The 457879-nt window shown below is 60.7% G+C and carries 418 protein-coding genes, 10 tRNA genes, 3 rRNA genes, 14 pseudogenes and 1 riboswitch (2 of these 446 running past the window's edge); of the genes and pseudogenes, 245 read left to right on the forward strand and 200 right to left on the reverse strand.

Annotation, left to right across the window (positions count from 1 at the left end):
• The 5 genes from fadA to MOQ67_RS09125 form a co-directional block, all read left to right on the forward strand.
• On the forward strand, positions 1-100 hold the 3' end of the coding sequence (gene fadA, locus MOQ67_RS09105; RefSeq protein ID WP_026140242.1) for an acetyl-CoA C-acyltransferase FadA. The gene continues 1076 nt to the left of window position 1, outside the view; 100 of the gene's 1176 nt are visible here — the last part of the coding sequence; the start codon falls outside the window, past its left edge; the stop codon is at positions 98-100.
• 96 nt (positions 101-196) lie between these two features.
• Entirely contained in the window at positions 197-433 is a 237-nt protein-coding gene (locus tag MOQ67_RS09110) for a DUF1653 domain-containing protein (protein WP_010563748.1), read from the forward strand.
• 114 nt (positions 434-547) lie between these two features.
• Positions 548-3169 (forward strand): type I DNA topoisomerase, encoded by a 2622-nt coding sequence (gene topA / locus MOQ67_RS09115; protein WP_046384322.1) that lies wholly within the window; start codon positions 548-550, stop codon positions 3167-3169.
• A 190-nt stretch (positions 3170-3359) separates the two neighbouring features.
• On the forward strand, positions 3360-3881 hold the full coding sequence (locus MOQ67_RS09120; protein ID WP_017848776.1) for a DUF6586 family protein: 522 nt from the start codon (positions 3360-3362) through the stop codon (positions 3879-3881).
• 198 nt (positions 3882-4079) lie between these two features.
• Entirely contained in the window at positions 4080-4313 is a 234-nt protein-coding gene (locus tag MOQ67_RS09125; protein WP_017254451.1) for a hypothetical protein, read from the forward strand.
• A gap of 116 nt (positions 4314-4429) precedes the next feature.
• On the opposite strand, the gene sulA is transcribed toward MOQ67_RS09125, so the two are convergent.
• Together sulA and lexA are read right to left on the reverse strand one after the other, a co-directional pair.
• Complete coding sequence (sulA, locus tag MOQ67_RS09130) at positions 4430-4903, reverse strand: SOS-induced cell division inhibitor SulA (protein ID WP_017848777.1); 474 nt, start codon at positions 4901-4903, stop codon at positions 4430-4432.
• Between the two features lie 10 nt (positions 4904-4913).
• Positions 4914-5522 (reverse strand): transcriptional repressor LexA, encoded by a 609-nt coding sequence (lexA, locus tag MOQ67_RS09135; protein ID WP_003172575.1) that lies wholly within the window; start codon positions 5520-5522, stop codon positions 4914-4916.
• A 263-nt stretch (positions 5523-5785) separates the two neighbouring features.
• On the opposite strand from lexA, the gene MOQ67_RS09140 reads away from it, so the two are divergent.
• Both MOQ67_RS09140 and nagZ read left to right on the forward strand, forming a co-directional pair.
• Entirely contained in the window at positions 5786-6493 is a 708-nt protein-coding gene (locus MOQ67_RS09140; protein ID WP_017848778.1) for a TetR/AcrR family transcriptional regulator, read from the forward strand.
• Positions 6494-6636: 143 nt separating this feature from the next.
• On the forward strand, positions 6637-7647 hold the full coding sequence (gene nagZ, locus MOQ67_RS09145; RefSeq protein WP_046490428.1) for a beta-N-acetylhexosaminidase: 1011 nt from the start codon (positions 6637-6639) through the stop codon (positions 7645-7647).
• Between the two features lie 111 nt (positions 7648-7758).
• Here nagZ and MOQ67_RS09150 read toward each other — a convergent pair whose 3' ends face one another.
• Genes MOQ67_RS09150 through mfd form a run of 3 tightly spaced genes read right to left on the reverse strand, consistent with a single transcriptional unit; the run spans position 7759 to position 14489 of the window.
• Positions 7759-10452, reverse strand: a complete 2694-nt coding sequence (locus MOQ67_RS09150) for a DEAD/DEAH box helicase (RefSeq protein ID WP_198717733.1) — start codon at positions 10450-10452, stop codon at positions 7759-7761.
• A gap of 9 nt (positions 10453-10461) precedes the next feature.
• Positions 10462-11028 carry a CsiV family protein gene (locus MOQ67_RS09155; protein ID WP_017848781.1) on the reverse strand — a complete coding sequence of 189 codons (567 nt, stop codon included), beginning with the start codon at positions 11026-11028 and terminating at the stop codon, positions 10462-10464.
• An 11-nt stretch (positions 11029-11039) separates the two neighbouring features.
• Entirely contained in the window at positions 11040-14489 is a 3450-nt protein-coding gene (gene mfd, locus MOQ67_RS09160) for a transcription-repair coupling factor (protein WP_198717732.1), read from the reverse strand.
• A 340-nt stretch (positions 14490-14829) separates the two neighbouring features.
• On the opposite strand from mfd, the gene MOQ67_RS09165 reads away from it, so the two are divergent.
• The 3 genes from MOQ67_RS09165 to sthA all read left to right on the forward strand — a co-directional run bounded on the left by MOQ67_RS09165 (position 14830) and on the right by sthA (position 19174).
• Positions 14830-16293 (forward strand): glyceraldehyde-3-phosphate dehydrogenase, encoded by a 1464-nt coding sequence (locus MOQ67_RS09165; RefSeq protein ID WP_026140244.1) that lies wholly within the window; start codon positions 14830-14832, stop codon positions 16291-16293.
• A 287-nt stretch (positions 16294-16580) separates the two neighbouring features.
• The gene (locus MOQ67_RS09170) at positions 16581-17591 is read left to right on the forward strand and encodes an FAD:protein FMN transferase (protein WP_198717731.1); all 1011 of its coding nucleotides are present in this window, start codon (positions 16581-16583) and stop codon (positions 17589-17591) included.
• A gap of 188 nt (positions 17592-17779) precedes the next feature.
• Positions 17780-19174: a Si-specific NAD(P)(+) transhydrogenase gene (sthA, locus tag MOQ67_RS09175; protein ID WP_017848785.1), complete on the forward strand. Its 1395-nt coding sequence runs from the start codon at positions 17780-17782 to the stop codon at positions 19172-19174.
• 42 nt (positions 19175-19216) lie between these two features.
• Here sthA and MOQ67_RS09180 read toward each other — a convergent pair whose 3' ends face one another.
• Together MOQ67_RS09180 and MOQ67_RS09185 are read right to left on the reverse strand one after the other, a co-directional pair.
• Positions 19217-19939: a glycerophosphodiester phosphodiesterase gene (locus MOQ67_RS09180; RefSeq protein ID WP_017848786.1), complete on the reverse strand. Its 723-nt coding sequence runs from the start codon at positions 19937-19939 to the stop codon at positions 19217-19219.
• A gap of 44 nt (positions 19940-19983) precedes the next feature.
• Positions 19984-20568, reverse strand: coding sequence for a PilZ domain-containing protein (locus tag MOQ67_RS09185; RefSeq protein ID WP_017848787.1), 585 nt, complete (start codon positions 20566-20568; stop codon positions 19984-19986).
• Between the two features lie 94 nt (positions 20569-20662).
• Between MOQ67_RS09185 and MOQ67_RS09190 the strand changes: the two genes are divergently transcribed.
• From MOQ67_RS09190 to MOQ67_RS09200, 3 genes are read left to right on the forward strand one after another with little or no spacing between them, the layout of a single operon-like run.
• Positions 20663-21913, forward strand: coding sequence for a lipoprotein-releasing ABC transporter permease subunit (locus MOQ67_RS09190; protein WP_046490435.1), 1251 nt, complete (start codon positions 20663-20665; stop codon positions 21911-21913).
• A gap of 7 nt (positions 21914-21920) precedes the next feature.
• Positions 21921-22604, forward strand: a complete 684-nt coding sequence (lolD, locus tag MOQ67_RS09195; protein WP_017477213.1) for a lipoprotein-releasing ABC transporter ATP-binding protein LolD — start codon at positions 21921-21923, stop codon at positions 22602-22604.
• A gap of 60 nt (positions 22605-22664) precedes the next feature.
• Positions 22665-23909 (forward strand): lipoprotein-releasing ABC transporter permease subunit, encoded by a 1245-nt coding sequence (locus tag MOQ67_RS09200; RefSeq protein WP_017848789.1) that lies wholly within the window; start codon positions 22665-22667, stop codon positions 23907-23909.
• A 105-nt stretch (positions 23910-24014) separates the two neighbouring features.
• Here the strand turns inward: MOQ67_RS09200 and MOQ67_RS09205 are convergent, their stop codons facing one another.
• Both MOQ67_RS09205 and MOQ67_RS09210 read right to left on the reverse strand, forming a co-directional pair.
• Entirely contained in the window at positions 24015-25370 is a 1356-nt protein-coding gene (locus MOQ67_RS09205; protein ID WP_198717748.1) for a heavy metal sensor histidine kinase, read from the reverse strand.
• Complete coding sequence (locus MOQ67_RS09210; protein ID WP_017848791.1) at positions 25367-26047, reverse strand: heavy metal response regulator transcription factor; 681 nt, start codon at positions 26045-26047, stop codon at positions 25367-25369. Before MOQ67_RS09210 ends, MOQ67_RS09205 begins: the two co-directional genes overlap by 4 nt.
• 156 nt (positions 26048-26203) lie before the next feature.
• Between MOQ67_RS09210 and copI the strand changes: the two genes are divergently transcribed.
• A complete protein-coding gene (gene copI / locus MOQ67_RS09215) occupies positions 26204-26743 on the forward strand; it encodes a copper-resistant cuproprotein CopI (protein WP_057005004.1) in 540 nt (179 codons plus the stop codon).
• 95 nt (positions 26744-26838) lie between these two features.
• The gene (queF, locus tag MOQ67_RS09220; RefSeq protein ID WP_046490437.1) at positions 26839-27669 is read left to right on the forward strand and encodes an NADPH-dependent 7-cyano-7-deazaguanine reductase QueF; all 831 of its coding nucleotides are present in this window, start codon (positions 26839-26841) and stop codon (positions 27667-27669) included.
• Between the two features lie 136 nt (positions 27670-27805).
• Here the strand turns inward: queF and MOQ67_RS09225 are convergent, their stop codons facing one another.
• Together MOQ67_RS09225 and MOQ67_RS09230 are read right to left on the reverse strand one after the other, a co-directional pair.
• Positions 27806-28072, reverse strand: a complete 267-nt coding sequence (locus tag MOQ67_RS09225; RefSeq protein WP_017848895.1) for a DUF4404 family protein — start codon at positions 28070-28072, stop codon at positions 27806-27808.
• Between the two features lie 110 nt (positions 28073-28182).
• On the reverse strand, positions 28183-28791 hold the full coding sequence (locus tag MOQ67_RS09230; RefSeq protein WP_017848894.1) for a hypothetical protein: 609 nt from the start codon (positions 28789-28791) through the stop codon (positions 28183-28185).
• 238 nt (positions 28792-29029) lie between these two features.
• Between MOQ67_RS09230 and MOQ67_RS09235 the strand changes: the two genes are divergently transcribed.
• Positions 29030-29668 carry an MlaA family lipoprotein gene (locus MOQ67_RS09235; protein ID WP_370737570.1) on the forward strand — a complete coding sequence of 213 codons (639 nt, stop codon included), beginning with the start codon at positions 29030-29032 and terminating at the stop codon, positions 29666-29668.
• A 60-nt stretch (positions 29669-29728) separates the two neighbouring features.
• Here MOQ67_RS09235 and MOQ67_RS09240 read toward each other — a convergent pair whose 3' ends face one another.
• Positions 29729-30025 (reverse strand): PilZ domain-containing protein, encoded by a 297-nt coding sequence (locus MOQ67_RS09240; protein WP_046384310.1) that lies wholly within the window; start codon positions 30023-30025, stop codon positions 29729-29731.
• A gap of 277 nt (positions 30026-30302) precedes the next feature.
• Between MOQ67_RS09240 and rssB the strand changes: the two genes are divergently transcribed.
• Complete coding sequence (gene rssB, locus MOQ67_RS09245) at positions 30303-31484, forward strand: two-component system response regulator RssB (protein WP_017848892.1); 1182 nt, start codon at positions 30303-30305, stop codon at positions 31482-31484.
• A complete protein-coding gene (rssC, locus tag MOQ67_RS09250; protein ID WP_017848891.1) occupies positions 31484-31966 on the forward strand; it encodes an anti-sigma factor antagonist RssC in 483 nt (160 codons plus the stop codon). The genes rssB and rssC overlap by 1 nt, the downstream gene beginning before the upstream one ends.
• A gap of 125 nt (positions 31967-32091) precedes the next feature.
• Here rssC and tal read toward each other — a convergent pair whose 3' ends face one another.
• The 4 genes from tal to MOQ67_RS09270 all read right to left on the reverse strand — a co-directional run bounded on the left by tal (position 32092) and on the right by MOQ67_RS09270 (position 34813).
• Entirely contained in the window at positions 32092-33018 is a 927-nt protein-coding gene (gene tal / locus MOQ67_RS09255) for a transaldolase (RefSeq protein ID WP_017848890.1), read from the reverse strand.
• Positions 33019-33226: 208 nt separating this feature from the next.
• Positions 33227-34213: a tRNA dihydrouridine(20/20a) synthase DusA gene (gene dusA, locus MOQ67_RS09260; protein WP_448675917.1), complete on the reverse strand. Its 987-nt coding sequence runs from the start codon at positions 34211-34213 to the stop codon at positions 33227-33229.
• Positions 34214-34296: 83 nt separating this feature from the next.
• The gene (locus MOQ67_RS09265) at positions 34297-34581 is read right to left on the reverse strand and encodes a type II toxin-antitoxin system RelE/ParE family toxin (protein ID WP_017848888.1); all 285 of its coding nucleotides are present in this window, start codon (positions 34579-34581) and stop codon (positions 34297-34299) included.
• The gene (locus MOQ67_RS09270) at positions 34571-34813 is read right to left on the reverse strand and encodes a CopG family ribbon-helix-helix protein (RefSeq protein ID WP_017848887.1); all 243 of its coding nucleotides are present in this window, start codon (positions 34811-34813) and stop codon (positions 34571-34573) included. The genes MOQ67_RS09265 and MOQ67_RS09270 overlap by 11 nt, the downstream gene beginning before the upstream one ends.
• Before the next feature lie 637 nt (positions 34814-35450).
• Here MOQ67_RS09270 and MOQ67_RS09275 point away from each other — a divergent pair.
• From MOQ67_RS09275 to mqo, 4 genes are all read left to right on the forward strand, one after another.
• Positions 35451-36056: a hypothetical protein gene (locus MOQ67_RS09275; protein WP_128192163.1), complete on the forward strand. Its 606-nt coding sequence runs from the start codon at positions 35451-35453 to the stop codon at positions 36054-36056.
• A gap of 540 nt (positions 36057-36596) precedes the next feature.
• Positions 36597-36962, forward strand: a complete 366-nt coding sequence (locus tag MOQ67_RS09280) for a DUF6124 family protein (RefSeq protein ID WP_057003770.1) — start codon at positions 36597-36599, stop codon at positions 36960-36962.
• 139 nt (positions 36963-37101) lie between these two features.
• On the forward strand, positions 37102-37323 hold the full coding sequence (locus MOQ67_RS09285) for a lipoprotein (protein ID WP_046384304.1): 222 nt from the start codon (positions 37102-37104) through the stop codon (positions 37321-37323).
• A 506-nt stretch (positions 37324-37829) separates the two neighbouring features.
• On the forward strand, positions 37830-39476 hold the full coding sequence (gene mqo / locus MOQ67_RS09290; protein ID WP_198717683.1) for a malate dehydrogenase (quinone): 1647 nt from the start codon (positions 37830-37832) through the stop codon (positions 39474-39476).
• A gap of 84 nt (positions 39477-39560) precedes the next feature.
• Here the strand turns inward: mqo and MOQ67_RS09295 are convergent, their stop codons facing one another.
• Positions 39561-40232: an NADPH-dependent F420 reductase gene (locus MOQ67_RS09295; protein ID WP_017848881.1), complete on the reverse strand. Its 672-nt coding sequence runs from the start codon at positions 40230-40232 to the stop codon at positions 39561-39563.
• A 99-nt stretch (positions 40233-40331) separates the two neighbouring features.
• On the opposite strand from MOQ67_RS09295, the gene MOQ67_RS09300 reads away from it, so the two are divergent.
• Together MOQ67_RS09300 and MOQ67_RS09305 are read left to right on the forward strand one after the other, a co-directional pair.
• Entirely contained in the window at positions 40332-41228 is an 897-nt protein-coding gene (locus MOQ67_RS09300; RefSeq protein WP_104903678.1) for a LysR family transcriptional regulator, read from the forward strand.
• Between the two features lie 176 nt (positions 41229-41404).
• Complete coding sequence (locus MOQ67_RS09305; RefSeq protein ID WP_046490468.1) at positions 41405-41734, forward strand: YXWGXW repeat-containing protein; 330 nt, start codon at positions 41405-41407, stop codon at positions 41732-41734.
• A 7-nt stretch (positions 41735-41741) separates the two neighbouring features.
• Here MOQ67_RS09305 and MOQ67_RS09310 read toward each other — a convergent pair whose 3' ends face one another.
• From MOQ67_RS09310 to MOQ67_RS09325, 4 genes are all read right to left on the reverse strand, one after another.
• Positions 41742-42137 carry a PIN domain-containing protein gene (locus MOQ67_RS09310; RefSeq protein ID WP_057003768.1) on the reverse strand — a complete coding sequence of 132 codons (396 nt, stop codon included), beginning with the start codon at positions 42135-42137 and terminating at the stop codon, positions 41742-41744.
• Positions 42134-42391 (reverse strand): AbrB/MazE/SpoVT family DNA-binding domain-containing protein, encoded by a 258-nt coding sequence (locus MOQ67_RS09315; RefSeq protein WP_026140263.1) that lies wholly within the window; start codon positions 42389-42391, stop codon positions 42134-42136. The genes MOQ67_RS09310 and MOQ67_RS09315 overlap by 4 nt, the downstream gene beginning before the upstream one ends.
• Before the next feature lie 165 nt (positions 42392-42556).
• On the reverse strand, positions 42557-43930 hold the full coding sequence (gene ppnN / locus MOQ67_RS09320; RefSeq protein WP_046490470.1) for a nucleotide 5'-monophosphate nucleosidase PpnN: 1374 nt from the start codon (positions 43928-43930) through the stop codon (positions 42557-42559).
• Positions 43931-44079: 149 nt separating this feature from the next.
• A complete protein-coding gene (locus tag MOQ67_RS09325) occupies positions 44080-44904 on the reverse strand; it encodes an aspartyl/asparaginyl beta-hydroxylase domain-containing protein (protein WP_017848875.1) in 825 nt (274 codons plus the stop codon).
• Between the two features lie 320 nt (positions 44905-45224).
• Here MOQ67_RS09325 and fabV point away from each other — a divergent pair, with 320 nt between their 5' ends.
• Positions 45225-46418, forward strand: a complete 1194-nt coding sequence (gene fabV / locus MOQ67_RS09330; protein WP_046384297.1) for an enoyl-ACP reductase FabV — start codon at positions 45225-45227, stop codon at positions 46416-46418.
• Positions 46419-46593: 175 nt separating this feature from the next.
• Entirely contained in the window at positions 46594-47217 is a 624-nt protein-coding gene (locus MOQ67_RS09335; RefSeq protein WP_198717682.1) for an HAD family hydrolase, read from the forward strand.
• Here MOQ67_RS09335 and MOQ67_RS09340 read toward each other — a convergent pair.
• A complete protein-coding gene (locus tag MOQ67_RS09340) occupies positions 47214-48119 on the reverse strand; it encodes a LysR family transcriptional regulator (protein WP_198717681.1) in 906 nt (301 codons plus the stop codon). The two genes, MOQ67_RS09335 and MOQ67_RS09340, sit on opposite strands and share 4 nt — an antisense overlap.
• Positions 48120-48222: 103 nt before the next feature.
• On the opposite strand from MOQ67_RS09340, the gene MOQ67_RS09345 reads away from it, so the two are divergent.
• Entirely contained in the window at positions 48223-49392 is a 1170-nt protein-coding gene (locus MOQ67_RS09345; protein ID WP_193040508.1) for an aspartate aminotransferase family protein, read from the forward strand.
• 118 nt (positions 49393-49510) lie between these two features.
• Here MOQ67_RS09345 and punR read toward each other — a convergent pair whose 3' ends face one another.
• On the reverse strand, positions 49511-50425 hold the full coding sequence (punR, locus tag MOQ67_RS09350) for a DNA-binding transcriptional activator PunR (protein ID WP_102618387.1): 915 nt from the start codon (positions 50423-50425) through the stop codon (positions 49511-49513).
• 122 nt (positions 50426-50547) lie between these two features.
• Between punR and punC the strand changes: the two genes are divergently transcribed.
• A complete protein-coding gene (gene punC / locus MOQ67_RS09355; RefSeq protein ID WP_017848869.1) occupies positions 50548-51732 on the forward strand; it encodes a purine nucleoside transporter PunC in 1185 nt (394 codons plus the stop codon).
• 118 nt (positions 51733-51850) lie between these two features.
• Here punC and MOQ67_RS09360 read toward each other — a convergent pair whose 3' ends face one another.
• Entirely contained in the window at positions 51851-52684 is an 834-nt protein-coding gene (locus MOQ67_RS09360) for a nucleoside-binding protein (RefSeq protein WP_198717680.1), read from the reverse strand.
• Positions 52685-52842: 158 nt separating this feature from the next.
• Here MOQ67_RS09360 and MOQ67_RS09365 point away from each other — a divergent pair, with 158 nt between their 5' ends.
• Complete coding sequence (locus MOQ67_RS09365) at positions 52843-54345, forward strand: nucleobase:cation symporter-2 family protein (RefSeq protein ID WP_198717679.1); 1503 nt, start codon at positions 52843-52845, stop codon at positions 54343-54345.
• An 87-nt stretch (positions 54346-54432) separates the two neighbouring features.
• Here the strand turns inward: MOQ67_RS09365 and MOQ67_RS09370 are convergent, their stop codons facing one another.
• On the reverse strand, positions 54433-55365 hold the full coding sequence (locus tag MOQ67_RS09370) for a proline iminopeptidase-family hydrolase (protein ID WP_017848866.1): 933 nt from the start codon (positions 55363-55365) through the stop codon (positions 54433-54435).
• 94 nt (positions 55366-55459) lie between these two features.
• Entirely contained in the window at positions 55460-56224 is a 765-nt protein-coding gene (locus MOQ67_RS09375) for a LuxR family transcriptional regulator (RefSeq protein ID WP_198717678.1), read from the reverse strand.
• A 184-nt stretch (positions 56225-56408) separates the two neighbouring features.
• Between MOQ67_RS09375 and MOQ67_RS09380 the strand changes: the two genes are divergently transcribed.
• The 6 genes from MOQ67_RS09380 to MOQ67_RS09405 are packed head-to-tail and all read left to right on the forward strand — an operon-like array spanning position 56409 to position 62585.
• Positions 56409-57296: a proline iminopeptidase-family hydrolase gene (locus MOQ67_RS09380; protein WP_017848864.1), complete on the forward strand. Its 888-nt coding sequence runs from the start codon at positions 56409-56411 to the stop codon at positions 57294-57296.
• Positions 57297-57299: 3 nt separating this feature from the next.
• Positions 57300-58247: an ABC transporter permease gene (locus MOQ67_RS09385; protein ID WP_198717677.1), complete on the forward strand. Its 948-nt coding sequence runs from the start codon at positions 57300-57302 to the stop codon at positions 58245-58247.
• Positions 58244-59101, forward strand: coding sequence for an ABC transporter permease (locus MOQ67_RS09390; protein WP_198717676.1), 858 nt, complete (start codon positions 58244-58246; stop codon positions 59099-59101). Before MOQ67_RS09385 ends, MOQ67_RS09390 begins: the two co-directional genes overlap by 4 nt.
• Positions 59098-60054: an ABC transporter ATP-binding protein gene (locus MOQ67_RS09395; RefSeq protein WP_198717675.1), complete on the forward strand. Its 957-nt coding sequence runs from the start codon at positions 59098-59100 to the stop codon at positions 60052-60054. The genes MOQ67_RS09390 and MOQ67_RS09395 overlap by 4 nt, the downstream gene beginning before the upstream one ends.
• Positions 60051-61022 (forward strand): ABC transporter ATP-binding protein, encoded by a 972-nt coding sequence (locus MOQ67_RS09400; protein WP_079443133.1) that lies wholly within the window; start codon positions 60051-60053, stop codon positions 61020-61022. Before MOQ67_RS09395 ends, MOQ67_RS09400 begins: the two co-directional genes overlap by 4 nt.
• A 48-nt stretch (positions 61023-61070) precedes the next feature.
• On the forward strand, positions 61071-62585 hold the full coding sequence (locus tag MOQ67_RS09405; protein WP_198717674.1) for an ABC transporter substrate-binding protein: 1515 nt from the start codon (positions 61071-61073) through the stop codon (positions 62583-62585).
• A 118-nt stretch (positions 62586-62703) separates the two neighbouring features.
• Here MOQ67_RS09405 and MOQ67_RS09410 read toward each other — a convergent pair whose 3' ends face one another.
• The 4 genes from MOQ67_RS09410 to MOQ67_RS09425 form a co-directional block, all read right to left on the reverse strand.
• Positions 62704-63444, reverse strand: a complete 741-nt coding sequence (locus MOQ67_RS09410; RefSeq protein ID WP_017848858.1) for a YciK family oxidoreductase — start codon at positions 63442-63444, stop codon at positions 62704-62706.
• Positions 63445-63631: 187 nt separating this feature from the next.
• Positions 63632-64303, reverse strand: a complete 672-nt coding sequence (gene mupP / locus MOQ67_RS09415) for an N-acetylmuramic acid 6-phosphate phosphatase MupP (RefSeq protein ID WP_026140262.1) — start codon at positions 64301-64303, stop codon at positions 63632-63634.
• 4 nt (positions 64304-64307) lie between these two features.
• Positions 64308-65006: a bifunctional 2-polyprenyl-6-hydroxyphenol methylase/3-demethylubiquinol 3-O-methyltransferase UbiG gene (ubiG, locus tag MOQ67_RS09420; RefSeq protein ID WP_017848856.1), complete on the reverse strand. Its 699-nt coding sequence runs from the start codon at positions 65004-65006 to the stop codon at positions 64308-64310.
• Between the two features lie 62 nt (positions 65007-65068).
• On the reverse strand, positions 65069-66400 hold the full coding sequence (locus tag MOQ67_RS09425) for a TRZ/ATZ family hydrolase (RefSeq protein WP_046384283.1): 1332 nt from the start codon (positions 66398-66400) through the stop codon (positions 65069-65071).
• A gap of 109 nt (positions 66401-66509) precedes the next feature.
• Here MOQ67_RS09425 and mtnA point away from each other — a divergent pair, with 109 nt between their 5' ends.
• The 11 genes from mtnA (at position 66510) to MOQ67_RS09480 (ending at position 80007) form a co-directional block, all read left to right on the forward strand.
• Complete coding sequence (gene mtnA, locus MOQ67_RS09430; protein WP_057003757.1) at positions 66510-67586, forward strand: S-methyl-5-thioribose-1-phosphate isomerase; 1077 nt, start codon at positions 66510-66512, stop codon at positions 67584-67586.
• A gap of 423 nt (positions 67587-68009) precedes the next feature.
• Positions 68010-70664: a DNA gyrase subunit A gene (gene gyrA / locus MOQ67_RS09435; protein WP_448675918.1), complete on the forward strand. Its 2655-nt coding sequence runs from the start codon at positions 68010-68012 to the stop codon at positions 70662-70664.
• Positions 70665-70830: 166 nt separating this feature from the next.
• Positions 70831-71916 carry a 3-phosphoserine/phosphohydroxythreonine transaminase gene (gene serC, locus MOQ67_RS09440; RefSeq protein ID WP_198717673.1) on the forward strand — a complete coding sequence of 362 codons (1086 nt, stop codon included), beginning with the start codon at positions 70831-70833 and terminating at the stop codon, positions 71914-71916.
• A complete protein-coding gene (pheA, locus tag MOQ67_RS09445) occupies positions 71916-73010 on the forward strand; it encodes a prephenate dehydratase (protein WP_017848851.1) in 1095 nt (364 codons plus the stop codon). The genes serC and pheA overlap by 1 nt, the downstream gene beginning before the upstream one ends.
• Positions 73011-73019: 9 nt before the next feature.
• Complete coding sequence (hisC, locus tag MOQ67_RS09450; RefSeq protein WP_017848850.1) at positions 73020-74132, forward strand: histidinol-phosphate transaminase; 1113 nt, start codon at positions 73020-73022, stop codon at positions 74130-74132.
• Positions 74133-74160: 28 nt separating this feature from the next.
• Positions 74161-76371: a bifunctional prephenate dehydrogenase/3-phosphoshikimate 1-carboxyvinyltransferase gene (locus MOQ67_RS09455; RefSeq protein WP_232925478.1), complete on the forward strand. Its 2211-nt coding sequence runs from the start codon at positions 74161-74163 to the stop codon at positions 76369-76371.
• Complete coding sequence (gene cmk, locus MOQ67_RS09460; protein ID WP_017848848.1) at positions 76368-77057, forward strand: (d)CMP kinase; 690 nt, start codon at positions 76368-76370, stop codon at positions 77055-77057. Before MOQ67_RS09455 ends, cmk begins: the two co-directional genes overlap by 4 nt.
• A 119-nt stretch (positions 77058-77176) precedes the next feature.
• Positions 77177-78871: a 30S ribosomal protein S1 gene (rpsA, locus tag MOQ67_RS09465; RefSeq protein ID WP_003218806.1), complete on the forward strand. Its 1695-nt coding sequence runs from the start codon at positions 77177-77179 to the stop codon at positions 78869-78871.
• A gap of 162 nt (positions 78872-79033) precedes the next feature.
• Entirely contained in the window at positions 79034-79318 is a 285-nt protein-coding gene (locus tag MOQ67_RS09470) for a hypothetical protein (RefSeq protein WP_104903667.1), read from the forward strand.
• A gap of 131 nt (positions 79319-79449) precedes the next feature.
• Positions 79450-79743 carry an integration host factor subunit beta gene (gene ihfB / locus MOQ67_RS09475; protein WP_104903666.1) on the forward strand — a complete coding sequence of 98 codons (294 nt, stop codon included), beginning with the start codon at positions 79450-79452 and terminating at the stop codon, positions 79741-79743.
• A gap of 21 nt (positions 79744-79764) precedes the next feature.
• Positions 79765-80007 (forward strand): LapA family protein, encoded by a 243-nt coding sequence (locus MOQ67_RS09480; protein ID WP_104903665.1) that lies wholly within the window; start codon positions 79765-79767, stop codon positions 80005-80007.
• 64 nt (positions 80008-80071) lie between these two features.
• Here the strand turns inward: MOQ67_RS09480 and MOQ67_RS09485 are convergent, their stop codons facing one another.
• The 11 genes from MOQ67_RS09485 to MOQ67_RS09535 all read right to left on the reverse strand — a co-directional run bounded on the left by MOQ67_RS09485 (position 80072) and on the right by MOQ67_RS09535 (position 93186).
• Positions 80072-81088 (reverse strand): MraY family glycosyltransferase, encoded by a 1017-nt coding sequence (locus tag MOQ67_RS09485; protein WP_104903664.1) that lies wholly within the window; start codon positions 81086-81088, stop codon positions 80072-80074.
• Positions 81085-82044 carry a UDP-glucose 4-epimerase family protein gene (locus MOQ67_RS09490; protein ID WP_104903663.1) on the reverse strand — a complete coding sequence of 320 codons (960 nt, stop codon included), beginning with the start codon at positions 82042-82044 and terminating at the stop codon, positions 81085-81087. Before MOQ67_RS09490 ends, MOQ67_RS09485 begins: the two co-directional genes overlap by 4 nt.
• Positions 82045-82046: 2 nt before the next feature.
• Positions 82047-83225 carry a glycosyltransferase family 4 protein gene (locus MOQ67_RS09495; protein WP_104903662.1) on the reverse strand — a complete coding sequence of 393 codons (1179 nt, stop codon included), beginning with the start codon at positions 83223-83225 and terminating at the stop codon, positions 82047-82049.
• A gap of 7 nt (positions 83226-83232) precedes the next feature.
• Positions 83233-84879, reverse strand: a complete 1647-nt coding sequence (locus MOQ67_RS09500; RefSeq protein WP_232925547.1) for a heparinase II/III family protein — start codon at positions 84877-84879, stop codon at positions 83233-83235.
• Positions 84880-84928: 49 nt separating this feature from the next.
• Positions 84929-86767 carry an asparagine synthase (glutamine-hydrolyzing) gene (gene asnB, locus MOQ67_RS09505; protein ID WP_198717416.1) on the reverse strand — a complete coding sequence of 613 codons (1839 nt, stop codon included), beginning with the start codon at positions 86765-86767 and terminating at the stop codon, positions 84929-84931.
• A complete protein-coding gene (locus tag MOQ67_RS09510; RefSeq protein ID WP_198717417.1) occupies positions 86767-88386 on the reverse strand; it encodes an O-antigen ligase family protein in 1620 nt (539 codons plus the stop codon). Before MOQ67_RS09510 ends, asnB begins: the two co-directional genes overlap by 1 nt.
• 21 nt (positions 88387-88407) lie before the next feature.
• On the reverse strand, positions 88408-88869 hold the full coding sequence (locus tag MOQ67_RS09515) for a serine O-acetyltransferase (protein ID WP_158683860.1): 462 nt from the start codon (positions 88867-88869) through the stop codon (positions 88408-88410).
• A gap of 2 nt (positions 88870-88871) precedes the next feature.
• Positions 88872-90116: a hypothetical protein gene (locus MOQ67_RS09520; protein ID WP_448675919.1), complete on the reverse strand. Its 1245-nt coding sequence runs from the start codon at positions 90114-90116 to the stop codon at positions 88872-88874.
• A 132-nt stretch (positions 90117-90248) separates the two neighbouring features.
• Positions 90249-91514 carry a UDP-N-acetyl-D-mannosamine dehydrogenase gene (gene wecC / locus MOQ67_RS09525; protein WP_104903658.1) on the reverse strand — a complete coding sequence of 422 codons (1266 nt, stop codon included), beginning with the start codon at positions 91512-91514 and terminating at the stop codon, positions 90249-90251.
• Between the two features lie 3 nt (positions 91515-91517).
• Positions 91518-92651, reverse strand: coding sequence for a non-hydrolyzing UDP-N-acetylglucosamine 2-epimerase (gene wecB, locus MOQ67_RS09530; protein ID WP_198717436.1), 1134 nt, complete (start codon positions 92649-92651; stop codon positions 91518-91520).
• Positions 92652-93045: 394 nt separating this feature from the next.
• Entirely contained in the window at positions 93046-93186 is a 141-nt protein-coding gene (locus tag MOQ67_RS09535; protein WP_198717419.1) for a hypothetical protein, read from the reverse strand.
• Positions 93187-93695: 509 nt separating this feature from the next.
• Between MOQ67_RS09535 and MOQ67_RS09540 the strand changes: the two genes are divergently transcribed.
• Complete coding sequence (locus MOQ67_RS09540; RefSeq protein ID WP_104904564.1) at positions 93696-95690, forward strand: polysaccharide biosynthesis protein; 1995 nt, start codon at positions 93696-93698, stop codon at positions 95688-95690.
• Positions 95691-95800: 110 nt separating this feature from the next.
• Positions 95801-96133, forward strand: coding sequence for a ComEA family DNA-binding protein (locus tag MOQ67_RS09545; RefSeq protein WP_104903657.1), 333 nt, complete (start codon positions 95801-95803; stop codon positions 96131-96133).
• A gap of 107 nt (positions 96134-96240) precedes the next feature.
• On the opposite strand, the pseudogene MOQ67_RS09550 reads toward MOQ67_RS09545, so the two are convergent.
• A pseudogene (locus MOQ67_RS09550) lies at positions 96241-96434 on the reverse strand (TetR/AcrR family transcriptional regulator); the annotation flags it as partial.
• Between the two features lie 119 nt (positions 96435-96553).
• Here MOQ67_RS09550 and MOQ67_RS09555 point away from each other — a divergent pair.
• A complete protein-coding gene (locus MOQ67_RS09555) occupies positions 96554-97198 on the forward strand; it encodes a GntR family transcriptional regulator (protein WP_104903656.1) in 645 nt (214 codons plus the stop codon).
• Positions 97199-97213: 15 nt separating this feature from the next.
• On the forward strand, positions 97214-98062 hold the full coding sequence (locus MOQ67_RS09560) for an urea carboxylase-associated family protein (RefSeq protein ID WP_104903655.1): 849 nt from the start codon (positions 97214-97216) through the stop codon (positions 98060-98062).
• A 65-nt stretch (positions 98063-98127) separates the two neighbouring features.
• On the opposite strand, the gene MOQ67_RS09565 is transcribed toward MOQ67_RS09560, so the two are convergent.
• Together MOQ67_RS09565 and eat are read right to left on the reverse strand one after the other, a co-directional pair.
• The gene (locus MOQ67_RS09565) at positions 98128-98295 is read right to left on the reverse strand and encodes a DUF2897 family protein (protein WP_017848826.1); all 168 of its coding nucleotides are present in this window, start codon (positions 98293-98295) and stop codon (positions 98128-98130) included.
• Positions 98296-98405: 110 nt separating this feature from the next.
• Positions 98406-99770 (reverse strand): ethanolamine permease, encoded by a 1365-nt coding sequence (gene eat / locus MOQ67_RS09570; protein ID WP_198717420.1) that lies wholly within the window; start codon positions 99768-99770, stop codon positions 98406-98408.
• A 412-nt stretch (positions 99771-100182) separates the two neighbouring features.
• Here eat and kdpF (MOQ67_RS09575) point away from each other — a divergent pair, with 412 nt between their 5' ends.
• From kdpF (MOQ67_RS09575) to MOQ67_RS09600, 6 genes are all read left to right on the forward strand, one after another.
• Complete coding sequence (kdpF, locus tag MOQ67_RS09575) at positions 100183-100272, forward strand: K(+)-transporting ATPase subunit F (RefSeq protein ID WP_003218754.1); 90 nt, start codon at positions 100183-100185, stop codon at positions 100270-100272.
• A gap of 9 nt (positions 100273-100281) precedes the next feature.
• Positions 100282-101982 (forward strand): potassium-transporting ATPase subunit KdpA, encoded by a 1701-nt coding sequence (kdpA, locus tag MOQ67_RS09580; RefSeq protein WP_198717421.1) that lies wholly within the window; start codon positions 100282-100284, stop codon positions 101980-101982.
• Positions 101983-102001: 19 nt separating this feature from the next.
• Positions 102002-104059 (forward strand): potassium-transporting ATPase subunit KdpB, encoded by a 2058-nt coding sequence (gene kdpB, locus MOQ67_RS09585; protein ID WP_026140253.1) that lies wholly within the window; start codon positions 102002-102004, stop codon positions 104057-104059.
• A gap of 67 nt (positions 104060-104126) precedes the next feature.
• A complete protein-coding gene (kdpC, locus tag MOQ67_RS09590) occupies positions 104127-104672 on the forward strand; it encodes a potassium-transporting ATPase subunit KdpC (RefSeq protein ID WP_026140252.1) in 546 nt (181 codons plus the stop codon).
• Positions 104673-104778: 106 nt separating this feature from the next.
• Positions 104779-107430, forward strand: a complete 2652-nt coding sequence (locus MOQ67_RS09595) for a sensor histidine kinase (protein ID WP_017848821.1) — start codon at positions 104779-104781, stop codon at positions 107428-107430.
• 37 nt (positions 107431-107467) lie between these two features.
• Complete coding sequence (locus MOQ67_RS09600) at positions 107468-108157, forward strand: response regulator (protein ID WP_026140251.1); 690 nt, start codon at positions 107468-107470, stop codon at positions 108155-108157.
• Between the two features lie 146 nt (positions 108158-108303).
• Here MOQ67_RS09600 and MOQ67_RS09605 read toward each other — a convergent pair whose 3' ends face one another.
• Positions 108304-109341, reverse strand: a complete 1038-nt coding sequence (locus MOQ67_RS09605; RefSeq protein WP_017848819.1) for a patatin-like phospholipase family protein — start codon at positions 109339-109341, stop codon at positions 108304-108306.
• 217 nt (positions 109342-109558) lie between these two features.
• Between MOQ67_RS09605 and MOQ67_RS09610 the strand changes: the two genes are divergently transcribed.
• From MOQ67_RS09610 to MOQ67_RS09620, 3 genes are all read left to right on the forward strand, one after another.
• Positions 109559-109837, forward strand: a complete 279-nt coding sequence (locus tag MOQ67_RS09610; protein ID WP_017848818.1) for a hypothetical protein — start codon at positions 109559-109561, stop codon at positions 109835-109837.
• Between the two features lie 82 nt (positions 109838-109919).
• A complete protein-coding gene (locus MOQ67_RS09615) occupies positions 109920-110681 on the forward strand; it encodes a CHAD domain-containing protein (RefSeq protein WP_046483466.1) in 762 nt (253 codons plus the stop codon).
• A 90-nt stretch (positions 110682-110771) separates the two neighbouring features.
• Entirely contained in the window at positions 110772-111569 is a 798-nt protein-coding gene (locus MOQ67_RS09620) for an acyl-CoA thioesterase (protein ID WP_017848816.1), read from the forward strand.
• A 3-nt stretch (positions 111570-111572) separates the two neighbouring features.
• Here MOQ67_RS09620 and MOQ67_RS09625 read toward each other — a convergent pair whose 3' ends face one another.
• The 3 genes from MOQ67_RS09625 to MOQ67_RS09635 form a co-directional block, all read right to left on the reverse strand.
• Positions 111573-111935: an Mpo1-like protein gene (locus tag MOQ67_RS09625; RefSeq protein WP_017848815.1), complete on the reverse strand. Its 363-nt coding sequence runs from the start codon at positions 111933-111935 to the stop codon at positions 111573-111575.
• A 109-nt stretch (positions 111936-112044) separates the two neighbouring features.
• Positions 112045-113526, reverse strand: coding sequence for a methyl-accepting chemotaxis protein (locus tag MOQ67_RS09630; RefSeq protein ID WP_198717422.1), 1482 nt, complete (start codon positions 113524-113526; stop codon positions 112045-112047).
• 98 nt (positions 113527-113624) lie between these two features.
• The gene (locus MOQ67_RS09635; protein WP_017848813.1) at positions 113625-114431 is read right to left on the reverse strand and encodes a TatD family hydrolase; all 807 of its coding nucleotides are present in this window, start codon (positions 114429-114431) and stop codon (positions 113625-113627) included.
• Between the two features lie 236 nt (positions 114432-114667).
• On the opposite strand from MOQ67_RS09635, the gene MOQ67_RS09640 reads away from it, so the two are divergent.
• From MOQ67_RS09640 to MOQ67_RS09650, 3 genes are all read left to right on the forward strand, one after another.
• Entirely contained in the window at positions 114668-116095 is a 1428-nt protein-coding gene (locus MOQ67_RS09640) for an MltF family protein (RefSeq protein ID WP_198717423.1), read from the forward strand.
• A 103-nt stretch (positions 116096-116198) separates the two neighbouring features.
• The gene (locus tag MOQ67_RS09645; RefSeq protein WP_017848811.1) at positions 116199-116633 is read left to right on the forward strand and encodes a DoxX family protein; all 435 of its coding nucleotides are present in this window, start codon (positions 116199-116201) and stop codon (positions 116631-116633) included.
• 260 nt (positions 116634-116893) lie between these two features.
• Entirely contained in the window at positions 116894-117202 is a 309-nt protein-coding gene (locus MOQ67_RS09650) for a hypothetical protein (protein WP_017848810.1), read from the forward strand.
• Positions 117203-117206: 4 nt separating this feature from the next.
• Here MOQ67_RS09650 and MOQ67_RS09655 read toward each other — a convergent pair whose 3' ends face one another.
• The 3 genes from MOQ67_RS09655 to MOQ67_RS09665 are packed head-to-tail and all read right to left on the reverse strand — an operon-like array spanning position 117207 to position 120559.
• The gene (locus MOQ67_RS09655) at positions 117207-118895 is read right to left on the reverse strand and encodes a Gldg family protein (protein ID WP_198717424.1); all 1689 of its coding nucleotides are present in this window, start codon (positions 118893-118895) and stop codon (positions 117207-117209) included.
• 15 nt (positions 118896-118910) lie between these two features.
• Positions 118911-119636 carry an ABC transporter permease gene (locus MOQ67_RS09660; RefSeq protein WP_193040423.1) on the reverse strand — a complete coding sequence of 242 codons (726 nt, stop codon included), beginning with the start codon at positions 119634-119636 and terminating at the stop codon, positions 118911-118913.
• Entirely contained in the window at positions 119633-120559 is a 927-nt protein-coding gene (locus MOQ67_RS09665) for an ABC transporter ATP-binding protein (RefSeq protein WP_198717425.1), read from the reverse strand. Before MOQ67_RS09665 ends, MOQ67_RS09660 begins: the two co-directional genes overlap by 4 nt.
• Positions 120560-120816: 257 nt before the next feature.
• Between MOQ67_RS09665 and MOQ67_RS09670 the strand changes: the two genes are divergently transcribed.
• On the forward strand, positions 120817-121980 hold the full coding sequence (locus MOQ67_RS09670) for a hypothetical protein (RefSeq protein ID WP_198717426.1): 1164 nt from the start codon (positions 120817-120819) through the stop codon (positions 121978-121980).
• 126 nt (positions 121981-122106) lie between these two features.
• Positions 122107-122580, forward strand: coding sequence for a transcription elongation factor GreB (gene greB, locus MOQ67_RS09675; protein WP_026140354.1), 474 nt, complete (start codon positions 122107-122109; stop codon positions 122578-122580).
• Positions 122581-122623: 43 nt separating this feature from the next.
• Here the strand turns inward: greB and MOQ67_RS09680 are convergent, their stop codons facing one another.
• The gene (locus tag MOQ67_RS09680; RefSeq protein ID WP_046384245.1) at positions 122624-125134 is read right to left on the reverse strand and encodes an ABC transporter permease; all 2511 of its coding nucleotides are present in this window, start codon (positions 125132-125134) and stop codon (positions 122624-122626) included.
• The gene (locus MOQ67_RS09685) at positions 125134-125817 is read right to left on the reverse strand and encodes an ABC transporter ATP-binding protein (protein WP_017849531.1); all 684 of its coding nucleotides are present in this window, start codon (positions 125815-125817) and stop codon (positions 125134-125136) included. The genes MOQ67_RS09680 and MOQ67_RS09685 overlap by 1 nt, the downstream gene beginning before the upstream one ends.
• Before the next feature lie 10 nt (positions 125818-125827).
• Between MOQ67_RS09685 and MOQ67_RS09690 the strand changes: the two genes are divergently transcribed.
• From MOQ67_RS09690 to MOQ67_RS09700, 3 genes are all read left to right on the forward strand, one after another.
• Positions 125828-126433, forward strand: coding sequence for an arylesterase (locus MOQ67_RS09690; protein ID WP_026140353.1), 606 nt, complete (start codon positions 125828-125830; stop codon positions 126431-126433).
• A 58-nt stretch (positions 126434-126491) separates the two neighbouring features.
• Entirely contained in the window at positions 126492-126785 is a 294-nt protein-coding gene (locus MOQ67_RS09695; protein ID WP_017849529.1) for a hypothetical protein, read from the forward strand.
• Positions 126786-126871: 86 nt separating this feature from the next.
• Entirely contained in the window at positions 126872-127840 is a 969-nt protein-coding gene (locus MOQ67_RS09700; RefSeq protein WP_017849528.1) for a L,D-transpeptidase family protein, read from the forward strand.
• A gap of 134 nt (positions 127841-127974) precedes the next feature.
• Here the strand turns inward: MOQ67_RS09700 and oprI are convergent, their stop codons facing one another.
• On the reverse strand, positions 127975-128226 hold the full coding sequence (oprI, locus tag MOQ67_RS09705; RefSeq protein WP_003172710.1) for an outer membrane lipoprotei OprI: 252 nt from the start codon (positions 128224-128226) through the stop codon (positions 127975-127977).
• 612 nt (positions 128227-128838) lie between these two features.
• Between oprI and MOQ67_RS09710 the strand changes: the two genes are divergently transcribed.
• Positions 128839-129120, forward strand: a complete 282-nt coding sequence (locus tag MOQ67_RS09710) for a GNAT family N-acetyltransferase (protein ID WP_003189869.1) — start codon at positions 128839-128841, stop codon at positions 129118-129120.
• A gap of 82 nt (positions 129121-129202) precedes the next feature.
• On the opposite strand, the gene MOQ67_RS09715 is transcribed toward MOQ67_RS09710, so the two are convergent.
• Both MOQ67_RS09715 and MOQ67_RS09720 read right to left on the reverse strand, forming a co-directional pair.
• A complete protein-coding gene (locus MOQ67_RS09715) occupies positions 129203-130279 on the reverse strand; it encodes a 3-deoxy-7-phosphoheptulonate synthase (protein ID WP_017849526.1) in 1077 nt (358 codons plus the stop codon).
• A gap of 131 nt (positions 130280-130410) precedes the next feature.
• Positions 130411-130845, reverse strand: coding sequence for a PilZ domain-containing protein (locus MOQ67_RS09720; RefSeq protein WP_046486449.1), 435 nt, complete (start codon positions 130843-130845; stop codon positions 130411-130413).
• Here MOQ67_RS09720 and MOQ67_RS09725 point away from each other — a divergent pair.
• The 5 genes from MOQ67_RS09725 (at position 130844) to cysB (ending at position 134763) form a co-directional block, all read left to right on the forward strand.
• Positions 130844-131230, forward strand: a complete 387-nt coding sequence (locus tag MOQ67_RS09725; protein ID WP_017849524.1) for a hypothetical protein — start codon at positions 130844-130846, stop codon at positions 131228-131230. The genes MOQ67_RS09720 and MOQ67_RS09725 overlap by 2 nt on opposite strands.
• Entirely contained in the window at positions 131227-132180 is a 954-nt protein-coding gene (locus MOQ67_RS09730) for a putative 2-dehydropantoate 2-reductase (RefSeq protein ID WP_046384244.1), read from the forward strand. The genes MOQ67_RS09725 and MOQ67_RS09730 overlap by 4 nt, the downstream gene beginning before the upstream one ends.
• 15 nt (positions 132181-132195) lie before the next feature.
• Positions 132196-133113, forward strand: a complete 918-nt coding sequence (locus MOQ67_RS09735) for a 5'-nucleotidase (RefSeq protein ID WP_017849522.1) — start codon at positions 132196-132198, stop codon at positions 133111-133113.
• A gap of 70 nt (positions 133114-133183) precedes the next feature.
• A complete protein-coding gene (locus MOQ67_RS09740) occupies positions 133184-133684 on the forward strand; it encodes a universal stress protein (RefSeq protein WP_017849521.1) in 501 nt (166 codons plus the stop codon).
• 104 nt (positions 133685-133788) lie between these two features.
• Positions 133789-134763, forward strand: a complete 975-nt coding sequence (cysB, locus tag MOQ67_RS09745; protein WP_017849520.1) for an HTH-type transcriptional regulator CysB — start codon at positions 133789-133791, stop codon at positions 134761-134763.
• Positions 134764-134769: 6 nt separating this feature from the next.
• Here cysB and MOQ67_RS09750 read toward each other — a convergent pair whose 3' ends face one another.
• Together MOQ67_RS09750 and MOQ67_RS09755 are read right to left on the reverse strand one after the other, a co-directional pair.
• Positions 134770-135258, reverse strand: a complete 489-nt coding sequence (locus tag MOQ67_RS09750) for a GreA/GreB family elongation factor (RefSeq protein ID WP_046384241.1) — start codon at positions 135256-135258, stop codon at positions 134770-134772.
• 12 nt (positions 135259-135270) lie between these two features.
• Positions 135271-135639: a hypothetical protein gene (locus tag MOQ67_RS09755; protein ID WP_017849518.1), complete on the reverse strand. Its 369-nt coding sequence runs from the start codon at positions 135637-135639 to the stop codon at positions 135271-135273.
• Between the two features lie 132 nt (positions 135640-135771).
• On the opposite strand from MOQ67_RS09755, the gene earP reads away from it, so the two are divergent.
• Both earP and MOQ67_RS09765 read left to right on the forward strand, forming a co-directional pair.
• Positions 135772-136905 (forward strand): elongation factor P maturation arginine rhamnosyltransferase EarP, encoded by a 1134-nt coding sequence (gene earP, locus MOQ67_RS09760; protein ID WP_198717427.1) that lies wholly within the window; start codon positions 135772-135774, stop codon positions 136903-136905.
• A 49-nt stretch (positions 136906-136954) separates the two neighbouring features.
• Complete coding sequence (locus tag MOQ67_RS09765) at positions 136955-137527, forward strand: elongation factor P (RefSeq protein ID WP_017849516.1); 573 nt, start codon at positions 136955-136957, stop codon at positions 137525-137527.
• 152 nt (positions 137528-137679) lie between these two features.
• Here MOQ67_RS09765 and MOQ67_RS09770 read toward each other — a convergent pair whose 3' ends face one another.
• The 3 genes from MOQ67_RS09770 to MOQ67_RS09780 all read right to left on the reverse strand — a co-directional run bounded on the left by MOQ67_RS09770 (position 137680) and on the right by MOQ67_RS09780 (position 139761).
• Complete coding sequence (locus tag MOQ67_RS09770; RefSeq protein ID WP_010211852.1) at positions 137680-138099, reverse strand: organic hydroperoxide resistance protein; 420 nt, start codon at positions 138097-138099, stop codon at positions 137680-137682.
• 177 nt (positions 138100-138276) lie between these two features.
• Positions 138277-138729, reverse strand: coding sequence for a MarR family winged helix-turn-helix transcriptional regulator (locus tag MOQ67_RS09775; RefSeq protein ID WP_026140352.1), 453 nt, complete (start codon positions 138727-138729; stop codon positions 138277-138279).
• Positions 138730-138810: 81 nt separating this feature from the next.
• A complete protein-coding gene (locus tag MOQ67_RS09780) occupies positions 138811-139761 on the reverse strand; it encodes a LysR family transcriptional regulator (protein ID WP_017849514.1) in 951 nt (316 codons plus the stop codon).
• Positions 139762-139869: 108 nt separating this feature from the next.
• On the opposite strand from MOQ67_RS09780, the gene MOQ67_RS09785 reads away from it, so the two are divergent.
• Positions 139870-140619 carry a sulfite exporter TauE/SafE family protein gene (locus MOQ67_RS09785; RefSeq protein ID WP_046385336.1) on the forward strand — a complete coding sequence of 250 codons (750 nt, stop codon included), beginning with the start codon at positions 139870-139872 and terminating at the stop codon, positions 140617-140619.
• Here the strand turns inward: MOQ67_RS09785 and MOQ67_RS09790 are convergent.
• On the reverse strand, positions 140609-141490 hold the full coding sequence (locus MOQ67_RS09790) for a LysR family transcriptional regulator (RefSeq protein WP_032805034.1): 882 nt from the start codon (positions 141488-141490) through the stop codon (positions 140609-140611). The two genes, MOQ67_RS09785 and MOQ67_RS09790, sit on opposite strands and share 11 nt — an antisense overlap.
• Positions 141491-141560: 70 nt before the next feature.
• Here MOQ67_RS09790 and MOQ67_RS09795 point away from each other — a divergent pair, with 70 nt between their 5' ends.
• Together MOQ67_RS09795 and MOQ67_RS09800 are read left to right on the forward strand one after the other, a co-directional pair.
• Positions 141561-141767 (forward strand): DUF1127 domain-containing protein, encoded by a 207-nt coding sequence (locus MOQ67_RS09795; RefSeq protein ID WP_164887030.1) that lies wholly within the window; start codon positions 141561-141563, stop codon positions 141765-141767.
• 45 nt (positions 141768-141812) lie between these two features.
• Complete coding sequence (locus MOQ67_RS09800; RefSeq protein ID WP_198717428.1) at positions 141813-143036, forward strand: winged helix-turn-helix domain-containing protein; 1224 nt, start codon at positions 141813-141815, stop codon at positions 143034-143036.
• A 31-nt stretch (positions 143037-143067) separates the two neighbouring features.
• Here the strand turns inward: MOQ67_RS09800 and MOQ67_RS09805 are convergent, their stop codons facing one another.
• On the reverse strand, positions 143068-144414 hold the full coding sequence (locus MOQ67_RS09805; protein ID WP_017849509.1) for a class II 3-deoxy-7-phosphoheptulonate synthase: 1347 nt from the start codon (positions 144412-144414) through the stop codon (positions 143068-143070).
• Between the two features lie 125 nt (positions 144415-144539).
• On the opposite strand from MOQ67_RS09805, the gene MOQ67_RS09810 reads away from it, so the two are divergent.
• Positions 144540-145295: a spermidine synthase gene (locus tag MOQ67_RS09810; RefSeq protein WP_017849508.1), complete on the forward strand. Its 756-nt coding sequence runs from the start codon at positions 144540-144542 to the stop codon at positions 145293-145295.
• Positions 145296-145412: 117 nt separating this feature from the next.
• Here the strand turns inward: MOQ67_RS09810 and MOQ67_RS09815 are convergent, their stop codons facing one another.
• Positions 145413-146204: a crotonase/enoyl-CoA hydratase family protein gene (locus MOQ67_RS09815; RefSeq protein ID WP_448675920.1), complete on the reverse strand. Its 792-nt coding sequence runs from the start codon at positions 146202-146204 to the stop codon at positions 145413-145415.
• Positions 146205-146627: 423 nt separating this feature from the next.
• On the opposite strand from MOQ67_RS09815, the gene MOQ67_RS09820 reads away from it, so the two are divergent.
• Together MOQ67_RS09820 and MOQ67_RS09825 are read left to right on the forward strand one after the other, a co-directional pair.
• Positions 146628-148301, forward strand: a complete 1674-nt coding sequence (locus MOQ67_RS09820) for a DEAD/DEAH box helicase (RefSeq protein WP_017849506.1) — start codon at positions 146628-146630, stop codon at positions 148299-148301.
• 367 nt (positions 148302-148668) lie between these two features.
• Positions 148669-149664, forward strand: a complete 996-nt coding sequence (locus tag MOQ67_RS09825) for a hypothetical protein (protein WP_232925545.1) — start codon at positions 148669-148671, stop codon at positions 149662-149664.
• 189 nt (positions 149665-149853) lie between these two features.
• On the opposite strand, the gene MOQ67_RS09830 is transcribed toward MOQ67_RS09825, so the two are convergent.
• Positions 149854-150621, reverse strand: coding sequence for a DODA-type extradiol aromatic ring-opening family dioxygenase (locus tag MOQ67_RS09830; RefSeq protein WP_026140336.1), 768 nt, complete (start codon positions 150619-150621; stop codon positions 149854-149856).
• Between the two features lie 102 nt (positions 150622-150723).
• Here MOQ67_RS09830 and MOQ67_RS09835 point away from each other — a divergent pair, with 102 nt between their 5' ends.
• Positions 150724-151380: a thiopurine S-methyltransferase gene (locus MOQ67_RS09835; RefSeq protein WP_198717429.1), complete on the forward strand. Its 657-nt coding sequence runs from the start codon at positions 150724-150726 to the stop codon at positions 151378-151380.
• Positions 151381-151451: 71 nt separating this feature from the next.
• On the opposite strand, the gene htpX is transcribed toward MOQ67_RS09835, so the two are convergent.
• Together htpX and MOQ67_RS09845 are read right to left on the reverse strand one after the other, a co-directional pair.
• Positions 151452-152339 carry a protease HtpX gene (gene htpX / locus MOQ67_RS09840; RefSeq protein ID WP_017849408.1) on the reverse strand — a complete coding sequence of 296 codons (888 nt, stop codon included), beginning with the start codon at positions 152337-152339 and terminating at the stop codon, positions 151452-151454.
• A gap of 304 nt (positions 152340-152643) precedes the next feature.
• The gene (locus MOQ67_RS09845) at positions 152644-153855 is read right to left on the reverse strand and encodes a pyridoxal phosphate-dependent aminotransferase (protein ID WP_017849409.1); all 1212 of its coding nucleotides are present in this window, start codon (positions 153853-153855) and stop codon (positions 152644-152646) included.
• A 202-nt stretch (positions 153856-154057) separates the two neighbouring features.
• Between MOQ67_RS09845 and msrB the strand changes: the two genes are divergently transcribed.
• The 3 genes from msrB (at position 154058) to MOQ67_RS09860 (ending at position 155524) form a co-directional block, all read left to right on the forward strand.
• Entirely contained in the window at positions 154058-154450 is a 393-nt protein-coding gene (msrB, locus tag MOQ67_RS09850) for a peptide-methionine (R)-S-oxide reductase MsrB (protein WP_046384231.1), read from the forward strand.
• A 127-nt stretch (positions 154451-154577) separates the two neighbouring features.
• Positions 154578-155063 carry a glutathione peroxidase gene (locus MOQ67_RS09855; protein WP_017849411.1) on the forward strand — a complete coding sequence of 162 codons (486 nt, stop codon included), beginning with the start codon at positions 154578-154580 and terminating at the stop codon, positions 155061-155063.
• Positions 155060-155524, forward strand: coding sequence for a MarR family winged helix-turn-helix transcriptional regulator (locus MOQ67_RS09860; protein WP_046384229.1), 465 nt, complete (start codon positions 155060-155062; stop codon positions 155522-155524). Before MOQ67_RS09855 ends, MOQ67_RS09860 begins: the two co-directional genes overlap by 4 nt.
• Here MOQ67_RS09860 and MOQ67_RS09865 read toward each other — a convergent pair.
• Positions 155505-157814, reverse strand: coding sequence for a hybrid sensor histidine kinase/response regulator (locus tag MOQ67_RS09865; RefSeq protein WP_198717430.1), 2310 nt, complete (start codon positions 157812-157814; stop codon positions 155505-155507). The genes MOQ67_RS09860 and MOQ67_RS09865 overlap by 20 nt on opposite strands.
• 169 nt (positions 157815-157983) lie before the next feature.
• Between MOQ67_RS09865 and MOQ67_RS09870 the strand changes: the two genes are divergently transcribed.
• Together MOQ67_RS09870 and MOQ67_RS09875 are read left to right on the forward strand one after the other, a co-directional pair.
• The gene (locus MOQ67_RS09870; protein WP_026140337.1) at positions 157984-158874 is read left to right on the forward strand and encodes an ATP-binding protein; all 891 of its coding nucleotides are present in this window, start codon (positions 157984-157986) and stop codon (positions 158872-158874) included.
• Complete coding sequence (locus MOQ67_RS09875; RefSeq protein WP_193039855.1) at positions 158871-159353, forward strand: GAF domain-containing protein; 483 nt, start codon at positions 158871-158873, stop codon at positions 159351-159353. Before MOQ67_RS09870 ends, MOQ67_RS09875 begins: the two co-directional genes overlap by 4 nt.
• 42 nt (positions 159354-159395) lie before the next feature.
• Here MOQ67_RS09875 and MOQ67_RS09880 read toward each other — a convergent pair whose 3' ends face one another.
• From MOQ67_RS09880 to MOQ67_RS09915, 8 genes are all read right to left on the reverse strand, one after another.
• Positions 159396-163031 (reverse strand): transporter substrate-binding domain-containing protein, encoded by a 3636-nt coding sequence (locus tag MOQ67_RS09880; RefSeq protein ID WP_198717431.1) that lies wholly within the window; start codon positions 163029-163031, stop codon positions 159396-159398.
• 8 nt (positions 163032-163039) lie between these two features.
• Complete coding sequence (locus MOQ67_RS09885; protein WP_017849417.1) at positions 163040-163663, reverse strand: response regulator transcription factor; 624 nt, start codon at positions 163661-163663, stop codon at positions 163040-163042.
• A 255-nt stretch (positions 163664-163918) separates the two neighbouring features.
• A complete protein-coding gene (locus MOQ67_RS09890; RefSeq protein WP_017849418.1) occupies positions 163919-164305 on the reverse strand; it encodes a response regulator in 387 nt (128 codons plus the stop codon).
• A gap of 172 nt (positions 164306-164477) precedes the next feature.
• Positions 164478-165809: a deoxyguanosinetriphosphate triphosphohydrolase gene (locus MOQ67_RS09895; protein ID WP_017849419.1), complete on the reverse strand. Its 1332-nt coding sequence runs from the start codon at positions 165807-165809 to the stop codon at positions 164478-164480.
• Positions 165810-165880: 71 nt separating this feature from the next.
• Positions 165881-167044, reverse strand: coding sequence for an EAL domain-containing protein (locus tag MOQ67_RS09900; RefSeq protein WP_046486414.1), 1164 nt, complete (start codon positions 167042-167044; stop codon positions 165881-165883).
• A gap of 92 nt (positions 167045-167136) precedes the next feature.
• Positions 167137-167478 carry a hypothetical protein gene (locus tag MOQ67_RS09905; protein WP_017849421.1) on the reverse strand — a complete coding sequence of 114 codons (342 nt, stop codon included), beginning with the start codon at positions 167476-167478 and terminating at the stop codon, positions 167137-167139.
• The gene (locus MOQ67_RS09910) at positions 167475-167864 is read right to left on the reverse strand and encodes a phage holin family protein (protein WP_017849422.1); all 390 of its coding nucleotides are present in this window, start codon (positions 167862-167864) and stop codon (positions 167475-167477) included. Before MOQ67_RS09910 ends, MOQ67_RS09905 begins: the two co-directional genes overlap by 4 nt.
• A gap of 4 nt (positions 167865-167868) precedes the next feature.
• Entirely contained in the window at positions 167869-168183 is a 315-nt protein-coding gene (locus MOQ67_RS09915; RefSeq protein ID WP_017849423.1) for a DUF883 family protein, read from the reverse strand.
• Positions 168184-168529: 346 nt separating this feature from the next.
• On the opposite strand from MOQ67_RS09915, the gene MOQ67_RS09920 reads away from it, so the two are divergent.
• Positions 168530-169738, forward strand: a complete 1209-nt coding sequence (locus tag MOQ67_RS09920) for an ammonium transporter (protein WP_026140339.1) — start codon at positions 168530-168532, stop codon at positions 169736-169738.
• Here the strand turns inward: MOQ67_RS09920 and MOQ67_RS09925 are convergent.
• Positions 169725-171455 (reverse strand): cation:proton antiporter, encoded by a 1731-nt coding sequence (locus MOQ67_RS09925; RefSeq protein ID WP_198717432.1) that lies wholly within the window; start codon positions 171453-171455, stop codon positions 169725-169727. The genes MOQ67_RS09920 and MOQ67_RS09925 overlap by 14 nt on opposite strands.
• Before the next feature lie 152 nt (positions 171456-171607).
• Here MOQ67_RS09925 and MOQ67_RS09930 point away from each other — a divergent pair, with 152 nt between their 5' ends.
• The 3 genes from MOQ67_RS09930 (at position 171608) to MOQ67_RS09940 (ending at position 173216) form a co-directional block, all read left to right on the forward strand.
• Positions 171608-171844, forward strand: a complete 237-nt coding sequence (locus MOQ67_RS09930) for a glutaredoxin family protein (RefSeq protein WP_017849426.1) — start codon at positions 171608-171610, stop codon at positions 171842-171844.
• Between the two features lie 74 nt (positions 171845-171918).
• Positions 171919-172254, forward strand: coding sequence for a hypothetical protein (locus MOQ67_RS09935; protein ID WP_017529348.1), 336 nt, complete (start codon positions 171919-171921; stop codon positions 172252-172254).
• Positions 172255-172325: 71 nt separating this feature from the next.
• Positions 172326-173216, forward strand: a complete 891-nt coding sequence (locus tag MOQ67_RS09940) for a pseudouridine synthase (RefSeq protein WP_198717433.1) — start codon at positions 172326-172328, stop codon at positions 173214-173216.
• A 54-nt stretch (positions 173217-173270) separates the two neighbouring features.
• Here MOQ67_RS09940 and MOQ67_RS09945 read toward each other — a convergent pair whose 3' ends face one another.
• Together MOQ67_RS09945 and mobA are read right to left on the reverse strand one after the other, a co-directional pair.
• Positions 173271-173492, reverse strand: coding sequence for a YgdI/YgdR family lipoprotein (locus MOQ67_RS09945; RefSeq protein ID WP_017849428.1), 222 nt, complete (start codon positions 173490-173492; stop codon positions 173271-173273).
• Between the two features lie 79 nt (positions 173493-173571).
• Positions 173572-174174, reverse strand: a complete 603-nt coding sequence (gene mobA / locus MOQ67_RS09950; RefSeq protein ID WP_102617966.1) for a molybdenum cofactor guanylyltransferase MobA — start codon at positions 174172-174174, stop codon at positions 173572-173574.
• 76 nt (positions 174175-174250) lie between these two features.
• Here mobA and moaB point away from each other — a divergent pair, with 76 nt between their 5' ends.
• Together moaB and MOQ67_RS09960 are read left to right on the forward strand one after the other, a co-directional pair.
• A complete protein-coding gene (gene moaB, locus MOQ67_RS09955; protein WP_017849430.1) occupies positions 174251-174790 on the forward strand; it encodes a molybdenum cofactor biosynthesis protein B in 540 nt (179 codons plus the stop codon).
• Positions 174774-176000: a molybdopterin molybdotransferase MoeA gene (locus MOQ67_RS09960; RefSeq protein WP_193039853.1), complete on the forward strand. Its 1227-nt coding sequence runs from the start codon at positions 174774-174776 to the stop codon at positions 175998-176000. The genes moaB and MOQ67_RS09960 overlap by 17 nt, the downstream gene beginning before the upstream one ends.
• 67 nt (positions 176001-176067) lie before the next feature.
• Here the strand turns inward: MOQ67_RS09960 and MOQ67_RS09965 are convergent, their stop codons facing one another.
• Positions 176068-176397, reverse strand: coding sequence for an EscU/YscU/HrcU family type III secretion system export apparatus switch protein (locus MOQ67_RS09965; protein WP_079443165.1), 330 nt, complete (start codon positions 176395-176397; stop codon positions 176068-176070).
• Entirely contained in the window at positions 176394-177977 is a 1584-nt protein-coding gene (gene fliK / locus MOQ67_RS09970) for a flagellar hook-length control protein FliK (protein ID WP_198717434.1), read from the reverse strand. Before fliK ends, MOQ67_RS09965 begins: the two co-directional genes overlap by 4 nt.
• Positions 177978-178177: 200 nt before the next feature.
• Between fliK and ccmA the strand changes: the two genes are divergently transcribed.
• The 14 genes from ccmA to phnN all read left to right on the forward strand — a co-directional run bounded on the left by ccmA (position 178178) and on the right by phnN (position 188883).
• Positions 178178-178813: a cytochrome c biogenesis heme-transporting ATPase CcmA gene (ccmA, locus tag MOQ67_RS09975; protein ID WP_017849434.1), complete on the forward strand. Its 636-nt coding sequence runs from the start codon at positions 178178-178180 to the stop codon at positions 178811-178813.
• The gene (ccmB, locus tag MOQ67_RS09980; RefSeq protein ID WP_017849435.1) at positions 178810-179478 is read left to right on the forward strand and encodes a heme exporter protein CcmB; all 669 of its coding nucleotides are present in this window, start codon (positions 178810-178812) and stop codon (positions 179476-179478) included. Before ccmA ends, ccmB begins: the two co-directional genes overlap by 4 nt.
• Before the next feature lie 90 nt (positions 179479-179568).
• Complete coding sequence (locus MOQ67_RS09985; protein WP_126585907.1) at positions 179569-180324, forward strand: heme ABC transporter permease; 756 nt, start codon at positions 179569-179571, stop codon at positions 180322-180324.
• A complete protein-coding gene (gene ccmD / locus MOQ67_RS09990) occupies positions 180321-180497 on the forward strand; it encodes a heme exporter protein CcmD (RefSeq protein ID WP_017849437.1) in 177 nt (58 codons plus the stop codon). Before MOQ67_RS09985 ends, ccmD begins: the two co-directional genes overlap by 4 nt.
• A complete protein-coding gene (gene ccmE, locus MOQ67_RS09995; RefSeq protein WP_017849438.1) occupies positions 180494-180949 on the forward strand; it encodes a cytochrome c maturation protein CcmE in 456 nt (151 codons plus the stop codon). The genes ccmD and ccmE overlap by 4 nt, the downstream gene beginning before the upstream one ends.
• A 3-nt stretch (positions 180950-180952) precedes the next feature.
• Positions 180953-182941 carry a heme lyase CcmF/NrfE family subunit gene (locus MOQ67_RS10000; protein ID WP_017849439.1) on the forward strand — a complete coding sequence of 663 codons (1989 nt, stop codon included), beginning with the start codon at positions 180953-180955 and terminating at the stop codon, positions 182939-182941.
• A complete protein-coding gene (locus MOQ67_RS10005) occupies positions 182938-183474 on the forward strand; it encodes a DsbE family thiol:disulfide interchange protein (RefSeq protein ID WP_017849440.1) in 537 nt (178 codons plus the stop codon). Before MOQ67_RS10000 ends, MOQ67_RS10005 begins: the two co-directional genes overlap by 4 nt.
• The gene (locus tag MOQ67_RS10010) at positions 183471-183944 is read left to right on the forward strand and encodes a cytochrome c-type biogenesis protein (protein WP_017849441.1); all 474 of its coding nucleotides are present in this window, start codon (positions 183471-183473) and stop codon (positions 183942-183944) included. The genes MOQ67_RS10005 and MOQ67_RS10010 overlap by 4 nt, the downstream gene beginning before the upstream one ends.
• On the forward strand, positions 183937-185121 hold the full coding sequence (gene ccmI, locus MOQ67_RS10015) for a c-type cytochrome biogenesis protein CcmI (protein WP_057003715.1): 1185 nt from the start codon (positions 183937-183939) through the stop codon (positions 185119-185121). The genes MOQ67_RS10010 and ccmI overlap by 8 nt, the downstream gene beginning before the upstream one ends.
• A 15-nt stretch (positions 185122-185136) precedes the next feature.
• Positions 185137-185532 carry a hypothetical protein gene (locus MOQ67_RS10020; protein ID WP_017849443.1) on the forward strand — a complete coding sequence of 132 codons (396 nt, stop codon included), beginning with the start codon at positions 185137-185139 and terminating at the stop codon, positions 185530-185532.
• Positions 185533-186541: 1009 nt separating this feature from the next.
• On the forward strand, positions 186542-187354 hold the full coding sequence (locus MOQ67_RS10025; protein ID WP_046384217.1) for an iron-containing redox enzyme family protein: 813 nt from the start codon (positions 186542-186544) through the stop codon (positions 187352-187354).
• A gap of 32 nt (positions 187355-187386) precedes the next feature.
• Positions 187387-187554, forward strand: coding sequence for a rubredoxin (locus tag MOQ67_RS10030; RefSeq protein WP_017849446.1), 168 nt, complete (start codon positions 187387-187389; stop codon positions 187552-187554).
• Positions 187555-188151 carry a LysE family translocator gene (locus MOQ67_RS10035; protein WP_017849447.1) on the forward strand — a complete coding sequence of 199 codons (597 nt, stop codon included), beginning with the start codon at positions 187555-187557 and terminating at the stop codon, positions 188149-188151.
• 168 nt (positions 188152-188319) lie between these two features.
• Positions 188320-188883: a phosphonate metabolism protein/1,5-bisphosphokinase (PRPP-forming) PhnN gene (phnN, locus tag MOQ67_RS10040; protein WP_017849448.1), complete on the forward strand. Its 564-nt coding sequence runs from the start codon at positions 188320-188322 to the stop codon at positions 188881-188883.
• Here phnN and MOQ67_RS10045 read toward each other — a convergent pair.
• Positions 188872-189753 (reverse strand): LysR family transcriptional regulator, encoded by an 882-nt coding sequence (locus MOQ67_RS10045; RefSeq protein ID WP_046486399.1) that lies wholly within the window; start codon positions 189751-189753, stop codon positions 188872-188874. The genes phnN and MOQ67_RS10045 overlap by 12 nt on opposite strands.
• Before the next feature lie 183 nt (positions 189754-189936).
• Here MOQ67_RS10045 and MOQ67_RS10050 point away from each other — a divergent pair, with 183 nt between their 5' ends.
• Both MOQ67_RS10050 and MOQ67_RS10055 read left to right on the forward strand, forming a co-directional pair.
• Positions 189937-190917 carry an IS5-like element IS1384 family transposase gene (locus MOQ67_RS10050; RefSeq protein WP_010466230.1) on the forward strand — a complete coding sequence of 327 codons (981 nt, stop codon included), beginning with the start codon at positions 189937-189939 and terminating at the stop codon, positions 190915-190917.
• Between the two features lie 491 nt (positions 190918-191408).
• A complete protein-coding gene (locus tag MOQ67_RS10055; RefSeq protein ID WP_226940710.1) occupies positions 191409-192917 on the forward strand; it encodes a M10 family metallopeptidase C-terminal domain-containing protein in 1509 nt (502 codons plus the stop codon).
• A gap of 30 nt (positions 192918-192947) precedes the next feature.
• Here the strand turns inward: MOQ67_RS10055 and MOQ67_RS10060 are convergent, their stop codons facing one another.
• The 7 genes from MOQ67_RS10060 to gcl form a co-directional block, all read right to left on the reverse strand.
• A complete protein-coding gene (locus MOQ67_RS10060; protein WP_198717316.1) occupies positions 192948-194144 on the reverse strand; it encodes an MFS transporter in 1197 nt (398 codons plus the stop codon).
• 322 nt (positions 194145-194466) lie between these two features.
• Positions 194467-195471 (reverse strand): sulfate ABC transporter substrate-binding protein, encoded by a 1005-nt coding sequence (locus MOQ67_RS10065; protein ID WP_017849453.1) that lies wholly within the window; start codon positions 195469-195471, stop codon positions 194467-194469.
• A gap of 95 nt (positions 195472-195566) precedes the next feature.
• Positions 195567-196391 (reverse strand): ion transporter, encoded by an 825-nt coding sequence (locus MOQ67_RS10070; RefSeq protein ID WP_102618948.1) that lies wholly within the window; start codon positions 196389-196391, stop codon positions 195567-195569.
• A 140-nt stretch (positions 196392-196531) separates the two neighbouring features.
• The gene (locus MOQ67_RS10075; protein WP_198717317.1) at positions 196532-197890 is read right to left on the reverse strand and encodes a glycerate kinase type-2 family protein; all 1359 of its coding nucleotides are present in this window, start codon (positions 197888-197890) and stop codon (positions 196532-196534) included.
• Positions 197891-198022: 132 nt separating this feature from the next.
• Positions 198023-198913: a 2-hydroxy-3-oxopropionate reductase gene (locus MOQ67_RS10080; RefSeq protein ID WP_046486391.1), complete on the reverse strand. Its 891-nt coding sequence runs from the start codon at positions 198911-198913 to the stop codon at positions 198023-198025.
• Positions 198914-199016: 103 nt separating this feature from the next.
• On the reverse strand, positions 199017-199799 hold the full coding sequence (gene hyi / locus MOQ67_RS10085) for a hydroxypyruvate isomerase (RefSeq protein ID WP_017849457.1): 783 nt from the start codon (positions 199797-199799) through the stop codon (positions 199017-199019).
• 10 nt (positions 199800-199809) lie between these two features.
• Positions 199810-201585 carry a glyoxylate carboligase gene (gene gcl / locus MOQ67_RS10090; RefSeq protein WP_017849458.1) on the reverse strand — a complete coding sequence of 592 codons (1776 nt, stop codon included), beginning with the start codon at positions 201583-201585 and terminating at the stop codon, positions 199810-199812.
• A gap of 266 nt (positions 201586-201851) precedes the next feature.
• On the opposite strand from gcl, the gene MOQ67_RS10095 reads away from it, so the two are divergent.
• The gene (locus MOQ67_RS10095; RefSeq protein WP_057003710.1) at positions 201852-202292 is read left to right on the forward strand and encodes a GlcG/HbpS family heme-binding protein; all 441 of its coding nucleotides are present in this window, start codon (positions 201852-201854) and stop codon (positions 202290-202292) included.
• A 135-nt stretch (positions 202293-202427) separates the two neighbouring features.
• On the opposite strand, the gene MOQ67_RS10100 is transcribed toward MOQ67_RS10095, so the two are convergent.
• Positions 202428-203033 (reverse strand): TetR/AcrR family transcriptional regulator, encoded by a 606-nt coding sequence (locus MOQ67_RS10100; RefSeq protein WP_017849460.1) that lies wholly within the window; start codon positions 203031-203033, stop codon positions 202428-202430.
• 283 nt (positions 203034-203316) lie between these two features.
• Here MOQ67_RS10100 and MOQ67_RS10105 point away from each other — a divergent pair, with 283 nt between their 5' ends.
• Genes MOQ67_RS10105 through MOQ67_RS10120 form a run of 4 tightly spaced genes read left to right on the forward strand, consistent with a single transcriptional unit; the run spans position 203317 to position 206316 of the window.
• On the forward strand, positions 203317-204069 hold the full coding sequence (locus tag MOQ67_RS10105) for a transporter substrate-binding domain-containing protein (protein ID WP_198717318.1): 753 nt from the start codon (positions 203317-203319) through the stop codon (positions 204067-204069).
• A gap of 17 nt (positions 204070-204086) precedes the next feature.
• The gene (locus tag MOQ67_RS10110) at positions 204087-204803 is read left to right on the forward strand and encodes an ABC transporter permease (RefSeq protein WP_057003708.1); all 717 of its coding nucleotides are present in this window, start codon (positions 204087-204089) and stop codon (positions 204801-204803) included.
• A complete protein-coding gene (locus MOQ67_RS10115; RefSeq protein WP_017849463.1) occupies positions 204800-205522 on the forward strand; it encodes an ABC transporter permease in 723 nt (240 codons plus the stop codon). Before MOQ67_RS10110 ends, MOQ67_RS10115 begins: the two co-directional genes overlap by 4 nt.
• Positions 205523-205539: 17 nt before the next feature.
• Positions 205540-206316 (forward strand): amino acid ABC transporter ATP-binding protein, encoded by a 777-nt coding sequence (locus MOQ67_RS10120; RefSeq protein ID WP_232925423.1) that lies wholly within the window; start codon positions 205540-205542, stop codon positions 206314-206316.
• Positions 206317-206385: 69 nt separating this feature from the next.
• Here MOQ67_RS10120 and MOQ67_RS10125 read toward each other — a convergent pair whose 3' ends face one another.
• Positions 206386-207174 (reverse strand): MlaA family lipoprotein, encoded by a 789-nt coding sequence (locus tag MOQ67_RS10125; protein ID WP_046384201.1) that lies wholly within the window; start codon positions 207172-207174, stop codon positions 206386-206388.
• The gene (locus MOQ67_RS10130; protein ID WP_017846756.1) at positions 207167-208465 is read right to left on the reverse strand and encodes a serine protein kinase PrkA; all 1299 of its coding nucleotides are present in this window, start codon (positions 208463-208465) and stop codon (positions 207167-207169) included. Before MOQ67_RS10130 ends, MOQ67_RS10125 begins: the two co-directional genes overlap by 8 nt.
• A 236-nt stretch (positions 208466-208701) precedes the next feature.
• Between MOQ67_RS10130 and MOQ67_RS10135 the strand changes: the two genes are divergently transcribed.
• Entirely contained in the window at positions 208702-209070 is a 369-nt protein-coding gene (locus MOQ67_RS10135; RefSeq protein ID WP_017846757.1) for a hypothetical protein, read from the forward strand.
• Positions 209071-209164: 94 nt separating this feature from the next.
• Here MOQ67_RS10135 and MOQ67_RS10140 read toward each other — a convergent pair whose 3' ends face one another.
• Positions 209165-210718: a glycoside hydrolase family 17 protein gene (locus MOQ67_RS10140; RefSeq protein WP_198717319.1), complete on the reverse strand. Its 1554-nt coding sequence runs from the start codon at positions 210716-210718 to the stop codon at positions 209165-209167.
• Positions 210719-211049: 331 nt separating this feature from the next.
• Between MOQ67_RS10140 and MOQ67_RS10145 the strand changes: the two genes are divergently transcribed.
• The 3 genes from MOQ67_RS10145 (at position 211050) to MOQ67_RS10155 (ending at position 214127) form a co-directional block, all read left to right on the forward strand.
• A complete protein-coding gene (locus MOQ67_RS10145; protein WP_026139996.1) occupies positions 211050-211901 on the forward strand; it encodes a glycine betaine ABC transporter substrate-binding protein in 852 nt (283 codons plus the stop codon).
• Between the two features lie 259 nt (positions 211902-212160).
• On the forward strand, positions 212161-212472 hold the full coding sequence (locus MOQ67_RS10150; protein WP_017846760.1) for a DUF485 domain-containing protein: 312 nt from the start codon (positions 212161-212163) through the stop codon (positions 212470-212472).
• A complete protein-coding gene (locus tag MOQ67_RS10155; RefSeq protein ID WP_017846761.1) occupies positions 212469-214127 on the forward strand; it encodes a cation acetate symporter in 1659 nt (552 codons plus the stop codon). The genes MOQ67_RS10150 and MOQ67_RS10155 overlap by 4 nt, the downstream gene beginning before the upstream one ends.
• A 436-nt stretch (positions 214128-214563) precedes the next feature.
• Here the strand turns inward: MOQ67_RS10155 and gltA are convergent, their stop codons facing one another.
• Positions 214564-215853 (reverse strand): citrate synthase, encoded by a 1290-nt coding sequence (gltA, locus tag MOQ67_RS10160; protein WP_017846762.1) that lies wholly within the window; start codon positions 215851-215853, stop codon positions 214564-214566.
• A 363-nt stretch (positions 215854-216216) separates the two neighbouring features.
• Here gltA and sdhC point away from each other — a divergent pair, with 363 nt between their 5' ends.
• From sdhC to MOQ67_RS10215, 11 genes are all read left to right on the forward strand, one after another.
• Positions 216217-216591 carry a succinate dehydrogenase, cytochrome b556 subunit gene (sdhC, locus tag MOQ67_RS10165; protein WP_017846763.1) on the forward strand — a complete coding sequence of 125 codons (375 nt, stop codon included), beginning with the start codon at positions 216217-216219 and terminating at the stop codon, positions 216589-216591.
• Positions 216585-216953 (forward strand): succinate dehydrogenase, hydrophobic membrane anchor protein, encoded by a 369-nt coding sequence (sdhD, locus tag MOQ67_RS10170; protein WP_017846764.1) that lies wholly within the window; start codon positions 216585-216587, stop codon positions 216951-216953. The genes sdhC and sdhD overlap by 7 nt, the downstream gene beginning before the upstream one ends.
• Positions 216954-216956: 3 nt before the next feature.
• Positions 216957-218729 (forward strand): succinate dehydrogenase flavoprotein subunit, encoded by a 1773-nt coding sequence (sdhA, locus tag MOQ67_RS10175; protein ID WP_017846765.1) that lies wholly within the window; start codon positions 216957-216959, stop codon positions 218727-218729.
• Between the two features lie 11 nt (positions 218730-218740).
• Positions 218741-219445 carry a succinate dehydrogenase iron-sulfur subunit gene (locus MOQ67_RS10180; RefSeq protein WP_017846766.1) on the forward strand — a complete coding sequence of 235 codons (705 nt, stop codon included), beginning with the start codon at positions 218741-218743 and terminating at the stop codon, positions 219443-219445.
• A gap of 261 nt (positions 219446-219706) precedes the next feature.
• Complete coding sequence (locus tag MOQ67_RS10185; RefSeq protein ID WP_017846767.1) at positions 219707-222538, forward strand: 2-oxoglutarate dehydrogenase E1 component; 2832 nt, start codon at positions 219707-219709, stop codon at positions 222536-222538.
• A gap of 44 nt (positions 222539-222582) precedes the next feature.
• Positions 222583-223806, forward strand: coding sequence for a 2-oxoglutarate dehydrogenase complex dihydrolipoyllysine-residue succinyltransferase (odhB, locus tag MOQ67_RS10190; protein WP_017846768.1), 1224 nt, complete (start codon positions 222583-222585; stop codon positions 223804-223806).
• 101 nt (positions 223807-223907) lie between these two features.
• Positions 223908-225344: a dihydrolipoyl dehydrogenase gene (lpdA, locus tag MOQ67_RS10195; RefSeq protein WP_017846769.1), complete on the forward strand. Its 1437-nt coding sequence runs from the start codon at positions 223908-223910 to the stop codon at positions 225342-225344.
• A 203-nt stretch (positions 225345-225547) separates the two neighbouring features.
• Entirely contained in the window at positions 225548-226714 is a 1167-nt protein-coding gene (sucC, locus tag MOQ67_RS10200) for an ADP-forming succinate--CoA ligase subunit beta (protein WP_448675921.1), read from the forward strand.
• Positions 226714-227595 (forward strand): succinate--CoA ligase subunit alpha, encoded by an 882-nt coding sequence (sucD, locus tag MOQ67_RS10205; RefSeq protein WP_003172813.1) that lies wholly within the window; start codon positions 226714-226716, stop codon positions 227593-227595. The genes sucC and sucD overlap by 1 nt, the downstream gene beginning before the upstream one ends.
• Positions 227596-228024: 429 nt before the next feature.
• A complete protein-coding gene (gene brnQ, locus MOQ67_RS10210; RefSeq protein ID WP_198717321.1) occupies positions 228025-229338 on the forward strand; it encodes a branched-chain amino acid transport system II carrier protein in 1314 nt (437 codons plus the stop codon).
• 179 nt (positions 229339-229517) lie between these two features.
• The gene (locus MOQ67_RS10215) at positions 229518-230258 is read left to right on the forward strand and encodes a DUF599 domain-containing protein (protein ID WP_017846772.1); all 741 of its coding nucleotides are present in this window, start codon (positions 229518-229520) and stop codon (positions 230256-230258) included.
• Positions 230259-230371: 113 nt separating this feature from the next.
• Here MOQ67_RS10215 and MOQ67_RS10220 read toward each other — a convergent pair whose 3' ends face one another.
• Positions 230372-230623 carry a hypothetical protein gene (locus MOQ67_RS10220; protein WP_017846773.1) on the reverse strand — a complete coding sequence of 84 codons (252 nt, stop codon included), beginning with the start codon at positions 230621-230623 and terminating at the stop codon, positions 230372-230374.
• 158 nt (positions 230624-230781) lie between these two features.
• Between MOQ67_RS10220 and MOQ67_RS10225 the strand changes: the two genes are divergently transcribed.
• The 4 genes from MOQ67_RS10225 to MOQ67_RS10240 all read left to right on the forward strand — a co-directional run bounded on the left by MOQ67_RS10225 (position 230782) and on the right by MOQ67_RS10240 (position 234497).
• A complete protein-coding gene (locus tag MOQ67_RS10225) occupies positions 230782-231258 on the forward strand; it encodes a PaaI family thioesterase (RefSeq protein WP_017846774.1) in 477 nt (158 codons plus the stop codon).
• Entirely contained in the window at positions 231255-231707 is a 453-nt protein-coding gene (locus MOQ67_RS10230; RefSeq protein WP_017846775.1) for a PaaI family thioesterase, read from the forward strand. Before MOQ67_RS10225 ends, MOQ67_RS10230 begins: the two co-directional genes overlap by 4 nt.
• Before the next feature lie 89 nt (positions 231708-231796).
• A complete protein-coding gene (gene htpG, locus MOQ67_RS10235) occupies positions 231797-233701 on the forward strand; it encodes a molecular chaperone HtpG (RefSeq protein WP_017846776.1) in 1905 nt (634 codons plus the stop codon).
• 67 nt (positions 233702-233768) lie between these two features.
• Positions 233769-234497, forward strand: coding sequence for a dienelactone hydrolase family protein (locus MOQ67_RS10240; RefSeq protein ID WP_198717322.1), 729 nt, complete (start codon positions 233769-233771; stop codon positions 234495-234497).
• 98 nt (positions 234498-234595) lie between these two features.
• Here MOQ67_RS10240 and MOQ67_RS10245 read toward each other — a convergent pair whose 3' ends face one another.
• The 7 genes from MOQ67_RS10245 to MOQ67_RS10275 form a co-directional block, all read right to left on the reverse strand.
• Positions 234596-235462, reverse strand: a complete 867-nt coding sequence (locus MOQ67_RS10245) for a pirin family protein (RefSeq protein WP_128192192.1) — start codon at positions 235460-235462, stop codon at positions 234596-234598.
• A 64-nt stretch (positions 235463-235526) separates the two neighbouring features.
• Positions 235527-235943, reverse strand: coding sequence for an OsmC family protein (locus tag MOQ67_RS10250; RefSeq protein ID WP_104903621.1), 417 nt, complete (start codon positions 235941-235943; stop codon positions 235527-235529).
• A 222-nt stretch (positions 235944-236165) separates the two neighbouring features.
• Positions 236166-237386, reverse strand: a complete 1221-nt coding sequence (gene fabB / locus MOQ67_RS10255; RefSeq protein WP_017846780.1) for a beta-ketoacyl-ACP synthase I — start codon at positions 237384-237386, stop codon at positions 236166-236168.
• An 11-nt stretch (positions 237387-237397) separates the two neighbouring features.
• Entirely contained in the window at positions 237398-237913 is a 516-nt protein-coding gene (fabA, locus tag MOQ67_RS10260; RefSeq protein ID WP_003190035.1) for a 3-hydroxyacyl-[acyl-carrier-protein] dehydratase FabA, read from the reverse strand.
• A 249-nt stretch (positions 237914-238162) separates the two neighbouring features.
• Positions 238163-240064 (reverse strand): ATP-binding protein, encoded by a 1902-nt coding sequence (locus MOQ67_RS10265; protein ID WP_104903620.1) that lies wholly within the window; start codon positions 240062-240064, stop codon positions 238163-238165.
• Positions 240061-240990: an ABC transporter substrate-binding protein gene (locus MOQ67_RS10270; RefSeq protein ID WP_104903619.1), complete on the reverse strand. Its 930-nt coding sequence runs from the start codon at positions 240988-240990 to the stop codon at positions 240061-240063. Before MOQ67_RS10270 ends, MOQ67_RS10265 begins: the two co-directional genes overlap by 4 nt.
• A gap of 1 nt (position 240991) precedes the next feature.
• Positions 240992-243112, reverse strand: a complete 2121-nt coding sequence (locus tag MOQ67_RS10275) for a TonB-dependent receptor plug domain-containing protein (RefSeq protein WP_332874911.1) — start codon at positions 243110-243112, stop codon at positions 240992-240994.
• 195 nt (positions 243113-243307) lie between these two features.
• Between MOQ67_RS10275 and MOQ67_RS10280 the strand changes: the two genes are divergently transcribed.
• The 9 genes from MOQ67_RS10280 to MOQ67_RS10320 all read left to right on the forward strand — a co-directional run bounded on the left by MOQ67_RS10280 (position 243308) and on the right by MOQ67_RS10320 (position 251171).
• Positions 243308-244333 (forward strand): NAD(P)H-dependent glycerol-3-phosphate dehydrogenase, encoded by a 1026-nt coding sequence (locus MOQ67_RS10280; protein WP_017846784.1) that lies wholly within the window; start codon positions 243308-243310, stop codon positions 244331-244333.
• 10 nt (positions 244334-244343) lie between these two features.
• Entirely contained in the window at positions 244344-244691 is a 348-nt protein-coding gene (locus MOQ67_RS10285; protein WP_017846785.1) for a DUF4389 domain-containing protein, read from the forward strand.
• Positions 244688-245137, forward strand: a complete 450-nt coding sequence (sixA, locus tag MOQ67_RS10290; RefSeq protein WP_017846786.1) for a phosphohistidine phosphatase SixA — start codon at positions 244688-244690, stop codon at positions 245135-245137. The genes MOQ67_RS10285 and sixA overlap by 4 nt, the downstream gene beginning before the upstream one ends.
• 85 nt (positions 245138-245222) lie before the next feature.
• Positions 245223-246878: an AMP-binding protein gene (locus MOQ67_RS10295; protein ID WP_198717324.1), complete on the forward strand. Its 1656-nt coding sequence runs from the start codon at positions 245223-245225 to the stop codon at positions 246876-246878.
• A gap of 30 nt (positions 246879-246908) precedes the next feature.
• Complete coding sequence (locus MOQ67_RS10300; protein ID WP_017846788.1) at positions 246909-247352, forward strand: hotdog fold thioesterase; 444 nt, start codon at positions 246909-246911, stop codon at positions 247350-247352.
• Positions 247353-247449: 97 nt separating this feature from the next.
• On the forward strand, positions 247450-248253 hold the full coding sequence (locus MOQ67_RS10305) for an alpha/beta fold hydrolase (RefSeq protein ID WP_017846789.1): 804 nt from the start codon (positions 247450-247452) through the stop codon (positions 248251-248253).
• On the forward strand, positions 248250-249104 hold the full coding sequence (locus MOQ67_RS10310) for an alpha/beta hydrolase (protein WP_169884169.1): 855 nt from the start codon (positions 248250-248252) through the stop codon (positions 249102-249104). Before MOQ67_RS10305 ends, MOQ67_RS10310 begins: the two co-directional genes overlap by 4 nt.
• A 114-nt stretch (positions 249105-249218) precedes the next feature.
• Complete coding sequence (locus MOQ67_RS10315; protein ID WP_198717325.1) at positions 249219-250037, forward strand: DUF4892 domain-containing protein; 819 nt, start codon at positions 249219-249221, stop codon at positions 250035-250037.
• A 72-nt stretch (positions 250038-250109) separates the two neighbouring features.
• Positions 250110-251171, forward strand: coding sequence for an AI-2E family transporter (locus tag MOQ67_RS10320; RefSeq protein WP_017846792.1), 1062 nt, complete (start codon positions 250110-250112; stop codon positions 251169-251171).
• A 43-nt stretch (positions 251172-251214) separates the two neighbouring features.
• On the opposite strand, the gene MOQ67_RS10325 is transcribed toward MOQ67_RS10320, so the two are convergent.
• Positions 251215-252249, reverse strand: coding sequence for a sensor histidine kinase (locus MOQ67_RS10325; protein WP_046486360.1), 1035 nt, complete (start codon positions 252247-252249; stop codon positions 251215-251217).
• On the reverse strand, positions 252249-253010 hold the full coding sequence (locus tag MOQ67_RS10330; protein WP_032804413.1) for a response regulator: 762 nt from the start codon (positions 253008-253010) through the stop codon (positions 252249-252251). The genes MOQ67_RS10325 and MOQ67_RS10330 overlap by 1 nt, the downstream gene beginning before the upstream one ends.
• 259 nt (positions 253011-253269) lie before the next feature.
• Between MOQ67_RS10330 and pyrF the strand changes: the two genes are divergently transcribed.
• Complete coding sequence (gene pyrF, locus MOQ67_RS10335; protein WP_017846795.1) at positions 253270-253968, forward strand: orotidine-5'-phosphate decarboxylase; 699 nt, start codon at positions 253270-253272, stop codon at positions 253966-253968.
• Positions 253969-254031: 63 nt separating this feature from the next.
• On the opposite strand, the gene MOQ67_RS10340 is transcribed toward pyrF, so the two are convergent.
• Positions 254032-255039: an NADP-dependent oxidoreductase gene (locus tag MOQ67_RS10340; RefSeq protein WP_017846796.1), complete on the reverse strand. Its 1008-nt coding sequence runs from the start codon at positions 255037-255039 to the stop codon at positions 254032-254034.
• 227 nt (positions 255040-255266) lie between these two features.
• Here MOQ67_RS10340 and MOQ67_RS10345 point away from each other — a divergent pair, with 227 nt between their 5' ends.
• The 4 genes and pseudogenes from MOQ67_RS10345 (at position 255267) to MOQ67_RS10360 (ending at position 259726) form a co-directional block, all read left to right on the forward strand.
• Positions 255267-256028, forward strand: coding sequence for an SDR family oxidoreductase (locus tag MOQ67_RS10345; protein WP_046384180.1), 762 nt, complete (start codon positions 255267-255269; stop codon positions 256026-256028).
• Between the two features lie 202 nt (positions 256029-256230).
• Positions 256231-257643: an aminotransferase-like domain-containing protein gene (locus MOQ67_RS10350; RefSeq protein WP_198717326.1), complete on the forward strand. Its 1413-nt coding sequence runs from the start codon at positions 256231-256233 to the stop codon at positions 257641-257643.
• Between the two features lie 1060 nt (positions 257644-258703).
• Positions 258704-258865 (forward strand): annotated as a pseudogene (locus MOQ67_RS10355) (HAMP domain-containing protein); the annotation flags it as partial.
• Between the two features lie 18 nt (positions 258866-258883).
• Positions 258884-259726, forward strand: a complete 843-nt coding sequence (locus tag MOQ67_RS10360) for a methyl-accepting chemotaxis protein (protein WP_372436533.1) — start codon at positions 258884-258886, stop codon at positions 259724-259726.
• Positions 259727-259765: 39 nt separating this feature from the next.
• Here MOQ67_RS10360 and MOQ67_RS10365 read toward each other — a convergent pair whose 3' ends face one another.
• The gene (locus MOQ67_RS10365; RefSeq protein WP_102618149.1) at positions 259766-260578 is read right to left on the reverse strand and encodes an alpha/beta fold hydrolase; all 813 of its coding nucleotides are present in this window, start codon (positions 260576-260578) and stop codon (positions 259766-259768) included.
• 117 nt (positions 260579-260695) lie between these two features.
• Positions 260696-261466, reverse strand: coding sequence for a hypothetical protein (locus tag MOQ67_RS10370; protein ID WP_026139998.1), 771 nt, complete (start codon positions 261464-261466; stop codon positions 260696-260698).
• 357 nt (positions 261467-261823) lie between these two features.
• Between MOQ67_RS10370 and MOQ67_RS10375 the strand changes: the two genes are divergently transcribed.
• The 4 genes from MOQ67_RS10375 to MOQ67_RS10390 all read left to right on the forward strand — a co-directional run bounded on the left by MOQ67_RS10375 (position 261824) and on the right by MOQ67_RS10390 (position 262236).
• Positions 261824-261899 (forward strand) — tRNA-Glu (locus MOQ67_RS10375).
• A gap of 2 nt (positions 261900-261901) precedes the next feature.
• Positions 261902-261977, forward strand: a tRNA-Gly gene (locus MOQ67_RS10380).
• Between the two features lie 104 nt (positions 261978-262081).
• Positions 262082-262157: transfer RNA gene (locus tag MOQ67_RS10385), tRNA-Glu, on the forward strand.
• A 3-nt stretch (positions 262158-262160) separates the two neighbouring features.
• Positions 262161-262236: transfer RNA gene (locus tag MOQ67_RS10390), tRNA-Gly, on the forward strand.
• A gap of 122 nt (positions 262237-262358) precedes the next feature.
• Here the strand turns inward: MOQ67_RS10390 and MOQ67_RS10395 are convergent.
• The 4 genes from MOQ67_RS10395 to MOQ67_RS10410 form a co-directional block, all read right to left on the reverse strand.
• Positions 262359-262676 (reverse strand): TIGR03745 family integrating conjugative element membrane protein, encoded by a 318-nt coding sequence (locus tag MOQ67_RS10395; RefSeq protein ID WP_232925703.1) that lies wholly within the window; start codon positions 262674-262676, stop codon positions 262359-262361.
• A gap of 54 nt (positions 262677-262730) precedes the next feature.
• Positions 262731-262964, reverse strand: coding sequence for a TIGR03758 family integrating conjugative element protein (locus MOQ67_RS10400; protein WP_104903613.1), 234 nt, complete (start codon positions 262962-262964; stop codon positions 262731-262733).
• Entirely contained in the window at positions 262961-263311 is a 351-nt protein-coding gene (locus MOQ67_RS10405) for an integrative conjugative element protein, RAQPRD family (protein ID WP_104903612.1), read from the reverse strand. Before MOQ67_RS10405 ends, MOQ67_RS10400 begins: the two co-directional genes overlap by 4 nt.
• Before the next feature lie 186 nt (positions 263312-263497).
• Positions 263498-264100, reverse strand: coding sequence for a response regulator transcription factor (locus MOQ67_RS10410; RefSeq protein ID WP_046482598.1), 603 nt, complete (start codon positions 264098-264100; stop codon positions 263498-263500).
• Positions 264101-264213: 113 nt separating this feature from the next.
• On the opposite strand from MOQ67_RS10410, the gene MOQ67_RS10415 reads away from it, so the two are divergent.
• Positions 264214-265842 (forward strand): ATP-binding response regulator, encoded by a 1629-nt coding sequence (locus tag MOQ67_RS10415; RefSeq protein WP_017846807.1) that lies wholly within the window; start codon positions 264214-264216, stop codon positions 265840-265842.
• 66 nt (positions 265843-265908) lie between these two features.
• Here the strand turns inward: MOQ67_RS10415 and MOQ67_RS10420 are convergent, their stop codons facing one another.
• Complete coding sequence (locus MOQ67_RS10420) at positions 265909-266196, reverse strand: hypothetical protein (protein WP_046483038.1); 288 nt, start codon at positions 266194-266196, stop codon at positions 265909-265911.
• 356 nt (positions 266197-266552) lie between these two features.
• Positions 266553-266614, forward strand: a riboswitch (Fluoride riboswitch).
• A 138-nt stretch (positions 266615-266752) separates the two neighbouring features.
• Here MOQ67_RS10420 and crcB point away from each other — a divergent pair.
• The 3 genes from crcB to ppa are packed head-to-tail and all read left to right on the forward strand — an operon-like array spanning position 266753 to position 268033.
• Positions 266753-267136, forward strand: coding sequence for a fluoride efflux transporter CrcB (gene crcB, locus MOQ67_RS10425; protein WP_017846809.1), 384 nt, complete (start codon positions 266753-266755; stop codon positions 267134-267136).
• Between the two features lie 10 nt (positions 267137-267146).
• Complete coding sequence (locus tag MOQ67_RS10430) at positions 267147-267500, forward strand: DUF190 domain-containing protein (protein ID WP_017846810.1); 354 nt, start codon at positions 267147-267149, stop codon at positions 267498-267500.
• Positions 267501-267502: 2 nt separating this feature from the next.
• Positions 267503-268033 carry an inorganic diphosphatase gene (ppa, locus tag MOQ67_RS10435; RefSeq protein WP_017846811.1) on the forward strand — a complete coding sequence of 177 codons (531 nt, stop codon included), beginning with the start codon at positions 267503-267505 and terminating at the stop codon, positions 268031-268033.
• 281 nt (positions 268034-268314) lie between these two features.
• On the opposite strand, the gene MOQ67_RS10440 is transcribed toward ppa, so the two are convergent.
• Together MOQ67_RS10440 and MOQ67_RS10445 are read right to left on the reverse strand one after the other, a co-directional pair.
• Positions 268315-271047, reverse strand: coding sequence for a cation-transporting P-type ATPase (locus MOQ67_RS10440; protein WP_198718845.1), 2733 nt, complete (start codon positions 271045-271047; stop codon positions 268315-268317).
• Positions 271048-271933: 886 nt separating this feature from the next.
• The gene (locus MOQ67_RS10445) at positions 271934-273556 is read right to left on the reverse strand and encodes an acyl-CoA synthetase (protein ID WP_017846813.1); all 1623 of its coding nucleotides are present in this window, start codon (positions 273554-273556) and stop codon (positions 271934-271936) included.
• A gap of 261 nt (positions 273557-273817) precedes the next feature.
• Between MOQ67_RS10445 and MOQ67_RS10450 the strand changes: the two genes are divergently transcribed.
• Both MOQ67_RS10450 and MOQ67_RS10455 read left to right on the forward strand, forming a co-directional pair.
• The gene (locus MOQ67_RS10450; protein WP_104903610.1) at positions 273818-275317 is read left to right on the forward strand and encodes a PAS domain-containing sensor histidine kinase; all 1500 of its coding nucleotides are present in this window, start codon (positions 273818-273820) and stop codon (positions 275315-275317) included.
• Between the two features lie 16 nt (positions 275318-275333).
• Positions 275334-275969 (forward strand): response regulator transcription factor, encoded by a 636-nt coding sequence (locus MOQ67_RS10455; RefSeq protein ID WP_017846815.1) that lies wholly within the window; start codon positions 275334-275336, stop codon positions 275967-275969.
• Positions 275970-275975: 6 nt separating this feature from the next.
• Here the strand turns inward: MOQ67_RS10455 and MOQ67_RS10460 are convergent, their stop codons facing one another.
• Positions 275976-276590: a TetR/AcrR family transcriptional regulator gene (locus MOQ67_RS10460; protein ID WP_017846816.1), complete on the reverse strand. Its 615-nt coding sequence runs from the start codon at positions 276588-276590 to the stop codon at positions 275976-275978.
• Entirely contained in the window at positions 276583-277434 is an 852-nt protein-coding gene (locus MOQ67_RS10465; RefSeq protein WP_017846817.1) for a 3-hydroxybutyryl-CoA dehydrogenase, read from the reverse strand. Before MOQ67_RS10465 ends, MOQ67_RS10460 begins: the two co-directional genes overlap by 8 nt.
• Positions 277435-277595: 161 nt before the next feature.
• On the opposite strand from MOQ67_RS10465, the gene MOQ67_RS10470 reads away from it, so the two are divergent.
• The gene (locus tag MOQ67_RS10470; protein WP_126586555.1) at positions 277596-278642 is read left to right on the forward strand and encodes an AraC family transcriptional regulator; all 1047 of its coding nucleotides are present in this window, start codon (positions 277596-277598) and stop codon (positions 278640-278642) included.
• Position 278643: 1 nt separating this feature from the next.
• On the opposite strand, the gene MOQ67_RS10475 is transcribed toward MOQ67_RS10470, so the two are convergent.
• The gene (locus MOQ67_RS10475) at positions 278644-279663 is read right to left on the reverse strand and encodes an AraC family transcriptional regulator (RefSeq protein ID WP_104903609.1); all 1020 of its coding nucleotides are present in this window, start codon (positions 279661-279663) and stop codon (positions 278644-278646) included.
• A gap of 259 nt (positions 279664-279922) precedes the next feature.
• Here MOQ67_RS10475 and MOQ67_RS10480 point away from each other — a divergent pair, with 259 nt between their 5' ends.
• Both MOQ67_RS10480 and MOQ67_RS10485 read left to right on the forward strand, forming a co-directional pair.
• Positions 279923-281701, forward strand: a complete 1779-nt coding sequence (locus MOQ67_RS10480) for an acyl-CoA dehydrogenase (RefSeq protein WP_448675922.1) — start codon at positions 279923-279925, stop codon at positions 281699-281701.
• A gap of 43 nt (positions 281702-281744) precedes the next feature.
• Positions 281745-283250: an acetyl-CoA hydrolase/transferase family protein gene (locus tag MOQ67_RS10485; RefSeq protein ID WP_017846821.1), complete on the forward strand. Its 1506-nt coding sequence runs from the start codon at positions 281745-281747 to the stop codon at positions 283248-283250.
• A gap of 53 nt (positions 283251-283303) precedes the next feature.
• Here MOQ67_RS10485 and MOQ67_RS10490 read toward each other — a convergent pair whose 3' ends face one another.
• The 6 genes from MOQ67_RS10490 to MOQ67_RS10515 form a co-directional block, all read right to left on the reverse strand.
• Positions 283304-285043, reverse strand: a complete 1740-nt coding sequence (locus tag MOQ67_RS10490; protein ID WP_198718819.1) for a dipeptidase — start codon at positions 285041-285043, stop codon at positions 283304-283306.
• A gap of 184 nt (positions 285044-285227) precedes the next feature.
• Positions 285228-286445, reverse strand: coding sequence for a phospholipase D-like domain-containing protein (locus tag MOQ67_RS10495; RefSeq protein WP_046384170.1), 1218 nt, complete (start codon positions 286443-286445; stop codon positions 285228-285230).
• Between the two features lie 56 nt (positions 286446-286501).
• Positions 286502-287149 carry a MotA/TolQ/ExbB proton channel family protein gene (locus tag MOQ67_RS10500; protein ID WP_102618137.1) on the reverse strand — a complete coding sequence of 216 codons (648 nt, stop codon included), beginning with the start codon at positions 287147-287149 and terminating at the stop codon, positions 286502-286504.
• A gap of 17 nt (positions 287150-287166) precedes the next feature.
• Complete coding sequence (locus MOQ67_RS10505; protein ID WP_198718818.1) at positions 287167-289446, reverse strand: TonB-dependent receptor; 2280 nt, start codon at positions 289444-289446, stop codon at positions 287167-287169.
• 24 nt (positions 289447-289470) lie between these two features.
• Positions 289471-290196, reverse strand: coding sequence for an energy transducer TonB family protein (locus MOQ67_RS10510; RefSeq protein WP_448675923.1), 726 nt, complete (start codon positions 290194-290196; stop codon positions 289471-289473).
• A gap of 2 nt (positions 290197-290198) precedes the next feature.
• Entirely contained in the window at positions 290199-290606 is a 408-nt protein-coding gene (locus tag MOQ67_RS10515) for an ExbD/TolR family protein (RefSeq protein ID WP_005786670.1), read from the reverse strand.
• A 190-nt stretch (positions 290607-290796) separates the two neighbouring features.
• Between MOQ67_RS10515 and MOQ67_RS10520 the strand changes: the two genes are divergently transcribed.
• Positions 290797-291351 (forward strand): GNAT family N-acetyltransferase, encoded by a 555-nt coding sequence (locus MOQ67_RS10520; RefSeq protein ID WP_193041131.1) that lies wholly within the window; start codon positions 290797-290799, stop codon positions 291349-291351.
• Positions 291348-292922 carry an alkaline phosphatase D family protein gene (locus MOQ67_RS10525; protein ID WP_198718821.1) on the forward strand — a complete coding sequence of 525 codons (1575 nt, stop codon included), beginning with the start codon at positions 291348-291350 and terminating at the stop codon, positions 292920-292922. The genes MOQ67_RS10520 and MOQ67_RS10525 overlap by 4 nt, the downstream gene beginning before the upstream one ends.
• On the opposite strand, the gene MOQ67_RS10530 is transcribed toward MOQ67_RS10525, so the two are convergent.
• Positions 292919-293545, reverse strand: coding sequence for a hypothetical protein (locus MOQ67_RS10530; protein WP_017846825.1), 627 nt, complete (start codon positions 293543-293545; stop codon positions 292919-292921). The two genes, MOQ67_RS10525 and MOQ67_RS10530, sit on opposite strands and share 4 nt — an antisense overlap.
• 89 nt (positions 293546-293634) lie before the next feature.
• On the opposite strand from MOQ67_RS10530, the gene MOQ67_RS10535 reads away from it, so the two are divergent.
• Positions 293635-294567 (forward strand): LysR family transcriptional regulator, encoded by a 933-nt coding sequence (locus MOQ67_RS10535; RefSeq protein WP_198718820.1) that lies wholly within the window; start codon positions 293635-293637, stop codon positions 294565-294567.
• Between the two features lie 97 nt (positions 294568-294664).
• Here the strand turns inward: MOQ67_RS10535 and MOQ67_RS10540 are convergent.
• From MOQ67_RS10540 to MOQ67_RS10560, 5 genes and pseudogenes are all read right to left on the reverse strand, one after another.
• A pseudogene (locus MOQ67_RS10540) lies at positions 294665-294931 on the reverse strand (PA2817 family protein); the annotation flags it as partial.
• 87 nt (positions 294932-295018) lie between these two features.
• Positions 295019-295285, reverse strand: a pseudogene (locus tag MOQ67_RS10545) (PA2817 family protein); the annotation flags it as partial.
• Between the two features lie 87 nt (positions 295286-295372).
• Positions 295373-295639: pseudogene (locus tag MOQ67_RS10550) on the reverse strand (PA2817 family protein); the annotation flags it as partial.
• Positions 295640-295726: 87 nt separating this feature from the next.
• Positions 295727-296134 carry a PA2817 family protein gene (locus MOQ67_RS10555; protein ID WP_017846829.1) on the reverse strand — a complete coding sequence of 136 codons (408 nt, stop codon included), beginning with the start codon at positions 296132-296134 and terminating at the stop codon, positions 295727-295729.
• Between the two features lie 74 nt (positions 296135-296208).
• Positions 296209-298656, reverse strand: a complete 2448-nt coding sequence (locus tag MOQ67_RS10560) for an acyl-CoA dehydrogenase (RefSeq protein WP_177030704.1) — start codon at positions 298654-298656, stop codon at positions 296209-296211.
• 202 nt (positions 298657-298858) lie between these two features.
• Between MOQ67_RS10560 and MOQ67_RS10565 the strand changes: the two genes are divergently transcribed.
• From MOQ67_RS10565 to MOQ67_RS10580, 4 genes are all read left to right on the forward strand, one after another.
• The gene (locus MOQ67_RS10565; protein WP_017846831.1) at positions 298859-299518 is read left to right on the forward strand and encodes a transglutaminase-like domain-containing protein; all 660 of its coding nucleotides are present in this window, start codon (positions 298859-298861) and stop codon (positions 299516-299518) included.
• 56 nt (positions 299519-299574) lie between these two features.
• Entirely contained in the window at positions 299575-300192 is a 618-nt protein-coding gene (locus tag MOQ67_RS10570) for a glutathione S-transferase family protein (RefSeq protein ID WP_017846832.1), read from the forward strand.
• Between the two features lie 134 nt (positions 300193-300326).
• Entirely contained in the window at positions 300327-301259 is a 933-nt protein-coding gene (locus MOQ67_RS10575) for an ABC transporter ATP-binding protein (protein WP_017846833.1), read from the forward strand.
• Positions 301256-302035: an ABC transporter permease gene (locus MOQ67_RS10580; RefSeq protein ID WP_017846834.1), complete on the forward strand. Its 780-nt coding sequence runs from the start codon at positions 301256-301258 to the stop codon at positions 302033-302035. Before MOQ67_RS10575 ends, MOQ67_RS10580 begins: the two co-directional genes overlap by 4 nt.
• 133 nt (positions 302036-302168) lie before the next feature.
• Here MOQ67_RS10580 and MOQ67_RS10585 read toward each other — a convergent pair whose 3' ends face one another.
• Positions 302169-302714, reverse strand: a complete 546-nt coding sequence (locus MOQ67_RS10585) for a TetR/AcrR family transcriptional regulator (RefSeq protein ID WP_198718341.1) — start codon at positions 302712-302714, stop codon at positions 302169-302171.
• A 91-nt stretch (positions 302715-302805) separates the two neighbouring features.
• Between MOQ67_RS10585 and MOQ67_RS10590 the strand changes: the two genes are divergently transcribed.
• The 4 genes from MOQ67_RS10590 to MOQ67_RS10605 all read left to right on the forward strand — a co-directional run bounded on the left by MOQ67_RS10590 (position 302806) and on the right by MOQ67_RS10605 (position 309132).
• Positions 302806-303999 carry an MFS transporter gene (locus MOQ67_RS10590; RefSeq protein WP_198718342.1) on the forward strand — a complete coding sequence of 398 codons (1194 nt, stop codon included), beginning with the start codon at positions 302806-302808 and terminating at the stop codon, positions 303997-303999.
• 106 nt (positions 304000-304105) lie between these two features.
• Positions 304106-305254, forward strand: coding sequence for a TDT family transporter (locus MOQ67_RS10595; RefSeq protein WP_017846837.1), 1149 nt, complete (start codon positions 304106-304108; stop codon positions 305252-305254).
• Positions 305255-305312: 58 nt separating this feature from the next.
• Positions 305313-307187 (forward strand): MFS transporter, encoded by a 1875-nt coding sequence (locus tag MOQ67_RS10600; RefSeq protein WP_198718343.1) that lies wholly within the window; start codon positions 305313-305315, stop codon positions 307185-307187.
• Between the two features lie 175 nt (positions 307188-307362).
• Positions 307363-309132 carry a M91 family zinc metallopeptidase gene (locus MOQ67_RS10605; RefSeq protein ID WP_198718344.1) on the forward strand — a complete coding sequence of 590 codons (1770 nt, stop codon included), beginning with the start codon at positions 307363-307365 and terminating at the stop codon, positions 309130-309132.
• Between the two features lie 66 nt (positions 309133-309198).
• Here MOQ67_RS10605 and sugE read toward each other — a convergent pair whose 3' ends face one another.
• The 3 genes from sugE to rdgC all read right to left on the reverse strand — a co-directional run bounded on the left by sugE (position 309199) and on the right by rdgC (position 311660).
• Complete coding sequence (gene sugE, locus MOQ67_RS10610) at positions 309199-309513, reverse strand: quaternary ammonium compound efflux SMR transporter SugE (RefSeq protein WP_017846842.1); 315 nt, start codon at positions 309511-309513, stop codon at positions 309199-309201.
• A 106-nt stretch (positions 309514-309619) separates the two neighbouring features.
• On the reverse strand, positions 309620-310585 hold the full coding sequence (locus tag MOQ67_RS10615; RefSeq protein WP_017846843.1) for a bile acid:sodium symporter family protein: 966 nt from the start codon (positions 310583-310585) through the stop codon (positions 309620-309622).
• A 154-nt stretch (positions 310586-310739) separates the two neighbouring features.
• Positions 310740-311660: a recombination-associated protein RdgC gene (gene rdgC, locus MOQ67_RS10620; protein ID WP_017846844.1), complete on the reverse strand. Its 921-nt coding sequence runs from the start codon at positions 311658-311660 to the stop codon at positions 310740-310742.
• A 159-nt stretch (positions 311661-311819) separates the two neighbouring features.
• Here rdgC and MOQ67_RS10625 point away from each other — a divergent pair.
• The 8 genes and pseudogenes from MOQ67_RS10625 to MOQ67_RS10660 all read left to right on the forward strand — a co-directional run.
• Positions 311820-311895: transfer RNA gene (locus MOQ67_RS10625), tRNA-Val, on the forward strand.
• Positions 311896-311914: 19 nt separating this feature from the next.
• Positions 311915-311991 (forward strand) — tRNA-Asp (locus MOQ67_RS10630).
• 226 nt (positions 311992-312217) lie between these two features.
• Positions 312218-313147, forward strand: a complete 930-nt coding sequence (gene pcaQ / locus MOQ67_RS10635) for a pca operon transcription factor PcaQ (protein ID WP_017846845.1) — start codon at positions 312218-312220, stop codon at positions 313145-313147.
• Between the two features lie 129 nt (positions 313148-313276).
• Positions 313277-313996 (forward strand): protocatechuate 3,4-dioxygenase subunit beta, encoded by a 720-nt coding sequence (pcaH, locus tag MOQ67_RS10640; protein WP_046491097.1) that lies wholly within the window; start codon positions 313277-313279, stop codon positions 313994-313996.
• A 12-nt stretch (positions 313997-314008) separates the two neighbouring features.
• Entirely contained in the window at positions 314009-314611 is a 603-nt protein-coding gene (gene pcaG, locus MOQ67_RS10645; RefSeq protein ID WP_448675924.1) for a protocatechuate 3,4-dioxygenase subunit alpha, read from the forward strand.
• A gap of 243 nt (positions 314612-314854) precedes the next feature.
• Positions 314855-314930, forward strand: a tRNA-Val gene (locus MOQ67_RS10650).
• 19 nt (positions 314931-314949) lie between these two features.
• A tRNA-Asp gene (locus MOQ67_RS10655) sits at positions 314950-315026 on the forward strand.
• A 233-nt stretch (positions 315027-315259) separates the two neighbouring features.
• Positions 315260-315511: pseudogene (locus MOQ67_RS10660) on the forward strand (Arm DNA-binding domain-containing protein); the annotation flags it as partial.
• Between the two features lie 309 nt (positions 315512-315820).
• Here the strand turns inward: MOQ67_RS10660 and MOQ67_RS10665 are convergent.
• The 14 genes from MOQ67_RS10665 to MOQ67_RS10730 form a co-directional block, all read right to left on the reverse strand.
• The gene (locus tag MOQ67_RS10665; RefSeq protein ID WP_017846849.1) at positions 315821-316297 is read right to left on the reverse strand and encodes a MarR family winged helix-turn-helix transcriptional regulator; all 477 of its coding nucleotides are present in this window, start codon (positions 316295-316297) and stop codon (positions 315821-315823) included.
• A 283-nt stretch (positions 316298-316580) separates the two neighbouring features.
• Entirely contained in the window at positions 316581-316715 is a 135-nt protein-coding gene (locus MOQ67_RS10670) for a hypothetical protein (RefSeq protein WP_017846850.1), read from the reverse strand.
• A gap of 374 nt (positions 316716-317089) precedes the next feature.
• Complete coding sequence (feaR, locus tag MOQ67_RS10675; protein WP_448675925.1) at positions 317090-318040, reverse strand: transcriptional regulator FeaR; 951 nt, start codon at positions 318038-318040, stop codon at positions 317090-317092.
• A 167-nt stretch (positions 318041-318207) separates the two neighbouring features.
• On the reverse strand, positions 318208-319695 hold the full coding sequence (locus MOQ67_RS10680; RefSeq protein WP_017846852.1) for an aldehyde dehydrogenase family protein: 1488 nt from the start codon (positions 319693-319695) through the stop codon (positions 318208-318210).
• 23 nt (positions 319696-319718) lie between these two features.
• On the reverse strand, positions 319719-320612 hold the full coding sequence (locus MOQ67_RS10685) for a SphA family protein (protein WP_017846853.1): 894 nt from the start codon (positions 320610-320612) through the stop codon (positions 319719-319721).
• Between the two features lie 75 nt (positions 320613-320687).
• Positions 320688-322385: a GMC family oxidoreductase gene (locus MOQ67_RS10690; RefSeq protein ID WP_198718634.1), complete on the reverse strand. Its 1698-nt coding sequence runs from the start codon at positions 322383-322385 to the stop codon at positions 320688-320690.
• A gap of 138 nt (positions 322386-322523) precedes the next feature.
• Positions 322524-324083 (reverse strand): methyl-accepting chemotaxis protein, encoded by a 1560-nt coding sequence (locus tag MOQ67_RS10695; protein ID WP_079443216.1) that lies wholly within the window; start codon positions 324081-324083, stop codon positions 322524-322526.
• Positions 324084-324100: 17 nt separating this feature from the next.
• Complete coding sequence (locus MOQ67_RS10700) at positions 324101-324868, reverse strand: class II aldolase/adducin family protein (protein WP_017846856.1); 768 nt, start codon at positions 324866-324868, stop codon at positions 324101-324103.
• A 52-nt stretch (positions 324869-324920) separates the two neighbouring features.
• Complete coding sequence (locus MOQ67_RS10705) at positions 324921-325919, reverse strand: TauD/TfdA family dioxygenase (protein WP_198718635.1); 999 nt, start codon at positions 325917-325919, stop codon at positions 324921-324923.
• Positions 325916-326971 carry a ketopantoate reductase family protein gene (locus MOQ67_RS10710; RefSeq protein WP_079443218.1) on the reverse strand — a complete coding sequence of 352 codons (1056 nt, stop codon included), beginning with the start codon at positions 326969-326971 and terminating at the stop codon, positions 325916-325918. The genes MOQ67_RS10705 and MOQ67_RS10710 overlap by 4 nt, the downstream gene beginning before the upstream one ends.
• Positions 326972-327023: 52 nt before the next feature.
• Complete coding sequence (locus MOQ67_RS10715; RefSeq protein WP_017846859.1) at positions 327024-327785, reverse strand: ABC transporter ATP-binding protein; 762 nt, start codon at positions 327783-327785, stop codon at positions 327024-327026.
• A 5-nt stretch (positions 327786-327790) separates the two neighbouring features.
• Positions 327791-329593, reverse strand: a complete 1803-nt coding sequence (locus MOQ67_RS10720; protein ID WP_126586951.1) for a branched-chain amino acid ABC transporter ATP-binding protein/permease — start codon at positions 329591-329593, stop codon at positions 327791-327793.
• Complete coding sequence (locus MOQ67_RS10725; RefSeq protein ID WP_017846861.1) at positions 329590-330627, reverse strand: branched-chain amino acid ABC transporter permease; 1038 nt, start codon at positions 330625-330627, stop codon at positions 329590-329592. Before MOQ67_RS10725 ends, MOQ67_RS10720 begins: the two co-directional genes overlap by 4 nt.
• A gap of 126 nt (positions 330628-330753) precedes the next feature.
• Positions 330754-331902 carry an ABC transporter substrate-binding protein gene (locus MOQ67_RS10730; RefSeq protein WP_017846862.1) on the reverse strand — a complete coding sequence of 383 codons (1149 nt, stop codon included), beginning with the start codon at positions 331900-331902 and terminating at the stop codon, positions 330754-330756.
• A gap of 681 nt (positions 331903-332583) precedes the next feature.
• Here MOQ67_RS10730 and MOQ67_RS10735 point away from each other — a divergent pair.
• The 13 genes from MOQ67_RS10735 (at position 332584) to MOQ67_RS10795 (ending at position 344784) form a co-directional block, all read left to right on the forward strand.
• Positions 332584-333705 carry an amidase gene (locus tag MOQ67_RS10735; RefSeq protein WP_026140004.1) on the forward strand — a complete coding sequence of 374 codons (1122 nt, stop codon included), beginning with the start codon at positions 332584-332586 and terminating at the stop codon, positions 333703-333705.
• A gap of 14 nt (positions 333706-333719) precedes the next feature.
• A complete protein-coding gene (gene iacA, locus MOQ67_RS10740) occupies positions 333720-334892 on the forward strand; it encodes an indole-3-acetate monooxygenase (RefSeq protein ID WP_017846865.1) in 1173 nt (390 codons plus the stop codon).
• Positions 334893-334911: 19 nt separating this feature from the next.
• The gene (locus MOQ67_RS10745; RefSeq protein ID WP_017846866.1) at positions 334912-335274 is read left to right on the forward strand and encodes a hypothetical protein; all 363 of its coding nucleotides are present in this window, start codon (positions 334912-334914) and stop codon (positions 335272-335274) included.
• A 5-nt stretch (positions 335275-335279) separates the two neighbouring features.
• Complete coding sequence (locus tag MOQ67_RS10750) at positions 335280-335813, forward strand: nuclear transport factor 2 family protein (RefSeq protein WP_169885625.1); 534 nt, start codon at positions 335280-335282, stop codon at positions 335811-335813.
• A 56-nt stretch (positions 335814-335869) separates the two neighbouring features.
• A complete protein-coding gene (locus MOQ67_RS10755; RefSeq protein WP_226926277.1) occupies positions 335870-337135 on the forward strand; it encodes an aromatic ring-hydroxylating oxygenase subunit alpha in 1266 nt (421 codons plus the stop codon).
• A gap of 27 nt (positions 337136-337162) precedes the next feature.
• A complete protein-coding gene (locus MOQ67_RS10760; protein WP_017846869.1) occupies positions 337163-337639 on the forward strand; it encodes an aromatic-ring-hydroxylating dioxygenase subunit beta in 477 nt (158 codons plus the stop codon).
• Between the two features lie 10 nt (positions 337640-337649).
• Positions 337650-338390 carry an SDR family NAD(P)-dependent oxidoreductase gene (locus tag MOQ67_RS10765; protein ID WP_102618357.1) on the forward strand — a complete coding sequence of 247 codons (741 nt, stop codon included), beginning with the start codon at positions 337650-337652 and terminating at the stop codon, positions 338388-338390.
• 78 nt (positions 338391-338468) lie between these two features.
• Positions 338469-339428, forward strand: a complete 960-nt coding sequence (locus MOQ67_RS10770) for a PDR/VanB family oxidoreductase (RefSeq protein WP_017846871.1) — start codon at positions 338469-338471, stop codon at positions 339426-339428.
• A 12-nt stretch (positions 339429-339440) separates the two neighbouring features.
• Positions 339441-339941: a flavin reductase gene (locus MOQ67_RS10775; RefSeq protein WP_026140007.1), complete on the forward strand. Its 501-nt coding sequence runs from the start codon at positions 339441-339443 to the stop codon at positions 339939-339941.
• Between the two features lie 201 nt (positions 339942-340142).
• On the forward strand, positions 340143-341396 hold the full coding sequence (locus MOQ67_RS10780) for an OprD family outer membrane porin (protein ID WP_017846873.1): 1254 nt from the start codon (positions 340143-340145) through the stop codon (positions 341394-341396).
• Positions 341397-341548: 152 nt separating this feature from the next.
• Positions 341549-342850, forward strand: coding sequence for an MFS transporter (locus MOQ67_RS10785; protein WP_052743417.1), 1302 nt, complete (start codon positions 341549-341551; stop codon positions 342848-342850).
• 95 nt (positions 342851-342945) lie between these two features.
• Positions 342946-344145 carry an alpha-hydroxy acid oxidase gene (locus MOQ67_RS10790; protein ID WP_017846875.1) on the forward strand — a complete coding sequence of 400 codons (1200 nt, stop codon included), beginning with the start codon at positions 342946-342948 and terminating at the stop codon, positions 344143-344145.
• A gap of 15 nt (positions 344146-344160) precedes the next feature.
• A complete protein-coding gene (locus MOQ67_RS10795) occupies positions 344161-344784 on the forward strand; it encodes an NIPSNAP family protein (RefSeq protein ID WP_017846876.1) in 624 nt (207 codons plus the stop codon).
• A gap of 368 nt (positions 344785-345152) precedes the next feature.
• Here the strand turns inward: MOQ67_RS10795 and MOQ67_RS10800 are convergent, their stop codons facing one another.
• Positions 345153-346673, reverse strand: coding sequence for an MFS transporter (locus MOQ67_RS10800; RefSeq protein WP_198717886.1), 1521 nt, complete (start codon positions 346671-346673; stop codon positions 345153-345155).
• A gap of 106 nt (positions 346674-346779) precedes the next feature.
• Here MOQ67_RS10800 and MOQ67_RS10805 point away from each other — a divergent pair, with 106 nt between their 5' ends.
• Positions 346780-347703, forward strand: coding sequence for a LysR family transcriptional regulator (locus MOQ67_RS10805; protein WP_169885617.1), 924 nt, complete (start codon positions 346780-346782; stop codon positions 347701-347703).
• On the opposite strand, the pseudogene MOQ67_RS10810 reads toward MOQ67_RS10805, so the two are convergent.
• The 4 genes and pseudogenes from MOQ67_RS10810 to MOQ67_RS10825 all read right to left on the reverse strand — a co-directional run.
• Positions 347663-347911 (reverse strand): annotated as a pseudogene (locus MOQ67_RS10810) (winged helix-turn-helix domain-containing protein); the annotation flags it as partial. The gene MOQ67_RS10805 and the pseudogene MOQ67_RS10810 sit on opposite strands and share 41 nt — an antisense overlap.
• 69 nt (positions 347912-347980) lie before the next feature.
• Entirely contained in the window at positions 347981-348079 is a 99-nt protein-coding gene (gene kdpF, locus MOQ67_RS10815; RefSeq protein WP_028615778.1) for a K(+)-transporting ATPase subunit F, read from the reverse strand.
• Between the two features lie 522 nt (positions 348080-348601).
• Positions 348602-349732, reverse strand: coding sequence for a catalase family protein (locus MOQ67_RS10820; protein WP_371920074.1), 1131 nt, complete (start codon positions 349730-349732; stop codon positions 348602-348604).
• A gap of 29 nt (positions 349733-349761) precedes the next feature.
• Positions 349762-351573 carry a di-heme-cytochrome C peroxidase gene (locus tag MOQ67_RS10825; RefSeq protein ID WP_102618352.1) on the reverse strand — a complete coding sequence of 604 codons (1812 nt, stop codon included), beginning with the start codon at positions 351571-351573 and terminating at the stop codon, positions 349762-349764.
• A gap of 246 nt (positions 351574-351819) precedes the next feature.
• On the opposite strand from MOQ67_RS10825, the gene MOQ67_RS10830 reads away from it, so the two are divergent.
• The 4 genes from MOQ67_RS10830 to MOQ67_RS10845 all read left to right on the forward strand — a co-directional run bounded on the left by MOQ67_RS10830 (position 351820) and on the right by MOQ67_RS10845 (position 354138).
• Entirely contained in the window at positions 351820-352551 is a 732-nt protein-coding gene (locus tag MOQ67_RS10830) for an FKBP-type peptidyl-prolyl cis-trans isomerase (RefSeq protein WP_017846882.1), read from the forward strand.
• A 315-nt stretch (positions 352552-352866) separates the two neighbouring features.
• Positions 352867-353325, forward strand: coding sequence for a YkvA family protein (locus MOQ67_RS10835; protein WP_017846883.1), 459 nt, complete (start codon positions 352867-352869; stop codon positions 353323-353325).
• 106 nt (positions 353326-353431) lie between these two features.
• The gene (locus tag MOQ67_RS10840) at positions 353432-353770 is read left to right on the forward strand and encodes a helix-turn-helix domain-containing protein (protein WP_046385332.1); all 339 of its coding nucleotides are present in this window, start codon (positions 353432-353434) and stop codon (positions 353768-353770) included.
• On the forward strand, positions 353767-354138 hold the full coding sequence (locus MOQ67_RS10845) for a hypothetical protein (protein WP_017846885.1): 372 nt from the start codon (positions 353767-353769) through the stop codon (positions 354136-354138). The genes MOQ67_RS10840 and MOQ67_RS10845 overlap by 4 nt, the downstream gene beginning before the upstream one ends.
• Here the strand turns inward: MOQ67_RS10845 and MOQ67_RS10850 are convergent.
• Together MOQ67_RS10850 and MOQ67_RS10855 are read right to left on the reverse strand one after the other, a co-directional pair.
• Positions 354135-355904: a bifunctional diguanylate cyclase/phosphodiesterase gene (locus MOQ67_RS10850; protein WP_046491064.1), complete on the reverse strand. Its 1770-nt coding sequence runs from the start codon at positions 355902-355904 to the stop codon at positions 354135-354137. The genes MOQ67_RS10845 and MOQ67_RS10850 overlap by 4 nt on opposite strands.
• Positions 355905-356028: 124 nt before the next feature.
• Positions 356029-358110, reverse strand: a complete 2082-nt coding sequence (locus MOQ67_RS10855; protein WP_169886158.1) for a carboxy terminal-processing peptidase — start codon at positions 358108-358110, stop codon at positions 356029-356031.
• Positions 358111-358248: 138 nt separating this feature from the next.
• Between MOQ67_RS10855 and MOQ67_RS10860 the strand changes: the two genes are divergently transcribed.
• The gene (locus tag MOQ67_RS10860; RefSeq protein WP_026140008.1) at positions 358249-359211 is read left to right on the forward strand and encodes a zinc-binding dehydrogenase; all 963 of its coding nucleotides are present in this window, start codon (positions 358249-358251) and stop codon (positions 359209-359211) included.
• 67 nt (positions 359212-359278) lie between these two features.
• Here MOQ67_RS10860 and MOQ67_RS10865 read toward each other — a convergent pair whose 3' ends face one another.
• The 6 genes from MOQ67_RS10865 to MOQ67_RS10890 all read right to left on the reverse strand — a co-directional run bounded on the left by MOQ67_RS10865 (position 359279) and on the right by MOQ67_RS10890 (position 364566).
• On the reverse strand, positions 359279-359932 hold the full coding sequence (locus MOQ67_RS10865) for an HAD family hydrolase (protein WP_017846889.1): 654 nt from the start codon (positions 359930-359932) through the stop codon (positions 359279-359281).
• A 31-nt stretch (positions 359933-359963) separates the two neighbouring features.
• Positions 359964-360953: an ABC transporter ATP-binding protein gene (locus MOQ67_RS10870; RefSeq protein WP_198717887.1), complete on the reverse strand. Its 990-nt coding sequence runs from the start codon at positions 360951-360953 to the stop codon at positions 359964-359966.
• Complete coding sequence (locus MOQ67_RS10875; RefSeq protein WP_017846891.1) at positions 360950-361750, reverse strand: ABC transporter permease; 801 nt, start codon at positions 361748-361750, stop codon at positions 360950-360952. Before MOQ67_RS10875 ends, MOQ67_RS10870 begins: the two co-directional genes overlap by 4 nt.
• A complete protein-coding gene (locus MOQ67_RS10880) occupies positions 361737-362573 on the reverse strand; it encodes an ABC transporter permease (RefSeq protein WP_177410557.1) in 837 nt (278 codons plus the stop codon). The genes MOQ67_RS10875 and MOQ67_RS10880 overlap by 14 nt, the downstream gene beginning before the upstream one ends.
• Before the next feature lie 5 nt (positions 362574-362578).
• On the reverse strand, positions 362579-363385 hold the full coding sequence (locus MOQ67_RS10885) for an alkaline phosphatase family protein (protein WP_017846893.1): 807 nt from the start codon (positions 363383-363385) through the stop codon (positions 362579-362581).
• Between the two features lie 113 nt (positions 363386-363498).
• Positions 363499-364566, reverse strand: a complete 1068-nt coding sequence (locus MOQ67_RS10890; protein ID WP_102618347.1) for an ABC transporter substrate-binding protein — start codon at positions 364564-364566, stop codon at positions 363499-363501.
• A gap of 351 nt (positions 364567-364917) precedes the next feature.
• Here MOQ67_RS10890 and MOQ67_RS10895 point away from each other — a divergent pair, with 351 nt between their 5' ends.
• Entirely contained in the window at positions 364918-365643 is a 726-nt protein-coding gene (locus MOQ67_RS10895) for a UTRA domain-containing protein (RefSeq protein WP_017846895.1), read from the forward strand.
• On the opposite strand, the gene MOQ67_RS10900 is transcribed toward MOQ67_RS10895, so the two are convergent.
• From MOQ67_RS10900 to soxR, 10 genes are all read right to left on the reverse strand, one after another.
• On the reverse strand, positions 365624-366577 hold the full coding sequence (locus tag MOQ67_RS10900) for a metal ABC transporter solute-binding protein, Zn/Mn family (RefSeq protein WP_198717888.1): 954 nt from the start codon (positions 366575-366577) through the stop codon (positions 365624-365626). The genes MOQ67_RS10895 and MOQ67_RS10900 overlap by 20 nt on opposite strands.
• On the reverse strand, positions 366577-367476 hold the full coding sequence (locus MOQ67_RS10905) for a metal ABC transporter permease (RefSeq protein WP_017846897.1): 900 nt from the start codon (positions 367474-367476) through the stop codon (positions 366577-366579). Before MOQ67_RS10905 ends, MOQ67_RS10900 begins: the two co-directional genes overlap by 1 nt.
• Positions 367473-368219: a metal ABC transporter ATP-binding protein gene (locus MOQ67_RS10910; RefSeq protein WP_017846898.1), complete on the reverse strand. Its 747-nt coding sequence runs from the start codon at positions 368217-368219 to the stop codon at positions 367473-367475. Before MOQ67_RS10910 ends, MOQ67_RS10905 begins: the two co-directional genes overlap by 4 nt.
• Positions 368216-369136: a metal ABC transporter substrate-binding protein gene (locus MOQ67_RS10915; protein ID WP_017846899.1), complete on the reverse strand. Its 921-nt coding sequence runs from the start codon at positions 369134-369136 to the stop codon at positions 368216-368218. Before MOQ67_RS10915 ends, MOQ67_RS10910 begins: the two co-directional genes overlap by 4 nt.
• A gap of 19 nt (positions 369137-369155) precedes the next feature.
• Entirely contained in the window at positions 369156-369716 is a 561-nt protein-coding gene (locus MOQ67_RS10920; protein ID WP_026140009.1) for a DUF6162 family protein, read from the reverse strand.
• The gene (locus tag MOQ67_RS10925) at positions 369713-370042 is read right to left on the reverse strand and encodes a hypothetical protein (RefSeq protein WP_046491045.1); all 330 of its coding nucleotides are present in this window, start codon (positions 370040-370042) and stop codon (positions 369713-369715) included. The genes MOQ67_RS10920 and MOQ67_RS10925 overlap by 4 nt, the downstream gene beginning before the upstream one ends.
• Positions 370039-370575 (reverse strand): hypothetical protein, encoded by a 537-nt coding sequence (locus MOQ67_RS10930; protein ID WP_017846902.1) that lies wholly within the window; start codon positions 370573-370575, stop codon positions 370039-370041. The genes MOQ67_RS10925 and MOQ67_RS10930 overlap by 4 nt, the downstream gene beginning before the upstream one ends.
• Positions 370572-371774: a PepSY-associated TM helix domain-containing protein gene (locus MOQ67_RS10935; protein ID WP_046491043.1), complete on the reverse strand. Its 1203-nt coding sequence runs from the start codon at positions 371772-371774 to the stop codon at positions 370572-370574. Before MOQ67_RS10935 ends, MOQ67_RS10930 begins: the two co-directional genes overlap by 4 nt.
• A 263-nt stretch (positions 371775-372037) precedes the next feature.
• Positions 372038-372499: a VOC family protein gene (locus MOQ67_RS10940; protein ID WP_017846904.1), complete on the reverse strand. Its 462-nt coding sequence runs from the start codon at positions 372497-372499 to the stop codon at positions 372038-372040.
• Between the two features lie 226 nt (positions 372500-372725).
• Positions 372726-373166, reverse strand: a complete 441-nt coding sequence (gene soxR / locus MOQ67_RS10945) for a redox-sensitive transcriptional activator SoxR (protein WP_017846905.1) — start codon at positions 373164-373166, stop codon at positions 372726-372728.
• A gap of 100 nt (positions 373167-373266) precedes the next feature.
• On the opposite strand from soxR, the gene MOQ67_RS10950 reads away from it, so the two are divergent.
• Positions 373267-373632 carry an antibiotic biosynthesis monooxygenase gene (locus MOQ67_RS10950; RefSeq protein WP_017846906.1) on the forward strand — a complete coding sequence of 122 codons (366 nt, stop codon included), beginning with the start codon at positions 373267-373269 and terminating at the stop codon, positions 373630-373632.
• Here MOQ67_RS10950 and MOQ67_RS10955 read toward each other — a convergent pair.
• The 4 genes and pseudogenes from MOQ67_RS10955 to msuE all read right to left on the reverse strand — a co-directional run bounded on the left by MOQ67_RS10955 (position 373621) and on the right by msuE (position 376974).
• Positions 373621-374734 (reverse strand): annotated as a pseudogene (locus MOQ67_RS10955) (sigma-54 interaction domain-containing protein). The gene MOQ67_RS10950 and the pseudogene MOQ67_RS10955 overlap by 12 nt on opposite strands.
• Before the next feature lie 10 nt (positions 374735-374744).
• A pseudogene (locus MOQ67_RS10960) lies at positions 374745-375764 on the reverse strand (acyl-CoA dehydrogenase family protein); the annotation flags it as partial.
• Positions 375748-376401, reverse strand: a pseudogene (locus MOQ67_RS10965) (LLM class flavin-dependent oxidoreductase); the annotation flags it as partial. The pseudogenes MOQ67_RS10965 and MOQ67_RS10960, both read right to left, overlap by 17 nt.
• 9 nt (positions 376402-376410) lie before the next feature.
• The gene (gene msuE, locus MOQ67_RS10970) at positions 376411-376974 is read right to left on the reverse strand and encodes an FMN reductase (RefSeq protein ID WP_198718346.1); all 564 of its coding nucleotides are present in this window, start codon (positions 376972-376974) and stop codon (positions 376411-376413) included.
• Positions 376975-377372: 398 nt separating this feature from the next.
• Between msuE and MOQ67_RS10975 the strand changes: the two genes are divergently transcribed.
• From MOQ67_RS10975 to MOQ67_RS10985, 3 genes are all read left to right on the forward strand, one after another.
• Complete coding sequence (locus MOQ67_RS10975) at positions 377373-377642, forward strand: hypothetical protein (RefSeq protein ID WP_026140011.1); 270 nt, start codon at positions 377373-377375, stop codon at positions 377640-377642.
• Positions 377643-377873: 231 nt separating this feature from the next.
• Positions 377874-379034 carry a cysteine desulfurase family protein gene (locus tag MOQ67_RS10980; RefSeq protein ID WP_046491036.1) on the forward strand — a complete coding sequence of 387 codons (1161 nt, stop codon included), beginning with the start codon at positions 377874-377876 and terminating at the stop codon, positions 379032-379034.
• 49 nt (positions 379035-379083) lie between these two features.
• On the forward strand, positions 379084-380892 hold the full coding sequence (locus MOQ67_RS10985; RefSeq protein ID WP_126586938.1) for an aminopeptidase P family protein: 1809 nt from the start codon (positions 379084-379086) through the stop codon (positions 380890-380892).
• A gap of 131 nt (positions 380893-381023) precedes the next feature.
• Here the strand turns inward: MOQ67_RS10985 and MOQ67_RS10990 are convergent, their stop codons facing one another.
• Positions 381024-381305 (reverse strand): hypothetical protein, encoded by a 282-nt coding sequence (locus tag MOQ67_RS10990; RefSeq protein WP_198718702.1) that lies wholly within the window; start codon positions 381303-381305, stop codon positions 381024-381026.
• Between the two features lie 167 nt (positions 381306-381472).
• Entirely contained in the window at positions 381473-382360 is an 888-nt protein-coding gene (gene rhtA / locus MOQ67_RS10995; protein ID WP_017846915.1) for a threonine/homoserine exporter RhtA, read from the reverse strand.
• A 696-nt stretch (positions 382361-383056) separates the two neighbouring features.
• On the opposite strand from rhtA, the gene MOQ67_RS11000 reads away from it, so the two are divergent.
• The 7 genes from MOQ67_RS11000 (at position 383057) to mrdA (ending at position 390975) form a co-directional block, all read left to right on the forward strand.
• Positions 383057-384593 (forward strand): 16S ribosomal RNA (locus MOQ67_RS11000).
• 82 nt (positions 384594-384675) lie between these two features.
• Positions 384676-384752: transfer RNA gene (locus MOQ67_RS11005), tRNA-Ile, on the forward strand.
• Between the two features lie 27 nt (positions 384753-384779).
• Positions 384780-384855 (forward strand) — tRNA-Ala (locus tag MOQ67_RS11010).
• Between the two features lie 247 nt (positions 384856-385102).
• A 23S ribosomal RNA gene (locus MOQ67_RS11015) occupies positions 385103-387994 on the forward strand.
• A gap of 156 nt (positions 387995-388150) precedes the next feature.
• A 5S ribosomal RNA gene (gene rrf / locus MOQ67_RS11020) occupies positions 388151-388266 on the forward strand.
• The 16S, 23S and 5S rRNA genes sit together here with 2 tRNA genes alongside, the layout of an rRNA operon.
• Positions 388267-388475: 209 nt before the next feature.
• On the forward strand, positions 388476-388853 hold the full coding sequence (locus MOQ67_RS11025) for a cupin domain-containing protein (RefSeq protein ID WP_046384128.1): 378 nt from the start codon (positions 388476-388478) through the stop codon (positions 388851-388853).
• A 229-nt stretch (positions 388854-389082) separates the two neighbouring features.
• Positions 389083-390975, forward strand: coding sequence for a penicillin-binding protein 2 (gene mrdA, locus MOQ67_RS11030; RefSeq protein ID WP_017846917.1), 1893 nt, complete (start codon positions 389083-389085; stop codon positions 390973-390975).
• 1 nt (position 390976) lies between these two features.
• On the opposite strand, the gene MOQ67_RS11035 is transcribed toward mrdA, so the two are convergent.
• Positions 390977-391378: a GFA family protein gene (locus MOQ67_RS11035; protein WP_102618829.1), complete on the reverse strand. Its 402-nt coding sequence runs from the start codon at positions 391376-391378 to the stop codon at positions 390977-390979.
• A 99-nt stretch (positions 391379-391477) separates the two neighbouring features.
• On the opposite strand from MOQ67_RS11035, the gene MOQ67_RS11040 reads away from it, so the two are divergent.
• From MOQ67_RS11040 to MOQ67_RS11060, 5 genes are all read left to right on the forward strand, one after another.
• Entirely contained in the window at positions 391478-391951 is a 474-nt protein-coding gene (locus MOQ67_RS11040) for an SRPBCC family protein (RefSeq protein WP_017846919.1), read from the forward strand.
• 93 nt (positions 391952-392044) lie between these two features.
• The gene (locus tag MOQ67_RS11045) at positions 392045-394402 is read left to right on the forward strand and encodes a DNA polymerase II (RefSeq protein WP_017846920.1); all 2358 of its coding nucleotides are present in this window, start codon (positions 392045-392047) and stop codon (positions 394400-394402) included.
• A 79-nt stretch (positions 394403-394481) separates the two neighbouring features.
• Entirely contained in the window at positions 394482-395105 is a 624-nt protein-coding gene (locus MOQ67_RS11050) for a glutathione S-transferase family protein (RefSeq protein WP_079443260.1), read from the forward strand.
• On the forward strand, positions 395102-396337 hold the full coding sequence (locus tag MOQ67_RS11055) for a flavin monoamine oxidase family protein (RefSeq protein ID WP_198718279.1): 1236 nt from the start codon (positions 395102-395104) through the stop codon (positions 396335-396337). The genes MOQ67_RS11050 and MOQ67_RS11055 overlap by 4 nt, the downstream gene beginning before the upstream one ends.
• Before the next feature lie 130 nt (positions 396338-396467).
• Positions 396468-397052, forward strand: coding sequence for a DUF4174 domain-containing protein (locus MOQ67_RS11060; protein ID WP_046384121.1), 585 nt, complete (start codon positions 396468-396470; stop codon positions 397050-397052).
• Between the two features lie 3 nt (positions 397053-397055).
• Here MOQ67_RS11060 and MOQ67_RS11065 read toward each other — a convergent pair whose 3' ends face one another.
• A complete protein-coding gene (locus tag MOQ67_RS11065; protein WP_104903581.1) occupies positions 397056-398510 on the reverse strand; it encodes a mannose-1-phosphate guanylyltransferase/mannose-6-phosphate isomerase in 1455 nt (484 codons plus the stop codon).
• Between the two features lie 114 nt (positions 398511-398624).
• Positions 398625-399305 carry an isonitrile hydratase gene (inhA, locus tag MOQ67_RS11070; RefSeq protein ID WP_017846925.1) on the reverse strand — a complete coding sequence of 227 codons (681 nt, stop codon included), beginning with the start codon at positions 399303-399305 and terminating at the stop codon, positions 398625-398627.
• Between the two features lie 89 nt (positions 399306-399394).
• Between inhA and MOQ67_RS11075 the strand changes: the two genes are divergently transcribed.
• Positions 399395-400363 carry a GlxA family transcriptional regulator gene (locus tag MOQ67_RS11075; protein ID WP_017846926.1) on the forward strand — a complete coding sequence of 323 codons (969 nt, stop codon included), beginning with the start codon at positions 399395-399397 and terminating at the stop codon, positions 400361-400363.
• Here the strand turns inward: MOQ67_RS11075 and MOQ67_RS11080 are convergent.
• From MOQ67_RS11080 to MOQ67_RS11090, 3 genes are all read right to left on the reverse strand, one after another.
• Positions 400360-401259, reverse strand: a complete 900-nt coding sequence (locus MOQ67_RS11080; RefSeq protein WP_104903580.1) for an alpha/beta fold hydrolase — start codon at positions 401257-401259, stop codon at positions 400360-400362. The genes MOQ67_RS11075 and MOQ67_RS11080 overlap by 4 nt on opposite strands.
• A gap of 155 nt (positions 401260-401414) precedes the next feature.
• Positions 401415-403238: a glycoside hydrolase family 15 protein gene (locus MOQ67_RS11085; RefSeq protein ID WP_198718278.1), complete on the reverse strand. Its 1824-nt coding sequence runs from the start codon at positions 403236-403238 to the stop codon at positions 401415-401417.
• 176 nt (positions 403239-403414) lie between these two features.
• On the reverse strand, positions 403415-404305 hold the full coding sequence (locus tag MOQ67_RS11090) for a LysR family transcriptional regulator (protein WP_017846929.1): 891 nt from the start codon (positions 404303-404305) through the stop codon (positions 403415-403417).
• A gap of 167 nt (positions 404306-404472) precedes the next feature.
• Between MOQ67_RS11090 and MOQ67_RS11095 the strand changes: the two genes are divergently transcribed.
• The 5 genes from MOQ67_RS11095 to MOQ67_RS11115 all read left to right on the forward strand — a co-directional run bounded on the left by MOQ67_RS11095 (position 404473) and on the right by MOQ67_RS11115 (position 411464).
• Positions 404473-405555 carry a 4-oxalomesaconate tautomerase gene (locus tag MOQ67_RS11095; protein WP_046384115.1) on the forward strand — a complete coding sequence of 361 codons (1083 nt, stop codon included), beginning with the start codon at positions 404473-404475 and terminating at the stop codon, positions 405553-405555.
• A 44-nt stretch (positions 405556-405599) separates the two neighbouring features.
• Positions 405600-406931, forward strand: coding sequence for a dicarboxylate/amino acid:cation symporter (locus tag MOQ67_RS11100; protein WP_026140016.1), 1332 nt, complete (start codon positions 405600-405602; stop codon positions 406929-406931).
• 128 nt (positions 406932-407059) lie between these two features.
• Positions 407060-408364, forward strand: a complete 1305-nt coding sequence (locus MOQ67_RS11105; RefSeq protein ID WP_017846932.1) for a CitMHS family transporter — start codon at positions 407060-407062, stop codon at positions 408362-408364.
• Positions 408365-408455: 91 nt separating this feature from the next.
• Positions 408456-409709 carry an OprD family porin gene (locus tag MOQ67_RS11110; protein ID WP_017846933.1) on the forward strand — a complete coding sequence of 418 codons (1254 nt, stop codon included), beginning with the start codon at positions 408456-408458 and terminating at the stop codon, positions 409707-409709.
• An 81-nt stretch (positions 409710-409790) separates the two neighbouring features.
• Positions 409791-411464 (forward strand): methyl-accepting chemotaxis protein, encoded by a 1674-nt coding sequence (locus tag MOQ67_RS11115; protein ID WP_198718277.1) that lies wholly within the window; start codon positions 409791-409793, stop codon positions 411462-411464.
• A gap of 27 nt (positions 411465-411491) precedes the next feature.
• On the opposite strand, the gene tcuC is transcribed toward MOQ67_RS11115, so the two are convergent.
• From tcuC to MOQ67_RS11150, 7 genes are all read right to left on the reverse strand, one after another.
• Positions 411492-412787, reverse strand: coding sequence for an MFS transporter (gene tcuC / locus MOQ67_RS11120; protein ID WP_017846940.1), 1296 nt, complete (start codon positions 412785-412787; stop codon positions 411492-411494).
• A 50-nt stretch (positions 412788-412837) separates the two neighbouring features.
• Complete coding sequence (gene tcuB / locus MOQ67_RS11125; RefSeq protein ID WP_017846941.1) at positions 412838-413995, reverse strand: tricarballylate utilization 4Fe-4S protein TcuB; 1158 nt, start codon at positions 413993-413995, stop codon at positions 412838-412840.
• Complete coding sequence (gene tcuA / locus MOQ67_RS11130) at positions 413982-415433, reverse strand: FAD-dependent tricarballylate dehydrogenase TcuA (RefSeq protein WP_017846942.1); 1452 nt, start codon at positions 415431-415433, stop codon at positions 413982-413984. The genes tcuB and tcuA overlap by 14 nt, the downstream gene beginning before the upstream one ends.
• 171 nt (positions 415434-415604) lie before the next feature.
• The gene (locus MOQ67_RS11135; RefSeq protein ID WP_017846943.1) at positions 415605-416540 is read right to left on the reverse strand and encodes a LysR family transcriptional regulator; all 936 of its coding nucleotides are present in this window, start codon (positions 416538-416540) and stop codon (positions 415605-415607) included.
• Between the two features lie 175 nt (positions 416541-416715).
• A complete protein-coding gene (locus tag MOQ67_RS11140; protein ID WP_017846944.1) occupies positions 416716-417279 on the reverse strand; it encodes a cytochrome b in 564 nt (187 codons plus the stop codon).
• Between the two features lie 106 nt (positions 417280-417385).
• A complete protein-coding gene (locus tag MOQ67_RS11145; RefSeq protein WP_017846945.1) occupies positions 417386-418840 on the reverse strand; it encodes an aldehyde dehydrogenase family protein in 1455 nt (484 codons plus the stop codon).
• 41 nt (positions 418841-418881) lie between these two features.
• On the reverse strand, positions 418882-420258 hold the full coding sequence (locus MOQ67_RS11150) for an aspartate aminotransferase family protein (RefSeq protein WP_017846946.1): 1377 nt from the start codon (positions 420256-420258) through the stop codon (positions 418882-418884).
• Between the two features lie 212 nt (positions 420259-420470).
• On the opposite strand from MOQ67_RS11150, the gene MOQ67_RS11155 reads away from it, so the two are divergent.
• Positions 420471-421445, forward strand: a complete 975-nt coding sequence (locus MOQ67_RS11155) for a helix-turn-helix domain-containing protein (protein ID WP_102618914.1) — start codon at positions 420471-420473, stop codon at positions 421443-421445.
• Between the two features lie 257 nt (positions 421446-421702).
• Here MOQ67_RS11155 and MOQ67_RS11160 read toward each other — a convergent pair.
• Positions 421703-421979, reverse strand: a pseudogene (locus MOQ67_RS11160) (Rieske 2Fe-2S domain-containing protein); the annotation flags it as partial.
• Positions 421980-422242: 263 nt separating this feature from the next.
• Between MOQ67_RS11160 and MOQ67_RS11165 the strand changes: the two are divergent.
• The 6 genes and pseudogenes from MOQ67_RS11165 to MOQ67_RS11190 all read left to right on the forward strand — a co-directional run bounded on the left by MOQ67_RS11165 (position 422243) and on the right by MOQ67_RS11190 (position 428864).
• Positions 422243-423124, forward strand: a complete 882-nt coding sequence (locus MOQ67_RS11165) for a serine hydrolase domain-containing protein (protein ID WP_198731738.1) — start codon at positions 422243-422245, stop codon at positions 423122-423124.
• A gap of 120 nt (positions 423125-423244) precedes the next feature.
• Positions 423245-423862: pseudogene (locus MOQ67_RS11170) on the forward strand (hypothetical protein); the annotation flags it as partial.
• A gap of 266 nt (positions 423863-424128) precedes the next feature.
• On the forward strand, positions 424129-425118 hold the full coding sequence (locus MOQ67_RS11175) for a helix-turn-helix domain-containing protein (protein WP_371918442.1): 990 nt from the start codon (positions 424129-424131) through the stop codon (positions 425116-425118).
• A 78-nt stretch (positions 425119-425196) separates the two neighbouring features.
• Entirely contained in the window at positions 425197-426126 is a 930-nt protein-coding gene (locus MOQ67_RS11180; protein ID WP_017846951.1) for a SphA family protein, read from the forward strand.
• 10 nt (positions 426127-426136) lie between these two features.
• Positions 426137-427354: an MFS transporter gene (locus MOQ67_RS11185; RefSeq protein WP_017846952.1), complete on the forward strand. Its 1218-nt coding sequence runs from the start codon at positions 426137-426139 to the stop codon at positions 427352-427354.
• Between the two features lie 46 nt (positions 427355-427400).
• A complete protein-coding gene (locus MOQ67_RS11190; RefSeq protein ID WP_275959126.1) occupies positions 427401-428864 on the forward strand; it encodes an amidase in 1464 nt (487 codons plus the stop codon).
• Here MOQ67_RS11190 and MOQ67_RS11195 read toward each other — a convergent pair.
• Positions 428852-429307, reverse strand: coding sequence for a MarR family winged helix-turn-helix transcriptional regulator (locus tag MOQ67_RS11195; protein ID WP_198718406.1), 456 nt, complete (start codon positions 429305-429307; stop codon positions 428852-428854). The genes MOQ67_RS11190 and MOQ67_RS11195 overlap by 13 nt on opposite strands.
• 208 nt (positions 429308-429515) lie before the next feature.
• Here MOQ67_RS11195 and MOQ67_RS11200 point away from each other — a divergent pair, with 208 nt between their 5' ends.
• The 3 genes and pseudogenes from MOQ67_RS11200 (at position 429516) to MOQ67_RS11210 (ending at position 432456) form a co-directional block, all read left to right on the forward strand.
• Entirely contained in the window at positions 429516-430346 is an 831-nt protein-coding gene (locus tag MOQ67_RS11200; protein ID WP_017846955.1) for a p-hydroxycinnamoyl CoA hydratase/lyase, read from the forward strand.
• 113 nt (positions 430347-430459) lie between these two features.
• Positions 430460-430696: pseudogene (locus tag MOQ67_RS11205) on the forward strand (aldehyde dehydrogenase family protein); the annotation flags it as partial.
• A 110-nt stretch (positions 430697-430806) separates the two neighbouring features.
• Positions 430807-432456 carry a feruloyl-CoA synthase gene (locus tag MOQ67_RS11210; RefSeq protein WP_198718400.1) on the forward strand — a complete coding sequence of 550 codons (1650 nt, stop codon included), beginning with the start codon at positions 430807-430809 and terminating at the stop codon, positions 432454-432456.
• A 14-nt stretch (positions 432457-432470) separates the two neighbouring features.
• On the opposite strand, the gene MOQ67_RS11215 is transcribed toward MOQ67_RS11210, so the two are convergent.
• The 3 genes and pseudogenes from MOQ67_RS11215 to MOQ67_RS11225 form a co-directional block, all read right to left on the reverse strand.
• On the reverse strand, positions 432471-433976 hold the full coding sequence (locus MOQ67_RS11215) for an MFS transporter (RefSeq protein ID WP_198718401.1): 1506 nt from the start codon (positions 433974-433976) through the stop codon (positions 432471-432473).
• 66 nt (positions 433977-434042) lie between these two features.
• The gene (locus tag MOQ67_RS11220) at positions 434043-434798 is read right to left on the reverse strand and encodes a methyl-accepting chemotaxis protein (RefSeq protein ID WP_370737511.1); all 756 of its coding nucleotides are present in this window, start codon (positions 434796-434798) and stop codon (positions 434043-434045) included.
• A 102-nt stretch (positions 434799-434900) separates the two neighbouring features.
• Positions 434901-436094: pseudogene (locus tag MOQ67_RS11225) on the reverse strand (PDC sensor domain-containing protein); the annotation flags it as partial.
• Positions 436095-436438: 344 nt separating this feature from the next.
• Between MOQ67_RS11225 and MOQ67_RS11230 the strand changes: the two are divergent.
• The 4 genes from MOQ67_RS11230 to MOQ67_RS11245 all read left to right on the forward strand — a co-directional run bounded on the left by MOQ67_RS11230 (position 436439) and on the right by MOQ67_RS11245 (position 442166).
• The gene (locus MOQ67_RS11230) at positions 436439-437887 is read left to right on the forward strand and encodes an APC family permease (protein ID WP_017846960.1); all 1449 of its coding nucleotides are present in this window, start codon (positions 436439-436441) and stop codon (positions 437885-437887) included.
• An 84-nt stretch (positions 437888-437971) separates the two neighbouring features.
• Positions 437972-439393 (forward strand): aldehyde dehydrogenase family protein, encoded by a 1422-nt coding sequence (locus tag MOQ67_RS11235; RefSeq protein WP_198718402.1) that lies wholly within the window; start codon positions 437972-437974, stop codon positions 439391-439393.
• Between the two features lie 11 nt (positions 439394-439404).
• Positions 439405-440754, forward strand: coding sequence for an aminotransferase class III-fold pyridoxal phosphate-dependent enzyme (locus tag MOQ67_RS11240; protein ID WP_102618305.1), 1350 nt, complete (start codon positions 439405-439407; stop codon positions 440752-440754).
• 89 nt (positions 440755-440843) lie between these two features.
• Positions 440844-442166: a hypothetical protein gene (locus tag MOQ67_RS11245; protein WP_169883933.1), complete on the forward strand. Its 1323-nt coding sequence runs from the start codon at positions 440844-440846 to the stop codon at positions 442164-442166.
• A 27-nt stretch (positions 442167-442193) separates the two neighbouring features.
• On the opposite strand, the gene MOQ67_RS11250 is transcribed toward MOQ67_RS11245, so the two are convergent.
• On the reverse strand, positions 442194-442952 hold the full coding sequence (locus MOQ67_RS11250) for an IclR family transcriptional regulator (protein ID WP_448675926.1): 759 nt from the start codon (positions 442950-442952) through the stop codon (positions 442194-442196).
• A gap of 262 nt (positions 442953-443214) precedes the next feature.
• Here MOQ67_RS11250 and MOQ67_RS11255 point away from each other — a divergent pair, with 262 nt between their 5' ends.
• From MOQ67_RS11255 to MOQ67_RS11295, 9 genes are all read left to right on the forward strand, one after another.
• Entirely contained in the window at positions 443215-444756 is a 1542-nt protein-coding gene (locus tag MOQ67_RS11255; RefSeq protein ID WP_017846965.1) for an acetolactate synthase large subunit, read from the forward strand.
• Positions 444757-444767: 11 nt separating this feature from the next.
• Positions 444768-446258, forward strand: a complete 1491-nt coding sequence (locus MOQ67_RS11260; protein ID WP_198718403.1) for an aldehyde dehydrogenase family protein — start codon at positions 444768-444770, stop codon at positions 446256-446258.
• Positions 446259-446284: 26 nt separating this feature from the next.
• Positions 446285-447079, forward strand: coding sequence for an SDR family NAD(P)-dependent oxidoreductase (locus MOQ67_RS11265; protein ID WP_017846967.1), 795 nt, complete (start codon positions 446285-446287; stop codon positions 447077-447079).
• A 12-nt stretch (positions 447080-447091) separates the two neighbouring features.
• Entirely contained in the window at positions 447092-448132 is a 1041-nt protein-coding gene (locus MOQ67_RS11270) for a WD40/YVTN/BNR-like repeat-containing protein (RefSeq protein WP_046384088.1), read from the forward strand.
• Positions 448133-448143: 11 nt separating this feature from the next.
• A complete protein-coding gene (locus MOQ67_RS11275; protein ID WP_026140020.1) occupies positions 448144-448593 on the forward strand; it encodes a VOC family protein in 450 nt (149 codons plus the stop codon).
• Between the two features lie 15 nt (positions 448594-448608).
• Positions 448609-449211, forward strand: a complete 603-nt coding sequence (locus MOQ67_RS11280; protein ID WP_046384086.1) for an amino acid synthesis family protein — start codon at positions 448609-448611, stop codon at positions 449209-449211.
• Between the two features lie 63 nt (positions 449212-449274).
• A complete protein-coding gene (locus MOQ67_RS11285) occupies positions 449275-450882 on the forward strand; it encodes a bifunctional 3-(3-hydroxy-phenyl)propionate/3-hydroxycinnamic acid hydroxylase (protein WP_198718404.1) in 1608 nt (535 codons plus the stop codon).
• Positions 450879-451658, forward strand: a complete 780-nt coding sequence (locus tag MOQ67_RS11290) for a 2-keto-4-pentenoate hydratase (protein ID WP_198718405.1) — start codon at positions 450879-450881, stop codon at positions 451656-451658. The genes MOQ67_RS11285 and MOQ67_RS11290 overlap by 4 nt, the downstream gene beginning before the upstream one ends.
• 76 nt (positions 451659-451734) lie before the next feature.
• The gene (locus tag MOQ67_RS11295) at positions 451735-452676 is read left to right on the forward strand and encodes a helix-turn-helix domain-containing protein (RefSeq protein WP_017846973.1); all 942 of its coding nucleotides are present in this window, start codon (positions 451735-451737) and stop codon (positions 452674-452676) included.
• A gap of 7 nt (positions 452677-452683) precedes the next feature.
• Here the strand turns inward: MOQ67_RS11295 and MOQ67_RS11300 are convergent, their stop codons facing one another.
• The 5 genes from MOQ67_RS11300 to MOQ67_RS11320 form a co-directional block, all read right to left on the reverse strand.
• The gene (locus MOQ67_RS11300; RefSeq protein WP_026140021.1) at positions 452684-453604 is read right to left on the reverse strand and encodes an ABC transporter six-transmembrane domain-containing protein; all 921 of its coding nucleotides are present in this window, start codon (positions 453602-453604) and stop codon (positions 452684-452686) included.
• A complete protein-coding gene (locus MOQ67_RS11305; protein ID WP_017846975.1) occupies positions 453592-453954 on the reverse strand; it encodes a hypothetical protein in 363 nt (120 codons plus the stop codon). The genes MOQ67_RS11300 and MOQ67_RS11305 overlap by 13 nt, the downstream gene beginning before the upstream one ends.
• A gap of 293 nt (positions 453955-454247) precedes the next feature.
• Positions 454248-455351: an ATP-binding protein gene (locus tag MOQ67_RS11310; protein WP_017846976.1), complete on the reverse strand. Its 1104-nt coding sequence runs from the start codon at positions 455349-455351 to the stop codon at positions 454248-454250.
• The gene (locus MOQ67_RS11315; protein WP_102618303.1) at positions 455348-456076 is read right to left on the reverse strand and encodes a response regulator; all 729 of its coding nucleotides are present in this window, start codon (positions 456074-456076) and stop codon (positions 455348-455350) included. The genes MOQ67_RS11310 and MOQ67_RS11315 overlap by 4 nt, the downstream gene beginning before the upstream one ends.
• Positions 456077-456265: 189 nt before the next feature.
• The gene (locus tag MOQ67_RS11320; RefSeq protein ID WP_046483329.1) at positions 456266-457093 is read right to left on the reverse strand and encodes an AraC family transcriptional regulator; all 828 of its coding nucleotides are present in this window, start codon (positions 457091-457093) and stop codon (positions 456266-456268) included.
• A 185-nt stretch (positions 457094-457278) separates the two neighbouring features.
• On the opposite strand from MOQ67_RS11320, the gene MOQ67_RS11325 reads away from it, so the two are divergent.
• A protein-coding gene (locus MOQ67_RS11325) for a tyramine oxidase subunit B (RefSeq protein WP_026140023.1) crosses the window boundary here: on the forward strand, positions 457279-457879 show its 5' portion. It continues 539 nt past the right edge of the window; the window shows 601 of its 1140 coding nt (coding positions 1-601); its start codon is at positions 457279-457281; its stop codon lies off the right edge, out of view.

The following is a 457879-nucleotide window of genomic DNA, read 5'->3' on the forward strand; positions in this document are numbered from 1 at the left end:
TTTGCTCAATGTGATGAAGCAAAATGGCGGCAACCTCGGGGTTGCAACCATGTGCATTGGTCTCGGCCAAGGCATTTCCACCGTCTTCGAACGCCTTTAAGCGTTGGGTTGACGGAAGCCGGGGCCCAGTGCCCCGGTTTTTGTTTTTCGGTAGTTTTATTATTTTTTTTAACAAATTTTGTAAGGCGGCCAGAGCATGAAAGTCGAACCAGGGCTCTACCAACATTATAAAGGTCCGCAGTACCGCGTTTTTAATGTGGCGCGGCACTCCGAGACCGAAGAAGAAGTGGTGTTCTACCAAGCACTGTATGGCGATTACGGCTTTTGGGTGCGCCCGTTGAGCATGTTCCTCGAGTCCGTCGAAGTTGACGGCGAACAGGTCCCGCGCTTTGCTTTGGTGCAGGCCGAACCCAGTCTTTTTTCAGGGCAATAACGGCAGGCTGCGCAGAATGCTGCGCTTGACCTCACCCGGTTGCCACTATATATAGCGTTGCCGCGTCAGGCGCCAACTGCCTTTCACTTCTCGAATTCAGGAATTTTCCGATCCATGGGCAAATCGCTGGTCATTGTGGAATCCCCGGCTAAGGCCAAGACCATCAACAAGTACTTGGGCAACGAGTACGTGGTGAAGTCGAGTATCGGCCATATCCGAGACCTGCCCACCAGCGGTTCGGCTAGCGCCAGCAAGGAGCCTGCCGCCAAGCGCGGCAAGGCGGCTGCGGGCGAAGGTCCGGTGCTCACGCCTAAAGAGAAAGCGCGCAAGCAGCTGGTCTCGCGCATGGGTGTGGACCCGGAACATGGCTGGAAGGCCAAGTACGAAATCCTTCCGGGCAAGGAAAAGGTCATCGAAGAGCTGCGCCGGCTCGCCAAAGATGCCGACACCATCTATCTCGCAACGGACTTGGACCGCGAAGGGGAAGCCATTGCCTGGCACCTGCGGGAAGCCATCGGCGGTGATGACAGCCGCTACAAGCGTGTGGTGTTCAACGAAATCACCAAGAAAGCCATCCAGGAAGCCTTCTCCAAGCCGGGCGAACTGGATATCGACCGCGTCAACGCTCAGCAGGCACGCCGTTTCCTCGACCGCGTCGTGGGTTACATGGTCTCGCCACTGCTGTGGGCCAAGATTGCCCGTGGCCTGTCTGCTGGCCGTGTGCAATCGGTCGCGGTCAAGCTGGTGGTGGAGCGTGAGCGCGAGATTCGTGCGTTCAACCCTGAAGAATACTGGGAAGTCCACGCCGACCTCGGCACCGCCAAGGGCGCCAACGTGCGCTTTGAAGTGGCCCGTGAAAAAGGCGAGGCCTTCAAGCCGCTGAACGAAGCCCAGGCCATGGCCGCGCTGGAGAAGCTCAAGTCTTCCAGCTACAGCATCGTCAAGCGCGAAGACAAACCGACCAGCAGCAAGCCGTCGGCGCCGTTCATCACGTCCACCCTGCAACAGGCCGCGAGTAACCGCCTGGGCTTCGGCGTGAAGAAAACCATGATGATGGCCCAGCGTCTGTACGAAGCCGGCTACATCACCTATATGCGTACCGACTCCACCAACCTGTCGCAAGACGCTGTGGCGATGGCGCGCACGTATATTGAAAGCGAGTTCGGCAAGAAGTACCTGCCGGAGAAGCCGAACGTCTACAGCAGCAAAGAAGGCGCCCAGGAGGCTCACGAAGCGATTCGTCCTTCCGACGCCAACACCGAGCCGAGCAAGCTGAGCGGCATGGAACGTGACGCTGAGCGCCTCTATGAGCTGATCTGGCGCCAGTTCCTGGCCTGCCAGATGCTGCCGGCGCAATACCTGTCCACCACCGTCAGCGTGGGCGCAGGCGACTTCGAGCTGCGTGCCAAGGGCCGTATCCTCAAGTTCGACGGCTACACCCGCGTGATGCCGCAAATCGCCAAGCCAGGCGACGACGACGTACTGCCGGACATGGCCCAGGGCGACACGTTGAAGCTGATCAAGCTCGACCCGTCCCAGCACTTCACCAAGCCACCGGCGCGTTATTCGGAAGCCAGCCTGGTGAAAGAGATGGAGAAACGCGGTATCGGTCGTCCTTCGACCTATGCGGCGATCATCTCCACGATCCAGGACCGTGGCTACGTGGCGCTGCACAACCGGCGTTTCTATTCGGAAAAAATGGGCGACATCGTCACCGAGCGTCTGTCCGAGAGTTTCTCCAACCTGATGGACTACGGCTTCACCGCCGGCATGGAAGAGAACCTCGATGACGTGGCCCAGGGCGAGCGCGACTGGAAGAGCGTGCTCGACGAGTTCTACGGCGACTTCAAGAAAAAACTCGAAGTGGCCGAAAGCCCGGACAGCGGCATGCGTGCCAACCAGCCGGTGATGACCGACATCCCGTGCCTGACCTGCGGCCGGCCGATGCAGATTCGTACCGCGTCCACCGGCGTGTTCCTCGGTTGCTCGGGCTACAGCCTGCCGCCGAAAGAGCGCTGCAAGGCCACCGTCAACCTGGTGCCGGGCGATGAAATCGCCGCCGACGACGAGGGTGAATCCGAATCGCTGGTGCTGCGTGGCAAGCACCGCTGCCCGATCTGCAGCACGGCGATGGATGCCTACCTGTTGGACGAGAAGCACAAGTTGCATATCTGCGGTAACAACCCGGATTGCGACGGCTACGAGATCGAAGAGGGCAGCTACCGCATCAAAGGCTACGAAGGCCCGAGCCTGGAATGCGACAAGTGCGGCAGCGAGATGCAACTCAAGACCGGCCGTTTCGGCAAGTTCTTCGGTTGCACCAACCCGACGTGCAAGAACACCCGCAAACTGCTGAAAAGCGGTGACGCGGCGCCGCCGAAGATGGACCCGGTGAAGATGCCCGAACTCAAGTGCGAGAAGGTCAACGACACCTATATCCTGCGTGATGGCGCTTCGGGGCTGTTCCTGGCTGCCAGCCAGTTCCCGAAAAACCGCGAGACCCGTGCGCCGCTGGTGCTCGAGATCGTGCCGCACAAGGATGAGATCGATCCGAAGTACCACTTCCTGTGCGAAGCGCCGAAGAAGGACCCGGACGGTCGCCCGGCCGTGATCCGCTACAGCCGCAAGACCAAGGAACAGTACGTGCAGTCCGAAGTGGACGGTAAGCCGACCGGTTGGAAGGCGTTCTACGACGGCGGCAAGTGGAAGGTCGAGGACAAGCGCCAGGGCGCTTGATCGGTTAATCTGATAACGCTAAAAGCCGTCTGCATAGACGGCTTTTGCTTGCTGTAGGAGCGAGCTTGCTCGCGAAGGTCGCTAACGATTACACGAAAAACCTGATGCCCCACGGCACCCCCAGGTTTTTCGCGAGCAAGCTCGCTCCTACATACCAGCATTACGCCTATTCGTTGTGGAGATTGCCGTCATGGCCAACGAACTCTATACCCGTACCAACCAGAAAATTTACTTCGCGGGTTTATCCCTGGAAGCCCTTGGCCGTGCCGAGGAAGGGAAGGAGATGAACGCCATCGCGCTGGTCCAGGCGGGGCGTGAGGCGGCCCTGTTCCACCTGTACGGCGCCTTGCTCGGGCTGTGTCATGAAATCGCCGGGTTCTACCGTTTGCCCCAGGCCGGTTCGCCGCGTGCGGAAATGATCATGAATCGCGAAGTGCTGGACGCCATGGCGATCCCTGAACTCGCCGAATTGGTGGAAATGGCGCAAAGCCCCGACAGTTGGGTGGCACGCCTGCTCAAGGCGCATGCCGATATGTTCCAGCCGCCACGTGTTCCCCATGTGCCCAAGGGCGATGTGACCCAGCCGTTGATCGTGGCGCTGTCGCTGGAAGAGGATGAGCCGAAGCCGTTGAGCCGCGAAGAGCTTGAAGGCTGGCGCCAGGAGCTGAAAAACATGGCGCTGCGGTTTCGTGAAGGTTTGAACGAGTGCTGAGACACGCTCGTTGAGCCGGTGATCATTGCGAGCTGACAGCCAAGGCACCTGCGCAGATGGGTGCCAATCAAAATTGTGGCAGTGGGCTTGCTCTCACTAAGCACCATTCATCCAGCCGTAAAGAAACCTCGCCAGATCCACTGCGAGGCCCGGCAGATGACTGATATAATCCCGGCCTTTCGTGGAGAACAGACTTTTATGCCAACGTCCTTTCTGGAAATTGTTGAATTGCCTGACGGCCGAATCGAGCTGCGCCGGGCTGAGGACGAGGGTTCTCTGGTTATCTTGGACTTTTCCGAAGACGCCAAGGCGTTCCTGCAAGGCCAGCACGTGGAAGTGGCAAAAGCCATGTTGAGCGTTGGCGTACAGATGGCAGGCCGCCTGGCGGAAGGCGAACCGGAGAAAGAAGACGGTCCACGGGTTCTGCACTGAGTGTGGCGTGGGAGCTTGCTCCCGCTGGGGCGCTAAGCGGCCCTGAACATGCGATTGCTGCACCGTCCAATGGGAGCAAGCTCCCTTGCCACAGGGCTAGCCTGCGACACCTCGAATTACCCCAAACGAATATTCAAGCTCTGCGCATCGCCGGTACGCGCAGCGCTGATCAACTGTTGCTTGGCGTTGGCATTCAGCGGGTTCAACCAGCTCACCACTGTATGGCTGCGGCCCAGGCGCAGGGCTTCGCAGGTCAACTGCTGGGCACTTTGCGCGCCGCGTGGTTGCAGCAACAGGATGCGTTCGCGGTTGAGACCAGCGTCCCGCAGCCAGGCCTGGGTCAGGCTGGCGGGTGGGGCGATCAGCGTCAACCAGCGTGCATCCTGTTCCTCGCTCAGTTCGCGCAGGATCGGCGCCAGCAGGCTCAGGCAGCTCCCGGCCGCACCGCGCAACGACAGTTCACTGAACGCCTCAGGCTCGGCGCACCAGGGCGCCTCGACCGTTTCTTTGAGGATGGGCGCAAGGGGTTGGGCCATGAAGGCCTCGAACAGCGACAGTTGTGTGTGTTGTGGGGTGTGCACGAGCTGCATGATGCCTCCTTTAGCGGCGAATGACGCCGACGCTCAGGCCTTCGATCACCAGGTCCTGGTCTTTCAGGTTGACTTCGATCGGGGCGAACTCAGGGTTCTCGGCCAGGAGCCAGACCTTGCTGCCTTCGCGCTTGAAGCGTTTGACGGTGACTTCATCGCCGATGCGGGCGACGACGATCTGGCCGTTACGGGCTTCACGAGTGGTGTGGACGGCCAGCAGGTCACCGTCGAAAATGCCCACGTCCTTCATGCTCATGCCATGGACCCGCAACAGGTAGTCGGCGCGAGGGTGGAAGAAGGTCGGGTTGATGTTGCAGGATTCCTCGACGTGCTGTTGCGCCAGGATCGGCGCGCCGGCAGCGACGCGGCCGATGATCGGCAGGGTCGATTCGTCGGCCTTGGCTTCGAAACCGGGGATGCGAATGCCCCGCGAAGCGCCCGGGGTCATCTCGATCGCGCCTTTGCGAGCGAGGGCCTTGAGGTGTTCTTCGGCGGCGTTGGGGGATTTGAACCCCAGTTCCAGCGCAATTTCCGCGCGCGTCGGCGGGTAGCCGTTGTCGTCGAGGCAGCGCTTGATAAAAGCCAGAATCTCAGCTTGGCGTGGCGTCAGTTTTAGCATGTTGATCGCTCTGTCTTTTTATACAGTGACTGGGATTATATACAGTGGACTGCGCTTGGCAATCATCCTTTTTTGCGCGTCCGCTGGACGGTCATTCGTCAGCCCTCCTACAACGCAAAGACAGCGCTGCCTACAGAGTTGAAAGGATGTGATTAAATAGCGTTCAAATAGATGACTGCCCGGCCGGAAAGCGAACCCGCAGGCTTGACAAGACACAAGCTGAAACGTATGTTTCAAACAAGTGTTTGTCAGGCGGAGTAGCCATGGCCCAGTCGGAAACCGTTGAACGCATTCTCGATGCTGCCGAGCAATTGTTCGCGGAAAAAGGATTTGCTGAAACCTCATTGCGGCTGATCACCAGCAAGGCCGGGGTCAACCTCGCCGCCGTGAACTACCATTTCGGCTCGAAAAAAGCCCTGATCCAGGCGGTGTTCTCGCGTTTCCTGGGGCCGTTCTGCGCCAGTCTCGACCGTGAGCTCGAACGCCGCCAGGCCAAGGCCGACCATAAGCCAAGCCTGGAAGAACTGCTGGAAATCCTCGTTGAGCAAGCGCTGGTGGTGCAGCCACGTAGCGGCAACGACCTGTCGATCTTCATGCGCCTGTTGGGCCTGGCGTTCAGCCAGAGCCAGGGCCACCTGCGCCGCTACCTGGAAGACATGTACGGCAAGGTGTTCCGCCGCTATATGTTGCTGGTCAACGAAGCCGCCCCGCGCATCCCGCCGATCGAATTGTTCTGGCGCGTACACTTCATGCTCGGCGCGGCGGCATTCAGCATGTCCGGGATCAAGGCCTTGCGGGCGATTGCCGAGACTGACTTTGGCGTCAACACCTCCATCGAGCAGGTGATGCGCCTGATGGTGCCGTTCCTCGCTGCCGGCATGCGCGCCGAAACCGGCGTGACCGACCAGACCATGGCCGCCGCGCAATTGCGTCCGCGCAGCAAATCGACGCCAGTCCCCGCGAAGGTTTGACCGCCCCGGGTGTGCGCGGCCGCCAGCATCCGCTAAGCTAGCCGCCCATGCCGAATTCAGCTATTTACTCGCAACCCATTGTTCTTGCCGCGCCCGCCGCGCCGCGAGGGCAATGGGTTGTGTGCGTTATTTAAGGAAGGTTTATGACTGCTGCCCTGCAAGGTTCTTTGATGGTCGACGTTGCCGGCACCTGGCTGACGGCCGAGGATCGCCACCTGTTGCGCCAGCCTGAGGTGGGCGGCCTGATCATTTTTGCGCGCAATATCGAGCATCCGCGCCAGGTGCGGGAATTGAGCGCGGCGATTCGTGCCGTGCGCCCGGACCTGCTGCTGGCGGTCGACCAGGAGGGCGGTCGCGTGCAGCGCCTGCGCCAGGGTTTTGTGCGCCTGCCGGCCATGCGTGCGCTGGCGGATCACCCTAACGCCGAATACCTCGCCGAACAGTGTGGCTGGATCATGGCCACTGAAGTCCTGGCCGTCGGCCTGGACCTGAGCTTCGCCCCCGTGCTGGACCTGGACTACCAGCGTAGCGCCGTGGTCGGCAGCCGTTCCTTCGAGGGCAACCCCGAGCGCGCCGCGGTGCTTGCCGGGGCGTTTATCCGTGGCATGAACAGCGCCGGCATGGCCGCCACCGGCAAGCACTTCCCGGGGCACGGGTGGGCTGAGGCCGATTCCCACGTTGCGATTCCCAATGACGAACGCAGCCTGGAACAGATTCGCGCCAATGACCTGGTACCTTTCGCACGCCTGAGCCGGCAATTGGCTGCGGTGATGCCAGCCCACGTCATTTACCCGCAAGTCGACGCCCAGCCGGCCGGTTTCTCGCGCCGCTGGTTGCAGGACATCCTGCGCGGCGAATTGCAATTTGACGGGGTGATTTTCAGCGACGACCTGTCCATGGCTGGCGCCCACGTGGTCGGGGATGCGGCCAGCCGTATTGAGGCCGCACTGACGGCGGGTTGTGACATGGGCCTGGTGTGCAACGATCGGGCGGCTGCCGAACTGGCGCTGAGCGCGGCCCAGCGGATGAAGGTCACGCCATCGGCGCGGATCGCACGGATGCGTGGGCAGGCGGTTGCGTCGATGGAGTATAAGCAAGACTCGCGTTGGCTGGTGGCGCTCGGCGCGTTGCGGGATGCGCAGTTGATCGATTGAGACGGCGGCGCGCCTATCGCGGGTAAGCCCGCTCCTACACTTGATTGCGTACATTCTGTCGAAGCGCGGTCGAATGTGGCGGCGCGCTGGCCCGCGAGGGCGATCTAACCGTCAGCGTTTTTCTTGTTTGTTGGGCAGCGGCGCAAACAGCGCCTCGATCTCTTCGTTGCCCAACTGCCAATCCCCGGTGGTCCGCCCGTCCAGCACGCCCGCTGCAAGGTCGGACTTTTCCTTCTGCAGGTGCTGGATTTTCTCCTCCACCGTGCCCCGTGCAATCATCTTGTAGACGAACACCGGTTTCTCCTGGCCGATGCGATACGCACGGTCGGTGGCCTGGTTTTCCGTGGCCGGGTTCCACCACGGGTCATAGTGGATCACAGTGTCGGCTTCGGTCAGGTTGAGTCCTACGCCACCCGCCTTCAGGCTGATCAGAAAGATCTGCAGCTTGCCGCTCTGGAAGTCTTTCACCGGCGTGCGCCGATCGCGGGTCTGGCCGGTCAGCAGCGCGTAGGCGACACCGCGTTTTTTCAGCTCGAGTTCAATCAGGCTCAGCATCGAGGTGAACTGGGAGAACAACAGAATCCGGCGCCCTTCGGCAAACAGCTCTTCGAGCATCTCCATCAAGCTGTCGAGCTTGCCCGAGCTGCTGCCGCGCGTCGGCAGGGTGGCATCGTTGACCAGGCGCAAATCGCAGCACACCTGGCGCAGCTTGAGCAGCGCTTCAAGAATGATGATCTGGCTGCGCGCCACGCCTTTGCGGGTGATCTCATCGCGGACTTTTTTGTCCATGGCCAGGCGCATGGTTTCGTACACGTCGCGCTGGGCTTCATTGAGCTCGACCCAGTGGATGATCTCGGTTTTCGGCGGTAATTCCGTCGCCACCTGTTCCTTGGTGCGACGCAGCAGGAACGGTTTGATCCGACCGTTCAGGTGCTGCAATCGTACATCGCTGGCGCGTTTTTCAATCGGCACGCGGTAGTCGCGGTTGAAGCTTTTCACGTCGCCCAACCAGCCCGGCAACAGGAAGTGGAACAGCGACCACAGCTCGCCCAGGTGGTTTTCCAGCGGGGTGCCGCTCAGGCACAGGCGCTGCCGTGCGTTCAGCTCACGCGCCGCCTGGGCCGCCTTGCTCGAAGGGTTCTTGATGTACTGCGCTTCGTCGAGGATCAGCACATGCAAGGGCAGGGCGGCGAGTTGCTCGATGTCTTTGGGCAGCAACGCATACGTGGTCAGCAGCAGGTCGTAGTCCTGCAGGTTCGCGAAGTGCTTTTTGCGGGTGGCGCCATACAGCGCCAGGACCTTGAGTTGCGGCGTGAAGTGCGCGGCCTCGTCGAGCCAGTTGGGGATCAGGCTGGTGGGCATCACCACCATGCACGGGCGGTCCAGGCGCCCGGCGATCTTCTCGCTGAGAATATGCGCCAAGGTCTGTAAGGTTTTGCCCAGGCCCATGTCGTCCGCAAGAATGCCGCCCACCTCCAGCTGGTGCAGTGACTGCATCCAGCTCAAGCCCTCCAGCTGATAGGGGCGCAAGGTCGCGTTCAAGCCTTCGGGCGCGACGCAGGTGAAATCCTTGATGTCGCGCAGGCGCTGGGCGAAGGTGCGGATCTTCTCGCCGCCTTCCCATTGCAGCGGCAGGTCTTCCAGCGGGTTGAGGCGGATCGCGTCGGCCTTGGCCAGGCGCAGCGTGGTGGTGCCGGGTTCCTGCAGGTAGAACTCGCCGAGGGTGGCCAGGACGGGTTTCAGGCGGCCGTAGGGCAGCGCCACTTGCAGCGGGCCGTGGCCACCGTTGGGCAGGCCGGGGATGTTGACCAGGATCAGTTCGTCATCGCGGCGGCGTGCGAGTTTTTCCGGGTTGAGGATTTCGGTGTGCGAACGCATCAGGTTGAGCAGGATCGGCAGCAGGCTCAGGCGTTCGCCGTTGACGATGATCCCCAGTTCCAGGTCGAACCAGTCGCGCTCGGGGCCTTCGTCGACGGTGGCATACCAGTCGTCCACCGGGCTCAGGTCGAAGCCGAAGTCGTCGTCGATCTGCAACTCCCAGCCTTCGGCCCGCAGTGTCGGCGATGCGTTGAGGGTGAAGTTCAGCCAGGCGCTGTCATTGACCATCTCGAACAGTTCGCCGGCACTTTCCGGCAACGCTTTGCTCTGGCGCGTGGCGATCTTGAAACCGAGCAGGCGCAGTTGTTCGCGATAGCGCTGTTCCAACTCGGGGTGCCGCTTGATCCGCAGGCTCTGGGTTTCCTGGCGGACGATGATGTCGGCGTTCTTTTGCCCGCTGACGTAGTTGCCCAGATAGTTGAACGACAGCGCCGCACGGTGCTGGATATAGCGCTGCATCTTGCCGTTGCGCGGCTCGAACGCGCTGAACGCGACACTGGCCAGCCACAGGCGCGGCACGGGCAGCACGTCGTCCATCACCACTTGCGGCAGCACCACGCGGTTGTCCAGCACGGCCTGGAGTTTTTCCAGCAGTTCGGCGTCCTGGGCCGCCGCCGGGTAGGCCAGGGTTTCCTGGACCTTGAGCAGCACCGCCGCGATGTGTTTGCAGTTGGTGTGTACCGGGCAGGTGCAGCGGCTGTCCACCAGGATCAGCGTGCCCTTGGCCGATTCGCGCAACGAGATGGTCTGCCGGTAGACGTTGCTGCCCGAGCCTTCGCAACTGGCGATGATGGTGCTGTCGCCCGACTCGACGATGCGTACCCGGTTCTCCAAGGCATAGCGCCGCCCGCGCTCCAGGCTTTGTTCTTTGAAGCGATTGGCCCACGAAGGGGCCAGGGGCTTGGTGAGCGGCGACGTCAGGGGCATGGCGCTGGATCAGTCCTGAAAGTCGACGGGCGGTGCGCTGGGCTGTTTGGCGGTCAACGAAGTGATCTTGATCAGCAGCGCCAGGTGGCCGCCATCCAGGTAGTTGAGCTGGTTGTTCTTGGTCCGCACGTCTTTCTGCGCCAGATGCTCGCTGGCGATGACGCTGCCGTTGCCGTCGAACTGGTTGATCCAGAAGTCCGCGTCGATATCGGTAAAGCGCCCCAGTTGCAGGCTCAGCACACCCTCGAGGGGAAACTGACCGAACTGCTCCCGGCCGTCGGTGATCGCGATTTTTACCGGCTGCTCACCGAGGTTCTGTTCCCAGGCCTTGTGCGCGAGCACCGTGTAGTTGGCGTCTGCGCGGAGTTTGTCGACGATCGTGCCCAGGCGCGCCGGGCTGCTTCTGTCGCCCAGGCGCTCGGCGCCGGCATCCCAGTCTTCCGGCGCGGCGCGGCTGTTGATCACCGGCTCCGCGTTCTGGCGCACCAGGACCATTTCCACTTGGTACAGGCTGTCGGCAAACGCCGAAGGTGCGAGTACCACTAATAACAAGCTCAGAATGCGAAACACGCGCATTGGGGCGTCCTTCAAACAGATTTCGGGATGAGGCGCTCAAACAGCGCCTCCAAGGTATTGAAGCGTTCTTCGGCACGTTCCATCGGCACCATGAACTTGAACAGCGTAGCCCCTTCGAACTTGTACCGGTTGGGCTGGCCCTGGATCAGCTTGATCAGCACCAACGGGTCCACCGGCGTCTGCGCTTCGAACTCGATGCGCCCGCCCTGCGGCCCGGCGTCGACCTTCTTGATCCCCAGTTGCTCGGCCTGCAATTTGAGCAGGGTCAGGCGCACCAGGTTCTTGGTCGGTTCCGGCAACAGGCCGAAGCGATCGATCATCTCCACCTGCAGGTCCTTGAGGCCTTCTTCGTCGGTGGCCGAGGCGATGCGCTTGTACAGGATCAGTCGCGCGTGAACATCCGGCAGGTAGTCTTCGGGGATCAATGCCGGCAAGCGCAGGTTGATCTCCGGACCGCCGCCCAGGGGTTGGTCGAGGTTCGGTTGCTCGCCCTTGCGGATGGCTTTCACCGCGCGTTCGAGCATCTCCATATATAAGGTGAAGCCCACGGCCTGGATCTGCCCGCTCTGGCCGTCGCCGAGCAGTTCGCCGGCGCCACGGATTTCCAGGTCGTTGGTGGCCAGCACAAAGCCGGCGCCCAGGTCCTGGGTGTTGGCGATGGCTTCCAGGCGTTTTTCCGCGTCGCCGGTGATTTGCTGGCGCGGTGGCGTCAGCAGGTAGGCGTAGGCCTGGTGGTGACTGCGTCCGACGCGGCCGCGCAGTTGATGCAGTTGTGCCAGGCCGAACTTGTCGGCGCGCTCGATGATGATGGTGTTGGCGCTCGGCACGTCGATGCCGGTCTCGATGATGGTCGAGGCGATCAGCACGTTGAAGCGCTTGTGGTAGAAGTCGCTCATCACCTGTTCGAGGTCGCGCTCGCGCATTTGCCCGTGGCCGATGGCGATGCGTGCTTCCGGCACCAGTGCGGCGAGGTCGGCGGCGCATTTCTCGATGGTTTTCACATCGTTGTGCAGGTAATACACCTGCCCGCCACGCAGCAATTCGCGCAGCAGCGCTTCCTTGACCGTGCTGTTGTTCTGCTCCATCACGAAGGTGCGTACCGACAGACGCCGCGCCGGTGGAGTGGCGATGATCGACAGGTCGCGCATGCCCGACACCGCCATGTTCAGCGTGCGCGGAATCGGCGTGGCGGTGAGGGTCAGAATGTCGACTTCGCTGCGCAGGGCCTTGAGCTGTTCTTTCTGACGCACCCCGAAGCGGTGTTCTTCGTCGATGATCACCAGGCCCAGGTTCTTGATCTTCACATCGTCCGACAGCAGCTTGTGGGTGCCGATCACGATGTCGATCTTGCCCTCCGCCAGGTCGGCGATGGCGGCGTTCACTTCCTTGGCGGATTTGAAGCGGCTCATCACTTCCACGGTCACCGGCCAGTCGGCAAAGCGGTCGCGAAAGCTGTTGTAGTGCTGCTGGGCGAGCAGGGTGGTCGGCACCAGGATCGCCACTTGCTTGCCGCCATGCACCGCGATGAAGGCGGCGCGCATCGCCACTTCGGTCTTGCCGAAGCCCACGTCGCCGCACACCAGGCGGTCCATCGGCTTGGGCGCGAGCATGTCGGCGCGCACGGCTTCGATGGTGGTTTGCTGGTCCGGGGTTTCTTCGAAGGCGAAGCCGGCGCTGAACGTGGCGTAGTCGGCTTTCGGGTCGGCGAACGCATAACCCTCGCGGGCGGCGCGACGGGCATAGATGTCGAGCAGCTCGGCGGCGACATCGCGCACCTGTTCGGCGGCCTTGCGCTTGGCTTTCTGCCAGGTCTCGGAACCCAGGCGGTGCAACGGCGCCAGGGCGTCGTCGCTGCCGGTGTAGCGGGCGATCAGGTGCAGGTTGGCCACCGGCACATACAGCTTGGCGCCTTCGGCGTATTCCATGGTGAGGAATTCGGCGGCCTGGTTGTCGATTTCCAGCGTTTGCAGGCCCAGGTAGCGGCCGACGCCGTGGTCAATATGCACCACCGGCGCGCCTTCGCGCAGTTCGGTGAGGTTTTTGATCACCGCGTCGTTGTTGGCGTCGGCGCGTTTTTCGCGGCGACGGCGCTGCATCACCCGTTGCCCGAACAGCGGGCTTTCGGCGATCAGCGCCAGGGCCGGATCGTCCAGCAACAGGCCTTCATCCAGCGGCGCAATGGTGATCGCCAGGCGCTCTTTGCCGGCGACGAAGTCCGGCCAGCTGTCGACGGTTTTCGGGCGCAGCTTCAGGCGTTCCAGCAGCTCCAGCAGCACTTCGCGGCGCCCGGCCGATTCGGCGGTAAACAACACGCGCCCGGCGAAATCGCCGAGGAAGTTGGACAGCGCTTCGAGCGGCTGGCTGGCCTTGGCTTCAATCGCCAGGTTCGGCAGGTTTTGCGCGGGGAAGCGCGTGCGGCCGCTGCCTGCGTCCACATCCTCTTGGCTGGCGACCACGCGCGGCCAGTTTTTCAGGCGGGCGAAGCAGTCTTCCACCGGCAGGAACAGTTCGGCGGGCGGTAATAAAGGACGGGACGGATCGACGCGACGCTCTTCATAGCGGTTGCGCACGTCGCTCCAGAAGTTTTCCGCCGCCTGCTCGATGCCCGGCAGCGAGAACACCTGGGTGTCCTGGGGCAGGTAGTCGAACAGGGTGGAGGTTTCGTCGAAGAACAGCGGCAGGTAGTACTCGATACCGGCGGGGGTAATCCCGCTGCTCAAGTCCTGGAAGATCGGGCAGCGGCGGAAGTCGACGTCGAAGCGTTCGCGAAAGCGCGCCTTGAAACGCGTCACCGCGTCTTTCTGCAGCGGGAATTCCCGTGCCGGCAGCAGTTTGATCGACTCGACTTTGTCGATGGAGCGCTGGTTTTCCGGATCGAAGGTGCGCAGGGTCTCGATTTCGTCATCGAACAGGTCGATGCGGTACGGCAACTTGCTGCCCATCGGGAACAGGTCGATCAGCGCTCCGCGCACCGCGAATTCGCCGTGCTCGTACACCGTGTCGACGCAGCGGTAGCCGCTGGCTTCCAGGCGTGTACGCATTTGCTCCACGTCGAGCTTCTGGCCGATATCCAGCACCAGGCTGCTGCCCAGCAGGAACTTGGTCGGCGCCAGGCGGTGCAGCGCCGTGGTGATCGGCACCACCAGCACGCCGTGGACCAGTTCCGGCAGGCGGTACAGGCTGGCGATGCGCTGGGAAATGATGTCCTGGTGCGGCGAGAACAGGTCGTAGGGCAGGGTTTCCCAGTCGGGAAAATGCAGCACCGGCAAATCGGGGGCGAAGAAGCTCAGCTCCTGCTCCAGCCGTTCGGCGCTTTGGCTGTCGGCGGTAAGCAGCAGGGTAAAGCGCTTGGCTGCGCTGGCAGCCTCGGCGATGGCCAGGCTCAGGGCGGCACCGGGCAAATTGCCCCAGTGCTGTTTACCTGCCGCGGCAGGGAGTTGCGGTAGACGCAGAACGGGCACGGAAGGTTGAGCTCCAAGCGTTGCGACAAAGTCGGTAATTGTAACGGCCCGAGGTGCCGCCTGTCAGTTGCTGACTGAGCCTATTACGGTTTGCGGGAAATGTGGTGGCTAAGACAAACAATGGCGCGTTTTGACTCAATATGTAGTGCCAAAATGCATATAGTTTTCGGAGGGTTACGGACAAGTCGTGCTGCCCGCTCCACTAGTGGCCTTCTGGAACCCGCGTATTTACTGGGCTGCAGCGAGGTGGCTTTTTTGGGTAAGCGCGTTTTGTTGTAGGACGCGCATTGCTCCGGGGGCGGCCGGACGGCATAATGTAGCCCCTTTTTTCAGCCCCTACATGTGGAAGGTTCCCGTGACTCAGAAGCCCGACCAGTGTCTTGGTGAATGGATCGACCGTGAAGCACTCGCTGAAGCGATGATCCCGCTTATCGGTCAGCTGTACCGCAATAACAATGTGGTGAGCTCGATCTATGGCCGCAGTCTGATCAACCAGTCAGTCATCGCGATTCTCAAGGCGCATCGCTTTGCTCGCCATCGTTCGACCAACGACAGCGAACTCTCCGTCCACGAAACATTCCCTCTGCTCAAAGCCATGAGCGAGCTCAAGCTCGGCGCGGCTTCGGTAGACCTGGGCAAGTTGGCCGCCAAGTTCCGCGCTGAAGCCAACGGCCGTTCCGTCGAGCAGTTCGTGCGTGAAGAAATGGCCGACGTGGTCGGCAAGCAGAACGCCTCCGCCCGTAAAGGCACTGACGTTGTGCTCTACGGCTTCGGTCGCATCGGCCGCCTGCTGGCACGCATCCTGATCGGTAAAACCGGTGGCGGCGACGGCCTGCGCCTGCGCGCCATCGTGGTACGCAAGGGCGCCGAGAACGACCTGGCCAAGCGCGCGAGCCTCTTGCGTCGTGACTCGGTACACGGTCCGTTCAACGGCACCATCGTCATCGACGAAGAAAACAACACCATCACCGCCAACGGTAACCTGATCCAGGTGATCTACGCGAAGAACCCGACCGAGGTGGATTACACCCAGTACGGCATCAAGGACGCCCTGCTGGTGGATAACACCGGCGTATGGCGCGACGCCGAAGGCCTGGGCCAGCACCTGACCTGCCCGGGCGTTGCCCGCGTTGTCCTGACCGCGCCTGGCAAAGGCAAGCTGAAGAACATCGTTCACGGCATCAACCACATGGAAATCACCGCTGACGACAAGATCGTGTCCGCCGCTTCCTGCACCACCAACGCCATCGTGCCGGTGCTGAAGGCAGTCAATGACAAGTTCGGCATCATCAACGGCCACGTCGAAACCGTTCACTCGTACACCAACGACCAGAACCTGATCGACAACTTCCACAAGGGCAATCGCCGTGGTCGCAGCGCCGCGCTGAACATGGTGATCACCGAGACCGGTGCCGCCACCGCTGCCGCCAAGGCCCTGCCTGAGCTGGCCGGCAAGCTGACCGGTAACGCGATCCGCGTGCCGACGCCTAACGTGTCGATGGCCATTCTCAACCTGAACCTTGAGAAAGCCGCTACCCGCGACGAGATGAACGAGTACCTGCGCTACATGGCGCTGCACTCCGATCTGCATAAGCAAATCGACTTCGTCAACTCCCAGGAAGTGGTCTCCACCGACTTCGTTGGCTCGCGCCACGCCGGTGTGGTGGACGCGGAAGCGACCATTACCCAGGACAACCGTGTTGTGCTGTACGTGTGGTACGACAACGAGTTCGGCTACAGCTGCCAGGTCGTTCGCGTGATGGAAGACATGGCTGGGGTCAACCCGCCTGCATTCCCGCGCTAAGCGTCCAGGTTGAATGAAAAAGCCCCGACTGGTTCGGGGCTTTTTTCTGTCTGTGGGTTTTGGGTGTGTGGGAGGCATCGCGCGCAAGCCTGCGCCTACAGGGGAATGCATTTTTTCAGGCGATACGCCGTCAACTGTGGTCGGCCAAGGTGGGACGATCCGCCTCATTGGTGAGCGCCGGGAGTGCGAACATCAGCCATAAACAGATAACGGCATGCCGCATAATGGGCGGTCCTGCCAGGGTGTGTGCCTGCGGGTTAATTCACTTTTCGACGGCGATCAGGTTTATGGGCAATCTGCGACAGATAGCGATGGTGTGCGGTTTTGCGGCGCTGGCCGGCTGTGGCGGCGATACGCTGGAGCAGTTTGGGGGGCCGACCATGGGCAGCACCTATTCGATCCAGTATGTCAGAAGCTCGACGGCACCTACGCCGAAAGAGCTGCAGCGCCAGGTGGAAAAAATCCTGGGGGATGTCGACCGACAGCTGTCGACCTACCGCAGCGACTCGGATATCGAGCGTTTCAACAATCTGCCAGCCAACAGCTGCCAGCCGATGCCCGCGCCGGTGCTGCAACTGGTGCGTACCGGCGAGCAACTGTCCCAGGCCAGCGCGGGTGCGTTCGACCTGACGGTGGAACCGCTGCTGAACCTGTGGGGGTTCGGGCCCCAGGCCCGGCAACTCAAGGTGCCGGACGCCGCGACGCTGGCCGAGGTGCGTCAACGGGTCGGTCACCAGCATCTGCGCATCGACGGCGAACAGCTGTGCAAGGACGCCGCCGTCGAGGTCGACTTCAACAGCATTGCTGCCGGTTACGCGGTGGATCGTATCGCCGAGCTGTTGAGCGGCTTGGGTATCCATCACTACCTCGCCGAAGCCACCGGCGAACTCAAGGCTGTCGGCCACAAACCGGATGGTTCGCCCTGGCGCGTCGCGCTGGAAGAGCCTCGCGATGACCAGCAGGTCGCCGAAAAAATCATCCGTGTAGACGGCTTTGGTGTGTCCACATCGGGTGACTATCGTAATTATTTCCAGCAGGGTGGTCGGCGCTATTCCCACACCCTGGATGCGCGGACCGGCGCGCCGATTACCCATCAACTGGCATCGGTGACAGTGTTGCACCCGTCGGCGCTGATGGCCGATGGACTGTCGACGTTGCTGTTGATCCTTGGGCCGGAGCAAGGCTGGGATTACGCCGAACAGCACCAGATCGCCGCGTTTTTTGTGCAGCGCGAGGGGGACGTTTTCGTCACGCGCAGTAATCAGGCGTTCGAACAGATGACCGCTGTGAAACCGTAATCCACGTTGTGTAGTAAAGGCAAAACTGGCCTACGACGCGACCAAGGGTTAATGTGCGCGGCGTTGAGCCTTATATAGACTGTGCCCGGGTTCACACACTTGAGCCAAATTGTCCTTCATGACCGCTGGCCGCGGCATGATTTAGCCAGGCGTCAAACCGCGCGCCTGGCCTGTTCTGAGGAGTACGCATGGCTGTCTACAACTACGACGTGGTAGTACTGGGTTCCGGCCCGGCTGGAGAAGGTGCGGCGATGAACGCCGCGAAGGCAGGGCGCAAGGTGGCAATGGTCGATAGCCGTCGCCAGGTCGGCGGAAACTGCACCCACCTGGGTACCATCCCGTCCAAGGCCTTGCGTCACTCAGTGCGCCAGATCATGCAGTTCAATACCAATCCGATGTTCCGGGCCATTGGCGAGCCGCGTTGGTTTTCGTTCCCGGACGTGCTCAAAAGCGCGGAAAAAGTCATCGCCAAGCAGGTGGCGTCGCGGACCGGCTATTACGCCCGTAACCGTGTCGACCTGTTCTTCGGCACCGGCAGCTTCGCCGACGAGCAAACCGTCGAAGTGGTCTGCTCCAACGGCGTGGTCGAGAAGCTGGTGGCCAAGCACATCATCATCGCTACCGGGTCGCGCCCGTATCGCCCGGTGGATATCGATTTCCTCCACCCGCGTATCTACGATAGCGACACCATCCTCAGCCTGGGCCATACCCCGCGCAAACTGATCATCTATGGCGCCGGCGTGATCGGCTGCGAATACGCCTCGATCTTCAGCGGCCTGGGGGTGCTGGTAGAGCTGGTGGACAACCGTGAGCAGTTGCTGAGCTTCCTCGACTCGGAAATTTCCCAGGCGTTGAGTTATCACTTCAGCAACAACAACATCACCGTGCGCCACAACGAAGAGTACGAGCGCGTCGAAGGCCTGGACAACGGTGTGATCCTGCACCTCAAGTCCGGCAAGAAGATCAAGGCCGACGCCTTGCTGTGGTGCAACGGTCGTACCGGCAACACCGACAAGCTGGGCATGGAAAATGTCGGGGTCAAGGTCAACAACCGTGGCCAGATCGAAGTGGACGAGAACTATCGAACCTGCGTGTCGAATATCTACGGCGCCGGCGACGTGATCGGCTGGCCAAGCCTGGCCAGCGCCGCCCATGACCAGGGCCGTTCGGCCGCTGGCAGCATTGTCGACAATGGCAGCTGGCGCTATGTGAACGACGTGCCGACCGGGATCTACACGATTCCGGAGATCAGCTCGATCGGTAAGAACGAACACGAACTGACCAAGGCCAAGGTGCCTTACGAAGTGGGCAAGGCGTTCTTCAAGAGCATGGCGCGTGCGCAGATCGCCGGCGAGCCGCAAGGCATGCTGAAGATTCTGTTCCACCGTGAAACCCTGGAAGTCCTCGGCGTGCATTGCTTCGGCTACCAGGCTTCGGAGATCGTCCACATCGGCCAGGCCATCATGAACCAGCCGGGCGAGCAAAATACCCTCAAGTATTTCGTCAACACCACGTTCAACTACCCAACCATGGCGGAAGCCTATCGGGTCGCGGCCTACGACGGCCTCAACCGGCTTTTTTGAGCGGCTCCGGCCGGTGGCCTGAGCCGGCCGGGGAGACCGATTTCAGTAATTCTCGAGCGTGGCAGTGGCCAAACCGGGAAAGTCTGTAATCAGGCTATCTACGCCGAAGTCGGCGAGCCTGCGCATCAGCGCAGGTTCGTTGACTGTCCACACCGACACGTGCAATCCCTGGCGCTGGGCTTTTTCCAGACGCTCGGGGGTACACAACGTCCAGTTCAACGCCAGAAACTCACAGCCATAGTTTTGCGCGACCTTCAGCGGGTCGAGCCAGGCGTATTCGGCCACCAGCCCGCGCGACAGGTCCGGGGTGAGTTCCACCGCCGCTTTCAACACTTCCCGTGAGCTTGAGGTCACTGTGACCTTGTCCATGAGGCCGAAACGCACGGCCATTTCCCGGATCGCCAGCACGGTGGTCGCGGCGCGGGTGCGCGAGGCGCTTTTGACTTCCAGTTGCCAGTGATCGAAGTCGCACTTTTCGAACAGCTCTTCCAGGCGCGGGATCGGGCAGGGGTTGATCCAGCCGGGGCCGCCTTTGCGGGCGTCCATCTTCACCAGGTCTGCCGCCGAATACTCGACGACTTTGCCGCGCCGGTCGGCGGTGCGCTTGAGGGTCGGGTCGTGGATGACCATCAGTTCGCCGTCCATGGACAGGTGCAAATCCAATTCGCAACGGCGTACACCGTGCTTGAGGCACTGCTGGAAGCTGGTCAGGGTGTTTTCTGGTGCTTCGCCTTTGGCACCGCGGTGGCCGTAGATCAGGGTCACAGTTGCTCCTTTGCGCCAGGTCGTCTGGCGGGGTGAATACGAATTCAGGTGTCTTTGGCGTCGCTCTGTTCCCGCGCCAGGCGCCGTTGCTGCGCCTGTTTCTGCAGGATGTAGCGCGCCAGCAGTTGGCGTTGGGCGTCGGTCATCGATTCGAATTCCGTGCCAATGGCAAAAGCGCCGCCCTTGGCATCGCAATGGGTGACCCGCGCCCGTAACAGCAGGCCCAGCGCCTGGGGCATCAGCACCAGCTTGACCGCCAGGTGGGCGTCGAGTGCCAGGGGCGTCGGGTGCAGGAAGTCGATGCCGCCTTCGGAAATGATCACCGGCTGCGGTGCGCCGACTTCGTCCAGCAGCCCGCGCGCCATGATCTGGCTGAGCAGATCCAGGCGTTTGTTCTGGATTCGGAGGAGGGCGGCCAGGCTGCGATCTTTCTCGCTGAGCTGGCGCAACAGGTGTTGGGCTTCGAATTCGCTCAGGTGCAGTTCACTGAGTAGATTGAATAGCGGCGAATCATCCAGCAACACTTCCTTGCTCGCCGCTTCGGGGGCGGACAGGCTTTTGATTTGAAGTGCGATCATGTCGTCGATACGGTAGTATTCGCGGCGTTCTTCTTCATCTAATGTCGACATGGCGAACCCAAAGTAGCGGTAATGGTCTGAGTGTAAAGCTGCTTACCAGACCCCGCCACCGGGACGTCTTCTTTTCCTCCGAACAAGCCCCGACATGTTCAGACCTCTCTTCGTATTTATTGGCACGCGTTATACCCGTGCAAAGCGTCGCAATCATTTTGTGTCGTTCATTTCCTTGACCTCGATGATCGGTCTCGCCCTTGGCGTGGTCGTGATGATCGTGGTGTTGTCGGTTATGAACGGCTTCGATCATGAGATGCGTACCCGCGTGCTGGGCATGGTGCCCCACGCGACCATCGAGTCGGGTGAACCGATCAGCGACTGGCAAAGCCTGGCCGACAAGGTCAAGCAGAACCCCAAGGTCGTGGCCGTGGCGCCGTTCACCCAGATGCAAGGGTTGCTGACCCATGACGGCAAGGTGCAGAAAATCCTGCTCAATGCCATCGACCCGGTCCAGGAGCGCAAGGTCTCGATCATCGACAAGTTCATGCTGCAGGGCAAACTCGACGACCTGGCGCCCGGCAGCTTCGGCATCGTCATCGGCGACAAGGCCGCGGCCAAGCTCGGCGTGGGCATCGGCGACAAGCTGACCTTCGTTGCCCCGGAAGTCACCGTGACCCCGGCCGGCATGTTCCCGCGCATGAAGCGCTTTACTGTGGTCGGCACCTTCCACGTCGGCGCTGGCGAGATCGACGGCTACCTCGGCCTGACCAACCTCACCGACCTGGCGCGTCTGCATCGCTGGAAGCCGGACCAGGTGCAGGGCCTGCGCCTGAAGTTCAACGATTTGTTCGACGCCCCGCGTGGCGCCTGGGAAATCGCCCAGCACCTGGGTGAAAACCAGTACTACGCCCGCGACTGGACCCGTACCCACGGCAACCTGTACCAGGCCATCCGCATGGAAAAAGCCATGATCGGCCTGCTGTTGCTGCTGATCGTCGCCGTCGCGGCCTTCAACATCATCTCCACCCTGGTGATGGTGGTGAACGACAAGAAGGGCGACATCGCCATCCTGCGCACCCTGGGCGCCACGCCGGGGCAGATCATGGCGATCTTCATGGTGCAGGGCACGGTGATCGGCGTGGTCGGCACCTTGATCGGCACCGCGCTGGGCATTCTGGCTGCGCTCAACGTCAGCGCTGCCATCGCCGGCCTCGAAACCCTGATCGGCCACAAGTTTCTCAATGCCGACGTCTACTTTATCGATTACTTGCCGTCCCAGGTTCAGGCCCAGGACGTGCTGATGGTGGGCGGCGCTGCGTTGGTCCTGAGTTTCCTTGCCACCCTGTATCCAGCCTGGCGCGCGGCACGTACCCAGCCAGCACAGGCCTTACGTTATGAGTGAATCGGGCATGAGTGAAAAAGCAATCCTGAGCTGCCGCAACCTGGGCAAGTCCTACGAGGAAGGTCCGGAATCGGTGGTGGTGTTGTCCAACCTGCAACTTGAGCTGCACCCCGGCGAGCGCGTGGCGATCGTCGGCAGTTCCGGTTCCGGCAAAAGTACCTTGCTCAACCTGTTGGGCGGCCTCGATACGCCGTCCCAGGGCAGCGTGTGGCTGGCCGGCGAAGAACTCTCGGCCCTCGGCGAAAAGGCCCGCGGCCAACTGCGCAACCGTTCGTTGGGTTTCGTGTACCAGTTCCACCACCTGTTGCCGGAGTTCACCGCCCTGGAAAACGTGTGCATGCCGCTGCTGATCGGCAAGACCGCGATCCCAGAGGCGCGCCAGCGTGCCAAGGCTTTGCTGGAGCGCGTTGGCCTCGGCCATCGCCTGGAGCACAAACCGGCCGAATTGTCCGGCGGTGAGCGCCAGCGTGTGGCGATTGCCCGCGCCCTGGTGAACAACCCGGGCCTGGTGATGCTCGACGAGCCGACCGGCAACCTCGATTCCCACACCGCCCAGGGCATCAAGGACTTGATGCTCGAACTGAGCACCCAGATGCGTACCGCGTTCCTGGTGGTGACCCATGACATGAGCATGGCCCGGCAGATGGACCGCGTACTGCACCTGCAGGAAGGTCATCTGGTCGCCATCTGACCTGTTTCAAGCCCGGTGCATGATGCCGGGTTTTTTCATTTTTCCAGGCGGTGCAAGCGAATGTTCAGACCGTTATCGATTTTCATCGGCACGCGCTATACCCGCGCCAAGCGCCGCAACCGTTTTGTTTCGTTTATCTCGATGACCTCGATGATCGGCCTCGCCCTGGGCGTGCTGGCGATGATCGTGGTGTTGTCGGTGATGAATGGCTTTCAACGCGAAATGAGCTCGCGCATCCTCGGCATGGTGCCTCACGCCACCATCGTCGGCGTGAACCCGATCGACAACTGGCAGCCGGTGGCCGCGGCGGCGATGAAGAATCCCGAAGTGACTGCCGCAGTACCGTTCACGCAGATGGACGGTATGTTCTCCTACAAGGGCGCGATGCAGCCGATCGAGATCAGCGGCGTCGACCCGGCCCAGGAAGGCAAGGTGTCGATCGTGGCCCAGCATATCGTCCAGGGCAAACTGGAAGACTTGAAACCCGGCGAGTTCGGCGTGGTGGTCGGTGAAATCACCGCGCGGCGCTTTCGTCTGAACGTGGGCGACAAGCTGACCCTGATCGTCCCGGAAATCAGCAGTGCGCCGGGTGGCATCACCCCGCGCATGCAGCGATTGAACGTGGTCGGTATCTTCAAGGTCGGCGCCGAGCTGGACGGTTCGATGGCGTTGATCCATATGGCCGACGCGGCAGAAATTCAGCATTGGCAGCCGAACCAGGTGCAGAGCGTGCGCCTGGCGGTGAAGGACTTGTACGCGGCGCCCAAGGTCTCGGCGGACATCGCCGCCAGCCTCGGTGCGGCCTACAAGGCGGATGACTGGACCCACACCCAGGGCAGCCTGTTCAGCGCGATGAAGATGGAAAAAACCATGATCGGCCTGCTGTTGCTGATGATCGTCGCGGTGGCGGCGTTCAACATCATCGCCACGTTGATCATGGTGGTGAACGACAAGGGCGCGGACATCGCGATCCTGCGGACCATCGGCGCCACGCCACGGCAGATCATGGCGATCTTCATGGTGCAGGGCACGGTGATCGGTATCGTCGGCACCCTGATCGGCGGTGTGCTGGGCGTGATTGCGGCGCTGAACGTCAGTGAGCTGGTGGGTTGGCTGGAGCGCGTGACCGGGCAGCATATCTTCAGTTCGGACGTGTACTTCGTCAGCAACCTGCCCTCGCAATTGCAGGGTGGGGATGTGCTGCTGATCTGCTCGGCCGGGTTTGTGTTGAGCTTTTTGGCCACGGTTTACCCGGCGTATCGGGCGGCGAAGATCGAGCCGGCGCATGCCCTCAGGTATTCGTAGGATTTAAGACCGCTATCGGGAGCAAGCCCCTCCCACATTTTGATCTGTGAATACATTCAAAATGTGGGAGGGAGCTTGCTCCCGATAGCGCCGGCACAGCTTGCATCAACCCCCCCCTGGCAACTCGATCACAAACCGCGTCCACCCCGGCTCAGACTCGCAATAAATCCGCCCGCCATGCGCTCGCACAATCGACTGGGTAATCGCCAGCCCCAGCCCTGCGTGTTCACTGCTGCCTTCATGCCGCGCCGGGTCGGCCCGGTAGAAGCGGTCGAACAACCGCGGTAACACCTCCGCCGGAATGCCTTCGCCGCTGTTCTCCACTGTCAGTGTCACGCCTTGTGCGCCCTGCGCCAGATGCACCCGCACTTCGCCGCCCGCGGGCGTAAAGCGCAGCGCGTTATCCAGCAGGTTCGACAATGCCCGACGCAACATGCCGCGATCGCCGGTTGTGTGAGACATACCCTCGCGCACCAGGCTGACGTGCGCGTCTTCCGCCAGCAAGACGAAGAACTCCAGCAGTGCGTCCACTTCATCCGCGAGCTTCAACGGTTCGCGCGTGGGCGCCAACAGCCCGTGATCGGCCTTGGCCAGGTACAACATGTCGTTCACCAGTTGCGCCATCCACTGCAACTCTTCCAGGTTGCTGTGCAGCGCCTCGCGGTAATCCTCCAGCGGGCGCGGCTGGGTGAGGATGACTTGGGTGTGGGTCAACAGGTTCGACAGAGGCGTGCGCAGTTCGTGGGCGATATCGGCGGAGAACGCCGAGAGGCGCTGGAACGCGTCGTCCAGTCGGCCCAGCATGGCGTTGAAGGCCTGGGCCAGTTCCGCCAGTTCCACCGGCATGCCCTGCTCGGGCAAACGCTGGGTCAGGGAGTGGGCCGACACGCTGGCGGCCACTTCGCCCATGCGCCGCAACGGTCGCAGCCCGCTGCGCGCCGCCCAGGCGCCGAGCAGCGCGGTGGCCAGGGCCGAGAGGCTGACCGTGAGCCAGATCAAATGCTGCATGCGCTGCAGGAAGTGCTGATGGTGGGTGATGTCGAGCATCAGGCTCAGTTGCGGCGAGTCGGGTTGGCCCGGCCTTAGCGGCGCGTTGTACACGCGGTAGTCGGTGCCGGCGTTCTGCAGGCTGTGCAGGCCGGGCGACTCGGGCAGGGCAATGGCCGGCGCGCCGTCAAACCAGCGCTGGCCGGCGGCGGTGATGCGTACTGCGAGGTCGGGCTGGCGATTGAGCTCGGCGCGCAGTTGCGCTTCGCGCTGGGCGAATAGCTGCGGCGAGTCGACGCCCTGCAAGGTGCTGCGCAGCGCCACCAGTTTGCTTTCGAGCAGTTGCTGGTCCAGCTCGACAAAATGCGCCTCGCTGGCCCGGTTGAACAGCACGCCGGCGAGCAACGAGACCACCGCGGTGCAAGCTGCAAACAGCAGGGCCAGGCGACTGGTCAGGGACAGGCGCTTGATCAACTGCATCGCTCCTCCAGCACATAACCCATGCCGCGCACGGTGTGGATGAGTTTATTGGGGAAGTTGTCGTCGACTTTCAGGCGCAGGCGGCGGATCGCCACTTCGATGATGTTGGTGTCGCTGTCAAAGTTCATGTCCCACACCTGGGACGCGATCAGCGACTTGGGCAGTACTTCGCCCTGGCGCCGCAGCAGCAGTTCGAGCAGGGCGAACTCCTTGGCGGTGAGGTCGATGCGCTGGCCGTCGCGCTCGACGCGGCGGCGGATCAGGTCCAGGCGCAGGTCGGCCAGTTGCAGGGTGGTTTCCTGTGGTGCGCTGCTGCCACGGCGCAACAGGCTGCGCACCCGCGCAAGCAGTTCGGAGAAGGCGAACGGCTTGACCAGATAATCGTCGGCGCCCAGTTCCAGGCCGTGTACGCGGTCTTCCACAGCGTCGCGGGCGGTGAGAAACAGCACCGGGATGTCGAGGCCGGCGCTGCGCACGGCCTGTAGGATCTGCCAACCATTGCGACCGGGCAGCATCACATCGAGGATCAGCAGGTCGTAATCGCCGGTCAGCGCCAAGTGTTGGCCGCTGGTGCCGTCGGCCACCAGCTCGGTGGTAAAACCGGCTTCGGTCAGGCCTTGGCGCAGGTAATGGCCGGTTTTGGGTTGGTCTTCGACGATCAGCAGTTTCATGGGCAGCTCTTGGCGGCGGGTCACGTCAGGCTTTATACCGTGGTGGCCAGGGGAGGGGCGCAACCTGACAAAGTTGTAATCTAGCAGTCAGCTGGCTGGCAGCGCTGCAATCTTAGAGTGGTCCTCAGACTGATCCCACACCTTTGGAGAATTGAGATGGCATTGCGTACCCCCTTGTTGTTGGCGGGCTGCCTGTTGGCGTTGAGTGTCGGAGCAATGGCCGGCACGGCCCACACCTATGCGTTTGGCCAGCCGGCATCTGCCGATAAGGCCACGCGCACCGTGGAAGTGGTGCTGCAGGATATGTCCTTTTCGCCCAAGTCCCTGGACGTAAAGGCCGGTGAGACCGTGCGCTTTGTGCTGGTCAACAAAGGCCAGTTGCTCCATGAGTTCAACCTGGGCGATGCGGCCATGCATGCGGAGCATCAGAAGCAAATGATGCAGATGCAGGCCAGCGGCATGCTGAACGCCACCGGCATGGGCAAGATGGACCACGGCGCCATGGAGCACGGCGATATGGGCAATATGGGCAATATGGGCGGGATGAAGCACGATGACCCCAACAGTGTTCTGGTCGGACCGGGTAAAACCGCTGAGTTGACCTGGACCTTCAGCAAAGCCACCGGGTTGGAGTTTGCCTGCAATATTCCCGGGCACTACCAGGCGGGCATGGTCGGCAAGATCAACGTCGATTGAGCCGCTGCGGCAACTGACGGTGTCGATGCGGCGGTTGTTAGAGGCGGGGGCAAAGGCTGGTAGACTGGTGGGGTTAATTTAGCCAGGTTTCCGCCATGCATCCCGCAGCCGAACATTCGCCGCTGGGCAAGTCCAGTGAATACATCTCCACCTACACCCCTTCGTTGCTGTTCCCGATTCCGCGCGCCGCGAAATGGGCCGAGCTGGGCCTGAGCGCCGAGACCCTGCCGTACACGGGCGTGGATTTCTGGAACTGCTTCGAACTGTCCTGGCTGCTGCCGTCGGGCAAGCCGGTGGTGGCCATCGGTGAATTCAGCATTGCGGCCGACTCGCCGAATATCATCGAGTCCAAGTCCTTCAAGCTGTACCTCAACTCGCTGAACCAGACTGTGTTTGCCGATACGCAAAGTCTGGAGGCGACGTTGCGCACCGACCTCAGCGCTGCTGCCGGCAAGCCGGTGGGCGTGCGCGTGCGCAGCCTGGCCGAGGTTGAAGCCGAAGGCGTGGTGGCGTTGCCGGGAGTGTGCATCGATGACCTGGATATCAGCGTCAGCAACTACGAACATCCGCGTCCGGAACTGCTGCGTTGCGATGACTCGCGCATTGTCGAGGAGAGCGTGTACAGCCACCTGCTCAAATCCAACTGCCCGGTCACCAGCCAGCCCGACTGGGGCAGCGTGGCGGTGCAATACCGCGGCGCACAGCTGGATCACGCCAGCCTGTTGGAGTATCTGGTGAGCTTTCGCCAGCACTCGGACTTCCATGAGCAGTGCGTGGAGCGGATCTTCCTGGACTTGCAGCGCCTGCTGAAGCCGGAGAAGTTGACGGTATATGCGCGGTATGTGCGGCGGGGTGGGTTGGATATCAACCCGTATCGCAGTACTGAGGCGGTGCCGTTCCAGAACCTGCGCCTGGCGCGCCAGTAACCTTTACACAAACCAAAATGTGGGAGGGGGCTTGCCCCCGATAGCGGAGTGTCAGTCACAGTCTCTGTGCCTGACCCACCGCTATCGGGGGCAAGCCCCCTCCCACATTTGGTTCTGTGCTTGGTTTGGGCGCGGGTTAAATGCCGATGTTGCCCAGGGTGATCACGATATTGCGCAGCGTCCCGGCAATGCCTGGGTGGTCTAACTCGAAACCTTCTACCGCCCGGTTCACATCGTCTACGATGCTGGGCGGCTGGGTGGCCGGTTCCAGTTCAAGTTGTACTTCAAACTTGGCCAGCAAGGCTTCCAGCGCTTCACGTTTTTCGGGTGGCAGCGGTGGTTCCTGATTCAGTTGCTCGCGCAGGATATTGACCTGTTCTTGCAGTTTTTCGCGGGCAGGCATGGTGTTGTTCCTTTTATCGATAGGCACTGGCATAGACCACGGCACGCCGAGAAAGGTCTACGAGAGGAGCTGTAGATTAATCTACCGGCGCCGTCTGTGCATGATCTCAATCAGGGCTTTTCGCCTTTGAGCTGGCGCAGGCTGATGTCTGCCAGGCAGGTGCCGAGCTCGCCGAGGTGATCGATCACCGAATGCACCCCCAGCCCATACAACGCCACGGTGGCCTTGCCGCGTTTGTATTCGCGTTGTTGGTCGGTCAGTGCCTGCCATTGCTCGGGCGCCAGGCCGCACAGCGAACCGCAGGACGCCAGGCCGATGGTCCACAGCCCGGCATTCAGGCCCGATTGCAGCAGGCGCGGCTCGCCGCTGACCAGCACGCAGCCTTCCAGGCGTTCGATGTTCAATTCCATCAAGGCTTGCCAGCATGCATGAGGGGCGGGCCAGCGGATGGAAGAGGGCGATGCGGCCTTGAGCCAATCGGGCAGCGCAGCGGCCAGCGGGGTCGTCACCGAGGGCGGCAGTTCATCCAGCCAGGCGCAGGGCACGCCTTGTTCCTGGAGGCTGCGCAGGACCTTCAACGCACCTGGCGTGGCTTCGGCGTGCGGGGAGGGTGAATCGGTACGCGCCTGGGAACCGAAATCGACCAGGCAGCCACTCAGGCCGAACAACACGGCGGTCAAGGTGGGGGCAGTGGCGACGGCAATCTCGGCGTGAGGCATTTCGACATCCTTGAAATAGCTGTGACGCTATCGGAGTGGCGTGACAAGCCCATGACACTTTGTAGGGTTTTTGTACATTCTCTGTATGTCGTTTCTTAGCATCTGCCCAAAAAGGACACTTCCGTCATATACTGGCGCCTTATTCAGGGCATAGCGCCCATGACAGACTATTCAAGGAGCAAAAGCTATGCGCTGGAGCCACTACTTCGCTCAGTTTTCGGTGTGTGCCGTTATCCTGATGGCCCCTTTCGCCGCACAGGCCGCGTCGGAAGATGATCCATGGGAAAGCATCAACCGCCCGATCTTCACCTTCAACGACACCGTTGATACCTACGCCCTCAAACCATTGGCCCAAGGCTATCAGTTTGTGACCCCGCAATTCGTGCAGGACGGCGTGCACAACTTCTTCCGCAATATCGGCGATGTCGGCAACCTGGCCAACAACGTGTTGCAACTCAAGCCACACGCGGCCGGCGTGGACACTGCCCGCCTGTTGATGAACACCACCTTCGGCGTGCTGGGCTTTATCGACGTCGGCACCAAAATGGGGCTGCAACGCAGCGATGAAGACTTCGGCCAAACCCTCGGTTACTGGGGCGTCGGCAGCGGTCCTTACGTGATGCTGCCGCTGCTGGGCCCAAGCACCCTGCGCGACGCACCGTCCAAATACGTGGACAGCTACACCCAACCGTACCGCTACATGAACGACATCGGCTGGCGCAACAGCACCTTCGGCCTGAACATCGTCGACACCCGTGCCAGCCTGCTCGACAGCGAGAAGTTGATCACCGGCGACAAGTACACCTTCATCCGCAACGCCTACCTGCAGAACCGCGAGTTCAAGGTCAAGGACGGCAAGGTTGTCGACGACTTCTAGGTCGAGACCTCTTGAAACGAAAAAAAGCGACCATGTGGTCGCCTTTTTTGTGCGCGGGTATTAGCGCATTTTCAGGATCTTCAGCCCCAGATGCTGACCGTCGCCCTCGTTCCTCGCCCATACCACCTGGGTGTCCGCTTCCAGGCCCGCGAGGGCCGCGTGCTCCGACTCGATACGCACGGTCAGCAGATCGCCCACCGTGAACTGGCGAGGTGCCTGCACCTGCATGCCGGAGCTGGAGAGGTCCACGCAAACCCCGTCAATTTCTTGCCCGGCATGGATCAAAGAGACATTGGCATCCACTCGCATGCGGATGAAATCGCGCTTTTCAGCGTAGTCGCGCTCGTGTTCGCTCACAGCTTCCATCCTTACTTTGTGTTGTGGTGATGGCTGTTCTTATAACTCCCGGTGATTTGCGATGTAAAGACGTTCGGCGACCATCGGCATGAGCTTGAAACCCCTGTCGGATGGGAGTACCGTCTGCGCCTTAGAAGGGCACCTCTGCTTTACCTTTGTGCGTGGGCAAAAAGCCTATGCTTTGTAGGACAGAGAGGCTAGAAAGCGAATCCAGTAGCGTGAGCCCGGCCATTGCCGAGCCGCCTACGCCAACCTAATTCTGGCGCCGTTTGCCCACATGCCAAAAACCAGTGCCACGCTGCTGATAATCGATGACGACGAAGTAGTGCGCGCAAGCCTTGCGGCCTATTTGGAAGACAGTGGCTTCAGCGTCCTGCAGGCCAGCAATGGCCAACAGGGTCTCCAGGTATTCGAGCGCGACAAGCCCGACCTCGTGATCTGCGATCTGCGCATGCCCCAGATGGGCGGCCTCGAACTGATTCGCCAGGTGACCGAGCTTGCTCCGCAGACGCCGGTGATTGTCGTGTCCGGTGCCGGGGTGATGAACGATGCCGTCGAGGCCCTGCGCCTGGGCGCCGCCGACTACCTGATCAAGCCCCTGGAAGACCTGGCGGTGCTGGAGCACTCGGTGCGCCGTGCCCTGGACCGCGCACGCCTGCTGGTGGAAAACCAGCGCTACCGCGAAAAGCTCGAAACCGCCAACCGCGAACTCGAAGCCAGCCTGAACCTGCTCCAGGAAGACCAGAACGCCGGTCGCCAGGTGCAGATGAACATGCTGCCGGTCAGCCCGTGGACCATAGATGAGTTCAAGTTTGCGCACCAGATCATCCCGTCGCTGTACCTGTCGGGTGATTTTGTCGACTATTTCCGCGTAGATGAGCGACGGGTGGCGTTTTATCTGGCCGACGTGTCCGGCCACGGCGCGTCCTCGGCATTTGTCACCGTGTTGTTGAAGTTCATGACCACACGGCTGTTGTTCGAATCCAAGCGCAATGGCACCTTGCCGGAGTTCACCCCCTCCGAGGTGCTGGGCCACATCAACCGAGGCCTGATCAGCTGCAAGCTGGGCAAGCACGTGACGATGGTGGGCGGCGTGATTGATGAAGAAACCGGTCTTTTGACCTACAGCATCGGCGGTCACCTGCCGATGCCGGTTTTATACACTCCTGACAGTGTGCGCTACCTGGAAGGGCGTGGTCTGCCCGTCGGCTTGTTCAATGAAGCCACCTACGAAGACCACATCCTGGAGCTGCCGCCGACCTTCAGCCTGACGCTGATGTCCGATGGCATCCTCGACCTTCTTCCAGAGCCTACACTCAAAGAGAAAGAAGCCGCCTTGCCCCAACGGGTCAAGTCGGCGGGCGGCAGCCTGGATGGCCTGCGGCAGGTTTTTGGATTGGCCACGCTAGGGGAGATGCCGGATGATATCGCCCTATTGGTGTTGAGCAGGAATCTTTGATGAGTACCGGAAGAATCCAATTCGCCGAGCAAGACGGGACGTTTGTCCTGAAGTTTGTCGGTGAAGTGCGCCTGACCTTGTGTTCGGCGCTGGATGCAACGATTGAGCGGATCTTCACAGCGCTGAATTTCTCGGCGATCGTGATCGATCTGACCGAAACCCGCAGCATCGATAGCACCACGCTTGGGCTGTTGGCCAAGTTGTCCATTCTGTCTCGGCAGAAGGTCGGCCTGTTGCCCACTGTCGTCACCACCCACGAAGACATCACCCGTCTGCTGCAGTCCATGGGCTTTGATCAAGTGTTCAACATCGTTGACCGCCCGATCCCCTGTCCGGAATGCCTGACCGACCTGCCGTCCCAGGACCAATCCGAGGAAATCGTGCGGATCAAGGTGCTGGAAGCGCACAAAATCCTGATGGGCTTGAACGAGTCCAACCGCGAAGCCTTCCACGACCTCGTCAACGCCCTCGAACGCCACTGACACTCCCCGGGTGTGGGAGGGAGCTTGCTCCCGATTGCCCCAGACCTGTCAGTACATGCCTAACGGATTGACACAAAAAAAGGGCGGAACCCTCACAGGTCCCGCCCTTTTTGCTGCCGCCGCTGTTACAGCTTGGCAGCCAGCAACGCCTCCAGCTTCTCCTGGTCGCGGGCAAACTGACGAATCCCCTCGGCCAGCTTCTCGGTCGCCATCGCATCCTCGTTGGACTCCCAACGGAACTGCGCTTCAGTCAGATGCACCCGCGCTTCACCGGCATGGCCTGGCGACAACTTGCGCTCCAGCTTGCCGGTATCGGCCGCCAGTTTCTCCAGCAGGTCCGGGCTGATGGTCAGGCGATCACAGCCGGCCAGCTCTTCGATCTGGCTCAGGTTGCGGAAACTCGCCCCCATCACCACGGTCTTGTAGCCATTGGCCTTGTAGTAGTTGTAGATGCGCGTCACCGACTGCACGCCCGGATCGTCGGCGCCGGTGTAGTCGTTGCCGTTGGCTTTCTTGTACCAGTCGTAGATACGGCCCACGAACGGCGAAATCAGAAACACGCCCGCTTCGGCACAGGCCACGGCCTGGGCGAAGGAGAACAGCAGCGTCAGGTTGGTCTGGATGCCTTCTTTTTCCAGCTTCTCCGCCGCGCGGATACCTTCCCAGGTGGACGCGATCTTGATCAGCACGCGATCACGGCCAACCCCGGCTTTTTCGTACAGGTCGATCAGACGGTGCGCGCGCTTGAGTACGGCGTCAGTGTCGAACGACAGGCGCGCATCCACCTCGGTGGAGATACGGCCGGGCACCACTTTCAGGATCTCTTGACCCACCGCCACCGCAAAACGGTCGCTGGCCAGGCCGACATCACCGTTGCAGTCCTTCACGCACTCATCCAGCAACTTGGCATAGCCCGGGATCGACGCGGCCTTGAGCAGCAGCGAAGGGTTGGTAGTGGCATCTTGCGGCTTGAGATTGGCGAGGGCCGCAAAATCGCCGGTATCGGCGACGACGGTGGTGAACTGTTTGAGTTGTTCCAGCTTGGAAGTCATGAGCGTGCTCTGTCCTATGGGTCTGATGACATTACCCGAGCGCTGGCAGGCGCTCAAGGGCGCAAATGCGTTCGATCGTTTGCGAGGGCAACAACCTGAAAACAGCCGTTTGAATGACTGGCCTTGCTGGTAAATAGGAGGGCAAAATCGCCCGCAGGTTCAACCCAACAGCTCGATGAACACTGCGATCAACCTGTGGGCGCCGGTTTCAGCGGCCCTCCAACAACCCCGCCGCCTGATCCAGCAACGCCAGCGGGTCACTCGCTTTATGAATATCCACCGACAACAACTGCCGGAACTTGCGCGCCCCAGGGAAACCCGTGCCCAACCCCAGCACATGCCGCGTAATGTGATGCATCGAGCCACCGCTTGCCAAATGCTCCGCGATATAAGGCCGCAACTGCGCCAACGCCTCTGCCCGACTGATCACCGGCCGCGCGCTGCCAAACAACTGCTGATCCACCTCTGCCAGTAAATACGGATTGTGATAAGCCTCCCGGCCCAGCATCACCCCGTCAAACGTCTGCAAATGCTCTTGGCACTGCTCCAGCGTCTTGATCCCACCGTTGAGAATAATCTCCAACTCGGCAAAATCCTGCTTCAACTGCGCCGCCACGTCATAACGCAACGGCGGAATGTCGCGATTCTCCTTCGGCGACAACCCCTCCAGAATCGCAATCCGCGCATGCACGGTAAAACTGGTACACCCCGCGTCCTTCACCTGCCCGACGAAATCGCACAATTGCGCATAACTGTCCCGCCCATTGATCCCGATACGGTGCTTCACCGTCACCGGAATCGACACCGCATCGCGCATCGCCTTCACACAATCCGCCACCAACGCCGGATGGCCCATCAGACACGCGCCGATCATATTGTTCTGCACCCGATCGCTGGGGCAGCCGACGTTCAGGTTCACTTCATCGTAACCGGCAGCCTCGGCCATACGGGCACAAGCGGCCAGATCGGCGGGAACACTGCCGCCCAGTTGGAGGGCGAGAGGATGCTCGGCGTCGTTGTGGCGCAGGAAGCGCTCATGATCGCCGTGGAGGATCGCGCCGGTGGTGACCATCTCGGTGTAGAGCAGGGCGTGTTTGGAGAGCAGGCGCAGGAAGAACCGGCAGTGGCGGTCGGTCCAGTCCATCATGGGGGCGACGGAGAAGCGGCGGGAGAAGGGGGTGGTTTGTAGGGGCATGGGGGATCTGAGTTTGCGGGGCGAATGGGGCGTAGTTTATCAGGGATGGATCTTGGGTGTGCTGGAGGTGTGTTCCGCGGCATTCACCACTTCGAACGGGGACGTTGCCGTGTGTGGAATACGCCGAGGATCTGCAGACGATCACCGCGTATGCGATAGGGGATCAGATAAGACCAATTGGGTACTGCCCATTCGCGCGTGTTTGTGACTCGACCTTCACGGCCCATAGAGGGAAACTGCGCCAGTTTGTCGACGCTGGCGAAAATGGCATCGGAGAAGTCGTCAGCTGCTTTGGGGTTTTCGAGAGCTATATAGTTTGCTTCGTCTTCCAGATTTTTGAGTGCTTTTTCAAGCCACTCAACCCGCATTCCGGCTCCAGCGCCTGGCGCGCATGGCTGCTACCTGGTCATCGGTGGCAAATTTGCCCTGGTCGGCTTCTTTCACCGCCAGCTCGATTTGAGCGGTTAGCGTTTTTTCGTGCTCGATGTAGTCGCGGAGGACGTCCATCGCCAGGTAGGTCGCAGTCTGGCCGTTGGTTTTGGCCAGGTCGGCGAGAGAGTTGGACAGGTCTTCCGGCAGGTTTAGGGATATCCCGGTCATGACAGCCTCGAAGGTGGAAGGTTATGGAGCATCTTACACCGTGGAACGCTGGGTTGAATCAGCAGGTCGTCGTGAGGTGTGGCTGGGCTTTTACTCTGCCAGCTCGAAGCCGGGTGCCGGGTATCGTAGTCTGACTTCGATATCGGCAAAATAATTAGCAGGTGATGAGGCGGCTTTTTGCTGTCTGGTGATTAGTTTTTTTTCAGCGATGTTATAAATAAATCTGTCCTCTTTTCGCCATATGGATTTCGTAGGCCATAGGTGTGCCGTCTCCTGACTTTTGGCTGTATGTGAGACACCTGAATGTCAGTGACGGCTGAGGCTAGCGACTGACGGCAGAGGTGTCCAGTGACTCCTTCTGGCCGGTTTCTGCCTGTCATGACCGGTAGAAGTCGATCCATAGCGGACGCTCGCCACGAACGGCTGAGTCTTCAGGCACGTCCCCTCTAGCGTACAATTCAGCCGATCAGGTTGAGCTGTGTCACTGATAGACACCTCGCGTAGATACCGAAAAAATTGAAGCCCTTCGTAGTCCACCTACTGGGACCAATCTGCCAACAGCACCTTTGCCCATCACACGGCACTACGATTGCGTACACCAAACCTCATGGCTCACACAAAAACCGAGAACTCCCACGTGCCAAGCAACTTCTTCATGCGCGCCCGAATTTACAGTTTTCTGGTGCAAAAAAAACTGTCTCCCATCAAAAAACTTTTTTCACTGGCTGTATGGAGCACCCTATCAACCGTCACCCTTGCAGCTTTCGCAGTGAAAGTGTCGATCGATCAACTGGACGCGAACAACACAACGTCAGCCAAAGGGGTTTACAAAGACTATTTGAGTCTTGCCTTGGCGAACCCAGAGTACGCGGGTGCCTCCTACCCTTTGTACGCCCCCCGATACAGCCACTTCAAATACGGCTCCAATCAGCGAGAGGCATACGAGTTTTTCGTTTCACTGTTGCTGCACTCGGTTGACGAAATACTGAGCACACCGGAGAAGAAGCACTGGAGAAAAACATTGATAATGCAACTCTCGTATCACGCGTTGTATTTGAACACTCGAGAGTTTGGTTCGGAATCATATTTGTGTGAAACCCGAGACCTTGTCGTACTAGGCATCGAAGCGTATGCCGAGAGCCAATATGAATACAGCTCGGCTATGAATCCTATAAGGCTCGATAAAAAAATACGGTGCACAGAACAGGAGTGGAGGAAGGAGGAGAGCGAACAAAATGAGTGAGGGCAGCATTTTCGGTTATTCAAGGCCGATAAGCATCTGTTGGAGCTTACAGCCCAAGTTATTGCGACCAGCTTGGCGTTGAAGTTAGCTAGCATCGGACACTGTTTGCTTTATCAAAGAAGTAACGTTGGTACAAAAGTGGTACGCGGCTTTCAGGTCGGCTCTGTAGGGCAAGGAATACGTGGCCTACAGGATTAGCAGTTCCAATCCATAATCGGCGCGACAGATAAACGGCGGGAAAGTGGACCTGTCTGTAGGGACATTGGCAATCTGAGTCAACGAGGCGAATGGCGTAGTTTATCGGGGATGTTTCTTAGGTGTCGGGGAGGTGTATACCGTGCTCTTCACCACTTCGAGCGGGGGCGTTGTCATGTGTGGAATATGCCGGGAGTGTCGGTGAAATATCCCGCATTCTTCTCGACTTGCTCCTCAAACCTCCCGCCGCTAACCTCCTCAAGTCGCTGCCAATCCAGCGGCCGGAGGTGGAAGTCCGTATCGCTAAAGGCGTTTTAACTCCCGTCACTATTTGGAGCTTCGCCCATGCACAGCAACACGCCCAGTCGCTCTATTGATCGCGACCCTTCGCCCGTCGATACCAAGCTTCACGCCACAGCTCAACGTGCTATTGCTCGTGACTTGCCTCAATCCACCGACAATGCGCCTGACGAACACCCAACCCACAACCTATTCCTCGTCAGCCCCGACATAGACACCGAAACCCTCCTGGCCAACGCTTCCGAAAATCTCGCGTCCGCCAGCGAAATGGCCGCTACCGTGGCTTTCAACCTCGACGAGTCCCAGCGCTCCATTGTCTTGGGCATTCAGCAACTGATCGACCTGAGCGCTCTACTCGTTGATCGAGCCCATGACCAAGTCGCTCGTGTCATCAGCCCGGCTACAGCCTGACAATCGACCTCCGCCGCCTTAGCCCAAGGCGGCAACCTGAACCCATTCTGTCTTCCGGCGAAGTTTCATCATTCCCTGTGCCGTTGAGGCCTACGATCATCTCTATGGGAAACCCCCGAACCCACAGGGAACTGAAAAAATGATCTCGAACCTTGTCAAAGTCGTGATGATCGCCGGCGCGTTGCTGTTGAGCGCTTGTTCGTCGGATTCGTCGGGCGTGAGTCGCGACCCTTGTTTTGCAGGGGGATGCCAGGCGTTTGGTGACCACAGCCCCAACAAGGCCGCCAAGATGAATTTTGGCGGCAGTGGGCTGGGTAGTAGTTATGGTGAGTATGGTTCTGGGTTGTTGCAGGATGACTGATGGGGTGGTGGGGCAGTCAGGGATGTGTTGATTGAACCGCCGCTATCGGGAGCATGCCCCCTCCCGCATGAGGGGCCCCGGCGCGTGAGGCTGCACGCTATCAAATAGCCATGTCTGTGACGTCACGTCGCGTCTGTCAGGCTTGACACTCACCCCGATCAGCCTTGCCAAAACGCCTATTTTAGAGCTGTCAATTAGCCAAACAGCGCATGATCGCCGGTTGGCGTGATATTCTGCGCGCCATCTCGGTCTAGTCTTTCTCCGGAACGTACACCCGTATACGTCCCGGCGGCTGGCTGTCGCCCAGGTAGCTGAAGCCAATAATGATAAGAAGTCAGCGCAGAAGGGACATAAAAGTGAGGTCGATACGTCGGCCTTGTGTGCCCACCCTGCGGTCCTTGAGTGAATGTGCAAACCCGGCGCTGCGTTGCCTGACGCCGCGTGATCGAGGGTTGCCCGGGCTCAGGGGCGGTGGGGCGGATGGCGTTTTATCATAGGTGCTACTGATGTTTAAGAAAGTAAACACGGCCCTGCTGGGGCTGGCTTTGTCGATGGGGATCACGTCCGTTCATGCGGATGAGACAAAGAAAGTCGATGTACTGCTGATCGGCGGCGGCATCATGAGTGCGACCCTGGGTGTCTGGCTCAACGAGCTGGAGCCGGGCTGGTCGATGGAAATGGTCGAGCGCCTCGACGGCGTCGCCGAAGAAAGCTCCAACGGCTGGAACAACGCCGGTACCGGTCACTCGGCCCTCGCCGAGTTGAACTACACCCCGGAAGACAAGAACGGCAACGTTGAGATCCCGAAAGCGGTCGAAATCAACGAAGCGTTCCAGATCTCCCGCCAGTTCTGGTCCTGGCAGGTCCAGCAGGGCGTGCTGAAGAACCCGCGTTCGTTCATCAACTCCACTCCGCACATGAGCTTTGTGTGGGGCGATGACAACATCAAGTTCCTGAAAAAGCGTTACGAAGCCTTGCAAGCGAGCCCGCTGTTCGCTGGCATGCAGTATTCCGAAGACCCGGCGCAGATCGCCAAGTGGGTTCCGCTGATGATGGAAGGGCGTGACCCGAACCAGAAAATCGCGGCCACCTGGAGCCCGCTGGGTACGGACATGAACTTCGGCGAGATCACCCGCCAGTTCGTCGCTCACCTGCAAACCACGCCTAAGTTCGACCTGAAACTGTCGAGCGAAGTGCAGGACATCACCAAGAACGCCGACGGTTCGTGGCGTGTCAGCTACAAAAACCTGAAAGATGGCAGCAAGACCGAAACCGATGCCAAGTTCGTGTTCATCGGTGCCGGCGGCGGTGCCCTGCACCTGCTGCAAAAGTCGGGCATTCCTGAAGCCAAGGAATACGCGGGCTTCCCGGTGGGTGGTTCGTTCCTGGTGACCGATAACCCAACCATCGCCGAGCAGCACCTGGCCAAGGCCTACGGTAAAGCTTCGGTGGGCGCGCCGCCGATGTCGGTGCCGCACCTGGACACCCGCGTGCTGGATGGCAAGCGCGTGATTCTGTTTGGCCCGTTCGCGACCTTCTCCACCAAGTTCCTGAAAGAAGGCTCGTACCTGGACCTGCTGACCAGCACCACCACCCACAACATCTGGCCGATGACCAAAGTCGGTATTCGCGAATACCCGCTGGTCGAGTACCTCGCCGGGCAACTGATGCTGTCGGATGACGACCGCTTCAAGGCGCTGCAAGAGTACTTCCCGAACGCCAAGCAGTCCGACTGGCGCCTGTGGCAAGCCGGCCAGCGTGTGCAGATCATCAAGCGTGACGAAGAGCAGGGCGGCGTGCTGAAACTCGGCACCGAAGTGGTCAGCTCCGCCGACAACACCATCGCCGGCCTGTTGGGTGCATCGCCAGGCGCGTCGACCGCGGCACCGATCATGCTGACCGTGCTGCAGAAAGTGTTCAAGGACAAGGTGGCGACCCCGGCCTGGCAGGAAAAACTGCATCAGATCGTGCCAAGCTACGGCACCAAGCTGAACGACAGTCCTGAGGCTGTTGCCAAGGAATGGGCCTACACCGCCGGTATCCTGCAACTGACTCCACCACCAGCGATTCCGCAGATGACCGCTCCCAAGGCCACCGAGGCTGCCAAGCCTGCGGTTGAGCCGAGCAAACCGGCGTCTGATCTGGCGCTGTAAGACCAGGCCCTGAGACTGGGGCCGATCGATCAAAAAAAGCCCGCTGAGCCGATAACGCTCAGCGGGCTTTTTGTGGGCGCGTGTTTATGCGCGGGGGTGGGTGCGTTCCACCGCAGGCAGTTCAACCGTTCGTTCGGCTGCCGCCAGCGCCGCCGTCAAGCCGGCTCGGTCCAGCACAACGCAATAGGCCGGTTTGGCCCGCTCGAAGCGCCAGCTTTCATCCAGCCCACCGGCATCCACGGCGTCGAAACCGAGTTCGTCGAGTAACTGGATCACTTGCGCTTTCGCCGCGGCGTCATCCGCCGCCACCGGCAGTGCGCGGCGGTCGGGTGCGCCGTGAGGGCGGGCGTCCCGCGTCAGGTCCGGTGCAAAGATTGCGTTGAATACTTTCACCACATGGGAATGCGGCAAATGCTCGGCGAGCAGCCGGCTGGTGGTAGTTTCAAAACGGTCCAACTCAGGGATATGCCCGTCGCGCTCGGGGTAGTAATTGTTGGCGTCCATCACTGTTTTGCCTTCCAGCCACTGCGCGGGCACGCTGCGGTAATGTTCCAGGGGGATCGCCACGAGGACCACGTCGCCAAATCTGGCTGCGTCTTGCGCGCTGCCCACTTTAACGCCCCAGATGCCGCTGAGTACGCTGCTCATGGACTGCGGGCCGCGGGAGTTGCTCAACATCACTTCGTGACCGGCCGCCAGCGCCAGTTGGGCCACCGCGCGTCCGATGAAACCTGCTCCAATCACACCAATCTTCATGGCCTTGCTCCTGCAAAGTAGGGGAGCGGTTATGATGATTAACAATCACGGGGTGATAAACGAGCGTATTGGCGTGGGTGTCGTTACTGGGAGTTGAGAATGATGGACCGTCTTTCGAGCATGAATGCCTTTGTGGTCGCCGCCGAGTTGGGCTCGTATGCGCGAGCCGCCGAGCGTTTGAATATGTCGGCGCAGATGGTGGCCAAGCATGTTACGGCGCTGGAGCAGCGCCTGGGCGCGCGCTTGCTCAATCGCACCACGCGCCGACAAAGCCTGACGGAGTTGGGTAGCGCTTACTACGAGCGCTGCAAACACATCCTGACGGAGGCTGAGGCCGCCGATTCCCTGGCGCAGATCATGAATGACACCCCACGCGGCACGCTGAAAATCACCGCCCCGGTGACCTTCGGCTCCTACAGCCTGATGCCCTTGGTGACCGCGTTTTTGCGTGACAACCCCGATGTGAACATCGACCTGCACCTCACCGATCGTTTCGTCGACCTGGTGGAGGAAGGCTACGAAGCCGCCTTCCGCATTGGCCCCCCGGCGATCACTGGGCTGACCGCCAGGCCATTGGCGCCGTACCGTCTGGTGGTCTGTGCGGCGCCGGCCTACCTGGCGGCACGAGGCACGCCGCTGTGGCCGGCGGACCTTCAACAGCATGAATGCCTGGGCTACGCCTTCTGGTCACGCCCGGCGGATCGCGAATGGGTGTTCTACCAGGGCTCGGCCCCGCACACCGTGCAGGTTGCCAGCCGTTTGCAGATCAACGAAAGCAGGGCCTTGATGTCGGCCGCGCTGGATGGGTTTGGCATTGTGCTCGGCCCGGAAGATTTTCTGCGCCCGGCCCTGGCCAGAGGCGAGTTGGTGCGAGTGCTGCCGGACTTTGACGCGCCGAGCCGGCCCATGCATTTGGTCTACACCGCCAACCGCCAGCGTACCGCCAAGTTGCGGCGTTTTGTCGAGGCTGTGCTGGAGCGCTTTGGCCCGGTTTGAGCGTTCAAATCGCGACCCGGCCTTCCGTCTGTTCCTCGGGATGCACTGTCGGCAGGTTCAGCAACCCGACAGACACCACCTGTTAAAAAGTACCCAGGCCTTGCAGGAGCGCGGCTGGAACAAGGGGGCATTTTTTACTGAGGCAGGTGTGGGGCGTTAGCGCCCGAGGGGTTTGTATGTTGCTACGTTATGCAGCATTGGCGGCCATGGTCGTCGCGGCGTCCGGGTGTGTGCAAGAGCGTGTCGTGCATGAGCGTCGACCGGTAGAACGTGAGTATGTGGAAGTGGTCGCGCCACAACCGCCGCCGATGCAAGTGATCGAAGTCGAGCCGGCGGTGCGTGAAGGTTATGTATGGTCACGCGGGTACTGGCGTTGGGACGGTGGACGTTATGTGGCGGTACACGGCCATTGGGAGCCGGTGCGCGAGGGCTACCGTTATGTGCATCCGCATTGGGTGCAACGAAATGACGGTTACCACTGGCAGCATGGTGGCTGGGTTCGCTGAACCCCGCTCAGGCGAGTCGCTTCATGCCCGCAGCCTTGGCCGCATCGAGGTCAAAGGTGGCGGTGTACTCGCAGCCGGCTGCGTGGGCGCAGCGCGCTATCAAACAGTCGGCGAAATCGGCTTTGTTCGCCGAAAACCGCCGGAGTGCCTGCCAGATGATCTCGGCATGCTCGACGATCAATTCACGGGTTCGCAGCAGCGTTTCCAGCACCGCCACCACATCGCTCTTGGCTGACTGGTAGCAACTTTGTAGCACCCATACCAACTCCACCACCGACACCAGGCTGACAAAGCCTGGCGACAGGGTGGTGAGGGATTCGATCAGCTCGGATGCCTTGGCGGATTGGACCGGATCATCCTGGGTGACATAGCGCACCAGCACATTGGTATCCAGGCCGATCATCGGGCTTTCGCTCCCTGTGCCGCAATCGCGCGGTTCATGTCCTCGATGGAAATGGCCTGGGCAGGCTTGCGGATCAGCCCCTTGAGGTCGTGAACGGTTTTGCTCGCGGCAATAATGGAAAATTTGCCGTCTTCCATTTCGACGAATTCAACCCGGTCTCCCGTTTCCAGGCCCAGGGCTGTCCTGACCTGGACGGGGATGGTGATTTGTCCTTTTGAAGTCAGCGTGGCGGTCGCCATATTGAAGGTCTCCATCGTGATACTCCTTACATTAGGGTAAGGCGTCTGGGAGAACAAGATCCGTTGGTCCATAGGTCGCTCCTCGGTGTGGGTCAGTCGGGCTTCGTAAAAACGATAGCCCGACGTCTCCCGCCGACAAGCCTGAACACAAGGTTAAAGCGCTACAGCATGTGTGCTGACTTATTGCACCACGCGGTAACACGGCACATATGCCGCGCCACCCGGCAACTTCATGCGGTGCTGGGCGACGAACGCCTGCAGCAGTTCATCCAGCGGCTTCATGATGGCCGGGTCGCCATGGATCTGGTAAGGGCCGTTCTGCTCGATCAGGCGAATGCCCTTGTCCTTGACGTTGCCCGCCACAATCCCCGAGAACGCGCGACGCAGGTTGGCCGCCAGTTCATGGGGCGGCAGCGCGTGGCTCAGTTGCAGGCTGGCCATGTTTTCGTGGGTCGGGTCGAACGGGCGCTGGAAGCCTTCGTCGATCTTCAACAGCCAGTTGAAGTGGAACGCATCGTTGCGCTCGCGGCGGAACTGCTTGACGGCCTTGAGCCCGGCGGTCATCTGGCGGGCCACTTCGGCCGGATCGTCGATGATGATCTGGTAGTGCGCCTGCGCGGCCTCGCCGAGGGTGGCGCCGACGAATGCGTGCAACTGTTGCAGGTACGGTGCGGCGTGCTTTGGCCCGGTGAGGATGACCGGGAACGGCAGGCCGCGGTTGTCCGGGTGCATCAGGATGCCCAGCAGGTAGAGGAACTCTTCCGCCGTGCCGGCGCCGCCCGGGAAGATGATGATGCCGTGGCCGACGCGCACGAAGGCTTCCAGGCGCTTCTCGATGTCCGGCAGGATCACCAGCTCATTGACGATCGGGTTCGGTGCTTCCGCAGCGATGATGCCCGGCTCGGTCAGGCCCAGGTAGCGCCCGCCGTTGATGCGTTGCTTGGCGTGGGAAATGGTCGCGCCCTTCATCGGGCCTTTCATCACGCCGGGGCCGCAACCGGTGCAGACGTCGAGGCTGCGCAGGCCCAGTTCGTGGCCGACTTTCTTGGTGTATTTGTATTCTTCGGTGTTGATCGAGTGCCCGCCCCAGCACACCACGATCTTCGGCTCGACACCCGGGCGCAGCGTGCGCGCGTTGCGCAACAGGTGGAACACGTAGTCGGTGATGCCCTGGGAGTTGCTCAGGTCGATGCGCTGGCTGTCCAGTTCGTTCTCGGTGTAGACGATGTCGCGCAGGGCGCTGAACAGCATTTCGCGGGTACTGGCGATCATTTCGCCATCGACGAAGGCGTCGGCCGGGGCGTTCAGCAGTTCCAGGCGCACGCCGCGATCCTGCTGGTGGATACGCACTTCAAAGTCTTTATAGGCGTCGAGGATGGTCTTGGCGTTGTCGATGTGCGCGCCGGTGTTGAGGATGGCCAGGGCGCACTGGCGGAACAGGGTATAGATGCTGCCGGAGCCGGCTTCGCTCAGTTGCTGGACTTCACGCTGGGAGAGTGTTTCGAGGCTGCCCTTGGGGCTGACGGAGGCATTGATGACTTGACGTTGGGGCATTCTGATTCCTTGAAAGCACAGCCACCGCGCCCGTCATGGGGGCGATGGCTTGAGAAGAATGGGCGCCGGATACGGTCGCACGAGACGGCTATTTTCGCTGGCCCGCAGGCGCTACGCAAATACTGTCCAGCCCCATCATGCCGCAGAACCTACTGGATCAGCTTCCAGTTTTTGTAGAAAACCCGACGCAGCGTGAACACCAGGCCGGCAAACCCTGTGATCACGGCATTGAGGACGGCGGGCAACGCGGTCGGCCGCACGATATCAATGAACAGGCAGTAGCGCTTGGCATCGTTCTTGTTGAAGGACGCATGCATCAGCGTGTCATCGAAGATAAACAGTGGGTCGTCGTGCCAGTAATGCTTGTGTTTGCCCACCTGGATGTACACGCCCTCATGGTGAGGCGCCGGCGCCATGTTATAGAGCACCCGGAACATCATGCGCAGGGGGCCGAAGTGGAAGGAGGTCGAACGGTTTTCGTTGAACACCGAGACGCCGATGGTCTTCACGAACGGCAATTTCTTGCGCAGTTCCGGGATGTCCAGGGTGGTTTCGATCGGCCGGCCGTACCATTGGAAAAACAGCATGCCGCGTTTCTTCTCGGCCATGCGTTCGTCCAGGTAGCCGATGATTTCATCCTTGTGGGCCATGGCGTCGTCGATCACCTGTTGCAGGTCTTCACGCCAGGCGGGCGGCAGCTCGCGCATCGTGTAGACGTGGCGGTTGCGGCTGCTCAGCAGGTCGAACAGGGTGTTGAACGGTGCCAGCAGCCAGGTATTGCGGCCGCTGCCGATGAAGTATTTCTTGAAGGTGTCGCGGTCATACAGGCCGTTACGCAGGAAATCATAAATACCGCAGACCAGCACGAGGCCGAGGAACACCACGGTGGTCAGGGGAAAGAGGTAAATAATCAGCAGGATGCCGAATGCCCAGGCGAACGACACGGCTTTTTTGCGTAACGCAGATTGACTCATGAAACTCAGCTCCAGCTGGACGCCATTCGACAGGTCTATATGCGTGGCTGCGAGTGGTGGGGTTGCGAAACATATTGAAACAACCTCGTCATGATAAGGCGTTCCCAGGTCGATGGGCGTTTTAAATATTACGAAATTGTGAAGAGCTGACACAGTTTTTAACCCTCGGCGCGGCTTGCGCGGCGAGTTTTGGATTGGATTTTGTAAACAGAAGATTTGCGACTATCGTGACGCTTCGGTTTTTTGGACGTCATAGACCGGTACGATTACGTTGAATGGCCACCATTGGCCTTCGGCACCTTGGAAGAGGCAGAAATTTTATGATCATCAAACCGCGGGTTCGTGGCTTTATCTGTGTGACCGCTCACCCTGTTGGCTGTGAAGCGAACGTCAAGGAACAGATCGACTACGTCACCCAACACGGCGTCATCGAAGGCGGCCCGAAAAAGGTGCTGGTCCTCGGTGCTTCCACCGGTTACGGCCTGGCCGCGCGCATCAGTGCTGCGTTTGGCTGCGGCGCCGATACCCTGGGCGTGTTTTTTGAGAAAGAAGGCGAAGAAGGCAAGCTGAGCTCCGCTGGCTGGTACAACAGCGCCGCGTTCGAGAAGTTTGCCGTCGAAAAAGGCCTGTACGCCAAGAGCATCAACGGCGACGCGTTTTCTGACGAGATCAAGCGCCTGACCATCGAGACCATCAAGAAAGACCTGGGCAAGATCGACCTGGTGGTCTACAGCCTGGCCGCGCCACGCCGCACCGACCCGCAGGGCGTGGTGCACAACTCCACGCTCAAGCCGATCGGCAAGGCCGTGACCCTGCGCGGGATCAACACCGACAAGGGCGTTGTCGTCGACACCACCCTTGAGCCGGCCACCCAGGAAGAAATCGACGGCACCGTGAAAGTCATGGGCGGCGAAGACTGGCAGCTGTGGATCGACGCCCTGCGTGAAGCGGACGTGCTGGCCGAAGGCGCCAAGACCACGGCGTTCACCTACCTCGGCGAGAAGCTGACCCAGGATATCTACTGGAACGGCTCCATCGGCGAAGCCAAGAAGGACCTGGACAAGAAAGTCCTGACCCTGCGCGACAACCTGGCCGCACTGAAGGGCGACGCCCGCGTGTCGGTGCTCAAGGCTGTGGTCACCCAGGCCAGCTCGGCGATCCCGATCATGCCGCTGTACCTGTCGTTGCTGTTCAAAGTGATGAAAGAGCAGGGCACTCACGAAGGTTGCATCGAGCAGGTCTATGGCCTGTTCAAGGACAGCCTGTACGGCCGCGAGCCGAAGCTCGACGCCGACGGCCGCCTGCGTGCCGACCTGGCCGAGCTGCAACCGAAAGTCCAGGACGCCGTGGCTGCGCTGTGGAATCAGGTCACCGACGACAACGTCAACGAGATCAGCGATTTTGCCGGCTACAAGGCTGAGTTCCTGCGTTTGTTCGGCTTTGAGATCGACGGCGTGGACTACGAGGCTGATGTGAATCCGACCGTGAAGATCAACGGTCTGGTCCAAGCCTAAACACGCTCGAAAAACATGTGGGAGCGGGCTTGCCCGCGATTGCAGTGGGTCAGCCGAAACCTCCGGCACTGACAAACCGCCATCGCGAGCAAGCCGCTCCCACATGCGTTGTGTGTAAAGCCATCGCGATCTGCCAGACTCCATCCGCTATCCACTCACGCTAACGGAGGATCTGATGACGATTCGTGCAGTCGTTTTTGATTTTGGCGGTGTCCTGTTCGATTGGAGCCCGCAGCACCTGTACCGCCAGCTGATCGCCGATGAAGAGGAGCGGCAATGGTTCCTCGACAACATCTGCACCCAGGCCTGGAACACCGAGCAAGACGCCGGTCGCACCCTGGCCGAGGCGACGCGCAGCCTGGTCGCGCAATATCCCCAGCACGAACCCTTGATCACGGCCTACTACGACCGCTGGCATGAAATGCTGCGCGGGCCGTTGCCCGAGGGCGTGGCCATTCTCAAGGCGCTGCATCAGGCCGACATGCCGCTGTTCGGGCTCACCAATTGGTCGGCCGAGACGTTCCCCTATGCGCGGGCCAACTACCCGTTCCTGCAGTGTTTTCGCGACATCGTGGTCTCCGGCGAGTTGAAGCTGATCAAGCCCGATGCCGCGATCTATCACGCCAGCCTCGGCCAGGTGCGTGCTCATCTGCCGGATATCCAGCCTGCCGAAGTGGTGTTCATCGATGATGTCGCGGGCAATATCGACGCGGCTATCGCCCTGGGCTGGCAAGGCATTCACCACGTTTGCGCCGAGCGCACCGCTGAGCGTCTGCGTGAATTGGGCGTGGGCTTTTAGCGCGCCCATTTCTCCAGGGCAAAATCCACGAACGCCCGCAGTTTAGGCAGGCGGTAACGATCCTGGCCGTACAGCAAATGCATGGGGCGGCGGGGCAGTTGATAGGCGGTCAGCAAGGCCACCAGCTTCCCGCTGTGCAGGTCGGGCTGCACCAGGGCATCGGGCAGCATGACGATGCCCATGCCTTGCACCGCCGCCTGGCGCAGGGCTTGCGAGCTGTTGATGGTCAGCGAGCCGGACACCGGAATCTCCACTTCGCCGTCCGCGTCGCTCATGCGCCACAGTTTGTCGGCGTTACGCCAATCGTCGCCGGATGGGTAGGCGAAGGCCAGGCAGTCGTGTTGTTGCAGATCCTCGGGCGTTTGCGGCGTGCCGCGTCGCGCCAGGTAATCCGGCGCGGCGCACAGGGTGATGGTGTAGTCCTGCAGGGGCCGGGCGATCAGGCTTGAGGGTTCCAACTCGCCCAGGCGGATGGCCACGTCGAAGCCGCTGTCGACCAGGTCCATGCGTTGATTGCTGAGCACCACGTACAGCTTGATCAGCGGGTAACGTTGGGAAAATTCGCTCAAGGCCGGCGCCAGGCGTTCGGTGCCGAAGGCGGGCGGGGCGGTGATGCGCAGGGTGCCCTTGGGCACGTCGCTGTGGGCCTGTTCGGCCAATTGCTCGGAGTCGGCCACCAGCCCCAGCACTTCCAGGCAGCGCTGGTAATACTGCCCGCCGAATTCCGTGAGGCTTTGCTTGCGCGTGGTGCGCTTGAGCAGGCTGACCCCCAGGCGTTGCTCCAGGGCGCGCAAATGGTTGCCGACCATGGTGGTCGACATCCCACTGGCATGGGCCGCGGCGGTCATGCTGCCGGTCTCGACCACTTTCACATACACCGACATCGCCTGGAACAGATCCATTATCAAGCCCTGGTTTAAAGTCATTGCAGGAAAGCACAGTTTATCCAGCTTGGGTGGCTAACGATACTGGACCCATCCCAACCCAGCACTGGAGCTTGCCACCATGACCGCCGCTTGCCTGATGACCACTTACCAACCCTTGGCCTTGAGCTTTGCGCGTGGCCTGGGCACGCGCCTGTGGGACCAGCAGGGGCGCGAATACCTGGACGCCGTGGCAGGCGTGGCCGTGACCAACGTCGGACACTCCCATCCGAAACTGGTGACAGCCATCAGCGAACAGGCCGGGTTGCTGTTGCACACCTCCAACCTCTACAGCATCGATTGGCAACAACGCTTGGCCCTGCGTCTGACCCAACTGTCGGGCCTCGATCGTGCGTTTTTCAACAACTCCGGCGCCGAAGCCAACGAGACCGCGCTAAAACTGGCGCGGCTGCACGGCTGGAAAAAAGGCATCGAGGCGCCGTTGGTGGTGGTGATGGAAAACGCCTTCCACGGCCGCACGCTGGGCACCATGGCGGCCAGCGACGGGCCTTCGGTACGCTTGGGGTTCCAGCGCTTGCCGGGGGATTTTCTCAAGGTCGGCTTCGGCGACCTGGCGGCGCTGGAGGCGATCACGCAGACGTTCGGCACGCGCATCGCAGCGGTCTTGCTGGAACCGATCCAGGGCGAAAGCGGGGTGCAAGTGGCGCCGCCGGGTTACCTGAAAGCCCTGCGCGCTCACTGCACGCGCCACGGCTGGCTGATGATGCTCGATGAAATCCAGACCGGCATCGGCCGCACCGGCGCCTGGTTTGCCTTCCAGCACGAGGGCATCGTGCCGGACGTGATGACCCTGGCCAAAGGCCTCGGCAACGGCGTGCCCATCGGTGCCTGCCTGGCCAGGAACGTGGCGGCCGACTTGTTCACCCCGGGTAGCCACGGCAGCACGTTCGGCGGCAACCCGTTGGCCTGCCGGGTGGGTTGCACCGTGCTGGAGATCATTGAAGAACAAGGCCTGCTGCAGAACGCCGCGCAACAGGGCGAGCGCTTGTTGGCCCGCTTACGGGTGGAGTTGGATGAGCACCCGCAGGTCCTGGCGATTCGCGGCAAGGGCTTGATGATCGGCATCGAGCTGGCAGACCCGTGTCGCGAGCTGGCCCTGCGCGCCGCCGAGGAACATGGGTTGTTGATCAACGTGACGCGAGGCAAGGTGATTCGCCTGCTGCCGCCGCTGACCCTGGAGGCCAAGGAGGTCGAGATGATCGTGCGGGCCATCACCCGCTTGCTGGATTGAAATGAGATCCCCTGTGGGAGGGGGCTTGCTCCCGATGGCGGTGTATCAGTCGAGCAATCTGCAACTGACACACCGCCATCGGGGGCAAGCCCCCTCCTACAAGGGATTCCGGTGATCTTCAGTGGTCACTCCCATTCAACCACTCTTGGTTCATCGTCTCGCTATCCCCCAGGTAGTCCAGCAACCAACTCATCGCCGGGGACAGTTTGTTCTGTGCCCAGGCCACGCATGACGGGCTGGCCGGGAACGGCCTGTGCAGTTGCAGCGCGACCAACTCACCACGTTCGATCCACGGCAACACCTGATGCGCCGGCGCCATGCCGACGCACAGGCCGTCGCGCAGGCAGTCAATGGCCGAGGCCCAGTTCGGTACCACCAGCCGGCGCTGGTTATCCAGGGTCCAGGTATCGCGCTTGGGCAGGTTGCGCGAGGTGTCGGTCATGCACAGGGACGCGAACGGGCGCAGTTGATCGTCACTGAGCAAACCATCCAGCGCCGCCAGCGGGTGTTTCGCGCTGACCACGCACAACCAGTTCAACAGGCCCATATCGCGAAACGTGAAGTGACTCGCCACCGGCACCGCGCTGGTGGCGCCGATCACGATGTCGGTGCGCTCATCGGCGAGGGCGTCCCACACGCCGTTGTACACCTCGTACTCCAGCAGCAATTCCACGTCAGGGAACTGCCGATAGAAATCCAGCACCAGTTGCCGGCAGCGCTGGGGTTTGACGATGGAGTCCACCGCGACCTTCAACTGGCCGCTCCAGCCATTGGCCACTTGCTGGCACAGGCGCCGTGTACCGAGCATGGTTTTCATCACGCCGCGGGCTTCGTCTATAAATAGACGGCCGGCCGCGGTGAGCTCGACGTCGCGATGGCGCCGCACGAACAAGGGCACGGCCAGCCACTCTTCCAACTGACGCACCGTGTAGCTGATGGCCGACGGCACGCGGTGCAATTCCTGGGCGGCGGCGCTGAAGCTGCCATGGCGTGCGACGGCATCGACCACATCCAGGGAGTATTCGGACCACATGGCGGTTGCCTTCAAATTAATTGATAGAAGTGTCCAATTATTATCGCTTCACAGAGAGGCTGCCAGCTTCATAATGGGCAGCAGTCAGCAAATAGTTTGATGGCAGGTTCAACAAGGCTTCAATGAAAAATTCTTTTGGTTTCACCTGGTACCTGGCGGGGCTGAGCATGCTCGGTTATCTCGCCATGGACATGTACTTGCCGGCGTTCGGCGCCATGGGCGAGCAATTACACATCGGCGCGGGCGCGGTGGGCGCCAGCTTGAGTATTTTCCTCGCGGGCTTTGCCGTGGGGCAGTTGTTGTGGGGGCCATTGTCTGACCGACTGGGGCGCAAACCGATCCTGCTCACGGGCCTGAGCCTGTTCGTGCTGGGTTGCGTCGGCATGTTCTGGGTCGAGACCGCCACGCAACTGCTGGCACTGCGTTTTATCCAGGCGATTGGCGTGTGTTCCGCCGCCGTGAGTTGGCAGGCACTGGTGATTGACCGCTACCCGGCCGACAAGGCTCACCGCGTGTTCGCCAGCATCATGCCGCTGATGTCGTTGTCGCCGGCCCTGGCGCCGCTGTTGGGGGCCATGGTGCTGAATCACTTTGGCTGGCAGGCGATTTTCGCGGTGTTGCTGGGCGTGTCGCTGCTGTTGCTGCTGCCGACTCTGTTCCTGCGCACGGCGCCGAAACGGCTGGCGGAGGAAGGCGAACCGACGCGCCTCGGTTACGGACAATTGCTCGGCTCGCGCGTGTTCACCGGCAACGTCATGATCTTTGCTGCCTGCTCCGCCAGTTTCTTCGCCTGGTTGACCGCCTCGCCGTTCATCCTCGGCGATATGGGCTACAGCCCGAATGACATTGGCCTGAGTTATGTGCTGCCGACCCTCGCGTTCCTGATCGGAGGCTACAGCTGCCGCAGCGCGTTGCAGCGATTCCAGGGCAAGACGCTGTTGCCCTGGCTGCTGGTGGCCTACTGCATCAGTATGCTGGCGTTGTACCTGGTCGCCACCTTGAGCGTGCCGACCCTGACCACCTTGCTGATTCCGTTCTGCCTGATGGCGCTGGTCAACGGCGCCAGTTATCCCATCGTGGTGGCGAATGCGCTGATGCCGTTTGCGGAAAACTCCGGCAAGGCAGCAGCGCTGCAAAACACCCTGCAACTGGGCCTGTGTTTTCTCAGCAGCCTGTTAGTGTCGTCGATGCTCGAGCAGCCGCTGCTGATCACCGTGATCGTGATGCTGGCGACCGCGCCGCTGGCGGTGCTGGGTTACTGGTTGGCGCGGCCGAAAACCGATGATTCGCAGTTGGCGAATGCTTGATCTGACAGGTGGGTGCTGGATTGCCTGCGCTGCATCAGGTTTACCGAGCCGATGCGATCGCAGGCAAGCCAACCCCCACACTTGATTGCGGCCTTTTCAGTGTCTTGAGCGGTAAATCCTAGAACGTCACTTCCATGTTCAGCGTGGGTGTCGACGTGCGACTGCCCCGACCGCCGTCCACACCGAACTTGTTATGCCAGTACTCGTAGCCCACTCCGAGGTACAGGTTCGGCGTTACGCGCTTGCCGGGTCGCACCGCGACCATCAGCGCGCTACGCATCAGCGTTTCCGCTGCGGTATCGCGGCCGTGGAAGTCCTCGCCCTTGTTGCCGACATGGTTGATAAACCCCTGGAACTTGGCCGCGTGGCTGCCGATCTCGAACGGACGCATCCACGTCAGGTTGAGCAGGTAGGTGTCGTCGAAGGTATGGTCCGACTCTTTCGCGCCGGGAATCCCGCTGTGATTGCGTTCTTTGTAATACATCAGGCTCAGGTCCAGCACGCCGACGGTGTTGAACTTCAAGGTCGGGCCGAGCACCAGCGCGCGTTTTTTCGCCGAGGCAAAGTTGTTGTTGCGGTTGGCATCGAAGCCCAGGGTCAGGGCGTAGTCCTTGATCAGCCCGGTGCCCAGCGGCGTATCGAAAACGCGAGAGGCATACAACTGGTGTCGGTATACCGCATACACCTCACTGCCGCCGTGGTCGGTGCCCTTGCGCGGGTCGCGGCTGTCGGACAAAAACACATCGAGGTTCAGAAAGTTGCTGCCGTACTGGTAGCCACTGGGGTGGGTGACGCTGTAGATGCGCTTGCTGAATGCGTCGGGGTTGTTCGGGTTGGTGAATTGCTGGCCGTAGCGAAATCCTACGCTGTTGTTCATCCATTCCAGCGCGACAGCCTCCCCGCCGCCGAGGAGGGTCAATGCAACGGTTGCGCCCTGTAATGCCTTTTTCATTGTTTTAGGTCCTATGGCGTTCTGGCTCATGACGGCCGGATTGTTTTTGTAACGCCGGTGGAGGGTATCTTGTCCGAATGATTGTATACAACTCTATGGACATCTAGTCTCGGTATTGCATACAGTGGCGCCACAACAAAAACAGAGAACCCCTCACCATGACTATCCCGAAGGCGTCATCGCAACGACCCGAAGATGAGAATCTCGGCGTCGCCGCCAACATGGCTTACGGCCTGCAGCATGTGCTCACCATGTACGGCGGCATCGTTGCCGTACCGTTGATCGTCGGCCAGGCGGCCGGGTTGTCGCCGGCGGATATCGGCCTGTTGATCGCCGCGTCGCTGTTTGCCGGCGGCCTGGCCACGTTGTTGCAAACCCTTGGCCTGCCGTTCTTTGGTTGTCAGTTGCCGCTGGTGCAGGGCGTGTCGTTTGCCGGTGTGGCGACGATGGTGGCGATTGTCGGCAGTGATGGTGCCGGTGGGGTGCCGGCGATTCTCGGGGCGGTGATGGCTGCGTCGTTTATCGGGCTGCTGATCACGCCGGTGTTCTCGCGGATCACCCAGTTTTTCCCGCCGTTGGTGACCGGCATTGTGATCACCACCATCGGCCTGACGCTGATGCCGGTAGCCGCACGCTGGGCCATGGGCGGCAACAGCCGTGCGGCGGATTTCGGCAGCATGGCGAACGTCGGCCTGGCCGCGTTGACCCTGTTGCTGGTGTTGTTGCTGAGCAAGATCGGCAGCGCGACGATCTCGCGGTTATCGATCCTGCTGGCGATGGTGATCGGCACCGTGATTGCGGTGTTCCTGGGCATGGCGGACTTTTCCGGCGTGACCCAGGGGCCGATGTTCGGCTTCCCCACGCCGTTCCATTTCGGCATGCCGACCTTCCATGTGGCCGCGATCATTTCCATGTGCATTGTGGTGATGGTGACGCTGGTGGAGACTTCGGCGGACATCCTGGCCGTGGGCGAGATCATCGACACCAAAGTCGACTCCAAACGCCTGGGCAATGGCTTGCGTGCCGACATGCTGTCGAGCCTGTTCGCGCCGATCTTTGGTTCGTTTACCCAGAGCGCGTTCGCCCAGAACGTCGGCCTGGTGGCGGTCACCGGGGTGAAAAGTCGTTTTGTGGTCGCGACAGGCGGGTTGTTCCTGGTCGTCCTCGGCCTGCTGCCGTTCATGGGGCGGGTGATTGCGGCAGTGCCGACCTCGGTGTTGGGCGGTGCCGGAATCGTGTTGTTCGGCACCGTGGCGGCCAGCGGTATTCGTACACTGTCCAAGGTGGATTACCGCAACAACATGAACCTGATCATCGTGGCCACGTCCATCGGTTTCGGCATGATCCCGATTGCCGCGCCGAGCTTCTACGATCATTTTCCCAACTGGTTCGCGACCATTTTCCATTCGGGCATCAGCTCGTCGGCGATCATGGCGATCTTGCTGAACCTGGCGTTCAACCACTTCACCGCCGGCAATTCGGACCAGCAGTCGGTGTTTGTGGCCGGGACTGAGCGCAGCCTGTGTTTCCAGGATGTGGCCGTCTTGCGCGAAGGCGATTACTTCAGGGGCGGCAAGCTGTTCGATGCCGAAGGCAAGGAGATTCCACTGGTGGCCGAGGTGCCGAGAAAAACCGCGAAGGCCGAGACCAGCGAGGTTTGAAACGGTGGCAGCGGGTTTGCTCGCGATGGCGGTCAGGCGCTGACTGAACCACCGCCATCATGAGCAAGCCCGCTGCCACATTGCTCGTCAGCTTGCTTTGAGGGCCTTGTGCGGCACTGAACACGCCTCATCCAAAAACTTCACCACTGTCCCCATGCACGCCTGGCGCTCTTCGACATGGGGCATGTGGCTGGAGTCTTCAAACAGCGCCCAGCGCACATCCGCGATTTCATCCAGGAACGGCTTGACCACCAGCGGTGTGGCTTCGTCATGCCGGCCGGAGATCACCAGGGTCGGCACCTTGATTGCCGACAGACGGCCAATCACGTTCCAGTCCTTCAAACTGCCGATCACATGGAACTCGGTCGGGCCGCTCATGGCGTGGTACACGGTCGGGTCTGCATCGACCTGGGCGAACGTGCGCGCAACCTCGTCCGGCCATGGGTTGACCCGGCAGACGTGCTGGTCGTAGAAAATCCGCGAGGCGGCGAGGTATTCCGGGTCCTGGTAGGTGCCGGCGGCTTCATGCTTGAGCAGGGTTTCATGCACGCCTTCGGGCAGCAGCTGACGCAGGCGGTTGGCTTCGCTGACCCAGGTACGCATGCAGGTGGGCGAGTTGGCCGGGATAAACGCACGCAGGCCCTTGGGTTGCAGAATCGCGTGTTCGCTGCCGAGCATGCCGCCCCAGGATTGCCCGAGAATCGCGTAGTCCTGGCTGATTTGCAGGTGGTCCAGCAAGTTGTTCAGTTCGTCGAGGAACAGGCTGACAGTCCAGAAGGACGGGGCTTTGTCGGGCAAGTGCGTGGAGCGGCCGTTGCCCAGTTGGTCGTAGTGGATGACGGCGTGACCGCTGGCGGCGACGTCCTTGAAGGCATCGACGTAATCATGGGTGCAGCCGGGACCGCCGTGGATGATCACCAGCGGTGTACGGCCCGAGGCCAGGTCGCCAGTGACGCGATACCAAGTCTGATAGGGGCCGAAGGGCGCAAACCCTTCGCGGACTTTTTCGATGAATTCCATTTCGTATCCTGCTTTGAAAAAAAAGTATCAGGGACACGATAATCGGCACGCGACGTTTAGGTAACTAGCAAAACAGCTAGGTTTTGCCGAAGGGTCAATCTTCCAGCAGTCGGTAATGAGTGGCGCGCACCACGGCCTGTACGCGATTTTTCGCCCCCAGTTTGTGCATTGCCGAGGCAAGATGCAGGGTGACGACCGCCAGCGAGCGGCTCAGCTGCGTGGCGATTTCGGCGGCGGTCAGGCCGTCGGCGGCCCATTTCAGGCACTCGCGCTCGCGTTTGGTCAGACGGATATGCGGGTAGGTGCGTAGTTCATTGCTGAACAGTGGGTAGGCCGCTTCCTGCAGCGCATGGGAAATCAGGCCGAAATCCGACAAGCTCTGTTGCGCGTCCTCCAGTACCGTATGCGACTTGCCGGTGCGCAAGCCGGTCAACGATGCGAAGCCGCCCCGGGGCAGATGAATCGGCACGCTGACGCCGCAGGTCAGTTGCTGGTCATGCAGGTAAGACGAGACGGGGGCGTGGCACGGGTCGATGATCTTCTGCAGCGCCGTCTGCGCCTTGGCCTCGTAGGACCAGACAAACGGCGACACCGTGTTCAAGGCCAGGTGCTGCACCGGATCGATCTGGTAGAACCCTTCGCCGCACCACAAGGCATGCCAATCGGAAGGCGTGTTGCGCAGTTGCAGCACCGAAGGTGTGATCAACGTGCCGTTGAGGTCGATGGGCACTGGCGAGTAGTCATACACCAGTGCATCGAAACCCAACTGTTGGGCTAGGATAAACGCGTTGTCCATCTGCTCGTCCAGGCTCCTGCCCGGCATGAGACGGTGATTGAAGGCAGTTAGCTTGGCCAGCATCCGTTCTGCTCCCGAATTCATATGAATCTCGACTTACTGCAAGTAGAATGCCACGCCCCGGCGAAGGACTGCCAGGCCAAACCTATAAGAAATACTAGGTTATGGATGCACGGCATCCTCGGTAGCTTATGGCCTCATAAGCGGCCGCAACCCGCCAGGCCGATACCACACAAGGAACGTATGCATGTGGCGTGAAATAGCCCCCGACCAGCAGTACACCGTGCAAGTCGATGGCCATGACCTCGCGGTCTACAGCTTTGGCGAAGGCGATGAGGTGCTGTTGTGCCTCAACGGCGGGCCGGGGCTACCGTGTGACTATTTGCGCGACGCCCATGGCTGGCTCAAAGAGCATGACCTGCGAGTGGTTGCATTCGACCAGCTTGGCACCGGTGCTTCAGCCAGACCGACCGATGTTTCCCTGTGGGAAATCGGCCGTTATGTCGAAGAAGTCGAAACCGTGCGCCAAACCCTGGGCCTGGGCCGTGTGCATTTGCTCGGGCATTCCTGGGGCGGCTGGCTGGGCATCGAATACGCCATCCATTACCCCGATGCGCTGAAAAGCCTGATCCTGGAAAACACCGTCGGCGACATTCCGCACCTCTCCCAGGAACTCGAACGCCTGCGCGGCGCCCTCGGCAGCGAAACCGTGGCGATGATGCAGCGCCATGAAGCCATGGGGACGCTGGATCATCCGCAGTACCAGGCCGCGATCACCTTGCTCAATTATCGCCATGTGTGCCGCCTGGACGAATGGCCGGCGCCGCTCCGGCGCTCCCTTGACGACTGGAACATGGGCCCCTACGCAACCATGCAGGGCCCCAACGAATTTCTGTATATCGGCAACCTCAAGGACTGGAACCGCATCGCCGAGATGGCCGATTTCAACATGCCGATGCTGATCACCACCGGCCAGCACGACGAGCTCACCCCGGCCTGCGCCCTGCGCATGAAACTGGCCGCCCGGCACGCCGAATTGCATGTGTTCCGCAACAGCAGCCATATGCCATTTTACGAAGAGCCCCAGGCGTACTTCCCGGTACTGCTGGACTTCCTCGCTCGTCACCGAGGCTGACGGATGAACCTGGCGCGCTACCGCTTCGTGCTGACCCGGCCGCTGCAATTGCTGCCGGTGCTGTTCGGCATCAGCCTGATCACCTTCGTGCTGGTGCGCGCGATTCCCGGTGACCCGGCGCGCGCGCTGCTCGGCTCGCGCAGCACGCCGGATGCGTTGCTGAAGATCCGCGCACAGTTCGGGCTCGACCAGCCGCTGTGGCTGCAATATTTTTACTTCTTGAAAAACCTGCTCAAGGGCGACCTCGGCCAATCGCTGTTGTACAAGGTCGATGCGTTGAAGCTGATCGTCACCCGTATCGAGCCGACCCTGGTGCTGGTGCTCGGCAGTGTGTTGCTGGCGCTGCTGATCGCAGTGCCGCTGGCCACCGTCGCGGCGCGGCGCAAAGGCGGCTGGGCGGACAACCTGATCCGCGTGTTCACCACCGTCGGCCTGGGCATGCCGGCATTTTGGCTGGGGTTGATGCTGATCCTGCTGCTTAGCGTGCAATGGGGCCTGTTTCCGGTGTCTGGCTACGGTCGCACCTGGCTGGACAAGGCGCACCATATGGTCCTGCCGTGCCTGACCATCGCCCTGGCCCTGGCGGCGGTGCTGGTGCGCAACCTGCGGGCGAGCATGTTGATGGAATTGCAGGCGGACCATGTCACCGCCGCCCGGGCGCGCGGGTTGTCGGAAGCGGCGGTGTTTCGCCGGCATGTACTGCCCAATTCCCTGGTGCCGACGGTCAACCTGCTGGCGGTGAATATCGGTTGGCTGATCAGCGGCACGGTGGTCATCGAAAGCCTGTTCGCCATTCCCGGCATCGGCCAGTTACTGGTGCGCGGCATCTTTACCCGCGACTACATGGTGGTGCAGGGCGTGGCCATGGTGCTGGCCTGTGCGACGGTGGTGGTCAACTTCGTCGCGGATGTGGTGACCGTCGCCCTCGACCCACGGGTGAAGATGCAATGAGCACTCGTCCACTGATCGCGCCATGGCGCTGGCGCCTGCGCTTTGGCTTGCGCGACGGGCGGCTGACCGCCGCGTGGGGTTTGCTGATTCTGTTGACGTGGCTGGGCCTGGCGTTGTTTGCGCCGTGGCTCGCGCCGTTCGACCCGATCGCGCAGAACACCGATTTCAGCTTGCTCGGGCCGAGCCTGTGCCATCCCTTCGGTACGGATAATTATGGCCGCGATATTCTCTCGCGGGTGATCTGGGGCGCACGCATCGACCTGCAATTGGCGATTGTCGGGGTGATCTTCCCGTTCATGATCGGTACCTTTATCGGCGCGGTCTCCGGCTATATCGGCGGGCGTTTCGACAGCGTCTGCATGCGCGTCATCGACGTGATCCTGGCGTTCCCGTTCCTGGTGTTGATGCTGGCAATCATGGCCATCCTCGGTCCGGGCTTGAAGAGTTTCTATATCGCCATGGCGCTGGTGGGCTGGGTGTCGTATGCGCGGTTGATCCGCTCGCAGATCCTGGTGCTCAAGGAAAGTGACTTCGCCCTGGCGGCCAAAAGCCTCGGCTTTGGCCATGGGCGCATTCTGTTCCGGCACTTGCTGCCGAATGCGATGTTTGGCTCGATTGTGTTTTCCATGTCTGACGCGGTGCTGGTGCTGCTCAACGGCGCAGCGGTGAGTTACCTGGGCCTGGGCGTGCAACCGCCGACCGCCGAGTGGGGGACGATGGTCGCCGAAGGGCAGGCCTTCATTACCACCGCCTGGTGGATCTGCACCTTTCCGGGGCTGGCCATCGTGACCCTGGCCATGGGCTTCAGCCTGCTGGCCGATGGCGTGGCGCAAGTGTTGGGAGAGCGCCCATGAGCCTGCTGCAAGTGCGCGACCTGAGCGTGATCGCCAACAATGCCGGGCGCGACGTGACTCTGGTCGACCGCATCTCCTTCGACCTGGCCGAAGGCGAGATCCTCGGCCTGGTGGGCGAAAGCGGCTCGGGCAAGACCATGGCCTGTCGCGGGCTGATACGCCTGTTGCCGTCGCCCAACCTGCGCGTGCAGGGCGGCGCGGTGCGCCTGGCCGGCCAGGACTTGCTGCCACTGGACGACGCAGGCATGCGCGCAATCCGTGGCGGGCAATTGGGCATGATCTTCCAGAACCCCAGCAGCCACCTCGACCCGCTGATGTGTATCGGCGAACAGATCGCCGAGGGCATCCGCCTGCATCAAGGCGCGTCGAAAAAAGACGCACGCCGGCAAGCCATCGAGGTGTTGCGCCAAGTGGGCATTCCCGATCCCCTGGCGCGGGTCGACAACTACCCTCACGAGTTTTCCGGCGGCATGCGCCAGCGCGCCATGATCGCCGTGGCATTGGGCTGCAACCCGACAGTGCTGATTGCCGACGAACCCACCACGGCCCTCGATGTGACCGTGCAGGCGCAAATCCTGCGGCTGTTGCTGGAGCTGCGCGACCAGCGTGGCTTGTCGATCATCATGATCACTCACGACCTCGGCGTGGTGGCGCAAACCTGCGACTCCATCGCGGTGATGTACGCCGGGCGCCTGTGTGAGCACGCCAGCAAATACGAGTTGCTCGCCCATCCCCGACACCCGTACACCGCGGGGCTGATCGATTGCCAGCCGGCCCACAGCAGCGGCCACGCCTTGCTGCGCACCATTGCTGGCCAGCCGCCGTTGCTCGATGCGTTGCCCGTCGGGTGCCGCTTCCACCCGCGTTGCCCGCAAGTCGGCAGCCTGTGTCGCGAACGCTTGCCGGAAGGTGCGCGGGTGGCCTGTCACTATCCGTTGGGAGATCGCCCATGAGCCTGTTGCAGATCAAGGACCTGGAGGTGCGGTTTGCCGCGTCCGGCAGCGGGATGTTCGGCCTGCACAAACAGTGGGTGAGGGCGGTCAACGGTGTGTCGCTGAACCTGGCGGCGGGCGAGACCCTGGGGCTGGTGGGCGAATCCGGCAGCGGCAAAAGTACCCTCGGCCGGGCGATTCTGCACCTCAACCCGATCAGCGCCGGGCAGGTGTTGTTCGACGGCATCGACATGGCCCACGGCAGCGCCGTCGACATCGCCCGCCTGCGCCATGAAACCGCGATGATCTTCCAAGACCCGTATGCCGCGCTGAACCCACGCCACACCATCGGCGAAACCCTTGCCGAAGTGTTGCGGGTGCAGCGCAAAGTCGCGCCGCAGCAGATCGCGCGGCGTGTCGACGAATTGCTCGAGCTGGTCGGCCTGCGCCCTGAATTGGCCGCTCGCAAGCCCGGCTCCCTCAGCGGCGGCCAGTGCCAGCGGGTCGGCATCGCCCGGGCGCTGGCGGTGGAGCCGCGCTTGATCGTTGCCGATGAATGCGTGGCGGCACTGGATGTCTCGATCCAGGGGCAGATCATCAACCTGTTGCTGGAGCTGCAACAGCGCATGAACCTGGCGATCCTGTTCATCGCCCATGACCTGGCCATCGTGCGCCGCCTGTGCGACCGCGTGGCGGTGATGTACCTGGGCCAGATCGTCGAGGAGGGGCCGGTGGAAGCGGTCTTCACTTCACCGCGTCACCCGTATACGGCGGCGTTGATCCAGGCGATTCCCGAGATCGATCCGCATCGGCCGTTGCCCACAGAGCCCTTGCCCGGCGAGCCGCCGAGCCCGCTGAATTTGCCTACAGGCTGTGCTTTTCACCCGCGTTGCCGGTATGCCCAGGCCATGTGTTCCGTGGTGTTGCCGCCGACCCATTTCCTGCACGAGCATCGGTACAGTTGCGTGCTTGAAGAACCTTTGCTTTGACCCCCTGCCATTCTTGAACAACCGCCGTTATAAACAAGGAGTTATGACATGCAATCGCGCCACTTGAAGTTGCTCGCCGCCGCCACATTGACCGCCTGGTCGCTGACCGCCGGTCTTGCCCAGGCCGCCGGTGTTCTCACCATCGGTTGCCGGGAAGACAGCACCACGTTCGATCCGATCAAAAGCGCGCAGAACCGCGACACCTGGGTCTTTGCCAACGTCTACGACACCCTGGTGCGCGTGGACAACCTGGGCACCAAGATGGAGCCGGGGCTGGCTGAAAGCTGGGAGATTTCCAAGGACGGCCTGACCTACACCTTCAAGCTGCGTGCGGCGAAGTTCTCGGATGGTTCGCCGATCACCGCAGAGGATGCGGCGTTCAGCCTGTTGCGCATCCGCGACAACAAGGCCTCGCTGTGGAGCGACCCTTTCAGCCTGATCGACACGGCCAAGGCCGCCGGCCCGCAAACCCTGGTGGTGACGCTGAAGACCCCGGCGGTCGCGTTCCTCTCGCAACTGGCGTCGCCGACGGTGTCGATCCTGTCGGAAAAGGCCATGAGCAAAATGGGCGAAGACGCCTACGCGGAAAACCCGGTGACCTCCGGCGCGTTTACCGTGGGCGAATGGCGCAAGGGCGATCGGGTGATCCTGAAGAAAAACCCGAACTTCTGGCAGGCCGGGAACGTCAGCCTGGATGGCGTGGAGTGGGTCTCGGTGACCGACGACAACACGCGCATGCGTATGGTGCAGAACAACGAGCTGGACACGGCGATCTTCGTACCGTTCTCCCGGGTTGAAGAACTGAAGAAAGACAAAAACGTGGTGATCCATTCCGACCCGTCCACCCGTGAAGATCACCTGCTGATCAACCACGAGCATGGCCTGCTGGCCAAGCCGGAAGTACGCCAGGCGCTGGACATGGCCATCGATAAACAATCGCTGGTGAAGACGGCCACTTACGGTCAAGGCACTGTGGCTTATTCCTACATCCCCAAAGGTTCGCTGTACCACTACGCCAACAACCTGCAGCGCCCGTATGACCCTACCGCGGCGAAGAAACTGCTGGCCGCCGCCGGTGCCAAGGACTTGAAGTTGAACTACGTGGTCAACGCCGGCAACGAAGCCGACGAGCAGATCGCGGTGATCATCAAGGACCAGTTGGCCAAGGTCGGCGTGACGGCCAACCTGCAGAAAGTCGACCCGACCCAAAGCTGGCAGATGCTGGTGGACGGTGAGTACGATATTTCGGTGATGTACTGGACCAACGACATCCTCGACCCGGACCAGAAGACCACCTTCGTGCTGGGCCACGACACCAACCAGAACTACATGACCCGTTACAGGAACGACAAGGTCAAGGAACTGGTCGCCGCCGCACGCATCGAGGCCGACCCGGCCAAGCGTGAGCAGATGTACGTCGACCTGCAGAAACTGGCGAAACAGGATGTGAACTGGATCGACCTGTACTACAGCCCGTACATCAACATCTCACGCAAGAATGTGAGCAACTTCCTGCAAAACCCATTGGGTCGCTTCACCCTCGAGGAAGTCGTGAAAAACTAAAGAACACCGCTAAATAAATGTGGGAGGGGGCTTGCCCCCGATAGCAGGGTGTCAGTCACTGCATCTGTGACTGACCCACCGCTATCGGGGGCAAGCCCCCTCCCACAGGTGTCGGCCGTTACTGCGCGTCGAACGCTTGCCCGTTGATCCCGCTGCTGTCCGGCCCCATCAGGTATAGGTACACCGGCATGATGTCTTCCGGCGCCGGGTTGTCGGCCGGGTTTTCCCCCGGGTACGCCTGGGCCCGCATGCTGGTGCGCGTGGCGCCGGGGTTGATGCTGTTGGCCCGTACTGGCGCAACGGTGTCGAGCTCGTCGGCCAGGGTTTGCATCAGGCCTTCGGTGGCGAATTTCGATACGCCATAGGCACCCCAATACGCCCGGCCCTTGCGCCCGACGCTGCTGGAGGTGAACACCACCGAGGCGTCCTGGGACAGCTTGAGCAGCGGCAACAGCGTGCTGGTCAGCATGAACATCGCGTTGACGTTAATGTGCATCACCCGCATGAAGTTCTCACCGGACAACTGCTCGATCGGCGTGCGTGGGCCGATGATCGAGGCGTTGTGCAGCAGGCCGTCGAGGTGGCCGAATTCCTTTTCGATCATCGCCGCCAGCTCATCGTATTGATGGGGCAGGGCGGTCTCCAGGTTGAACGGGATCACCACCGGTTGCGGGTGGCCGGCGGCTTCGATCTCGTCGTACACCTGGGCCAGGTTGGCTTCGGTCTTGCCCAGCAACAGCACGGTCGCGCCATGGGCGGCATAGGTTTTCGCCGCCGCCGCGCCAATCCCGCGACCGGCACCGGTCACCAGGATGACGCGGCCTTTGAGCAGTTCGGGACGTGCAGAGTAATCAAACATAAATAGCCTCGACAAAATTCACTAGGTGACCAACACCGAGCTGGAAAACACTGAAGATCCAATGTGGGAGGGGGCTTGCCCCCGATTGCAGTGTGTCATTCAACACATTCATTGACTGAACCACCGCAATCGGGAGCAAGCTCCCTCCCACATTGGATCTTCATAGGTCAGCAAGACCGGTAGACCATCAGCAACTGCACAGCGCGTTATCCAGCACCTTGCGCAATTCCAGCGGGTGATCCACCACCACATCTGCGCCCCAGTGGCGCGGGTTGTCGTCCGGGTGGATGTAGCCATAGGTGACCGCCGCCGTGCGGGTGCCGGCGTCGCGGCCGGACTCGATGTCGCGCAGGTCATCGCCGACGAACAGCACGCTGGCCGGGTCCAGGTTGAGCATCTGGCACGCCAGGATCAACGGCTCCGGGTGTGGCTTGCTGTTCGTCACGTGGTCTGGGCAGATCAGCAGCGCCGAGCGCTCGGCCAGGCCCAGTTGCTGCATGATCGGCTCGGCAAACCGCAACGGTTTGTTGGTGACCACGCCCCAGATCAGCTTGGACTTTTCGATGTCTGCCAGCAGCTCGGCCATCCCGTCGAACAACGCGCTGTGGATCGCGCAGCCCTTGAGGTAGCGCTCGAGGAACTCCAGGCGCAGTTCTTCAAAGCCCGGGGATTCCGGGTCCATCGAGAAGGTCACGGCGACCATCGCCCGCGCGCCGCCGGAGATTTCATCGCGGATATGCTGGTCGTTGATCGGCGCCAGGTCACGGTCGGCGCGCATCGCCTGGCAGATGGCGATAAAGTCCGGCGCGGTGTCCAGCAGGGTACCGTCCATATCGAAGAGAACCGCTCGCAACTTCACAGGCTTACTCCTCGCGCAGGGTCTGGATCATGTAGTTGACGTCGACGTCGCTGGCCAGCTTGTAGTGCTTGGTCAGCGGGTTGTAGGTCAGGCCGATGATGTCCTTGACGCTCAGCCCGGCCTGACGGCTCCAGGCGCCCAGCTCGGAAGGGCGGATGAATTTCTTGAAGTCGTGGGTGCCGCGCGGCAGCAGCTTCATGATGTATTCGGCGCCGATGATCGCGAACAGGTAGGCCTTGGGGTTGCGGTTGATCGTGGAGAAGAACACCTGGCCGCCGGGCTTGACCATGCGGAAGCAGGCGCGGATCACCGAGGAGGGGTCCGGCACGTGTTCGAGCATTTCCAGGCAGGTGATCACGTCGAACTGCTCGGGCATTTCCTCGGCCAGGGCTTCGGCGGTGATCTGGCGGTATTCGACGTTCACCCCGGATTCCAGCTGATGTAACTGGGCCACGGCCAACGGCGCTTCGCCCATGTCGATCCCCAGCACGGTGGCGCCGCGCTGGGCCATGGCTTCGCTGAGGATGCCGCCGCCGCAACCGACGTCCAGCACCTTCTTGCCGGCCAGGTTGATGCGTTCGTCAATCCAGTTGACCCGCAGCGGGTTGATGTCGTGCAGGGGTTTGAACTCGCTTTCGCGGTCCCACCAGCGGTGGGCCAGGGCTTCGAATTTGGCGATTTCGGCGTGGTCGACGTTGCTCATGGTGGTTCCTCTAAATCGGATAAATCGGTTTGTCAGCCCTGAACCCGGGTTCAGGACCGGCGTTATTCGCGGTGCCCGCTGATGCGCTGGCCCCAGGCAATGGCCATGGCGGTCAACTGTGGTTCATCCATGCGGGTCAACTGCCGGTTGTCGAGCAACTGCTTGCCGGCGACCCAAAGGTGTTTCACGCTATCGCGTCCGGTGGCATATATAAGCTGTGAGACCGGATCGTAGATCGGTTGTTGCGCCAGCCCCGAAAGATCAAAGGCGACGATATCTGCCGCCTTGCCAACCTCCAGCGAGCCAATCTCGCCCTCCAGGCCCATGGCGCGGGCGCCGTTGAGGGTCGCCATGCGCAAGGCACGATGGGCATCCAGGGCGGTCACCGAACCGGAGACGGCCTTGGCCAGCATCGCAGCGGTACGGGTTTCGCCCAGCAGGTCGAGGTCATTGTTGCTGGCGGCGCCGTCGGTACCGATGGCCACATTGACGCCAGCCTGCCACAGACGCTCCACCGGGCAGAAGCCGCTGGCCAGTTTCAGGTTCGATTCCGGGCAATGGATGACGCTGGTGTTGCTTTCTACCAGCAAAGCCAGGTCGTCCTCGCTGATTTGGGTCATGTGAACGGCCTGAAAGCGCGGGCCCAGCAGGCCAAGCCGGCCGAGGCGCGCCAATGGGCGTTCGCCGGTCTGCTCGACAGACTGTTGTACCTCGAACGCGCTCTCATGCACATGCATATGGATCGCCGCGTCCAGCTCCTCGGCGATCACCCGGATCTTTTCCAGGTTGGCGTCGCTCACGGTGTAGGGCGCGTGGGGGCCGAAGGTGATCTTGATGCGCGGGTGATGCTTGAGGTCGCCGAACAACTCGATGCCCTGGCGAATCGCCTCGTCGGCGCTGCTGGCGCCGGGAATCGGGAAGTCGAGGATCGGAATCGCGATCTGCGCGCGCATCCCGCTGTTGTGGACGCAATCACTGGCGACCTTGGGAAAGAAGTACATGTCCGAGAAGCAAGTAATGCCACCCTTGAGCTGTTCGGCGATGGCCAGGTCGGTGCCGTCGCGCACGAAGGCTTCATCGACCCACTTGGTCTCGGCGGGCCAGATGTGTTTTTCCAGCCAGGTCATCAGCGGCAGATCATCGGCCAGGCCGCGAAACAGGGTCATCGCCGCGTGGCCGTGGGCGTTGATCAGGCCGGGGCTGAGCAGCATGCCCGGCAGCTCGCGCACTTCACTGGCGGAAAGTTTCAGTGCCGCGGCCCGCGGGCCGATAAAGGCAATACGCCCATCGCGGATGCCCAGGCCATGCTCCTTGAGCACCACGCCGGCGGGTTCGACAGGTACCAGCCACGTCGGCAGTAGCAATAAGTCGAGCGGGGCGGCAGTGGAGGTCATCGCAGGCTTCTTCCCGGGCAGCAATAAAAGAAGGGCGAAGTATACCCGAGCGTCCTGGCTGGCGGATCGCTATAATCGGCGGCTTTTGTTCATGAGTGCGGGGTGAGGGATGCGCGATCGACTGTTGGCTGCGGAGAAAGTGAAGGCCATCGATTGGCGCGATGGCGCACTGCACCTGCTCGACCAGCGTGTTTTGCCGTCCCGGGAAAGCTGGGTGACCTGCTCCACGGTCGATGAAGTGGCCGCGGCTATACGCTCGATGGTCGTGCGCGGCGCAGCGGCCATCGGCATCAGTGCCGCCTACGGCCTGGTACTCGCCGCCCGCGAACGGATCGCCGAGGGCGATGACTGGCAGGCTGGATGGGAAGAAGACTACGCACTTTTGGCCGATACCCGCCCGACCGGCGCAAACCTGCTCTGGGCCCTCAAACGCATGCGCGACCGCCTGGACCGTCTCAAACAGCACGCCGACCCGCTGGCGGTGCTGGAGGCCGAAGCCATCGCGATCCATGAGAGCGACCGCGAAGCCAACGTCGTCATGGCCCAGTTGGGCGTCGAGCGGATTCGCAAGCACCAGGGCAACGCCCAGGCGATCCTGACCCATGGCAACGCAGGCGCCCTGGCCACAGGAGGCGTCGGCACGGCCCTCGGCGTGATCCGCGCGGCCTTCCTGGAGGGGCTGGTCGAGCAGGTCTATGTCAACGAAACCCGGCCATGGTTGCAAGGTTCGCGGCTGACGGCGTGGGAATTGGCTGGCGAGGGGCTGCCCGTCACGGTCAATGCCGACTCGGCGGGCGCGCATATCCTCAAGACCAAAGGCGTGACCTGGGTGATCGTCGGCGCCGACTGCATTGCGGCCAACGGTGATGTGATCGGCAAGATCGGCACTTATCAATTGGCGGTGTGCGCCATGCACCATGGCGTGCGTTTCATGGTGGTGGCGCCGAGTTCGACCCTGGACCTGATGATGGCCTCCGGCGACGACGTGGCCCTGGAAGAGCGCGCTGCGGGCGAGTTGCTGGACGTCGCCGGGCAGCGTTTTGCTGCGGATGTGAATGCCTTCAATCCGGTGTTTGATGTGACCCCGGCCGACTTGATCGACGTGATCGTGACCGAAAAGGGTGTTGTCGAACGGCCTGACACGGCCAAGCTCGCCAAGTTGATGTGCCGTAAACGCCTGCATTGAGGGCTTTGGTGGCTGTTAGATTGCCATCGGGAGCAAGCTCCCTCCCACATTTGACTGTGTTCACAATTTGAGTGTGGCAGGGGGCTTGCTCCCGATTGGCCTTGAAAGGCCATGGTTTCTTCGGATCTGCCGCGAAAAAACAGCACCACCCCGGCTCTAAGCCCCTCTCGTCGCCCTCAAGCCTGTCATCCGTCAACTTACTATGCTCCATGCCCGTCAGGGGGATAGGTGCGTGGCGGCGATTGTGATAACATCCGGCGGTTTCCAGGGTCGCCCCGAGGGGCTGCCTTTAACGTGCAGATCCGTGTCATAACTCGTTGATTTGTCGTAAGTCGTTGCCAGGCACCATGCCGGCAGCGGCGAGCTTCGTTCGTCCCATATGGATGTGACGAGGTTTCACCCGAAAAAGGAATCAGGCTTCTCATGGGCGAACTGGCCAAAGAAATCCTCCCGGTCAATATCGAAGACGAGCTGAAACAGTCCTACCTCGACTACGCGATGAGCGTAATTGTCGGTCGGGCACTGCCTGATGCGCGCGATGGCTTGAAGCCCGTGCACCGGCGTGTGCTGTTCGCGATGAGCGAGCTGGGTAACGACTGGAACAAGCCGTACAAGAAATCTGCCCGTGTTGTCGGTGACGTGATCGGTAAGTATCACCCTCACGGCGACATTGCGGTGTACGACACCATCGTTCGGATGGCCCAGCCGTTTTCCCTGCGCTACCTGCTGGTAGACGGCCAGGGCAACTTCGGTTCGGTCGACGGCGATAACGCCGCGGCCATGCGATACACCGAAGTCCGCATGACCAAGCTGGCGCACGAGCTGCTGGCCGACCTGCACAAAGAAACCGTGGACTGGGTGCCGAACTACGACGGCACCGAAATGATCCCGGCGGTCATGCCAACCCGTATTCCCAACCTGCTGGTCAACGGCTCCAGCGGTATCGCCGTGGGCATGGCCACCAACATCCCGCCGCACAACCTCGGTGAAGTCATCGACGGTTGCCTGGCCCTCATCGACAACCCCGAGTTGACCGTCGATGAGCTGATGCAATACATCCCGGGCCCGGACTTCCCGACCGCCGCGATCATCAACGGTCGCGCCGGCATCATCGAAGCCTATCGCACCGGCCGTGGCCGCATTTACATGCGCGCCCGCTCGATCATCGAAGACATCGACAAGGTCGGTGGCCGCCAGCAGATCGTCATCACCGAGCTGCCTTACCAGTTGAACAAGGCGCGTCTGATCGAGAAGATCGCCGAGCTGGTCAAGGAGAAGAAGCTCGAAGGCATCACCGAGCTGCGCGACGAGTCCGACAAGGACGGTATGCGCGTCGTGATCGAGCTGCGTCGTGGCGAAGTGCCTGAGGTGATCCTCAACAACCTCTACGCCCAGACCCAGCTGCAAAGCGTGTTCGGTATCAACGTCGTGGCCCTGATCGACGGTCGCCCGCGCATCCTGAACCTCAAGGATCTGCTGGAAGCCTTCGTCCGTCACCGTCGCGAAGTCGTGACCCGCCGCACCGTGTTCGAACTGCGCAAGGCCCGCGAGCGCGGCCACATCCTGGAAGGCCAGGCGGTTGCGCTGTCGAACATCGACCCGGTCATCGCCCTGATCAAGGCTTCGCCGACCCCGTCGGAAGCCAAGGAAGCGCTGATCAAGATGCCGTGGGAATCCAGCGCCGTGGTGGCGATGGTTGAACGCGCCGGCGCCGATTCCTGCCGTCCCGAGACCCTCGACCCGCAATACGGTCTGCGCGACGGCAAGTACTTCCTGTCGCCGGAACAGGCCCAGGCCATCCTCGAACTGCGCCTGCACCGCCTGACCGGTCTGGAGCACGAGAAGCTGCTGGCCGAGTACCAGGAGATCCTCAACCAGATCGGCGAGCTGATCCGCATCCTCAACAGCGCCGTGCGCCTGATGGAAGTGATCCGCGAAGAACTGGAAGTGATCCGCGCCGAATACGGCGACGTGCGCCGCACCGAAATCCTCGATGCGCGTCTCGACCTGACCCTGGGTGACATGATCCCGGAAGAAGAGCGCGTCGTGACCATCTCCCACGGTGGCTATGCCAAGACCCAGCCATTGGCTGCGTACCAGGCCCAGCGTCGTGGCGGTAAAGGCAAATCGGCTACCGGCGTCAAGGATGAGGACTACATCGCTCACCTGCTGGTCGCCAACAGCCACACCACGCTGCTGCTGTTCTCCAGCAAGGGCAAGGTGTACTGGCTGAAAACCTACGAAATCCCGGAAGCCTCCCGTGCCGCCCGTGGGCGTCCGCTGGTCAACCTGCTGCCGCTGGACAGTGATGAGTACATCACCACCATGCTGCCGGTCGATGAATACACCGAAGGTCACTTCATCTTCATGGCCACCGCCAAGGGCACCGTGAAGAAGACCCCGCTGGAATCCTTCAGCCGTCAACGCAGCGTGGGCCTGATCGCCCTGGAGCTGGATGAAGGCGACGTGTTGATCTCCGCAGCCATCACCGATGGCGAGCGTGAAGTCATGCTGTTCTCCGATGGCGGCAAAGTGACGCGCTTCAAAGAATCCGACGTGCGTGCCATGGGCCGTACCGCCCGCGGTGTGCGTGGGATGCGCCTGCCGGAAGGGCAGAAGCTGATTTCCATGTTGATCCCGGAAGAAGGCAGCCAGATCCTCACCGCTTCGGCGCGTGGTTATGGCAAGCGCACCGCCATCAGCGAGTTCCCGGAGTACAAGCGTGGCGGCCAGGGCGTTATCGCCATGGTCAGCAACGACCGCAACGGCCGTCTGGTCGGCGCGGTACAGGTGCTCGATGGCGAGGAGATCATGCTGATTTCCGACCAGGGCACCCTGGTGCGTACCCGTGTCGCCGAAGTATCGAGCCTGGGCCGTAACACCCAGGGCGTGACGCTGATCAAGCTGGCCAACGACGAAACGCTGGTTGGCTTGGAACGCGTCCAGGAACCGTCGGAAGTCGAAGGCGAAGAGCTGGAAGGCGAGGCATTTGACGGCGAGGTGATCGCAACCGGCGATGACAACGTCGATGAGCCGACCCTCGACGCTGCCGCAGACGAAGAAGAACCGCAGGAATAAGCGGACAAACAGGGGGGGCGGATGAAGATTCGCCCCTTGTTGTTTGTCACCTTTGAAATATCAATGCTCCCCCTGTAGGAGCGGGCAAGCCCGCTCCTACAGGCAGCGTTAGCAGTTAATATTCGATTTATTGCACCACCCCCACCAGATCAGAGTGAGATTGGATGTGAGCAAGAGAGCCTATAACTTCTGTGCCGGTCCCGCGGCGCTTCCTGAAGCAGTCCTGCAGCGCGCGCAGGGTGAACTCCTCGATTGGCATGGAAAAGGCCTCTCTGTGATGGAAATGAGCCATCGCAGTGATGAGTTCGTGTCCATCGCCACCAAGGCCGAGCAGGACCTGCGCGACTTGCTGGACATTCCCTCCGACTACAAAGTGCTGTTCCTGCAGGGCGGCGCGAGCCAGCAGTTCGCCCAGGTGCCGCTGAACCTGCTGCCCGAAGACGGCACGGCCGATTACATCGATACCGGTATCTGGTCGCAGAAAGCCATCGAAGAAGCTGCGCGCTACGGCAACGTCAACGTCGCCGGTACCGCCAAGCCTTACGATTACTTCGCGATTCCAGGTCAGAACGAGTGGAAGCTGTCGAAGGACGCGGCCTACGTACACTACGTGGCCAACGAAACCATCGGCGGCCTGGAATTCGACTGGGTGCCGCAAGTGGGTGACGTGCCGCTGGTGTGCGACATGTCCTCGGACATTCTCTCGCGGCCGATCGATGTGTCCAAGTACGGCATGATCTACGCCGGCGCGCAGAAGAACATCGGCCCGAGCGGCATCCTGGTCAACATCGTCCGTGAAGACCTGCTCGGTCGCGCCCGCTCGCTGTGCCCGACCATGCTCAACTACAAGGTCGCGGCCGACAACGGCTCGATGTACAACACGCCGCCGGCGTTTGCCTGGTACCTCTCGGGCCTGGTGTTCGAGTGGCTCAAAGAGCAGGGCGGCGTTGCCGCCATGGGCAAGCTCAACGAAGTGAAGAAGCGCACCCTGTACGACTTCATCGACGCCAGCGGTTTGTACAGCAACCCGATCAACCTGACCGACCGCTCGTGGATGAACGTACCGTTCCGCCTGGCCGACGACCGTCTGGACAAGCCGTTCCTGGCCGGTGCCGAGACGCGCGGCCTGCTGAACCTCAAGGGTCACCGTTCGGTGGGCGGCATGCGCGCCTCCATCTATAACGCTGTCGATATCAATGCCATCAACGCGTTGGTGGCCTACATGGCAGAGTTCGAAAAGGAACACGGCTAATGTCTGAGCAAGAACTCAAGGCCCTGCGTGTACGCATTGACAGCCTGGACGAGAAAGTCCTAGAGCTGATCAGTGAGCGCGCGCGCTGTGCCCAGGAAGTGGCGCGGGTGAAGATGGCGTCCCTGGCGGAAGGCGAAGTGCCGGTGTTCTACCGTCCGGAGCGTGAAGCCCAGGTGCTCAAGCGCGTGATGGAGCGCAACAAGGGGCCGTTGGGTAACGAAGAGATGGCGCGGTTGTTCCGTGAAATCATGTCTTCCTGCCTGGCGCTCGAGCAGCCGCTGAAAGTGGCTTACCTCGGCCCGGAAGGCACCTTCACCCAGGCGGCGGCGATGAAGCACTTCGGCCACGCGGTGATCAGCAAGCCGATGGCAGCGATCGACGAAGTGTTCCGTGAAGTGGCGGCCGGCGCGGTGAATTTTGGCGTGGTGCCGGTGGAAAACTCCACCGAAGGCGCGGTCAACCACACCCTGGACAGCTTCCTTGAGCACGACATGGTGATCTGCGGCGAAGTCGAGCTGCGCATCCACCACCATTTGCTGGTGGGTGAAAACACCAAGACCGACAGCATCAGCCGCATCTACTCCCACGCCCAGTCCCTGGCCCAGTGCCGCAAGTGGCTGGATGCCCATTACCCGAATGTCGAGCGCGTGGCGGTGTCCAGCAACGCCGAAGCGGCCAAGCGGGTCAAGGGCGAGTGGAACTCGGCGGCGATTGCTGGCGATATGGCGGCGGGCCTGTACGGCCTGACGCGCCTGGCCGAAAAAATCGAAGACCGCCCGGACAACTCCACGCGCTTTTTGATGATCGGCAGCCAGGAAGTGCCGCCGACTGGCGACGACAAGACCTCGATCATCGTCTCCATGAGCAACAAGCCCGGCGCGCTGCATGAACTGCTGGTGCCGTTCCACGACAACGGGATTGACCTGACGCGCATCGAGACTCGTCCTTCGCGCAGCGGTAAATGGACCTACGTGTTTTTTATCGACTTCATCGGCCATCACCGCGATCCGCTGGTCAAAAGCGTGCTCGAGAAAATCAGTCAGGAAGCCGTGGCACTCAAGGTGCTGGGCTCTTACCCGAAAGCGGTTTTGTGAGGCGTTAACATGAGTGGCAACTTCCTCGCCCTGGCGCAGCCGGGCGTGCAACAACTGTCGCCTTACGTTCCAGGCAAGCCTGTGGACGAGCTGGCGCGTGAGTTGAACCTGGACCCGGCGAAGATCGTCAAGCTGGCCAGTAACGAGAACCCTCTGGGTCCAAGCCCCAAGGTGCTGGCGGCGATTCGTGAAGAACTGGCCGAGCTGACCCGTTATCCGGATGGCAACGGTTTTGCCCTCAAGTCCCTGCTGGCGCAGAAGTGCGGGGTCGAGCTGAATCAGGTGACCCTGGGCAATGGCTCCAACGACATTCTTGAACTGGTCGGTCGTGCCTATCTGGCGCCCGGCCTGAACGCCGTGTTCAGCGAGCACGCGTTTGCGGTCTACCCGATCGTCACCCAGGCCGTCGGTGCCGATGCGCGGGTGATTCCGGCCAAGGACTGGGGTCACGACCTGCCGGCCATGCTGGCGGCGATCGATGCACAGACCCGCGTCGTGTTTATCGCCAACCCGAACAACCCGACCGGCACCTGGTTCGATGCGCAGGCACTGAACGACTTCCTACAGGATGTGCCGGAACATGTGCTGGTGGTGCTGGACGAGGCCTACATCGAGTACGCCGAAGGCAGCGACCTGCCCGACGGCCTGGATTTCCTCGCGGCCTACCCGAACCTGCTGGTCTCGCGCACATTCTCCAAGGCTTATGGCCTGGCGTCGCTGCGCGTCGGTTATGGTCTGTCGACGGCGGTGGTGGCCGATGTGCTCAACCGTGTGCGTCAGCCGTTCAACGTCAACAGCCTCGCCCTGGCGGCGGCCTGCGCAGCGTTGCAGGATGCCGAGTACCTGGAAGAAGGGCGTCGCATCAACGAAAGCGGCATGCTGCAGTTGCAGGCAGGCTTTCGTGAGCTGGGCCTGGGCTGGATTCCGTCCAAGGGCAACTTCATCTGCGTCGATCTCGGCCAAGTGGCGGCCCCGGTGTTCCAGGGCTTGCTGCGCGAAGGCGTGATCGTGCGTCCGGTGGCCAACTACGGCATGCCGAACCACCTGCGCATCACCGTCGGTCTGCCGGCTGAGAACAGCCGCTTCCTGGAGGCGCTGGCCAAGGTTCTGGCCCGTGGTTGATGTCACTGCATTGCAACCTGCTGTGCCTATGATCGGTCGCCTGGTGGTGGTCGGTCTGGGCTTGATCGGTGGTTCCTTCGCCAAGGGCCTGCGCGAGAGTGGGTTGTGTGGCGAAGTGGTCGGCGTGGACCTGGACCCGCAATCGTGCAAGTTGGCGGTTGAGCTGGGTGTCGTCGATCGCTGTGAAACCGACCTGGCGCGCGCATGCCGGGGCGCCGATGTGATCCAGCTCGCCGTGCCGATCCTGGCTATGGAGAAGTTGCTGGCGGTGCTGGCCGGCATGGATCTCGGCCAGGCGATCCTCACCGACGTCGGCAGCGCCAAGGGCAATGTGGTGCGGGCGGCGCAGCAGGCGTTTGGCGAGATGCCCGCGCGTTTTGTGCCGGGCCATCCGATTGCCGGTTCCGAGCAGAGCGGGGTGGAAGCGTCCAATGCGCAGTTGTTCCGTCGGCATAAAGTGATTCTGACGCCGCTGGCGCAAACCGACCCGGCGGCCTTGGCCGTGGTCGACCGTCTGTGGCGCGAGCTGGGCGCGGATGTCGAGCATATGCAGGTCGAGCGCCACGACGAAGTGCTGGCGGCGACCAGTCATCTGCCCCATCTGCTGGCGTTCGGATTGGTGGATTCGTTGGCCAAACGCAACGAAAACCTCGAGATTTTCCGCTATGCCGCCGGTGGCTTTCGCGATTTCACGCGGATCGCCGGCAGCGACCCGGTGATGTGGCACGACATCTTCCTCGCCAACCGCGAGGCCGTGTTGCGCACCCTGGACACTTTCCGCAGCGACCTTGACGCCTTGCGCGACGCGGTCGATGCCGGGGATGGCCACCAATTATTGGGCGTGTTTACCCGTGCGCGGGTGGCGCGTGAACATTTCAGCAAGATCCTGGCACGCCGGGCCTACATGGAAACCGCAGTGAACGCCGACGACCTGACTTTCCTCGCCAACCCGGGCGGCCGCTTGAGCGGGCGTATCCGGGTGCCGGGCGACAAGTCGATCTCCCATCGGTCGATCATGCTCGGTTCGTTGGCCGAGGGCGTGACCGAAGTCGAAGGTTTCCTTGAGGGTGAAGATGCCCTGGCGACCTTGCAGGCGTTTCGCGACATGGGCGTGGTGATCGAGGGGCCGCACCACGGGCGCGTGACCATTCATGGTGTCGGGCTTCATGGTTTGAAGCCGGCGCCGGGGCCGATTTATCTCGGTAACTCCGGCACCTCCATGCGCCTGCTGTCCGGCTTGCTCGCCGCACAGGCCTTCGACAGCGTGCTGACCGGCGATGCTTCGTTGTCCAAGCGCCCGATGAACCGCGTGGCCGAGCCGCTGCGGAAGATGGGCGCGGTGATCGAAACCGGGCCGGAAGGGCGCCCACCGCTGACCATCCGTGGCGGCCAGAAGTTGAAAGGCCTGACGTATGTGCTGCCGATGGCCAGTGCGCAGGTCAAATCCTGCCTGCTGCTGGCGGGCCTGTATGCCGAGGGCAAGACGTCCGTCACCGAGCCGGCACCGACCCGCGACCATACCGAGCGCATGCTGCGCGGTTTCGGTTATCCGGTAGAGGTCGTGGGTGCAACGGCGACGGTCGAGTCGGGCCATGCGCTGGTCGCCACCCATATCGAAGTGCCGGGGGATATTTCCTCGTCGGCATTTTTCCTGGTGGCGGCGTCGATAGCGGAAGGTTCCGAGCTGTTGCTTGAACATGTCGGCGTCAATCCGACGCGCACCGGGGTGATCGATATCCTGCGGCTGATGGGCGCGGATATCCGCCTGGAAAACCCGCGCGAAGTGGGCGGCGAACCGGTGGCCGACTTGCGGGTGCGGGCGGCTGCGTTGAAAGGGATCGAGATCCCCGAAGCGCTGGTGCCGTTGGCAATCGATGAATTTCCTGTGCTGTTTGTGGCTGCTGCCTGCGCTGAAGGGCGAACCGTCCTGCGCGGTGCACAAGAATTGCGGGTCAAGGAGTCCGATCGTATCCAGGTCATGGCCGACGGTCTGCTCGCCCTTGGCGTGAAGTGTGAACCCACCCCTGATGGGATTATCATTGACGGTGGCCTGATGGGCGGTGGCGAAGTGCATGCCCATGGCGATCACCGGATCGCCATGGCGTTCAGCGTGGCTTCGCTGCGGGCAACGGCGCCGATTCGTATCCGTGACTGCGCCAATGTTGCTACGTCTTTTCCGAACTTTCTTACACTGTGTGCCCAAGTCGGCATCCGTGTTGCCCAAGAGGCTCAATTGTGAATATCAAAGCACCGGTGATTACCATCGACGGGCCAAGCGGCTCGGGCAAAGGCACGATCGCCGGCATCCTGGCCAAGCGCCTGGGCTGGTGCCTGCTGGATTCCGGCGCGCTGTACCGCCTGCTGGCATTTGCCGCCCGCAACCACGGCGTCGACCTCACCAACGAAGAATCCCTGAAGCTGCTGGCGGCGCACCTTGATGTGCAGTTCGTCGCTGCGACGGAAGGTCATCCCCAGCGCATCATCCTGGAAGGGGACGATGTGACCGATGACCTGCGTAACGAACAAGTCGGTTCCTGGGCCTCCCAGGTTGCCGCGCTGCCGGCCGTGCGTGATGCGCTGTTGCAGCGCCAGCGCGCGTTTCAGGAACCGCCGGGCCTGGTAGCCGATGGCCGCGACATGGGCACGGTGGTATTTCCCGAGGCGCCGCTGAAGATTTTCCTGACCGCCAGCGCCGAGGAGCGGGCGCGTCGCCGCTACTTGCAGTTGAAGGGCAAAGTGGATGGTGTTAGTCTGTCGAGTCTGCTAGATGAGATCCGTGCACGCGACGAGCGTGATACCCAGCGCGCAGTAGCCCCGCTCAAGCCGGCGGCTGATGCCATACAGCTGGATTCAACGGAGTTGTCCATCGAGCAGGTGCTGGAACGCATCTTGAGTGAAATCGCTATTCGCGATATCGCCGGGTGACCAAGAAGTCTGCAGGGGACCAGTCATAGTCCTGCGGTGCTTCTTTTAATTGAAACTAACCCACACCGTCTGGGGCGTGGAGATGGGCGTATTCTTCGCCCTTATCAACAGGAATTAAAATGAGCGAAAGCTTTGCGGAACTCTTTGAAGAAAGCCTAAAAACCCTGAACCTTCAGGCAGGCTCCATCATCACCGGTGTTATCGTTGATATCGATTACCAAGCTCGCTGGGTAACCGTTCACGCTGGTCTGAAGTCTGAAGCACTCATCCCGCTTGAGCAGTTCTACAACGACGCTGGCGATCTGACTATCAATGTCGGTGACGAAGTTCACGTTGCTCTGGACTCGGTTGAAGACGGTTTCGGTGAAACCAAGCTGTCCCGTGAAAAAGCCAAGCGCGCTGAATGCTGGATTGTTCTCGAAGCAGCCTTCGCAGCTGAAGAAGTGGTCAAGGGCGTTATCAACGGTAAGGTTAAAGGCGGCTTCACTGTCGACGTTAACGGCATCCGTGCGTTCCTGCCAGGTTCTTTGGTCGACGTCCGTCCAGTGCGCGACACCACGCACCTGGAAGGCAAGGAACTCGAATTCAAGGTCATCAAGCTCGATCAGAAACGCAACAACGTTGTCGTTTCCCGTCGTAGCGTCCTGGAAGCAGAGAACTCCGCCGAGCGTGAAGCTCTGCTGGAATCCCTGCAGGAAGGCCAACAAGTCAAAGGTATCGTCAAGAACCTCACCGATTACGGCGCATTCGTCGATCTGGGTGGCGTCGATGGCCTGCTGCACATTACCGACATGGCTTGGAAGCGTATCAAGCATCCTTCCGAAATCGTCAACGTTGGCGACGAGATCGATGTCAAGGTTCTGAAATACGATCGCGAACGCAACCGTGTTTCCCTGGGCCTGAAGCAACTGGGTGAAGATCCATGGGTCGCTATCAAAGCCCGTTACCCAGAAAGCACCCGCGTGACCGCGCGTGTTACCAACCTGACCGACTACGGCTGCTTCGCTGAGCTGGAAGAAGGTGTTGAAGGCCTGGTACACGTTTCCGAAATGGACTGGACCAACAAAAACATCCACCCTTCGAAAGTCGTACAAGTCGGCGACGAAGTGGAAGTTATGGTTCTGGACATCGACGAAGAGCGTCGTCGTATCTCCCTGGGCATCAAGCAGTGCAAATCTAACCCATGGGAAGATTTCTCTGGCCAGTTCAACAAGGGCGATAAAATCTCCGGCACCATCAAGTCGATCACCGATTTCGGTATCTTCATTGGTCTGGACGGCGGCATCGACGGCCTGGTTCACCTGTCCGACATCTCCTGGAACGAAGTGGGCGAAGAAGCTGTTCGTCGCTTCAAGAAGGGCGACGAGCTGGACACCGTTATCCTGTCGGTTGACCCAGAGCGCGAGCGCATCTCCCTGGGCATCAAGCAACTGGAAAGCGATCCGTTCTCCGAGTACGTTCAAGAGAACGACAAAGGCGCAATCGTTAAAGGCATCGTGAAAGAAGTTGACGCTAAAGGCGCCATCATCACCCTGGCCGACGATATCGAAGCGACTCTGAAAGCCTCCGAAATCAGCCGTGACCGCGTTGAAGACGCGCGCAACGTTCTGAAAGAAGGCGAAGAAGTAGAAGCCAAGATCATCAGCGTTGACCGCAAGAGCCGCGTAATCCAGCTCTCCATCAAGTCGAAAGACGATGCTGAAGAGAAAGAAGCCATCCAGAGCCTGCGCGACAAGCCAGCTACCTCTGAGCCTTCTGCTGGTCCTACCACTCTGGGCGACCTGCTGCGTGCACAAATGGAAAAACAGAACTGAGTTCTGTCAGACCATAGAAAAAGGGCGACTTCGGTCGCCCTTTTTTGTGCCTGAAATTTGTTGAATCAACAACTTAGAATCACGTAGAGCTGATCGGTGTCAGAACTGATTATAGTCTTTGGATAAGCTATTCCCGTGCTGCTGATTCAGTAAGGATTTTCAATGAACAGGCTCATCTTAGTGTTCGCAATGGCCATGCTTGCAGGTTGCGCCGCCACCAATGCCAAGACTCACGCACGGCATGGCGTCAGTGGCATCGAGATCGACTGCTCAGGCTTGGGCTCCAACTGGGAGAAGTGCGAGAAGCGCGCGGCTCGAGAGTGCAAGATGCAGGGGTACAAGGTCGTCACAAGGTCCAGTGACGCCAAGGACGAGGAAGGGGATTACTTGTTCGGCTGGAACCCGGCAGGCGCCGTTACCCGCACGATGCTGGTGATCTGCAATTGAGCGCGTAAGCGCTTGATAGTGAAGTCGATCTGGCGTGTAGATAAGTTATTGGATGGGCTGTTCAAATTCATCAAGTCATGCTAAAACCTTTGAAGCGCTTTTCCTAGCTGCTTGAAAAAGAAGGGAAAAATATGACGAAGTCGGAGTTGATCGAACGAATTGTCACCCATCAAGGGCTGCTCTCATCCAAGGATGTGGAGCTGGCCATCAAGACCATGCTTGAACAAATGTCCCAATGCCTGGCTACGGGCGATCGTATTGAGATCCGAGGGTTTGGCAGCTTCTCGCTACACTACCGCGCCCCGCGCGTAGGCCGTAACCCTAAGACCGGGCAATCCGTCAGCCTGGACGGCAAGTTCGTTCCGCATTTCAAACCAGGTAAAGAGTTGCGAGACCGGGTCAACGAGGAAGAGGACGAGGTTTGAAACTCGTTCAGGGAGTAAGTCATGAGTAGCTTCAAGCGCGTGCTTGGTATTTTGGTGATACTTTTGGTTTTGCTCTGCATTCTGGCGTTCGTGCTGGAGAACCAACAGGTGGTTTCTCTACGGTTTTTTGGATGGGTCGTGCCACAGTTTCCAGTATCTGTCTTTATCGTGGCTGCCTTATTTCTCGGTATGACGGTGGGCCCTCTGGTTGGTTGGATTGCAAGCCGTACTATAAGAGCGCGACGCCGCAAGCATTTGGCTTGACTGCGTAAAGTGACGTCGCTCTGCTCATATAGAGACGAGAAGGCGGCTGCCATCCCGGAGTCGATCAGCAAATCTCTTTAGCTCCTGCCTTGAACTTTACCGCTAACGCAACTAACGGTAGATAGGCCAGAAGTAGCCCAATTACCCCATCCAATATGTTACCGCTGACCAGCAGTGCCATGGGGAGCAACCAACCAATATTGATTGCCGCCACCGTCAGGGTTACCGGCAAGTGTTTGCCAAACTGGCGTGAAGCAAATTGGTAAGCGTGGCTGCGATGTGCCTCATAAACTTTTTCCCCCCTCAACAAGCGGTGCAGCAAGGTCCAAGTGGCATCGGTAATAAACACGCCGAGCAGGATTAGCCAGCTCCAAAGGAGCTGCGGCGCAGTCCAGGCTGCCTGTAATGACAGTATCCCCAGCGTGACTCCCAAAAAGCCACTGCCGGCGTCGCCCATGAAGATGCGCGCTCTAGGAAAGTTCCAATACAGGAAGCCCGCAACCGCAAATGCCAATAGCAGCGGCAGCAGCGCCAAACGATCATATCCGGCAAGCCAATACAGCAGAGCACTGCTGAGACCGACACAAATTGCTTCGACGCTGGCTATGCCATCAATTCCGTCCATGAAATTGTATAGGTTTAACAGCCAGACTAAATAAACAGCCGCCAACACATGACCGACCCAGCCAAGGTCGATTGAAAACCCTAGTAGTTCCAGCGGCGGAAGTCCGCCAACCCAGAAAAGTACCCAAGCAGCCGCAATGAAATGCCCGAGTAGGCGCCAGCGAGCACCAATATGGCCATGGTCGTCAAGAAACCCCAATACTGCGATACCGGCACCGGCGCCCAAAAGCGCCCAGGCAAAAGACCAGGCGACGGCACCCAGGTTTGCAGTCAGTACCAGGGCAAGCAAAAAGCTTATAACGATCGATACTCCGCCGCCTCTGGGGGTCGGTACGACATGCGAACTGCGCGCGTTGGGTATATCGATCAGGCTTCTGGCGAGTGCGTAATGGCGCAAGGCACCTGTCAGAATAAGTGCGACAAGGGTCGCAGCCGGTAACAGCCACCACATATTCATTTAGCGTGTAGTTCCAAAAAATGTTTGCCTGTTTTACGCAGTGCGTCATCCACGCTGCACGGTGGTGTCCATCCCAAGAGTTCGCGAGTCTTGGAGATATCTACTTGTAGAGAGCCACATAATCGTTGTGCGAGAGCCCGTCGCCCCAATATGGCGGCTCCGGCTTCGAGCATCCAGGCGGGTAAGGGCAGCAGGTGTGCGGGCTTCCCGATAGCCTTAGCCATACGGCGTAACAACGTTGTAGTCGAGAGATCCTCGCCATCACTCACTAAAAAAGTTTGGTTTGCTGCAGCAGAGTGTTCGACACAGGTCACTATCAAGTCAACGAGGTTATCCAGAGCGACCAGGCTGCGTTGGTTATCGATAGCGCCAAGCGGCAATGGCAGGCCCTTATGCAGCCAGCGCATCATGCTGAGAAAGTTCGCCTGCACGCCGGGGCCATACACAAGAACGGGACGGATTATCACAACCTCCATCCCTGTTTCGTCTGCTAAGGCACGTAGACCGCGTTCGGCCTCCATCTTGGAGATACCATAAGGGTCGGTTGGCGCCGTCGGACCATCAGCCGTGTAAGCCATGCCCCCCGTGGTGCTTTCTCCGTTAACTTTGATTGAGCTGATGAAGATGAAGCGTTTGACGCCGGCATCGGCGGCTTGCCGCGCCAAATGGAGGGTTCCATCAACATTGACCCGGCGGTATTCGACTAGCGGGTCGGCTGAGTTGTCACTCATGACGTGTACACGAGCCGCCAAATGGATCACTAGATCTTTGCCAGCCAGCAATGGCTGCCACTTCTGATCTGCGGACAGCCCGCTTATCTGAACCTGGTCAATGTGCAGATCAAACTCTGCATTCAGGTTGCGCATGGCAGCGGTGATGTTGTGTCGTCGTGCCAATAATGGGGGAACTAGACCACGACCAACGAAACCGCTCGCTCCTGTCAGGAGGATTTGCATGATCAAGTAGTCTCTAGGAGTGAAAGAACGTCTTCTGACATTTCACGCATGATACTACTGCGATCGAAATGTTCTACGAAGGCATGGCGGGGGCTGGTCGCGATAGTCAAGGTTTCGAGGGCCTTTACCCCGGCGGCGACATCGCAAGGCTCAAAGACAGCCGCGTTTTCGATATGCATGGAAACAAAATTCGCCGCATAACCGGATATGCCGGCCCAGATCGGCTTGCCCAGCGCAGCGTATTCGAACAGTTTCGACGGTAAAACTTTGCGAAACGCATCATAGTCGTTCAAGTGTAGAAAGAGCACATCCGCAGACTGATAAATCTGAATCAACTCATCGCGCTTGACGGGGGTTAATAATTCAACATTAGTACATCCTTGCGCCGTAATGGCTTCTCTTAGAAGCGCCAGCCGGCCTCCGTCACCGATTACCCGAAATCGCAACACGCCTTCGAGCTGTTTTGCTAAAAACGGGACGATATGATGTAGGCCCTGGCCTTCACCAATGTTCCCGGCATAGACGACGTCCATCACCTTCGGCGAGCTAACTGTGGTTTCCAACGGCTGGGCGCTCAAGAACTCGCTGTCGATGCCGTTTGTAAAAAATGAATAGCTCTGGTCTGGATAGCGTGATTTGAAGTACGGATAAAATCCTTCAGAAACCAGATTCACCTTTTTCGCTGAGGTGATGGCAAATCTTTCGAGTAGCGAAAGTATTGGCTTCATTAGCCAAACCAGTTTCTTCGGTAAAACATCTTTGATCGTATCAACAAAAATATCGCGAATGTCTAAATAAAGCGGAGCTTTTTGTTTGCGTGCGATGAGGGCGCCCAGCACTGCCGTCATAAGGCGTGAAGAGGTGGCATAGACAAGGTCATGGCGCTTGTCTTTTATTATTTTGCGCACAGTATTTGCGTAAACCAGAAAAGCCTTGGCTTGATCAATCATTCCGCTTTTGTGGGCGGGCAGGGCGACTCTTCGCACCGTCAGGCGAGGATGCTCTTCCAGTTCCGGCGCTGCGCTAGTGAAGGTGCTATAGCGGTTTGGCAGGGTTGTAATCAATTCGATATGAGCATCCACTGGCAGTCGCTTGAGCAGCGCGTCTACCAACGCGGTTGAGCGAAAGGAGCCCGCCGAAAGGTCAGGTTGGTAATAGAAGCTCAAAATTAAAAGTTTCAAATAAACCTCACCAGGTTATACGAGTGCTCAGCACGGTGGATGACAGTTCAGCAATGATGCATTGGTTTGGAATTGATTCACCGAATGCTGGATGCCACGTAGTAGAAATCAAGCTGACACTTTTCGCGCCTTGTACGGTAGCGACGGCGACCTGACCTCCTGGGAGCGTTAACGTAAAGGTGTCGCCATTTTGAATAATCTTGACTTCGGGGTGTACGTAGAGCCTGGCTAATGCTCGGTTGAAATCGCCTGTGACCGAATCGCGGATTTGTAATTCGCCCGGTGTAGCTATCCATTCACGCGTGTGCAGATTTTTGCCTTTCAATCGCTGGTAGCCATCGTGGCTGCTGCGAATACGCACGGCGTTTTCATTTTGTTCGATCAAGCTCAGTGTCGTTCGTGCTCGGCGTGCGACCCTGAAGCCTGCCCATACTTCAGATGAGTTTTCATCATTAACGTCGACTGTATTGTGTGCCGCAGTACTGCGTTGGCGATGACGTTCGGAGTCTTCACCGTATTGCGAGGTTCCGGAGTTAACGAACACTCGATGCCCAAACAAACTGAGTTCGAAGCTCAAGGTGTCCGCGTGGGTATGTCCGGGTTGATAGTCGGGGGCTACTTGTGTCAGGTTCAAAAGCGCCTTGCTGGCGTCACTGAAATTAACCGCCACGTAACCACTTTCGATATGATGTTCTGCGTAAACAGCCAAGGGCTTTGGCTTGTTGTTCGCTGGTAAACACCCCAGTTCGCTGGCATACATTTCAATATTGCCTAATGTTGGGGCAATACCCAATGCCGAGTCGTTAAAAAATGGTATATCTCCATCCGGGTGCTGGAGGCTGCGCAGCCAGACGATGCCCTTTTTAATAATTTGTTTCCACTCGGGAAGGCGTGTTCTTAGTGTTGGTATTGCAGTATGAGTGGCTAAATTCACTAAGTCACACATGTCCCAAAGCAAGGATGCGTGGTACATGGGGGATAGTTCAAAATGCGCGCCATCAGCCAAAAACTGCTCTTTGACCTCTGTGTCCAGTATCTTCAATCCGGCAGATTGCCAACGTTCAGCATCTGCGCCATCTAAGAAGCAGCCGCCAAATAGCAGCGCCTTACCATTCACAAATATATGGTTGGCGAGGATGTGGTGTTCAACCTGCTTTGAGAGTGCATGGCATTGTATGGCCAGGCTATCCAGCCACTTCGGCTCAAGGGTGGGCTGCTGATTGAACCATTTAATGAGGTTCACAATGCGCAGTGAAAGTGTATAAGGCTCCCAGCCGCAACCTGCATAGGGTGGGTTGCCGGCAATCCAGCTGTTTACCAAGGTTCTATCAAAATCAGGTCGTGTGCGGTCTGATGACACGAGGTGATCAAGGTAGTGCAGGTTGTACTGCCAGATCTTCGGGCGCTGTTGATTGTTCCACTCAAACGGTGCTTTAAGGCCCATAAATTCAAACTGTTCGTCAGCTGTAAAGTGCGAAGAACTCCAGTGCGGTGGATTAGCTAAGCCGAAACTCATCCGTTTGACAGGTGTGGGGGCAGTAAAAGAACTGATTTTAGCGTAACGGTAATACAGTCGATAGAAAATCTGCTTCATCCGCAACAGTTTTACCGTATGGTAGAGCTTTAGTAGTCGATGCATTAACGTATTGCCCATGAGAACCACTTGAATAGTGAGAAGTCAGATTGATTGATTTTAGTGATGCTCATGGAAAGTTATGTTTTAGCCAGCGTTCGAAGTACAACACCTGCCATAGCTTGTAGGTGTTATTGGCGGTACCCCTGAAATGGTTTTTGACCAGTTTCTCTACTTCTTCAGGTCGCAGGTAAGCATAAATACGTTCGAACTCTGACAGCAGGCGTTCTGAGCCAATGCGACGGATAATGCCATCGAGAGGGGGGTTGAATCCGGTTTTTGGACGATCGACAAGTGAGGCGGGTAGCAGGCTTTTTAATAGAGTCTTAAGTGGCGCCTTGGGATTGCCGCCTTTCAACAAATCGGCACTGGAGGTCGCCAAGCCTTTCGCAACGATTCGTTCATCCAGCAGTGGAACGCGCAGCTCAATACTGGCGAGCATGCTGGCTTTGTCAGATACGCTGAGGTTATGACTGAGAAAACCTGTCAGGTCAAAGTGTTGTGCGAATTTTACCTTGTCTGCCGGATCGCCACTGTAATCAAGGAGTACGGCGTTCAAGCGTTGTTTGTAGTGGCACTCCAGCCCCGCAAAATCGCGGAAAAAGCCCTTGAGTTCTTGGCGCGAAAAATATCCCAGCATTCGAGAATAGGCCAGAGGCCAATAGCTTTCTTCGGCATAGGAAACCAGCCGCTCAAATTTCTTGTCAAGTTGCTTGGGGAATAGCTTCAGTTTCAGCAGCGCGTTCAAGACCGGGTAGAGCAGACGGATCAACCGGTGATGCTTCAGGACCTTGTAGCGTGGGTATCCAGCAAATGCTTCGTCTCCGCCCATTCCACTGAGCATCACTGTGTATCCGCTCTTCCTGGCTTCAGCCGATAAGCGGTAGGTGGCCCAGAAGGTGTAATCGGATACCAGCTCTTCTGTATTCGCGGCGACAAAATCGATCGACTCGAAAACATCATCTTTTGAATCAAGAATCTCTGTGACGACCAGCTTTTTGTGCAGGTAATCGGCGATTTCAGCTGAAAACCTCATGTCGATGACGGAGTCATCCGTTGCTTCGTACTTTGCAAAAAAAAGATCTGCTTCACCTGTGAAACTCGCCAGTATGCTCGAATCAGCGCCACCACTGAAAAATACACCGACTGGAACGTCTGCTTCCAATTGCCGCGTGACAGCGGAGCATACATTTTCTGCAAGGCTCTGTTCTGATGTGTAGCTCGTTATGGTCTGGTGCCGCCGCGTCCTGCAGTCGCCGGTCAATAGATCGAACTCAAGGTAAGTCCCCGGCATTAGCTTTTTGATAGCTTTGTAGCCGGTGTTCGGCTCGTAGAGGAAGCCGTTGTTGAAGAACTCAAAAACGTCGTCATTGTCGATCTCAGTTACGACGTCCGAATAACACTTGAGGCCACGGATTTCGGAGCAGGCATAGATGCCATATTCGCCAGTGTAGCAATATACCGGCTTTATCCCGATCACATCCCTTACCAAGAATGTTTTCTGGCGCGGTTCGTCCAGAATGACAAATGTATACATTCCTTGTAGACGTTTGAAGGCGTGGTCCCCGTGCGCTACATACAATTGAAGGATTACCTCGGTGTCGGAGGTGCCATTGAATGTGTAGCCTTGTTCGATCAACTGGTTACGTAGTTCATGATGGTTAAAGATTTCTCCATTGAATACGATGCTAATTCCATTGCCAGTAAACATCGGTTGGCTGCCAGTTGCCGAAAGATCCAAAATGCTGAGTCTATTATGACCAAGTCCAACTTGGTGGTTGGCAATTTCGGCGAAATAGGTGCCGGAAGCGTCTGGGCCACGATGCTTGGTGGCCGCGAGACTCGCTTGCAATTGGTCTCGTAGCGCAGGAGTATCGCGTTTAACCGCAAAAAAACTTAAACCGCACATTAAACTGGTTGCTCCCTATTTTGTTGGTCAGTAACTTTATTTTTTATGGCGTGTTCGGTTGCTGAACATTGGGGGGTGTTCAATTCCGTGTTTTTTGCGCTGTCACTGATTTTTTGCATAGGCCATTTTTGCGCATAAATTAATCCCCATGCTGTGGCGAGCAGTATGTTGAAAGAGATCAATCGAAAGACCGCAAAAAATAATCCATATATAGCCATGGTCATGACGGTTATGCGAATAACTGTCAAATAGTTGGGCTCGGATTTTAGAGTGGTCAGTTTGTACAGGGCGGGGCCCATGATAATGAGTGTGTAGGTCAGGAGTCCTAGTACTCCACTCACCATTAGCATATACAAAGGCCAGTTGTGTATGTATCCAACAAGTTCTATAAGTGATGAGCCGTCAGGTTTTTCCCAGTGCATCTCATGCTTTACACCTATTCCATTACCGAATACGGGGCTGCTCAAAAACATGTCCCATGCAATTTCGTATTCTTTGACTCTAGATGCTACGTTGAAATCCTCTTTCTTTTTCGTGATGGTATTTAAAACGATTATTTCCGTGTTCTCTGGGGTATTTGACGAGATGGGGGCGGTAGCCATTGGCAGTGCTGCGTCGGACAGGGAATTCAAGCGCCCCAGCCAAGATTGATCCATACCGGTGGAGAAGATGAATACCAAGCCTAATACCAGTTGAGCGGTAATGTTGGCAGAAATTTTTACACGGAGATTTTTGTGAGTGACAAAAATATAGATTGAGAATAGAGCAATGGTAGCGACGCCACTGATCAACATGCTTCTCGTTAACGTGATCAGCACCGCTGTCAGGCAAAGCAATGATATGAAGGCACTCACCAGTGCGATATATCGGTTTCGCGTTAATGTGTTGATAACAAAACCTGCGGCCATTCCAGAAGGCAGCAGTGCATCTGTCGCCTGCGGTAACAGCATGGTTATCCGGTCCCGCAGGGGGCCTACGGTATTTGCCATATTCAGTGCGGCTTCCCGTGACAACCTTATCTGTTCTCCATCCACCAATACGGTCCAGTACGGTTGCCATATATCATATTGGAAATAGTACAAAACGATATGGCCTGCGCTCAATAAGACCAGTGCGCCGATCGAGGCGCCAATCCAATAAATATTTTTTTGCTCACCGTTGATAAGTACGCATACGGGCATGAGCGCAAATATAAATAAAAAGGGTGTAACGCCCCTGATCCAATCTTGTACAGGGACATGGTGTTTCATCGCAATCAATAAGTTGAGGCACAGTAACCCAATGCCGATCAAAAGTGGCCAGGCAAAGAAACGAAAAATGGATTTTATGCTTCGGATACGAAAAAGTCTGATAAAGGTGCTGACGAACACCGTTGCCGTGAGTGCGGCAAATATTAACTCTTGGGTACCTACGGATGGCGGCGCGGGGCGCAGCGCAAATACCAGCGGGAATAATGCCAATAAACCGTGCCATGGCGAAGCGGCGGCGGCCAGCACTAGGAACAGGCCTCCTAGTATGCCGATATAAAAAAGCACACCGGCATTCTGCGTAAGTAGAATAGCAACGCAGACTGACATTGCAATCATCAGGCTGCTTTTAAAGTAGTCACTGCCATTCATCGCGATGCTCCAATTGCCATATCAGGGGCGTATTGCCTTGTAGTCTGCGGACGTTTGTCCGACAATTCTGGCCGGAACTCCTACAACGATTGAGTTGTCAGGGATATCCTTTAGTACTACAGCTGAAGCGCCAATTTGACAGTTGTCACCGATTTTTATATCGCCAATGATCTTGGCGCCCGCTCCGATATAGCAGTTATGCCCAATGACCGGGCATCGATTGATCTCACTTGTTACATAACCTTCGGCAGCGCCAATCGTGATTCCCTGACCCAGTACACATCCGTCCCCCACTTTGGCATTCGCATGGAGCACGACCCCAATCGCACCGTAAGCGAAAATGGTGCCCTTTCCGATATTTGCCGAAACCGGGATGTACGAGTTGAACAACAGAAAGATCAGGTTGCGAACAAAGCCCGGCAAGACGGGGATTCGGCGCTGGTAGAACCAATGGCCTATTCGATATAGTTTCACTGCATTCACTGTCAAAACCTCAATGTGCGAAGATCAGCCAGTCGAAGCCGAAGCACTCCTGCTGCGATAATTGTAAGCGAACCCATATAAAGTACGCCCCAGATCAAGCTGATGTCTTTCATGATTACTGCAATTGGCGAAAGTAGTGCTACCCAGAAAACCACTGACAACCGGATTCCGGGTTGGCACATAACATGCAGAAATAACAGGTACGCCGAGAATCCTATAGCGTAAAAGAGCTCTGCCTGCTTAAGACCGTGAACAAAGAGAATCATTCCGGCCACTGCCAGGGGGGCAATGATCAGGTTGACGACGATGACCTTGCGATGAAGTTCGCAGGCCACTAGGTAGCGTTCTGTCACTACAGACCAGTAAAGCACAGGTAAGCAGGGTAGCATCGCTAAGTAGGCGGAATACTGGGGAAATAGCCAGCCGGCTGCGTAACCTGTCAGTCCTGCCAGAGCAAAGTACAGTAGCGCCGTTGACATGATGATTTTATATTGCTCCTGGCGCTGGCTGCCAGAAACGAAAGCGACGAATACTGCCCTGACATTGATGGGAAATAAACTTGTCGCCGATTGAATGATTGATACGATCACCCGGAAAAGTCCCAGATCTCGGACGGGAAGGCTTTTTGAAAGGATAAAAGGGAGGATATTGGTAAATAGATTGAATACCAGAGTGATGGATACCATTCTCGGTAGTAATACCACGACGTTTTTGCAAGTAGACAGTAGCCGTTTCCCCATGGGCAACCGTGCGCCATGACAGACCAGTACCGCAATCGCAAACAAGCAGGGCAGCAGGTTCGTCAGAATCAGCACATCAACGATGTTCAATGGCAATATTTTTTGGTAACTGATGAGAAGCGCCGAGAAAAACACACATAGGAAAATCATCAGATAGCCGACAATCCACCGTTGAAGGCGTAGGCCGAAGAGCGATAACAAGCATGTTGAACTGAGCAGCATCACGCCTAATAACAAAGGATTGCCGATGCTATCGATAAGATTCATCGCGCTGAAAAGTAGAAAAATCAACACCGCCATAAACAGTGAGGTGACGAGTATGTACTCGGCCTCCACGCTGGCAATGAGTTGTTCGTTGATGATGTCTAGGAGCTTCTGAAATAGAAATACCAGTACGTTAGCCTTAATAAAGGCGCCATAAGCTTCCAGGCCATACAGCCCTGGGATGACAAAATTGACAACTAATCCACTTAACAGTGTCAGCGCCTGAATCAGTAGATTGAACATGCTAAGACCTCGTCAAACTTATTACGACAAATGCTATTCCGCGAGTACCTGATGACCGCTATTGCGTCATCGCATAAGATCTGGCGGAAACCTGTGTTTTCCGCCAGACCATTATGTTTGAGCCTGATGCCTTCAGGCCCAGACGCCGCGGGTATCAATGACTTGTCGTGATGACAATTGGTCTTTTGAGATGTTCTTGAACGGACTGTGGTCCACAAGCAGAACAACGACATCAGCCAAGGACAGCGCGTTATCAATCTCGCTCAATGCTGCAAGACCGTTCAGGCGTTCTGGTATTTGTTCGATGTTGGGCTCCACCGCCAGCACGGTACCTGGGTGGTTTTTTGCGATTTGCACCGCAATTTCCAGGGATGGGCTTTCACGAAGGTCGTCGATGTTTGGCTTGAATGCCAGGCCCAGGCAAGCGATTGTCACATCTTTGGCTGTCTTGGAGGGATGCGCCTGCAGGAACTTACCAATCGCAAGCCTTACTTGGTCCAGTACCCATGTTGGCTTACTATCATTCACTTCGCGAGCGGTCCGGATCAGGCGCGCATCATCAGGTGTCTTACTGACAATAAACCAAGGATCGACAGCAATGCAGTGCCCGCCAACACCAGGGCCCGGTTGCAGAATGTTGACTCGCGGGTGGTGGTTGGCCAAGCGAATCAGTTCCCAAACGCTAATCTCAAGTTTTTTGCAAATCATCGACAGTTCATTGGCAAAAGCAATGTTCACATCGCGGAAACTGTTTTCAGTGAGCTTGCACATTTCGGCTGTGCGTGCGTCGGTAATGATGCATTCGCCCTTAACGAATGTTTGATATAAGTGCTTTGCGGCTTCCGAGCATTTTCTGGTCAGGCCGCCGATGATCCGATCATTCTCAATCAACTCTCGTAACACGTGCCCAGGTAGGACGCGTTCTGGACAATGCGCAATACGGATATCCGATGCTTCGCCCAGCGTCTGCGGGAAGCTCAGGTCTGGCCGTGCTTGCGCCAGCCACGCGGACATTTGCTCAGTGGCTCCCACAGGAGAAGTCGATTCGAGGATTACTAGGTCGCCTCTCTTCAGTACCGGGGCGATGGATTTACTAGCCGCTTTAATATAAGAGAGATCAGGCTCGTGGTCGCCCTTGAAGGGGGTCGGCACTGCAATCAGGAACGCATCGGCGGGTTCGGCGATGGTGGTCGCCCTCAGATAGCCTTCAGTTACCGCGGTGCGTACGACGATGTCCAAATCCGGTTCGATAATATGGATATCACCGCGGTTGATCGTGGCTACCGCTTGTGCGTTGACATCGACGCCGATAACTTTTTTCTTTCTTGCTGCGAAAACGGCGGCAGTAGGGAGTCCGATGTAGCCTAGGCCGACTACAGAAATAGTTTCAAAGCTCATGGATTAGCCTTTTTTGATTTGGGAAAGAGCTTCAAGGATCCGAGCGGATGCCTTTCCGTCGCCGTAAGGGTTGTGCGCGAAGCTCATCTGGTGATAAGCGTCAGGGTCCGTCAGAAGACTGCGCAGATTATTTGTAATGACCTCGATGTCGGTACCGACCAACCTGACGGTACCCGCTTCTACGGCTTCCGGGCGCTCAGTAGTGTCGCGCATGACCAGCACAGGTTTGCCCAGTGATGGAGCTTCCTCTTGTATGCCGCCTGAGTCGCTGAGAATCAGGTGCGAACGCTCCATCAAATAGACGAATGGCAAGTAATCCAGGGGCTCGATCAAATGAACATTTTGAATGCCCGCCAACAATCGATTGACCGGCTCGCGTACGTTTGGATTCAGGTGAACGGGATAGACGATCTGGACGTCAGGAAAGTCTTTGGCCGTTTTGATCAGGGCCTGGCAAATTTTCTCGAAACCGTCGCCAAAGCTTTCGCGACGGTGGCCGGTGACGAGGATGATTCGTTTTTCTTCACCCAGGAATGAAAACTGTTGGTGAAACTTCTGTTGCAGAGCGGGGCTGTTTTTGATTCTTGGCACAACCTCAAGCAGCGCATCAATAACGGTATTGCCTGTCACATGGATGCATCCAGCATCAACCCCTTCTCTCAGCAGGTTCTGCCTGGACGTTTCTGTAGGCGCGAAATGTACAGCCGCGAGCGCGCCGGTCAACTTGCGGTTGGCTTCTTCTGGCCACGGTGAGTAGAGATTGCCGGTGCGCAGACCTGCCTCGACGTGAGCGACGGGGATCTGGTGATAATAGGCCGCTAGTGTTGTCGCGAAGGTCGTCGCTGTATCCCCATGCACCAAGACGATATCGGGTTTGAACTTGGCGAAGACACCTTTCATCCCTTGTAAAATGCTGCTGGTGACATCAGTCAGATCCTGGCCCGACTTCATGATATTGAGATCGAAGTTCGGAGCGATCTCAAACAGGTTGAGCACCTGATCCAACATTTCGCGATGTTGTCCGGTTACGCAGACCTTGGCATCGAAGCGCTCGTCTGCAGCAAGTCTCAGCGCCAAAGGGGCCATTTTAATTGCTTCAGGACGCGTGCCGAATACACACAAGGTTTTCAAAATCATTGCCACACCAGTGTTAAAAATGAATTTCACCACACGCTTCTGTTAATCATGCGGCGGGGGAGTCGTAAATTTTTATAGTTCCTTGAACGTCTAAGCTTTTTTGATAACGTGTTTACTCACTTCTCTTCGCTGCTTTTTACATGACAGGGGGCGAACGCCTGCCTGTATTTTTTTCAAAAGCCCATCTAGAGCCCGTTTTGTGAGTCGACGCTGGATTCAGGGTTGCTGTAAGGGGTTTCTTACAGCTGGGTATTGCATTTGAATCAGCGCCCTCTTGTTGCACCCTTGCTGCGTTGCACATGGACTGGCATCGTTGGCATGGCTATTCGTACAAAATGACGTTTGAGGTCACGGATGCGTCTACAACGCATGTCTATCATTTTTTTGTGACGTTTCATTGCTGAATTTCTGATGTGATTAAGATTATAGCCTTCTTTTCCAATGGTTTTTCAAGGCCGTGATATTTCTGGCGGTTGGCAGTAGGGATTTGCATGGCGCCATCTTTTTTTGCAGTCAATGTGTTTGGAGCAATCACACTGCGCCTTAGGTGTCTTTGATTAAAGTAATAAAAAATGTAAATATTTCAGTTTTTTAATCTGATCAATTTAGACACTAGCATTACAGAGACTGGGGTGTGAATCCTAGTGCGCCGGTTATACTGGTTTTGTGTGACCGTCATCGGCGCGGGGGCGGGTAAGATGGACGAGTCCCGCGAGTGTCTCTGAGTTTTCCTACGCATGGATTGGCCTGCCAACAACGTGTACGTGCGCTTCGGGTCAGCCAGTCGGTTGCCCCTGGGTCAGGGAATGCAGAGGATTTGTGGTACAACCTGAGTATCATATCGGGATTGGATCTGTGGTGAGTCGTAAGGCCCAGCCTCGTTTCTGGTTCCCGTGCCGGATGAGCCTTTTTTGTGCTTCGGGTGCCACGCCTGTATGGCGCTTGTTCAGCACCGATCAATCATCGTAAATCGATTTTTGGCGGACTCAAGGGTAGCTGTTCATTTTTTGATTTTGGAAGACTGGAGAGGTGTTCGAGAGGGTCATGGATAAGGTAAGAGTTTTTTTATTGAATCTTCCGCGCCGACACAAGCGCATTCTGCAAGTGCTTGCAGATGTGGTGCTGGTATGGCTTTCGTTGTGGATGGCTTTTGTCGTCCGTCTCGGCATTTTCGAAATGAACGAGCCTGTTCGGCATCACTTGTGGCTGTTTGTGAGTGCTCCTATCGTCGCTGTCCCTCTGTTTATCCGTTTTGGCATGTACCGGGCGGTGATGCGCTATTTCGGCAATGATGCGCTTGTCACAATAATCAAGGCAGTCAGTCTTTCCTCGCTCATCCTCGGTATGTTCGTCTATGTCTATAGCAATCATCAGATAGTTGTCCCGCGCTCGGTTATTTTTAACTACTGGTGGTTGAGCATGATTATGATTGGCGGCTTGCGCTTGGCAATGCGTCAATATTTCTTGGGGGACTGGTTTACCGGAGTACAGCATGTTCCGTTCACTAGTCGCGATGACGGCTTGACGAAGGTTGCTATCTACGGTGCCGGTTCAGCGGGCAACCAACTGGTTGCAGCATTACGCATGGGCCGAGTCATGCGTCCTGTCGCGTTCATCGACGATGACAGGAGCATTGCCGGTCGTGTGATTTCAGGCTTGCAAGTGTTCAAGCCCAAACATATCGAGCAGATGATCGACGCCACAGGCGCACAGGAAATCCTGCTGGCGGTACCGTCGGCAAATCGGGGGCGCAGGCGAGAAATTCTGAGCTATCTTGAACGCTTCCCGCTTCATGTTCGCAGCGTTCCGGGCTTCATGGATCTTGCGAGTGGTCGAGTCAAAGTGGACGACATCCAAGAAGTGGATATCGCCGACCTGTTGGGGCGCGACGCCGTACCTGCTCAAGAGGATCTCCTCGAGCGTTGCATCGTCGGCCAGTCGGTGATGGTCACGGGCGCAGGTGGATCAATTGGTTCGGAGCTTTGTCGCCAGATCCTTGCACTAAAGCCCACGACGCTGCTGCTGTATGAGCATAGCGAATTCAATCTTTACAGCATTTTATCTGAGCTTGAGTACCGAGTCGCACGCGAGTCATTGCCGGTTAAGCTGTTACCGATGCTGGGCTCTGTGCGCAACGAGACTAAGTTGCTCGATGTGATGAAATGCTGGCATATCGACACGGTTTACCATGCTGCCGCTTATAAGCATGTTCCGATTGTCGAGCACAATATTGCCGAAGGCGTGTTGAACAATGTCATTGGCACGCTCAATACTGCCCAGGCTGCTCTTCAGGCGGGGGTAGCTAACTTTGTACTGATTTCCACCGACAAAGCTGTTCGTCCTACCAATGTGATGGGCAGTACAAAACGACTTGCAGAACTGGCATTACAGGCGCTCAGCCGTGAGAAAGCGCCGGTTATGTTCGGTGATAGGTCGGGTTTTTCCCGCGTCAACAAGACTCGCTTCACGATGGTGAGATTCGGTAATGTGCTGGGTTCATCAGGCTCCGTCATTCCGCTTTTTCACAAACAAATCAAGTCAGGCGGCCCTTTGACCGTCACTCACCCAAAAATCACACGCTATTTCATGACGATCCCCGAAGCGGCACAGTTGGTCATCCAGGCCGGCTCCATGGGGCTGGGCGGTGATGTATTTGTGCTGGATATGGGCGAGCCGGTGAAAATTGTCGAGTTGGCGGAGAAAATGATTCACCTTTCCGGCCTGAGCGTTCGTTCCGACAAAAATCCCCATGGCGATATCGCCATTGAATTCACTGGGCTGCGTCCTGGCGAAAAACTTTATGAAGAGTTGCTTATCGGCGACAACGTAGTCGCCACGCAGCATCCGATGATCATGAGTGCCAATGAAGACTTCCTGTCATGGGATGTCCTGAAAGGCAAATTGAGTGAGCTGCTTGCAGCGGTAGATGTGGATGATTACTCCCGCGTCCGCCAACTCTTGCGTGACACCGTCAGTGGTTACTCTCCGGATGGCGAAATTGTCGACCTGATCTATCAACGGCACCGGCTTGAACCCTGAATTCACACGCTGTAACGCAGCCATTTTTGACTCTCTACGCACATCACCTAAGTTAGAGAAGCAGCTTTGGAAAAGCTGCTTTCACTCATTGATGTCATGGAGCGTCACTCATGCCAAACGCTTATTTTTCTTCCCTCGTTTTCGCCCTCCTTGCGAGCATCTCGGTAGCAACTACCGCGGCGCCTGCGATCACGCCCGAGCCCGCTACCATCCGCTCTGGCCAGATGAACCCGGTGGAGCAGTCCACCAAGGTCAATCTCAACGCTGCAGATGCTGAAGCCTTGCAACGTGATCTCCTGGGCATTGGCGCCGCAAAGGCGAGGGCTATCGTTGCTTACCGCAACAGCAACGGCCCTTTCAAGGCGCTTGATGAGTTGTTGGAGGTTAAGGGGATCGGCAAGGCACTGCTGGAGCGGAATCGCGACAGGCTAGCGATCAACTAAGGGGGCAGCGTTCGCCGAGGAGGCCGGTTATTGACCGGCCTTTTTATAGTGCAATAGCTGCGCCTTCAAACGTTCACGTACCCGCCCATGATGCGCGTCGCCAATTCAGCGCTCTCGACACTTCTGCTCAGCACCCCTTCATCCTTGGATTTGAGATGTGTGCATAGAACCCGCCATGGGTCAGGTTCAGTGCTTTCATCAAGGGCGGCAGGCCGGTGGCGCCGACGCCATCGCGGCAAAAGCAAACGGAGGCTTCCTTGATGATGCGGGTTAGAGCGTTGTGGTCGTGTGAATAGCGCATAGCCTGCCTCGTAGACGTGCCGACATGTTAACCAAGCTGAACTTTTACCCCCGGGGTGGCGTTGGCATGAAAAGTGATTACTGATACAGGGAGGATTGTTCAACAATCGTGAGGTAACGATGACACTCAGCTTGTCCTTAGCCGACCAGATCGCCCTGGAACTGCGTGCCGACATCATTGGTGGCCGACTGTTGCCGGGAATGGCATTGGTCGAAGCCGAGCTGGTCAGGGCCTATAACGCATCGCGCAATACGATTCGTGAGGCGTTGCACCGTTTGGAGCGGGAAGGGTTGACGCGCTATGTGCGCAACAAGGGCGTGGTGGTTCGTCGGTTGGAGCGCGAAGAGGTGCGTGATTTATTTGTCGTCCGCCGCACGCTCGAATTGCAGGCCATTGCCCAGAGCGGTGCGTTCACCCAGGATCAATCCGAGCGTATGCAAAACGCCATCGAGGCCACCGCGCTGGCCCGGGAGCGTGAGGACTGGCGTGCGGTTGCGACCCACAGCCTGTTGGTGCATCAGCAGATTGTCGGGCTGATGCGCAGCCCGTTGTTTGACGAGTTTTTCGCCCAGGTGATTGCGCAGTTGCGTCTGGTGTTCTGCGCCGCGCCCGATGAGCAGCGTTTCCAGTCGCCCTGGCTGGAACGGGACCTTGAGATCCACACGTTATTAGCCAATAACAACAAGCTGGCGGCCGGGGAGGCGATGAGCCTGTACCTGGATGATTCAGAACGGCAGTCGTTGGCCCTGTTTACTTTCCCTTGATCGAGGATTTGCCCCATGTACAAAGACTATCCAGCCGCTTACCAGGTCAGCAAGGGTTCGGCGTTGCAGGTCGACACCGCGTTTTACGAACGTATCCGTGAGCGCAAGGATCAACGCACCTTGGTCGAACAGTTCGAGGTGCCGATTCGCACGGGCAGGGCGTGGAAGGTGCTGGCCGGGCATGTGTTCCGTGTGACTACGCCGGTGGGGCCGCAGGTGGGCGACTTCAATGTGTGGAACGCCAACGACCCGCGCGAACGCCTGTGGGCCGCGCGCACGCGCCAGTTACAGGGCGCGCATGTCAGCACCCATGATCGGTTGTGGTCTAACCTGCCGTTCCTGCGGCCGCTGGTGACCATCACCGATGACAGCCTGGCCAGCTACGGCATCGATGAGCACGGCGGGCGCCTGCATGATTTGCTCGGTACGCGCTGCGATCCGTATGTGAACCGCATGCTCACTGGTGAAGATTTCCATCATCACTGTCACTCGAACCTGACCCGTGCGGTGTTGCCTCACGGTCTGACGGAATTCGACGTGCATGACGTGCTGAACATCTTCCAATGCACCGGCCTCAATCACGACGACATGTATTTCATGAAAGCCTGTCCGGCGCAGAAGGGCGATTACCTGGAGTTTTTTGCCGAGATTGATTTGTTGTGTGCGCTGTCGACCTGCCCGGGCGGGGATCTGTCGCTGCCGATGTGGGGCCCGGATGCACAGGACCCGCTGACGGTGTGTCGTCCGCTGGGGGTTGAGATTTATCGATTGGAAGAAGAGTTGCTGAACGGTTGGAGCTCGCCTGCGCGTGCTGCTTATAAGGGGCTGCACGGGTTGCAGATTGCCAAGGCGGATTGGGAGTAACCGGGGGAGGGGGCTGCTTCGCAGCCCAACGGGAGCAAGCTCCCTCGCCACAGGGGCAAACCAGGTCAGCGGTCCTGCGAGTCCTTGGCATCCGCCTGCGCATTGCGCTCGGCCACGCGTTTGCGTTGTTCGTCGGTGAGTTCCACTTTGTTGGCGCTGTCACGCAGCATCAGCAGCCCGCCGACGATCGACCCGATCGCAACCACCATAATCAACCATGCATACCACGGCATAACGCTCTCCTTGAGGCAGATTGCCGTGGGAGGTTTTTCCCACGGTAATAACTGCTTTGAGTTACAGGCTTTCTGAGTAGTTCAGTGTAGGCCTGTTCCGCCTCAAAACCTTAGAGCCCGGTCAACATTGCATCTGCCGGTGCCGCGGCGCGGTCGTGCGCGGTCATCTGGAAGTAGATGAAGCCGACCACCATGAAGCCGAGGAAGATCATGCCGATCAGTGCGTTGAACCAGGCCATGGCCACCAGGCACACCACCGCCAGCACCAGCGCGATGCCCGGCACGATTGGGTAGCCCGGAGCGCGGAAGGTGCGTTCCAGCAGCGGTTCGGTCTTACGCAGTTTGAACAGGCTGAGCATGCTCATGATGTACATCACGATGGCGCCGAATACGGCCATGGTGATCATTGCAGCAGTCAGGGTCATGCCGCCCAGGTTGATCAAACCGTCGCTGTAGATGGCGGCAATACCGACCACGCCGCCAGCGATGATTGCCCGGTGCGGTGTATGAAAACGCGACAGCTTGGCCAGGAACGACGGCAGGTAGCCGGCCCGAGCCAGGGCGAAGAATTGGCGCGAGTAGCCAAGGATGATGCCGTGGAAGCTCGCTACCAGCCCGAACAGGCCGATCCACACCAGCATGTGCAGCCAGCCGGAGCTTTCACCGACCACGGTTTTCATCGCCTGGGGCAGCGGGTCGTTGATATTCGACAGAGTGCGCCAGTCGCCCACGCCGCCGGCGAAGAACATCACGCCCATGGCCAGGATCACCAGGGTCAGGATGCCGCTGATGTAGGCTTTCGGAATGGTGCGCTTGGGATCTTTCGCTTCCTCGGCCGCCATGGCCGCGCCTTCGATGGCGAGGAAGAACCAGATCGCGAAGGGGATCGCCGCGAATATTCCGGCAATCGCCGGGGCGCCGAAGGTGTCGGAGCCGGCCCAGCCATTGAGGGCGAAGTTGCTGAAGCTGAACGCGGGGGCGACCACGCCCATGAATACCAGCAGTTCGGCGACGGCGAGTACGCACACCACCAGTTCGAAGGTGGCGGCGAGTTTCACGCCGAGGATGTTCAGGCCCATGAACACGATGTAGGCGCCGACGGCGGCGTGTTTCGGATCGAGTGCGGGAAACTGCACATTCAGATACGCACCGATGGCCAAGGCGATAGCGGGTGGGGCGAACACGAATTCGATCAGGGTCGCCAGGCCGGCGATCAGGCCGCCTTTCTCACCAAACGCGCGGCGGCTGTAGGCAAAGGGCCCACCTGCGTGGGGAATGGCGGTGGTCAGTTCGGTGAAACTGAAGATAAAGCAGGTGTACATCGCGGCGACCATCAACGAGGTCACCAGGAAGCCCAAGGTCCCGGCCACGCCCCAGCCATAGCTCCAGCCGAAGTATTCCCCGGAAATCACCAGCCCGACCGCGATGCCCCACAAATGCAGGGTGCCCAAGGTGGGTTTGAGTTGTGTGTTCATCGTATTGCGCTCCCTGAACCGGTTGGAATGATTCAAGGTGTTGCAGCGGCCATGCCAGCCTGAGAATCATTGTCGTAAAGCTGCGCTACTGTCGTTTGGGGGATGGTTTGGCGTTTGAAATTTTCTGTTGCTGCACCAGATAAGTGCGGCGGTGACTGTGCCGGTGCTATCGGGAGCAAGCTCCCTCCCACACTTGACCGAGTTGTCACGCCGAGCGCCGATCAACCTGTGGGAGGGGGCTTGCCCCCGATAGCGCCCGCCCAGGCGCCGAAACCCCCGGTGTAAACCCCGCATAAACCCACTCTTTACGCCATCTTTACGCCCCACCCAGCCCCTCGCTCTCGTTCCTTTACACCACTCCTGCCGACAATTGCCCCACACGCGGCACTCGCCGCTAAACGGAGAGACTTCCATGAGCGTTCTGGACGGGGTGTCACTGCTATTGGCCGTGGCGCTGTTCATTTATCTGCTGGTTGCGCTGTTACGCGCGGATCGGAACTAGGAGCAGGCTATGCACAGTTATGACTATTGGCTGATCATCGCCTTCTTCGCCGTGGTACTGGTGCCGGCCCCGTTCCTGGGGCGGTTCTATTACAACGTGATGGAAGGCCGGCGCACTTGGCTCACGCCGCTGCTCGGGCCCGTGGAGCGCGCGTGCTATCGCCTCTCGGGCGTGGACGCGCAGCAGGAACAGAGCTGGCAGAAATACATGCTGGCGTTGCTGGCGTTCAACCTCGCCGGGTTTGTGTTGCTGTTCTCGATCCTGTTGTTCCAGGGCTACTTCCCACTGAACCCGCAGAAGTTGCCGGGCCTGGAGTGGACCCAGGCCTTCAACACCGCAGTCAGTTTCATCACCAACACCAACTGGCAGTCTTACAGCGGTGAAGCGTCCCTGAGCTACCTCAGCCAGATGGCCGGCCTCACCGTGCAGAACTTCGTCAGTGCGGCCACCGGCCTGGCAGTCCTGGTCGCGCTGTGCCGTGGGATCGGTCGCAAATCCACCCAGACCCTGGGCAACTTCTGGGTCGACATGACCCGCGCCACGCTCTACGGCCTGTTGCCGTTGTGCCTGGTGATGGCGTTGTTCCTGGTGTGGCAGGGCGTGCCGCAAACCTTCGCGCATTACGTTGATGCCGTGACCCTGCAGGGCGTCGACCAGGTGATCCCTTTGGGCCCGGCAGCCAGCCAGATTGCCATCAAGCAACTGGGCACCAACGGCGGTGGTTTCTTTGGCGTGAACTCGGCGCATCCGTTTGAAAACCCGACGGCCTGGGCCAACCTGTTCGAGGTGTCGGCGATCATCCTGATCCCGGTGGCGCTGGTGTTTACCTTCGGCCATTACGTGAAGGATCTGCGTCAGAGCCGGGCGATTCTCGCTTGCATGCTGGCCCTGTTCCTGATCGGCGGCGCGACCTCGCTGTGGGCCGAATACCAGCCCAACCCGACCCTGAACAACCCGACGGTTGAGCAGACCGCACCGCTGGAAGGTAAAGAAGCGCGCTTCGGCACCACTGGCACCGTGTTGTGGTCGGTGACCACCACCGCGGCGTCCAACGGTTCGGTCAACGGCATGCACGACAGCCTCAGCCCCCTCAGCGGGATGGTGGCACTGGTCAACATGATGGTCGGCGAAGTGATCTTCGGCGGCGTCGGCGCCGGTATGTACGGCATGTTGCTCAACGTGCTGATCGCGGTGTTCCTCGCCGGCCTGATGATCGGCCGCACTCCGGAATACCTGGGCAAGAAGCTGCAGGCCAAGGAAGTGCAATTGCTGGTCGTGACCCTGATGGTGATGCCGATCGGCGTGCTGGTGCTCGGTGCCATAGCCTCCAGCCTGCCCGGCCCGGCCGGTGCGATCAGCAACCCTGGTCCCCACGGGTTCAGCCAGTTGCTCTATGCCTACACCTCGGCCAGTGCCAACAACGGTTCGGCGTTCGGCGGCTTCAGTGCCAACACGCCGTTCCACAACCTGATGCTGGGCCTGGGCATGTTGATCGGTCGCTTCGGCTACATCCTCCCGGTACTGGCCCTGGCCGGCAGCCTGGCGATGAAGAAGACCGCACCGATTGGCCAGAACAGCTTCCCCACCCATGGTCCGCTGTTCGTGACCCTGTTGACCGTGACCATTTTGCTGGTGGGCGGCCTGACCTTCCTGCCGACACTGGCACTGGGCCCTATTGCTGAACACCTGAGCATGGCTGCTTTTAAATGAAGAGCCGAGGGATATGAAAATGAACATGCCTGCAAAAAACGCGAGCCCGGTCAAAACCCACGAACCCGCCAAAACCGCGATCTCCGCGCTATGGCGCCCGGCGCTGGTCCAGGCGTTCGTCAAGCTCGACCCACGGCAACTGCAACGCTCGCCGGTGATGCTGGTGGTCGAACTGACCGCCATCCTCACCACCGTGCTGTGCCTGGTGCCCGACACCGCCGTGCCGACCTTCGTCGCCGCGCAAATCGCCGTGTGGCTGTGGTTTACCGTGCTGTTCGCCAACTTCGCCGAAGCCTTGGCCGAAGGGCGTGGCAAGGCCCGCGCCGACAGCCTCAAGGCCGGCAGCGAAGGCCTCAGCGCTCGGCGCAAGGAGGCCGATGGCAGCTTCAAGGTCGTGCCCGCCACCAGCCTGCGCAAAGGTGATGTGGTGCGCGTCGCCGCCGGGGAAATGATCCCCGGCGACGGCGAGGTCATCGAAGGCATCGCCGCGGTCAACGAAGCGGCGATCACCGGCGAATCCGCACCGGTGATCCGCGAATCCGGCGGCGATCGCTCGGCCGTCACCGGCAACACGCGCCTGGTCTCGGACTGGCTGCTGATCCGCATCACCGCCAACCCCGGCGAGTCCACGCTGGACCGCATGATCGCGCTGGTGGAAGGCGCCAAACGCCAGAAAACCCCCAACGAAGTGGCGCTGGATATCCTGCTGATCGGCCTGACTCTGATCTTCCTGCTGGTGGTCGTGACCCTGCAGCCGTTCGCTCACTTCGCCAATGGCAGCTTGCCCCTGGTGTTCCTGGTCGCCCTGCTGGTGACGCTGATTCCGACCACCATCGGCGGCTTGCTCTCGGCCATCGGTATCGCCGGCATGGACCGCCTGGTGCGCCTCAACGTGATCGCCAAGTCCGGTCGCGCCGTGGAAGCGGCGGGGGACGTGCATGTGTTGTTGCTGGACAAGACCGGCACCATCACCTTTGGCAACCGTCGCTGCGCGGCAGTGGTGGCGGCGCCGGGCGTGAGCGGCCGGGAACTGGCCGAGGGCGCGCTGCTGGCGTCCCTGGCGGATGACACGGCAGAAGGTAAATCCATCGTTGAATACCTGCGTGCCCTGCACCCGCAAGCCGAGCCGTCCCTGGCGGAACTGACCGCCGTGCCGTTCACCGCCGAAACCCGTTTGTCCGGCGTCGACTATCAGGGCCGCGTATTCCGCAAAGGCGCCGTGGACTCGCTGCTGGCGTTTATCGGTCAGCCTCGCGGCGACCTGCAACCGGCCCTGTCGCGGGAAGTCGACAAGATCGCCCAGAGCGGCGGCACGCCGTTGCTGGTGTGCGCCGATGGCAAGTTGCTCGGTGCGATCCATCTGAAGGATGTGGTCAAGCCCGGCATCCGCGAACGGTTTGCCGAGCTGCGCAAGCTGGGGATCCGCACCGTGATGGTCACCGGCGACAACCCGCTGACAGCGGCCGCGATTGCTGCGGAAGCCGGCGTGGACGACGTGTTGGCCGAAGCCACCCCGGAGAAAAAACTCGCACGGATCCGCCACGAACAGAACGACGGCCGACTGGTGGCGATGTGCGGCGACGGCGCCAACGACGCCCCGGCGCTGGCCCAGGCGGACGTCGGCATGGCGATGAACGACGGCACCCAGGCTGCCCGCGAAGCGGCCAACATGGTCGACCTCGACAGCGACCCGACCAAGCTGCTGGACGTGGTGCAGATCGGCAAGGAATTGCTGGTGACCCGCGGCGCGCTGACCACCTTTTCCATCGCTAACGACGTGGCCAAGTACTTCGCGATCCTGCCGGCGCTGTTCGCCTCGATCTACCCGCAACTTGGCGTGCTCAACGTGATGCACCTGCAGAGCCCGCAGAGCGCGATCCTCTCGGCCATCGTGTTCAACGCGCTGATCATCGTCGTGCTGATTCCCCTGGCGCTGCGCGGTGTGCGGGTGCAGGCGGCGAGTGCGGCGGCGTTGCTGCGGCGCAACCTGTTGATCTACGGCCTGGGCGGGATTGTGGTGCCGTTCGTGGGCATCAAGGCGATCGACATGTTGCTGACCGCGCTGCACCTGGTTTGACCCGATGCCTGTGGGCACCGGCAAAGCGGTGGCCACAGGTTGCACTGACCGAATCGAGGAATTTGAAATGTCCAATATCATCCGCCCGGCCCTGAGCCTGCTGGTCCTCATGACCCTGATCACCGGCGTCGCCTACCCGTTGGTGGTGACCGGTGTCGCCCAGGTTGCCTTCCCGGACCAGGCCAACGGCAGCCTGGTGCGCGACGCCAGCGGCAAGGTGCGCGGCTCCAGCCTGATCGCTCAGGACTTTACCGGCGACAGCTGGTTCCACCCGCGTCCTTCGGCAGGCGCGTTCGCGACCGTGTCCAGCAGCGCGAGCAACCTGGGGCCAAGCAACCCGGCACTGGCCACGCGCGTGTTCGATGACGCGAATAAACAGTTCGTGCCCGCGCAAGGGCCGGTGCCGTTAGCCTCGCTGACTACCTCCGGCAGCGGTCTTGATCCACACTTGCCTCCGCAGGCGATTGCCTATCAACTGGCGCGGGTAGCCGCCGCGCGGAATGTGCCGGTGGCCACCCTGCAACGCTTGCTGGATGAACACATCGAAAGCCCACTGGTGGGCCCGCCGGTGGTGAATGTGCTGGCGCTGAACATGGCCCTGGAAAAATTGTAAACAGGAGCGCCGCTATCGCGGGCAATGCATTCCACATGTGAGAGAGGGCTTGCCCGCGATAGCGCCCTGAAAGACACCCTATAAACCCCTGAAGGAACCCCCGCGCATGAGCGACTCCGGCCGCGCCGATGCCCTGTTAGCCGATCTGCCCCGGGACGGCCGTGGCCGGCTCAAAGTCTTCCTTGGCGCCGCGCCGGGTGTGGGCAAGACCTATGCCATGCTCCAGGCCGCCCACACGCAGTTGCGCCAGGGCGTCAGGTTGCTCGCTGGCGTGGTCGAAACCCACGGCCGCGCCGAGACCGAAGCGTTGCTCAGTGGCCTGCCGCAGCAACCGTTGCTGCGCAGTGAATACCGGGGCGTGATGCTCGAGGAAATGGACCTGGACGGCCTGCTCGCTGCCAAGCCGCAACTGGTGCTGGTGGACGAACTGGCCCACAGCAACGCGCCCGGCAGCCGCCATGAAAAGCGCTGGCAGGATATTCAGGAACTGCTCGCCGCCGGCATCAACGTGTTCACCACGGTCAACGTCCAGCACCTGGAAAGCCTCAACGATCAGGTGCGTGGCATTACCGGCGTGCAGGTGCGCGAAACCCTGCCAGATTGGGTCCTGCAGGAGGCCGATGAGCTGCTGCTGATCGACCTGCCATCCCGCGAGTTGCTGGAGCGCCTGCGCGACGGCAAGGTGTATGTGCCAGAACAGGCCCGTGCGGCCATCGACGCGTTTTTCACCCAGACCAACCTGATGGCCCTGCGCGAGCTGGCGATGCAAACCGCCGCCGCTCACGTCGACGACGACCTGGCCCAGGGTTACCGCCAACTCGGCCAGGCCGCGCCGGCCGTGCGTGGGCGCTTGCTGGTCGGCGTCGACGGCGATGCACAAGCCGAACGCCTGGTGCGCCATGCCAGCCGCGTGGCGCAGCGTCGCCATCTGCCCTGGACCCTGGTGCATATCGATAACGGCCGCGCACGCGATGAACAAGCACGCCTGCGTCTGCAAAATGCCCAGCAACTGGCCGAACGCCTCGGCGGTGACGTGGTGCTGCTGCGTGCGGGTGAGGTGACCAAGACGTTGATCCAGCATGCCGCCGAGCGCCGCGCCAGCCTGGTGCTGGTCGGGCAGTCGCGGATGAACTGGCGACGCCGGCTGTTCGGCGGTGGCGTGGCCGAGCGCCTGATGCGCAATGCGCGCGGTCTGGAAATCAACATCCTCGACAGCGACGACGTACCTGCACCGCCGCGCCTGCCGGATGTGCGCGGGCTGGTGTGGTTCGACTATGCGCTGGCGGTGGTCGCGACGGTGATCGCGGCGGCCCTGGCCTGGGCGGTCGCCAGTGTGTTGCCGTTGCCGAATATCTCGCTGGTGTTTCTCGCGGCGGTATTACTGGTGGCGGTGCGCAGCAGCCTGGGGCCGTCCCTGATGTGCGCGGCGCTGTCGTTCCTGACGTATGACTTCCTGTTTATTCCGCCAAAATTCTCCTTCGCCATCCAGCGTGAAGAAGACGTACTGACCCTGTTGTTCTTCCTGCTGATGGCGGCGTTGACCGGCAACCTCGCGGCGCGCCAGCGTCGGCAGTTGCAGGCGTTGCGCGATACCCAGGAAGAAACCAGCGAGCTGCTCGACCTGTCGCGCAAACTCACCGCCGCCACCGATCGCCAGGCGGTGATCAGCGCGGCGGCGCATCACCTGGAAGGCTGGAGCGACCTGGATCTGTGCCTGGTCAACCGCGACGGCCAGGGCGCCTGGAAAGTCGAGACCGGCGGGCCGCTGACCTTCACCGAAGCCGAACGCGCCGCCGCCGACTGGGCCTGGCAGCATGACCAGCCGGCAGGTAAGGGCACCGGCACGCTGCCGTTCGGGCGCTGGTGGTGGTGGCCGTTGTCGGGCGAAGAGGGCCCGCTGGGGTTGCTCGGCGTCAGCGCAAAACCCGGTATGGAACTGAGCGGCCAGCGCCGTCGCTTGCTGACTGCCTTGAGCCAGCCGCTGGCCCAGGCGTTGGCCCGCGCGCAATTGGCGCAGGAGCTGGAGTCCGCGCGCCTGCACGGCGAGACCGAGCAACTGCGCAGTGCCTTGCTCGCCTCTGTGTCTCACGATTTGCGCACGCCGTTGACGTCCATGCGTGGCAGTATCGACAGCCTGCTGGCACTCGGCGAAGCCATCCCGCTGGAGGATCGCCGCGAGTTGCTCGAAGGCACCCGCGATGAAGCCGAGCGCCTCGACCGCTATATCCAGAACCTGTTGGACATGACCCGCCTGGGCCACGGCGCGTTGAAGCTGGCGCGCGATTGGGTCTCGCCCGGCGATATCGTCGGCAGCGCCCTCGGCCGTTTGCGCGCGGTGCTGGCGCCGTTGCAGGTGAGGATCGATGTGCCGTCTGAACTGCCGTTGCTGTATGTGCATGCCGCGTTGATCGAGCAGGCGCTGGTCAACGTGCTGGAAAACGCCGCCCGATTCTCGCCGGCCCAGGGCCATTTGCACGTCAGCGCCGGGGTGTCGGATAACCAGCTATTCTTCGCCGTGGCGGACGAGGGCCCCGGGATTCCCGAAGACGAGCGCGCGAAGATTTTCGATATGTTCTACACCGCTGCCCGTGGTGATCGCGGCGGGCAGGGCACGGGGCTGGGCCTGGCGATCTGCCAGGGCATGGTCGGTGCCCATGGCGGGCATATCAGCGTCGCCGATGGGATTGGCGGGCGGGGTACCTGCATCACGCTGTTCCTGCCTTTACCCGCACAGCCTGGCCTGGAACGCGAGGCGTGAGCTACTCTCTTTTTCCGATGGATTTTGATTGGACACCATGAGCCAGACCGCGACGATTTTGGTCATTGACGACGAACCGCAGATCCGCAAATTCCTGCGCATCAGCCTGGCCTCCCAGGGCTACAAAGTGATCGAGGCCGGCACTGGCAACGAAGGCCTGGCCCAGGCCGCCTTGAGCAAGCCGGATTTGCTGGTACTCGACCTCGGCTTGCCGGACATGGACGGCCAGCAGGTGCTGCGCGAGTTTCGTGAGTGGTCGACGGTGCCGGTGCTGGTGTTGTCGGTGCGCGCCAGCGAAGTGCAAAAGGTCGAGGCGCTGGATGGGGGCGCGAACGATTACGTCACCAAACCCTTTGGCATCCAGGAGTTTCTGGCCCGCGTGCGCGCCTTGTTGCGCCAGGCCCCAGCGGGTGAAGCCCAGGAAGCGGCGTTGTGTTTTGGCCCGCTGACGGTGGACCTGGCCTTCCGCCGCGTATTGCTGGACGGCGCCGAAGTGGCGCTGACCCGCAAGGAATACGCGGTGCTGGCGCAATTGGCGCGACATCCGGGGCGGGTGATTACCCAGCAACAACTGCTCAAGGACATCTGGGGGCCGACCCATACCGAGGACAGCCACTACCTGCGCATCGTGGTGGGCCACCTGCGCCAGAAGCTGGCGGATGATCCGACTCAGCCGCGGTTTATCGTGACCGAGGCGGGGGTGGGGTATCGGTTGTTGGGGGCTTAGGCCTGGTGGGTTTTCGTTGGCTGTCAGGGCCCTATCGGGGGCAAGCCCCCTCCCACAGGTTGAAGGCGTTCACAAATCAAAATGTGGGAGGGGCGGTGCGACGATTCGACTTGCCCCCGATGAGGCCCCCAGCCACACCGCCAATCTCAGTGCTGCTCACTCTCATACCGATCCAACGTATCACTGGCGATCTCGCGCCCCAGGGCGATCAGTTCCGGCGCCTTGTAGAACTCGAAAAACCGGCACACCCGTTTCGGCACGTTGATCAGCACATCCGGCGGGTAGCCGGCGATCTTGTATTGCGCCAGCGATGTCTGCATCACCTCGAAGCTCTGGTTGATCAGGTCCAGCAATGATGCCGGGCCGACGTTGTCGATGATGAACGATCCGGTCGCCGACTTCGGCGCCCCGGCTTTTTCCGGGGCGGCGGCGGGCTGCTGGGATTCCGGTTCGGCCGACTCCAGCCACGGGTTGATCTCGGCCGCTTGGGCCTGCAAGGCTTCCTGTTCGAGCTTCATCAACTGCTCGGCCTGCTTGCGGCGAAACGGCAAGTGCGAACCCAGCGACTTCGCCAGGCTGTTGAAGCGGCTCTTGAACGCCGGCGGCCGCTGGATCACTGGCAAGTGGTAGTGTTTCTGGTTGGTCGCGTTGAGGTTGACCGCAATGATCAAGTCGCAATGGCTCGACACCACCGGCACGATCGGCAGCGGGTTGAGCAGGCCGCCGTCCACCAGCATGCGGTTGCCCTGCATCACCGGGGTGAACAGGCTCGGAATCGCCGCCGATGCGCGCATGGCCTGGTGCAGGCAGCCTTCCTGGAACCAGATTTCCTGCTGGTTGGTGAGGTCGGTGGCCACGGCGGTGTAGGGGATGCGCAGCTCTTCGATATTGATCTCGCCGACGATCTTGCGGATCTGCCCGAAGACCTTCTCGCCGCGAATCGCTCCCAGGCGGAAGCTCACATCGACCAGGCGCAGTACGTCGAGGTAATCCAGGCTTTCGATCCAGTTGCGATACTCATCGAGTTTGCCGGCAGCATAGATTCCGCCGACCACCGCGCCCATGGAGCAGCCGGCGATACAGGCGATGTCGTAGCCGCGCCGTTCGATTTCCTCGATCACACCGATATGGGCATAGCCCCTGGCCCCACCGGAGCCCAGCACCAAGGCAACACGCTTCTTCATGGTCGATGTCCTTCGTTAAGCAGGCGCCCACAATGCACCTAATACGGGGGCGGCTTCAATCTTCGCGCCACCGCGCAATATTTTTCCAGAATAGCGGCTAGGCTCGGGTATGCTCTGGCAATAGGCGCTTTTGATTTCGGGTGGCGGACAAGGCACTTTTCTTTGTAGGCAACGTCTACACGGTACGACCGTTTTTCTTTATTTTGAGGTGTCATCGATGAAAGCCTGGATGTGTGTGCCTGTGATCATGTTGGCCCTGGCCGGTTGCGCCGGGAAAACTGCCTATCGCGACAGCTGCGGCAGCCAATTGGACGCCGCGTGGAAAGAGCTGGACCTGGCCAAGGCCGAAGGCTTTGCCGGTACCGTGAGTTACTCCAAGGCCTTGTCCCTGCTGACCGGCGCCAAGACCCAGCAGCAATTCGAAGCGTTCGAAGGCTGCGCCAACAAGGCCGAGAAGGCGCGTTTCTATATTCGTGAGTCGCGCGCCGGCCGCTGATTCGTCGCAGCTGTCGAGTGCAACCAGGCTGCGTCAGCGGTTTGAGTGATGCAGGGATTATTCGTCGTCAGTGGAGGAAAACATGTCAGCCTTGGTAGATCAGTTAGTCGCTCAGGTCATCGGCCTGGAAGTAGGGTTACTGAGCTGCCAGGCTCGGCTCGCCGCCGTCACCGACGATGAAGCCCTGCATGATTTGCGCACCACCGTGCGGCGCCTGCGTAGCCTGTTGCGACCCTTGCGCGGCTTGCCGGGGGTCGAACAACTCGAACTGGCCGCCAGTACCGTCGGCCAATTGACCACCCCGTTGCGCGATCGTGAAGTGCTGGCCGCGCATCTGCACCAGCACGGTCACCATGCCGCTGCCGACCGTCGTCTGCGCCTGCAACCCGAGGCCTATCGCCACGTCGCCGAGGGCCCGGAGCTGGCGCACCTGCTGCAGATCCTCGATGCATTCCCGCGGTTTATCCGTGCCTCGCAACACCAGAAACTGCTCAGGGGCCTGCGCACGCGTATCGAGAAACGCCTGACCAAGCAATGGCACAACCTCGATGACGCCCTGCAGGACCCCAGCCACGATCGCCACCGTCTGCGCTTGTTGATCAAGCGCGTGCGCTACGCCGCCGAAGCCTACCCCGAGCTGGACAAGCTGCCGGTCAAGGCAATGTCGCGCCTCAAGCAAGCCCAAGGCGCCCTGGGCGATTGGCATGATTGCTGGCAGTGGCTGCTCCAGGCTGAGCATCAAGCCGATCTGCAGCCCTGTGTGACGATTTGGCGTCGCACCATGGCCCAGGCCGAAGGCGAGGCGGATCGGGTGCTGGACAAACTCTGCGCGGATTGTTTCTGAGCCGGTCCGGTTTTTGGCCGGAATAGGCGCTGTACCTGGTGGGTGCGCTGGTTAAGATCGCTGCTCCAGTCTTTTTGATGTGAGGTCGCCATGCGCTTCAGTGATTTGCTCGACGCCGCCCGTAACCACCCGCTGGAGGTCACCATCCCCGCCGAATGGGCGCAGGGTCGCGCGACCTTTGGTGGCCTGGTGGCCGCTTTGCAATATGAAGCGCTACGCGCCCAGGTCCCTGCCGACCGGCCGTTACGCTCGTTGGCAATCACTTTTGTCGGCCCGGTCGCCGCGGATGTGCCCGCCAGTTATCACGTCGAAGTGCTGCGCGAAGGCAAGGCGGTCAGCCAATTGCTTGGCCGGGTGGTGCAGAACGGTGAAGTGGCGACGCTGGTCCAGGCCAGTTTCGGCGCGTCCCGTGAGTCGCAAGTCGTGGTGGCGAGTGAGCCGCCGCCGACCTTCAAGCATTGGGATGAATGCCAGGAGCTGCCGTATATCCAGGGCGTCACCCCGGAATTCATGCGGCACCTGGCGATGCGCTGGAGTGTCGGCGGCCTGCCGTTTACCGGCAATACCTCTCGCGACATGGGCGGTTGGGTGCGCTTGCGCGGCGATGTGAAAGAAGAGCCGCTGACCGAGTCGCATATCCTCGCCCTGGTGGATGCCTGGCCGCCAGCGTTGCTGCCGCACCTGCGCAAGCCCGCGCCGGGCAGCACCCTGACCTGGACCATCGAGTTTATCCAGCCGCTGCAAGACCTCACCACACTTGACTGGTGCCAGTACTACGTCAACATCGAACACGCCCGTGACGGCTACGGCCATGCCGCTGCGGCGCTGTGGAGCCCGAGCGGCGAGTTGATCGCCATCAGCCGCCAGACCGTGGTGGTCTTCGCCTGACCTTCAGTGCCGATGACGCTGACGCCAGGCGCGCCACCAGCCACCGCTGAGCACAAAGCGTGGGAAACTCACGAACTGCTCGACCAACAGGCGTTGGACCGCGTCTTTGCGGTCGCTGAACGGTTCACCGGCCTGGGCTTCCAGGCTGTGGCCATGCCGCTGTAAGGCAAGGCCGGCGAGGATGCCGACAACGCCCACGGCCAGACTGGCCAGGCTCAGGCTGAATACCCCGGAAACGACCAACAGAAACCCGATGATAAACAGCGGCACCGCGATCATGTGTAACGCCAGGTTGGTCGGGTGCTGGTGGTTCTGCGGGTACTGACGCCATTGCCAGGCGGGGAGATTGGGATGACGTTTGCCCATGATGATGAATCCTCTGTCCGTTGAAACAACTTGAACAGAGTTTACGTCGGGTCGGCTGGCGCGGCGAATCAAGGCTGGCTATGGGGGCCATAGCCTCGCCTTGTATTGCTTATAGCTTCAACTGGCCAATCGCCTTGCTCAACTCCCCGGCCAATGTGGCGAGCTGATTGCTGGTGGTGGCCGAATCCACGGTCTGCTGCACGGTGTTCTCGGTCACATCACGAATACTCACCACGGCGCGGTTCATCTCTTCGGCGACATGGCTCTGCTGTTCGGCGGCGACGGCGATCTGGGTGTTGCTTTCGCGCATCTGCGCCACGGCGCCGGTGATTTCGGCCAGTGCCGCGCCGGCTTCCTGGGCCTGTTGCACGCAGTCATCGGCCTTGAACGAGCTTTCTTGCATGAAGTCCACCGCATCGCGGGTGCCGGCTTGCAGCGCCGAGACCATGAGCGTGATTTCGTCGGTGGAGGTTTGCACGCGTTTGGCCAGGTTGCGCACTTCGTCGGCGACCACGGCGAAACCGCGGCCCATCTCCCCAGCGCGGGCGGCTTCGATGGCGGCGTTGAGCGCGAGCAGGTTGGTCTGTTCGGCGATGCTGTGGATCACGCTGACCACGCCGTTGATTTTCTGGCTGTCTTCGGCGAGTTTCTGGATCATCTCGGCGGTCTGTTGCACGCCGCTGGACAGCCCGGCGATTGAGCGTTGTACCCGATCCACCACTTCGCGGCCGCTGCCGGCGAGGGTGTCGGCGGTCTGGGACAAATCGCGGGTGGCGCCGGCGTGCTGGGCGATGTGGTGGACGGTGGCCGTCATCTCGTTGATGGCGGTGGCGGCCTGGTCGGTTTCGCTTTGCTGGCCGAGCATGCCGTGCTGCACCTCGTTCATGCTGCTGGCCAGGCGCGCCGCGCCCTCATCCAGTTGCTTGGCGGTGCTGGCCACGGTGTTGACCACTCGCTGGTAGCCGGCTTGCATGGCATTGAACGCGCTGGCCATCTGCCCGACTTCATCTTTGCAGGCCAGCGGGACACGCGCCGACAAGTCGCCGGTTTTCTCGACGTGCAGCATCACGTCCTTGAGGGTGTTGAGCTGGCTGAGCAGGAAGCGGATCAGCAACTGCGAGGCGCAGAGCATCGCCAGCATCAGGATCAGCACCGCTACCGCGTAGTTGGCGAAGCGCTCACTGAACACCTGGCTCAGGCTTGGCGCGTAAGCGAGCACGGCGACCTGTTGCCCGTCGGCGCGGGCGACCACTTCAGCGCCCATCAACGGGTTTTCGCCGAACAAGGGCAGCTGATTGAGTTCGACCCAGCCGCTGGCACTGCTCAGGTCTGACAGATCTTGATCAGCCAACTGTGGGACTTGGCCACGGGCAAACGTCAGCCACGCCTCGCCCTTGGGCAGCGCCTTGTCGGCCGGCCAGGCGCTGAGCAAGCGCGCCTGGGCTTGTGCCGAGGCCTGGGACGCCTGGCTGCGCGACTGCTGTTCGAGATGCACAGCGTATAGCACCAACAGCAGCGTGGTGATAAAGGCGACCGCGTTGACGGCCCAGAATTTGTATTTCAGCGAGATATTGCTAAGCCAGGCACCCATAGAAGGTTTTTCTCTGATAGCGGAAACAGCATTGGCAAGGTGCCATTATTGTGCCGCTACTGAAAAAATACCACTTTGATATGGGTCAATACGCCACATCAAACCACCGCGGGTAGGCCAAAAAAAATGCGCGCGCAGGCGGTGCTGTGCTGGGCCAGGTCTTCCGGGCTTTCGTTGCGGTGCAGGGCGACTTCGCGCAGCACCTCCGGCAGGTAGGCCGGTTCGTTACGGCCGTTTTTCGGTTTGGGCCGCAGGGTGCGCGGCAGCAGGTAAGGCGCATCGCTTTCCAGCATCAGGCGGCCCCGAGGAATTTCTCTGACCAGCGGATGCAGGTGCGTCCCACGGCGCTCGTCGCAGATCCAGCCGGTGATGCCGATGTGCAAGTCGAGGTCGAGGTAGCTGAACAGCGCCTGCTGCTCGCCCGTGAAGCAATGCACCACGGCGGCGGACAAGTGATCGCGGTAATCCTTGAGGATCTCCAGCAGGCGCTGGTTGGCGTCGCGTTCGTGGAGAAACACCGGCAGTTTCAGCTCGACGGCCAGGGCCAGGTGTTCTTCGAGGACTTTTTCCTGCTGCGGGCGCGGTGAGAAGTCGCGGTTGAAATCCAGCCCGCATTCGCCCACCGCGCGCACGCGGCTGTCGTTGAGCAAACCACGTAGGCGTTGGGCGCTGTCGCCGTTCCAGTCGCTGGCGGAATGGGGGTGGATGCCGGCGGTGCAGAACAGTCGCTGGCCGCTTTCATCCAGCTTTTCGCACAATTGCAGGGCCTGTTCGCTGCCGTCGACACTGGTGCCGGTGAGCACCAATTGTTGCACGCCGGCGGCATACGCACGCTCGAGAACGGCCTGGTGCTTCTCGTCGAAACTTGGGTTTGTCAGGTTGACGCCGATATCAATGAGTTGCATGGTGCTATCTCCGCCTGCGGCCGGAAAGCATATCAGAGCTGTAGATTTATAAGAAAAACCTAGAACTACAACGAGTTATAGCTGTCTTTGAACGTCGCAAGTGACATTGTGGTGGGTCTATCGCCTATCCTGGTGCCGCCGTTGCGTGCCTTGTCAGCGCATAAAGCGCTCTGTTTCTGACCTCCAGCCCCTCGTTTTTCGCGAAGGTGCTGGCCAGTATTCTTTCCGGAGAGCGGATGATCCGACCCTCGGCGTTGCTTATGTTGTGCCTGACGTTATCGCTGCCCATGGCGGCGGTCGCGCGGCTGGACGGGCCGCTGGAAGTGACCAAACCGAGCAAGGTGCGCGACCTGGCCGAGATTCGCTCCAGTCGTACCCTGCGCGTACTGGTCAACCAGAGCCGCAACAGTTCCGGCGAAATCCAGGGCCAGGCCATTGGTGTCGAATACCATCGCCTGCGTGCGTTCGAGCAGTACCTCAACGACCAAGCCCACGATGGCCAGGAAATCAATCTGAAGGTCATCCCCAAGGCCAAGGACCAACTGCTTGGTGCGCTGGCGCGGGGTGAAGGCGATCTGGTAGCCCCCGGGGAATTGCTGGAAGTGAAGGCCACGCACAAGATCAGTGCGAGCGACCCGATTGCCAGCGGCGTGCCGTTATGGCTGGTGGGGGTCAAGGGCGAGCGCCGGTTCACCCGGCTGGAGCAGTTGTCCGGGCGCACATTGGCGCTGACCACCGGCAGCGCGGCGGCGGATGCGATCAACCAGGTCAACCAGAAACTGGCCCTGCACAAGCAGCCGCCGATCAAGGTGGAGTGGGTCGACCCGAGCCTGGCGGTGGAGGACGTGCTGGAGATGGTCCAGGCCGGCATCTTTCACCTGACCATCGTCGAGAAGCCCATCGCCGAACGTTGGTCGAAGATCCTGCCCAAGCTGCGCTTCGACAAGCAGGTGGTGATCAATGAGCCGGGCGAAGAGTATTGGTTCGTGCGGCAGGACGCCGCGATGCTGCGGGCGAGTATTGATCGCTTCCTCAAGACCTACCGCACGCCTTCCGACCAGGACGTGGCGTTTCAGCGCATTTATCGACGCCTTTACCAAGTGCGCAACCCGCTGGCCCGCATCGACCGCCAGCGCCTGGAGAAACTGCGTCCGATCCTGCAAAAACATGCGCGCGAGCAAGGCATGGATTGGTTGAACCTCGCCGCGCTGGCCTTCAAGGAGTCCGCCCTCGACCCAAGCGCGCGCAGCAGCGGTGGCCCCACCGGCCTGATGCAGATCACGCCTTCGGCGGCGCAGCGGGTGGGCGTGAACAATATCGAAAATCTCGACAGCAATGTGCAGGCGGGCGCACGTTACCTGTCGATGATCCGCCGCAAGTTTTTCGCCAGCCCCAAGCTCAACGAGCGTGAGCGCATGGCGTTCGTGCTGGCGGCCTACAACATGGGGCCGGAACGCGTGCAAGGCATGCGTACCGAAGCCAAGCGGCGTGGGTTGAACCCCAATCAGTGGTTCTTCCAGGTGGAGCGCATTGCCATGGAGCAGGTGGGGATGAGCGGCGTGAGCTATGTGAATAGCGTCAACAAGTACTACCTGGCGTTTGATCGGGAGCGGGACTCCCTGGAGCCGTCGGCGTTGGAACCGAAAATCGCTTCGCGCAAGTGATCGATTTTATAGATATTAATCAGGCATTTTTTCGGCTTTTATCATTGCCTAAACTGATTAATATAGCGGCCAACCAACCCCTACTCTGAAAAGGATTATCCCCATGAGCCCACTGATCAAAAGCATCCTGTCCACCCGCGCCGGCTATGGCTTGACCATTCTGCGCATTGTCGTCGGCATCATCTTCGCTGCCCACGGTTCGCAAAAACTCTTTGGCTGGTTTGGCGGCTACGGCCTGGCGGGCACCGCGCAGTGGATGGAAAGCATCGGCCTGGCGCCGGGCACCCTGATGGCCTTGTTGTCGGGCGGTACCGAGTTCTTCGCCGGCCTGGCCTTGATCATCGGCCTGCTGGCACGCCCTGCGGCCTTGGGCCTGACGATCCTGTCGCTGGTGGCGATCTTCTCGGTGCATATCCATAACGGTCTGTTCATGGCGAACAATGGTTATGAGTTCGCCCTGGCCTTGCTCGGCGGCTCCCTGGCCGTCCTGTTCGAAGGTGCCGGCAAACTGTCCGCCGACCGCGCCATCACTCACTGATCGGTCTGTAACCGCTGGAGAAGGCCCGCCATGTGCGGGCCTTTTCGTTGCGCGGGATTCTTGACACCGCCCCATCGGCTTCTCTAGGATGTTGGTTATGCGCCGATTTAAACAGCTAATTGCGGGGCGCCACTGGGACTCGATGCAGCCCGACAGAAGCCAGTTCTCATTGCAGACGCCGGCTTCGAAATACCGCTAAAGCGCTGGTTCGGTGTTGCCTCTCACCTGCCCGCAGACTTTTGAGGCAGAGACACGACACGATGAATGCACCACGCCCCCTCATACGCCTGGCTCCGATCACTGCGGAGCTGACTCAACGCAATCCGAGAATTCTCCTGGGCGGCAAGCACCAGCCGACGCTGTTGCGTTACCTGGACGGCTGGCCGCGTCGGGGCGGGCGGCCCTCGGCGTTCCTGATCCAATTTGTCGAAGATGGCGATTCCCTGGCACGCTTTGCCAGCAACAGCTTTGACCTTGCGGTGATCCAGGCGCCCAGCGCCAGTGACGCGGCTGAGGTGATCCGCCAACTGACGCGCATTGCCCGGCAAGGTTTGATCGCGCGGCGCTGAGCCCTCAATAAAACGCCGACGGCGGCACCGGCCAGCGACGACGCCGCCGCCGAAACAGCCCCCAGGCAATCAGGCACAGCAGTGCCGGCAACGGCACAATCACCAGCAGTTTTACGTTGCGTTCCAGGCGCTGCACCGGCGCGTAAAGCGTGTTTTTCAGCGTATGCAGTTCCATCGGTAGACGCAGGCGTTCCTTGTTGAGCGCTTGCAACTGGGTACTGGTATCGACCGACTCCGTGCCCAGGGCCGTGACGTCGGGGTTAAGGCGCTGCCATTCCTTTTCCGTTCGTGCCAGGCGCCGTTCCAGCTCGGCAGCCTGATCCCGATAGGCGCGTTCGGCAGCCTCGCGCCGCTTCGCCAGCAGCTTCAATGAATGGCCGGCCACCGCGCGCGGGCGAATATCCGCCAGGGCCTGCGGCGCGGCGAGGTTATCCAGTGCGTTCATGACAAACAGTTTGTTGGCATTTCGCGCGGATTCGCCGGGAGGCTCGCTCAACATATCCGTATCTGCAACCACGACCACATGGATCTGCGCCGCCTTCTGCAACCCCGGCGGCCGCCCGCCAAATCCGTCGGCAAACGCCGAATAGGCTGGTCCTTCGAGGCGGGCAGCGATCACGTGAGGCTCGCCACGCGTGGGTAACGCACTGCCCACGGCGTCTGAATCGATCAGTAACGACTGTCTGGAACTGTGCAACAGCGGCGTGAAGATGGCGCGGCTTTTATCCAGGGAGAACAGGGCGCCGCTGTTCGACACGGTCACTGTGCCCAGCTTCCAGGTGCTGACATCGCGGGTATTCATTGCTTGGCGTGGCAGGGTGAATGTGGCCGGTTGATGTTCCGACGGGGCATAGGTGGGGTCGACCAGCACTTTGTTGCTCGGCATGCTGACCCCCCAGCCGGCGAGCAACGCGTCTAGCCGGGTGGCGGAGGACGTTGTCTTTGAGCCGCCTTTGTCGAGGGGGTCGATAAACATCAGCAGTTTGCCGCCGCCCAGGACGAACTGGTCGATCGCATACAGTGTTTTTTCCGGCAGCCCGCGTGGATGTACGAGCATCAGGGTTTTAATCCGCGAGGGCACATGATCGGCGGTCGGCTCCAGCTCCAGGAGGTCGAAATGTCGGTGCAATTCCAGTACCAGCGGCTCGATGGATGCGCCGGCCGGTAACCCTGATAACAGCCCGACGATCGCGGGCTCGGGGTGCAGCAACTGGGTGATCAAGTGGCTGATTTCATACTCCAGCAGCGGCTCGTTCTCCGGGTTGAACGACTCGATGCGTTGGGCGGTTTGCCCCTCCCGAGCGCCGATAAGACCGAAGAACCCCGGTTGATCGCGCAGGCCATACAGTCCTGCTTTGTAGGCATCCTCTGAAAAGGGAGTGGGATCGATAATGTGCAGATTGATCCTGCCGTTTGCTGCGTGTTCGAACGCCCTGAGTTTTTCTTCAACGCGTTTAGCATAGTGTTTCAGGATGCTTTTTTTGGCCGGTATGCTTGAATTGAAATAATAGAAGTCCAGTGGACTTTCCAGTGTGGTGAGTAAGTGCAATGCCGCGGGTGACAATGTATTGGTCTGTTGTTGGGAAAAGTCCTGGCGTAAATCAGGAAGTTTGACTACCCATACCAGGTTGAATGCGAGGAACAGCAGCAGTATGACGCTAAGTGTCATGCCGGTGCGCAATGGATATCGCATCGAGAGTGTTCCTTCTCAGCTGTTCTTGTAGTTGAGGATAACGGTCGTCGCAGCAAGAAAAGCAATGATCATGCTGATGAAATACGCGCCGTCCTGAAAGGTAAGTGTCCCGTGATCAATCAGGCCAAAACGCAGGAGTGGGCTGAGAGATGTCAAACTGTCGATGATCCAGATGGGCGCTTGACGCTCCAGTGCATCCAATATCGAAGACACGCCGCTGGCCAATAACAGCAGGCTCAGCGTCAATATGAAAATGGCCAGGCGCTGGCGGGTCAGTGCGCAAATAAAAACACCCACTGAGAGATAGCTTCCGCTCAATAACCAACTGGCCAGGAATTGGGAGACGATGACCCGGTTGTCCGCACTGCCCAACAAGTTGACCACCGTCACGATGGGGAATGTCAGTAATAATGCCAGGCCCGCCACGACCCAGGCGGCGAGGAACTTCCCAATAACCAGTTCGGCGGGCCGCACAGGCAGTGTTTTCATGAAATCGCCAAAGCCTGTCTCGTTCTCGTCCGCCCAAAGTTGAGTCGACAGTGCAGGGACCAGTAACAGGTACAACCACGGGTGCCATTGAAAAAAGCCCTGCAAATCGCTGCTGCTGCGCTCCAGCAGTTGGCTGGTGTGCAACCCCAGCAAGGTCGACAGCAACAGGAACAGCGCAACGCTCAGGTAGGTGGCAGGTGCCGATAGATAGCTGGCAAGCTGGCGTTTGAAAACAGATGGCAGCAGGTTCAATGGGAGGCCTCCTGGCTCAGGTGGTGAACGACATCGTTCAGGCGGCCTGGCTCCAGATTCAGTGAGTGTATTTCCCAGCGTCGGTTGGCAATCAATGCGCAGATGGCGGGGTAGATGGAGTGTCCCGGCATGGCGAGAACGGTTACCGTGCCCGGGCCGTGCCGGTCTTCTTCGATACCTGCCACGCCGGGCAGTACGGCAAGTGCCAGTAAATCCAGGGCTGACTCCGCCGCCAGGGTGACCGCGCGAAAGTGCCGGGAACTGCGCTGCAGCTCGGGCATCGGGGTGTCCGCCAACAGGCGCCCGCCGCCAATGACCAGGGCGCGGGTGCAGACGCCGGCCAGTGCTTCGCAATCGCGTGAGGCAACGATGATCGTCATCTCGTCGGCCAACGACTGGATAAGCCTGCTGATCTTGCCTTGCTGATGGGGCGCCAACCCTTCGCTGGGTTCGTCCAGCAACAGCACGTCGGGGTCGTGCAGCAGGGCCTGGGCAAACGCGACTTTGCGTTTCAGGCCAGGGGGAAGGGTGTTGATCGGGTAATCGAGGACTGGCCAGAGTTCGAGTCGGCTGGCCGCATGATCCACCCGCCTGCGTCGCTCCGCGCCTTGGAATCCCCGAACGGTGGCGATGAATCTGAGCAGGTTCTTGACCGACAGGGTCGGGTGACTGACTCCGGATTCGGGTTGATAGCCTATTGCCTTGCGTGCGTGATAGCTGTGTGTGTGTGTATCCAGCCCCAGAATCCGCACTTGCCCCGAGGAGGGTTGGATGGCGCCGGCGATCATTTTTAAAAGTGTCGTTTTACCTGCCCCCTCCAATCCAAATAAACCAAGGCACTCTTGGCGTTTGGCAGAAAATGAGACATCGCTGATTACACTCTTTTTGTTCAAGTATTTTGTGAGGTTGCTTATCTCGATCATTATGCTTTTCTGTTCGGTTGATGAGGCAAGAAGAATGAAGAGGCAAGCGCCTTTGTTGAGTGATATAGGGCTCGGGTTTAAAAATGGTACGTTCAATGTACAGTGCTTGGAAACGCTGAAGTATCTTAATAAGAGAAGTCCTACGTTCAGTCTGTTACCTCGCTGAAACAATCGTTGAGTGATAAATGCATGTTGATGGTCGGATGTTTATCTGATGTTTATATACGCTTTGCTTGTTGTCATGAGGCCTGATTACTATGATGCTTCTACGTACCCTAGTTCTTGAACGCTCTGGTGAGGATGCGCCGGTCAACGGTGCTCTGCTCTGTGGCTTTGCTGTTCCCCAGATCGCGTCGAACTTTCTTGTGTACAGCCTGGATGAAGAAATAGAGCCGGGTAGTTCCCGGGTATATGTCGCAGCATTGCGTAGGAAAGTTGAACGCTACTTCTTGGGTGGGGTGGATACCCAAGAGGATCTGCAAGTTGCGATGCGGGTGTTTAAACAAATACTGACCCTGGCCGCTTCCGGTACCAAGTCGGGTAGCGTCGGCGACGGCCAGATTCCCTATCACTTTGTCGACTTGAAAGGCTGCAAGTTGCCGCCCGCCAGGCCCGAAGATCATCATTCAATGAACATCAAGAAAGCCTTGGTGATGAAGGTGATTACCTTGGGCACATCGGCCCCTGCGTCAGAGGCGATTGAAAGTCCTACGCTGATTGTCCCGTCCATTCGTTTTTCTTCCAAATTGGTCTCGGCTCCCAAAGTCACCAAGGAGCCTGAAAAGGTCTTGCCAGTGGTGATCGAGGGGCTGGCTGAACCTCAGCGGCAGGTGCCCGCGGTCGTGGCGCCAACTGCTGCGCCGGTCGTCGCGGTTGCACCCAGTGCGCCGCCGGCATCCAACGAACAGGCAGAACACAATTCACTGTTCGAGGTGGACAGCACCTTGACCAACCTCGCGCGTGTCGCCCAGGAACTGACCCAGCAAAAACTTGCAATGCAAAAGCGCGAAGAAGCGCTCGAACAGCGCCAGGTTGAACTGCAGCGAGGGCTGGCGGAGCTTGAGCAAAAACGCCAGGAACTGACCCGTCGCATGGTGCAGGAGGAGGGCGCCGTGCAGTCGCAGGCGCAGGCGTTGGAGGGGCGTGAAGCGCAGTTGGCAAATGCCGTGGCCATGCAGCAGCAAGGGCAGCGTCAAATGGATGAGCGCACCCGCGTCCTGGAAGAGCGGGCCATTCAAGTCGAGGCGCAAGAGCTGCGGGCGCGTCAGAAAGGCGAGACGTTGGCGGCGCTGCTCGTGCAGTTACCAGGGTTGCGCCAGAATGTGCATGCCATTCTCTTTGAACTCGACCAGGCGTTGGACGGCCTGGCCAGGAATGAGCTGGTTCAAGCGAGCAGTGAGCCGGGCGCAATCCAGCTGTGATGCGAGGCGTCAGAGGGTCTGGCTACTTTCCCCGGTTCATTTATCATCACCCTCTGTTCGTCGACGCCGGGGCCTGCATGCCGCGGCGTATTGGAATCAATGGACATTGCCTGGGGATGCACACGTTTGAGTACCAAGCTGATTACCAAAGAAGGTCATGAGGCGCTGAAGAAGGAGTTGGATTATCTGTGGCGCGAAAAGCGTCCGGACACCACGCGCAAAGTGACTTGGGCCGCTTCCCTGGGGGATCGCAGCGAGAACGCGGACTACCAGTACAACAAGAAGCTGCTGCGTGAGATTGACCGACGGGTGCGCTACCTGCGCAAGCGTCTGGAAGACATGCGCGTGGTGGAGTACATGCCCGAACAGGAAGGGCGGGTATTTTTCGGTGCCTGGGTCGATATCGAAAACGAGCAGGGCGAAACCAAGCGTTTTCGCATCGTCGGCTATGACGAGATCTACGAACGCATGGACTACATCTCCATCGACTCGCCGATGGCGCGGGCGCTGCTGCGCAAGCAAGTCGACGATGAGGCCATCGTGCAGACGCCGAACGGCGAGGTGTGCTGGTGGATCACCGCTATCGAGTATGTGAAATAGACAATGATGGCCCGCGGTCTGTGACGCGCGGGCCATTGTCGTCTCAGCCTTCGCGCAATACCGCCAATGGCGTGGCATTCAGCGCGCGGCGCGTCCCGAACACCCCGGCAGCGCCGATCAGCACGCCACCGATCACCGGCAGCAACAACAACCACGGGTGTGGGTGCCAGGCCAGGTCGAAGGCATAGCGGTACAGCACCCAGGTCACCAGTTCGGTGCCCAGCGCCGCGAGCAAACCGCTGACGGCGCCGAGCAGGCCGAACTCGATGCGTCGGGCCTTCACCAGCAGCTTGCGCTCGGCGCCCAGCGCACGCAGCAGCGCACCTTGGCGAATGCGCTCGTCCAGGGTGGCCTGCAGGCCGGAGAACAGCACCGCCATCCCTGCCGCCAGCACGAACAGCAGCACATACTCCACGGCCAGCGTTACTTGGGCGAGGATGCTGCGCAACTGTTCCAGCAGGGCCTCGACCTGCAGGATCGTGACCGCCGGGAAGGCCCGGGACAGGTCGACGATCTGCCGGTCATGGCCGGGGGCCAGATAGAAGCTGGTCAGGTAGGTGGCCGGCAGGTCTTTCAAGGTGCCGGGCTGGAAAATCATGAAGAAGTTGGGCTGGAAGTTATCCCAATTGATGGTGCGCAGGCTGGTGACCCGCGCTTCACGGGTTTCGCCCGCCACGGTGAACACCAGGTGGTCGTCGAGCTTGAGTTTCAGGCTTTCGGCAACCTTGGCTTCCACCGACACACCCGGTATTTCATCGCCCGGTTGCTGTGACCACCAGGTACCCGCGGTCAGGGCATTGCCCGGCGGCAGGTCGGCGGCCCAGGTCAGGCTCAGGTCGCGCTGGATTGCGCGGTCGCCGCTGGAGTCCTTGCTGACGATCGCCTGCACGGGCTCGCCGTTGACGCTGATCAGCCGGCCGGGCACCACCGGATACAGCGGCGCCGATTGTGCCTGCAGTTCGAGCAGGCGAGCGCCAAAGGCGTCTTTGTCGGCGGGCAGGATGTTCAGCGCGAAGTAGTTGGGGGCGTCCTTGGGCAGCTGGTTTTGCCAGGTGTCGAGCAATTCGCCGCGCAGCAGGGCGATCAAGCCCATGGACAGCAGGATCAAGCCGAACGCCAGCGACTGGCCTGCCGCCGCCAACGGATAGCGCAGCAACTGGCCCAGGCCCAGGCGCCACGGCAGGGACGCCCGGGCCAGCAGGCGGCGCAGGCTCTGCAACAGCAGCAGGAGCAGGCCACCGAGGATCAACGCCGCAACCACGCCCCCGCCGAGCAGGGCGAAGGTCAGCACCAGGTCGAGGCTCAGGCGCCACATGATCAGGCCCAGGGCAAGCAGCGCCGCGCCGTAGACCATCCAGGTGCTGGACGGGATGGGCAGCAGGTCGCGCCGCAACACGCGCAGCGGTGGGACGCGGCCCAGTGCCGCCAACGGTGGCAGGGCGAAACCGGCGAGGGCCACCAGCCCGGTGCCGATCCCGGCAATGGCCGGCAGCAGCCCGCCGGGCGGTACGTCCGCCGGCAGCAGGTCGTGGAGGAAATAGAACAGGCCAAATTGCGCCAGCCAGCCCAGCAGGGCGCCGGCCAGGCTCGCCAACAGGCCGAGTACGCTCAGTTGCAGGCTGAACAACAGCATGGTTTCACGCCGCGATAAACCCAGGCAGCGCAACAACGCGCTGGCATCAAAACGTCGGCTGGCGAAACGGTTGGCGGACAACGCCACGGCCACACCGGCCAGCAACACCGCCACCAGGCTGGCCATGTTCAGGTAGCGCTCGGCCTTGCCCAGGGCGCCGCCGATCTGCTGGTTGCCATCCCGCGAGTCCTGCAGGCGCTGGTTGGCCGCGAGGCCCGGCTCGATCAGATCACGATAGGTTTGCAGTGCCGTACTTGAGGGGGCTGCGCGCCACAGCTCGCGGTAACTGACGCGGCTGCCGGGCTGGACGACGCCAGTGGCGCCCAGGTCGGCCAGGTTGATCATCACCCGTGGCGTGAGGCTGTAGAAATTGCCGGCGCGGTCCGGTTCATAGGTCAGCACACGCGCCAGGCGCAGGGACTTCATGCCCACGTCGATGCTGTCACCCACTTTCAGGTCGAGTGCGGTGAGCAGCCGTGCCTCCACCCAGGCTTCGCCGGGTTTCGGGCCGCCGCCTGCGGTTTCGTCAGCGAATGGCGCGGCTGCGCTCTTCAGTTCGCCGCGCAGCGGGTATTGTTCGTTGACCGCCTTGATGCTGGACAGCTGGATGCCGTTATCGGTGGCGATAACGCTGGAAAACTCGACGACGCGTGCGTGATCCAGGCCCAGTTCGATCCCGGACCTGATTTGCTCGGGGCGCGCGGGTGAGCTGCCCTCGAGCACCAGGTCGGCGCCGAGGAACTCGGTGGCGCGCAACAGCATGGCGCCATTAAGGCGTGCCCCGAAGTAGCCGATGGCGGTGCTGGAGGCCACGGCCACCAGCAGGGCGAAGAACAACACGCGCAATTCGCCGGCGCGGGCATCGCGCAGCAATTGGCGCAGGGCAAGGCTGAACAGGCGCAACAGCGGCAAGCGTGCCATCAAGGCTCCAGGGGCGCGACCAGCAGGCCGGCTTCAAGGCGGATCAGGCGTCGGCAACGGTGCGCCAGGCGCTCGTCGTGAGTGACCAGGACCAGGGTCGTGCCGCTTTCTTTATTCAGTTCGAACAGCAGGTCGCTGATGCGCTCGCCGGTATGGCTGTCGAGGTTGCCGGTGGGTTCGTCGGCAAACAGCACGTCCGGTTCGGCGGCAAAGGCGCGGGCGATCGCCACCCGTTGCTGCTCACCCCCGGAGAGTTGGCGTGGCGAGTGGGTCAGGCGTTGGCCCAGGCCGACCCGTTCGAGCAGGTACCTGGCGCGCTCGCGGGCGTCTTTGCGGCCGTCCAGCTCCAGCGGCAGCATGACGTTTTCCAGGGCGTTGAGGCTGTCGAGCAGTTGGAATGACTGGAAGACGAAGCCCACATGCTCGGCGCGGATGCGCGCGCGCTGGTCTTCGTCGAGGCTGCTCAGCGCTTGGCCGGCGAGGATGACTTCGCCGCTGCTGGGCAGGTCGAGGCCGGCCAGCAGACCGAGGAGGGTGGACTTGCCGGAGCCGGAGGCACCGACGATAGCCAGGCTATCGCCCTTGTTCAGTTCCAGGCTCAGTTCGTGCAGGATAGTCAGTTCACCTTCCGCGCTGGGAACCACTTTGCTAAGGTTTCGCGCGATGAGAATGCTTGCGCCCATGGAGAATCCGATGCGAATGTGGTTTTTGAGTGCTGGCCTGGCCTTGATGTGCATGGCCCAGAACGCAGCGGCGGGTACAGTCCTGATCGTTGGCGATAGTATCAGTGCCGGTTTCGGACTGGATACCAGCAAAGGGTGGGTAGCCTTGTTGGGACAGCGGCTCAAACACGAAGGTTTCGACGATAAAGTGGTCAACGCGTCCATCAGCGGCGACACCAGCGCCGGAGGCCTCGCGCGGCTGCCGGCGGCGCTTGCGGAGCATAAGCCCAACCTGGTGATTATCGAGCTGGGCGGCAATGACGGCCTGCGTGGACAGCCGCCCGCGCAATTGAAACAAAATCTTGCGTCGATGATCGAGCAGTCCCAGGCGGTCGGCGCCAAGGTCCTGCTGCTGGGCATGCAGTTGCCGCCTAACTACGGTCCGAAATACACCACGGCATTTGCCGGGGTCTACGCGGCCCTGGCCAAGGAGAAGAGCGTGCCGTTGGTGCCGTTTTTCCTCGACGGCGTGGGCGGTCATCCCGAGCTGATGCAGGCCGATCAACTGCACCCGGCGGTCGGCGCCCAGGGTAAGTTGCTGGAAAATGTCTGGCCGACGCTAAAACCGCTGTTATGACGCTTTTCTACCGGCAGGCTTTCGGCTAAGGTGGCGCCCCCCCGATTTGGAGCCCTCGATGTCGCGTCCTGCCTGGTCCCTGTTTAATTACCAACTGATCGAGCCGGACGAGCAGCTGGATCTGTTCGCCTGCCAGGAAGTCCGGGTGCATCTGGTCACGCGTCAATTGGAGCTGGGCGGCACGATCGATCGCACGCTCTGCGGCACGTTGTTGCCGGCTCAGCCACGCTGGTCGGCGGTGGATCGCTCGATTTTCCAGGATCAGCGCCTGTGCCCCCTGTGCCGTGCCATCTTGGAGTCGCAAAAGCGTGGCACGCCGCCGATCTGGCCGGAGCTGCGCTTCGAGTGGTGAGGGGCGCTACGAGCTTGCAGCTTGAAGCCCGCATCGCGTATACAATCGCTTTTTACCTACACGTTGTTCTGCGAAGGATTTTCCGGATGTTGTCGCGCCTTTCCGCCGTCACCTGCTGCCTGTCTCTTGCCGCCCTGTGTGCGGCGGGTTCCGCGGCGGCCTTGCAGTTGCCCCTGCCACCCCCGGGCGAAGACATCGTCGGCCAGGTCCAAGTGATCAAGGCCAAGTACGAAGATACGTTTGCCGACCTGGGTACCACCTACGACCTGGGCTACTCGGAGATGGTCGCCGCCAACCCGGGCGTCGATGCCTGGTTGCCGGGGGCGGGCACCGAGATCGTCCTGCCGACGCGGTTCATCCTGCCGCCGGGCCCCCGCGAAGGCATCGTGATCAACCTTGCCGAATACCGGCTCTACTATTTCCCCAAGGGCCAGAACGTCGTCTACACCTTCCCGCTGGGGATTGGTCGTGAAGGCTGGGGCTCGCCGATCGCCCATACCAGCATTGTCGCGAAAACGCCGAACCCGACCTGGACGCCGCCCGCTTCGATCAAGGCCGAGCACGCCGCCAACGGCGATCCGTTGCCCAACGTGGTACCGGCCGGCCCGGACAACCCGCTGGGGCCGTTCAAGTTCACCCTGGGCACGCCGGGCTACCTGATCCACGGCTCCAACATGAAGTTCGGTATCGGCACGCGTACCAGCCACGGCTGCTTCCGCATGTTCAACAATAACGTGCTGGAAATGGCCGGCATGGTACCGGTGGGTACTCCGGTGCGTATCATCAACGATGCCTACAAGTTCGGCAGCAGTGGCGGCAAGGTCTACCTCGAAGCGCATACGCCGCTGAACGACGATGGCACGCCGTCGGTGGTCGACAAGCACACCGCGGTGATCAACGCGCTGCTCAAGCGTGAAGACCTGGCCAATCACCTGCGGGTGAACTGGGATCAGGTGCGCGACGTGGTCGCGGCGGAAGATGGCCTGCCGACTGAAATCGGTGTGCCGGCTGCGGCGTCGATGGTCTCGAACGCGCCGCTCGATCCGTTGCAATAAGCCGGTTCGATCAATCGCCTGCCACGGCCTTGGGCTGCGGCGGGCTTTTTATTGCCCGTGATCCGGGACCGAATCGCAGGCAATAAAAAGCCGGTCCAAGAATGGACCGGCTTGGTAACAACCCCGAAGGACTATTACTTGCGGCTAGCTTTTTCAAGCATGCGCAGAGCGCGCTCGTTAGCTTCGTCAGCAGTCTGTTGTGCTTTTTGAGCAGCAGCCAGAGCTTCATCAGCTTTACGGTAGGCTTCGTCTGCACGAGCCTGGGAGCGAGCTGCTGCGTCTTCAGTTGCAGTCAGACGAGCTTCGGTTTCTTTGGAGACGCTGCTGCAACCGGTAGCCAGAACTGCGGCCAGAGCCAGAGCAGAGAATTTCAGAACGTTGTTCATCGTGTTCCCCTTCAAGGACTTTCTATAAGATAGCTACTATCTCAGAGTGAGCTAATAGCCGGCGTACATACTACTCATTACTTGTAGTAAGTAAACTGACGTAGCGCAAGAAGCAAAAAAAAAATTCTGTGCTGAATCTATTTTGGCTAATCTTTTGGGAAATTGTATAAAAAGCGTTCAATTTTTAGCAGTCTGCTGAAGAATGCATGCGCCCTGAAAGGGCCGGCCCGCATGTGTCAAGCCTTGTAAGTAGATGAAAATTTATATACTGAAGCTAACACTTTTGTACAGGTTGACTTTGCCAAACCCTGTATCTTTTGCGCATGTAGAGGTGACTTTAACAGCGCCTGTTCGTCTCAAGCTTCAACTGCCGGCAATGTTCAGGCTTTCGGTCACCGATTGATCGAGGCCCTTTCTATATCCGCCAGCCCCAGGGATGACGAGTGCGTCTTGAGCAATTTCAGGATTGCCGCCTACTATTCTCTACGTGCTGGTTGTGAGCGCTCACGGTTTTCTCGTTGTCGAAACCGGCACGGGGTGGCGTAGATGTTCCTTCGCCGGAAAAACATCGGTAAGGTAGGGGTCAGAATCCAAGACCCGCGAGGAGTAGTGATGAGCGAGGCGTTGTCCATCCACCATGACCAGGCTGGTCATCAGTTCGAGACCAATGTGGACGGTCATCGTGCCTACCTGACCTATATGGACCTCGGGAAGCAGACCTTGGACATCTATCGGACCTTCGTGCCCAACGCACTGCGAGGTCGCGGTATCGCGGCTGCATTGACCGAGGAAGCCTTGAAGTTCGCCGAAGAGGCCGGCTACACGGTGATCCCGTCGTGCTCTTACGTCGAGCGCTACATGGAGCGCCACCAGCGCCATGCGGCCAAGCTGTAAGGCATGAACTGCAACATGAAAAACGCCGGGCTTAGCCCGGCGTTTTTGTGTGCGCTGATCAGGATCAGGATCAGGATCAGACTCAGCTGCGCTTGCGCAGGGGCAACACGTCCTTGAGCTTGGCGTGCATGCTGCGCAGGGTGTTCTCGGTGGTCGCCCAGTCGATGCAGGCATCGGTGATCGACACGCCGTACTGCAAGTCGGCCAGGTCTTTGGGGATCGCCTGGCAGCCCCAGTTCAGGTGGCTTTCGACCATCAGGCCGATGATTGACTGGTTGCCTTCCAGGATCTGGTTGGCGACGTTCTCCATCACCAGCGGTTGCAGGGCCGGGTCCTTGTTGGAGTTGGCGTGGCTGCAATCGACCATGATGTTCGGCTTGATCTTGGCCTTGTTCAGCGCCTGTTCGCACAGGGCAACGCTGACCGAATCATAGTTGGGCTTGCCGTTGCCGCCGCGCAATACCACGTGACCGTAGGCGTTGCCTTTGGTGGTGACGATGGAGACGCCGCCTTCCTGGTTGATACCCAGGAAGCGATGAGGGCTGGAGACCGACTGCAGCGCGTTGATCGCCACGGTCAGGCCGCCGTCGGTGCCGTTCTTGAAGCCCACGGCCGAAGACAGGCCGGACGCCATTTCGCGGTGGGTTTGCGATTCGGTGGTGCGCGCGCCGATGGCCGACCAGCTGATCAGGTCCTGCAGGTACTGCGGGGAGATCGGGTCGAGGGCTTCGGTGGCGGTGGGCAGGCCCATTTCGGCCAGGTCCAGCAGCAACTTGCGACCGATGTGCAAGCCGTCCTGGATCTTGAACGAGTCGTCCAGGTACGGGTCGTTGATCAGGCCCTTCCAGCCGACGGTGGTACGCGGTTTCTCGAAATAGACGCGCATGACCAGATACAAGGTGTCGGACACTTCTTCGGCCAGCGCCTTGAGGCGCTCGGCGTATTCGTGGGCCGCCTTGAGGTCGTGGATCGAGCATGGCCCGATTACCACGAAGAGGCGGTGGTCGGTGCCGTCGAGAATGTCACGAATGACTTCGCGGCCCTTGGTGACGGTCTGCAGGGCAGCGTCGCTCAGGGGGATTTCGCGCTTGAGCTGATCGGGCGTGATCAGGGTCTCGTTGGATTCGACGTTCAGGTCGTTGATCGGTAAATCAGCCATCGTGTTACTCGTCAGGGTCACGGGTGCCGGCCGCCAGCCATCCCCGTGCGGCGGAGCACAGCATGATTTGAATGCAGGGGGGAGGAACCTTAGCGCGTAACACGGGCCCGCGACAATGGGCAAAGCCCGCTTTAATCCAGTGCCGGCGCTACAAATGCCTCATGGGAGAATTCACCGGCATGCCGCGCCACCCACTCGCGGGCCATGGTTTCGAACTGCTCGGGCGTCGACTCGGCGTCTTCGTGCTGGCGGCAGTAGCGCTCTATCCGGCATGCTTGCTCACCCATGCGTGCGCCGAACAACGCATGTTCATCGGTAAACGAGATGCCGACGCGATAGCCGTCTTTTACCTTGCGGCACCATGCCACATAGCCCGGGTAGCGGGCCCCGGCGCCCAGGGACGGGATATGCAGGTCAACCGCTGTACCCTGGCGCCAGGCACGCGGGCAATTGCAGGCGATGCCGCCCAGGCCGATAGTGTGCAGGCGTTGGCGGGGAATGGGGGGAGAGGGACGTTGGATCAACAGGGCAGCGACATCATCAGGATGAGGTAAAAAACGACCCATGTACACGGACTCCGAGCACCGTCCAGTCGACGGCGGTGGCAGCAGTATAGTGAAGGAGCAGGCATTGACCGACCTGGATATTGACCAGCAACTGCTGGGATTACCAGGCATTTCGCTCGTGCTGTTTACCAGCGTGGGCTGTTCCGGTTGCCGTTGGGCGCATCAGCAGCTACCGGGCTGGCAGTTGCCGGTGGATCGGTTGTGCTGGGTGGATGCCGGGCACAACGGCGGCGCGGTGGAACGTTATCAGGTCTTTCATTTGCCGGCGCTGTTCGTGGTGTGCGAGGGTCAATTCTTCGGGCAGATACAGACACGTCTTACACCTTCCGAGCTTACCGACGCTATTCATCAAGCGCTTACCCGCACTCCAGAGGATTTGCCATGACCGCATTGTCGCCACGCATTGGCATTATCGGCACCGGCGCCATCGGTGGTTTCTACGGCCTGATGCTGGCGCGCGCCGGCTTCGATGTGCATTTCCTGCTGCGCAGCGAATACGCAGCGGTCAGTGAGCGTGGCCTGCGCCTCAATAGCAGCGTGCATGGCACCTTGCACCTGAACCCCGTGCAGGCCTACGCCCACGCCGCCGACATGCCGCCGTGCGACTGGCTGCTGGTGGGCACCAAATCCACGGGCAATGTCGACCTGGCCCCGACCATCGCCCAGGTCGCGGCGCCCGACGCGAAGGTGGTGTTGCTGCAAAATGGCCTCGACGTCGAAGACAGCCTGCGCGAGCACTTGCCGGCGTCCCTGCATCTGCTCGGTGGGTTGTGCTATATCGGCGTACACCGTTCCGCCCCCGGCGTTGTCGAGCATCAGGCGTTGGGCCGGGTCAACCTGGGTTATCACAGCGGCACCGCCGCCAACGACGAAGCGCGCCAGAAGGCGATTGTCGAGGCAGGCGCCGCGTTGTTTCATCAGGCCGGCATCGAGTCCCAGGCCATGGCCAACGTACACCTGGCGCGCTGGCACAAGCTGGTGTGGAACGTGCCTTATAACGGTCTCTCCGTGCTGTTGGGCTGTGGCACCACGGCGATGATGGCGGACGAGTCCAGCCGCGAACTGATCCAGGCGCTGATGGCCGAAGTGGTGAAGGGCGCCCACGCCTGCGGTCATGAGATTCCGGCCAGCTATGCCGAGCAGATGTTTACCATGACCGAAAGCATGGACGACTACCTGCCCAGCATGTACCACGACCATATCCATAAACGCCCGCTGGAACTGGCGGCGATCTACGCTCGCCCACTCGCCGCCGCCAAGGCCGCCGGCTGCGAGCTGCCGCGCATGCAGGCGTTGTATCAGGCCTTGAGTTTTATTGATCGGCATAACCGCTGATTGGGGGGAACCACCATGGCAAACGGATTGGGCGACAAACTGGTGCTGGCGATTTCATCGCGAGCCCTGTTCGACTTGAGCGATAGCCACAAGGTCTACCTGGCCCAAGGCGTGGAGGCCTACCGCAAATACCAGATCGAGCACGAAGAAGAAACGCTCGAGCCGGGCGATGCCTTCCCGCTGGTCAAAAAACTGCTGAGCCTCAACGCCAGCCTGGGCCGGGCCCGGGTCGAGGTGGTGCTGGTGTCGCGCAACAGTGCCGACACCGGCCTGCGCGTGTTCAATTCGATCCAGCATTACGGGTTGGACATTTCCCGCGCCGCTTTCGTAGGAGGGCGTAGTCCATATCCTTATTTGGCGGCGTTTGGTTGCCATCTGTTTCTTTCGACCCATGCGGACGATGTGCGCAGTGCGCTCGATGCCGGGTTCGCCGCGGCGACGATTCTGTCGGGCGGCGCACGCCGTGCATCGAGCGAGGAGCTGCGGATCGCATTCGATGGCGATGCGGTGTTGTTTTCCGACGAGTCGGAGCGCGTTTACCAACAGGGCGGGCTGGAAGCGTTCCAGGCCAGCGAACGCGAATCGGCGCGCCAGCCGTTGCATGGCGGCCCCTTCAAGGGCTTCCTCGCGGCGCTGAACCTGTTGCAGCGCGAGTTTCCGGACGCGGCCTGCCCGATCCGCACTGCCCTGGTCACCGCCCGGTCGGCGCCGTCCCACGAGCGGGTGATCCGCACCCTGCGCGAGTGGGATATCCGCCTGGACGAGTCGTTATTCCTCGGCGGCCTGGAGAAATCCGCGTTCCTGGAGGCGTTCGCCGCCGACGTTTTTTTCGACGACCAGGCCGGCCATTGCGAGAAAGCCAGGGAGGTGGTGGCCACCGGGCATGTGCCCCATGGCATCAGTAATGAGGTGAAGATTCAGACGCCGAGCTAAGTCAGTCGAAATCCCCGAGGCGCTGCTAAGCTCATTCAATCTCCGCCATCCTGGCAGTCCAGGAGGTTTTATGATCCGTTCGATGCTGTATGCCACGGACCTTGGTCTGTATGCGCCTTATGTGATGCAACATGCGCTGGCGCTGGCGCGAACGTTCAAGGCTGAGCTGTCGGTGATTCATGTGGTCGAACCCATCGGGCTGTTCGCCGAATCGGTGTTGCAAAGCTACCTTGATGAAAGGGCCCTGAACGAATGGCAGAGCCAGGGCCTGAGCACAGTGATGGCGACGATCGAGCAGCGGGTCCTCGAGAGTTTTCGCGAGGAGCTGGGGGACGGCGCGCAAGACTTGCAACTGATCCACTCGGTGCGGGTGATCCAGGGTGACCCGTGCGAGGTGATTCTCGACCAGTTGCGTAAACTTTCCGTGGATTTGTTGATCGTAGGCAGTCATAGCCACGCAACGGCCGCGGCCACACCCCTTGGGCGCACTGCCGCGCGGGTGTTGCAGCTGTCTCCGGTGCCGGTTTACCTGGTGCCATCGTTACAACGTCGACGCAGTGATGACGTGTGAGGGGGAGTGATAGATAAAAAGTTCTAGATTTATCTGTCTAACCTTTAATATAGTTATATACCGTCGCTGATACCCGTGGCGTCTATCTGCTTTGAGGGATACATATGAAGCTTCAACAACTGCGCTACATCTGGGAAGTGGCGCACCACGATCTCAACGTTTCCGCTACCGCTCAAAGCCTGTACACCTCGCAACCGGGTATCAGCAAACAGATCCGCCTGCTCGAAGACGAGCTGGGTGTCGAAGTGTTCGCCCGCAGCGGCAAGCACCTGACACGCGTCACCCCGGCCGGTGAGCGCATCATCACCACCGCCGGCGAGATCCTGCGCAAAGTCGAAAGCATCAAGCAGATCGCCCAGGAATTCTCCAACGAGAAGAAGGGCACCCTGTCGATCGCGACCACCCACACCCAGGCGCGGTATGCGTTGCCGCCGGTGATCCGCGATTTCATCAAGCAATACCCGGATGTGGCCCTGCACATGCATCAGGGGTCACCGATGCAGATCGCTGAAATGGCCGCCGACGGCACCGTCGATTTCGCGATTGCGACTGAGGCGCTGGAGTTGTTCGGCGACCTGGTGATGATGCCGTGCTATCGCTGGAACCGTTGTGTGGTGGTGCCGCAAGGCCACCCGCTGGCCAAGCTGCCGAAGCTGACCCTGGAAGCCCTGGCGGAATACCCGATCGTGACTTATGTGTTCGGCTTTACCGGCCGCTCCAAGCTCGACGAAGCCTTCAGCCACCGCGGCCTCACGCCGAAAGTGGTGTTCACCGCCGCCGACGCCGACGTGATCAAGACTTACGTTCGCCTGGGCCTGGGCGTGGGGATCGTCGCCAAGATGGCGGTCGACACCCAGCTCGATAAAGACCTGGTCGTGCTCGACGCCAGCGAGTTGTTCGAGTCCAGCGTGACCAAGATCGGTTTCCGTCGCGGCACGTTCCTGCGTGGTTTCATGTGCGACTTCATCGAGAAATTCGCCCCGCACCTGACGCGCGAAGTCATGGCCAAGGCGATCCAGTGCCACAACAAGCAGGAACTGGAAGAGTTGTTCGACGGCGTAGAACTGCCCGTCCACTGAGTGGTTTCAGCGGGCCTCGGTCACCGTAAAGTGTTGCCGGGCGCCCGCCACCAGGATTTCCACCTCATCGCCTTCGAACTTGCCCAGCAGGCTGTGGCCCAGGGGCGAGCGCGGGGTGATGACGGTGACCGGTTGCCCCACCACATCGACTTTCAAACCCGCAGCATCCGGCGCCAGGAACAACCATTGCTGGCGACCGTTTTCGTCCTCCAGGCCCACTAGCGCGCCGACTTCTATGCCCCGTTGCTCATCGTATGCACGCAGCTGCAGTTGCAGGTTCTGGCACAGCGCCAGCGACTGCTTGATTTCTTCCACCCGCTTGGCCTGCCCGGCCGCCAGGTAAGACGCTTCCAGGCCGAGGGTGTCGTATTTGTTTTCGGCGATGTTTTCTTCGTGGGTCGCGGTTTCGTAGGCGGTCTGCGCGGCGCGCTGGGCGATGTCGAGGTCGACGCTGAGTTTTTCCAGGATCAACTGGAGGACGGCGTGTTTATTCATGGTTGGGCTTGATCATTCGCAAAATTGCAGGACATTCGCCTTGCTCTTTTCATTGGGCGCGTTCTGGTCCTGTTGCAGCCAGAACTGGCATTTGGGGTTGGACAGGTTGCGCGCATTGTTGCGCGCCTGATCCAGGCTCTGCCGTTGTTCCTGCTTGCGCAGGTTCTCTTGATACTGCTCGAACAGACGGTTCGGCGGTTCCACCGCGACTGGCGCGGGCTTGCCGAGTTGCTCGACGGCCTGGGCGACCGGCGCCAGGCTCTGCGGGAACAGATAGCGCGACGCCAGCCAGGTGGTCAGCGCAATCGCGATAAACCCCAGCCACACGCCCAGGGCGATAGCGAGACAAAGCTTGAACAACGACAGCGGACGGTCAGACATGGCGGCCTCCTGGCAGGCATTTACGGCGTGGCGGCGATTGTCGCACAGCCACCGTGCAGAATAATCGCGATCAAGCCTTCTGCATCGGGGCATTTATGCGGACAATCGAGCCTTTGAGCGTGGGAGCCCGGAATGAAAGCCCGCTGGGATATTTTTTGCAGCGTCGTCGACAACTACGGCGACATTGGCGTGACCTGGCGTCTGGCCCGGCAATTGGTGGTGGAGCACGCCTGTGACGTGCGCTTGTGGGTCGATGACCTGCGGGCCTTCGAACGCATGTGTCCGGAGATTGATGTACGGCTGGAGCAGCAATGGCAAGAGGGCGTCGACGTGCGCCATTGGCCGGCGCAGTGGTCGGCCACGCCATCGGCGGATGTGGTGATCGCCGCGTTTGCCTGCCAGCTGCCGCCTGACTACATGGACGCGATGGCCGCGCGCGAGCACGCGCCGTTGTGGATGAACCTGGACTACCTGAGTGCCGAGGACTGGGTGGTGGGGTGCCATCGTCTGCCGTCGGTGAAGTTCAAGGGGGTGCAGAAGTACTTCTTCTTTCCCGGCTTCCGGCCCGGCACCGGTGGCCTGTTGCGTGAGGCGGGGTTGCTGCAACAGCGTCAGGCGTTTCAGCAGGATGCTGGCGCGCAGAAACATTTCCTGCAAAGCCTGGGCGTATTTCCCGCAACCGGTGCGCGGCTGATGTCGCTGTTTGCCTACGAAAATGCCGCGCTTGCCGGTTGGCTGGACGTGTTGGCGACGGACGGGCGCGCCACTCATCTGCTGGTGCCGGAAGGGCGCATCCTCGGCGATGTGCAGCGCTGGCTCGGCGTGGACCGGCTGGCGGCGGGCGATACTCATCAGCGCGACGCCCTGACCGTGCAGGTGCTGCCGTTCGTGCGCCAGGAGCAATATGACCGCCTGCTGTGGTGTTGCGAGTTCAACGCCGTGCGCGGCGAAGACTCGTTCGTGCGGGCCCAATGGGCCGGGCGCCCGTTGCTGTGGCACATCTATCGCCAGGACGAAGACATCCACCTGGACAAGCTCGACGCCTTTCAGGAGCTGTACACCGCAGCCCTCTCGCCGGCGGCAAAACTCGCGGTGGTAGCGCTTTGGCAGGCCTGGAACACCGAGGGCGATATGGCTCAGCCGTGGAAAATGCTGCTGGAACACTGGCCGGAAGTGGCTGCACACGCCGAAACATGGTGTCTGGAACAGGCCTTGCAGGCGGATCTTGCGACGGCGCTGGTACAGTTTTATGAAAGTTGGATATGATACGCCACCTTGATTTTTGTAAACCCCATCCAAATTTCGGATATACGCAATGAAAACTGGTAAAGAACTGAAACCCGGTATGGTAATCCGTATCGACAACGATCCTTGGTTGGTTCAGAAAGCTGAGTTCACCAAGTCGGGCCGTAACAGCGCGATCATGAAGACCAAGCTGAAAAACCTGCTGACTGGTTACAAGACCGAAACCGTTTACAGCGCTGATGACAAGCTGGACGACGTGATCCTCGACCGTAAAGAAGCGACCCTGTCCTTCATCAGCGGCGACGCTTACACGTTCATGGACACCACCGACTACACCATGTACGAGCTGAACGCTGAAGATATCGAAGCCGTTCTGCCGTTCATCGAAGAAGGCATGACCGACGTCTGCGAAGCTATCTTCTTCGAAGACCGTCTGGTTTCCGTAGAGCTGCCGACCACCATCGTGCGTAAGGTTGCCTACACCGAAGGTTCCGCTCGCGGCGACACTTCGGGCAAAGTCATGAAGCCTGCCAAGCTGGCTAACGGTACCGAACTGCAAGTGGCCGATTTCATCGAAATCGACGACTTGATCGAGATCGACACCCGTGAAGGCGGTTCGTACAAAGGTCGCGCCAAGAAGTAATTCTGGCCCCACCGTGTACGAAAAAAGCCCGACCTTGAGTCGGGCTTTTTTGTGGGCGTTTACCTGTCACTTCAAGTATTGCCTCAGCTCATCCGATGCTTGCCGCAACGCCAGCACGTGGCTGGCGGCGTGTCGTTGGCGAGCCGCGCGGGTTAGACGGTGACGTGCAGACGCACATCGACGTTGCCGCGGGTGGCGTTGGAGTACGGGCAGACTTGGTGGGCAGCGTCGACCAGGCTTTGCGCGTCGTCCTGGGCCAGGCCCGGCAGGCTGATGTGCAGGTCGATATCCAGACCGAAGCCACCCGGGATCTGACCGATGCCGACATGGGCAGTGATCGACGCATCATCCGGAATTTTGCGTTTGGTCTGGCTGGCGACGAATTTCAGTGCGCCGATAAAGCAGGCCGAGTAGCCGGCGGCGAACAGTTGTTCCGGGTTGGTGGCCTGACCGCCGGCACCGCCCAGTTCCTTGGGGGTGGAGAGTTTGACGTCGAGGATGTTGTCGTTGGAAACGGCGCGACCATCACGGCCGCCGGTGGCGGTGGCTACTGCGGTATAGAGCGTTTGCATGGTGTTGCCCTCTTGGTGTTTTGCGCTAAATATTTGCGCGCTAAGTAGTTGGTGAGATGAATGTATAGCGCTAATGTTTAGTGCGCAAGATAAATTTCAGGATTTTTTCGTAAGGGCACCTCAAAACCACCTGTGGGAGGGGATTGCCCCCTCCGCAGGTATGGGGCTTTGGTGTGTTTAGACCGCGCCTTGCAGATTGCCCCGCAACGCAATCAAATCAGCTTGCAGCTTGCGCAGTTGCTCCAGCTCCAGGCCGCTGGCGCCGAGGATGCACTGAGGAATCCCCTTGGCCTTGTCTTGCAAGGCACGGCCAGCGTCGGTCAGTTCCACCACCACCACTCGCTCGTCTTCGCGACTGCGCGTGCGGCTGAGCAGGCCCTCGGCTTCCAGGCGCTTGAGCAGGGGGGTCAGGGAGCCGGGATCGGTCAGCAGGCGGCTGCTGATTTCGCCGACAGTCAAGCCATCCTCTTCCCACAGCACCATCATGGCCAGGTACTGCGGATAGGTCAGGCCAAGGGCTTGCAGCAGCGGCTTGTAGACCTTGGTCATCAGCAATGAAGTGGAGTGCAGGGCGAAGCACAGCTGGTTATCCAGCAACAGGGATTGGCAAGGATCGGGATTTTTGCTCATGGTGCTGCCTCAAAAAAAGCGTATCTGGGCTGGAATCTAGCGGGCAAATCTTTAATGCGCCAGGTAATTCTGTCCGGGGGGTCAGACCAATCCGCTTTGCAGCGCCAGGTCCCAGGGCGGCACTGGGCTGAAGCGCGATTTCAGGTATTCGAGCAACAAGCGGCTACGTGCGTTCGGCTGTTGTTCCAGGCGCAGCGCATAGATGCCGGTGGTTTCCGGGCTGGGCAGGCCGTTTTCGCAAAACAGGGGCAAGAGTTCGCCGCGGACCAGGTATTCACTCGCCAGCCAGGTGGGCAGGTGCGCGATACCCAGGCCGGCCAGGGCGCCGGAGAGCAGGGCTTCGGCGTTGTTGGCGCTCATGCGGATGCGTTGCGGGCGATAGGTGGCGCGACGCCCGTCCAGTTCGAAGCGCCAGGCGAACATCGGCGCCAGGCCATCCCAGTCCAGGCCGTCGTGTTCGCTGAGGTCTCGCGGATGGGTCGGCGTGCCACGGTTTTTCAGGTAGGCCGGGCTGGCACAGGCAATTCGCACGATGCTGGCCAGCGGCGTGGCGATCAGCCGGGTGTCGACGATATGCCCGGCACGCAGCACCAGATCGACCTTGCCCAGGTGCGCGCCCTGCATGTCCACGAAGCTGTCGATCAAATGCAGGTGTACATCCAGCCCCGGGTAGACGTTCAGGAAGTCGGCGATCACCGGCGCCAGATGCCGTCGACCGAACGCCGCCGGTGCGTCCACGCGAATCAAACCTTCCGGCGCATGGCTCAAGGACACTGCTTCCGCCCGCGCCAATTGCAACTCGGTGACGATGCGCCGCGCGCGTTCGGCGAACGCCAGGCCGGCCGGTGTCGGCAGCACCGCGTGGGTGCTGCGCTGGAACAAGCGGCTGCCCACCGAGCTTTCCAGGCTGTCGATACGCCGGGCCACGGCGGAGGGCGTCAGCGGATGGCGACGCGCGGCGGCAGAAAAACTGCCGGTTTCCAGCACATCGAGAAACAGGCTGAGTTGGTCGGTGAGGATATGCGGGTTCATCGGTCGACGCTTATGCGGGATTGGCACAGCCATTGTGCGTTGCTGTGCGTATCCGCGCCAGAGCGGACTGCGTAGCATGCAAGGCTTGGGATTGTGGAGTAATGCGTGGTGTTGGATTTAGCGATGTACTTGGTTATGGGCGCGGCATTGGGCACGGTGGGCGGCCTGTTCGGCATTGGCGGCGGGTTGATTGCCATCCCGGTGCTCGGCGTGCTGTTCGGCCTCGATCAGCAGATCGCCCAAGGCACCGCGCTGGTGATGGTGGTGCCCAACGTGATGCTCGCGCTGTGGCGTTATCACCAGCGTAATCGCATTGAACTGCGCCACGCGCTGCCGCTGGGGGTGATGGGCTTCAGCTTTGCCTGGCTCGGCTCGATCTGGGCCGTGGGCCTGGACGCCGGCGCGATGCGTGTCGGCTTTATCGCATTTCTGCTGGCGCTGTCGGCCTACAACCTGCTGCGCATGTTCACCCGCAATGCGCCGCCGACGGCACAGATGCGCCATGCCTGGCCGTGGCTCGGGGTGTTGGGCGCGGTCTCCGGCTCTATGGGCGGTTTGTTCGGTGTCGGTGGTGCGGTGGTCGCCACGCCGGTGCTGACCAGTGTGTTCGGCACCACCCAGGTGGTGGCCCAAGGCTTGTCCCTGGCCTTGGCGCTGCCCAGCACCGGGGTGACTCTTGTCACTTACGCCTGGCACCACGAAGTGGACTGGATGATCGGCATCCCCCTGGCGGTCGGCGGCCTGCTCAGCATCAGTTGGGGTGTAAAAGTCGCCCACGCTCTGCCGGAGCGCCTGTTGCGCGGTTTGTTCTGCGGTTTTCTGGTGGTGTGCGCCGTGATGCTGATGTTTAAGGTTTGAAGCCGTCGATGATGTACTCCGCCAGGCATTCGGTGATAGGTGACGTCATCAGCGGGTTGCGTAACAAGCGCAGATTCATCGACGGCAAGGGTGGGAAACCCTCGTCACTGCCGAGCACGCGCAGGTCATCCGTCACCAGGCTTTCCATGCTGACCATCACTGCCAGGCCGGCGCTGACCACGGCCTGGATCGCCGCCCCGTTGGTGCTGTTGTAGGCCAGGCGATAATTGCGTCCGACGGTATCCAGTGAGGTGCGCGCCCACTGGGTGTAAAGGCAATCGGCGCCGGACATCGCCAGTGGCAGGGCGTCGTGCTCGTCCACGCAGAAACATGGCGCCGCCGCCCACACCACGCGCTCGGTGCGCAACAGCTCGCCGATATCATTGCCGGGCTCGCGGCTGATCACCGTCAACGCCAGATCCCGCCGTTGCATCAGCACGGTGGATGCCTCGCAGTGCATCTCGATCTGGATCAGCGGGTAGGCCTTGGAAAACTGTTTGAGAATCCCCGGCAGGAAGCGCATCACATAGTCGTCCGGGGTGCCGATGCGTACCAGCCCGACCATATGCGGTTCTCGCAGGGTGTTGAACACCTCGCTGTGCAGTTTCAGGATGCGCCGCGCATACCCCAGCAGCACCTGGCCCTCCGGCGTCAGCCGCACTTGGCGGCCGTCGCGCTCGAACAGTTTGCGCTGCAGCACGTCTTCTTCCAGGCGCTTCATCTGCATGCTGACCGCCGATTGGGTGCGGTTGACCTGCTCGCCGGCGCGGGTAAACCCACCCTGGTCGGCGATGGCGACGAAGGTGCGCAGCACGTCGGTGTCGATGCTTGGGTAGGCGGCCAATTGATCAATTCCTGAGATGTATTTCATAAGAAACATTCGTTGGATTGATCATAGCCGCCGGCACACACTCGCGTCATCCCCAAGGGAGGGCGAGAAGATGAAAGGTCAAACAGGTTGTGCAGGATGGACGAAGCGGCCGCTTTCCGGGCTGTTCCAAGCGATTGCGCGGTGGCAGGTATTGCGGTACGAGCGTCGGTTAGTGGCCACGCTGAGCGATGCGGCGCTCAAGGATATCGGGCTGAGCCGCGCTGACGTGGAGCACGAAGCCCATCGGCATTTCTGGGAAGACCCACTGCGAAAATGACCGAGGATGCAGTAGGGTGGTCGGCACGTTCATACGGAGATGCCCATGCCCGCCGACCTGTCGTTTTCCCTCAAGCAAGCGCGCCGCATGGCACTGGCCGCCCAGGGCTTTTCCGGGCGCCAGGCGCCTGCATTGATCAAGGCCGCACACCTCAACCGCTTGATCGACCGCCTGGGTGTGCTGCAGATCGATTCGGTCAATGCCGTGGTGCGCTCCCATTACCTGCCGTTGTTTTCCCGCCTGGGTCAGTACGCCCCGTCACTGCTTGAGCAGGCGGCCTGGAGCCAGGGCCGACAGCGTTCGTTGTTCGAGTATTGGGGGCATGAGGCCTCGTTGTTGCCGATGGCGCTGTACCCCTTGATGCGCTGGCGCATGGAGCGGGCAAAACAAGGGCAGGGGATCTACGCGCAGATGGCGCGTTTTGGTCGCGAGCAGCAGGCCATCATCCAGCGCGTGTTGAACACTGTCGAACAACAGGGCGCCCTGGGTGCAGGCAGTCTGTCGACCCGCGCCGAGCGCGCCGGCCCGTGGTGGGACTGGAGCGATGAAAAGCACGCGCTGGAATGGCTGTTCGCCGCTGGCCTGGTCACGGTTGCCGGTCGGCGCGGGTTCGAGCGGCTCTACGATTTGCCCGAGCGCGCCATTCCCGGCGACCGGCTGCACCAGGCGCCGTTGAGCGAGGCCGAGGCTCAGCGCGGTTTGCTGCTGCACAGTGCGACTGCGCTGGGTGTGGGCAGCGAAAAAGATCTGCGCGATTACTTCCGCCTGGACCCCGCCGACACTCGCAGCCGTTTGGCCGAGCTGGTCGAAGACGGCCAATTGCTGATGTGCCGCGTGCAGGGCTGGAAGCAGCCGGCCTACTGCCTGCCGGAGCCGAAAGTGCCGCGCAAGGTGCCGGCCAGCGCACTGTTGTCGCCGTTCGATTCGCTGATCTGGGAGCGCAGCCGCACCGAGCGGCTATTCGATTTCCGTTATCGGTTGGAGATTTACACGCCGCAGGACAAGCGGGTGTACGGCTACTACGTGCTGCCGTTTCTGCACAACGAGCGGATCGCCGCGCGCGTCGACCTGCGTGCCGAACGCGCCCACGGCCGCCTGGCCGTGCATGCGGTGCATGAAGAAACGCCGGGGCTGGACGAGGAGGGGATGCGCGCGCTGGCGCTGAACTTGCGGCAAATGGCCGATTGGCTGGGGCTCGAACAGGTGCAGCTCAATTGCCCACGGCCGAGTGCCGACCGATTAAGGGCGGCGATGCTCACATCACGGTAGGCCCGAGCTTGCTCGCGCCTACCGAATGGTGTCACCGTTTTACTTGCTTCAACGTCTCGGCGATCAGGAACGCCAGCTCCAGCGACTGATCGGCATTCATCCGTGGGTCGCAGTGGGTGTGGTAGCGGTCCGACAAGCCATCTTCGGTGATCGGCCGCGCGCCGCCGATGCATTCGGTGACGTTCTGCCCGGTCATCTCGATATGAATCCCGCCGGCATAGGTGCCTTCGGCCTCGTGTACCTGGAAGAATTCCTTCACCTCGCCGAGGATCTGCGCAAAGTCGCGGGTCTTGTAGCCGCTGCTGGCCTTGATGGTGTTGCCGTGCATCGGGTCGGAGCTCCACAGCACCTGTTTGCCCTCACGCTGCACGGCGCGAAGCAGCGCCGGCAGGTGGTCGCCGACCTTGTTGGCGCCCATGCGCGCGATCAGGTTCAAGCGGCCGGGGTCGTTGTCCGGGTTGAGGATGTCGATCAGGCGGATCAGGTCATCCGGGTTCATGCTCGGGCCGACCTTGACCCCGATCGGGTTGTGTACCCCGCGCAGGAACTCGACGTGGGCGCCGTCCAACTGACGGGTGCGATCGCCGATCCACAGCATGTGGGCCGAGCAGTCGTAGTAGTCGTTGGTCAGGCTGTCGCGGCGCACGAAGGCTTGTTCGTAGTTGAGCAGCAGCGCTTCGTGGGCGGTGAAGAAGCTGGTTTCGCGCAGTTGCGGCGAGCTGTCCATGCCGCAGGCGCGCATGAAGGCCAGGGTTTCGTCGATACGGTTCGCCAACTGGCTGTACTTCTCGGCCAGTGCGGAGTTGGCGATGAAGTCCAGGTTCCACTTGTGTACCTGGTGCAGGTCGGCAAACCCGCCCTGGGCGAACGCGCGCAGCAGGTTAAGGGTGGCGGTGGACTGGTGGTAGGACTGCAGCAGGCGGTCGGGGTCCGGCACGCGGCTTTTTTCGTCGAAGCCGATGCCGTTGACGATATCGCCACGGTAGGCCGGCAAGGTGACGCCATCGATGGTTTCATCGTTGGACGAGCGCGGCTTGGCGAACTGGCCGGCCATGCGCCCGACTTTCACCACCGGGCAGCCGGCGGCGAAGGTCATCACGATAGCCATCTGCAGCAGCACCTTGAAGGTGTCGCGGATTTTTGCGGCGGAGAACTCGGCAAAACTCTCGGCGCAGTCGCCGCCTTGCAGCAGGAAGGCGCGACCCTGGGTCACCTCGGCAAACTGGCGGCGCAACTCGCGGGCCTCCCCGGCAAATACCAGCGGCGGGTAGCTGGCCAGGCTCTGCTCCACCTGTAACAGGTGTGCAGCGTCCGGGTACTGGGGTTGTTGCTGGATCGGCAGGGCGCGCCAGCTGTCGGGGCTCCAGGGTTGGCTCATCGTGGACTCGATAGGGTGATTGACGGTCGGGCGCCAATGTTATCAGCAATTAGTGCGTGACCTGTTGCCGCCGGTTGGCCGACAATCGCGCCTTTGCCCTGGGGTGAACCCGTTAGGAGTTGTAGATGAGCGAGGAGCGTGTCGAGCGCCTGCTGGCCGAGGTCCATGATGACTTCGGCATGATCCGCGTGCTCGAAGTGGCCGATTACCGTTTTCTCGAGTTTGGCGACGCCATCGAGCAAAGCTGCGTGTTCACCGCCGACCCGAGCTGGCTGGAGTACGACTACACCCGTGCGATGCTGATCGGTGCGTTGTGCCACGAGCAGCCGGAAAGCGCGTTGTTCCTCGGCCTGGGCGCCGGCACGCTGACCCAGGCGTGCCTCAAGTTCCTGCCGCTGGAGGATGTCGAAGCCATCGAGCTGCGCCCCGAAGTGCCGCGCCTGGCCATTGAGTTCCTGGGGCTGGACGACGATCCGCGCCTGTACATCCGCATTGGCGATGCTCTGGAATTGCTCGAGACCGCCGAAACGGCCGACCTGATCTTCGTCGACCTGTACACCGATGTCGGCCCCGGCGTCGGGCACCTGGCCTGGACCTTCCTGGAAAACTGCCAGAAGAAGCTCAACCCCGGCGGCTGGCTGGTGATCAACCAGTGGGCCACCGACGACGGCAAGCCGTTGGGTGCGGCCCTGCTGCGCGGGTTGTATCACCGGCATTATTGGGAGCTGCCGGTGAAGGAGGGCAATGTGATCCTGCTGGTGCCTTCGGAGTTGGATCAGGCGCTGGACGCTGCGGCGCTGTCGGCCCGCGCCGAAGCGCTGGCACCGCGATTGGGCTATTCGTTGCAGCCATTGATCAAGGCGATTCGGCCGGCAACCTAGTTGTCTGAACGGGCGTCATCGCGAGCAAGCCCATTCCCACATTTGACCGAGCACATCCTGAAGGAATGCGGTCGATATGGGCGCGGGCTTGCTCGCGATGACTGCGGCACGGCCAACTCAAATTCCCCTGAATACCCCCGGGCGCTTCTCGAGCATGGCGCGCACGCCTTCCTTGGCGTCTTCGCTGTTGAACAATTGCGCGACCAGCGGCGGTAACGCCGCGGCCGCGACAGCTTCGCCCTCCAAGCGCGCCAGGCGGGCCGACATCAACGTGGCTTGCACGCCGAGGGGCGCCTGGCGCGCGATGCGGCTGGCCAGTTCGATGGCGCGCGGCAGCAGGTCTTCGCTGGCCATCACTTCCTGCACCAACCCCAGGCGCAGGGCTTCATGGGCATCGAACTCATCGCCGGTGAGCAGCCAGCGCATGGCGTTGCCCCAGCCTGCTATTTGATGAAAGCGCAACGTCGCACCGCCAAATGGAAAGCTCCCACGTTGTACTTCCATCTGCGCGAAGCGAGTGTTGCTCGCGCAGAGATTGATATCCGCCGCCAGCATCAGCTCGATGCCAAGGGTCAGGCAGTAGCCCTGAGCGGCGACGATCACCGGTTTGCCGACCCGAGGGCCGGCGAACACGCCCCAGGGATCGCAGCCCCCCGGTGGCGGTTGCCAGCCTCCGGCCATCACTGCGCTGACGTTGGCCAGGTCCAGCCCGGCGGTGAAGTGGTCGCCGTGGGCGAACACCACGGCCACCCGCGCATCGTCGTTTCGATCAAATTCGCCATAGGCCAGGCTCAGTGCGTTGAGCAGATCCAGGTCAAAGGCATTGCGCTTGGCGACCCGATCCAGGCCCAACAACAGGACATGACCCAGGAGTTCACGGCTGACGAGGCTGCTGCTGGCTTGATTCATCGGGTGTGTCCTCGGGCGCAGTAAGGGGTTTCGGACCAAAGGGGCCGAGTGTGCGGGTGAACCGTTTAAGCGTTTCAGCCAACAGGGCCGGGCACTTGAAAAATAGACCCTGGAGCCCATCTGCGCAAAGGCGGTGACGCAGTGCGGTTTATCGGTGCTTTGCGATAAAAAAAGCTCCCTTTTTCAGCTATTTCCGGTATAGTGCGCGCCGGCCTTTAACCGGGCCGCGTTTAGGTAGCGCAATTCCCCGAAGTCAGCTTCGGCTGCACGTCCGCACAGCGGACTCTTCCTTGACGAATCTTTTTCATTCATTCGTTTTCGCAAATCCCCGCCGACAAAGCAGCCAGGGCGACTCTTGAGTCTCAACACGGCATGCGCAGCTTTGGAGCATGGGTCTTTGCGGATGCACTTAGAGGCAGACCCATGACCCAGGAAACCGGCGGCTTCGCCGCTTTTAATCTTAACCCGAACATTCTTGCTGCCGTCATTGCGACTGGCTACGAAGAACCTTCGGCGATTCAGCAGCAATCGATCCCGATCATCATGGCCGGCCACGACATGATTGGCCAGGCGCAAACCGGTACCGGTAAAACCGCCGCGTTCGCCCTGCCTATCCTGCACTGCATCGATCCTGCCAAGCGCGAACCGCAAGCCCTGATCCTGGCGCCAACTCGTGAGTTGGCGCTGCAAGTAGCAACCGCTTTTGAAACCTACGCCAAGCAAATGCCAGGCGTAACCGTTGTGGCCGTCTACGGCGGCGCGCCGATGGGCCCGCAACTCAAGGCTATCCGTAATGGCGCACAGATCGTTGTCGCCACTCCGGGTCGTCTGTGCGACCACCTGCGTCGTGACGAGAAAGTCCTGTCGACCGTGAACCACCTGGTTCTGGACGAAGCTGACGAAATGTTGAAGCTGGGCTTCATGGATGACCTGGAAGTCATCTTCAAGGCACTGCCACCGACCCGTCAGACCGTGCTGTTCTCGGCCACCCTGCCGCAGTCGATCCGTGCCATTGCCGAACGCCACCTGCGCGATCCGCAACACGTGAAGATCCAGACCAAGACTCAGACCGTTACCGCGATCGAACAGGCTCACCTGTTGGTTCACGCTGACCAGAAGACCTCGGCTGTATTGAGCCTGCTGGAAGTCGAAGACTTCGACGCGCTGATCATGTTCGTGCGTACCAAGCAAGCGACCCTGGACCTGGCCAGTGCCCTCGAAGCCAAAGGCTACAAAGCCGCTGCGCTGAACGGTGACATCGCCCAGAACCAACGTGAGCGCGTGATCGACTCCCTCAAGGATGGCCGTCTGGACATCGTTGTAGCGACCGACGTAGCTGCTCGTGGCCTCGACGTTCCACGTATCACCCACGTGTTCAACGTTGACATGCCTTACGATCCAGAGTCCTACGTTCACCGTATCGGCCGTACCGGCCGTGCGGGTCGCGAAGGTCGCGCACTGCTGCTGGTGACGCCGCGTGAGCGCCGCATGCTGCAAGTGATCGAGCGTGTGACCGGGCAGAAGGTTGCCGAAGTCCGCCTGCCGGATGCCCAGGCCGTTCTCGATGCACGCATCAAGAAACTGACCAACAGCCTGTCGCCACTGGTGGCTGACGCTGAATCGACCCACGGCGACCTGCTGGACCGCCTGACCGCCGATATCGGTTGCACCCCGCGTGCCCTGGCTGCAGCCCTGCTGCGCAAAGCCACCAACGCTCAGGCCTTGACCCTGGCAGCCATCGAGAAAGAACGCCCACTGGTACCGAACAACGCGCCACGCGGTGATCGTCCAGAGCGTTCCGGCGACCGTCCTGAGCGTGGTGATCGTGAGCGTCGCGCTCCGGTGCCATTGGCTGAAGGTCGTGCTCGCTGCCGTACCGCGCTGGGCGCGCGTGACGGTATCGCGGCCAAGAACCTGCTGGGCGCTATCCTCAACGAGGGTGGCCTGGCACGTGAAGCCATTGGTCGCATCCAGGTCCGTGACAGCTTCTCCCTGGTGGAGCTGCCGGAAGACGGTCTGGAAAAACTGCTGACCAAGCTGAAAGACACACGCGTTGCCGGTAAGCAGCTCAAGCTGCGTCGCTACCGCGAAGATTGATCCGCCCCTGGGCTGATTGATCGCACCTAAAAAAATCCCCGACTGGTTCGGGGATTTTTTTTGCCCGGCAATTGGCGCGGATCGTCGTGGGGTGGTCGGCCATAACGGTCAGCTACTGATCTTATTGGGCTTAGGAAAAGTCTGAGTTTCTGAGCGGCCTTTCTGGCAGCCGGCTTTGCGTAAAGTTTTTACTATCAAGTGACGGGGGCGGATAAACCTGAGTTGCATCGCTCAAGGGTAAAAAACGCTCTCAATCTGCTCTCGTCAGTTGTTCAAGTTGGAAAGGTTCGCTTGTGACCGTGTCGAGGGATAGGCGCCGGGCTTGACGGCTATTGATTGATTTTTCCAGAAAGGAGCTGTGGCTGTTATGCGTATTAATAATTCACAGTTGTTTCCACAAACAATGCCTGAGCCTGCGACTTATCCTCCCAGCCAACCGCCTGTTAATCAGGCGGGAGAGCCAACACGCGAGCACGGTTTACCGTGGACCGAGCGCGCACTCGCTTCGGATGCCGCGGCTGCTCGTTCAAGAAGAAATACGCGATCCATGCCTGTAGCGTCTGCGACCACGACGTCAACGCTTAATAAAGTCAGCGATCCGAAACTGGAAATCAAGAAGGTAGCCACATCGCCCAATGGGTTGTATGGCTTGAGTTACTCGCTGTCCGCGCCTGGCGCTGGGTTGAGTAACATTACGTTTCCAATGAGTATCGACGAAGGCCTTCAACGAAAAGGAAGCAAGGACGCAGGGATTTATTATGCGATGCAGTTTGGCGTCAATGATGCGCAAGGTCGGCCTCTTGGCCGTGGCTATATTGGGATGCAGCCGCGCGGGGATGGCAAGGCGCTGATTGTGTTTTCTGGAAACGGTGAGCATTTCAAAGCGCCACAAGGCCGCCCCGAGTTTGATGGGGGAAAGGGCGCCAGTAACAGCACATTGGTAGATTTTAAATTTGGGAATAAATATAACCTCACGGTAGAACGAGATCCTGAGGATGCCCATAAGTTAAGGGGGTTTATTCAGGATGTTACCGATTCCGACATGCCGGGCCCCAAGCAGCATGTCAAAGATATTTATGTCGATCAGAAGTTTGCCTTGGCTGGCAGAGACAGAGGCTTCGTCGAACATTACGGCGCGAAAATAGACCGAAGTTCGCAGATCGCGCCTACTCGCGGTAGTTTCTCCGCCCCCTTTACTACAGACGATAAGGGCAATGTCAGGGTGGGTGAAATCAAGAGTGACGGGCTCTATGGCCGGTACAAGAACTCGATGGTGGGACTGCAGCGGGTGATCAGCGAAGCGGGTAAAGGTAAGGAAATACAATTCTCTTTTCAGGGCGCAGGTTATGCGAAGAAAGCCTGAAGGCGCTGTTGATAGAGCCTGAGTAAGCGTTTCAACGCTACGCCTGTTGGAGTTGCGCCCCTTGAAAATGTTGGCGATGCAAAAAACCGGAAGGCCCACGCAGGTGAGGATTTCCGGGTTTTCTTCTTGGGCCGCGCTCGCTTTGTGAGCGGCCCTCAATCTGGGTTTGCCCGCGCATCGGGATGTGCGTCAGCCGAAGCGGTAGATGTCCATGCCCAGCGCGCCCATGGTGAAGCCTTGGTGTGCCACGCTGAAGTCGCCGCCGGCACCCCGCGCAAAGTAGAGCGGCAGTAAATGTTCATCGCTGGGATGGCTGCGCACGGCGTTGGGCGCCTGGCGGCGATAATCGTGCAGCGCGGCTTCGTCGTTGGCGGCAAGCTTGTCCACCATCCAGTCACGAAACGCCCGCGCCCACGGCTCGATGCTTTCGGACCCGGCGTGCCAATCCAGTTCACCGAGGTTGTGGGTGATGCTGCCGGAGCCGATCAGCAACACGCCTTGTTCGCGCAGGCTGGCGAGGGCGTGTCCGACCCGGGTCTGCAGGGCAGGGCCCATACGGCTGGGCAAGGACACCTGCACCACCGGGATATCCGCGGCCGGGTACATCAGCGACAGCGGCACCCAGGCGCCGTGGTCGAAGGGACGGCGCTCATCGATGCGCGCATTCAAGCCATCGGCGTGCAGCAACTCGACAATCTCGCGCGCCAATTGCGGGTCGCCCGGCGCCGGGTATTGCACGGCAAACAACTCGGCCGGAAAGCCGCCGAAGTCATGCCAGGTTTCCGGTGCGGCGTTGCCGCTGACCAGCAATTCCTGGCTTTCCCAGTGCGCCGACACCACCACAATCGCCTTCGGCCGTGGCAGTTCAGCCGCCAGGCGCTGCAGGGCCGGGCCGCTGGCGCCGGGTTGCAGGGCGAGCATGGGCGAACCATGGGAGATAAACAGAGTGGGGAGCATTAGAAGGGCCCTCAGGGTTAACATGCCCCATCTTCAACCAGATCAATGATCTAAATCTAATATAAGTTTTAGCGCCTTTTGATCGAATTTTTAGGGTGATGTATGGATTCTCAGTTTTGGCGGGAGCGCTGGGCGCGTAATCAGATCGGTTTTCACTTGCGCGAGGTCAACCCGTATCTGCAACGGCACTGGCCGCAGTTGACGGTCGCGCAGGGGGCAAAGGTGCTGGTGCCCTTGTGTGGCAAAAGCCTGGATCTGGTGTGGCTGGCCAGTCAAGGCTGTCGCGTGCTCGGGGTAGAGCTGTCGGAGCAGGCGGTTGAGGCATTCTTCAGTGAGCAGGGGCTGATACCGCGTATCAGCCAACGCGGCGTGTTCAAGGTGTACCAGGCGGATGTGATCGAAGTGTGGTGCGGTGATTTCTTCGCGCTGGACGCGCAGGCGCTGCTCGATTGCACGGCGCTTTATGATCGCGCGGCGTTGATCGCCTTGCCGCCGCTGATGCGGGCGCGCTACACCGAGCACCTCAATACGCTTCTGGGGCCGGGTTGCAAGGGGTTGCTGATTACCCTCGACTACGACCAGACGCAAAAGGCCGGCCCACCGTTTGCGGTGACCGATGATGAGGTGAAGGCGCTGCTGGGGGCGCACTGGGCCCTCGAAGTGCTTGAGGAGCAGGACGTTTTGGGTGAGAGCTGGAAGTTCGTTCAGGACGGCGTAACCCGGCTGGAAGAGCGAGTCTACCGACTCACGAAGCGCTGAGTCCTGGGCGGGCAAGGCGCCCACAAAAAAGGGGCGATCAGATCGCCCCTTTCCGTGTCGCCGCCAAGCGGTCAGCCGCGACGACGCAGTGCGTCAATCCGCTCTTCCAGCGGTGGGTGGCTCATGAACATGCGCGCCAGGCCCTGCTTGATGCCGCCGTTGATGCCAAAGGCGGTCAGGCTGTCCGGCATATGCACCGGCAGGCCCTGTTCGGAGCGCAGGTGCTGCAAGGCTGCAATCATCGCCCCGGTGCCGGCCAGGCGGGCACCGGCTTCGTCCGCGCGAAATTCCCGTTTGCGCGAGAACCACATCACGATCGCGCTGGCCAGGAAGCCCAGCACCAGTTCAGCGAAGATGGTTGCCACGTAGTAGGCAATGCCGCGGCCTTCTTCGTTCTTGAAGATTACCTTGTCGACGAAGTTGCCGATGATCCGCGCGAAGAACATCACGAAGGTGTTCACCACGCCCTGGACCAGCGCCAGGGTGACCATGTCACCGTTCGCCACGTGGCCGATCTCGTGGGCCAGCACCGCCTTGACTTCATCGTAGGAGAAGCGCTCCAGCATGCCCTGGCTCACCGCAACGAGCGCGTCGTTCTTGTTCCAGCCGGTGGCAAAGGCGTTGGCTTCATAGGCCGGGAAGATCCCGACCTCCGGCATCTTGATACCGGCCTCGCGGGACAACTGTTCGACGGTCTGCAGCAACCATTGCTCATGCCGGGTGCGTGGCTGAGTGATGACCTGGGTACTGGTGCTCATCTTCGCCATCCACTTGGAGATGAACAGCGAGAACAGCGAGCCGGCAAAACCAAAGACCGCACAGAAGATCAGCAGCTGATTGAGGTTCAGATCAACCCCGTTGGCCGCCATGAACCCGTTGAAGCCGAAAAGGCTCAGGGTGATGCTGGCAATCAGCACGACCGCCAGGTTGGTGGCCAAGAACAGCAGGATGCGCATCATGGTTGTAGAGTTCTCCTCATGCTAAATATGTCGCGTACTGCGGGGTATATAAGGTGCGACATGGGGTGATTCAACCGAGCGACTATTTCAAACTGTGTCCTACAGCCTGAATGTAGAGTCTTGAAGGGAATTTCCCACCTGTATTGCCCCGCTTGATCAGCCTCCTGTTGCCTCGCGGCCCTTTGATTATAAGGGGCACGCGCTGGGAGAGGGGCAAACGCAGTGCGGAGCGGGGCAATGGGCAGAGAAGTGTTGCCAGATACTCGCTGTACGACCAGATCCCGGTCGTACAGCGTCATAGTCGTTACTGGCGATAGGACTTGAGGAAGTTGCCGATGCGACCGATGGCCATGTCCAGGTCATCCACACGCGGCAAGGTCACCACGCGGAAGTGATCCGGCCACGGCCAGTTGAACGCGGTGCCTTGCACCACCAGGAGCTTTTCCGACAGCAGCAGGTCGAGCACGAACTTCTCGTCGTTGAGGATCGGGCAGACTTTCGGGTCGATGCGTGGGAAGGCGTACAGCGCACCCATCGGCTTCACGCAACTGACGCCGGGAATGTCGTTGAGCAATTCCCAGGTGCGGTTGCGTTGCTCCAGCAGGCGGCCCTGAGGCAGCAGCAGATCGTTGATGCTCTGGTAACCGCCCAGCGCAGTCTGGATCGCGTGCTGGCTCGGTACGTTGGCACACAGGCGCATATTGGCCAGCATGTCGATGCCTTCAATGTAGCTCTGGGCGTTGTGCTTGGGCCCGGAGATGGCGACCCAGCCGGAGCGGAAACCCGCCACGCGATAGGACTTGGACAAGCCGTTGAAGGTCAGGCAGAGCAGGTCCGGCGCGAGGGAGGCGGTGCAGATGTGGACGGCATCGTCGTAGAGGATCTTGTCGTAGATCTCGTCGGAGAACACCACCAGGTTGTGCTGGCGCGCCAGCTCGAGCATGCCCAGCAGCACTTCCCGCGAGTACACGGCACCGGTCGGGTTGTTCGGGTTGATGATGACCAGCGCCTTGGTGTTCGGGGTGATCTTGGCCTTGATATCGGCCAGGTCCGGGAACCAGTCGGCGCCTTCGTCGCACAGGTAGTGTACCGGGCGGCCACCGGCCAGGGTCACCGCGGCGGTCCACAGCGGGTAGTCCGGCGCCGGCACCAGCACTTCGTCGCTATTGTTGAGCAAGGCCTGCATCGACATCACGATCAGTTCGGACACGCCGTTGCCCAGGTAGATGTCCTCGATGCCGACACCTTCGACCTGCTTCTGCTGGTAATACTGCATCACCGCCTTGCGCGCACTGAACAGGCCTTTGGAATCGCTGTAGCCCTGGGCGGTGGGCAGGTTGCGGATCACGTCCTGGAGGATTTCGTCCGGCGCTTCGAAACCAAAGGGCGCCGGGTTGCCAATGTTCAGCTTGAGGATGCGATGGCCTTCCTCTTCCAGGCGCTTGGCGTGCTTGAGCACCGGGCCGCGAATGTCGTAGCAGACGTTGGCGAGCTTGTTCGATTTGCTGACCTGCATGGCGATGTGATCCTGAAAATGAACGATCCAGACGGTGCGAAGCCTACCGTGCTGAGAATCCTGCGTTGGTCGCACCCATAAATACGTTTGAATGCCGCTAACGCGGGTGCCAGACTGCCGGGTTGAAGAGGCGCAATCATACGTGCCGCCTGATCCCTGGAAAAGACACAGATCAGGGTTTTTCAGTTGCCGAGGTGTACTGATGGAAAAGCTGCAGAAAACCATTGAAGAATGGAAAGCGATGCTCGATCCGGAGCAATACAACGTGTGCCGCCTGAAGGGCACCGAACGGCCGTTTTCCGGCAAGTACAATGCCACCAAGACCGACGGCGTGTATCACTGCATCTGCTGCAATGAGCCGCTGTTCGACTCTACCACCAAGTTCGATTCCGGCTGCGGCTGGCCCAGCTTCTACGCACCGATCGCCGACAGCGCGATGATCGAGATCCGCGATGTCAGCCACGGCATGATCCGCACCGAAGTCACCTGCGCCAAGTGCGACGCGCACCTGGGGCATGTGTTCCCGGATGGCCCGCCTCCGACCGGCCTGCGCTATTGCATCAACTCGGTGTGCCTGGACCTCGTGCCGCGCTGAGCCTGAGTCGCCCCTGCGTCTTGCGCGGGGGCGATGTATACCGGGCTATCAGTTTGATCAATTCAATTGCACGCAATTGAATTGCTCGCTATGTTTTGCCTTCTTTCTCCTGATCCGAGGCATTGCCATGAGCGACAACCTGCTGAGCATCCCTTGCACCACCATCAAGGGTGAGCAAAAGACCTTGGCCGATTTTGCCGGCAAGGCCATTCTCGTGGTCAACACTGCCAGCAAATGCGGCTTCACCCCGCAGTACAAGGGCCTGGAGCAACTCTGGCAGCAGTACAAGGACCAGGGCCTGGTGGTGCTGGGGTTTCCGTGCAACCAGTTCGGCAAGCAGGAACCGGGCAACGAAGGCGCGATTGCCGAGTTCTGCGAGCTGAATTTCGGCGTCAGCTTCCCGTTGTTCAAGAAGATCGACGTCAATGGCGGCGCTGCCCACCCGCTGTTCGTGCAGTTGAAAAAACGCGCGCCGGGCCTGCTGGGTTCCAAGGGCATCAAGTGGAATTTCACCAAGTTCCTCATCGGTCGCGACGGCCAGGTGGTCAAGCGCTTTGCGCCAACCACCAAGCCCCAGGAGTTGACCCAAGAGATCGAAGCCCTGCTCAAATGACCGACCTGCCCACCGTGTCCCTGGCGCTGGACAACCAGCTGTGTTTCAAGCTCTACGCCGCATCGCGCGCGGTGACCCGCGCCTATAAACCGATGCTTGACCAGTTGGGCCTGACCTACCCGCAATACGTGGTGATGCTGGTGTTGTGGGAATGGCACCACGCGACGCCGCCCCAGCCCACGGTCAAGGCCTTGGGCGAGCGCTTGATGCTCGATTCGGGCACGCTGACGCCGCTGCTCAAGCGCCTGGAGCAGCTTGGGTTAGTGAGGCGCCAGCGCAGCGCGCAGGATGAACGCGAAGTGCATTTGAGCCTGAGCCACGCCGGGGTGCAGTTGCGCGGCCAGGCCCATCAATTGAAAACCCGCTTGCTGTGCGACAGCGGTGTCGACCTCAACCAGGCCGATGCCTTGCGCGAGGGGTTGGACCAATTGCTCGCGCAGATCAGAGACTTGTCGTCTTAGGCACCCACAGGTCCAGCAACGCATTGAGTTCTTCGCGGCGAAATGGCTTGGCCAGGTAGTCATTCATCCCCGCCGCCCGGCAACGCTCGCGTTCTTCCGACAGCGCGTTGGCGGTCAGGGCGACAATGGGCAGGTCCGGCCAGCGCCCGCTGCGACGAATCTGCCGACTGGCCTCGTAGCCATCCATCACCGGCATGTTGCAGTCCATCAGCACTATGTCGAAGTGCTGTTCTTCGAGGAACTTGAGCGCTTCGCCACCATGGGCGGCGACGATCACTTCGCAGCCCAACTTGCTGAGCATGCCCTTGGCCACCAGTTGATTGACCGGGTTGTCCTCCACCAGCAGGATGCGTGCCCGGTGGACCAGGGGCGTGGCGTCGAGTGCGATCGGGTCGAGGATCAAGTGCGCGTCGCTGCGCAGATTACGTTGCAGGATCTGGTACAGCGCGTTGCGGCTCAAAGGGCGCGCCTGTTGCTGCAACGGCGCCAGGGCCGCGACTTCCTCACTGGGCATGAAATTGCCATAGGCGGTCACCAGCAGGATCGGCGCCGTGATGGCCGGGCGCAGGCGAAACAGGCACTCCGGGCAGTCTGTGATCAGCAAGTCGGGTTTTTTCCCGCTCAAGTCCTCATCGATAGAATAGCAATGCACTGTCAGCCCCCAGTGAGGTAGCAGGGTGCTGAGCAGCTCCGCCAGGCCGCTGTCGGCACTGGTGATTGCAATGACTTCGCCCGTCAGCGGCGCGAGCCGGGGCGCAGGCAAATGGGCGGGCAGCGGCAGGTCGGCGCAGAACTGGCTGCCGAAGCCGACTTCCGAACTGATGCTCAGCCGACCGTGCATCGCCTCGCACAGGTTATGGGTCAGCGCCAGGCCCAGGCCGGTGCCGCCAAACTGGCGGGTGATGCCCGCGCCAGCCTGGGTGAACGGCTGGAAGATCTTCACCTGCGCGTCCTGGGCAATGCCGATCCCGGTGTCGCGCACTTCGATTTTTACTCGGCCATCCTGGGCGCTGAGGCGCACATCCACGCGGCCGAAGCGCGTGAACTTCAAGGCGTTGGACAGCAGGTTACTGACGATCTGCCGCACACGTGTCGGGTCGCCGAGCACCTGCGCCGGGAACTGCGGGTCGATCAGGCACGTCAGTTCGACACTCGGCGCGGCGTTCTGCGATAACAGGTTGGCGGTGTCTTCCACCAGCGCGCCGAGGTCGAACGGGATGTGCTCCAGCTCCAACTGGCCCGCGTCGAACTTGGACAGGTCGAGGATATCGTTGAGCAGTTCCACCAGCACCTTGCCGGAGTCATGGGCGATCGACAGTTGCTGGCGCTGCTCGGCGTTGAGCGGGCTGTCCAGCGACAGCGCGATCATGCCCAGCAACCCATTGAGCGGCGTGCGGATTTCGTGACTCATATTGGCCAGGAACGCCGCCCGCGCCTGAGCCATGCCCAGCGCGTTCATTTTTGCTGCTTCCAACTCATCGTTGGACTGGCTCAAGCGCTGGTTGCTGGCCTTGAGCTCCAGCGTGCGCGCCGAGACGATGTTTTCCAGTTGTCCCAGGTACTCGGTGAGGCGGTCCTCGGCGTGACGGCGCTGCTGGATCTCGGTTTCCAGGGTGTCGAATTGCTGGTTGGCCATGTTGACCAGCACGCCGATTTCATCGTGCTCGTGCCCCGGCGGGCAATCCAGGCGTGTCTGCCTGCGCGTGCTCAGCTCGCGAATGATGCGTACCAGCGGTTGGGTCAGCATCACATAGAACAGGCCCAGCAGGATCCCGGTCAGCAGCAGGCTGCGTACAAACCCGTTGATCAGGGTGACCTCGGCACGGTGCAGGAAGCGGCTACCAAAGGCGTAGGTGTCTACGTCGAGGCGCAGCACGCCAAGGGATTCATTGGGCATATGGCTGAGGAACAGCCGGTCTTCAAACTGGCGGTTGGCGCCGAACAGGAAATCGCTGACGGGCCGGTAGGGGCTTTCCTTGCGCGGCCGTCCGACGTCGGCCAGTACCACGCCGTTGTTGTCGGTCAACCGCGCCTGAATGATGGCGGGGGAGTGCAACAGGCCGAGGGTCAGCTCCTGGGCCAACTCGGCGTCGATGTTGTAGGCGATGCGCGACGCCGGGTTATGGCTGATTTCAATCAGCGAACGAATTTCACGGTTGATGGATGCGTCTTCGCTGGCATAATCAATGCCGATCTGGATCAGGCTGAGCAAGGTTCCCAAGACGAAACCGACCAGCACAGTCAATCTGGCTTGTTTATAAGACAAGCGGTGGGCGAACTTGATATCCATCGAGTGTTGAACCACTTCACGTTTCCCTTCGCCCGGCAAGCATAGCTGAACATCCACAGGTTCAGGCTTGCCCGGCACGAATCGTCAGTTTTAGAGGTGCAGCCCGGAGCGCTCGGCCGCAGGGTTGCCAATACGCCATCTTTTACAAGAACTTGCCAGAGGAATAGTCGTGGATTCTCGATTGAATGCCTTTCTTGAGCGTGCCGATGCCGTACTCGCGCGGCTGGAACCCCTGTTGCCAGCCCCGCGCCAAACCATCGACTGGAACCAATGCCTTGCGGCCCGTTGGCAGCGTGAGGGTCGCAGCGGCTTCCTGCTGCCGCTGGAGGTCAGCCTGGACATGCGCCTGTCCGACCTGATCGGTGTGGATAAGCAGCGTGAAACATTGGCGCGCAACACCCAACAGTTCCTCGACGGCCTGCCCGCCAACCATGCGCTGCTGTGGGGCTCGCGCGGCACGGGGAAATCGTCGATGGTGCGCGCCTTGCTCGCCCAGCACGCCAGCGCCGGTTTGCGCTTGATCGAAATCGAACGCGATCACCTCGCCGACCTGCCGCGTGTGGTCGAACAACTGCTCAAGCTGCCGCAGCGTTTCATTCTGTTCTGCGATGACCTGTCGTTCGAGGCCGGAGAAGGCGATTACCGCGTGCTCAAGAGTGTGCTGGACGGTTCCCTGGAACAGGCGCCGGAAAACGTGCTGCTGTATGCCACGTCCAACCGTCGTCACCTGGTGCCGGAAAACCAGAGCGACAACGATAACTGGAAACGCGTGGATGGCGAGCTGCACCCGAGTGAGGCGGTGGAAGACAAGATCGCCTTGTCCGACCGTTTTGGCCTGTGGCTGTCGTTCTACCCATTCACCCAGGAACATTTCCTGAACGTGGTGGAACACTGGATCGGCGAGCTGGCGCGCAAGGCCGGCCTGCAGTGGCAGCGTGATGAAGACCTCGATATCCTCGCCGTGCGCTGGGCCACCGGGCGTGGCAACCGCAACGGCCGTTGCGCGTATCAATTCGCCCGTTACTGGGTGGGCCTCAAATTGCTGGAGCGTCAACCATGATCGATTTGCAGCAGGCCGGCAGCGGTCTGGATGGCTATGCCATGTTGTGTGCGCAGTTGGAGTCGCTGCTGGCCGATGAGCGCGATTTCATCGCCAACAGCGCGCAGTTCTCTGCGTTCCTGTTCAATCAGTTGGGTGACTTGAACTGGGCCGGTTTCTACCTCAACCGTCACGAAGAGTTGGTGTTGGGGCCGTTCCAGGGGCAGATCGCGTGTGTACGCATTCCGTTCGGGCGTGGCGTGTGCGGTGCGGCGGCCGCGTCGCGCCAGACCCAGCGGGTGGAAGATGTGCATGCGTTCCCGGGGCATATCGCCTGTGACAGTGCATCGAACAGTGAACTGGTGGTGCCGCTGGTCAAGGATGGCCGACTGATTGGCGTCCTCGACCTCGACAGCCCGTCGCTGGCCCGGTTTACCGCGCAAGACCAGGTTGGTATCGAGCAGTTGGCGGCGATTTTCCTACGCCTGACCGACTGCTGACCGACCGTTGCGGGGGGGGCGGGCCGTGCGGCGCGCTCCTGCCTACCCTGGAGAGCCCAGGCCGTTGAGTTGCATGTGCAGCAGGCGCTCCAGTTCCAGCATGCACTTTTCCAGGGTCTTGATGCCGGTTTCGATCACCGCCCGATCATCGCCGCGGGCGCAGGCCTGCTCCAGCGCTTCGCATTGCGCCGCCAGTACACTGGCCTGGACGATACGCGCAGCGCCCTTGATCTTGTGGGCCTGCTCGATGATGTCCTGCGGTGAAGCCTGCTGGGCCCACAACGTGACCAATATCTGGCGATCGTGACAGCTGCTGCTCAGCAGTTCCTCAAGCAGCCGCCGAGTCAGTTGCGGATCGCCGCCCGTCAGCGCATCCAGGTGGCTGAGGTCGAGTCGCGGGCCGGACGGCTGCGGCGCGATCTGCGCCAGTTGCCGTTCCAGCGCCGTGAGGCTGATCGGTTTGAACAGGCAGTCGTTCATCCCGGCTTCGGCGCAGCGCAGCTTCTCTTCGGGCTGGGCGTTGGCGGTAAACCCCAGGACCACGCAGGGTGTCAGTTGCTCCCGCTGCTCATACTCACGGATCGAGCGGCTTAACTCATAGCCATTCATGATGGGCATGTTGCAGTCGGCGATCACCAGGTCGAAGTGGGCCTGGCGCCAGGCCTGGAACCCGGCGGCGCCATGTTGGGCTGCGGTGAACTGGTGGCCCAGGTAACCCAGTTGCTGGCACATCAGCAGGCGATTCGCCGGATGATCATCCACCACCAGCACGTTGAGCACCGGCGCCGGTGCGGGCGCGGCCGGCAGGGGTTCGTCCGCGGCCTGGATGGGCTGCAGGCAGTTCATCTTCAGGCTGACATGCACCTGGGTGCCGACCATGGGCACGCTGCTTAGGCTCAGTTGCCCGCCCATCATCGCGCACAGGCTGCGGCAGATCACCAGCCCCAGGCCCGCGCCGCTGCGGGCCAATTGCCCGGAATTGTCGGCCTGGGCAAAGGGTTCGAACAGGCGCAACTGGTCGTCGCGGCTGATGCCGATCCCCGTGTCTTCGACCACCAGCTTCATTTCGACCTGCTGTGCCAATTCGGTGGCTTGCACCTGCACCTTGATCTTTACCTGCCCGCGCTCGGTGAACTTGATCGCATTGCTCACCAGGTTGGACAGCACCTGCTTGAAGCGCAGCGGGTCGATCAGCACGTCGGTGTCATCGAGTTCGGGCTTGAACTCCAGCAGCAAACTCAGGGTTTTCTGGCGTGCCAGGCCGTCGAACACCCGCACCACCGACTCGATCACTTCCCGCAGGTTCACACGCTCCGGTGCCAGGCTCAGGCGGCCGGATTCGATCCGCGCGATGTCCAGAATATCGCCGATCAGCTCCAGCAGGTCCTTGGCCGAGTGGTAGGCGACTTCGATCGCCGGGCGGTCGAGATGCCCCTGGTCGGCGCGCTTGAGGGTCAGTTCGAGCATGCCGATCACCGCGTTCATCGGGGTGCGGATTTCGTGGCTCATGGTTGCCAGAAAGGTGCTCTTGGCACGGTTGGCTTCGTCGGCACGTTCCTTGGCGGCGCGCAGCTCATCGAACAGCTGGCGTCGTTCGCTGATGTCGATCCAGCCGCCGATGATGCCCTGGACTTCGCCGGTGGAGTCGCGGTAGGGCAGTATCCAGTGGTAGATCGTCAGCTTTTTGCCATTGATGAGCAGGGTGCGATCAAGGATCAGCGGGTTGCCCTCGGCGACCACGCGCAGATAGTCGGCGTGATACTGAGCCGCTTCGGTTGCCTGGGCCGTGCTCATCTGCATCACACTTTTGCCGATGACCTCTTCGCGCTTGACGTCGAACACCTGCAGGTAGCTGTCGTTGCAGGTCTGCAACAGGCCGTTGCGGTCGCGGACATAGATCGGGTGCGGCGTTTCGTTGACCAGTGCGCGCATGAATTCGAACTGGTCGTTGAGGGCGCGTTCGGCCATCTTACGGTGCTTGATCTCCCGGCGCATGTAGGCGTTCCAGGTCAGGGAAATCAGCAGCAGCAGGCCGGTGACGAGGATGATCTGGGCAATCAGGTGGTGGTAGTTGCGCCAGTAGCTGTCGGAGGCGGCGGCGTAGCCTCGCCAACGGCTGTTGATCACCCCGAGCTCATCGGGGGCGATGCTCAGCAGCGCCTTGTCGAGGATCGCGCTCAACTCGGTGGCACCCCGTGACGTGGCCAGCGCAAAGACTGCGGGGAGGGTGCCGATGCTGCCGCTGATCTGCAGTTTGTCCTGAAACACTTGGGAGGACAGGAAATAGTTGGCGATCACCAACGAGTTCACCGCGCCTTCCACATGCCCTTGGGCCAGGAGTTCCGAGGCCTTGAAGGTGTCACTGGTTTCCACCAGGTGAATGTGCGGGAAATCCTTGCGCAGAAGGCTTTCCAGAGGGTTGCCTTGGGTAATCGCCAGGCGCTTGCCTGCCATCTGTTCAAGATTTGATGGGGCGTCGGGTTCCTTGCGCGTGAGCAATACGTAGGAGTTTTCCAGATAGGGACGACTGAAGTTCAGTTGAGCTTCGCGTTCCGTGCTGGGAATGATGGCGCCGATGAGGTCGGCTTTGCCGGTATCGACTTGCTCGATCATCGCGTTGACATCGCGTGCGCGCAGGATCTCGAAGCGCAACCCGGTGCGCAGGCGGATCAGCTCCAGGAGGTCGGCGGTGATGCCGCGGAAGTTGCCGTCAGCATCGAAGAAGGTCAATGGCGCGAAGGTTTCGTTGGCGATTACCCGGACCACCGGGTGCGCCTTCAGCCAACGTTCCTCGCGTTGCGTCAGTTGCAGTTTTTGCGCGGTGAGCAGGATGTCGCTGCCCGCACTCCAGCGTTTGGCAATGCTCTCCTGCTCATTGGTCGGCACCGCCGCCAGCACCGCGTTGAGGATGCTCAAGAGGGTGTGCTGGTCCTGGCGCACGGCAAAGCTGAAACCATAGGCTTCGTGCTTGCCGAAGTTGGCCATGCGGATATTTTTCAGGTAGCCCTTGTTGATCATGTAATGGGTGGAAATGGTGTCGCCGAGAAACACATCCGCCTGGTCGAATGCCACTGCATTCAGGGCGTTCTGATAAGAGGGGTAGGTGTGGATGGTCGCCTCGGGATACAGCTTCTCGACTTCGCCCAGCGGCAGGTAGTGATAGACCAGGCTCAGGCGCAGCCCGGCCAGGCCCTCACTGAGGCTGCGGGTTTCGCCCTCGCGTGTCACCAGCACTGGCTGGTCCACGGCATACGGTGCTGAAAGGGTGAGCAGCGGGTTGGTGGCCTCAAAGCCATTGGACGAGCCCAGCAGGTCTATTTCACCGGCTTCAAGCGCCTGGATGGAGGCTTCCCGGTTGGGGTAGCGCAGCACTCTGACGGGGAGCGCCAGCGCCTTGGCCAACAGCCCGGCGTAATCGGCCGTGAGCCCCTCATAGTCGCGTCCGCTGGACGTGAGGTCGAAGGGCGGGTAATCGGGAGCTGCCGCGCCGAGTACCAGTTCGCGTTTGTTCTGCAGCCACTGGCGTTGCGTCTTGTCCAGTTGAGTGTCCAGTTGAACGGCGCCTGCGCGGCTCAATAAGGTGAAGTGTTCCGGTTCCGTTTGAGCAGCGAGCACAGAGGTGCTCAAGCACACGCCTGCGCTCAATATGATCAGATAGTCCTTTATACGCCTGGGCATCCGCTTTCTCACACTAGCGCGTTTCGTTTTGCCAACTCGATAAGTTCTACCAAGGACTTGGCTTTGAGTTTTTGCATAAGCCTCTTTTTGTAGGTGCTGACGGTTTTGTTACTGAGGAACATACCTTTGGCAATTTCCTTGTTGGTGCGACCTTGTGCAAAAAGTTGCAAGACCATTAATTCGCGATCATTCACTGCCTTGAACAGTTCCAGTTCCTGGGAATTACTGTCCGGGCCGCAGGCGTTCAATGCCTGGCTGGGGAAGTAGTTGTAGCCGGATAATACAGCGCGGATGGCACTCAGCAGTTCACTCAGGTCGCCCTCTTTGCACACATAGCCATCGGCGCCCGAGCGCATGCAGCGGGTGGCGAACAGGGTTGGGCATTGGGCCGTCAGAATCAGGGTTTTCATCGAAGTATTCATTGCGTTAAATCGGCACAGCACTTCGAGGCCATCAAGTTTTGGAATACTGATATCCAGAATGATCAGGTCTGGAAGGCATTCGCGAACCATTTGTATTGCATCACAACCGTTATCCGTTTCGCCGACGACTTTATAGCCTTCGTGTTCCAACAACATACGAATCGCCAGCCTGATAACAGGATGGTCATCAATGATGAAAACTGTGTTCATAATCACATTCCATGCAAGTGCAAATAAAGCGGGCACATTAGCTCAGAAGGCGAGGCGGGAGCATGGAGGTGAGGGGGCGTAGATACAGAACAGGAATATTCCTACATTAAAAAAGGTATTGCCTTACGATCTATCAAGGCTTTGTGGACGTCTGTTTCAGAATTCGGTCGGCGATGCGGGTTCGGGCCTTGGCCCACCGGTTAAGCGGTTATTGTGGTAAGTTTTTCCTATGTGGAGATGTTTAAATTCCTACATTTACAGCGGGCTTATCAGCGTCATTAGTTCGTCCCGGTTTAACGGTTTTGATAAATAACCAAGTAACGGCAAGTTACGTTGTAAGGCTTGAGTCTTCAGATTCGCCAGTTCGGGCAGGGGCAGCCCGCTCAGCAGGATCGCCCCTGCGATAAACCCCCGCCGACCGGCGATTTCGACTAACTCAAGCCCGGGCAGATCTGGCAGGCATTGGTCGCACAGCATGAGGTCGAAGGGCCGTTCGGACTGGGTCATCAAGCGGATCGCCTGTTCGGCGTTTTCCGCCAGGGTCAGGTGCTCGAAGCCGAAGCTGTTGAGCAGGCACTGGGTTGCCAGGAGCTGAAAGGGGTGATCCTCCACCAACAGGATGCGAAGGCAATTCTTGAACATAGGAAGGGCACACGGTGAGTCAAGCGGCGATTGGGCGGGGCGTAGGAAGGCGCCCTATGCCCTTTAAGAGCGTGCGTGATTATTCATCGGGTGTTTGTACTGATTCGATCAGGCCGCTCTGTTCCCTTCGTAGGTAGATTCTGTTCAGGCAACAGGCAGCTGGATCAGTCATCTATTGCGGGCTGGAACGCCCGGTCATTTCCCGCGCCATCTCGGTGGCGTAGCTGTCGGTCATGCCGGCGATGAAATCGATCATCCGCAGGAACGAGGCGTGCAGCGACCAGGCCGGGTCGGGGGCACTGTTGCCCAGCAAGTCGAGGATGCGCCGGTTCTTGAACGACGGCGTGCGCCCGCCGTGCTGTTCAAGCGCCGCCCCGCAGAAGGCGTTGAGGAGGATTTCCAGGGTGGTGTAGGCGCCGATTTCATGCAGGGTCTTGCGCTTGTCCTGGAAGATTTTCTTGCGCGCCATGTCCTTGGCATCCAGCACGCAGCGCTTGGCGGGGCCGTGCATATGCTCGACCAGATCACCGTGCAAGGTGCCGGCGAGCAAGGCGTCCTGTTGTTCGACGAAAGCGCGTGCGGCGGCGTTGGTCAGGTGTTCGATGGCTTTGCCGCGCAGGATCGCCAGTTTGCGCCGCCGTGAATCCTGGGCGCCCAGTTGCCGGTAGGTTTGCGGCAGGTCGTCGCCGACCAGGTCGAGCAGCAGCGACTCGACTTCGGCATATTGCAGCAAGTCCATTTCCAAGCCGTCTTCCAGGTCGATCAGCGCGTAGCAGATGTCGTCCGCGGCCTCCATCAAGTACACCAGCGGATGGCGCGCCCAGCGTTGTTCTTCCAGCTGCGGCAGGCCGAGCTTGTGGGCGATCTGCTCAAGGATCGGCAATTCGCTCTGGTAGCAGCCGAACTTGTGTTTCTTGTAGCCCAGGGAGTCGGCATGGCGGGCGGTCCACGGGTATTTCAGGTAGGTGCCCAAGGTCGCGTAGGTCAGCCGCGTGCCGCCGTCGAACTGGTGGTATTCCAGCTGGGTCAGCACCCTGAAGCCCTGGGCGTTGCCTTCGAAATTGAGGAAGTCATTGCGCTCGGCCACGCTCATGTCGTCCAGCCAGCCGCGCCCGGCGGCCTGCTGGAACCAATGGCGGATGGCGTCTTCGCCGGAGTGCCCGAAGGGCGGGTTGCCGATGTCATGGGCCAGGCAGGCCGATTGCACCACCATGCCCAGGTCACTCGGGTCGCACCACTCGGGCAGGGCGCTGCGCAGGGTTTCGCCCACGCGCATGCCGAGGGAGCGGCCGACGCAGCTGACTTCCAGGGAGTGGGTCAGACGGGTGTGGATATGGTCGTTGCTCGACACCGGGTGGACTTGGGTCTTGCGCCCCAGGCGGCGGAACGCGCCGGAGAAAATGATGCGGTCATGGTCTTTGTGAAACGGGCTACGGCCCAATTCTTCCGGGCTGTGCAGGGGCTTTCCAAGACGTTCGCGAGTCAGCAGGGTGGGCCAATCCAAGGCGGGTACTCTCCGTGCGGTGAATGACTCGCCCAGCTTCCCGGTTCCGGGTGGGCGGGGCAAGCGAAAATCTACAGGCCGACCGCGTCGATATCGATTAACAGCAAGCGCTGACCGTTATCGAAGAATTGTCCGGCGGTCAGGCAATACTGGTTGGTGGTGGCGTCGCGGTAGGTCGAAGACAGCGTCAAGCGGCGCTCGTCCCAGCCTTCGGCCAGCAGATGATAGAAATACGGGCGCCACGACCAATTGTGGCCGAGGTAGCGGCTGTCGGCTTGCCAGGCGTCCTGGCGCCATTCGAAATTGGGGGTCAGTTGGGTGCCATGCCGGTCGCACTGGTAGAACCGCAGCAGCCAGGGATAATCCGGCAATTGCGGCAAATGGCTCAGTGGCGCCTGGCCCTGGGCCCAGGTCTGGAGGATTTTCATCAGTTCGGCCAGTTGTTGGCGCAATTGCATGATGCGTCCGCGTTCGGCGAGTTTTTTCTGCACGTAGGCGCCACGCAGTTGGGCGAAGCGCGGCACGAAAGCATCGGCGGCGAACCAGTCCAGTTGCGCCTGGGCAAACAGATAACCCTGCACATACCGCGAGCCGCATTCCAGCGCAAAACTCAACTGCGCCTCAGTCTCCACCCCTTCGGCAATGATCCAGCAGCCGGTTTTTTCCGCCATTTGCGCCAGTGCCCGCACCACTTCACTGCTGGGGCCCCCTTTGGCGGCCTCCTGAAACAGGCGCATGTCCAGCTTGAGAATGTCCGGCTGCAACGCCAGCACGCGGTCGAGCTGTGAATAGCCGGCGCCGAAGTCATCGATGGCGATGCGCGCGCCGGCCTCGCGATAGCGCGCCACCACGTCGGCCAGGCGCTGGATATCGCCGCCCAGTTCAGTGATCTCGAACACGATGCGCCGTGGATCGACGCCGTGGGCCTGCACCTGTTGCAAACTGGGCAGGGCCTGGCCGGCACGCAGGCGATTGATCCAGCGCGGTGAGATATTCAGGCTCAGAAACCAGTCCTGCGGTGCCTCGTGCAGACGGCTCAAGGCGTTGTCGCGGATCTGCCGGTCCAGGCGCCGCAAGGCCACGCCCGAGGTGCGCGGGTCGGCGAACAACGGGCCGACCGACAGCAGGCGACCGTCAGCCTGGCGCAGGCGGCCGAGAGCCTCGACGCCGGCGATGCGCCCGGTGGCGGTGTCGATGAAGGGTTGGAAGCAGGCGAGCGGTTGCCCGTCGATCACGGGGCCTCCTTAAAAACGTTGGCAACAAAGTGCCCGGCCCTCGTTGACGAGGGCCGGGCCGATTCTGTTTGCAAGAATGCAGCCAGCAGGCCTCAACCTTTGCGTGAGGCGCCCTGCATGGCTAATTTGATCAGTGGGATCAAACCGGCGCCCAGCCGCACCAGGCGGGTCAGGCTGCTGAGACTGCCGCCCTTGGCGCCCTTGCCGGTAAAGAAGCCGATCAGCGTCACTGCGGCCACGCCCCACAGCGGCGCATGCTTGATGCCCAGGCTGTCCTGCCAGTGCTGGCCCATGTTGCGCACCTTATTCAGGGGCGCCATCAGTTGCTGGGACTCGTGGCGGATTTCCTGGCGGTGCATTTCCATGCGCAGGCGGATCAATGCCTTGCGCATTTCCCGGCGCGAGTTGGTGGGTGGGATTTCAGTCAGGCTCATGGCAGCAGGCGCTCCCGGTCATTGGCCAGCTCTTCGAGGGTGGCGTGGAACGGCGTGGACTCATCGAACACCGCCGCCTTCAAGCGCACACCGCAGAATGCAGCGGCCAGGGTATAGAACACGCAGAGGCAGATGATTCCGGTCAGGCGGTAGCCGGTGTCCCACACCAGAATCATCACCAATGTCGACAACCCCACCAGCAACAGCAGGGCAAACACCAGGGCCAGCCCGGCAAACAGCAGCAGGCTGACGGTGCGCGCTTTCTGCTCCTGCAGCTCGATGCCGAACAGTTCGACATGGCTGTGCAGCAAGCCCAGTACGGCTGCGCCCAGGCGTCGGGACGTTGAACTTGGGCCCGTGGACGAGCCGGATTCGCCGATAGACATAGGATTAGCGCCTTGTAGCCAACAGACCGATCAAGAAGCCCACGCCAGCGGCAATGCCCACTGATTGCCAAGGGTTGGCCTGCACATAATCTTCGGTCGCGGTGACGGCGGCCTTGCTGCGGTCGCGCAGGGAGTCTTCGGTCAGTTGCAGGGTTTCACGGGCCTTGAGCAGGCTGTCGTGGATCTTGGCGCGCAGCTCGTCGGCCTGGTCACCGGCCAGGATGGCGGTGTCGTCCAGCAACTTTTCAGTATCACTGACCAGCGTTTGAAAATCCGCCATCAGTATTTCTTGAGCCGTCTGTGCTGTTTTGCTGGCCATGGTTATCTCCGTGAGTGGCTGATCGGTACGTGTGGTTTCGAGTCACCGGTATCGGTGAAGGTTCATTGCAAATGACTGGTACAGCTTTTGCTTTGCCTTGGTGCGCAGGCCCCTGGGTCTGCGCTGAATCTGGGCGGTTGGGCCGCAAACCGGTGAAAACCTTACCCTATATAACTGAAACTCGCGGAAAAACCCTGTCGGGAATGGCCGGTTGTGCTGATCGCTGCGCTAAAGCGGTTCACGCCCTCAGAAGAGGGGCGGAGCCGGTGGTACCAATTTAGTGCGCGAAGCGCCGGTTTGAACCGCTTTGGTGCTTTTTGCCTTTATCGCAGGCCTGCCAACCTCCATGGAAAATCTGCAAAGCGCAGTGGACACCCTCGTCCACAGCTCCAACACCCTGTTCATTCTGATCGGTGCGGTCATGGTTTTGGCCATGCACGCCGGTTTTGCCTTCCTCGAAGTCGGCACCGTGCGTCAGAAGAACCAAGTCAACGCCCTGTCGAAAATCCTCAGTGACTTCGCGATCTCCACCCTGGCCTATTTCTTTATAGGCTATTGGATCTCTTATGGCGTGAGCTTCATGCAACCGGCGGCAGTGATCAGTGCCGATCACGGCTATGGTCTGGTGAAGTTCTTCTTCCTGCTGACCTTTGCCGCGGCGATTCCGGCGATCATTTCCGGGGGCATTGCCGAGCGTGCACGATTTGTTCCGCAACTGTGCGCTACCGCGTTGATCGTGGCGTTTATCTACCCGTTTTTCGAAGGCATGGTGTGGAACGGCAATTTCGGCGTGCAGGCCTGGTTGCTCGCGACCTTCGGTGCCAGCTTCCATGACTTCGCCGGTTCCGTGGTGGTGCATGCCATGGGCGGCTGGCTGGCGTTGGCGGCGGTGCTGTTGCTCGGGCCGCGCAACGGGCGTTATCGCGAAGGGCGCCTGGTCGCGTTTGCGCCGTCGAGCATCCCGTTCCTGGCGCTGGGCTCGTGGATTCTGATTGTCGGCTGGTTCGGCTTTAACGTGATGAGCGCACAAACCCTGAACGGCGTCAGCGGCCTGGTGGCGGTCAACTCGCTGATGGCCATGGTCGGCGGTACGGTTGCGGCGCTGGTGATTGGCCGCAATGACCCCGGCTTCCTGCACAACGGCCCGCTGGCCGGGCTGGTGGCGATTTGTGCCGGTTCCGACCTGATGCATCCGGTGGGCGCATTGGTCACGGGGGTTGTCGCCGGTGGCTTGTTTGTGTGGTGCTTCATTGCCGCCCAGGATCGCTGGAAGATCGACGATGTGCTGGGTGTCTGGCCGTTGCATGGCCTGTGTGGCGTGTGGGGTGGCATTGCCTGCGGCATCTTCGGCCAGACCGCCCTTGGCGGGTTGGGCGGGGTCAGCCTGATCAGCCAATTGATCGGCACCGCGTTGGGTGTGCTGGTGGCGTTTGCCGGCGGCCTGCTGGTGTATGGCGTGATCAAGCGCGTACACGGGCTGCGCCTGAGCCAGGAAGAGGAGTACTACGGCGCGGACCTGTCGATCCACAAGATCGGTGCGATCAGTCAGGATTGATCGGCGCCTCTTCGTCAGGGGCCGCCCGCGGGTAGAAGCCGTGCAGCAGACGGTAGCGGTTATGCCGCACCTCATCGACCCGCGCTTGCACCTGCTGGTCCGGCAGGCCCAGCAGGATCAGGGCGTGGGAGGCGAGCATCAGGCTCGACTCCAGCAGCTCGGGCACCACTTCGCTGGCGCCCGCGGCTTTCAGTTCGGCTAATTGGCTGTCGTCGCGGGTGCGTACCAGGATCGGTACGTCGGCGTTGATCCGGCGGGCTTCCTTCAGCACCAGCAGGGCGACTTCGGTGTTATCCACGGCGATCACCACCAGCCGCGCCCGCTCCAGGCCGACCGCGCTGAGCAGGGCGCCACGGCGGCAGTCGCCGTAATGCACGCTGTTGTCTTCGGTGGCGGCTTCCTGCACCCGTTCCGGGTTGTCATCCAGGGCGATAAACGCCTGTTTTTCGTGGTGCAGAAAGCGCCCGATGGATTGCCCGACGCGGCCATAGCCGCAGATCACCGCATGGTCGCGTAACTCGGCGTTGAGCGCGGTGATGGCTTCGAGTTGCACCTGCTGGTTGGGTTTGCGGTGCAGGCGCAGGGCAATGCCCGGTGCCGCGCGCAGCAAAAGCGGGGTCAGCAGCATCGAGCAGAAGGTGGCGGCCAGCAGCAAGCCGTTGAACTCATCCGGAATCAGCCGGCTCTGTTGCATCTGCGCCATCAGCGCAAAACAGAACTCGCCGCCCTGGGCCAGGGCCAGGCCGCTGCGCCAGGCGGTTTCGCGGTCGCTGCCGCGCAGTTTGACCAGCGCCGCGACCACGCAGCCCTTGGTCAGCATCAGCGTGAAGGTCAGGCCGAGGATCAGCAGGCTGTGGCTGATGAACAGTTGCAGGTCGATGAGCATGCCGATGCTGACGAAAAACAGCCCCAGCAGAATGTCGCGAAACGGCCGGATATCCGCCTCGATCTGATGCCGGTAATGGCTTTCCCCCAGCAGCATGCCGGCCAGGAACGCACCAAGCGCCGGGGAGAGGCCCAGCAAGTGAGTGAGCCAGGCGGTCAGCAACACGATCACCAGCGCCAGCAGCACAAACAGCTCGGCCGAATGGGAGGCGGCGACTTCATGGAACAGACGCGGCAATAACCAGCGGCTGGCGAGCAACAGGCCGACGAACAACAACAATGTCTTGGCCAGCGTCAACGGCAGTGCCCAGTACCAGGCCTGCTCGCTGCCATCGGCGAACACCGGCACCAGGGTCAGCAGCAACACCGCCACTACATCCTGGAACAGCAGCACGCCAATCGCGTTCTGGCCGTGGCTGCTGAAGATTTCCCCGAGGCTGCTCAGCTCTTTGCTGACAATGGCCGTGGACGACAACGCCAGCCCCGCACCGAGCATCAAGGCGATGTTCGGCGACACGCCAAAGGCCATCAACAGGCCTCCCAGCAGCAACCCGCAGCCCAGCACTTGCAAGCTGCCCAGGCCAAATACCACGTGGCGCAGGGCGAACATCTTGCTCAGGGAGAACTCCAGGCCAAGGGAAAACAGCAGGAATACCACGCCCAGCTCGGCGAGGTCGGGCAGGTTTTCGCTGTCATTCACCCAGTCGAGGGCGGTCGGCCCCACGGCCAGGCCCACGCACAGGTAGCCCAGCACGGGCGGCAATTGCAGCCGGCGAAACAGCGCAATCACCACCAGGGATGAGGCCAGAATGATCAGCAGGTTGGCGAACACAAGCATCTCCGTTGCAGGGCGAGCGGACAAAAAGCCGCGAGAATCGCTGAATCAGTTATAGGCCATGGTGATCTGGGTCAGGGTTTATCGGCTCGCCAGCGCTATAGAGTCGGCCTAAAATGGGCGCCTATTCCTGATCAGGTCCTGTCGTCATGCCTCCTGAATGCCAGTTGTTCACTACGTTGGGTTGCCATCTGTGTGAGCTCGCCGAAGCAGAAATCATGCCGTTGGTCGAACATGGGTTGCTGGTTGAGCTGGTGGATATCGCCGATTCCGAAGCCTTGTTTGAAGCCTATGGCCTAACGATTCCGGTGCTGCGCCGGGTGGATACCGGGGCTGAACTGGGTTGGCCGTTCGACACGGAGCAGGTGGTGGCCTTCCTATTCTAGCGCTTGGGCGATGGCAGCTTTCTCAATATTGGGTTACTGTATGTTTGTACAGCGATTGAATAGAGGGAACGCCCGTGGTGAATGTTGAACAACTGAAAAGCAGCGTTAATCGCATGTCCGCCGACGTTGTGCGCGATGCGGTGAACGAGCTGCGCCTCGACGGCCTAGTCACGGAAGGCAAGACGCCGTTTAACAAAGTGCATTTCAATACCTGCTTTGCCGAGATCGAAGCGCTGTTCCAGCGCGCCGGTTATCACAAGCAGTTGGATGTGGTGGGTTACCAGGGCTTGCTGTACGCGCTGTATGATCCGGGCCGTTGGGAAGCGGTGGACGTGCTGCGCTGGCTCAAGGAATTTACCGAGGCCGCCAGTGCTTCGCCGATTCTGCGGGCGCAATTGGCCAAGGCCTGAGATCCGCCCTAGGCTCAATCCCGCTCCATGCGGGATAATGCCGGCCTGTTTCCCAGGCTTCGAGCATCTGCATGTCCACTTCCGGTTTTTCCGCGTCCCAGCATCAAGCCAGCACCTTGTACTTGCCGCCTGGCCCTTGGGCGACGGTGCTCGACTGCCTGTGCGAGCATTTCCCGGCGATCGGCCGCGCGCAGTGGCTGGACCGCATCACCCGTGGCCGGGTGCTGGATCTGCAGGGTAGCCCGATCCGCCTGGACCTGGCCTACAAGGAAGGCTTGTGCATCTACTACTTCCGCGAAGTGCCGAACGAAAAAGTCATCCCGGTGCAGGAAACCATCCTGTACGCCGACGAACACCTGGTGGTGGCGGACAAACCACACTTTCTGCCCGTCACCCCGGCGGGTGAGTATGTCGAGCAAACCCTGTTGCGCCGCCTGATCCGCCACCTGGACAACCCGTCCCTGGTGCCCCTGCACCGCATCGACCGGCATACGGCGGGGCTGGTGCTGTTCTCGGCCAACCCGCAAAGCCGCTCGGCCTATCAGCAGTTGTTTCCCACGCGTCAAATCGACAAGTTCTACGAGGCCATCGCCCCGGCCTTGCCGAACCTGACCTTCCCGCTGGTCCACAAAAGCCGTCTGGTGGATGGCGAGCCGTTCTTTCGCATGCAGGAAGGGCCAGGCGCCAGCAACACCGAAACGGCCGTGGAAGTGCGCGAAACCCACGGCGACTTATGGCGCTATGGGCTGTTCCCTGTGACCGGCAAGAAGCACCAGTTGCGTGTACACATGACGGCGCTCGGCGCGAGCATCTGCAATGACCCGTTCTACCCCGAAGTGATCAAGGATGCCGTGGACGACTACGCCAATCCCTTGAAGCTGCTCGCCCAGGGGGTGCGTTTTATCGATCCGGTCACGGGTGCAGAACGCAGTTTCCGCAGCCAGATCACGCTCGACTGGTAACCGCAGAAACGACAAGGCCCGCGCGAGGCGGGCCTTGTATGCAAGCGTTGCGGCTTACAGGTCTTTAACGGTACGCACTTGATCCTTGTTGATGCGGGTGCGCTTGCCGTCAAGCTGTTCGAATTCGTAGAAACCCGTATCTTCATTGTATTTCGGGGTATCGACAGCCTGGATTTCGCGACCGTCATTCAGGGTGATCACTGTTGGCGAGGCGCAACCGGCAAGGGTAGCGAGGCCCAGTGCAAGCATGAAAGCGGCGATGGTCCGTTGAGTCATGAGTGTGTCTCCAAGAGAATTCTTTTTGATTGCTGACTGTGTGACGCGTGGCGCGTCGACAAAGTTCCTTGTGTGGGGGTCATTCTGACACGCCAGGCCTGGTGTGTAACAGCGCAGGCGTGTTCAGGTTGGCCAGGCGCGGATCATCCGCCGGGCATTCCAGCCCGATGCCCCCCAACTGCAGGAAGATCTTGCGCGGGCTGCGCTCACCGGCTTGCCAGGCCTGTTCTACCGCGCTTTGCAGGTGGGTGGGGATGATGCAGATCAACGGTTCCCAGAATTCACCGTGGCGCACCATCACCGGCAGCCGCGGATTGCGCTGCGCCGTCTTGCGCAGGTCGGCGAGCAGTCGAGCGTCAAGATGCGGCACATCGCACGGCAAAATCAGTAAGTGCTCATGGCGGGCGGCGTTCAAGCCTGCGCGGATACCGGCCAGCGGCCCGGGGAAATCCGTACTGTCGTCACTCACCAACTGGTCGGCATACGGCGTGTAGCGGTCCGGGTTGCGGTTGCACGAGATGATCAGGTCGTCGGTCAGTGGGCGCACCAAGTGGTGCAAGTGCGCGATCAATGGTTGGCCCTGCCATTCCAGCAAGCCTTTGTCTTGTCCGCCCATGCGTTGGCCGCGGCCACCGGCCAACAGCAGAATCGAACAGGGCAGAGGCGAAGAATCGTCGGGCATGGGGGTTCCGCAGCGGCAGGTAAATAGGGGCCTGTGATATAACATCGGGCTGTTCCTTCGACAACCGGACCGTGCCATGAAAGCCAAGGCAGATGCGCCCTTTGTACCCCTGAATATCGCTGTATTGACGGTCAGCGACACCCGCACCCTGGACACCGACACCTCGGGCCAGGTTTTCGTCGACCGCCTGATCGCCGCCGGCCACCTCCTGGCCGAGCGCGTGCTGCTCAAGGACGACCTCTACAAGATTCGCGCGCAGGTGGCCCACTGGATCGCCGAAGACGTGGTGCAGGTCGTGCTGATCACCGGTGGCACCGGCTTCACCGGCCGCGACAGCACGCCCGAAGCGGTGAGCTGCCTGCTGGACAAACAGGTCGATGGCTTTGGCGAGCTGTTCCGCCAGATCTCCGTGGCCGACATCGGCACCTCCACCGTGCAATCCCGCGCCCTGGCCGGCCTGGCGAACGGCACCCTGGTGTGCTGCCTGCCGGGTTCGACCAACGCCGTGCGTACCGGTTGGGACGGCATCCTCGCCGAGCAACTGGATAACCGTCACCGCCCCTGCAACTTCGTACCGCACCTGAAGCAGGCCGAACCCTGTGAATCCCGTGGATAAGCCGGGCAAGACCGGCGCCTTGATGCCGGTGGAAGAAGCCCTGCAACGCTTGCTCGAGATGGCCGAGGCCGCGCCGATTCGCGAGCAGCAGGTATTGCCCCTGGCCGCGGGTGATGGCCGCGTACTGGCGCAGGATTTGATCTCCACCCTAGATCTGCCGCCGTGGCCCAACAGCGCCATGGACGGTTATGCCGTGCGCCTGGCGGACTGGACGGGCGAACCGTTGGCGGTGAGCCAGCGCATCTTCGCCGGTCAGGCCCCCGCGCCATTGGCTGCCGGCACCTGCGCACGCATCTTCACCGGGGCGCCCGTGCCGCAAGGCGCGGACTGCGTGGAAATGCAGGAAAACGCCGTGGTCCACGCCGACGCGCGTGTGAGTTTTACCGAGCCGTTGCATATCGGTCAGAACATTCGCCCGCAAGGGCAGGAAACCACCGTCGGCGAAGTGGTGCTGACCGCGGGCACGCGCTTGGGGCCGATCGAACTCGGCCTGGCTGCGTCCCTCGGTCTTGACCAATTGGCCGTGGTGCGCCGCGTGCGGGTCGCGGTGCTGTCCACCGGCGATGAGTTGATCGAGCCCGGCCTGCCCCTCGGCCCAGGGGAGATCTACAACAGCAACCGTCGCGTGCTGTGTAGTTGGCTGGAGCGCCTGGGATGCGAAGTGATCGATGCGGGCATTCTTCCCGATGACCTGGACCAGACGCGCACGTGTCTGGCGGGCCTGGGCGCGGTTGACTTGATTCTGTCGACCGGCGGTGTGTCGGTGGGCGAGGCGGATTTTCTCGGCATTGCCCTGCGTGAAGAAGGCGAGCTGGCCTTGTGGAAGCTCGCGATCAAACCGGGCAAGCCGCTGACCTTCGGCCATTTCCGTGGCGTGCCGGTGATCGGCCTGCCGGGCAATCCGGCGTCGACGCTGGTGACGTTTGCCCTGTTGGCACGCCCCTATCTGCTGCGCCGCCAAGGTGTGGCGGAGGTCGAGCCGCTGCGGTTCGAGGTGCCGGCGGGGTTCGTCTGGCCCAAACCGGGCAACCGCCGCGAATATTTGCGCGGGCGCATCGAGCAGGGCAAGGCGGTCATCTATCGCAACCAGAGCTCCGGCGTGCTGCGCAGCGCGGCGTGGGCGCAAGGGTTGGTGGAGGTGCTGGAAGGGACGACGCTGGCGATGGGCGACCGGGTGAATTTCATTCCCCTGAGCGAAGTCCTGAACTGAAGCCGATCTGAATGTGGGAGGGGGCAAGTCCCCTCCCACATTTGGATTGTTGTTTGTCTGGGGCTACTCAGTAGTCGTCGCCACGCTCGGTGACATCGCGCTCGACCGGCGCGGCGTGCGGGTCGTACCCCGCCGGAAACTTGCCCTTCAGCGTCCAGGCAAACGCAATGATCTCGGCGATCGTGCGGTACAACTCTTCCGGGATACTGTCGCCCAGTTCCATGCGCGCCAGCAGCTTCACCAGCTCGGCGTTTTCATAGATGGGCACTTCGTTTTCCCGCGCCAGCTTGAGGATCGCTTCGGCCAGGGCATCGTCGCCCTTGGCGGTCAGGGTCGGCGCTTGTTGGCCGTCATACTTGAGGGCGATGGCCTGGCGCGGTGGGTTGGCGTTGTTCATGCGGTTTCGTCCACCCAGCGTTGCTCCAATCCGGTTTTCGGCCCGCGTGGCGGCGTGCCGAGGTGGCAGTCGAGGTCGCCGACATTGATGCCCGACGTCACCAGGCGCTCGCGCAAACTGCCCAAGTGACTTTCGATCAAACTGGCGGTGAACGGTCGCGTCGCCCACAACTGGCTCGACAGTTTGCCCTGCGACAACTGCGCCTGGACCTGCAACGGCCCCAGCGGCTCCATGTCGAAGGCCAGTTCCACGCGCCAGAGCATCTGCTTGGGGTCTTTTTTGTCCTTGCGTTCAGGCTGGTCCTTGTCCTGCGCGGGCTCTTCGCGCTGGAACTTGACCTGCAGCGGCACGATGTCCTGCAGGGTCCGCATGGGGATTTCCAGCTGCCAGGTGGTTTGCAGGCGGCCGTCGGCGGTGGTGCCGGTCTGTTCCAGGCTCGACAGCTGATGGCTCTGTAACCGCGAGATGGCCCCGGCGGCCAGGCGCAGCAGGTTTTCCAGGTCGCCTTCGCCTTCCAGGCGTTGCATCAGCCGCTCCGGCAATGGAAAACCGGCGGGTGCCTGGCGGGCGCTGATCTGCCCGAGGGTGTTTAGCGGGCTGCGCACGAAGTTGGGCAGTATCTGGGCCAGGGTGTTGGCGGCGAGGATGGCAGTGAGGTTGGTGCTGACGGGCAGGGCGGGCAGCAGATCGGCGACCAGGCGCAACAGCGCGCCTTTCATATCCAGCGGTGGAATTTGCGGGTTTTGCCCGGCCAGCAACTTGGCTTCAAGAAACGCGCCGCTGTTCTGGATGACTTGCGCCAGCACCTTGGGATTGCTGACCTGTGCCAGGTCGGGCAATGCCGCGAGCAGCCGCGTGGCGGCCGAGCGCAGTTCGATGGACGTACTGTCGTCCTGGGGCAGGCGTTGCAACGCGGTGAACACCGCATCCAACGAGCCCTGACGACTTTGCTGGGTGGCGAGTTGCTGGGTCACGGCCAGTTGATCCTTGAGCCCGCTCAAGGGCACAAAGTTCAGGGTCTGCGTGTCCTGTACCACGGCGCTGAGCAGGCTGCCGACGCGTAGCGGTTGCGGGCTTTCCAGGGTCAGGGTCGTGCCGGCCAGGGCGCTGTTGAGGACTGTCACCAACGAACGGTAGATCGTCGGTTGCGTGGTGCCTTGGGGCAGCGCTTGGCTGGTCAGGACTTTGGCTTGCAGCAAGGTGCCCGCCGGCATTTGTGTGGTGTCGATGCGGGTGAGGGCGGCGACGTTGGCGCTCAAGGCCTGCTGCAGGCTGAGGGTCAGGTTACCGGCGGACGTCTGGCTCACCGCCACATTGCTGCCCAGCGGCAAGGGTTGCGGGCTGCTGGCCTGCACCAGCGTCTGGCGGCCACCGTCGAGGGTCAATTTGAGCAGCAACTGAAAGGCTTCGCCGCCTTGTTTAAGTGCGATGACTTCGGCGTTCGCGGTTTTTCCCGGGTCGATCAAGCCGATCTGCGGCTCCAGCAGTTTCAGCAACTCACCGGTTGCTGGCGCCGGCGCAGGGGCCGGCCCGGCTGTCGGGGCAGGAGAAAGCGTAGGAAGGTTGATCTCACCGGTCATCGTGCGTGTCGTCTCAGGGGAAATAGCCCTCTTTAGCGTAGGGCATCGCATGTATAATGCGGCCCGTCTGCCATGAGAGCGGTAAAAACCTCACAACTATTTGATCCAGCTCTCTAAAATCGGTCGCCAAAGCCGTTATTGTGCTCCTTTCTATAACGGCCGCAGCACCGCCGACTTGAACCGTAAAGGCCCGCGATCTTTTGACCAGCCCTCTTCTTGAAGCCGTAGCGCTTGCCTGTGAACGCGACCTGCGCCTGCTGTTCGAGCACCTCGACCTGCGTCTGGCGGGCGGTGACATGGTGCAGATCAGCGGGCCTAACGGCAGCGGCAAGACCAGCCTCCTGCGTTTGCTGGCCGGGTTGATGCAGCCCACGGCGGGCGAAGTGCGGCTCAACGGCAAGCCCCTGAACGAACAACGCACCGAGCTGGCCCGCAACCTCACCTGGATCGGCCACGCCGCCGGGATCAAAGACGTGCTCAGCGCCGAGGAAAACCTCAGTTGGCTCAGCGCCCTGCATCATCCGGCCAGCCGCGAGGCGATCTGGCAGGCACTCGCCGCCGTCGGCCTCAAGGGCTTCGAAGATGTGCCCTGCCACACCTTGTCGGCCGGCCAGCAGCGCCGTGTGGCCCTGGCGCGCCTGTATCTGCCCGGCCCGCCGCTGTGGATTCTCGACGAACCCTTCACCGCCCTCGACAAACAAGGTGTCGCCCAGTTGGAAGAACATCTGGCGCGGCATTGTGAGCAGGGCGGCCTCGTCGTGCTGACGACGCACCACAGCCTGACGCGCCTGCCCGCCGGTTACCGCGAGCTGGACCTGGGGCGGTGGTCGGTATGAGTGTGTTCGCGCTGTTGGTGGCCCGCGAGGCGCGGCTGTTGTGCCGGCGCCCGGCCGAACTGGCCAATCCGCTGGTGTTCTTTGCGATTGTCATCGCGTTGTTCCCGCTGGCGGTCGGCCCCGAGACTAAACTGTTGCAAACCTTGTCTCCGGGACTGGTGTGGGTGGCGGCCCTTTTGTCCGTGTTGCTCTCGCTGGACGGGCTGTTTCGCAGTGATTTCGAGGACGGTTCCCTGGAACAGTGGGTCCTTTCGTCGCACCCCCTGCCACTTCTGGTATTGGCCAAGGTACTGGCACACTGGGCGTTTTCCGGCCTGGCGCTGGTGTTGCTCTCGCCGTTGCTGGCAATGATGCTAGGGTTGCCCAGTGAATGCCTGCCGGTATTGCTCATGTCCTTGTTGCTCGGCACGCCGGCGCTCAGCCTGTTGGGAGCGGTGGGCGCGGCGCTGACGGTGGGTTTGAAACGCGGCGGCCTGCTGCTGGCCTTGTTGATTCTGCCTTTGTATATCCCGGTGTTGATCCTCGGCAGCGGCGCTTTGCAAGCCGCGCTCATGGGCATGCCGGCGACCGGTTACCTCCTGTGGCTTGGCAGCCTGACCGCCCTGGCGGTAACCCTGACACCCTTTGCCATAGCCGCCGGCCTGAAGATCAGCGTCGGCGAATAATGAAGTCGGGTTACGCGTAACCCGTTCTTCAACATAAGAAAGACCCTACGCTTCTTGCAAACACAAGACGCAACCGTGATGGAAACAGCAATGAACTGGACCTGGTTTCACAAGCTCGGCTCGCCCAAATGGTTTTACAGCATCAGCGGCAAGCTGCTGCCGTGGTTGAGCATCGCCGCCGTAGTGCTGATCGGCCTCGGCCTGGTCTGGGGCCTGGCCTTCGCGCCGCCGGATTACCAGCAGGGCAACAGCTTTCGCATCATCTATATCCACGTGCCTACCGCAATGCTGGCCCAGTCCTGCTACGTGATGCTGGCGGTGTGCGGCATCGTCGGCCTGGTGTGGAAGATGAAACTCGCGGACGTCGCCCTGCAATGCGCCGCGCCCATCGGTGCGTGGATGACCGCCGTGTCGCTGGTCACCGGCGCGATCTGGGGCAAACCCACCTGGGGCTCGTGGTGGGTGTGGGATGCGCGACTAACGTCCATGTTGATCCTGCTGTTTCTGTACTTCGGTCTGATTGCCCTGGGCAACGCGATCAGCAATCGTGACAGTGCCGCCAAGGCCTGTGCGGTGCTGGCGATTGTCGGTGTGATCAACATCCCGATCATCAAATACTCGGTGGAGTGGTGGAACACCCTGCACCAGGGCGCCACCTTCACCCTCACCGAAAAACCGGCGATGCCCGTGGAAATGTGGGCGCCGCTGTTGCTGATGGTGCTGGGGTTCTACTGCTTCTTCGGCGCTGTGCTGCTGATGCGGATGCGCCTTGAAGTGCTCAAGCGCGAAGCCCGCGCCAGTTGGGTCAAGGCCGAAGTGCAGAGCAGCCTGGGAGCGCGTGGATGAGTTTTGCTTCTTTCAGTGATTTTCTCGCCATGGGCCACCATGGCCTGTATGTCTGGACGGCCTACGGCATCTGCCTGGCGGTACTGGCCCTCAACGTTGCCGTGCCGATCCTGGCCCGCAAGCGTTACCTGCAACAAGAGGCGCGTCGTCTGCGCCGGGAGACCGAAAAGTGAATCCGCTGCGTAGAAAGCGTCTGTTGATCATCCTTGCCATTCTGGCCGGCGTCGGTATTGCCGTGGGCCTGGCGATGAGCGCCCTGCGGGAGAACATCAACCTGTTCTACACCCCAACCCAGATCGCCAACGGCGAAGCACCGCTGGACACGCGCATCCGCGCCGGCGGCATGGTGGAGAAGGGCTCGTTGAAACGCTCCGGCGATTCTCTCGACGTCACCTTCGTGGTCACCGACTTCAACAAGGCCGTGACCATTACGTATCGCGGCATCCTCCCGGACCTGTTCCGCGAAGGCCAGGGCATCGTCGCCCTGGGCAAACTGAATGCCGATGGCGTGGTGGTGGCCGATGAAGTACTGGCCAAGCACGATGAGAAATACATGCCGCCGGAAGTCACCAAAGCGTTGAAAGACAGCGGCCAAACCGCTCCAACTCCAGCCAAGGAGGGCTAAGTGATGACGTCCGCACTGTTTATTCCGGAGCTGGGCCATTTGGCGATGATCCTCGCCCTGTGCTTCGCCATCGTCCAGGCCGTGGTGCCGTTGCTCGGCGCGTGGCGCGGCGACCGCCTGTGGATGAGCCTGGCGCAGCCGGCCGCCTGGGGTCAGTTTGCCTTCCTGGTGTTCGCGTTCGGTTGCCTGACCTATGCCTTTATGACCGACGATTTTTCCGTCGCCTATGTGGCCAGCAACTCCAACAGCGCCTTGCCCTGGTATTACAAGTTCAGCGCCGTGTGGGGCGCCCACGAAGGTTCGCTGCTGTTGTGGGCCCTGATCCTCGGCGGTTGGACCTTCGCCGTGTCGATCTTCTCCCGGCAACTGCCGCAAGTCATGCTGGCCAGGGTGCTGGCAGTGATGGGCATGATCAGCGTCGGCTTCCTGCTGTTCCTGATCATGACGTCCAACCCGTTCAGCCGCATCTTGCCGCAGATTCCGGTGGACGGGCATGACCTCAACCCGCTGCTGCAGGACATCGGCCTGATCGTCCACCCGCCGATGCTCTACATGGGCTACGTGGGTTTCTCCGTGGCCTTCGCCTTCGCCATCGCCGCGTTGCTCGGCGGGCGCCTCGATGCGGCCTGGGCGCGCTGGTCGCGGCCATGGACCATCGTCGCCTGGGCCTTCCTCGGCATCGGGATCACCCTGGGTTCGTGGTGGGCCTATTACGAGCTCGGCTGGGGCGGCTGGTGGTTCTGGGACCCTGTGGAAAACGCGTCCTTCATGCCATGGCTGGTGGGTACGGCGCTGATTCACTCGCTGGCCGTCACGGAAAAACGCGGTGTGTTCAAGAGTTGGACAGTGTTGCTGGCCATCGCGGCGTTTTCCCTCAGCCTGCTCGGCACTTTCCTCGTGCGTTCGGGCGTGCTGACTTCGGTTCACGCGTTTGCGTCCGACCCTGCCCGCGGTGTGTTCATCCTGATGTTCCTGCTGTGTGTGGTCGGCGGTTCCCTGACCCTGTTTGCCCTGCGCGCGCCGGTGGTCAAGAGCCAGGTCGGCTTCAACCTGTGGTCGCGGGAAACCCTGTTGCTGGGCAACAACCTCGTGCTGGTGGTGGCCGCGTCGATGATCCTGCTCGGCACCCTGTACCCGCTGGTGCTGGATGCGCTGACCGGCGCCAAACTGTCGGTCGGCCCGCCGTATTTCAACGCCTTGTTCATTCCGTTGATGGGCTTGTTGATGGTGGTAATGGCCGTCGGCGTGCTGGTGCGCTGGAAAGACACCCCGGTGAAATGGCTGGTGGGCATGCTGACCCCGGTGCTGCTGGGCAGCGCCGCCTTGGCCGTGATCGCCGGTATCGCTTATGGCGATTTCAACTGGGCGGTCCTCGCCACGTTCATGCTCGCCGCCTGGGTATTGCTGGCCGGCATGCGCGACATCGTCGACAAGACCCGCCACAAAGGCCTGATCAAAGGCCTGCCCACCCTGACCCGCAGCTATTGGGGCATGCAGATTGCGCACATCGGCATCGCCGTGTGTGCCCTCGGCGTGGTGCTCTCCAGCCAGAACAGCGCCGAGCGTGACCTGCGCCTGGCCCCCGGCGAGTCCATGGACCTGGCCGGTTACCACTTCATCTTCGAAGGCGCCAAGCACTTCGAAGGGCCGAACTTCACGTCCGACAAAGGCACCGTGCGCGTAGTCCGCAACGGTAAGGAAGTCGCCGTGCTGCACCCGGAAAAACGCTTGTACACCGTGCAGAGTTCGATGATGACCGAAGCCGGGATCGACGGCGGTTTCACCCGTGACCTTTACGTCGCCCTGGGTGAACCGCTGGGCGAAGGTGCCTGGGCGGTGCGCGTGCATGTCAAACCGTTCGTGCGCTGGATCTGGTTCGGCGGTTTGCTCACCGGTCTGGGTGGTGTGCTCGCGGCGCTGGACCGGCGCTATCGGGTCAAGGTCAAGAGCCGGGTGCGTGAAGCCCTGGGCCTGCAAGGAGCGGCGGTATGAAGCGTTGGTTGATGGTCGTGCCGCTGGCATTGTTTCTGCTGGTGGCGGTGTTCCTGTATCGCGGGTTGTACCTGGACCCGGCCGAGTTGCCCTCGGCCATGATCGGCAAGCCGTTCCCGGCGTTTTCCCTGCCGACGGTGCAGGGCGACAAGACCCTGACCCAGGCCGATTTGCTGGGCAAACCGGCGCTGGTCAACGTGTGGGGCACCTGGTGCATTTCCTGCCGCGTAGAACACCCGGTGCTGAACAAACTCGCCGAGAACGGCGTGGTGATCTACGGCATCAACTACAAGGACGACAATGCGGCGGCCTTGAAGTGGCTGGCGGAATTCCACAACCCGTACCAGTTGGATATCCGCGATGAAGACGGCAACCTGGGGTTGAATCTCGGCGTCTACGGCGCCCCGGAAACCTTCTTTATCGATGCCAAGGGCGTGATCCGCGACAAGTATGTCGGCGTGATCGATGAAGTGGTCTGGCGCGAACAACTGGCCGCCAAGTATCAGGCCCTGGTCGACGAGGCCAAGCCATGAAGCGCTGGTTAGCTGCTGCCGTATTGGCCCTGGGCCTGGCGGGCGTGGCCCACGCCGCCATCGACACCTACGAATTCGCCAACGACGCCGAGCGTGAGCGTTTTCGCGAACTGACCAAGGAACTGCGCTGCCCCAAGTGCCAGAACCAGGACATCGCTGACTCCAACGCGCCCATCGCCGCCGACCTGCGCAAAGAGATCTTCCGCATGTTGGGGGAGGGCAAGGACAACCAGCAGATCATCGACTTCATGGTCGACCGCTACGGCGATTTCGTGCGCTACAAACCGGCCCTCACCGGCAAGACCGCACTGCTCTGGTTCGGCCCCGCCGGGCTGCTGCTGGCTGGCATGGTGGTGATGGTGGTGATCGTCCGCCGTCGCCGCGCCGCCCCTACCGATGGTTCCGACGCGCTATCCCCCGACGAGCGCCAACGCCTCGACCAATTGCTGGACACCAAGACTGATGATTGATTTCTGGCTCGCAGCCGGTTTGCTGCTTCTGATTGCCCTGAGTTTCCTGTTGATCCCTGTGTTGCGCGGCCGTCGTGCCCAGCGCGAAGAGGATCGCACCGCGCTGAACGTGGCGCTGTATCAAGAACGCGTGGCCGAACTGCAAACCCAGCAGGACGAAGGCGTGCTCAACGCCACGCAACTCGACACCGGCCGTGCCGAAGCCGCGCGCGAATTGCTGGCCGACACCGAAGGCATGGAAAAGCCCCGCGAATCGCGCCTGGGCAAACCGCTGCCGTTGCTCGCAGCGGTTTTGGTGCCCGTGCTGGGCATTGGCTTGTACCTGCACTTCGGTGCCAGCGACAAGGTCGAACTGACCCGCGAATTCTCCCAGCCACCGGTGTCCATGGAAGACATGACCCACCGCCTGGAGCGCGCCGCCGCCGCCCAGCCGGATTCGGCAGAAGGCTTGTACTTCCTCGGTCGCGCCTACATGGCCCAGGACCGCTCCGCCGATGCCGCCAAGGTCTTCGAGCGCACCGTGGCCCTGGCCGGGCGCCAGCCGGAGCTGTTGGGCCAGTGGGCCCAGGCCCAGTACTTCGCCGACAACAAGCAGTGGTCGCCCAAGGTCCAGGCCCTGACCGACGAAGCCCTCAAGCTCGACCCGCGAGAAGTCACCAGCCTCGGTCTGCTTGGCATCGCGGCCTTTGAAGGCCAGCGCTACCAGGAGGCGATCGATTACTGGAGCCGCCTGCTGGCGCAACTGCCGCCCGAAGACAACTCCCGCGTCGCCCTGCAAGGCGGGATCGACCGCGCGGCAGAGCGGCTGAAAGCGAGCGGTGGCACCGTCGCCCAAAAAGCCGTGATGAAAGTGCGCGTGGACCTCTCCGCCGACATCAAGGCCAAGGCCCTGCCAAGCGACAGCGTGTTCATCTTCGCTCGCGCTGTCTCCGGCCCGCCGGCGCCGCTGGCGGCCAAGCGTGTGACCGTCGCTGACCTGCCGGTCACCGTCGAACTGGGCGATGCCGACGCAATGATGCCGCAGTTGAAACTGTCCAACTTCCCTGAAGTCCAACTGGTTGCGCGCATATCCCGGGCCGGTCAACCGACCACTGGCGAGTGGATCGGCCGCAGCCAACCCCTGGCCAGCACCACCACTGCGCTGCAGCAGCTGACCATCGACAGTCCGGACAAGTAATTCGAGGAAACGCCTATGACCGCCCTTGCACGCATCACCCTGCTCAGCCTGGTATTGGGCTTGAGCGCTTGTGCGGTCCACCGCCCACCTCCGGCACCCACCGGCCCGACCATTCCCCCATCGGGCCCCTCGACCAAGCCAGCCACCAGGCCCTCCAGCCCGGTCACCGCACCCGCGAAAGCGCCACCGAGCAAGTCGCCGACCTTCGCCCCGCCACCCGGCGCGGCCAGCCACTGGGACGGCAAGATGCAGGTGTATGTGCTGGAAGACCAGCCCGACACCTTCTACCGCCAGCGCACCTACTACCGCTGGAGCAACGGCTGGAGCCGCTCCATCAGCCCGGACGGGCCGTGGGAAGAGACCGACGTGCATGGCGTACCGCCAGGGTTGAGCAAGCAGTACGCGCAGTGACAGAAGGCGACCTTTGGGTCGCCTTTTTCATGCCTGCAGTGTGGTCCTTCAAGCGCTGGAGATCCAATGCCTGGGCCGGACTTGTCCGAGATAGAGGTCTGTCAGATAAAAATGATTTCCGAACTCAGCGCCATGAGTCCGTCATAGGCTGATGGCGTCATTCGGCGGATCTTCATCCTTACTCTCAACAAGTGCCGTTCGATAAAAGATTGTGCTGTCTTCGCACTTTCCACACGGACTGCCGCCATTCGCCCCTAGACGGACAGTTTGGGTGAAAAAATCGGCTCGACACCTACAAGCGGCTGACGCGGCGTTGCTGCTTTCTTCGCCTTGTAGGACGGACCCTGTAGCGAGCAGGTAGGTATGAATGCCACCTCTGCGGACACGTACTTGGTGACCAGGGAATTGAGTTTCAGGCAAGGCGAAAACTACTGCGATGGCATGGCGGAAAACCGAGCCTGTACTGCTGAAGGGCTGGGTCACATTGATTTCGTGATACTCGCACTTGAACTCCGCAGGATGGCGATCTGCGACACGCCCGCAATATCCGTATTGATTGAGACGGCGTCTGGTCAGCGAGCCGAGGAGGCCTGCGCGCCACAGTACGCCTACCGTAAAGGTAGGGCGAGATGAGCGAGGGGTAACTGCAAACCTGTAATTATGCTGTCCGGTAGCTCATAAGTTGAAGTTTGAAATTGCCCGTCAGGGGATGGTTGATGCGGTGTTGGGGATGTAACTCCATTAAATGAGAGGTTTCACTCAATAAAAAAGGAAGTTTCTATGTGTTGCCTACTTTTGTTGGAGTAGGAAGGAGGTTTTTTTAAACTTGGCGGTTGGCTCATAGTTGGTTCGTAGCGGATGGCAAGGCTCTAAGTCGCATGTTTCATAGGTTTGTTGGAAATAATTGATTTGTGGATTGACATGTGTGGCGTGATGCTAATAATTTTGTGTGCAATGCCTTTTTAAAGGCGGGTTGAAATTCATTTGTTATAAAAACAAGGATAATTATATGAGTGTTCAGAATCCGATCGGCGCGGGATCAAATGAAAGATCTACTCGTGGTGAAATATATAAAGTGTGCGAGGCTGGTTATAATGAAATCGCAAATGCGATAGTGCGGCACTCTGCCCTGCGTGAGCTTGAGTCGTTTGGGAAAATTATTTCCGATAAGCCACTAAGTCATCCAGAAAGGGCTCTATTTTTTGCAACTATTTGGGCTTTCTTCAAGGATGTTCCGGCTGGAATCGTCGCATTGGCTGCGCGCGTTACGGATGAATGGATTAAAGAAGATATGTGGCACGGCACGGCTAAAGCCGCGCATATTCTTTACGCATCCGTGGATGAATACGGTCTACATCAACATAGCAAGCATATGTTGCCAACCCATCATCAAATGTTCAAACAACTGACCACTCACCTGGGACTTTCCGATGCTGAGCTGTTCAATCCTCACTACATTCTTCCTGAGGGCACCGCCATGGGTAATAATACCCATCGAATGTACCGTTCTGAGTTTTTAGGTGAGGCATTGGGTTTTCATTTGGCGTCAGAAATGACTTCCTCACGAGAGTTTCAGTTTTTCCTGAAAGGATTTCAAAAATATGCCGGCGAATATGGTCTGGTCGACGAAGATGACCCCGTTTTGGCATTCTTTGCGATTCATTGTGAGGTTGAACCTATGCATGTCGCGACCGGGCGCGAAATCATGATTTCGTACTTGGAGAAAAATCCAACTATTGCCCCGCATGCAATGCGCGGGGCGATGGCATTTATGGATGGGTTCGAGCAAATGTTTGCCGCTTTGAATCGGCGGCTGGCCTGAAAATCGAACATCTGATAGTGAAGGACATTATTATGAGTCGGTCTTATGAGTGCCAGATTTGCCACTACGTTTATTCAGAGTCTTCAGGCGAGGCTCTAGTCGATATAGAACCCGGCACGACTTGGGATGAGATTGGGGAGGCGTTTCAATGCCCGCACTGCCAAGCGAAGAAAAAGCTGTTTATTGAGGTTCTGAGTTAGATGCAGGGTTTTCTGAGTTCGATGGTATTCGCCACAATGCTTTCCATAGGTTTTGGACCGATAGCCTTGATCATCCTGAGGCAGTCCATCGCCTGTGGCTTTCGCGGCGCACTACCTGGGGCTCTAGGTGCGGCAGTTGCAGATGCGGTTTTTGCGGCTGTCGCATTTTATGGTTTGCAGACAATCAAGGAATTTTGGCTAGCCAACAACCGTCTGTTGACCTGGGTGGCAATTGCTTACCTGTTTTATCTGGGGGGCATTACATTTGCAAAACATACAGCTGTGGCACAAGTAAAAACGACAGCAGGATTTATCCCGGTCTTTTTACTGACGCTAATGAACCCACTCACTATCGTAGCGATCTCCTCCTATGTGATTGCCAGCGGCACGCTGTTTGAGGGGCTCGGGCTCTACCTGAGTCTGGCGGGTTTTCTGGTGGGTTCATTTTTAGGCCAGATATTATATGCGCTGGGTGGCAGCCTCATCAGGACTGCGCTGATCGATAATCCTGATCTTGATGTGATCAATCGCATCAGCGGTGGATTATTGATTGGCTTTGCGGTGTGGCAATGCGCGCGCGTTTTGTCTGGAGGCTGACCCTCTGCCTTCCGGGAAACCATGCACAGTTCCTGCACCCGAACATGAAAGCGCCTACGCGCACGCCTGACCGAGTGCGTAGCGTGTCGCAATCCGATACTGTGGCCGCCGCCGTGAAACGTAGTCGGTCATGCAACAAATCTGCAAACAAGCGAAGAGGGTGTATTGATGGCGGGCAGGTTGATCTATCTCATCGGGCCATCGGGTTCGGGCAAGGACAGCCTGTTGGACGCTGCACGACCACGTTTGGCCGAACGTGGCTGCCGCATTGTGCGTCGGGTGATTACCCGCTCGGCGGAAGCGGTGGGCGAGGCGGCACAGGGGGTGAGCGCCGAGCAGTTTGTCGCGATGCAAGCCGAAGGCGCGTTTGCGTTGAGTTGGCAGGCCAATGGGTTGTCCTATGGCATACCCACGGACATCGACGCGTGGCTGGCGGCGGGGGAGGATGTGCTGGTCAACGGCTCCCGTGCCCACCTGGCGCAGGCCCGCGAGCGTTACCCGGCGTTGCTGGTGGTGTTGCTGAGTGTCGATCAGGCGGCGCTGCGCCAGCGCTTGCTGGCGCGGGGGCGTGAGTCGGTGGCGGATATCGATGCGCGCCTGGCGCGTAATGCACGGTTTACGGCGCAGTTGCTGGCCGGCATGGGGGCGGGGTTGCTCGTGCTGGATAACTCCGGCCCGCTGGAGCATACGGTCGAGTGTTTGCTGCGCTACCTGGACCCGTCAGCGCGTTGACAACCGTTCCACATACTCCACAAACGCCCGCGCCTTGGCACTCGCCATTCGCCCTGTCGGAAACACGGCCCATAAGTCCCGCGCCGGCAAATGCCAGTCGGTCAACACCGGCTTCACCGCGCCACTGGCCAGTTCCGGCGCGAACATCCAGGCCGATGCCAGGGTCAGGCCCAAGTGGTTCAGCACAGCCGCGCGTACCCCTTCCGCCGCTGTGATGTGCAAGCGGCCATGGACGACGATCGGGTATTCGCGGGCGTCTCGGGTAAATGTCCAGCGCGCGCCCTCGCCCTGGGTGTAGATGACCGCCTGGTGTCGCAGCAGATCGGCTGGCGTGGCGGGTTCGCCGAAGCGTTCGAAGTAGGCCGGGGTGCCCAGGATATGGCAGGGCGACGCCCCGATCTTGCGTGCGGTCAGCCCCGAATCGTTCTGGTTGCCCATGCGCAGGGCGACGTCGATGCCTTCTTCCACCAGGTTGAGGCTGTGGTCGTCGAGTACCACATCGATGTTCAACCCAGGGTACTGCTCCAGGAACGGCCCCAGGTGCGGAAGGATATGCAGGCTGGCGAAGGTCACGGCGGCGCTGATGCGCAAGTTACCCGACAGCCCGGCGCCCGCGCTGCGGGCAGCGTCGTCGGCCTCGTTGGCCTCATCGATGGCGCGCTTGGCTTTTTCGAAATACGCCAGGCCCGCTTCGGTCGGCGTCAGGCCTCTGGTTGAGCGCAGTACCAAGCGCACCGCCAGGCGCGCTTCCAACTGCGCGACGCTCTTCGACACCGCGGGCTGGCCGATGCCCAGGCGTTTGGCGGCGGCGGAGAACGAGCCGGTTTCGACAACGTGGACGAAGGTTTCCATGGCGGTCAGGCGGTCCATCGGGTGTCCCTTGCTTGTGATTGAGCGCATCGCGACGCAGTACGGCGCAAAGCCTACGGGGAATGGCTATGGCTTGTCACCCGCTCCCAGGCGGGGTTTATCGCCGTGAAGAAGCTTAAGGAAACTCTGAAAAAGACTTTCTGATTTGGCAAAATACCGCGACCCCACCCACCGAGTTTCCCGATGAAGCAGATGACCTTCGCCGACGCCGAGTACGCTGGCAAGCGCAAGCAAACCCGCAAGGAGTTGTTCCTGATCGAGATGGATCGGGTGGTGCCGTGGAAGGGCTTGATTGCTTTGATCGAGCCACATTATCCGAAAGGTGAAGGTGGCCGTCCGGCCTACCCGTTGATGGCGATGCTGCGTGTGCATCTGCTGCAGAACTGGTTCGGCTACAGCGATCCAGCGATGGAGGAAGCGCTGTACGAAACCACGATCCTGCGCCAGTTTGCCGGGCTGAACCTGGAGCGCATCCCCGACGAAACCACCATTCTCAACTTCCGCCGCTTGCTGGAGAAACACGAGCTGGCGGCCGGCATCCTCGCTGTCATCAATGGCTATCTGGGCGACCGCGGCCTGTCGCTGCGCCAGGGCACCATCGTCGATGCAACGCTGATCAATGCGCCCAGTTCGACCAAGAACAAGGACGGCAAGCGCGACCCGGAAATGCACCAGACCAAGAAGGGAAACCAGTATTATTTTGGCATGAAGGCCCACATCGGCGCCGATGACGAATCGGGTCTGGTGCACAGCGTAGTGGGCACGGCGGCCAATGTGGCGGATGTCACCCAGGTGGACAAATTGCTGCATGGCGACGAAAACGTGGTCTGCGCCGATGCAGGCTACACCGGTGTCGAAAAGCGGCCCGAGCATGAAGGACGTGAAGTTATCTGGCAGGTGGCGGCACGCCGCAGCACCTACAAAAAACTCGATAAGCGCAGCGTGCTGTACAAAGCCAAGCGCAAGATTGAAAAGGCCAAGGCTCAGGTGCGCGCCAAGGTCGAGCATCCGTTCCGGGTAATCAAGCGCCAGTTCGGTTACACCAAGGTGCGCTTTCGCGGCTTGGCCAAAAACACGGCGCAACTGGTGACACTGTTCGCTCTGTCGAACCTGTGGATGGCGCGCCGACATTTACTGACGAATGCAGGAGAGGTGCGCCTGTAATGCGGGAAATGGCCACCGGAGTGGGGTCCGGGTGGCGAAAACGTAAGAAATACTCGTCGAATTGATTGTTTTTTGATCATTTGGCGAGTTTAAAAGTTGCGCTAGGTGGTATGCCGGGGAAATACATGGCTACTTCAGACCATCCTTAAGTGGATATGTCTTTGTCTGGGGGGAATTGAAGTAAGCCAGTGACGGGTATTTATTTAGAATTTGTTTTTTTATTGTAAAAGCAACCCGGTATTGGTGAGTCGGTTGTGTGGTTGGATGTTTAAATTGCAAATAAAATCCTGGTTGTCTGACTGCATGTTACGCAGCGTGTGGTTGTTTCAGCTGAAACTAAAATAGTGTTGGTCCGCCATTTTTCACTGTGCGAGATTATCGGCGATAACGATGAGCCTGGTTTAACGCGGCTCGCGGTTATTGATACTTAATCTCCGGATCGATTCGATTCGGTGTTCTTGTGTATTCATTAATAATACGAGTGCCGCACAATGAATGGACCTGATCTGTTTTCTGTAACTTCCCGCATGGGGTTTCCGATATCGGACCCCGGCCCGTTTGGTGCCGGGGCCTCGAAGAAACCGTCGTTTACGACGGACCAGGCGGCCAAACAAATCACGCGGGAAAATCATCGTTTCCGTGACCGTAACGGCGATCAGAAGATCGACTTGCACTACACGGTCGACGCGAGTTTCACCGCCCAGCAGAAACAGCGCGTACACCAGGCAGTGCAAGCCTGGCAGGATGTGGCCAATATCAATTTCCGCGAGCAGTCAAACGGTACGGACGGAGCGCTCAGTATCCACAACAACCCTCGCGGCGACCGGGGGGTTGCCGACTTACCTCATGGTTCCACGAATCGGACAGCAGCCACGATCGGCACCCGGGGCGGGGCGGCTTCGCCTGCGCTGGGCAGTCACTTTTCGGTCACGGCTATTCATGAAATCGGTCACGCTATTGGCCTGCAACATCCGGGACGCTATAACGGCGACGGTGCCAACTACCAAAACGGCGCGGTCTACGCGCAGGACACCAAGGCACGCACCGTGATGAGTTACTGGTCGGAACGCCATCAATCCGGTCATGACTTCAGATCGCTCAATCCGTCTGCCCCGATGATGGACGATATCGCCGCGGCGCAACGCTTGTATGGCGCCAACCACCAGACCCGCAAGACCGACACCGTCTATGGCTTCAACTCCAATACCGAGCGCGAAGTGATGAGCCTTACCAGCGCCAGGGACAAACCGGTGTTCTGTGTGTGGGATGGTGGTGGTGTGGATACGCTGGATTTTTCCGGGTTTTCCCAGGATCAGAAGGTCGATCTGAATGCGGAGTCGTTCTCTGACGTGGGCGGCTTGAAGGGCAATGTGTCCGTCGCCAAGGGATGTGTTATTGAAAACGCGATCGGCGGTGCCGGTCGTGATGCCTTGATCGGCAATGATGCGGCCAACCGCCTAAAGGGCGGTGCCGGCGCCGACACGTTGAGGGGCGGCGGCGGCGCGGATACGTTTGTCTACGATAACGTCAGCGACTCCGCCGCACAGAGCCCCGACCTGATCGAGGACTTCACCAGCGGTACCGATAAGATCGACGTCTCGGGTGCGTTAAAAGCGGCAGGTGTGCGCGCCCTGGTGTTTACCGATCGGTTCAGCGGCCGCGCCGGTGAAGCGGTGCTCAAACACGATGCCAGTACGGGGGGGGCGAGCCTGGCCATTGATTTGAAGGGGACGGGCAACGCGGACATGGTGATCAACAGCAAGGGGCAGATCAAGCCTGGCGATGTACGGTGGGATGGGTCGCAGCCTGACGTTCAGTCTGTGCCGACGCCAGCCCCGACTCCGACTCCGGCTCCAACCCCGGCCCCAACCCCGCCGCCGGGTGAAACCCCAAACGGGCCGTCCGCACTGATCGAAATGCTTGCCAAGACACTGTCAGCGTTCGTGTTACAGCTGCTGCAGATTATCGCCCCGTCGTCCAGTGGCAGGCCGCGCTCGTAACCCCACCCACGATCCCGAGGCATCATGCCGTCAGGCAGTGACCGCCGAAGTGTGGCGCGAAGCACTGAGAAAGCGCAGCAGCGCCACCAGCGGGAACGCACTGCCCACCAGCATCACGCCCAGCCAGCCGCCGTGTTCGTACACGCTGCTGGCAATCGCCGAGCCGAAGGCTCCGCCGATGAAGATGCTGGTCATGTACAGCGCGTTCAGGCGGCTGCGGCTGTTGGCGTCGAGGGCGTAGATGGCGCGTTGGCCGAGGACCATGTTCATCTGCACGCAGAAGTCGAGGACCACGCCGGTCACCGCCAGGCCGATCACGCTGTACAGCGGGTGGACGAAGGCCGGCAGGAAGCTCAGCACCGCAAACACCATGGCCAGCAGTGACGCGCGGTGGGTGTGGCCGGCATCGGCCAGGCGCCCGGCGATGGGCGCGGCGATGGCACCGATGGCACCGACCAGGGCGAAGATCGCGATCTGGGTCTGGCTCAGGCCATGATTGCGCACCAACTCCAGCGGCGCGGCGGTCCAGAACAGGCTGAAGGTGGCAAACATGCAACCTTGATAAAAGGCGCGCTGGCGCAACAGCGGTTGTTCACGCAGCAGGGTGCCGAGGGAACGCAACAACTGGCCATAGCTGGCGCTGTGGTCGGGCTGGCGCTTGGGGATGGTCATCAGCAAGACCACGCTGATAACGGCCATCAACGCGGCCGCGGCCATGAACATCGCGCGCCAGCCGAAATGGTCGGCGACCACACTGGACACCGGCCGCGCCAGCAGGATGCCCAGCAACAGGCCGCCCATGATGCTGCCGACCACGCGGCCACGGGACTTGGCAGGTGCCAGGTGCGCCGCCAGTGGGATCAGGATCTGCACCGACACCGAACTGAAACCGATCAACAACGACACCAGCAGGAACAGGTTCGGTTGCTCGGTAAACGCCGCGCCCAGCAGGCTGGCGATGGCGATCACGGTGGTGCTGATCATCAGCTTGCGGTTTTCCAGCAAGTCGCCCAGGGGCACCAGGAAGAACAGGCCCAGGGCGTAGCCGATTTGCGTCAGCGATACGATCAGGCTGGCCATGGCGGGCGTCAGGCCGATGTCCGGTGCGATCAGCTCGATGATCGGTTGCGCGTAGTAGATGTTGGCGACGATGGCGCCGCAGCAAAACGCAAACAGCATCACCATCCCGCGGGTCATGGTGCTCGTAGCGTGGGGAGTAGCGTTCATGGTGTTCTCATAAAAGCGAAGGAAGATGGCGAGCGAGAGTAAAGACAAGACACTGCGACGAGTAGGCAGTTGGCGGTGATAACACTCATGCCGTGAAATGATGACTGAAGCCTTGGCGTTGGCTTCGAGCGCCCATGATACATGCAGACGCACCGGCCGAAACAGGCGACCCGGCGGCCTGACAATCATGCTTGGCATCAAACGAATGTGGGAGCGGGCTTGCCTGCAATGCGGACACCCCGGTGTATCGGACACACCCGGGCGACGCTATCGCAGGCAAGCCAGCCCCCACATTGGCTCGCGTTTCTTCAGTGCGAGCGGCTTACTGCTCGTTGTAGATCTGGTCGAACACCCCGCCATCGTTGAAGTGGGTTTTCTGCACGGTGCGCCAGTCGCCAAAGGTCTTCTCGACCGACAGGAAGTCGACTTTCGGGAAACGATCGGTGTACTTGGCCAGCACTTTCGGATCACGCGGGCGCAGGTAGTTGTTGGCCGCGATTTCCTGGCCTTCCGGCGACCACAGGTACTTCAGGTAGTCTTCGGCGACCGCGCGCGTGCCTTTCTTCTCGACCACTTTGTCCACCACCGTGACCGGCGGCTCGGCTTCGGCGGAGACGCTTGGGTAGACCACTTCGAACTGATCGCGGCCGAATTCGCGGGCGATCATTTCCGCTTCGTTTTCAAAGGTCACCAGCACATCGCCGATCTGGTTGGTCATGAACGTCGTGGTCGCGGCACGGCCACCGGTGTCCAGCACGGGCGCTTGCTTGAACAGCTTGCCGACAAAGGCCTTGGCTTTGTCTTCGTCACCACCGTTCTTCAGCACGTAGCCCCAGGCCGACAGGTAGGTGTAGCGACCGTTACCCGAGGTCTTCGGGTTGGGCACGACCACTTGCACACCATCCTTGAGCAGGTCCGGCCAGTCTTTCAGGGCTTTCGGGTTGCCCTTGCGCACGATAAACACGGTGGCCGAAGTGAACGGCGCGCTGTTGTTCGGCAGGCGGGTAGCCCAGTTGTCCGGCACCAGTTTGCCGTTGTCGACCAGGGCGTTGATGTCGGTGGCCATGTTCATGGTGATCACATCAGCCGGCAGGCCGTCGATCACCGAGCGCGCTTGTTTGCTGGAGCCGCCGAAGGACATCTGCAAGGTCAGCTTGTCGTTCGGGTGCTCGGCTTCCCAGTGTTTCTGGAAGGCGGCGTTGTAGTCCTTGTAGAAATCGCGCATCACGTCGTAGGACACATTGAGCAGGGTGGTCGGTGCGGCCTGGACGACACCGGCCAATGCAAGGCCGGCGGCCAGGAGAGAGGCGCTAACGAGTTTTTTCACTGCTCATTCCTTGTTGTTCGAGAGTAGAGAGAAGCACTTTGCCAGCGACTATAGCCGGGGCTGTATATTCGCTTAAAGATTAAAAAGATCTTTGCTTATTCCAGCTTGTTAAACAATGCGTTGCCACACCGCGAACAAAACGCCGCGTTCGCGTCATGGGTGTTTTTCTTGCACACCGGGCAGTCCGTTTGCAACTGTTCACCGCGCATGGCGTTGGCCAGTTCGGCGGTGAAGATCCCGGTGGGCACGGCGATGATCGAGTAACCGGTGATCATCACCAGGGACGAAATCACCTGGCCCAGCGGGGTCTTGGGCACGATATCGCCGAAGCCCACGGTGGTCAGGGTCACGATCGCCCAGTAGATGCCCTTGGGGATGCTGGTGAAGCCGTTCCCAGGCCCTTCGATCACATACATCAAGGTGCCGAACACCGTCACCAGGGTGCAGACGCTGAGCAGGAACACCACGATCTTCTGCTTGCTGCCGCGCAACGCCGACATCAGGTAGTTGGCCTGCTTGAGGTACGGCCCGAGCTTGAGCACCCGGAAGATGCGCAGCATGCGGATGATGCGGATGATCAACAGGTACTGGGCATCGCTGTAATACAGCGCGAGGATGCCGGGCACGATGGCGAGCAAATCCACCAGGCCGTAGAAACTGAAGGCATAGCGCAACGGCTTGGGCGAGCAGTACAAGCGCAGGCCATACTCGATGGCGAAGATGACGGTGAAGCCCCACTCGATGTAGGCCAGTACGGCGGCGTAATTGTCGTGGACTTCCTGGATGCTGTCGAGGATCACCACCACCAGGCTGGCGAGAATGATCAGCAGCAGGGTGCTGTCAAAACGCCGCCCGGCCGGCGTGTCACTCTGGAAAACCATGACATAGAGACGCTGACGCCAGTCGTTGTTGCTGTCCATAACGTTCGCCCCTATCGAATATCGGGCAAGCCTAGGGGGATTCGAACGGGCTGTCCACGCGGGCTTTCGCTGCAGGACAATCTGGCTGAAGCCGTTGAGCAGCGCTTCGGCCCAGTCGGGGCAGGAGGCCCTGACCGGCGCTAGATCAACGTCTGATCGACCCCGGTTGCGCAACCCGCAGTTTCGGCCCTTGCAGGCCCATCGGAATGCTGAAGGGGGCGTTCAACAGGGTGGGTAGCCTCGAGAATCAGAATGGCGCGAAAGTCGTTGACGTTGGTGCGGGTCGGTTCGGTGATGATCAGATCGTCGAGGGCGGCGAAATAGCCGTAGCCATTGTTGTTGTCCAGCTCGTCGCAGGCCGACAGCCCCAGCGCTTCGGCGCGGGCGTAGCTGGTGGGGGTCATGAGCGCGCCGGCGTTGTCTTCCGAACCGTCGATGCCGTCGGTATCGCCGGCCAGGGCATAGACGCCGGGCAGGCCCTTGAGGCTGTCGGTGAGGCTCAGCAGGAATTCGGCGTTGCGCCCGCCACGGCCAGTGCCGCGCACGGTCACGGTGGTTTCCCCGCCGGACAGGATCACGCATGGCGCCGCCAACGGCTGGCCGTGCTGCACGATCTGCCGGGTGATCCCGGCGTGGACCTTGGCCACGTCCCGCGCTTCGCCTTCGAGGTCGCCGAGGATCAGCGGGCTGAACCCGGCCTGGCGGACTTTCACCGCGACCGCTTCCAACGACTGTTGTGGGCGGGCGATCAATTGGAAATGGCTGCGGGCGAGCAGCGGGTCGCCGGGTTTGACGGTTTCCGAGGCCGGGTTCTGCAACCAGCTGCGCACGGACGCCGGCGCGTCGATGCCATAGCGCTTGAGAATGGCCAGGGCCTGTTGCGAAGTGCTTGGGTCGCCGACCGTGGGGCCGGAAGCGATCACCGTGGCCAGGTCGCCCGGCACATCGGAAATCGCGTAGGTATAGACCGTCGCCGGCCATGCCGCCCTGGCCAGTCGGCCGCCCTTGATCGCCGAGAGGTGCTTGCGCACGCAATTCATCTCGCCGATGGTGGCGCCGGATTTGAGCAGGGCTTTGTTGATGGCCTGTTTGTCGGCCAGGCTGATGCCTTCGGCAGGCAGGGCGAGCAACGCCGAGCCACCGCCGGAGAGCAGGAAGATCACCCGGTCGTCTTCGCTCAGTTGGCTGATCAGCGCCAGCACGCGCTGCGCCACTTTGATGCCGGCGGCATCCGGGACCGGGTGGGCGGCTTCGACCACTTCGATTTTCTGGCACGGCGCGCCATGGCCGTAGCGGGTGACCACCAGCCCCGTGACTTCACCGTGCCAGGCGTTTTCCACGACCAGCGCCATGGCAGCCGCGGCTTTGCCGGCGCCGATTACAATCACCCGGCCGCTGCGGTCGGCGGGCAGGTAGGGTTCGAGGACTTGCCGGGGATGGGCGGCGTCAATGGCTGTGGCAAACAGCTCGCGAAGCAGGTGTTGCGGATCGACCGACATAAGCGGGCTCCCGGGGATTTTTTTGTTATTAGAGATGCAGCAATTGCGGCTATTGAAATGCGATCAACCTGTGGGGGGGGGGCGTGCTCCCTCCCACATTTGACGGCATTTCAAAAAGGGCAGCGGTGTGGGTTATTTGTCGCGAATCGAGAAGTTCGCCATATGCTCCAAGCCCTTGATCAACGCCGAGTGGTCCCAGTTGCCGCCCCCGATCGCGGTGCAGGTGCTGAACACCTGTTGGGTGCCAGCGGTGTTCGGCAGGTTGATCCCCAGCTCCTTGGCCCCGGCCAGCGCCAGGTTGAGGTCCTTCTGGTGCAGGTTGATGCGAAAGCCCGGATCGAAGGTGCCCTTGATCATGCGTTCGCCGTGTACTTCAAGGATCTTCGACGAGGCGAAGCCGCCCATCAGCGCTTCACGCACCTTGGCCGGGTCGGCGCCGTTTTTCGCGGCGAACAGCAGCGCTTCGGCCACCGCCTGGATGTTCAGCGCGACGATAATCTGATTCGCCACTTTGGCTGTCTGGCCGTCGCCGTTGCCGCCGACCAGAGTGATGTTCTTGCCCATGCTCTGGAACAGCGGCAAGGCACGCTCGAAGGTCTGCGGCTCACCGCCGACCATGATGCTCAAGGTGCCGGCCTTGGCTCCGACTTCACCGCCGGACACCGGCGCATCGAGGTACTGCGCGCCGGTCTGGTTGATCCTGGCGGCAAAGGCCTTGGTGGCGGTGGGGGAGATCGAGCTCATGTCGATCACCACTTTGTTCGGCGACAGACCGGCGGCCACGCCATCGGCGCGGAACAGCACGTCATCGACCTGCGGGGTGTCGGGCACCATGACGATGATGAATTCGGCTTCCTGGGCGACGTGCTGCGGGGTGGCCAGCGCGATGGCGCCGGCGGCGATCAACTCGGCTGGCGCCTTGCCGTGATGCTCGGACAAGAACAGTTGGTGACCGGCTTTTTGCAGGTTGGCGGCCATGGGTTGGCCCATGATGCCGGTGCCGATGAATCCGATTTTAGCCATGAAGAAATCCTCTTTTTATTCGATAGAGCGCGGTCTGCCAAACACATGGGGTCCAAATGTGGGAGGGGGCTTGCTCCCACAGGTTGGTTGCGTGTTGTGCCTGTCAGAGGGCGTTATGGGTCTTGAGCCAACCCAAACCCGCTTCGGTGGTGGTCAACGGCTTGTATTCACAGCCGACCCAACCCTGATAACCGATACGGTCCAAATGCTCGAACAGGAACCGATAGTTGATCTCCCCGGTCCCGGGCTCGTTGCGACCCGGGTTATCCGCCAGTTGGATGTGGTTGATCTCACCCAGGTGCGCAGCCAGGGTGCGGGCCAGATCGCCTTCCATGATTTGCATGTGGTAGATGTCGTATTGCAGGAACAGATTGGCGCTGCCCACCTGTTCGCGAATCGCCAGAGCCTGCGCGGTGTTGTTCAGGTAGAACCCAGGGATGTCGCGGGTGTTGATCGCTTCCATCACCAGCTTGATACCCGCCGCTTGCAGGGTGTCGGCGGCGTATTTGAGGTTGGCGACAAAGGTCTTTTCTACGATGGCATCGTCCACGCCCTGCGGCCGGATGCCCGCCAGGCAGTTGACCTGGGTGTTGCCCAGCACCTGGGCGTAAGCGATGGCCAGGTCGACCCCGGCGCGGAATTCCTCGACCCGATCCGGGTGGCACGCCAGGCCCCGTTCGCCCTTGGCCCAATCGCCGGCCGGCAGGTTGAACAGCACCTGGGTCAAGCCATTGGCATCCAACTGCGCCTTGATTTCGGCAGAGCTGAATTCGTAGGGGAACAGGTATTCGACGCCTGCAAAGCCCGCATCGGCGGCTGCTTTGAAGCGAGCGAGAAACGCCTGTTCGGTGAACAGCATGGACAGGTTGGCGGCAAAGCGCGGCATAGGGTTCTCCTTAATCGAGCAGGGAAATGGCGGTCGGCGCATCGTTGCCGACCAGGGCCAGATCTTCGAATTCGTTGACGGCGTTGATCTCGGTGCCCATGGAAATATTGGTCACGCGCTCCAGAATAATCTCAACGATCACCGGAACCTTGAATTCTTCGAGCATTTCCTGGGCGCGGCGCAGTGCCGGCTGGATCTGGCCGGGCTCGAACACGCGCAGGGCCTTGCACCCCAGGCCTTCGGCGACTGCGACGTGGTCGACGCCATAGCCATTGAGTTCCGGGGCGTTGAGGTTGTCGAAAGACAACTGCACGCAGTAGTCCATTTCGAACCCGCGCTGGGCCTGGCGGATCAGCCCCAGGTAGGAGTTGTTCACCACTACGTGGATATACGGCAGCTTGAACTGCGCGCCCACGGCCAGTTCTTCGATCATGAATTGGAAGTCATAGTCGCCGGACAGCGCCACCACCTTGCGGCTCGGGTCGGCCTTGACCACGCCGAGCGCCGCCGGGATGGTCCAGCCCAACGGGCCGGCCTGGCCGCAGTTGATCCAGTGACGCGGCTTGTAGACATGCAGGAATTGCGCGCCGGCAATCTGCGACAGGCCGATGGTGCTGACGTAGCAGGTGTCTTTGCCGAACACCTGGTTCATCTCTTCGTACACCCGTTGCGGCTTGACCGGCACGTTGTCGAAGTGGGTCTTGCGCTGCAGGGTGGCCTTGCGCTGCTGGCAGTCATGCAGCCAGGCGCTGCGGTCCTTGAGTTTGCCTGCGGCTTTCCACTCGCGGGCGACTTCGATGAACATCGTCAGTGCGGCCCCGGCGTCGGAAACGATGCCGAGGTCCGGGGTGAATACGCGGCCGATTTGCGTCGGTTCAATGTCGACGTGAATGAACGTGCGCCCCTCGGTGTACACCTCCACTGAACCGGTGTGGCGGTTGGCCCAGCGGTTGCCGATGCCGAGCACCACGTCGGCTTTCAGCAGCGTCGCGTTGCCATAACGGTGCGACGTTTGCAGGCCGACCATGCCTACCATCTGCGGGTGATCGTCGGGGATGGTGCCCCAGCCCATCAAGGTCGGGATCACCGGGATGCCGGTCAACTCGGCGAACTCCACCAGCAGGTCGCTGGCATCGGCATTGATCACGCCGCCACCGCTCACCAGCAGCGGGCGTTCGGCCTGGTCGAGCAGGGCCAGGGCTTTTTCCACCTGGATGCGCGTGGCCAGCGGTTTGGCCAGGGGCAGCGGCTGGTAGGCGTCGATGTCGAATTCGATCTCGGCCATCTGCACGTCGAACGGCAGGTCGATCAGCACCGGGCCAGGGCGGCCGGAGCGCATTTCATAAAAGGCCTTCTGGAACGCATACGGCACCTGGCCGGGTTCGAGGACCGTGGTCGCCCACTTGGTCACCGGCTTGACGATGCTGGTGATGTCCACGGCCTGGAAATCTTCCTTGTGCATCCGCGCCCGGGGGGCCTGGCCGGTGATGCACAGGATCGGAATCGAGTCGGCCGAGGCGCTGTACAGGCCGGTGACCATGTCGGTGCCCGCCGGGCCCGATGTGCCGATGCACACGCCGATATTGCCGGCCTTGGTGCGGGTGTAGCCCTCGGCCATGTGCGAGGCGCCTTCAACATGGCGAGCAAGGACGTGATCGATGCCACCGACCTTCTGCAAGGCCGAATACAGCGGGTTGATCGCGGCGCCTGGGATACCGAAGGCGGTGTCTACCCCTTCACGACGCATCACCAGAACGGCGGCTTCGATTGCTCTCATTTTGCTCATTGTTTTGGTGCCTCTTGCGTTTTGTAATTGTATACAAGTGGTGTTTGGTCGAAGTGTATTCACGGCGAGCGCCACAGGTCAATGCATTTTATTCAGTAGCCTTTGCGTTCGTCGGAAGGTCTTTGCAGGGCATTTTTTCGACATTTGGTAGGTTTTCGCGAAAATATTGTATACAAAAAATAACTCTATTGTGTTCTATTTGTCGCATCCGGTATCTGTTCCAACAGAGCCCACGGCTTTCCCATAACAAGATAAGGACGGCACCCATGAGCGCTTTAACCTTGAAAGTCGCAGTCAACCTGGCCGGCCAGGCCCTCGCCGCAGGCCGCGCCATTGCCTCGGCACCGCTGACCATTGCCGTGCTGGACGGCGGCGGTCACCTGATCACCCTGCAACGGGACGACGGCGCCAGCCTGCTGCGCCCGCAGATCGCCATTGGCAAGGCCTGGGGTGCGATTGCCCTGGGCAAAGGCTCACGCTTGCTCGCGCTGGATGCGCAGCAACGCCCGGCGTTTATCGCCGCATTGAACAGCTTGGGGCAGGGCAGCGTGGTGCCGGCGCCGGGCGGGGTGTTGATTCGGGATCAGGAAGGGCTGGTGCTGGGGGCGATCGGGATCAGCGGGGACACATCGGATATTGATGAGCAGTGTGCGATCACGGCGATTGAAGCGCTGGGTTTGTGGGCGGATGCGGGGGTGTCAGCCTGATTTTTGGATGACTGTCAGGGCCTTATCGGGAGCAAGCTCCCTCCCACCTTTGACTGTGTTCACACATTTCTATTTGTGAATACCGTCAAATGTGGGAGGGAGCTTGCTCCCGATTGCCACAGGCGCCTCGGTATCTCAGTCCGGCGCACAGCCTTTGAGCACCAACCGAATAATCGTCTGCGCCGCCGCCTCGTAATCCGCTTCATCCAATTTGGCCTTGCCGGTCACCGCCGAAATCTGCCAATCAAAATCCGCATACGTCTGGGTCGCGGCCCAGATGCTGAACATCAAGTGATTGGGATCGATCGGCGCAATCAACCCACGGTCCACCCAATGCTGGATGCACTGGATATTGTGCTTGGCCTGGGCGTTGAGTTGCTCGACCTGTTCGGCGCTCAGGTGCGGGGCGCCGTGCATGATTTCGCTGGCGAACACCTTGGAGGCGAAGGGCAGGTCGCGGGAGATGCGGATTTTCGAGCGGATGTAGTTGCTCAGTACCGCCGCAGGCTCACCCTCCGGGTTGAACGGCGTCGAGGCTGCCAGGATCGGCTCGATGATGCTCTCGAGCACTTCGCGGTAGAGGTTGTCCTTGGACTTGAAGTAGTAGTAGACGTTGGGCTTGGGCAGCCCGGCCTTGGCGGCGATGTCGCTGGTTTTGGTCGCGGCGAAGCCCTTGTCGGCAAACTCCTCGCTCGCCGCCCGCAGGATCTTTTCTTTGTTGCGCTCGCGAATGCTGCTCATAAACCAGAGGGTTCCTTGCCATGACAGGCGGTTGCGCATGGTAGCACCGGCCATCCGCGAGCCTCAACAATGTGCCCGCGACACTCTTGGGGTCGATCGTGCATCCTGGTTTTGGCCTACAAAAAACTCGGAAATAGACTATCTGTAAAATATAGACGAATTGTTTAGGTTGGCGTAGTGTCCGCTGGGTCAGTGACTGAGCCTGCGTCAATCACCCGTGTTCCTTCGGGTTAGCCAGGCCTCAGGCACTACGCAGAATAAAAATAATTCGGTAGGTGCCTTCATGAAACAGGTCAAACAGACGCTCTATGCCGTAACGATCACCCTCGGGCTGTTGTCGGTGGCCCATGCGCAGCCGCTGCGTTTCGCCACCGAGGGTGCTTATCCGCCTTTCAACTATGTGGACTCGAATAACCAACTGCGTGGTTTTGACGTCGATATGGCGAACGCCCTGTGCGCCAGGCTCGGCGTCGAATGCACGATTGTTGCCCAGGACTGGGAAGGCATCATCCCGGGCCTGCTTGCGAAAAAGTACGACGCGATCATCGCCTCGATGGCCATCACCGAAGAGCGCCAGAAGACCGTCAGCTTCACCCAGCCCTACAACCGCACGCGCATGGTCCTGGCAGTGCCCAGGGGCAGCGACATTCAGGACGCTGCGCCGGCCACGTTGTCCGGCAAGACGGTCGGCGCTCAGTCGTCGTCCACCCAGGGTATCTACAACCAGGATGTCTATGGCGCCAATGGGGCGCGGGTCAAGTTGTACGTCGGCCAGGACGAGGCCAACAGCGACCTGCTCAACGGCCGCCTGGATGCGGTGGTCAACGACAGCGCGCCGATGCAGGAGTGGTTGAAGAGCACCGCCCCGCAGTGTTGCCGGGTGCTGGCTATCCCCGGTACGCAAAGCGACGCCGGTATTGCCGTGCGCAAGGCCGATGAGGCGTTGCGCGCCAGGCTGAACCAGGCCATCGCGGACGTGATCGCCGACGGCACCTATCGACAGCTCAAGTTGGCCCATGGCCTTGAGGATGATTAAGCGCGGGGGCGTCTTCCATGTTCGAGTCATTAGGGTTGTTGTCGTTGGGCGCCGGTGGGTGGGGCGGCGCGCTGCTGGCGGGCGCAGGGGTCACGATGGCGCTGGCATTGGCGTGTGTGCCGCTGGGGTTGCCATTGGGGTTGTTGGTGGCGCTGTGCAGCAGATCGGCAAACACCACGGTGAGGGCGATGGCTGCGCTGTTCTCCACCTGTTTTCGTGGCCTGCCGGAGTTGCTGACGTTATTGATCGTGTATTACGGCATCCAGATCGCGCTGCAGAAGTTCCAGGCGTATTGGGGCGGTTCGGCCGAGTTTGGCATCAACGCGTTCGTGGCGGCGGTGATCGCGTTCAGCCTGGTGCTGGCGGCCTTTTCCAGCGAGGTATGGCTGGGGGCATTGAAGACCGTGGCGCGCGGCCAGTACGAAGGCGCCCAGGCACTGGGCTTGAGCCGCAGGCACACGTTTTTCAAGGTGGTGCTGCCGCAGGTGATGAGGATCGCCTTGCCGGGGCTTTCGAACAACTGGTTGAGCCTGCTCAAGGACACGGCGTTGGTGTCGACCATTTCCCTGGTGGACCTGATGCGCCAGACCAGCCTGGCGGTGAACGCCACCAAGGAACCGATGCTGTTTTATCTGGCGGCGTGTGGCCTGTACCTGCTGCTGTCGTCGATGTCGGGGTTTTGCATCGCGCAGCTTGAAAAGCACTACGGCCAGGGCCGGGAGCGTGCCTCATGATGGGGGGCGAGCGTTTTGCCGAGTGGCTCGGGCTTGAACTGCTTCAGCGCTACGGTGCGCAGTTGTTCGATGGCTTGTTGCTGACCCTGCAATTGGTGGCGATATCCAGCAGCGCCGGGATGGTGCTTGGCGTGCTGTTGGCGTTGGGCAGGACTTCACGCTGGCGTTTATTGCAGTACGGGTGCAGGGCCTATCTCTACTTTTTCAGGGGCTCTCCGTTGTTGGCGCAGTTGTTCCTGATCTATTACGGCTTGGGTTCCTTCCACGGTTTCTGGCGCGACCTTGGCCTGTGGGGCTGGTTCGGCGACCCGTGGTTTTGCGCTGTGCTGGCGTTCACCTTGAATACGGCGGCCTATCAGGCCGAGATCTTTCGCGGCGGGTTGCTCTCCGTGCCCCGTGCCCACTATGAAGCCGCGACGGTGTTGGGGTTGAGCCGCACCACCACGTTTTTCAAGGTGACCTTGCCGCAGGTGCTCATCGTGACGGTGGGGCCACTGGGCAATGAACTGATTTTGATCATCAAGGCCAGCGCGATTGTGTCGCTGGTGACCTTGCTGGATTTGATGGGTGTGGCCAAGTTGGCGTTCTCACGCACTTTTGATTTCCAGGTGTATGTGTGGGTGGCGCTGGTCTACCTGCTGGTGGTCGAGTGTGTCCGGCGAGCGGTGAACCGGATCAATCGTCGACTCACCCGCCACATGCGGCCAACTGACGAATGATAAGGAAGGGTGGATACATGGGGTCATCAGGGGAGTTTGAGCGGTCGATCTGCGCGCCTGCGCCGGTGGTGATCGACGTCGAAGGGCTGAGTAAATGGTACGGCCCATACCAGGTGCTGCACGGTATCGACCTGCGCGTGGTGCAGGGCGAGCGGATTGTGCTGTGCGGCACCTCGGGCTCCGGCAAGTCCACGTTGATCCGTTGCCTCAATCGTCTGGAACCGGCGCAGCAGGGCCGAATCCAGGTGCTGGGCGCCGACTTGAGCGCTTCGCCGACGCTCTGCCGCGTGGCCTTGCGTGAGGTCGGCATGGTGTTTCAGGGCTTCAACCTGTTTCCGCACCTGACCGTCTTACAAAACTGCATGCTGGCGCCGATGTCCGTGCGCGGCATGCCCCGCGACAGCGCGCAGGACCAGGCGATGGCGCTGCTGAAAAAAGTCGGGATCGATCAACACTGGAAAAAATACCCGGCGCAATTGTCGGGCGGCCAACAGCAGCGGGTCGCGATAGCCAGGGCATTGTGCATGACCCCGAAAATCATGCTGTTCGATGAGCCGACGTCGGCACTGGACCCGGAGGCTGTCGGCGAGGTGCTGGACGTGATGGTCATGCTCGCCGAAAGTGGCATGACCTTGCTCTGCGTCACCCACGAAATGGGCTTTGCCCGGCAAGTCGCCGGGCGTGTGCTGTTTCTCGATGGCGGGCGGATCATCGAAGACCAGCCGCCGGAGGCGTTTTTCACTGCGCCACGCACACCTCGCGCGCAAGCGTTTCTGGCGCAGGTGCTGGGGTAGGCGGCTGGTATCGAGCAGGCAAAAAAGCCATTCGAGCGCGTCGAATGGCTTTTTTACCGCGCGCCGCGCTTATTCGGCAATCTGCAACTTGCGCGATTCCGTATAGATGTAGCGCACCTTTTCGTACTCGAACGGCGAGTTCAACTGACCGTAGCGGAAGCTGGTCTGGTAACGCTTGTCGACCACGCGCAGGGCCCAGATCTCCGGATGGTTGGAGCTGACTTCGGAGACGTTCAGGAAGTTGATCTGCGATTCGGCGCTGTAGTCGACCACCAGGCCGCTGGTATCGCGCAGGTTCGATGGGCCCAGGATCGGCAGCACCAGATAGGCGCCGCCAGGCACGCCATAGAAACCCAGGGTCTGGCCGAAGTCTTCGCTCTGGCGCGGCAGGCCCATGGCGGTAGCCGGGTCCCACAGCCCGGCGACGCCGATGGTGGTGTTGAGCAGCAGGCGCCCGGTGGTTTCCAGGGAGCGGTGACCCTTGAGTTGCAACAGGCTGTTCAACAGGTTGGGCACATCGCCCAGGTTGTTGAAGAAATTGCTTACGCCGGTACGCAGGAAGCTCGGCGTGACGTAGCGGTAACCGTCGACCACCGGCAGGAACACCCATTGGTCGAAGCGGTAGTTGAAGTGGTAAACGCGACGGTTCCACGATTCCAGCGGGTCGTACACGTTGAGGGCGGTCAGTGACGAGCGTTCGAATTCGCGCTGGTCCAGGCCCGGGTTGAACTTGAGCTTGCTCAGCGGCTCCTTGAAGCCGTCGGCACCCACGACGGTGGGCGCGTGAGCCTTGCTGTTGTCGGCATTGGCCACGCTTGCGCACATCAGGGCGGCAAGCAGCAGAAGATATTTAGCCACGGAAAAACTCCAGCATGGCGTCGGCGTTGACGCGGTAGTTGAGGTTGCCGCAATGGCCGCCCAGCGGGTAGACAGTCAAGCGATCGCCGAAGGTTTGACGCAGGAAGCCGAGGTCGCCCGGGCCGAGGATCAAGTCGTCGGCGTTATGCATGACGGCGATTTTCGGGCTGGTGTGCAGGTAGTCCTTGAGGGCGTACAGGCTGACCTGATCGACCAATTGCAACAGGCTGCCGCCATCGGAACGGGCGCGCCACATCGGGATGACCTGTTCGGTGAGGTAGCAATCGAAGTCACATTGCAGCGCGCGCTTGAGGAACGGCGTGAGGCTGGTGCCTTCGGTGATCGGGTACTTCGGCGGGATGATCAGGCCGCGGCGGTTGATCAGGTCTGAGGTGAACGCGATGTCGGCCGCCGAAAAACGGAACGTGGTGCCGATCAGCATGGCCATCTGTTCGTTGGTCAGGTGTTGCTTGGAGTTCTGGAAGTCGTAGAGCAGGGCGTCGTTAAGGTCGATGTAGCCCTTTTGCTGGAAGTAGCGGGTCAGCTTGTTCAACACCAGTTCATAAAAGGTCGTGGTGTTGTTGATGCCCTTGACCTCGGTCTGCACCAGCTTGTCGAGGTTGGTGATCGAGGTGTACAGGTTGACCGGCGGGTTGAGCAGCAGCACTTTCTTGAAGTTGAAGCTGCGGCGGGTTTCGTCGAGCTTGCTGACAAAGGCCGCATCCAGCGCACCGAGGCTGTAGCCGCTGAGGTAAAAGTCGGTGACCGGCAGTGAGGCGTTCTGCGCGCGCACTGCTTGCATCACGCGGTACATGTCTTTGGCGTCTTCCTGGGTGATACCCGGCGTGGCGAAGCGCGAGGCGGCGCTCATGAAGTCGAAGCTGGTCGGCGATGACAGTTGCACGACGTGGTAGCCGGCCTGGTAGTACAGTTTTTTCAGGTATTCGTTGATGCTGCTGTCGAACCGCGCACCGGTGCCCGAGATCAGGAAGATCAGCGGCGCGGCGCGGTCTTGCTTGGCGATGCGGTAGGTGAGTTTCTTCACTGCCCAGAAGTTGTCGGGCAGGCTGAACTCGCGCTCGGGACGCATGTTCAGGGTGTAGTCGGACTGGTTGATTTCGTCGTCGCTCGGCAAGCTGGGCCGAAGGTCAGGCGGCGTGGTGGCGATGGTCGCTTCGAACGGGTTGGTCAAAGGGAAGCCATAGCTGGCCTGGTCGATGTCGACGGCCAGTGCTGACGCACTCAAAAAAAGGCTGCCCAGCAAGGCAGCGCAGCGCAAGGAACGGAGCATGACTTAATCCCTAAGAGGAAACGTGCTGAATGAAGTTCGCAGGCTATGACCACCGCGTTGCCACCGAAGTGCCAGCCATCGGCACGAAAAGTCGGATAAAAAACGTCGGAGTCGGGGTAATAGTAGGCAGAAGATACACTTTGCCGCGTATTGATGGACACTTATCTGCGTACACATCTTGCTAACGGCCACCGGGGGATTAAGCTGAGCGCCGTTTTTGCCTATCGGAGTGTTCCATGTCCCGCCGCTTGCCGCTGACCCTACTGCTCATTGCCTTGCCGTTATGGCTGGCCGCCAGTTATGCCGCGCGTTACGGCTTCATGGAGGATGGCCGGTGGGTTGGCATTTGCGCGGATGAAGCCAGCCGTTGGGAATGCCAGGTGCGTTCGAACCTGGGCTTGATGATTCACTTCCAGGTGATGGGCTGGGCTGCACTGATCGCGTCGGTGCTGGCGTTTTTCGTGCCGGGCCGTGCGGGGTGGGGGTTGGCGGTGCTGGGGCTGGTGTTCGGGTTGCCGGCGTTGGCGTTGTACAACACCACATTTGCGGTGTTTGCGGTGGTCATTGCCGGGTTGCGCTTGGTCCGCAAGCCACGGGCGGCCTGATAGGGCCAATCGGGGGCAAGTCGAATCGTCGCACCGCCCCTTCCACATGGGAACGCGTTCCAAATGTGGGAGGGGCTTGCCCCCGATGGCACTCTTAAGCCTTGCGCATCCGCAAGCACCGCCACAAAGCCACAACCATCAACCCACTGACCAGCGCCCAACCCCATGCCTGCTGGTTCAACAGCCCTTCGCGGAACAGCTGCGGCGCAATGCCAGCACCGATGATAAAGGCCAGTAGGGCAATTTCCCGACGTGCCCCGGTCACCGGGCGAATCAGATAGACCAGGGCAGGCAGCACCAGCGCCGCACTTGGGAAGCTGCGGTAGCGCGGGTCAAACACCAGCGCCAGCATCATCACCGCGCCAGCGAACCCGGCGATTGCCACCAGCCAGCCCGCGCGCTGTTCCAGCCAGTTGAACGCCCGCTCGCGCCAACCCTCGCGGCTGCTCAAGGCCAGGGCCGCATGTGCCAGTACCAGCAGGTTCAACGCGACCAGCAGCCCCGCCCACACCCATTCATCATTGAAGCGTGCGGTTACGCGGGTCAGTTCGGCCCAGGTGCCGATGGAACAGGCGGCGACGGCCCCGAGCAGCGGCAGCAGCCAGGCGGCGCGCACGCTGCGCACCCGCCCGCCGAGCGCCAGGGTGCCCAGCAGGATGAGTCCACCGACTCCCAGCCACCGTGGCCAGTACGGCACGTTGGTCACCGGGCCGGCGAGGATGCCTTTGTCCTGGCGATCGGCATCGAACAAGCCCCAGTAACCGCCGACAGCGCCTTCACTGGCACGCTTCCACGGTTGGTCGAAGGCTTCGATCAGGTTGTAGTGCCAGCCATTGGCTTCGGCCATGGCCACGAAACCGCGCATGAACTTGGCCTCATTGACCCGGCTCGGCACCGCGGTTTCGCGCTGGCGGCCTTCGCTGGGCCAGCCGGTCTCGCCGATCATTACGTCCTTGGGTGCGAATTTATTGCCGAAGGTCTGGCGCACATCACCGACATGCTTGAGTGCCTGGTCGATTCCCGAGGGGGCGTCTTCCCAGTACGGCAGCAAGTGGATGGTCAGGAAATCCACCGCCGGGGCAATTTCCGGGTGTTGCAGCCAGAATTCCCAGACGTCGGCATACGTGACCGGCTGCTTGATCTGGCTTTTGACCTTATGGATCAGCTTCACCAACTGTGCGGCCGTGACTTCCTTGCGCAGCAGGGTTTCGTTGCCGACGATCACCGAAGTCACCACGTCGGCGTTGGCGTTGGCCGAGGCGATCAAGGCGTCGACTTCTTTTTCGGTGTCGACCGGGTTGCCGTTGACCCAGGCGCCGATCATCAGTTTCAGCCCGTGCTTGCGCGCCAGGTCCGGCAAGGCCTCCAGGCCGGTCATGGAGTAGGTGCGGATGCATTCGAAGCGGGTGGCCAGCAGGGCCAGGTCGGCGTCCATGCGCTCGGGGCGCAGCTTGAACGGCTGGTCGAACGGTGATTGGTCCTTGTCGAACGGTGTGTAGGAGGCGCATTGCAGTTTGTGGCTGGCGCTGGCCGCGTCCGGCAGCACCACTGGCCGGCCGAGGCCATACCAGTACCCGACCAGCGCAAGCAGGCCGAGGATCAAGGCGAATAAATAGGGCAGGGCAGGGAAGCGGGCAGTTGCGGGCATGGTCGGCTTATCTGGGGAGCAAAGGCGCGCATCTTACCCGGATTTGTCGCGTCCCAGTGGGGCTGCATGATTTAGACATGCAAAGTTCGGGCGGGGTATGAGGTGAGCGTCCCATAACAGCGATAGCTGGCGATGTGATGTCGTTTCTTGCTTACCTGAGGTCGCTGACAGAGCAGGACAAAGGCCCCGGCAGGTTGATGATCGAAGTATCAGCACTCCACTGATGTCGTTGCCGCCGGATCGATGCGCGTGAAGGGGGCGTGGCGCACCACATAACAACAGGTTGACGTCGCTCGACATCCGTCGGGCGCAGCACTTTCGGGGAAGTACGATGAAGATGCGACGACTCTTGGGCGCAGTTGCCACTCTGGTAGTTGCGATGAGCTCCACACTGGCCAGCGCCGACAGCAAAACCCTGAGCATCGGCTACGTGGACGGTTGGTCCGACAGCGTTGCCACCACTCATGTGGCGGCAGAGGTGATCAAGGCAAAGCTCGGTTATGACGTCAAGTTGCAAGCGGTCGCCACCGGGATCATGTGGCAGGGTGTTGCCACCGGCAAGCTCGACGCCATGCTCTCTGCCTGGCTACCCGTGACCCACGGTGAATACTGGGCCAAGAACAAGGACAAGGTGGTCGACTACGGCCCCAACTTCAAGGATGCGAAGATCGGCCTGATCGTGCCGGAGTACGTCAAGGCCAAGTCCATCGAAGACCTCAAGACCGACACCACCTTCAAGAACAAGATCGTCGGTATCGACGCCGGTTCAGGCGTGATGCTCAAGACCGACGAAGCGATCAAGGCCTATGGCCTGGACTACAAGCTGCAAGCCAGCTCCGGTGCCGCGATGATCGCCGAACTGACCCGCGCCGAAGACAAGCAGGAATCCATTGCAGTCACCGGGTGGGTGCCGCACTGGATGTTCGCCAAGTGGAAACTGCGGTTCCTGGACGATCCAAAAGGGATCTATGGCGCTGCTGAAACCGTCAACAGCATCGGTAGCAAGGGCCTGGAGAAGAAAGCCCCGGACGTCGTGGCGTTCCTGAAGAAATTCCAATGGGCTTCCAAGGACGAAATCGGTGAAGTCATGCTCGCCATCCAGGAGGGCGCCAAGCCCGATGCAGCCGCCAAGGACTGGGTTGCCAAGCACCCTGAGCGGGTTGCCGAGTGGCTCGCCAAGTAACCCCCCTTTGATGTAACCCCTTGTGGGAGGGGGCTTGCCCCCGATAGCGATGGATCAGTCAGATCATCAGCGACTGACACACCGCAATCGGGGGCAAGCCTCCTCCCACATTATTTTCGCCGCCCGCAAATGTTTCTGCGCCCTCGCAAACCCTCGCTACACTCCCTCTAATACTAAGGTCGTCTGGAACCTGCCCCGTAGCCGCATACAGTGGCTATTGTTTCAATAATAACAAAGCTGTGCTGCGAGGATAAAAACAATGAACGACAGCATTTACCTCTCGATTCAAAACAGCCCGCGCTTCAAGGAGCTGGTTAGAAAAAGGGAAAGGTTCGCCTGGATTCTCTCGGCGATCATGCTAGGGCTTTACTCCGGATTCATCCTGTTGATCGCCTACGGGCCACAATTGCTGGGAGCTAAGATCAGCTCCACTTCGTCCATCACCTGGGGAATCCCTATCGGTGTCGGGCTGATTCTATCGGCCTTTGTCCTCACTGCGATCTACGTGCGACGCGCCAACGGCGAATTCGACGATCTGAACAATGCGATTCTCAAGGAGGCTGCGCAATGATCCGTCGTCTATTGGCTGTACTGGGTGCTTCGGTCTTCGCGCCTGCTATATGGGCGGGGGAGGCGTTGACCGGTGAAGTGCAAAAACAACCGCTGAATATTCCAGCGATCCTGATGTTCGTGGTCTTTGTCGGCGCGACGTTGTGCATTACCTACTGGGCGTCCAAGCGCAACAACTCGGCGGCCGACTATTATGCGGCCGGCGGCAAGATCACCGGTTTCCAGAACGGCCTGGCGATTGCCGGCGACTATATGTCGGCCGCGTCCTTCCTGGGTATTTCCGCACTGGTATACACCTCCGGCTACGACGGCCTGATCTACTCGATCGGCTTCCTGGTGGGCTGGCCGATCATTCTGTTCCTGATCGCCGAGCGCCTGCGTAACCTGGGCAAATACACCTTTGCCGACGTGGCGTCCTATCGCCTCGGGCAAACCCAGATCCGTAGCCTGTCGGCTTGCGGTTCGCTGGTGGTGGTGGCGTTCTACCTGATCGCGCAGATGGTTGGCGCGGGCAAGTTGATCCAGCTGCTGTTCGGTCTTGATTACCACGTAGCGGTGATCATGGTGGGTGTCCTGATGTGCCTGTACGTGCTGTTCGGCGGCATGCTGGCGACCACCTGGGTGCAGATCATCAAGGCAGTGTTGCTGCTGTCCGGCGCCACATTCATGGCAGTCATGGTGATGAAGCACGTCAACTTCGACTTCAGCACGCTGTTTTCCGAGGCGATCAAGGTTCACCCTAAAGGTGAAGCGATCATGAGCCCTGGCGGTCTGGTGAAAGATCCGGTCTCCGCGTTCTCCCTGGCTCTGGCACTGATGTTCGGTACCGCCGGCCTGCCGCACATCCTGATGCGCTTCTTCACCGTGAGCGACGCCAAGGAAGCGCGCAAGAGCGTGTTGTACGCCACTGGTTTCATCGGCTACTTCTACATCCTGACCTTCATCATCGGTTTCGGCGCGATCCTGCTGGTCAGCACCAACCCGGCGTTCAAGGATGCTGCAGGCGCCTTGCTCGGTGGTAACAACATGGCGGCGGTTCACCTGGCCAACGCGGTGGGTGGCAGTATCTTCCTGGGCTTCATCTCGGCTGTGGCGTTTGCCACCATCCTCGCGGTGGTTGCGGGCTTGACCCTGGCCGGTGCTTCGGCGGTGTCCCATGACCTGTATGCCAGCGTGATCAAGAAAGGCAAGGCCAACGACAAAGAGGAGATTCGCGTCTCGAAGATCACCACTATCGCCTTGGCGGTGCTGGCAATCGGTCTGGGTATCCTGTTTGAAAGCCAGAACATTGCGTTCATGGTCGGCCTGGCGTTCTCTATCGCTGCCAGCTGTAACTTCCCGGTGTTGCTGCTTTCCATGTACTGGAAAAACCTCACCACCCGTGGCGCAATGATTGGCGGCTGGCTCGGGTTGGTCAGTGCTGTGGGCCTGATGGTCCTGGGGCCGACCATCTGGGTGTCGATCCTGCATCACGAAAAAGCCATCTTCCCGTATGAGTACCCTGCGCTGTTCTCGATGTTCATCGCGTTCGTCAGCATCTGGTTCTTCTCCATCACCGACAAGTCGGCGGCGGCAGTCAAGGAACGGGCGCTGTACTTCCCGCAGTTTGTGCGTTCGCAGACTGGCCTGGGGGCGAGTGGGGCGGTTTCTCACTAAGGTTGTAGCTCAATAGGAAATGCCCCGGTCGATAGGCTGGGGCATTTTTTTTGGCTGGAGTTTTGTGGTGGCTGGGCCATTGCTATCGGGGGCAAGCCCCCTCCCACAGTTGGTTGCATTTCAAGGTGGGTAGTCGGTCAGGTTTTGGGGGGGTAATAGGAAATGCCCCGGTCGATAGGCTGGGGCATTTTTTTTGGCTGGAGTTTTGTGGTGGCTGGGCCATTGCTATCGGGGGCAAGCCCCCTCCCACAGTTGATTGCATTCCAAGGTGGGTAATTGGTCAGGTTTGGGGGCTTAATAGGACGTGTCCCGGTCGATAGGCTGGGGGCTTGCTCCCGATAGCTGAATTTCAGACAAAACAGTTTCTTGGTTCTTGCACAAATAAAAACGGCCTCCATGAAGGAGGCCGCTTTTTTATTGCGCGTCAGTCAGATGCTTACTTGCGATCTTCCAACTTGGTAATGTCACGCGACTCGTAGCCGGTGTACAGCTGGCGCGGGCGGCCAATCTTGTACGGGCTGGAGAGCATTTCTTTCCAGTGGGAGATCCAGCCCACGGTCCGCGCCAGGGCGAAGATCACGGTGAACATGCTGGTTGGAATGCCGATCGCCTTGAGGATGATCCCCGAGTAGAAGTCGACGTTCGGGTACAGCGAGCGTTCGATGAAGTACGGGTCGGTCAGAGCGATCTCTTCCAGGCGCATGGCCAGTTCGAGTTGCGGATCGTTCTTGATGCCCAGTTCCCTCAACACTTCGTCGCAGGTCTTCTTCATGACGGTGGCGCGCGGGTCGCGGTTCTTGTAGACCCGGTGACCGAAGCCCATCAACTTGAACGGATCGTTCTTGTCCTTGGCCTTGGCGATGTATTTGTCGATGTTCGAGACATCGCCGATTTCATCGAGCATGGTCAATACGGCTTCGTTCGCACCGCCGTGGGCAGGGCCCCACAGCGCGGCGATACCGGCGGCGATACAGGCGAACGGGTTGGCACCCGAAGAGCCGGCCAGACGCACGGTAGAGGTGGAGGCGTTCTGCTCGTGGTCGGCATGGAGGATGAAGATCCGGTCCATTGCCTTGGCGAGCACCGGGCTGATCGGTTTGATCTCGCACGGGGTGTTGAACATCATGTGCAGGAAGTTTTCCGCGTAAGTCAGGTCGTTGCGCGGGTACATCATGGGTTGCCCCATGGAGTACTTGTAAACCATTGCGGCCAGGGTCGGCATCTTGGCAACCAGGCGGATCGCGGAAATTTCGCGATGCTGCGGGTTATTGATGTCGAGGGAGTCGTGATAGAAGGCCGACAGGGCGCCGACCACGCCGCACATGACGGCCATCGGGTGGGCGTCGCGACGGAAGCCGTTGAAGAACGTCTTCAACTGCTCGTGAACCATGGTGTGGTTCTTTACAGTACTGACAAACTGGGCTTTCTGCTCGGCGGTTGGCAACTCGCCATTTAGTAGCAGATAGCAGGTTTCCAGGTAGTCCGATTTCTCAGCCAGTTGCTCGATCGGGTAGCCCCGATGCAGCAAAATGCCATTATCGCCATCAATATAGGTAATCTTCGACTCGCATGAGGCAGTCGACATGAAACCTGGGTCGAAAGTGAAACGGCCCGTGGCCGTCAGGCCCCGTACGTCGATAACATCAGGACCAACGGTGCCGGTTAAAATGGGCAGCTCGACGGGGGCTGCGCCCTCGATGATCAACTGCGCTTTTTTGTCAGCCATGTGGCCTCCTATTTATGCTTCAAATCATCAGACAGACCCCCCACGCAGGGCCCGCACCACTATAGTGAGATAAATTCAGATGTCAATTTGCCTAAAGTCTTGCCCCAGAAGGCTTTAACCGGACTTTTTCCTCGAAATTTACCGCCATTTACGCCTTTTATCCTGCCAACGCAATGCGCTATTAGGGTGAGGTCAGCGCGTTGTCATTAGTAACCTAACTGTCTATACTCGGCCACCGACCGCCAAGGGCTTTTGGGCTTGCTTTCATTGGGGGTCGCACTCCCTGGGTGGTGTTACCTGACCAGTCCGCTCCCCAACAACTTTGCCCTGATTGTTAGGGGCTCTTCAGTGTGAAAAAAAGCCGTGAATAGCCAACGACCTGTAAACCTAGACCTAAGGACCATCAAACTCCCCATCACCGGCGTTACGTCGTTCCTGCACCGTGTTTCCGGCATCATCCTCTTCCTGGGCCTGGGCTTCATGCTTTATGCATTGAGCAAATCCCTGGGTTCCGAGGAAGGTTATGCCGAGGTGAAGGCATGCTTGACCAGTCCGCTGGCCAAGTTCGTAGCATGGGGCCTCTTGTCCGCTCTGCTGTATCACTTGGTAGCCGGCGTGCGCCACTTGATCATGGATATGGGCATCGGTGAGACGCTGGAAGGCGGCCGCCTGGGCTCGAAAATCGTCATCGCCGTTTCCGTGGCGCTGATCGTTCTGGCAGGAGTTTGGATATGGTAACCAGCGTAACGAATCTGTCGCGTTCGGGCCTCTATGACTGGATGGCACAGCGTGTGTCTGCGGTCGTTCTCGCGGCTTATTTCATTTTCCTGATCGGATACCTCGTCGCCAATCCGGGCATCGGCTATGAGCAATGGCATGGCCTGTTTTCCCACAATGCGATGCGAATCTTCAGTCTGCTGGCCCTTGTAGCCCTGGGCGCTCACGCCTGGGTCGGCATGTGGACCATTTCGACCGACTACCTGACGCCGATGGCGCTGGGCAAGTCTGCGACAGCAGTACGGTTTCTCTTCCAGGCAGTATGCGGCGTCGCGATGTTCGCTTACTTCGTCTGGGGTGTGCAGATTCTTTGGGGTATCTGATCCATGGCTAACATTCCAACTATTTCCTTCGACGCCATCATCATTGGTGGCGGCGGCGCCGGCATGCGCGCAGCGCTGCAACTGGCTCAGGGCGGTCACAAGACTGCCGTGATCACCAAGGTGTTCCCGACGCGTTCCCACACCGTATCGGCCCAGGGTGGCATCACCTGCGCCATCGCCTCCGCCGACCCGAACGATGACTGGCGCTGGCACATGTACGATACCGTCAAGGGCTCCGACTATATCGGTGACCAGGACGCTATCGAATACATGTGTCAGGAAGGCCCGGCCGCCGTGTTCGAGCTGGACCACATGGGTCTGCCGTTCTCGCGTACCGAGCAAGGTCGTATCTACCAGCGTCCATTCGGCGGTCAGTCGAAGGATTACGGTAAAGGCGGCCAGGCTGCCCGTACTTGCGCCGCGTCCGACCGTACCGGTCACGCGCTGCTGCACACCCTGTATCAGGGCAACCTGAAAGCCGGCACCACGTTCCTGAACGAGTACTACGCGGTTGACCTGGTAAAAAACCAGGACGGCGCATTCGTCGGCGTGATCGCTATCTGCATCGAAACCGGTGAAACCACCTACATCCGCGCCAAGGCTACCGTTCTGGCGACCGGCGGTGCAGGTCGTATCTACGCCTCGACCACCAACGCACTGATCAACACCGGCGACGGCGTTGGCATGGCGCTGCGTGCCGGCGTGCCGGTGCAAGACATTGAAATGTGGCAGTTCCACCCGACCGGCATCGCCGGCGCCGGTGTACTCGTCACCGAAGGTTGCCGTGGTGAAGGTGGCTACCTGATCAACAAGCACGGTGAGCGTTTCATGGAGCGTTATGCTCCGAACGCGAAAGACCTTGCCGGTCGTGACGTTGTAGCCCGTTCCATGGTCAAGGAAATCATCGCCGGCAACGGCTGTGGCCCGAACGGCGACCACGTGCTGCTCAAGCTCGATCACCTCGGCGAGGAAGTGCTGCACAGCCGCCTGCCAGGTATCTGCGAACTGTCCAAGACCTTTGCGCACGTTGACCCGGTGGTTGCTCCGGTTCCGGTTGTTCCGACTTGCCACTACATGATGGGCGGCGTGCCGACCAACATCCATGGCCAGGCAATCACCCAGAACGCCGACGGCGTGGACGAGATCATTCATGGTCTGTTCGCGGTGGGCGAAGTGGCTTGCGTATCGGTTCACGGCGCCAACCGTCTGGGCGGCAACTCGCTGCTCGACCTGGTGGTCTTCGGCCGCGCTGCCGGCCTGCACCTGGAAAAGGCGCTGACCGACGGCATCGAATACGATGACGCTACCGACGCCAACATCGAAGCTGCCCTGGCGCGTCTGTCCGCTCTGAACGAGCGTACCGAAGGCGAAGACGTGGCTACCCTGCGTCGCGAGCTGCAAAGCTGCATGCAGAACTACTTCGGTGTATTCCGTACCGGTGAATACATGCAGAAGGGTATTGCCCTGCTGGCTGACCTGCGCAAGCGCATCGCCAACGTCAAGATCAACGATAAGAGCCAGGCGTTCAACACCGCTCGTATCGAAGCCCTTGAGCTGCAAAACCTGTTGGAAGTGGCTGAAGCGACTGCGATTGCCGCCGAGGTTCGTAAAGAGTCCCGCGGTGCTCACGCTCGTGAAGACTACGAAGACCGTGACGATGAAAACTGGCTGTGCCACACCCTCTACTTCCCGGGTGAAAAGCGCGTCACCAAGCGTGCCGTTAACTTCTCGCCGAAGACGGTTCCGATGTTTGAACCGAAAATTCGGACTTACTAAGGGTGGCTGCCATGTTGAAAGTCAGTGTGTATCGCTACAACCCTGATCGGGACGCTGCGCCGTTCATGCAGGAATTCCAGGTCAATACCGGTGGTAAAGACTTGATGGTGCTGGATGTGCTGGCCCTGATCAAAGAGCAGGACGAAGGGTTCTCCTATCGTCGCTCTTGCCGTGAAGGTGTTTGCGGCTCCGACGGTATGAACATCAACGGCAAGAACGGCCTGGCGTGCATCACGCCGCTGTCCGCCGTGGTCAAAGGCAACAAGCTGATCATTCGTCCTCTGCCAGGTTTGCCGGTTATCCGTGACCTGGTCGTCGATATGAGCATCTTCTACAAGCAATACGAGAAGGTTAAGCCATTCCTGCAGAACGATACGCCGGCTCCGGCCATCGAGCGTCTGCAGTCCCCGGAAGAGCGCGAGAAGCTCGACGGCCTGTACGAGTGCATCCTGTGCGCTTGCTGCTCGACGTCGTGCCCATCCTTCTGGTGGAACCCGGACAAATTCCTGGGCCCGGCTGCTCTGCTGCAAGCATATCGCTTCCTGGCAGACAGCCGTGACACCCAGACCTCCGAGCGTCTGGCTTCACTGGATGACCCGTTCAGCGTATTCCGCTGCCGCGGGATCATGAACTGCGTCAACGTATGTCCTAAAGGCCTGAACCCGACTAAGGCCATTGGTCACATCCGTAACATGCTGCTGCAAAGCGGCGTGTAATTGACGTTGTAGCAAAGCAGGACCGTTGTGCCCGTAAATGCTACGGCGCAGGCTTCAACCGGCGCCGTAGTCTTAACTTGAGCAGCGACTTACAAAGCCGCGGCTCTTATTTTGAAGAAATGAGACAAGCAGGGGCATTCGGGTTGGTACCCGAACTATCAGCGTGATCCTAAGTGGCTTGTTTTGGTCGCTGCACTTGGCCTTTTGCAAGCAAACTCGGTGTCGCCGCCGGTGGTGTCCCCAAATCGAGGGTGACCAAGCATGCAAGAAAGCGTGATGCAGCGCATGTGGAACAGCGGCTATCTTTCAGGTGGTAACGCTGCCTATGTGGAAGAGCTTTATGAGCTCTACCTGCACGACCCTAACGCTGTGCCAGAAGAATGGCGCACCAAATTTCAGACGTTGTCTTCAGACGGCAACGCTGCCACCGATGTATCGCACGCAACAATTCGCGATCAGTTCGTGCTGCTGGCAAAGAACCAGCGCCGCGCCCAACCGGTTTCAGCCGGAAGCGTGAGCAGTGAGCATGAGAAGAAGCAAGTTGAAGTACTGCGACTGATCCAGGCCTACCGTATGCGCGGCCACCAGGCGGCCCAGCTCGACCCGCTGGGGCTCTGGAAGCGTCCTGCACCTGCAGACCTGTCGATCAATCATTACGGCTTGACCAATGCCGATCTTGATACGACCTTCCGTGCCGGAGACCTGTTCATCGGCAAAGAGGAAGCGAGCCTACGCGAAATTCACGAAGCGTTGCAGCAGACATATTGCCGCACCATTGGCGCTGAGTTCACGCACATCACCGACTCCGAACAGCGTCACTGGTTCCAGCATCGCCTGGAAGGCGTGCGTGGCCGTCCGGTGTTGTCTGCCGATGTGCGCAGCCACCTGCTTGAGCGCGTGACCGCAGCCGAAGGTCTCGAAAAATACCTGGGCACCAAATACCCGGGCACCAAGCGTTTCGGCCTGGAAGGCGGCGAGAGCCTGATTCCGATGCTCGACGAGCTGATCCAGCGTTCCGGCTCCTACGGCACCAAGGAAATCGTGATCGGCATGGCCCACCGTGGCCGTCTCAACGTGCTGGTCAACACCTTCGGCAAGAACCCGCGCGACTTGTTCGACGAGTTCGAAGGCAAGAAAAAGGTCGAGCTGGGTTCCGGTGACGTTAAATACCACCAGGGCTTCTCGTCCAACGTGATGACCACCGGCGGTGAAGTTCACCTGGCCATGGCCTTCAACCCGTCCCACCTGGAAATCGTTTCTCCAGTGGTCGAGGGTTCGGTGCGGGCTCGCCAGGATCGTCGTAACGACGCGACCGGTGAGAAGGTTCTGCCGATTTCCATCCACGGCGACGCGGCATTCGCCGGTCAAGGCGTGGTCCTGGAAACCTTCCAGATGTCGCAGACCCGCGGCTTCAAGACCGGCGGTACCGTTCACATCGTCATCAACAACCAGGTGGGCTTCACCATCAGCAACCCGTTGGACGCGCGTTCCACCGAGTACGCCACCGACGTTGCCAAGATGATCCAGGCGCCGATCCTCCATGTGAATGGTGATGATCCGGAAGCCGTGCTGTTCGTGACCCAACTGGCTGTCGACTACCGCATGCAGTTCAAGCGTGACGTGGTGATCGACCTGGTTTGCTACCGCCGTCGCGGTCACAACGAAGCGGACGAACCAAGCGGCACCCAGCCGTTGATGTACCAGCAGATCACCAAGCAGCGCACCACCCGTGAGCTGTACGCCGAAAGCCTGACCAAGGCCGGTGTGATTGACGAAGCGCGTGTTCAGGCGAAAGTCGACGAATACCGCAACGCGTTGGACAATGGTCTGCATGTTGTAAAAAGCCTGGTCAAAGAGCCGAACAAAGAGCTGTTCGTCGACTGGCGTCCGTACCTGGGCCACGCCTGGACTGCGCGTCACGATACGTCGTTCGATCTGAAGACTCTGCAGGAACTGTCTGCCAAGCTGCTGGAAATTCCTGACGGCTTCGTCGTACAGCGCCAGGTCGCGAAGATCTACGAAGACCGTCAGAAGATGCAAGCCGGCGGCCTGCCGATCAACTGGGGTTACGCCGAAACCATGGCGTATGCGACCCTGGCGTTCGAAGGTCACCCGATCCGCATGACCGGCCAGGACATCGGCCGTGGTACGTTCTCGCACCGTCACGCGGTTCTGCACAACCAGAAAGACGCAGGCACCTACATCCCGCTGCAACACCTGTACGAAGGCCAGCCACGTTTCGACCTGTACGATTCGTTCCTGTCCGAAGAAGCCGTACTGGCGTTCGAATACGGTTACTCGACCACCACGCCTAACGCGCTGGTGATCTGGGAAGCCCAGTTCGGCGACTTCGCCAACGGTGCCCAGGTGGTTATCGACCAGTTCATCACCAGCGGCGAGCACAAGTGGGGCCGTCTGTGCGGTCTGACCATGCTGCTGCCACACGGTTATGAAGGTCAGGGTCCGGAGCACTCCTCGGCCCGTCTGGAGCGTTACCTGCAGCTGTGCGCCGAGCACAACATCCAGGTGTGCGTGCCGACTACCCCGGCCCAGATCTACCACTTGCTGCGTCGCCAGGTCATTCGCCCGCTGCGCAAGCCGCTGGTAGTGCTGACGCCGAAATCGCTGTTGCGTCATAAATTGGCCATCTCGACCCTGGAAGATCTGGCGGAAGGCTCGTTCCAGACCGTTATTCCAGAAATCGATACACTGGACGCGGCCAAGGTCACTCGCCTGATCCTGTGCAGCGGCAAGGTCTACTACGATTTGCTGGAAAAACGCCGTGCCGAAGGCCGCGAAGACATCGCCATCGTGCGTATCGAGCAGCTTTACCCGTTCCCGGAAGATGACCTCATGGAGATCATCGCGCCTTACACCAACCTCACTCATGTAGTGTGGTGTCAGGAAGAACCGATGAACCAGGGCGCCTGGTACAGCAGCCAGCATCATCTGCGTCGCAGCATTGGTAACCACAACAAGGCCCTGGGCCTGGAATACGCCGGTCGCGATGCTTCTGCCGCGCCTGCCTGTGGTTATGCATCGATGCACGCCGAGCAGCAGGAAAAACTCCTGCAAGATGCTTTCACTGTTTAACGCCTTCGCGCTGACTGAAACCGAATTTTAAGGACCCACAGATAATGGCTATCGAAATCAAAGCCCCGACATTCCCGGAATCGGTTGCCGATGGCACCATTGCCACTTGGCACAAGAAACCAGGCGAGGCTGTAAAGCGTGACGAACTGATCGTCGACATCGAGACCGACAAAGTCGTTCTGGAAGTGTTGGCTGAAGCTGACGGCGTGTTGGGCGCGATCATTGCCAACGAAGGCGATACCGTCCTGTCCAACCAGGTACTGGGCTCGATCGAAGCGGGCAGCGCTGCTGCCGCTCCGGCTGCCGCTGCACCGGCTGTTGCTGCTTCTGCTCCAGCTGCCGCTCCGGCGGCGGGTGGCGAAGATCCAATCGCCGCACCGGCTGCTCGTCAACTGGCCGAAGAGAACGGCATCAACCTGGCTTCCATCAAAGGCACCGGCAAAGACGGCCGTGTGACCAAGGAAGACGTGGTTGCTGCCGTTGAAGCCAAGAAAAACGCTCCAGCTGCCGCACCCGCCAAGGCTGCAGCGCCTGCTGCCGCTGCTCCTGTGTTCGCCGCTGGCGACCGCACCGAGAAGCGCGTGCCGATGACCCGCGTGCGTGCCACCGTGGCCAAGCGTCTGGTTGAAGCACAGTCGAACATGGCGATGCTGACCACCTTCAACGAAGTCGACATGACCGAAGTCATGGCCCTGCGTTCGAAGTACAAGGACCTGTTCGAGAAGAGCCACAACGGCGTGCGCCTGGGCTTCATGTCGTTCTTCGTGAAAGCGGCCACCGAAGCGCTGAAACGCTTCCCGGCAGTCAACGCTTCCATCGACGGCAGCGACATCGTTTACCATGGTTATGCAGACGTCGGCGTTGCCGTGTCCAGCGACCGCGGCCTGGTGGTTCCGGTTCTGCGTAACGCCGAGCTGATGAGCCTGGCTGAAATCGAAGGCGGCATCGCCGGCTTCGGCAAGAAAGCCCGTGACGGCAAGCTGACCATCGACGAGATGACCGGCGGCACCTTCACCATCACCAACGGTGGTACCTTCGGTTCGATGATGTCGACTCCGATCGTCAACCCGCCGCAAGCTGCGATCCTGGGCATGCACAACATCATCCAGCGTCCGATGGCCATCAACGGCCAAGTCGTGATCCGTCCGATGATGTACCTGGCGCTGTCTTACGATCACCGCCTGATCGATGGTAAAGAAGCCGTGACTTTCCTGGTGACCATCAAGAACCTGCTGGAAGACCCAGCTCGTCTGCTGCTGGATATCTGATAGAAGCAGCTGCGGGCCTCAAGTGACAGGCTGCCGGATACGGCAGTCGGGCTTGGGGCCTGCGGCTTGACAGCTTGCTGCTAAATAGAGGAACTATTTTCATGTCGCAGAAATTTGACGTTGTAGTGATTGGTGCAGGTCCTGGCGGCTATGTTGCCGCTATCAAGGCCGCACAACTGGGCCTCTCGACTGCTTGCATCGAAAAATACACCGACAAGGAAGGCAAACTGGCACTGGGCGGTACCTGCCTGAACGTTGGTTGCATTCCTTCCAAGGCGCTGCTGGACAGCTCCTGGAAATTCCACGAAGCGCAAAGCGGTTTTGCCATCCACGGCATCCACCACGCTGGCGTGACCATGGACGTACCCGCGATGGTCGGCCGTAAAGCCAACATCGTCAAAGGCCTGACCTCCGGCGTTGCCACCCTGTTCAAGGCCAACGGCGTAACTTCCCTGCAAGGCCACGGCAAGCTGCTGGCCGGCAAGAAAGTTGAAATCACCAAGCCGGACGGTTCGGTCGAAATCATCGAAGCCGAAAACGTGATCCTGGCTCCAGGTTCGCGTCCGATCGACATTCCACCAGCACCTGTTGACCAGAAAGTCATCGTTGACTCGACCGGCGCCCTGGAATTCCAAGCAGTTCCCAAGCGTCTGGGCGTGATCGGCGCCGGCGTGATCGGCCTGGAACTGGGTTCGGTCTGGTCCCGCCTGGGTTCCCAGGTCACTGTGCTCGAAGCCCTGGACACGTTCCTGCTGGCTGCTGACACCGCAGTGTCCAAGGAAGCCCTGAAAACTCTGACCAAACAGGGTCTGGACATCAAGCTGGGCGCTCGCGTGACCGGCTCGAAGGTCAACGGCGAAGAAGTGGTCGTGACCTACACCGACAAGGATGGCGAACAGACCATCACCTTCGACAAGCTGATCGTAGCCGTTGGTCGCCGTCCAGTGACCACCGACCTGCTGGCAGCCGACAGCGGCGTGAACATCGACGAGCGTGGTTTCATCCACGTTGACGATCACTGCGCTACCACCGTTCCTGGCGTCTACGCCATTGGCGACGTGGTTCGCGGCATGATGCTGGCGCACAAGGCTTCCGAAGAAGGCATCATGGTTGTCGAGCGCATCAAGGGCCACAAAACCCAGATGAACTACGACCTGGTCCCATCGGTTATCTACACCCACCCGGAAATTGCATGGGTCGGCAAGAACGAACAGCAGTTGAAAGCTGAAGGCGTTGAAGTTAACGTCGGCACCTTCCCGTTCGCTGCTTCTGGTCGTGCCATGGCAGCCAACGACACCGGTGGTTTTGTCAAAGTCATCGCTGATGCCAAGACTGACCGCGTATTGGGCGTCCATGTGATTGGCCCAGGCGCAGCAGAACTGGTCCAGCAGGGCGCAATCGGTATGGAATTCGGCACCAGTGCCGAGGACATCGGCATGATGGTTTTCTCCCATCCGACCCTGTCCGAAGCATTGCACGAAGCCGCGCTGGCAGTGAATGGTCATGCCATTCACATCGCGAACAAGAAGAAGCGCTAAAACGAGATAATAAGAAACCACGGCGGTTGCCCGTCGTGAGCCTTGCGCGCAAGACTCACCGCGGAATATCCGCTGGACGCAGCGTTGCGCAGCTTGACCGGGCTTGAGTCCGGCAAGTTGCGTAAGCAGCAGTCACAGGTGGCGCGGCACTCATAATGAGCGCAGCGCCGAATGCGCAGTACCTAACGAAGACGGTAAAAAGCATGAATCTTCACGAGTATCAGGGTAAGCAGCTGTTCGCTGAATACGGCCTGCCAGTATCCCAGGGCTACGCAGTAGACACCCCGGAAGCAGCAGCAGAAGCTTGCGATAAAATCGGCGGGACCGAATGGGTTGTAAAAGCCCAGGTTCACGCAGGTGGTCGCGGTAAAGCGGGCGGCGTTAAGCTGGTTCGCAGCAAAGAAGACGCCAAGGCCTTCGCACAGCAGTGGCTGGGCAAGCGTCTGGTGACTTACCAGACTGATGCCAATGGCCAGCCAGTCACCAAGATCCTGGTTGAATCGTGCACTGATATCGCTAAAGAGCTGTACCTGGGCGCTGTCGTTGACCGTTCGAGCCGTCGCATCGTGTTCATGGCTTCCACCGAAGGTGGCGTGGACATCGAAAAAATCGCTCACGATACCCCTGAAAAAATTCTGAAAGCCACTATCGATCCACTGGTTGGCGCTCAGCCATTCCAGGGTCGCGAGCTGGCTTTCCAGCTGGGTCTGGAAGGCAAGCAAGTTGCCCAGTTCGCCAAGATCTTCGTAGGTCTGGCCAAACTGTTCCAGGATCACGATCTGGCCCTGCTGGAAGTGAACCCGCTGGTGATCAAGGCTGACGGCGATCTGCATTGCCTCGACGCCAAGATCAACATCGACGCCAACGCCATGTACCGTCAGCCTAAGCTGAAGACTTTCCACGATCCGTCGCAAGACGATCCGCGCGAAGCGCACGCTGCCAAGTTCGACCTGAACTACGTAGCCCTGGAAGGTAACATTGGCTGCATGGTCAACGGTGCCGGCCTGGCCATGGGTACCATGGACATCGTCAACCTGCATGGCGGCAAACCAGCCAACTTCCTCGACGTGGGCGGTGGTGCTACCAAAGAACGCGTAACCGAAGCCTTCAAGATCATCCTGTCCGACTCCAATGTCGCTGCAGTACTGGTCAACATCTTCGGCGGCATCGTTCGTTGCGACATGATTGCCGAAGGCATCATCGGTGCAGTGAAAGAAGTCGGCGTGAAAATCCCGGTTGTTGTTCGCCTTGAAGGTAACAACGCTGAACTGGGCGCTAAAGTACTGGCAGAAAGCGGTTTGAACATCATCGCGGCTACCAGCCTGACCGACGCTGCTCAACAAGTTGTCAAAGCTGCGGAGGGCAAATAATGAGCGTCCTGATCAATAAAGACACCAAAGTTATCTGCCAGGGTATTACCGGTTCGCAAGGTAGCTTCCACACCCAGCAAGCCATCGAATACGGCACCAAGATGGTTGGTGGTGTAACGCCGGGCAAAGGCGGCACCGAGCACCTGGGCCTGCCAGTGTTCAACACCGTTAAAGACGCAGTAGCTGCCACTGGCGCGACCGCCAGCGTGATCTACGTTCCGGCTCCTTTCTGCAAAGACTCGATCCTGGAAGCGGCGTTCGGCGGCATCAAGCTGATCGTGTGCATCACCGAAGGCATTCCTACCCTGGATATGCTGGACGCCAAGGTCAAGTGCGACGAGCTGGGTGTGGTCCTGATCGGCCCTAACTGCCCAGGCGTGATCACTCCAGGCGAATGCAAGATCGGCATCATGCCTGGTCACATTCACTTGCCAGGTAAAGTCGGTATCGTTTCCCGTTCCGGCACCCTGACCTACGAAGCTGTGAAGCAGACCACTGACGCCGGTTTCGGTCAGTCGACTTGCGTCGGCATCGGCGGTGACCCGATCCCAGGCTCGAACTTCATCGACATCCTGAAGCTGTTCCAGGAAGACCCGAAGACCGAAGCGATCGTCATGATCGGTGAGATCGGCGGTTCGGCTGAAGAAGAAGCGGCAGCCTACATCAAGGCCCACGTGACCAAGCCGGTTGTTTCCTACATCGCTGGTGTGACTGCCCCTGCTGGCAAGCGCATGGGCCATGCTGGCGCAATCATCTCTGGCGGCAAAGGCACTGCAGACGAGAAATTCGCTGCACTGCAAGACGCAGGCGTAAAAACCGTGCGTTCGCTGGCAGACATCGGCAAGGCCTTGGCCGAGCTGACCGGTTGGGCAGTCAAGTAAGCCTCGCGCTTAACTGACGCTTCACCAGCAAAGGCCACCTTCGGGTGGCCTTTGTGCATTCTGGGCGGCCCATTTATTGAAATGTACTTGGTCCCATGTGGGAGGGGGCTTGCCCGATAGCGGTGGCTCAGTCACTGATGATGTGATTGAACCTCCGCTATCGGGAGCAAGCTCCCTCCCACATTTTTTGTCTGTATTGCCACATTAAGTATGAAAACACGACATTCCAATGTCGCTTATCGGACAGTTCGCCCTGCAACAGTGCGTTTATCGGCCAAATTCTGTAACCTTGCCGCCTCTTTAAGCGCTCGCATCCCAAAAGGAAGCCGCGCGCTAGACCGGTCGGTGCCCACAAGGGCCGGCAGCATTTCCCTCATCCATAGGGAAGCCCTCTCTAAATTCCGATTCAGTAGTGTGGTATTTCCTCAAATGAAAGTGTTGAAAAGCCAGGACATCCTGGCGTTGGGCTTCATGACTTTTGCCCTGTTTGTGGGGGCCGGCAACATCATCTTCCCGCCTATCGTTGGTTTGCAGTCCGGACCCCATGTCTGGATGGCGGCGTTGGGTTTCCTGATCACCGCGGTCGGGCTCCCGGTGGTCACCGTGATCGCCCTGGCCAAGGTCGGTGGTGGTATGGATGCGTTGAGCAGCCCGATCGGCAAGATCGCCGGTGGCCTGCTGGCGGCGGCAGCGTATCTGGCGGTAGGGCCGCTGTTCGCCACCCCGCGTACCGCGACTGTGTCCTTTGAAGTGGGCCTGGCGCCGTTGACCGGTGAAAGCCCGCTGGCGCTGTTCCTCTACAGCGCGGTGTACTTTCTGGTGGTGTTTTTCGTCTCCCTGTACCCGGGCCGTCTGTTGGACACCGTGGGCCGTTTCCTGGCGCCACTGAAAATCATCGCGCTGTCCATCCTTGGTATCGCCGCGTTTGCCTTGCCGGCCGGTGAAGTGGGCGTCGCCAACCCGGAATACGTGGCCGCGCCGTTCTCCCAAGGCTTTATCTATGGTTACCTGACCATGGATACCCTGGGCGCGCTGGTGTTCGGTATCGTGATCGTCAACGCGATCCGTTCTCGTGGTGTCGAATCGCCTAAATTGATCACCCGCTACGCGATCATTGCCGGGCTGATTGCCGGCGTCGGCCTGGCGTTGGTGTATGTCAGCCTGTTCCGCCTCGGGGCGGGCAGCCATGAGATCGCCGCCGGTGCCGCCAATGGCGCCGCCGTCCTGCACGCCTACGTGCAACACACCTTTGGTTCCCTGGGCAGTGGCTTCCTGGCCGTGCTGATCTCTCTGGCCTGCCTGGTCACCGCCGTCGGCCTGACCTGTGCCTGCGCCGAGTACTTCAGCCGGATCCTGCCGCTGTCCTACAAGACCCTGGTGGTGATCCTGGCGCTGTTCTCGCTGTTCGTGTCCAACCTGGGCCTGACCAAACTGATCGCGTTTTCGATCCCGGTACTCACTGCGATCTACCCGCCATGCATCGTGCTGGTGGCTTTGAGCTTCTGCAAAGACTTCTGGCAGGAGCAGAGCCGCATCGTTGGCCCGGTGATGTTGGTGTCGTTCATCTTCGGCTGCATCGATGCGCTCAAGGGCGCCGGCCTGGCGGGCTGGATGCCGTCGCAATTGGCCAACCTGCCGTTGAGCGAGCAGGGCCTGGCGTGGCTGGTGCCATCGGTGATGATGCTGGTGGCCGCGGTGGTGGTTGACCGCATGCTGGGCAAGCGCAGCGAAGCGGTCGCGTAACCCCAGGCTTCACGCTGTATTGAAATGCCCCGTATCGATTGATACGGGGCATTTTTTATGGGCGGCGGGCAGTGTCTTTTTCCGTGGGCTAACGTCGAAGGAGTAACGCAAAGCTCAAGCTGGAACCCGGCGCCCACACTTAACCGGGTTCATGAAATCTGTCGTGTATAAGGACCCGCATGCCGTTTATCGAAGCCAACCTGATCCACTTGCTTGCCGCCCTCTGGTTCGTCCTCTGTTGGGGCGGCTACACCCGTTATGCCACCTGGAAAGCCCGCGACACTGCCTGTCTGGCCAGCGTGCTGCACCTGTATCGCGAAGACTGGATGCGTCGCATGCTGCTGCGCGACAACCGCATCGCCGACGCCAGTGTGATTGGCAATCTTGAGCGCAACGCCTCGTTCTTCGCCTCCAGCACCTTGATCATCCTTGCGGGCATTCTCACCGTGTTGGGCGCCTCGGAGCGGGCAGTTTCATTGCTGGCCGATATTCCGCTGGTGCAGCAGGCATCCCAGGGCATGTCGGAGATCAAGCTGCTGTGCCTGGCACTGGTGTTCGTCTACGCGTTCTTCACCTTCAGCTGGTGTATGCGCCAGTACAACTTTGCCGCGGTGCTGGTGGGGTCGGCGCCGATGATCGGCGAGCGGCACGTGTCGGAGCAGGAGCGCAAGGCGTTTGCCCTGCGGGCGGCGCGGGTGATTTCGATGGCGGCCAACCAGTTCAACTTTGGCTTGCGCGCTTACTACTTCGGGATGACCATGCTGGCATGGTTTGTCAGCCCCTGGCTGTTCATGTCGATGAGCGCCGGGGTGGTGTTGGTGCTGTATCGCCGAGAGTTTCATTCCGACGTACTGCAAGTGATGGTGTATACGCAGACCGATACGTCGCTGCCGGACGTGGCCAAAGACCCGGTGGCGTAAAGCGCTGCAGGCATAGCGCCGGTTTATCGCACTCCGCGCCAACAGCAGACAAAGTAAAGCCCGCTATCTAAGCGGGCTTTCTTTTTGCAGCCAAGCTATTTCAAGCCCCGGTATCAAGAACCGGTTGCTGGAGTAGCAGGTGCTGCTTCTTGTGCTGCGGCTTTGTTCGATTCGGCCTGAGCTTTGGCAGCATCGCCGTTTTCTTTCGCAGCTTCGTTCACTTTATCCTGTGCTGCAGCCATATCTTTCTGAGCTTGCTCAGAGTGCGCGGCGGCATCTTGGGCTTTGTTTTCGGATTTCTTGTCGCAGGCAGCGAGACCGAGGGCAGCGGCCAGCATCATGGAAATAGCTAAAGTCTTGCGCATTGGGTGTTTCTCCTTAGTGAAGATATCTACTGGCCTTTCGAGCACATGGGGCCAGCATTAGTTCCTTATATCCCACAGATATATAAAGCATTTTCCCAAGGAACTTTTTCCGACGGTCCATACTGCGCCGGCCCCACATTCATCAGAGTCTGAACCGAATGACCGAAAATCCCTTGTTAGAGCGTGCCAAGCGCTTTATTTCAGCGTTGCGCCATTGCCAAGTGCTGGGCATTACCGTTCATCAAGCCAGCGAGGAGGGGATTACCCTGGTTCTGCCCTACAGCCCGATGATCGTGGGTGATCCCCAGACGGGCGTGATCCATGGTGGCGCATTGACCTCGCTGATGGACACCGCCTGCGGCATGGCCACCCTGTGCGTGTTGCCGGAGTTCGAGGTGTGCCCGACCCTCGACCTGCGCATCGACTACATGCATCCCGCCGAACCGCACAAGCCGGTGTATGGTTTTGCCCAGTGCTACCGGGTGACCACCGACGTGATTTTCACCCGTGGTTTCGCTTATCAGGACGACCCGCAACAACCCGTCGCCCACACGGTGGGGACGTTCATGCGTATGGGCAAGCGCCTCAAGGGTGCGCAGGGGCTGGGCAGTACAGTCACGGGAGAACAGGCATGACACATCACTTCAAGACACGTCTGGAGCAGGCCCATGAGCACGGCAACTACAAGGCGCTGCTCGATCTGATCCCCTACGCCAAGCTGATCGGCATCGAATGCACGCGGATAGGCGATGAGCTGCTGTTCCGCCTGCCGGCCAACAAGGACAACATTGGTAACCCGATATTACCGGCGCTGCACGGCGGTGTGATTGCAGGCTTTATGGAACTCTGCGCCGCGTTGCACCTGCTGGTATTCACCGGCGCACCGGGCCTGCCGAAAATCATCGACTTTTCCCTGGATTACCTGCGTGCCGGCCAGTTTCGCGACACTTACGCCAAGTGCCAGGTCTGGCGCCAGGGTCGACGGGTGGCGAACGTGTCGATCACCGCCTGGCAAAGCACCGCGGCCGAACCCATCGCCACCGCCCGCGCGCATTTCAAGATCGGAGAAGTGTCCCGCCCTTGAAATCCTGGTCTTAGCCCCCAACTTTGATGACAACCCGCCGCCAACCCTTCAGGGCGCGGCCACTGCCATCCAATTGGAGTTTGATGACCATGAGTGTGGAAACTCAAAAGGAAACCCTGGGCTTCCAGACCGAGGTGAAGCAACTGCTGCACCTCATGATCCATTCGCTGTATTCCAACAAGGAAATTTTCCTTCGCGAGTTGATCTCGAACGCCTCTGACGCTGTCGACAAATTACGTTTCGAAGCCCTGTCCAAGCCGGAGTTGCTGGAAGGCGGCGCCGAACTGAAAATCCGCGTGAGCTTCGACAAAGACGCCAAGACCGTCACCCTCGAAGACAACGGTATCGGCATGAGCCGTGAGGATGCGATCACCCACCTGGGGACCATCGCCAAATCCGGCACTGCCGATTTCATGAAGCACCTTTCGGGCGACCAGAAGAAAGATTCGCACCTGATCGGCCAGTTCGGCGTGGGCTTCTACTCGGCCTTCATCGTCGCCGACAAGGTTGAAGTGTTCAGCCGCCGCGCCGGCCTTGACGCCAGCGAAGGCGTGCATTGGTCTTCGAAAGGCGAGGGCGAGTTTGAAGTCGCTACCCTCGACAAGGCTGATCGCGGTACGCGCATCGTGCTGCACCTGAAACCCGGTGAAGACGAATTTGCCGATGGCTGGCGCCTGCGCAACATCATCAAGAAGTATTCCGACCACATCGCCCTGCCGATCGAATTGCCGAAAGAGCAGGCCGCCGCCGAAGGCGAAGAAGCACCGGCCGTTGAGTGGGAAACCGTCAACCGCGCCAGCGCCCTGTGGACCCGTCCGCGTACCGAGATCAAGGACGAGGAATACCAGGAGTTCTACAAGCACATCGGGCACGACTACGAAAACCCGCTGAGCTGGAGCCACAACAAGGTCGAAGGCAAGCTGGAATACAGCTCGCTGCTCTACGTACCGGCCCGCGCGCCGTTCGACCTGTACCAGCGCGAAGCGCCAAAGGGCCTGAAGCTCTACGTGCAGCGCGTGTTCGTGATGGACCAGGCGGAATCGTTCCTGCCGCTGTACCTGCGCTTTATCAAAGGCGTGGTCGACTCCAACGACCTGTCGCTGAACGTGTCGCGGGAAATCCTGCAGAAAGACCCGATCATCGACTCCATGAAGTCGGCGCTGACCAAGCGCGTCCTCGACATGCTGGAAAAACTGGCGAAGAACGAGCCTGAGCAGTACAAAGGCTTCTGGAAGAACTTCGGCCAGGTCATGAAAGAAGGCCCGGCGGAAGATTTCGCCAACAAGGAAAAAATCGCCGGCCTGCTGCGTTTTGCCTCCACCCAGGGCGAAGACGGCGAGCAGGTGGTGTCCCTGGCCGAGTACCTGGCACGCGCCAAGGAAGGTCAGGACAAGATCTACTACCTGACCGGCGAGACCTACGCTCAGGTCAAAAACAGCCCGCACCTGGAAGTCTTCCGCAAGAAAGGCATCGAAGTGCTGCTGCTGACCGACCGTATCGATGAGTGGCTGATGAGCTACCTCAGCGAATTCGACGGTAAGACCTTTGTCGACGTGGCGCGTGGCGACCTGGACCTGGGCAACCTGGATTCCGAAGAAGACAAAAAAGCCGCTGAAGAAGTGGCCAAGTCCAAGGAAGGCCTGGTTGAGCGGATCAAGGCCTCTCTGGGCGACGCCGTCAGCGAAGTGCGGGTTTCCCACCGTCTGACCGACTCCCCGGCGATCCTGGCCATCGGCGAGCAGGACCTGGGCATGCAGATGCGTCAGATCCTCGAAGCCAGCGGTCAGAAGGTGCCGGACTCCAAGCCGATCTTCGAATTCAACCCGGCTCACCCGCTGATCGAGAAACTCGACGGCGAACAGAGCGAAGAGCGTTTTGGCGACCTGTCGCACATCCTCTTCGACCAGGCAGCCCTGGCTGCCGGCGACAGCCTGAAAGACCCGGCCGCCTATGTGCGCCGACTGAACAAGCTGTTGGTTGAACTGTCGGTTTAACCCCGTTGTAGAAAAACCCGCTTCGGCGGGTTTTTTCGTTCTTGTGCAACCTCAACTGGAGTAAATGATGAGCCAAGTCACTGTGCGTTCCGTGGTCTATCAGATTGATGGCCAGTCTTATGAAAGCCGCCTGGCCTTCGATGCCAGCCAAACCGGCCCGCTGCCGGGCCTGTTGATGGCGCCGAACTGGATGGGCGTGAGTGCGGGGGCCGAAGAGATTGCCAAGCGCGTCGCCAGCAAAGGCTACGTGGTGCTGATCGCCGACCTGTATGGGCAAACCGTGCGCCCGTCGAATAACGATGAAGCCGGTGCGGCGATGATGCCGTTGAAGAATGACCGCCCGTTGCTGAACAAGCGCATGCAGGCCGCGTTAGCGCAACTGCAAGGCCAGAGCGAAGCTGCGGTGGATACGTCCAGGTTGGCCACCTTCGGTTTCTGCTTCGGCGGTTGCTGTGCGTTGGAGCTGGCGCGCACCGGCGTACCGTTGAAGGCTGCGGTGTCGTTCCACGGCACCCTCGACACGCCAAACCCGGCGGATGCGAAGAACATCAAGGGTTCCGTGCTGGTGTTGCATGGTGCTTCCGACCCGCTGGTGCCGAAAGCACAACTGCCGGCGTTCGAAGATGAGATGAACGCGGCCGGTGTGGATTGGCAACTGCTGAGCTATGGCGGTGCGGTGCATTCCTTCACCGACCCGCATGCCAACGTGCCGGGCATGATGATGTACGACGCGAAGACCGCTGCGCGGGCCTTCCAGTCGATGCATAACTTGTTGGATGAAGTGTTCAAGGGCTAAGTCTCTGGCGTCTGTCCTGGCCTCATCGCGAGCAAGCCAGCTCCCACATTCGAGCGCATTCCTACAGGGTAAACGCGGTTAAATGTGGGAGCAGGCGGCTATCTCACCGGCAACTCAATTCTTTCGGTTTCACCGGGCACCGTTGGCCAATCCCCAGCCGCCCAACGCTGCCGGGCCTGCTCGATCACGGCCGGGTCGCTCGCGACAAAATTCCAGTTGATCCGGCGTGGCCCATCCAGCGGCGCGCCACCGAACACCACCAGGTGACAATCGCTGTCGGCAGACAGGGTCATCGCCTGTCCGCTCGGCAACACCACCAGGCTGTGTGCCTCAAGCGGCTCACCGTCCAACTGCACGTCACCCTCCAGCACATACACCGCGCGTTCTTCATGCTCGTCGGGGATCAGCAGGGTGGTGGCCGTCTGCATCTGCACATCGGCGTACAGCGTGGGCGACAGCACCGGCACCGGTGATTTGAGGCAGAAGCCATTGCCGGCGATCAGGCGGATCTGCACGCCCAAGTTGTCGCTGGTGGGCAAGCTGGCTGCCGGATGGTGGCTGTAATGCCCCGGGCCGCTCTCGTGGTCCTTGGGGGAGGCGAGCCACACTTGCAGCCCATGCAGGCTGAACCCCTTGCTCTTGATTGCTTCGGGCGTGCGCTCGACGTGGGCAATCGCGCTGCCGGCGGTCATCCAGCTCACATCGCCGGCCTGCACCATTTGGTCCGAACCGAGGCTGTCCTTGTGCTGCAAGGTGCCTTCGAACAGGTAGGTGAGGGTCGACAGGCCGATGTGCGGATGCTGGCGGATATTCATGCCGCTGCCCGGTGCATAGCGGGTCGCCAGCATATGGTCGAAAAACACGAACGGCCCGACGCTACGGCATTCTCGCGATGGCAGCGGGCGCAGGATGGGCTGGCCTTCGACATCTTCGAGGCGAGGGCGGATCACGGTGAGGGTGGTCATGGTGCGTCCCTGTCGGAGCGGGTTGGATAGCCCTGAGCATAACCCGCTCGACCGAAGGTTGCCGCTATTGGCTGAAGGCACCTTCCGACAATTTCGTCTCGATACTCACCTCGGCGGTGGTCATCAGCTTGTGTATCGGGCAGCGGTCGGCGATGCGGTGCAGTTCGTCGCGTTGCTGATCGGTGAGCACGCCCTTGAGTGTCAGCTTGACGTTGAGGTGGTACTTGCCCTTTTGCTCTTCGCTGTCGTCGCGGGTGACTTCCACGGTTACGCCGGTCAGCGGGATGCCCTTTCTCTGCGCATACAGCTTCAGGGTCAGGGCCTTGCACGACGCCAGGGCTGCGTCGAAATAGTCGTGGGGCGAGGGCGCGGTGTCGTCACCGCCCAGGCTTTTGGGCAGATCGGTGAACAACTCGTGGTTATCGATGTTGAGGCTGTGGCGGAAGTTGTCGGCATTCAGGGCGTTGACGGTAACAGGCATGGCGAACCTCTCAAGCGTGGCAGGAAGAAAGTCATGCAGTTATAGAACATGCTGGCACTCAAGTGTTCCAGGATTTTTTCCAGATGGCGGGGGGCAGGATTCCCCGCATCAGTTCGAGGCAGCGGAGCAACACCCGCGTACAGGCGAGGCGACCCCGAATTCAAGCGCAAAAAAAACGCCCCGAACCAGTCGGGGCGTTTTCATCTGATCAAGCTGCGGGGCTTACTTGCCCTGCCAGCGTTTCAGCACCAGGGTGGCGTTAGTGCCACCGAAGCCGAAGCTGTTGCTCATCACGGTGTCGACTTTTACGTTTTCGACGGTCTTGGTCAGGATCGGCATATCGGCTACGACCGGGTCCATCTCTTCGATGTTGGCCGAGCCGGCCATGAAGTTGCCTTCCATCATCAGCAGGCAGTAGATCGTTTCGTGAACGCCGGCGGCGCCCAGGGAGTGACCCGACAGGCTCTTGGTGGAGCTGATGGCCGGTGCCTTGTCGCCGAATACCGCGCGCACGCCTTCCATTTCCTTGGCGTCGCCGACCGGAGTCGAGGTGCCGTGGGTGTTCAGGTAGTCGATCGGGGTATCCACGGTGGACATGGCCATCTGCATGCAGCGGATGGCGCCTTCACCGCTTGGCGCAACCATGTCGTAGCCGTCGGAAGTGGCGCCGTAGCCGACGATTTCCGCGTAGATCTTCGCGCCACGGGCCAGAGCGTGTTCCAGCTCCTCGACCACCACCATGCCGCCGCCGCCGGCGATGACGAAACCGTCACGCTTGGCGTCGTAGGCGCGGGAGGCCTTTTCCGGGGTGTCGTTGTACTGGGTGGACAGCGCGCCCATGGCGTCGAACAGGAACGATTGGCTCCAATGTTCTTCTTCGCCGCCGCCGGCGAACACGATGTCCTGCTTGCCCAACTGGATCTGCTCAACCGCGTTACCGATGCAGTGAGCACTGGTGGCGCAGGCGGAGGAGATCGAGTAGTTCACGCCCTTGATCTGGAACGGCGTGGCCAGGCAGGCGGAAACGGTGCTGCCCATGGTCCGCGTGACACGGTACGGGCCAACGCGCTTCACGCCTTTCTCGCGCAGGATGTCCAGCGCTTCCATCTGGTTCAGGGTGGACGCGCCGCCGGAACCGGCGATCAGGCCGGTACGCACGTTCGAGACCTGATCGTGGCTCAGGCCGGAATCGGCGATGGCGTCCTTCATGGCCAGGTAGGCATAGGCGGCAGCGTGGCCGACGAAGCGATAGATCTTGCGATCGATCAACTCTTCGAGGGGCAGGTCGATGGAGCCGGAAACCTGGCTACGCAGACCCATTTCGGCATATTCCGGGTTGAAGCGGATGCCAGGGCGACTTGCACGCAGGTTAGCGGTGACGGTCTCTTTGTCATTGCCCAGGCAAGAAACGATGCCCAGACCAGTGATAACGACGCGGCGCATGCGGATAACCCTTAAAAGTTGTCAGTGGAAGTGAATACGCCGACCCGAAGGCCTTCGGCAGTATAGATCTCGCGACCGTCGACAGTCACCGAACCGTCGGCGATCGCCAGGTTCAGCTTGCCCTTGAGGACGCGCTTGATTTGAATGTTGTAGGTGACTTTCTTGGCACTCGGCAGAACCTGGCCAAAAAACTTCACTTCGCCCGAACCCAGGGCGCGACCGCGGCCCGGCAAGCCTTGCCAGCCGAGGTAGAAACCGACCAGTTGCCACATGGCGTCGAGGCCCAGGCAGCCCGGCATGACAGGGTCGCCTTCGAAATGGCAGGCGAAGAACCACAGGTCCGGGGTGATATCCAGCTCGGCGACCAATTCACCTTTGCCGTACTTGCCACCCTCTTCACTGATATGGGTGATGCGATCCACCATCAGCATGTTCGGGGCGGGCAGTTGCGCGTTACCTGGGCCGAACAGCTCACCGCGACTGCAGCGCAGCAGGTCTTCCCGAGTAAAGGCGTTTTGTTTGGTCATGCGAGCTCCTCAATAATCCCATGCGGCAGGGTAGGGCAAATCTTCCCGAACCGACTGAAGCGTTCATGCCTCACATCGGCAGCCTACACATAGACTATTGCGTTGTAGTGAAAGTCACAGCGTCAAGGCACTGAATGTACACTTGTTCACTGAAATTTTAAACCGGGCCTGTTTATCGGTCCGTTCGGGTGCCTAAGACTGCCGCACTTTCGTCTTTCACGCCAGTCGCAGTTGGCTGATGGCGCGGCGCTATTGCACCCAACGCTGCAGGATTTGCTGCAAATCCGTGCGTTTGAACGGCTTGGCCAGGTAATCGTTCATTCCGGCGGCCAGGCAGAGTTCCCGATCGCCCTGCAAGGCGTTGGCGGTGAGGGCGATGATCGGCAGCTCGGCGCAGCCCGGCAGTTGGCGAATCTGGCGGGTGGCTTCGTAGCCGTCGATCAGCGGTAGCCGGCAATCCATCAGGATCGCGGTGAAAATCAGGCTCTCGGCGCTGCGGATCGCTTCGGCGCCGTCGGTGGCCAGGCTGACCTCAAAGCCCAGACTGCGCAGCATGGCTTCGACCACGGTGCGGTTGACCGGGTTGTCTTCCACCAGCAGCACATGGCGGCCGTCGCCCGCGCTGGCTTTGCCTTCGGCGTTGGCGGCGATGGCCGGCACGCTGTGCTGGTCGATGGCCAGCGGGATTTCCAGGGTGAACACCGAACCGCGACCTTCTTCGCTCTGCGCGCGCAGGGTGCCGCCCATGCGTTCGGCCAGGGTGCGGGCGATGGGCAGGCCCAGGCCGGTGCCGCCGTAACGTCTTGAAATGGAACTGTCGGCCTGCTGGAACGCATCGAACATCAGTTCCAGGCGCTCGGCGGAAATGCCAATGCCGCTGTCGCGCACGGTACAGGTGAACCACACCAGTTCGTGGTCGAGGGGTTGCCAATGGGGCTCGACGCTGACGCTGCCGTGCTCGGTGAACTTGAGCGCGTTGCCGATCAGGTTCACCAGAATCTGGCGGATACGCGTCGGGTCGCCCTGCACGCGCAACGTGTCCAAGCCCGGCGGGATCGGCAGTTCGAGGCTCAGCCCGCGCTGCTGGGCGCTGTGCTGGAAGGCCTGGGCGCAGTTGTTGATCAGGTCCGCGAGGTTGAACGGAATGTGTTCCAGCTCCAGGGCCGCGCGTTCGATGCGCGAGAAGTCGAGGATGTCATTGATGACCTTGAGCAAATGTTCCGTGGACTCGGAGGCCAGCGCCGCATATTCGGTCTGCTCTTCGGTCATCTCGGTGGTTTCCAGCAACTGCAGCATGCCCAGCACGCCGTTCATCGGCGTGCGCAGCTCGTGGCTCATCATCGCCAGGAAGTCCGACTTGGCGTTGTTCGCCCGTTCGGCTTCCTCGCGGGTCTGGATCAGTTGCGCCATGGCCTGCTGCTGTTCGCGGCTGGCCTGGTTGAGGCCTTCGGCAAGGTTGTTGATGTGCCGCGAGAGGTCGCCCAGTTCGGAGTCATCGACAATCGGCAGCGGGGTCTTGTAGTCGCCTTGCTGGATCGCCTTGACTGCATTGCCCATCGCGCTGATCGGCTGCGACAGGCTGGCGGCCAGGCGCCGCGCGAGCAAAAAGGTGAACAGCAGGGCAAACAGCGCGAGCACGCCGGCCTTGAACAGAATCTCCTGTTGGCGCTGGCTGAAGGCATCGTTGGACATGCCGACGATCACCCGGCCCAGGTAGTCGGCACGCGGCGCCTTGGGTTCGTTGAGGTTGTCCTGGAAAAAGTCATTGCCCAATTGGATATGTTGCAGGCGGATCGGGGCCTGGAACACTTTGACCGACAGCGAGCGGTCGTGGTTTTCCGAAGGTTGCTCGACGTACACCAGGATGTTCTCGGCGCTGTCCTGGATCTCCAGGAAGCGCACATGGGGCGTGGCCAGCGTCGCGCGCAGCAGGCTGTCGAGCACGTCGTTGTTGCCGGAGATCACTCCGTATTCGGTGGCCGGGGCCAATTGGTTGGCGATCAACTGGCCGGTGTGGTCGAGTTCCTGGCGCAGGTCCTGGATACGCACGAAGGTGAAGAAGCTGATCAACAGCAACGTCAGCAACAGCGCCGGCCCCAGGGTGATGAGCTGGGTGCGGGTGTTGATGTCCCAACGACGACGTAAGGTCATGGGCGTTGTTCTCCTTCGGCCAGGCGGGCGGCGACGTTGGCTTCGTCGACCTGTTCGATGCCCAGTGAGCGTGCGACTTGCGGGTTGCCCACGACTTTGAAGCGCTCCGGGTACATGGCGCGCGGCCAGCCGGCCGGCGGGTGATCGAGCAGGCGGTCGAGTACGGCCAGCCAGTCGGTCTGGTCGCTGTAAGTACTGGCCAGGCTGCCGGCCTTGACGAAGCCGGCATTGGGCCCCACCAGCGGCAGTTGCCGGGCATAACTGCTGAGCAGCAGGTTTTTCGCGGTTTTCGGGTTGTATAACTGCGGGTCGTCAAGGCCGAGCAGCACATCGCTGTTTCTGAACAAATGCTGCAGCGGGCGACTGTCGTTAATGTCGTCCCAGCGCTGGGGCACGATCTCCAGGCCCATCGGCGCGGCGTACTGGCGCAACTCGCGGAGCAGGAATTCACTGTCGGCGCCGTAGAGCACGCCGATGCGGCGGGCCTGGGGCAGGATTGTGGCGATCAGCCGCAGTTGGCGCTCCAGCGGCGGGTCACTCCACAGCAGGCTGATTTTGCCCGGCACGCCCTGGCCCAGGCGCTGGTGGGCCTGCAGGCGGCTGATGCGCAACACCAGGGTCGACGGCCCCTGGGTATCCTGCAGGCGCCAGTCGAGGCTGGGCAGGTCCAACAGGATCAGGCGCGTATTGGCCGGTAGGCGGCTGGGCACGGGCAGGTTGGCGAGGGGGGTGAAGGTTACGCGGTCGTCGGGGCGCTGCTGGGTGAGCGCCTGGACGAAGGCCTGCACCCCGGCGCCTTCTTCGGCGGCGGTCAGCAGGATATTGGCGCTCCAGGCCGGTACGCTGAGCAGCAGGCACAGCAGCAGCAGGCCGCGTTGCCAGCGTCTGGGGAGAGAGAGGAGGGTCATCCGTGACTGAGCGCCCATGTCAGAACTCTAACTCCGCGCTGAAGTAGAGCACTTGGCGATGGTCGTAGTTGTTGTCGGCCCAGGTGGTGGGCTGGTTGTCCAGGCGTTGTTGCAACATGCCGGCCAGTTCCACGTTGGCGTTGCCCAGGGCCATGCGCTTGGCGACCCGCAGGTCGACCCGTTCGAAGCGATAGCGGTTAAGGGCATCGTCGCCATAGTAGAACAGGGCGCTGGACCAGCCTTGCCCCCATTCGCGCAACCAGCCGGCCGAACCGCTGTTGCGTGCGGTTTGCGCCTTGTCCAGCGGGTTGCTGGTGCTGGCGTCGACGTAAGCGTAGGTCAGCCGCAGGCGGTCAGCGTTGCTCATGCGCCAGTCGAATTGGGATTCTGCGCCGGTAAAGCGCGAGCTGTTGGCGTTGCTGGCAATGTACTGATTGTTGCGCAGCGGCGAACTGATCATGTCGGTGATTTCGTCGTAGAACAGTTTCACGTCCATGTTCAGCCCGATGTCGGCAAAAAAGCCGTTATAGCCCAATTCGCGGGATTTCATCAGTTCTTTGTCGAGGTTGCCCGGACCGCGCGTGACCACGAAGTACTGCCCGGAATTCTGCCCGTAGGCCGGCGAGTCGAGGTTGGTGACGCGATAGCTCCAGTTGACGTTGTTCTCGAACATGTCCGGCGAACGGATCGCCTCGGAGTACACCGCGCGCAGGCCGTGGCGCGGGTTGATCAGGTAGTTGACTGCCACCCGCGGCGTCAGCGAGTTGCCGCTCAGGTGGGTGTCTTCGTACATGGCGCCGCCCTGCAGCAACCAGTGCTCGCTGGCGCGCCATTCAAGCTGGCCGAACAGGCGCCAGGTGGTGTCATCCAGAGTGCCGTTGAAATAGGTGTCGGAGTCGGCGCGGTCATAGCGATAGTTCATACCGCTGACCAGGCGCAGGCTGTCGGACAGGCTCAGGGTGTCCTGGATCTCCAGGTCGTAGCGGCTTTCGCGGGTGCTTTGGTCGATGTCGCCGCATACGCTCTGGCTGGCGCCGTTGCGCCATTGGTCCAATACTTGGTTGCCCAGTGCTTGTTCGTCGGCGCTGCCGGGAGGCGCAACACCTTGGCTGTAGGTGTCCATATGCCGGGCCAATCGCTCGGCATAATTGGGGTTGAGCTGCCACAGCCGGGTCAATTCCGGGCTGAACGACACCTTGGCGTCACAGGCTTTCCAGATCTGCCGGCGGTCCCATTGTTGGGCCGAGCCCTGGATATACAGGCTGTGTTCGGGATTGAAATCGAAATTCCAGCGCAGGGAGCCGGAATAGTCCTTGGCGGTAACGTCGGAATTGTTGCCGCCCTCGGTAATCCCGGCGAATACCGGCGTGTAGGTATAAGGACGCTGGTTGGTCCCTTCCTTGGCATTCAGTTGCCAGTCGATGCTCTGTTGCGTGTTCAGCGTCTGGCTCACCGCCAGGCTGAAGCGGTTGAGACGCCGGCCGTCACGACGGTCGGCGCCCACCGCGTTGCTGTCAAAGCCATCGTCCTGCTGCCCGGACATCGACAGGCGCAGGTCGCCGGTTTCCCAGCCTACGCCCTGGCTGGCATAGAAGTCGTTGATCCCGCGTTCGCCGCGTACCACTTTTACCCTTGAACCGTGGCTGTCGGCCGGTGAGCGCGTGAGGATATTCACCACAGCCATCAACGCATTGGCGCCGTAGCTGACGGTGTTGGGCCCGCGGAACACTTCGATGCGCTCGATGTCTTCCATGGCCACCGGAATATCGCTCCAGTCCACCGTGGCCAGGCCTGCGCGGTACACCGAGCGGCCGTCGATCAAGACCTGCATGCGTCGCGCATCGCTGGCATTGGTGCCGTGGTAGTTCACCGCCGCCTGGTTGCCGCTGGTGTAGCCGACCATCATGCCCGGCACCAGCCGCAGCAACTCAGCGATGTCCCGCGCGCCGCTGGCCTTGATCAGTTCGCTGTCGATCACGGTCATGCTGCCGGGCACGGCGGCGGCCGATTGTTTGAGGCGAGTGGCAGTCAGCACCTGTGGCAGCGGTTGGTTGTCGAGGAACAGGTCGTCGGCGAACACTGCGCCGCTGCACAACAGCATCAACCACAACGATGAACGGGGAGGAGGGCCCAAATACACGGCACGGCCTTGATAATTACGGATAGCCGACCATGTTAACCGAGGCCGGGCCATTTGCCAGTCGTCGCCTTTGCAATTACCCCGCGTCGCTATGGCATTTTCCGACAGGCGTGTGAATTGATACGGGGGCTGGCCGCAAGCGGGGGGCTCCGTATAATGCGGCCATCGCCACTGGTATGGATTAACGGATTGCATATGACTGAACAGCGCCCTATTGCGGTCCTGGGAGGCGGAAGTTTTGGTACCGCCGTGGCTAACCTGCTGGCTGAGAACGGTCATGCGGTGCGCCAGTGGATGCGCGATCCCGAACAGGCCGAGGCCATTCGCGTCCATCGAGAAAACCCTCGTTACCTTAAAGGCATCAAGATTCATCCGGCGGTCGAGCCGGTCACCGACTTGCAGGCGACCCTGGAGGCCTGCGAGCTGTGTTTCGTCGCGCTGCCTTCGAGTGCCTTGCGCTCGGTGCTCGCGCCTCACGCCGAACGCCTGGCGGGCAAGCTGCTGGTCAGCTTGACCAAGGGCATCGAGGCGCACACCTTCAAGCTGATGAGCGAAATCCTCGAAGAGATCGCCCCGCAGGCGCGCATCGGCGTGCTGTCCGGGCCGAACCTGGCGCGGGAAGTGGCCGAACATGCGCTGACCGCCACCGTGATCGCCAGTGAAGATGAAGCACTGTGTGAGCGGGTCCAGGCCGTGCTGCATGGGCGCACCTTCCGCGTGTACGCCAGTGGCGATCGCTTCGGCGTCGAGCTGGGCGGTGCGCTGAAAAACGTCTACGCGATCATTGCCGGGATGGCGGTGGCGCTGGGCATGGGCGAGAACACCAAGAGCATGCTGATCACCCGTGCGCTGGCGGAAATGACCCGCTTCGCGGTGAGCCAGGGCGCCAACCCGATGACGTTCCTGGGCCTGGCGGGCGTGGGCGACCTGATCGTCACCTGCTCGTCGCCGAAAAGCCGTAACTATCAGGTCGGTTTCGCCCTCGGCCAGGGCCTGAGCCTGGAAGACGCCGTGGCGCGCCTGGGCGAAGTGGCCGAAGGGGTCAATACCCTCAAGGTGCTCAAGGCCAAGGCCCAGGAGGCCGGCGTGTACATGCCGCTGGTCGCCGGGTTGCACGCGATCCTGTTTGAAGGGCGCACCCTGAATCAGGTCATCGAGTTGCTGATGCGCGCCGAGCCGAAAACCGATGTCGACTTTATTTCCACCAGTGGTTTCAACTGAGGAACGCGTCATGAACGATCCGAAAGCAGCTCCCAAGTACGAGTCCATCGCCCTGCGCATCTTGTGGATGCTGGTGTTTGCCCTGGTGTGGCAAGTGGCGCAATTCCTGCTCGGTGCGTTGGTGGTGGTGCAACTGATTTACCGGCTGGTCTATGGCGCGCCGAACCTGGGCCTGATGAATTTTGGCGACAGCCTGAGCCAGTTCCTCGCGCAGATCGGCCGCTTCGGCAGTTTCCACACCGAGCAAAAGCCCTGGCCATTCGCCGACTGGCCGACGCCGCGTGCGCCGGAAGGCGAAGCCGCCCACAGCGTGCCGCCAGCACCGCACCCGGTGCGCGATGAAGAGCCAAAACTGTGAAACTGTGGATTTTGCGGCACGGTGAGGCCCAAGCGCATGCCCGCACCGATGCCGAGCGCGAGCTGACCGAGCATGGCCGCGCCGAAGTCTTGCGCAGCGCGGCGCACCTGATCGGCCAGCCCATCAGCGCGATCATTGCCAGCCCGTATGTACGGGCGCAGCAGACCGCGCAGCTGGTGCGTGAAGCGCTGGGCTTCGTGCCGGACATCCGCACCGTGCCCTGGCTGACACCGGACGGCAATCCGCAGCAGGTGCTGGAAAAGCTCGACACGGATGAGAATGTGCTGCTGGTCAGCCATCAGCCGCTGGTCGGCAGCCTGACCAGCTTTTTGCAGCATGGCCATCAGCGTCAACCGCTGCCGATGTACACCGCCAGCCTGGCGGAGTTGGAGGGGGAATGCCCGCTGGCGGGGCTGATGAGCCTGGTCAGTGTGAAACATCCGTAGGCGCTTTCACTGCTTTGTGTGTGCTATATAGTCAGCCGAGCAAGTGCTTGGTTGGCTATCATCGGACCACAAAGGAGCGCGTCCCATGCCCGTCGCTTTTCGTTTGCCGTTGCAGGTCTTCTTCGAACGTGAAGCGCGGCATCCGCGCAAACCCTTCCTGGTGCAGCCCGTCGGCGGCGACGAGGTACAGACCCTCACTTGGGCCGAGGTCGGCCACCAGGCCCGCTGCGCCGCGCATTGGCTGCGCGCGAGGGAACTGCCCCAGGGTTCGCACGTAGCCCTGATCTCGAAAAATTGCGCGCACTGGATCATCGCCGACCTGGCCATCTGGATGGCCGGGCATGTCTCGGTGCCGCTCTATCCCAACCTCACCGCCGATTCCGTCGCCCATGTGCTGAAGCACTCCGAGGCGGCGCTGGTGTTCATCGGCAAGCTCGATGACTGGCCCGCCATGGCGCCCGGGGTTCCGGCCGACGTGCCCACCATCGGCCTGCCGCTGTGTCCGGCGGGTGACTTGGATTTCAGCTGGGCCGAGCTGCAAGCCTGTTCACCGATCCAGGATCAGCCGCTACCTGCCGCGTCGGATCTGGCCACCATCATCTACACCTCCGGCACCACCGGCCTGCCCAAGGGCGTGATGCACAGCTTCGGCGCCCTGGGCTTTGCCGCCACCGGTGGCACCGAATTGTTCGGCCTGGGGGAGGGTGACCGGCTGCTGTCGTACCTGCCCTTGTGCCATGTGGCGGAGCGGATGTTTGTGGAATTGGCGGCGATCTATACCGGGCAAACCGTGTATTTCGCCGAAAGCCTTGAGACTTTTCTGAGGGACCTGCGTCGGGCACGGCCGACGGCGCTGTTCGGGGTGCCGCGTATCTGGACCAAATTCCAGATGGGCGTCTACGGCAAGATCCCGGCGACGCGCCTGGAGCGCCTGTTGCGGCTGCCCTTTATCGGCAAACGCGTGGGCCGCAGGGTGCTGGCCGGCCTGGGCCTGGACGCGTTACGCATTGCGCTGTCCGGCGCGGCGCCGGTGCCCGAAGCCTTGTTGCGCTGGTATCAACGCCTGGGCCTGGATGTGCTGGAGGTGTACGGCATGACCGAGAGTTGCGGCTATTCCCATGTGTGTCGCCCCGGCCAGCAGACAATCGGCTGGATCGGCCTGCCGTGCCCGGGCGTTGAAGTGCGTATCGACCCGCTCGGTGAAGTGCAGGTGCGCAGTGGCGCGACCATGCTCGGTTACTTCAAGGACCCGGAAAAAACCGCCGAAACCCTCACCCCGGACGGCTTCCTGCGCACTGGCGACAAGGGCGAGCAGGACGCCGAGGGCCGTCTGCGCCTGACCGGGCGTCTCAAGGAAATCTTCAAGACCAGCAAGGGCAAGTACGTGGCCCCGGCGCCGATCGAAAACCGCCTGGCCGAACATGCACGGATCGAACAGGTGTGTGTGGTCGGCGACGGCCTGCCTGCGCCGATGGGCCTGTGCGTGCTGTCGGCGGCGGGCCCGGCGGATGCGCGCCAGGCCTTGCACGGCAGCCTTGAACGCTGGCTGGAGCAGGTCAACGCGGCGTTGGACAAGCATGAGCGCCTGCGTCAATTGGTGGTGGTGAAAGACAGTTGGGCGGTGGAAAACGGCTTCCTGACACCGACCTTGAAGATCAGGCGCAATGTCATCGAATCGACCTACGGCCCACAGTTTCAGGTGTGGAGCGAGCGCACCGAAGTCATTCTGTGGCAGGATTAGGGCCATCATAAAACCAATAGGGACAACGGTATGAGCCTGTGGCGCACCCAACCCAATATCGAGCAACTCAACGCTCTGCAGAAAAACACCATCGGTGAAGTGCTGGATATTCGCTTCGAAAGTTTCGACGAAGAATCCCTGACCGCCAGCATGGTGGTCGATCAGCGTACCCATCAGCCCTACGGCCTGCTGCACGGCGGCGCGTCGGTCGTGCTGGCCGAAAGCGTCGGCTCCATGGCGGCCTACCTGTGCATCGATGCGAGCAAGTTCTATTGCGTCGGCCTCGAGGTCAATGCCAACCACCTGCGCGGGGTGCGCAGCGGGCGGGTGACGGCGGTGGCGAGGGCGATTCATATCGGCCGCACCACCCAGGTGTGGGACATCCGCCTGACCAACGATGATGGCAAGTCCAGCTGCGTCTCGCGCCTGACCATGGCCGTAGTGCCCCTGGGCGAGAACCCGCCGGCGCGATAGGCGTGGCGTGAGTGTCATCATTCCTGGCGGTTACGGTCATTGCCGTAACGGTCGGGCGTGGTGACAATCAATGTCTGTTTTTATAGATGGAACCGGTATGTCGCAGCACGTGTTTTTTGCCCACGCCAATGGCTTCCCTTCGGCTACCTACGGCAAGTTGTTTGCCGGCCTGGCCCCGGAATATACCGTCGCGCACCTGCCGCAGCACGGCCACGATCCACGGTTTCCGGTGGACGACAACTGGCAGAACCTGGTGGACGAACTGATCCACCATCTGCAACAGCAGCCCGAACCGGTGTGGGGCGTGGGCCATTCCCTGGGCGGCGTGTTGCATTTGCACGCGGCCATGCGCTGCCCGCAGTTGTATCGCGGCGTGGTGATGCTCGACTCGCCGGTGCTGACCCGTGCCGACCGCTGGGTGATCCGCGCCGCCAAGCGCTTTGGTTTTATCGACCGCCTCACCCCGGCCGGGCGCACCCTGGGCCGCCGTGAAGAATTCGCCGACCTGGACGCCGCGCGCAGTTACTTCGCCGGCAAGACCCTGTTTCGCGGCTTCGACCCGGAATGCTTCGACGCTTACCTGCAACATGGCCTGTATCAGGTCGGCGATCGCCTGCGCCTGCGTTTCGATCCGGCCACTGAAATCAGTATCTACCGGGGCGTGCCCCACACCAGCCCGGGCCAGGTGCGCCAGTTGAAAGTGCCGCTGGCGGTGGTGCGCGGGCGCCAGAGCCGGGTGGTGATGCGCCACCACGCCAGCGGCGTCGGGCGCCTGCCCATGGGAGAAATGCTCACCATGCCCGGCGGCCACATGTTCCCCCTCGAACGCCCCCAGGACACCGCGACCTTGCTCAAGCAGCTGTTCGCCCGTTGGGAAGCCCGCGAGCGCAGTTGCGCATGAGTACGCCGGTCGAAGAAGTGCGCCTGAGCCTGCCGCATATCGAATTGGCCGCGCATCTGTTCGGTCCCGAAGACGGTCTGCCGGTGATCGCCTTGCATGGCTGGCTGGACAACGCCAACAGCTTCGCTCGGTTGGCGCCGAAACTGCAGGGCATGCGTATCGTCGCCCTCGACATGGCCGGCCACGGGCATTCGGCGCATCGTCCGACGGGGGCCGGTTATGCCCTGTGGGATTACGTCCACGATGTGCTGCAGGTCGCCGAACAACTGGGCTGGAAACGTTTTGCATTACTTGGCCATTCCCTTGGTGCCATCGTCTCCCTGGTATTGGCCGGTGCCTTGCCGGAGCGGGTGACGCACCTGGGTTTGATCGACGGTGTGATCCCGCCGACCGCCACTGGCGAGAACGCCGCCGAGCGGCTGGGCATGGCGTTGCAGGCGCAATTGAACCTGCAGGGCAAGCGCAAGCCGGTCTACGGCAACCTTGATCGCGCCGTCGAAGCGCGGATGAAAGGGCTGGTGGCCGTCAGCCGCGAAGCCGCTGAACTGCTGGCCCAGCGCGGGTTGATGCCGGTGCCGGGCGGTTACACCTGGCGAACGGACAGCCGCTTGACCCTGGCATCGCCGATGCGTCTGACCGACGAGCAAGCCATGGCTTTCGTGCGCCGCGTAGGTTGCCCTACTCAACTGGTGGTGGCCGCTGACGGCATGCTGGCGAGACATCCCGAATTGCTTTCCCAGCTACCGTTTGCCGTGACGACCCTGCCCGGTGGCCATCATTTGCACTTGAATGACGAGGCGGGCGCGGTCCTTGTTGCAGACTGTTTCAATCGGTTCTTCTCTGCACCTTGACTTGACGCGGTCAACTGCCGAGGCTGGGCGGATTGAAAGGGAGTCAACCATGAACGATCTCAACACCGATCTTGAAACTGCTGCGACCTCCGATGGCCAGGGCTCAACTATCCGATGAGCGTGCGTAAAGGCTGTATCCGTGCCCTCGGGCTGTGTGTGTTCAGCCCGTTGGTGTTCGCCGCCGATGTGCCGGGTAGCCAGGACTTGCCCGCCGTGGCCCGTCAGGTCGACGCGCAAATCGTCGATTATCGTCCCGCCGAAGAAAAAGAGCGCATCTACCCCATGGGCGCGATCCGCAAGATCAGCGGCCAGTTGCGTTACGAAGCCCAGGCCACCGCGCGCGGCCAGGCCACCGCCATCACCTATGAACTGCCCGCCGAGCACACCTCCAGCGCTGCGTTCACCGCCACGCGCGAAGCGCTGCAGCAGCAGGGCGCGCAGCTGCTGTTCTGGTGCCAGGCCCGTGACTGCGGTGAAAGCAGCCTGTGGGCCAATGAAGTGTTCGGTAATGCCAAGTTGGTCGGCGCCGATGGCCAGCAGGAATACCTGCTGTTGCGTCTGGCCGCCCCGCAGGACAATTCCCTGGTGGCGTTGTACGGCATCACCCGCGGCAATCGCCGGGCTTACCTGCATGTCGAACAGATCGATGCCGGCACCCCGCTTGGGGAGCTGCTGCCGACCTCCGCCACGCTGTTGCGCGAACTCAAAAGCACTGGCGAGCTGGATTTCCCGGCTTTGGGAACGGACCCCGATGCCACCTGGTTGACCCTGATTTCTCGCGGTTTGAACCTCGACACCACCCTGCGTGTCAGTTTGACCGGCCCCCATGCCGAAGCATGGCGCCAGGCCCTGATTGACAAGGGCGTGCGGGCCGCACGCCTGGAAACCGGTCCCGAGCCAGCCAAAGGCCTGCATCTGCATCTGATACGCTGACCGAAACAGGGCGAACGGACCCGCGCCGTTCGCCTAAACTGACTGCCTTCAGCCTTTTCCTAGAGAAACTCCATGCTCAATAACGATCGCCTGCTGGTGCAAATCCTGCTGCTGGTGCTGTTCGGTGCCAGCTTCTGGGTGATGGCGCCGTTCTGGTCGGCGCTGTTCTGGGGGGCGGTGCTGGCGTTTGCCAGTTGGCCGCTGATGGTGTTGCTGACCCGCTGGCTGGGCGGCCGCGAATCCCTGGCCGCTGGCATCCTGACCTTGGGCTGGATGCTGCTGGTGGCGGTGCCGCTGGTATGGCTGGGGTTCAACCTCGCGGACCATGTGCGCGACGCGGTGGCGTTGATCAAGGATATTCAGGTCGACGGTTTGCCGGCGGCGCCGGCCTGGTTGGGGTCGATTCCCTTTGTCGGAGAACGGCTGGTGGCGATGTGGGACAGCATCGACCAGCAAGGCGCGGCGCTGATGGTCAGCCTCAAGCCGTACCTGGGGCAGGTGGGCAACTGGCTGCTGGCGCGCAGCGCGCAGATCGGCGGCGGCATCCTGGAGCTGACCCTCAGCCTGGTGTTCGTGTTCTTTTTCTACCGTGACGGGCCGCGCCTGGCGATGTTCGTCCACCGCCTGCTGGAGCGCTTGATCGGCGAACGTGCCGGTTACTACATCGAACTGGTGGCCGGCACCGTGCAACGCGTGGTCAATGGCGTGATCGGTACGGCCGCCGCCCAGGCGGTGCTCGCGCTGATCGGCTTCCTGATCGCCGGGGTGCCGGGCGCGCTGGTGCTGGGTATCGTCACGTTCCTGCTCAGCCTGATCCCCATGGGGCCGCCGCTGGTGTGGATTCCGGCCACGGCCTGGCTGGCGTGGAAGGGCGATTACACCTACGCAGTGTTCCTCGGCGTGTGGGGCACGTTCATCATCAGCGGCGTGGACAACGTGCTCAAGCCGTACCTGATCAGCCGTGGTGGCAACCTGCCGCTGGTGATCGTGTTGCTCGGGGTATTCGGCGGCCTGATCGCGTTTGGCTTCATCGGCCTGTTTATCGGCCCGACCTTGCTCGCCGTGGCGTACAGCCTGCTGATGGATTGGAGCGCGACCCAGGCCCAGAGCCGCCGCGAAGACGAACCGCTGTAGCTGAGTGGCCAAGATTTATGGGGGAGTTGGCGGGCGTTGGCCGTCAGGCGCGAGGCAACCACATCACGGCGGTCAACCCACCGCCCGGGGTTTCCTCCAGGCTCAACCGTCCGCCCAGGCGTTCCACCGCGTCCTTGGCGATGGTCATGCCCAGGCCCACGCCGCCGGAGTTGCGGTTACGCGAGCCTTCGAGCCGATAGAACGGTTCGAACACCGCCTCGCGCTTGTCGGCGGCAATCCCGGGGCCGTGGTCGATCACGCGGATGGTTAGGGCCTCGCGGCTGTCCTCCAGTTCCACGCGCGCGCTGCCGGCGTAGCGCAAGGCGTTGTCGATCAGGTTGTTGAGGCATGAGCGCAACGCCATCGGCTGCACCTGCAAAGGCGCACAGGTGCCGGCACATTGCACATTGGAACCTTGGTCCTGGGCGTTCTCACTGATCGACTCCACCAGCGCCTGCACATCCAGCCAGTGCCGGCTTTCGCTGGTGCGTTGTTCGTGCAGGTAGCTCAAGGTGGCGTCGAGCATGCCGATCATGTCGTTCAGGTCCTGGCGCATCTGGCCTTGCAGCTTGGCGTCTTCGATCTGCTCCAGGCGCAGCTTGAGGCGCGACAGCGGGGTGCGCAGGTCATGGGAGACCGCGCCGAGCATGCGCGCGCGCTGGCCGACTTGTTCGCGAATACGTTTTTGCATCAGGTTGAAGGTTGACGCGGCCTGCTGGGCTTCGCGGGGGCCGGACTCGTCGAGAGGCGGGCTGTCGAGGTCCAGGCTCAAGCGCTCGGCGGCCTCACTCAGGCGCTGGATCGGCCGGCTCAACAATTTGGCGCCATACCAGGCGGCGATGATCAACGAGAAAAACTGAAACGTCAGCGGCACCACCGGGCCGCCAAACCATGGGCGAGGGCGTTTAGGCAGGGGCCTCATCGTGCCGTCCGGTTGCTCGACAAAGGTGGCCTTTGGCGGCGGCGGAGGCGGGTCATAGTGGTGGAACCAGAAAAATGCCAACGCATGGGCCAGTACAATCGCCAGCAGCAACACACCGAACAACCGGCCGAACAGTGTGTTGAGGGCGTTACGCATCAGCCGATATCCCGTGCGTCGAACAGATAGCCTTCACCGCGCACGGTCTTGATCAACTGCGGTGCCTTGGGGTCATCGCCCAGCTTCTGGCGCAGGCGCGAAACCAGCAGGTCAATGCTGCGATCGAAGGCCTCGATGGAACGACCGCGGGCCGCATCCAGCAACTGTTCGCGGCTCAACACCCGGCGCGGCCGCTCGATAAACACCCACAGCAGGCGGAACTCGGCGTTGGACAGCGGTACCACCAGGCCATCGTCGGCCACCAATTGGCGCAACACGCTGTTGAGACGCCAGTTATCGAAGCGGATATTGGCGCGCTGCTCGGTGCGGTCGTCGCGCACCCGGCGCAGGATGGTCTGGATGCGCGCTACCAATTCACGCGGCTCGAACGGCTTGGACATGTAGTCGTCGGCGCCCAGTTCCAGGCCGATGATGCGGTCGGTGGGTTCGCAGCGGGCGGTGAGCATCAGGATCGGAATGTCCGACTCGGCGCGCAGCCAGCGGCACAGTGACAGGCCGTCTTCGCCCGGCAGCATCAGGTCGAGCACCACCACATCAAAGGTTTCGGCTTGCATCGCCACGCGCATCGCGGCGCCGTCGGTGACGCCGGTGGCGAGAATATTGAAGCGCGCCAGGTAGTCGATCAGCAGTTCGCGGATCGGCACATCGTCGTCGACAATCAGCGCGCGGGTGTTCCAGCGCTTTTCATCGGCGCTCACCGCGTTTTTTTGCTCGTCGTTCAGCGGGACGGAAGTATGCATAGTGCGATCATCTGCCTGGTGGTAGCGGTCAGCATAGGCGCCCAGCCCCATGGCTGGTAGTGCTGGTCGGTGGGTCGTGCGGGCGAGGCTAGCGGTAGGGCGTGTTGAGGGCATGTCGTGAATGTATCTGATTTGATACAAATGGCCGAAAGGTCCGCCTGAGTGCGCTTGGTCAGTATTTACCGATCATCGGATCCCGCAACGGCGTCGCTTGCGCTACAATCCGCGCCGATTTCGACTTGCCTGAGAGCCCATTCCAATGTCCGTCTGCCAGACTCCTATCATCGTCGCCCTGGATTACCCCACCCGTGACGCCGCACTGAAGCTGGCTGACCAGTTGGACCCGAAGCTGTGTCGGGTCAAGGTCGGCAAGGAACTGTTCACCAGTTGCGCCGCGGACATCGTCGGCACCCTGCGTGACAAAGGTTTCGAGGTGTTCCTCGACCTGAAATTCCACGACATCCCCAACACCACCGCGATGGCGGTCAAGGCTGCCGCCGAAATGGGCGTGTGGATGGTCAATGTACACTGCTCCGGCGGCCTGCGCATGATGGCCGCCTGCCGTGAAGTGTTGGAACAGCGCAGCGGCCCTAAACCCTTGCTGATCGGTGTGACCGTGCTGACCAGCATGGAGCGCGAAGACCTGGCCGCGATCGGCCTGGATATCGAACCTCAGGAGCAAGTGCTGCGCCTGGCGGCCCTGGCGCAAAAAGCCGGCCTCGATGGCCTGGTCTGTTCGGCGCTGGAAGCCCGGGCGCTCAAGACCGCCCACCCGTCGCTGCAATTGGTCACCCCGGGGATTCGCCCGGCGGGCAGCGCCCAGGATGACCAGCGCCGTATCCTCACGCCGCGTCAGGCCCTGGACGCCGGCTCGGACTACCTGGTGATCGGTCGCCCGATCAGCCAGGCGGCGGACCCGGCCAAGGCATTGGCGGCAGTCGTCGCCGAAATCGCCTGATCGATCACCGATCAACCATGTGGGAGGGAGCAAGCCCCCTCCCACATTGACATCTGCTGTGTATCAGCTGACTTTGAGCACCAGCTTGCCGAAGTTCTCCCCGTTGAACAGCTTCATCAGCGTCTCCGGGAACGTCTCCAGTCCTTCCACAATGTCTTCCTTGCTCTTGAGCTTGCCCTGCGCCATCCAGCCGGCCATTTCCTGCCCGGCGGCGGCAAAGTTCGCCGCGTGATCCATCACCACGAAGCCTTCCATGCGTGCGCGATTGACCAGTAATGACAGGTAGTTGGCCGGGCCTTTTACCGCGTCCTCGTTGTTGTACTGGCTGATTGCACCGCAGATCACCACGCGAGCTTTGAATGCCAGGCGGCTGAGCACGGCGTCGAGAATGTCGCCGCCGACGTTATCGAAATACACATCCACGCCCTTGGGGCACTCGCGCTTGAGCGCGGCGGGCAGGTCTTCGTGTTTGTAATCGATGGCGGCGTCGAAGCCCAGTTCATCCACCAGGAATTTGCACTTGTCGGCGCCACCGGCAATGCCCACCACACGGCAGCCTTTGATCTTGGCGATCTGCCCGGCAATGCTGCCCACCGCACCGGCCGCGCCGGAGATCACCACGGTTTCGCCGGCCTTGGGTGCGCCGGTCTCGAGCAGGGCGAAGTAGGCGGTCATGCCGGTCATGCCCAGCGCCGACAGGTAGCGCGGCAGGGGCGCAAGCGTGGGGTCGACCTTGTAGAAACCACGCGGCTCGCCGAGGAAGTAATCCTGCACCCCCAGGGCGCCGTTCACGTAGTCCCCGACGGCGAATTTAGGGGTGTTCGAGGCGATTACCTTGCCTACGCCCAGCGCCCGCATCACTTCGCCGATGCCGACGGGCGGAATGTAGGATTTGCCCTCATTCATCCAGCCGCGCATGGCCGGGTCGAGGGACAGGTATTCGTTGCGCACCAGCACCTGCCCGTCCTGTGGCGTGCCCACCGGCACTTCCTGGTAGGTGAAGGTCTCCCGCGTGGCCGCGCCGACCGGGCGTTTGGCGAGCAGGAACTGGCGGTTGGTCTGGGCAGTCATGGCAAGGACTCTTGAGAAATGAAGCCTGATTGATAGACCCATACTGGCCTGCGGGCAAGGTCGGCCGAGGGCTGCGAATGCTTGGCGATAGGCTTCGATGATAGTCAGCCAGGCGGTCTTATCATTGTGATTCATGCAGCGCTAACCGGCCTTCTGATAGTGCTGACGCGCCGCTGTCGGGCTTGGCTAGACTCGGCCACGGCTATTTCTCCCATAGGACATCCCCCATGAGCATGACGTTTTCCGGCCAGGTCGCCCTGGTCACCGGCGCCGCTGCCGGTATTGGCCGCGCCACCGCGCTGGCGTTTGCCGCCGAAGGTTTGAAGGTAGTGGTTGCCGACCTCGACGTAGCGGGCGGCGAAGGCACTGTCGCGCTGATCCGCGAGGCCGGTGGCGAGGCGCAGTTCGTGCGCTGCAACGTCACCCTGGAAGCCGACGTGCAGCAATTGATGGCGCAGACCATTGCCGCGTATGGCCGCCTGGACTACGCCTTTAACAACGCCGGGATCGAGATCGAGAAAGGCAAGCTGGCGGACGGCACCCTCGATGAGTTCGACGCGATCATGGGCGTCAACGTCAAGGGCGTGTGGTTGTGCATGAAGTACCAATTGCCGTTGCTGCTGGCCCAGGGCGCTGGTGCGATCGTCAACACTGCGTCGGTGGCGGGGCTGGGCGCCGCGCCGAAGATGAGCATCTATGCCGCGTCCAAGCACGCGGTGATCGGCCTGACCAAATCGGCGGCCATCGAGTACGCGAAAAAGAACATCCGCGTCAACGCGGTATGCCCGGCCGTGATCGACACCGACATGTTCCGCCGTGCCTATGAAGCTGACCCGCGCAAAGCCGAATTCGCCGCGGCCATGCACCCGGTCGGGCGCATCGGCAAGGTCGAGGAAATCGCCAGTGCGGTGTTGTACCTGTGCAGTGACGGTGCGGCGTTCACCACCGGCCACGCCCTGGCAGTGGACGGCGGCGCCACCGCGATCTAGGACTCCAAGCCGCACCTCATTCGAAAAAGTTTGAGGTGCTGTGGGGCGTTTCCATAGCTGGCAAAATGCCGTGATCCAATGTGTATCAGGAGGTAAATAAGTCAATAAAATCAATACTTTAGTTACTGTTGGCGACCGGTTGGAGCGGGCTTCTGTGCTTAACTGTTTTGGGTTGAATAACAGATAGTTAAGTGAGTGGCTCATGGATTTAGGGATCGATCGACAAGCCCTTGTACCGGTGGTGCAGCAAATCGTCAGCGCGGTGGCGGAATGGATTCGCAAGAGCGGGGTCAGCCCCGGTACACGCTTGCCGTCCATCCGCCAACTGGCCCTCGACAACCTGCTCAGCCAGTCCAGCGTGATCGAGGCATTCGAGCGCATGGAGGCCCAGGGCTTGCTGACCTCGAAGCAGGGCTCCGGGTTTGTGGTGGCGCAGCCTCCGGTGGTTCAGGAACGCCACTGGTATGAAGGCGCGGAGCGAGAGTGGGGCGCTTTCACCGACAGCCCGTTGGGCGAGTTGAAACTCGGCTGCGGTTGGCTGCCGGACGCCTGGCGCGAAAGCGATGACATCAGCTACGCGATCCGCGAAGTCAGCCGCATCGATACCGGCGGCCTGTTCAACTACAGCACGCCACTGGGGCTGCCGGCGCTGCGCGAGCAACTGCTCAAGCGCCTGACCCAGATTCACGTGGCCACCAGCCTCGACCGCATTCTCACCACCCATGGCGCCAGCCATGCCCAGGACCTGCTGATCCGCACCTTGCTCAAGGCCGGCGACACGGTGGTTGTGGAAACCCCCGGTTATGGCAACCTCTTTCGTCAGTTGGCCTTCCACGGGGTCACGCTGCTGGAAGTGCCGCGTACCCAGGGCGGCCCGGACGTCCCGGCGCTGGAAGCCCTGCTGCGTGGCCATCGTCCCAAGTGCCTGTTTATCAACAGCCTGTATCACAACCCCACCGGCACCAGCCTGTGCCGCAAGGTGGCCGAGCGTTTGCTGGCGCTGGCGCACAGCGAAGACTTCCTGATCATCGAAGAAGATGTCTACGCCGACCTGCAACACGCCAGTTGCACGCGGCTCTCGGCGCTGCCCCATGATGACCGGGTGATCTATGTCTCGAGTTTTTCCAAGACCCTCAGCAGTGCCCTGCGCGTCGGCTACCTCAGCGCCAGTTCGCCGATCATTGCGCAATTGGTACACCTCAAGACACTCACCGGCATCGGCACCTCGCGTTTTGCCGAAGCGGTGATGGCCACGTTGCTGGCCAACGGCACCTATCGCAAATGGGTGCAGCGCCTGCGCAAACGCCTGAACGCGCAAATGGCCGCGACCTTGCAGGTGCTGGAGGATGAGGAGTGGCAGGTGTTCGCCGTGCCCGCCGGCGGCATGTTTGTCTGGGCGCGGCCTCGCATGGCCGACCGTTCACGCTTGCAGGCGTGTGCGCGGCAACTCGGCGTGTTGATGTCGCCGGGGGCGCTGTTCAGCCCCACGGGTGAACACAGCGAGTGGCAGCGCATCAATGTGGCCTATGCTGCTGATCAGCGGGCCCTGGCGTTGTTCCGCGCCGCGGGGCCCGCCAGATCGACCTCGACCATTCTGAAAACGACGAGTGTGTAGCTTTTTGCCATTATTGTGGCGCCAACGACTTGTGTTCAGGGCCTTGGGGTTGCGAATCTCGCTACTGGGAAACCGGACTTGATGGCATCCGCCATTGCAAGAGGATTCAAGTGCAATGATTTCGGCCGTGCAACGACGTTTCGCCAACCTCGGTATGGCGAAAAAACTGGGTTTGGGCTTCAGCCTGGTGCTGCTGTTGACTGCGTTGGTCGCAGCGATTGGCGTGTGGTCCCTGCAAACCGTTGGCCTGCGTTTCGAGGGCCTCAAGAGCATGTCTTCGCTCAACAGCGGGCTGCTCAAGGTGCGTTTGATCGAGCAGGACTACGCGCTGCACGCCGACCCCAAGTCCGTCGACGCCCTGCATGAGCAAGTCGACGCCTTGGCCGCCCTGGCCGCCAGCCTCAAGGCCGAGTCTGCGACCAACGTGCCGCTGATGACCGAGGTCGAACAGGCCCTGGCGGCTTACCGCAAGGCGTTCGATGAGTTCGTCGAACTGACCCAGACCAAGGACCTGGCACTGGAAATGGCCAGTTGGTCGGTGTCCAGCGTGGCCAATAACCTCGATGTGTTGCAGGCCGGCCTGGCCGACGATGGCGCCTATGGCCTCAAGGAAAGCCAGGGCAAGGAGGGCGCCGAGTTTATCGAGCAGGCGGGGCAGGTCAGCCAGGTTTCGCGGTTGATGCTGCAAGCCATGAACGAGGCCCATGTGCGCCTCGATCAGAGCCGCAAAGGGCAGGAAGACAGCGCCGAACAAGGCAAGATCGAACAGGCGGAGCAGGCGCTGGCCCAGGTCGAGTTACTGAAGACCTCGGTCAAGGACGCCGGTTACCAGACGGTGCTCAATGAGGTCGGCGGGCATATCGCTGCGTTCAATGAAAAGCTCGGCGAATACACCGGCCTGCTGGCCCAGGAAAAAGTGGTCTACAAACAATTGCATGATCGCGCCGATCAAGTGGTCAGCCGCGTCGACCAGGCGTATGCCGCCGAAGATCAGTCGATGCAGGCGCAGTTGAAGAAAAGCGCGCTGCTGATCATCGGCTCCTCGGCCCTGGCGCTGTTGATGGGCTTGATTGCGGCCTGGGTGATTACCCGGTTGATCGTCGCGCCGCTGCGCCGGGTGATCGCGGTGGCCCAGCAGATCGCAGCCGGCGATTTGAGTGGGCGCATGGACGTCAGCCGCCGCGATGAAATCGGCCAGTTGATGCAGGCGATGCAACAGATGGGCAGCGGCTTGAGCGATATGGTCAGCAGGCTGCAAGCGGGCATCGAGCAATTGGCCAGTTCGGCGCATTCGCTGTCCAGCGTCACCGAGCAGACCAACATCGAGGTCAGCAGCCAGAAGGAAGAAACCGAGCAGGTCGCCACGGCGATGAACCAGATGACCGCCACGGTCCACGATGTGGCGCGCAACGCCGAAGAGGCCGCACAGGCTGCGCAGACCGCCGATGACAAAGTCGACAGCGGCCAGCAGGTGGTGCGCCAGAGTTTGCAGCGCATCGAACAGCTGGCCACGTCCAGCACCAGCGCGAGCGCCAGCATCGACAGCCTCAGCAGCGAAATCCAGAACATCGGCAGCGTGTTGAGCGTGATCAAAAGCGTGGCCGAACAGACCAACCTGCTGGCGCTCAACGCAGCCATCGAGGCCGCGCGCGCCGGTGAGCAAGGCCGTGGTTTTGCGGTGGTGGCCGATGAGGTGCGGGCGCTGGCCAAGCGCACCCAGCAATCGACCGAGGAGATCGAGCGCCTGGTCGGCACCTTGCGCAGCTCGGCGCAAGCGTCGGTGCAGCAGATCCAGCAGAGCGGCGAGTTGGTGAAGCTGGCCGTCAGCGATGCGCTGGAAACCGAAAGCGCGCTGGGCAGCATCGCGGTCGCGGTGTCATTGATCCAACAAATGAATCAGCAGATTGCCGCAGCGGCCGAGCAACAGAGTTCGGTGGCCGAAGAGATCAACCGCAGCGTCACCAGCATTCGCGCGAGTGCCGATCAATCGGCGTTGAGCATGCAAGGCAATGCCGCGTCGAGTATTGCGCTGGCGCGGTTGGGCGCGGAACTCAAGGGCATGGTGGGGCACTTCCGCCTTTGATCGCCGCCGCCGGGCCGCGATCAAAGGGCCGGGGCGCGATCAGGCGTGGTTGGCGAGGAAGGTCAGCAGCGCTTCATTGACGAAGTCCGGGTTCTCACGGCTGGAGATATGCCCGGCGTCGGGAATCAGGCTCAGGCCGCAGCCGATCAGGCTGGCCATCTGCTCGGACTCGGCGGGTGGGCGAGGCGTGTCCTGTTCGCCGCACAGCACCAGGGTGGTGTCGGCGTCCAGGCGTGACAACTGCTCCAGCACATCTGCGCGGCTGAAGATCAGCCGGCCCAGGGGCACGATGCTGTCCAGCAGGCGCGCCGTGGGGTAGCCCTGCAATACTTTGCGGAAATCCTGGTACAGCGCCGATGCGTGGTCGATGCCCGGGCGGAAAAAGATCGGCGCGACCACATCCAGCAGCGGCTCGGGGATGGCGCCGGCGTCTTCGATCATCTTGAACAGCGAAAAGTAGTGCTGGCGCGTGGCCTCGGGCTCGGCGCCGAGGTAGGTGTCCATCAGCACCAGGCTGTTGACCCGCTCGGGTGCCAGCAGGGCCAGGCGTGCGCCCCACATGCCGCCGACCGACAAACCCACCAGATTGACCTGGGCAATCTGCAACTGGTCGAGCAGTGCCAGGGCCTGGCGCGCCAGGTCGTCCAGGGAGCGCGTGTGCGCCGGCAGCGGCCCGGACTCGCCGTGGCCCCACAGTTCGGGGACGATCACGCGGTATTGCTGCGACAGCGCTTCGATCTGCGGTGCCCACATGGCGCGGTCCCACAGGTAACTCGAACCCAGCAGGACGACCGGGCCGCGGCCCTGGTCAACATAGTGCAGCGGTTGTCCATCAATCACGGCGACAGGCATAGCGGGCCTCTAACTTCACGGAGTGAGGGGGACTTTTGTACGCGAGTCGACGGCGAGGGGATAGATGCTAAATGATGGCATGTGGCGAGGAGCGCTCGCCACATGGGGTGGGGGAGGTCAGTCGTAGATGACTTTTTTCTTCCACTCGGCGTCGGTGTCGGCGACTTTCAGGCCTTCGGTCAGTTCGTTGACTTCATCTTCCGCCGGTTTGCTGTTGGTCAGCACCGTGGAGTTGGCGCGCGCCAATTGACTCTCCAGCAATTGCAGTTGCTCTCTGTAGATCGCCGGCTCAGGCTGTTTGCGCAGGTACTGCACGCCGCGCTCGAAGGCCAGGCGCGCCTGGCCCGGCTGGTCCTGTTGCAGGGCATGCTGGCCGAGGTTGTTAAAGAACTCGATGTGCAGCAGGACCAGGATGTGGCGAATCTCCCTGATCCAGTGCTTGGCTTCATTGGCCGGCAGAAAACCGTCCTGGGCCGCGCGGGTGACCTGGCCGTGCAGGGCTTCGAGCAGGAAGCGCACGTCCTTGGCCTTGGCTTCGGTTTGGATCGGGCCGGGCGGGTTGTTGACCGGGATCGATTCGCCCTGGGCCACCAGCGCATTCAGTTCGGCGATCCGCGCCTTGAGCGGTGCGCTGGACTTGTTGAGGTGCAGCAAGCGCTGGTTGACGTTGAGTTCCAGGCGGGTCAGCAGCAGCTTGAGTGCCGGAGTCATCAACTGGCCGGGGAAGGTCTCGGTGATTTCACCACAGCGACGCAGCCGGTCATTAAGCTCGATCACGGTGCGTTGCTTTTCCAGTTTGTTGTTTTCCACCACATGGTTCATATAGCCAATGGCGATCAGTATTACGATCCCGGCTATTACCAGCAGGGTGATCATGAGTGGTGTCACCGGTGCGACCTCTTTATAGGGTTTGCTGTGGAGTGTAGTGACTGAGACATCTGCCGGATAGGACTGTTCGACCAGTTGCCCAGGTAGTTTCTTCTATATACGTAAGCATTCCCTGCGTAGATGCACAATGCCATCAGTTGCTGAGCGAACTATAGCGTCTTGTCGGGCGCCAGAATATAGGCGTCAAGGCACGGACGCGCAGAATGCCCGCACGGGTCTGGAAACGGGGGCGAAGTCATTGATTTAAATAAATTTATCCTGGGGGGTTGACGACCTTTCAATCCATCCATAGAATGCGCGCCACTTGCAGCGTAAAGCACACAGCGAAACGCGGCAGGGAGTGAATGTTGTACGTGTGTCCCCTTCGTCTAGTGGCCTAGGACACCGCCCTTTCACGGCGGTAACAGGGGTTCGAGTCCCCTAGGGGACGCCAATGCGGGAATAGCTCAGTTGGTAGAGCACGACCTTGCCAAGGTCGGGGTCGCGAGTTCGAGTCTCGTTTCCCGCTCCATTTTTAAGCAGTGTGGCCTTCGGGCGGCATTGAGTGAAACCAGGACCAAGTCTTCGGACGAGGCCTCTGGGCACTGAAATACACACCATGTGTTTCAGTAGCGTGTCCCCTTCGTCTAGTGGCCTAGGACACCGCCCTTTCACGGCGGTAACAGGGGTTCGAGTCCCCTAGGGGACGCCATTTGCGGGAATAGCTCAGTTGGTAGAGCACGACCTTGCCAAGGTCGGGGTCGCGAGTTCGAGTCTCGTTTCCCGCTCCAATTTTTGATTCGCAGTGTCTATCGGACCTGGGAATCAGCGAAAAAAAGACGCTTCGGCGTCTTTTTTCGTTTCCGGTGATCTGTCGAAAACCACCGGTATCCGGACTTTTTTAGTCCAGAAATCACGAGATCCCGGTGGCCTTGGTCAGTAACCAGATGCCCACCACCAGCAAGATCGCACCGACTGCGACGGTCAACCCAAACTGGCCCCAGGTCGCGCGCCCGGTGTGGATCTCCGAATAGCGCGTGTAGGCGTGATAGCAGACCCCGATAAGCATTGAGGCCACCACCAACAGGGCGATCAGCAGGATGATGTCGTCGCTGTAGTTCTGCAGGGTTTGCAGAATGCCGCTGCCGACACCGCGGGACGGATCCTCCAGCGTGGGCAGACGGCCCTGCGCAACGGCCAATGCCGGAGCGCCCATCAGCAGCACCAGCATCCGGCTACGAAGACCATATGAAAAATGATGGTTCATCACGGCAGCTCCCTCGGATCAGGACAGAAGAAAAAACGTCAACACCAGGTACAGCGCGACAAAACGCATGACCACCCCGACAACCTGCCACGAGCCCAGACGCTGTTCGGCCCAACCGGTGTAGGCGGTACGAATTGCCCAGGCGCCCCACAGCAACAGCACGGCAAACACCCCCGACAGCAACAAGGTCGCCATCCGCGCGGGCGTAAATCCGCCGTGGGCCTGGAAGGCGGCCTGTTGGGCGGCAGTCATGGCGAGGGCTCCTGCTCGTCGCGGTAGTCACCGAGCATCGGCGTTGGGGCGCGTGGCTGGGCGCGCTGTGGAGTCAGGTAGTCCTGAACTCCAGCACGTACTCGCTGGAGGTCTTCACGTAGGCGTGGGTAGTCGAAGTGGTAGCGATCCCGAACTTGTGTGGGCTGAGCTGATAGGTCTTCGACATGGCGATTGATTTGGTCCAGTTGACGGGTCAGCAGGGCCAGTTGCTCGCGTTCAAAAGCGTGTTCAGATGCCATGACCGGAGCGGCACTGCTGCTGATGCCGATGATCAGGGCAACCATCCCGGAGCGTAGCAAGCTGAATGTGGGGGCTACCCTATCCATCGAATCAGACCTCGTGAGTACGAATGGCCTGATGGTGCGACGGCTGCTCAATGCTCGCCTCAATCAATGGGGATTGGCTCGTCACCGCTTTACGGCAGGGCATTGGGGAAACATCTGACGGAGTTATCCGAAATTGAGACGAAAGAAGATGTCTAGTTTGAATCTGGTGTATTTTTAATCTGCCCTTCAACCGATTCCCGAATACTTCGCCACTGCCGCTGCCCGTGATGGCACGTTCAAGCAACGTAACAGCGACGCCACATGAATACGCACTGTAAAGGGAGATATCTGTAATTCCGTTGCGATTTCTTTATTGGTCTTGCCTTTTGCGATCAGGTGCAATACTTCATGCTGGCGGGCTGTGAGAGCAGTGGTCTGCAACGGCAGCAGGCCCGATGGCGAAAACTTGACGAGAACATCGCCTTCTCTGATAGCCAGTAGTGCCTGTCCGATCTCGTCCGGGGCGATGTTTTTGCCGATAAATCCGTCGATACCTAACGCCATAATCTGTTCGATCAACGATGGATCATCGACCATTGACACCACGATTAACGTGGTGCGCCGCAACTGCTGTCTCAGCTCACTCAAGTGACTCATGCAGGTCAAGCCTGGAAAACGCAAGTCGAGAATCAGCGTGTCAACTTCCTCGCCTGTTTTGATCAGCGCCTTTACAGTCTCAAAGTCACCGGCTTGCTCCACCGTTGCCTCGGGAAGTAGTCGCTGGACAGTGCGCAACATGCCCTCGCGAAACATAGGATGATCGTCGGCAATAATGATTCTGCATGGCATATCGTGCTCTACCCTGAGTCAGTTTTCTTTTAGGGACCGCTGTAGCGCCGCGCCGGTTGATTGCGTGTAGCACCTATCATTTTTACATCGGTTATACCGTAAGGATGTTTCCCATGACGTTCGAGAAGAACACCGAACTTGACCAGGCCAATTTACGCGTCATTGTGTCTGCCTGCGCCATTGGATATATCAGTATGCTGGGCTTTTTGCCCGGGCATAGGGTGGATGCTTATTTGCCCATAATCCTTTATTACTTAGTGTTTCTGTTGGCTTCCATAGGCTTTCGCTTTGTCATTGCTCATTGGCCTGGGCACTACCCGGCACGGCGAATATTGGGGATGGTTCACGATTACACCGGGACCTCATTCGGTCTGGTAGTCGGCGCAGAAGCTGCGTTACCGCTTTATGCGGTGATGGTCTGGGTCAACCTGGGCAACGGTATGCGCTATGGTTCGCGCTACCTTGCAATTGCGACTGGGTTGGCGTTACTGGCATTGTTGATTGTCTACTGGTTGACGCCTTCGTGGCAGGCGCAGCCATTCATGGTGCTGATGCTGATGATCACCAGCACGGTGATACCGGTTTATGCCCACCTCTTGTTGGAACGTACTCGTAAAGCTTCGGAAGAAGCCGTTGCCGCTAACCTGGAGAAATCGCGGTTCCTGGCCCAGGCCAGCCATGACTTACGCCAACCGATCCATTCTATTGGTCTATTCACCGCATGCCTGCGCGAAGCATGCTTGGGCGATGAAGAGCGACGTTTGGTGGACAGTATCGACCGCTCGCTACTCAATGTATCGCAACTCTTTCGCTCGATTCTCGATCTCTACACGTTGGACAATAGCCGTGTGCTACCCAAGTATCAGACCTTGCACCTGGGGGACTTCCTGGCCGATCTTGTGCGCCAGAATGTCGAGGCTGCGCGCTGGGCGGGTGTTGAGTTGCATCTGCGGCCTTCCTCCCATTGGGTCCGGGCAGACCCTGCACTTCTCACAACGATGGTTCAAAATATACTTTCCAATTGCTTCAAATACGGTGCCCAGCGGCCTGTACTGATCGGTGTGCGTAAGTGCGGTGATGGGCTTGCGATCGTGGTTCACGATCAGGGGCAGGGGATTGAAAAGGAACACCTGCCAAAAGTATTCGAAGAGTTTTATCGCGTCCGTCGTGAGCGAGACAAGGACGTTGAAGGTGTCGGACTGGGCCTTTCCATCGTCAGGCGTCTGGGGCAGTTGATGGCTCTTGACGTTGCTATCCGCTCGCGGTTGGGTCATGGGACATCAGTCTGCTTGTCTGGTTTCCCCCTCGCGACGCCGCCACGAAACCTCAGCCTTCAGGAAGACGTTCACCAGGCAGGGCTGTTGACAGGATTGAAAGTCTGTCTGGTGGAGGATGATCACAACGTGTTACTGGCCACTCAGGCGCTGCTGCAGCGTTGGGGGTGTACGGTACAAGCGGAATTGACTGGGCTGAACCTCTCCAGTGATTGTGATGTCATCATCGCTGACTATGACTTGGGCAACCACGCCACTGGCATCGAGTGCATAGACCATCTACGCCAACAGCGTGGTTGGGCGGTGCCGGCGTTGATTCTCAGCGGGCATGATATAGAGACGATCCAGCAGCAGTTGCGGGAACGTCAGATCGCCATCCTTTCCAAACCCGTCCGCCCAACCGAGTTGCGGGCTACATTGAGAGAGCTCGGTCAGAAACCACTGAATGCACGAACTACTGAACAGTAGGTCTCGCCAGTCGAGTTCTCTTCTTGTTGGGGGGAGGGGGGCGGCCAAGGAGGGATGTTTACGTAATTATTGTTTGGTGCACTGGGCGCCTAGCCCCATGCCCATGGAGCCGAGGGCAACCCCAGGGCCGCTCGGGAGTTCACATGCGTATTCCCCGGTGGAGGTTTTAGCTGTGAAGTAGGTGGTGTTGAAATCACTTCGTACGTTTGAGATGTTGGTAATTGGCTTGCCGATAGTATTTTGTGCTCGACTCTTAAGATCGTTCTCTGTTGGCTTGATGACCTGGCAGCCGGTTAGACCGACAACCAAAGTGGCGAGTACAGTGAGGGCAGTAACTGTGTAAGACAACTTCATATGAACCTTCTTATATATATGTTGAGTGTTTCGAGGGTTTCCCGGCAGCGGCCGGTCCTTTATTTGCAGTATTGAAAGCCGCAGGGCAGTCCTGTAGGCCGACTTGCAAAGCGTTTCAATGTTGTTAAGCCAGGTCCACAACACGCGGTTGCTTCCGAGTCGGACCGGTTTGAATGCTGGAAAAGGTTAGTGTTAAGCGAAGGTGGTGGCAATTAGGGCGAATGGGCTAATGGCTATTTGCTATCCGAGTAAACTGCGGCAGCTCTAATTCACTCTGTTGTAGAAGCTCTTGGTTTAGATCTATCTCGCGGACCGCATGCAGCTGCTCTTGATGTCATTGGCGCTGATGCTATAGGATCAAAACAGGAGATGGCATTCCTCCTTTAACCGCCTTCGTGCTAATGATGCCTACGTGAACCCTGGACAGGGGACGTAGGTGCGTCTCCCTGTCCTCCAATCTAGGACAGGCTATGATCTTACCCTTCAAGTTTCCCTTTTCTTTCAGCGCGAGCCGCTTGCCATTTAGTCCACTCAGGTCTGATGAGGAGGACTCTCCATGCTGAAGTCATTAATCGTCATTGCCGTGGGTGCTTCACTTGGAGCCTGGTTGCGTTGGCTATTGGGGATGAAGCTGAATGCCCTATTCCCTACGATTCCTCCAGGCACTGTGGTCGCGAACATGGTTGGGGGTTACATCATCGGTTTGGCCATAGCCTTCTTGGCCGCATCTCCTACCCTTAGTCCAGAGTGGCGTCTTCTGATCATCACGGGTTTCTGTGGCGGGCTTACCACCTTTTCTACATTTTCAGCCGAAACGGTTGCCTTGATTCAGGAAGGCAGGCTGCTCTGGGCGCTCGGCTCAATTTCATTGCACGTCTTAGGTTCGTTGGCGATGACCGCTGCCGGGCTTCTGTCCTACCAAATGATTGGTACTCGCTGAGGAGATAGAAATGAAAGGCTATATGGTCGTTTTCTTCACCCAACAAAACCGTCGTTATCAGGGAAAAATGCTAGGCGAATGGATAGTCGACGTGGCTAAAGAAATGGGGTTACGCGGCGCCACGCTCTGCACTGGAATCGAAGGGTTTGGGCACACCGGGAAACTGCATTCATCACATTTTTTTGAGCTGGCGGATCAACCCACGGAGATTCGCTTGGCAATCACGGAAGATGAGGCCGAACGATTGTTCAAACGACTGGACTCTGAGGAAATATCGGTGTTTTTCACGAAGACGCCAATCGAGATGGGCACTCTTGGAAAAACGCCTTCCCGTTCAGCCCCTTCCACAACTTCGGAGCTATGAACATGAGCTACGCGGACATCCCAGCAGGGAACGCCATTCCCGATGACTTCTTCACCGTTATCGAGATTCCTGCAAACCACTTGCCGATCAAGTATGAGGTGGACAAGCCAAGCGGACAGATCTTCGTTGACCGCTTCCTGAGTACGCCGATGTTCTATCCTGCCAACTATGGGTTCATTCCAAATACGTTGAGCGATGACGGCGATCCTTTGGACGTTCTGGTGATTTGCCCTTACCCGGTATCGCCTGGTGTTGTCATTCGTAGTCGCCCGGTTGGTGTGATGTACATGACGGACGAGGCCGGAGCTGATGCCAAAGTGATCGCTGTGCCTCATGACAAACTGAGTTCTATGTACAGCGACGTGAAAGAGTGTTCAGACCTTCCCGCGCTACTACTCGCACAGATTCAGCATTTCTTCGAAAACTACAAAACATTGGAACCGGGTAAGTGGGTGAAGATGGGCCGTTGGGGAAGCGCAGATGAGGCGCGGGAAGAGATTCGCAAGTCGGTAGCTGCGTATACCCCCAAGTAGGTTTCACTCCAGATTGAATTCATCAGCCGGGAGTAGGAACTGAGGGGCAAGTGATTTGCCTCTCAGTCGTTCGGAACATCAAATGTCGAGGGAACCACACGCATGGAAAAGTGGATGGCTTATGTTGCGCATGACTCAACTCAATCAAAGCCTTTCCAGAGCATCCCCTTTGATCACCCACTTATGGGGTCGTGCTATCAAGTATTTTATGCATTTTCTAAATCCTCTTTCAGTGGCATGAAGATGCTTGGCGTTAGGGGATTGCCAGCTTGCAATCAGTTTTACTCGGACAGGCGGATTCGAATCTGTTTTTCAATCTCGATGATCGCAAAGAGCGCAACACCAACGCCGATGATCAGGAGGCCATCAAGGAAGGGGATCGCTTCTGTGGCAAACACTTTTTGCAGAGGTGGCGCGTAGGTAATGGCGAACTGGGCCAAGGTCACCACTGCGACGATCATCCACACGACCTTGGTGCCACGAATGCCCTTCCAGGAAAGCGATGTGCTGTAGAGATTACGAATGAAGAACAGATGGAATATTTCCATCACCACTAGTGTATTCACCGCGATGGTTCGGGCCAACTCCACGGAGTAGCCACGGTCGAGCGCATACGAAAAAATGCCGTAAACACCACAGAGGAACAGAATAGAAACAAGCACCATATGCCAAACCAACGCACCGCTTATGAGTGGCTCCTTGCGCGAACGAGGTGGTCTGCGCATGGTGTTCTCTTCGGTGGGCTCGAATGCCAATGCGATGCCGAGCGTTACTGCGGTTATGAGATTAATCCATAGAATCTGTATCGCCGTGACCGGCAGTGTAAGACCGAGCAGCAGGGCCACAATGATAGTCATGGTCTCCCCCGCGTTGGTCGGCAGCGTCCAGCTCAGCACTTTCTTGATGTTATCGTAGACTGTCCGCCCTTCGCGCACTGCCGCCACGATGGATGCGAAGTTGTCGTCGGCCAGCACCAGGTCTGCGGCTTCCTTGGCGGCTTCACTGCCTTTTCCCCCCATGGCGATACCCGCATCGGCACGCTTCAGCGCGGGTGCATCGTTCACGCCATCGCCGGTCATGGCCACTGTCATGCCATTGGATTGCAGCAGCATTACCAGCCTGAGCTTATGTTCAGGGCTGGTGCGCGCAAAAATATTGACGTGCTTTACCGCCTCCTTCAGAGCGGCATCGTTCATGGCGTCTAGGTCTACGCCGGTCAACACACTGTCGGGATTTTGCAGGCCAATCTGCCGACCGATAGCGGCTGCGGTACCGCCGTGATCGCCAGTGATCATTTTTACGACAATGCCTGCTGCTTGGCATTGTTGAACTGCTTTTATCGTCTCGGGTCTAGGCGGGTCAATCAGTCCGACCATGCCCAGCAGGGTTAACCTTCCTTGTACGTCGCCAAACTCCAACACGGTGTGCTCGGGAGGAACTGATCTAACTGCAAATGCCAATACACGTTGCCCCTTGGCAGCAATGGCGTTTGCCTGTTCGTGCCAGTAGTCCGCATTGAGCGGTTCAGTCCCGCCAGCGTTTACGAGCTGCTGTGTGCTCATGGCCAGTATTTGCTCTGGCGCGCCCTTCACATAGATAGAGGCATGTCGATCATGGTTGTGATGCAGGGTCGCCATGAAGCGGTGTTTCGCGTCAAACGGAATGGCATCGGTGCGGGGCCAGGCCTGATGATCTTCATCGCTATCAATACCGGTCTTTCCGGAAAATGCCAGCAAGGCCCCCTCCATCGGGTCACCCTCTACCTTCCATAAATCGTCATGCAGGCGCAGCACCGCATCGTTGCACAGGCCAGCTGCTCGCCCCAGTTCTGCCAACGCAGGGTGAGTCGATATGTCGACTGGCTGATCTGAAAGACTGATGCTTCCCGCTGGCTGATAACCAGCGCCCTCGACCGTGAAGATGAGATCGCTCGTGACGACCGATGCCACCATCATTTCGTTGCGGGTGAGTGTCCCGGTCTTGTCAGTACAGATGACGGATACCGAGCCGAGCGTCTCGATGGCAGGCAGGCGACGCACGATGGCGTTGCGGCGAGCCATTGCCCGAACGCCGACAGCCAGCGTGATGGTAAGGACGGCGGGCAGCCCTTCAGGTATCGCCGCTACCGACATCCCCACCACGACCATGAAGATCTCGGTGAACTCGTAGTGCCCAACATAATGGCCAAACACGAGCAAAAGGCCGCCGACTAACAAGATCAATATCGTCAGCCAACGGGCAAACACGTTCATTTGCTGCACCAGCGGGGTGGTCAGCGTTTCTACACCTGCAAGTAGAGTGCTGATGCGTCCGATTTCAGCTGCTGCTGCGGTCGCTACGACAACCCCTGTTGCTTGCCCGCAAGTTACGAGGGTGCCGCTGAATGCCATGCATGTACGATCACCCAGGGCGGCTTCAAGCCCCACAGGTTCGGTATGTTTTTCTACTGGTATGGATTCACCGGTAAGAATGGCTTCTTGAATCTGTAGTCTGTTTGCGTGCAGCAGACGTAAATCAGCAGGGACTTTGTCTCCCGCCTCCAGCAATACGATATCGCCCGGTACCAGTTCCTCACCCACAACACTTAAGCGTTCGCCTGCGCGAATCACGGCGGCGTGCGGTGCCAGCATCTGCCGGATAGCATCCATGGCTTTTTCCGCTTTGCCTTCCTGGACGTAGCCAATGATTGCGTTTGCAATGACCACAGCCAGAATCACTACCGTATCCCACAGATGTTGCAGCATCGCGGTAATCGCAGCGGATCCTAGAAGCACATAAATCAGAATGTTGTGAAATTGCAGCATGAATCGCAGCCACGCGGGTCGCCGTGCTGCTTCTGGCAAACGATTGAAACCAGTGCGGTCAAGCCGGGCTTGAACTTCGGCGGCCTCCAGCCCGACACGCTCATTAACCTCAAGCAGGTTCGTCACCTCCTTTGCAGGCAAGGAGTGCCAGGCCACAGAATACGGGGAGATTGGTGTTTGCTCAGCTGCTGCATCGACCACCTGCGTCATCAATAATCATCTCCTGTGCACACAGCTCGACTGAAACGGGCTGAGGTGGTCATGAGCGAGCGTAATAGTTTCCGCTCTTACATTCTATCTTTCATCTAACTGACAGGAACTATAGATGTAACGCAAACAACAGGTTGGCAATCATTGATATAAATCAAATTATTAGTGCCAAGTAGTGTATCAAAATGTTTTGCTGGAAAATTTTGATTTTCAGATTTTCATATAGTGGTGCAGGCACCCAAACATAGCTCGTAGCAAAAACGGATAAATATAAATACTACTGCTGATTTTTGCAAAAACTCAGTTTGTTCAGTATATGGCATGCAGCTTCTGCAATATTTATATTTTGCTTTGTTAAACCTCGCATATTGGTGCGCCCAATTTAAGTCCAGCCATCGGCTAGGACTATTTAGTCGTCACTAATGTCAGGCAAATGGCTCGGAGCGGGGACTGGGTGGTCGTTCGCGGAATCACCTCCGCCTTGGCCCTTGATACACCCCAAAAACAATTCCAGAATTGAGTCTTTTACTATTTAAGGGGGGAAATAGAACCCTTAAATTTCAATGGGTCGGACACCAGATGCGAGTCTCGTTTCCCGCTCCAATTTTTGATTCGCAGTGTCCATCGGGCCTGGGAGTCAGCGAAAAAAAGACGCTTCGGCGTCTTTTTTCGTTTCTGCGATAAATCAAATATTGCATCTGCTGAGGGTGGCTTGATCGCTTCGGGCTATCCGACACACCTCAACCGCGCCTGCACAAAAAACAATGCCCTCCATAGAGGAGAGCATCGGTTTGAGGTTGGCTGCATCAATCCCGTCAGCTAGCGTCCATGCCGTTCAATCGGACACGAGCGTGTGCGCGCAGCGTTCGGGCTTGATGGAAACGGCCTAGAGCTTTTTCGCCATGTCGCGCAGCATGAACTTCTGGATCTTGCCTGTCGACGTCTTCGGCAGCTGTGTGAACACCACCGTGCGTGGCACCTTGAAGCCCGCCAGGTGTTCGCGACAGAAGCTGATGATGTCGGCTTCGCGGACGTTCTGGTGGTCGGCCTTGAGGGTGACGAAGGCGCACGGCGTTTCACCCCATTTTTCATCGGGGCGGGCGACGACCGCGGCTTCGAGGATTGCCGGGTGGCGGTACAGCACCCCTTCGAGTTCGATGGTGGAGATGTTCTCGCCGCCGGAGATGATGATGTCCTTGAGCCGGTCGCGGATTTCGACATAGCCGTCAGGATGGGTCACCGCCAGGTCGCCGGTGTGGAACCAGCCGCCTTCGAACGCTTCGGCGGTTGCCGTCGGGTTCTTCAGATAGCCTTTCATCACCGTGTTGCCCCGCATGAAAATCTCACCGATGGTGTGGCCATCGTGGGGGGTGGGTTCGAGGGTTTTCGGGTCGGCGACCATCACGCCTTCCAGGGTCGGGTAGCGCACACCCTGGCGCGCCTTGATCTGGGCGCGTTCTTCCAGGGGCAGCTCATCCCATTCCGAGTGCCAGGCGCACAGGGTCACCGGGCCGTACACTTCGGTCAGGCCGTAGACGTGGATTACCTTGATGCCCATTTCTTCCACAGCGCCGATGACCTTGGCGGGTGGCGCCGCGCCGGCGACCATCGCGTTCACCGGGTGGTCGATGGCAGCCTTGGCCGAGTCGGGCATGTTCACCAGGGCGTTGAGCACGATTGGCGCGCCACACAAGTGGGTGACCTGATGCTCGCGGATCAGGTTGAGGATTCTCTGTGGGTCGACGCGGCGCAGGAACACATGGACCCCGGCCAAGGCCGTGATGATCCATGGGTAGCACCAACCGTTGCAGTGGAACATCGGCAGCGTCCACAGGTACACCGGGTGGTTGCCGATCGCCCAGATCATTTGGTTGCCCAGGGAGTTCAGGTAGGCCCCGCGGTGGTGGTAGACCACACCCTTGGGGTTGCCGGTCGTGCCCGAGGTGTAGTTCAGCGAGATGGCTTGCCATTCGTCTGCAGGCCACTGCCAGGCGAAATCCGGATCGCCTTCGGCGAGAAACGCCTCGTAGTCCAGGTCGCTGACCGGCTGGCCTTCGCCGTATTCCGGGTCGTCGACATCGATGACCAGCGGCGGATGGTCAAGCATGCCGATGGCCGCGTGCACCACATCGTGGAACTCACGGTCGGCGATCAGTACCTTGGCTTCGCCATGCGCGAGCATGAAGGCAATGGCCTCGGCATCCAGGCGCACGTTGAGGGCATTGAGTACCGCGCCAATCATCGGCACGCCAAAATGCGCTTCGAGCATGGCCGGGATGTTGGGCAGCATGACGGCCACGGTGTCGTTTTTGCCGATCCCGCGACCGGCCAGGGCCGAGGCCAGGCGCCGGCAACGGCTGTAGGTTTGCGCCCACGTGGCGCGTATTGATCCGTGGATCACGGCAGGGTAATCGGGATAAACGCTGGCAGTGCGTTCAATGAAGCTTAAAGGCGAAAGAGCAATGTGATTAACGCTGGTCGGCTCGAGGCCTTGGTCGAAAATGGACATGGTGCGGATACCCGGTGGCTGATTATTAGCTCTATTGTTCGAGACGCTGGTAACGGCAGTTAAGCTGACGGTGCCGGCCTTGAGGCTTTATCGTTGGCACGCCGGTCCCTGCGGGAAAAGCCCAATGACTTCTCCGGCGGCTTTTATATACTGTCCGCGCAGATATATGGAAGTACTACCTGTGTTGTATAGTATATGTACTATATCTTGATGAAACGCTTCCGCTAACCTCGACGTTCCCCTCCCTGTATAGGCTCTATGATGATCGGCAACTCCGTGCGCTTGACAGGCGGTTCGCCGCTGCTCAGGCATGACCCGCAGCCGAGTCTGCTGCTCGATGCCCAGGCTCGGCCGCTGGAGTTCAACGCGGCGCTGCTGGCGTTGCTTGAGCAGTTGTCCCCGGTCGATTGTATGAGCCTGTTGCCGATCAATTGCTTGCCGCTGGTGCAGGCGTGCCTGGGGCAGCAGCGGGCGATCGAAAACGTCGAGGCACAGTTCGCCGAGCGCATTCTGGTGTGGACGTTCATTCCCGACCCGGGTGAAAACCGCGTGCTGGCGCGCTGCCGTGAAGCCAGCGCGCAGATTGTCGCCGAGCGCGAATCCACCAAGGCGCGGCGCCTGTATCGGCTGATCATCGAAAACACCACCGACCTGATTTCCCGGCACACCCCGGATGGCGCTTTTCTCGACGCTTCACCGGCTTCCTGGGCCTTGCTGGGCTATTGGCCGGGGGAATTGCGCGGGACTCGGGCACAGCGCCTGTTCCATCGGCAGGGCTTGGCGGGGTTGGTGCGGCGCGCCCGGGAGGGCCTGGAGCAGGACGGTTATTACACCATGACCTATCGCATCCGCCATCGCCAGGGCCATTACCTGTGGTTCGAAACCGCCTGCCGGGCGATCCGCGAGACCTACACCGGCGCGGTGGTGGAGGTGGTCAGCGTGTCCCGCGACATCACTGCCAGGGTCCAGGCCGAGGAAACCACCCTGACCGAACGCGAGCTGCGCGAGGCCCAGCAACGCCATCATCAGGACGAACTGGCGCACACCGCGCGCGTGGTGACCCTGGGTGAACTGGCATCGGGTATCGCCCATGAAATGAATCAGCCGTTGGCGGCGGTGGTCAATTACGCCAACGCCAGCCAGCGTTATCTGGCCGCGATGGGCAGCGATTCGCCGGCGGCCGAACGGGTGGCTCAAGGCCTGGAACGGATTTCGGTGCATGCCAATCACGCCGCGCAAGTGATCAAGCGCTTGCGTGCGTTTCTGCGCAAGGGGCGCCGCCGCATGGAGGCGCTGAACCCCGGCGAGGTCGCCCGCGAAGCGGTGCGCCTGTGTGCCTGGGAGGCCAGCGATTGTCAGGTGACGATCGAGGATCGCCTGCCGGATAATCTGCCGCTGATTTACGCCGACCGGGTGTTGCTGGAACAGGTGCTGCTGAACCTGCTGCGCAATGCCATCGAGGCGAATCGCGAAGCCCATCCCGGCCAGCCCTCGCTCATTGTCATGAGTGCCTTGGCGCAGCGTGACGGGTGGGTGCAGATCGACGTGAGCGATCAGGGCCCCGGTGTCTCGCCGGCGCAGTTGGAACAGATATTCACGCCGTTCTATACCAGCAAGGTCAATGGCCTGGGCCTGGGCTTGTCCATGAGCCGCAGCATTATCGAAGGCTTCGGTGGCGAGTTGCAGGCCGAACCGATGCCGGTCGGGCTGCAAATGTGCTGCCGCTTGCCCACCCTCGCGCAGAGCGGCGCTCCACAATAAGAAGAGGAATCAAGCGATGGTGAGCGTGACGGAACAGGTGGTGTATGTGGTGGATGACGACCAGGGGATGCTCGACTCGACCGTCTGGTTGCTGGAGTCGGTGGGCCTCAAGGCGCTGCCGTTTACCAGTGGCCGCGAGTTTCTCGACGCCTGCGACAGCCGCCTCAACGCCTGTGTGCTGCTGGATGTGCGCATGCCGGGCATGGGCGGCCTGAATGTTCAGGAGCACATGCGCAGCCGTGATTTGCACCTGCCGGTGATTTTCGTCAGCGGCCACGCCGATGTGCCGATTGTGGTCCGCGCGTTCAAGGCCGGGGCGCATGACTTTATCGAGAAGCCCTACAACGAACAGTTACTGCTGGACAGTGTCCTGCAGGCCCTGAGCAAGGCCGATCATCGCCAGAGCCTCGGTGAAGGGCCGGCGCGGGTACAGGCGCGGCTGCAGCAACTCACGCCACGCGAGCGCGATGTATTGCTGCCGTTGGTGCAGGGTTATACCAACCGCGAAATCGCCGAGCAGTTGGGCGTCAGCGTCAAGACCATCGATCTGTATCGCGCGCGGGTCATGAAGCGCATGGCGGCCAGCCATTTGCCGGAGCTGGTGGGGATGGCGATTGCCGCCGGCCTGGTGGACCCCCTGCAATTGCGCTGATAGGCCTCAGGCCACGGCAATCTGCAGACTCGGCCGGTCGCTGGCCCTTGTTGCCAGCACGCGCTCGATGGCGCCGGTCAGCAGGTTTTCCAGTAACTCGGTGCGTTCGGCATCATCCAGCGCCTGCCCGGCCAGCCAGCTCGGCGCATTGTTCAGCAGCGTGGCGATCGCGTGGCCGGCCGCTTGCAGGGCGTGGACACTCAGCCGCCGCGGTCGCCCGAGCATTTGCAGCAGTCGGCGCTCGTATTGTTCGCGCAACTGCCGGACCCGCAGTTGCTGGTCTTCCGTGAGGCAGCCGCAATCACGCTCCACCAGGCGGAAGTGCCATGGCATCTCTCGATGCAAATTCAGGTGGGCGTGGATCAGCCGTTGCAGGTTGTCCTGGCGTGAGCGCGGCCGTTGCTCGACGCGCCCCAGGGTGGTCAGCAGTTCTTCGTAGAACTCTTCGATCCAATCCAGCAGCAGGTGCTGCTTGCTGGGGTAGTGGTGGTACAGCGAGCCTGGGGTCAACCCCAGGCTGCTGGCCAGCTCGCGCATGCCGACTTGACCGAAGCCTTTACTGGCGAGCAACTCCAGGGCCTTGTTGCGGTGTTCGCACAAGCGCGAGCGATACTCAGCCATAGGTATGGAAGCCGCGCCCGGTCTTGCGCCCCAGGTAACCGGCGGCCACCATTTCCTTGAGCAGCGGCGCGCTGCGGTATTTGCTGTCCTGGAAGCCCTCGTAGAACGCTTCGAGGATCGCCAGCAAGGTGTCCAGGCCGATCAGGTCGGCCAGGGCCAGCGGGCCGATCGGCTGGTTGCAGCCCAGGCACATGCCGGCGTCGATGTCTTCGGCGCTGGCCAGGCCTTCCTGGAACACCAGGATCGCTTCGTTGATCATCGGCACCAGAATCCGGTTGACCACGAAACCCGGGCGGTTGCCGGCGGTGATCGCAGTCTTGCCCAGGTGCTGCGCCAGCTCGATGGCCTGGGCGTGGGTCGTGTCGCTGGTCTGCAGGCCACGGATCACTTCGATCAGGCCCATCACCGGCACCGGGTTGAAAAAATGCAGGCCGATAAAGCGCTCGGGGGCGTTAACCCCGGCCGCCAGTTCGGTGATGGACAGCGAAGACGTATTGGAGGCAATCACGCATTGCTCATCGACGTGAGCGGCGATCTGTTGCAGCACGCGTCGCTTCAGTTCGAGGTTTTCCGTGGCGGCCTCGATGACCCATTGGGCATTCGCCAGGCTGGCGTAGTCGGTGCTGGTGCGGATCTTGCCCAGCGCCGTATGCTTCTGGGGTTCGCTGAGGATGCCCTTGCTGACTTGGCGATCGAGGTTCTTGCCCACGGTGGCCAGGGCTTTTTCCAGGGCGCCGGCGGAAATGTCCAGCAAGGTCACGTTGATGCCGGCCACGGCGCAGATCTGGGCGATGCCGTTACCCATGGTGCCCGCGCCGATCACGCCGATATTCTGCAGATTCATCGTCAGTCTCTCTTCAATTGTGCGCTGCCGTCGCACGGCAGACATGCCTTGCAATACGGTCCATTGGGCGAGAGTCTAGGGCCCGACAATGTGGCGGCCTATGCCGAAACCTGTCAGTTGTATTGGCGTTTCTTACCATGTGTCCGCTACAGGAACTCAGAATGATGCCCACCCGGGAAAAGGATTCGGTTGCCGTCTACTTCGTGCAGGTCATGATCCATGCGCTGCGCGATCAGCCCGAGCGGCTCGCCGCGGTGCTGTGCGAAGCGGGCATCGCGCCGGCGTTGCTGACCCAGCCCGAGGCCCGGGTGCCGGCCAGCGCGTTTGCGGCGTTATGGCTGATTCAGATTCGGGAGTTGAACGACGAGTTCTTCCGCCTGGACTCCCACGGCATGCCGCCGGGCAGTTTCGCCCTGATCTGCCGTGGCCTGATCCAGGAGCCGAACCTGGGCAAGGCGCTCACCCAGTGCCTGGCCAGTTTCGCCCTGTTCCTGCGCGATTTTCGCGGCAGCCTCAGCGTGCATGGCAAGCGCGCGGTACTCAGCCTGCAAGTCGGCGGCGGCGATGAGGACACCCGGCGTTACGGTGAGGAAACCTTCCTGGTGCTGATGATCAGCCTGCTGTGCTGGCTGGGCGGACGCCGTGTGCCCATCGATCGCGCCGACTTTCGCCATGTGCGTGCGCCGCTCAGCGACGATCAATTGCTGTGGGGCTACAACCTGACGTTTGGCGCGGCCCGCACCGAAATCGAGTTCGCCAGCAGCTACCTGCGTCTGGCCGTGGTGCAGGACCTGGCGTCGCTCAAGGTGTTTCTGCGCAGCGCGCCGCAATGGCTGGTGATCCGCTTTCGCAACCAGGACGGCATGGCGACCCAGGTCTACCAACGCCTGCGTGGCAGCCACTACAGCCAGTGGCCGGCGCTGGAGGATCTGGCCGTGGATTTGCACATGAGCCCCAGCACCTTGCGCCGCCGATTGGAGCGCGAAGGTTGCTCGTTTCAGGAGATCAAGGACGAAGTGCGCCGCAGCCTGGCGCTGGAACTGCTCTGCCAGACGCGCGCCAGCATCGGTGAAATCGCCGCGCAATGCGGTTTTCAGGAACCCAGCGCATTCCATCGCGCGTTCAAGAAGTGGACCGGCGAAAGCCCGGGGCGTTACCGCGAGCGGGTCCAGGGCAAAGTGTCGCGGCCTGCGCGCCTGGACGCCTGAGTCATTTTCGGTTGAGCGCCGCGTCGCGGTAAGTCCTGGGTAACTCGCCGGTCCATTGGCGAAAGGCCCGGGTGAACGCCGAAGGGTCCGAGAAACCCAGCTGTTGCGAGGTCTGGTTGATCGACATCGACGTCTGGCTCAAGTAATGAATGGCCATGTCGCGGCGTACCCCGTCCTTGAGTTTCTGGAACTTGCTGCCTTCGGCCAGCAGCTTGCGCCGCAGTGTTCTTTCCGTCAGGTGCAGCTCACTGGCGGTGCTTTGGATGGTGGCCTTGGCGAGATCGCCGACGTTCTCCAGGTGGTCCAGCACCCGTCGCGTGTAAACCGGGTAATAGGCGGGGCGGGTGAACCAGTCCACCGGTGCGCGCTGCAGGTGGTAGGCCAGGGTTTCCGCGGTTTGTACCAGCGGCGCGGTGAGCATTCGGGCGTCGAACACCAGGCAGGTCTCGGGTTGGTCAAAATGCGTGGGGCACGGAAACATCAAGCGGTATTCCGCTGAATGGGCAGGCTCGGGATGGTCGAACGTCACCCGCTTGAGCGTGATCCGCTGGCCGATCAGCCAACTGGGGAAACGATGCCAGAGCAAGAGTAAAAAACCCCTCAACAGGTAACCGGGGTCCAGGCTCGGGTCGCTCAAGGTCATGGAAAACATGGCCTCATCACCGACGACTTTCAGTTCCAGGTGCAGGGAGTCGTTCATCACGTTGTAGAAATGGCTGAGCTTGTAATACACCGAATGCAGGTTGTGCGAGTGGATCACTTGCTTGGCCATTATCGCGAAGCAGCCCTTCGGGCAGCGCTGTGAACCTGCGCCGAAAAACTCATCATCACTCAAGCGCCACACGGCCTGCATCAAGCGACTGAACTGGTCGGGGGTGATGCGCAGGTGCAGGTTGTCCAGGCGCTTGCGGCTGATGCCGGCTTCCTTGAGCAGTACCTCTTCGTCCAGCGCGAGGCGGCGCGCAGCCGTCATCAGGATGTGGGCGAAGTACATGGAGATGGAATAACGCTCGATGCCCATCGTTCAGGAGTCCGGCAGCAGGGGAGGTTAGTTTAGCCAAAAGTGACTGTCCGTTTATGTCTGTTTTTCGACTGATTTGGTAATTGCCACGCGGGGCTGGATCGGAGGAAGCTGAATAGAGCTTTGCGCTGCTGGCTTCGTCCCTGCTTGCTACCGACCCGGGTTTTTAAGGTAATGGCCGTTTTGGTCAATTACTCGGCATGGGGTAGCGGGCGAAGGGTGTAGCGGCCTGTCTAACGAGTGAATGAGGAAAGTAACAATGAGTGGTTATGCCCATCCGTACCGCGACACCGAATTCGTGCTGGAGGAACTGGTCGGATTTGAGCAGTTGTGCGCGAGCGCCCAGCTTCAGGATGTCAACAGCGAGTTGGTCAGCGCCATCTTGAGCGAGGCAGGCCGCTTGGGCTCCGGCGTGCTGGCGCCGCTCAACCGGGTCGGTGATACCCAAGGTACGCACCTGGGGGAACAGGGTGTGCAAGAGGCACCGGGTTTTGCCGAGGCGTATTGGCAATTCCAGGAAGGCGGCTGGCCCTCGTTGACCGCTGCGGAGCAACACGGCGGGCAGAACCTGCCGAACGTGATCGGCACGGCCGTCAATGAGATCTGGCACTCAGCCAATATGGCGTTCGCCTTGTGCCCCATGTTGACCCAGGGCGCCATCGAAGCCATCGCCCATCACGGCTCGGCCGAACTGCAAGGCGCCTACCTGGAAAAACTGGTGAGCGGCGAGTGGACCGGGACGATGAACCTGACCGAGCCGGATGCCGGCTCCGATCTGGCGGCCATCAAGAGCCGCGCCGTGCCCGAGGGCGACCACTATCTGATCACCGGGCAGAAGATTTTCATCACCTGGGGCGATCACCAGATGACCGACAACGTCGTGCATTTGGTCCTGGCACGCTTGCCGGATGCGCCGGCGGGCGTCAAAGGCATTTCTCTGTTCGTGGTGCCCAAGTTCCTGCTCGATGCCCAGGGCCAGCCGGGTGTGCGCAACCGCGTGCAGTGCATCTCCCTGGAACACAAACTGGGCATTCATGGCAGCCCGACCTGCGTGATGAATTTCGGCGATCCCGAAGGGGCCGTCGGTTATCTGCTTGGCGAGCCGCACATGGGCCTGGCCTGCATGTTCACCATGATGAACCACGCCCGCCAGAGTGTCGGCCTGCAGGGGCTGTCGATTGCCGAGCGCGCTTACCAGCAGGCCCGTCAATACGCCAAGGACCGTCTGCAGGGCACGCGCAAGGATGGCAGCCGTTTCTCGATCATCCACTTTCCCGATGTGCGCCGGATGCTGTTGCAGATGAAAGCGTCCATCGAAGCGATGCGCGCGTTGTCGCTGGTGGCCGCCGCTGAAGTCGACCGTGCCGCGCATGCGCCCACGCCGGAACTGGCGCGCCATCACCAGGGGCGGGTCGATGTGTTTACCCCGATCGTCAAAGGCTGGCTGACCGAACTGGCCCAGGAAGTCACCTCCCTCGGCGTGCAAATCCACGGCGGCATGGGCTTCATCGAAGAGACCGGCGCGGCGCAGCATTATCGCGATGCGCGCATCCTGACCATTTATGAAGGCACCACCGGCATTCAGGCGCTCGACCTGGTGGGGCGCAAGACCCTGCTGAACCAAGGCGCGTTACTGAACAGCCTGCTCGAGGAAATGGATGAAACCGTCGAGCAACTGCGTCACATCGATGCCCTCGACTATCAGGCCGTGGCACTGGCCGCTGCGCTCGGCGCCGGGCGCGAGGCCTTGTCGCGGTTACTCGACAACGCCAAGCACGATGCGGATTGGGCCGGCAGTGTCAGCGTCAACTTCCTGATGCTCTTCGGCTACCTGTCGGGCGGCTGGCTCATGGCGCGTTCTGCCCTGCAGGCGCATGCGCAGTTGGAAGCCGGCACGGGCGATGCGGCCTTCCTCAAGGCCAAGGGCGTCAGCGCACGCTTCTACGCGGAGCAATTGTTGCCGCGGGTACACGCATTGTTGGCGGCGGTCAGCGCTGGGAGCGCGAGCATCATGGCGTTGGATGAAGAACAGTTCTGACAGCGCGTTGGTTTTTGTGCCTAACTTTTTTGAGGTTCACCCCATGCATCACCAGCGCATCCGCCTGGATTCCTTGCACGAAAAAATCATGAGCGCGGCGCAGGCCGCCGCGTTCATTCAAGACGGCATGACCGTGGGCATGAGTGGTTTCGGTGGCGCAGGGGACGCCAAGGCCGTGCCGCTGGCGCTCATCGAACGAGCGCGGCAGGATCCGCTCAAGATCAACCTGATCACCGGCGCGAGCCTCGGTCGTGGCCTGGATGGGCAGATGGCCGAGGCCGGGCTGCTGGCGCGGCGCATGCCGTTTCAAGGCGACCCGGTGCTGCGCAAGGCGATCAACGAAGGCCGTGTGGTGTTTATCGACCAGCACCTGAGCGAAGTGGTCGAACAACTGCGTGACGGCAGCCTGCCCAATCCGGATATTGCGGTGATTGAAGCGGTGGCGATCACTGAGCAGGGCCATATCGTGCCGACGTCTTCGGTCGGCAATTCGGCCAGTTTCGCCCAGACGGCACGGCAGGTCATCGTTGAGCTGAACCTGGCCAGCAGCCCCTATTTCGAAGGGATGCACGATATTTTCCTGCCCCACGGGCGCCCTGGCCGCGGGCCGATTCCGGTCATCCGCGCGGATGATCGCATCGGCACCCAGGCCATCGAAATTGACCCTGCCAAGATCGTCGCCATCGTGCTCTGCGACACGCCGGAATCTGCGATTCCGATGCTGCCGCCCGATCATGAAACCCAGGCGATTGCCGACCATCTGGTGGCTTTTTTCGAACAGGAAGTGGAGCACAAACGCTTGGGCAGAAGCCTGGCGCCGTTGCAGGTCGGCGTCGGCTCCATTGCCAACGCCGTCATGTGCGGGCTGATCGATGCGCCGTTCACCGACCTGGTGCAGTACTCGGAGGTGTTGCAGGATTCGACCTTCGAGTTGCTCGACGCGGGCAAGCTGAAGTTTGCCTCCGGCTGTTCGATTACCTTGTCCGGCCCCTGCGGCCAGCGGGTGTTCGGCAACCTGGGAAAATACGCCGACCGCCTGGTGTTGCGGCCCCAGGAAATCTCCAATCACCCGGAAGTGATTCGACGCTTAGGCGTGATTGCCATCAACACCGCGCTGGAGTTCGACCTGTACGGAAACGTCAATTCCACCCACGTTTGTGGCACGCAGATCATGAATGGCATCGGCGGTTCGGGAGACTTCGCCCGCAATGCGCTGCTGTCGATTTTCGTGACCAAGTCGATCGCCAAGGACGGTGCGATTTCCCGCGTGGTGCCGATGGTCAGCCATGTCGACCACACCGAGCACGACGTCGATATCCTGGTGACTGAGCAAGGGCTGGCCGACCTGCGCGGCCTGGCGCCGAAAGAACGGGCCGAGTTGATCATCAACCACTGCGTACACCCGGATTATCGCGAGGCGTTGCGCAGCTACTTCAAGGCCGCGTGCGCCAAAGGTGGGCATACGCCGCATGTGTTGAGCAAGGCCTTGAGCTGGCACATCAACCTGCAGGAAACCGGTTCGATGCAGGCGGCCGCCGTCAGCGTCTAGGGTGTCTGCGCCAACTGAAAAAAGCCCGCCATTGCGGCGGGCTCCTGCCGCATTCAGAGCTGCGGTAACTGACCGACCCGCGCCATCATTTCGGTGACGATCTGCAGGTCGAGGAGGAACTGTTCGACCGTCTTGAACTCATTGTCGGTGTGCCCGGTGTACTTCTCTTCCGGGCGTGCCAGGCCGAACTGCACGCCGTTGGGCAGTTCATGCACGGAGGTGGCGCCGGCCGAGGTGCCGAACGCGTGTTTCATGCCCAGGTTTTCCGTGGCCACCGCCAACAAGGCCTTGACCCACTCACCTTCCGGGTTGCGGTACATCGGTTCGGCGATCGAGTAGGTGAAGTTCACGTTGACCTTGGTTTTCTTGTCCCAGGCGCTGAGCTTGTCGGCAATTTGCGCTTTGAGTTTCTCCGGCGACTGACCCTTGGGCACGCGCAGGTTCACCGCCAGCTTGAAGCTCTTGTCATCGAGGTCGACAAACGTCAGCGAGGTGGTCAGCGGGCCCATGAAGTCATCGGCGAAGCCCACGCCCAATTTGCCGCCCAGGTAATCCAGGCCCCAATTGTCGGCGGCATAACGCGCCGCGTCGGTGATGTGGTTGTGCTTGAGGGCGATCTTGCCATCGACGCTGTGGATCAGCTCCAGCATGCGCGCGACCGGGTTCACCCCGGATTCCGGTTCGGACGAATGCGCCGAGACCCCGGTGACCGTCAACTGCACCTGTTTGCCGACCACCTTGGCGCTCACCTGGAAGTCACCGCCATTGCGCTCGGCGTATTGCGTACCGGCCTCTTGCAGGCTGGCCGCCAACTCGGCGGGTTTGTCGCTGAGCAACGTGGCGACCGACGCCGAGGGAATCTGGTTGGTGGCCTTGCCGCCGGTCATGGCAATGATCTCTGCGCCTTTGCCTTCGCCTGTGCGGCGTGGGAAGGTGGCCATGATCGTGCCGTAGCCTTTTTCGGCAATGACCACCGGGTAGCCGCCATCCAGCGCCAGGTTGTACGGCGGCGTCGGGTTGCGTTCGAAGTAATAGGGGATCGCGTCGCCGGAGGTTTCCTCGGTGGTGTCCACCAGCAGCTTGAACGTGCGCGCCAGCGGCAGCTTTTCTTCCTTGATCACCTTCATGGCGTACATCGCCACCACGATGCCATTTTTGTCGTCTTCAGTCCCGCGACCGTACATGCGGTCGCCAATCAGCGTGACCTTGAACGGATCGAGCCGGGTGCCATCTTTCAACACCCAGTTTTCCGGCGTCACCGGCACCACATCCGCATGCGCATGGATGCCCACCACTTCATCGCCGCTGCCTTCCAGGGAGATTTCGTACACGCGGTTATCGATGTTACGGAAGTTCAGGTTGAAGGATTTCGCCAGGCCCTGCAGCTTGTCGGCGATCTTGAGGAATTGCGGGTTTTTGTACTGCGGCACGCCGTCGACGTTGAACGTCGGAATTTCCACCAGCTCGCGCAGGGTCTCGGTGGCGGCCTTGGCGTATTTCAGCCGCGCATAAATGCCCAGCAGGCGATTGATTTCGTTCTGTTGCTCGGCGCTCAGGGGTTTGTGCTCGAGAAAGGCGCTGATCGCCGGCCCCGTATCGCTGGTTTTGCCCAGCTCGCCCTGAGCCAGGGTGCCGAGGAAACTGTTGAAGTCAGTGATCGAGGTTGCGCTGAAGTCCTTCAGAATCGCCGTGCTCTGCTGTGGGGTGATGTTGGCGAAAGCCGGGCTGACGAGGGTCGAAAGGCTCGCGGCGAACACGCTGGCGGCAGCCAATTGCTTGAGTGGAAAGTACATGGCGGGACGCATTCCTTTGCTGGTAGTGAGTGGGAGATTTCTGATCATTAAGTCAGAAATATTTCCACACACTACCACCACAGGGACTGAGAATGGCAGACCTTGGCGTAGGAAATTTCTCAGTCAAACGCCCCCGCGTCGGAGTGTACATCCCTGTGCGCGCGGGCGTTGAATCGTGTTCAGGTCAAGGTTGGCCAGGGTGGGGCGCAGGGTAATCGGCCGTTACGTCCAGTGCTTTGGCGTAGGGCCCATCCCACAACTGCTCGTGCAATTGGCCTATACGCTTGGCCATCGCTTCGCTGCGCATGACCACCTCCAGGTTGCGCGAATTATCCAGATAACCGCCCAGCCAATTGCTGGTGCCGACCCAGGCCACTTGCCCGTCGATCTCCAGGGTCTTGCTGTGGATCACCCGTGCGTAGGGGATAAACCCTTGCTTGGCCTGGGGCAGGGTGACGATCTTGATCTGCACGTTGGGCAGCACTGCGAGGCTTTTCAAATAGGGCAGTTCCAGCGCATCGGTGTTCCAGTTGGACACCATCAGCTTGATCGACACCCCGCGTGCGGCGGCGGCACGCACCGCGTTGTCGATCACCGCATAGTAGGGCCGGGTTTTATCCGGGCCGTAGGACAGCGGCGCGTAGTCCAGCAGTTGCACGCGCACTTCGTGCTTGGCTTCGCCGAGCAGGCGCGGCAGTTCGAGTTGGGAGTCGCCCACCCCGGGCGGGTTGTAGCGTTGCGGGCTAGCCACCAGGTAATTGCCGCTGCGCGCAGGCGCCTGGCCGGCCATCGGCAGCGGCACCGGGCTGTGTGCGCTCAGCGCCGCCTGGGCTTGCCAGTCCTGATCGAAAATCGCCTGGACCTGGCCGACTACCGTAGCGTCGGTGATGCGCAGCCCGGTTTCGTGGATATGTTCCAGGGACCGCCAGTCGAAATTCTGGCTGCCGACAAACGCCTGCTGCCCATCCACCACCATGTATTTGGCGTGGATGATGCCGCCACTCAGTTGCGCGTAGGGCAGCACGCGCAAGGTCAGGTTGGGAATCGCGCGCAGGCGTTCCAGGGTGGAGGCTTCTGATAGGCGAATGCCTTTTTCCTCCAGCAGGAAACGAATTTTCACGCCACGTTTACCGGCGGCTTCCAGGCGCTCGATCACCCGCTCCAGTACCGAGCCTGGATGGTCGGCGGCATAAAACTGGCCGATGTCGATCGTGCTTTTGGCGCCGTCGAACAGCTCGATCCATACCGGGCCCGGCTGGCGTAGATCGGCGCTCGCCAGGTCGGTGTCCAGCGGCACGGTGTGTACCAGTTCAAACCCCGGAATTGAAAAGTCCGCCTGGGCCAGCGGACTGAGCAGCAAGCCGGCGAGGCCGGCGATACGGCATTTCATCGATAGGGACATAGGCATCTCGTCAGGGAAAAAGACAGGGCGGGCGCCTCACGCGCCCGCCCTGACAGTCATGCCGTGCGGCTTTGCAACGAGGCGGGCACCAGGTGCGGCACTTCGCCCTGCACGCGGGCCCCGGTGGCAGCGCGGATCAGCAGGATCTTCAACTGATCGTTGATGCGTTCCAGGCTGTCCTGGAAGAAGTTGTGGAACACCACGCAGAACAGCGCGATGGCGATCCCCAGGCCCGTCGCGAACAACGCGGTGCCGATACCGCCGGAAATCTGCCCAGGGTCGGACACCCCCGCGCTGGCCAACGCCTTGAAGGTGTCGATGATGCCGAGGATGGTGCCGAGCAAGCCCAGCAACGGCGCGGCGGTGGTGATGGTTTCGATGATCCACAGGCTGCGGGCCAGCGGGGCGCGGGTGGTCAGGTACTGGGTTTCGATCACATCGTCCAGGTCCTTGCGCGAACCCTGCGAGGCTTTCTGTGCCAGCACCGGCATCACCATGTTCAGCGGCAGGCTGTCGCGGCGGCTCAGGCTTTCCGGCAGGTCACGTTCGCTGTGTACGTGGGCGCCCAGCACCTCGGTCAAGGCACGGGCCTGGCGGCGCACATAGGCGAAGTAAATACCGCGCTCGATGGCGATGAAGATGGCGATGGCCATCGCGGCGTACATCACATAGAAGGTGATGTCGTGGAGCAGGTTCATGTCCATGTTCGATTACCTCGCAGTTAGAAATTGGCTTCCAGGGACACCGTCACGGTGCGTTCCAGGCCGACGATGTAGGCCGGGTCGCCGTCGCGGAAACCGCTGTAGCTGGCCGCGTTGGTCTTGGTGGTGTACACGCCGTCCAGGTACTTCTTGTCGAACAGGTTGTCGACGTTCAGGCGCAGGGTTGCGTCCTTCACCACTTTCTTGTCCACCGGCAGGTAGATACCGGCGCCGGCGTTGAACACGGTGCGGCCGGAGATGGCTTCGTCGTTGGTCAGGTCGCCATAGAGCTTGCTGGTGTATTTGCCGCCGAAGGTGCCGTAGAAGCGCCCGTCGTCATACCCGATGTTGGCGGCCAGCATGTTTTTCGGCACGTTGGCGAACTGCTTGCCGCTGGTGGGCAACAGGATGGCTTTGCCCGCGTTGTACACGGTCAAGTCGTCCTGTTGCTCGGCCTTGGTATAGGTGTAGGAGGTGTAGTAGTTGAAGTGGTGGGGCAGCAGGCCGCTCCATTCCAGCTCCAGGCCGCTGTTGTTGACCGATCCGGCGTTGATGTCGGCGAAGTCGCCGTTGATGTCCTTGGACGAAACCTGGCGATCCTTGAACTGCATGTAGAACAAGGTGGCGGCCACGGTCATGTCGTCGCCGGTGAAGCGCCAGCCCAACTCATGGTTCCAGCTGGTTTCCGGCTTGGAGTTGATCGAGTCCACGCCCTTGTCGTACAGCACGTAGTTCTGCGGGATACGCATGTTGCGCGACAGGCTGTAGAACAACTGGTCGCGTTCGTCGAGCTGGTACTTGAGGCCGGCGTTGGGCAGCAGCTTGTTGTAGGTCTGGTGACGTTTTTCCGGCTGCTCGGTGAGGCTGCCGTTGTTGGTGCCGTCGCGCTTGACGTTCATGTAGGCCAGGCCGGCCACCAGGGTCCAGTCCGGGTTGATGTACCAGGTGTCCTGAGCCCAGACTTTCTGCGCCGGCGTGATGGTGAAGCGGTCGCGACCCTGCACGGTGTTGCCGTTCGCATCGACCACGGAAGTGCCGTCCGGCCAGGTGTCGGTAGGCTTGCCGTTGCTCTTGAGTGCGATGAACGGTTGGGTCTGGCTTTGGCGCGCGCGCTCGTACCAGTAGCCGAATTGCAGGCTGTGATCGCCCAGGTCCCAGTTCAGTTTGGTGGTAATGCCGGGGCGCCAGGTCTGGGTGCGGGAGGGGCGGTAGTACACGCCGGTGGTGGAGGAGCCGTCGGCATTGTATTGAGCGGCGGTGGGCAAGTTGCCCAGGTCGAAGACGCCGCCTGCGTTCGAGCCGCGGTTCAGCGCGTAGCTCGACGAACCGACGCCGCTGCCGTTACCCCAGTAGTAATACGGGATCACCGACAGGGCCAGGTTGTCGGCCAGTTTGAACTGGGTATTGAGTACGCCGGTAAAGGTCTGGAACGGGTTCTGCGCGAGGGCGTAGTAGCTGTTGAGCTTGCCGTTGCTGCCGACCGTCGGTGTGGCGGGGTAGGGGTCGAACTTGCGGCCGTTCTGCTGGAACTGCGATTTGGTCAGTTGGCTGTAGCTGTTGTTGTCCTGCTCGTGGTACTTGAGGATCAGGTTGGCGGTGTTGCCGTTGCCGGCGTCGAAGAAGCTGTTCCACTCGACCTTGTCCGCACGCACGGCGCCCGAGCCGCGCCACATCTGCCCTTCGGTATGGGACGCCGACAGCCAGTTGCTCAGGCCGTTGACCTCGCCGGTGTTGAGCCGGGCAAAGGTCTTGCGGGTGGCGTTGCTGCCGATGGTCTGTTTGACGAAGGCCCCGGTTTCCTTGGTGGGGCGAATGGTCACGATACCGATGTTGCCGCCGCTGGAACCGATGTGCGGGCCGTCGGCCTCCGACGAGCCTTGGGTGACGAAAATCTGGTCGATGTTTTCCGGGTCGCCCAACAGGTTGGAGTACAGCGCGTAGTTGCCGGAGTCGTTGATCGGCATGCCGTCCACCGACATCCCCACCTGGTCGGAGTTAAGCCCGCGCATGGTGAAGCGAAAGCCCGACAGGCCGGTGGCATCTTCGCTGGAGATGTTCAGGCCCGGGGTGTACTTGAGCTTGTCGATGGCGTTGCCGGTGGCGGTTTGTTTATCCAGCGCTTCCTTGGTTATCGTGGAGCGCCCCTTGATGCTTTCTTCCTGCACCATGTAGCCGCCACCGGCAGTGGCCTTGCCCTGTACGCCGATGGTGCCGACGTCGCTGTCGCCGGTGTCGGCCATGACCATGCCATGCCCCATGCTCGCGGCAACGAGTGCCAGATGAATCCGTGTGAACCTCATCAGTGTCATCCTAGTGTCGGGTGCTTATTGCACGCTGTAGTTGAAGGTGGCAGTGAAGCGCTGCTCGTTGCGCCCCCCGAAGGCTTGCTCGGGGAACGGCTTGACCTGCTTGATACGCCGCAGGCTGTTGGCGGCGGCCCGGTTGAGCAACATGCTCGAGGCCGGGGTCTGCACGCCGGAGTCGAGTACCCGACCCTGGCGGTCCACCAGCAGCCAGACCACCACGTCGCCACTTGGGCGTTCGAGGGAGGCCTGGCGTCCTGTGGGGTATTGCTTGTAAGTGTCCAGCTCGTTACGCAAACCCTTGAGGTAACCGCCCTCCAGGGCCTGGCCGTCGACCTTGGGCGGTGCGGGCGGGGCCGGAGTCGGCGCAGCCTGGGCGACCGCCGCAGGCGCGGGTTTGGCCGCCACCGGGGGCGGCGGCGGCGTGGGTTTGGCGACCACGGGCTTGGGCACCGGCTTGGGCTTGGGTTCAGGTTTCGGCAACGGCTTGGGCGGTGGCGGGGGCGGTGGTGGAGGGGCCGGCTCGGCCTCTTCGTCCTCGATCACCGGCGGTGGCGGTGTTTGTTCCACCACGGGTGGCGGCACCACCTCGGGCTCCGGCTCGACCAATGCCAACTCGACCGCCGACTCGTCGTACACCGGCTCGACCTTCAACGTCTGGGACTGGATACCCAGTGCAATCAGCACCAGGGCGATCAGGGCCGGGACACTTCCCAGCAGCCGACGCGCGCGAAACAGGACGTACATGATCAGGACTTACGCGTGGCGATGGACACGGAGGTAAAGCCACCCAGACGTAGGGTGTCCATCACCTCCACCAGGCGCGAAACCTCCACGCCCTTGTCGCTGTTGACGATGATCGTCGACTTGGTATCCGGCTTTTCCGCCGCCTTCAGCGCCGGTACCAGAGCGTCGACCGTGAGGTCCTTGCCGTCCAGTTGCAACTGGCCTTCCAGGCCCAGGGTGAGGATGAATTTGTTCTGCGGCTTGAGCTGCTGCGAACTGCTGGCGCTGGGCAGTTGAGTCTTCATGCCGAGTGCCGGAATCACGTTCAGACTCACGAGTACGAAAAACACCAGGAGGAACATCATCACGTCGATCATCGGGATCAGTTCGATGTGTGCCTTGCGTTTTTTCGGTTCATCCCAGGTTCTCATTCCGCTACCCCGTTATTGAATTAGGGGCGACACGCTAACAACGGAAAATGACCGAACGGTTAACTTTAATTTACGTTTTGACGTGTCTAGGACGTGTCTTACAGATTGGTTTCCGGTCAATTTCACGACGTAATGAAACTGAAACGCCGGGGGTACATTCTCGAAAAATTTACACCGAGAGCCGTCTTGTATGAGTCAGTCATTGCCGCATTTGTTGACTTCGCGTTTACTGTTGCGGGCGCTGGAAAGCGACCAGGCCGCGGTACTTTCCAGCCTCGCCAACGGGCCGAAGATTGCTGACAACACGGCCAACATTCCATCGCCCTATACCCTGGAAACGGCCCGGACGTTTATTGACGAGATGCAAGACAAATACCGCGCCGGCGATCTGTTGAGCCTGGGCATGCACCTGCGCGAAACCGGCGAATTGATCGGTATCGTCAGTCTGCGTCTCAATGCGCGTCACCACTACGGGCACCTGGGTGGATGGGTGGCGGCGCACTGTCGCAACCAAGGCTATGCGGCCGAGGCGGCGCGTGCGGTGATGGACTTCGGGTTCACCGAACTGGGCCTGTACCGAGTGGGCAGCCAATGCTTTGGCCGCAACAAGGAGTCGGCGCGGGTCATGGAGAAAATCGGCCTGCTGTACGAAGGCTGTATGCGCGCCGCGTTTCTCAAGAATGGGGTGTATGAGGACTTGCTCGGGTTTGCGACCGTGCGCAATGACTGGGAGCGCCTGGCGTGAGTCGCGCGGTTGACCATGATCGGCGCCGGGTGCTGGCCGGGCTGGCGCTGGCCACCACCTTTTCGATCCTCAGCCCGTTTGCCCGCAGTGCGGGGATCGATTATCCGTTCACGTTGGGCGTGGCCTCGGGTGATCCGTTGCCGGATGGTTTCGTGATCTGGACGCGCCTGGCGCCGTTGTTCAATGCGGCGGACGGTCGCGGCGGGTTGGCGCGTGCGGTGCCGGTGCGTTGGCGGGTCGCCAGCGATGCGGGGATGACGCGCATTGTGAGGCAGGGTGAGGTGATGGCGAGTGAGCGCTTTGCCCACTCCGTGCATGTGGAAGTCGCGGGGCTGGAAGCCGGCAGGCCGTATTGGTATCAGTTCGAAGGGTTGGGGGCGCAGAGCGCGGTGGGGCAGTCGCGTACCGCGCCGGCTTTGCATGCCCTGGCGACGGCGCGCTTGGGGTTCGTGTCGTGCTCCCACTGGGAACGCGGGTACTTCAGTGCCTATCGTCACCTGGCGGCGGAGCAGCCGGACCTGGTGTTTTTCCTCGGTGACTATATCTACGACAGTTCCTACGCGGCCGACTCGGGAAAAGTCATTCGTTCCCACGGCAGCGGCAACGCGCTGACCCTGAGCGACTATCGCAACCGCTATGCGCTGTACAAGACCGATCCGGATCTCCAGGCCTTGCACGCGGCGGCGCCCAGCGTGGCGACCTGGGACGATCACGAGGTGCAGAACGACTATGCCAGCCGCTGGTCCCAGGACCCGAAGGTTGCCGTGGCGCAGTTTCTCAAGCAGCGGGCGGCGGCGTATCAGGCCTATTATGAGCATATGCCGCTGCGCGTGAGCAGCCTGCCCAACGGGCCGGATATGCGCGTTTATCGGCGCCTGGACTACGGCCGCCTGGCACGTTTCCATGTGCTCGACGGTCGACAGTATCGCTCCGAGCAACCGTGCATTCAGACCAACGGCAGCCATCAGGGCCACATCGCCGCCAACACCTGCAGCGACTTGCGCGACCCCGCTCGCACCATGCTCGGTTGGCAGCAGGAGGCCTGGCTGGACCAAGGGTTTGCCCAGTCGAAAGCGCAATGGAACGTGATCGCCCAGGACTTGCTGGTGGCGCCGCTGCTGCAGCGCGACCTGACCCAGCACACGCTGGGCCATTGGACCGATGGTTGGGATGGCTACATGGCGAACCGTTCACGAATGCTCGCGTCCATCGCGCGCCACCAGCTCAACAACCCGGTGTTCTGGGGCGGCGATATACATTCATTCTGGGCCACCGATTTGCATGCCGATGCCAACAACCCGGACTCGCCCGTGCTCGCCACCGAGTTCGTCGGCACCTCGGTGACCTCCGATGGGCCGCCTTACGACGCCTTCACCCAGATGCTGCCGCAGAATCCCCATGTGAAGTTTTTCGACAGCCGCCAGCGCGGGTATGTATCGGTGACGCTGGATGCCCAGCGCATGCTCACGCACTTTCGTGTGATTACCGATCCGCGTGACCCGGCCGCCACGGTGTCGACGCTCAAGTCGTTCGTGGTGGAACCGGGACGGGCCGGGGCGATCGCGGTTTAATCCAGGCTGTAGCGCACCGACAGCGTGCCCTTTTTCTCCGACACGGCCAGGATCGTCACCTGGCCCAATTCGCCTAATGCCTGCACATGCGTGCCACCACAGGCATACGCGGGCAACTCGCCGAAGCCGACTTCGCGGATGCCGTCTTCCAGGCGCATCTGGCGCGGGTAGTCGGCGGCGATCCAGTGGTCGAGTTGTTGTTGAAGCGTGTCGGCCTCCATGGCTTGTGCGCTTTCGCCGCGGATAAAGGTGATCTTGCCTTCGCCCGGCCAGTGGTGAGCCTTGATCGGCATCCAGCCCAACGCCTCGCCGGCGTTGCCGATCAAGTGTCCGGCGGAATGCAGGCGGGTGTGCAAGGCACGGCGTGGTGCATCGACCCGTGCGTTGATCGGGCCCGGTTCTACGGGCTGGTCGAGGTAATGCACCACGCGCTCCGCCTCCTGGGTCACCCGCAGCACCCGGCTGTCGCCCAGCCAGCCGGTGTCGAATGGCTGGCCGCCGCCCTGGGGGTGGAAAATCGTCGACTGCAGCGTGACCGCAAACTGCTCTTCGTGGGCGGTGCAGCTCAGCACTTCAAGCTCGGCGGTCAGGTGGTCGTGGGTGAAAAACAGGCGCTCGGTCATCGTCTACATCCGCATCAAGGTTCTGCGGGCAGTATAAATAGTGCGCAGATGGGTGATAATCCGTTCAATTATCAATGGACTTGTGCGTCATGAGCATCAATCTTCCTTTGCCGCTGCTGGGTGAAATGGCGATTTTCGTCAAAGTGGTGGAAGCCGGCAGTTTTTCTGCGGCAGCGCGACAACTGAGCGTGTCGCCTTCGGCGGTGAGCCGCAGCATCTCGCGTCTCGAACAGGCGTTGGCCACGCGCCTGCTGCAACGCACCACGCGCAAACTGCGTTTGAGCGAGGGCGGCGAAGAGGTGTTCAAGCGTTGCCAGGAGATGGTCAACGCGGCGCGCTCGGTGATGGAAATCAGCGGCCAGTTCACCCACGAAGCCGAGGGCCTGGTGCGGGTCAGCGTGCCCAAGGCGGTGGGGCGGTTCGTGGTGCATCCGTATATGCCGGAATTTCTGCGGCGCTATCCCAAGGTCGATGTGCAACTGATCCTCGAGGACCGGCAGGTGGACCTGATCGATGACAACGTCGACCTGAGTATCCGTATCACCGACAGCCCGCCGCCGGGCCTGGTGGGGCGGCAATTACTGCCCATCGAACACGTGTTGTGCGCGACGCCGCAGTACCTGGCCGAGCACGGCACGCCGAGTCATCCCCATGATCTGCTGGCGCACAGCTGCATCTACCTGGGCGAAACCCCGGGGGACTCGCGCTGGAAGTTTCGCCGGGCGGGCAAGGCGGTCACGGTGGGCGTGCGGGGGCGGTATGCGGCGAACCACACCGGCGTGCGCCTGGATGCGGTGTTGCAGCATGTGGGGATTGGCAGCTTGCCGTATTTCACTGCGCGGCATGCGTTGGATGAGGGGCGCCTGGTGCAGGTGTTGCCTGAGTGGGACTTTATTGCGTCCTACCATGGCGAGGCCTGGCTGCTGCACTCGCCGACGCGGTACCTGCCGCCGAAGGTGCGGGTGTTCATTGATTACCTGGTGGCGTGCATGGCCACCGAGCCGACGCTGCGCCGAGGGTAGTGTGGGAGGGGGCTTGCCCCCGATAGTGGTGGATCAGTCATGCATGTATTGGCTGACACACCGCCATCGGGGGCAAGCCCCCTCCCACATTGAGTGGTCAGTGCTTGCTCTGGTCCTGCGGCATCGCCAGCAGCTGTTTTTCCTGGTTCCAGTCGAACGGTTCATCGTTCTGTTCGGCTTCAAAGCGACGCTCTTCCAGGGCCTGGTACAGGTCCAGTTCTTCGTCTGGCATGAAGTGCAGGCAATCGCCGCCGAAGAACCACAGTAGGTCGCGTGGCACCAGATGGGCGATTTGCGGGTAACGCAGGATGACCTGGCTCATCATGTCCTGGCCCAGGTACTGGCTCTCGGTAGTGTGGGAGGGGGCTTGCCCCCGATAGCGGTGGATCAGTCATGCATGTATTGGCTGACACACCGCCATCGGGGGCAAGCCCCCTCCCACATTGAATGATCAGTGCTTGCTCTGGTCCTGCGGCATCGCCAGCAGCTGTTTTTCCTGGTTCCAGTCGAACGGCTCGTCGTTCTGTTCGGCTTCAAAGCGACGCTCTTCCAGGGCCTGGTACAGGTCCAGTTCTTCATCGGGCATGAAGTGCAGGCAATCGCCGCCGAAGAACCACAGTAGGTCGCGTGGCACCAGATGGGCGATTTGCGGGTAACGCAGGATGACCTGGCTCATCATGTCCTGGCCCAGGTACTGGCTCTCGGTAGTGTGGGAGGGGGCTTGCCCCCGATAGCGGTGGATCAGTCATGCATGTATTGGCTGACACACCGCCATCGGGGGCAAGCCCCCTCCCACATTGAATGATCAGTGCTTGCTCTGGTCCTGCGGCATCGCCAGCAGCTGTTTTTCCTGGTTCCAGTCGAACGGCTCGTCGTTCTGTTCGGCTTCAAAGCGACGCTCTTCCAGGGCCTGGTACAGGTCCAGTTCTTCATCGGGCATGAAGTGCAGGCAATCGCCGCCGAAGAACCACAGCAGGTCGCGTGGCACCAGATGGGCGATTTGCGGGTAACGCAGGATGACCTGGCTCATCATGTCCTGACCCAGGTACTGGCTCTCGGTAGTGTGGGAGGGGGCTTGCCCCCGATAGCGGTGGATCAATCATGCATGTATTGGCTGACACACCGCCATCGGGGGCAAGCCCCCTCCCACATTGAATGATCAGTGCTTACTCTGGTCCTGCGGCATCGCCAGCAGCTGTTTTTCCTGGTTCCAGTCGAACGGTTCGTCGTTCTGTTCGGCTTCAAAGCGACGCTCTTCCAGGGCCTGGTACAGGTCCAGTTCTTCATCGGGCATGAAGTGCAGGCAATCGCCGCCGAAGAACCACAGCAGGTCGCGTGGCACCAGATGGGCGATTTGCGGGTAACGCAGGATGACCTGGCTCATCATGTCCTGGCCCAGGTACTGGCTTTCGATCGGATCGATCGGCAGCAGGGCGCGCAGTTCATCGAAACGCTCCAGGAACAGCAGGTGGCTTTCCTCGGGCACCTGTTCGGCTTCGCCGACGGCAACCAGGATGCTGCGCAGGTGGTCGAGCAAGACGAGATGATCGGCAACGACGTTGGACACGAGATAAGTCCTCAAAGCAAAAACGGGCGCGAGAGTATATAGCTCAAGCGCCCGTAATTATATGGCCTGGGGGATCAGCGGACTTTACCCGCGGCCTGGGCCAGTTCTTCCTTGCTGAAATCATCCACGTCGATCACCTTGCGCCGTGCCGCTTCGGCTTCACGCAGGGTTTGCGCCTCGGCCGGTTGCAGCACCCCGGCGTGCAGTGCGGCGTCGATGGCCGGTTCGCCGGCAGCCGGTTTGACCTGGCCGCTTTTGAGGGCCGCATGCAGTTTTTTCTGCAGCGGATGGCTGGCGGCGAGCAGGTCGCAGGCATGTTGCAGGGCGCCCACCGGGTCTTGCGCCGATTGCGGGCGGTAGCAGCCAGCCAGCAGTTCTTCGAGGGTCGGATCGCCCTTGGCGCGACCGATCACCGCGGCCACTTCGGCATCCAGCGCATCGGACGGGCCGGTATGGCGACGGCCGAACGGGAACACGATGACCCGCAGCAGGCAACCGAGCAGCTTGTTCGGGAAGTTGCTCAGCAGTTCATCCAGCGCGCGTTCGGCTTCGCCCAGGCTTTCTTCCATGGCCCAGGTGAACAGCGGTTCCAGGTGGTCCGGCGAATCCAGGTCGTGATAACGCTTGAGCGCCGCCGAAGCCAGGTACATATGGCTCAGCACATCGCCCAGGCGTGCCGACAGGCGTTCGCGGCGTTTCAACTCGCCGCCCAGCAGCATCATGCTCAGGTCGGCGAGCAGGGCGAACGCCGCAGCTTGGCGGTTCAGCGCGCGGAAGTAAGCCTGGCTCAAGCGGTTGCCGGGGGCTTTTTCGAAGTGGCCGAGACCCAGGTTGAGCACCAGGGTGCTGGCGGCGTTGCTCACGGCAAAGCCGATGTGCTGCATCAGCAGGCTATCGAATTCCTTGAGCGCCTGGTCGTGGTCTTCGCGGCCGGCCAGGGCCATTTCCTTGAGTACGAAGGGGTGGCAACGGATCGCGCCCTGGCCAAAGATCATCAGGTTGCGCGACAGGATATTTGCGCCTTCCACCGTGATGAAGATCGGCGCGCCTTGCCAACTGCGGCCCAGGTAGTTGTTCGGGCCCATGATGATGCCCTTGCCGCCGTGGACATCCATGGCGTGGCTGATGCATTCGCGGCCGCGCTCGGTCAGGTGGTACTTGAGGATCGCCGACAGCACCGAGGGTTTTTCGCCGAGGTCCACCGCGTTGGCGGTGAGCATGCGCGCGCTGTCCATCAGCCAGGCGTTGCCGCCGATGCGGGCGAGGGCTTCCTGGATACCTTCGAAGGCCGCCAGCGGCACGTTGAACTGCTCGCGCACCTGGGCGTATTGGCCGGTCACCAGGCTGGTGAACTTGGCTGCGCCGGTGCCGACCGCCGGCAGGGAAATCGAGCGGCCCACCGACAGGCAGTTCATCAGCATCATCCAGCCCTTGCCGAGCATGTCCTGGCCACCGATCAGGTAGTCCAGGGGGATGAACACGTCCTTGCCGGAGTTGGGCCCGTTCATGAACGCGGCGCCCAGCGGCAGGTGACGACGACCGATGTCAACGCCCGGCGTATCGGTGGGAATCAACGCGAGGCTGATGCCCAGGTCTTCTTCTTCGCCCAGCAAGTGGTCCGGGTCATGTGCCTTGAACGCCAGGCCGAGCAGGGTCGCGACCGGGCCCAGGGTGATGTAGCGTTTTTCCCAGTTCAGGCGCAGGCCGAGGGTTTCCTCGCCTTGCCATTGACCTTTGCAGATCACCCCGGTGTCGGGCATGGCGCCGGCGTCGGAGCCGGCCAGCGGGCCGGTCAGGGCGAAGCAGGGAATATCGTCGCCACGGGCCAGGCGCGGCAGGTAGTGGTTGCGTTGTTCATCGGTGCCGTAATGCAGCAGCAGCTCGGCCGGGCCGAGGGAGTTGGGGACCATCACGGTGGACGCCAGGTCGCCGCTGCGGGTCGCGAGTTTCATCGCCACCTGGGAGTGGGCATAGGCGGAGAAGCCTTTGCCGCCGTACTCCTTGGGAATGATCAGGGCGAAGAAACCATGGGTCTTGATGTGTTCCCAGGCGGCGGGTGGCAGGTCCATGGCCTGGCCGATTTGCCAGTCGCTGACCATCGCGCACAGTTCTTCGGTCGGCCCATCGATGAACGCCTGCTCTTCTTCGGTCAGGCGTGCCTTGGGGTAGGCGAGCAACGTGTTCCAGTCGGGGCGGCCGCTGAACAGCTCGCCGTCCCACCAGACGGTGCCGGCGTCGATGGCATCGCGCTCGGTCTCGGACATTGGCGGCAAGACCTTCTGAAACCAACTGAACAGCGGCTTGGTGACGTATTCGCGGCGCAGGTCGGGCAGCAGCAGCGGCGCGGCCACGATGGCAATCAACACCCAGCAGATCAGCAGCAGCCAACCCGGTGCGTGGCTCCAGGCGCCCATCGCCAGCAGGTAAACGGCGACCACGCCCAGGGCGGGCAGGGGCGCGGTGCGGCGGTGTGCCAGGTAGGCAATGCCGACCACCAGAACCAGTATCCACAACAACAACATATTCAATCCTCCGTGAAACCAGGGGCGAAACCACCGTTGAGCTTAGTCGGCATCCGAGAAAGCGCGGTGATCAGGGTGTGGCGAGTTGTACTGGAAGCACCTTGGGATCACCGATCACCAGGCGCCGACATTTGGCCGAATCGTCGTTATCGCTGTGGCGGACCTGTCGTTAGACTCCAGGCTTCCCCCGGAGATCAAACCCATGGAAACGTACCTGAATCCCAGCCGCTTCATCGATAGTGACCACCCTGCGGTGGTGGAGTTCGCCGAAAAACATCGCGGTTCCAGCGCGGATTCAGGTGACCAGGCAGTCAGTCTTTATTACGCCGTGCGTGAGGCGGTGCGCTACAACCCCTATACCTTCAGCCGCGACCCCAATACCCTGAACGCCAGCTTCGCCCTGGCTGCCGGCCAGAGCTACTGCGTGCCCAAGGCCACCTTGCTCGCCGCCTGCGCACGGCACTGCGGGATTGCGGCGCGCATCGGCCTGGCGGATGTGCGCAATCACCTGTCGACGCCACGCCTGATCGCGCTGCTCAAAAGCGATGTGTTCGCCATGCACGGTTATACCGAGTTGTACCTGAACGGGCGCTGGGTCAAAGCCACGCCGGCGTTCAACCAGCAATTGTGCGAGCTGTTCGATGTGCCGCCGCTGGCTTTCGATGGGATCAACGACAGTGTGTTCCACGCCTTCAATCGCCAGGGCAAGCGCTCGATGGAGTACCTGGTGGACCATGGGCAATTTGCGGATGTGCCCGAAGATTTCTTCTTTGCCCACCTGGAGAAATGTTACCCGCACCTGTTTGGCGAGCAGATGCCGAGCGTGCTGGGTGACATGCAGGGCGATTTAAGCCGCCCGTGAACCGGCGTATGCTGCTGCGTTCATCAAGCCATGTTCATCAACAATAAGGCGCGGTCATGCTGAAGATCTGGGGGCGTAAAAATTCATCGAACGTCAGGAAAGTCCTGTGGTGCGCCGAGGAACTCGGCCTGGACTATGAGGCCATCGATGCGGGCGGGGCGTTTGGCGTGGTGGACACGCCGCAATACCGCGCATTGAACCCGAACGGCCGGGTGCCGATGATCGAAGACGGCGACTTTGTGCTGTGGGAATCCAACACCATCGTGCGTTACCTCTGCGCCAAGCAGGCGTCGAACTGGTACCCGAGCGACGTGAAGGCGCGGGCCAGTGCCGAAAAATGGATGGACTGGACCACCTCGACCCTCGCCGAGCCGTTCAAGGCGGTGTTCTGGGGCGTGGTACGCACCCCGGCGGAAAAACAGAACTGGGACAGCATCAACGCCGGGCGCCAGGCCTGCATCGATGCACTCGGCACCGTGGAGAAGGCGCTCGCCGAACAGCCCTACCTGTCGGGCGACGCCATCGGCATGGGCGATATCCCCTTGGGCTGCTTTGTTTACGCCTGGTTTGAAATGCCCATCGAACGCCCGGCCATGCCCCACCTGGAGGCTTGGTACCAACGCCTGCAACAGCGCCCGGCGTACCGCAAAGCGGTGATGACCGCGTTGACCTGATACTGACTATTAATACAGGTGACTGTACTTGTGCGGCGCGGGCAAGCACCATGTTTGTCATGCGCCGCCGTTGAACGATGCGCGGTGTGCCCTCATCTATTGTCCCTATTCCCTTCTTTGGTGCGTATTCCGCTATGAGTTCCGCTCTGTCCATCCGGCAGCTAACCAAAACCTACGGCAACGGTTTCCAGGCCCTGAGTGGTATCGATCTGGACGTTGCCGAAGGTGATTTCTTCGCCTTGCTCGGCCCCAACGGCGCCGGCAAATCCACCACCATCGGCATTCTCTCGACCCTGGTCAACAAGACCAGCGGCACGGTGAATATCTTCGGCCATGACCTGGACAAATCCCCGGCGGCGCTCAAGCGTTGCATCGGCGTGGTGCCCCAGGAATTCAACTTCAACCAGTTCGAAAAGACCTTCGACATCGTCGTGACCCAGGCCGGCTACTACGGCATCCCGTCGAAAGTCGCCAAGGAACGCGCCGAGCAGTACCTGACCCAACTGGGCCTGTGGGACAAGCGCGACGTGCCTTCGCGTTCGCTCTCCGGCGGCATGAAGCGACGCTTGATGATCGCCCGCGCGCTGGTCCACGAACCGCGCCTGCTGATCCTCGATGAGCCCACCGCGGGGGTGGACATTGAACTGCGTCGCTCGATGTGGACCTTCCTCACCGAGCTGAACCAGAAAGGCATCACCATCATCCTCACCACCCATTACCTGGAAGAGGCTGAGCAACTGTGCCGCAACATCGGCATCATCGACCACGGCACCATTGTCGAGAACACCAGCATGCGCAACCTGCTGGGCCAGTTGCATGTGGAAACCTTCCTGCTCGACCTGAAGACCGAACGGTCGGCGCCGCCGCAATTGCTCGGCTACCCATGCCGCCTGGTGGACAGCCGTACCCTGGAAGTCCAGGTGGATAAAGCCATGGGCATCACCGCGCTGTTCGGCCAATTGGCGACCCAGCACATCGAAGTGCTGAGCCTGCGTAACAAAACCAATCGCCTTGAGGAGTTGTTTGTGTCCCTGGTGGAAAAAAACCTGGCGAAGGTGGCGGTATGAATTCTGAACTGCAACCCAACCTCATCGCCCTGCAAACCATCGTCTACCGCGAAGTGAAACGCTTTACCCGGATCTGGCCGCAGACTCTGCTGCCGCCGGCGATCACCATGGTCCTGTACTTCGTGATCTTCGGTAACCTGATCGGCCGGCAGATCGGTGGCATGGGCGGTTTCACCTACATGGAGTACATCGTGCCGGGCCTGATCATGATGTCGGTGATCACCAACTCCTACGGCAACGTGGTGTCGAGTTTCTTCGGCAGCAAGTTCCAGCGCTCCATCGAAGAACTGATGGTTTCGCCGGTGTCACCGCACACCATTCTGATCGGCTACACCTTGGGCGGCGTGCTGCGTGGCTTGATGGTCGGCGTGATCGTGACCTTGTTGTCGCTGTTCTTCACCCAACTGCAAGTGCATCACCTCGGCATCACCCTGGTGGTGGTGGTGCTGACGGCGACGATCTTCTCGCTGCTGGGCTTCATCAACGCGGTGTTTGCCCGCAACTTCGATGACATTTCGATCATCCCGACCTTCGTGCTGACGCCGCTGACCTACCTGGGCGGGGTGTTCTACTCCATCACCTTGCTGCCGCCGTTCTGGCAGACCGTGTCGCTGGCCAACCCGGTGCTGCACATGGTCAACGCCTTCCGCTACGGCATCCTGGGCGTGTCGGATATCCGGATCAGCGTGGCGATCACCTTCATGGTCGTGGCCACTGCGGTGTTGTACATCGGTTGCGCGCGGTTGCTGGTGAGCGGGCGCGGGATGCGGACGTAACGCCGGATTGCACACCGTAAAAAATGTGGGAGCGGGCTTGCTTGCGATAGCCGTGGATCAGTCAGCGATACAGTGACTGACCTAGCGCAATCGCGAGCAAGCCCGCTCCCACATTGGTTTCTGAATAGCGTCTTTACCCTTGCAGCGCCAACTCGATCAGCGCGTGCAGCTCATCCACCGCCAGCGGCGCGGTGGAGAACAGAATGCGAAACACCGTCGGCGCCGCCAGCAGGTTGATCAGGCGGTCCGCGCTCGGCGGTGGCGGCGTGGCGTTCGGGTAGCGCTCGACGATCGTTTGAAGCTGCCCGCTCAGGATGCTCACGCAATACCCTGGCGTCTGGCTGGATTGCACATCGCGCATCATGTTGCGCCCCGGCTCTGAACTCATCTCATCCAGGTATTGCTCGGCCCACGCCCGCAGGTCGCCGCGCAGGCTGCCGGTGTTGGCCGGCGCGCTGTCCGGGCGCATGCGCGCCAGGGCCACATCGGCGAGCAACACCGAGAGGTCGCCCCAGCGGCGGTAGATGGTCGACGGCGTGACGCCTGCGCGCGCCGCGATCATCGGTACGGTGACGCTGGACCGCTCATGGGTTTCCAGCAGTTCGCGCACCGCCGAATGGACGGATTCTTGTACCCGGGCACTACGGCCCCCCGGGCGGAGGCCTTCTTTTATCGCCATGCCTGTGACCTTAACACAAAGAATTTGCTTTAAGCGGCGAGCAGTAGCACACTCGACAAAAGCAAAATATTAGCTTTAGCGGAGCGTGCCCATGTCCAGCCTCACTTCTCATCGTTCCAGCCTGGTGTTCCTGGCGATCACCTTGCTGACGTTCCTGGCGGCCTCCAGCGCGCCGACGCCGTTGTATCACCTGTACCAGGAGGGCCTGCATTTTTCCTCGGGCATGCTCACACTGGTCTTCGGGGTCTACGCCTTGAGCTTGCTGGCGGCGCTGTTGACCGTGGGTTCGCTGTCGGATCACCTGGGGCGCAAGCCGGTGATTTTTGCCGCACTGGCCCTGAATATGCTGGCGATGCTGCTGTTTATCAATGAGAGCAGCGTGGCCTGGCTGATCGCCGCACGGACGCTGCAGGGTTTCGCCACCGGCATGGCCACCGCGGTATTGGGCGCGGCCCTGCTCGACACCGACCGCCAACAGGGGCCGCTGGTCAATAGCGTCGCGCCCTTGCTGGGCATGGCTTGTGGCGCGATGGGCAGCAGCCTGCTGGTGGAATTCGCGCCGCTGCCCACCCAGTTGATCTACTGGACACTGCTCGCGCTGATGCTCGGGCAGGCCATGTATGTGTGGCGTTTACCGGAAACCGTCAGCCGCATCCCCGGCGCGCTGGCGTCATTGCGCCCGACTTTGCACGTGCCGCCGCAAGCGCGCCGGGCGTTGTGGCTGTCGTTGCCGGTGGACGTGGCGGTGTGGGCCATGGGCGGCTTCTATTTGTCCCTGGCGCCGTCGCTGGTACGGGCGGCGACCGGCTCGACCTCCAACCTGATCGGTGGCGGCCTGGTCGCGGTGTTGACCTTGAGCGGCGCGCTGATGATTTTCAGCCTGCGCAATCGCCCGGCCCACAAGGTCCTGCGGTTGGGCGCCAGCCTGCTGGCCGTTGGCGTGGCGCTGATCCTCGTGGCGGTCCACAGCGCCAGCCTGCCGCTGTTTTTCATCGCCACGTTGATCGCCGGCAGTGGTTTTGGCGCGGGCTTTCTCGGGGCCTTGCGCAGTGTGGTGCCGCTGGCCTTGCCCCATGAGCGGGCGGGGTTGATGTCGGCGTTTTACGTGCTGAGCTACCTGGCGTTCTGCCTGCCGTCTTTGCTGGCGGGCAATCTGATCCGCAGTTTTGGCCTCATCGCCACCACCGACGGCTATGGTGTCGTGCTGATCATGCTGACCCTCGGCGCCCTGGCCGGGTTGCTGCGCCAGGATGCATTGCGGGTCGGGTGCAAGGGCAGCGCCTGATTCTATATTGGTGAAATAGATAACAGTTAGAGATATTACCCGTTATATAGATATGCGCTCAGGTTCTACCATGGCCCAACCTCCTACGAGGAAGAGGATTACCATCATGACCTGCTCGACCACCCTGAACTACAAACCCTTCAGCCACCTGGCCCGTCCGCGGGAAGTGATCCGCCAGTTCACCCCGAACTGGTTCGCCGCCACCATGGGCACCGGGGTGTTGGCGCTGGCGCTGGCGCAACTGCCGGTCAACCTGCCCGGCATGTACGCCATCGCCGAAGGGCTGTGGCTGTTCACCATCGGCTTGTTCATCCTGTTCAGCGCCTTGTATGCGGCGCGCTGGGTGATGTTTTTCGACGAAGCGCGACGGATCTTCGGGCACTCCACGGTGTCGATGTTCTTCGGCACCATTCCCATGGGCCTGGCTACGCTGCTCAACGGTTTGCTGCTGTTCGGCCTGCCGCGCTGGGGTGCTGGTGTGGTGCCGCTGGCCGAAGCGCTGTGGTGGCTGGATGTGGCGATGGCAGTGGCCTGCGGTGTGCTGATTCCGTTCATGATGTTCACGCGCCAAGAACACAGCATCGACCAGATGACCGCCGTCTGGCTGTTGCCGGTGGTCGCCGCTGAAGTCGCCGCTGCCAGCGGTGGCTTGTTGGCGACGCACCTGGCGGATGCCCACGGGCAACTGGTGATGCTGGTGACCAGCTACGTGCTGTGGGCATTTTCCCTGCCGGTGGCGTTCAGCATTCTGACCATCCTGATGCTGCGCATGGCCCTGCATAAGCTGCCCCACGCCAACATGGCCGCGTCGAGCTGGCTGGCACTTGGCCCGATCGGCACCGGCGCCCTCGGTATGCTGCTGCTGGGCGGCGATGCACCGGCGATCTTCGCCGCCAATGGCTTGCCCACTGTCGGTGAAATCGCCTACGGCCTGGGCCTGATCGCCGGGATTACCCTGTGGGGCTTCGGTTTGTGGTGGATGCTGATCGCGGTGCTGATCACCCTGCGTTACCTGCGCGCCGGTATCCCGTTCAACCTGGGCTGGTGGGGCTTCACCTTTCCGTTGGGGGTCTACGCCCTGGCCACGTTGAAGCTGGCGAATGTGTTGCACCTGGGGTTCTTCAGCGTAGTGGGTGGCGTGCTGGTGCTGGCGTTGGCGCTGATGTGGCTGGTCGTCGCCAAGCGCACCGTGCAGGGGGCCTATAAAGGTGAGCTTTTTGTTTCGCCGTGTATTGCAGGATTAGGGAATAAGTAAGCGGGATTAGGTAAAGTCGTGGCCTGAAAAAAAACCAGGCCACGCAGGAACACGGACGATGAGCCACCCCTCACAATTCACCTTGCTGCGCACACGGCGCTTTCTGCCGTTCTTCATTACCCAGTTGCTGGGTGCCTTCAACGACAACATCTTCAAGCAATCGCTGATCCTGGCGATTCTCTACAAGTTGACCATCGACGGTGACCGCGCCATCTGGGTCAACCTGTGCGCCTTGTTGTTTATCCTGCCGTTCTTCCTGTTCTCGGCGCTGGCCGGGCAGTTTGGCGAGAAATTCAACAAGGACGCGCTGATCCGTGCGATCAAGGTCGGCGAGATCGTGATCATGGCCGTCGGCGCGACGGGTTTCCTGTTCAATCATCTGGAACTGATGCTGCTGGCGTTGTTTGCCATGGGCACCCACTCGGCGCTGTTCGGTCCGGTGAAGTACTCGATCATGCCTCAGGCGCTGCGCGAGGATGAGCTGGTGGGCGGCAACGGCCTGGTGGAAATGGGCACGTTCCTGGCGATCCTCGCTGGCACCATCGGCGCCGGGATCATGATGTCGTCCGCCCATTACGCGCCGGTGGTGGCGGTGGCGATTGTCGGCGTGGCGCTGCTGGGTTACCTGGCCAGCCGCGGCATTCCGCGGGCGGCGGCGTCTTCGCCGCAACTGCGGCTGGACTGGAACATCTTCAGCCAGTCCTGGGCCACCTTGCGCCTGGGCCTGGGGCAGACCCCGGCGGTGTCGCGCTCGATCGTCGGCAACTCGTGGTTCTGGTTTGTCGGCGCGATCTACCTGACGCAGATCCCGGCCTACGCCAAGGAATGGTTGTACGGCGACGAAACCGTGGTGACCCTGATCCTCACGGTGTTCTCGGTGGGCATCGCGCTGGGCTCGATGCTCTGCGAAAAACTCTCCGGGCGTAAAGTGGAAATCGGCCTGGTGCCGTTTGGCTCCTTCGGCCTGACGGTGTTCGGCCTGCTGCTGTGGTGGCATTCCGGCGGCATGCCGCAGAACGTGCAGGCCAACGACTGGCTGGCGGTGCTCGGGTACGGCCAGGCCTGGTGGGTGTTGTTCGATATCCTCGGCCTGGGTGTGTTCGGCGGTTTCTATATCGTGCCGTTGTATGCACTGATCCAGTCGCGCACCGCCGAGAACGAACGGGCGCGGGTGATCGCCGCCAACAACATCCTCAACGCGCTGTTCATGGTGGTCTCGGCGATTGTGTCGATCCTGCTGCTGAGCGTGGCCAAGCTGTCGATCCCCGAGCTGTTCCTGGTGGTGTCGCTGCTCAACGTGGCGGTCAACGCCTACATCTTCAAGATCGTCCCCGAGTTCACCATGCGTTTCATGATCTGGCTGCTCAGCCATTCCATGTACCGCGTCGAGCATCGCAACCTGGAACTGATCCCGGACGAAGGTGCGGCCTTGCTGGTGTGCAACCACGTCTCGTTCGTCGATGCGCTGTTGATTGGTGGTGCGGTGCGTCGGCCGATTCGCTTTGTCATGTACTACAAGATCTACCGCTTGCCGGTGCTCAACTTCATCTTTCGCACCGCCGGGACGATTCCGATTGCCGGGCGTAATGAAGACATCCAGATCTACGAAAAAGCCTTCACACGAATTGCGCAGTACCTGAAGAACGGCGAGTTGGTGTGCATCTTCCCGGAAGGCAAGTTGACCAGTGACGGCGAGATGAACGAGTTCCGCGGTGGTGTGACGCGCATTCTGGAAGAGACGCCGGTGCCGGTGATTCCATTGGCGTTGCAGGGCTTGTGGGGGAGTTTTTTCAGCCGCGACCCTAACAAGGGCTTCTTTCATCGCATTTGGTCGCGCGTGACACTGGTGGTCGGCCAGCCGGTAACGGCGCAGGCAGCGACACCGTCGCACTTGCAGGGTTTGGTCGGGGAACTGCGGGGGGCGGTGAAGTAGCGAGCCGGGTTTACTCGGCATGCGTGCTGCTGGCGAGCGGTGTGGCGCCAGGATGTTCCGGCGTGACGCGGCTCCTTCATGCCCAGTCCGGTAATTTTTCACTCTATTGGAGGAACGTTTTCGGTCAGCACGCCACAGAGTTATCGTCTTCCTCTGCGTATGACGGGAGCTAACGATGGACTCTACTTCTACTTCTACTTCTACTTCTTCACCGCAGCCGCAGTTGGCTTACTCCGGCGAAGATCAAAAAGCCAACTCGGCCTATCGCGCGGCGAGTGATCCCGTCAGACAGGCCGCGCATGCGGCTCCGATCACTGCCAATGTGCCGTTTATGTACAACAATACTCATGGGCCATCCAGGGTGGAGATCGGTTCAGTCGAGGCTGGCCCGGTGACTTATGGCAGTGACTCCGATCTCCAGCGGCGTGCAAGGCAATCTGATGCTGCGCCGGCCGATTCATACTTCCAGAGCGCGCCCAGTCGTGAACAGGTTCGCGCCAAGGCCGAGGGCCAGCAAGGCAGTATTGATTTTGGCAGCCCTTCATCACCGTCTGCGCCGACCAAGGTCGACCCGAGTCGGGGATACCATGATGGCAATGTCAGCATTACTCGCGAACGTGGCACCTCGTCTCGAGCACAGCGGAATCATGAGACCCTTCGCATCAAAACCGGCAATGGTGATGATTCTATCCATATCGAAGAAAGCCGGGACGGTGGGCTCCTCGCGCAGATCAATGGGAAATCCTACGACATTCAACATCATGAAAATCCCGCAATCAAACAGGGCGTTGTGGTCGAAACCGGCGGGGGGAATGATGGCGTCAGCATCGGTTACGGGGGCAGTCGGGAAACGTTTATCTATGCCGGCGCGGGTAACGATACGGTTTACGCCGGGTCGGGCAAGACGAATGTGTTTGGCGGGGAGGGTTCTGACGTGATTAACCTGGGCAGCGGTGAAAGCTACGCTGAAGGTAATGATGGAAATGACTTTATCACCGGGGGCAGTGGCAATGCTGTGATTTACGGTGGCAAAGGCAGCGATGAATTGCGTGCAGGCGGAGGGCCAGATACCAAAACCAACTACGTGGATGGCGGGGAGGATAACGATCTGATTTATGGCGGAAGGGGGCACAACATTCTGCATGGCGGACCGGGCGATGACCATATCGTCGGGGGAGACAGCAATGCTATTTATACCGGGAGGGGGCGGGATACTGTCCAGACAACCAATGAAAATGATCGTGTCTTCGGACGGCGAGGGGTCGACGATCTGAGCCAGCTCCGTTCCCAGTCAGGCTTTCGGGAAGTCGCCCCCCTTGACGTCGGTCATCGCGGGATCAAAGTCGAAGGCAGCCCGGAGTTCCGCCAGCGTGTAAATGATGACCTTGAGTTTCTCAGAGGCTCGCCGGTGGGGCAGAGGGTGCTTGCAAAAATCGATTCGCTTGAAGCGCCTGTCAAGATCCGACAAGGGGCCGATGGTAGTTTCTATGACTACAGTGATCCAGGTCTCGGAGTTACGCGCAGCGATGAAGGCCGCCGTGCTGATTATGGCGACGGTTTTGTCAAAGACGGCGTTGCGGGCATACCTGCAACAGATCCGGTCCTGACGTATCAACCTAACTTCATTGTTCCGGGGGACCAACGGCCTCCGATCGTTGTTCTGCAACATGAGCTCGCCCATGCGATCAATTTTGGTGAAGGCTCTGCGCTGACAGGTACGACTTTTTCAGGCACCAAAATGGTGGGCTACGACTCAAATGGCCGACCCCGGTTCATGCCGGTGTACGAGGATAATTTTGAGCGCCAGGCGGTCGGACTCTTCACCAGCCACGCCCCCTATAAATTCGACCCGAATCTGCCGGCCTCCACCTACAACGTCTGGCCCTTCACCGAAAACGCGCTGCTCTACGAGTTTGGTCTGCCATTACGCCAGCGCTATACGTAACCGTGCGTCGATCATTGCTGCGGAGTAATTATGTAGGTGGGGCGCGAGACTGCGTGCCGGCAGAGGCTACGCGCTGATCTTGAGCCCCACCAACCCGGCGATGATCAACGCCACACTGGCCAACCGGAACAGCGCCATGGATTCCCCGAACAGGATAATCCCGGCGATCACCGTGCCCACTGCACCCACACCGGTCCAGATGGCGTAGGCGGTGCCCAGCGGCAATTCCTTCATGGCCAGCCCCAACAGGCCGAGGCTGATGGCCATGGCGGCAATCGTCAGGGCGGTGGGCAGCGGCTTGCTGAAGCCGTCGGTGTATTTCAAGCCGACGGCCCAGCCGACTTCGAACAGCCCGGCGAAAACCAGAATGATCCAGGACATGATGACCTCCCTCTATAAAAGCGGGGTCGTCCCCTGATGTGTACGCGATAGCGTCGCGGGGTCGTCCCCGCGGCGTTCGGTAGAGTGCCGAAGATTGATCGAGCGATCAAGTTTTTGCAGTGGCTTCCAGGGTGCGGCGGTCTTCCTTTTCGCTCATGCGGCGGAAGTACGTCGACAGCAGCGCTCCGGAAATATTGTGCCAGACGCTGAACAGCGCACTCGGCACCGCGGCCAGCGGCGAAAAATGCGCGCTGGCCAGCGCGGCACCCAGCCCGGAGTTCTGCATGCCCACTTCCAACGCCAGCGACTTGCGTTGCGCCAACGGCAGCTTGAACAGGCGGCCGGTGAAATAGCCCAGCACGTAACCGAAGCTGTTGTGCAGCATCACCACGGCCATGATCAGCAGGCCCGACTCGGCGATCTTGGCCTGGCTGGCGGCCACCACGGCGGCGACGATGATCACGATGCTCACCACCGATACCAGCGGCAGCACCTCCACCGCATGGCGGACCCGCTCGCCGAGCACACGTTGCGCCACCACGCCAAGCACGATCGGCAACAGCACCACTTGCAGGATCGACCAGAATAATTCCATGAACGACACCGGCAGCCAGGCCGAAGCCAGCAGCCAGATCAGCGCCGGGGTCAGCAGTGGCGCGAGGAGGGTGGTGACGGCGGCGATCGCCACCGACAACGCCAGGTCGCCACGGGCCAGCCAGGTCATCACGTTGGACGAGGTGCCGCTTGGGCAGCAGCCGACGAGGATCACGCCGACGGCGATTTCGGGCGGCAGGTTGAAGGCCCGGCACAGCAACCAGGCCACGCCCGGCATGATCACAAAGTGCGCGACCACGCCCAGGGCCACGCGCCACGGATGGCGGGCGACTTCGGCGAAGTCTTCGAGTTTGAGGGTCAGCCCCATGCCGAACATCACCAGGCCCAGCAGCGGGACGATGGCGCTTTTCAAGCCGATGAACCAGCCGGGTTCGACGAAGGCCAGCACGGCAAAGATCAACACCCAGTAGGCGAAGGTATTGCCGACGAAGCGACTCAAGGCGGCGAGTGCGCGCATGGGGAAGTCCTTATTATTAGGTGTACGGAAAAACCATTGTAGGAGCGAGCTTGTTCGCGAAAATCGTCAACGATGACGCGGGCATTTTGAATGCACGCGGCGCGCTCAGGTTTTTCGCGAGCAAGCTCGCTCCTACAGTAAGGCAATAGTGCGCTTAGATACCCTGTGGGGTCTCTTCGCCGCCCAGTGCTTCGATCAGCGCCGGCAGGAATTCGCCGAAGGTCAGCATCATCAGGGTAAAGCTGGCGTCCAGTTGGCCCAGGGCTTCGTCGCCACCGTCCTGTTCGGCCTGGTCCTGCAGCAGGTCTTCGAACTTCAGGCGCTTGACGGTCATCTTGTCGTCGAGCATGAAGGACAGCTTGTCCTGCCAGGCCAGCGACAGTTGGGTCACCACTTTGCCGGTGCTCAGGTGCAGCTGGATTTCTTCGCTGGTCAGGTCCTGGCGCTTGCAGCGCACGATGCCGCCGTCTTCGTGGGTGTCGCGCAGTTCGCATTCGTCGAGGACGAAGAAGTCATCGGCCGGTTTCTGGGTGGTGACCCAGTCGGTCATGACCGCGGTTGGCGCGGTTTTCACGGTGAGTGGGCGCACCGGCAGGGTGCCGATCACTTCACGCAGGGTCGACAGCAGGTCTTCGGCGCGTTTCGGGCTGGCCGAGTTGACCAGGATCAGGCCCTGTTTCGGCGCGATCGCGGCGAAGGTCGACGAACGACGGATAAACGCGCGCGGCAGGAAGGCCTGGATGATTTCATCCTTGATCTGGTCCCGTTCCTTTTTATAGACCTTGCGCATTTGCTCGGCTTCGATCTCTTCGACCTTCTCTTTCACGGCGTCACGCACCACGCTACCCGGCAGGATGCGTTCTTCCTTGCGCGCAGCGATCAGCAGGAAGTCACCGCTGACGTGAACCAGGGGAGCGTCTTCGCCTTTACCGAAAGGTGCGACGAAACCGTAAGTGGTCAACTCCTGGCTTGCACAAGGGCGCGCCAGTTTGGTGGCCATTGCAGTTTCCAACGCCTCGGCATCAACAGGCAGATCTTGGGTCAGGCGATAGATAAGCAGGTTCTTGAACCACATGGGGTGAGTCTCTCCTTTATACAAAGGGGGGCATTATTGTCTTGATAGCGGCTGAGGCCAACCCTGCCTAAGCCATTGGAAGGGCTGAAAAAAAAGATTTAAGAAAGTGCTTGCCAGACCTTGGGTCGCTCCGTAGAATGCGCGCCACACCGAAACGAAGGGTGATTAGCTCAGCTGGGAGAGCATCTGCCTTACAAGCAGAGGGTCGGCGGTTCGATCCCGTCATCACCCACCATTCGCTTCAAGTGTTACGCGCAGCGGTAGTTCAGTCGGTTAGAATACCGGCCTGTCACGCCGGGGGTCGCGGGTTCGAGTCCCGTCCGCTGCGCCATATTCGGTAACCTGGAACGCTGAACGCCAGGTCACCACAGAAAGCCCGCTCATCGAGCGGGCTTTTTTGTGCCCGGGATTCGGCGCCCTGGCGACGCCGCCCAACCTGCGTTCGCTGTGTGGTGAGATCGATCGGCGGTACACTTTCGCGGGCAATCTTCCGAACCAGCTTACTTCTCGCGCTTTTTCACGCGCGGCAGGGGACACCTCGAAGGCGGCAACATACGGTGAATATCGATACCCGCATCAAATTCCGCCATCTGGTGTGCTTTCTCGAAGTGGCGCGCCAGGGCAGCCTGGCGCGCGCCTCGGAAAAATTGGCGATCAGCCAGCCGGCGCTGTCCAAGACCCTCAAAGAACTCGAAACCCTGCTGACCGCCACTTTATTCGTGCGCAGCAAAAGTGGCGCGGCGTTGACTGAAGCCGGAGTGGCTTTTTTGCGTTATGCCGGGCCGAGCGTACAAGCGCTGCGAGAAGGGGTGAACAGCCTGCGTGCCGGCGAGCACGAACCCTTCACCGCCAGGCTCGGCGTGCTGTCCACCGTGGAAAGTTTGCTGGTGCCCGAGGTCGTCTGTCGTTTGCATGCCCGACATCCCGCGTTGGTCGTGAGCGTGGTGACCGGGCCGAGTGCGTACCTGTTGTCGCAATTGCGTGTAGGGGAGTTGGACCTGGTGGTCGGACGCATGACCGATAGCCCGCAGATCCTGGGGCTGATGTTCGAGCATCTGTACAGCGAATCCATGACCCTGGTGGTGCGTAACGGCCATCCGCTATTGGCTGACCCGCAGGCGCATGAACATATCGAAAATTATCCGCTGGTGTTGCCGCTGGCGGGGACGACGATCCGCAAATACGCCGACAGCCTGTTTGTGCAGCACGGCATCAGCCCGCCGCGCCAGCGTCTGGAAACCCTGTCGTTGATCTTGAGTCGGCGTTATGTGCAGGGCAGTCAGGCGATCTGGGTCGCGCCTTTTGATGCGGTCAGGCAGGACCTGAATCGAGGTGATCTGTTTGAGTTGGAGCTGGGTATTCGTGAACCCGGTGGTTCTGTGGGGCTGTGCAGCAATCCCGCGCTGACGATGTCCATGGCGGCTCAATGGTGCGTGGAGGTGTTGCGCGAGGTGGGCGAGGAATATCGCGAAGGCTGCTATCCATAACCATTTGGATATGGATAGGGTCGGTTTTTTCAGTGTTGGAGGGCGCCTGATCAGGCGAGACTGGGGCGGTGATTGCCGGTTACCCAGCGTTCACCCCTGATTTTCATCCATAACAAAAAGGAAACCGACATGTCTGATGCGGACAACAGCCGTTTCGTCATTCGTGATCGTAATTGGCACCCCAAAGCCCTGACGCCTGACTACAAAACCTCGATCCTGCGTTCCCCGCGTCAAGCCCTGGTGAGTATTCCCCTATCCCGCTCGGAAACCAGCGGCCCGGACTTTTCCCACTTGAAGATGGGGCCGCACGATAACGATCTGCTGCTGAACTTCAACCACGGAGGCTTGCCCATCGGTGAGCGCATCATCGTCGCCGGTCGGGTCTGTGACCAGTATGGCAAGCCGATTCCCCATACCCTGGTGGAGATGTGGCAAGCCAATGCCGGTGGTCGCTATCGACACAAGAAAGACAGCTATCTGGCCCCCATCGACCCTAACTTCGGCGGCGTCGGCCGTGCCTTGACCGACCGCGACGGCAACTACAGTTTCCGCACGGTCAAGCCCGGCCCGTATCCGTGGCGCAATGGTCCCAACGACTGGCGTCCGGCGCATATTCACTTCTCCATCAGTGGCCCGTCGATTGCCACGCGATTGATCACCCAGCTGTATTTCGAAGGTGACCCGCTCATCCCGATGTGCCCGATCGTCAAGTCGATCGCCAATCCGGATGCGGTGCAGAGCCTGATCGCAAGGCTTGATATGAGCATGGCCAATCCCATGGATTGCCTGGCTTATCGCTTTGATATCGTTCTGCGCGGTCAGCGCAAGACCCACTTCGAAAACCGTTGAGGAGGCACGTCCATGCCCGTTGAACTTCTGCCTGAAACCCCGTCGCAAACCGCCGGTCCTTACGTGCATATCGGCCTGGCGCTGGAGGCGGCAGGCAACCCGCCCCGCGAGCAGGAAATCTGGAGCGAAATGGCCAAGCCTGGTGCGCCGGGGGAGCACATCCTGTTGCTGGGCCATGTCTATGACGGCAACGGTCACCTGATCCGCGATGCGTTCCTGGAATGTTGGCAGGCTGACCACGAAGGCGTTTACGACAGCGACTACAACCTGGAAAAGCCCTTCAACGGTTTTGGCCGCACGGCGACCACGGATACTGGCGAGTGGCAGATCCATACCGTCAAGCCGGGCGCCGTGAAGAACGCTGCGGGTGTGCCGATGGCGCCGCACGTCAATGTTTCGCTGTTCGCACGGGGCATCAATATTCACTTGCAGACCCGGGTGTACTTCGACGATGAAGCCCAGGCCAATGCGGTCGATCCGGTGCTGAATCTGATCGAGCAGCCTCAACGTCGGGAGACGCTGGTCGCCACGCGTTGCACGGTTGATGGCAAGTTGGCTTATCGTTTCGATATCCGCATACAGGGCGAAGAAGAAACGGTGTTCTTCGACTTCTGACGGAGGTGGGGCACGGCAAGCCCGCTCATTGAGCGGGCTTTTTGCGGTCTGGGCTTTGGAAAGCCCAGTGCGGGGTGACCTGATAATGGGCCATCGGGTAAACGCAATAGCGCCGCGTTTGGCCCAGAAGAAGCCCGTTTTTACCGGGGCGCGCCGCTCATTGAAAAATATTTAAAATAAATTGCATTTAAATCAACACATTGCGGATTTTTCGTATATGATGCGGCCCACACCGAAAGTGAAGGGTGATTAGCTCAGCTGGGAGAGCATCTGCCTTACAAGCAGAGGGTCGGCGGTTCGATCCCGTCATCACCCACCATTCGCTTCAAGTGTTACGCGCAGCGGTAGTTCAGTCGGTTAGAATACCGGCCTGTCACGCCGGGGGTCGCGGGTTCGAGTCCCGTCCGCTGCGCCATATTTGCTTCCACTAAGGCCCACTGAACGCCTGGAAGCCACGGAAATAGCGGCCTTGTGCCGCTTTTTTCGTTTTCTGAATTCCACTGGAATCCATCTCCAGCCACGGTTTTTAAGTACACATTTAAGTACGCCGCTGGCACAGCCTTTTACGATTTCTTGCGCATCAATTTTCGTATTGGTCCGTCTACCGCTGGGTTGTATTCCCCTCCTTGATGCAGAAGGAGGTGTCTGATGGCTCTGACAGATACAGCGCTCAAGAAAGCCAAGCCCGCCAGCAAGCCTTATACGTTAACTGATGGGAATGGCTTATCTCTGCAAGTGCCCACGACGAGTTCGAAGCGCTGGCATTTCCGTTTCTATTGGCATGACAAGCAATTGCGTATTTCCCTTGGCATCTATCCCGACGTCAGTCTCAAGGAGGCTCGCCAGCGGAGAGAGGCTGCACGTGCGCTGGTGGCCAACAATATCGATCCCCGCTCACATCGTCGCGCCGAGCACCAAAAAGCCTCTCACGCCGCCAACAACACGTTTGAAGCGGTTGCTGGTCGCTGGCATGAGTTCCGAAGTAAAAAACTGACGAAAAGTAAGAAGGGTACTGGTGGTGATCGTGAGGCTTCAGTCGAGTTTTGCGCGCCGGACTCGCTCGCAGGGTGCTGAACCAGACCTTGAGCTCGCATCAGCACTTCGCAGGTCTGGTTATTGAACGAGCGGGGCGCTGGAGGACTAATAAGAATCTAGTATTTTGTTTGAGTTGACGGTAGCGAGCAGGGTGCGGCGAGTTCTCGAAGCCGGTCAGTGTTCCGGCAGGTTGGCGAAGATGTTCGCCAAGACTTGGTTAAGTTTGCGCAGTTGAGCTTCGGTTAGACCCTGGAAGCTTTTTTGGAATAACTCGTCGGTGAGTTCGTGCATGTCAAAAAACGCCTGGCGACCTGCCGCGGTCAGGCTGACTTGAGTTACGCGGCCGTCCTGGGTGCTCTGGCTGGTTTCCACCAGACCATCATCCTTCATTCGGTAGACGATTTTGGTGATGGTCGAAAGCTTGGCCACGGCGTGTTCGGATATCTCCGAAATGCTGGAGTCGTCGTTCTCGAAGAGAATGTTCAGCACTCGCCAACGCGGGATATCCAGGTCGATCCGCTTGAGCAGCTTTTCCATGGCCATGGCGTAGCGCCCGTACACGCGTGCCAGCCAGTAAAAAGGAAACTCTTCCTTGTGAAAGTCTTCGCTGGCAGGGTTGTAGCGGTTACGGCGTTTCTTGGGAATGGACATCAAAGGAACTGCTTTGTGAAAGTCGACGGACAATCATAGACATTTCTACTAAATTTGGCATCCGCCGCTATGCCGGCGGAGGGCGCTCAATGGTGCTGCAGGTGTGTGGATCTGTCCGAACAGATGGTCAGCTGTTGTTTTCCAATGCCGGATCGAAGCGTGTCGTAAGCCATGTGGCATCGGGCAGACGAAAGAATTCCTGCGTGCGCTGCGCTTTCTAGGCATCGATATTCTGGCCGGCACGCAGCACTGCTTCGGAGCCAGGGAGGCCGGTTTCCACCAGCTAGATGCCCTTGGCTGGATTCTGCCCGTGATACTTCAGCACCATGGCGATCTGGCCATAGGAGTCATAGGCGTTGATGCCGACGGTCTTGCTCTTGAGGTCTGTAATGCTCTTGATAGGCGAATCCTCCTGCATGGCTCAGTACAGCGAGAATGGCCCCGGTGCCTCGGCCACGTGCTGGGCACTGGCTAAGCCGGCAGTTCGCTGGACAATGTGCCCTGATCAAGCGAAGACGGGGCCTGAGGTGAACAGTCGCGTGCGCCAGCGAGCATCGACTGCACCGTTGACGCGGTGCCTTGGAATTGCATCCATTCGATACGGTAGGGCTTACCCGGTTCGGGGAAGGCATCTGCGCGTCCCATCAAGCAGTACTTCATTTCTTCCACGCTAAAAAGGAAGCCTGAGCGGATGTTGGTGTTCACCAGGACGCAGGCTGCCCCGCACGCCGCTAATTACCGGAGGTAAAGCGAACAAACAGCCCATGGCCCCGGTGGCGATGATGGCAATATTCAAGGGTGTCCTTGGTTATTGTGCGCGCTGGTTGCGCCTTGGACGTTTGCGCGGTAATCCTTGGGCGGCATGCTGTAGTGGCGCTTGAATACCCGGGAAAAGTGCGCGGAGTCGGTAAAGCCCCACTTGTAGGCGATGGTGGTGATGGGTAGGGCATTGTCACCGGTCTGTGCCAAATCTCGGGCGGCGCAGTGCAGGCGTTGGCGCTGGATGTAGCGTCCGATGCTGTCACCATCGAGTTCAAACTGGCGGTAGAGCTGGCGTACCGAGATGTTCAGCATCGCGGCCAGTTCGGCTGGTGTCGGGGGCGCCAGCAGCGTTTTGTTGATCATTCGCTCAGCGAGTCGTCGTAGGGGGCGGCCGGTGTTCGGTACATCATCGGGATGTAAAGAGGGCTGCAGCAAGTTGATCAGGGCGTCCTGCAATGCCGCGCCATGAGATTGGCCGGCGCCCAGATTCATTTCCCCGTCACTGATCTGCTGCAACATGCCGTGGAGCAGACGTCCGCTCAGGCCGCTCTGTTCGATTTTGCCGAAGCGCCAGGCGTGTGTCGGCAGGAGCCGATCCACGGCGTCACGGCAGAGGTGGATCGACAGTTGCGCGATCAACCCATTCGGTTGCATTTCAAAGGACTCGGCTGAGTCCAGCAGGGCCATGTCGCCAGGGTGCAAGGTGAATGTTTGCGCACTACGGTTGATCGCCATGCTGCCTTCACGCTGCAGGACTAAAAAATAGAAGCGATCATCACCACGGCTTGCGCTGCCGCGTTCGCGGCGGATCGACAAGGCGTTAACCTGGATATCCGCCAGATTCAGATCACCCAATTGATGGTGCTGGATATTGCCAATGAAATTGTCCGCATGAGTGCAGCGTTGCGTGACAAAACGGCCACACACGGCATGTACTGCCTGATTCCAGTGGTCGAAATCGTGGCGGTTTTGCACACTCACAAGGCACCTCGAAGGGATTTCTAATAGTTTTGGTGCGCAATTGGATCGATTTTGCACATATGACTAATTACGGGAAAATTCAAGCATTCCTCGTGCCAGAAACGAGTTGAGTATTGTGAGTTTTCGAACAGGGAGGGCAGGGCCGGTAAACCGGCCCGAGAGGCGATTCAGTAGCGGATCATCACTGACTTGAGTTCGGTGTAATCGTCAATAAACGCGCTGCCGAATTCGCGGCCCGTGCCCGAGGCTTTAATGCCGCCGAAGGGCACCGAAGGGTCGAGGAAGGTGTGCATGTTGATGTATACCGTGCCGGCCTCAATCTGGGGGATCAGGCGCAGTGCCCTGGACAGGTCGTTGGTCCAGATGCTTGCGGTGAGGCCGAACGGCGAGTCGTTCATCAGGCCGGGAAGTTCTTCGACGTCGTCATAAGGCAGCACGCACATTAACGGGCCGAACGTTTCTTCGTGCAGGATGCGATCCTTGGCGTTACCCGCGAGTACCAGGGTCGGCTCAACGAAGTAGCCGGGACGGGCAATCGCATTACCACCGCAGACGATGCGGCTTTCCTGGCGTGCCAGCTCGAAGAATTGCACCATCTTGTCGAACTGCGGCTTATTGGCCAGGGGCCCGAACTGGACACTCTCATCAAGAGGCGAGCCAATGCTCATGCCTTTTAGTGCCGCGCTGAATTTCTCCAGGGTCTCATCCAGGCGTGAACGCGGTACGTAGAGCCGTTCTGGTGCCGCACACACCTGACCCTGATGCACATAACCGGTTTGGATCAGCCCACCGATGGCAGCATCGAGGTCGACGTCAGGCAGCAGCGCCGCAGCATTTTTGCCGCCCAGTTCCAGGGTCACTCGGGTGAGGTTGGCGGCCATTGCGGCCTGGCCGACCTTGAGTCCGGTCGGCACCGAACCGGTGAACGAAACCTTGGCTACCTGCGGGTGGTTGACCAGTTGTGCACCGACTTCGCCGGTGCCGTTGACGATGTTCAACACTCCCGCTGGCACACCCGCGTCCATTGCCAGTTCGGCCAGGCGCAGCAAAGTCAGTGGGGTGAATTCACTGGGTTTGAGCACCAGCGTACAGCCGGTGACCAGAGCGGCAGCGATTTTCCATACACCGATCATTACCGAGAAATTCCACGGCACGATACCGGCCACCACGCCCACTGGCTCACGACGGGTGAAGGCGGTGTACTGTTCGCCGGCCATCGACGGGAAGGAGGGGGACATCGTTTCGCCGTTGATCTTGGTCGCCCAGCCGGCGTAGTAGCGTAGGAAAACCGCGCTTTGGCCGACTTCAAACATCCGGGATAGGTGGATAGATTTGCCTGAGCAGAGGGTTTCCAACTGGGCCAGTTCTTCGCTGTTGGCTTCGAGCAGATCGGCCAGTCGATTGAGTATTACGCCACGCTGATAGGGCAAGGTCTTGGCCCAACTGCCTTTAAAAGCGCAGTGTGCTGCACTGACGGCCGCTTCGATGTCAGCTGCATCAGCGGCGGTTACCTGGGCGATGGCTTCGCCATTGGCCGGATTGATGATCGAGATACGCTTGTCGGAGGCGCTAGAGCGGTAAGCACCATCGACGAAATGGGCGTGCTGGCGTTGTAGGAACGCCTGCACTTGGGGAAGCAATTGAATGTCGCTCATGGGGTGACTCCTGGCAGATAAAATCAAAGAGGGATGGCAATGTTGAGCCAGAACTTATCGCCTTCCGGACGGTTCAATACGTCGAACTCATGTTGGTAGCGGCCCTGGATGTTCAAGCCCGAGGCAGTTGTGTAGGAGAGTTGCGGGCCCAGTGCAGTGGCGCGGCCTTTGAAGTCTCCGAATACCGCACCGTCACCGCTGTCGCCGGTGAGCTGTTTGTAGGTGTAGCCACCGATACCCACACCCCAGTTGCCGAAGTGCTTGGCAGCGACGAAGTCGGCGTGGAGTTCATTGCCTGAGCGGTATTGGGTGTCGTTGTTCTCGTAGTTGTGGTCAAACATGGTCTTCATCGAGAACTCATAACCCTGCGGGTTGCGGTAGGTGAAGGCGAACAGCGGCTCGACGGTGGCGTAGTTACGCCCGATGTTGGCCAGTTCTTTCTTGTCGTAGCGGCCGGTGGGTAGGTACAGGTCGACGGCTGCAATCCAGTGCCAGTTTCCGGCGTGCCAGCCGACCGCCAGTGGACTGACGATGAGGTCGCCCATGCCGGCGCGATCCTGGCGGCCGCCCGCCCCCATATTGACGTCCACATCGGCTGCAACCAGGAAGGCGTGCATCGCCCAGTTGCCACCGAGGATCTTCTTATCAGTGACATGGATGGCGCGCAGAATGGTAGCGGCGGTACTGACTTTGAAGTGGTCGAACGCCGGGTTCGTATTGGCAAACTTGTCGGCGGTGTAATAGGTGTTGTAGCTGATCAGGTAGTTGCCAGGCGGAGGCAGGGCGCCGGTCATGAAACCTTCGCTGCCATTGGCGTAGGCGCCGCCACCACCCTCGGTGGCGTGGGCATTCTGGGCAAGGACAAGTGCGGAAAGTGCAATAGCGCTGATCAGATGACGCTGCGGGAAGAAGTGCATGGTGTGATCCTCGATCCGGTTTCAGGGCGTAGGAAAGCTCTGGCGCGATATGCGCGCCAGGTCGGGAAAGGTCGATTAGGAGCGGTTGGAGCCGGCGAGTGACTGAGGTGTGCCAATCACCGCATCGAGATTCAGCGTTTGCTCATGTGGTGCGCTCAGCGTCAGCGGTGCCTTGCCGAGAATGAAATCGGCGCCGCGTTCGCCAAGCATGATCGCCGGCGCGTTGGTGTTGCCGCTGGCTATCTGCGGGCATACGGAGAGGTCGATCACTCGCAGGTTCGGCACGCCATGTACGCGCATCTGCAGGTCGACCACCGAGCTGCCCGGATCAATGCCCAGGCAACAGGTACCGCCAGGGTGGTAGACGGTCTTGATCGCCTGGCGTATGAAGGTCTCGATGCCGGCAGTGTCCTGCCAGTCGATATTCTCGGGCGCGACGATCTTCTTGATCAGGCTTTTCAACGCGGGTTGTTGCATCAGCTTGAGGCCGGCTTGCACGGCACGTATCTGCCCTTGCAGGTCGTCTTTGTCCCCCAGATAGTTGGGGTCGATGAGCAGCATGTCGGCCGGGTCAGTGCTGCGCAGGCGCACGTCGCCACGAGCCTTGGGGCGCAGGTGACCAACCTTGACCGTGAGGCCATGCTCGGCGGCGGGAGGGGCTTCGCCGGGAGTGTTGTCGAAGTTGTCCATTACCGGCAGGAACATGAACTGGATGTCTGGCCGACCGACGCCCTGGCTGTCGACGAAACCGCCGCCTTCGAGGATATTGCTGGTCAGCAGGCCGCTACGGAACGCCAGCCACTGGATCATGTGCTTGATGCCGCGCAGGCCCTTGTCTTCGCCGAGGATGCTGTTCTGTTTGTGGGTGGTGGCGTTGAGCGACAGGTGAAGGTGGTCATGAAAGTTCTTGCCAACCGGTAGGTTGACCAAGGTCTCGATGCCGAGACCCGCGAGGTGTTCCTTCGGCCCGATGCCGGAGAGCATGAGAATCTTCGGACTGCCGAAGGCGCCGGCGCTGAGAATTACTTCCTTGCGGGCGTGGGCGATTATCGGCGCTCCATCCTTCTCGCTGAACTTCACTCCGGTAGCGCGGGCGTTCTCGACGATCACCTTGTGCGCCAGGGCGTCAGTGATCACGGTCAGCTTGGTGTTGTCGCGTACCGATTTCAGATAGGTACGCGCGGTGCTGGCACGGGCACCATTGTGCGTGGTGGTCTGGTAGAAGCCGACACCTTCCTGGGATGCGCCATTGAAATCGTTGACGTAGGGCAGGCCCATCTCTTGGCCCGCGCGCACGAAGGCCATGGTCATTGGGTGGCGATAGCGGTTCTCGCTGACCGGCAATGGGCCTTGCTGTCCGTGGAATTCACCGCTGAGGCTCTCGTTGGCTTCGGCTTTCTTGAAGTAGGGCAGCACATCGCGATAACCCCAGCCCGGGCAGTTCCAATCTTTTACCCAGTCGTCGTAATCCTCGTGTTGGCCACGGATGTAGATCATCCCGTTGACCGAGCTACCGCCGCCGAGCACCTTGCCCTGGGCAATGATCATTTCGCGGTCGTTGCAGTGTTTCTGCGGCACGGTCATGTACGGCCAGGACTTCTGCTGGAAAACCTGTACCACGGTGGCGGGCATGGTATGGAAGGGGCTGCTGTCCTTGCCTCCGGCCTCAAGCAGTAGCACGCTGCCGGCATTCTGCTGGATCAGCCGGGCTGCAACCACGCAGCCTGCCGAGCCGGCGCCTATCACGATGTAATCGTATTCCTGAGTGGACATGGGGGGGCCTCGCTAATGTCCCGAAGGGATTTTTATGAGGCTCTATTCAAGCCTTTACCAGCGACAGGAAATTGATCCTGGTGGCCAGGTTGTTGTACGTGCTTGCCAGGTTTTACCGATCATCCGGTTGTACGAATCTCAGCCCTTGATGAAACGCTGCGCAAGACTCAGTTGCGATTCGGCCAATTGGTGCAGGGTCTGGCTGATCTCGGTGGTGCGTCCTGCCTGCTGACTGGTGCGCTCTGTGAGGCCGGCAATCTCGGTGATCTGCTGGTTGATCTGCTCGGCGACCTGGCCCTGCTGCTCAATGGCCGCTGCCATCTGCTGGTTCATGCTGCTGATCTGGCCGACTTCCTCGCAGATACGCACCAGTGCCTGGCGGGTTTGCTGCACATCGGCACTGGCGCGCAGCGCGGCCTGCTCGCCACGTTTCGCGGTGGTCAGCGCGTTGCCGCTTCCGCTACGCAGGCTTTCGATAGAGCGCTGGATTTCATGAGTCGAGTCACGTGTGCGTGAGGCGAGGCTGCGTACTTCGTCGGCAACCACGGCGAAGCCCCGGCCGGATTCGCCGGCGCGGGCGGCTTCGATAGCGGCATTGAGGGCCAGCAGATTGGTTTGTTCGGCGATGCTCTGGATCACGCTGGCGATGCCGCCGATCGACTCGATAGCATCGGCCAGGTTGCCGACGGCGCTGCCGATCTCTTCCACCGAAGAGCGCATGGTCTGAGTGGAGTTCTGGCTGTCGTCCGACAGGCGTTCACCGTCGTAGGCCAACTGGTTGGCGTTCTGCGCGGCCTGGGCGGTGCTCTGCAGGTTGCGTGAAAGCTCCTGGATGGTGGCGCTCATCTGGTTGATGGCCGCGGCGGTCTGTTCGGTCTCGCGTACCTGCCTGTTCAGTTGTTCGGCGGTGTTCTCCACCACTTCGGCTGAAGTATGTGCCTGCTGGCGCAGAACCTCGCTGTTGATGCTGATGCGTGACATCACCGTAGTCATCCGCGCGCGCTGGCTGTTCAGGGCCATCGCTAGCAGGGCGCTGCTGTCGGCGTGGCCGCTATGCAGCGGCGCCAGTAGCGGCTCGCTGTATATTTCCCGGTACTGGCCAAGGATTTTGCGGGTCAGTCGGCGCTGGCGCAGGGCTGGTTGCAGCCCGGCCAGCAGCAGCGCGAAGAGGGCCAGCAAACCTGTGGCCAAGGGCAGTTGCGCGGTGATGATTGCGCCCAGAGCGAGCAGGCCAAGACTCAGTTGAAGGCCATGACTGGCGAGCAACGCAGTGGAACGCTGGCCTGGCGCCCACGGCGATTGACCACGGTCGAGGCGGGCATAGAGCGTACTGGCTGCGAGTATTTCTTCACGGCTGATCGGCTGGTAGACGGTGCCGAGCGCCGAGAGTTCTCCGCCATCGAACAGCGGCACGACATAGAGCGTGTGCCAGTAATGCCCGCCCTGCCTGTGACGCCCCATCACGGGGCCAGTCCAAGGTACGCCGGCACGCAGCGCACGCCACATGCTGTCGATGACCACTGCGGGCATGCGCGGGTCATTGATCTGCTCGTGGGGTTTGCCGATCAGTTCGTCTTCGCGCAGGCCGCACATTCGCAGGTAGGCCGCATTGCAACTGAGCAGCACGCCTTTTGGATCGAGGCGCGATATCGGCGGTTCATCGAAGTGCGGGAGGTTGGGGTGGATGGCAGCATTCATTGCACGACTCCTCGCGGTTACCAGGGCAGCACGCGCTCGGCGCGCATCTTGCGCACCATGGCGTCGTAGAACTTGGTGGCGAAGCCACTCTCGCGGATCAGCATGGCGGTGAGGTCCGCGCACCTCTCGGCAATACCGGCTTCGAGCGGGTTGTCTTCGCCGCCCAGGGCGCCGGCGGCACACTGGTTCTCGGCCGCGCGTTGCACCGTCCAGAGCAGGAAGAAGGCTTTCTCGATGCTGCTTTCGCCCACTGCGATACCGTGGTTGCGCAGCACCAGGATGTGCTTGTCGCCCAGGCTTTCGATCATCCGGGTCTTCTCGTCTTCAAACAGCGTGATGCCTTCAAAGGTGTGGTAACCGATGCGGCCGTAAAGTTGCGCGCCGTAGAAGTCGTCATGGGTGAAGCCGCGCTTTTTCTGCACCACGGCGGAGATCGGCGTGGTGTGGGTGTGTAGGAGGCACTGGATATCGTCGCGCGCGCCATGCACGGCACTGTGCAGAGCGAAGCCTGCGGGGTTGCCGTCGTAGGGTGACTCGTCGAGCTTATTACCGTGCAGGTCGACCTTGAGCAGGTTGGCTGGAGTGACTTCGCTGTAGTTCAGGCCGAACGGGTTGACCAGGTAATGGTGGGCCGGGCCAGACAGGCGTGCGGAAATGTGATTGAAGATGGTCTCGGTCCAGCCGAAGTAATCGACCAGGTGGTAGCAGTGGGCGAGCTTGATGCGCAGCGCCCATTCTTCGTCGCTACAGGTTTCGGGCTTGAGGGTTTGGATCATTGCGGTCATGGTGGTTTCTCTAGGGCGGTAGGACGCACCTGTCAGGCACGATGGCGTTATGTCAGGCGCAAGGAGCCAGGCGCAGGTTGTCATGGAACCCGTTTCGGCCGGGAAACTCCGGTGCGAGTACGCGTGCATTGGGCATCTTCAGCCACAGGCGCAGTAGGCGGCGTTTGAGGTCTGGATCGTCGTGATCCTCAAAGTTGCTACGCGAATGCATCACGGCGTAATTGTTGGCGAACTGCATGTCGCCGGGTTCCAGCATCATGTCCAGACGGATCGCTGGGTCATGAATGATGGCGTCGATCAAATCCAACGCCTGGACTTCTACCTGGCAGAGCTTGACGTTGCTCTGTTCGTGGCCGAGTTCGATATAGGCACGAAGGTAACGACAGCTGAGCTTATCCTCGTGGTAGCTGAAAATCGGAGAGGGGACCGGTAGGTCATTACCCAAGTGTGCGAAATATAGTGGGCGATAGAGCAACGCCAGATAGTGGGGGTTCCTCTCCAGGATCTCGTTGTAGACGGTCGCAGCGCTGACCAGGCTGCTGAGTCCGCCTTGCTTGGCCTTGCGTATGGACAGGAGTCCAACTACATCGGACAGATCTGTGTGGTAGGGCAAGTAGGCGTTAGTTTCGTAGACACGAGTAGTTTTCTCTTTGGAGTTGCCTATGGCGGTCACCACGCCCAGCAGGTCGGCGCGTGGATTCTGAGTCACAGGAGTCCCCATGTGCAGGCCCAGGCCGTAATAGATGATTGCCATTTCCTCTTCGCCGTAGAGCTCGGCTGGCAGGCCACGAAGGAGAAGAAAACCGCGGCCATTCTCCAATTCGTTCGCAAGGTTTTGGATCTCCTTATCCAGCTCTGGTATCAAGAAATCCTCACGTATGAAGTTCGGAGCCTTTAGGCCACGATCTCTAACCTGCACCATGGCGCGATCAAGCACAGCGAGCGTGTCAGGGGATAGGTGATATATCCAGGCTTGCTCAGGGTCTTTCACCAAATCTTCGCCACGCCAGGCGCAGGGTGAATCGATTTTTTGGGTAAGCAGGGAGGTCATGGTTTTTTCCTTTCCTGTGATGGGGTAGATGTGGGCGCGATGACCGAAACGATGTCAGTGCTGCTGCGTGAAGGGTGCCGAGTTAAAAAGCGCGCTAGCGAAAGAATGTCGCGAGTGGTGGGTACGCCGAGGCCGTGGTGCTCTGCAAGTTCGACTACCGCGTCACCGATAGCGGCGAGTTCCAGAGCGCGCCCATGCTGATAGTCCTGCAGCATCGAAGTTTTGACTGCGCCCATGCCTGCACCAAGTTTCATGAATGTTGGTGGGTCGAAATCAATGCGTGCGCCATAAGCTGCGGCAGTGAGTAGCCCTTCATGAAGTATTTTCCCCACCAGAGGGGTTAACTCGGGCTCGCTATAGAGCTCTTCGAGTGTTGCCCCAGTGATTACCGACAGGGGGTTGGAGGTCAGATTGGCGAGGATTTTGGTCCACAGCGAGTCTCGGATACGATCACTTGCTCTGGCTTCTATACCCGCGTCTTCGATCAGTTGACGGATCGTTTCGAGTCGTTGGCTCTTGCGGTTATTTGGCTCGCCAAGAATCATCAGGTGCGGATTGTGTGAGCGTGCCTGTCCTGGGCTTATCGTTTCTGCAGTTATGAATACTACGCACCCGAGGATATGTGCCGGATCGAGAGATGCCAGCAGGGTTCCGTCTGGATCAACCGCCTGTATAGGTTGACCAGCCATATTTCCGGACTCGCCGTGGAAGTACCACCATGGCACGCCGTTCACGACCGGAACCACGGTTGTATGTGGGCCGATCAACGGTGCCAGATGGGGGACCAGCGTGGGTAAAGATTGTGCCTTGACGCACAGGAAAACCACGTCCTGCTCGCCGAGCAGGACACAGTCGTCGCTGGCGTTTACCGGGGCGTTATGTTCGCCATCCAGGTCGGTCAGGCGTACGCCGTTTTCGTTTAGCGCGGTGAGTGTGTTGCCACGGGCGAACATATTCACTGGTTGACCTGTGGCCGCCAGGCGCGCCGCCAGGGTGCAGCCAATGGCACCGGCGCCAACAATGCACAGGCGTGAAGGGATCGAGCGAGCCATGGGGCTTTCTCCTTGCAAATAGGTTGCGCCCGCGAGACGGGCGCATGGTGGATCAAGTCGCGAGCATTTCCTGGTGCTTGCTGGCCAGGCCTAGGTAGGCCTCAATCACCCGCGGGTCATCGGCCAGTTCGGCGGCCGGGCCCTGCATGACGATCTGCCCGGTTTCCAGCACGTAGGCGTAGTCGGCAACACGCAACGCCGCGCGGGCGTTCTGCTCCACCAGCAAGATCGACACACCCTGGCGCCGCAGGTCGGCGATGATGCGGAAGATCTCTCGAGTGATCAGCGGCGCCAGGCCCAGGCTCGGCTCGTCGAGCATCAGCAGCTTGGGCTTGGCCATCAGCGCACGGCCTACGGCGAGCATCTGTCGCTCGCCGCCGGAAAGGGTCGACGACTCTTGCTTGCGGCGTTCAAACAGGCGCGGGAACAGGCTGTAGACTTCCTGAAGGGTGCCGTCGAGGTACTTATCGCCTTTGCGGTAGCGCATAAAGCCGCCGAGGCGCAGGTTGTCCTCGACGCTCATGCTGCCGAACAGTTCGCGCTTTTCCGGCACCAGGCCCAAACCGCGCCCGACCAGCACCTCGACTTCCGGTACGGCTTCCAGGGTTCCGTCGAAGTTGACTTGGCCCTTGGAGCCAAGCACGCCCATGATCGCCGAGAGCAGGGTGGTCTTGCCGGCGCCGTTGGGACCGATCACGGTGACGATCTGGCCTTCGCCGACGGTCAGGCTGGCATTGCTTAGCGCCTCGACCTTGCCATAGGCCACGCTCAGGTTTTTTATTTCGAGCAGGATGTTACGAGGTTGATTACTCATGGTCTTCACTCCGCTCCGCCGAGATAGGCTTCGAGCACCGCCGGGTTTTTTTGCACGTCATCTGGCAGGCCTTCGGCAATTTTCTGGCCGAATTCCATGACCGTGATGCGGTCCACCAGGCCCATGACAAAGTCCATGTCATGTTCCACCAGCAGTATTGCCATGCCTTCGTCACGCAGCTTGCGCAGCAGGTTGCCGAGGGCTTCCTTCTCTTTGTGACGCAGGCCGGCGGCGGGCTCGTCGAGGAGCAGCAGGCATGGGTCAGCACACAGCGCGCGAGCGATTTCCAGGATGCGTTGCTGGCCAAGGGCGAGGCTGCCAGCTTCTTCATAGAGGTAGTCGCCGAGGCCAACCCGCTCCAGTTGGCGCCGGGCCTCACGCAGCAAGTCGGCTTCTTCGGCGCGCTCCATGTGCAGCAGCGACGATACGATGCCCTTGTCGCCACGCAGGTGGGCGCCGATGGCTACGTTCTCCAGCACACTCATGGTTGATAGCAGCTTCACGTGCTGGAAGGTGCGGCTCATGCCCATGTGGGCGATACGTCGCGAGGGAATGCCGTTGATCTTCTCGCCAAGGAACAACACCTCACCCTCGGTGGGGGTGTCTACCCCGGAGAGCTGGTTGAACATGGTGCTCTTGCCCGCGCCGTTGGGGCCGATCAGCGCGAGGATTTCTCCGGCGCGGATCGATAGGTTCATCTGGTTGTTGGCAACCAGGCCACCGAAGCGTTTGGTCACGTTACGTGCTTCGAGGATAAGTTGGCCGCTATCTGGCAGGTCCCGGCGCGGCAGGCCGCTCGGCAGGTCATCTGCTCTGGGCGCGTTGTGGTCGTGGCGCCAACGGGCTGGAACCAAGCGCACCAGCAGTGGCCACAGGCCGCCCGGAGCACGCTGCATGAGCAACACGATAAGCAGGCCGAAAACGATCGTTTCGTAGTTGCCCTGGCTGCCCATCAGCGTCGGTAGCCAGTCCTGCAGCCACTGCTTGAGCATGGTCAGGATACCGGCACCGAGCAGGGCGCCCCAAACGCTGGCCACACCGCCGATCAGTGCCATGAACAGGTAGTCGATGCCCATGTTCAGTCCAAACGGCGTCGGGTTCACGAAACGCTGGGTATGTGCGTAGAGCCAGCCCGAGACGGTGGCGAACAGCGCGGAGATGAGGAACACCACCAGCTTGGAGCGAAAGGTATTCACGCCCATCGACTCGGCCATCACCTGGCCGCCCTTGAGCGCGCGGATGGCTCGGCCTTCGCGGGAGTTGAGCAGGTTACGGGTGATCAGGATGGCGACCAGCAGCACCGCCCAGATCAGGTAATAGATCTTCTCGCCCTTATCCAGCGTCAGACCGAACAATGAGATCGACGGCAGATCGGCGATGCCGCTCTGGCCGCCCAGCCCATCCAGGGTGCCGAACAGGTAATAGAGCGAAATGCCCCAGGCGATGGTGCCCAGCGGCAGATAGTGTCCGGACAGCTTCAGGGTCAGGGCACCGAGCAGCACGGCTACACAGACAGTGAGGGCGATGCCCACCAGTAATGACAGCCAGGGTGAACCGGCGGTCCAGGCGAGCCAGACGGGCAGTTGCTCGGCGGTGGTCAGATAGGCGCTGGTATACGCCCCGAGGCCAACGAACGCGGCCTGGCCGAAGCTGGTCATGCCACCGACCCCCGTGAGCAGGACGAGGCCCAGCACCACCAGGGTATACAGGCCTATGTAGTTGAGCAGGGTAATCTGGAAGGACGGCAGTAGCAGCGGCGCGACGCCGACGATGACGACCAGCAGGGTGACGAGGAGGCGCGGTTTCATTCTTCTTCCTCCACATGACGGCTAGTCAGTGAGCGCCAGAGCAGGAACGGGATGATCAGGGTGAACACGATGATCTCTTTGTAGTTACTGGCCCAGAACATCGAGAAGGCCTCCACCAGACCAACTGCCAGCGCGCCTAGGGCGGCGATGGGGTAGCTGACCAGGCCGCCGATGATGGCGCCAACGAAACCTTTCAGGCTGATGATGAAGCCGGAGTCGAAATACAGGGTGGTGATTGGGGCGATGAGAATTCCCGAGAGGGTGCAGAGAAAGGCGGCCAGAGCAAAGGTCGTCTTGCCCGCCAGGCTCGGCGATATGCCCATCAGCCGTGCCCCCATGCGGTTCACCGCAGTGGCGCGTAGCGCCTTGCCATACAGGCTGCGTTCAAAGAACAGGAACAGGCCGACGATCAAGCCCAGCGAGACAACGATCACCCACAGTGTCTGGCTATTCAGTGTCACTGGGCCGAGCTCCAACCCTGTTTCGGAGAACGGTCGAGTGCGTGCGCCATCGGGGCCGAACAGCAGCAGGCCGACCCCGACCATGGCCACATGCACGGCAATCGAGACGATCAGCAGCACCAGCGAGTGGGCGCCGGCGATTGGCTGGAAGAACAAGCGATACATCTGTGGGCCCATTGGCACCAGCAGGGCCAGGGTCAGCAGGGCCTGGATCGCCATGGGCAGGTTTGCCAGTAGTAGATTCTGTACCAGCAACACCATGGCCACGGCGTAGGCGAGCTTTATCGGCAGGTATTTGGGTAAACGAAAGCCGTGGCCTTTGTGCAATGTGCCGAGCAGATCCAAGGTGCAGTCGATGACTGTCAGGGCGAGCAGCAGCCAGACCAGTCGGGTTGGCTGGCCAGCTTGCAGAGCCGCCATGGTCAGAGCGCCGAAGGTGACAAACTCACCCAGAGGGATCAAAAGAATCCGTGTCACGGTAAAGACCAGGAGAATGGAAAGCGCCAACAGTGCGTAGATCGCACCATTGGTCACGCCATCCTGACCCAGCAGCATGGCTATCTGAAAATTCATGGAGGCAATATCCTTCGATGACAGGATTCGTATCGCGCGCAGCGACTACCGGCCAAGAAGGCAGGTAGTGGTCTGGCGTCTAACGTACGGTCGGTGCCAGGCACCGGCTAAGGCGTGGCTGCTGTGTTACTTGAGCAGCACCCATTTACCGTCCTTGACGGTGATCAGCTCGCGGCCGCGTTTGTCGAAACCGCTGTGATCTTCAGGACTCATGTTGTACACGCCCTGGGTCGCAGCCAGCTCATGGGTCTGTTCCAGTGCATCGCGCAGTGCCGAACGGAACTCGGCGGTACCTGGTTTGCCTTTTTGCAACGCGGTGGGAATGGCGTGCTCCAGCAGCAAACCGGCATCGTAGACATTGGCGCCGAATGTCGCTGGCGCGCTGCCATTTAGCTGGGTGTAATCATCGATGTATTTGCGCGCCACACTCTTGGATGGGTGATCGTCCGGTACTTCGTCAATCACCAGCATCAGGCTGGCTGCAAGGATGGTGCCTTCGACCTTGCGCCCGCCCAGTTGCAGGAACGGCGGGAGAGCCGCGCCATGGGTCTGGTAGACCTGGCCCTTGTAACCCTGGTCGAACAGGGTGGTCTGCGGCAGCACTGCCGAGCTACCCGGTGCGGCGACCAGTACGGCGTCCGGTTTGGCCATGAGGATCTTCAGGCTCTGGCCGGTGGTGGATGTGTCCTGACGCTGGAAGCGCTCGTTGGCGACGATTTTTATCCCGTTCTTTTCGGCCAGGGCCGTCATGACTTTGCCCCAGTTCTCACCATAGGGGTCGGCGGTGCCGATCAGGCCGAGTGTCTTTACGCCGGTCTTGACCATGTGCTCGACCAGCGCTTGGGCGATCAGGTCATCGTTCTGGGTGGTCTTGAATACCCATTTTTTTTGCTCCGTCATCGGTAGTACCACGGCGGCGCTTCCGGTTGGGGCGAGCATTGGCGTGCCCGACTCGGCAGCAAATTGAATCACCCCCATGGCATTGGGCGAGCCACTTGGGCCGATGATTGCGTCGACATGTTCTTCGTCGATCAGTTTCTTGAACGCCTTCACCGAGGCCGTCGGGTCGCTACCGTCGTCCAGCGAAATGTAGGTGATGTTCTGGTCGCCGACTTTCTTCGGCATGAGCGCCACGCTGTTCTTCTGAGGGATACCGACCAGTGCGATAGGCCCGGTCGAAGAGGTGACGACACCGACTTTCACATCTGCCTGAGCCGCCATCGACGCGCAGAGCGCACTTAACATCAGGGTGGACACAGCTTTCTTGAACAGCATGTCGTGCTCCAGGGTGCAAGGCTAATAAGCGGGCTGAGTTGCGGTACCTATGGGGTATCCGCATAGCCTCTCGTAATGCGCTTGGTGATATTCACCGGCGAAAGCATCACCGCCTGACAGCGGTCGGCGTGCTAGCGACGAATTTGCAGATTGCATGCCAGAACTTGAGCTGCACCAGCAGTGCGCACACCTCGCTCATCTCCCCTCTCGACTAAAAAAGCCGGCGATCGGCAATCGTCGTTGGTCAGTCGCATCGTCAGTAAAAACAGCGATTTAAGTGATTTTTTTTCTGCTTTTTATGGATAAAAATGTAGGCAAAGAGCGTGGTTTTTTAAGATTTAAAATGACGAATATTTTTTTTCGACAGGTGTTTTCTTGAGCCTTTTTTCTGTTCAAAAATCAACCTGGTAACACTTGTCTGATTGCTGTTGACTCGGATTTGTATGTATAACTTATTGTTTTATATGAATTTATTTTTATTTATCGATGATGGGGTGAACCTTTGATAAAGCGTTACCAATCTGCACGTTACTGGTGCGATTCATGGAAATTCGCACCAAATCCGATCGATATTATTAAGTACAATTCAATTGACAATTCACGTAATTATGGCGATTTTAGATTTAGCGAATCGGCGGCCTCGTGCTCGCCACGCCAACAACGTTCGAGAAGGTAGACGGTATGACAATGGTGATCGAGCAAATGAAGGTAGGGGGTACTGGCCTGAAGGTGATGGTGAAGGACACCATCGATATTTCTGGCTATCCGACCCGCGCGTCCAGTAGGGCGCTACAGGATGTCGGTCCAGCCACGCAGAACGCCGCCGTGGTCGATGCCCTGTTTGATGGTGATTGCCAGGTTGTCGGCAAGACCGTTCTGCATGAGCTTGCCTATGGCACTACCGGCATCAACCATTACGCCGGTACTGCCGAGAATCCGCGATATCCCGGACGTATTCCTGGCGGCTCCTCCAGTGGCTCGGCGGCGGCCGTCGCTGCTGGGCTCTGTGATTTTTCCTTGGGCACCGATACCGGTGGGTCTGTGCGCATTCCTGCGTGCTGTTGCGGTGTGTTCGGCTTTAAGCCTACGTTCGGCCGCATTGATCGTCGGGGGGTGATGCCCGCGCAGAGCAGCCTGGATTGCGTCGGCCCCTTCGCGAGCCGCTTGTCCCTGCTGATTGAGTCGATGCGCATCATTGATCCTTCGTTCAAGCCATTACCGGAAGTCGCAGACATTTGTCTCGGTGTGGTCTCGGTGCAGGCATCGAGTGAGGTGCAGCGCGCTATCGACGCCGTGCTTCATGCCACCAACCTGACGCTCGGCAATGTACAGCTCAATAGCATGCAGGCTGCCTATGATGCCGGCATGGTGGTGATCAACCGCGAGACCTGGAATGCCTGCGGGCATCTACTCGATACCGGCTTGGTCGCCCCGGATGTCGCCGGTCGCTTGCAGGCAGCCGGGCAGACCAGCGATGACGCGCTGGCCGCCGCCGAACGAGTGCGCACCACGTTTACCGCCGAGGTAGATGCCGCCCTTGAGCGTTTTCCGGTTTTGGTCTTGCCGACTATGCCTGACTACCCATTGCGTCTCGAGGACGCGGCAGACACCCGTGCGGTGCTGGGGATGACCGCGTTCGTGAGGCCTTTCAATCTTTCTGGTCATCCGGCTCTGAGCATTCCCTTTGAAGGGGAATCCGGTTTGCCGGTCGGCCTGCAACTTATCGCCGCCAAAGGCGCTGACGAACTGCTTTTGGCGGTCGCTGGCGAGTTGTTGCGGCGTCTCGATTCCAACCTTCTCTGATCGTGGATCCTGTCATGACTTCGCTCACCCTGGTCGGCAATACGCCGTCTGCCGCCATTACCGACAATCAGGCCTTTTCGGCATTGTTGGTCGATATCAAAAAACGCGCCCGTAGTGGCGAATTCGACCGCCTTGGCTATATCGCCCAAGACGTGATTGACGCCTTCAAGACGCTGGGGGTTTACCGTGCTCTGGTGCCCCGCCGCTTCGGTGGTGACCAGTGCTCGCCAGGCGAGTTCTGTGCCATGGTCGAAGAGATTTCCAGGGCAGACGGTTCTGCTGGCTGGGTCGCCAGCTTCGGTATGAGCCCGGTCTACCTGGCGTCGCTGCCTTTGGATACCATTCGGCAGGTCTATGCAAATGGCCCCGACGTAGTCTTCGCCGGTGGCATTTTCCCGCCGCAACCAGCCGAGGCCGTGCCAGGTGGCTTCAAGGTCAACGGCCGCTGGAAGTACTCCAGCGGCTGCATGGGGGCTTCACTGGTGGGCGTCGGTATCGCACCAAAAAACGGTGACAAGCTGGACTTGCCGCGCCTTGCGGTAATGCCACAAAGCAAGGTGCGTATCGAGCAGACTTGGGACACCGTCGGCTTGCTCGGTACCGGTAGTCATGACCTGGTGGTCGAGGATGTGGTCGTATCAGAGGAGTGGACGTTCGTGCGCGGTGGCGCGGCCAATCTTGACGAGCCGTTCTTCCGTTACCCCTCGCTGTCGTTCGCCACCCAGGTCCTTTCCGTCGTCGGTCTTGGCGTTGCCCGGGCTGCCTTGGACGAGCTCCGCGATATGGCCGCTGGGCGCATCTCGGTAACCGGTGCGCCGGCTGTGGCCGACAGGCCACTGGCCCAGGTTGAGATCGCTAAGGCTGAGGCTGCGCTGCGTGCGGCTAGAGCTTTCTTCTTCGAATCCATCGAGGACGCCTGGCAAACGGTGTTGCGGGGTGACTCGCTGTCGGTCGAGAAAACCAACCTGCTACGTCTGTCTTCGACCCACGCTACCCGCGTCGCCGCCGAGGTGGCGCGCACCGCGCAGATGCTGTCGGGCATGACCGGCGTCTACAACAGCAGCCCGTTGGCACGCTGCGTGAACGATGCGCAGGTGGTCACCCAGCATGCCTTCATGGGCGACATTACCTACCAGAATGCCGGCGCCGTCTTCTTCGGCAAGCAGCCCTTGCCGGGCTATCTCTGACCCTTATCTGGAGCCAATCATGAGTGAGAAAAAACCACTGCGCGTGCTGTTCTGCATGGGCATCAACCAGAACTTCTTCGATGCGCCGCGCGAGGAGCAACTGGAAGTATGGGGAGCGTTCAGTGCCATGTGGAACGGCATTCACGATCTGCCTGGAGTGACGGTGTTCGGCAACATGGACGATGACCAAAGCATGGTCGGGCCATCCAGCGGATACCCCTGGACCACTTACCTGCTGGCCGATGTGCCGGACATTGAGACTGTACACGCGGCCTGCAACCTGTTCCGAACCACACCGGTGGGCGAAGGCACCTACAAACTGTGGCGTTATGCCAAGGTCGAGGCCCGCACTGGCCGCGAACTGATCATCCAGCGCGCGTGATTGACATGTTGAACGAAGCCCTAATCGCCAATCTCGAAGCGCGTCTCAAGCGCTTCGAGGCCGAGCACGCCATACGCGCCTGTATGAATCGCTACATGGTGCTATGCGATGCCCTCGACGCAAGCACGCAACTGACTGAGCTGGCTGGCCTGTTCACGATCGATGCGGTCTGGGAAGGCAAGGGCGCCAAGTACGCCAACAGCTTCGGCGGCTATCGTGGGCGTGAGGAGATCGGCGCGATGTTCTCCACCTACATGCAGACCCCGGCGCACTTCGCCCTCAACGTGCACTTCCTCACCAGCGAACTGATCGAGGTCGGCACCGACGGCGCATCGGGCAGTTGGGTGATGTTGCAGACCTCAACCTTCGCCAGTGGCGCTTCGCACCTCAATGCCGCGCGGCTGACCGTGCGTTTCGCCGAGGAAAACGGGCAATGGCGCATGGCACATTTCCAGACCGAGAACCTGTTCAGTCGTCCGGTGGATGCCTGGAACAGCGAGGCGGCCTTGCCCGTTCCAAGCCGACCCTCGGCTGAATGAACCAAGACTTTTTAAAGTCGGCCAAACAAACCGACCAGGAGCCAACTGTGAATAACATGATCGATGTCGTGAACCTCGAATGTGATCCCGCCGAACGGGTGCAGGCGGACCGCGTACACACCTCGCTGTACACCGACGCGAAGCTGTTCGATGCCGAGATGGAAAAAATCTTCTACAGCACCTGGGTATGGGTCGCTCACGAGAGCGAAATCCCTGACTCTGGTAGCTACAAGAGTACTTATATCGGCAAGCAGCCGGTGATCGCCGTGCGTGATCGCAAGAAGCAGATCCATGTCCTGCTCAACCGCTGCCGCCACCGTGGTGCCACTGTTTGCGAGCACAAGAAGGGCAAGACCAACAGCTTCGTCTGCCCCTATCACGGTTGGGGCTACGCCCTGGACGGCTCTCTGCGCGGCATTCCGCACCCTGACAGCTACGGCGATTGCCTGGACAAGAGCGAACTGCCACTGGTCAGCCTGCGTACAGAGAGCTACGCCGGGATGGTCTTTGCCACCTTCAAGGACGACATCGAGCCGCTGGTGGACTTCCTCGGTCCAGCTAAAAAATGGATGGATCTGTTCATGAAACAGGGTGCTGGCTATGGCATCAAGGTGCCGGGCGAACACCGCTTCCGCTTCCCGGGCAACTGGAAGATCCAACTGGAAAACACCACGGACGCCTACCACTTTCCGCTGGTTCACAAGTCGTTCCTGCACTCGGTGGATCAGCAGACCATGGACATGCTCGATTTCGTTGATGGCTCAGGCTATGTCGAAGACCTCGGCAACGGCCACAGCGTGATGGTCATGATCCCTGACCTGATCGACCTGGAAGCCAACCTTGATGCACCGATTCCGACCCGCTTTGAAAGCCTGGCCCAGGAGTTGCGTGACGAAGGTATTGAGGACCTTCAGGTCCGCCGCATCGTCCGTGCGGTCGGTGGTTCGGGCTTCAACCTCAATCTGTTTCCCAACGTTGCCTGCTCTATGGCGTTCTTCCGGGTGCTGCAGCCGATCTCGGTCAACGAAACGGAGATCCATCACTCGGTGATCACCATGGATGGTGGCCCGGCAGCCGCCAACCGCTACCGCTTGCGTCTGCATGAGCACTTCCAAGGTCCGATGGGCTTCGGTACGCCGGACGATTCCGAAGCCTGGGAGCGTGTGCAGAAGGGGGCCAATGCTGGCGAAGATCTATGGATCATGCTCAACCGTGGCCTGCCAGGCGAGAAGCCGAGCGAAGACGGACGGATCAGCGACGTGTCAGCCGAAACAGGTATGCGCGCAGCGTACCAGCAGTGGAAAAAAATGATGTCGGCCTGACCGACCAGACCGACGGAGAACGCGAAAATGAATCTGCAATTGCTTCAGGAAGTCACCGCCTTTATCTGGCAGGAAGGCGACATGCTCGATCACAGCGAATACGACGCCTGGTTGGCGCTGTGGGCGCAGAAGGGCACTTACATCATCCCCATCGACCCGTGCGAGGAGGATTTCGAGAACAGCCTGAACTACGCCTATGACGACGCGCACATGCGTGAGCTGCGGGTGCAGCGGCTGATCGGTGGTGAGTCGATCTCGACGACTCCGCGACCGCGTACTGTACGCACCATTTCGCGTTTTCGCGTCCTGTTCAATGACGGCGAGTTTGTAACTGTGCGCTGTGCGCAAAACCTGCGCGAGTTCCGCAAGGACGTGCTCAAGCACTACAGCTCGGACACGGTGTACGAACTGCAACGCAGCGGCGAGAGCTTCAAGATCCAGCGCAAGCTGATCCGGCTGATCAATTCCGACGATACCCTCGCGGGTATCGGCTACATCCTTTGAGGGTCCGGCTATGAAGCAGATCGCACTGGTCACTGGTGCAGCCCAAGGATTGGGCTACGCCATTGCCGCCCGGCTGTTCGCCGCTGGCTACACAGTGGTTATCAGCGACCTTTCCCTGGAACGCGCCCAGGCGGCTGCCGAGGCACTGGATGCCAGTGGTGAGCGGGTGTTGGCGCTCAAACTGGACGTTACCAACAAGGCCGATTTCGAGGCCGCACTGGCCGTTACTCTGGAACGCTTCGGTGCTCTACAGGTACTGGTAAACAATGCGGCAATGACCATGACCACGCCGGTCATGCAGATCAGCCCGGAAGAGTTCGACAGCGTTATGAGCCTCAACACCAGAAGCATCTTTGTCGGCTGCCAGGTATTTGGCACGCACATGGCGGCGGTCGGCTACGGGCGCATCGTCAACATGGCTTCGCTGGCTGGGCAGAACGGTGGCACCGCTACCGGCGCGCACTACGCCGCATCGAAAGGCGCCATCGTCACCCTGACCAAGATTTTCGCCAAAGAGTTGGCCGCAAGCGGTGTGACGGTCAATGCCGTTGCGCCAGGGCCGATCGACTCGCCCATGGTGCATGCAGTGGTATCGCCGGAGCGCATGGGAGGAATGCTCGCCAATATTCCGGTGGGGCGCCTGGGGAATGCGGATTTTATCGGCGACCTGATCGTGCAACTGGCACGGCCGGAAGCCTATTTCACTACCGGGGCAACCTGGGACGTGAATGGTGGTTTGTTCATGCGCTGAGTTTCAACGAAAACATAATGCGACGGCCGAACCAGCGGCCGCGTTCTTACCTTGACGTCCAATGCGGGTGAGCCCGAGATGATTGAAGAGCTCTTGACGGTGCAGGTGCGCAAGCGCCAGCTCCAGGGCGACGGTGTCGTCGTTCTTGACCTGATTCCGGTGGGTGGCGCCAAGCTGCCGGCCTTTGAAGCCGGTGCCCATGTGGATATCCACATCGCCCCCGGCCTGGTGCGCCAGTACTCGCTGTGCAGCGACCCGGCGGACAGCGCTGTATACCGCCTCGGCGTGCTCAGGGACCCCGCCTCGCGCGGCGGTTCCACGAGTGTGTACGACACGTTGCTAGAAGGGGCAGAGGTGCAGATCAGTGCGCCGCGCAACCTGTTTCCTCTGGCAAGCGAGGCGCGCCGCTCAATCCTTATCGGTGGCGGCATCGGCATCACCCCGATGATCGCCATGGCCTATGCGCTGCATGCCAAAGGCGAGGATTTTGAACTGCATTACTGTGGCCGTTCGCGCAGCCGCAGTGCTTTTCTCGACGAGTTGCAGAGCGCCGCTTTCGCCGAGCGCGTTCACACCCATTTCGACGATGAGGCACCCGCGCAGAAGCTCGACATGGACCGCGTGCTCGGCCAGGCCGAGAGCGGCGTACATGTCTATACCTGCGGCCCGTCCGGATTCATGGACTGGGTGATCGGTGAGTCGGTGAAGCATGGCTATGCCGATGACCATATCCACCGTGAATACTTCCAGATTGAAGTGGACAACAGCGGTGCCAGCTTCGAGGTGGTCGCCGCGCGCAGCGGCAAGACGGTGCAGGTCGCCGAGGGGCAGACGATCCTCGCGGCGCTGGCGGACGTCGGCATCCAGATCGAGATCTCCTGCGAGCAGGGCATCTGCGGTACTTGTCTATGTGATGTGCTTGAAGGCGAGCCGGATCATCGCGACGTGTACCTCACAGACGATGAGAAGCAGGCCAACGACCAGATCTTGATCTGCTGTTCTCGCGCCAAATCGAAAAAGCTGGTTCTGGATATCTGAGGAGGTAAAGCGATGGTCGATGTAAGCGGATTCCGCAATGCCATGTCCCGACTCGGAGGCGCCGTTTCGGTGATCACCACCGATGGCCCCGCAGGACGTTTTGGCTTCACTGCTTCGGCGGTGTGCAGTGTTACCGATTCACCACCCACTCTGCTGGTGTGTATGAACCGCGCGTCCTCTTCTAACGCGCACTTCAAGCACAACGGTGTGCTTTGCGTGAATGTACTGAGTGCAGACCTGAAGGACATTTCGGGCGTATTCGCCAATCGCGAGCTTGGCTCCGATCAGCGATTTTCCTCGACCGCCTGGACGTCCCTGGAAAGTGGTTCGCCGGTGATGGAGGAGGCTCTGGTCAACTTCGATTGCCGCATCGCTCAAGTTCATGAAGTGGGTTCGCACAGCATTTTTTACTGCGAAGTTCTGCGTATCAAAGAGGGCAGTGCTGAAGAGGGATTGGTGTACTTCAACCGGGCATATCACAAGCTCTGTGACGTATCCAAGGCGCTGTCCTGACGCTGTATTGGTCGTAACTTAAAAATCTTCCAAACCTATAAAACCCCCGACGCTTGCGTGCCGGGGAAGGGCTCTTGTTGCCTGCTTCGCGGATAACTGTGCCGTTCAGAGCACCCCGTGAATTGACTGCCAAGTTATCGATTTTTGTTGATCTGCTCACACCACAACACCCGGCTCGCCGGATAAAAAAAGGAGCGTCACATGTTCCAAAAATCATCACTTGCATGCGTGTTTAAAAGTCTGTGCTTTATCGGTGGGGGCATTGCACCGATAGCCGCACAGGCAGACCTGGTCGACGACAGCCACCTGAAGGTGGACATGAAGAATCTCTATCTGGACCGTGACTTCACCACCAGCGACGCTGTCCAGTCCAAGGTCGGCAACTGGTCCCAGGGCTTCGACCTGCAATTTACGTCTGGCTATACCAATACGCCGATCCAGTTCGGTATGGACGTGGATGCCCAGTACGCTATTCGCCTGGATTCCCATGGCGACGACGGCTCTTTGCCTATGGACTCCAGCAGCGGCCGCGCCTCGGATAACTACGGCCGCGCGGGTGCCACATTAAAGATGAAGTACTCCAGGACCGAACTGAAGGTCGGTGATATGCGACCAGAATTGCCAGTCGCCTGGCACGACCCGAGCCGTCAGCTTGACACGATCTTCCAGGGGGCTGTGGTCGAGTCCAAGGAAATCGACGGTCTTACCCTCACCGGTGGACGTTTCTGGTCAGCGGTTACTCGCGAATCGTCCAACCACGAAAAGTTCTACAAGTACGGCTCCACCGACAACCTCGATAGCGACAAAGGCCTGGACTTCGGCGGTGCGACTTGGAACGTTACCAAGAACTTCCAGGCCAGCTACTTCTATGGCGTGATGCATGACATCTACAAACAGCACTACGTCGGCTTCGCCCACACTGTCGACTTAGGTGGTGACTTCCGTCTGCGTACCGATGCGCGTTACTTCAACAACAAGGAAGACGGTGACGCGTTGAACGGTAAGATCGATAACCGCGCATTCTCCGGCGGCTTCACTCTGACTAAGGGGGGACACAAGGCGAGCATCGTCTATCAGCGCATGTTCGGCGAAAGCATTTTCCCGACGCCCAACGGCTACATCCCGCAGTTCTACCTGCTGAACTGGGCCAACCAGCCATTCATGCGTCCACAAGAACGCTCTTGGGGGCTCGGCTACGGCTACAACTTCGCCGGGCTGGGCTTGCCGGGCCTGGCCTTCAGTAGCCGTTTCATCAAGGGCAGCGACATCGCCCAGGCCGGTCGCCCGGATGGCGCAGAGAATGAGCGCGACCTCGCCGTGAAATACGTGGTGCAGGAGGGGCTGCTAAAAGGCGTAGGCGTGGAGTGGAAGAACTATCTGGTGCAGCAGCGCGACTTCGGTCATGACTTCAGCGAGAACCGCGTCTACGTCACCTACACCTGGAACGTTTTCTAAGAGGCTGCCCGCGATCTGTTTCGAGTCGGTCAGATAGGGTGAAGCTACTTTTGTCTGGCCCTGGCTTGTGAGGTCGTGAGCAGACTCGACGTCGACCCCTTGCCCGCTTATGGCGAAAACCGTATGCGGGCAGCATGGATGTGGAGTTTTCTATGCATGCTCACTGTGAACAACCCAGGTCGCTGCGCCGCATCGTCGTCGCTTCGGTGTTCGGCAACGCCCTGGAGTGGTACGACTTCTTTCTCTACGGTACCGCCGCTGCCCTGGTGTTCGGTCCGTTGTTCTTCCCGCCCGGCACCGACCCGGTGATCGGCACTCTCGGTGCTTTTGCCGGCTTTGCCGTTGGCTTCGTCGCCAGACCGTTGGGGGGGCTGATATTCGGCCATCTTGGGGATCGCCATGGCCGCAAAAACGCCCTGGTGATCACTCTATCAATGATGGGGGGAGCGACCTTCCTGATGGGCCTGTTGCCGACCTTCGAGCAGGTCGGTTATCTGGCACCGATCTGTTTGGTGATTCTACGCATCGTTCAGGGCATCGCCTCGGGTGGTGAGTGGGGGGGAGGGGTGCTGATGCTCAGCGAGAACGCCCCAGCCAAACGAGTAGGTTTCTACGCGGCGTGGAGTCAACTGGGTGTTTCGGGCGGCTTCGTACTCTCTGCCGTAGCTTTCTACCTGGTACAGATGCTGCCTGAACCGGACTTCATGAGTTGGGGTTGGCGCCTGCCGTTCCTGCTCAGCATCTTGATCTTTGGTGTCGGCATCTACATTCGCCGGCGCCTGCCGGAAAGTCGCGAGTTCGAGGCGGCGGTCGCAAAAAATGAGGTTCAGGCGCACCCGCCCGCGCTCCAGGTTCTGCGCGAGCATCCCAAGGCGGTACTGCAGGCTATGGGGCTGCGGGTGGCGGAGAATGGTGGTGCCTACATTTTCCTGTCCTTCTCCATGGCCTATGCCAAGTTCACCGGCCTGTCGACTCAGGTGGTGCTGATCGGGGTGATGCTGGCGATGACCGTGGAGGCCTTCAGCATTCTGTTTTGGGGCTGGCTGTCCGATCGTATCGGCCGGCGTGCGGTGTATGCCATCGGCTCGGTGAGCCTCGCGCTGTTCGCGTTTCCGTTCTTCTGGCTGATGGACACTCACCAGCCGCTGCTGGTGTACCTGGCCTTGTTACTTGGCCTGCCGTTTAGCCATGCGGCGATGATAGGCACCCAGCCGGCGCTTATGGGCGAGTTGTTCCCCACCCATGTGCGCTACACCGGCCTGGCCATGGGGCATGAGATCGCCTCGATCTTTGCCGGCGGTCTGGCGCCTCTGGCTGCTACGGCGCTGTTCGCCGTTTACCGCGATGCCTGGCCGGTATCGCTGATGCTGGTGTTCTTCAGCGTGATCACGACCCTGACTCTACTCAGCATCAGCCGTAATCGCCCATATGCCATGCAGGAGGCAAGCGCCTAGTGTCCTTTTATGGAGTTCCTGCTCCTTTGCCCGGGTCGCTCTCCTGAGCTTTTTTACCGTTGGACGATACCGTAGGTATCGCTGAGGATCGAAACATGCGTCGTTATTACCGCGGTACCGACTTGAGTCGCGTCCATAGCATTGCTGAGTTGGCAACGCTGGCCTGCCAGCGTCTGCCCCATTTCGTCTGGGAGTACCTGGCCGGCGGCGCCGAGGATGAGCTGACCTTGCAGCGCAATCGCCAGGCCTATGTCGAAGTCGGCCTGCAGCAGCGCGCGTTAGTGCCTTGCCATGTACCAGGTACCGCCCGCACGCTCTTCGGCAAGTCGGCTGCATTGCCGCTGCTGATCGGTCCCACTGGCTACAACGGCATGTTGCACCGTGATGCGGATATTCACTTGGCGCGAGCCGCGACTGCGCGAGGCGTGCCTTTCTGTCTGAGTACTGTGGCCAATGCTGCACTGGAGACGATCGTTCGCCAGGTGCCTGGCGTCGATTTGTGGTTCCAGCTCTACGCCATGCGCGATGCGAGCATTCAGGCTAGCCTCCTGGCCCGCGCTAGGGAGGCCGGTGTCAGTACCCTATTGTTGACCTGCGATGCGATGGTGCTGGGCAATCGCGAGTGGGACCGGCGCAACTTCGTGCGGCCCCGCCAGCTCAGCCTGCGCAACAAGCTGCAGGTGCTGCGCCATCCACGTTGGTTGCGTCAGGTGATGTGGCCTCATGGCTTGCCATCGATGGGGAACCTCGACCCTTACCTGCCTGAAGACGAACGCACGGCTCTGGGCTCGATGCAATTTATCGGTGAGCAGATGGATACGCTCCTCGATTGGGACGCCCTGGCTTGCGTGCGTGACCAGTGGGCCGGGCAATTGCTGCTCAAGGGCGTGTTGCACCCGGCAGATGCCGAGCGCGCCATTGCCCTCGGGTTGGATGGTGTGGTGATCAGCAATCACGGTGGGCGGCAGTTGGACGGCGCGGCGAGCGGACTCGATGCCCTACGCCTGATCGCACCGTTGGCCCGTGGCCGGCTGACACTGCTGCTCGATGGCGGCATCCGCCGAGGTAGCGACATCGTCAAGGCCCTGGCTCTGGGGGCCGATGCCGTGCTGCTAGGGCGAGCCAGCCTATATGGCGTCGCGGTCGCGGGAGAGGCCGGCACGGCTCGTGCGCTCGACCTGCTCGCAGAGGAGCTGCGACGTACACTCAACCTGATGGGCTGCCCTGACATAGATGACCTCTCGGCCGAATGGCTGACCTTCAACATGCGGCCCGCCGTTGTGCGGGCCTACTGACCGATTGGAGTACCCATGCGCTTGTATGAACTGATCACCTTCACCGTGCGCGTGCGCACCCCGACCGTCGCCCTGGCACGTATCGAAGCGGCCCTGGCGCAGAGCCTGGATGGCGTAGAGTTGATGGGCTGCTGGCTCTCGGAGATTGGTCCGCAGAATCGCATCGTTCTGCTACGCGGCTTTCCCAGTGAAGCACTGCGCCAGGCCGAACGTGAGCGTTATCTGCTGGCTGACGATGCCTTCGGTATCGGCGAATTCCTGCTCGACATGCAGGCCGACGACTACTGCCTGTTTCCCTTCCTCAAGCCCCTGGCTCCCGGCGCCCACGGGCCTTTCTACGAATTGCGTGAATACGATCTGATTCCTTCCGGCCTGCAACCGACTCTCGATGGCTGGGCCAAAGCCGTGTCGGCGCGCACTGGCGCAAACTACTCATCGGTGTATGCGGCTTTTTACGCCACCTCGGGCGTCCTACCTCGCTACCTGCACATCTGGCCCTACACCAACTTGGAGCAACGCCTTGACGTGCGTACGCGCGCAGTGGCCGACGGAGTTTGGCCTCCGGAAAACTCAGGGCCGCAACTGCGAACCATGCATTCTATCGTCTACCTGCCCGCGAGCTTTTCGCCGTTGTGCTAAACCTTAATGCCGTCTGTTTAAGTTGCCTGTTGGCGTCGACGCCGAATTGACCTAGTTGCCGAGATGTCACTGACCCAGTCTGATTCCTCAAAAACCATTGCCTGTTCTACATTGGTGTCTATTTGAGGTGGGGTCAGTCTTGCATCGGCACTTGGTTCAATTTGGCGTCGGCGCCTACAGGCATCGCCGTCAGGTTTGATCGTGACGACAGAAAAGCCCTCCCAAAAGGGAAGAAAAGTATTAATATCGCGCACAAGAACGCCGGTTTTTTAGATGTGTTTGCTCGCACGAACATCATCCATCAAATCGGCGTTCTTGTTTCTGTGTTTCCCGGGATTCCGTGAAGAACCTTTTTTTGTGCCTGCCATTCAGCTCGGCGCTCCCTGTGCGGCCTCGGCGTGGAGGGGCGCGATGGGGCGTCGACCGAGGAAAATGAGCACCGCCGCGGCCGTCAGCAAGGTGACGCCCGCCAGCAGTTGCAACAAGTTGTTGAAGCCGGCGATATAGGCCGTGCGCAACACCGCCACGGGCAGGCTCGCACTGGCGTGCTGCACATTGCCCATGACCAGGCTCTGCGCAATGACGGAAACGTCCAGCGCCGTGTGCTGCGGCAGATGATGCGCAACCAAGGCGCTCAACACCGCCAGGGTGACCGCCAGCGCCACGCCCTCACTGGCCACGCGTGTGGTATTGAAAATCCCCGCCGCCATACCCGCACGTTCTTTGGGAACCACGCTGATCGCCAGCCCGTCCATCAAGCCCCATGGCAACCCGGTGCCGATGCCGATGATCAGCATCGCGACCACTGTCTGCCACGACTGGCCGACCTGAACCAGGCTCAGCGCATACAAGCCCGTCGCCGCGATCAGCAGGCCAATGGCGCACAGCACGCCCGCCGACAGCCAGCGCGTGAGCGTCGCCGCGAGCATCGGCACCCCCAGCATGGGCGCCGACAGTGCGAGCATCATCAAGCCTGCCTCGGACGCGCCGTGGCCTTCGACGCCGATAAAGCGCAGCGGCAGCAACACGATCAGGACGATGTAGCAGTAACAGGTGCCGATCGGCAGCAGTTGCACGCCAAGGAAGCGCGCAAAGCGAAACAGCTGCAGGTCGAGCATCGGGTGGCGGACGCGATGTTCAACGAGGATAAACACCAGCAGCAACACGGCGGTCGCCGCCAGCAGGTACCGCGTGCTCGCCGCGCCCCAACCCTGCACCGGCGCGAGGATGACCGCTGTGGTCAAGCTCACCAGCATGGCCGAAAACGTCAGCACGCCGGCCGTGTCCAGGCGCAGTGCCCGGGGATCGCGGCTTTCTCGCAGGGTCGGCGCGGCGAGCATGAGCGAGAGGCCTGCCAGCACGGCCGTGCCGAGGAAAATCGCGCGCCAGCCCCACTGTTCGATCAGCAGCCCCGACAACAGCGGGCCAAACGCCAGCCCCGCGCCGAAGGTGGTGCCCAGCAGGCTGAAGGCGCGCGTGCGCGCATGCCCGTCAAATTCCTGGGCCAGCGCCGCACAACCGCTGGCCAGCGCGATGGCCGCCGCGACGCCTTGCAGTGCGCGCAAGGCATCCAGCCAGAGCATGCCCGGTGCCACCGTCAGCCACAGGGAGGCGCCAGTAAACAGTGCCATGCCCCATAAAAACAGGCGCTTGCGCCCATAGCGGTCGGCGAGGGTGCCGGCGGCCATCAACAAGCTGCCGAAGCTGAGCATGAACGCGTTGGTGATCCACGCCAGTTGCGTGGGGTGGGCGGCGAATGTCTGGCCGATAAATGGCGTGGCGACAGCGCCGCCGGTAAAGCTCATGGGCAACACCAACGCCGCCAGGCAAATCGCGGCCAGGATGGCATGGCGGCCCGGGGCGGGCAGGGTCTCGGTGGTGGTGTGCATGGGGGGCATTCCGGCTGTTTTATGAAGACAAAGACTCTAGACAGGATGCAATCGTCGATAAACAGCCTTACATTCCAGTTATAGCGGACTGAATGGATGTAATGGCGTGACGGATAATCTCAGCGGCGTGATCGCCTTCGTCAAAACGGCAGAAGCCCTCAGCTTCGTGGGGGCCGCGCGGGCACTGGGGGTTTCCGCCTCGGCGGTGGGCAAGAATGTCGCCAAACTCGAAGCCTCGCTGAATGTGCGCCTGCTGCACCGCAGCACGCGCAAAGTCGGCCTGACCGCCGAAGGTCACTTGTTCTACGAGCGCTGTCGGAAAATTCTCGACGACCTGCACGACGCCCGCGCCATGCTTTCCCATGCCATACAAGCGCCCCGTGGCAAATTGCGCGTCAGCCTGCCGACCATCGGCTACCGCTTTCTCTTTCCGCATATGCTCGCGTTCAGGCAGACCTACCCGGAGATCGAGCTGGAACTGGATTTCAACGACCACCTGGTGGATGTGATCGAGGAGGGCTTCGACGTGGTGATCCGCAGCGGCGGCCTGGCCGATTCGAGCTTGATGGCCCGCAAGCTGGGGCCGTTCAGGTTTGTGCTGTGTGCATCGCCCGCGTATCTGCGCGAGCACGGACGGCCGGCAACCCTCGCCGATCTTGAGCGCCACCCATGCTTGCGTTATCGGTTTGCCACCACCGGCAAAATCATGGACTGGACGTTGTCCGCCAACCCCGCGATCACGGCGTTGCGCTTGCCCACGGCGCTGACGTTGAACAATATGGAAGCCATGCTCAGCGCCGCCGTCGATGGCCACGGCATTGCCTACGTGCCGGACTTTCTCGCCCGCGAGGCGCTCGCCCAAGGGCAGTTGGACACCGTGTTGGAGGGCCATTGCGAGGACGAGGGCCAGTTCTGGGCGTTGTGGCCGTCCAGCCGCCATCTCTCGCCGAAAATCCGCGTGTTCGTGGACTTCGCCGCCGCGCGCCTGTTCACAACCCGACCAACCGGTAGCCCACCTGCAACTCGGTAATGAAGTACTGCGGCTGCGCCGGGTCGGCCTCGAGTTTTTGCCGCAAATGCGCCATGTGTACACGTAGGTAGTGGGCGCGGTCGACGTAGTCCAGGCCCCACACTTCCAGCAGCAGTTGCCGGTGAGTCAGCACCCGGCTCTGGCCGCGAATCATCGCGCAGAGCAAGCGGTACTCGATGGGCGTCAGGTGGACCGGCTGGCCCGAGCGCCCATGGCGGTCGCAACAAAAAACACCAGGGAGAGGCCAATAAACATCAGGTTGTACATGGCGAACTCCCTAGAATTTTTCTGCGCGAATAAGTGCGTAGCCCAAGTAAGCGAACAGCCCCACGGCGCATAAGCCGCTGGCGATATAAATGAACGTGAGTGTGAACACGGTGTAACTCCCCTGAATGAATAAGCCGCAATGGCGGACGCGGGGAGGTTAATCGCTGGGGTATCAAGCCCAGGCACTGATTAGCGGCGGCGGTATTAAGACGGTATAGAGACGAAATTATGCGGGGCGAACGAAAAAAAGGGATAGCCCGCCGCCCGGGTATCCCTTGAAAAACTGGGGTCCTGCTGATGTTGACGCGCTGTTTATTTGGCTTTCTTTTTCTTCTCGCTGCGGGTGGCGAGGTGCTCGAAGCAAAACGCGGCGGTGCCGAAGAGTGCAATCATTGAGAGGACGACCATGCCTAAAGTTGAACTTTCCACGATGACTTCCTACGGATGTTTGGGGGTAGGAAGTGACGGTAGAACGTTCGCGCTTAGTGACTCAATAGAGGCGACGTAATCGTTATGGTGAATTGGCAATCTATACGCATTCTTTACGAAAAGCAGAACGACACAACATCTGCTTATTGTAATGAGATCTAAATGTGGGAGGCAGCAAGCCCCCTCCCACACAGCCCCAACCTTACAAGTTGCGGCTATGCCGATAGTCGCTGACAGCTTCGTACACCGCTTTACGCAACCGGTTGATCCCGCCGATGGGGCGGTGCGCCTCCAGCCCGAACCACGGGTTGAACGACTGGTTGTCGCACGCCAGGTTCAGCGCCGGCGTGTCGAAATCCTGGGCGGGGATCGTCACCTTGGCCACGGTTTCATAGGGCGCATCGCTTTCCTTCCATTCGATGCTGGTGTCTTCGATCGGCATGAACTTCTGCGGGTTCTGCCGCTGGATCTGCAACACGAAACACGCCGGCACGCGGTCGGTGGACAGTTGCTGGTTCAGCGCACTGCGCAGGAAGTTCGGCAGGTCCTGGTTCTGTTTGGGCGGCACGTAATCCGGGCAGCTTTGCGGGTCGGGTGCGACGCGGAACTTGGCGTTGGCCGCGCCGAACTTGTAGGGCGAGACGGAAAAGTACGTGGTCTGGGTCGGGCTGGCTGGCGCGGGGGCCAGGGTCGCCAGGGCGATGAACAGGTGGCGCACCTGCCAACTGCGCGGGTCGAGCTTGGGAAAAAATGCCAGGACCTTCTTGCCGTCCGCCTGGGCCCCGATGTTCTGCGCGTATTCGGCCACGTCGCTGACAAAGAAATTCGGGTGGCTGAACATCACGAAGTCCTGCTCGGCCCGCGCTTGCTGGTCGGCGAGCAGCTGTTTGCCCGGCACGTCGAGCAGCTTGATGGCCATGCCGCGCGCATCGCGGATGCTGTCGAATTGCGGGTAGGCGTTGCCGTTGGACAACCGCATCATGGCGTGCCAGGTCTTGCCCGGTTCGGCGAACACACCTTGGCGTAACGCCGGGTCGAGGTCGGCCAGCACACTGACTTCGGCCTTCACGCAACCGTGGGCCTTGGCGTGGGCGTCGCGCAGGTAGCGCGTGCCTTCGCGGTGTTGGTCAACGATACGCACTGCCGTCTGGATAATGCCTTGGGTCATTGCCGCTTCACCGGACGGGATCTGCTCATCCGGCGACACCGGACCGCTGTACTGCCAGGCGTACCAGGCGGTGGCGGCCAGCCAGCCGAGCAGGCCAAGGGCCAGCAGCCATGCCAGGGTTTTGCCGAGCACGGCGCCGAGGCGCAGCCACAGGCGCGCGAGCATGGAAGGTTGCTGGTTGTGCGAGTGGATAATCATGGCAGTTGTTGCTCCAGCGGGCCGCCGAGGACTTTGAGGTATTCGAGCAGCGCCCAGCGTTCCTGGGGCAGCAAGCCGCGGCCGATGACCCCGTTGCCACGCTGGCCGGCACGGAATTCATGGCCGCTGTTGTGGTTGCCGGTGATGCGCGTATCGAACAGGAAGGCATTTTTGAACGCGTCGGTCTGAAAGCCCAGGTGGCGCGGGTCGTAGTCGAAGGTGCCTTTATAGAAGGTGGTGGCGCGCTCATCCTGGGGCGAGAGCAACTGGTAGATCGTCGGCACCGAGCCGTTGTGCAAGAACGGCGGGGTGGCCCACACGCCGGCTAGCGGCCGCGCTTTATAGGCGCGCAACTCGCGCACGCCGATGGGCAGGCCGTAACCGTCCAGGCGTGGGCGCTCGGCCGGGGTAACGCCGGCGGCGCGGTAGGCGTGGTCCTCAACGAAGGCGGTGACGTAGGCCAGGCCCTTGGCCACGGAGATTTTTTTCAGGTCCAGCGGTTCGGTGGGCGTGGGGTGCAACTCGACATTCAGTTTGGCCAGCTCCGCCGGGTCCCATTTCAAGGCGCTGAGGTCATAGCGCTGGTCGGCAATGTTGTTGGCGGCGCCAGGGTCGGTGCCGATGGCGTCCACCGGGAGCATCTTCAGTTGCTGTACCGGGCGGCCATTTTGCTGGGTGACGGCCGGCACATGGCAGCCGGCGCAGTTTTCGACGAACAGTGCGCGACCCTGGGCGGCGAGGGGCTTGTCGATGGCGCCGAACAGGTCTTCCGGCCAGGTCGGCGGCTTGAGGCGCTGCAGGGTTTCTTCGATCAGGTTCAGGTCGCGCACCCGCACGCTCGACGGGTAGCGCGCGTCGCCCTGAAGCGGCTGGCCGGCGTTGTCGAAGAAGCCCAGGGTGGCTCCCACGCCGAGGGCTTCGCCGATATTGCGCGCCATCGGTTGTTGCGCTGAACCGTTCCATTGCACCCAGTCGAACGTCCAGATATCCCACAGCTGCGGGTAGTCCACCGGCGCGTTGGCAACGCGGTAATTGTCCGGCGAAATCGCGTCGCCGAAGCTGGCGTTGGCGATACGGCCGAAGGCATCGGTGCGCCCCGGGCCTTCTTCGGTGGGGTAGAGGCCGCGATGGGTGTCGTTCCAGGCGACTTTGAGGAACTGGTTCAGCGACTGTTTGAAGTCCTGGCGCAGCAGTTGTTCATTGTGAGTGTCGTAATCGTGGCCAAGCACCTTGCGGGCGAAGCGCTCGAATTTCCAAGGGTTGTAATACGTCGCGGCGAGACTGGCCACCAGGGCCTGGCCGAAACTGCCGCCGCGCAAGGTCGGCACGCTGGACGGCAGCACGTGCTGGGCCGAACCGCCGTCGATGCGCAGGGCCTGGCCGTTGAAATGCAGTTCGCCGGTGTGGCAGGCGGCGCAGGTGATGTCCAGGTATTCGGTATTGTTGCCGGCATTCTTGTGCCGAGCGAAGCCGACCGGCAGGTTGCCGGGGTTTTGTGTGCTGGGCACTTGCTTGGGGTCGACCAGGAAGCCGAAGCGTGCCAGGTACTCCGGGGCGGCGAAGCGCTGTTCGGAAAACGGCAGTTCCAGCGCGGTGAACCAGTCGTAATGCAGGCCTTTTACCTGGGTGCCCTGGGGCGTGAAGTAATAGGTCTGGCGGTCGGCGGCACTCCATTGGTCCTGGTAGCGTACCTGTTCCACGGGCACGTAGTCCGGCAGCCTGGGGTTGACGGTGTAATAGAGCACCACCGCCAGGATCAGGCCCAGCAGGGCGAGAATCAGCAATAAAACACGGGAAAAAATGCGCAAGATAACTATCCTTGTCGAGTGATTGCGTTGTTATGCCACTACGCCACAGGTGCGGCAAGTGGCCATGTCCTGCTGACAGGCAGTCCCGCGATCCGTCGCGGGCGCCCATCATGAATGAAAATGCGTTTAAACACGTGAACTTATCAGAAGTTTCCTGCTCAGATGCCGGTAGCCATTGGTCGTGGCCGCCTGATAAGCTCGCGACTTTATTCGATTGCCCTTTTGGCGCATGAACAAGGAAATAGCATGAAACAGCATCGGTTGGCGGCGGCGGTGGCCCTGGTTAGCCTGGTACTTGCGGGTTGTGATTCGCAGACCAGCGTAGAGCTGAAAACCCCGGCGCAGAAAGCTTCCTACGGTATCGGCCTGAACATGGGCAAAAGCCTTGCCCAAGAAGGCATGGATGACCTGGATTCCAAAGCGGTAGCCCAGGGCATTGAAGATGCCGTCGGCAAGAAAGAGCAGAAGCTGAAAGACGACGAACTGGTTGAAGCGTTTGCCGCACTGCAAAAGCGTGCTGAAGAACGCATGGCCAAAATGAGCGAAGAGTCGGCAGCCGCCGGCAAGAAATTCCTCGAAGACAACGCCAAGAAAGACGGTGTAGTCACCACGGCTTCCGGCCTGCAGTACAAGATCACCAAGAAAGCCGACGGCCCTCAGCCTAAGCCGACCGACGTAGTGACTGTTCACTACACCGGCAAGCTCACCAACGGCACCACCTTTGACAGCTCCGTGGATCGCGGCAGCCCGATTGACCTGCCGGTCAGCGGCGTGATTCCGGGTTGGGTCGAAGGCCTGCAACTGATGCACGTCGGCGAGAAGGTCGAGTTGTACATCCCGTCCGACCTGGCTTACGGTGCCCAGAGCCCGAGCCCGGCGATTCCGGCCAACTCCGTGCTGGTATTCGACCTGGAACTGCTGGGCATCAAGGACCCGGCCAAGGCTGAAGCTCCTGACGCACCAGCCGCCAAGAAGTAATCGGCGCCTGAACACCCAACGCCCCGTCTCGACGGGGCGTTGTTGTTTCTGCCGCACGCTTGCACACTCAAGCCTGTGCAAACCCAAACGAACGTCCGCAAGGTGCGGCAGTCTGATCAAGACTCGAGTGCAGGTAGCCGGACGCAAGCGCCAAGTCAATGAATTCTTGGGTTTTTTTGATGTGCGCAAAAAACGCCCGATCTGACTGAAGGCCTTGTAAACCGTGGCTCTCAGCGGTGAAAACCGGCTCTGTTCACAAGGTTATCCACAATTTGTGTGGATAACCTTCTCTGTCCCATGGAACTGGAGTGCCGAATGAAACCACCCTTCAATTTCGCCCGTTTTCTGCCCATGGCCGCGCGCTTGCTGGGGCGTGGGCGCTTGCCGACGCTGTTGTTCGCCGTGGCGGCCAAGGGCGCAAGCCAGGGCAACCGCCTCGGTAAGCTCAAGGATGACCTCAAGTTGCTCCAGGCCCTGTGCCTGGCCTACTGGCGGGGCGAGTACCGCGCGATCAGCCCGAAGGCGCTGGTGTCGGTCGTCGCAGGACTGATGTATTTCCTCAGTCCGATCGATGCGATACCGGACTTTATTCCCATGTTCGGCATGCTCGACGACATCGCCGTGCTGGCCTGGGTCATGAAGAGCCTGAGCGCCGAACTGAGCGCCTTTCGCGCCTGGCGTGAGGCGCAGCGTCCGGAAAAGCTCGCCGTGGTTGAGCGCCTGCCTGCGACGCCCGCGCTGCTGGCCCAGGAAAACCGGCAAAAAACCCCATGATACGGCGATCCCCCTGCGACCTTTGTGGCTGTTAGGATTACACTCCTTAGGAAAGCGCTTAAGGAAAGTGCTTACTTAGTAAGTGTTGTTATCCTACGGGGCTGTCATGGATATTCAGATAATTTCACGGGATGGCGAACCCGAATATGCGGTGTTGCCATGGGATCAGTACCAGGCGCTGCTAAAAGCCGCCGGTCAGCAGCAACCCGCACCAGCACCTTCTTCTACTGCCCACGCCGCTCCAGCCCAGGACCTGCACCCGCTTGCAGACCTGCGCGGCTTGCGCGAAGCCAAGGGCCTGGCTATTGAAGCCCTGGCCCGTACCGTGGGGATCAGCCCCTCGTACCTCGGATTGATCGAAAGTGGTGAACGCCAGCCGGATGCCGCGATCCGCCGCAGTCTGGCCTGGGAATTGGGCGTGGCAGGTTGGAGGGATGAATCTTGAGCCTACGTATCAGCCGTCAACACTGGGATGGGTTACTCCACGAACTGGACCAGGCGCGCCGCCAGCGCCACTTGCTGACTTACCGTGCGCTGCTGGAGCGCCTGCAATTTCCCACGCCGGCGATGCAGACCCTCACCGCCGCCCTGGAACATCTGGCGGCGCTGGACGCCAAGGCCGAGCAGCCGTTGCGCAGTTCCCTGGTGATCAGCCAGGGTGCCAGCCGCCTGCCGCGTACCGGTTTTTTTGAATGCGTGGAGCGCCTGGGGCGTTTTTGCGGGCCTTCCGATGGCGTGGCCGCCGCGTCCTGGCACGCTTCGGAGGTGGTGCGCGTGTTCGAATACGAGTACCCGGAATCCGCCGAGGCTTAAACCGGCAGGGGCAGCATGTCCAGGCTGTCGATCACGTGGATGCTGTAACCGGCGATGTCCTTGGCATGGTGTTTGGCCTGGGACGCCAGCTCCGCCAACTGGCTGGCATCGAGTTGTCCACAGGCCTGTGGATACAAATGCACCACGCCGATGGACAGCGACAACAGAGCATATTCCTGGCGCACACCCTGGCGGTTCAAGGCCACAAAGCAGCCGGCGTCCAGATGTTCGGCGCGATAGAAGCGTCGGCATTGGGTGTGGAAATCGTCCAGCAGTTGATTGAGCCGTTTGCGCCAATCCTGCGGCCCGAGCACCAGCAAGAAGTCATCGCCGCCGATATGCCCGACAAAGTCGCGGCTGGGGTCGACCCGGTCATTCAGGCATTGCGCCAGGCACAGCAGCACTTCATCGCCACGCCCGTAGCCATAGATGTCATTGAACGGCTTGAAGCTGTCGATATCCACGTAGCAAATCACCGACTCGCGTTGCTGCTGCAACAGTCGCGTCAGGCACTGCTGGATCGGCACGTTGCCCGGTAGCAGGGTCAACGGGTTGGCGTAGCGCGCCTGCTGGATCTTCAGTTCGGTGATCAGCTTGAGCACATCGATCACCCGGCCCAGGCCGAGGTAGTCGCCGTTCAGCGTGATGATGAAGTCTTCCTCAATGCGTTGGCGGGCGCGGCTGGTCAGCAGCCGGCTGACCTGTTGCAGGGACTGGCTCAACTCCACCGCGAGAAAATCATCGCTCATCAGGCGGCTGATCGGCTTGCGCGCGAACAGGTCGGTGGCGAAGGGTTTGAGCAGGGCGTCGGACAACGAATGGCGATGCACAATCCCGACCGGCCGGTCGCGCCCATCCAGCACCGCCAGGGAGTTGAGGTTGGCCTGGCGGCGGAAGGACTCCAGCACCTGGGCGGTGGCGGTGTCCTGATTCACTGCCGGCTGCTCGTTGAGCAGGGCGCTGAGGTCACTGCCTTCTTCGCTGAGGGCAATGTTGGAGTTGTCGGGTTTGGGTAGCATCAGGCGCGCTTCCTGCGGCGGGTGTTCTTGGGGACGACAGAGCAAATAACCCTGGATCAGGTCGACCCCCATCTCGGTCAGCACCGCCAGTTCTTCCGGCAGCTCGATGCCTTCGGCAATCACCTGGGCGCGCGACGCCCGGGCGATCTGCAGGATAGAGCCGACAAATTCGCGCTTGAGCGCGTCCTGGTGGATGCCGTCGATAAAGTGCCGATCGATCTTCACGTAATCCGGACGCAGTTCCGACCACAGGCGCAGGCTGGAATAGCCTGCGCCCAAGTCATCGAGCGCGATGGCGAAACCCATGTCGCGGTAGTGATGCAGGGCGGTTTGCAGCAGGTCGAAATCGTCGGTGGGCGACTGCTCGGTGAGTTCGATCACCACTTGGCTGGGGGGGATGCCGAAGTCCCGCAGCAGTTGCAGGGTGCGGCCCGGTTGGTGCGCGGTTTCCATCAGGGATTCCGGCGAGATATTGAGAAACAGCTTGCCCGGCAACTTCTGCTCGCTGAAGCGTCGGCATGCGCTTTCGCGGCAGGCTATTTCCAGTTCGCTGAGGCGCCCGGCATGGCCGGCCACGGCAAACAGGGCGACCGGGGAGTGCAGCGGGCTGTTGGACGGGCCACGGCTGAGGGCTTCGTAGCCGAGGATACGCCGCTCGGACAGGCAGATGATCGGTTGGAACAGGCTGTGTAAACTGCCTTGAGCCAGGATAGAGCCCAATGCATTCAGCTGTTCGGTCATGGTCATGGCGATCTCGATCTCGATCGAAAAAAAAGGACCGCAGGCGGTGAGCCGACGGTCCTTTATTTCACGACAGAATGATGTCTATATGATGACACTCTGCAGCGTGATCACATTAAATAGCCATCATTTATTGCTTGGCCACCTGTTTGGTCACTTTCAGGTAGTCCAGCAGAATCCGGCCTGTCTCGGCCAGGTAGGCGTCGTCTTCCGGCTTGGTTTTATCCGCCTCGGTCGGCAGCGCGTCTTCATCTTCTTTCTTCAGTTCCTTGAGTGGGGCTTCGCCCTTGGCCTTGCGGCGGACGTTCTCCAGCACCAGTTGCTGATTCTCGATGTCGGCGTGCTGCTTGCGACGATCCACTTCATTGAGGCTGACGGATTTTTCTTCCATCAGTTTCTTGGCCAGGGCCAGCTTGTCGCGGATGAACATGAACTCGGCATCCTTGGCGGAGCGGGTGTCGTGGTCAGCCTTCAACTGCGCCAGGAATGGCTTGAACGGGTCCGACGCGGGCTTGATCGCAGGACGGATGGTGTCCCACGGCATGGCCTCGGGCAGGGCGCTCTCGCCGATTTCCTTGGTGTCGATGATCGACGGGAAGTCGATGTCCGGCAGCACGCCCTGATGCTGGGTGCTCTGCCCGGAAACCCGGTAGAACTTGGCCAGGGTCAGTTTCAGCTCGCCATGGTTCAGCGGCTGGATGGTCTGCACGGTGCCTTTGCCGAAGGTCTGGCCGCCGATGATCAAGGCGCGGTGATAGTCCTGCATGGCGCCGGCGAAAATCTCCGAGGCCGAGGCCGACAGGCGGTTGACCAGCAACGCCATCGGGCCTTTGTAGAAGGCGCCCGGGTTCTCGTCTTCGAGCACGTCGACACGGCCGTCAGCGTTGCGCACCAACACGGTCGGACCCTTGTCGATAAACAGGCTGGTCAGCTCGGTGGCTTCCTGCAGGGAGCCGCCGCCGTTGTTGCGCAGGTCGATGACCACGCCGTCGACTTTTTCTTTCTGCAGCTCGGTCAGGATCTTCTTAACGTCGCGCGTGGTGCTCTTGTAGTCCGGATCGCCAGCACGGAAGGCCTTGAAGTCGAGGTAGAAGGCCGGGATTTCAATCACGCCCAGCTTGTAGTCCTTGCCATCCTGCTTGAGGTTGAGGACTTTCTTCTGCACGGCCTGGTCTTCGAGTTTCACCGCTTCACGGGTGATGGACACGATCTTGCTGGTCTGGTCGTTCGGCGCATTGGTGTGCGGAATCACTTCCAGGCGCACCACGCTGCCTTTCGGCCCACGGATCAGCTTGACCACTTCGTCCAGGCGCCAGCCGACCACATCGACCATCTCTTTGTCGGCCTGGGCCACGCCGATGATCTTGTCGGCAGGGGCGACCTGCTTGGTCTTGTCTGCCGGACCGGCCGGTACCAGACGCACGATTTTCACCTGGTCATTGTCGCTTTGCAGGACGGCACCGATGCCTTCCAGCGACAGACTCATGTTGATATCGAAATTTTCCGCGTTATCCGGCGACAGATAATTGGTGTGCGGGTCGTAGGACATCGCGAAGGTGTTGATGTAGGCCTGGAAGATATCTTCGGCACGGGTCTGGTCCAGACGTGCCAGCTGATTCTTGTAGCGCTTGGTCAACAGCTCTTGAATGGCCTTCGGCTCTTTGCCGGCGATCTTCAGGCGCAGCACTTCGTCCTTGACGCGTTTGCGCCACAGGTCATCCAGGGCGGCGGTGCTGGTCAGCCACGGGGCGTCCTTGCGATCCACCAGAAGGCTTTCCTTCTCGGTGAAGTCGAACTTGTCGATGCCTTTGTCCAATTCACCCAGGGCGAAGTCCAGACGCGCTTTGACGCGGTCCAGGTAACGCTTGTAGATGGTGAACCCGGGCTGCAGGTCGCCACTCTTGAGGAAGTCGTCGAACTGGGTCTTCCACTTGTCGAACTCAGCGATGTCGCTGGCCAGGAAGTAGCTGCGCGACGGGTCCAGCAGCTTGAGGTAGCTGTCATAGATGATCACCGAGCGAGCGTCGTCCAGCGGCGGCTTGCTGTAGTGATGACGCTTGAGCAACTCGACGACGTTAAGGCTGGCAATCACCTCATCGCGATCAGGCTGAAGATTGTCCCAGCTGTTGGCTGCGAACGTATTGGTCGACATCGACGACAAGCCGAGACCAATGAAAAGAGCTAGGGCGGTGCTGGGGAACAAATGCTTCATGCTGATTCGACGCGGGGGCAATTGATAACGCATATTAGGCCGTCTTTGAAGTCGCCGGTTCCATTTGGGCCGGTCGCATAATGCAAAAAGCCCGGCGATACAGCTACGGGCTCAGTCCAGACTCACTATGGAGGCACTGTGAAAGCATTGCAAGGCGTTGAAGGTCATGTGGAGTGGTTGGAAGAGCCAAGTCCTACATGCGATGTAGGTCAGGTTCGCATTCGGGTGGCGGCTGCGGGCCTCAATCGTGCCGATTTATTGCAGCGTGCGGGGCTGTATCCGCCGCCGCCGGGCGTCAGCAAGGTGTTGGGCCTGGAGTGTTCCGGGGTGATCAGCGAGGTCGGCGCGGGTTCGTCCTGGCAGGTCGGCGACCGCGTCTGCGCGCTGCTGGCCGGCGGCGGCATGGCCGAGGAAGTGGTGGTGGACGCCCGTCACGTGCTGCCGGTGCCGGAAGGCCTGTCGTTGATCGAAGCGGCGGCATTGCCCGAGGTGTACAGCACCGCGTGGTTGAACCTGTTCCAACTGGCGGGCGTCAAGCCCGGCGAGAAGGTGTTGCTGCATGCCGGCGCCAGTGGCGTGGGTTCGGCGGCGATCCAGTTGTGCAAGGCGTTCGGCAGCCCGTGCTGGGTCAGTGTCGGCTCGGCGGATCGGTTGGCCTACTGTGAAGCCCTCGGCGCCCAGGGCGGCGTGGTCCGCACGGACGGTATTGAAGGGCTGCGGGATTTCGGGCCGTTCGACGTCATCCTCGACCCGGTCGGCGCCAGCTACGCGGCGCTGGACCTCAAGTTGCTGGCCCTGGACGGTCGTTGGGTGCTGATCGGCCTGATGGGCGGGCGCGAGGCGCAACTGGACCTGGCGCAGGTGCTGGGCAAGCGAGTGCAACTGCTGGGCTCGACCCTGCGCAGCCGTGACGATCAGTTCAAGGCCGACCTGTTCAGTGACCTGAGCCAGCATGTCTGGCCGTTGTTTGCCGAAGGCCGCTTGAGCCCGCAACTGGCCAAGACCTTCCCGATCAACGATGCCGAGGCGGCGTTTGCGGAGCTGGCGACCAACCAGATTTCCGGCAAGTTGGTGTTGGTGATCGACGACAGCCTGACCTGATCCCGAATTGGAATGTGGTCAATGTGGGAGGGGGCAAGCCCCCTCCCACAGTTGGATCTTGGTCGAATCAGGCCCAGCGGTGGACCGGCCAGCCGGCTTTTTCGGCGTGCTCGCGCAATACCGGGTCGGGGTTCACCACCTGCGGGTTATCCACCTTCAGCAGCAACGGCAGATCATTGCGCGAATCCGAATAGAAGTACGCGCCTTCCAGGGTTTCCCCTTCCTGCTCCAGCCATTCGAGCAAACGGGTGATCTTGCCTTCGCGGTAGGTCAGGACGCCGACAGTACGGCCGCTGTACACGCCGTGGCTGACATCCAGCTCGATCCCCAACACTTCATCGATGCCGATACGCGCCGCAATCGGCGTGACCAGGTGGGTGCCCGACGCGGAAATCACCAGCACCCGGTCGCCGTTCGCGCGGTGGCGGGCGATGGTGCGGGTGGCGTCGCTGTAGATCAGCGGTTCGATCACGTCCTCGACCCAGGGCTCCACCAGGTGCTCGATCTCCTCCGGCGTGCGGCCGATCATCGGCTCCAGGCTGAAGTCCATGAACTCTTCCATGGCCAGCTTGCCCTGGCTGTAGGCGTCCATCAGTTCGTTGTTCTTGCGCATGAACGACTCGGGGTCGACCCAGGCCAGGCGGCCCATCTGCTCGCTCCACAGGGTGGCGCAGTCGCCGTGGATCAGGGTGTCGTCCAAATCAAAAATTACCAATGCCATCCGTCACACTCTCTTAAAAAATCACTGCTGCTCAGGCTACTTCACACAGTGCGCTCGGGTCGATGGAAAGTGCCAGGCGCTGGCCGTCGGGGTGCAGATCGTCCGCCGAGCGGTTGAGCACGTCCACCACCAATTCCACGCCGCGCGCTTCGATACGGTAGCGAATCACGTTGCCCAGCAGGCTGTGGCTGCGCACCAGGGCGTCGAGTTCGCCGCTGCGGCTCAGTTCGATGGCTTCCGGGCGAATCGCGATGCGCCCGCTGATCGGCCGTTGCAGCAGTTGGCTGGCCTTGTCCGCGTCGAGCAGGTTGTAGTTGCCGATAAACCCGGCGGCAAACACATCCACCGGCGCGGTGTAGAGGGTTTCGGCATCGCCGCTTTGCACGATCTTGCCCTGGTTCATCAGGAAGATCCGGTCGGACATGGTCAGGGCTTCTTCCTGGTCATGGGTCACGAAAATCGTGGTCAGGCCCAACTCGCGCTGGATCTGGCGGATCTGCTCGCGCAGGTGCTTGCGGATGCGCGCATCCAGCGCCGACAGCGGTTCATCCAGCAGCAACAGGCGCGGGCGGGTCACCAGGGAGCGGGCGAGGGCCACGCGCTGGCACTGGCCGCCGGACATCTGGTGCGGGTAGCGCCCGGCCAGCTCGTTGAGCTCCACCAGTTGCAGCACGTCCTGCACGCGTTTGTGGCTGTCGTCGGCGTTGACCTTTTGCATGCGCAGGCCGAAGGCGACGTTTTGTTCCACGGTCATGTTGGGGAACAGCGCATAGCTCTGGAACACCATGCCGATCTGCCGTTTCTGCGGGCTCAAGGGCACGATGTCGTGGCCGTCGAGGAGGATCTGGCCACTGTCGACCGAGGTCAGGCCGGCGATGCAGCGCAGCAAGGTGGACTTGCCGCAGCCGGACGGGCCGAGCAGGGTGACGAATTCGCCCTTGGCGATCTCGCAGTTGATGTCACTGAACACCGGGGTGCCGGCGTAGCCTTTTTGCAGGTGTTGGACGCTGACGAAGCTCATTGGCTTTTGTCCTTGTTCAAGATGTTGGCGGCCCAGGTCAGCACCAGCACAAAGAAGAAATAGGAAATGACCACGGCACTGGTGAAGTGGCCGCTGCTGTTGCGCATGTTGTTCAGGTACACCTGCAGGGTTTCGTAGCGCGTGCCGACGAGGATATTGGCGAACACGAACTCACCGAACAGGAACGAAAACGACAGCAGCAACGCCACCATCAGGCCCTTGCGCAGGTTGGGCAGCACCACCAGGATCGCTGCCTGCCAGGTGCTGGCGCCGAGCAGTTGCGCGGCGTCCATCAGGTCGCGCAGGTTGATGGCTTGCAGGTTGTTGGTGATCGCGCGGTACATGAACGGCAGCGCCACGGTGAAATAGCAGCCGATCAGAATCCACGGCGTCCCCACCATCGCCAGCGGCCCGGAGCCATAGAGTTGCAGCAGGCCCACCGACGACACCACCGGCGGCACCGCGAACGGCAGCAGGATCAGGATGTTCATCAACGCGTCGAGCCTGGGGAAGTGGTAATGCACCACGAACAGCAGCGGCAGGATCAGCACCACCGACAAAATCAACGCGCCCACGCACACCAGCAGGGACTGGCCGAAAGCCATCAGAAAGCGCGGGTCGCTCCACAGTTGCACGTACCACTTCACGGTAAAGCCGGCCGGCAAGATCGTCGCCGACCAGCTGCTGGCAATGGAGTAGACAAAGGTGCCGATCAGCGGCAGCACCAGGATCGCGAATAACAGATACACCACCACCCGGTGGTAGAGGGAGGCCGGGCCGGCTTCAGCGCGAGACATGGTAGCTCCTCTTGAGCAGCAGTTGATGGACCACGGTGACCACGGTCATCAGCGCCACCAGCACCACGGCCAGGGCGCTGGCCATGTTCGGGTCCAGGGAGATGTCGCCGGACACCATCGCCGCGATCCGGATCGGCAATACGTTGAAATTGCCGGTGGTCAGCGCGTAGACCGTGGCGTAGGCGCCGAGGGCGTTGGCCAGCAGGATCACGAAGGTGCCGAGCAGCGCGGGGGTCAGCACCGGCAGGCCGATGTGGCGCCAGAACTGCCAGCCGTTGGCACCCAGCAGGGCGGCGGACTCGCGCCAGTCTTCGCGCAACGCATCGAAGGCCGGGTAGAGCAGCAGCACGCCCAGCGGGATCTGGAAGTAGGTGTAGAGAATGATCAGGCCGGTCTTGGAGTACAGGTTGAAGTCCTGAATGATCCCGGCCTGCTTGAGCATGATGGTGATGCTGCCGTTGAAACCGAGCAGGATGATGAAGGCAAAGGCCAGGGGCACGCCGGCGAAGTTGCTGGTCATGTTGGCGAAGGCGGTGACGAAGTTGCGCAGCGGCGAGTCCACGCGGCGCAACGAGTAGCTGCCGAGCACCGAAATGATGATGCCGAACACGCTGGAGTAGAAGCTGATCTCCAGGCTGTACTGGATCGCCTGCAGGTAGAACTTCGAACTGAAGATTTTGCTGAAGTTGGCCAGGCCCCAGCCGAACTCTTCCGATTGCAGGCTGTTGATCATCACCCACGCCAGCGGGGCAATTTCAAACACGATGAAGAACAACGCGAAAGGCACCAGGCACAGGATTGCCAGCCATTTGCTGCGGGTCATGGCACTCACTTCAACAGCTCCCGGCATACAGGTTTGTCGTGGGGCACGCCCAGCAACGCGCAGACGGTGCCGCACAGCTCGGTTTGCCTGGGCGTGGCGTCGGGATCGAAGGTGAAGGCCGAGCCGAGCACGAACAGCGGCACTTCGCGTTCTTCCGGCAGCAGGCCGTTGTGGGAGCGGTCGTTGTTCATGCCGTGGTCGGCGGTCACCAGCACCTGATAGCCGGCGTCGAGCCAGCCTTGCAGGTAGTCGGCCAGGAGGATGTCGGCCGAGCGTGCGCTGTTGCGGTATTGCGCGCTGTCGAGGCCGTGCTTGTGGCCGGCGTCGTCGATGTTCATCGGGTGGACGACCAGCAGGTTCGGCGCGTGTCTGCAGCGCAGGCTTTCGGCGTCGGCGAACAGGTGCGAATCCGGGTAGTGGTCCTGCCAGTAGAAGTGCCCGTGCTGGATCGCCAGGGTCTTGTCGTCGGTATGCCGGTCACGGGCGGCGATAAAGGGCGTGCGGTTATACAACTCGCTGACCCAATGATAGGCCGCCGCGGCGGTGGTGAGACCGGCGTCGCGGGCGTAATGGAACAGGCTGCGCTGGTTGGACAGGCGCGACACATGGTTGTGGGTGATGCCGCTGTCGATCGGCGGCACGCCAGTGAAGATGCATTCGTAGAGCGGCCGGGAGAGTGACGGCAGTTCACATTCGAGTTTGTAGAGGGCTGCGCGTCCTGCGCCGACGTAGGCTTGCAGATGCCCCATGGCATGACGGGCAACCTCGAAGTTCAGGCCGTCGAGCACCACAAGGATGACGTTGTGCTTCATAGGGGGAGACGCTCCGCAACAGATGGGTTTGGATCGGGTTTGCGGTTGGGACCGGAACAAATGTGGGAGCAGGTAAACCTGCTCCCACACTGACCGCATCTACAGCTCAGGCATTACTGCATATTGATGATGACTTCTTCCTGCCACTTCTGCGGCAGTGCCTTGGAGCTCTTCTCCCAGGCGTCGGCATCCTTGATCGGAGTGACGTGCTTGTATTGCTCGTTCGGCAGCAGCTTGTCCTGCACTTCCTTCGGCAACGTCAGGTGTTCGGCGCGAATCGGCCGCGCATTGCCCTTGGCCAGGTTGATCTGGCCGGCGTCGCTGAAGATGTATTCGCGGGCCAGTTTGGCGGCGTTCGGGTGCTTGGCGTATTTATTGATGATGGTGGTGTAGCCGGAAATCACCGAACCGTCCGATGGGATCAGCACCACGTAGTCATCCGGGTTGGCCATCTTGGCTCTGTAGCTCAAACCGTTGAAATCCCAGACCACGCCGACTTCCACTTCGCCTTTTTCCATGGTGGCGATGGTCGGGTTGGCGAGGGACAGGCGACCTTGCTTGGCGATGTCGGCGAACATCAGCAGGGCCGGCTGCAGGTTTTTCTCGTCGCCCTTGTTGGCGATGGCGGCGGCCAGCACACCGTTGGCGGCTTGGGCGGCGGTGCTCACGTCACCGATGGAGACCTTGTATTTGCCGCTCTTCAAGTCAGCCCAGCTGGTTGGTACGTCCGAACCGTGCAGCAGCTTTTTGTTGACGATAAAGGCGATGGTGCCGGTGTAGGCCAGCGCCCAGTTGCCGTCTTTATCTTTCGCCCAATCCGGGACCTGGGCCCAGGTGCTTGGTTTGTAAGGCTGGACCACGCCCTGTTTCACCGCGATCGGGCCGAAGGCCGCGCCGACGTCGCCGATATCGGCACTGGCGTTGTCTTTCTCGGCGGCGAACTTGGCGATTTCCTGGGCCGAGCTCATGTCGGTGTCGATGTGCTTGAGGCCGTAGGTCTTGGCCAGGTCATCCCAGGTGCCTTTCCAGTTGGCCCAGTCATCGGGCATGCCGACGCTGTTGACGGCGCCTTCCGCTTTCGCGGCGGCTTCGAGCGTTTTTAGATCGGTATCAGCGGCCATGGCGGCGGTGCTCATGGCAATGGTCGAGCCTAACAGTGATGCCAGGAAAAGCTGTTTCATCCGAAGCTCCTTTGGGCGTTTTCAACGCGGCGTTTTATATGAACGTTAGCGGTGGTGTTGGTCTAGGTCAGCAATACCTGAGCCAATCTAGGCGGGATGGATGACAGTTTCATGTCGATGTCGTTTTTGAAGCACCGATGTCGCTCGGCGCAGGTTTAGCGTAGACCATGCCCAAGCGCCCGCAGGCCTTGGACTTGGCCGACGGATTGCAAGGTTTATCACGAGGCTCGACCGGGGTTGTCATCTGTCGGTCATCTGCAATGCCTAGGCTGGCATGCAGTAATACAGGCCCATTTAATGAGCGGTTTATGCACCTGAACGGTGCTGGTCTAGTCCAGATAGGTAACGTTGATGCGTGATGAGGCAATCAAGGCGGTGACATCCATCGGCCTGGCGCTGCAAGAGCAGATCGACCATGGCCTTTTGCCGCCAGCCAGCAAACTGCCCGCCGAGCGCAAGCTCAGCGAGTTGTTTGGTACCACCCGGATTACGGTGCGGGAAGCCTTGTTACAACTGGAGGCCCAAGGCCAGATCTATCGCGAGGAGCGCCGTGGCTGGTTTGTCTCGCCGCCGCGCCTGGCCTACAACCTGATGCAGCGCAGCCACTTTCACGCAATGGTCAACGACCAGGGCCGCGTGGCGTCGACCGAGGTGATCAGCGCGCGGCTGCAACCGGCATCGGCGGCGGTGTGTGCGTGGTTGCAATTGCCGGCGCTGTCCAGCGTGATCCAGATCTGCCGCCGGCGCAGGATCGATGAGCGCCTGGTGTTGTATGTGGAGCACTACCTGAACCCGCAGTATTTCCCCGGGATTCTGGCCTGCGACCTGAACCAGTCGATGACCGAGCTGTACGCGCGCAAGTACGATTTGCACTACGGGCGGGTACGCTTCGAGATTGTGCCGACCTCACTGCCGGTGGAAGCCGCCGCCGCGTTGCGCGTGTCGGTGGGCAGCCCGGGCTTGCGTATCGCCCGGGTCAACTATGACCAGCATCAGCGTTTGATCGACTGCGACCTGGAGTTCTGGCGGCATGATGCCATCCACGTGGGCGTGGATGTCATGGGCTCAGCGTCTTGATCAGTTGATCCACATTGCTTTCCAACGCCGTCACCGGGTCGGCGCCGTCGACGTTCAAGACCAGCAGTTGCGCGCCCCCGGCCGTCACCGCGGTTTGCACCGCCGCGCTTGGCGGGCGATGGTGCAGCACCACGGCCACCTCGTTGTCCTTCAGGCGGCTGCTCAGTTGCTGTAAGGCCTCGGGCGTCCAGTCGGCATCTGGGCGTGCGTCGGTGTCGAGCACTTCCAGGTTCAAGCTGCCGAGCAGATACGCAAAGTGATCGCTCAGGCTGACCACGCTCAGGTTATCCGCCTGGGCCAGCCGTGCTTCGCTGTCGGCGGTGAGCTTGAGCAGGCGCAGCTTGAGGGCGGCCAGGTTGGCGTCGATTTGCGCCTTCGCGCCCGGTGCCAGGCGGCTCAGGTCGGCGGCCATCACATCGGCCATGCGCCCCATATTGTTGCTCGATTGCCACGGCTGGCTGTTCAAGCCATCGCTGACGCCCGGTTGTACGGCGATCCCCGGCAGGCCACCGTCCACCGGGCGCGCGGCGTCCACTTCGACGATGCGGATATTGCTGCGTCGCGCCACCGGGTACAGCGGGTCATCGGCCCACAGCGAACGCAAGCCGATGACGGCATCGGCATCCATCGCCAACGTGTTCAAGGCCGGCGCGCCACGGCCGGTGAAGTAGGACACCTGCCGCGAACCGGGCAGGTTGGCCGGTGCGGCGCGTTCGAGCTGTACGTCGCTGCCTTTAAGCAGCAGCTCCGCCAGGCCATAGGTAATGGGCAACGAGGCGAGGACCTTCACAGGCTTTTTCGCTTTGGTCAGCGCGGCGTGGCCCAGGCCTTGGTTGACTTTGAAACTCTTCGGATCAAAACCGTCGACGGCCAGCGCCGACGCGCTGATCAGGCAAGCGATGGCCAAGGCCATTGGGCGAAAGGCAGGGTGCATTATCCAAGATTCCCTTTGAGGCTGGGCACGGTGCCGCGCGCGATGGCGGCGAGGGCGAAGGCGATACCGGCGACCAGGATGATCGCGGCGCCGGAGGGGATGGGCAGGTCGAAGATGATCGGCAGCAGGATGCCGCACAACGTGCTGACGGTGGCAATCGCCACGGAGACCCAGAAGAAGCCTTTGAGCGACTGGCTCAGCAGGCGTGCCGCCGCCGCCGGAATCACCAGCAGCGCGCCCACCAGGATCGCCCCGATGACCTTGACCGCTGCGACGGTGATCAACGTCACCAGGATCACGAACAGGTAATCCAGGGTCTTCACCGCCACTCCGCGTACCGCCGCCAATTGCGGGTTGAAGCTGGCGAGCATGATGCGGTTGTACAGCGGCAGGGCGAGGGCCATCACCAGCGAACCGACAATCGCCAGCACCAGCAGGTCGTTGCCATTGACCGTCAACACCGAACCGAACAGCACGTTTTCCAGGATGTGAACGTTGATCTTGCCCGCCAGTATCAACAGCAGGCTTGCGCCCAACGCCAGGGACACCGAGAGGAATACGCCGATCAAGGTATCCGGCGCCAGGCCGGTGCGGTTGCGCAGGTAATTGAGCAGGATGCCGAACAGCAGGCAGTAGCCGAACAGCGCGCCATAGGGCCCGGTGTAGGGTTCGCCGAGCAGAATGCCCACGGCCACGCCGGTCAGCGCGGCATGGCCGACCGCTTCGGAGAAAAACGCAAAGCGCTTGACCACCACCAGCGTCCCCAGGCCGCCCAGCACCGGGCCGATCAGCAGGCCGGCGAGCAGGGCGTTGACCACAAAACCATAGGCCAGCGCCTCCGGCAGGTAACCGGAAGAGGCCCAGCCCTGGACCATCAGGCGAAACGCTTCATAACTCATGGCGCCAGGCTCCGAGGATGGGTGGAGAACAGGGTCAGCAGGCGATCCGGGGTCAGTGCCGCTTTGGGTGTGGCGTCGAACAGCACGCGGCGGTTCAGGCCGGTGACGCGGTCGGCGAGGCGGCCCACGGCGTCCAGGTCGTGCTCGATCCACAGCACGGTGATCCCGGCGCGGCGCCAGTCATTGAGCAGACGTTCGAACACCTGGATACCGGCTTCATCGAGGGCCGACATCGGCTCATCCAACACCAGCAATTGCGGGGCCGGGATCAGCCCCTGGGCGAGCAGCACGCGCTGACGTTCACCGCCCGACAACGCGCCCATGCGCCGTTTGCGTTTGTCCTGCAGGCCGACCCGTTCCAGGGCCTCGCCGATGGCGCCGGCGTAATGCCTGGACAGCCCGAGAAACGCCGGGCGCCGCTGACACATCGCCGCCATGAAGTCATCCACGGTCATCGGCAGGCCGCGGTCGAACTCCAGCGCCTGGGGCACATAACCAATGGTGCCGGGCGTGTCCGGCCACGTCAGGCGCAGTTGCCCCTGGTGCGGCGTTTGCCCCAGCAGCGTCTTGATCAGCGAGCTTTTCCCACCGCCGTTCGGGCCCACCAGTGCATGGATGCTGCCCGGCTGCACCTGGAAGCTCACGCCATCGAGGATCACGGTGCGGCCCAGGGTCAGCGACACCTTGTCGAAGTCGATCGTCGGGCCGACGCTGACCATGCTCAAGCGTTGCGCCGCCGTCATGCCCCCGACTCCTGAATCGCCCGCACCACGGTGTTGAGGTTGCCGGTCATTTCCACTTCGTACTTTTCAGCGCTGTATTCGCCGTAGGAGATATGCGACAGCGGGTACAGCCGGACCCCGGATTCACGCTGGATGGTCTCGACGTAGGTGGACGGGAAATCCATCTCCGAGAAGATCACTTTCACATCCAGGGCGCGCAATTCATCGATGGTTTTCTTCAACTGGCTCGGGCTGGGTTCGATGCCGTGGGCCGGCTCGACCACGGCGGTGACTTCCAGGCCGAACTCGCGCAGCAGGTAGTCGTAGGCTGCGTGGACTGTGGCCACGCGCAAGTCCGGGTTGGGCGCGCGGGTCAGCTTGGCCAGGGCCTCGGCGCGCATCTGCCGCAGGCGCTTGCCGTAGGCGCGGGCGTTCTGGGTGTAGGTTTTGGCGTTGTCCGGGTCGAGCTTGCCCAGTTCGCGGGCGATGTTGTTGACCTGGGCAATCGAGGCACTGATCGACAGGAAGGTGTGTGGGTTGACCACCTTGCCGGCGCCGCGCGCGGCGTTGCCGGTGGCGGCCAGCAGCGGCACGTTGGCGTTGGCTTCGATCACCGGGATGTCCGGCCGCTCGCTGGTGGCGATCATGCGGTCGGCGAAATCGTCGTGGCCGACCCCGTTGAGCACGATCACATCCAGGGTGCCGATGCGCTTGATGTCGTCGGCGCGCGGCTCGTAGGCATGTGGGTTGAAACCGGCAGGAATCAGCGGCACCACCTCGGCCTTGTCGCCGACGATGTTGGCGACGTAGCTGTAATAAGGATGCAGGGTGATGCCGATCCGCAGGCGCTTGGCTGCCTCGGCGTTGGCCAGCGGGGCGAGCAGCAGGCTGATCAGGCTGACCAGCAGCAGGCGTACAAGGGGCGATGAAATAGACATGGGCAATCGGTCTTCTCGGTCAGTGACGGTGCTGGCGGGTCACGCCGGCGTCGAATTGCGCGACCACTTGCTGCCAGCCGGCCGCGATCAGCGCCTGGTCGGTGAGGTCGGCGGGGGCGGCCAGGTCTGGGCGGCGGTTGAGCCAGATGTCCGGCTCGGCGCCCGTTACCCGCATCAGCAGCGAGCCGCTGGTGGCCGGCGCCTGGCTCACGCCGAGGTAGGCCGACGGCGCCAGCAACTGCCAGCGATGATCGCCACGGCTGACCGAGCTGGCGTCCTGGGCAAAGGGCGCAAAGCCTTCTTCGGCCAGTTGCGCGGGCGTCGGCAGGGCGCTGTGTGCCTGCTGCAGCCAGTGGATTTCATCCAGGGTCACGCGCAGGTCGGCGTAGATGCCTTGCTCGGCGGCGCTGAGGTCGCGGCGCGCGTCCAACTGGTGGCTGGGCACGGCAACCACGGCCTGGGTTTCACCGTGCAGGGCCACCACCGTACCGGCCACCGCCAGAATGATCAGGCACAGCAGCAGGACATAGAGGGTTTCGTGCCCGGCCCCGGCTGGGCGTACCACCTGTGTCGTACTCATTGGGACGGGATATCCGCTTGGTCGATTTCAACGACGTGACCGGGGCCTGCATCGAACAGCACGTAGAACTCAGCTGAGGGCTTCTTGAAGGTCAGGGTCGAGTCCGCGCCGAGCTTGCCGGGCACGAGGATGGTTTCGTCGTAGCCGATCACATCCAGGGTCACGCCGGGGGCGCCGCTGCCGTCGGAAAAACCGCCGGTGCATTGGATCTGTTCGCCGGGGATTTCCTTGCATTCGCACATCGGGTTGTGGGCCACGGCTGTGGGACAGAAACCGACGCACAGCAACAACGTGGCGCAGGCGCGGCTCAGGCGTATCAATGTCATGGTTTGACTCCTTGCTTGTTCAGCCAGGCAATGGTGGCAGGCGAGGCCTGGCTCAGCGCAATGGAACCCTGGTGCATCGTGCCGTCCCAGCCTTCCATGGTGACCCACAGTTCGGCGTCGGCCGGCGTGCGCTCGGGCACCGGGAGCAGCGCGCCCATGCGGTACGGCGTGCCGAAGAAGATCACCCCGGCGGCGCGCAGGCTGCGCGGTTTGCCGATACGCAGGTAGGTTGCCTTGACCTGCTCGGCGCAGTTGGCGCACAGGGCCGCATTGAAGAATTTCATCGGGCCGGCCGGGTCGGGGCGCGGGCCTTCGTTGCGGAACTCGGCGAGGGTCAGGCTCCAGGGCCCGACCTGCACCTCGCCGGCCACCCGCTCGCCGATGCCGCTGTCACCGCGAAACAGCGCGGCGTCGGCAAAGTACTTGGGCATGAAGCCCAGGGGCACCAGCAACAGCAGGACGTTAAGGTGGAACCGCCATTTCAGCCACACGGCGCGTAGTGGCGAAGGCGTTGCGGCAGCGACCTTGCTCATTGGTTGCCCTCCGCCATTTCAGCCTGCAGGGCCGCGACCGCTGCCGCCTGGCGCGGCGCCTTGTGGCTGCGCTTGAGGGCATGGAGGGTGGCCAGGGCCGTGCGTTTGGTCCAGATCAGCAGGCCGCTCAACACCATCATGCTCAACACCAGGCCGAAGAATGCCCAGATCAGCTTGATCCACAGCCCGCCAAAGTCGCCGGTGTGCAGCGGGCGCATGGACTCGGTGACGAACTCCAGCGTCGAGCGGTTGGACAGCAGGTGCGAAACCGCCACTTCGCCGGTGTAGGGGTTGATCTGTGCGGTCTGGAACATCAACGGGTACCAGCCCCGCCCGCCGATCTGCAGATGGCTGTAGGCATTGAGTGGCAGGAACACGAAGCTGGTCTCCAGCCCCGGAATCCGTTGGCTGGCGATTTCGATCGCGTCGTCCAGGGCAATCATCGGCGCCGGCACGCCGGGGGCGGACGTCGGCACGTTCTCCCGGGCGATCACCGGCACGATGGGTTCGCTGGAGATGGAAATCTGGTTATCCCCCAGGATCGCCTGAATCAGGAACCAGGTGCCGGTGATGGAAATGACCGCGATGAACCAGATCGACCAGATACCGCTCAGGCGATGGAAGTCGCCCCAGAAGATTCGCGCGCCATGGCGGATGCGCAGGGTCGGGCGCAAAAAGCCCTTCCAGAAGCGCTTGTACACCACCAGCCCGGTGATCAACGACGCCAGCAACGGCAGGCCGAGCGCGGAGACCAGGTACCAGCCCCAACTGAACCCATTGGTGAATGGCACCAGCCACCAGCCGTGCAGGGCGCGGGTGAATTGTTTGAAGTCGAACGCCGGGCTGATGCCCTGGATCGCCCCGGTGTAAGGGTTGACATAGACCTCCACCGAGCGCCCGTCGGGGTAGCTGAGGGTGACACTCAGGGCGAAGTGCGACTCGTCCGGGCGGATGATGGATTGCACGATCACCAGGGGCTCGGCGCGTTTGATGGCGTTGATCACCTGGTCATAGCTCAGCGGTTCGGCGGCGTCCGACGGCTTGCTGGCGCGGATTTCCGGGTTGGCCAGCCAGACGATTTCCTGGCTGACCACGGCCAGGGTGCCGGTGACGCAGACGATCAGTACAAAAAACCAGATGGGTAATGCCAGCCAGCTGTGTACGAGAAACCAGAGTTTTGAGCGCGACTTCTTCGACATGTGAATGGGAGTCTTGATCGGAGGGGGGCAATGAGGGCCCGGAAAAGACCGGTCGTAGCTTTTGCTGACGCGACAGGCTGTATCTAAGTTAAGACGGATGAGAATGAGAAATCCCTAACCCAGATATGAAAGCAAATGTTTCAGGTTCACATTCGGGGCGCTGAGGCCGCGGTGCTGGGCAGCCCCCGTCTCAAGCCGACCCTCGATCAAACAGTGGCAGCGGGCCTGCCCGAGCGCCATCGCGAGCAAGCCCGTTCCCAGGCTCAGCCTTGCTTGAACAGCGCTTCGGCGCGCTGGCGGATTTGTGCTTCGTTCAGATTCTCCTTGCGGGAGGCGAGGAACCACACATGACCGAACGGATCTCTCAGCGTGGCGGAGCGGTCGCCGTAGAACTGGTCCTTGGGTTCGGAAATGGACAGGCCGCCGGCTGCGACCGCTTGTCGATACTGCGCGTCGACATCGTCCACATATAAATGCAGGCCGACACTGGTGTGGCCATCGCGCGGGCTGCCGAAGGCCATTTCACCGCAGGGCGAGGCGAGCATGATCGCCGAGTCTCCGATACGCAGTTCAGCGTGGCCGACCTTGCCGTCGGGCATGTCCAGGCGCATGACTTGCGTGGCGTTGAAGGCTTTTTTGTAGAACTCGATGGCTTCGGCGGCTTTTTCGACGCCCAGGTAGGGCGTGATGCTGTGATAGCCCTCGGGAATAGGTTTTACGCTCATATCATTCTCCCTGAATTGTGTTTATGAAGGGACGGCCCTTTCACTATAGGCCACGCCGGCCGTGGCTTGCGGGCAACCGACGAGGTGTTGCCCAGGCAACAGTGAACAGGCAGATCGTTGCGCCATAAGTGCTGCGGCGGGCGCCAGCCGCAGCGACATCACGGGGTTCAGGGCGCGGCGCTGTCCCAGGGGGTTAAGGTGAACATTTCCCACAGGGAGCGGTTTTTCAGCTGGGCTCCAACAACTGAGCCCCCGGCCCACGCTCACCGAGCAGGTCGCCCTGATTGCGCAACGGGCAGGCTTCCAGCGACAGGCATCCACAGCCAATACAGCCATTGAGCTTGTCGCGCAGGAGCATCAGCTTGTTGATGCGCTCGTCCAGATCTGCCCGCCACGATGCCGACAAACGCTGCCAATCTTTAGCCGTCGGCGTGCGTCCATCCGGCAGGGCCTGCAACGCTTCACCAATCGTCGCCAGCGGAATCCCCAGGCGCTGGGCGATCTTGATCACCACCACCCGACGCAGTACATCGCGCGGGTAGCGCCGCTGGTTGCCGGCATTGCGATTGCTTTTGATCAGCCCCTTGGTTTCGTAGAAATGCAGGGCCGTGACCGCCACGCCGCTGCGGGCCGACAGTTGGCCAACAGTAAGCTCCTTGGTAACCATGAAAAACTCCGGATTAACCCTTGACCTTGACTTAACTAGAGGTTTTACCCTGCGTGGTATCGAATCACAAGATTCTGCCTACAGAGAAAGGGGAGTGTTCATGCAGGTATCAGAGAAGAATCGCAGTTTCACTCAATTGATCGAGTTTCAGGTCGAGCCCCAGCAACAGCTCGCCCTGGTCGCGGCATTGTCCATCCAGAGCGAGCGCCTGGCCCAAGGGCACGGCGGCTTTCTCAATGCGAGTGTGCAGGTCAGCGATGACGGGCGGCGGGTACTCAATTACCTGCAATGGCGCTCACGCGAGGACGGCGAGGCGGCCTTCCAGTGCGTTGAGCACGGCGAAGAAGATTTCTGGACACTGATACGCGCCCACCAGGCCACGGCCGTGACCTTCGGTTCGTTCCAGGTGCTGCACAGTTTCGAGCGCAGCCATGACAATGCGTTGCACTGCCGTTTAAATGGATAGGTGCAGCATGCGCTCACCCTGAACGTTTCCCCCTGGGCGGCGCTTGTTCACCGCCAGTTCGCCGATCTTGATCAGGCGCGTGCGTGTGACGTTGCGGCTCAGGCCCAGCAGGTTGGCGGTGTGGACCTGGTTGTAGTGGCTGAAGCGGTAGGCGGCACGCAGCAACGCGTCCTCGACTTTTTCATGCAGGGCACCGGCCTGTTCCTCGAACAGCTTTTGAAAGGCCCGTTCCAGCAAGGCTTCGGCACTGTTGTCGGTGCCGTGCTGGCTGTCGTCCTGACGCTCGATGCGCAGGTTCGACAGGCGTAAATCGTCGCGTTCGATCACGCCATTGCGGCAGATCAGCAAGGTGTGGTGAATCACGTTTTCCAGTTCGCGGATATTGCCCGGCCAGCTGTAGTTTTTCAGCTTGTGTTCGGCCTCGCGGCTGATGGTGACCGGGCCGTAGCCCAGGCGCTGGCTGTAGGCTTCGATGAAGTGTCGGGTCAGCGGCAGGATATCGCCGGGACGCTCGCGCAACGGGCTGAGTTCCAGGCTGACCACGTCGAGACGGTAGTAGAGGTCTTCACGGAAGTGCCCGGCGTTGATGGCTTTTTCCAGCTGCACGTTGGTCGCCGCAAGCACGCGCACATCGATGGGAATGCTCTTGCGCGAGCCCAGGCGCACCACCTCCCGCTCTTGCAGTACGCGCAATAACTTGACCTGGATCGCCATCGGCAAATCACCGATCTCATCGAGGAACAAGGTGCCGCCGTCGGCCTCTTCGAACCAGCCGGCCTTGGCGCTGAGGGCGCCGGTGAAGGCGCCTTTTTCATGGCCGAACAGTTCGGCTTCCACCAGCGATTCGGAAAACGCCCCGCAGTTCACCGCCACGAAGGGCCGGTTGCGTCGTGCGCTGAGGTTATGAATGTGGCGCGCCACCAGCTCTTTACCGGTCCCGGTTTCGCCGATGATCAACACGCTGGCTTCGCTGGGCGCCACTTGCTGGATATGGTCGAGCAGTGCCTGGGATTTCGGGTCTTCGAAGACCTGGGCCGTGGCGCGGATCGAGGTGGCGAGGGCGGGCGAGGGCGGGCGAGGGCGGTAAGGTTAAAAGCTGCATGGGCACCTCTTTATGAATAGAACGTAGGAGTCGGCAGGGACTGGTTCAACGCCCAGTCCCCCAGTTCGTGGAGTTTGTAGTCCACCGGGTCGTGCAGGCTTTGCGTGCGCAGGTTGCGCCAGTGCCGGTCCAGGCGCAGTGACGCATGGGTGGAGCGCGCGCCGGTGACTTCAAACAGGCGGCTGCACAACTCCAGGCCCTGGCGGCTGGCGGCGACCTTGGCGGTGGCGATGGCGATGGCCAGTTGGCCGCGTTCGTTTTCGCTGAGGTTCGGCCCCTGGGCCCAGGCTTGATCGAGCAGCGCGGCGGCGCGTTCCACCAGCAGGCGCACACCTTGCAGGGCCACCCAGAACTCGCCGTAGTGGTGCAGCACGTAAGGGTCTTGGCGCACATGCTCGGCGGTGGATTTATGCCACGCACGGGTTTCGGTGAGGGTGTAGTTGCGCGCTTCATCAAAGGCACCTTCGGCTATGCCGAGGAACATGTGCGTGAAGGTCAACTGCGCGATCAGTGGGCGCAGGCAGGCGAACGGTGTGCTCAGAGGGCCCGGGTCGAGCAGCAATTCCGACTCCTCGACGCGCACCCGTTCGAAACTGGCGCTGCCGCTGTCGGTCTGGCGCTGGCCGATATTGTTCCAGTCGTTGTGCAAGGTGATGCCGCTGCGCCCGCTGGGGATGGCGGCGATCAGCAACTTGCCGCCGGCACTCTCATCCACCGCCGAGGCGATCAGCATTTCCGAGTCGCTGGCGCCGGAGCAGAAGCTCTTCTTGCCGGAGAACTCACGCCAACCGCCGAAATCCTTGACCTGCGTGCGCGTGTCCAGCGGGTTGAGGGCGTTGCCCCAGAACCAGTTTTTGCGTGCGGTCTGTTCGAACCACGGCTGCCATTGGTCCGGCCGCGAAAACAGGCGCATCGTAGCGAGCATCAGGTGGTGAAAACCGAAGACATGAGCGATGGAGCTGTCGACCTTGGCGAATTCACGCACGATGGCCAGGGTGTCGCTCCAGCGCGCACCGCCCATGGCGCGCGGCCCGTTCACGTACATCCGCGAGTTTTTCGGCGACGGCGGCGGGTGGTTCGCCCCAGGTCAGGTACACGTCCACCTGTTCGGCGGCGAGGTCGTGGGCGGCGTCGGAGGAACCGCCGAAGTACAGCGGTGGATAAGGCTTCTGCACCGGTGGGTAAAGTGCCTTGGCATTCTGCACACGCAGGTGTTTGCCTTCGAAGTCCACCGATTCGCCCTGCAATACGCGGCGCCAGATCTTGAGGAATTCGTCGGAGACTTCATAGCGTTCGCGGTGGTCGAGGAAGCTGCCGTCGCCGCGGTTTTCGTCGGGGTCGCCGCCGGTCACGACGTTGATCAGCAGGCGGCCGTTGGACAGGCGATCCAGGGTCGCCGCCATGCGCGCCGACACTGTGGGCGAGATGATGCCAGGGCGAATTGCCACCAGGTAGCGCAAGCGTTCTGTCAGCGGCACCAGCGCCGAGGCGATTACCCAGGAGTCTTCGCACGAACGCCCGGTAGGAATCAACACGCCGTAGTAGCCAAGGCTGTCAGCGGCCTGGGCGACTTGCTTCAGATAATTGAGGGTGACCGGACGGGCACCTTGGGTGGTGCCCAGGTAATGACCGTCGCCATGAGTGGGCAGAAACCAGAAAACATCCATGACGAATCCTTAAGCGATTTTCAACACTGAGGGGGCGTGCGCGGCGAACAAAGGGGCTGCGCGTTCTGCCGCAAGGCGAATACGGCCTTTCAAGGCTTCGTTGGTGATTTGGTAATCGGTGAAATCGGCTTCGGTGGCATATACGCCGATCGGCAAGGTCAGGGCCTGGAAGAAGCTGAACAGCGGGCGCAACTGGTGATCGAGTACCAGCGCGTGACGTTCGCTGCCGCCGGTGGCGGCCAGCAGCACAGGGGTGTCGATCAACGAGTTGAGGCCAACCAGGTCGAATAGATGCTTGAGCAGGCCTGGATAAGAACCGCGATAGACCGGTGCGGCGACGATCAGCAAGTCGGCCTGTTCGATGGCCAACAGTTGGGATTCGACCTCGGCCGGCAACTCATCGCGCGACAGTGCGCCGCCCAGTGGCCGGGCGATATCACCGAGTTCGATCAGGGTCGTCTGGATCGGCAACAACGTCGCCAGTTCGGCCAGCACGGCCTGGGTCAACACCAGGGTACGGGACGGGCGCCAGGTTCCGCCGGAGAGGGCAACGACATTCAGGGGACGGGTCATCAACAGTTCCTTTTTCAACAGTGGCATAGCAGGGGAAGTGAGCCGGTCTGAGCAAGCGCTGTACCAACGGCTGCAGGCCTTGATCCGCCTGGGCTGCGGGCTCACTGCTGAAAAACGTTGCTGTTGTCTGCCTGGTGTTTTGTTGAATGGCTGTTGCCTGCGCAACAGTTGCCTGGCGAACAGTGTCGAATTCGCGTGGAGCCATTTGTAGAAGGTTATGCTTATTTCGTAAATGAACGTATTTACATATTTATAGATCCTAAAAGAATATAAGGGTGGCACTGATGAGGGTGTGGCGACGGGTGATAGCGACTATCACGGATGGTGATTTTTCACTGTCCAGGGGCGGGAGTAGCCTGTGTTCATTGACTTGAGACCTTCTTCGCAGAGCCGTCGCCATGAACCGATTTTTTGCTGTTTCCTTATTACTCGTCACTTCTGTCGTTGCCGGTTGTGCGACCCATCCTTCGCCTGAATTACGCCCTTACACGGCGCAAGAAACCCGGGAACTGGCGCTGGAGGCGTTGAGCCGTCGCGGCTTGTCGTTTGACGAATATCAACGCCAGCGGGCTGCCCTGACCGGTCAGGCACAACAACCTTTCAGTTTTGCTCACCAGGGCGAAATGAACGCCGAACGTAATGTGACCCTGCATGGCCGCTCCAGTTGAGCCGGTGCTCAGTGGCAAAAAGCCCGAGGTTTCTCAAGAAGCCTCGGGCTTTTTGTTTGCCATGGCGCTATGTCAGCCTGTTAAGCTGAATTTCAGGAGCGTTCCTACGCACATTTACGTCAAGTGGTCCTTTTTTAATGGCATTCGATCGGGTAAACCTGACGACCTCTGTTCCGGTCGATGCCCCTGAGACGTTGCTCTCGGGAACCTGCTCTGCGAGTCCCTAAGGTTATGAATAAACGTCCGTTGTATTTCGACTACGCCGCCACCACCCCGGTGGACGAGCGGGTCATCCAGGTGATGGTCGAGTGTCTGGGCTTGCATGCCAATTTCGGTAACCCTGCGTCCAGTTCCCACGCCTTCGGCCAAGCGGCCCGGCAAACGGTTGAACAGGCGCGTCGCCAGGTGGCCGAGCTGGTCGGTGCCGAGCCGGAGCAGATCGTCTGGACGTCCGGCGCGACGGAGTCCAACAACCTCGCGATCAAGGGGGTGACTCAAGCGCGGGGCTTGGCGGGTGGGCATATCATCACCAGCCAGATCGAGCACAAGGCTACGCTGGACACCGCGCGGCAGATGCAGGAGGCCGGAGTGGCGGTGACCTACCTGGCGCCGGACGCCGATGGGTTGATCAGTGCCGAGGCGGTGAGTGAAGCACTGCGTGAGGACACCTTCCTGGTATCGCTGATGTTGGTGAACAACGAGTTGGGCACCCTCAACGACATCCCCGCCATTGGCGCGCGGGTGCGTGAACACGGCGCGTTGTTGCATGTGGACGCGGCACAGGGCGCGGGCAAGGTGGCGATCGACCTGGCGCAATGGCCGGTGGATTTGATGTCGTTTTCCGCGCACAAGGTGTATGGCCCCAAGGGGATCGGCGCGCTGTATGTCGGGCCGCGGGCGCAGCGGAAGGTGTTGGCGCAGATTCACGGCGGTGGCCACGAGGGCGGCTTGCGCTCCGGTACACTGGCAACCCACCAGATTGCGGGCATGGGCGCGGCGTTCGCCTTGGCGGCGCAGGCGTTCAGTGAAGAGCAGGCGGCGATCGTGGCCTTGCGCCAGCGCCTGCTCGATCAACTGGCGTCGGTCGCCGGTGTGCGTCTCAATGGCAGCGCCACCCAGCGCATTCCCCACACCCTCAGCCTCACCTTCGGTGAAGGCGAGTTCAACGCCGCGGCCTTGAGTGCGGGCATTGCTTTTTCCGCCACCTCGGCCTGCAATTCGGCGAGCAATGCGCCCTCCCATGTGCTGCTGGCGCTGGGGCATGATGCCCACAGCGCCGGTCGAACCATTCGCTTGAGCCTGGGGCGGTTCACCACCGAGCAGGATATCGACCAGGCCGTGCAGTTGATCAAGGCCGCCCTTGCCAGTGCGCCGGCGTTCTGGGCGGTCTGATTCTTCATTCGTAACCCATAACAATTATTCGTGGTTAGCAGGAGACACAATGAGTACGCAGCCTTTGACCCATGGAACGGTTCCCCAGCGCCTGGCGCATACCCGTGAATTGATGCGCCGCGAAGGCATTCATGCCTTGCTGGTGCCGTCCGCTGACCCGCACCTGTCCGAATACTTGCCGGGCTACTGGCAGGGGCGTCAATGGTTATCGGGCTTCCACGGCTCGGTGGGGACGCTGATCGTCACCGCGGATTTCGCCGGTGTCTGGGCCGACAGCCGCTACTGGGAACAAGCGACCAAGGAACTCAAGGGCAGCGGTATCGAGTTGGTGAAGCTGCAGCCGGGTCAACCTGGCCCGCTGGAGTGGCTGGCCGAACAGACGCCGCAGGGCGCCGTGGTGGCGGTCGACGGTGCGGTAATGGCCGTGGCGTCGGCGCGTACCTTGGGCGGCAAACTGGCGGAGCGCGGTGCTCGCCTGCGTACCGATATCGACCTGTTGAATGAAGTCTGGAGCGACCGCCCGGCGTTGCCGAATCAGCCGATCTACCAGCACCTGCCACCGCAGGCCACCGTCAGCCGTGGCGAAAAACTCGCTGCACTGCGCGCCAGCTTGAAAGAAAAGGGCGCCGACTGGCACTTCATCGCCACCCTGGATGACATCGCCTGGTTGTTTAACCTGCGCGGTGCCGACGTATCGTTCAACCCGGTGTTTGTGTCCTTCGCCCTCATCAGTGCGCAACAGGCCACGTTGTTTGTGGCGCTGAGCAAAGTCGATGCCGCGCTGCGGGCGGTGCTTGAGCAGGATGGCGTGACCTTGCGCGATTACAGCGAAGTCGCCGATGCCCTGCGCGCGGTGCCATCGGGCGCGAGTGTGCAGGTTGATCCGGCACGCGTGACCGCCGGTTTGCTGGAACACCTGGATGCCAGCGTCAAGCTGGTGGAAGGGCTGAACCCGACGACGCTTGCCAAATCCCGCAAGAGCCTGGCCGACGCGGAACATATCCGCCTGGCCATGGAGCAGGATGGCGCGGCCTTGTGCGAGTTCTTCGCCTGGCTGGAGAGTGCGCTGGGCCGTGAACGCATCACTGAACTGACCATCGACGAACACCTGACGGCCGCACGTACCCGCCGTCCCGGTTATGTGTCGCTGAGTTTCAACACCATCGCTGCGTTCAATGCCAATGGCGCGATGCCGCATTACCACGCCACCGAAGAAGAGCATGCGCTGATCGAAGGCGATGGCCTGCTGCTGATCGACTCGGGTGGCCAGTACTTGGGCGGTACTACCGATATCACGCGGATGGTGCCTATCGGAGCGCCGAGTGATGAACAGAAGCGTGATTGCACCCGCGTGCTCAAGGGGGTGATCGCCCTGTCCCGTGCTCATTTTCCCAAGGGCATTATGTCGCCACTGCTCGATGCCATCGCGCGCGCGCCGATCTGGGCCGAAGGTGTGGACTACGGCCATGGCACGGGGCACGGCGTAGGTTATTTCCTCAATGTGCATGAAGGTCCGCAGGTCATCGCCTACCAGGCCGCTACTGCGCCGCAAACCGCGATGCAGCCGGGCATGATCACCTCCATTGAACCGGGTACTTACCGTCCGGGGCGTTGGGGCGTGCGTATCGAGAACCTGGTGTTGAATCGCGAAGCGGGCAAGACCGAGTTCGGTGAGTTCCTCGAGTTCGAAACCCTGACCTTGTGCCCGATCGACACCCGTTGTCTGGAGCCGTCGTTGCTGACGGCGGAGGAGCGCCAGTGGCTCAATGCGTACCATGCCGAGGTGTGTCAGCGTTTGAGCCCATTGCTCAGTGGCGCTGCGCTGGAGTGGTTGCAGGTACGCACCGCGGCTATTTGATCGGTCGCTGCTCGGCAAGTGCCGCTTGCGATTTACGCGCAGGCGGCCGGTCGCAGCGTCGCGAAGGGCTGCGCGGGGTCGAGGCGTTCGGTGGGCGCTGCGGAGCAGTCGGAAGTGGACTGCTCGGGCCGCTATTTACAGATGACGATCATGCTCCGGCTGGTGTAACCAGCAGGGTTGAGGCCGAAGGGGTAGTCCCCAGGCTCCTCGGAGTTGTCACCGGACTTGGCGATAACCCGGTAGCCCTTGGCGCCGCATGAGTTGACTGCACTGGTGTAGCACTGGTCCCAGGAGGAGGACAGCCCGGAACAGTTGATATGCAGCCCTTTTTTGCCCCGTTTCACTTCTGTCTTGGTGGTCGCGGCACAGCCAGCAATGGTCACGACCATTAACAGTATCAAAATTCGCTTCATTCCCATCCTTAATAGCCGCTTCGAAAAAATTGCCTGAAGCTGGCTTTACTCGCTCTCGATTGTAGCGTTCGCGCTGTCCTTGTCGAAACTCTCCATGAATGACATTTGTTTGCGGCCTAAACATGGCCCAAATGAGCGACAAATACCAGAGTTACCGTCAAAGATGATTAATCGGCTGGTACTAGAGGTTTGGCCTCGTTTCGCATGGTCAGCGTGGCGCCAACGGAGGCCAGGATAATGCAGGAGATGGCCAGCCACTGTGCGAGCGACAAATGCTCCTGCAGGAAGAACAGGCCCGAGAGCGCGCCGAATGCGGGCTCGATGCTCATCAAGGTGCCGAAAGTACGGGCGGGCAGGCGAGTCAGCGCAACCATCTCCAGGGTGTAGGGGAGCGCCGTGGACAGGATGGCGACGCCGATGGCAACTGGAATCAGCGCAGGCGTCAGCAATGCCGTACCCGCATGAACGATGCCGATCGGTGCGACGAACAAGGCGGCGATCATGACGCCGAGGGCAGCGGTTTGCACGCCGTTATCATTCCCTGCCTTTTGGCCGAACAGAATGTAGAGCGCCCAGCAAACACCTGCGCCTAGTGCATAAGCCGCACCGACCAGGTCAATCCCGGTGCTGGTTTCTCCCGTGGGGATCAACAGCAGAAGACCGACAACCGCGAGGGCGATCCACAGAAAGTCCACCGCGCGGCGCGATGCATAGAGGGCAACGGCGAGCGGCCCGGTGAACTCCAGGGCTACTGCGATACCAAGGGGGACTGTGCGTAGCGACATATAGAAGAGGAAGTTCATGCCGCCTAACGCCATTCCGTAAACAATCACGGTGCGCAGGGATTTGGCCGTCAGCGTGGCCCGCCATGGGCGCAATATCAGCAACATGATGATGCTGGCGAAAATCAGGCGCAGCGTGGTGGTGCCTTGAGCGCCGACGATAGGGAACATAGTCTTGGCCAGCGAAGCGCCGGACTGGATGGAAGCCATGGCGATCAACAGCAGGCCGACAGGAAACAGTGCCGAGGCCAGGCTGCGAGGGGAGGTGGTCATTGGGGTGTTCGTCCGAGGTCATATTTGAGTAGCAAAGAGCCCTATGATGCTTAAGTGTGTGTCGCTGAGCAATATATTGCTCAATTATCAGTTTTCTACCTTCTATATAGAGTGGCTTTGGAGGTTTTCCGCTGTTTGATAGAAAAACCAAATTAAAGGTTGACGGCAAATCCTGGACGTCTATAATTCGCCCCACTTCCGGCGCAGTCGAAACGGAAAACTCATTGGTAAACAAAGAGTTACGCAAGATTCGACAGCGACCTGCTTCAGTTCATCGAAGCCTGGAAGGAGTTGGTAGAGCAGGGTTGTTTGGCTCTATTAACGTTTCGGTCTTCTCGGTCGAAAGCGGAGAAAAAGAGGTGTTGACAGCAGCGTGTAACGCTGTAGAATTCGCCTCCCGCTAACGAGAGATCGGAAGCGCAAGTGGTTGAAGTTACAAAGGAAACTTTGAAAACTTCTGAAAATAATCACTTGACAGCAAATGAGGCTGCTGTAGAATGCGCGCCTCGGTTGAGACGAAAGATCTTAACCAACCGCTCTTTAACAACTGAATCAAGCAATTCGTGTGGGTGCTTGTGGAGTCAGACTGATAGTCAACAAGATTATCAGCATCACAAGTTACTCCGCGAGAAATCAAAGATGTAACCAACGATTGCTGAGCCAAGTTTAGGGTTTCTTAAAAACCCAAAGATGTTTGAACTGAAGAGTTTGATCATGGCTCAGATTGAACGCTGGCGGCAGGCCTAACACATGCAAGTCGAGCGGTAGAGAGAAGCTTGCTTCTCTTGAGAGCGGCGGACGGGTGAGTAATGCCTAGGAATCTGCCTGGTAGTGGGGGATAACGTTCGGAAACGGACGCTAATACCGCATACGTCCTACGGGAGAAAGCAGGGGACCTTCGGGCCTTGCGCTATCAGATGAGCCTAGGTCGGATTAGCTAGTTGGTGAGGTAATGGCTCACCAAGGCGACGATCCGTAACTGGTCTGAGAGGATGATCAGTCACACTGGAACTGAGACACGGTCCAGACTCCTACGGGAGGCAGCAGTGGGGAATATTGGACAATGGGCGAAAGCCTGATCCAGCCATGCCGCGTGTGTGAAGAAGGTCTTCGGATTGTAAAGCACTTTAAGTTGGGAGGAAGGGCAGTTACCTAATACGTGATTGTTTTGACGTTACCGACAGAATAAGCACCGGCTAACTCTGTGCCAGCAGCCGCGGTAATACAGAGGGTGCAAGCGTTAATCGGAATTACTGGGCGTAAAGCGCGCGTAGGTGGTTAGTTAAGTTGGATGTGAAATCCCCGGGCTCAACCTGGGAACTGCATTCAAAACTGACTGACTAGAGTATGGTAGAGGGTGGTGGAATTTCCTGTGTAGCGGTGAAATGCGTAGATATAGGAAGGAACACCAGTGGCGAAGGCGACCACCTGGACTGATACTGACACTGAGGTGCGAAAGCGTGGGGAGCAAACAGGATTAGATACCCTGGTAGTCCACGCCGTAAACGATGTCAACTAGCCGTTGGGAGCCTTGAGCTCTTAGTGGCGCAGCTAACGCATTAAGTTGACCGCCTGGGGAGTACGGCCGCAAGGTTAAAACTCAAATGAATTGACGGGGGCCCGCACAAGCGGTGGAGCATGTGGTTTAATTCGAAGCAACGCGAAGAACCTTACCAGGCCTTGACATCCAATGAACTTTCTAGAGATAGATTGGTGCCTTCGGGAACATTGAGACAGGTGCTGCATGGCTGTCGTCAGCTCGTGTCGTGAGATGTTGGGTTAAGTCCCGTAACGAGCGCAACCCTTGTCCTTAGTTACCAGCACGTAATGGTGGGCACTCTAAGGAGACTGCCGGTGACAAACCGGAGGAAGGTGGGGATGACGTCAAGTCATCATGGCCCTTACGGCCTGGGCTACACACGTGCTACAATGGTCGGTACAGAGGGTTGCCAAGCCGCGAGGTGGAGCTAATCCCAGAAAACCGATCGTAGTCCGGATCGCAGTCTGCAACTCGACTGCGTGAAGTCGGAATCGCTAGTAATCGCGAATCAGAATGTCGCGGTGAATACGTTCCCGGGCCTTGTACACACCGCCCGTCACACCATGGGAGTGGGTTGCACCAGAAGTAGCTAGTCTAACCTTCGGGGGGACGGTTACCACGGTGTGATTCATGACTGGGGTGAAGTCGTAACAAGGTAGCCGTAGGGGAACCTGCGGCTGGATCACCTCCTTAATCGACGACATCAGCTGCTCCATAAGTTCCCACACGAATTGCTTGATTCATTGAAGAAGACGATAAGAAGCAGCCCGAAATTGGGTCTGTAGCTCAGTTGGTTAGAGCGCACCCCTGATAAGGGTGAGGTCGGCAGTTCGAATCTGCCCAGACCCACCAATTTTGTGTGGGAACCTGTAGAAATACGGGGCCATAGCTCAGCTGGGAGAGCGCCTGCCTTGCACGCAGGAGGTCAACGGTTCGATCCCGTTTGGCTCCACCACTACTGCTTCTAGAAGTTAAAAGCTTAGAAATGAGCATTCCATCGTGATGATGGTGAATGTTGATTTCTAGTCTTTGATTAGATCGTTCTTTAAAAATTTGGGTATGTGATAGAAAGATAGACTGAACGTTACTTTCACTGGTAACGGATCAGGCTAAGGTAAAATTTGTGAGTTCTCTTAATTGAGAAATTCGAATTTTCGGCGAATGTCGTCTTCACAGTATAACCAGATTGCTTGGGGTTATATGGTCAAGTGAAGAAGCGCATACGGTGGATGCCTTGGCAGTCAGAGGCGATGAAAGACGTGGTAGCCTGCGAAAAGCTTCGGGGAGTCGGCAAACAGACTTTGATCCGGAGATGTCTGAATGGGGGAACCCAGCCATCATAAGATGGTTACCTTACACTGAATACATAGGTGTAAGGGGCGAACCAGGGGAACTGAAACATCTAAGTACCCTGAGGAAAAGAAATCAACCGAGATTCCCTTAGTAGTGGCGAGCGAACGGGGACTAGCCCTTAAGTGGCTTTGAGATTAGCGGAACGCTCTGGAAAGTGCGGCCATAGTGGGTGATAGCCCTGTACGCGAAAATCTCTTAGTCATGAAATCGAGTAGGACGGAGCACGAGAAACTTTGTCTGAATATGGGGGGACCATCCTCCAAGGCTAAATACTACTGACTGACCGATAGTGAACTAGTACCGTGAGGGAAAGGCGAAAAGAACCCCGGAGAGGGGAGTGAAATAGATCCTGAAACCGTATGCGTACAAGCAGTGGGAGCCTACTTTGTTAGGTGACTGCGTACCTTTTGTATAATGGGTCAGCGACTTATTTTCAGTGGCGAGCTTAACCGAATAGGGGAGGCGTAGCGAAAGCGAGTCTTAATAGGGCGTCTAGTCGCTGGGAATAGACCCGAAACCGGGCGATCTATCCATGGGCAGGTTGAAGGTTGGGTAACACTAACTGGAGGACCGAACCGACTACCGTTGAAAAGTTAGCGGATGACCTGTGGATCGGAGTGAAAGGCTAATCAAGCTCGGAGATAGCTGGTTCTCCTCGAAAGCTATTTAGGTAGCGCCTCATGTATCACTGTAGGGGGTAGAGCACTGTTTCGGCTAGGGGGTCATCCCGACTTACCAAACCGATGCAAACTCCGAATACCTACAAGTGCCGAGCATGGGAGACACACGGCGGGTGCTAACGTCCGTCGTGAAAAGGGAAACAACCCAGACCGTCAGCTAAGGTCCCAAAGTTATGGTTAAGTGGGAAACGATGTGGGAAGGCTTAGACAGCTAGGAGGTTGGCTTAGAAGCAGCCACCCTTTAAAGAAAGCGTAATAGCTCACTAGTCGAGTCGGCCTGCGCGGAAGATGTAACGGGGCTCAAACCATACACCGAAGCTACGGGTATCACGTAAGTGATGCGGTAGAGGAGCGTTCTGTAAGCCTGTGAAGGTGAGTTGAGAAGCTTGCTGGAGGTATCAGAAGTGCGAATGCTGACATGAGTAACGATAATGGGTGTGAAAAACACCCACGCCGAAAGACCAAGGTTTCCTGCGCAACGTTAATCGACGCAGGGTTAGTCGGTCCCTAAGGCGAGGCTGAAAAGCGTAGTCGATGGAAAACAGGTTAATATTCCTGTACTTCTGGTTATTGCGATGGAGGGACGGAGAAGGCTAGGCCAGCTTGGCGTTGGTTGTCCAAGTTTAAGGTGGTAGGCTGGAATCTTAGGTAAATCCGGGATTCTAAGGCCGAGAGCTGATGACGAGTTATCTTTTAGATGACGAAGTGGTTGATGCCATGCTTCCAAGAAAAGCTTCTAAGCTTCAGGTAACCAGGAACCGTACCCCAAACCGACACAGGTGGTTGGGTAGAGAATACCAAGGCGCTTGAGAGAACTCGGGTGAAGGAACTAGGCAAAATGGCACCGTAACTTCGGGAGAAGGTGCGCCGGTGAGGGTGAAGGACTTGCTCCGTAAGCTCATGCCGGTCGAAGATACCAGGCCGCTGCGACTGTTTATTAAAAACACAGCACTCTGCAAACACGAAAGTGGACGTATAGGGTGTGACGCCTGCCCGGTGCCGGAAGGTTAATTGATGGGGTTAGCTAACGCGAAGCTCTTGATCGAAGCCCCGGTAAACGGCGGCCGTAACTATAACGGTCCTAAGGTAGCGAAATTCCTTGTCGGGTAAGTTCCGACCTGCACGAATGGCGTAACGATGGCGGCGCTGTCTCCACCCGAGACTCAGTGAAATTGAAATCGCTGTGAAGATGCAGTGTATCCGCGGCTAGACGGAAAGACCCCGTGAACCTTTACTATAGCTTTGCACTGGACTTTGAATTTGCTTGTGTAGGATAGGTGGGAGGCTTTGAAGCGTGGACGCCAGTTCGCGTGGAGCCAACCTTGAAATACCACCCTGGCAACTTTGAGGTTCTAACTCAGGTCCGTTATCCGGATCGAGGACAGTGTATGGTGGGTAGTTTGACTGGGGCGGTCTCCTCCTAAAGAGTAACGGAGGAGTACGAAGGTGCGCTCAGACCGGTCGGAAATCGGTCGTAGAGTATAAAGGCAAAAGCGCGCTTGACTGCGAGACAGACACGTCGAGCAGGTACGAAAGTAGGTCTTAGTGATCCGGTGGTTCTGTATGGAAGGGCCATCGCTCAACGGATAAAAGGTACTCCGGGGATAACAGGCTGATACCGCCCAAGAGTTCATATCGACGGCGGTGTTTGGCACCTCGATGTCGGCTCATCACATCCTGGGGCTGAAGCCGGTCCCAAGGGTATGGCTGTTCGCCATTTAAAGTGGTACGCGAGCTGGGTTTAGAACGTCGTGAGACAGTTCGGTCCCTATCTGCCGTGGACGTTTGAGATTTGAGAGGGGCTGCTCCTAGTACGAGAGGACCGGAGTGGACGAACCTCTGGTGTTCCGGTTGTCACGCCAGTGGCATTGCCGGGTAGCTATGTTCGGAATAGATAACCGCTGAAAGCATCTAAGCGGGAAACTAGCCTCAAGATGAGATCTCACTGGGACCTTGAGTCCCCTGAAGGGCCGTCGAAGACTACGACGTTGATAGGTTGGGTGTGTAAGCGCTGTGAGGCGTTGAGCTAACCAATACTAATTGCCCGTGAGGCTTGACCATATAACACCCAAGCAATTTGCGAACTCGAAAGAGACCAGATTGCGGTGTGTGAAGACGAAACGAACCGAAAGTTCGACTCTTACAAAACACCGAAAGCTATCACATACCCAATTTGCTGAAGCGAGGCCAGCTGGCCACGACTCAGTACCCGAATTTCTTGACGACCATAGAGCATTGGAACCACCTGATCCCATCCCGAACTCAGCAGTGAAACGATGCATCGCCGATGGTAGTGTGGGGTTTCCCCATGTGAGAGTAGGTCATCGTCAAGATTAAATTCCAGAACCCCTGTTTGCTCGCGCAGACAGGGGTTTTGTTTTGGGCGGTCGGAAAGGGCGCCTCATTGCGGTGGTCTTCAGTGCTTCCTTGGCAGTGTCTACTAAAGGCTTTTGTATCGCTCTCCTCAAACTGCAAGATCGTACAAGAGCGCTCGACCCTTCCTTCGATAGTCTGACAACTCTCACCTACCAGAGGATCTGTCATGACTCAGCAGCACCCAGCACAACCTGTCAATCTCGCGCAAAAGGCTTCGCTCATCAGTGAGCAGTGGAGCCCGAGAGTCGTCGCCGAGATGAACGACTACCAGTTCAAGGTTGTACGCATCGAAGGCGAGTTCATCTGGCACTCACATCCAGAAACCGACGAGGCGTTTTTCGTGCTTGAAGGGACACTGCGCATCGACCTTCCGGACGGTCCCGTGTATGTGGCACCGGGTGAGCTGTATGTCGTTCCACGCGGAATAGAGCATCGGACGGCCGCCGAAGGCGAAGCCAAATTGATGATGATCGAACCACGCGGCATCTTGAACACCGGCCATGAAGGGGGAGACCGCACCGCCATGAACGACCTGTGGATCTGAAATCCCCCCGCTGTTCGAGGCCACCCTTGCCATCTGGTAACAGTGGCTTCATCCCCTGATGCTCGGTGCCGTCTGACTCAACGGCACCACACGGCTCTTCCCAGGTACCGTTGGGGAAATCGATGCAAAGTGTTTCTGCATTTTTGGTATGGTGCAGCACATTTTCACAAGGATTGAGCTTTTATCCGCAGGACGCGGCGTCGACCTTTTTCAACGAGATGCTGTAGAAATGCCTCAACCAATCCCGATCAAAGACCACGAAAACGAAAACCGCCTGGTCAACAAGCGCCTGCTCGCCTGCGCCTTGTTGGTGATCGGCATCACCTGCGCCCTGGTGGGCCGCCTGTATTTCCTGCAGGTCGTGCAATTCGACTATCACTCGACAATTTCTGAAAACAACCGTGTCCACGTACTGCCCATCACACCGACTCGCGGCTTGATCTATGACCGCAATGGCGTCGTGCTGGCCGACAACCGTCCAAGCTACAACCTGACGATCACCCGCGAGCGCACCACCGACCTCAAGGGCGAGCTGGACGCGATCATCAGCCTGCTGCACCTGCCGGCAGAAGACCGTGCCGTATTCGACAAGGCGCTGAAGCAGGCGCGGCATCCTTTTGTTCCGGTTACGTTGTTTTATGAGCTGACCGAAGAACAGATCGCCGAACTCGCCGTCAACGAATTCCGCCTGCCCGGTGTAGACGTCGAACCGCAATTCGTCCGCCACTACCCCCTGGGCGCGCACTTCGCTCACTCCATCGGTTACGTTGGCCGCATCAACGAAAAAGAATCCAAAGCCCTCGACTCGGTGGAATACCGCGGCACGCAGTCCATCGGCAAGACCGGCATCGAGCGCTTCTACGAGTCAGAACTGCATGGTCATGTCGGCTATGAAGAAGTCGAGACCAATGCACAGGGGCGCGTACTGCGTGTGCTCAAGCATACCGATCCGATCCCCGGCAAAAACATCGTGCTGAGCCTCGACGTCAAACTCCAGGAAGCGGCGGAAGAAGCGCTGGGCGATCGTCGTGGCTCCGTGGTAGCCCTCGACCCGCAAACTGGCGAAGTACTGGCGATGGTCAGCAAACCCAGCTTCGACCCCAACCTGTTCGTCACGGGCATCAGCTTCAAGGAATACGCCGCCCTGCATGATTCCATCGACCGGCCGCTGTTCAACCGCGTCCTGCGCGGTCTCTATGCGCCGGGTTCGACGATCAAGCCGGAAGTGGCCATCGCGGGTCTCGACAGCGGGGTAGTGACGGCCCAGACCCGCGTGTTCGATCCCGGTTACTATCAATTGCCCGACTTTGACCACAAATACCGCAACTGGAACCACAGCGGCGACGGTTGGGTGGATATGGACGCCGCCATCATGCGCTCCAACGACACCTATTTTTACGACCTGGCCCACAAGCTCGGCATCGACCGTCTGCACGACTACCTGGCCGAGTTCGGCCTCGGCCAGAAAGTCTCCCTGGACATGTTCGAAGAGTCGGCCGGCCTGATGCCGTCCCAGGCCTGGAAGCGCGCGACCCGGCGTCAGCCCTGGTTTCCGGGCGAAACGGTGATCCTCGGCATCGGCCAGGGTTATATGCAAGTCACGCCGCTGCAACTGGCCCAGGCCACTGCGTTGATTGCCAACAAAGGCGTGTGGAATCGGCCGCACCTGGCCAAGACCATCAACGGCGTGGCACCGGTGGACGAGCACCCGATGCCCAACGTGGTCCTCAAGAACCCGCGTGACTGGGAGCAGGTCAACCACGGGATGCAACTGGTGATGCACGACCCGCGCGGGATCGCCCGGGCGGCCGCGCAAGGCGCGCAATACCGCATCGCCGGCAAGAGTGGTACCGCGCAGGTGGTGGCGATCAAACAGGGCGAGCGCTACAACCGCGACAAAACCCAGGAGCGCCACCGTGACAACGCGCTGTTTGTCGGGTTTGCGCCAGCGGAGCACCCCCAGATCGTGATTTCGGTGATGATCGAAAACGGCGAGGCCGGTGGCCGCGTCGCAGGCCCGGTGGTGCGCCAGATCATGGACGCCTGGCTGCTCGACCACGAAGGCCACTTGAAGCCGCAATATGCGACGCCGAGCAAAGCCCCCGGCGACCCCCACGTCTGACTCACAGTTGCCATTCGTCCCACGGCTGCACGCCCTCATGCGCCAGCCACGGCACATCGTGGGCCGTCCAGATATGCGCGGTGGGCCTGATGCTCGGATCATCGTCCAGCGTCGCCACCCGCACAATCACATGGGGCTGATGCCCGCGCTCGGCCATCAGGTGTGAGCCACAGCGCGAGCAGAAGCGCCTGAATTTGCCTGGCGAGGATTCGAAGGCCGCCAACAGTTCTTCGCCCTGGGTCCAGCGAAAGTGCTCACGCATTACGCCGGCGGTGCTCACAAACGCTGCCGCATGCACCTTGCGACAGCTGTCGCAGTGGCAGTGGCTGATGGGCATGTCCAGGCTGTCCACCTGGTAGCGCACGGCTTTACAGAAGCAACTTCCATTCAACGGGTCAGTCATAACCTAAGGGCCTGGACAACAATGGGGGCATCATCATCGCGCAGAACCCAAGGTTGCGCATTGGTCGATGTCGCCTACTGTCAATGGAGGAGGTGACGTATGCACGTATCAGATCGTATAGAACGGAAAGTCCTACTGAACGCTCCACGCAAAAAAGTGTGGGAGGCACTCACCGATGCCGAGCAATTCGGCCGCTGGTTTGGCATCGCCCTCAAGGGCAAGACCTTTGTCGCCGGGGAAACGATCGAAGCGCCGATCACTTACCCAGGTTACGAACACGTGATCTGGAAAGCCAAGATCGAACGCATCCTGCCGCAGACGCGGTTTTCTTTCTCGTGGCACCCCTTCGCCGTCGAAAAGGGCTTCGACTACGACAAGGAAACACCGACGCTGGTGGAGTTCACCGTTGAAGACCGCGCCCCGGGCATTCTGCTGCGGGTCGTTGAATCCGGCTTCGACACAGTGCCCGAAGCCCGCCGCCTGAAAGCCTTCAAAATGAATTCCCGCGGCTGGGACGAGCAAATGCGCAATATCGAAGGCTACCTGAGCCACTTCCACCAAGGCATCGCCTGAGGCGATTGCCCACTGTGTGCGCGTTAACGTGCTGCGTTTGGCCGGATGCCGGGTAGAATCACGCACTGAACGTGATTCCTGAGGTGCGGCACGGTGGATTTACAGCAGGGTTTTGTCCTGACCCGGCATTGGCGCGACACCCCGGCGGGGACGCAGGTCAGCTTCTGGCTGGCCACCGACCAGGGGCCGCGGCTTATTCGCCTCCCCGTGCAAAGCTCGGTGATATTCATCCCCGAAGCCCATCGCAAGCCGCTGGATTGGCTGCTCAAGGACGAACGCGATATCGAATTGCGCCCGCTGGAGCTGTGCGATTTCCATCACCGCAAGGTATTAGGCCTCTACACCCGCCAGCATCGGCAACTGATGGACCTGGAAAAGCGCCTGCGCGCCGCCGGTGTCGATGTCTACGAAGGTGACGTGCGCCCGCCCGAGCGCTACATGATGGAGCGTTTCATCACCGCCCCCGTGTGGTTCGACGGCACGCCCGACGCCAGCGGCGCGTTGCTCGAAGCGCAGATGAAACCCGCCCCCGACTATCGTCCGCCGCTCAAACTGGTGTCCCTGGACATCGAGACCACCGCTCAGGGCGATCTGTATTCCATTGCCCTCGAAGGCTGCGGCGAGCGCCAGGTATACATGCTCGGCCCGCCGAACAAGAGCGACGCGGTGGACTTCAAGCTCGACTACTGCGACACCCGCGGCCAATTGCTCGAACGCCTCAACCAATGGCTGGCCACCCATGACCCCGATGCGATCATCGGCTGGAATGTGGTGCAGTTCGACCTGCGCGTACTCCACGAACATGCCCAGCGCCTCAACGTGCCGCTCCTGCTCGGCCGCGGCGAAGAGCCCATGACCTGGCGCGAACACGGCAGCCGCAATCATTACTTCGCGGCCGCGGCGGGGCGGTTGATCATTGACGGTATCGAAGCGCTGCGCTCGGCCACCTGGAGTTTTGAATCCTTCAGCCTGGAAAACGTCGCGCAAACCCTGCTCGGCGAAGGCAAGGACATCTCCACGCCGTACCAGCGCATGGACGAGATCAACCGCATGTTCGCCGAGGACAAGCCGGCCCTGGCGCGTTACAACCTCAAGGACTGCGAACTGGTCACGCGGATTTTCGCCAAGACCGAGCTGCTCAAGTTCCTGCTCGAACGCGCCAGCGTCACCGGCTTGCCAGCCGACCGCAACGGTGGCTCCGTGGCCGCATTCACCCACTTATACATGCCGCTGATGCACCGCCAGGGCTTCGTCGCGCCGAACCTGGGCGACAAGCCGCCCCAGGCCAGCCCCGGCGGGTTTGTCATGGATTCACGCCCCGGCCTCTACGAATCGGTGTTGGTGCTGGACTACAAAAGCCTCTACCCGTCGATCATCCGCAGCTTCCTGATCGATCCTGTAGGCCTGGTCGAAGGCCTCAAGCACCCCGATGACAGTGCGTCGGTGGAAGGCTTTCGCGGCGCACGGTTCTCCCGCACCCGGCACTGCCTGCCCGCCATCGTCGCGCGTATCTCCGAAGGCCGCGAAGAGGCCAAGCGTGAACACAATGCACCGTTGTCCCAAGCGCTGAAAATCATCATGAACGCCTTCTACGGCGTGCTCGGCTCCAGCGGTTGCCGCTTCTTCGATACGCGCCTGGCGTCCTCGATCACCCTGCGCGGCCATCAGATCATGCGCCAGACCCGCGAACTGGTCGAAGCCCAGGGGTATGAAGTGATCTACGGCGACACCGACTCGACCTTCGTCTGGCTCGGCAGCGCGCATTCCCAGGAGGACGCCAGCCGCATCGGCCAGGCGCTGGTACGGCACGTCAACGATTGGTGGCGCGCACATTTGCACAACGCATTCGGCCTGCACAGCGCGCTGGAGTTGCAATACGAAACCCACTTCACGCGCTTTCTCATGCCGACCATTCGCGGCGCCGAGGAGGGCAGCAAGAAGCGGTACGCCGGGTTGGTGGTGCGCGGCGATGGCAGCGAAGAGATGGTCTACAAGGGCCTGGAAACCGTGCGCAGCGACTGGTCGCCCCTGGCCCGGCAATTCCAGCAGGAACTCTACCAGCGCATCTTCCACCGCCAGCCCCATCAGGATTACGTGCGCGACTACGTGCGGCGCACCTTGAGCGGCGAATTCGACGAGTTGCTGATCTACCGCAAGCGCCTGCGCCGCCGGTTGGACGACTACGAGCGCAACGTCCCGCCCCACGTGCGCGCCGCGCGCCTGGCCGACGACTACAACGACCGCATGAACCGCCCGCGTCAGTACCAGCGCGGCGGTTGGATCAGCTACGTGATCACCGTCAACGGCCCGGAGCCGCTGGAGGTGCGCCAGGCCCCGATTGACTACGACCACTACGTCACGCGGCAATTGCAGCCGGTGGCCGATGCGATTCTGCCGTTTGTGAATGACGACTTCGGCACCCTGGTCGGCGGGCAAATGGGCCTGTTCTGAAGTACTTGCCTCGCGTGGCTAAGCGGCTACGCTGTTGGCGTGCTCGGCAACTGCTACCTCACATTCAGGAGGAACCCCCATGTACACGCTCTACGGCACCGACGACTCCGGCTCATGCATGATTGAAATTGCCCTGCCGCGTTGCGCGGTGCCGTGGCATCGGGTGGACGCCAGTTCCTGGCAGGACGGCGAAGGCAGTGCAGCGCTCGCACGGATCAACCCGCTCAAACAGATCCCCACGTTGGTGACGCCGGACGGCCAGGTGCTGACGGAAAGCGCGGCGATCCTGATCCACCTGGGCCTGGAATTCCCGGCCGCCAACCTGCTCGCCGGCAACCGCGGCCAGATCCTCCGCGGCCTGGTGTACATCGCCGCCAATTGCTACTCGGCGATCGGCATCATCGACTACCCGCAACGCTGGCTGGGCAACGCCGATGAGGCGGCGCAAGCGCAATTGATCAGCGGCACGCGCCACTACCTGCACCAGGCCTGGAGGGTGTTCGCCGATCAGTTTGCCGACCAATTGTTCGCCCCCGACCAGCAGCCGAATGCCCTGGGCATCATGGCGGCGGCGGTGTCGCACTGGGATGCGGCGCGAGAAGCGTTGCAAGCCTCGCGGCCGGCGTTCGCCCAGACCCTGGCCCGGGTGGACGCCGACCCGCTCGTCGCGCCGGTGTTCGCTCGGCATTGGCCGCAGCAATGACAGTGCCGCGTCCTATCGCCTGGCACGTCACGCGCTGGTGCGACGACCCCTATAGCCAAGGTGCCTACAGCGCAATGTTGCCGGGAGGCGATGTCAGCCTGCGGCGCCTGCTCTCGACGCCGATTGATAATCGTCTGTTCCTCGCTGGCGAAGCCTTCAACCACGATCATTGCGCCATGACCCACAGCGCTTGGGACAGTGGCATCCGCGCGGCGGATGCGGTGGCCGGCACCCGTGCCCGCAGGGTCATCGTTATCGGTGCCGGGTTTGCCGGCCTGAGTGCCGCACGTGCGTTGCAGGCGCAGGGTTTGGAGGTGCGCGTACTCGAGGCGCGCAACCGCATCGGCGGGCGCGTGAACAGTGTGGCCCTGGGTGACCATACGGTGGATGCGGGGGCCGCCTGGTTGCAGCACTATGCCCTCAACCCGCTGGCCCGACGTGCCGAGCAGTTGGGCCTGGAGCGACGGCCTACCGATTTCTCGCAACCATTGGCTGCCGCGTGGGACGGCCCCGTACCGGACATCAATGGCGCGTATGAACGCTTGAAACAGGCCATTGATCGTCATCAACCCTTGGCGCAGGGCATCGATCAATACCTTGCGACCCTCAATGCCCCCGAACGCCGCGCTGCCCGCTATGCCATCGACGCTAACCTGATCCTCGAAGCCGGGTTGCCCCTGGACCAGTTGTCGACGCATACGCTCGACGAGGAGGGCGTTGGCCACGGCGACCAGTTTCTGCCTCAAGGCTATCGGCAATTACTGGAAGACGCCGCCAGCGGCCTGAATATCCACCTCAATCACCCCGTGCAGCACGTTGCCTGGGACGAGCACGGCGTGTGGGTCGATGCCCTCAATGCAGATGCCTGCATCTGTACGGTGCCGATACCGGTACTCAAACACCTGCACTTTACGCCAGGCTTGCCGACGGCTTACCGAGAGGCCCTGGCGTTTTTCACCATGGGCCGCCTGGAAAAGGTCGTGCTGCAATTCGACCAGCGCTGGTGGCCGGTTTCCCGCGATGGTTATCTGCGTTGGTACGATCGCCCTGCCAATTGGGGGGAGTGGCTGGATTTGACCGATGCCGTGGGTGCGCCGCTGATTGCCGGGTTGATCGCCGGTGATGCGGTGGACCGGCACTATCGAGGCAAGCCTGACGAGCAGATCGCACTGCAAGCCTGCGAAAAACTTGCGGCCTGGGCCTGCGCAATCAAAGGAAACAATGACTGCTAGCACTCGTCACCCCTTGCGTAGCCGGCGTCCTGACCTACGCTTTCTCAAGGCGGTGTAGGAATCATCCTTGAATTTGGCTGTCGCAGACATGAAACTCAAGAACCCTGCATGGAATTCAAAGGAGGTACGCATGCTCATCCGGTCGCTGACCCTGGCTACCTTGATGGCTTTTACGGGGCCGTTGTTGGCTGCTGATGATATCAACCCGCTCAAGCAGGATTTGGGCAAGGCCCGGCCGCTGGTGGTGGTGGAGCTTGATTCCGGCAATGACACATTGGCCAAGCTCAAGAAACAGCTGGACGAGCCTGCCACCAAGCAGTCCTTTGAAGAGCGCGGCATGGTGTTGTACACCGTGAAGTTCGGCAGCATCGGTGCCGAAGGGGAGAAGTTCGCCAAGGACCCCAAGGACAACAAGAAGCTTGCTCCGCCTGAAACCAACGCGCTGATCCGCGCCCTCAAATTAGGCGCCGGCAGCGGCACCAAGGTGATCCTGGTCGGCAAGGACGGCGAGAAGAAAGTCGAGAAGACCGTGCCGCCGGATACCCTCAACTTAAGCGAGTTTTTCAGCGCCATCGACCAGATGCCGATGGCCGAGAAAGAAGCGGCTGCCGTTGCGGAACCCGAACCTGTCGCCCCCGCGCCAGGCAAGAACGCCAAGCCCGCCAAACCGGCGAAACCCGGCAGCAAACCGGCCCCTCAGCCATTGGATGACTGAGGCTTATCCTTCGGCGGGCGCGCGCCCATAGATATCGTCGAAGCGCACAATGTCGTCTTCGCCCAGGTACTCGCCGCTCTGCACCTCGATCATCACCAGCTCGATGCTGCCGGGGTTGGTCAGGCGGTGTTTGTGCCCGGCCGGAATGTAGGTGGACTCGTTGGCGTTGATCAGCAATTCCCGCTCGCCATTGGTGATCTGCGCGGTACCGCTGACCACCACCCAGTGTTCGCTGCGGTGGTGATGCATCTGCAACGACAGTGACGCCAGCGGCTTGACCACAATGCGCTTGATCTTGAAGCGCGCACTTTCCTCCAGCACCGTGTAGGTGCCCCATGGCCGCGTCACCGTGCGGTGCAGGTTGTACGCCGGATGGTTCTGGCGCTTGAGCTCGGCCACGATGTGGCGCACATCCTGGCTGCGGTGGGCATCGGCGATCAGCAGGGCGTCGGCGGTGTCGACGATGATCAGGTCGCGCACGCCCACCACGCCCAATACCCGCCTGGGCGAGTCGATGTAGCAGTTGTGGACGTCATGCAGAATCGCTTCGCCATTGACCTGATTGCCCTGGGCATCGCTGGGGGTGAGCTGGCGCAGGGTTTCCCAGGAGCCGATATCGCTCCAGCCGATATCGCAGGGCACCACGGCCACCTGCGTGGACTTCTCCATCAGCGCCACGTCGATGGACAGGTCCGGTGCGCCGCCGAAGCCATCGGCATCCAGTTCGCGCTGGCGCGAGGTCGTATTCTGCAGGCTCTGGCTGTGCGCCAGCGCGGCCTTGGCGGCCGTCAGCACCTGCGGGGCGTGGGTGGTCAGCTCGTTCACCAGGGTGCTGGCCTTGAAGCAGAATATGCCGGCGTTCCACAGGTGCTGGCCGCCGTCGAGATAGCCTTGCGCGGTGGCCAGGTCGGGTTTTTCGACAAAGCGTTTGACCCGGTTTCCCGTACTCAGCGCGGCGCCTTGTTCGATGTAGCCGAAGCCGGTTTCCGGGCGATCAGGCTCAATACCGAAGGTCACCAGGTAGCCGGCTGCGGCCAGCTCGCGGGCCTGGCTCACGGCCGCGGCGAACGCGCTTTCATTGAGGATCAAGTGGTCGGCGGGCATCACCAGCAACGGTGCGTCGTCGCCGAAGTGCTCCAGCACATGCAGCGCCGCCACCGCCATCGCCGCTGCCGTGTTGCGGCCGAAGGGCTCCAGCAACAAGTCCAGGGGCAGGCGGGCTGTGTTCACCAGGCGATAGTCATCCAGCGTGCGAAACAGCAGGTCACGGTTGGTGACCGTCAGCACGTTTTCCACCCCGGGCAGGCGGCTGGCGCGCAGGAAGGTTTTCTGCAGCAGGCTCTGGCCATCGCGCATACGCATGAACGGCTTGGGCATGTTTTGCCGGGAGACTGGCCACAGTCGGGTACCCGAACCGCCGGAAATGATGCAGGGAATTAATCCGTCGTGGGTATTCATCAATAAACTTCTTGGGGGGGAAAGGGCAGCCCGCGCTTCGGAATCGAGCTTCGTCGCAATCGCGCTGCCCCGTATCATCGGCGACCCGCCGCGCAGCGGCAACTGCGACGCGTATCAACCCAGGCGCGCTGCCGCCCGCGCAGTGATTTCTGCGCGGACCTTGCGCGACTCGGCCGTGCGTTTGTTGGCCTCTTCCAGCACGGCCTTCGGCGCGGTATCCGGCCGGCCGGCATTGAACGGTGGCGCCGGGGCGTATTCGATCTGCAACTGCACCAATTGCGCTGTCGCTTCGTCGTACAGCTCAGCGGCCAGGGTCAGGGCGAAGTCGATCCCCGCAGTGATCCCGCCGCCGGTGAGCAGGTTGCCGTCCCGCACCACGCGCGCCTGAACCGGAATGGCGCCGAGCGGGGCGAGCAGGTCGTGATAGGCCCAATGGGTGGTGGCCTTGCGCCCGCGCAGCAAACCGGCCGCACCGAGCACCAGCGAACCGGTGCATACCGAGGTGACATAACGCGCGGTGAGCGCCTGGGCCCTGAGGAAGTCGAGGGTCTGCGGGTCTTCCATCAACGGGCCGACGCCGCTGCCGCCAGGGACGCAGAGCACATCCAGGTGTGGGCAATCGGCGTAGGTCATGGTCGGCGTGAACACCAGCCCGGTGCTGGAGGTAACCGGCGAAAGGTCTTTCCACACCAGGTGCAACTTCACATCCGGTAGCGAGCCCAAGACGTCATAGGGGCCGGTGAGGTCCAGTTGCTGGATGCCGGGGAACAACAGAAAACCGATCTGCAAGGTCATGAATGAAGCTCCGATAAGGGGTGGACGGTTTCACTCTAGAGGCCTAGGCTTTGGCGAATACGCCATTGAACCCACGAATCACGCCAAACATGCCGCGCATCATTCATGTACTCGCTTTTGATAATGCCCAAGTGCTCGACGTGACCGGGCCCTTGCAGGTGTTCGCCTCGGCCAACGACCTTGCGCGCCAGCGCGGTGCGCCGTTGCCCTACGCGGTTTCGGTGATCGCCGCCCAGGCGGCGCCGGTGATGACCTCCGCCGGCCTGGCGCTGGTGGCCGAGCCGTTGCCCGCCGTCGACACGCCTTGCGACACCCTGCTCATCGCCGGCGGCTGGGGTGTCTACGGCGCCGCCGAAGACCTGGCGCTGGTGGACTGGGTGCGCGAAAAAGCCCGGCACACCCGGCGCATGGCCTCGGTGTGTACCGGGGCTTTTCTGCTGGCGGCCAGTGGCTTGCTCGACGGCTGTCGCGTGGCGACGCACTGGACACGCTGTGAAGAGCTGGCGCGCAAGTTCCCGGCGCTGACGGTGGAGGCCAACCCGATTTTCATCCAGCAGGGCACCGTGTGGACGTCGGCCGGTGTAACCGCCGGGATCGACCTGTGCCTGGCCTTGGTGGAACAAGACCTGGGCCGCGCCGTGGCCCTGGAAGTCGCGCGGCACCTGGTGGTCTTCCTCAAACGCCCCGGTGGCCAATCGCAGTTCAGCGTGACCTTGTCATTGCAAAAAGGCGACAGCCGCTTTGCCGAGTTGCACGCGTGGATCGCGGAGCACCTGACCCTCGACCTGACCCTCGCCACCCTGGCCGCCCAGGCCGGCATGAGCGAGCGCAGCTTCGTGCGTCACTACCGCGCCGAAACCGGCCAGACCCCCGCGCGCGCGGTCGAGCTGATCCGCGTCGAAACCGCCCGCCGGCAACTGGCGGACAGCAGCACATCGATCAAACGCATCGCCGTGCAGTGCGGGTTCGGTTGTGAAGAGACCTTGCGGCGCAGCTTCCTGCGGGTCTTGTCAGTCACGCCGCAGGCTTATCGCGAGCGCTTTTCGCCAGCGGCCTAGGCGAGCAATTCCAGGAGTGCCTCAAGGGTCGCTTGCGGCGCTTCCTGAGGGATATTGTGGCCGACGCCGGGCAACACCTGCCGCCGATAGAAGCCGCTGAAGTGCTGCGCGTCGTTATCCTCCAGCGGCGGCGGGCCCACGCCATCATCGGCGCCGCACAGCGAAATCGTCGGCACCGCGATCGGCGGTTGCAGCGCCAGCGCCTGTTCGATGGGCGCCAGTGCGGGATCGCCCGGTGCATACATGAAGCGGTGACGGTAGGAATGAATCACCACGTCGACAAAGTCCGGGTTATCGAACGATGGCGCACTCTGGCCATAGAGGCTGGGGCCTGCCGCCCAGGAGGGCGACCACAGTGACCACAGCAATTGGCAAAACGCCCGGCGATTGGCGGTCAACCCATCCACGCCACGCTGGGTGTGGAAATAGTACTGGTACCACAACCGATGCTCCGTCTCTGGCGGCCTGGGCTCGAGCGACTTGGCAATGTCCTGGATGTTGTAGCCGTCCCCGCTCACCAACCCGCGCACGCGCTCCGGCCACAGTGCCGCGACAATACAGGCGGCACGCCCACCCCAGTCGTAGCCCGCCAGGGTGGCCCGCGGGATACACAGCGCATCCATGAACTCCAGCAGGTCCTTGGCCAACGCGGCCTGTTGCCCGGAGCGCATCACCTGCGCGTTGATAAACCGCGTCGGGCCATAACCACGCAGGTACGGCACCCACACCCGACAGCCGCGCTCGGCCAGGGCCGGGGCGATATCGTCATAGCCGCGAGGGTCGTAGGGGAAACCGTGCAGCAGGATCACCGGTTCACCGTCGACGGGGCCGTGGGCTTCATACGCCACATCGAGCATCGAGGTGCGTACATAAAACAGCGCAGGGGCGATGGGCATGATGGGCTCCTATCGGGTGGGCGATGACTGCCGATGACACTACCGCCGATCCATTAACGCCACAAGGCTGAGAGGGTCGAGGGCCAAGAGTGTCCGGCATTCCGGTCGCCCGACCCTCCGTCATCGCGGCCTCGCTGACCCTCGACGGGTGGCGTTCAAGGCTGCCACACCGTCTTCGCGCCGCTCAACTTGCGATCCAGAAACGTTGCCGCGCTGATCAGTGCCAAATGGCTCAACGCCTGCGGCGTATTGCCCAGGTGGCGCGCCTGGTTGTCGAACTCTTCGGCGTACAACCCCAGCGGGTTGGCGTAGCGCAGCAACTGTTCAAACTCCAGATGCGCCTTTTCGACCTGCCCGGCGCGGGCCAGGCATTCGACGTACCAGAACGAGCAGGCGGCAAACGCGCCTTCGGTGCCTGGCAGGCCGTCGATCCGGCTGTCGTCGTTGCGATAGCGATAGACCATACCGTCGCGCACCAGGCTTTTCTGGATCGCTGCCAGCGTCGAGAGCCAGCGCGGGTCGGTGGCGGCGACGAAGCGCATCAGCGGCATGAGCAGCATCGAACCGTCCAGCGCGGTGCTGCCGGTATGCTGCACAAAGTGCCCGCGTTCTTCGTTCCAGAAATTGCCCCAGATATCCGCGTAGATCGCCTGGCGCGTCTGGTCCCAGCGTGCGAACGGCGCCGGCAGCGAGCGTTTGGACGCCAGGCGGATCGCACGGTCCAGCGCCACCCAGCACATCAGCCGCGAGTGCAGGAAGTGGTGCTGCTCGCCACGCATTTCCCAGATACCCACGTCTTTGCGGTTCCAGATATCACAGACCTGATCCGCGAGTTCGACCGTGTGTTTCCAGCCGTCGTGGGAAATGGCTTCGCCGTATTTGTTGACCAGATAAATCGCGTCCATCAACTCGCCGTAGATGTCCAGTTGGACCTGGTCGAACGCCTCATTGCCGATACGCACCGGCGTCGCGCCGCCATGCCCGCGCAGGTGCGTCAGCTGAGTTTCGGGCAGTTGCTGGCGGCCGTCGATGCCATACAGGATGTTGATCTTGACGGGCTGGTCGCTGCAGTCGCTGACCCGCCCTCTGAGCCAACGCATGTAGTGGTTGGCTTCGTCGACAAAACCCAGGCGCATGAACGCGTAGACCGTGAACGAGGCGTCACGGATCCAGGTGTAACGGTAGTCCCAGTTGCGCTCGCCGCCGGGCGATTCGGGCAGGCCGAAGGTGGCGGCGGCGATGATTGCGCCATGTTTGCGCGAGGTCAAAAGCTTCAGGGCCAGGGCCGAGCGGTTGACCATTTCGCGCCAGCGCCCGCGGTAGTTCGATTGCGCGATCCAGCCGCGCCAGAACGCGACGGTGTGCGTCAACGCCAGGTCGGTGCAGCTGCTGTCGACGCGCGGGTCGTCCTGCCCGCCGAGGACGAATTCGGCGCCTTCCTCCTGGGCCAGGACGAAGCTGGCCACTGCGGCGTTGTCTTCGACCTGCAGTGCGTGGCTGCTCGACAAGCGCAGAGCGGGCTGGCCGTGGGCGGCGAAACACACCGTGCCGTTGTCGAGGCTGGCGTGGGTGGGGGCGCGCGCATAGTCATGACGCACGGCGCAGCGCAGGTGGATCGTCACCTGGCCGCTGACCGCACGCACGCGGCGAATCAACAGGGGCAGGTCGTCTTCCTCACCGATGGTCAACAGGTCAGTGATCTCCACCACGGCGTCATCGCTGAGCCAGCGGGTCTGCAGCACGTTGGTGTCGGGCAGGTAGATCTGTTCGCGGCGGGCGTTGGGCAGGTCTGGCGTGAGCTGGAAAATGCCGGCGTCGGGCGTGTCGAGCAGCGCGCAGAAGATCGACGGGCTGTCGAATTCCGGCCAGCAGAAAAAGTCGATGCTGCCCTTGTCGTTCACCAGGGCGGCGCTGCGCATGTCGCCGATGATGCCGTGGGCGTCGATGGCGCTCTGTGGCTCGTGCTTGAAATCAACCATTGCCGCCCCCGGTCACCAAGGCTACTTGTTGCTGCCGCGAGAGATGCATCCGTTACCCACCGTTGAGTTGCGTTCAGTTAGCTGACTGGCGGGGCAGGGCACAAGTTCACCGAAAAACACCACAACTTGGCTGGCGCTCGCGGTAAATGACACACCACTGCGCCAGCAGAACCCATTCACTTCTCCCATTGCTCAAGCAGAATCGAAACAAATTTCTCCGCCGCTGGGGATAACGAGGCTCCGCGGCGGTAAACCAGTCCCAATGAACGGTTCACAATGGGCTCTATCAACGGGATGCTGACCAACGTCGGATGATCCACGGCAGGCATCGCCAGGCTCGGCACGGCCGAGACACCGAGGCCGGCTTCCACCAGGCCCAGCGACGTCGAAAGGTGTTGCACCTCATAGAACCACTGCGGGCGCCAGCTCAAGCCCGATAACGCATGATCGAGCAACATCCGGTTGCCGCTCAGGCGTCCGACCCCGATCAAGCGGTAATTGCTGAGTTCAGACCAGGTCACCGCGCTACGTTCCGCCAGTTCATGATCGCGTCGACACGCCAATACAAAAGGCTCGTCGACCAATGGCACAAATTCTATGTCGGGGTGCTGGCCGCTCATCATGTTGATGCCGAAGTCGGCTTCTCCGCGCAGCACGGCCTCCAGGCCTTCGTTGGCGCTGAGATCGAGCAGGCGGATACGGATTTGCGGATAGCGCTCGTTGTAGAGGCGGATGACCGAAGGCAGGAAGTAGAAGGCTGCGGTCGGGATGCAGGCAAGGGTGACCCGTCCGCTCTGTCGCTCTGCCAGCTCTCGGATGTTGAGTATCGAGTCGTCGAAGTCGTCCAGCAGGCGGCGTGCCTTGGGTAGAAAGTCCCGACCAACGCTCGTGAGACTCACCCTTCTGGTGGTGCGATCGAGAAGGGCGGTTCCCAAGCCTTCCTCCAGTTTTTTCATCCTCCGGCTCAGCGCCGGCTGGGACAGGTGCAATGCATCGGCAGCCTCGTGGAAGCTCCCGAGTTCGGCGATTTTCACGAACGATCGTATGTCATTTAGCTCATATTGCATTTTTTATAACTCGATGGAAGAGGGCGGCGGCGTTCAATCATCCTAAGTTTGTCATTCGCTAAACGCAATAATCAGGCTGATATTTGCATTGGAAACATTTTTCAAAGCCTGCGACTCTTGCCTCAAGAGCATTAATCAACCCGATTGATCAATAAGAGTCAGTGGTCATGCAACGAATTCCTTGTGTGCTTATGCGCGGCGGTACTTCCAAGGGGCCAGTATTTCTCGCCTGGGACCTGCCTGATGCGATCGAACAGCGTGATGAGCTGCTGCTCAACCTGATGGGCTCCGGCCATGAGCTGGAAATTGACGGCATTGGCGGTGGGAGCCCGCAAACCAGCAAGGTCGCCATCGTCAGCCCATCACTGCACCCGGACGCGGATGTCGACTATTTGTTCGTGCAGGTGATGGTCTCCCAGCGTCGAGTCGATACCGCGCCCAATTGCGGCAATATGCTTTGCGCCGTTGGCCCGTTTGCGGTCGAGCAGGGGCTGGTCAAGGCGTCTAAAGGCCTGACGCGTGTGCGTATTCGCAACCTCAACACGGGGACGTTTGTGAACGCAGACGTACACACTCCCGAGGGGACCGTCAGCTATGAAGGCGACACCGCCATTGATGGCGTGCCGGGGACTGCCGCTCCCGTGCAGTTGACCTTCCTGGATGCCGCGGGCAGCAAAACCGGCAAGCTGTTCCCGACGGGGCAGACTCAGGACCTGATCGACGGTGTCCCGATGACCTGCATCGACATGGCGATGCCGATGATGATCATCGAGGCTGGCCAATTGGGTAAACGTGGGGACGAAAGCCCTGCTGAACTGGATGCCGACAAAGCCTTCCTGGGGCGCCTGGAGTCTCTGCGGCTGCAGGCCGGCCTGGCCATGGGTTTGGGCGACGTCAGTGATAAAGTGATCCCCAAGCCCGTACTGGTGTCGCCGGCCAAGGCGGGCGGCACCCTTCAGGTGCGCTATTTCATGCCGCACAACTGCCACCGGGCACTGGCGATTACCGGCTCTATCGGCTTGGCCACCGCGTGCGTCAGTGAAGGCAGCGTGATTGCTCAATTGCTTGGCGGGGTGAGTGAACCGCGCTTGAAACACGTTCGAATTGAACATCCCAGTGGCGCAATAGACGTTGTACTGTCCTACACCGGGGCTCAGGGTGAGACAATTCGCGCTTCGGTAGTGCGAACATCGCGCAGGCTGTTCTCCGGTTATGTCTACGCCGCGGCTTCCCAACGACTTGCCGGATAACGTCCTTTAGTCATTGTCGTTTCTGCATCAGCACAATTCTAAAAATGGGTGATGCCATGAAGTTTGTAAAATCGCTCTACGTCCAGATTCTCTTCGCCGTGCTGTTGGGCGTGCTGGTCGGGCATTTCTGGTCACAACAGGCCATAGCCTTGAAGCCGCTGGGTGATGCCTTCATCAAGCTGATCAAGATGATGATCGCTCCCGTGGTGTTCTGCACCATCGTCACCGGAATCGCCGGCATGAGCGACAAGCGCTCCCTTGGGCGTTTGTTGAGCAAGACCATGTTGCTGTTCCTGGGCCTGACCGTGATCAGCCTGATCATCGGCCTGGTGGCGGTCTATCTGTTCAAGCCCGGTGTGGGCATGAACATCGACCCTACTCAGTTGAGCACCAAGGGGCTGTCGCACTACACCGATTCTGCGGCGAAGCTGGGCGTGGTCGAGTTTTTCATGCACATCATCCCCGACACGTTCATCGGTGCTTTCAATAAAGGTGAGGTGCTGCCGGTTCTATTCATTGCGGTGCTGTGCGGGTTTGCGCTTTCGGCCATTGGCGAGCGCGGCAAGCCGGTACTGGATGTACTGGAATCCGCTTCGCACATGGTCTTCAAGATCTTCTCCTACCTGATGCGCTTTGCGCCGATCGGTGCCTTTGGTGCCTTGGCGTTCACGGTCGGGCAGTACGGCATTACCTCGTTGGGCTCGTTGGCCAAGCTGATCATGACGCTGTACATCGCCTGCGCATTCTTCGTGTTTGTGGTGCTGGGGAGCATTTGCCGCGCGCATGGCTTCAGTCTGTGGAAGTTGCTGCGCTACTTGCGCGAAGAGTTCCTGGTGGTCCTCGGCACGTCGTCCACCGAGCCGGTAATGCCGCGGATGTTGGAAAAACTCCAGGCCCTGGGTTGCAACAAAGGCGTGGTCGGGCTGGTACTGCCCACGGGTTACTCGTTCAACCTCGACGGTACGGCGATCTACCTCTCGCTGGCGGCGGTGTTCATTGCCCAGGCCTGCAACATCGACCTGAGCCTGACCCAGACCGTGACCATGCTGGCAATCATGCTGCTGTCCTCGAAAGGCGCCGCCGGTGTCACCGGCTCCGGTTTTGTCGCACTGGCGTCAACGTTGACGGTCATTCACGACATTCCCTTGGCCGGCCTTGCCTTGCTGATCGGTATCGACCGCTTCATGTCGGAAGCCCGGGCCTTGACCAGCCTGGCCAGCAATGCGGTGGCGACTGTGGTGATGTCCCTCTCGGAAAATGCCTGCGATCGCGAAGTACTGATGCGCACGCTGGACGGCAAACCTTCCCCCATTGCCATCTCGGCCCAGGCCCAGAACCCGGACTGGGATGGTGTGACGGTCACGGACCGCGTCTGACCGGTCGCGGCTGCGCCCAGACACCTTAAACACCTCAATAAACACTCCCCGCCAGGCACAACTGGCGGGCGCGGAGTCGTGCGCCTGTGCGTCGGCCCCGTTACTTATAAGAACAAGAGAACTGACTTATGCTCGCATTACTTGGCTTGGCCATGGTGGTGGTTTTCACCTTCCTGATAATGACTAAACGGCTGTCGCCGATTGTCGCCCTGACGCTGGTTCCGATAGTGTTTGCCGTGATTGGCGGTTTCGGCGGCACTACCGGCAAGATGATGCTCGACGGCTTGAAAATGGTCGCACCGTCGGCCGCGCTCCTGCTGTTCGCGATCCTGTTTTTCGGCTTGATGATCGACGCCGGCCTGTTTGACCCGCTGATTCGCAAGATCCTCAAGCGCGTCAACGGCGACCCGATGAAAATCGCTGTCGGCACCGCGTTGCTTTCGCTGGTGGTGGCATTGGACGGTGACGGCACCACCACCTACATGATCACCTGCGCAGCCATGCTTCCGCTGTATAAGCGCATCGGCATGAACCCGATGATTCTGGCGACCATTTCCATGCTTTCGCTGAGCATCATGAGCGGCATGACCCCCTGGGGAGGGCCCGCGACCCGCGCGATTGCGGCACTGGGCCTGGATGCCGGGGCCTACTTCGTACCCTTGCTGCCGACCATGATCGGCGGCGCGATGTGGGTGGTGTTCACCGCGTTCCTGCTGGGCCGCGCCGAGCGCAAGCGCATCGGTAACATTCAATTGGAGAGCGGCGGCGGTAACTGCTACATCAACGCAATACTCGAGGACACGCCGCACAAGCGCCCGAAACTGGCCTACGTCAACCTGCTGCTGGTCATCGCGGTGATGGTCGCGCTGGTGATGGGGATCATGCATTCCGCGATCCTGTTCCTGATCGGGTTCGTCCTGGCGCTGATGATCAACTATCCGCAACTGGACATTCAGAAGGAACGCATCCTTGCCCATTCGGGCAACGCCATGACGGTCGTATTGTTGGTGTTTGCCGCCGGCATCTTTGCCGGGATTTTCTCTGGCACGAAGATGGTCGATTCTCTCGCGCAGACACTGGTTGACTGGATTCCACCGTCCTGGGGGCACCTGTTCCCGCTGGTCGTGGCCGTTACCAGCATGCCGCTGACGTTCGTCCTGTCCAACGATGCCTACTACTTCGGCGTGGTGCCTATCCTGGCCAACGCCGCTGCGGCCTACGGCATTGATCCGCTGGAGATCGCCCGCGCATCGATTCTGGGGCAACCGGTGCATCTGATGAGCCCGTTGGTCGCCTCGACCCTGTTGTTGGTCGGGATGGTCGATCGCGACATCGGCGATTTCCAGAAAGCCACCGTCAAGTGGGCCGTGCTCACCTCATTGGTCATCACGGCGCTGGCTTTGTTGACCGGGGCGATCAGTCTCTTCACCTGATTCAACCCAATCTCCTGTTTTTCACTGACGCGCCTCACCCGCGAGGCGCGCGATCTCCTGCACGCCAAATAACAACAATGAGTAGTTTGCTATGAACACTGTACATACCCAACGGGTGCTGTTTTCACTGCTTGGTTTGTTGCCGCTGGCCAGTGCCAGCGCCGAAGGATTTATCGATGACAGCAAGCTCAAGCTGCAATTGCGCAACGTCTATTTCAATGAAAACTTTCGCGACGAGCATGGCTTGAGTGCCCGATCAGCCAGGACCGCCAAGAGCGAACGCACCGAATGGGCCCAGGGATTCCTGCTGGATTACCAGTCGGGATTCACTCCAGGCACCGTTGGGTTTGGGGTGGATGCCCTGGGCCTGCTCGGGGTCAAGCTCGACTCTGGACGTGGCCGCAGCGGTACAGGCTTGTTGCCGGTTCACGCTGACGGGCGGGCGGCCGACGAGTTCGCCAGCCTGGGCATGACCGCCAAGGCCCGACTGGCCAAGACCACGCTCAAATACGGGACCTTGCTGCCCAAGACACCGGTACTGATCTACAACGATGCGCGTCTGATGCCGCAAACCTACCAAGGCGCACAGATCAACAGCCTCGACATCGAGAACCTCAGCCTCACCGGAGGCCACCTCGATCGATTCAAGCTGCGTGACTCCACCGACAGCATGCCGATTGTGCCCGACGGCTATAGCGGCGCCGAATCCGGGGACTTCAGTTATGCCGGCGGAGAATACAAGCTGGGGAAAAACATTCGCCTGAGTTACTTCTACGGCGAACTGGAGAACTTCTACCGGCAGCATTTTGCCGGCATCCAGCACGATCTACCCTTGGGCGGCGGCGTGCTGACCAGTGATTTGCGCTACTTCAACAGTGTCGATAGCGGCTCTGCCTACGGCGGCAAGATCGATAACAACATGCTCAGTGGGCAACTGTCCTACGCCATTTCCGGGCATACCTTCGGTGGCGGGTATCAGACCCTCAGCGGGGATGCCGGGTTGCCATACATCAGTGGCGCGACCGTCTATTCGTTCAGCAACGCCGGTATCGGTAAGTTCATCGAAGAGGACGAGAAGACCTGGATGCTCAACTACGGCTTCAACTTCGCCGCCCTGGGTGTCCCCGGCCTGACCTTTTTCACGCGCTACCTGAGCGGTAACGACGGTAAGTCCAACACCACGGTCAAGGAATGGGAACGCGATGCCGAACTGGCCTACGTGGTGCAGCAAGGCACCTTCAAAGGCCTGGGAGTGAAGCTGCGCAACTACGTCTACCGCTCGGATTTCTCCCGTGGTCGTGACAGTAATCGGATCTACTTCACCTACGACATCGCGCTCTGGTGATCCACTGCTCGCGGCCACGCGACATTCGCGGGCCGCTTTTGCATCGGCGGCTTCATAGGATCGGGGTGAAGGAATCAAATAATGTCGTTCAAAACCAAAATACTGTTGCTGACCTTATTGCCGGTGCTGTTGTTTGCGCTGGTTTTAGGGTTGAGCGCGCGCAGCACGTTGCAGGCCCAGGCCGAGCAGGAAGTCGCACAGACCCGTGAACGGCTGCTCGAGGAAAGCCGCACCCGACTCAAGGATTACGCGAGCATCGCTCAGACGTCCATCACCGAACTGTATGAGCGGGCGGCTGCCGGGGACCTTTCCGGCCGAGCCTTGGCAATCAGCCGACTGTCCAGCGTGAAGTATGGTGATGACGGGTATTTCATCGGCTATGACAGTCAGGTCGTGCGCCTGTTTCGCGGTGACAGCAGCGAAGGCGTCGGCACCAACATGAGTGATCGCAAAGACATCAACGGGAAGTACCTGAACCGCGAGATGGTCGAAGCGGCCAAAAACCAAACGCACTTCGTCACCTATTCGGGTGGGGTCGTCAACACCGATAAGGTGGTGCCCAAGCTCGCTTACAGTTTCTATTTGCCCAAGTGGGACATGGTTGTCGTCACCGCGGTCAATCTGGACAGCATTGAAACCCAGGTCGCCAGCGTGCGGGCAGATGTCGAGCTGCGCATACACCACTTGATGCTCAGCATTGCGCTTATCGCTGGCGCGCTGATCGGCATCATCGGGGTACTCGCGCTTCTGCTGGTCAAGCGCAGCTTACGGCCCTTGACCTTGATCCGCGCTCACCTCGATGAAATCGCCGCGGGCGAGGGGGATCTGACACGGCGTCTGCCGCTTGTGAGTCGCGACGAGCTGGGACAACTGGCCGGTTCGTTCAATGCCTTTATCGAAAAGATTCACAGCCTGGTCAGCCAGATCGTCGCGATGAGCGAACAGTTGACCGGGTCTGTCAGCCATGTGGCCGAGCAGAGCCGGCAGATTGACCGGGCCATGGATCGGCAGCGCCTGGAAACCGACCAAGTGGCCGCGGCGATAAACCAGATGTCGTCGGCGGCGCAGGAAGTCTCGGCCAGCGCGCACAATGCGGCAAACGCAGCGGTCGAGACCGACAGGCAGTCCCGTCACGCCAGGCAGATCGTCAACGGCAGTATTGCGCGCATTCAGGCACTGACGGTCGAGTTGGATGAGAGTGGCCTGTCGATGAAAAATCTGCAAAACGACGTGACGTCTATCGTCACCGTGCTGGACGTCATTCGCTCGATTGCCGAACAGACCAACCTTTTAGCCCTCAATGCAGCCATCGAAGCCGCGCGTGCCGGTGCGGCCGGGCGCGGGTTTGCCGTGGTTGCCGATGAAGTGAGGGCGTTAGCCAGTCGCACTCAGCGCAGTACCCAGGAAATCCAAGCGATGGTCGAGCGTCTGGAGAGCGCTACCGGCGGGGTGGTCACGGCCATGCACCAATCCACCGAAGCCGCCCAGGGCGCTAACGCCGAAGCCGACCAGGCGGGTGAGTTTCTGGGCAACACGGTCGAGCTGATCGCCACGATCAATGCAATGAACGCGCAAATCGCAAGTGCCGCGGAAGAGCAAACCGCGGTGGCTGAAGAGATCAACCGCGGAGTGCATCAGATCGCACGCGCCATCGACGCGGTTGCCAACCAGACGCAGCAGGGGGTCCAGACCGTCGACGAGTTGTATGCGATCGGCAGCCGCCTGCAAGGCTTGCTGGGGCAATTCAAAATCTGAGGCTGCCCTGCAGGGATACCGCGCTTATCAGGCGCTGACCGTCACCGCGTTTTGCTTGCGATACAAGATCGTCGTCGCCGTGAACCCGCATAACGCCGCAAACATCAGCCAGTAGGCCGGTGATGCCTTATCGCCGGTTACTTGCACCAAAAGGGTGGATACGGCGGGTGTAAAGCCGCCAAACACTGCAGTCGCCAAGCTGAACGCCAGGGAGAACCCGACGACCCTGACGTTCTGTGGCATCACCTCAGTCAGCGCGGCAACCATTGCGCCGTTGTAAATGCCAAAGAAGAACGAGAAGTACAGCAGCACGCTGAGGAGTCGTTCGAAGCTGGCCGCGGCGGCCAGCCAATGCATGGCGGGGTAAGCGGTGCATAGGCACAACAAAGAGATCGCCAGCAATAACGGGCGCCGGCCGATACGGTCGGAGAGTGTGCCGCCGATGGGCAACCAAATGAAGTTGCTCAGGCCGACGAAGAGCGTGACCACCAGGCTGTCGGTGGTGCTCAGGTTCAGTACGGAACGGCCGAAAGTCGGGGTGTAGACGGTGATCAGGTAGAACGTGGTGGTGGTCATCGACGCCAACAGACCGCCAGCCAGTACCGTGCGCCAGTTGTCGCGCATTGAGCGGAACACTTCATTGGCCGTTGGGTGATGCTTGCGTGCTTTGAACGCCTCGGTTTCCTGCAACGAACGGCGAATGATGAAGATGAACGGGATGATCACGCAGCCGATAAAGAACGGGATGCGCCAGCCCCAGGCAGCTACCTCGGCGGCTGCCATGGACGCGTTGATCGTGTAACCCAGCGCTGCCGCAAGAATGATCGCCACTTGTTGGCTGGCCGATTGCCAACTGGTGTAGAACCCGCAGCGGCCCGGCGTGGCGATTTCAGCCAGGTACACCGAAACGCCCCCCATCTCCGCCCCGGCGGAGAAGCCCTGCAACAGTCGTCCCATCAACACCAATACCGGTGCTGCCACTCCGATGCTGGCGTAGCCGGGCACGAGCGCAATCAATACCGTCCCGGCCGCCATGATCGACAGCGTTACGATCAGGCCCTTGCGCCGTCCCACCTTGTCGATGTACGCCCCCAGCACGATAGCGCCCAGCGGACGCATCAGGAACCCGGAGCCGAATACGGCGAAGGTCATCATCAGCGAAGCGAACTCGCTGGTGGCAGGAAAGAACGTCTGGGAGATGTAGGTCGCGTAGAACCCGAACAGAAAGAAGTCGAACTGTTCGAGAAAGTTGCCGCTGGTGACCCGAAGGATGGCGCCCAGTTTTGAACCCTTGGACGGGGTGTTTTGTGTTGTTGTTTTCATTATGGCTACCGTGGTGATCAATCTTGTTTTTGGAATGACGGTCTTGACGATCAGTCGCTTGCGGCGTTGATGGGGTTGGGTTGACGTTTTTCGATGGAGTATTTGAGCAGCGCGGCGCTGCGGAAGATGCCGTGGGCGAATTTGCTGTAGGGCATGGTCAGGAAAAAAGCCATGACCAGGCCGAGATGGATCGCCAGCAACAGGCCCAGGGCCATGCTTTCGCGAAACGCCAGGAGTGCCAGGCCGCTGGCGCTGACGAGAAACAGCAGCGCGATGAAGCCGCGATCCATGGGTTTCTGCTGTTCATCGCCGTGTTCGGCGTTGCGCCGCAGGTTCAACCACAAGAGCCCCGCCGGGCCGACCAGCAACCCGAACCCGCCGACGATGCCGAGCATCACCGGCACGCTCAAGACGGGGTAGGGCGCCGACCAGCCCAGCAGGAAATGGTAGAGCGTGGCCACGCCGGTGGCGGCGAAGCACAGCATGAAGCCGTAGAAGGTGAAGTGATGGAAGCGCCGCCGCCACAAGGTGAATCGATCATCGGCGTTGTTGCAGCCCTCGCCGTGGCCACCATCCAGGTACTTGAGCGTGGCCACATTGGCGCTCGCTTCCAGGGCCGCCGATGTTGTTTGCTCGCGGGAGGCCTCGACCGGCGAGACATTGCGCCAAAAGCGCCGCACGCCGATCGCCAATGCAAGCACCGCGAAACCAAACACTGCGCCGAACATCAGGGCCAGGGTGTTATGCGGGAAGATCCCGTAGAAATTCCCCCCGGGCATTGCCGTGAACAGATTGCCCATCATCATCAACGTCAGGCAAAGGAACAGCGCCAGCCCCGCGCCGGATGCCAGCGCCAGGGTCAGCCCGTTGCGCCGGTATAACGTGCCCATCGCTTGCGGCCAGGCGTACTCGGCATACGTGTCGAGGCGGACTTTGGCCATGGCCTTGGGCACATTGATCGCAAATTCATGCGGTGCGGCGTACTGGCAGGCATGCAGGCACGCGCCGCAGTTATGGCAAAGGTTCGCCAGGTAATGGATGTCCGCCTGAGAAAATTCCAGGCGCCGGGTCATGGCCGGGAATACCGCGCAGAAGCCCTCGCAATAACGGCAGGCATTGCAGACCGTCATTTGTCGCTGGACTTCGCTTTCATCAAGGTTGAGGACGGGAATCAGCGTGCCCGGCGCCTTGGGATCAAACAGCTGCATGTTGCGGCTCCTGGGATGAACGGGTGATGAAGCCGGCCGCGGCGGCGGCTTGCACGCCGGCAATGCGACCGAATGCGGTGCCGATGGCCATGCCGATGCCGGCGGTGTAGCCCTTGCCCAATACGTTGCCAGCCATCATTTCTCCGGCGACGAACAGGTTGGGGCTCGCCTGGCCATTGAAGCGAACGGCGGCGGTAGCGTCGGTGGCGAGGCCTAAATAGGTGAAGGTCACGCCCGGCTTGAGCGGGTAGGCGCAGAAGGGGGGCTTGACCAATGGGCGGGCCCAATGGGTTTTGGCGGGCGTCAAACCTTCGGTGCGGCAATCGTCCAGGGCGGTGTGGTCGAACGTACCGACGCGGCAGGCCGCGTTGTAGGCCTGGATGGTGCTGACAAATGGCGCCACCGGGAGCTTCAACTGGCGCGCCAGGTCTTCCAGTGAGTTGGCTTTGGTGCCCGGAAACACCGGCGGCATGAACCGACCGATGGCTTGTTGGTCGATGATCGAATAGGCCTGTTGACCGGGCTGCCCCGCGACCAGGCGCCCCCAGATCGCATAGCGCTTGGGCCAGAAATCCTCGCCCTCGTCATAGAAGCGCTCGCCGTCGCGATTGACCACCACGCCCAGCGATACACAATCGATACGCGTGCAGATGCCGCCGTCATACAACGGTGCGCGGGCGTCGATGGCCACCATGTGCGCCTGGGTCGGGTCGCCGATAAAATCGGCGCCCAGTTGCTGCATGCGCCGCAGCAGTACGCCAGTATTGAAGCGCGTGCCGCGAATCAGAAAGTTGTCCGAAGGCCACTCGCCGCGCTCGTTTTGCCCCCACGCTTCACGCAGCCATTCGCGGTTGGATTCGAACCCGCCCGCCGCCAGCACGCACGTCCTGGCCTGGATACGTTCGGCGGGCAGACGTTGCCCTTCGGCATCGCGCGCGCTCAGGTGGGCCGCGACAAATGTTCCCCCGTTCAATTCGATGTCGGTCACTTGCGCGTTGTAGCGGATGTTCACGCCCAACCGCTCGGCGCTGCGGTAATACGCGTTGACCAACGCCTTGCCGCCGCCCATGAAAAACGCGTTGGTGCGCGCGACATGCAACGCGCCGGATAACGACGGCTGAAAATGCACGCCATGGGCGCGCATCCAGTCACGGCAGTTCGATGAGGCGCGGATGACCAGACGAGCGAGCTTCTCGTTGGTCATCCCGCCGGTGACTTTCAGCAGATCCTGCCAATACTCCTCTTCGGGGTAGGCCTCGACCAATACATCCTGGGGCGCGTCGTGCATGCAGCGCAGGTTGCGGGTGTGTTGCGAGTTGCCGCCGCGCCAGGCTTTGGGCGCGCCTTCAAGCAACATCACGCTGGCGCCGGCCTCTCGGGCCATTAACGCCGCGCACAAGGCGGCATTGCCGCCGCCAATGACTAATACGTCGATCATCATCACTCCTCGATCGCGAGGAGGCGTGAACGAAGGGCTCCTCGCGAGTGGCGAGACCTTAGGGCAGCGAGCGTTGGGTCGAAAGGCGCGTTAGCGGTTGGGGTGTTTAGTTTTCGTAAAGGCTTTGCGGGTTGCCGCTGGCCCTGAAGCGCGGGCGAGGGCGGCTGGAGATCAGGGCGTGATGTCTTCGATCCACGAGGCGCCCGGCCATTGATGATCGATCACCAGCTGCCGCGCCACATCGGTGATGACCAGCCGCGCCGCGAGTGCCGCGGGCGCCAGCTCATCATCCGGCAGTGTCGCCAACAGGTTTCGCCGGCCGACATGAGCATCGGCGATTTCCACCACCGAAAGCCCCGACTCGCCTTTGAGCGCCACCGCCGCGCCGGGCTGGATGGTGGCCGCGTGGCCGGCGCGTACAGCGTTCATCAACACGGCCAGGCCATCCACCTCCATGATGATGTTGGGCGTCAACCCCGACCGCTCGAACGCCGCCATCAGCGTTGAGCGCAAACCGTGTTGCGCACTCGGCATCACCAGTGGCAGTTGCCCCAGGTCCGCCATTTGCACAGAGCTTCCTTGCGGGGCATCCGGCAAGTGTGGCGAGCAGATGACAAACAGTTTCTCGTCAAGCAGCGGCGTCACGCTCCAGCGCTTGCCCCCTTCAAGTTGAAATAAAATGGCCAGATCGATCTGCCGGGCATTGAGTTGCGTGGCCAGATGCCCGGACAGCATCTCGATCAGGTGCAACTGAATATCCGGATACCGCGCGCGCATCGCATTGATCAAGGGCAGGGCAAGCACCGTGGCTGTGGTGGGCGGCAAGCCCACGGTGACATACCCGCTCATCCGCCCACGGTGTGCCGCCAGGATCGCATTCTCGGCTTGCCTCAAGCACAACTGCGCATGGTGCAGGAACGCCATGCCGGCCGGGGTCGGTGTGACGCCGGTGGTCGTGCGGTTCAGCAGGCGGGTCGAGAGTTCGCTTTCGAGTTTGGCGATCTGCTGGCTCAGCGCCGACACGCCCACGTCCAGCTCAAGGGCTGCGCGGCCCAGGCTGCCGTGTTCGACAATGTTGACGAAATAGCGCAGTTGTCTTAATTCCACGCGTTACTGCTCCACTTCAAATGAGTACCTACCTGTGTAACGGTGGGTCGGGGAACGTCAGCCACCACGCACCGAGCGGGCGAGGCGGCGCGTGGTCAGCCTGAGAGGTAACGCGTCGGCCGTCAACTTCCAGCGTTGGGTTCGCTGCTGGCCGGCGTTGTTGGCGTGCGCCAATTCATAACATGCGGCGCAGCACGTCGCTACGAGGATCTTTGTCGTAGAAGCGGTGCTTGAGCGCACCGGCGATGTGCAACAGGATCAGCCCGAGCAAGGTATACGCAAGTACCTTGTGCAGCCACTGGAAGACGACGAACCAGTCGTCATTTTTCGCCAGCAGCTCCGGCAGGTTGATCCCGAAAAAGAACACCCCGTCGCTCATCGTGTAGGTGCTCGACATCGAGTAACCCATCAAGGGCACGATCACGAGCAGTGCATACATGGTGCGTTGCGCAAGTCTTGACAGAAACCGCTCATGCCTGGCCAGCGTTAACGGCGGCTGCGGGAGTAGGGGGGTGCGTACACGCACGGCGAGCTGAACCAGGACCACCAGGAATGTCAGCACCCCGAACGATTTGTGCCATGGGTAATAGAGTTCGAACTTGCTCGCCACTTCGTCATTCATGCCGGTCATATGCCAGCCTGCCCAGAGCAGGCCGATGACGAGCAAGGCGCGCACCCAGTGCAAAATGCGCAGGGACGTCGAGTACTGATCGGTTGTCAGTTTATCTGTCGGGTTCATCATAGGCTCTCCATTTATATCAAAGGCATCAGTGAAGTGATGCACGTTTGAACGTCCGCCCTTACCGAGCAACGCTTGGCCGGCTCGGTCAGGGCGAAGATTGTTTTTACTTGGGCAGCAGCACGGTGATGACCTTCTCTTCGGTGTACGCCAGCGCGCCGCCAAACCCGCCTTCACGGCCTATGCCGCTGGTCTTGACGCCGCCCCAGGGCAGGTTGGCATCCAACGGGCTCCAGCAATTGACGCCCACGGCACCGACTTTCACGGCGCCGGCTACGCGGTGCGCGCGCACCAGGTCGGTGGTCCACACGGTGGCTGCGAGGCCGTAGGTGGAATCGTTGGCCAGTGCGACAGCCTCCTCTTCGCTGTCGAACGTGATCACCGTGCCGACGGGACCAAAGATCTCGTCGCGGGCGATCGCCATGTCGTTGTTGGCGTTGGCGAAGATCGTCGGCCGCACAAACCAGCCGCGCTCAGGCGTCGATACACCGCCGGCGAGCAGAGTAGCGCCTTGGTCAATGCCCAGTTGGATGTAACGGTTAACGCGATCGAATTGTGCTTTCTTGGCCACCGGGCCCATCTGCACGCCGGGCTCCCGAGGGTCGCCCACCTTGACGGCTTGCGCGGCGTCGGCAAGCGCCGCGGCGAAGCGATCGGCGATACCGCGCTGGACCAGAATGCGCGAGCCGGCGGCACAGATCTGGCCCTGGTTGGCGAACAGTCCGAGGGTGCAGCCGCGCAGCGCGTCTTCAAACGAGGCGTCGTCGAAAACGATCTGGGGGCTCTTGCCGCCCAGCTCCAATGCCACATGCTTGAACAACACGCCCGCGGTGCGCTGGATCTCGCGCCCCGCCTCGGGGCTGCCGGTAAAGCTGATCTTGGCGATGTGCGGGTGTTCGCACAGGGCACGCCCCACCTCGGCGCCATAGCCGGTGACCACGTTGATCACACCGTCCGGGAAGCCCGCTTCCCGAGCCAGCGCGGCCAGGTGCAGGGCGGACTGTGGTGTTTCTTCCGAAGGCTTGATGACCACCGTGCAGCCGGCCGCCAGTAACGCGGCCAGTTTCCAGACGGTGATCATCAGCGGCGAGTTCCAGGGCACGATCGCCCCGACCACGCCCACCGGTTCCCGAACCGTGTACGAGAGGGTCTTAGTGCCGAAGTAACCGCCGGAGGGAATGGTGCGGCCCTCCAGTTGGTTGGCCCAGCCGGCGGCGGCGCGCAGGTTGGCGAGCGCGTTGGGCACGTCCATCCGACGGGGCTCGATCGGCGAACGACCGATGGCGTTGGCGTCCATGTCGGCGAGCAATTCGGTGTCGCGCTCTACCAGATCCGCCAGCTTCAACAGCAGTCGAGCGCGCTGGGCACCATCGAGCTGGCTCCAGGCGCCCTGCTCCAGTTGGTGGTGCGCGGCGTTTACGGCGCGGTCCACATCGTCGGCGGTGCCGCGCGCGCAGCTGCCGTATACCTGTTCGGTCACAGGGTCGACCAAGGGGATGCGTCGGCCGTCGGAGGCTTCGCAGCCAGTGCCTTCGATGAAGTGATTCAAGTGCTCAGTCATGTTGGGAACCTAAGTGACGTAGGGTGGACGGGGTGAGCGCCTCAAGCGTTGAGGCTGGCCAGGGCGTCGCCGAAGATATCCAGCGCCTTGAAGAACAGCGCGCGTGAGATCGTCAATGAGGGCATGACCCGCATCACGTTGCTGTAGCGACCGCAGGGAATCATCAGCACACCGTGGTTCAGCAGGTAACCCATGAGCTGGCCGATTTTTTCGGGCGCCAGGGGAGCCTTGGTGATGGGGTCTTCGACCAGCTCGATACCGATCATCAGGCCACGGCCGCGGACTTCGCCGACCCACGGGCTGCCAAAGCCACGGATACGTGCCTGCGCCTCCAGGCCCAGGGCGTGGGCGCGGTTGAGCAGATCGAGTTCCGGGTCTTGCAGGATGGCGATGTTGGTCAGCGCCACGGCTGCGGATAACGAGTTGGCGGCGAAGGTATTGGGCATCGAGCCGTCAGGAATCGCGGCCGCCAGGTCCGAACGCATGATCAGGCCTGCCATCGGCAGGTCGCTGCCGATACCCTTGCCGAAGGTGAGCATGTCTGGTTTTACGCCCGAATGCTCGACCGCCCACATTTTGCCGGTACGCCCTGCGCCGGACTGCACTTCATCGACAATCAGCAGCGTGCCGCTGCGGTCACACGCCTTGCGCAATAACTGCAGGAACTCCGGCGACGGGGGGACATAGCCGCCTTCGCCCTGCACCGGCTCGACGATCACGGCGGCCACGTCATCGGCGGCGGTGTAAGGGGTGTTCAACAGGTAGTCCACGTACTCGCCGGCGATCTGCTCGGCGCTTTTGTGCGTGGTGTCGAAGGGGAAGCGGTAGGCATACGGGTAGGGCGCGTGAATCACGCCGCCCATCTGGGCACCGTAGCCCTTGCGGTAGGCGGTGCCGGTCGTCAGGGCGCCCGAGGCGTTCCATACGCCGTGGTAGCCACCATGGAAGGCGATGATCTGGTGGCGCCCGGTGATGCGTTTGGCGAACTTGATCGCGGCTTCCAGTGCGTCGCTGCCGCTTTGCGTGAAGTAGGTGACGCAATCGCCCCGCAGGCCGTCGGGCGCGATCTCGGAAAGTTTGGCCGCCAATTCGGTTCGCCGGGTGCTGTTGATTTCCAAGGCATGCATCAGCACTTCGGACTGCTCGCGGATCGCCTGCACCACCTTGGGGTGGCAGCGGCCGACGCTGCTGACGCCCACGCCGGCGGACAGGTCGATGTAGGTGTTGCCGTCCGGGTCCTTGAAGGTCGCGCCGAAGGCACGGTCCATCGCCACCGGCATGCGTCCACCACCCCGGGCCATCGACTCGGTACGTGCCGACAGTGCCAGGGCCTCGAGGGTCTTGGGGCCGGGCAGGGCGCTAGAGGTTATCCGCGGGGCATCCGCGAAGTGCAGGGATTCAAGTTGGGCTTCACTCATGACGGTCTCTTTGGGATGTAGGTTCACGTATGCCGATCATCCCCATAGCGCACGGGTTGCCGTTAGCCCGAATTGGCACTTGGGGATTCCATCCTGAGCGCGCTTTCCTGCACACATCTTGCATAAAGAAATGTGCAGGTTTTCTGCTATGTGCGAACATCACGCAAAAGATTCCTCAAAAAAAAAGAATATTGGCGGAGGCTTTCGACCTAATGAAAAATCAGCTTATCGGCCATTTTCGCGACATCCATGTCCATGCGGCCACCATCCATGAATGGAATCAGGACTACAGCCAGTTAACCGCAGGCTCGTCCGAGAGTTCGCTGATGCAACTGTCGACCGCCGGATGCCATGTCTTTCGCGAGCAGATCAACCAGCGTGTGGTGCAACAGGGTGCGGCGCCCCGGGGCAAGATGTGCTTTGCGGTGCCGATCACCGTGCCCGGTTCGATTCGAATGCAGGGGCGGGAGGTGGACGACAGCAGCCTGTTTTTTCTTCACGGTGGTGAGGAGTTCATGTTCCATATGCCGACGGGCATGGAGTTGTTGTCCATCACCTTCGAGCGTGAATTGTTCGAGCAAGCCTTGGCGCAAACGGCGTCGCCGAAGGAAGTCAGCCAACTGTTGCGTCAGCCGGTGATCAAGGTGTCCACCCAGCGCGTCGCGGGCGCTCGGCACCGATTGCTGGCGATGTTCACCCAGGCCCTGATGCACGAAGAGCTCGACAGCACGCGAGATCGGGAGCGGGAGCAGGCGTTGGAACAGGCCATGCTCGACGAGTTGCTGCAACTGCTGACCGACCCGGCCTGCGATAAACAGCAGCGTACCGCGAGCTCCACGCGCAGCTTCATTGTCGAGAAATGCCACCGTTTGGCGACGGCCGAGATGAACAGCGTGCCCAGCGTGAGCGAGTTGTGCCAGCGCCTCCAAGTGAGTCGGCGCACCGTGCAGAACAGCTTTCGCGCGGTGGCCGAGACCACGCCCCTGAACTACTTGCGCTCCCTAAGGCTTAACGGCGTACGCCGGACCTTGATGTCGACCCGTGCGTCGGACCTCTCGATTGGCGATATCGCTGCCCAATGGGGCTTCTATCACCTCAGCCACTTCGCGGCGGAGTACCACGCGCTGTTCGCCGAATTGCCGTCCCACACCGCGCGTGCCGCCATCGCCGTGTGCGCGCGCGCCTGAGTAAGCGCCCACGGCACATGGGGGGCGACCCTGCGCGCGGTGTTACTGTGCTAAGGATCTGCCCACTAAGTGTGCATGGACTGTCCTCTTTAGTAGCGCACCGTGCGCAGAGGGCTGTATTCGCGGTGCAGGCGATCTTCCGGCCAGCCCCGCGCTCGCCGGCGCGGGCGCAATAATGCAGCTCGAAATCTGCCCGCGCGTGCGCCGGGCGCTCAGCCGTTCCAGGATCTTGCGCGACCGCACGCCGCCGTAGGCCCCTGTTCGCTTTCGGCCCATTCCAGGTGCGGGATCAACCGTCTTGTTGCACGCCCCCTCCGTACTCGCTGGCCGGCATCCGCACGGTGGTGCCGTCGCGGCCCATCGCCAAGCCGTGGTAGCCGCAGACCCGTTCTCCATTTTCCACAGCGCCTAGAGAAGGCGCCGCGCCGCGATGGGGCAGAAGTCCTCAAGCGTGGCGACCTGGCCCGTCAGGCCCCGGCAAAACACCATATTTTCTCCGCAAGTTTGCCGGCCTACGTGTTTTTTTGAGTGCATGACAGCTCTCCAGGAAACGCATTGTTTTTGCCTAGTGGATCCATTGAATGCTCGCGGCATTTTTGGTCAGCCTCATGCTTTCTGACTCAAGTGATTTTTTGTCGATTGTCGGACGATAAGGATCGTATCTCGCTCTTTAATGGATCTATTTACTGCGACTAATATAATTTATTAAATTAAATATTTTAATTACTAAAATAATTAATGATAGTAATTATTTTCCTGCATCTGCTCCACGCAGAGTCTTTTTCAGGATCACACAGATGAGCCAGAACACCGTGCCTTTACTCGTCAGGCTTTACGCCGAGGCCAATGAATCCTTACTTCCCGGGCATACCGCGCCGGGGTTGATGCAGGGGGTTCCAGCCGCGCCCGAGCAGCGCGTAACCTGGGAAAACTGGATGCGCCCGCCGTTCAACCGCTGGGGGTTTCGTCACCTCGCGCGCCTACGGCCGTCCATCGACGTGCGGGCCGGGAATGCGCCACGCAGCCCCTTGAACGACGCGCCGCAAGCGCTGAGCGAGCTGCGCTTCGACAGTTGCTGTGGCCTGAGCGTCAGCGTGCTCGACCACCTGGTGGCCAGTCACACCGATAGTTTTCTGGTGATGCAGGGCGATCAAGTGCTGTTCGAGCGCTATTTCAACGGTCAGCGTCCCGAGCACCGGCACATTATGTTTTCGGTGACCAAGTCGCTGATCGGTCTGCTGGACGAACAACTGATCAGCGAGGCGCTGCTCGACCCCATGCGCAGCGTCAGTGCTTACGTGCCCGAGCTGGCGGGCAGCGCCTTCGGCGATGCGCGCGTGGGCCGGCTGTTGGCCAACGATGGCTGGCACGCGGGTTCGCCACTGATCTCCAGCGAGGCCATCGCGCGCATCGCCAAAGGCGGTGACCCGGCGATCTACGCGGCCAACGCCGAGTTTTCCGAATGGACGCCCGGCGCGTCCTACCGCAGCCAGTGGTACGTCTTCAACGACCATAGCCAAGCCCTTATGGCGGGCGGGATCCATGGCCAATACCTGTTCATCGACAAGCCGTCGAAGGTGGTGATCGTCAAGCAATCCTCGTTGCCGGAAGCGGTCGGCCCGTTCGATGCCGACAGCGTGCGCATGCTGCGTGCGATCGCCGCTCACCTGACTCACTGATTCCACTCACAACAAGAACCATCCAGCGTCTGGATTTCACCTGGCTTGCCCAGGTGTTGGCGGTGTACTGCGCCGCTTGCAACTGCCCTGTAACAACAATAATTACACAGGCGCTTCACTATGTTTTTCACGACGCGTTTTACCCGCGCGCTGGTGGCGGTCAGCCTGCCGCTTAGCGCCCAGGTTGCCTTGGCGGGCTACACCTTCGAGGACGGCAACCTCAAGGGCGAGGTCAACCTGACCGCGAGCGCTGCGACCATCACCACGCGCAACGTCAACTTCGGCAGTGGCCGGGTCGACCAGCGCAGCGGCAAAAATGGCGGCAGCCGCATCGGCTGGCAGGAGGTGTATGTCAAACCCGCGATCAAATTCGACTATGCCCTGACACCTGACATCAGTGTGCTGGGCGGTGCGTCGGTGGTCGCCGCCAGCACCTTCGGCGACGGTGACGCCGGTCCTCGGGTACCGTTACGCGAGCTTTTCCGGTGACGACAACCTTGCCGACAACCGGAAAAAACCTGGGACCTGTTGAGTAAAGGCTTTGTCGACTGGAGCACCTGGCTGGTGGGGGATGTGGTCGGTAACTACCTGCTGTTTAACAGCAACGAAAATGTCCAGCAGTTCTCGCTCAAGACGCACCTGAGCCAGACGTTTACGCTGGGAGCGATCCACTATCAGTTCTGGTTGGACGAAAAGAACTATATGGGCGCGGCCGTCAGCGATCGCCGCTTTACTGATGGCTTGGCGTCGTTCGAGCTTTTGCCGCTCACGCAGTCCGCTCACGGTAAATCCTTGTGGTGTAAAGAGAAGGGCCTGATTGGTCCAGGCATTCCCGCAAAAATATTTTATGGGGTAAAAATTTTAAAGCACTCATTTTGGTAGTGGTGACGTACCTGATTCATGGGCGCACTAGCCGATTTCGGCACACCTTACCCAATGGCGCCATGCGGGGAATGGAAATTGCGTGCTGAGCGACAGTGCTTCAGGCTCAAAGGGAAAAATCCATGAACACTTACAATAATAATTCCAGCGTGCAGATGGTTCGCCCGGCATGGGGCATTCCTTCAACGATCCGGCATTTTCACACCCATGACATCGATCAGCACGCGCGCAACATGGGCGGTTGGCAGGTCCGTTATGACCAATTGTCCCCAGGCCGCTTTGAGGGCGAGTTGATCGAGCTACACGCCGGCTGGATGCAACTGATGCGTGACCGCACCAACCAGTCGATGCTCAAAAGCGGCAGTGCCTGGAAAGGCGCGATCACCTTCAGCATGCCGCTCAACGCGAGCGGCCCGCTGTTTTGTGCCGGGCATCCGATCCATGAACACGGCCTGTTGGTCGCCCATGGCGATCATTTGCCTGACCTGCGCGTGCCTGAGAACCTCGACCTGTTGAGCGTTGCCGTCGACATCGAGGCTTTGGAGCGTCTGTTAGAGCATCAGGAAGTGGCTTTTCGCTTTACCGATCTTCCCAAGTGTTACCGTTTGGGCGGGACGTGTGTGCAAATCGAGCTGGCCAATCTGTTGGATGAGTTGGTCTGCGCTGATCAGGGGCACGAAGCGCTGTTGAGCTATGAAGCGATTCGGCACGGGGTCCGCGATGCGGTGATGGTGCAGTTGCTGGACCTGGTCGCCCCGGATCAGTTCGCCGGCCTGAGTCCGACGGCGCGCAAACGCATGGTTGATCGGGCGCGCGAATATGCCTTGGGGCATCTGGATGAACCGCTGTCGATCCTCGATCTGTGCAGTCACATCGGCGCCAGCCGGCGCAAACTCCAATACTGTTTCCAGGAAACCCTGGGCATCAACCCCGTGGCCTATTTGCGTGCGCTGCGCTTGAATGCGGTGCGTCGCGAGCTGCGCGAGCGCCAGGAAGCCTACGGTGTCCAAGAGGTCGCGGCACGCTGGGGGTTCTGGCATCTGAGCCGTTTTGCCAGCGACTACCGGACCCTGTTCGGCGAGTCACCGTCACAGACGTTGCAACGGCGCTAACTGTGCTGAAAACGGCTAACCCGCTGCGGCGTGCCGTTACTAGGATGGCCCACACCATGAGGTTGGGAGGGGCATTCAATGAACAACAACAATTCAAACATCCGCCACGTCAGTTGGGTCACCTTGGGTCTGCTCGGTCTTTGCCTTGGGGCACAGGCCACTGAAAACGGCGCGCCCACCACCGCGGTGGGCGTCTACGATTTCGGCGCCGGGATGACGCCACCTGTGACACCGAACGGCACCGTGGGGCTGCGCACGGCGTTCTATTCCGCCAACGTGCAGAAGGACAGCCAAGGGCGTGCGGTGGATAACCGTCTCTCCCTGGATGTGCTGTCCATCGGCGTGGTCTACCTGCGCATGACGGACTATCGCGTGCTGGGTGGCCAGTACGGCTTCGGTGCCGTCGTACCGTTCTTCAAGATGGATGCGTCGCTGCAAGTGCCGACACCGGGCGGGCCGTTGAAACTGTCGGCCGACCCCTTTCGGATGGCGGATGCGCAGATCGTTCCGCTGATCCTGCAGTGGAACCTGTCGCCTAACCTGTTCGTCAATACCCAGTTCCAGATCCAGGCGCCGACCGGCGACTACGACCAAAAAAGGCTGGTGTCTCCTGGGCTGAACCACTGGACATTCTCCCCGGCGGTCAACGCCACCTACATCAGCGACACCGGCTTTGAGGTGTCGTCGAGTTTCCAGGTCGATGTGAACACGCGCAATCCCGACACCCACTACAAAAATGGCGTGGAGTACCGCCATGAGTTTGCCGTGGGGCAACATTTCGGGCCTTGGACGGCGGGCCTCGGCGGCTATTACTACCGCCAGTTGAGCGACGACGATGCGCCGAACCTGACGCGCGGCAACCGCGCGGGGGTCATGGCCCTGGGCCCGGCGATCAGCTACATCGCGCCGGGGCTGCCACCGCTGTGGCTGCATCTTTACAAAGAGTTCGACGCGCACAATCGCGCCGAAGGCTACACCGCCGCCTTGCGCGTTTCGTATAGCTTCTGAGGGCCGGATCATGACCACTGTTAATGCCGCCACAAACCTATCGACCGCTGACACCCGCCAAGCCTCGGGCCGTCGCGAAGGGGTGGTGCTGATACTCGGCAGCAGCCTGACCATCATGGGCGCGGTGATGATCGCGCCTATCTTGCCCAAACTCGGTGCCGAGTTCGGCCCCCTCAATCCCCATGCCGACCTGCTGGTTCCGCTGGCCGTGACCGGCCCCGCGCTGGCCATCGCGCTGTGCGCGCCGCTGGCGGGCTGGCTCGCCGACCGGATCGGGCGCAAAGCCTTGCTGGTCATTGCGACATTGCTCTACGCGCTGCTGGGCGTAACCCCGGTGATCCTCGGTGACTTGCAGTCCATCGTGGTCGTGCGCTTGTTGTTCGGTTGCGCCGAAGCGGCGGTGATGACGTGTTGCTCGACCTTGATCGCCGACTATTGGCACGGCGGCGAGCGGCTGCGCTACATCAATCGCCAGATGGTGACCATTGGCCTGGTCGGCGCGTTGTTCTTCGTGGTCGGCGGCGCCTTGGGCGAGTATTCCTGGCGCTTGCCTTTCCTGTTGTACCTGCTGCCGTTGCTGTTGGTGCCGGCGATGCTGAAAGTGCTGTGGGAACCGGCGCGTTCCCAGCCGAGTACGGTTGCCCAGGACGCCGAGCGGGTGGCGGTGTGGCCGCTGGTGCTGGGCTACCTGTTGATCTTCGGCGGCATGGTGCTGACCTTTATCGCGCCGGTGCAGGTGCCGATTCTGCTGGTGCAGTTGGGCATTACCTCCAGCACCCTGATGGGGTTGGCCGCCGGTCTGAGCCTGATCTCCACCCTGGGCGGTTCTCTCGCCTGGCCGCTGTTGCGACGCACCTTAAAGGGCGCGGGGACCAATACGGTGTTGCTGCTGCTGTTCGCCTTGGGGCTGTGGTTGCTGACCCGTGCGCAGAGCTACAACGAAGTGGCGCTGGCGATGGTGCTGCATGGCCTGGGAGCGGGCCTGCTGGTGCCGAACGTGATGGCGCCGGTGATGGAAGCCCTGACGGCGCGCACCCGTGGCCGGGGCCTGGGCGGTTTGACCGCCTGCCTGTATCTGGGGCAGTTCGTCAGCCCGCTGGTGGTCGCGGCGCTGGTGGTCTATGCCGGCGACCTGCGCCACGCCATCCAATGGCTAGCCTGCGCCAGCCTGGCGGCGGCTGTGCTGTGGGGCGTTGCCGGCGTGTCACGCCTGCGCTCGGTCATCTGAATACCGTCAGTTTGCACGTCATTGAAATACATCCGGAGTAATGGGTATGCGCGACATTCAGCAGTTAATCGACAATGAAGACGCTATCGGTCTGGCCGCATGGGTCAGGCGCGGCGAAGTCCAACCGGTGGAACTGGTGGAGGCCGTCATCGAGCGGATCGAGCAGGTCGAGCCACGCCTCAATGCCGTCGCCGAACGCCTGTACGACCAGGCGCGCGAGGACGCCCTCGCCCCCACGTCCGGGGAAGGGGTGTTCGCCGGGGTGCCGACCTTGATCAAAGATTTGTTCGCGCCCGTGGCGGGTGCGGCAATGACCAACGGCTCACTTGCGCTGGGGGCTGCCCGCGTCGACTTCGACGCCGAGGTGGTCACGCGCCTGCGCCGCGCCGGTTGCCTGTTCGTCGGCACCACCACGGCACCGGAATTCGGCACCTCCTATTCCACCGAGTCGATGCGTTTTGGCGCCACCCGAAACCCCTGGAATACCCAGCACAGTGCCGGCGGTTCCAGCGGCGGGGCGGCGGCGTTGGTCGCGGCGCGCGTTGTGCCGTTCGCACACGGCAACGATGGCGGCGGTTCCTTGCGCGTGCCGGCGTCCTGTTGCGGCGTGTTCGGCCTCAAGCCCAGCCGTGGTCTGCTGCCGTCGGGGCCGATGGTCGGGGAGGGCTGGGCGGGGATGGCGACCAATCATTGCCTCACCCTGTCGGTGCGTGACAGTGCGGCATTGCTGGACGCCACCGCCGGCCACGAACTGGGCGCACCCTACGCCGCGCCGATTTCAGCGCACCCGTATGCGTGGGCCTTGCAACAGGCGCCGCGGCCTTTACGGATTGCGCTGGTCGAGCGGGTCGGCACGTGGCCGATCTCCAATCAAAGCCTGGATGCCGTGCGTCAGGCGGCCAAGCTTTGCGAATCCTTGGGGCATCGGGTGGAACTTGCGCAGTTACCGGTGGTGTTGCCGGAGTTTCTCGACCAGGTGTTCACCATCATCGGCGCGAGCACGCGTCACTATGTGGACGTCCTCGGCCAATTGCGCGGGGCTCCGGTACGGCCTGAGGAACTGGAGGCGCGCACGCGCATCATTCTGCGCGACAAGGGTGCGGTCAGTGGCGCGCAATACGCTGCGGCGGTGGAATGGATTCACGCCCTCGGCCGTCAACTGGCGCTGTTCATGTGCGACTACGACGTGATCCTCAGCCCGACCCTGGCGCGGGAACCAGCCCTGATCGGTGAACTGGATCTGCAGGATGACAGCCTGGGTCTGGATGAGCTGATCGAGCGCTTCCACAGTTATTCACCGTTTACCGCCTTGTTCAATGCCAGCGGGCAACCGGCGATGTCGGTGCCGCTGTACTGGAGCGAGCGCGGGCTGCCCATGGGCGCGCATTTCGCCGGGCGTTTTGGCGAGGATGCGACGTTGTTGGCGTTGGCGGCGCAACTGGAGATCGCCCAGCCATGGCGTCAGCGCATGGCATCGGTGAATGCGTGCCTGGGCGCTCAGTCACGGTAGATTTTTTTCAGCAGCCGGAGCAGTTCGTCGCGCTCCTGGTTGTCGAGGGCGGCGGTGGCATTCTTGTCGCTCTCGGCAGCGATTTGCGTGAGTTCCTTGAGCAGCGCTTCGCCGGCCTTGCTGAGGAAAATCCCGTAGGAACGCTTGTCGGGTTTGCAGCGCACCCGTACCGCCAGCGCGCGGCTTTCCAGCTTATTGAGCAGCGGCACCACTTGCGGTGGCTCGATGGCCAGCGCCCTGGCCAGGTCGGTCTGCATCAGCCCGGGGTTTTGATTGATGATCGCCAGGGCCGAGAACTGTGCCGGCCGCAAGTCGTGAGCCGACAACCGGCCGATCAGGTTCTGGAACAGCTTCAATTGCGCGCGGCGCATCGCATAGCCGATCAAGTCATCCAGCGCGGCGTCCAGTGGGGCCGGTGAGCCGGGAAGACTTGGCCATGGCAGGGCGGGTCCTTGAGCAGTGGTTAATAAAGCTATGCAGTTTTCCGAGACTGGCTGGCGATAGCCATCGCTCTGTTTCAATACACCCTGCAAATACGCCTTTCCAATACCTGAAAAAGATTAGGTTAATTTCATTAATGGTTAGTTGATATAGCTAATTTGTCGGTTTAGCTTTTAACCATCGTCAAGCCAAGAACAAGAGAGCATCGCCATGAGCAATTACGAAGGTCGCTGGTCAACGGTCAAAGTCGAAATCGAAGAGGGCATTGCCTGGGTCATTCTCAATCGGCCGGAAAAACGCAATGCCATGAGCCCGACCCTGAACCGGGAAATGATCGATGTACTGGAAACCCTGGAGCAGGACCCTGCTGCCGGTGTTCTGGTGCTGACGGGCGCGGGCGAGGCTTGGACGGCGGGTATGGACCTCAAGGAATACTTTCGCGAAATCGACGCCGGCCCGGAAATCCTCCAGGAAAAAATCCGCCGCGAAGCCTCGCAATGGCAGTGGAAGTTGCTGCGCATGTACACCAAACCGACCATCGCCATGGTCAACGGCTGGTGCTTCGGTGGCGGTTTCAGCCCCTTGGTGGCGTGCGACCTGGCGATCTGTGCCGATGAAGCGACCTTCGGGTTGTCGGAAATCAACTGGGGCATTCCACCGGGCAACCTGGTGAGCAAAGCCATGGCCGACACCGTGGGCCATCGCCAGTCGCTGTACTACATCATGACCGGCAAGACGTTTGGCGGGCAGAAGGCCGCCGAAATGGGCCTGGTCAACCAGAGCGTGCCGTTGGCGCAACTGCGTGACGTCACTGTCGAGCTGGCGCGTAATCTTTTGGAGAAAAACCCGGTGGTGCTGCGTGCCGCCAAGCATGGTTTCAAACGATGCCGCGAGCTGACCTGGGAGCAAAACGAAGACTACCTGTACGCCAAGCTCGACCAGTCGCGCCTGCTCGATACCGAAGGCGGTCGCGAGCAGGGCATGAAGCAGTTCCTCGACGACAAAAGCATCAAGCCTGGCCTGCAGACGTATAAACGCTGAAGCCAGCCCTTGGCCGCGCCGCACGGCGGTGTCGGCGGTGTAGGGTTTGAACGTATTCCCGATAAAGACAATAAAGAGGAATCACCATGCTGGACGTGCCCCTGTTGATTGGCGGCCTGTCGGCGGCGATCTTCAGCCGTGACACGGCGCGTGCGCTGGCGCTGGCGCAGCGGGTGGAGTCGGGGATCTGCCACATCAACGGCCCGACCGTACACGATGAAGCGCAAATGCCCTTCGGCGGCGTCAAGTCCAGCGGTTATGGGAGTTTTGGCAGCAAGGCCGCGATCGAACACTTTACGCAACTGCGCTGGATCACGTTGCAGAACGGTCCACGGCATTACCCGATCTGAGGCGCCGCCCAAGGGCGGACCCACATAACAATAATCAGGGCGCAGCCGCTGGCTGGCGCCACATGACACCCACGGGTGTCCGTCGGCGTGCCTTGTTGGAGGACCATCCCGTGAGTTCCGAATTCAGATCGCAACCCGAACGGCCCACGCCGCGTTACCGCCCCGTGTCCATCAGCCATGCGCCGGTGGAAGTGATCGAAAACCACGGCGTGCTGCACATGCGTTCGCTGGAACCGTTGGCCGAATTACCGCAACGGTTGCTCGACCGGCTGCTGCATTGGGCCCAGGTACGCCCGGAGCAGACCTTCGTCGCCGCCCGCGACGGCGACGGTTGGCGTCGCGTCAGTTATGCGCAGATGCTCGACAGTGTGCGGGCCATTGCGCAGAGTTTGCTTCGCTATGGTCTGCCCGCCGAGACCCCGTTGATCAGCGTGCGTGGCCAAGTGGCGGGGCGCGCCCAGGTGAGTTTCGCCAGTTTGTTGCAGGTCGCGGGCGGCGCCGAGGCCGAGCGGGCCTTCGCGGCCACCGGCCCCGACAGCATTGCCAAGTTTCTCTTCACGTCCGGTTCCACCCAATTGCCCAAGGCGGTGATCACCACCCAGCGCATGCTCTGCGCCAACCAGCAGATGCTCTTGCAAACCTTCCCGGTGCTTGGCGAAGAGCCGCCGGTGCTGGTGGACTGGCTGCCGTGGAACCACACCTTCGGCGGCAGTCATAACGTCGGTATCGTGCTCTATAACGGCGGCACGTTTTACCTGGACGACGGCAAGCCCACGGTGCAGGGCTTTGCCGAAACGCTGCGCAATCTCAAGGACATCTCGCCCACGGCCTACTTGACCGTGCCCAAGGGGTGGGAAGAACTGGTCAATGCCCTGGAGCAGGACGCCGCCTTGCGTGAGTGCTTTTTTGCCCGGATGAAATTGTTTTTCTTCGCCGCCGCGGGCCTGTCGCAGCGGGTCTGGGACCGGCTCGACCGGGTGGCCGAGCAGCATTGCGGCGAACGCATTCGGATGATGGCCGGGCTGGGCATGACCGAAGCCGCGCCATCCTGCACCTTTACCACCGGGCCGTTGTCCGTGGCCGGGTATATCGGCTTGCCCGCGCCCGGCTGCGAGGTGCGTCTGGTGCCGGTGGACGGCAAGCTCGAGGGGCGCTTTCGCGGCCCCCACATCATGCCGGGGTACTGGCGAGCGGCGCAGCAGACCGCCGCGGTATTCGACGACCAGGGGTTCTACTGCTCGGGCGACGCGCTCAAACTTGCCGACCCAAACAACCCGCACCTGGGCCTGATGTTCGACGGACGCATCGCCGAGGATTTCAAACTGTCGTCCGGGGTGTTTGTCAGCGTGGGGCCGTTGCGCAACCGTGCGGTCCTGGAGGGGTCGCCCTATGTGCAGGACGTGGTGATCGCCGCGCCCGACCGCGAATGCCTGGGCATTCTGGTGTTTCCAAGGCTGTACGAATGCCGCCGACTGGCGGGGCTGGGCACCGCCGCCAGCGACGCCGAGGTGCTGACCAGCGCTGCCGTGCGCCAGTGGTTTGGCGACTGGTTGCAACGCCTCAATCGCGACGCGACGGGCAATGCCAGTCGCCTGGAGTGGTTGGTCCTGCTCGATGAACCGGCGTCCATCGACCGTGGCGAGATCACCGACAAGGGCTCGATCAACCAGCGCGCGGTCTTGCAGTGGCGCGCGTCCCAGGTCGAGGCGTTGTATCGCGGGGAGGAACCGTCGATCCTGCGGGCGGGCGCGCGGGCATAACGCCAAGGCGCCTGCTAAGCCAGATCATCCGTAATGATCGCCGCTGCTGGCAGGCTCCGCTTCACCAGCAGCGCCGCAATCAACAACAGGACTGTCATCGTCACCAGCACGGCAACGAAACCTGTATCAAACGCCGAACGGGCGAACGCGGTCAGCATGGCGGCGCCCTCGGGTGATAACGTCCCGGCGACGTTCAGCGCGTCGTCGAGGCTCTCGAATGTCATGGGGTTTCGGCTCAGCCATGACGGGATCATCAAGCCTGTCGAGTACGCGTAGATCGCTGACAAGAGGCTGCCTGCCAGTGTCACGCCCACCGCACCGCCCAGTTCGAACGAGACTTCCTCAAGGGAGGCGGCCATGCCGGCCTTGTCGGCGGGCACGCTGAGCATGATAGTGCTCGACGCCGCAGTCAGTGCCGCCCCCATGGTCAGGCCCAGCAGCGCCAGGCTGACGATTTGCAGGGGCACCGCGGCTTGGTACAGAAACACATAGGCCAGCATCGCGGCGGATGAAAGCAGCAATGTCCAGAACAGCATGCGCTGGTTGCCCAGGCGCGGCAGGTAGTAGCCGGCAAGCGGGCCGGCGACAAAGGAACCCAGCGGCAGCGGCAGAATGAACAGTGCCGCTTCCAGCGGCGACATGCCCAGCACCAGTTGCAAGCGTTGGCTGAACACCAGCTCCATGCCGATAAATGCGGCGGCTGACACCACGGCCGCAATCACCGCATTTCGGAACCCGGATGTGGTGAACAACGACAGATCGAGCATCGGCTGCGCGGCACGTCGTTGGCGCCGAATGAACAGCGTGAGAAACAGCGTGCCCAGGACCACCACCACCAGCATGGCTTCGAAGGAGGGCACCCGTTTGCCGAGCTCCTTGACGGCATACGCCATGCTGATCAAGCCGATCATCACCTGCAGCGAACCCAGCCAATCCCAACGTCGTTCGGGGTTTCCCGGGTGGTCGGGGATCAACAGCACGCCGACGAGCAACGCCAGCAGCACAATCGGCACGTTGATCAGAAACACCGAGCCCCACCAGAAATGCTCCAGCAACAGGCCACCCACCACCGGCCCGAACGCCGCGCCCCCCGAGGCCACCGAGGCCCAGATCCCGAACGCCATGGCCTGTTCGCGCTCGTCGGTGAACGTCAACCGGACCAGGGCCAATGTGGCGGGCATCATCATCGCCGCGCCGACCGCCAGGAACCCCCGCGCGCCGATCAATACGCCGGCCGAAGGCGAGAAGGCCGCGATCAGCGAGCACAGCCCAAATACACTCAAGCCCCCGATAAATAGCCGTTTATGCCCCAGGCGGTCGCCGAGCGTGCCCATGCCCAGCAACAGCCCGGCGGCGATCAGCGCATAGATATTGATGATCCACAGTTTCTGCGACGCTGTCGCACCAAGCTCGCGCGTCAGTGTCGGCAACGCGGTGTACAGCACGGTCATGTCAATCACGATGAGCAGCAATGCACTGGAAATAATGGCCAGGATCAACCAGCGTCGCGAAGCGGTCATGGGCAAGGCTCTATGTGTAAAGTGTCGAAGGCCGGCCACTGTAGCTCAGTTGCGCTGCATTGCCCCTCACACACGGAAATGGCCCACCAGGTTCTGTTGATGGTTGGCCATTTCATGCAGTGAGTCACTGGCCCTGGAGGCCTCGTTCATGCGCGTGGTGAGTGTTTCGCTGATGCCTCGGATGTCGCTGACACGCTGGCTGATATCGTCCACGACGGTGCTTTGTTCCAGGGCGGCGCTGGCGATCTGTTGGTTCATCTGCTCGATCACGTCCACGGCCTGGGAGATGTTCTGCAGCGCCGCACGCGTCTGTTGCACCTGGATCACGCTGCTGCCGGCTTGTTCGCGACTCAGTTGAGTGCTGTGTACCACCTCCTGGCTCAGCTGTTGCAACCTCTCGATCACGTTGCGCACCTGTTCGACCGAGCTCTGGGTGTTGCTGGCCAGGTGCCTGACTTCATCGGCCACCACCGCAAAACCGCGCCCTTGTTCGCCCGCTCTGGCCGCTTCGATGGCCGCGTTCAAGGCCAGTAGGTTGGTCTGTTGAGCGAGGGTGCAGATCACGTCCAGCACCTGGCTGATCTGGCTGCTGCTGTCGGCGAGGGCGTGTACCTGCTTGAGTGTGGCGTCCAGGCGCTGGTCGAGGTGTTCGATGTTGTGTACGGCGCTGGCGAAGACGGCCTGACCGGAGCGGCTCGCGCTTTCCGCGGCGCTCGCGGCGTCGGCGGCAGAGTGCGAGTGGCGCGCCACTTCCTGGGCACTGGCGCTCATTTCATGCAGCGCGGTCGCCGCCAGTTCCACTTCACGGTACTGGCGCTGCATGCCTGCGCTGACCTCCCGGGCAATGCCCGAGGACGTGTCGGCACTGGTGCGCGTGTCCCGCGAGGCGGATTGGATGTCGCGGATGATCGGCTGCAATTTGTCCAGGAAACGGTTGAAACCGTTGCTCAGTGCGCCCAGCTCATCGTGGCGAGCCACCGGCAGGCGTTGGGTAAGATCACCGTCGCCGTCGACAATCGCATCAAGCAGGCTGGCCACCTTCAGCAGCGGGCGCGTCACGCCATAGGCCGCCAGCCAGATCAGCAGCATGCCCAGGCAACTGGCGAGCAAACCGAGGCTCAGGTTGAGCCAATTGGCCTGACGGCGTTGGGCATCCAGTTCGCTCTGCATCTGCCGAACGGGGGCCTGCGCCACGGCTTGCGGGACCTTCAGCTGCAACGTCCACGGTGGGCTGCCCGCCACGGTCTGGACGGCCTGGCTGATGTCGATGCTGGCGCCCGAGACCTCGCCACTGCGCCCGGCCACCTGGCCCGAGTTCGCGACTATGCTGACTGCGCTGGCGCCCTGGTACAGGTCCTGGCGCAGGTTGGCCGCGAGTTTCTGCAGGGTATCGAGGCCGATGTCCATGCCGACCACGCCGATCGTCGTGCCGTTGGCGATCAGTGGAATCGAAATGCTGCTCATCAGGACTTTGCGGCCCTCCACCTCGCTTTCATAGGGCGCCACCACACAGGTGCGGCCCTGGGCCTGCGGGCAGACGTACCAGGCGTTTTCCGGCTCACTGCCCGCCGGCGCATGGTTGGCGGTGATTTGCGGCTCAGTGAGTACTTCCTGGACCAATTGCCCCGGTTGGCTCTGCGACCAATACAGCGCGAACCGGCCTGTTTCGTTGCCTGCCAACGCACGTTGCGCGGTGAACTGCGCGTCGGCACCTGCCAGCGCATCGGGTAGCAACACCACGTACAGGCCGAGCACTTTGTCGCGCTTGAGCAGTGTCTGGCGAGTAATGTTCACCAGTGTCTCGCGCAGTTGTGTCGCCGAGAGGCGGCCATTGAGGGTTTGTTCGCGCAGTTGCAGGACCTGTTGCGCGAAGCCTTCGCCATACAGCGCCGTCTCATTGAAAAACCGCGCAACCTGCTGACCGTGGGCAACCGCCTGGGCCTGCAAGTGCTCCGTGGCCGCTTGCGCCAGCAACTGAGTGCTGCGTGCCTTGAGCAGTTTTGCACTTTGTTGATTCTGGTACAGAGAGGCGCCGGTCAATGCGGCGACAACGGCCAGCAGGCACAGCCCGCTCAGGAGTGTGATGCGCCATTGAATAGTCAGGTGAGCAAAAGGCATGGCTGGGGGTTCCTGCGCGTGAGCGCTCTATGGGCTGTAATAGCCTGGTGGGCGCCGTCGTTTCTTATTGTTGCTAGCCGACATCCGGGCATAGCACGGCGACCCTAGAGTGCAGGGATGAACATCCGGGGGGTTATCCCAAATCGGCGGGGAACGGTGCTGGACGCTGAACTGTTTTGGGGCGATGCAGGCGATGCTACCGATTTGGGATAGCGAGGGGTTTGTAGGGGGGCATAGGATCGAATACAGCGTGCAAGCCAAAAAATAAAAGCGCTACCCGGTGCCGATAGAGCCTTGATCGGAGCCACCCCACAGCGACTGCCTCATACAATAAGGTCAATAACATGAGTGTATCTATTCAGGTCAACAGCTCCACGGAGTTGAAGCGAGGCGCCTTGGGCGTCGGCTTCATCATCTTCTTCGTGATTTCGGCGGCGAGCCCTCTCAGTGTCATCGCCGGCGGTTTTCCGATTGGTATCATGCTGGGTAACGGCGCCGGCACCCCGGCATTGCTGATCCTGGCGTTGCTGGTGCTATTGGCGTTCTCGGTGGGTTACACCACCATGTCCCGTCACCTGACCAACGCCGGTGGTTTCTATGCCTTCACCTCGCGCGGCTTGGGCGGTTTGGCCGGCGGCGCGGCGGCGGTGTTGGCGATGTTTGCCTATAACATTCTCCAGATCGCCCTGTATGGCATGTTCGGTGGCGTGGTCAGCGGCACCATGGAGAGCGTGTTTGGCCTGGTGATGCCCTGGTGGTCTTATTCGCTGATGGCGATGGCCAGTATTGCGGTCCTCGGTTATCGCAAGATTGATCTGTCCGCGCGGGTCTTGTCAGTCGTGGTGATCGCCGAGTACCTGGCAATCCTTACCCTCGACTTCGCGATTCTCAGGACCGGTGGCGACAGCGGTATCAATCTCGACTCGTTCAGCAGCCAGCACGTGTTCAGCGGCACCCCGTCGATCGGCCTGCTGTTCTGCTTCGCCGCGTTCATCGGCTTCGAGGCCACCACGATCTACGGCGAAGAAGCGAAGAACCCGCAACGCACCATTCCGATTGCCACCTACAGCTCGGTGCTGCTGATCGGTGGTTTCTATGCGCTGTCGGTCTGGGCGATGGTGGTCGGTGTGGGCACCGACAAGATCGTGCCGATGCTGCAAGCATTGCAGGACCCCACGACCTTTATCTACGGCATGTCCGATCACTTTGTCGGTCCTCACCTGACCCAGATTATCCGCGTGCTGTTCATGGTCAGTATCTACGCCGGGCTGCTGGCGTTCCATAACGCCGCCGCGCGCTACTTCTACGCGATCGGGCGTGACGGTTTGCTGCACAGTCTGCTGGGCACCACCCACCGCGTGCATCAGAGCCCGCATATGGGTTCGGCATTGCAGAGCCTGATCGCTGCGGTGGTGGTGCTGATCTTCGCCGCCATGGATGCGGACCCGATCCTGCAACTGTTCGCCTGGTTCTCCAACCTCGCCACCCTGTGCGTGATTTTGCTGATGGCGATGACCTCGGTCGCGGTGTGTGTGTATTTTCACCGGCATCCCGAGCTCAAGGTCGGCGCTTTGCGCGGGCGTATTCTGCCGGGGTTGTCCTGCCTGGCATTGCTGATGGTGCTGATCCTGGCAGTGGCGCACTTCGATGTGCTCACGGGCGCCAGCAAGCTGTTGTCGTACAGCCTGTGCGCCGTCATTCCCTTGGCCCTGCTGGGCGGCATCTTTCTCGCCGCGCGCTTGCGCAAGGTATCGCCCCAGCGGTTCCTGGCGTTGGGCAGCCACAAGCTCTAAGGCATCAACCCGGTACAACTCTACTGCGAACTGTGCGCTTGTCGGTGTCCGACAAGGCGTGCCTGCGTTAAAGGAAAATTGCACATGCACCATTACACGATGCTGATCAACGGGGTTCAGGTTGCCGGTGAAAACGGGCAGTTTGACGTGATCAACCCAGCCACCGGCACCGCATTCGCACAGTGCCCGGCCGGTTCCCTGGCGCAACTGGACCAGGCGGTGGCGGCTGCCCAGGCGGCCTTCAAGACGTGGCGGCACAGCACTCACGCGCTGCGTTGCGAGCGCCTGCTGGCGATCGCCGAAGACATTGAGCGGGACGCCGAGGCACTGGCCCGGCTGATCGTTCTCGAGCAAGGTAAACCGCTGGAGCTGGCATTCTCCGAAGTCATGGGCGGTGCCGCCTGGACCCGCTATGCCGCCGGGCAAGAGATCGCGGTGGAACTGGTGGAAGAAACCCCCACCCAGCGTGTCGAGTTGCACCGCAAGCCGCTGGGCGTGGTGGCTTCGATCACGCCGTGGAACTGGCCGTTCATGATCGCTATATGGCACATCATGCCGGCATTGCGCGCCGGCAATTGCGTGATCAGCAAACCCTCGAGCCTGACGCCATTGAGCACCTTGCGCCTGGTGGACATCATCGCTCGGCATGTGCCCCACGGTGTGATCAATTGCGTGACCGGTGAGCAAGGTTTCGGCAGTGCGATCACCGCCCACACGGGGATTCAGAAGATCGTCTTCACCGGCTCGACCGCCACCGGGCAAAGCGTGATGCGCGGCGCCGCCAACAACCTCAAGCGACTGACCCTCGAGCTGGGCGGTAACGATGCCGCGATCGTGCTGCCTGGCACGCCGGTCGATGAAGTCGCCGAAGAGATTTTCCAGGCGGCCTTCCTCAACATGGGGCAGACGTGCGCCGCCCTCAAGCGTTTGTACATTCATGAATCCCAATACCAAGCGTTTGCCGAGGCGCTGACCCGCATCGCCGAACGGCAGGTGGTCGGTGATGGCCTGGAGCCTGGGGTCACGTTTGGCCCGGTGCAGAACCTCGAGCAACTGCAACTGGTCGAGGCCCTGGTCGACGATGCGCGGCAGCACGGCGCCCGTATTTTGTGCGGCGGTGCGCGCCTGGACCATCCGGGGTTCTTTTACCCGCCGACGCTGGTCGCCGATGTCACCGACGGCCAGCGGCTGGTCGACGAGGAGCAGTTTGGCCCGGTGTTGCCGTTGATCGCCTATCAGGATGTGGAAGACGTGCTGCGTCGCGCGAATGCGGGCGACATGGGCTTGGGCGGCTCGGTCTGGGGGCCGGACGTCGAACAGGCGACGGCGTTGGCCAGCCGTCTGGAAAGCGGCGTGGCATGGGTCAACTGCCATGCCCGCATCCAGCCGAACACGCCGTTCGGCGGCAGCAAGATGTCCGGGTTCGGTGTCGAGTTCGGCCTTGAGGGCCTGCTCGAATTCACCGGGCAACAGTTGCTGTTTGTCCACAAGCGTGACGCTGAATAAGGGCCTGAACCATGTACGAAAAATATAAAACCGCACAGAAGAAATTCTGGCACCCAATGAGTTCCAGCGCCCCGGCGCATCGCGCGAAGACCTTGATCATTGCCCGTGGCGACGGCAATTACATCACCGATATCGACGGCCAGCGCATGCTCGACGGCGTGGGCGGCCTGTGGAACGTCAACATCGGGCACAACCGTGCGTCGGTCAAGGCCGCGATTGCCGCGCAGCTGGATGAACTGGCGTATTACCAGACCTTCGACGGCATTGCCCATCCGCGGGTGTTCGACCTGGCCGAGCGGCTGACGTCGATGTTCGCCCAGGAGCAGATGACGCGCGTGCTGTTCAGTTCCGGTGGCTCCGATGCGGTGGAGACTGCGCTGAAAATGGCCCGCCAGTACTGGATCGCCAGCGGCGAGCCGGGGCGCACGCGCTTTTTGTCCCTGCGCAACGGTTATCACGGCGTACACATGGGTGGCACGTCAGTGGGCGGCAATGGGGTTTATCACTACAACCACGGGCCGTTGTTGGCCGGATGCCATTTGCTCGACACCCCATGGTTGTATCGCAACCCTTGGGACTGCCGGGACCCGCAAGCGCTGACCGCACACTGCATTCGCCAGCTTGAAGATCAGATCGCCTTGCTGGGCGCGCAGACCATCGCCGCGTTGATCGCGGAACCGGTGCAAGGCGCCGGTGGCGTGATCGTGCCGCCGGACGACTACTGGAAGCGCCTGCGTGAGGTGTGCGACCGCCACGGCATTCTGTTGATCGCCGACGAAGTGGTCACCGGTTTCGGTCGCTCGGGCTGCATGCTCGGCAGCCGCGGCTGGGGTGTCGCGCCGGACATGCTGTGCCTGGCCAAAGGCATCACCGCCGGTTATATCCCGCTGGGCGCAACGATGTTCAATCAGCGCATCGTCGACGCGATTGAGCACGGCGAAGGCTTCAGCAACGTGATCATGCACGGCTACACCTACAGCGGGCATCCGACCGCCTGCGCGGCCGCCCTGGCGGTGCTGGATATCGTCGAAGCCGAGGACCTGCCGGGCAACGCCGCCAAGGTCGGCGGGCAATTGCTCGAACAGCTGCAAGCACTGACCGAGCGTTACGCCGTGGTCGGTGAAGTGCGCGGCAAGGGCTTGATGATTGCCCTCGACCTGGTGGCGGACAAAACCACCCGCGAACCGCTGAACCCGGCGGCCGGGCAGCCTTTGCGGATCGCTGACGAAGCGCGTCGCGCCGGGGTGCTGGTGCGGCCGATCGGCAACAAAATCGTTCTGTCGCCACCGCTGACCCTCACGGGCGCGGAGGCCGAATTGATCGTCGCGGCGCTGGACACCGCGCTCGCCGCTTGCGGCTAGCCCTTGCGAGCCTGGCGCAGCGCGGCTGCGCCAGTGTTATGCGAATACCTAAGACAGCCTTTGAAGGCGCACCTCAAGGAGTTTCAACCATGCGGTATCCATCCCCTCCCTTTCGCCGCGGCACCCTGGCTGCCACATTGGCGCTTTGCGCCGTCGGCCAGGCCCAGGCCTATGAGATTTACAGCGACGAGAGCCGACATCTCAACGCCGATATGACCGCCGTATTCGGTCAGTTCAACAGTCGCAAAAACTATAACGGCACCCCGGGCGGTTCGACCTGGCGCGAAGGTTTCATCAAATACGGCTTGAGCGGCGACCAGGCCCTGGCGGGCAAAGGCACGGCTTATGGCGCGTTCTCGCTGGTCAGTTCCGCGACCTGGGGCGACGGTGATCCGGCCGGCAATACCCTCGGCACCGAACGCACCACGAAAATTGAAGACGCTTACCTCGGCTGGCGTTCCGGCGACCTGTTTCCGGCACTGGGCAAGGACGGTGTGGATATTTCCGGTGGGCGCCAGGTGGTCAAGCTCGGTCGTGGTTTCCTGATCAACGACGATGGGCCGAACCTGGGCAAGGGCCCGGCGGATGGTGCGCTGAACCGTGGCGGGGCCTTTTACCTGGCGGCGCGGCATGCCTTCGATCAAACCGCGGTCCTGCGCCTGGGCGGGCAGGATGGCGTGCATGGCAGCGTGTTGTGGCTCAAGTCCGACAACCGCGCCCAGGCTGAAACCGAACTGGCCGCCGGCACCCTGGATTACACCGCCAAGCCTGGCACCCTGGGGTTGACCTGGGTGCATGGCATCGATGTGAACGAGCGCTGGGCCAGTGATTTTCAGCGCCAGCGCAAAGGCATGAATGTCTACAGCGTGCGCGGCGAAGGCGATGCCGGGCTGCCGAACGTCAGCCTGGCATTCGAGTATGCCTGGCAGGACAAAGACGCCGGGCCTGAAAAAGCCTGGTACGGCGAAGCCGGCTACACCTTTGCCGACATCGCCTGGGCGCCGAAAGTCACCTATCGCTATACCCGTTATTCGCAGAAGTGGGATTCGCTGTTTACCGGGCTCAGCACGGGTTACGGCACCTGGTTCCAGGGCGAGGTGGCCTCCAACTATGCCGGCCCGTTCAACAGCAACACCGGTATCCATCACGTCGGTCTCAAGGCAACGCCATTGGAGAACCTGACGGTCGGCGCGCTGTACTTCGACTTCGATACGCTGCGCAAAAGCAATGCGCTGAACCTCGATGCGCGGGAGCTGGACGTCTACGTCGAGTGGGCCGTCAACCCGCACCTGATCGTCACGCCGCTGATCGGCCTCTACAAGCCGAAGCAGGACTCCACCAGCGGCGGCAACCAGACGGTCGGCAATGGCACCAACCTGTACAGCCAACTCACGGTCGCCGTGCCGTTCTGAGGTTGACTGCCGTCGCGTTCCTGACCCTCAGGACGCGGGGGCGCTCGGTGGGTTGCGCATGTTTTCGGCAATTCGCCGCGTGGTGTCCATCACCATTTCGATCACGGTTTCCTGACGCAGCAGCTTGAAGCTCTGGCTGCTGCCGACGGCGGACAGACTGCCGACCACCTCGTCCATATCCGGCCGGATGATGGGCGCGGCGATGCCGGTCAGGCACAGGTTGAGTTCGTCGTGGGTCAGGCAGTAGCCGTCCTTGCGGATCTTTTTCGCGGCCTTGGAGAAGCTGGCCCAGTCGTATGGGCTGTCCGGGTCGTTGGCCATGTGTTCTTCGAACAGGCGTTGCAAGCGTCGACCTTTCTGAAAGGCGATCAGCACCTTGGATTGCGCGCCGCGAAAAAACGGCAGCGGGTGTCCGCGGCCAAAGGAGAAGTGGTAGGTGTCGCTGGGTTCGGCGATGTAGGTGTTGATGATTCGCCCGTCATAAAAAACGCTGGCGAACACGGCCAGGCCGGTCTGGGCGGACAGTTCGTGCATCAGCTCGCGCCCGGCGAGGAGGATGGGGTCGTACTGGCGCATCATCCAGTCCAGTTCGATCACGCGCGGCCCCAGGCCGTAGCTGCCGGCATCCACGCGGGTCAGCAGGCCGGCGTCACACAGGTCCTTGACGTAGCGATACACGGTGGCGCGCGACAGGCCCATGCGCTCGGCGATGGTGTCCGGATCGATCTTCAACGTCTGCGGACCGAACAGGTCCAGGACACTCAACAACTTGCTCAGACTGCTCATTTCGTTCCTAGAAAAGGGGATGGCACGCGGGTGAGCACTATAGGCACGCCCGCCCGCGCTGAAAAGACGGCCGACCCGATGGGGGGCCGTCACGCCACACTATCGCAGTTAAGCGAAAAAGCAATCGTCGCCGCACTTTTCATAACCTATTAATTGGCATTTATCTCATAAATAGAGACAAATGGTAAAAAACAGCTTGTTTGATGTGATTTTGTATGTGATAAATCTCATCAAAGAAAATGCTCAAGCGAGAGGGCTGATAATGAATGGTGCGCAACTGATAGTGAATGCGGCAGCGGCAAGCGGTATCGAGTACTGCTTCGCCAACCCGGGAACCACGGAGATCCCGCTGGTGGCGGCCATGGCCAGCGCGCCCGCCCTCAAGCCGGTGTTGTCGTTGTTCGAAGGCGTCTGTACCGGAGCGGCGGACGGTTACGGCCGGATCGCCGGCAAGCCCGCGATGACGCTGACTCACCTGGGCCCGGGGTTTGCCAATGGCATCGCCAACCTGCACAACGCGCGGCGCGCCAACACGCCTATCGTCAATGTGATCGGTGACCACGCCTCATGGCACGTCAACTACGACCCGCCCCTGGCCAGCGATATCCAGGCCCTGGCCGGCACCGTGTCCGGCTGGGTTCGCACGTCGCGCACCGCCTCGGCGATCGGTGAGGACCTGCAGGAAGCCGTGCGTGCCGCCTGGCAAGCCAAGGGCCAGATCGCCAGCCTGATCCTGCCGATGGACCTGCAAGCCGCCGCGGTGACGCACAACGGTGTGTTCACGCGGATGCAGGCGCCGATCCGCCGCTTTGCCGGCGACCGTATCGAAGCGGTCGCGCAGGCCTTGCGTGATGGTCAGCGGCTGGTCTTCATCGTCGGTGATCAAGGCTTGTCGGTTGCTGGCCTGGAAGCGGCAGGGCGGCTGGCGCAATTGCCCGGTGTGCGGCTGTTCGCCGAAACCTTTCCCCGGCTCAGCTACCGGGGCGGCGGCTTGCCGGACCTGGACCGCCTGCCGTACTTCCCGGAAGTGGCCATCGAGATCCTCGAGCAGTACGACAAGGTGGTGTGCGCCGGTGTCCCGGAACCCATCAGTTACTTCGGCTACGAAGGCATTCCGTCGCGGCTGGCCGAGCGTGAGCGCTTGCTGTCGCTGGCCGAAGTCGGCGACGACGTGGCCGGGGCGTTGACCGCGCTGGCCGACGCGCTGAATGCACCGGCTTATGTGCCGACCCCGCGGGGGATCGAGCTGCCGCCAGGCGAGGCCGCGTTGACGCCGCAGTCGGTCGGCCAAGTGTTGGCCGCAGCGCTGCCGGACGACTGCATTGTCTCGGTCGAAGGGGGCACCTGCGGCTATCCGTTTTTCACCGCCTCTGCCAGTGCGGCGCGGCACCGTGTGTTGACCAACACCGGCGGCGCGATTGGCCAGGGCATTCCGGTCGGGTTCGGCGCCGCGCTGGCGGAGCCCGGTACCCGGGTGTTTTGCCTGCAATCGGACGGCAGCGCGCAGTACACCATTCAAACCCTGTGGAGCATCGCCCGCGAGCAATTGCCGGTGGTGATCCTGATCGCCGCCAACCACCGCTACGCGATCCTGCAGAACGAACTGCGCCGTTTCGGCATGACCGAACTCGACCCGCAAGCCCTCAGCCTGACCGTGCTGGACCGTCCGCGGATCGACTGGAAAGCCCTGGCCACCGGCTACGGCGTACCGGCCCGTACCGTACACACCAATGCCGAACTGCAACGGGCGCTGGCCAATGCCGCCGCCGATGCGGGCCCTTGCCTGATCGAAATGGCACTGTGAAGGAGTCGATGATGAATCAGCTTGACGTGTTACCCGCCGTCCAGGCGTTCCTGTCTCAACCCGGCCGTCTGTTCATCGGCGGTACCTGGCAAGACGCGGCCAGCGGTCGCCGGTTCGCGGTGGAAAACCCGGCCACCGAAGAAACACTCACGGAAGTCGCGCGCAGCGACGAGCACGATGTGGATGCGGCCGTAGCCGCCGCCCGCGCCGCATTCACGGGGGCTTGGGCGCAGCAGTCACCGGCCCAGCGCGGCGTGTTGCTGTTTCGCCTGGCGGACTTGCTCGACCAGCACCGCGAAGAGCTGGCGCAGCTGATCACCCTGGAAAACGGCAAGCCGATTGCCAACGCACGCGGCGAGGCGGCCAGCGCGGCCAGCATCCTTCGTTACTTCGCCGGTTGGCCGACCAAGATCGAAGGCAGCACGCTGCCGGTGTCGCCGGCCAGTGGCGCACCGATGCTCAACTACACGTTGCGCGAGCCGGTGGGCGTCTGCGCCTTGATCGTGCCGTGGAACTTCCCGCTGAACATGTGCGTGTGGAAGCTCGGCCCGGCGCTGGCCACCGGCTGTGTGGCGGTGCTCAAGCCCGCCGAGCAGACGCCGCTGGTGGCGATCCGGCTGGTGCAGTTGATCGAGGCGGCGGGCTTCCCGCCGGGTGTGGTCAACCTGATCACCGGCCTGGGCGCCGAGACTGGCGCACCGCTGGCGCAGCATCCTGACGTGGACAAGATCGCCTTCACCGGCTCGACCCAGGTCGGGCGGCTGATCGCCCAGGCGGCCACCGGCAACATGAAGAAGGTCTCGCTGGAGCTGGGCGGCAAATCACCGAACATCATCTTGCCCGACGCCGACATCGTGCGCGCCGCCAAGGGCGCCGCCGATGGGATTTTCTACAACCAGGGCCAGGTGTGTACGGCGGCATCGCGTCTGTACGTACACGCCAGCGTGCTGGATCAGGTGCTTGAAGAATTGCAGCGCCACGCTGCTGCCCATGTCCTCGGCAACGGCCTGGACCCGGCCAACAGCATGGGCCCGCTGGTGTCCGCGCGGCAGCTGGATACGGTCAAGGGCTACCTGCAGCGCGGCCAGGAGGAGGGCGCCGAACTGATTTGCGGCGGCGGCCGCCCCGAGCACCTGGAACGCGGGCACTTCATCCAGCCGAGCGTGTTCCTCGATCGTGCCGAGCGTGCCTGCGTGGCCCGCGAAGAGATCTTCGGCCCGGTGCTCACCGTCATGAGCTGGACCGACGTCGATGACCTGGTGTTGCGCGCCAACGACTCGCCCTATGGCCTGGCCGCCGGCCTGTGGACCCGCGACTTGCGCTCGGCGCACCGCCTGGCGGCGCAGCTCCAGGCCGGTTCGGTGTGGATCAACTGTTGGAACGTGGTCGATGCGGCTTCGCCGTTCGGCGGCTACAAGCAATCCGGCTGGGGCCGGGAAATGGGCAAGAACGTTATCGACGCCTACACCGAGACCAAAAGTGTGTTTGTCGATCTCGGCTGAACAGAATAATCACAAGAGGAACTGCTATGGATCTGGAATTGAAAGGCCGCGTGGCAATCGTCACCGGAGGTGGCATGGGCATCGGCAAGGAAGTTGCGCGCTTTCTGTCCGAAGAAGGCTGCAAGGTGGTGATCTGTGCGCGGCGCATGGCGTTTCTCCAGCTGGCCGCCGAAGAGATCAGCGCGCAGACCGGCAACGAAGTACTGCCGCTGTTCTGCGACACCAACGATATGTCGGCCGTGTCGGAAATGGTCGCCGCCGCGCACAAGCACTTCGGCCGCATCGACATCCTGGTCAACGGTGCCGCGGCGCCGTCGGGCGTGGTGCGCAATGACATCGAGCATGCCGGCGACGACGAGTTGCTGTCGGACCTCAACACCAAAGTGATCGGCTACTTCCGCTGTGCCAAGGCCGTGACCCCGCACATGAAGGCGGGCGGTTTCGGTCGCATCATCAACATCGGCGGCCTCACCGGGCGCAGCAGCAAAGTCCTCTCGGGGATGCGCAACCTGGCGATCGCGCACATGACCAAAACCCTCTCCGACCAGTTGGGTGCGTTCGGCATCACGGTCAACCTGATCCATCCGGGCGTGGTCGACACCCCGCACATCCGCGAGCTGTACGAGCGCGAAGGGATCAAGCAGGGCAAGACCCCGGAGCAGGTCGAGCAGGGCTACATCGACGCAACGCCGATTCGCCGCACGCTGGCGCCCATTGAAATGGGTTGGCTGATCGGCTTCCTGGCGTCCCCCAAGGCTGGCGCGGTGACCGGTGAATCCATCGGCATCGACGGCGGCCTGACCCGTGGCATCTTCATCTGAGGAGTAACTGCGATGAGTAACGGAACCCTATTAGTCGCCACCGTCGGCCAGGCCGTGATCCGTAGCGCCGACGATGGCCGCAGTTGGCATCGTCTCGGTCTCGGGCAGGATCTGGAGTTCGATGCGATCACCCGTTCGCTGAGCTTTCACCCCGGCACGCCGGACGTGATTTATGCCGGCACCGACATTGGTTTGTGCGTCAGCCACGACACCGGCGGCCATTGGCAGCAGGTCGACACGCCGTTCAACGGGCAGACCGTGTGGAAGGTGGCGGTCGACCCGCAGGATGCTCTGCGGATATTCGTCGGCACCGGTGCGCCTTCGCGCGCCGAGCTGTGGCGCACCCTGGACGGCGGCTTGAGCTGGGATCGCGCGCCGGTGGAAATCCCGGAGTTCTGTGACGGCGTCAGTCGTCCACGGTTGCTGGCCTTCGCCTACGACCCCACCGACCGCAACCAGGTGTGGTTCGGCCTCGAGGAGGGCGGGCTGTTCCATTCGCGTAACGGCGGCGAAAGCTGGATGCGCGTCGATGATCGGCTGCTGTGGGACTTCAACTCGGACATCCACAACATCCTGGTCCTGCCCAATCACGGTGAGAAAGTCATCGTGGTGGTTTGCGTCAATGCGGTTTACCGCAGCCTCGATGAAGGGCTGACCTGGACCGGCATCGTCGCCCGCGAAGCGTTTGGCCTGTATTACGCGCGCGCCATGAGTGCGCCATTGGGCACGCAGGATACGCTGTACCTGAGCATCTCCGACGGCACGCCGGGCACCACCAGCAAGATCCTGGTCTCCCATGATGCCGCGCTCAGTTGGCAGGTGTTGCCGCTGCCGCAACAGCCCAATTCCTGTGTGTGGGCTATCGCCTTCAACCCGGCGAACCCTCGGCAAATCGTCGCGGGCACCAAGTACGGCCATTTGTTCACCTCCGAGAACGGCGGTGACGGCTGGCAGAAGCAGTGGCGCGAATTCAGTGAGATCGCTGACGTGCTGTGGACCCCCGCTGTGGCGCAGATCAAGGCGGGGCATCAATCCATCGTCAAGAAAAACTGAGGTAGTGCGCGATGAAAGTCGAAGTCCTTCGTACTCACTTATCGCTATGGGTGAGTGATCCAGATGTGTCAGCACGTTGGTACGCCGACATCCTGGGTATGCACGAAAGTGCCCGTGGCGAGAGCTGGGTGATGATGGCGTTTGGCACCAAGCACCACGACATTGCGTTGATTCGTGCCGAACCCGGCGCCCATCAGGGCGGGTTGGGGTTGCAGCACTACGGATTGGAAATCGCCGGCGACATGACCACCCTGCGCCAGCTCTACGGCATGTTGCTGAGCAAAGGCGTCGAGGTGGTGAAAATCACCGATCACGAAATCGGCCATGGCGTGTATTTCCACGATCCGGATTGTAATCGCATGGAATTCTTTCTCGAGACCGAGCACGACGACGCACTTGGCAAGGCCCGCTTCAAGGCCGCCGGCGCGCCGAGCCGGAACTTTAAACTCGACCCACTTTGAATAGAGGCAGCTCTGATGAAAACCGCGAATTTCGCCAGCTATCACATCCGCAAATGGTACAGCTTCATTGAAGAAACCCTGGCCAACGAAACCGGCCAGTTGGCCGATGGCGAACCTGTGTACAAGTACGCCATCGCCGCAGTGATTGCCAACCCCTATGCCGGCCGCTTCAGCCAGACGCTGGATGCATTGGTGGACGACTCGCCGTTGCTGGGCGAAGAGTTCGGCCGGCGCATCAACGCACTGGCCGGCGAGCACGAGATTGTCAGCTACGGCAAGGCTATCCTGGTGGGCACTGAGGGCGAGTACGAGCACGGCAACGCGTTCCTGACCAACCCTGCCGCCGATCCGATCCGTGTCGCGCTGGGCGGTGGCAAATCCTGGGTGCCGTCCACCGGCAAACGTGGCGGTCCGGGTTCGACCATTGATGTGCCATTGGCTCACAAGGACGCGCTGTATGTGCGCTCCCATTACGACAGCATGTCGCTGATGTTCGGTGACGGTCCTTCGCCGGACGAGATCGTTGTGATCTGGGCCTTCGCCACGCGCGGACGCCTGCATGCACGGCTCGGCGGTTTGCAGGCGGCGGATGTGCAAGGTCTCGACGGGCTGCACTGAGCCCGGGCGCAAGGCCTTGCGTGGCATTCGATCAACACCACAACAAGAAAGCGGTGACTAGCGATGAAGCAGGACAAAACCCAGGTGGTCATTGTCGGCGGCGGCCCGAACGGGATCACGGCCGCACACTATATGGGGATGTACGGTATCGACTGCGTCGTCCTTGAACTGGCCGACGGCATCCTGCCTTATCCCCGCGCAGTCGGCATGGACGATGAAGCGCTGCGCGTGCTGCAAGGGATCGGCATTGCCGAGCTGGCCGCACGTGACATGATCTGCGATGTACCGCTGCGCTATTACAACGCGCGTGGCGTGTGTTTCGCCGAGGTCAAGCCGAGCGTCGCGCAGTACGGTTGGCCGATGCGGAACATCTTCATGCAGCAATTGCTCGAAGGCACCCTGCGCGAACATCTCGTGCAGCACGCCAGCGTCCAATTGCGCCAGGGCCATGAACTGCTCGAACTGGAGCAGGACGAGCAGGGCGTGACCTTGCAGGTGCGCGATGCCCACGGCGAGTTCTACCAATTGCAGGCGGACTATGTGATTGGCGCCGACGGCGGGCGCTCCACCGTGCGCAAACAGTTGGGCGTCGAACTGCTCGGGCTCACGCATCCGCGCAAATGGGTGGTGGTCGATACGGCCAACGACACCCTGGATGCGCCGTACACCGCCCTGCATGCCGATCCGCAACGGCCCTTCGTGTGCATCTACCTGCCTTATCAGCAGCGGCGCTGGGAGTTCATGCTGCTGGAGGGCGAAGACGAAGCGAAAATGTGTGACGAGGCGACGATTCGTGAACTGATCCGCGGCCATATCGGCGCGGCCGTGGATCAGTTGAACATCATCCGGATCCGCGCTTACACCCACCACTCCCGCGTTGCGGCGCGGTTTGTCCAGGGGCGGGTCGCGCTGGTCGGCGATGCGGCGCATATTTCGCCGCCCTGGGCCGGGCAGGGCCTCAATTCCGGCCTGCGCGACGTGGCCAACGTGGCCTGGAAACTGGCGGCGATCATTCAGGGCCGCGCGGCGCCGTCGATCCTCGCCAGCTACGACCAGGAACGCCGCGGCCACGCCACCGAGCTGGTGGCGCTGGCCGACAACATGGGCGCCGTGCTGGGGTTGACCAACCCGCTGATGGCCGGCGTGCGCGACTGGCTGTTCCAGGCGGTCAACAGTGTCGACAACCTGCGCTCGCACCTCTTGGAATTCAAGTTCAAACCCAAGGCCACCATCACCCAAGGCCTGGTCTATCACGAGCGTGCCGAGCTGCGCGAAGACGATTTGGTCGGGCAACTGTTCGTGCAGCCTTACATCGAAGATGCCCAGGGCCAACGTCGGCGCCTCGACGACATGCTGGGCAACTCGTATGCCGTGTTGGGGTACCGCACCAATCCCCGGGCGCCACTGAGCGAGGACATGGCCGCGTATTGGGCGCGTTGGAACACGCGCTTTATCCAGGTCAACCGTTCGCGCAGCGGCGTGGGGCGCAACCAGCCGCTGACGGCGATGGACGCGATCAGTGTGGAGGACGTGGATAACCGGCTGGCCGAGTGGTTCTCCAAGGTGCGCGACTGCATCGTCGTGGTGCGTCCGGACCGCTTTGTCGCGGCCATTACCACCCCAGAGCGGCTTGACGGTGTATTGCGCAAGCTGGCGGAGCAACTGTCATGAGCACGCCCGACGATGTACTCGGCCAACTGCGCCAAGCGAGGCTCAGCGCTCATGCCATAGCGCCTTTGGCACCGCAGGCGCTGGACCGGCAGCAAGGCTACGCGTTGTTGCGCCAGGCCCTGGAGCGACGCGTGGCCGCCGGGGAGAAACCGAGCGGCTGGAAGGTCGCCTTCGCCGGCCGCGCCGCGCAAGCACGCTTTGCTCTCGACGAACCGGTGTACGGCGGCCTCACGGAGGCGATGCAGGTTGAGCCGGGGAGTGCGGTGCCATTGGCGCGGCTGATCCAGCCCAAGCTGGAGGTCGAACTGGCGTTCGTCTTCGGGCACGCGCTGGCGCCGGGAGACTACCGCGACCAGGACATTCTGACGGCCATCGCCGAGGTGGCGCCCGCGTTCGAAATCGCCGACTGCCGATGGCAAGGCTGGCGTTTCGGGCTTGGCGCCTTCCTCGCCGATAACGCGGCGGCGGGGCTTTACTGTGTGGGGCCGAGGTCGCCGTTCGAGCCGCAACAGCATGCCTGCGTGCCCTATCGTCTGGAGCACGAAGGGGTTCACCTGGGCAGCGGCGATACGCAGGCTCGGGAAGACAACCCCCTGTTCAATCTGTGCTGGTTGGTGCGCCGGCTCCTGGCGGACGGTCACCGTATCGAGGCTGGGCAGGTGGTGCTGTCGGGCGCGTTGCTGGCACCGATCGATATACAGCCGGGAACCTATCGTCTGCAGATGCTTGGCACGGAACTGGCTTTGATTTTCCAGGCGGACACTGTGCCCGTGTGAATGCCAGCTGCCGTCAGGGATGACTGAGCCCCCTTCAGGCCAATGACCAGACACAGGCCGCCGAGGAACGACGAATATGCTCGCTGAAGTCCGAACCTTCAATGATCCTCAACAGCACGCCGGCTCGATCCAGGGCTGGCAGCAGATCTACGACCAACTGGGCCGTGGCTGCCTCACCAGTGAACTGCGCCAGTTGTCCTGCGATCGCTTCCAGATCTTCCAGGAGGTGCTGGACAAGCGTGTGGTGCAGCATGGTTCCTCGCCCAAAGGCCGGTTGTGCGCCGCCATGTCATTGGGCAGCGCACCGGTGGTGCAAGGGCAGCAAGTGGACGCGCAGAGCGTGGTGCTGCTGCGCGATTCAGAGGAGTTCGTATTGCATGCCCCGGAAGGCACGCATTTTTTCGCGATCAACGTCGACGCGGTACGCTTTGCCAAACTGGCGGCTTTCGAGTTATCCGGCGAGCAGCTTAAACGCCTGACCACTGTGTCTCAGCTGCGTGTGGATGAGGCGTTACTGCTGCGTATACACCAGCGTATCCACCCGTTGTTTCGTCACCTTTTGGAACATACCGACGCGATCAGCGCCGTCTCGGAAAAGATCCTGGAAGATGAGCTGCTCGGCACCTTCCTGGACCTGTTCACCCATGCCAGCGACGAGGTGCGTTGCCGGCGCGGCAATTTCGCCGTCAGTGCCTACCTGGTCCGGCGTTGCCAGGAGTTGATCGTTGCCAGTGGCGATACCCCGTTGAGCATCCTCGATCTGTGCGAGCAATTGCGCGTCAGCCGCAGGACCCTGCAGAACAGTTTTCAGGCGGTGACCGGCCTGCGCCCGGTCGAGTACCTGCGCAATCTGCGCCTCAACGCGGTCCGGCGGCGGTTGATCGCGACCGCGGCCAGTGAGAAAAACGTCGGTGAGGTCGCCGTGGCCATGGGCTTTTTTCACCTGAGTCACTTCGCGGCGCATTACCGCGAATTGTTTGGCGAGTCGCCCTCGGAAACGCGCAGGGCCGAGCGCTGATGCGCGATCAGTCCGCCGCCTCGCCAAGCCCTGGGTTCACGCGCTTGCCGATGTCCTTGAGCCGCGCCAGTTGGTCGATCATCGCGGGGGCTTCATCCAGGCAACTGACGAAGGTCCACAGGTAAGTCATCACCGCATAGATATGCCCGGCTTTTACGGCCGGCGACAATGCCAGTTGCGTGATAGCAACCACAAACAGCAGCGCCGCCAGAATGCCAATGGACAGGAAGGCGATGGCCTCACGGTCCGACAAGCGGATCCGCAGTCGCGACAGCAGGCGATAATGACGGTGCAGGGTATGCGCGCCGACGGCTTCCACCATGCCGATTTCCTTTTCCAGGCGATTGTTCAAGCGCTCATGCAAGCGCTGGTTACGTCGGGCGAAGCCGGGCATCACGGTGACGCACAGCAGCAGCGCGAGCAGGCATGCCACGCCAACCCAAGGCTCGATCACCAGCAACATGCCGGCCGCGCCAATGATCGAGACCAGCGCGGTGGCGATGATCGGCACGTGCTTCTCGAAAAAGTCGACGAAGTCCCGCGCTAGCACCACCCGCGCCGCCGCCTTGGACGTGCTCTGGCGTTCCAGGCGCTGATTGAGGATCACCGGCACCGCAAGATCGGCGTAGATGCGCGTAAAGGTGCGCGTATCCAGCGCGCGCCGCGCCGCCCCCACCACCCAGAACCCCAGCACCACGCCGGCATAGAGCAGCGCGCTGGCGGCATCGCCACGGATGATCGAGTCCACGGCAAACCCGGCAAACAGCGGGTAGGCGAGCAGCAGTGCATTTTCCAGCGCCACCAGCGACAAGGTCGCAAACAGCTTGCCGGGGTAGGCCCTGGCAATGGCCTTGAGGGTTTGGCTGGCGGATTGCTGACCGAGCTTTTTGCTTTCTTCGAGCACAATCCTAGGGGTTACGGACGGCATGGGCCACCTGTCGAGCGCATCATGGGAGGATAGATACCGCGGGCGACGCCGAGCAGATAGCGCGCCTCCTCGGTCATCAATAACAAATTGATCTGCACTTCTTCGATAACGATTTCCATGGCGATCAATATGCAAATGGCCGGCGCTGTAATCAGCCAGTGACAATAAGACTGTGTGATCAACGACGCGCACACACCAATCAACCACAATGCCAATACGCAATGCGGCGCGTACTTCTGCAGGGGAATCCAGAAGCGCTGCAACTTTCGCAGTTTGAGTGTGTAGAGCGTCAGTGACGCTTCCAGCTGTTTCGAGTCAACAAGGGGGCGAGCGGAATGCAGAGTCGGCATAACAGTTGTCCGCGTAAAACATTGAACGTCATTTGCCAGGTGTTGCTTCATTGTCCCGGCGCCCGTGGCCTGGAAGGGTTTGATTGAACCAGGCAAGATTGATTGCTGTGATTTCGACCCATTCGCCCTGAGTTGGCATCCTTTCGCAGCTCTTGAACGCGATACAACATCCTTGTGAGTTCAGTAAGGCAAAGTGGCGATATTTCGTGGCTCTATTAACTATAAAAATAGAGAGGCGCATGCCATCACCTTTGTCGGTTTGAATATTCAAGCGAGTTTGGCGTTATATGCAGTTACACCTCAGTAGACTCCGTGTCGGTATCCAGGCTCTGCGTTGTTGTTGGCCAACTGAGTTCAAACACGGTGCCGCCATTAATCGATGTCCGACAGCTCACCGTGCCGCCATGGGCGATGGCAATCGCGCGCACCACGGCCAGGCCCAGCCCACTGCCTCCCTGGGCACGGGAGCGAGAACTTTCGCCGCGCTGGAACGCATCGAAAATATACGTCGCGAAAGCGTCGTCCACCCCCGGCCCCTCATCCGTGACTCTCAGGAAGTTGCGCGAGTGTTGGCTGCCGAGTTGCACCCAGACGTTGCCTGGCGTCGCATGCCGGCGGATGTTGTCCAGCAGCGCCAGCAACGCCTGGCGAATCCGCGCGCGGTCACAGCGTATCGGCCCCTTGAGCAGGTCCAGGTGCAGCACGAAGCCGGCGCTGCGCAGGCTCGATTCGAACAACCGTGCTTCGGCTTCGAGGTCGGTGGCCAGGTCGGCGTAGTCGGGTTCGAGCTTGAGGTAGCCGCTGTCTCCCAGGCCGACCACGCGCAGGTCTTCAACCAGGCGCGTCAACCCTTCCACTTGCGTCAGCAGGCTGTAGAACTGCGCGGTGTCCGGCTCGAACACACCTTCGGCCAGCCCCTGCAGGCGGCCGCGCAAGATGGTCAGCGGCGTGCGCAACTCATGGGCGATCGCTGCGTTCCAGAACGCCTGTTCTTCGGCCATGCGTTTCAATCGGTTGGCCATGCTGTTGAAGTCATCCACTAATAAGGCGGCTTCGCCCAAGGATTGATCCGGCGCCACTGCGCGGGCATCCAGGTCGCCATCGGCCAGCCTGCGCAGGCTGGCCGCCACCGAGTTCAAGGGCATCAGAATGCGCCGGGACAACTTGATCGCCGCTGCGACGCCGACACCCAGGCTGACGCAGGTGATCAGGCTCATCCAGGCCCACTCCATGCCGCTGGGCAGCCACTCATCCATTTCCGCGTCGCTCAGCGGAGCAAACGACCACAGCAGCCCATAAAAGACATAGGTCCCGACAATCGCCAGGGTTATCACACACAGGACCACGGCCGACATCGACAGGATAATCTGCCGACTCAAGCTGTTGGCGCCTTTCATGGCAGGCTCCCGAACCGGTAGCCGACCCCGCGGATACTGGCCGGTACGCCTTGCAGTCCGAGGTCCTCGATTTTCCTGCGTAATTTGCTGATATGGCTGTCGACCGTGCGCTCCAGGCTGTCGCTCTCGGGCGAGCAGAGGGCCAGCAACTCGGCGCGGCTGAACACGCGCCGGGGCGCCTTTGCCAATTGCGCGAGCAACTTGAATTCGGTCACGGTCAGGTTCAATGGGTGTTTCTGCCCGTCGATGCTGACGCTCACGTCATGGTTGTCGATGTCGATTTCGAAGGCGTCCACGCGCAGCACGCTGCGCCCCGTCAAATAGCCATTGTCGACGCAGCGGCGCAGCACCGCCTGGGTTCTGGCGACGACCTCGGCCGGGTTGAACGGCTTGACGATGTAATCGTCGGCGCCAATACGCAACCCCATGAGTTTGTCCACGTCCTGGTCCTGTGCGGTCAGCATGATGACCGGCGTGTTGCCGCGGTGACGAACCTCCGCCAGTACCATCCAGCCATCCAGTTTCGGCATCAGTACATCGAGCAACACCAGGTCGGGCTTGAGCGTTTGGTGCAGTTCGAGTGCGCGACGGCCATCCTGCGCATGCGCGGTTTGAAAGCCGGCGCGTTTGAGATAGGCCGTGAGGATATCGGCGATTTCCGGTTCGTCTTCGGCGATCAGGATCAGTGCCTGATTAGCGGTTGATGTAACGAGTGATTCGGTCATGTTCTGCTCGGTCGATGTGCCCTGTGCTGCCGGACAATGCTGCAACGGCGCGCGGTTTTCTGGCAACGGGTTGGATGATGCACGGCAAGCATGCACTTTCAGCGTAGGCTTTATGGAGAAATGATGGAGACGCAGGTTTATTTTTCGTCGCGCGGGGGAGGGGGGTGAACGCTGCCTGATGCGGCGCGTTCAGGCGAAGCTGATGCGGTCGCTGTAGGCGTTCTGCACAATTTTGCGCTGGTAGTCACAGGGTGTCGTACTGACCAGCTTCTTGAAGTCGCGCAGGAAGTGTGACTGATCGGAGAAGCCCAGGTCCAGCGCCAGTTCCGAGAAGGATACATCGTGCTGGGTGTTCAATGTTTCCAGGGCCGCCTGGCAGCGAATGATGCGGCAAAAGATCTTCGGCGACATGCCGGTGTCCTGGCTGAACTGGCGATGGATGGTGCGGCTGGTGTAGCCGCTGAGGTCTTCAAGCTGCTGAATGCGCAGGTCACCGCGATGCACCAGGGCCTGTTGAATCACCATCGCCGTCAGTTTCGAGGTCCTGCCCATCAGGCGCGGGGCCAGGTAGTCATTGAACAGCCTCATCTGCTCTTCCAGCCGTGGGGTTTGCACGATGTTCTCGAACATGCGCTGGGCAAACCCCGAGACCTTGAGCAGATCCAGCTCCTGTTCGGTCAGGTCCGCGGCCAGCACATTGATGAAGCCTGGAATGACCCCCGGTGAAAAGCGCACGCCAAAGTAGTGATGATGCTGATGCAGTTCGACGCGCTGCGCCTCCAGCGGCGTGCCGCAGATCCGCACGGTGGGACGTGTGGTATCGCAGTCGAAAACAATGTCCACGCAGCCATCCGGCACCGCCAGCACGTCGGTCGATTGGGCGACATCGAAGGCATAGAAATGCGAGATCGCCGGGTGCTCGGAAGGCATCACCGAATACCGCGATGAGTTGAGTACGAACCAGGGTTGTTCGTAGGCGGTTGGGTGCCGCGGCCTCGGCGCACACAGGTTGACCATGACGGAACCTTCGATTGGCAATATGCGCGAATATTCAGGCATTTATCGCGCCAACTCAGGTGCCCGCGGCAAGCGCCGATGTCCGAAATTTACAATACCGCCGATAAGCCCAGCCCGATACTCGGACTCGACAGCGTGGGAGCCGCGCCTACCGCAGCGATATCACCTTCAGCCCGAGAATAATTATGTCCACGACTACAAAAATAGACTTCATCTACCTGTCCGAGCAGGACATGATCCGCGCTGGCGTCACCGACATGCTTGCCTGTGTCGACACCATGGAAGAGATGTTCGGCCTGCTGTATATCGGCGATTACCGCATGGCGGGCCCGAACAACGATTCCCACGGCGCGATGGTGATTTTCCCCAAGGAATCACCATTCCCGAACATGCCCAAACCCACCGCTGACCGACGCATGATGGCGATGCCGGCCTACCTGGGCGGCAACTTCTGCACCGCCGGCGTGAAGTGGTACGGCTCCAACATCGCCAACCGCGACAAAGGCCTGCCGCGCTCGATCCTGATGTTCACGCTCAACGACCCCGACACGGGCGCACCGCTGGCGCACATGTCGGCCAACCTGCTGTCGGCGTATCGCACCGGCGCGATTCCCGGCGTGGGCGCGCGCCACCTGGCCCGCAAGGATGCCAAAGTCGTCGGCCTGCTGGGCCCGGGGGTGATGGGCAAGACCACGCTGGCCGCTTTCATCGCGGTGTGCCCGCAGATCGATACCTTGAAGATCAAGGGACGCGGCGAGAAAAGCCTCAACGATTTTATTGCCTGGG

This window comes from Pseudomonas sp. LY-1 (assembly GCF_053502595.1).

Coding starts and splice junctions, on each gene's coding strand:
- MOQ67_RS09110 (WP_010563748.1), top strand. CDS start 197: ATGAAAGTCGAACCAGGGCTCTACCAACATTATAAAGGTCCGCAGTAC.
- topA (WP_046384322.1), top strand. CDS start 548: ATGGGCAAATCGCTGGTCATTGTGGAATCCCCGGCTAAGGCCAAGACC.
- MOQ67_RS09120 (WP_017848776.1), top strand. CDS start 3,360: ATGGCCAACGAACTCTATACCCGTACCAACCAGAAAATTTACTTCGCG.
- MOQ67_RS09125 (WP_017254451.1), top strand. CDS start 4,080: ATGCCAACGTCCTTTCTGGAAATTGTTGAATTGCCTGACGGCCGAATC.
- sulA (WP_017848777.1), bottom strand. CDS start 4,903: ATGCAGCTCGTGCACACCCCACAACACACACAACTGTCGCTGTTCGAG.
- lexA (WP_003172575.1), bottom strand. CDS start 5,522: ATGCTAAAACTGACGCCACGCCAAGCTGAGATTCTGGCTTTTATCAAG.
- MOQ67_RS09140 (WP_017848778.1), top strand. CDS start 5,786: ATGGCCCAGTCGGAAACCGTTGAACGCATTCTCGATGCTGCCGAGCAA.
- nagZ (WP_046490428.1), top strand. CDS start 6,637: ATGACTGCTGCCCTGCAAGGTTCTTTGATGGTCGACGTTGCCGGCACC.
- MOQ67_RS09150 (WP_198717733.1), bottom strand. CDS start 10,452: ATGCCCCTGACGTCGCCGCTCACCAAGCCCCTGGCCCCTTCGTGGGCC.
- MOQ67_RS09155 (WP_017848781.1), bottom strand. CDS start 11,028: ATGCGCGTGTTTCGCATTCTGAGCTTGTTATTAGTGGTACTCGCACCT.
- MOQ67_RS09165 (WP_026140244.1), top strand. CDS start 14,830: ATGTGGAAGGTTCCCGTGACTCAGAAGCCCGACCAGTGTCTTGGTGAA.
- MOQ67_RS09170 (WP_198717731.1), top strand. CDS start 16,581: ATGGGCAATCTGCGACAGATAGCGATGGTGTGCGGTTTTGCGGCGCTG.
- sthA (WP_017848785.1), top strand. CDS start 17,780: ATGGCTGTCTACAACTACGACGTGGTAGTACTGGGTTCCGGCCCGGCT.
- MOQ67_RS09185 (WP_017848787.1), bottom strand. CDS start 20,568: ATGTCGACATTAGATGAAGAAGAACGCCGCGAATACTACCGTATCGAC.
- MOQ67_RS09190 (WP_046490435.1), top strand. CDS start 20,663: ATGTTCAGACCTCTCTTCGTATTTATTGGCACGCGTTATACCCGTGCA.
- lolD (WP_017477213.1), top strand. CDS start 21,921: ATGAGTGAAAAAGCAATCCTGAGCTGCCGCAACCTGGGCAAGTCCTAC.
- MOQ67_RS09200 (WP_017848789.1), top strand. CDS start 22,665: ATGTTCAGACCGTTATCGATTTTCATCGGCACGCGCTATACCCGCGCC.
- MOQ67_RS09210 (WP_017848791.1), bottom strand. CDS start 26,047: ATGAAACTGCTGATCGTCGAAGACCAACCCAAAACCGGCCATTACCTG.
- copI (WP_057005004.1), top strand. CDS start 26,204: ATGGCATTGCGTACCCCCTTGTTGTTGGCGGGCTGCCTGTTGGCGTTG.
- queF (WP_046490437.1), top strand. CDS start 26,839: ATGCATCCCGCAGCCGAACATTCGCCGCTGGGCAAGTCCAGTGAATAC.
- MOQ67_RS09225 (WP_017848895.1), bottom strand. CDS start 28,072: ATGCCTGCCCGCGAAAAACTGCAAGAACAGGTCAATATCCTGCGCGAG.
- MOQ67_RS09230 (WP_017848894.1), bottom strand. CDS start 28,791: ATGCCTCACGCCGAGATTGCCGTCGCCACTGCCCCCACCTTGACCGCC.
- MOQ67_RS09235 (WP_370737570.1), top strand. CDS start 29,030: ATGGCCCCTTTCGCCGCACAGGCCGCGTCGGAAGATGATCCATGGGAA.
- rssB (WP_017848892.1), top strand. CDS start 30,303: ATGCCAAAAACCAGTGCCACGCTGCTGATAATCGATGACGACGAAGTA.
- rssC (WP_017848891.1), top strand. CDS start 31,484: ATGAGTACCGGAAGAATCCAATTCGCCGAGCAAGACGGGACGTTTGTC.
- tal (WP_017848890.1), bottom strand. CDS start 33,018: ATGACTTCCAAGCTGGAACAACTCAAACAGTTCACCACCGTCGTCGCC.
- dusA (WP_448675917.1), bottom strand. CDS start 34,213: ATGCCCCTACAAACCACCCCCTTCTCCCGCCGCTTCTCCGTCGCCCCC.
- MOQ67_RS09265 (WP_017848888.1), bottom strand. CDS start 34,581: ATGCGGGTTGAGTGGCTTGAAAAAGCACTCAAAAATCTGGAAGACGAA.
- MOQ67_RS09270 (WP_017848887.1), bottom strand. CDS start 34,813: ATGACCGGGATATCCCTAAACCTGCCGGAAGACCTGTCCAACTCTCTC.
- MOQ67_RS09280 (WP_057003770.1), top strand. CDS start 36,597: ATGCACAGCAACACGCCCAGTCGCTCTATTGATCGCGACCCTTCGCCC.
- MOQ67_RS09285 (WP_046384304.1), top strand. CDS start 37,102: ATGATCTCGAACCTTGTCAAAGTCGTGATGATCGCCGGCGCGTTGCTG.
- mqo (WP_198717683.1), top strand. CDS start 37,830: ATGTTTAAGAAAGTAAACACGGCCCTGCTGGGGCTGGCTTTGTCGATG.
- MOQ67_RS09295 (WP_017848881.1), bottom strand. CDS start 40,232: ATGAAGATTGGTGTGATTGGAGCAGGTTTCATCGGACGCGCGGTGGCC.
- MOQ67_RS09300 (WP_104903678.1), top strand. CDS start 40,332: ATGATGGACCGTCTTTCGAGCATGAATGCCTTTGTGGTCGCCGCCGAG.
- MOQ67_RS09305 (WP_046490468.1), top strand. CDS start 41,405: ATGTTGCTACGTTATGCAGCATTGGCGGCCATGGTCGTCGCGGCGTCC.
- MOQ67_RS09310 (WP_057003768.1), bottom strand. CDS start 42,137: ATGATCGGCCTGGATACCAATGTGCTGGTGCGCTATGTCACCCAGGAT.
- MOQ67_RS09315 (WP_026140263.1), bottom strand. CDS start 42,391: ATGGAGACCTTCAATATGGCGACCGCCACGCTGACTTCAAAAGGACAA.
- ppnN (WP_046490470.1), bottom strand. CDS start 43,930: ATGCCCCAACGTCAAGTCATCAATGCCTCCGTCAGCCCCAAGGGCAGC.
- MOQ67_RS09325 (WP_017848875.1), bottom strand. CDS start 44,904: ATGAGTCAATCTGCGTTACGCAAAAAAGCCGTGTCGTTCGCCTGGGCA.
- fabV (WP_046384297.1), top strand. CDS start 45,225: ATGATCATCAAACCGCGGGTTCGTGGCTTTATCTGTGTGACCGCTCAC.
- MOQ67_RS09335 (WP_198717682.1), top strand. CDS start 46,594: ATGACGATTCGTGCAGTCGTTTTTGATTTTGGCGGTGTCCTGTTCGAT.
- MOQ67_RS09340 (WP_198717681.1), bottom strand. CDS start 48,119: ATGGATCTGTTCCAGGCGATGTCGGTGTATGTGAAAGTGGTCGAGACC.
- MOQ67_RS09345 (WP_193040508.1), top strand. CDS start 48,223: ATGACCGCCGCTTGCCTGATGACCACTTACCAACCCTTGGCCTTGAGC.
- punR (WP_102618387.1), bottom strand. CDS start 50,425: ATGTGGTCCGAATACTCCCTGGATGTGGTCGATGCCGTCGCACGCCAT.
- punC (WP_017848869.1), top strand. CDS start 50,548: ATGAAAAATTCTTTTGGTTTCACCTGGTACCTGGCGGGGCTGAGCATG.
- MOQ67_RS09360 (WP_198717680.1), bottom strand. CDS start 52,684: ATGAAAAAGGCATTACAGGGCGCAACCGTTGCATTGACCCTCCTCGGC.
- MOQ67_RS09365 (WP_198717679.1), top strand. CDS start 52,843: ATGACTATCCCGAAGGCGTCATCGCAACGACCCGAAGATGAGAATCTC.
- MOQ67_RS09370 (WP_017848866.1), bottom strand. CDS start 55,365: ATGGAATTCATCGAAAAAGTCCGCGAAGGGTTTGCGCCCTTCGGCCCC.
- MOQ67_RS09375 (WP_198717678.1), bottom strand. CDS start 56,224: ATGCTGGCCAAGCTAACTGCCTTCAATCACCGTCTCATGCCGGGCAGG.
- MOQ67_RS09380 (WP_017848864.1), top strand. CDS start 56,409: ATGTGGCGTGAAATAGCCCCCGACCAGCAGTACACCGTGCAAGTCGAT.
- MOQ67_RS09385 (WP_198717677.1), top strand. CDS start 57,300: ATGAACCTGGCGCGCTACCGCTTCGTGCTGACCCGGCCGCTGCAATTG.
- MOQ67_RS09390 (WP_198717676.1), top strand. CDS start 58,244: ATGAGCACTCGTCCACTGATCGCGCCATGGCGCTGGCGCCTGCGCTTT.
- MOQ67_RS09395 (WP_198717675.1), top strand. CDS start 59,098: ATGAGCCTGCTGCAAGTGCGCGACCTGAGCGTGATCGCCAACAATGCC.
- MOQ67_RS09400 (WP_079443133.1), top strand. CDS start 60,051: ATGAGCCTGTTGCAGATCAAGGACCTGGAGGTGCGGTTTGCCGCGTCC.
- MOQ67_RS09405 (WP_198717674.1), top strand. CDS start 61,071: ATGCAATCGCGCCACTTGAAGTTGCTCGCCGCCGCCACATTGACCGCC.
- MOQ67_RS09410 (WP_017848858.1), bottom strand. CDS start 63,444: ATGTTTGATTACTCTGCACGTCCCGAACTGCTCAAAGGCCGCGTCATC.
- ubiG (WP_017848856.1), bottom strand. CDS start 65,006: ATGAGCAACGTCGACCACGCCGAAATCGCCAAATTCGAAGCCCTGGCC.
- MOQ67_RS09425 (WP_046384283.1), bottom strand. CDS start 66,400: ATGACCTCCACTGCCGCCCCGCTCGACTTATTGCTACTGCCGACGTGG.
- mtnA (WP_057003757.1), top strand. CDS start 66,510: ATGCGCGATCGACTGTTGGCTGCGGAGAAAGTGAAGGCCATCGATTGG.
- gyrA (WP_448675918.1), top strand. CDS start 68,010: ATGGGCGAACTGGCCAAAGAAATCCTCCCGGTCAATATCGAAGACGAG.
- pheA (WP_017848851.1), top strand. CDS start 71,916: ATGTCTGAGCAAGAACTCAAGGCCCTGCGTGTACGCATTGACAGCCTG.
- hisC (WP_017848850.1), top strand. CDS start 73,020: ATGAGTGGCAACTTCCTCGCCCTGGCGCAGCCGGGCGTGCAACAACTG.
- MOQ67_RS09455 (WP_232925478.1), top strand. CDS start 74,161: ATGATCGGTCGCCTGGTGGTGGTCGGTCTGGGCTTGATCGGTGGTTCC.
- rpsA (WP_003218806.1), top strand. CDS start 77,177: ATGAGCGAAAGCTTTGCGGAACTCTTTGAAGAAAGCCTAAAAACCCTG.
- MOQ67_RS09470 (WP_104903667.1), top strand. CDS start 79,034: ATGAACAGGCTCATCTTAGTGTTCGCAATGGCCATGCTTGCAGGTTGC.
- ihfB (WP_104903666.1), top strand. CDS start 79,450: ATGACGAAGTCGGAGTTGATCGAACGAATTGTCACCCATCAAGGGCTG.
- MOQ67_RS09480 (WP_104903665.1), top strand. CDS start 79,765: ATGAGTAGCTTCAAGCGCGTGCTTGGTATTTTGGTGATACTTTTGGTT.
- MOQ67_RS09485 (WP_104903664.1), bottom strand. CDS start 81,088: ATGAATATGTGGTGGCTGTTACCGGCTGCGACCCTTGTCGCACTTATT.
- MOQ67_RS09490 (WP_104903663.1), bottom strand. CDS start 82,044: ATGCAAATCCTCCTGACAGGAGCGAGCGGTTTCGTTGGTCGTGGTCTA.
- MOQ67_RS09500 (WP_232925547.1), bottom strand. CDS start 84,879: ATGGGCAATACGTTAATGCATCGACTACTAAAGCTCTACCATACGGTA.
- asnB (WP_198717416.1), bottom strand. CDS start 86,767: ATGTGCGGTTTAAGTTTTTTTGCGGTTAAACGCGATACTCCTGCGCTA.
- MOQ67_RS09510 (WP_198717417.1), bottom strand. CDS start 88,386: ATGAATGGCAGTGACTACTTTAAAAGCAGCCTGATGATTGCAATGTCA.
- MOQ67_RS09520 (WP_448675919.1), bottom strand. CDS start 90,116: ATGTTCAATCTACTGATTCAGGCGCTGACACTGTTAAGTGGATTAGTT.
- wecC (WP_104903658.1), bottom strand. CDS start 91,514: ATGAGCTTTGAAACTATTTCTGTAGTCGGCCTAGGCTACATCGGACTC.
- wecB (WP_198717436.1), bottom strand. CDS start 92,651: ATGATTTTGAAAACCTTGTGTGTATTCGGCACGCGTCCTGAAGCAATT.
- MOQ67_RS09540 (WP_104904564.1), top strand. CDS start 93,696: ATGGATAAGGTAAGAGTTTTTTTATTGAATCTTCCGCGCCGACACAAG.
- MOQ67_RS09545 (WP_104903657.1), top strand. CDS start 95,801: ATGCCAAACGCTTATTTTTCTTCCCTCGTTTTCGCCCTCCTTGCGAGC.
- MOQ67_RS09555 (WP_104903656.1), top strand. CDS start 96,554: ATGACACTCAGCTTGTCCTTAGCCGACCAGATCGCCCTGGAACTGCGT.
- MOQ67_RS09560 (WP_104903655.1), top strand. CDS start 97,214: ATGTACAAAGACTATCCAGCCGCTTACCAGGTCAGCAAGGGTTCGGCG.
- MOQ67_RS09565 (WP_017848826.1), bottom strand. CDS start 98,295: ATGCCGTGGTATGCATGGTTGATTATGGTGGTTGCGATCGGGTCGATC.
- eat (WP_198717420.1), bottom strand. CDS start 99,770: ATGAACACACAACTCAAACCCACCTTGGGCACCCTGCATTTGTGGGGC.
- kdpF (WP_003218754.1), top strand. CDS start 100,183: ATGAGCGTTCTGGACGGGGTGTCACTGCTATTGGCCGTGGCGCTGTTC.
- kdpA (WP_198717421.1), top strand. CDS start 100,282: ATGCACAGTTATGACTATTGGCTGATCATCGCCTTCTTCGCCGTGGTA.
- kdpB (WP_026140253.1), top strand. CDS start 102,002: ATGAACATGCCTGCAAAAAACGCGAGCCCGGTCAAAACCCACGAACCC.
- kdpC (WP_026140252.1), top strand. CDS start 104,127: ATGTCCAATATCATCCGCCCGGCCCTGAGCCTGCTGGTCCTCATGACC.
- MOQ67_RS09595 (WP_017848821.1), top strand. CDS start 104,779: ATGAGCGACTCCGGCCGCGCCGATGCCCTGTTAGCCGATCTGCCCCGG.
- MOQ67_RS09600 (WP_026140251.1), top strand. CDS start 107,468: ATGAGCCAGACCGCGACGATTTTGGTCATTGACGACGAACCGCAGATC.
- MOQ67_RS09605 (WP_017848819.1), bottom strand. CDS start 109,341: ATGAAGAAGCGTGTTGCCTTGGTGCTGGGCTCCGGTGGGGCCAGGGGC.
- MOQ67_RS09610 (WP_017848818.1), top strand. CDS start 109,559: ATGAAAGCCTGGATGTGTGTGCCTGTGATCATGTTGGCCCTGGCCGGT.
- MOQ67_RS09615 (WP_046483466.1), top strand. CDS start 109,920: ATGTCAGCCTTGGTAGATCAGTTAGTCGCTCAGGTCATCGGCCTGGAA.
- MOQ67_RS09620 (WP_017848816.1), top strand. CDS start 110,772: ATGCGCTTCAGTGATTTGCTCGACGCCGCCCGTAACCACCCGCTGGAG.
- MOQ67_RS09625 (WP_017848815.1), bottom strand. CDS start 111,935: ATGGGCAAACGTCATCCCAATCTCCCCGCCTGGCAATGGCGTCAGTAC.
- MOQ67_RS09630 (WP_198717422.1), bottom strand. CDS start 113,526: ATGGGTGCCTGGCTTAGCAATATCTCGCTGAAATACAAATTCTGGGCC.
- MOQ67_RS09635 (WP_017848813.1), bottom strand. CDS start 114,431: ATGCAACTCATTGATATCGGCGTCAACCTGACAAACCCAAGTTTCGAC.
- MOQ67_RS09640 (WP_198717423.1), top strand. CDS start 114,668: ATGATCCGACCCTCGGCGTTGCTTATGTTGTGCCTGACGTTATCGCTG.
- MOQ67_RS09645 (WP_017848811.1), top strand. CDS start 116,199: ATGAGCCCACTGATCAAAAGCATCCTGTCCACCCGCGCCGGCTATGGC.
- MOQ67_RS09650 (WP_017848810.1), top strand. CDS start 116,894: ATGAATGCACCACGCCCCCTCATACGCCTGGCTCCGATCACTGCGGAG.
- MOQ67_RS09655 (WP_198717424.1), bottom strand. CDS start 118,895: ATGCGATATCCATTGCGCACCGGCATGACACTTAGCGTCATACTGCTG.
- MOQ67_RS09665 (WP_198717425.1), bottom strand. CDS start 120,559: ATGATCGAGATAAGCAACCTCACAAAATACTTGAACAAAAAGAGTGTA.
- MOQ67_RS09670 (WP_198717426.1), top strand. CDS start 120,817: ATGATGCTTCTACGTACCCTAGTTCTTGAACGCTCTGGTGAGGATGCG.
- MOQ67_RS09680 (WP_046384245.1), bottom strand. CDS start 125,134: ATGGCACGCTTGCCGCTGTTGCGCCTGTTCAGCCTTGCCCTGCGCCAA.
- MOQ67_RS09685 (WP_017849531.1), bottom strand. CDS start 125,817: ATGGGCGCAAGCATTCTCATCGCGCGAAACCTTAGCAAAGTGGTTCCC.
- MOQ67_RS09690 (WP_026140353.1), top strand. CDS start 125,828: ATGCGAATGTGGTTTTTGAGTGCTGGCCTGGCCTTGATGTGCATGGCC.
- MOQ67_RS09695 (WP_017849529.1), top strand. CDS start 126,492: ATGTCGCGTCCTGCCTGGTCCCTGTTTAATTACCAACTGATCGAGCCG.
- MOQ67_RS09700 (WP_017849528.1), top strand. CDS start 126,872: ATGTTGTCGCGCCTTTCCGCCGTCACCTGCTGCCTGTCTCTTGCCGCC.
- oprI (WP_003172710.1), bottom strand. CDS start 128,226: ATGAACAACGTTCTGAAATTCTCTGCTCTGGCTCTGGCCGCAGTTCTG.
- MOQ67_RS09710 (WP_003189869.1), top strand. CDS start 128,839: ATGAGCGAGGCGTTGTCCATCCACCATGACCAGGCTGGTCATCAGTTC.
- MOQ67_RS09715 (WP_017849526.1), bottom strand. CDS start 130,279: ATGGCTGATTTACCGATCAACGACCTGAACGTCGAATCCAACGAGACC.
- MOQ67_RS09725 (WP_017849524.1), top strand. CDS start 130,844: ATGTACACGGACTCCGAGCACCGTCCAGTCGACGGCGGTGGCAGCAGT.
- MOQ67_RS09720 (WP_046486449.1), bottom strand. CDS start 130,845: ATGGGTCGTTTTTTACCTCATCCTGATGATGTCGCTGCCCTGTTGATC.
- MOQ67_RS09730 (WP_046384244.1), top strand. CDS start 131,227: ATGACCGCATTGTCGCCACGCATTGGCATTATCGGCACCGGCGCCATC.
- MOQ67_RS09735 (WP_017849522.1), top strand. CDS start 132,196: ATGGCAAACGGATTGGGCGACAAACTGGTGCTGGCGATTTCATCGCGA.
- MOQ67_RS09740 (WP_017849521.1), top strand. CDS start 133,184: ATGATCCGTTCGATGCTGTATGCCACGGACCTTGGTCTGTATGCGCCT.
- cysB (WP_017849520.1), top strand. CDS start 133,789: ATGAAGCTTCAACAACTGCGCTACATCTGGGAAGTGGCGCACCACGAT.
- MOQ67_RS09750 (WP_046384241.1), bottom strand. CDS start 135,258: ATGAATAAACACGCCGTCCTCCAGTTGATCCTGGAAAAACTCAGCGTC.
- MOQ67_RS09755 (WP_017849518.1), bottom strand. CDS start 135,639: ATGTCTGACCGTCCGCTGTCGTTGTTCAAGCTTTGTCTCGCTATCGCC.
- earP (WP_198717427.1), top strand. CDS start 135,772: ATGAAAGCCCGCTGGGATATTTTTTGCAGCGTCGTCGACAACTACGGC.
- MOQ67_RS09765 (WP_017849516.1), top strand. CDS start 136,955: ATGAAAACTGGTAAAGAACTGAAACCCGGTATGGTAATCCGTATCGAC.
- MOQ67_RS09770 (WP_010211852.1), bottom strand. CDS start 138,099: ATGCAAACGCTCTATACCGCAGTAGCCACCGCCACCGGCGGCCGTGAT.
- MOQ67_RS09775 (WP_026140352.1), bottom strand. CDS start 138,729: ATGAGCAAAAATCCCGATCCTTGCCAATCCCTGTTGCTGGATAACCAG.
- MOQ67_RS09780 (WP_017849514.1), bottom strand. CDS start 139,761: ATGAACCCGCATATCCTCACCGACCAACTCAGCCTGTTTCTCGATGTG.
- MOQ67_RS09790 (WP_032805034.1), bottom strand. CDS start 141,490: ATGAAATACATCTCAGGAATTGATCAATTGGCCGCCTACCCAAGCATC.
- MOQ67_RS09795 (WP_164887030.1), top strand. CDS start 141,561: ATGAAAGGTCAAACAGGTTGTGCAGGATGGACGAAGCGGCCGCTTTCC.
- MOQ67_RS09800 (WP_198717428.1), top strand. CDS start 141,813: ATGCCCGCCGACCTGTCGTTTTCCCTCAAGCAAGCGCGCCGCATGGCA.
- MOQ67_RS09805 (WP_017849509.1), bottom strand. CDS start 144,414: ATGAGCCAACCCTGGAGCCCCGACAGCTGGCGCGCCCTGCCGATCCAG.
- MOQ67_RS09810 (WP_017849508.1), top strand. CDS start 144,540: ATGAGCGAGGAGCGTGTCGAGCGCCTGCTGGCCGAGGTCCATGATGAC.
- MOQ67_RS09815 (WP_448675920.1), bottom strand. CDS start 146,204: ATGAATCAAGCCAGCAGCAGCCTCGTCAGCCGTGAACTCCTGGGTCAT.
- MOQ67_RS09820 (WP_017849506.1), top strand. CDS start 146,628: ATGACCCAGGAAACCGGCGGCTTCGCCGCTTTTAATCTTAACCCGAAC.
- MOQ67_RS09825 (WP_232925545.1), top strand. CDS start 148,669: ATGCGTATTAATAATTCACAGTTGTTTCCACAAACAATGCCTGAGCCT.
- MOQ67_RS09830 (WP_026140336.1), bottom strand. CDS start 150,621: ATGCTCCCCACTCTGTTTATCTCCCATGGTTCGCCCATGCTCGCCCTG.
- MOQ67_RS09835 (WP_198717429.1), top strand. CDS start 150,724: ATGGATTCTCAGTTTTGGCGGGAGCGCTGGGCGCGTAATCAGATCGGT.
- htpX (WP_017849408.1), bottom strand. CDS start 152,339: ATGATGCGCATCCTGCTGTTCTTGGCCACCAACCTGGCGGTCGTGCTG.
- MOQ67_RS09845 (WP_017849409.1), bottom strand. CDS start 153,855: ATGCAGGTCAGCAAATCGAACAAGCTCGCCAACGTCTGCTACGACATT.
- msrB (WP_046384231.1), top strand. CDS start 154,058: ATGGAAAAGCTGCAGAAAACCATTGAAGAATGGAAAGCGATGCTCGAT.
- MOQ67_RS09855 (WP_017849411.1), top strand. CDS start 154,578: ATGAGCGACAACCTGCTGAGCATCCCTTGCACCACCATCAAGGGTGAG.
- MOQ67_RS09860 (WP_046384229.1), top strand. CDS start 155,060: ATGACCGACCTGCCCACCGTGTCCCTGGCGCTGGACAACCAGCTGTGT.
- MOQ67_RS09865 (WP_198717430.1), bottom strand. CDS start 157,814: ATGGATATCAAGTTCGCCCACCGCTTGTCTTATAAACAAGCCAGATTG.
- MOQ67_RS09875 (WP_193039855.1), top strand. CDS start 158,871: ATGATCGATTTGCAGCAGGCCGGCAGCGGTCTGGATGGCTATGCCATG.
- MOQ67_RS09880 (WP_198717431.1), bottom strand. CDS start 163,031: ATGCCCAGGCGTATAAAGGACTATCTGATCATATTGAGCGCAGGCGTG.
- MOQ67_RS09885 (WP_017849417.1), bottom strand. CDS start 163,663: ATGAACACAGTTTTCATCATTGATGACCATCCTGTTATCAGGCTGGCG.
- MOQ67_RS09890 (WP_017849418.1), bottom strand. CDS start 164,305: ATGTTCAAGAATTGCCTTCGCATCCTGTTGGTGGAGGATCACCCCTTT.
- MOQ67_RS09905 (WP_017849421.1), bottom strand. CDS start 167,478: ATGAGCCTGACTGAAATCCCACCCACCAACTCGCGCCGGGAAATGCGC.
- MOQ67_RS09910 (WP_017849422.1), bottom strand. CDS start 167,864: ATGTCTATCGGCGAATCCGGCTCGTCCACGGGCCCAAGTTCAACGTCC.
- MOQ67_RS09915 (WP_017849423.1), bottom strand. CDS start 168,183: ATGGCCAGCAAAACAGCACAGACGGCTCAAGAAATACTGATGGCGGAT.
- MOQ67_RS09920 (WP_026140339.1), top strand. CDS start 168,530: ATGGAAAATCTGCAAAGCGCAGTGGACACCCTCGTCCACAGCTCCAAC.
- MOQ67_RS09930 (WP_017849426.1), top strand. CDS start 171,608: ATGCCTCCTGAATGCCAGTTGTTCACTACGTTGGGTTGCCATCTGTGT.
- MOQ67_RS09940 (WP_198717433.1), top strand. CDS start 172,326: ATGTCCACTTCCGGTTTTTCCGCGTCCCAGCATCAAGCCAGCACCTTG.
- MOQ67_RS09945 (WP_017849428.1), bottom strand. CDS start 173,492: ATGACTCAACGGACCATCGCCGCTTTCATGCTTGCACTGGGCCTCGCT.
- mobA (WP_102617966.1), bottom strand. CDS start 174,174: ATGCCCGACGATTCTTCGCCTCTGCCCTGTTCGATTCTGCTGTTGGCC.
- moaB (WP_017849430.1), top strand. CDS start 174,251: ATGAAAGCCAAGGCAGATGCGCCCTTTGTACCCCTGAATATCGCTGTA.
- MOQ67_RS09965 (WP_079443165.1), bottom strand. CDS start 176,397: ATGAACAACGCCAACCCACCGCGCCAGGCCATCGCCCTCAAGTATGAC.
- fliK (WP_198717434.1), bottom strand. CDS start 177,977: ATGACCGGTGAGATCAACCTTCCTACGCTTTCTCCTGCCCCGACAGCC.
- ccmB (WP_017849435.1), top strand. CDS start 178,810: ATGAGTGTGTTCGCGCTGTTGGTGGCCCGCGAGGCGCGGCTGTTGTGC.
- MOQ67_RS09985 (WP_126585907.1), top strand. CDS start 179,569: ATGAACTGGACCTGGTTTCACAAGCTCGGCTCGCCCAAATGGTTTTAC.
- ccmD (WP_017849437.1), top strand. CDS start 180,321: ATGAGTTTTGCTTCTTTCAGTGATTTTCTCGCCATGGGCCACCATGGC.
- MOQ67_RS10000 (WP_017849439.1), top strand. CDS start 180,953: ATGACGTCCGCACTGTTTATTCCGGAGCTGGGCCATTTGGCGATGATC.
- MOQ67_RS10005 (WP_017849440.1), top strand. CDS start 182,938: ATGAAGCGTTGGTTGATGGTCGTGCCGCTGGCATTGTTTCTGCTGGTG.
- MOQ67_RS10010 (WP_017849441.1), top strand. CDS start 183,471: ATGAAGCGCTGGTTAGCTGCTGCCGTATTGGCCCTGGGCCTGGCGGGC.
- ccmI (WP_057003715.1), top strand. CDS start 183,937: ATGATTGATTTCTGGCTCGCAGCCGGTTTGCTGCTTCTGATTGCCCTG.
- MOQ67_RS10020 (WP_017849443.1), top strand. CDS start 185,137: ATGACCGCCCTTGCACGCATCACCCTGCTCAGCCTGGTATTGGGCTTG.
- MOQ67_RS10025 (WP_046384217.1), top strand. CDS start 186,542: ATGAGTGTTCAGAATCCGATCGGCGCGGGATCAAATGAAAGATCTACT.
- MOQ67_RS10030 (WP_017849446.1), top strand. CDS start 187,387: ATGAGTCGGTCTTATGAGTGCCAGATTTGCCACTACGTTTATTCAGAG.
- MOQ67_RS10035 (WP_017849447.1), top strand. CDS start 187,555: ATGCAGGGTTTTCTGAGTTCGATGGTATTCGCCACAATGCTTTCCATA.
- phnN (WP_017849448.1), top strand. CDS start 188,320: ATGGCGGGCAGGTTGATCTATCTCATCGGGCCATCGGGTTCGGGCAAG.
- MOQ67_RS10045 (WP_046486399.1), bottom strand. CDS start 189,753: ATGGACCGCCTGACCGCCATGGAAACCTTCGTCCACGTTGTCGAAACC.
- MOQ67_RS10050 (WP_010466230.1), top strand. CDS start 189,937: ATGAAGCAGATGACCTTCGCCGACGCCGAGTACGCTGGCAAGCGCAAG.
- MOQ67_RS10055 (WP_226940710.1), top strand. CDS start 191,409: ATGAATGGACCTGATCTGTTTTCTGTAACTTCCCGCATGGGGTTTCCG.
- MOQ67_RS10060 (WP_198717316.1), bottom strand. CDS start 194,144: ATGAACGCTACTCCCCACGCTACGAGCACCATGACCCGCGGGATGGTG.
- MOQ67_RS10070 (WP_102618948.1), bottom strand. CDS start 196,391: ATGGACAGCAACAACGACTGGCGTCAGCGTCTCTATGTCATGGTTTTC.
- MOQ67_RS10075 (WP_198717317.1), bottom strand. CDS start 197,890: ATGTCGGTCGATCCGCAACACCTGCTTCGCGAGCTGTTTGCCACAGCC.
- MOQ67_RS10080 (WP_046486391.1), bottom strand. CDS start 198,913: ATGGCTAAAATCGGATTCATCGGCACCGGCATCATGGGCCAACCCATG.
- hyi (WP_017849457.1), bottom strand. CDS start 199,799: ATGCCGCGCTTTGCCGCCAACCTGTCCATGCTGTTCACCGAACAGGCG.
- gcl (WP_017849458.1), bottom strand. CDS start 201,585: ATGAGCAAAATGAGAGCAATCGAAGCCGCCGTTCTGGTGATGCGTCGT.
- MOQ67_RS10095 (WP_057003710.1), top strand. CDS start 201,852: ATGAGCGCTTTAACCTTGAAAGTCGCAGTCAACCTGGCCGGCCAGGCC.
- MOQ67_RS10100 (WP_017849460.1), bottom strand. CDS start 203,033: ATGAGCAGCATTCGCGAGCGCAACAAAGAAAAGATCCTGCGGGCGGCG.
- MOQ67_RS10105 (WP_198717318.1), top strand. CDS start 203,317: ATGAAACAGGTCAAACAGACGCTCTATGCCGTAACGATCACCCTCGGG.
- MOQ67_RS10110 (WP_057003708.1), top strand. CDS start 204,087: ATGTTCGAGTCATTAGGGTTGTTGTCGTTGGGCGCCGGTGGGTGGGGC.
- MOQ67_RS10115 (WP_017849463.1), top strand. CDS start 204,800: ATGATGGGGGGCGAGCGTTTTGCCGAGTGGCTCGGGCTTGAACTGCTT.
- MOQ67_RS10120 (WP_232925423.1), top strand. CDS start 205,540: ATGGGGTCATCAGGGGAGTTTGAGCGGTCGATCTGCGCGCCTGCGCCG.
- MOQ67_RS10130 (WP_017846756.1), bottom strand. CDS start 208,465: ATGCTCCGTTCCTTGCGCTGCGCTGCCTTGCTGGGCAGCCTTTTTTTG.
- MOQ67_RS10135 (WP_017846757.1), top strand. CDS start 208,702: ATGTCCCGCCGCTTGCCGCTGACCCTACTGCTCATTGCCTTGCCGTTA.
- MOQ67_RS10140 (WP_198717319.1), bottom strand. CDS start 210,718: ATGCCCGCAACTGCCCGCTTCCCTGCCCTGCCCTATTTATTCGCCTTG.
- MOQ67_RS10145 (WP_026139996.1), top strand. CDS start 211,050: ATGAAGATGCGACGACTCTTGGGCGCAGTTGCCACTCTGGTAGTTGCG.
- MOQ67_RS10150 (WP_017846760.1), top strand. CDS start 212,161: ATGAACGACAGCATTTACCTCTCGATTCAAAACAGCCCGCGCTTCAAG.
- MOQ67_RS10155 (WP_017846761.1), top strand. CDS start 212,469: ATGATCCGTCGTCTATTGGCTGTACTGGGTGCTTCGGTCTTCGCGCCT.
- gltA (WP_017846762.1), bottom strand. CDS start 215,853: ATGGCTGACAAAAAAGCGCAGTTGATCATCGAGGGCGCAGCCCCCGTC.
- sdhD (WP_017846764.1), top strand. CDS start 216,585: ATGGTAACCAGCGTAACGAATCTGTCGCGTTCGGGCCTCTATGACTGG.
- sdhA (WP_017846765.1), top strand. CDS start 216,957: ATGGCTAACATTCCAACTATTTCCTTCGACGCCATCATCATTGGTGGC.
- MOQ67_RS10180 (WP_017846766.1), top strand. CDS start 218,741: ATGTTGAAAGTCAGTGTGTATCGCTACAACCCTGATCGGGACGCTGCG.
- MOQ67_RS10185 (WP_017846767.1), top strand. CDS start 219,707: ATGCAAGAAAGCGTGATGCAGCGCATGTGGAACAGCGGCTATCTTTCA.
- odhB (WP_017846768.1), top strand. CDS start 222,583: ATGGCTATCGAAATCAAAGCCCCGACATTCCCGGAATCGGTTGCCGAT.
- lpdA (WP_017846769.1), top strand. CDS start 223,908: ATGTCGCAGAAATTTGACGTTGTAGTGATTGGTGCAGGTCCTGGCGGC.
- sucC (WP_448675921.1), top strand. CDS start 225,548: ATGAATCTTCACGAGTATCAGGGTAAGCAGCTGTTCGCTGAATACGGC.
- sucD (WP_003172813.1), top strand. CDS start 226,714: ATGAGCGTCCTGATCAATAAAGACACCAAAGTTATCTGCCAGGGTATT.
- brnQ (WP_198717321.1), top strand. CDS start 228,025: ATGAAAGTGTTGAAAAGCCAGGACATCCTGGCGTTGGGCTTCATGACT.
- MOQ67_RS10215 (WP_017846772.1), top strand. CDS start 229,518: ATGCCGTTTATCGAAGCCAACCTGATCCACTTGCTTGCCGCCCTCTGG.
- MOQ67_RS10220 (WP_017846773.1), bottom strand. CDS start 230,623: ATGCGCAAGACTTTAGCTATTTCCATGATGCTGGCCGCTGCCCTCGGT.
- MOQ67_RS10225 (WP_017846774.1), top strand. CDS start 230,782: ATGACCGAAAATCCCTTGTTAGAGCGTGCCAAGCGCTTTATTTCAGCG.
- MOQ67_RS10230 (WP_017846775.1), top strand. CDS start 231,255: ATGACACATCACTTCAAGACACGTCTGGAGCAGGCCCATGAGCACGGC.
- htpG (WP_017846776.1), top strand. CDS start 231,797: ATGAGTGTGGAAACTCAAAAGGAAACCCTGGGCTTCCAGACCGAGGTG.
- MOQ67_RS10240 (WP_198717322.1), top strand. CDS start 233,769: ATGAGCCAAGTCACTGTGCGTTCCGTGGTCTATCAGATTGATGGCCAG.
- MOQ67_RS10245 (WP_128192192.1), bottom strand. CDS start 235,462: ATGACCACCCTCACCGTGATCCGCCCTCGCCTCGAAGATGTCGAAGGC.
- MOQ67_RS10250 (WP_104903621.1), bottom strand. CDS start 235,943: ATGCCTGTTACCGTCAACGCCCTGAATGCCGACAACTTCCGCCACAGC.
- fabB (WP_017846780.1), bottom strand. CDS start 237,386: ATGCGCCGCGTCGTTATCACTGGTCTGGGCATCGTTTCTTGCCTGGGC.
- fabA (WP_003190035.1), bottom strand. CDS start 237,913: ATGACCAAACAAAACGCCTTTACTCGGGAAGACCTGCTGCGCTGCAGT.
- MOQ67_RS10265 (WP_104903620.1), bottom strand. CDS start 240,064: ATGACCTTACGTCGTCGTTGGGACATCAACACCCGCACCCAGCTCATC.
- MOQ67_RS10270 (WP_104903619.1), bottom strand. CDS start 240,990: ATGGGCGCTCAGTCACGGATGACCCTCCTCTCTCTCCCCAGACGCTGG.
- MOQ67_RS10280 (WP_017846784.1), top strand. CDS start 243,308: ATGACTGAACAGCGCCCTATTGCGGTCCTGGGAGGCGGAAGTTTTGGT.
- MOQ67_RS10285 (WP_017846785.1), top strand. CDS start 244,344: ATGAACGATCCGAAAGCAGCTCCCAAGTACGAGTCCATCGCCCTGCGC.
- MOQ67_RS10295 (WP_198717324.1), top strand. CDS start 245,223: ATGCCCGTCGCTTTTCGTTTGCCGTTGCAGGTCTTCTTCGAACGTGAA.
- MOQ67_RS10300 (WP_017846788.1), top strand. CDS start 246,909: ATGAGCCTGTGGCGCACCCAACCCAATATCGAGCAACTCAACGCTCTG.
- MOQ67_RS10305 (WP_017846789.1), top strand. CDS start 247,450: ATGTCGCAGCACGTGTTTTTTGCCCACGCCAATGGCTTCCCTTCGGCT.
- MOQ67_RS10310 (WP_169884169.1), top strand. CDS start 248,250: ATGAGTACGCCGGTCGAAGAAGTGCGCCTGAGCCTGCCGCATATCGAA.
- MOQ67_RS10315 (WP_198717325.1), top strand. CDS start 249,219: ATGAGCGTGCGTAAAGGCTGTATCCGTGCCCTCGGGCTGTGTGTGTTC.
- MOQ67_RS10320 (WP_017846792.1), top strand. CDS start 250,110: ATGCTCAATAACGATCGCCTGCTGGTGCAAATCCTGCTGCTGGTGCTG.
- MOQ67_RS10325 (WP_046486360.1), bottom strand. CDS start 252,249: ATGCGTAACGCCCTCAACACACTGTTCGGCCGGTTGTTCGGTGTGTTG.
- MOQ67_RS10330 (WP_032804413.1), bottom strand. CDS start 253,010: ATGCATACTTCCGTCCCGCTGAACGACGAGCAAAAAAACGCGGTGAGC.
- pyrF (WP_017846795.1), top strand. CDS start 253,270: ATGTCCGTCTGCCAGACTCCTATCATCGTCGCCCTGGATTACCCCACC.
- MOQ67_RS10340 (WP_017846796.1), bottom strand. CDS start 255,039: ATGACTGCCCAGACCAACCGCCAGTTCCTGCTCGCCAAACGCCCGGTC.
- MOQ67_RS10345 (WP_046384180.1), top strand. CDS start 255,267: ATGAGCATGACGTTTTCCGGCCAGGTCGCCCTGGTCACCGGCGCCGCT.
- MOQ67_RS10350 (WP_198717326.1), top strand. CDS start 256,231: ATGGATTTAGGGATCGATCGACAAGCCCTTGTACCGGTGGTGCAGCAA.
- MOQ67_RS10360 (WP_372436533.1), top strand. CDS start 258,884: ATGGTCAGCAGGCTGCAAGCGGGCATCGAGCAATTGGCCAGTTCGGCG.
- MOQ67_RS10365 (WP_102618149.1), bottom strand. CDS start 260,578: ATGCCTGTCGCCGTGATTGATGGACAACCGCTGCACTATGTTGACCAG.
- MOQ67_RS10395 (WP_232925703.1), bottom strand. CDS start 262,676: ATGCTGGTGCTGCTGATGGGCGCTCCGGCATTGGCCGTTGCGCAGGGC.
- MOQ67_RS10400 (WP_104903613.1), bottom strand. CDS start 262,964: ATGACTGCCGCCCAACAGGCCGCCTTCCAGGCCCACGGCGGATTTACG.
- MOQ67_RS10405 (WP_104903612.1), bottom strand. CDS start 263,311: ATGGATAGGGTAGCCCCCACATTCAGCTTGCTACGCTCCGGGATGGTT.
- MOQ67_RS10410 (WP_046482598.1), bottom strand. CDS start 264,100: ATGCCATGCAGAATCATTATTGCCGACGATCATCCTATGTTTCGCGAG.
- MOQ67_RS10415 (WP_017846807.1), top strand. CDS start 264,214: ATGACGTTCGAGAAGAACACCGAACTTGACCAGGCCAATTTACGCGTC.
- MOQ67_RS10420 (WP_046483038.1), bottom strand. CDS start 266,196: ATGAAGTTGTCTTACACAGTTACTGCCCTCACTGTACTCGCCACTTTG.
- crcB (WP_017846809.1), top strand. CDS start 266,753: ATGCTGAAGTCATTAATCGTCATTGCCGTGGGTGCTTCACTTGGAGCC.
- MOQ67_RS10430 (WP_017846810.1), top strand. CDS start 267,147: ATGAAAGGCTATATGGTCGTTTTCTTCACCCAACAAAACCGTCGTTAT.
- ppa (WP_017846811.1), top strand. CDS start 267,503: ATGAGCTACGCGGACATCCCAGCAGGGAACGCCATTCCCGATGACTTC.
- MOQ67_RS10440 (WP_198718845.1), bottom strand. CDS start 271,047: ATGACGCAGGTGGTCGATGCAGCAGCTGAGCAAACACCAATCTCCCCG.
- MOQ67_RS10445 (WP_017846813.1), bottom strand. CDS start 273,556: ATGTCCATTTTCGACCAAGGCCTCGAGCCGACCAGCGTTAATCACATT.
- MOQ67_RS10450 (WP_104903610.1), top strand. CDS start 273,818: ATGATCGGCAACTCCGTGCGCTTGACAGGCGGTTCGCCGCTGCTCAGG.
- MOQ67_RS10455 (WP_017846815.1), top strand. CDS start 275,334: ATGGTGAGCGTGACGGAACAGGTGGTGTATGTGGTGGATGACGACCAG.
- MOQ67_RS10460 (WP_017846816.1), bottom strand. CDS start 276,590: ATGGCTGAGTATCGCTCGCGCTTGTGCGAACACCGCAACAAGGCCCTG.
- MOQ67_RS10465 (WP_017846817.1), bottom strand. CDS start 277,434: ATGAATCTGCAGAATATCGGCGTGATCGGCGCGGGCACCATGGGTAAC.
- MOQ67_RS10470 (WP_126586555.1), top strand. CDS start 277,596: ATGATGCCCACCCGGGAAAAGGATTCGGTTGCCGTCTACTTCGTGCAG.
- MOQ67_RS10475 (WP_104903609.1), bottom strand. CDS start 279,663: ATGGGCATCGAGCGTTATTCCATCTCCATGTACTTCGCCCACATCCTG.
- MOQ67_RS10480 (WP_448675922.1), top strand. CDS start 279,923: ATGAGTGGTTATGCCCATCCGTACCGCGACACCGAATTCGTGCTGGAG.
- MOQ67_RS10485 (WP_017846821.1), top strand. CDS start 281,745: ATGCATCACCAGCGCATCCGCCTGGATTCCTTGCACGAAAAAATCATG.
- MOQ67_RS10490 (WP_198718819.1), bottom strand. CDS start 285,043: ATGTACTTTCCACTCAAGCAATTGGCTGCCGCCAGCGTGTTCGCCGCG.
- MOQ67_RS10495 (WP_046384170.1), bottom strand. CDS start 286,445: ATGTCCCTATCGATGAAATGCCGTATCGCCGGCCTCGCCGGCTTGCTG.
- MOQ67_RS10500 (WP_102618137.1), bottom strand. CDS start 287,149: ATGGACATGAACCTGCTCCACGACATCACCTTCTATGTGATGTACGCC.
- MOQ67_RS10505 (WP_198718818.1), bottom strand. CDS start 289,446: ATGAGGTTCACACGGATTCATCTGGCACTCGTTGCCGCGAGCATGGGG.
- MOQ67_RS10510 (WP_448675923.1), bottom strand. CDS start 290,196: ATGTACGTCCTGTTTCGCGCGCGTCGGCTGCTGGGAAGTGTCCCGGCC.
- MOQ67_RS10515 (WP_005786670.1), bottom strand. CDS start 290,606: ATGAGAACCTGGGATGAACCGAAAAAACGCAAGGCACACATCGAACTG.
- MOQ67_RS10520 (WP_193041131.1), top strand. CDS start 290,797: ATGAGTCAGTCATTGCCGCATTTGTTGACTTCGCGTTTACTGTTGCGG.
- MOQ67_RS10530 (WP_017846825.1), bottom strand. CDS start 293,545: ATGACCGAGCGCCTGTTTTTCACCCACGACCACCTGACCGCCGAGCTT.
- MOQ67_RS10535 (WP_198718820.1), top strand. CDS start 293,635: ATGAGCATCAATCTTCCTTTGCCGCTGCTGGGTGAAATGGCGATTTTC.
- MOQ67_RS10560 (WP_177030704.1), bottom strand. CDS start 298,656: ATGTTGTTGTTGTGGATACTGGTTCTGGTGGTCGGCATTGCCTACCTG.
- MOQ67_RS10565 (WP_017846831.1), top strand. CDS start 298,859: ATGGAAACGTACCTGAATCCCAGCCGCTTCATCGATAGTGACCACCCT.
- MOQ67_RS10570 (WP_017846832.1), top strand. CDS start 299,575: ATGCTGAAGATCTGGGGGCGTAAAAATTCATCGAACGTCAGGAAAGTC.
- MOQ67_RS10575 (WP_017846833.1), top strand. CDS start 300,327: ATGAGTTCCGCTCTGTCCATCCGGCAGCTAACCAAAACCTACGGCAAC.
- MOQ67_RS10580 (WP_017846834.1), top strand. CDS start 301,256: ATGAATTCTGAACTGCAACCCAACCTCATCGCCCTGCAAACCATCGTC.
- MOQ67_RS10585 (WP_198718341.1), bottom strand. CDS start 302,714: ATGGCGATAAAAGAAGGCCTCCGCCCGGGGGGCCGTAGTGCCCGGGTA.
- MOQ67_RS10590 (WP_198718342.1), top strand. CDS start 302,806: ATGTCCAGCCTCACTTCTCATCGTTCCAGCCTGGTGTTCCTGGCGATC.
- MOQ67_RS10595 (WP_017846837.1), top strand. CDS start 304,106: ATGACCTGCTCGACCACCCTGAACTACAAACCCTTCAGCCACCTGGCC.
- MOQ67_RS10600 (WP_198718343.1), top strand. CDS start 305,313: ATGAGCCACCCCTCACAATTCACCTTGCTGCGCACACGGCGCTTTCTG.
- MOQ67_RS10605 (WP_198718344.1), top strand. CDS start 307,363: ATGGACTCTACTTCTACTTCTACTTCTACTTCTTCACCGCAGCCGCAG.
- sugE (WP_017846842.1), bottom strand. CDS start 309,513: ATGTCCTGGATCATTCTGGTTTTCGCCGGGCTGTTCGAAGTCGGCTGG.
- MOQ67_RS10615 (WP_017846843.1), bottom strand. CDS start 310,585: ATGCGCGCACTCGCCGCCTTGAGTCGCTTCGTCGGCAATACCTTCGCC.
- rdgC (WP_017846844.1), bottom strand. CDS start 311,660: ATGTGGTTCAAGAACCTGCTTATCTATCGCCTGACCCAAGATCTGCCT.
- pcaH (WP_046491097.1), top strand. CDS start 313,277: ATGTCTGATGCGGACAACAGCCGTTTCGTCATTCGTGATCGTAATTGG.
- pcaG (WP_448675924.1), top strand. CDS start 314,009: ATGCCCGTTGAACTTCTGCCTGAAACCCCGTCGCAAACCGCCGGTCCT.
- MOQ67_RS10665 (WP_017846849.1), bottom strand. CDS start 316,297: ATGTCCATTCCCAAGAAACGCCGTAACCGCTACAACCCTGCCAGCGAA.
- MOQ67_RS10670 (WP_017846850.1), bottom strand. CDS start 316,715: ATGCAGGAGGATTCGCCTATCAAGAGCATTACAGACCTCAAGAGCAAG.
- MOQ67_RS10680 (WP_017846852.1), bottom strand. CDS start 319,695: ATGAGCGACATTCAATTGCTTCCCCAAGTGCAGGCGTTCCTACAACGC.
- MOQ67_RS10685 (WP_017846853.1), bottom strand. CDS start 320,612: ATGCACTTCTTCCCGCAGCGTCATCTGATCAGCGCTATTGCACTTTCC.
- MOQ67_RS10690 (WP_198718634.1), bottom strand. CDS start 322,385: ATGTCCACTCAGGAATACGATTACATCGTGATAGGCGCCGGCTCGGCA.
- MOQ67_RS10695 (WP_079443216.1), bottom strand. CDS start 324,083: ATGAATGCTGCCATCCACCCCAACCTCCCGCACTTCGATGAACCGCCG.
- MOQ67_RS10700 (WP_017846856.1), bottom strand. CDS start 324,868: ATGACCGCAATGATCCAAACCCTCAAGCCCGAAACCTGTAGCGACGAA.
- MOQ67_RS10705 (WP_198718635.1), bottom strand. CDS start 325,919: ATGACCTCCCTGCTTACCCAAAAAATCGATTCACCCTGCGCCTGGCGT.
- MOQ67_RS10710 (WP_079443218.1), bottom strand. CDS start 326,971: ATGGCTCGCTCGATCCCTTCACGCCTGTGCATTGTTGGCGCCGGTGCC.
- MOQ67_RS10715 (WP_017846859.1), bottom strand. CDS start 327,785: ATGAGTAATCAACCTCGTAACATCCTGCTCGAAATAAAAAACCTGAGC.
- MOQ67_RS10720 (WP_126586951.1), bottom strand. CDS start 329,593: ATGAAACCGCGCCTCCTCGTCACCCTGCTGGTCGTCATCGTCGGCGTC.
- MOQ67_RS10725 (WP_017846861.1), bottom strand. CDS start 330,627: ATGAATTTTCAGATAGCCATGCTGCTGGGTCAGGATGGCGTGACCAAT.
- MOQ67_RS10730 (WP_017846862.1), bottom strand. CDS start 331,902: ATGCTGTTCAAGAAAGCTGTGTCCACCCTGATGTTAAGTGCGCTCTGC.
- MOQ67_RS10735 (WP_026140004.1), top strand. CDS start 332,584: ATGACAATGGTGATCGAGCAAATGAAGGTAGGGGGTACTGGCCTGAAG.
- iacA (WP_017846865.1), top strand. CDS start 333,720: ATGACTTCGCTCACCCTGGTCGGCAATACGCCGTCTGCCGCCATTACC.
- MOQ67_RS10745 (WP_017846866.1), top strand. CDS start 334,912: ATGAGTGAGAAAAAACCACTGCGCGTGCTGTTCTGCATGGGCATCAAC.
- MOQ67_RS10750 (WP_169885625.1), top strand. CDS start 335,280: ATGTTGAACGAAGCCCTAATCGCCAATCTCGAAGCGCGTCTCAAGCGC.
- MOQ67_RS10755 (WP_226926277.1), top strand. CDS start 335,870: ATGATCGATGTCGTGAACCTCGAATGTGATCCCGCCGAACGGGTGCAG.
- MOQ67_RS10760 (WP_017846869.1), top strand. CDS start 337,163: ATGAATCTGCAATTGCTTCAGGAAGTCACCGCCTTTATCTGGCAGGAA.
- MOQ67_RS10765 (WP_102618357.1), top strand. CDS start 337,650: ATGAAGCAGATCGCACTGGTCACTGGTGCAGCCCAAGGATTGGGCTAC.
- MOQ67_RS10770 (WP_017846871.1), top strand. CDS start 338,469: ATGATTGAAGAGCTCTTGACGGTGCAGGTGCGCAAGCGCCAGCTCCAG.
- MOQ67_RS10775 (WP_026140007.1), top strand. CDS start 339,441: ATGGTCGATGTAAGCGGATTCCGCAATGCCATGTCCCGACTCGGAGGC.
- MOQ67_RS10780 (WP_017846873.1), top strand. CDS start 340,143: ATGTTCCAAAAATCATCACTTGCATGCGTGTTTAAAAGTCTGTGCTTT.
- MOQ67_RS10785 (WP_052743417.1), top strand. CDS start 341,549: ATGCATGCTCACTGTGAACAACCCAGGTCGCTGCGCCGCATCGTCGTC.
- MOQ67_RS10790 (WP_017846875.1), top strand. CDS start 342,946: ATGCGTCGTTATTACCGCGGTACCGACTTGAGTCGCGTCCATAGCATT.
- MOQ67_RS10795 (WP_017846876.1), top strand. CDS start 344,161: ATGCGCTTGTATGAACTGATCACCTTCACCGTGCGCGTGCGCACCCCG.
- MOQ67_RS10800 (WP_198717886.1), bottom strand. CDS start 346,673: ATGCACACCACCACCGAGACCCTGCCCGCCCCGGGCCGCCATGCCATC.
- MOQ67_RS10820 (WP_371920074.1), bottom strand. CDS start 349,732: ATGCTCGCGCGCCTGTGGCTGCGCCTCGGCGCCGTGCTCGGCAAAACC.
- MOQ67_RS10830 (WP_017846882.1), top strand. CDS start 351,820: ATGAAACAGCATCGGTTGGCGGCGGCGGTGGCCCTGGTTAGCCTGGTA.
- MOQ67_RS10835 (WP_017846883.1), top strand. CDS start 352,867: ATGAAACCACCCTTCAATTTCGCCCGTTTTCTGCCCATGGCCGCGCGC.
- MOQ67_RS10840 (WP_046385332.1), top strand. CDS start 353,432: ATGGATATTCAGATAATTTCACGGGATGGCGAACCCGAATATGCGGTG.
- MOQ67_RS10850 (WP_046491064.1), bottom strand. CDS start 355,904: ATGACCATGACCGAACAGCTGAATGCATTGGGCTCTATCCTGGCTCAA.
- MOQ67_RS10855 (WP_169886158.1), bottom strand. CDS start 358,110: ATGAAGCATTTGTTCCCCAGCACCGCCCTAGCTCTTTTCATTGGTCTC.
- MOQ67_RS10865 (WP_017846889.1), bottom strand. CDS start 359,932: ATGGCATTGGTAATTTTTGATTTGGACGACACCCTGATCCACGGCGAC.
- MOQ67_RS10870 (WP_198717887.1), bottom strand. CDS start 360,953: ATGAGCTTCGTCAGCGTCCAACACCTGCAAAAAGGCTACGCCGGCACC.
- MOQ67_RS10875 (WP_017846891.1), bottom strand. CDS start 361,750: ATGTCTCGCGCTGAAGCCGGCCCGGCCTCCCTCTACCACCGGGTGGTG.
- MOQ67_RS10880 (WP_177410557.1), bottom strand. CDS start 362,573: ATGACCCGCAGCAAATGGCTGGCAATCCTGTGCCTGGTGCCTTTCGCG.
- MOQ67_RS10885 (WP_017846893.1), bottom strand. CDS start 363,385: ATGAAGCACAACGTCATCCTTGTGGTGCTCGACGGCCTGAACTTCGAG.
- MOQ67_RS10890 (WP_102618347.1), bottom strand. CDS start 364,566: ATGAAACAGCTTTTCCTGGCATCACTGTTAGGCTCGACCATTGCCATG.
- MOQ67_RS10895 (WP_017846895.1), top strand. CDS start 364,918: ATGCGTGATGAGGCAATCAAGGCGGTGACATCCATCGGCCTGGCGCTG.
- MOQ67_RS10900 (WP_198717888.1), bottom strand. CDS start 366,577: ATGCACCCTGCCTTTCGCCCAATGGCCTTGGCCATCGCTTGCCTGATC.
- MOQ67_RS10905 (WP_017846897.1), bottom strand. CDS start 367,476: ATGAGTTATGAAGCGTTTCGCCTGATGGTCCAGGGCTGGGCCTCTTCC.
- MOQ67_RS10910 (WP_017846898.1), bottom strand. CDS start 368,219: ATGACGGCGGCGCAACGCTTGAGCATGGTCAGCGTCGGCCCGACGATC.
- MOQ67_RS10915 (WP_017846899.1), bottom strand. CDS start 369,136: ATGTCTATTTCATCGCCCCTTGTACGCCTGCTGCTGGTCAGCCTGATC.
- MOQ67_RS10920 (WP_026140009.1), bottom strand. CDS start 369,716: ATGAGTACGACACAGGTGGTACGCCCAGCCGGGGCCGGGCACGAAACC.
- MOQ67_RS10925 (WP_046491045.1), bottom strand. CDS start 370,042: ATGACATTGATACGCCTGAGCCGCGCCTGCGCCACGTTGTTGCTGTGC.
- MOQ67_RS10930 (WP_017846902.1), bottom strand. CDS start 370,575: ATGAGCAAGGTCGCTGCCGCAACGCCTTCGCCACTACGCGCCGTGTGG.
- MOQ67_RS10935 (WP_046491043.1), bottom strand. CDS start 371,774: ATGTCGAAGAAGTCGCGCTCAAAACTCTGGTTTCTCGTACACAGCTGG.
- MOQ67_RS10940 (WP_017846904.1), bottom strand. CDS start 372,499: ATGAGCGTAAAACCTATTCCCGAGGGCTATCACAGCATCACGCCCTAC.
- soxR (WP_017846905.1), bottom strand. CDS start 373,166: ATGGTTACCAAGGAGCTTACTGTTGGCCAACTGTCGGCCCGCAGCGGC.
- MOQ67_RS10950 (WP_017846906.1), top strand. CDS start 373,267: ATGCAGGTATCAGAGAAGAATCGCAGTTTCACTCAATTGATCGAGTTT.
- msuE (WP_198718346.1), bottom strand. CDS start 376,974: ATGACCCGTCCCCTGAATGTCGTTGCCCTCTCCGGCGGAACCTGGCGC.
- MOQ67_RS10975 (WP_026140011.1), top strand. CDS start 377,373: ATGAACCGATTTTTTGCTGTTTCCTTATTACTCGTCACTTCTGTCGTT.
- MOQ67_RS10980 (WP_046491036.1), top strand. CDS start 377,874: ATGAATAAACGTCCGTTGTATTTCGACTACGCCGCCACCACCCCGGTG.
- MOQ67_RS10985 (WP_126586938.1), top strand. CDS start 379,084: ATGAGTACGCAGCCTTTGACCCATGGAACGGTTCCCCAGCGCCTGGCG.
- MOQ67_RS10990 (WP_198718702.1), bottom strand. CDS start 381,305: ATGAAGCGAATTTTGATACTGTTAATGGTCGTGACCATTGCTGGCTGT.
- rhtA (WP_017846915.1), bottom strand. CDS start 382,360: ATGACCACCTCCCCTCGCAGCCTGGCCTCGGCACTGTTTCCTGTCGGC.
- MOQ67_RS11025 (WP_046384128.1), top strand. CDS start 388,476: ATGACTCAGCAGCACCCAGCACAACCTGTCAATCTCGCGCAAAAGGCT.
- mrdA (WP_017846917.1), top strand. CDS start 389,083: ATGCCTCAACCAATCCCGATCAAAGACCACGAAAACGAAAACCGCCTG.
- MOQ67_RS11035 (WP_102618829.1), bottom strand. CDS start 391,378: ATGACTGACCCGTTGAATGGAAGTTGCTTCTGTAAAGCCGTGCGCTAC.
- MOQ67_RS11040 (WP_017846919.1), top strand. CDS start 391,478: ATGCACGTATCAGATCGTATAGAACGGAAAGTCCTACTGAACGCTCCA.
- MOQ67_RS11050 (WP_079443260.1), top strand. CDS start 394,482: ATGTACACGCTCTACGGCACCGACGACTCCGGCTCATGCATGATTGAA.
- MOQ67_RS11055 (WP_198718279.1), top strand. CDS start 395,102: ATGACAGTGCCGCGTCCTATCGCCTGGCACGTCACGCGCTGGTGCGAC.
- MOQ67_RS11060 (WP_046384121.1), top strand. CDS start 396,468: ATGCTCATCCGGTCGCTGACCCTGGCTACCTTGATGGCTTTTACGGGG.
- MOQ67_RS11065 (WP_104903581.1), bottom strand. CDS start 398,510: ATGAATACCCACGACGGATTAATTCCCTGCATCATTTCCGGCGGTTCG.
- inhA (WP_017846925.1), bottom strand. CDS start 399,305: ATGACCTTGCAGATCGGTTTTCTGTTGTTCCCCGGCATCCAGCAACTG.
- MOQ67_RS11075 (WP_017846926.1), top strand. CDS start 399,395: ATGCCGCGCATCATTCATGTACTCGCTTTTGATAATGCCCAAGTGCTC.
- MOQ67_RS11080 (WP_104903580.1), bottom strand. CDS start 401,259: ATGCCCATCGCCCCTGCGCTGTTTTATGTACGCACCTCGATGCTCGAT.
- MOQ67_RS11085 (WP_198718278.1), bottom strand. CDS start 403,238: ATGGTTGATTTCAAGCACGAGCCACAGAGCGCCATCGACGCCCACGGC.
- MOQ67_RS11090 (WP_017846929.1), bottom strand. CDS start 404,305: ATGCAATATGAGCTAAATGACATACGATCGTTCGTGAAAATCGCCGAA.
- MOQ67_RS11095 (WP_046384115.1), top strand. CDS start 404,473: ATGCAACGAATTCCTTGTGTGCTTATGCGCGGCGGTACTTCCAAGGGG.
- MOQ67_RS11100 (WP_026140016.1), top strand. CDS start 405,600: ATGGGTGATGCCATGAAGTTTGTAAAATCGCTCTACGTCCAGATTCTC.
- MOQ67_RS11105 (WP_017846932.1), top strand. CDS start 407,060: ATGCTCGCATTACTTGGCTTGGCCATGGTGGTGGTTTTCACCTTCCTG.
- MOQ67_RS11110 (WP_017846933.1), top strand. CDS start 408,456: ATGAACACTGTACATACCCAACGGGTGCTGTTTTCACTGCTTGGTTTG.
- MOQ67_RS11115 (WP_198718277.1), top strand. CDS start 409,791: ATGTCGTTCAAAACCAAAATACTGTTGCTGACCTTATTGCCGGTGCTG.
- tcuC (WP_017846940.1), bottom strand. CDS start 412,787: ATGAAAACAACAACACAAAACACCCCGTCCAAGGGTTCAAAACTGGGC.
- tcuB (WP_017846941.1), bottom strand. CDS start 413,995: ATGCAGCTGTTTGATCCCAAGGCGCCGGGCACGCTGATTCCCGTCCTC.
- tcuA (WP_017846942.1), bottom strand. CDS start 415,433: ATGATCGACGTATTAGTCATTGGCGGCGGCAATGCCGCCTTGTGCGCG.
- MOQ67_RS11140 (WP_017846944.1), bottom strand. CDS start 417,279: ATGAACCCGACAGATAAACTGACAACCGATCAGTACTCGACGTCCCTG.
- MOQ67_RS11145 (WP_017846945.1), bottom strand. CDS start 418,840: ATGACTGAGCACTTGAATCACTTCATCGAAGGCACTGGCTGCGAAGCC.
- MOQ67_RS11150 (WP_017846946.1), bottom strand. CDS start 420,258: ATGAGTGAAGCCCAACTTGAATCCCTGCACTTCGCGGATGCCCCGCGG.
- MOQ67_RS11155 (WP_102618914.1), top strand. CDS start 420,471: ATGAAAAATCAGCTTATCGGCCATTTTCGCGACATCCATGTCCATGCG.
- MOQ67_RS11165 (WP_198731738.1), top strand. CDS start 422,243: ATGAGCCAGAACACCGTGCCTTTACTCGTCAGGCTTTACGCCGAGGCC.
- MOQ67_RS11175 (WP_371918442.1), top strand. CDS start 424,129: ATGAACACTTACAATAATAATTCCAGCGTGCAGATGGTTCGCCCGGCA.
- MOQ67_RS11180 (WP_017846951.1), top strand. CDS start 425,197: ATGAACAACAACAATTCAAACATCCGCCACGTCAGTTGGGTCACCTTG.
- MOQ67_RS11185 (WP_017846952.1), top strand. CDS start 426,137: ATGACCACTGTTAATGCCGCCACAAACCTATCGACCGCTGACACCCGC.
- MOQ67_RS11190 (WP_275959126.1), top strand. CDS start 427,401: ATGCGCGACATTCAGCAGTTAATCGACAATGAAGACGCTATCGGTCTG.
- MOQ67_RS11200 (WP_017846955.1), top strand. CDS start 429,516: ATGAGCAATTACGAAGGTCGCTGGTCAACGGTCAAAGTCGAAATCGAA.
- MOQ67_RS11215 (WP_198718401.1), bottom strand. CDS start 433,976: ATGACCGCTTCGCGACGCTGGTTGATCCTGGCCATTATTTCCAGTGCA.
- MOQ67_RS11220 (WP_370737511.1), bottom strand. CDS start 434,798: ATGCAGCGCCAGTACCGTGAAGTGGAACTGGCGGCGACCGCGCTGCAT.
- MOQ67_RS11230 (WP_017846960.1), top strand. CDS start 436,439: ATGAGTGTATCTATTCAGGTCAACAGCTCCACGGAGTTGAAGCGAGGC.
- MOQ67_RS11235 (WP_198718402.1), top strand. CDS start 437,972: ATGCACCATTACACGATGCTGATCAACGGGGTTCAGGTTGCCGGTGAA.
- MOQ67_RS11240 (WP_102618305.1), top strand. CDS start 439,405: ATGTACGAAAAATATAAAACCGCACAGAAGAAATTCTGGCACCCAATG.
- MOQ67_RS11245 (WP_169883933.1), top strand. CDS start 440,844: ATGCGGTATCCATCCCCTCCCTTTCGCCGCGGCACCCTGGCTGCCACA.
- MOQ67_RS11250 (WP_448675926.1), bottom strand. CDS start 442,952: ATGAGCAGTCTGAGCAAGTTGTTGAGTGTCCTGGACCTGTTCGGTCCG.
- MOQ67_RS11255 (WP_017846965.1), top strand. CDS start 443,215: ATGAATGGTGCGCAACTGATAGTGAATGCGGCAGCGGCAAGCGGTATC.
- MOQ67_RS11260 (WP_198718403.1), top strand. CDS start 444,768: ATGAATCAGCTTGACGTGTTACCCGCCGTCCAGGCGTTCCTGTCTCAA.
- MOQ67_RS11265 (WP_017846967.1), top strand. CDS start 446,285: ATGGATCTGGAATTGAAAGGCCGCGTGGCAATCGTCACCGGAGGTGGC.
- MOQ67_RS11270 (WP_046384088.1), top strand. CDS start 447,092: ATGAGTAACGGAACCCTATTAGTCGCCACCGTCGGCCAGGCCGTGATC.
- MOQ67_RS11275 (WP_026140020.1), top strand. CDS start 448,144: ATGAAAGTCGAAGTCCTTCGTACTCACTTATCGCTATGGGTGAGTGAT.
- MOQ67_RS11280 (WP_046384086.1), top strand. CDS start 448,609: ATGAAAACCGCGAATTTCGCCAGCTATCACATCCGCAAATGGTACAGC.
- MOQ67_RS11285 (WP_198718404.1), top strand. CDS start 449,275: ATGAAGCAGGACAAAACCCAGGTGGTCATTGTCGGCGGCGGCCCGAAC.
- MOQ67_RS11290 (WP_198718405.1), top strand. CDS start 450,879: ATGAGCACGCCCGACGATGTACTCGGCCAACTGCGCCAAGCGAGGCTC.
- MOQ67_RS11295 (WP_017846973.1), top strand. CDS start 451,735: ATGCTCGCTGAAGTCCGAACCTTCAATGATCCTCAACAGCACGCCGGC.
- MOQ67_RS11300 (WP_026140021.1), bottom strand. CDS start 453,604: ATGCCGTCCGTAACCCCTAGGATTGTGCTCGAAGAAAGCAAAAAGCTC.
- MOQ67_RS11305 (WP_017846975.1), bottom strand. CDS start 453,954: ATGCCGACTCTGCATTCCGCTCGCCCCCTTGTTGACTCGAAACAGCTG.
- MOQ67_RS11310 (WP_017846976.1), bottom strand. CDS start 455,351: ATGAAAGGCGCCAACAGCTTGAGTCGGCAGATTATCCTGTCGATGTCG.
- MOQ67_RS11315 (WP_102618303.1), bottom strand. CDS start 456,076: ATGACCGAATCACTCGTTACATCAACCGCTAATCAGGCACTGATCCTG.
- MOQ67_RS11320 (WP_046483329.1), bottom strand. CDS start 457,093: ATGGTCAACCTGTGTGCGCCGAGGCCGCGGCACCCAACCGCCTACGAA.